This window comes from Winogradskyella sp. ABM4_392 (assembly GCF_056160445.1).
The window spans coordinates 807,398-1,268,770 of sequence record NZ_JBSWXE010000001.1 but is presented as its reverse complement, the minus strand read 5'-3'; the positions used below and the strand labels follow the sequence as shown (position 1 = coordinate 1,268,770).

Annotated in this window: 417 protein-coding genes and 5 tRNA genes (2 of these 422 only partly in view); 179 read left to right on the top strand and 243 right to left on the bottom strand. The window is 33.6% G+C overall.

From position 1 onward, the window contains the following. Positions 1–440 carry the 5' portion of a PASTA domain-containing protein gene (locus ACXAFS_RS05615; RefSeq protein ID WP_475305819.1) on the bottom strand. Its footprint begins 112 nt before the window's first position, so only the first 440 of its 552 coding nucleotides appear in the window; its start codon is at positions 438–440; the stop codon falls past the left edge of the window. A gap of 151 nt (positions 441–591) precedes the next feature. On the opposite strand from ACXAFS_RS05615, the gene ACXAFS_RS05610 reads away from it, so the two are divergent. From ACXAFS_RS05610 to coaD, 3 genes are read left to right on the top strand one after another with little or no spacing between them, the layout of a single operon-like run. Continuing rightward, the gene (locus tag ACXAFS_RS05610; RefSeq protein ID WP_475305818.1) at positions 592–1,578 is read left to right on the top strand and encodes a D-alanine--D-alanine ligase; all 987 of its coding nucleotides are present in this window, start codon (positions 592–594) and stop codon (positions 1,576–1,578) included. Positions 1,579–1,585: 7 nt separating this feature from the next. After that, positions 1,586–1,990 carry a hypothetical protein gene (locus ACXAFS_RS05605; protein WP_475305817.1) on the top strand — a complete coding sequence of 135 codons (405 nt, stop codon included), beginning with the start codon at positions 1,586–1,588 and terminating at the stop codon, positions 1,988–1,990. Next, entirely contained in the window at positions 1,987–2,445 is a 459-nt protein-coding gene (gene coaD / locus ACXAFS_RS05600; RefSeq protein WP_138433170.1) for a pantetheine-phosphate adenylyltransferase, read from the top strand. Before ACXAFS_RS05605 ends, coaD begins: the two co-directional genes overlap by 4 nt. 72 nt (positions 2,446–2,517) lie before the next feature. Here the strand turns inward: coaD and ACXAFS_RS05595 are convergent, their stop codons facing one another. The 5 genes from ACXAFS_RS05595 to ACXAFS_RS05575 form a co-directional block, all read right to left on the bottom strand. Further along, on the bottom strand, positions 2,518–3,162 hold the full coding sequence (locus ACXAFS_RS05595) for a response regulator (RefSeq protein ID WP_475305816.1): 645 nt from the start codon (positions 3,160–3,162) through the stop codon (positions 2,518–2,520). Positions 3,163–3,228: 66 nt separating this feature from the next. Beyond that, positions 3,229–5,100, bottom strand: coding sequence for a tetratricopeptide repeat-containing sensor histidine kinase (locus ACXAFS_RS05590; protein WP_475305815.1), 1,872 nt, complete (start codon positions 5,098–5,100; stop codon positions 3,229–3,231). A 46-nt stretch (positions 5,101–5,146) separates the two neighbouring features. Continuing rightward, on the bottom strand, positions 5,147–7,135 hold the full coding sequence (locus ACXAFS_RS05585) for a tetratricopeptide repeat protein (protein WP_475305814.1): 1,989 nt from the start codon (positions 7,133–7,135) through the stop codon (positions 5,147–5,149). A 122-nt stretch (positions 7,136–7,257) separates the two neighbouring features. Further along, a complete protein-coding gene (locus tag ACXAFS_RS05580) occupies positions 7,258–9,117 on the bottom strand; it encodes an outer membrane protein assembly factor BamB family protein (protein ID WP_475305813.1) in 1,860 nt (619 codons plus the stop codon). 10 nt (positions 9,118–9,127) lie between these two features. Beyond that, on the bottom strand, positions 9,128–9,664 hold the full coding sequence (locus ACXAFS_RS05575) for a DUF6252 domain-containing protein (protein ID WP_475305812.1): 537 nt from the start codon (positions 9,662–9,664) through the stop codon (positions 9,128–9,130). 239 nt (positions 9,665–9,903) lie between these two features. On the opposite strand from ACXAFS_RS05575, the gene ACXAFS_RS05570 reads away from it, so the two are divergent. Next, the gene (locus tag ACXAFS_RS05570) at positions 9,904–10,317 is read left to right on the top strand and encodes a HEAT repeat domain-containing protein (RefSeq protein WP_475305811.1); all 414 of its coding nucleotides are present in this window, start codon (positions 9,904–9,906) and stop codon (positions 10,315–10,317) included. 3 nt (positions 10,318–10,320) lie between these two features. Here the strand turns inward: ACXAFS_RS05570 and ACXAFS_RS05565 are convergent, their stop codons facing one another. The 3 genes from ACXAFS_RS05565 to alaS are packed head-to-tail and all read right to left on the bottom strand — an operon-like array spanning position 10,321 to position 14,455. Further along, a complete protein-coding gene (locus tag ACXAFS_RS05565; RefSeq protein WP_475305810.1) occupies positions 10,321–11,274 on the bottom strand; it encodes a GSCFA domain-containing protein in 954 nt (317 codons plus the stop codon). A 46-nt stretch (positions 11,275–11,320) separates the two neighbouring features. Further along, the gene (locus ACXAFS_RS05560) at positions 11,321–11,836 is read right to left on the bottom strand and encodes a hypothetical protein (protein WP_475305809.1); all 516 of its coding nucleotides are present in this window, start codon (positions 11,834–11,836) and stop codon (positions 11,321–11,323) included. A gap of 6 nt (positions 11,837–11,842) precedes the next feature. Next, positions 11,843–14,455: an alanine--tRNA ligase gene (gene alaS, locus ACXAFS_RS05555; protein WP_475305808.1), complete on the bottom strand. Its 2,613-nt coding sequence runs from the start codon at positions 14,453–14,455 to the stop codon at positions 11,843–11,845. A gap of 128 nt (positions 14,456–14,583) precedes the next feature. On the opposite strand from alaS, the gene ACXAFS_RS05550 reads away from it, so the two are divergent. From ACXAFS_RS05550 to ACXAFS_RS05520, 7 genes are read left to right on the top strand one after another with little or no spacing between them, the layout of a single operon-like run. Beyond that, entirely contained in the window at positions 14,584–15,555 is a 972-nt protein-coding gene (locus ACXAFS_RS05550; protein WP_475305807.1) for a M23 family metallopeptidase, read from the top strand. 1 nt (position 15,556) lies between these two features. Continuing rightward, positions 15,557–15,886 (top strand): MerR family transcriptional regulator, encoded by a 330-nt coding sequence (locus ACXAFS_RS05545; RefSeq protein WP_076617367.1) that lies wholly within the window; start codon positions 15,557–15,559, stop codon positions 15,884–15,886. Positions 15,887–15,898: 12 nt separating this feature from the next. Next, positions 15,899–16,483 carry a LemA family protein gene (locus ACXAFS_RS05540; protein WP_475305806.1) on the top strand — a complete coding sequence of 195 codons (585 nt, stop codon included), beginning with the start codon at positions 15,899–15,901 and terminating at the stop codon, positions 16,481–16,483. 12 nt (positions 16,484–16,495) lie between these two features. Beyond that, positions 16,496–16,933, top strand: coding sequence for a TPM domain-containing protein (locus ACXAFS_RS05535; protein WP_475305805.1), 438 nt, complete (start codon positions 16,496–16,498; stop codon positions 16,931–16,933). Then, on the top strand, positions 16,933–17,766 hold the full coding sequence (locus ACXAFS_RS05530; protein ID WP_475305804.1) for a TPM domain-containing protein: 834 nt from the start codon (positions 16,933–16,935) through the stop codon (positions 17,764–17,766). The genes ACXAFS_RS05535 and ACXAFS_RS05530 overlap by 1 nt, the downstream gene beginning before the upstream one ends. A 14-nt stretch (positions 17,767–17,780) precedes the next feature. Continuing rightward, the gene (locus tag ACXAFS_RS05525; RefSeq protein ID WP_475305803.1) at positions 17,781–19,688 is read left to right on the top strand and encodes a DUF3857 domain-containing protein; all 1,908 of its coding nucleotides are present in this window, start codon (positions 17,781–17,783) and stop codon (positions 19,686–19,688) included. Next, positions 19,685–21,640 (top strand): hypothetical protein, encoded by a 1,956-nt coding sequence (locus ACXAFS_RS05520; protein WP_475305802.1) that lies wholly within the window; start codon positions 19,685–19,687, stop codon positions 21,638–21,640. The genes ACXAFS_RS05525 and ACXAFS_RS05520 overlap by 4 nt, the downstream gene beginning before the upstream one ends. Before the next feature lie 25 nt (positions 21,641–21,665). Here the strand turns inward: ACXAFS_RS05520 and ACXAFS_RS05515 are convergent, their stop codons facing one another. From ACXAFS_RS05515 to der, 3 genes are all read right to left on the bottom strand, one after another. Beyond that, entirely contained in the window at positions 21,666–24,443 is a 2,778-nt protein-coding gene (locus ACXAFS_RS05515; RefSeq protein WP_475305801.1) for an outer membrane beta-barrel protein, read from the bottom strand. Between the two features lie 93 nt (positions 24,444–24,536). Next, positions 24,537–26,909 (bottom strand): T9SS type B sorting domain-containing protein, encoded by a 2,373-nt coding sequence (locus ACXAFS_RS05510; protein WP_475305800.1) that lies wholly within the window; start codon positions 26,907–26,909, stop codon positions 24,537–24,539. A 75-nt stretch (positions 26,910–26,984) separates the two neighbouring features. Next, entirely contained in the window at positions 26,985–28,289 is a 1,305-nt protein-coding gene (gene der / locus ACXAFS_RS05505; RefSeq protein ID WP_475305799.1) for a ribosome biogenesis GTPase Der, read from the bottom strand. 143 nt (positions 28,290–28,432) lie between these two features. On the opposite strand from der, the gene ACXAFS_RS05500 reads away from it, so the two are divergent. After that, the gene (locus ACXAFS_RS05500) at positions 28,433–28,954 is read left to right on the top strand and encodes a GTP-binding protein (RefSeq protein WP_475305798.1); all 522 of its coding nucleotides are present in this window, start codon (positions 28,433–28,435) and stop codon (positions 28,952–28,954) included. A gap of 2 nt (positions 28,955–28,956) precedes the next feature. Here ACXAFS_RS05500 and era read toward each other — a convergent pair whose 3' ends face one another. After that, positions 28,957–29,838 (bottom strand): GTPase Era, encoded by an 882-nt coding sequence (era, locus tag ACXAFS_RS05495; RefSeq protein WP_475305797.1) that lies wholly within the window; start codon positions 29,836–29,838, stop codon positions 28,957–28,959. A 142-nt stretch (positions 29,839–29,980) separates the two neighbouring features. Here era and ACXAFS_RS05490 point away from each other — a divergent pair, with 142 nt between their 5' ends. The 8 genes from ACXAFS_RS05490 (at position 29,981) to ACXAFS_RS05455 (ending at position 40,206) form a co-directional block, all read left to right on the top strand. Continuing rightward, positions 29,981–31,648, top strand: coding sequence for a formate--tetrahydrofolate ligase (locus ACXAFS_RS05490; RefSeq protein WP_475305796.1), 1,668 nt, complete (start codon positions 29,981–29,983; stop codon positions 31,646–31,648). A gap of 82 nt (positions 31,649–31,730) precedes the next feature. Further along, on the top strand, positions 31,731–32,486 hold the full coding sequence (locus ACXAFS_RS05485) for a hypothetical protein (RefSeq protein WP_475305795.1): 756 nt from the start codon (positions 31,731–31,733) through the stop codon (positions 32,484–32,486). A gap of 20 nt (positions 32,487–32,506) precedes the next feature. Next, the gene (locus ACXAFS_RS05480; protein ID WP_475305794.1) at positions 32,507–34,117 is read left to right on the top strand and encodes a hypothetical protein; all 1,611 of its coding nucleotides are present in this window, start codon (positions 32,507–32,509) and stop codon (positions 34,115–34,117) included. Positions 34,118–34,128: 11 nt separating this feature from the next. Further along, positions 34,129–34,749: a hypothetical protein gene (locus ACXAFS_RS05475; protein WP_475305793.1), complete on the top strand. Its 621-nt coding sequence runs from the start codon at positions 34,129–34,131 to the stop codon at positions 34,747–34,749. Positions 34,750–34,811: 62 nt separating this feature from the next. Further along, positions 34,812–35,525, top strand: a complete 714-nt coding sequence (locus ACXAFS_RS05470) for a fibronectin type III domain-containing protein (RefSeq protein WP_475305792.1) — start codon at positions 34,812–34,814, stop codon at positions 35,523–35,525. 134 nt (positions 35,526–35,659) lie between these two features. Next, on the top strand, positions 35,660–36,235 hold the full coding sequence (locus ACXAFS_RS05465) for an RNA polymerase sigma factor (protein WP_475305791.1): 576 nt from the start codon (positions 35,660–35,662) through the stop codon (positions 36,233–36,235). 5 nt (positions 36,236–36,240) lie between these two features. Next, positions 36,241–36,975: a tetratricopeptide repeat protein gene (locus ACXAFS_RS05460; RefSeq protein WP_475305790.1), complete on the top strand. Its 735-nt coding sequence runs from the start codon at positions 36,241–36,243 to the stop codon at positions 36,973–36,975. Positions 36,976–36,978: 3 nt separating this feature from the next. Next, positions 36,979–40,206: a CHAT domain-containing protein gene (locus ACXAFS_RS05455; RefSeq protein ID WP_475305789.1), complete on the top strand. Its 3,228-nt coding sequence runs from the start codon at positions 36,979–36,981 to the stop codon at positions 40,204–40,206. Here ACXAFS_RS05455 and ACXAFS_RS05450 read toward each other — a convergent pair. Then, positions 40,196–40,654: an RNA methyltransferase gene (locus tag ACXAFS_RS05450; RefSeq protein ID WP_475305788.1), complete on the bottom strand. Its 459-nt coding sequence runs from the start codon at positions 40,652–40,654 to the stop codon at positions 40,196–40,198. The genes ACXAFS_RS05455 and ACXAFS_RS05450 overlap by 11 nt on opposite strands. A 100-nt stretch (positions 40,655–40,754) precedes the next feature. On the opposite strand from ACXAFS_RS05450, the gene ACXAFS_RS05445 reads away from it, so the two are divergent. The 8 genes from ACXAFS_RS05445 to ACXAFS_RS05410 all read left to right on the top strand — a co-directional run bounded on the left by ACXAFS_RS05445 (position 40,755) and on the right by ACXAFS_RS05410 (position 46,722). Continuing rightward, entirely contained in the window at positions 40,755–41,294 is a 540-nt protein-coding gene (locus tag ACXAFS_RS05445; RefSeq protein WP_475305787.1) for a hypothetical protein, read from the top strand. Positions 41,295–41,330: 36 nt separating this feature from the next. Next, entirely contained in the window at positions 41,331–41,513 is a 183-nt protein-coding gene (locus tag ACXAFS_RS05440; RefSeq protein WP_331810801.1) for a hypothetical protein, read from the top strand. A gap of 176 nt (positions 41,514–41,689) precedes the next feature. Next, positions 41,690–42,523, top strand: coding sequence for a universal stress protein (locus tag ACXAFS_RS05435; RefSeq protein WP_475305786.1), 834 nt, complete (start codon positions 41,690–41,692; stop codon positions 42,521–42,523). Between the two features lie 42 nt (positions 42,524–42,565). Beyond that, positions 42,566–43,558, top strand: coding sequence for a 2-hydroxyacid dehydrogenase (locus ACXAFS_RS05430; protein ID WP_475305785.1), 993 nt, complete (start codon positions 42,566–42,568; stop codon positions 43,556–43,558). A gap of 33 nt (positions 43,559–43,591) precedes the next feature. Further along, a complete protein-coding gene (locus ACXAFS_RS05425; RefSeq protein ID WP_475305784.1) occupies positions 43,592–44,374 on the top strand; it encodes an MlaE family ABC transporter permease in 783 nt (260 codons plus the stop codon). Next, entirely contained in the window at positions 44,371–45,132 is a 762-nt protein-coding gene (locus tag ACXAFS_RS05420; RefSeq protein WP_475305783.1) for an ABC transporter ATP-binding protein, read from the top strand. Before ACXAFS_RS05425 ends, ACXAFS_RS05420 begins: the two co-directional genes overlap by 4 nt. A gap of 95 nt (positions 45,133–45,227) precedes the next feature. After that, positions 45,228–46,226 (top strand): MlaD family protein, encoded by a 999-nt coding sequence (locus ACXAFS_RS05415; protein ID WP_475305782.1) that lies wholly within the window; start codon positions 45,228–45,230, stop codon positions 46,224–46,226. Positions 46,227–46,233: 7 nt separating this feature from the next. Continuing rightward, positions 46,234–46,722 carry a hypothetical protein gene (locus tag ACXAFS_RS05410; protein ID WP_475305781.1) on the top strand — a complete coding sequence of 163 codons (489 nt, stop codon included), beginning with the start codon at positions 46,234–46,236 and terminating at the stop codon, positions 46,720–46,722. An 85-nt stretch (positions 46,723–46,807) separates the two neighbouring features. On the opposite strand, the gene ACXAFS_RS05405 is transcribed toward ACXAFS_RS05410, so the two are convergent. From ACXAFS_RS05405 to ACXAFS_RS05370, 8 genes are all read right to left on the bottom strand, one after another. Then, complete coding sequence (locus tag ACXAFS_RS05405) at positions 46,808–47,176, bottom strand: GerW family sporulation protein (protein ID WP_475305780.1); 369 nt, start codon at positions 47,174–47,176, stop codon at positions 46,808–46,810. A gap of 11 nt (positions 47,177–47,187) precedes the next feature. Then, positions 47,188–47,688 (bottom strand): hypothetical protein, encoded by a 501-nt coding sequence (locus ACXAFS_RS05400; RefSeq protein WP_475305779.1) that lies wholly within the window; start codon positions 47,686–47,688, stop codon positions 47,188–47,190. A 138-nt stretch (positions 47,689–47,826) separates the two neighbouring features. Further along, positions 47,827–48,588, bottom strand: coding sequence for a GNAT family N-acetyltransferase (locus ACXAFS_RS05395; protein WP_475305778.1), 762 nt, complete (start codon positions 48,586–48,588; stop codon positions 47,827–47,829). A 59-nt stretch (positions 48,589–48,647) separates the two neighbouring features. Next, the gene (locus ACXAFS_RS05390) at positions 48,648–49,319 is read right to left on the bottom strand and encodes an ABC transporter ATP-binding protein (protein WP_475305777.1); all 672 of its coding nucleotides are present in this window, start codon (positions 49,317–49,319) and stop codon (positions 48,648–48,650) included. 2 nt (positions 49,320–49,321) lie between these two features. Next, positions 49,322–50,584 carry an ABC transporter permease gene (locus ACXAFS_RS05385; RefSeq protein ID WP_475305919.1) on the bottom strand — a complete coding sequence of 421 codons (1,263 nt, stop codon included), beginning with the start codon at positions 50,582–50,584 and terminating at the stop codon, positions 49,322–49,324. Further along, entirely contained in the window at positions 50,578–51,702 is a 1,125-nt protein-coding gene (locus ACXAFS_RS05380; RefSeq protein ID WP_475305776.1) for an efflux RND transporter periplasmic adaptor subunit, read from the bottom strand. The genes ACXAFS_RS05385 and ACXAFS_RS05380 overlap by 7 nt, the downstream gene beginning before the upstream one ends. Beyond that, complete coding sequence (locus ACXAFS_RS05375; protein WP_475305775.1) at positions 51,686–52,309, bottom strand: WG repeat-containing protein; 624 nt, start codon at positions 52,307–52,309, stop codon at positions 51,686–51,688. The genes ACXAFS_RS05380 and ACXAFS_RS05375 overlap by 17 nt, the downstream gene beginning before the upstream one ends. Positions 52,310–52,404: 95 nt before the next feature. Next, positions 52,405–52,779, bottom strand: a complete 375-nt coding sequence (locus tag ACXAFS_RS05370) for a tellurite resistance TerB family protein (RefSeq protein WP_475305774.1) — start codon at positions 52,777–52,779, stop codon at positions 52,405–52,407. A 128-nt stretch (positions 52,780–52,907) separates the two neighbouring features. On the opposite strand from ACXAFS_RS05370, the gene ACXAFS_RS05365 reads away from it, so the two are divergent. From ACXAFS_RS05365 to ACXAFS_RS05350, 4 genes are all read left to right on the top strand, one after another. Beyond that, on the top strand, positions 52,908–54,794 hold the full coding sequence (locus tag ACXAFS_RS05365; protein WP_475305772.1) for a PAS domain-containing sensor histidine kinase: 1,887 nt from the start codon (positions 52,908–52,910) through the stop codon (positions 54,792–54,794). Further along, positions 54,787–55,836 carry a response regulator gene (locus ACXAFS_RS05360; protein WP_475305771.1) on the top strand — a complete coding sequence of 350 codons (1,050 nt, stop codon included), beginning with the start codon at positions 54,787–54,789 and terminating at the stop codon, positions 55,834–55,836. The genes ACXAFS_RS05365 and ACXAFS_RS05360 overlap by 8 nt, the downstream gene beginning before the upstream one ends. Positions 55,837–55,916: 80 nt before the next feature. Next, positions 55,917–56,765: a universal stress protein gene (locus ACXAFS_RS05355; RefSeq protein ID WP_475305769.1), complete on the top strand. Its 849-nt coding sequence runs from the start codon at positions 55,917–55,919 to the stop codon at positions 56,763–56,765. Positions 56,766–56,772: 7 nt separating this feature from the next. Next, positions 56,773–57,159: a hypothetical protein gene (locus tag ACXAFS_RS05350; RefSeq protein ID WP_304141419.1), complete on the top strand. Its 387-nt coding sequence runs from the start codon at positions 56,773–56,775 to the stop codon at positions 57,157–57,159. Positions 57,160–57,549: 390 nt separating this feature from the next. Here the strand turns inward: ACXAFS_RS05350 and ACXAFS_RS05345 are convergent, their stop codons facing one another. Next, positions 57,550–57,693, bottom strand: a complete 144-nt coding sequence (locus ACXAFS_RS05345; protein WP_475305767.1) for a hypothetical protein — start codon at positions 57,691–57,693, stop codon at positions 57,550–57,552. Here ACXAFS_RS05345 and ACXAFS_RS05340 point away from each other — a divergent pair. The 10 genes from ACXAFS_RS05340 to ACXAFS_RS05295 all read left to right on the top strand — a co-directional run bounded on the left by ACXAFS_RS05340 (position 57,692) and on the right by ACXAFS_RS05295 (position 65,673). Beyond that, positions 57,692–58,540 carry a universal stress protein gene (locus ACXAFS_RS05340; protein WP_475305766.1) on the top strand — a complete coding sequence of 283 codons (849 nt, stop codon included), beginning with the start codon at positions 57,692–57,694 and terminating at the stop codon, positions 58,538–58,540. The genes ACXAFS_RS05345 and ACXAFS_RS05340 overlap by 2 nt on opposite strands. A gap of 19 nt (positions 58,541–58,559) precedes the next feature. Further along, the gene (locus ACXAFS_RS05335; RefSeq protein WP_475305764.1) at positions 58,560–59,402 is read left to right on the top strand and encodes a universal stress protein; all 843 of its coding nucleotides are present in this window, start codon (positions 58,560–58,562) and stop codon (positions 59,400–59,402) included. A 74-nt stretch (positions 59,403–59,476) separates the two neighbouring features. Next, positions 59,477–60,307: a universal stress protein gene (locus ACXAFS_RS05330; protein WP_475305762.1), complete on the top strand. Its 831-nt coding sequence runs from the start codon at positions 59,477–59,479 to the stop codon at positions 60,305–60,307. Positions 60,308–60,349: 42 nt separating this feature from the next. Then, on the top strand, positions 60,350–61,204 hold the full coding sequence (locus tag ACXAFS_RS05325; protein WP_475305761.1) for a universal stress protein: 855 nt from the start codon (positions 60,350–60,352) through the stop codon (positions 61,202–61,204). Between the two features lie 12 nt (positions 61,205–61,216). Beyond that, a complete protein-coding gene (locus tag ACXAFS_RS05320) occupies positions 61,217–61,624 on the top strand; it encodes a hypothetical protein (protein ID WP_475305760.1) in 408 nt (135 codons plus the stop codon). A gap of 76 nt (positions 61,625–61,700) precedes the next feature. Further along, entirely contained in the window at positions 61,701–62,552 is an 852-nt protein-coding gene (locus ACXAFS_RS05315; RefSeq protein WP_475305759.1) for an ATP cone domain-containing protein, read from the top strand. A 2-nt stretch (positions 62,553–62,554) separates the two neighbouring features. Continuing rightward, the gene (locus tag ACXAFS_RS05310) at positions 62,555–63,928 is read left to right on the top strand and encodes an MBL fold metallo-hydrolase RNA specificity domain-containing protein (RefSeq protein ID WP_475305757.1); all 1,374 of its coding nucleotides are present in this window, start codon (positions 62,555–62,557) and stop codon (positions 63,926–63,928) included. 106 nt (positions 63,929–64,034) lie between these two features. Then, entirely contained in the window at positions 64,035–64,487 is a 453-nt protein-coding gene (locus ACXAFS_RS05305; RefSeq protein WP_475305756.1) for an Hsp20/alpha crystallin family protein, read from the top strand. A 69-nt stretch (positions 64,488–64,556) separates the two neighbouring features. Then, on the top strand, positions 64,557–65,006 hold the full coding sequence (locus ACXAFS_RS05300; protein WP_331810814.1) for a hypothetical protein: 450 nt from the start codon (positions 64,557–64,559) through the stop codon (positions 65,004–65,006). 7 nt (positions 65,007–65,013) lie between these two features. Next, positions 65,014–65,673, top strand: coding sequence for a hypothetical protein (locus tag ACXAFS_RS05295; protein WP_475305754.1), 660 nt, complete (start codon positions 65,014–65,016; stop codon positions 65,671–65,673). 26 nt (positions 65,674–65,699) lie between these two features. On the opposite strand, the gene ACXAFS_RS05290 is transcribed toward ACXAFS_RS05295, so the two are convergent. The 5 genes from ACXAFS_RS05290 to ACXAFS_RS05270 form a co-directional block, all read right to left on the bottom strand. Beyond that, entirely contained in the window at positions 65,700–66,533 is an 834-nt protein-coding gene (locus ACXAFS_RS05290) for a universal stress protein (protein WP_475305753.1), read from the bottom strand. 83 nt (positions 66,534–66,616) lie between these two features. Continuing rightward, positions 66,617–67,444 carry a DMT family transporter gene (locus tag ACXAFS_RS05285; RefSeq protein WP_475305752.1) on the bottom strand — a complete coding sequence of 276 codons (828 nt, stop codon included), beginning with the start codon at positions 67,442–67,444 and terminating at the stop codon, positions 66,617–66,619. 27 nt (positions 67,445–67,471) lie between these two features. After that, positions 67,472–67,972, bottom strand: a complete 501-nt coding sequence (locus ACXAFS_RS05280; RefSeq protein ID WP_475305751.1) for a LacI family DNA-binding transcriptional regulator — start codon at positions 67,970–67,972, stop codon at positions 67,472–67,474. A gap of 25 nt (positions 67,973–67,997) precedes the next feature. Continuing rightward, a complete protein-coding gene (locus tag ACXAFS_RS05275) occupies positions 67,998–68,666 on the bottom strand; it encodes a bifunctional 4-hydroxy-2-oxoglutarate aldolase/2-dehydro-3-deoxy-phosphogluconate aldolase (protein WP_475305750.1) in 669 nt (222 codons plus the stop codon). A 4-nt stretch (positions 68,667–68,670) separates the two neighbouring features. After that, positions 68,671–69,717 (bottom strand): PfkB family carbohydrate kinase, encoded by a 1,047-nt coding sequence (locus ACXAFS_RS05270; protein ID WP_475305748.1) that lies wholly within the window; start codon positions 69,715–69,717, stop codon positions 68,671–68,673. Between the two features lie 136 nt (positions 69,718–69,853). Between ACXAFS_RS05270 and ACXAFS_RS05265 the strand changes: the two genes are divergently transcribed. Further along, complete coding sequence (locus ACXAFS_RS05265) at positions 69,854–70,888, top strand: LacI family DNA-binding transcriptional regulator (RefSeq protein WP_475305747.1); 1,035 nt, start codon at positions 69,854–69,856, stop codon at positions 70,886–70,888. Here the strand turns inward: ACXAFS_RS05265 and ACXAFS_RS05260 are convergent. From ACXAFS_RS05260 to ACXAFS_RS05175, 18 genes are all read right to left on the bottom strand, one after another. Further along, the gene (locus tag ACXAFS_RS05260; RefSeq protein ID WP_475305746.1) at positions 70,878–71,882 is read right to left on the bottom strand and encodes a sugar kinase; all 1,005 of its coding nucleotides are present in this window, start codon (positions 71,880–71,882) and stop codon (positions 70,878–70,880) included. The genes ACXAFS_RS05265 and ACXAFS_RS05260 overlap by 11 nt on opposite strands. 69 nt (positions 71,883–71,951) lie before the next feature. After that, positions 71,952–72,713 (bottom strand): SDR family NAD(P)-dependent oxidoreductase, encoded by a 762-nt coding sequence (locus ACXAFS_RS05255; protein WP_475305745.1) that lies wholly within the window; start codon positions 72,711–72,713, stop codon positions 71,952–71,954. A 27-nt stretch (positions 72,714–72,740) separates the two neighbouring features. Beyond that, a complete protein-coding gene (locus ACXAFS_RS05250) occupies positions 72,741–74,057 on the bottom strand; it encodes an MFS transporter (protein ID WP_475305744.1) in 1,317 nt (438 codons plus the stop codon). 12 nt (positions 74,058–74,069) lie between these two features. Then, a complete protein-coding gene (locus ACXAFS_RS05245) occupies positions 74,070–74,771 on the bottom strand; it encodes a FadR/GntR family transcriptional regulator (RefSeq protein ID WP_475305743.1) in 702 nt (233 codons plus the stop codon). Positions 74,772–74,976: 205 nt separating this feature from the next. Next, positions 74,977–76,281 (bottom strand): RagB/SusD family nutrient uptake outer membrane protein, encoded by a 1,305-nt coding sequence (locus tag ACXAFS_RS05240; protein WP_475305742.1) that lies wholly within the window; start codon positions 76,279–76,281, stop codon positions 74,977–74,979. A gap of 10 nt (positions 76,282–76,291) precedes the next feature. Continuing rightward, a complete protein-coding gene (locus tag ACXAFS_RS05235; RefSeq protein WP_475305741.1) occupies positions 76,292–79,447 on the bottom strand; it encodes a SusC/RagA family TonB-linked outer membrane protein in 3,156 nt (1,051 codons plus the stop codon). A gap of 331 nt (positions 79,448–79,778) precedes the next feature. Further along, complete coding sequence (locus tag ACXAFS_RS05230; protein ID WP_475305740.1) at positions 79,779–80,156, bottom strand: cupin domain-containing protein; 378 nt, start codon at positions 80,154–80,156, stop codon at positions 79,779–79,781. A gap of 50 nt (positions 80,157–80,206) precedes the next feature. Further along, positions 80,207–80,974 carry an SDR family NAD(P)-dependent oxidoreductase gene (locus tag ACXAFS_RS05225; protein WP_475305739.1) on the bottom strand — a complete coding sequence of 256 codons (768 nt, stop codon included), beginning with the start codon at positions 80,972–80,974 and terminating at the stop codon, positions 80,207–80,209. Positions 80,975–81,001: 27 nt separating this feature from the next. Continuing rightward, a complete protein-coding gene (locus ACXAFS_RS05220; protein ID WP_475305738.1) occupies positions 81,002–82,276 on the bottom strand; it encodes an Nramp family divalent metal transporter in 1,275 nt (424 codons plus the stop codon). 20 nt (positions 82,277–82,296) lie between these two features. After that, on the bottom strand, positions 82,297–84,189 hold the full coding sequence (gene gndA / locus ACXAFS_RS05215; protein WP_475305736.1) for an NADP-dependent phosphogluconate dehydrogenase: 1,893 nt from the start codon (positions 84,187–84,189) through the stop codon (positions 82,297–82,299). Between the two features lie 8 nt (positions 84,190–84,197). Continuing rightward, positions 84,198–86,213 (bottom strand): polysaccharide lyase family 7 protein, encoded by a 2,016-nt coding sequence (locus tag ACXAFS_RS05210; RefSeq protein ID WP_475305735.1) that lies wholly within the window; start codon positions 86,211–86,213, stop codon positions 84,198–84,200. 388 nt (positions 86,214–86,601) lie between these two features. Then, positions 86,602–86,674, bottom strand: a tRNA-Met gene (locus tag ACXAFS_RS05205). A 116-nt stretch (positions 86,675–86,790) separates the two neighbouring features. Further along, a complete protein-coding gene (locus ACXAFS_RS05200; protein WP_475305734.1) occupies positions 86,791–87,633 on the bottom strand; it encodes a leucine-rich repeat domain-containing protein in 843 nt (280 codons plus the stop codon). Positions 87,634–87,764: 131 nt separating this feature from the next. Next, positions 87,765–87,947, bottom strand: a complete 183-nt coding sequence (locus tag ACXAFS_RS05195) for a CPXCG motif-containing cysteine-rich protein (RefSeq protein WP_475305733.1) — start codon at positions 87,945–87,947, stop codon at positions 87,765–87,767. Between the two features lie 13 nt (positions 87,948–87,960). Then, positions 87,961–89,280, bottom strand: coding sequence for a TolC family protein (locus ACXAFS_RS05190; protein WP_475305731.1), 1,320 nt, complete (start codon positions 89,278–89,280; stop codon positions 87,961–87,963). After that, complete coding sequence (locus ACXAFS_RS05185; protein WP_475305730.1) at positions 89,267–92,470, bottom strand: efflux RND transporter permease subunit; 3,204 nt, start codon at positions 92,468–92,470, stop codon at positions 89,267–89,269. The genes ACXAFS_RS05190 and ACXAFS_RS05185 overlap by 14 nt, the downstream gene beginning before the upstream one ends. Further along, positions 92,470–93,594 carry an efflux RND transporter periplasmic adaptor subunit gene (locus ACXAFS_RS05180; protein WP_475305729.1) on the bottom strand — a complete coding sequence of 375 codons (1,125 nt, stop codon included), beginning with the start codon at positions 93,592–93,594 and terminating at the stop codon, positions 92,470–92,472. Before ACXAFS_RS05180 ends, ACXAFS_RS05185 begins: the two co-directional genes overlap by 1 nt. Before the next feature lie 75 nt (positions 93,595–93,669). Then, positions 93,670–95,577, bottom strand: coding sequence for an ABC-F family ATP-binding cassette domain-containing protein (locus ACXAFS_RS05175; RefSeq protein WP_475305728.1), 1,908 nt, complete (start codon positions 95,575–95,577; stop codon positions 93,670–93,672). Between the two features lie 111 nt (positions 95,578–95,688). Between ACXAFS_RS05175 and ACXAFS_RS05170 the strand changes: the two genes are divergently transcribed. After that, complete coding sequence (locus ACXAFS_RS05170; protein ID WP_475305727.1) at positions 95,689–96,072, top strand: DUF983 domain-containing protein; 384 nt, start codon at positions 95,689–95,691, stop codon at positions 96,070–96,072. Here ACXAFS_RS05170 and ACXAFS_RS05165 read toward each other — a convergent pair. The 8 genes from ACXAFS_RS05165 to ACXAFS_RS05130 all read right to left on the bottom strand — a co-directional run bounded on the left by ACXAFS_RS05165 (position 96,062) and on the right by ACXAFS_RS05130 (position 106,304). Beyond that, entirely contained in the window at positions 96,062–97,108 is a 1,047-nt protein-coding gene (locus ACXAFS_RS05165; protein WP_475305726.1) for an NAD(P)/FAD-dependent oxidoreductase, read from the bottom strand. The two genes, ACXAFS_RS05170 and ACXAFS_RS05165, sit on opposite strands and share 11 nt — an antisense overlap. 100 nt (positions 97,109–97,208) lie before the next feature. Beyond that, the gene (gene porN, locus ACXAFS_RS05160; protein ID WP_475305725.1) at positions 97,209–98,117 is read right to left on the bottom strand and encodes a type IX secretion system ring subunit PorN/GldN; all 909 of its coding nucleotides are present in this window, start codon (positions 98,115–98,117) and stop codon (positions 97,209–97,211) included. A gap of 39 nt (positions 98,118–98,156) precedes the next feature. Beyond that, the gene (porM, locus tag ACXAFS_RS05155; RefSeq protein ID WP_475305723.1) at positions 98,157–99,740 is read right to left on the bottom strand and encodes a type IX secretion system motor protein PorM/GldM; all 1,584 of its coding nucleotides are present in this window, start codon (positions 99,738–99,740) and stop codon (positions 98,157–98,159) included. 50 nt (positions 99,741–99,790) lie between these two features. After that, on the bottom strand, positions 99,791–100,423 hold the full coding sequence (gene porL, locus ACXAFS_RS05150; protein WP_475305721.1) for a type IX secretion system motor protein PorL/GldL: 633 nt from the start codon (positions 100,421–100,423) through the stop codon (positions 99,791–99,793). A gap of 88 nt (positions 100,424–100,511) precedes the next feature. Next, positions 100,512–101,858: a T9SS ring complex lipoprotein PorK/GldK gene (gene porK, locus ACXAFS_RS05145; RefSeq protein WP_475305918.1), complete on the bottom strand. Its 1,347-nt coding sequence runs from the start codon at positions 101,856–101,858 to the stop codon at positions 100,512–100,514. A gap of 166 nt (positions 101,859–102,024) precedes the next feature. Then, positions 102,025–103,191, bottom strand: coding sequence for a formimidoylglutamase (locus ACXAFS_RS05140; RefSeq protein ID WP_475305719.1), 1,167 nt, complete (start codon positions 103,189–103,191; stop codon positions 102,025–102,027). 6 nt (positions 103,192–103,197) lie between these two features. After that, entirely contained in the window at positions 103,198–105,705 is a 2,508-nt protein-coding gene (topA, locus tag ACXAFS_RS05135; protein WP_475305717.1) for a type I DNA topoisomerase, read from the bottom strand. A gap of 155 nt (positions 105,706–105,860) precedes the next feature. Beyond that, the gene (locus ACXAFS_RS05130; protein WP_475305715.1) at positions 105,861–106,304 is read right to left on the bottom strand and encodes a hypothetical protein; all 444 of its coding nucleotides are present in this window, start codon (positions 106,302–106,304) and stop codon (positions 105,861–105,863) included. Between the two features lie 202 nt (positions 106,305–106,506). Between ACXAFS_RS05130 and miaB the strand changes: the two genes are divergently transcribed. From miaB to ACXAFS_RS05085, 9 genes are all read left to right on the top strand, one after another. Beyond that, positions 106,507–107,952, top strand: a complete 1,446-nt coding sequence (miaB, locus tag ACXAFS_RS05125) for a tRNA (N6-isopentenyl adenosine(37)-C2)-methylthiotransferase MiaB (RefSeq protein WP_475305714.1) — start codon at positions 106,507–106,509, stop codon at positions 107,950–107,952. A gap of 2 nt (positions 107,953–107,954) precedes the next feature. Further along, on the top strand, positions 107,955–109,226 hold the full coding sequence (locus tag ACXAFS_RS05120) for a sigma-54 interaction domain-containing protein (RefSeq protein WP_475305712.1): 1,272 nt from the start codon (positions 107,955–107,957) through the stop codon (positions 109,224–109,226). Between the two features lie 16 nt (positions 109,227–109,242). After that, positions 109,243–109,440 (top strand): hypothetical protein, encoded by a 198-nt coding sequence (locus tag ACXAFS_RS05115; protein ID WP_224476722.1) that lies wholly within the window; start codon positions 109,243–109,245, stop codon positions 109,438–109,440. 98 nt (positions 109,441–109,538) lie between these two features. Then, the gene (locus ACXAFS_RS05110) at positions 109,539–110,042 is read left to right on the top strand and encodes an LptE family protein (RefSeq protein WP_475305711.1); all 504 of its coding nucleotides are present in this window, start codon (positions 109,539–109,541) and stop codon (positions 110,040–110,042) included. A 3-nt stretch (positions 110,043–110,045) separates the two neighbouring features. Next, the gene (locus ACXAFS_RS05105) at positions 110,046–110,966 is read left to right on the top strand and encodes a hypothetical protein (RefSeq protein WP_475305710.1); all 921 of its coding nucleotides are present in this window, start codon (positions 110,046–110,048) and stop codon (positions 110,964–110,966) included. Position 110,967: 1 nt separating this feature from the next. Then, complete coding sequence (gene secG / locus ACXAFS_RS05100) at positions 110,968–111,315, top strand: preprotein translocase subunit SecG (protein ID WP_475305709.1); 348 nt, start codon at positions 110,968–110,970, stop codon at positions 111,313–111,315. Positions 111,316–111,485: 170 nt separating this feature from the next. Then, entirely contained in the window at positions 111,486–111,761 is a 276-nt protein-coding gene (locus ACXAFS_RS05095; RefSeq protein ID WP_155088470.1) for a co-chaperone GroES, read from the top strand. A 103-nt stretch (positions 111,762–111,864) separates the two neighbouring features. Beyond that, positions 111,865–113,496, top strand: coding sequence for a chaperonin GroEL (gene groL / locus ACXAFS_RS05090; RefSeq protein ID WP_475305708.1), 1,632 nt, complete (start codon positions 111,865–111,867; stop codon positions 113,494–113,496). 146 nt (positions 113,497–113,642) lie between these two features. Beyond that, positions 113,643–114,278: a DUF6090 family protein gene (locus ACXAFS_RS05085; protein ID WP_475305706.1), complete on the top strand. Its 636-nt coding sequence runs from the start codon at positions 113,643–113,645 to the stop codon at positions 114,276–114,278. Between the two features lie 46 nt (positions 114,279–114,324). Here the strand turns inward: ACXAFS_RS05085 and ACXAFS_RS05080 are convergent, their stop codons facing one another. The 6 genes from ACXAFS_RS05080 to xrtF form a co-directional block, all read right to left on the bottom strand. After that, positions 114,325–115,056, bottom strand: a complete 732-nt coding sequence (locus ACXAFS_RS05080) for a sulfite exporter TauE/SafE family protein (RefSeq protein ID WP_475305917.1) — start codon at positions 115,054–115,056, stop codon at positions 114,325–114,327. Positions 115,057–115,157: 101 nt separating this feature from the next. Then, positions 115,158–115,535 carry a heavy-metal-associated domain-containing protein gene (locus tag ACXAFS_RS05075; protein WP_475305705.1) on the bottom strand — a complete coding sequence of 126 codons (378 nt, stop codon included), beginning with the start codon at positions 115,533–115,535 and terminating at the stop codon, positions 115,158–115,160. A gap of 90 nt (positions 115,536–115,625) precedes the next feature. Next, positions 115,626–117,863: a TonB-dependent receptor plug domain-containing protein gene (locus tag ACXAFS_RS05070; protein ID WP_475305704.1), complete on the bottom strand. Its 2,238-nt coding sequence runs from the start codon at positions 117,861–117,863 to the stop codon at positions 115,626–115,628. 84 nt (positions 117,864–117,947) lie between these two features. After that, the gene (locus ACXAFS_RS05065) at positions 117,948–118,361 is read right to left on the bottom strand and encodes an HYC_CC_PP family protein (RefSeq protein WP_475305703.1); all 414 of its coding nucleotides are present in this window, start codon (positions 118,359–118,361) and stop codon (positions 117,948–117,950) included. A 49-nt stretch (positions 118,362–118,410) separates the two neighbouring features. Then, positions 118,411–118,839 carry an exosortase F system-associated membrane protein gene (locus ACXAFS_RS05060; protein WP_475305702.1) on the bottom strand — a complete coding sequence of 143 codons (429 nt, stop codon included), beginning with the start codon at positions 118,837–118,839 and terminating at the stop codon, positions 118,411–118,413. Continuing rightward, positions 118,832–119,383, bottom strand: a complete 552-nt coding sequence (xrtF, locus tag ACXAFS_RS05055) for an exosortase family protein XrtF (RefSeq protein ID WP_475305701.1) — start codon at positions 119,381–119,383, stop codon at positions 118,832–118,834. The genes ACXAFS_RS05060 and xrtF overlap by 8 nt, the downstream gene beginning before the upstream one ends. A 92-nt stretch (positions 119,384–119,475) precedes the next feature. Between xrtF and ACXAFS_RS05050 the strand changes: the two genes are divergently transcribed. Then, positions 119,476–119,931, top strand: coding sequence for a GAF domain-containing protein (locus tag ACXAFS_RS05050; protein WP_475305699.1), 456 nt, complete (start codon positions 119,476–119,478; stop codon positions 119,929–119,931). Positions 119,932–120,170: 239 nt separating this feature from the next. Here ACXAFS_RS05050 and ACXAFS_RS05045 read toward each other — a convergent pair whose 3' ends face one another. After that, positions 120,171–121,424, bottom strand: coding sequence for an ABC transporter permease (locus tag ACXAFS_RS05045; protein WP_475305698.1), 1,254 nt, complete (start codon positions 121,422–121,424; stop codon positions 120,171–120,173). Between the two features lie 143 nt (positions 121,425–121,567). Between ACXAFS_RS05045 and purH the strand changes: the two genes are divergently transcribed. The 6 genes from purH to rodA all read left to right on the top strand — a co-directional run bounded on the left by purH (position 121,568) and on the right by rodA (position 128,786). After that, positions 121,568–123,097 (top strand): bifunctional phosphoribosylaminoimidazolecarboxamide formyltransferase/IMP cyclohydrolase, encoded by a 1,530-nt coding sequence (purH, locus tag ACXAFS_RS05040; protein ID WP_475305696.1) that lies wholly within the window; start codon positions 121,568–121,570, stop codon positions 123,095–123,097. Positions 123,098–123,210: 113 nt separating this feature from the next. Then, positions 123,211–124,239, top strand: coding sequence for a rod shape-determining protein (locus ACXAFS_RS05035; RefSeq protein ID WP_138433260.1), 1,029 nt, complete (start codon positions 123,211–123,213; stop codon positions 124,237–124,239). 11 nt (positions 124,240–124,250) lie between these two features. Continuing rightward, complete coding sequence (gene mreC / locus ACXAFS_RS05030; RefSeq protein ID WP_475305695.1) at positions 124,251–125,072, top strand: rod shape-determining protein MreC; 822 nt, start codon at positions 124,251–124,253, stop codon at positions 125,070–125,072. Then, positions 125,065–125,571, top strand: coding sequence for a rod shape-determining protein MreD (locus ACXAFS_RS05025; protein ID WP_475305694.1), 507 nt, complete (start codon positions 125,065–125,067; stop codon positions 125,569–125,571). Before mreC ends, ACXAFS_RS05025 begins: the two co-directional genes overlap by 8 nt. Then, positions 125,568–127,502 carry a penicillin-binding protein 2 gene (gene mrdA, locus ACXAFS_RS05020; RefSeq protein WP_475305693.1) on the top strand — a complete coding sequence of 645 codons (1,935 nt, stop codon included), beginning with the start codon at positions 125,568–125,570 and terminating at the stop codon, positions 127,500–127,502. The genes ACXAFS_RS05025 and mrdA overlap by 4 nt, the downstream gene beginning before the upstream one ends. 3 nt (positions 127,503–127,505) lie before the next feature. Then, a complete protein-coding gene (gene rodA, locus ACXAFS_RS05015; protein WP_475305692.1) occupies positions 127,506–128,786 on the top strand; it encodes a rod shape-determining protein RodA in 1,281 nt (426 codons plus the stop codon). A gap of 56 nt (positions 128,787–128,842) precedes the next feature. On the opposite strand, the gene ACXAFS_RS05010 is transcribed toward rodA, so the two are convergent. Beyond that, positions 128,843–131,479 carry a valine--tRNA ligase gene (locus ACXAFS_RS05010; protein ID WP_475305691.1) on the bottom strand — a complete coding sequence of 879 codons (2,637 nt, stop codon included), beginning with the start codon at positions 131,477–131,479 and terminating at the stop codon, positions 128,843–128,845. A gap of 185 nt (positions 131,480–131,664) precedes the next feature. On the opposite strand from ACXAFS_RS05010, the gene ACXAFS_RS05005 reads away from it, so the two are divergent. Beyond that, positions 131,665–132,093, top strand: coding sequence for a DUF1573 domain-containing protein (locus tag ACXAFS_RS05005; RefSeq protein ID WP_475305689.1), 429 nt, complete (start codon positions 131,665–131,667; stop codon positions 132,091–132,093). 30 nt (positions 132,094–132,123) lie between these two features. Here ACXAFS_RS05005 and ACXAFS_RS05000 read toward each other — a convergent pair whose 3' ends face one another. Then, a complete protein-coding gene (locus ACXAFS_RS05000) occupies positions 132,124–133,479 on the bottom strand; it encodes a retropepsin-like aspartic protease (RefSeq protein ID WP_475305688.1) in 1,356 nt (451 codons plus the stop codon). A 113-nt stretch (positions 133,480–133,592) separates the two neighbouring features. On the opposite strand from ACXAFS_RS05000, the gene ACXAFS_RS04995 reads away from it, so the two are divergent. The 4 genes from ACXAFS_RS04995 to ACXAFS_RS04980 all read left to right on the top strand — a co-directional run bounded on the left by ACXAFS_RS04995 (position 133,593) and on the right by ACXAFS_RS04980 (position 137,325). Next, a complete protein-coding gene (locus ACXAFS_RS04995) occupies positions 133,593–134,783 on the top strand; it encodes a pyridoxal phosphate-dependent aminotransferase (protein ID WP_475305687.1) in 1,191 nt (396 codons plus the stop codon). Further along, positions 134,783–135,796, top strand: coding sequence for a UDP-N-acetylmuramate dehydrogenase (gene murB, locus ACXAFS_RS04990; RefSeq protein ID WP_475305686.1), 1,014 nt, complete (start codon positions 134,783–134,785; stop codon positions 135,794–135,796). Before ACXAFS_RS04995 ends, murB begins: the two co-directional genes overlap by 1 nt. A gap of 193 nt (positions 135,797–135,989) precedes the next feature. Further along, entirely contained in the window at positions 135,990–136,526 is a 537-nt protein-coding gene (locus ACXAFS_RS04985; RefSeq protein ID WP_331808303.1) for a sigma-70 family RNA polymerase sigma factor, read from the top strand. 7 nt (positions 136,527–136,533) lie between these two features. Further along, a complete protein-coding gene (locus tag ACXAFS_RS04980) occupies positions 136,534–137,325 on the top strand; it encodes an RNA polymerase subunit sigma-70 (protein WP_475305684.1) in 792 nt (263 codons plus the stop codon). 73 nt (positions 137,326–137,398) lie between these two features. Here the strand turns inward: ACXAFS_RS04980 and aqpZ are convergent, their stop codons facing one another. Beyond that, complete coding sequence (gene aqpZ, locus ACXAFS_RS04975; protein WP_475305916.1) at positions 137,399–138,088, bottom strand: aquaporin Z; 690 nt, start codon at positions 138,086–138,088, stop codon at positions 137,399–137,401. Positions 138,089–138,216: 128 nt separating this feature from the next. Here aqpZ and ACXAFS_RS04970 point away from each other — a divergent pair, with 128 nt between their 5' ends. The 5 genes from ACXAFS_RS04970 to ACXAFS_RS04950 are packed head-to-tail and all read left to right on the top strand — an operon-like array spanning position 138,217 to position 142,212. Then, a complete protein-coding gene (locus ACXAFS_RS04970; RefSeq protein ID WP_426431219.1) occupies positions 138,217–138,420 on the top strand; it encodes a membrane or secreted protein in 204 nt (67 codons plus the stop codon). 6 nt (positions 138,421–138,426) lie between these two features. Continuing rightward, positions 138,427–139,539 (top strand): glycosyltransferase, encoded by a 1,113-nt coding sequence (locus ACXAFS_RS04965; RefSeq protein ID WP_475305682.1) that lies wholly within the window; start codon positions 138,427–138,429, stop codon positions 139,537–139,539. Then, positions 139,530–140,081 (top strand): RNA polymerase sigma factor, encoded by a 552-nt coding sequence (locus ACXAFS_RS04960; RefSeq protein WP_475305681.1) that lies wholly within the window; start codon positions 139,530–139,532, stop codon positions 140,079–140,081. Before ACXAFS_RS04965 ends, ACXAFS_RS04960 begins: the two co-directional genes overlap by 10 nt. Then, a complete protein-coding gene (locus ACXAFS_RS04955; protein ID WP_475305679.1) occupies positions 140,082–140,978 on the top strand; it encodes a hypothetical protein in 897 nt (298 codons plus the stop codon). Beyond that, a complete protein-coding gene (locus ACXAFS_RS04950; protein WP_475305678.1) occupies positions 140,968–142,212 on the top strand; it encodes an Nramp family divalent metal transporter in 1,245 nt (414 codons plus the stop codon). Before ACXAFS_RS04955 ends, ACXAFS_RS04950 begins: the two co-directional genes overlap by 11 nt. Here the strand turns inward: ACXAFS_RS04950 and ACXAFS_RS04945 are convergent. From ACXAFS_RS04945 to ACXAFS_RS04935, 3 genes are read right to left on the bottom strand one after another with little or no spacing between them, the layout of a single operon-like run. Next, positions 142,198–142,650: a Na(+)-translocating NADH-quinone reductase subunit F gene (locus ACXAFS_RS04945; protein ID WP_475305677.1), complete on the bottom strand. Its 453-nt coding sequence runs from the start codon at positions 142,648–142,650 to the stop codon at positions 142,198–142,200. The genes ACXAFS_RS04950 and ACXAFS_RS04945 overlap by 15 nt on opposite strands. A gap of 40 nt (positions 142,651–142,690) precedes the next feature. Next, the gene (locus tag ACXAFS_RS04940) at positions 142,691–143,080 is read right to left on the bottom strand and encodes a cupin domain-containing protein (protein WP_475305675.1); all 390 of its coding nucleotides are present in this window, start codon (positions 143,078–143,080) and stop codon (positions 142,691–142,693) included. 11 nt (positions 143,081–143,091) lie between these two features. Then, positions 143,092–144,522 (bottom strand): SLC13 family permease, encoded by a 1,431-nt coding sequence (locus ACXAFS_RS04935; RefSeq protein ID WP_475305674.1) that lies wholly within the window; start codon positions 144,520–144,522, stop codon positions 143,092–143,094. 61 nt (positions 144,523–144,583) lie between these two features. Between ACXAFS_RS04935 and ACXAFS_RS04930 the strand changes: the two genes are divergently transcribed. From ACXAFS_RS04930 to ACXAFS_RS04920, 3 genes are read left to right on the top strand one after another with little or no spacing between them, the layout of a single operon-like run. Then, positions 144,584–145,447, top strand: a complete 864-nt coding sequence (locus tag ACXAFS_RS04930) for a DUF4846 domain-containing protein (RefSeq protein ID WP_475305673.1) — start codon at positions 144,584–144,586, stop codon at positions 145,445–145,447. Between the two features lie 21 nt (positions 145,448–145,468). After that, a complete protein-coding gene (locus ACXAFS_RS04925) occupies positions 145,469–145,846 on the top strand; it encodes a Na(+)-translocating NADH-quinone reductase subunit F (RefSeq protein WP_475305671.1) in 378 nt (125 codons plus the stop codon). 5 nt (positions 145,847–145,851) lie between these two features. Continuing rightward, a complete protein-coding gene (locus ACXAFS_RS04920; RefSeq protein WP_475305670.1) occupies positions 145,852–146,829 on the top strand; it encodes an FAD:protein FMN transferase in 978 nt (325 codons plus the stop codon). 102 nt (positions 146,830–146,931) lie between these two features. Here ACXAFS_RS04920 and ACXAFS_RS04915 read toward each other — a convergent pair whose 3' ends face one another. From ACXAFS_RS04915 to map, 3 genes are read right to left on the bottom strand one after another with little or no spacing between them, the layout of a single operon-like run. Then, positions 146,932–147,300, bottom strand: a complete 369-nt coding sequence (locus ACXAFS_RS04915; protein ID WP_475305669.1) for a DUF423 domain-containing protein — start codon at positions 147,298–147,300, stop codon at positions 146,932–146,934. Positions 147,301–147,306: 6 nt separating this feature from the next. Then, positions 147,307–148,074 carry a class I SAM-dependent methyltransferase gene (locus ACXAFS_RS04910; RefSeq protein WP_475305668.1) on the bottom strand — a complete coding sequence of 256 codons (768 nt, stop codon included), beginning with the start codon at positions 148,072–148,074 and terminating at the stop codon, positions 147,307–147,309. Then, positions 148,075–148,893: a type I methionyl aminopeptidase gene (gene map / locus ACXAFS_RS04905; protein WP_475305666.1), complete on the bottom strand. Its 819-nt coding sequence runs from the start codon at positions 148,891–148,893 to the stop codon at positions 148,075–148,077. It abuts the gene before it with no gap. 123 nt (positions 148,894–149,016) lie between these two features. On the opposite strand from map, the gene ACXAFS_RS04900 reads away from it, so the two are divergent. Then, on the top strand, positions 149,017–150,282 hold the full coding sequence (locus tag ACXAFS_RS04900) for an acetyl-CoA hydrolase/transferase family protein (protein ID WP_475305665.1): 1,266 nt from the start codon (positions 149,017–149,019) through the stop codon (positions 150,280–150,282). 4 nt (positions 150,283–150,286) lie between these two features. Here the strand turns inward: ACXAFS_RS04900 and ACXAFS_RS04895 are convergent, their stop codons facing one another. Both ACXAFS_RS04895 and gpmI read right to left on the bottom strand, forming a co-directional pair. Continuing rightward, entirely contained in the window at positions 150,287–150,697 is a 411-nt protein-coding gene (locus ACXAFS_RS04895) for a BT0820 family HAD-type phosphatase (RefSeq protein WP_475305664.1), read from the bottom strand. A gap of 42 nt (positions 150,698–150,739) precedes the next feature. Further along, a complete protein-coding gene (gene gpmI, locus ACXAFS_RS04890) occupies positions 150,740–152,254 on the bottom strand; it encodes a 2,3-bisphosphoglycerate-independent phosphoglycerate mutase (RefSeq protein WP_475305662.1) in 1,515 nt (504 codons plus the stop codon). Between the two features lie 262 nt (positions 152,255–152,516). Here gpmI and ACXAFS_RS04885 point away from each other — a divergent pair, with 262 nt between their 5' ends. Next, positions 152,517–152,915: an ankyrin repeat domain-containing protein gene (locus ACXAFS_RS04885; protein WP_475305661.1), complete on the top strand. Its 399-nt coding sequence runs from the start codon at positions 152,517–152,519 to the stop codon at positions 152,913–152,915. A gap of 43 nt (positions 152,916–152,958) precedes the next feature. Here ACXAFS_RS04885 and ACXAFS_RS04880 read toward each other — a convergent pair whose 3' ends face one another. After that, on the bottom strand, positions 152,959–153,726 hold the full coding sequence (locus tag ACXAFS_RS04880; protein ID WP_475305660.1) for a M48 family metalloprotease: 768 nt from the start codon (positions 153,724–153,726) through the stop codon (positions 152,959–152,961). Between the two features lie 114 nt (positions 153,727–153,840). Between ACXAFS_RS04880 and ACXAFS_RS04875 the strand changes: the two genes are divergently transcribed. Next, positions 153,841–154,266, top strand: a complete 426-nt coding sequence (locus tag ACXAFS_RS04875; RefSeq protein WP_475305659.1) for a GNAT family N-acetyltransferase — start codon at positions 153,841–153,843, stop codon at positions 154,264–154,266. Position 154,267: 1 nt separating this feature from the next. On the opposite strand, the gene pepE is transcribed toward ACXAFS_RS04875, so the two are convergent. Beyond that, positions 154,268–154,975 (bottom strand): dipeptidase PepE, encoded by a 708-nt coding sequence (gene pepE / locus ACXAFS_RS04870; RefSeq protein ID WP_475305658.1) that lies wholly within the window; start codon positions 154,973–154,975, stop codon positions 154,268–154,270. A 127-nt stretch (positions 154,976–155,102) separates the two neighbouring features. Here pepE and ACXAFS_RS04865 point away from each other — a divergent pair, with 127 nt between their 5' ends. The 6 genes from ACXAFS_RS04865 to ACXAFS_RS04840 all read left to right on the top strand — a co-directional run bounded on the left by ACXAFS_RS04865 (position 155,103) and on the right by ACXAFS_RS04840 (position 161,613). Further along, on the top strand, positions 155,103–155,918 hold the full coding sequence (locus ACXAFS_RS04865; protein WP_475305657.1) for a peptidase associated/transthyretin-like domain-containing protein: 816 nt from the start codon (positions 155,103–155,105) through the stop codon (positions 155,916–155,918). Beyond that, positions 155,905–156,702: a carboxypeptidase-like regulatory domain-containing protein gene (locus ACXAFS_RS04860; protein WP_475305655.1), complete on the top strand. Its 798-nt coding sequence runs from the start codon at positions 155,905–155,907 to the stop codon at positions 156,700–156,702. The genes ACXAFS_RS04865 and ACXAFS_RS04860 overlap by 14 nt, the downstream gene beginning before the upstream one ends. 48 nt (positions 156,703–156,750) lie before the next feature. Next, the gene (locus tag ACXAFS_RS04855; RefSeq protein WP_475305653.1) at positions 156,751–157,257 is read left to right on the top strand and encodes a DUF6702 family protein; all 507 of its coding nucleotides are present in this window, start codon (positions 156,751–156,753) and stop codon (positions 157,255–157,257) included. 64 nt (positions 157,258–157,321) lie between these two features. After that, positions 157,322–159,622, top strand: a complete 2,301-nt coding sequence (locus ACXAFS_RS04850; RefSeq protein WP_475305652.1) for a M1 family metallopeptidase — start codon at positions 157,322–157,324, stop codon at positions 159,620–159,622. 78 nt (positions 159,623–159,700) lie between these two features. Continuing rightward, a complete protein-coding gene (locus tag ACXAFS_RS04845) occupies positions 159,701–159,991 on the top strand; it encodes a Sec-independent protein translocase subunit TatA/TatB (RefSeq protein WP_475305650.1) in 291 nt (96 codons plus the stop codon). 116 nt (positions 159,992–160,107) lie between these two features. Next, complete coding sequence (locus ACXAFS_RS04840; RefSeq protein ID WP_475305649.1) at positions 160,108–161,613, top strand: S8 family peptidase; 1,506 nt, start codon at positions 160,108–160,110, stop codon at positions 161,611–161,613. Positions 161,614–161,665: 52 nt separating this feature from the next. Here ACXAFS_RS04840 and ACXAFS_RS04835 read toward each other — a convergent pair whose 3' ends face one another. The 11 genes from ACXAFS_RS04835 to ACXAFS_RS04785 all read right to left on the bottom strand — a co-directional run bounded on the left by ACXAFS_RS04835 (position 161,666) and on the right by ACXAFS_RS04785 (position 171,452). Beyond that, positions 161,666–162,307 (bottom strand): O-methyltransferase, encoded by a 642-nt coding sequence (locus ACXAFS_RS04835; RefSeq protein ID WP_475305648.1) that lies wholly within the window; start codon positions 162,305–162,307, stop codon positions 161,666–161,668. 23 nt (positions 162,308–162,330) lie between these two features. Further along, on the bottom strand, positions 162,331–162,558 hold the full coding sequence (locus ACXAFS_RS04830) for a hypothetical protein (RefSeq protein ID WP_475305646.1): 228 nt from the start codon (positions 162,556–162,558) through the stop codon (positions 162,331–162,333). Positions 162,559–162,614: 56 nt separating this feature from the next. Continuing rightward, complete coding sequence (locus tag ACXAFS_RS04825; RefSeq protein ID WP_475305645.1) at positions 162,615–163,700, bottom strand: amidohydrolase family protein; 1,086 nt, start codon at positions 163,698–163,700, stop codon at positions 162,615–162,617. Positions 163,701–163,765: 65 nt separating this feature from the next. Beyond that, positions 163,766–164,257: a 3-hydroxyanthranilate 3,4-dioxygenase gene (locus ACXAFS_RS04820; RefSeq protein ID WP_475305644.1), complete on the bottom strand. Its 492-nt coding sequence runs from the start codon at positions 164,255–164,257 to the stop codon at positions 163,766–163,768. A 188-nt stretch (positions 164,258–164,445) separates the two neighbouring features. Beyond that, the gene (locus ACXAFS_RS04815) at positions 164,446–165,228 is read right to left on the bottom strand and encodes an SDR family oxidoreductase (RefSeq protein WP_475305643.1); all 783 of its coding nucleotides are present in this window, start codon (positions 165,226–165,228) and stop codon (positions 164,446–164,448) included. Between the two features lie 75 nt (positions 165,229–165,303). Next, positions 165,304–166,743 carry an aldehyde dehydrogenase gene (locus ACXAFS_RS04810; protein WP_475305641.1) on the bottom strand — a complete coding sequence of 480 codons (1,440 nt, stop codon included), beginning with the start codon at positions 166,741–166,743 and terminating at the stop codon, positions 165,304–165,306. Next, positions 166,740–167,339: a hypothetical protein gene (locus ACXAFS_RS04805; protein WP_475305640.1), complete on the bottom strand. Its 600-nt coding sequence runs from the start codon at positions 167,337–167,339 to the stop codon at positions 166,740–166,742. Before ACXAFS_RS04805 ends, ACXAFS_RS04810 begins: the two co-directional genes overlap by 4 nt. Positions 167,340–167,374: 35 nt before the next feature. Beyond that, positions 167,375–167,809, bottom strand: coding sequence for a RidA family protein (locus ACXAFS_RS04800; RefSeq protein WP_475305639.1), 435 nt, complete (start codon positions 167,807–167,809; stop codon positions 167,375–167,377). 38 nt (positions 167,810–167,847) lie between these two features. After that, positions 167,848–169,266 carry an FAD-dependent oxidoreductase gene (locus ACXAFS_RS04795; RefSeq protein WP_475305637.1) on the bottom strand — a complete coding sequence of 473 codons (1,419 nt, stop codon included), beginning with the start codon at positions 169,264–169,266 and terminating at the stop codon, positions 167,848–167,850. A gap of 70 nt (positions 169,267–169,336) precedes the next feature. Further along, positions 169,337–170,605 (bottom strand): kynureninase, encoded by a 1,269-nt coding sequence (gene kynU / locus ACXAFS_RS04790; protein WP_475305636.1) that lies wholly within the window; start codon positions 170,603–170,605, stop codon positions 169,337–169,339. Between the two features lie 196 nt (positions 170,606–170,801). Next, on the bottom strand, positions 170,802–171,452 hold the full coding sequence (locus ACXAFS_RS04785; RefSeq protein WP_475305635.1) for a hypothetical protein: 651 nt from the start codon (positions 171,450–171,452) through the stop codon (positions 170,802–170,804). A 113-nt stretch (positions 171,453–171,565) separates the two neighbouring features. Between ACXAFS_RS04785 and ACXAFS_RS04780 the strand changes: the two genes are divergently transcribed. Further along, on the top strand, positions 171,566–172,369 hold the full coding sequence (locus ACXAFS_RS04780; protein WP_475305634.1) for a methyltransferase domain-containing protein: 804 nt from the start codon (positions 171,566–171,568) through the stop codon (positions 172,367–172,369). 61 nt (positions 172,370–172,430) lie between these two features. Here the strand turns inward: ACXAFS_RS04780 and ACXAFS_RS04775 are convergent, their stop codons facing one another. The 4 genes from ACXAFS_RS04775 to ACXAFS_RS04760 form a co-directional block, all read right to left on the bottom strand. After that, a complete protein-coding gene (locus ACXAFS_RS04775; RefSeq protein ID WP_475305632.1) occupies positions 172,431–172,907 on the bottom strand; it encodes a hypothetical protein in 477 nt (158 codons plus the stop codon). Positions 172,908–172,936: 29 nt separating this feature from the next. Further along, complete coding sequence (msrA, locus tag ACXAFS_RS04770; RefSeq protein WP_475305631.1) at positions 172,937–173,599, bottom strand: peptide-methionine (S)-S-oxide reductase MsrA; 663 nt, start codon at positions 173,597–173,599, stop codon at positions 172,937–172,939. Positions 173,600–173,727: 128 nt separating this feature from the next. Then, complete coding sequence (locus ACXAFS_RS04765) at positions 173,728–174,513, bottom strand: zinc ribbon domain-containing protein (protein ID WP_475305630.1); 786 nt, start codon at positions 174,511–174,513, stop codon at positions 173,728–173,730. A gap of 2 nt (positions 174,514–174,515) precedes the next feature. Then, on the bottom strand, positions 174,516–175,610 hold the full coding sequence (locus ACXAFS_RS04760; RefSeq protein WP_475305629.1) for a Nif3-like dinuclear metal center hexameric protein: 1,095 nt from the start codon (positions 175,608–175,610) through the stop codon (positions 174,516–174,518). Between the two features lie 40 nt (positions 175,611–175,650). On the opposite strand from ACXAFS_RS04760, the gene lpxK reads away from it, so the two are divergent. Continuing rightward, the gene (gene lpxK, locus ACXAFS_RS04755) at positions 175,651–176,649 is read left to right on the top strand and encodes a tetraacyldisaccharide 4'-kinase (RefSeq protein ID WP_475305628.1); all 999 of its coding nucleotides are present in this window, start codon (positions 175,651–175,653) and stop codon (positions 176,647–176,649) included. On the opposite strand, the gene ACXAFS_RS04750 is transcribed toward lpxK, so the two are convergent. The 9 genes from ACXAFS_RS04750 to ACXAFS_RS04710 form a co-directional block, all read right to left on the bottom strand. Beyond that, a complete protein-coding gene (locus ACXAFS_RS04750; protein ID WP_475305626.1) occupies positions 176,646–178,883 on the bottom strand; it encodes a tetratricopeptide repeat-containing hybrid sensor histidine kinase/response regulator in 2,238 nt (745 codons plus the stop codon). The genes lpxK and ACXAFS_RS04750 overlap by 4 nt on opposite strands. A gap of 29 nt (positions 178,884–178,912) precedes the next feature. Beyond that, positions 178,913–179,929: a type I glyceraldehyde-3-phosphate dehydrogenase gene (gap, locus tag ACXAFS_RS04745; protein ID WP_475305625.1), complete on the bottom strand. Its 1,017-nt coding sequence runs from the start codon at positions 179,927–179,929 to the stop codon at positions 178,913–178,915. Then, positions 179,929–180,801: a lipoyl synthase gene (gene lipA, locus ACXAFS_RS04740; protein ID WP_475305624.1), complete on the bottom strand. Its 873-nt coding sequence runs from the start codon at positions 180,799–180,801 to the stop codon at positions 179,929–179,931. The genes gap and lipA overlap by 1 nt, the downstream gene beginning before the upstream one ends. Before the next feature lie 155 nt (positions 180,802–180,956). Continuing rightward, the gene (nqrF, locus tag ACXAFS_RS04735) at positions 180,957–182,267 is read right to left on the bottom strand and encodes an NADH:ubiquinone reductase (Na(+)-transporting) subunit F (RefSeq protein WP_475305915.1); all 1,311 of its coding nucleotides are present in this window, start codon (positions 182,265–182,267) and stop codon (positions 180,957–180,959) included. A 12-nt stretch (positions 182,268–182,279) separates the two neighbouring features. Further along, positions 182,280–183,017 carry an NADH:ubiquinone reductase (Na(+)-transporting) subunit E gene (gene nqrE, locus ACXAFS_RS04730; protein ID WP_475305623.1) on the bottom strand — a complete coding sequence of 246 codons (738 nt, stop codon included), beginning with the start codon at positions 183,015–183,017 and terminating at the stop codon, positions 182,280–182,282. Positions 183,018–183,093: 76 nt separating this feature from the next. After that, a complete protein-coding gene (locus ACXAFS_RS04725; RefSeq protein WP_475305622.1) occupies positions 183,094–183,726 on the bottom strand; it encodes an NADH:ubiquinone reductase (Na(+)-transporting) subunit D in 633 nt (210 codons plus the stop codon). Between the two features lie 5 nt (positions 183,727–183,731). Further along, complete coding sequence (locus ACXAFS_RS04720) at positions 183,732–184,520, bottom strand: Na(+)-translocating NADH-quinone reductase subunit C (RefSeq protein WP_475305621.1); 789 nt, start codon at positions 184,518–184,520, stop codon at positions 183,732–183,734. Positions 184,521–184,522: 2 nt separating this feature from the next. Then, on the bottom strand, positions 184,523–185,749 hold the full coding sequence (locus tag ACXAFS_RS04715; RefSeq protein WP_475305620.1) for an NADH:ubiquinone reductase (Na(+)-transporting) subunit B: 1,227 nt from the start codon (positions 185,747–185,749) through the stop codon (positions 184,523–184,525). Then, positions 185,749–187,098: a Na(+)-translocating NADH-quinone reductase subunit A gene (locus ACXAFS_RS04710; protein ID WP_475305619.1), complete on the bottom strand. Its 1,350-nt coding sequence runs from the start codon at positions 187,096–187,098 to the stop codon at positions 185,749–185,751. The genes ACXAFS_RS04715 and ACXAFS_RS04710 overlap by 1 nt, the downstream gene beginning before the upstream one ends. A gap of 162 nt (positions 187,099–187,260) precedes the next feature. On the opposite strand from ACXAFS_RS04710, the gene ACXAFS_RS04705 reads away from it, so the two are divergent. Further along, entirely contained in the window at positions 187,261–188,514 is a 1,254-nt protein-coding gene (locus ACXAFS_RS04705) for a type IX secretion system plug protein (protein WP_475305618.1), read from the top strand. Here ACXAFS_RS04705 and ACXAFS_RS04700 read toward each other — a convergent pair. Further along, on the bottom strand, positions 188,507–189,046 hold the full coding sequence (locus ACXAFS_RS04700; RefSeq protein ID WP_475305617.1) for a cysteine dioxygenase: 540 nt from the start codon (positions 189,044–189,046) through the stop codon (positions 188,507–188,509). The two genes, ACXAFS_RS04705 and ACXAFS_RS04700, sit on opposite strands and share 8 nt — an antisense overlap. A gap of 75 nt (positions 189,047–189,121) precedes the next feature. Here ACXAFS_RS04700 and ACXAFS_RS04695 point away from each other — a divergent pair, with 75 nt between their 5' ends. The 3 genes from ACXAFS_RS04695 (at position 189,122) to ACXAFS_RS04685 (ending at position 191,478) form a co-directional block, all read left to right on the top strand. Next, complete coding sequence (locus ACXAFS_RS04695; protein ID WP_475305615.1) at positions 189,122–190,498, top strand: pyridoxal phosphate-dependent decarboxylase family protein; 1,377 nt, start codon at positions 189,122–189,124, stop codon at positions 190,496–190,498. A 64-nt stretch (positions 190,499–190,562) separates the two neighbouring features. Beyond that, positions 190,563–190,949: a Co2+/Mg2+ efflux protein ApaG gene (gene apaG / locus ACXAFS_RS04690; protein ID WP_076617735.1), complete on the top strand. Its 387-nt coding sequence runs from the start codon at positions 190,563–190,565 to the stop codon at positions 190,947–190,949. A gap of 16 nt (positions 190,950–190,965) precedes the next feature. Further along, positions 190,966–191,478, top strand: a complete 513-nt coding sequence (locus ACXAFS_RS04685) for a hypothetical protein (protein WP_475305614.1) — start codon at positions 190,966–190,968, stop codon at positions 191,476–191,478. A gap of 7 nt (positions 191,479–191,485) precedes the next feature. Here the strand turns inward: ACXAFS_RS04685 and ACXAFS_RS04680 are convergent, their stop codons facing one another. Next, on the bottom strand, positions 191,486–192,493 hold the full coding sequence (locus tag ACXAFS_RS04680; RefSeq protein WP_475305613.1) for a DUF6695 family protein: 1,008 nt from the start codon (positions 192,491–192,493) through the stop codon (positions 191,486–191,488). Positions 192,494–192,635: 142 nt separating this feature from the next. On the opposite strand from ACXAFS_RS04680, the gene pruA reads away from it, so the two are divergent. Together pruA and ACXAFS_RS04670 are read left to right on the top strand one after the other, a co-directional pair. After that, entirely contained in the window at positions 192,636–194,261 is a 1,626-nt protein-coding gene (gene pruA, locus ACXAFS_RS04675; RefSeq protein WP_475305611.1) for an L-glutamate gamma-semialdehyde dehydrogenase, read from the top strand. Between the two features lie 146 nt (positions 194,262–194,407). Beyond that, on the top strand, positions 194,408–196,102 hold the full coding sequence (locus ACXAFS_RS04670; RefSeq protein ID WP_475305610.1) for a T9SS type A sorting domain-containing protein: 1,695 nt from the start codon (positions 194,408–194,410) through the stop codon (positions 196,100–196,102). Positions 196,103–196,152: 50 nt separating this feature from the next. Here the strand turns inward: ACXAFS_RS04670 and rsmG are convergent, their stop codons facing one another. Then, positions 196,153–196,779: a 16S rRNA (guanine(527)-N(7))-methyltransferase RsmG gene (gene rsmG / locus ACXAFS_RS04665; RefSeq protein WP_475305609.1), complete on the bottom strand. Its 627-nt coding sequence runs from the start codon at positions 196,777–196,779 to the stop codon at positions 196,153–196,155. 140 nt (positions 196,780–196,919) lie between these two features. Between rsmG and ACXAFS_RS04660 the strand changes: the two genes are divergently transcribed. Further along, complete coding sequence (locus ACXAFS_RS04660) at positions 196,920–198,020, top strand: fatty acid desaturase family protein (RefSeq protein ID WP_475305608.1); 1,101 nt, start codon at positions 196,920–196,922, stop codon at positions 198,018–198,020. 18 nt (positions 198,021–198,038) lie between these two features. Next, entirely contained in the window at positions 198,039–199,223 is a 1,185-nt protein-coding gene (locus ACXAFS_RS04655) for a pyridoxal phosphate-dependent aminotransferase (RefSeq protein ID WP_475305606.1), read from the top strand. Between the two features lie 93 nt (positions 199,224–199,316). Here ACXAFS_RS04655 and ACXAFS_RS04650 read toward each other — a convergent pair whose 3' ends face one another. The 4 genes from ACXAFS_RS04650 to trkA all read right to left on the bottom strand — a co-directional run bounded on the left by ACXAFS_RS04650 (position 199,317) and on the right by trkA (position 202,996). Then, positions 199,317–199,601, bottom strand: a complete 285-nt coding sequence (locus ACXAFS_RS04650) for a hypothetical protein (protein ID WP_475305605.1) — start codon at positions 199,599–199,601, stop codon at positions 199,317–199,319. Between the two features lie 121 nt (positions 199,602–199,722). Then, a complete protein-coding gene (locus ACXAFS_RS04645) occupies positions 199,723–199,971 on the bottom strand; it encodes a hypothetical protein (RefSeq protein ID WP_475305604.1) in 249 nt (82 codons plus the stop codon). A 164-nt stretch (positions 199,972–200,135) separates the two neighbouring features. Continuing rightward, a complete protein-coding gene (locus tag ACXAFS_RS04640; protein ID WP_475305603.1) occupies positions 200,136–201,638 on the bottom strand; it encodes a TrkH family potassium uptake protein in 1,503 nt (500 codons plus the stop codon). Between the two features lie 8 nt (positions 201,639–201,646). Then, a complete protein-coding gene (gene trkA, locus ACXAFS_RS04635) occupies positions 201,647–202,996 on the bottom strand; it encodes a Trk system potassium transporter TrkA (RefSeq protein WP_475305601.1) in 1,350 nt (449 codons plus the stop codon). A gap of 181 nt (positions 202,997–203,177) precedes the next feature. On the opposite strand from trkA, the gene ubiE reads away from it, so the two are divergent. Both ubiE and porT read left to right on the top strand, forming a co-directional pair. Further along, complete coding sequence (gene ubiE / locus ACXAFS_RS04630) at positions 203,178–203,909, top strand: bifunctional demethylmenaquinone methyltransferase/2-methoxy-6-polyprenyl-1,4-benzoquinol methylase UbiE (protein WP_475305599.1); 732 nt, start codon at positions 203,178–203,180, stop codon at positions 203,907–203,909. Positions 203,910–203,911: 2 nt separating this feature from the next. Continuing rightward, positions 203,912–204,628 (top strand): type IX secretion/gliding motility protein PorT/SprT, encoded by a 717-nt coding sequence (gene porT / locus ACXAFS_RS04625; protein ID WP_475305598.1) that lies wholly within the window; start codon positions 203,912–203,914, stop codon positions 204,626–204,628. On the opposite strand, the gene ACXAFS_RS04620 is transcribed toward porT, so the two are convergent. Next, positions 204,615–205,349: a TrmH family RNA methyltransferase gene (locus ACXAFS_RS04620; RefSeq protein WP_475305597.1), complete on the bottom strand. Its 735-nt coding sequence runs from the start codon at positions 205,347–205,349 to the stop codon at positions 204,615–204,617. The two genes, porT and ACXAFS_RS04620, sit on opposite strands and share 14 nt — an antisense overlap. A 103-nt stretch (positions 205,350–205,452) precedes the next feature. On the opposite strand from ACXAFS_RS04620, the gene tamL reads away from it, so the two are divergent. The 3 genes from tamL to accD all read left to right on the top strand — a co-directional run bounded on the left by tamL (position 205,453) and on the right by accD (position 210,272). After that, on the top strand, positions 205,453–208,017 hold the full coding sequence (gene tamL / locus ACXAFS_RS04615; RefSeq protein WP_475305595.1) for a translocation and assembly module lipoprotein TamL: 2,565 nt from the start codon (positions 205,453–205,455) through the stop codon (positions 208,015–208,017). Between the two features lie 115 nt (positions 208,018–208,132). Beyond that, positions 208,133–209,200, top strand: coding sequence for a class II fructose-bisphosphate aldolase (gene fbaA, locus ACXAFS_RS04610; protein ID WP_475305594.1), 1,068 nt, complete (start codon positions 208,133–208,135; stop codon positions 209,198–209,200). 214 nt (positions 209,201–209,414) lie between these two features. Then, positions 209,415–210,272 carry an acetyl-CoA carboxylase, carboxyltransferase subunit beta gene (gene accD / locus ACXAFS_RS04605; RefSeq protein ID WP_138433345.1) on the top strand — a complete coding sequence of 286 codons (858 nt, stop codon included), beginning with the start codon at positions 209,415–209,417 and terminating at the stop codon, positions 210,270–210,272. Between the two features lie 51 nt (positions 210,273–210,323). On the opposite strand, the gene ACXAFS_RS04600 is transcribed toward accD, so the two are convergent. Both ACXAFS_RS04600 and ACXAFS_RS04595 read right to left on the bottom strand, forming a co-directional pair. After that, complete coding sequence (locus ACXAFS_RS04600) at positions 210,324–211,247, bottom strand: hypothetical protein (protein WP_475305593.1); 924 nt, start codon at positions 211,245–211,247, stop codon at positions 210,324–210,326. 72 nt (positions 211,248–211,319) lie between these two features. Continuing rightward, on the bottom strand, positions 211,320–212,426 hold the full coding sequence (locus ACXAFS_RS04595) for a sensor histidine kinase (protein WP_475305592.1): 1,107 nt from the start codon (positions 212,424–212,426) through the stop codon (positions 211,320–211,322). A gap of 184 nt (positions 212,427–212,610) precedes the next feature. Between ACXAFS_RS04595 and rpsO the strand changes: the two genes are divergently transcribed. Next, a complete protein-coding gene (rpsO, locus tag ACXAFS_RS04590) occupies positions 212,611–212,880 on the top strand; it encodes a 30S ribosomal protein S15 (protein WP_138433348.1) in 270 nt (89 codons plus the stop codon). A gap of 190 nt (positions 212,881–213,070) precedes the next feature. Next, a complete protein-coding gene (locus ACXAFS_RS04585) occupies positions 213,071–215,317 on the top strand; it encodes a polyribonucleotide nucleotidyltransferase (RefSeq protein WP_475305591.1) in 2,247 nt (748 codons plus the stop codon). Between the two features lie 51 nt (positions 215,318–215,368). Here ACXAFS_RS04585 and ACXAFS_RS04580 read toward each other — a convergent pair whose 3' ends face one another. Further along, positions 215,369–215,797, bottom strand: coding sequence for a hypothetical protein (locus tag ACXAFS_RS04580; RefSeq protein ID WP_475305590.1), 429 nt, complete (start codon positions 215,795–215,797; stop codon positions 215,369–215,371). A 114-nt stretch (positions 215,798–215,911) separates the two neighbouring features. Between ACXAFS_RS04580 and ACXAFS_RS04575 the strand changes: the two genes are divergently transcribed. Beyond that, the gene (locus ACXAFS_RS04575; protein ID WP_475305589.1) at positions 215,912–216,913 is read left to right on the top strand and encodes a hypothetical protein; all 1,002 of its coding nucleotides are present in this window, start codon (positions 215,912–215,914) and stop codon (positions 216,911–216,913) included. Between the two features lie 66 nt (positions 216,914–216,979). Here the strand turns inward: ACXAFS_RS04575 and ACXAFS_RS04570 are convergent, their stop codons facing one another. Both ACXAFS_RS04570 and ACXAFS_RS04565 read right to left on the bottom strand, forming a co-directional pair. Beyond that, positions 216,980–218,662, bottom strand: a complete 1,683-nt coding sequence (locus ACXAFS_RS04570; protein WP_475305588.1) for a DUF6029 family protein — start codon at positions 218,660–218,662, stop codon at positions 216,980–216,982. A gap of 39 nt (positions 218,663–218,701) precedes the next feature. Beyond that, entirely contained in the window at positions 218,702–219,184 is a 483-nt protein-coding gene (locus ACXAFS_RS04565; protein WP_475305587.1) for a TlpA family protein disulfide reductase, read from the bottom strand. Between the two features lie 122 nt (positions 219,185–219,306). Here ACXAFS_RS04565 and ACXAFS_RS04560 point away from each other — a divergent pair, with 122 nt between their 5' ends. The 4 genes from ACXAFS_RS04560 to rpe all read left to right on the top strand — a co-directional run bounded on the left by ACXAFS_RS04560 (position 219,307) and on the right by rpe (position 222,817). Further along, on the top strand, positions 219,307–220,404 hold the full coding sequence (locus ACXAFS_RS04560; protein ID WP_475305586.1) for an Omp28-related outer membrane protein: 1,098 nt from the start codon (positions 219,307–219,309) through the stop codon (positions 220,402–220,404). A gap of 108 nt (positions 220,405–220,512) precedes the next feature. Next, positions 220,513–220,914 (top strand): hypothetical protein, encoded by a 402-nt coding sequence (locus tag ACXAFS_RS04555; RefSeq protein WP_475305585.1) that lies wholly within the window; start codon positions 220,513–220,515, stop codon positions 220,912–220,914. A 92-nt stretch (positions 220,915–221,006) separates the two neighbouring features. Beyond that, a complete protein-coding gene (locus tag ACXAFS_RS04550; protein WP_040247666.1) occupies positions 221,007–221,870 on the top strand; it encodes a sigma-70 family RNA polymerase sigma factor in 864 nt (287 codons plus the stop codon). A 284-nt stretch (positions 221,871–222,154) separates the two neighbouring features. Next, positions 222,155–222,817: a ribulose-phosphate 3-epimerase gene (gene rpe / locus ACXAFS_RS04545; protein WP_475305583.1), complete on the top strand. Its 663-nt coding sequence runs from the start codon at positions 222,155–222,157 to the stop codon at positions 222,815–222,817. Positions 222,818–222,850: 33 nt separating this feature from the next. Here rpe and ACXAFS_RS04540 read toward each other — a convergent pair whose 3' ends face one another. The 15 genes from ACXAFS_RS04540 to ACXAFS_RS04470 form a co-directional block, all read right to left on the bottom strand. Next, on the bottom strand, positions 222,851–223,270 hold the full coding sequence (locus ACXAFS_RS04540) for a CBS domain-containing protein (protein WP_475305582.1): 420 nt from the start codon (positions 223,268–223,270) through the stop codon (positions 222,851–222,853). A 109-nt stretch (positions 223,271–223,379) separates the two neighbouring features. Beyond that, on the bottom strand, positions 223,380–225,713 hold the full coding sequence (locus tag ACXAFS_RS04535; RefSeq protein ID WP_475305581.1) for a GumC family protein: 2,334 nt from the start codon (positions 225,711–225,713) through the stop codon (positions 223,380–223,382). 3 nt (positions 225,714–225,716) lie between these two features. Continuing rightward, complete coding sequence (locus ACXAFS_RS04530; protein WP_475305579.1) at positions 225,717–226,478, bottom strand: polysaccharide biosynthesis/export family protein; 762 nt, start codon at positions 226,476–226,478, stop codon at positions 225,717–225,719. A gap of 94 nt (positions 226,479–226,572) precedes the next feature. Next, on the bottom strand, positions 226,573–227,661 hold the full coding sequence (locus ACXAFS_RS04525; RefSeq protein ID WP_475305578.1) for an MraY family glycosyltransferase: 1,089 nt from the start codon (positions 227,659–227,661) through the stop codon (positions 226,573–226,575). An 85-nt stretch (positions 227,662–227,746) separates the two neighbouring features. Beyond that, positions 227,747–228,844: a non-hydrolyzing UDP-N-acetylglucosamine 2-epimerase gene (wecB, locus tag ACXAFS_RS04520; protein WP_475305577.1), complete on the bottom strand. Its 1,098-nt coding sequence runs from the start codon at positions 228,842–228,844 to the stop codon at positions 227,747–227,749. A 248-nt stretch (positions 228,845–229,092) separates the two neighbouring features. Then, positions 229,093–229,791 (bottom strand): WecB/TagA/CpsF family glycosyltransferase, encoded by a 699-nt coding sequence (locus tag ACXAFS_RS04515; protein ID WP_475305575.1) that lies wholly within the window; start codon positions 229,789–229,791, stop codon positions 229,093–229,095. A gap of 2 nt (positions 229,792–229,793) precedes the next feature. Next, positions 229,794–230,981 (bottom strand): delta-aminolevulinic acid dehydratase, encoded by a 1,188-nt coding sequence (locus tag ACXAFS_RS04510; protein WP_475305574.1) that lies wholly within the window; start codon positions 230,979–230,981, stop codon positions 229,794–229,796. Further along, entirely contained in the window at positions 230,974–233,112 is a 2,139-nt protein-coding gene (locus ACXAFS_RS04505; RefSeq protein ID WP_475305573.1) for a bi-domain-containing oxidoreductase, read from the bottom strand. The genes ACXAFS_RS04510 and ACXAFS_RS04505 overlap by 8 nt, the downstream gene beginning before the upstream one ends. Before the next feature lie 7 nt (positions 233,113–233,119). Continuing rightward, positions 233,120–234,343 (bottom strand): O-antigen ligase family protein, encoded by a 1,224-nt coding sequence (locus ACXAFS_RS04500; RefSeq protein WP_475305571.1) that lies wholly within the window; start codon positions 234,341–234,343, stop codon positions 233,120–233,122. Continuing rightward, on the bottom strand, positions 234,340–234,798 hold the full coding sequence (locus ACXAFS_RS04495) for an acyltransferase (protein ID WP_475305570.1): 459 nt from the start codon (positions 234,796–234,798) through the stop codon (positions 234,340–234,342). Before ACXAFS_RS04495 ends, ACXAFS_RS04500 begins: the two co-directional genes overlap by 4 nt. Beyond that, positions 234,795–235,961: a glycosyltransferase family 4 protein gene (locus ACXAFS_RS04490; protein ID WP_475305569.1), complete on the bottom strand. Its 1,167-nt coding sequence runs from the start codon at positions 235,959–235,961 to the stop codon at positions 234,795–234,797. Before ACXAFS_RS04490 ends, ACXAFS_RS04495 begins: the two co-directional genes overlap by 4 nt. Further along, positions 235,954–237,042 (bottom strand): glycosyltransferase, encoded by a 1,089-nt coding sequence (locus ACXAFS_RS04485; protein WP_475305567.1) that lies wholly within the window; start codon positions 237,040–237,042, stop codon positions 235,954–235,956. Before ACXAFS_RS04485 ends, ACXAFS_RS04490 begins: the two co-directional genes overlap by 8 nt. Continuing rightward, positions 237,039–238,238 (bottom strand): glycosyltransferase family 4 protein, encoded by a 1,200-nt coding sequence (locus ACXAFS_RS04480; RefSeq protein WP_475305566.1) that lies wholly within the window; start codon positions 238,236–238,238, stop codon positions 237,039–237,041. The genes ACXAFS_RS04485 and ACXAFS_RS04480 overlap by 4 nt, the downstream gene beginning before the upstream one ends. 3 nt (positions 238,239–238,241) lie before the next feature. Further along, positions 238,242–238,676 carry an acyltransferase gene (locus ACXAFS_RS04475; protein ID WP_475305564.1) on the bottom strand — a complete coding sequence of 145 codons (435 nt, stop codon included), beginning with the start codon at positions 238,674–238,676 and terminating at the stop codon, positions 238,242–238,244. Between the two features lie 131 nt (positions 238,677–238,807). Next, the gene (locus ACXAFS_RS04470) at positions 238,808–240,253 is read right to left on the bottom strand and encodes a lipopolysaccharide biosynthesis protein (RefSeq protein WP_475305563.1); all 1,446 of its coding nucleotides are present in this window, start codon (positions 240,251–240,253) and stop codon (positions 238,808–238,810) included. A 220-nt stretch (positions 240,254–240,473) separates the two neighbouring features. On the opposite strand from ACXAFS_RS04470, the gene ACXAFS_RS04465 reads away from it, so the two are divergent. From ACXAFS_RS04465 to ACXAFS_RS04440, 6 genes are all read left to right on the top strand, one after another. Beyond that, positions 240,474–243,593, top strand: a complete 3,120-nt coding sequence (locus ACXAFS_RS04465) for a T9SS type A sorting domain-containing protein (RefSeq protein WP_475305562.1) — start codon at positions 240,474–240,476, stop codon at positions 243,591–243,593. A 188-nt stretch (positions 243,594–243,781) separates the two neighbouring features. Further along, the gene (locus tag ACXAFS_RS04460; RefSeq protein ID WP_475305560.1) at positions 243,782–246,034 is read left to right on the top strand and encodes a T9SS type A sorting domain-containing protein; all 2,253 of its coding nucleotides are present in this window, start codon (positions 243,782–243,784) and stop codon (positions 246,032–246,034) included. A 202-nt stretch (positions 246,035–246,236) separates the two neighbouring features. After that, entirely contained in the window at positions 246,237–246,398 is a 162-nt protein-coding gene (locus ACXAFS_RS04455) for a hypothetical protein (protein ID WP_171032473.1), read from the top strand. Positions 246,399–246,411: 13 nt separating this feature from the next. Beyond that, on the top strand, positions 246,412–247,545 hold the full coding sequence (locus ACXAFS_RS04450) for a hypothetical protein (protein ID WP_475305559.1): 1,134 nt from the start codon (positions 246,412–246,414) through the stop codon (positions 247,543–247,545). Positions 247,546–247,579: 34 nt separating this feature from the next. Further along, entirely contained in the window at positions 247,580–248,641 is a 1,062-nt protein-coding gene (locus ACXAFS_RS04445) for a nucleotidyltransferase family protein (RefSeq protein ID WP_475305558.1), read from the top strand. Positions 248,642–248,729: 88 nt separating this feature from the next. Then, a complete protein-coding gene (locus ACXAFS_RS04440) occupies positions 248,730–249,299 on the top strand; it encodes a hypothetical protein (RefSeq protein WP_475305556.1) in 570 nt (189 codons plus the stop codon). Positions 249,300–249,374: 75 nt separating this feature from the next. Here ACXAFS_RS04440 and ACXAFS_RS04435 read toward each other — a convergent pair whose 3' ends face one another. The 17 genes from ACXAFS_RS04435 to mraZ form a co-directional block, all read right to left on the bottom strand. After that, positions 249,375–250,322 carry a UDP-glucuronic acid decarboxylase family protein gene (locus ACXAFS_RS04435; RefSeq protein ID WP_475305555.1) on the bottom strand — a complete coding sequence of 316 codons (948 nt, stop codon included), beginning with the start codon at positions 250,320–250,322 and terminating at the stop codon, positions 249,375–249,377. A gap of 51 nt (positions 250,323–250,373) precedes the next feature. Next, complete coding sequence (locus ACXAFS_RS04430; RefSeq protein WP_475305553.1) at positions 250,374–251,240, bottom strand: zinc-dependent peptidase; 867 nt, start codon at positions 251,238–251,240, stop codon at positions 250,374–250,376. A gap of 211 nt (positions 251,241–251,451) precedes the next feature. Continuing rightward, positions 251,452–251,525: transfer RNA gene (locus tag ACXAFS_RS04425), tRNA-Arg, on the bottom strand. Between the two features lie 5 nt (positions 251,526–251,530). Beyond that, on the bottom strand, positions 251,531–251,983 hold the full coding sequence (locus ACXAFS_RS04420) for a GatB/YqeY domain-containing protein (protein WP_475305552.1): 453 nt from the start codon (positions 251,981–251,983) through the stop codon (positions 251,531–251,533). 147 nt (positions 251,984–252,130) lie between these two features. Next, positions 252,131–254,053, bottom strand: coding sequence for a cell division protein FtsZ (gene ftsZ / locus ACXAFS_RS04415; protein WP_475305551.1), 1,923 nt, complete (start codon positions 254,051–254,053; stop codon positions 252,131–252,133). A gap of 46 nt (positions 254,054–254,099) precedes the next feature. Beyond that, positions 254,100–255,431 (bottom strand): cell division protein FtsA, encoded by a 1,332-nt coding sequence (ftsA, locus tag ACXAFS_RS04410; RefSeq protein WP_475305549.1) that lies wholly within the window; start codon positions 255,429–255,431, stop codon positions 254,100–254,102. A gap of 3 nt (positions 255,432–255,434) precedes the next feature. Beyond that, complete coding sequence (locus tag ACXAFS_RS04405; protein ID WP_475305548.1) at positions 255,435–256,157, bottom strand: cell division protein FtsQ/DivIB; 723 nt, start codon at positions 256,155–256,157, stop codon at positions 255,435–255,437. After that, entirely contained in the window at positions 256,144–257,496 is a 1,353-nt protein-coding gene (murC, locus tag ACXAFS_RS04400) for a UDP-N-acetylmuramate--L-alanine ligase (RefSeq protein WP_475305547.1), read from the bottom strand. Before murC ends, ACXAFS_RS04405 begins: the two co-directional genes overlap by 14 nt. Next, entirely contained in the window at positions 257,497–258,591 is a 1,095-nt protein-coding gene (gene murG, locus ACXAFS_RS04395) for an undecaprenyldiphospho-muramoylpentapeptide beta-N-acetylglucosaminyltransferase (RefSeq protein ID WP_475305546.1), read from the bottom strand. After that, the gene (locus ACXAFS_RS04390; protein ID WP_475305544.1) at positions 258,591–259,787 is read right to left on the bottom strand and encodes an FtsW/RodA/SpoVE family cell cycle protein; all 1,197 of its coding nucleotides are present in this window, start codon (positions 259,785–259,787) and stop codon (positions 258,591–258,593) included. Before ACXAFS_RS04390 ends, murG begins: the two co-directional genes overlap by 1 nt. Before the next feature lie 45 nt (positions 259,788–259,832). Next, the gene (gene murD, locus ACXAFS_RS04385) at positions 259,833–261,164 is read right to left on the bottom strand and encodes a UDP-N-acetylmuramoyl-L-alanine--D-glutamate ligase (RefSeq protein ID WP_475305543.1); all 1,332 of its coding nucleotides are present in this window, start codon (positions 261,162–261,164) and stop codon (positions 259,833–259,835) included. After that, positions 261,164–262,405: a phospho-N-acetylmuramoyl-pentapeptide-transferase gene (gene mraY, locus ACXAFS_RS04380; protein ID WP_138435036.1), complete on the bottom strand. Its 1,242-nt coding sequence runs from the start codon at positions 262,403–262,405 to the stop codon at positions 261,164–261,166. Before mraY ends, murD begins: the two co-directional genes overlap by 1 nt. Further along, positions 262,406–263,869, bottom strand: coding sequence for a UDP-N-acetylmuramoyl-L-alanyl-D-glutamate--2,6-diaminopimelate ligase (locus ACXAFS_RS04375; RefSeq protein ID WP_475305542.1), 1,464 nt, complete (start codon positions 263,867–263,869; stop codon positions 262,406–262,408). Then, positions 263,866–265,827: a penicillin-binding protein gene (locus ACXAFS_RS04370; RefSeq protein WP_475305914.1), complete on the bottom strand. Its 1,962-nt coding sequence runs from the start codon at positions 265,825–265,827 to the stop codon at positions 263,866–263,868. Before ACXAFS_RS04370 ends, ACXAFS_RS04375 begins: the two co-directional genes overlap by 4 nt. 57 nt (positions 265,828–265,884) lie before the next feature. Continuing rightward, a complete protein-coding gene (locus ACXAFS_RS04365; RefSeq protein WP_475305541.1) occupies positions 265,885–266,208 on the bottom strand; it encodes an FtsL-like putative cell division protein in 324 nt (107 codons plus the stop codon). Then, positions 266,205–267,101, bottom strand: a complete 897-nt coding sequence (gene rsmH, locus ACXAFS_RS04360; RefSeq protein WP_475305540.1) for a 16S rRNA (cytosine(1402)-N(4))-methyltransferase RsmH — start codon at positions 267,099–267,101, stop codon at positions 266,205–266,207. Before rsmH ends, ACXAFS_RS04365 begins: the two co-directional genes overlap by 4 nt. Beyond that, a complete protein-coding gene (mraZ, locus tag ACXAFS_RS04355) occupies positions 267,088–267,558 on the bottom strand; it encodes a division/cell wall cluster transcriptional repressor MraZ (RefSeq protein ID WP_475305539.1) in 471 nt (156 codons plus the stop codon). The genes rsmH and mraZ overlap by 14 nt, the downstream gene beginning before the upstream one ends. Positions 267,559–267,842: 284 nt before the next feature. Between mraZ and ACXAFS_RS04350 the strand changes: the two genes are divergently transcribed. Together ACXAFS_RS04350 and yihA are read left to right on the top strand one after the other, a co-directional pair. Continuing rightward, positions 267,843–268,607 (top strand): alpha/beta fold hydrolase, encoded by a 765-nt coding sequence (locus ACXAFS_RS04350; RefSeq protein WP_475305538.1) that lies wholly within the window; start codon positions 267,843–267,845, stop codon positions 268,605–268,607. A gap of 94 nt (positions 268,608–268,701) precedes the next feature. After that, positions 268,702–269,316, top strand: a complete 615-nt coding sequence (gene yihA, locus ACXAFS_RS04345; RefSeq protein ID WP_475305536.1) for a ribosome biogenesis GTP-binding protein YihA/YsxC — start codon at positions 268,702–268,704, stop codon at positions 269,314–269,316. 3 nt (positions 269,317–269,319) lie between these two features. Here the strand turns inward: yihA and ACXAFS_RS04340 are convergent, their stop codons facing one another. Together ACXAFS_RS04340 and ACXAFS_RS04335 are read right to left on the bottom strand one after the other, a co-directional pair. Beyond that, positions 269,320–270,414: an ABC transporter permease gene (locus ACXAFS_RS04340; protein ID WP_475305535.1), complete on the bottom strand. Its 1,095-nt coding sequence runs from the start codon at positions 270,412–270,414 to the stop codon at positions 269,320–269,322. 6 nt (positions 270,415–270,420) lie between these two features. After that, a complete protein-coding gene (locus ACXAFS_RS04335) occupies positions 270,421–272,598 on the bottom strand; it encodes a carboxy terminal-processing peptidase (protein WP_475305534.1) in 2,178 nt (725 codons plus the stop codon). Positions 272,599–272,767: 169 nt separating this feature from the next. On the opposite strand from ACXAFS_RS04335, the gene surE reads away from it, so the two are divergent. Genes surE through ACXAFS_RS04310 form a run of 5 tightly spaced genes read left to right on the top strand, consistent with a single transcriptional unit; the run spans position 272,768 to position 277,580 of the window. Then, positions 272,768–273,538: a 5'/3'-nucleotidase SurE gene (gene surE / locus ACXAFS_RS04330; RefSeq protein ID WP_475305533.1), complete on the top strand. Its 771-nt coding sequence runs from the start codon at positions 272,768–272,770 to the stop codon at positions 273,536–273,538. Positions 273,539–273,580: 42 nt separating this feature from the next. Further along, the gene (locus tag ACXAFS_RS04325) at positions 273,581–273,865 is read left to right on the top strand and encodes a hypothetical protein (RefSeq protein ID WP_475305532.1); all 285 of its coding nucleotides are present in this window, start codon (positions 273,581–273,583) and stop codon (positions 273,863–273,865) included. A 2-nt stretch (positions 273,866–273,867) separates the two neighbouring features. Beyond that, the gene (lpxB, locus tag ACXAFS_RS04320; RefSeq protein WP_475305530.1) at positions 273,868–274,983 is read left to right on the top strand and encodes a lipid-A-disaccharide synthase; all 1,116 of its coding nucleotides are present in this window, start codon (positions 273,868–273,870) and stop codon (positions 274,981–274,983) included. 6 nt (positions 274,984–274,989) lie between these two features. After that, positions 274,990–275,502, top strand: a complete 513-nt coding sequence (locus ACXAFS_RS04315) for a C40 family peptidase (protein ID WP_475305529.1) — start codon at positions 274,990–274,992, stop codon at positions 275,500–275,502. A gap of 50 nt (positions 275,503–275,552) precedes the next feature. Continuing rightward, a complete protein-coding gene (locus tag ACXAFS_RS04310; protein ID WP_475305528.1) occupies positions 275,553–277,580 on the top strand; it encodes a ComEC/Rec2 family competence protein in 2,028 nt (675 codons plus the stop codon). A 5-nt stretch (positions 277,581–277,585) separates the two neighbouring features. Here the strand turns inward: ACXAFS_RS04310 and ACXAFS_RS04305 are convergent, their stop codons facing one another. The 4 genes from ACXAFS_RS04305 to ACXAFS_RS04290 form a co-directional block, all read right to left on the bottom strand. Beyond that, positions 277,586–278,155, bottom strand: coding sequence for a thioredoxin family protein (locus tag ACXAFS_RS04305; protein ID WP_475305527.1), 570 nt, complete (start codon positions 278,153–278,155; stop codon positions 277,586–277,588). A gap of 83 nt (positions 278,156–278,238) precedes the next feature. Beyond that, positions 278,239–280,014, bottom strand: a complete 1,776-nt coding sequence (locus tag ACXAFS_RS04300; protein ID WP_475305525.1) for a peptide MFS transporter — start codon at positions 280,012–280,014, stop codon at positions 278,239–278,241. Positions 280,015–280,092: 78 nt separating this feature from the next. Beyond that, positions 280,093–281,649, bottom strand: coding sequence for a peptide MFS transporter (locus ACXAFS_RS04295; protein WP_475305524.1), 1,557 nt, complete (start codon positions 281,647–281,649; stop codon positions 280,093–280,095). 28 nt (positions 281,650–281,677) lie between these two features. Next, the gene (locus ACXAFS_RS04290; RefSeq protein ID WP_475305523.1) at positions 281,678–283,909 is read right to left on the bottom strand and encodes a S9 family peptidase; all 2,232 of its coding nucleotides are present in this window, start codon (positions 283,907–283,909) and stop codon (positions 281,678–281,680) included. Between the two features lie 137 nt (positions 283,910–284,046). Between ACXAFS_RS04290 and ACXAFS_RS04285 the strand changes: the two genes are divergently transcribed. Both ACXAFS_RS04285 and ACXAFS_RS04280 read left to right on the top strand, forming a co-directional pair. Beyond that, complete coding sequence (locus tag ACXAFS_RS04285; RefSeq protein ID WP_475305913.1) at positions 284,047–285,360, top strand: hydroxymethylglutaryl-CoA reductase, degradative; 1,314 nt, start codon at positions 284,047–284,049, stop codon at positions 285,358–285,360. Further along, positions 285,360–286,274: a GYDIA family GHMP kinase gene (locus tag ACXAFS_RS04280; protein ID WP_475305521.1), complete on the top strand. Its 915-nt coding sequence runs from the start codon at positions 285,360–285,362 to the stop codon at positions 286,272–286,274. Before ACXAFS_RS04285 ends, ACXAFS_RS04280 begins: the two co-directional genes overlap by 1 nt. Before the next feature lie 114 nt (positions 286,275–286,388). Here the strand turns inward: ACXAFS_RS04280 and ACXAFS_RS04275 are convergent, their stop codons facing one another. From ACXAFS_RS04275 to ACXAFS_RS04245, 7 genes are all read right to left on the bottom strand, one after another. Beyond that, positions 286,389–288,539 (bottom strand): peptidylprolyl isomerase, encoded by a 2,151-nt coding sequence (locus ACXAFS_RS04275; protein ID WP_475305520.1) that lies wholly within the window; start codon positions 288,537–288,539, stop codon positions 286,389–286,391. A gap of 94 nt (positions 288,540–288,633) precedes the next feature. Beyond that, positions 288,634–289,923, bottom strand: a complete 1,290-nt coding sequence (locus ACXAFS_RS04270) for a hemolysin family protein (protein WP_475305519.1) — start codon at positions 289,921–289,923, stop codon at positions 288,634–288,636. Between the two features lie 3 nt (positions 289,924–289,926). Next, entirely contained in the window at positions 289,927–290,118 is a 192-nt protein-coding gene (locus tag ACXAFS_RS04265) for a hypothetical protein (protein WP_138435079.1), read from the bottom strand. Between the two features lie 38 nt (positions 290,119–290,156). Continuing rightward, positions 290,157–290,723 (bottom strand): LPS export ABC transporter periplasmic protein LptC, encoded by a 567-nt coding sequence (gene lptC / locus ACXAFS_RS04260; RefSeq protein WP_475305517.1) that lies wholly within the window; start codon positions 290,721–290,723, stop codon positions 290,157–290,159. Continuing rightward, positions 290,723–292,087 (bottom strand): hypothetical protein, encoded by a 1,365-nt coding sequence (locus ACXAFS_RS04255; RefSeq protein WP_475305516.1) that lies wholly within the window; start codon positions 292,085–292,087, stop codon positions 290,723–290,725. Before ACXAFS_RS04255 ends, lptC begins: the two co-directional genes overlap by 1 nt. Before the next feature lie 15 nt (positions 292,088–292,102). After that, a complete protein-coding gene (gene bamG / locus ACXAFS_RS04250) occupies positions 292,103–293,428 on the bottom strand; it encodes a BamG family beta-barrel-assembly machinery protein (protein WP_475305515.1) in 1,326 nt (441 codons plus the stop codon). Next, positions 293,428–294,156, bottom strand: a complete 729-nt coding sequence (locus ACXAFS_RS04245) for a type III pantothenate kinase (protein ID WP_475305513.1) — start codon at positions 294,154–294,156, stop codon at positions 293,428–293,430. Before ACXAFS_RS04245 ends, bamG begins: the two co-directional genes overlap by 1 nt. Positions 294,157–294,258: 102 nt before the next feature. Here ACXAFS_RS04245 and ACXAFS_RS04240 point away from each other — a divergent pair. The 6 genes from ACXAFS_RS04240 to ACXAFS_RS04215 all read left to right on the top strand — a co-directional run bounded on the left by ACXAFS_RS04240 (position 294,259) and on the right by ACXAFS_RS04215 (position 300,953). Next, a tRNA-Phe gene (locus tag ACXAFS_RS04240) sits at positions 294,259–294,334 on the top strand. A gap of 155 nt (positions 294,335–294,489) precedes the next feature. Continuing rightward, a complete protein-coding gene (gene thrA, locus ACXAFS_RS04235) occupies positions 294,490–296,937 on the top strand; it encodes a bifunctional aspartate kinase/homoserine dehydrogenase I (RefSeq protein WP_475305511.1) in 2,448 nt (815 codons plus the stop codon). A 6-nt stretch (positions 296,938–296,943) separates the two neighbouring features. Further along, positions 296,944–297,864 (top strand): homoserine kinase, encoded by a 921-nt coding sequence (locus ACXAFS_RS04230; protein WP_475305510.1) that lies wholly within the window; start codon positions 296,944–296,946, stop codon positions 297,862–297,864. Beyond that, positions 297,861–299,165 carry a threonine synthase gene (gene thrC, locus ACXAFS_RS04225; protein WP_475305509.1) on the top strand — a complete coding sequence of 435 codons (1,305 nt, stop codon included), beginning with the start codon at positions 297,861–297,863 and terminating at the stop codon, positions 299,163–299,165. Before ACXAFS_RS04230 ends, thrC begins: the two co-directional genes overlap by 4 nt. Before the next feature lie 149 nt (positions 299,166–299,314). Then, positions 299,315–299,653: a P-II family nitrogen regulator gene (locus ACXAFS_RS04220; RefSeq protein ID WP_475305508.1), complete on the top strand. Its 339-nt coding sequence runs from the start codon at positions 299,315–299,317 to the stop codon at positions 299,651–299,653. Between the two features lie 4 nt (positions 299,654–299,657). After that, positions 299,658–300,953 carry an ammonium transporter gene (locus tag ACXAFS_RS04215; RefSeq protein ID WP_475305507.1) on the top strand — a complete coding sequence of 432 codons (1,296 nt, stop codon included), beginning with the start codon at positions 299,658–299,660 and terminating at the stop codon, positions 300,951–300,953. Positions 300,954–301,049: 96 nt separating this feature from the next. Here ACXAFS_RS04215 and ACXAFS_RS04210 read toward each other — a convergent pair whose 3' ends face one another. Next, positions 301,050–303,629: a phosphoenolpyruvate carboxylase gene (locus tag ACXAFS_RS04210; RefSeq protein WP_475305506.1), complete on the bottom strand. Its 2,580-nt coding sequence runs from the start codon at positions 303,627–303,629 to the stop codon at positions 301,050–301,052. A gap of 176 nt (positions 303,630–303,805) precedes the next feature. Here ACXAFS_RS04210 and ACXAFS_RS04205 point away from each other — a divergent pair, with 176 nt between their 5' ends. The 10 genes from ACXAFS_RS04205 to ACXAFS_RS04160 all read left to right on the top strand — a co-directional run bounded on the left by ACXAFS_RS04205 (position 303,806) and on the right by ACXAFS_RS04160 (position 312,370). Continuing rightward, on the top strand, positions 303,806–304,279 hold the full coding sequence (locus tag ACXAFS_RS04205; protein WP_475305504.1) for a nucleoside deaminase: 474 nt from the start codon (positions 303,806–303,808) through the stop codon (positions 304,277–304,279). A gap of 117 nt (positions 304,280–304,396) precedes the next feature. Then, complete coding sequence (locus ACXAFS_RS04200; protein ID WP_475305503.1) at positions 304,397–304,732, top strand: arsenosugar biosynthesis-associated peroxidase-like protein; 336 nt, start codon at positions 304,397–304,399, stop codon at positions 304,730–304,732. A gap of 61 nt (positions 304,733–304,793) precedes the next feature. Beyond that, complete coding sequence (gene arsS / locus ACXAFS_RS04195) at positions 304,794–305,849, top strand: arsenosugar biosynthesis radical SAM (seleno)protein ArsS (protein ID WP_475305502.1); 1,056 nt, start codon at positions 304,794–304,796, stop codon at positions 305,847–305,849. Between the two features lie 32 nt (positions 305,850–305,881). After that, positions 305,882–306,376 (top strand): rhodanese-like domain-containing protein, encoded by a 495-nt coding sequence (locus ACXAFS_RS04190; protein WP_475305500.1) that lies wholly within the window; start codon positions 305,882–305,884, stop codon positions 306,374–306,376. Further along, on the top strand, positions 306,369–306,998 hold the full coding sequence (locus ACXAFS_RS04185; RefSeq protein ID WP_475305499.1) for a TIGR04282 family arsenosugar biosynthesis glycosyltransferase: 630 nt from the start codon (positions 306,369–306,371) through the stop codon (positions 306,996–306,998). Before ACXAFS_RS04190 ends, ACXAFS_RS04185 begins: the two co-directional genes overlap by 8 nt. Next, the gene (locus ACXAFS_RS04180) at positions 306,991–307,803 is read left to right on the top strand and encodes a purine-nucleoside phosphorylase (RefSeq protein ID WP_475305498.1); all 813 of its coding nucleotides are present in this window, start codon (positions 306,991–306,993) and stop codon (positions 307,801–307,803) included. Before ACXAFS_RS04185 ends, ACXAFS_RS04180 begins: the two co-directional genes overlap by 8 nt. A 74-nt stretch (positions 307,804–307,877) precedes the next feature. Beyond that, entirely contained in the window at positions 307,878–308,846 is a 969-nt protein-coding gene (arsM, locus tag ACXAFS_RS04175) for an arsenosugar biosynthesis arsenite methyltransferase ArsM (RefSeq protein ID WP_475305497.1), read from the top strand. Between the two features lie 89 nt (positions 308,847–308,935). After that, positions 308,936–309,862: a DUF547 domain-containing protein gene (locus tag ACXAFS_RS04170; RefSeq protein ID WP_475305496.1), complete on the top strand. Its 927-nt coding sequence runs from the start codon at positions 308,936–308,938 to the stop codon at positions 309,860–309,862. A 33-nt stretch (positions 309,863–309,895) separates the two neighbouring features. Beyond that, positions 309,896–310,603 carry a TIGR04283 family arsenosugar biosynthesis glycosyltransferase gene (locus tag ACXAFS_RS04165; RefSeq protein ID WP_475305495.1) on the top strand — a complete coding sequence of 236 codons (708 nt, stop codon included), beginning with the start codon at positions 309,896–309,898 and terminating at the stop codon, positions 310,601–310,603. A gap of 147 nt (positions 310,604–310,750) precedes the next feature. Further along, positions 310,751–312,370: a carboxypeptidase-like regulatory domain-containing protein gene (locus tag ACXAFS_RS04160; protein WP_475305494.1), complete on the top strand. Its 1,620-nt coding sequence runs from the start codon at positions 310,751–310,753 to the stop codon at positions 312,368–312,370. Positions 312,371–312,403: 33 nt separating this feature from the next. Here the strand turns inward: ACXAFS_RS04160 and ACXAFS_RS04155 are convergent, their stop codons facing one another. The 3 genes from ACXAFS_RS04155 to ACXAFS_RS04145 form a co-directional block, all read right to left on the bottom strand. Beyond that, positions 312,404–313,132, bottom strand: a complete 729-nt coding sequence (locus ACXAFS_RS04155; protein ID WP_475305492.1) for a metallophosphoesterase family protein — start codon at positions 313,130–313,132, stop codon at positions 312,404–312,406. A 66-nt stretch (positions 313,133–313,198) separates the two neighbouring features. Further along, a complete protein-coding gene (locus tag ACXAFS_RS04150) occupies positions 313,199–314,473 on the bottom strand; it encodes a POTRA domain-containing protein (RefSeq protein WP_475305491.1) in 1,275 nt (424 codons plus the stop codon). A 109-nt stretch (positions 314,474–314,582) separates the two neighbouring features. Next, positions 314,583–315,590: a glycoside hydrolase family 113 gene (locus ACXAFS_RS04145; RefSeq protein ID WP_475305490.1), complete on the bottom strand. Its 1,008-nt coding sequence runs from the start codon at positions 315,588–315,590 to the stop codon at positions 314,583–314,585. A 141-nt stretch (positions 315,591–315,731) separates the two neighbouring features. Between ACXAFS_RS04145 and ACXAFS_RS04140 the strand changes: the two genes are divergently transcribed. The 4 genes from ACXAFS_RS04140 to ACXAFS_RS04125 are packed head-to-tail and all read left to right on the top strand — an operon-like array spanning position 315,732 to position 320,944. Continuing rightward, positions 315,732–317,081: an FAD-dependent oxidoreductase gene (locus ACXAFS_RS04140; RefSeq protein ID WP_475305488.1), complete on the top strand. Its 1,350-nt coding sequence runs from the start codon at positions 315,732–315,734 to the stop codon at positions 317,079–317,081. A gap of 14 nt (positions 317,082–317,095) precedes the next feature. After that, a complete protein-coding gene (locus ACXAFS_RS04135) occupies positions 317,096–318,718 on the top strand; it encodes a 4Fe-4S binding protein (protein WP_475305487.1) in 1,623 nt (540 codons plus the stop codon). A gap of 31 nt (positions 318,719–318,749) precedes the next feature. Then, positions 318,750–319,454: a glycosyltransferase family 2 protein gene (locus ACXAFS_RS04130; protein WP_475305486.1), complete on the top strand. Its 705-nt coding sequence runs from the start codon at positions 318,750–318,752 to the stop codon at positions 319,452–319,454. A 56-nt stretch (positions 319,455–319,510) separates the two neighbouring features. Beyond that, on the top strand, positions 319,511–320,944 hold the full coding sequence (locus tag ACXAFS_RS04125; RefSeq protein WP_475305912.1) for a cellulose synthase family protein: 1,434 nt from the start codon (positions 319,511–319,513) through the stop codon (positions 320,942–320,944). Between the two features lie 3 nt (positions 320,945–320,947). On the opposite strand, the gene ACXAFS_RS04120 is transcribed toward ACXAFS_RS04125, so the two are convergent. Further along, positions 320,948–321,376 carry an SRPBCC family protein gene (locus ACXAFS_RS04120; protein ID WP_475305485.1) on the bottom strand — a complete coding sequence of 143 codons (429 nt, stop codon included), beginning with the start codon at positions 321,374–321,376 and terminating at the stop codon, positions 320,948–320,950. A 90-nt stretch (positions 321,377–321,466) separates the two neighbouring features. Between ACXAFS_RS04120 and ACXAFS_RS04115 the strand changes: the two genes are divergently transcribed. After that, positions 321,467–322,900 (top strand): MptA/MptB family glycosyltransferase, encoded by a 1,434-nt coding sequence (locus ACXAFS_RS04115; RefSeq protein ID WP_475305484.1) that lies wholly within the window; start codon positions 321,467–321,469, stop codon positions 322,898–322,900. A 14-nt stretch (positions 322,901–322,914) separates the two neighbouring features. Here the strand turns inward: ACXAFS_RS04115 and ACXAFS_RS04110 are convergent, their stop codons facing one another. The 7 genes from ACXAFS_RS04110 to ACXAFS_RS04080 all read right to left on the bottom strand — a co-directional run bounded on the left by ACXAFS_RS04110 (position 322,915) and on the right by ACXAFS_RS04080 (position 328,525). Next, entirely contained in the window at positions 322,915–323,283 is a 369-nt protein-coding gene (locus ACXAFS_RS04110) for a hypothetical protein (protein WP_475305483.1), read from the bottom strand. 162 nt (positions 323,284–323,445) lie between these two features. Beyond that, entirely contained in the window at positions 323,446–324,222 is a 777-nt protein-coding gene (locus ACXAFS_RS04105) for an RMD1 family protein (RefSeq protein ID WP_475305482.1), read from the bottom strand. Continuing rightward, positions 324,222–324,635: a VOC family protein gene (locus ACXAFS_RS04100; protein WP_475305481.1), complete on the bottom strand. Its 414-nt coding sequence runs from the start codon at positions 324,633–324,635 to the stop codon at positions 324,222–324,224. The genes ACXAFS_RS04105 and ACXAFS_RS04100 overlap by 1 nt, the downstream gene beginning before the upstream one ends. Positions 324,636–324,710: 75 nt before the next feature. Further along, positions 324,711–325,037: a hypothetical protein gene (locus ACXAFS_RS04095; RefSeq protein WP_475305480.1), complete on the bottom strand. Its 327-nt coding sequence runs from the start codon at positions 325,035–325,037 to the stop codon at positions 324,711–324,713. A 15-nt stretch (positions 325,038–325,052) separates the two neighbouring features. Beyond that, the gene (locus ACXAFS_RS04090) at positions 325,053–326,030 is read right to left on the bottom strand and encodes a deoxyhypusine synthase family protein (RefSeq protein WP_475305479.1); all 978 of its coding nucleotides are present in this window, start codon (positions 326,028–326,030) and stop codon (positions 325,053–325,055) included. Then, the gene (gene speB, locus ACXAFS_RS04085) at positions 326,020–326,961 is read right to left on the bottom strand and encodes an agmatinase (RefSeq protein WP_475305478.1); all 942 of its coding nucleotides are present in this window, start codon (positions 326,959–326,961) and stop codon (positions 326,020–326,022) included. Before speB ends, ACXAFS_RS04090 begins: the two co-directional genes overlap by 11 nt. 172 nt (positions 326,962–327,133) lie before the next feature. Continuing rightward, a complete protein-coding gene (locus ACXAFS_RS04080; RefSeq protein ID WP_475305477.1) occupies positions 327,134–328,525 on the bottom strand; it encodes an arginine decarboxylase in 1,392 nt (463 codons plus the stop codon). A 436-nt stretch (positions 328,526–328,961) separates the two neighbouring features. Between ACXAFS_RS04080 and ACXAFS_RS04075 the strand changes: the two genes are divergently transcribed. The 10 genes from ACXAFS_RS04075 to cysM all read left to right on the top strand — a co-directional run bounded on the left by ACXAFS_RS04075 (position 328,962) and on the right by cysM (position 337,878). After that, positions 328,962–330,239, top strand: a complete 1,278-nt coding sequence (locus ACXAFS_RS04075) for a YncE family protein (protein ID WP_475305476.1) — start codon at positions 328,962–328,964, stop codon at positions 330,237–330,239. Positions 330,240–330,508: 269 nt separating this feature from the next. Next, entirely contained in the window at positions 330,509–331,093 is a 585-nt protein-coding gene (locus ACXAFS_RS04070; RefSeq protein ID WP_475305475.1) for a hypothetical protein, read from the top strand. Positions 331,094–331,278: 185 nt separating this feature from the next. Next, positions 331,279–331,890: an FEKKY domain-containing protein gene (locus ACXAFS_RS04065; RefSeq protein ID WP_475305474.1), complete on the top strand. Its 612-nt coding sequence runs from the start codon at positions 331,279–331,281 to the stop codon at positions 331,888–331,890. A gap of 158 nt (positions 331,891–332,048) precedes the next feature. Next, positions 332,049–332,537 (top strand): hypothetical protein, encoded by a 489-nt coding sequence (locus tag ACXAFS_RS04060; RefSeq protein ID WP_475305472.1) that lies wholly within the window; start codon positions 332,049–332,051, stop codon positions 332,535–332,537. Positions 332,538–332,684: 147 nt separating this feature from the next. Next, positions 332,685–333,527, top strand: coding sequence for a hypothetical protein (locus ACXAFS_RS04055; RefSeq protein ID WP_475305471.1), 843 nt, complete (start codon positions 332,685–332,687; stop codon positions 333,525–333,527). A 159-nt stretch (positions 333,528–333,686) separates the two neighbouring features. Then, complete coding sequence (locus ACXAFS_RS04050; protein ID WP_475305469.1) at positions 333,687–334,319, top strand: DUF1963 domain-containing protein; 633 nt, start codon at positions 333,687–333,689, stop codon at positions 334,317–334,319. A gap of 316 nt (positions 334,320–334,635) precedes the next feature. Further along, a complete protein-coding gene (locus tag ACXAFS_RS04045) occupies positions 334,636–335,052 on the top strand; it encodes a carboxypeptidase-like regulatory domain-containing protein (RefSeq protein WP_475305468.1) in 417 nt (138 codons plus the stop codon). A gap of 9 nt (positions 335,053–335,061) precedes the next feature. Continuing rightward, entirely contained in the window at positions 335,062–336,084 is a 1,023-nt protein-coding gene (locus ACXAFS_RS04040; protein ID WP_475305466.1) for a transglutaminase domain-containing protein, read from the top strand. Positions 336,085–336,209: 125 nt separating this feature from the next. Continuing rightward, positions 336,210–337,022, top strand: coding sequence for a serine O-acetyltransferase EpsC (gene epsC, locus ACXAFS_RS04035; RefSeq protein WP_475305464.1), 813 nt, complete (start codon positions 336,210–336,212; stop codon positions 337,020–337,022). Then, positions 337,000–337,878: a cysteine synthase CysM gene (gene cysM / locus ACXAFS_RS04030; protein ID WP_475305463.1), complete on the top strand. Its 879-nt coding sequence runs from the start codon at positions 337,000–337,002 to the stop codon at positions 337,876–337,878. Before epsC ends, cysM begins: the two co-directional genes overlap by 23 nt. A gap of 2 nt (positions 337,879–337,880) precedes the next feature. Here cysM and ACXAFS_RS04025 read toward each other — a convergent pair whose 3' ends face one another. The 6 genes from ACXAFS_RS04025 to ACXAFS_RS04000 form a co-directional block, all read right to left on the bottom strand. Further along, entirely contained in the window at positions 337,881–338,720 is an 840-nt protein-coding gene (locus ACXAFS_RS04025; RefSeq protein WP_475305462.1) for a pseudouridine synthase, read from the bottom strand. 82 nt (positions 338,721–338,802) lie between these two features. Continuing rightward, positions 338,803–339,705, bottom strand: coding sequence for a geranylgeranylglycerol-phosphate geranylgeranyltransferase (locus tag ACXAFS_RS04020; protein ID WP_475305460.1), 903 nt, complete (start codon positions 339,703–339,705; stop codon positions 338,803–338,805). Between the two features lie 66 nt (positions 339,706–339,771). Next, on the bottom strand, positions 339,772–340,701 hold the full coding sequence (locus ACXAFS_RS04015) for a mevalonate kinase family protein (RefSeq protein ID WP_475305459.1): 930 nt from the start codon (positions 340,699–340,701) through the stop codon (positions 339,772–339,774). Between the two features lie 78 nt (positions 340,702–340,779). Then, a complete protein-coding gene (locus ACXAFS_RS04010) occupies positions 340,780–341,907 on the bottom strand; it encodes a diphosphomevalonate decarboxylase (RefSeq protein WP_475305458.1) in 1,128 nt (375 codons plus the stop codon). 3 nt (positions 341,908–341,910) lie between these two features. Then, positions 341,911–342,447 carry a DUF1697 domain-containing protein gene (locus ACXAFS_RS04005; RefSeq protein WP_475305457.1) on the bottom strand — a complete coding sequence of 179 codons (537 nt, stop codon included), beginning with the start codon at positions 342,445–342,447 and terminating at the stop codon, positions 341,911–341,913. Continuing rightward, positions 342,444–343,661, bottom strand: coding sequence for a BaiN/RdsA family NAD(P)/FAD-dependent oxidoreductase (locus ACXAFS_RS04000; RefSeq protein WP_475305455.1), 1,218 nt, complete (start codon positions 343,659–343,661; stop codon positions 342,444–342,446). The genes ACXAFS_RS04005 and ACXAFS_RS04000 overlap by 4 nt, the downstream gene beginning before the upstream one ends. A gap of 69 nt (positions 343,662–343,730) precedes the next feature. Here ACXAFS_RS04000 and ACXAFS_RS03995 point away from each other — a divergent pair, with 69 nt between their 5' ends. Then, complete coding sequence (locus ACXAFS_RS03995) at positions 343,731–344,555, top strand: hypothetical protein (protein ID WP_475305454.1); 825 nt, start codon at positions 343,731–343,733, stop codon at positions 344,553–344,555. Here the strand turns inward: ACXAFS_RS03995 and ACXAFS_RS03990 are convergent. Then, positions 344,552–348,268 carry a metallophosphoesterase gene (locus ACXAFS_RS03990; protein WP_475305452.1) on the bottom strand — a complete coding sequence of 1,239 codons (3,717 nt, stop codon included), beginning with the start codon at positions 348,266–348,268 and terminating at the stop codon, positions 344,552–344,554. The genes ACXAFS_RS03995 and ACXAFS_RS03990 overlap by 4 nt on opposite strands. A gap of 26 nt (positions 348,269–348,294) precedes the next feature. Continuing rightward, positions 348,295–349,857 (bottom strand): protein adenylyltransferase SelO, encoded by a 1,563-nt coding sequence (locus ACXAFS_RS03985; RefSeq protein ID WP_475305451.1) that lies wholly within the window; start codon positions 349,855–349,857, stop codon positions 348,295–348,297. Positions 349,858–350,022: 165 nt separating this feature from the next. Between ACXAFS_RS03985 and ACXAFS_RS03980 the strand changes: the two genes are divergently transcribed. After that, the gene (locus ACXAFS_RS03980) at positions 350,023–351,294 is read left to right on the top strand and encodes a Pycsar system effector family protein (RefSeq protein WP_475305450.1); all 1,272 of its coding nucleotides are present in this window, start codon (positions 350,023–350,025) and stop codon (positions 351,292–351,294) included. On the opposite strand, the gene ACXAFS_RS03975 is transcribed toward ACXAFS_RS03980, so the two are convergent. The 12 genes from ACXAFS_RS03975 to ACXAFS_RS03920 form a co-directional block, all read right to left on the bottom strand. Beyond that, positions 351,284–353,662 (bottom strand): GAF domain-containing protein, encoded by a 2,379-nt coding sequence (locus ACXAFS_RS03975; RefSeq protein ID WP_475305911.1) that lies wholly within the window; start codon positions 353,660–353,662, stop codon positions 351,284–351,286. The two genes, ACXAFS_RS03980 and ACXAFS_RS03975, sit on opposite strands and share 11 nt — an antisense overlap. A 94-nt stretch (positions 353,663–353,756) precedes the next feature. Beyond that, on the bottom strand, positions 353,757–355,871 hold the full coding sequence (locus tag ACXAFS_RS03970) for a glycoside hydrolase family 97 protein (protein WP_475305448.1): 2,115 nt from the start codon (positions 355,869–355,871) through the stop codon (positions 353,757–353,759). 60 nt (positions 355,872–355,931) lie between these two features. After that, the gene (locus ACXAFS_RS03965) at positions 355,932–357,611 is read right to left on the bottom strand and encodes an alpha-amylase family glycosyl hydrolase (RefSeq protein WP_475305447.1); all 1,680 of its coding nucleotides are present in this window, start codon (positions 357,609–357,611) and stop codon (positions 355,932–355,934) included. Further along, positions 357,611–359,023, bottom strand: a complete 1,413-nt coding sequence (locus ACXAFS_RS03960) for an alpha-amylase family glycosyl hydrolase (protein WP_475305446.1) — start codon at positions 359,021–359,023, stop codon at positions 357,611–357,613. The genes ACXAFS_RS03965 and ACXAFS_RS03960 overlap by 1 nt, the downstream gene beginning before the upstream one ends. Before the next feature lie 2 nt (positions 359,024–359,025). After that, positions 359,026–360,906 carry an alpha-amylase family glycosyl hydrolase gene (locus ACXAFS_RS03955; RefSeq protein WP_475305445.1) on the bottom strand — a complete coding sequence of 627 codons (1,881 nt, stop codon included), beginning with the start codon at positions 360,904–360,906 and terminating at the stop codon, positions 359,026–359,028. Between the two features lies 1 nt (position 360,907). Beyond that, positions 360,908–363,340: a TIM-barrel domain-containing protein gene (locus tag ACXAFS_RS03950; protein ID WP_475305443.1), complete on the bottom strand. Its 2,433-nt coding sequence runs from the start codon at positions 363,338–363,340 to the stop codon at positions 360,908–360,910. A gap of 46 nt (positions 363,341–363,386) precedes the next feature. Further along, positions 363,387–364,373 carry an alpha/beta hydrolase gene (locus ACXAFS_RS03945; protein WP_475305442.1) on the bottom strand — a complete coding sequence of 329 codons (987 nt, stop codon included), beginning with the start codon at positions 364,371–364,373 and terminating at the stop codon, positions 363,387–363,389. A 2-nt stretch (positions 364,374–364,375) separates the two neighbouring features. Then, the gene (locus tag ACXAFS_RS03940; RefSeq protein ID WP_475305441.1) at positions 364,376–366,337 is read right to left on the bottom strand and encodes a glycoside hydrolase family 13 protein; all 1,962 of its coding nucleotides are present in this window, start codon (positions 366,335–366,337) and stop codon (positions 364,376–364,378) included. Positions 366,338–366,374: 37 nt separating this feature from the next. Then, a complete protein-coding gene (locus ACXAFS_RS03935; protein WP_475305440.1) occupies positions 366,375–368,681 on the bottom strand; it encodes a glycoside hydrolase family 65 protein in 2,307 nt (768 codons plus the stop codon). 37 nt (positions 368,682–368,718) lie between these two features. Next, entirely contained in the window at positions 368,719–369,375 is a 657-nt protein-coding gene (gene pgmB, locus ACXAFS_RS03930) for a beta-phosphoglucomutase (RefSeq protein WP_475305439.1), read from the bottom strand. 4 nt (positions 369,376–369,379) lie between these two features. Continuing rightward, a complete protein-coding gene (locus tag ACXAFS_RS03925) occupies positions 369,380–370,750 on the bottom strand; it encodes an MFS transporter (RefSeq protein ID WP_475305438.1) in 1,371 nt (456 codons plus the stop codon). Positions 370,751–370,882: 132 nt separating this feature from the next. Continuing rightward, positions 370,883–371,929: a LacI family DNA-binding transcriptional regulator gene (locus ACXAFS_RS03920; RefSeq protein ID WP_475305436.1), complete on the bottom strand. Its 1,047-nt coding sequence runs from the start codon at positions 371,927–371,929 to the stop codon at positions 370,883–370,885. Positions 371,930–372,202: 273 nt separating this feature from the next. Here ACXAFS_RS03920 and ACXAFS_RS03915 point away from each other — a divergent pair, with 273 nt between their 5' ends. The 4 genes from ACXAFS_RS03915 to ACXAFS_RS03900 all read left to right on the top strand — a co-directional run bounded on the left by ACXAFS_RS03915 (position 372,203) and on the right by ACXAFS_RS03900 (position 381,074). Next, a complete protein-coding gene (locus ACXAFS_RS03915) occupies positions 372,203–375,118 on the top strand; it encodes a SusC/RagA family TonB-linked outer membrane protein (protein ID WP_475305435.1) in 2,916 nt (971 codons plus the stop codon). Between the two features lie 4 nt (positions 375,119–375,122). Next, positions 375,123–376,754, top strand: coding sequence for a RagB/SusD family nutrient uptake outer membrane protein (locus ACXAFS_RS03910; protein WP_475305434.1), 1,632 nt, complete (start codon positions 375,123–375,125; stop codon positions 376,752–376,754). 22 nt (positions 376,755–376,776) lie between these two features. Then, positions 376,777–378,117: a SusF/SusE family carbohydrate-binding protein gene (locus tag ACXAFS_RS03905; protein WP_475305433.1), complete on the top strand. Its 1,341-nt coding sequence runs from the start codon at positions 376,777–376,779 to the stop codon at positions 378,115–378,117. A gap of 83 nt (positions 378,118–378,200) precedes the next feature. Continuing rightward, positions 378,201–381,074, top strand: coding sequence for an alpha-amylase family glycosyl hydrolase (locus ACXAFS_RS03900; RefSeq protein ID WP_475305432.1), 2,874 nt, complete (start codon positions 378,201–378,203; stop codon positions 381,072–381,074). A 73-nt stretch (positions 381,075–381,147) separates the two neighbouring features. Here ACXAFS_RS03900 and ACXAFS_RS03895 read toward each other — a convergent pair whose 3' ends face one another. Then, the gene (locus ACXAFS_RS03895) at positions 381,148–382,794 is read right to left on the bottom strand and encodes a solute:sodium symporter family transporter (protein WP_475305431.1); all 1,647 of its coding nucleotides are present in this window, start codon (positions 382,792–382,794) and stop codon (positions 381,148–381,150) included. 27 nt (positions 382,795–382,821) lie between these two features. After that, positions 382,822–383,820 (bottom strand): GntR family transcriptional regulator, encoded by a 999-nt coding sequence (locus ACXAFS_RS03890; protein ID WP_475305430.1) that lies wholly within the window; start codon positions 383,818–383,820, stop codon positions 382,822–382,824. An 84-nt stretch (positions 383,821–383,904) separates the two neighbouring features. On the opposite strand from ACXAFS_RS03890, the gene ACXAFS_RS03885 reads away from it, so the two are divergent. Both ACXAFS_RS03885 and ACXAFS_RS03880 read left to right on the top strand, forming a co-directional pair. Then, positions 383,905–385,077: a glycoside hydrolase family 53 protein gene (locus ACXAFS_RS03885; protein ID WP_475305429.1), complete on the top strand. Its 1,173-nt coding sequence runs from the start codon at positions 383,905–383,907 to the stop codon at positions 385,075–385,077. Then, positions 385,070–387,505: a DUF4982 domain-containing protein gene (locus ACXAFS_RS03880; protein WP_475305428.1), complete on the top strand. Its 2,436-nt coding sequence runs from the start codon at positions 385,070–385,072 to the stop codon at positions 387,503–387,505. The genes ACXAFS_RS03885 and ACXAFS_RS03880 overlap by 8 nt, the downstream gene beginning before the upstream one ends. Before the next feature lie 17 nt (positions 387,506–387,522). Here the strand turns inward: ACXAFS_RS03880 and dgoD are convergent, their stop codons facing one another. From dgoD to ACXAFS_RS03855, 5 genes are all read right to left on the bottom strand, one after another. Continuing rightward, complete coding sequence (gene dgoD, locus ACXAFS_RS03875; protein ID WP_475305426.1) at positions 387,523–388,680, bottom strand: galactonate dehydratase; 1,158 nt, start codon at positions 388,678–388,680, stop codon at positions 387,523–387,525. Continuing rightward, complete coding sequence (locus ACXAFS_RS03870) at positions 388,668–389,312, bottom strand: bifunctional 4-hydroxy-2-oxoglutarate aldolase/2-dehydro-3-deoxy-phosphogluconate aldolase (protein ID WP_475305425.1); 645 nt, start codon at positions 389,310–389,312, stop codon at positions 388,668–388,670. The genes dgoD and ACXAFS_RS03870 overlap by 13 nt, the downstream gene beginning before the upstream one ends. After that, a complete protein-coding gene (locus ACXAFS_RS03865) occupies positions 389,309–390,316 on the bottom strand; it encodes a sugar kinase (protein ID WP_475305424.1) in 1,008 nt (335 codons plus the stop codon). Before ACXAFS_RS03865 ends, ACXAFS_RS03870 begins: the two co-directional genes overlap by 4 nt. Next, complete coding sequence (locus tag ACXAFS_RS03860; RefSeq protein WP_475305423.1) at positions 390,316–391,041, bottom strand: FadR/GntR family transcriptional regulator; 726 nt, start codon at positions 391,039–391,041, stop codon at positions 390,316–390,318. The genes ACXAFS_RS03865 and ACXAFS_RS03860 overlap by 1 nt, the downstream gene beginning before the upstream one ends. A gap of 209 nt (positions 391,042–391,250) precedes the next feature. Continuing rightward, positions 391,251–391,332: transfer RNA gene (locus ACXAFS_RS03855), tRNA-Leu, on the bottom strand. Between the two features lie 105 nt (positions 391,333–391,437). Between ACXAFS_RS03855 and ACXAFS_RS03850 the strand changes: the two genes are divergently transcribed. After that, positions 391,438–392,832: a dipeptidase gene (locus ACXAFS_RS03850; protein ID WP_475305422.1), complete on the top strand. Its 1,395-nt coding sequence runs from the start codon at positions 391,438–391,440 to the stop codon at positions 392,830–392,832. A 2-nt stretch (positions 392,833–392,834) separates the two neighbouring features. On the opposite strand, the gene ACXAFS_RS03845 is transcribed toward ACXAFS_RS03850, so the two are convergent. Beyond that, entirely contained in the window at positions 392,835–394,226 is a 1,392-nt protein-coding gene (locus tag ACXAFS_RS03845; protein ID WP_475305421.1) for a M28 family peptidase, read from the bottom strand. 308 nt (positions 394,227–394,534) lie between these two features. On the opposite strand from ACXAFS_RS03845, the gene ACXAFS_RS03840 reads away from it, so the two are divergent. From ACXAFS_RS03840 to ACXAFS_RS03820, 5 genes are all read left to right on the top strand, one after another. Beyond that, positions 394,535–396,037, top strand: coding sequence for a DUF1036 domain-containing protein (locus ACXAFS_RS03840; RefSeq protein WP_475305419.1), 1,503 nt, complete (start codon positions 394,535–394,537; stop codon positions 396,035–396,037). A gap of 311 nt (positions 396,038–396,348) precedes the next feature. After that, positions 396,349–396,714: a BlaI/MecI/CopY family transcriptional regulator gene (locus ACXAFS_RS03835; protein ID WP_138432919.1), complete on the top strand. Its 366-nt coding sequence runs from the start codon at positions 396,349–396,351 to the stop codon at positions 396,712–396,714. Positions 396,715–396,716: 2 nt separating this feature from the next. Beyond that, on the top strand, positions 396,717–398,186 hold the full coding sequence (locus ACXAFS_RS03830) for a M56 family metallopeptidase (RefSeq protein ID WP_475305418.1): 1,470 nt from the start codon (positions 396,717–396,719) through the stop codon (positions 398,184–398,186). A gap of 128 nt (positions 398,187–398,314) precedes the next feature. Beyond that, positions 398,315–399,415, top strand: a complete 1,101-nt coding sequence (locus tag ACXAFS_RS03825) for a DUF4407 domain-containing protein (protein ID WP_475305416.1) — start codon at positions 398,315–398,317, stop codon at positions 399,413–399,415. A gap of 65 nt (positions 399,416–399,480) precedes the next feature. Beyond that, on the top strand, positions 399,481–399,924 hold the full coding sequence (locus ACXAFS_RS03820) for a YybH family protein (protein ID WP_475305415.1): 444 nt from the start codon (positions 399,481–399,483) through the stop codon (positions 399,922–399,924). Positions 399,925–400,004: 80 nt separating this feature from the next. On the opposite strand, the gene ACXAFS_RS03815 is transcribed toward ACXAFS_RS03820, so the two are convergent. From ACXAFS_RS03815 to ACXAFS_RS03790, 6 genes are all read right to left on the bottom strand, one after another. After that, entirely contained in the window at positions 400,005–400,319 is a 315-nt protein-coding gene (locus tag ACXAFS_RS03815) for an STAS domain-containing protein (RefSeq protein WP_475305414.1), read from the bottom strand. A 215-nt stretch (positions 400,320–400,534) separates the two neighbouring features. Beyond that, positions 400,535–400,798 carry a DUF1272 domain-containing protein gene (locus ACXAFS_RS03810; RefSeq protein ID WP_475305412.1) on the bottom strand — a complete coding sequence of 88 codons (264 nt, stop codon included), beginning with the start codon at positions 400,796–400,798 and terminating at the stop codon, positions 400,535–400,537. Positions 400,799–400,983: 185 nt separating this feature from the next. Further along, positions 400,984–401,547 carry a PhnA domain-containing protein gene (locus ACXAFS_RS03805; protein WP_475305411.1) on the bottom strand — a complete coding sequence of 188 codons (564 nt, stop codon included), beginning with the start codon at positions 401,545–401,547 and terminating at the stop codon, positions 400,984–400,986. Positions 401,548–401,592: 45 nt separating this feature from the next. After that, positions 401,593–402,594 (bottom strand): type I phosphomannose isomerase catalytic subunit, encoded by a 1,002-nt coding sequence (locus ACXAFS_RS03800; protein WP_475305410.1) that lies wholly within the window; start codon positions 402,592–402,594, stop codon positions 401,593–401,595. A gap of 1 nt (position 402,595) precedes the next feature. Further along, a complete protein-coding gene (locus ACXAFS_RS03795; protein WP_475305408.1) occupies positions 402,596–403,078 on the bottom strand; it encodes a glycosyltransferase family A protein in 483 nt (160 codons plus the stop codon). Between the two features lie 10 nt (positions 403,079–403,088). Next, positions 403,089–404,273 (bottom strand): response regulator, encoded by a 1,185-nt coding sequence (locus tag ACXAFS_RS03790; RefSeq protein ID WP_475305407.1) that lies wholly within the window; start codon positions 404,271–404,273, stop codon positions 403,089–403,091. Between the two features lie 183 nt (positions 404,274–404,456). Between ACXAFS_RS03790 and ACXAFS_RS03785 the strand changes: the two genes are divergently transcribed. Genes ACXAFS_RS03785 through ACXAFS_RS03775 form a run of 3 tightly spaced genes read left to right on the top strand, consistent with a single transcriptional unit; the run spans position 404,457 to position 410,270 of the window. Continuing rightward, a complete protein-coding gene (locus ACXAFS_RS03785; RefSeq protein ID WP_475305406.1) occupies positions 404,457–407,546 on the top strand; it encodes a hypothetical protein in 3,090 nt (1,029 codons plus the stop codon). Beyond that, positions 407,546–408,760, top strand: coding sequence for a hypothetical protein (locus tag ACXAFS_RS03780; RefSeq protein WP_475305404.1), 1,215 nt, complete (start codon positions 407,546–407,548; stop codon positions 408,758–408,760). The genes ACXAFS_RS03785 and ACXAFS_RS03780 overlap by 1 nt, the downstream gene beginning before the upstream one ends. Next, complete coding sequence (locus tag ACXAFS_RS03775; RefSeq protein ID WP_475305910.1) at positions 408,753–410,270, top strand: cellulase family glycosylhydrolase; 1,518 nt, start codon at positions 408,753–408,755, stop codon at positions 410,268–410,270. Before ACXAFS_RS03780 ends, ACXAFS_RS03775 begins: the two co-directional genes overlap by 8 nt. Here the strand turns inward: ACXAFS_RS03775 and ACXAFS_RS03770 are convergent. From ACXAFS_RS03770 to ACXAFS_RS03760, 3 genes are all read right to left on the bottom strand, one after another. Continuing rightward, positions 410,260–411,543: a glycosyltransferase gene (locus tag ACXAFS_RS03770; RefSeq protein WP_475305403.1), complete on the bottom strand. Its 1,284-nt coding sequence runs from the start codon at positions 411,541–411,543 to the stop codon at positions 410,260–410,262. The genes ACXAFS_RS03775 and ACXAFS_RS03770 overlap by 11 nt on opposite strands. A gap of 113 nt (positions 411,544–411,656) precedes the next feature. Then, positions 411,657–412,916 carry an oligosaccharide flippase family protein gene (locus ACXAFS_RS03765; protein ID WP_475305402.1) on the bottom strand — a complete coding sequence of 420 codons (1,260 nt, stop codon included), beginning with the start codon at positions 412,914–412,916 and terminating at the stop codon, positions 411,657–411,659. Positions 412,917–412,939: 23 nt separating this feature from the next. After that, positions 412,940–413,221 (bottom strand): STAS domain-containing protein, encoded by a 282-nt coding sequence (locus ACXAFS_RS03760; RefSeq protein WP_331808624.1) that lies wholly within the window; start codon positions 413,219–413,221, stop codon positions 412,940–412,942. A 156-nt stretch (positions 413,222–413,377) separates the two neighbouring features. On the opposite strand from ACXAFS_RS03760, the gene ACXAFS_RS03755 reads away from it, so the two are divergent. Beyond that, positions 413,378–415,441, top strand: coding sequence for a tetratricopeptide repeat protein (locus ACXAFS_RS03755; RefSeq protein ID WP_475305400.1), 2,064 nt, complete (start codon positions 413,378–413,380; stop codon positions 415,439–415,441). Between the two features lie 30 nt (positions 415,442–415,471). On the opposite strand, the gene ACXAFS_RS03750 is transcribed toward ACXAFS_RS03755, so the two are convergent. The 19 genes from ACXAFS_RS03750 to ACXAFS_RS03660 all read right to left on the bottom strand — a co-directional run bounded on the left by ACXAFS_RS03750 (position 415,472) and on the right by ACXAFS_RS03660 (position 433,651). Next, positions 415,472–416,461, bottom strand: a complete 990-nt coding sequence (locus ACXAFS_RS03750) for an energy transducer TonB (RefSeq protein WP_475305399.1) — start codon at positions 416,459–416,461, stop codon at positions 415,472–415,474. A 173-nt stretch (positions 416,462–416,634) separates the two neighbouring features. Next, a complete protein-coding gene (locus ACXAFS_RS03745) occupies positions 416,635–417,282 on the bottom strand; it encodes a YdeI/OmpD-associated family protein (RefSeq protein WP_475305398.1) in 648 nt (215 codons plus the stop codon). Then, positions 417,279–417,557: a hypothetical protein gene (locus ACXAFS_RS03740; RefSeq protein ID WP_475305396.1), complete on the bottom strand. Its 279-nt coding sequence runs from the start codon at positions 417,555–417,557 to the stop codon at positions 417,279–417,281. The genes ACXAFS_RS03745 and ACXAFS_RS03740 overlap by 4 nt, the downstream gene beginning before the upstream one ends. A gap of 204 nt (positions 417,558–417,761) precedes the next feature. Continuing rightward, a complete protein-coding gene (locus ACXAFS_RS03735) occupies positions 417,762–420,365 on the bottom strand; it encodes a T9SS type A sorting domain-containing protein (protein ID WP_475305395.1) in 2,604 nt (867 codons plus the stop codon). 665 nt (positions 420,366–421,030) lie between these two features. Then, the gene (locus ACXAFS_RS03730; RefSeq protein ID WP_475305393.1) at positions 421,031–421,744 is read right to left on the bottom strand and encodes a LytR/AlgR family response regulator transcription factor; all 714 of its coding nucleotides are present in this window, start codon (positions 421,742–421,744) and stop codon (positions 421,031–421,033) included. Positions 421,745–421,753: 9 nt separating this feature from the next. After that, positions 421,754–422,071, bottom strand: a complete 318-nt coding sequence (locus ACXAFS_RS03725; protein WP_475305392.1) for an Hpt domain-containing protein — start codon at positions 422,069–422,071, stop codon at positions 421,754–421,756. After that, positions 422,058–423,224, bottom strand: coding sequence for a sensor histidine kinase (locus ACXAFS_RS03720; protein WP_475305390.1), 1,167 nt, complete (start codon positions 423,222–423,224; stop codon positions 422,058–422,060). Before ACXAFS_RS03720 ends, ACXAFS_RS03725 begins: the two co-directional genes overlap by 14 nt. After that, entirely contained in the window at positions 423,224–424,321 is a 1,098-nt protein-coding gene (locus ACXAFS_RS03715; protein ID WP_475305389.1) for an FIST signal transduction protein, read from the bottom strand. The genes ACXAFS_RS03720 and ACXAFS_RS03715 overlap by 1 nt, the downstream gene beginning before the upstream one ends. A gap of 1 nt (position 424,322) precedes the next feature. Next, positions 424,323–425,912, bottom strand: a complete 1,590-nt coding sequence (locus ACXAFS_RS03710) for a sensor histidine kinase (protein ID WP_475305388.1) — start codon at positions 425,910–425,912, stop codon at positions 424,323–424,325. Between the two features lie 2 nt (positions 425,913–425,914). Continuing rightward, positions 425,915–426,454 (bottom strand): heme NO-binding domain-containing protein, encoded by a 540-nt coding sequence (locus tag ACXAFS_RS03705; protein ID WP_475305386.1) that lies wholly within the window; start codon positions 426,452–426,454, stop codon positions 425,915–425,917. Between the two features lie 98 nt (positions 426,455–426,552). Next, positions 426,553–426,963, bottom strand: a complete 411-nt coding sequence (locus ACXAFS_RS03700; RefSeq protein WP_138432895.1) for a response regulator — start codon at positions 426,961–426,963, stop codon at positions 426,553–426,555. 119 nt (positions 426,964–427,082) lie between these two features. Further along, a complete protein-coding gene (locus ACXAFS_RS03695; RefSeq protein ID WP_475305385.1) occupies positions 427,083–427,481 on the bottom strand; it encodes a hypothetical protein in 399 nt (132 codons plus the stop codon). A gap of 138 nt (positions 427,482–427,619) precedes the next feature. Continuing rightward, positions 427,620–427,979 (bottom strand): MmcQ/YjbR family DNA-binding protein, encoded by a 360-nt coding sequence (locus tag ACXAFS_RS03690; protein ID WP_475305383.1) that lies wholly within the window; start codon positions 427,977–427,979, stop codon positions 427,620–427,622. An 88-nt stretch (positions 427,980–428,067) separates the two neighbouring features. Then, positions 428,068–428,676 carry a DUF4230 domain-containing protein gene (locus tag ACXAFS_RS03685; RefSeq protein ID WP_475305382.1) on the bottom strand — a complete coding sequence of 203 codons (609 nt, stop codon included), beginning with the start codon at positions 428,674–428,676 and terminating at the stop codon, positions 428,068–428,070. 102 nt (positions 428,677–428,778) lie between these two features. Next, positions 428,779–429,528, bottom strand: a complete 750-nt coding sequence (locus tag ACXAFS_RS03680) for a cyclase family protein (RefSeq protein ID WP_475305381.1) — start codon at positions 429,526–429,528, stop codon at positions 428,779–428,781. Beyond that, positions 429,525–430,688, bottom strand: coding sequence for a radical SAM family heme chaperone HemW (gene hemW / locus ACXAFS_RS03675; protein ID WP_475305379.1), 1,164 nt, complete (start codon positions 430,686–430,688; stop codon positions 429,525–429,527). The genes ACXAFS_RS03680 and hemW overlap by 4 nt, the downstream gene beginning before the upstream one ends. Continuing rightward, a complete protein-coding gene (locus ACXAFS_RS03670; RefSeq protein WP_475305378.1) occupies positions 430,688–432,412 on the bottom strand; it encodes a leucine-rich repeat domain-containing protein in 1,725 nt (574 codons plus the stop codon). The genes hemW and ACXAFS_RS03670 overlap by 1 nt, the downstream gene beginning before the upstream one ends. A gap of 38 nt (positions 432,413–432,450) precedes the next feature. Further along, complete coding sequence (gene ruvC, locus ACXAFS_RS03665; RefSeq protein WP_475305377.1) at positions 432,451–433,005, bottom strand: crossover junction endodeoxyribonuclease RuvC; 555 nt, start codon at positions 433,003–433,005, stop codon at positions 432,451–432,453. 4 nt (positions 433,006–433,009) lie between these two features. Further along, positions 433,010–433,651 carry a cell envelope biogenesis protein OmpA gene (locus ACXAFS_RS03660; RefSeq protein WP_475305376.1) on the bottom strand — a complete coding sequence of 214 codons (642 nt, stop codon included), beginning with the start codon at positions 433,649–433,651 and terminating at the stop codon, positions 433,010–433,012. A 27-nt stretch (positions 433,652–433,678) separates the two neighbouring features. On the opposite strand from ACXAFS_RS03660, the gene ACXAFS_RS03655 reads away from it, so the two are divergent. The 4 genes from ACXAFS_RS03655 to ACXAFS_RS03640 all read left to right on the top strand — a co-directional run bounded on the left by ACXAFS_RS03655 (position 433,679) and on the right by ACXAFS_RS03640 (position 437,478). Continuing rightward, positions 433,679–434,647 (top strand): lysylphosphatidylglycerol synthase domain-containing protein, encoded by a 969-nt coding sequence (locus ACXAFS_RS03655; protein WP_475305375.1) that lies wholly within the window; start codon positions 433,679–433,681, stop codon positions 434,645–434,647. Further along, positions 434,644–435,786: a glycosyltransferase gene (locus tag ACXAFS_RS03650; RefSeq protein ID WP_475305374.1), complete on the top strand. Its 1,143-nt coding sequence runs from the start codon at positions 434,644–434,646 to the stop codon at positions 435,784–435,786. Before ACXAFS_RS03655 ends, ACXAFS_RS03650 begins: the two co-directional genes overlap by 4 nt. 89 nt (positions 435,787–435,875) lie before the next feature. Further along, positions 435,876–436,739, top strand: coding sequence for a hypothetical protein (locus ACXAFS_RS03645; protein WP_475305372.1), 864 nt, complete (start codon positions 435,876–435,878; stop codon positions 436,737–436,739). Position 436,740: 1 nt separating this feature from the next. Beyond that, complete coding sequence (locus ACXAFS_RS03640) at positions 436,741–437,478, top strand: Bax inhibitor-1/YccA family protein (RefSeq protein ID WP_475305370.1); 738 nt, start codon at positions 436,741–436,743, stop codon at positions 437,476–437,478. Positions 437,479–437,565: 87 nt separating this feature from the next. On the opposite strand, the gene ACXAFS_RS03635 is transcribed toward ACXAFS_RS03640, so the two are convergent. After that, positions 437,566–438,042, bottom strand: a complete 477-nt coding sequence (locus ACXAFS_RS03635) for a hypothetical protein (protein ID WP_475305369.1) — start codon at positions 438,040–438,042, stop codon at positions 437,566–437,568. A 112-nt stretch (positions 438,043–438,154) separates the two neighbouring features. Between ACXAFS_RS03635 and ACXAFS_RS03630 the strand changes: the two genes are divergently transcribed. Next, a complete protein-coding gene (locus tag ACXAFS_RS03630; RefSeq protein WP_475305368.1) occupies positions 438,155–438,652 on the top strand; it encodes a DUF456 domain-containing protein in 498 nt (165 codons plus the stop codon). Positions 438,653–438,903: 251 nt separating this feature from the next. Here the strand turns inward: ACXAFS_RS03630 and ACXAFS_RS03625 are convergent, their stop codons facing one another. The 10 genes from ACXAFS_RS03625 to ACXAFS_RS03580 form a co-directional block, all read right to left on the bottom strand. Continuing rightward, positions 438,904–439,572 (bottom strand): response regulator, encoded by a 669-nt coding sequence (locus ACXAFS_RS03625; protein WP_475305367.1) that lies wholly within the window; start codon positions 439,570–439,572, stop codon positions 438,904–438,906. 87 nt (positions 439,573–439,659) lie between these two features. After that, the gene (locus tag ACXAFS_RS03620; protein WP_475305365.1) at positions 439,660–441,657 is read right to left on the bottom strand and encodes a tetratricopeptide repeat-containing sensor histidine kinase; all 1,998 of its coding nucleotides are present in this window, start codon (positions 441,655–441,657) and stop codon (positions 439,660–439,662) included. Between the two features lie 136 nt (positions 441,658–441,793). Continuing rightward, the gene (locus ACXAFS_RS03615) at positions 441,794–441,967 is read right to left on the bottom strand and encodes a hypothetical protein (protein ID WP_475305364.1); all 174 of its coding nucleotides are present in this window, start codon (positions 441,965–441,967) and stop codon (positions 441,794–441,796) included. Positions 441,968–442,454: 487 nt separating this feature from the next. Next, positions 442,455–442,528, bottom strand: a tRNA-Asp gene (locus tag ACXAFS_RS03610). Between the two features lie 75 nt (positions 442,529–442,603). Beyond that, positions 442,604–443,533, bottom strand: coding sequence for a DUF58 domain-containing protein (locus tag ACXAFS_RS03605; protein WP_475305363.1), 930 nt, complete (start codon positions 443,531–443,533; stop codon positions 442,604–442,606). Positions 443,534–443,601: 68 nt separating this feature from the next. Continuing rightward, positions 443,602–443,919 carry a thioredoxin gene (trxA, locus tag ACXAFS_RS03600; RefSeq protein ID WP_185787894.1) on the bottom strand — a complete coding sequence of 106 codons (318 nt, stop codon included), beginning with the start codon at positions 443,917–443,919 and terminating at the stop codon, positions 443,602–443,604. A gap of 112 nt (positions 443,920–444,031) precedes the next feature. Then, complete coding sequence (locus ACXAFS_RS03595; protein ID WP_475305361.1) at positions 444,032–445,177, bottom strand: serine hydrolase domain-containing protein; 1,146 nt, start codon at positions 445,175–445,177, stop codon at positions 444,032–444,034. Between the two features lies 1 nt (position 445,178). Then, complete coding sequence (gene dnaE / locus ACXAFS_RS03590; RefSeq protein ID WP_475305360.1) at positions 445,179–449,564, bottom strand: DNA polymerase III subunit alpha; 4,386 nt, start codon at positions 449,562–449,564, stop codon at positions 445,179–445,181. Between the two features lie 164 nt (positions 449,565–449,728). After that, positions 449,729–450,193, bottom strand: coding sequence for a ferritin-like domain-containing protein (locus ACXAFS_RS03585; protein ID WP_475305359.1), 465 nt, complete (start codon positions 450,191–450,193; stop codon positions 449,729–449,731). 181 nt (positions 450,194–450,374) lie between these two features. Continuing rightward, positions 450,375–451,637, bottom strand: coding sequence for a DUF6252 domain-containing protein (locus tag ACXAFS_RS03580; protein WP_475305357.1), 1,263 nt, complete (start codon positions 451,635–451,637; stop codon positions 450,375–450,377). Positions 451,638–451,851: 214 nt separating this feature from the next. Between ACXAFS_RS03580 and ACXAFS_RS03575 the strand changes: the two genes are divergently transcribed. The 6 genes from ACXAFS_RS03575 to ACXAFS_RS03550 all read left to right on the top strand — a co-directional run bounded on the left by ACXAFS_RS03575 (position 451,852) and on the right by ACXAFS_RS03550 (position 456,790). Beyond that, positions 451,852–452,352 (top strand): 30S ribosomal protein S16, encoded by a 501-nt coding sequence (locus tag ACXAFS_RS03575; protein WP_475305356.1) that lies wholly within the window; start codon positions 451,852–451,854, stop codon positions 452,350–452,352. 65 nt (positions 452,353–452,417) lie between these two features. Further along, positions 452,418–452,951, top strand: coding sequence for a ribosome maturation factor RimM (rimM, locus tag ACXAFS_RS03570; protein WP_475305355.1), 534 nt, complete (start codon positions 452,418–452,420; stop codon positions 452,949–452,951). 31 nt (positions 452,952–452,982) lie between these two features. Beyond that, on the top strand, positions 452,983–453,696 hold the full coding sequence (locus ACXAFS_RS03565) for a tRNA1(Val) (adenine(37)-N6)-methyltransferase (protein WP_475305353.1): 714 nt from the start codon (positions 452,983–452,985) through the stop codon (positions 453,694–453,696). A 111-nt stretch (positions 453,697–453,807) separates the two neighbouring features. Continuing rightward, positions 453,808–454,986, top strand: coding sequence for an acyl-CoA dehydrogenase family protein (locus ACXAFS_RS03560; RefSeq protein WP_475305352.1), 1,179 nt, complete (start codon positions 453,808–453,810; stop codon positions 454,984–454,986). Positions 454,987–455,164: 178 nt separating this feature from the next. Beyond that, positions 455,165–455,860, top strand: a complete 696-nt coding sequence (locus ACXAFS_RS03555; protein WP_475305351.1) for an SGNH/GDSL hydrolase family protein — start codon at positions 455,165–455,167, stop codon at positions 455,858–455,860. 33 nt (positions 455,861–455,893) lie between these two features. After that, positions 455,894–456,790 carry a metallophosphoesterase family protein gene (locus ACXAFS_RS03550; protein WP_475305350.1) on the top strand — a complete coding sequence of 299 codons (897 nt, stop codon included), beginning with the start codon at positions 455,894–455,896 and terminating at the stop codon, positions 456,788–456,790. 52 nt (positions 456,791–456,842) lie between these two features. On the opposite strand, the gene ACXAFS_RS03545 is transcribed toward ACXAFS_RS03550, so the two are convergent. From ACXAFS_RS03545 to trmB, 8 genes are all read right to left on the bottom strand, one after another. Further along, positions 456,843–457,169 (bottom strand): 2Fe-2S iron-sulfur cluster-binding protein, encoded by a 327-nt coding sequence (locus ACXAFS_RS03545; RefSeq protein ID WP_076618318.1) that lies wholly within the window; start codon positions 457,167–457,169, stop codon positions 456,843–456,845. 26 nt (positions 457,170–457,195) lie between these two features. Continuing rightward, positions 457,196–457,546 (bottom strand): four helix bundle protein, encoded by a 351-nt coding sequence (locus tag ACXAFS_RS03540; protein WP_475305348.1) that lies wholly within the window; start codon positions 457,544–457,546, stop codon positions 457,196–457,198. A 28-nt stretch (positions 457,547–457,574) separates the two neighbouring features. After that, the gene (locus ACXAFS_RS03535; protein WP_475305347.1) at positions 457,575–458,630 is read right to left on the bottom strand and encodes an NAD(P)/FAD-dependent oxidoreductase; all 1,056 of its coding nucleotides are present in this window, start codon (positions 458,628–458,630) and stop codon (positions 457,575–457,577) included. Between the two features lie 67 nt (positions 458,631–458,697). After that, on the bottom strand, positions 458,698–458,937 hold the full coding sequence (locus ACXAFS_RS03530) for a NifU family protein (protein WP_243473753.1): 240 nt from the start codon (positions 458,935–458,937) through the stop codon (positions 458,698–458,700). Positions 458,938–458,940: 3 nt separating this feature from the next. Further along, entirely contained in the window at positions 458,941–460,077 is a 1,137-nt protein-coding gene (locus ACXAFS_RS03525) for an Mrp/NBP35 family ATP-binding protein (protein WP_475305346.1), read from the bottom strand. A gap of 94 nt (positions 460,078–460,171) precedes the next feature. Beyond that, positions 460,172–460,510: an MGMT family protein gene (locus ACXAFS_RS03520; protein WP_475305344.1), complete on the bottom strand. Its 339-nt coding sequence runs from the start codon at positions 460,508–460,510 to the stop codon at positions 460,172–460,174. Next, positions 460,510–461,142: a LysE family transporter gene (locus ACXAFS_RS03515; protein ID WP_475305343.1), complete on the bottom strand. Its 633-nt coding sequence runs from the start codon at positions 461,140–461,142 to the stop codon at positions 460,510–460,512. The genes ACXAFS_RS03520 and ACXAFS_RS03515 overlap by 1 nt, the downstream gene beginning before the upstream one ends. A gap of 3 nt (positions 461,143–461,145) precedes the next feature. After that, on the bottom strand, positions 461,146–461,373 hold the final stretch of the coding sequence (trmB, locus tag ACXAFS_RS03510; protein ID WP_475305342.1) for a tRNA (guanosine(46)-N7)-methyltransferase TrmB. 447 nt of this gene lie beyond the right edge of the window; only the last 228 of its 675 coding nucleotides appear in the window; its start codon lies beyond the right edge, outside the window; it ends in the stop codon at positions 461,146–461,148.

Below are 461,373 nucleotides of genomic sequence, written 5' to 3'. Positions count from 1 at the left end.
ATGTTATCAATGTAAGTAATGTTTCCTATTTTAAACTCTAAAGCTTCTAACTGAGGTTTTGCTTGTCTAAAGGTACGTTTTAAGATGTCTGGCACCTCAACTTTTCGGTAACCAGAAGGGTTAAGAATTAAATAAATCTTTCTATTCTCCTTTACCTGAGCACCTGCTACAGGGTTTTGCTCTATCACTGAGTATTTAGGATAATTAGGATTGTAATTGGCAGAATCTTGAATCTCCATTCTTAAATCGTTGTCATTTAATTCTATTTCAACAGTTTCAAGAGATTTACCCTTTAAGTCTGGCACTGTCACAAACTCACCATGATTAGTACAACTTTTTAGAGATGTTAAGGTTAGAAAACATAAAACAACAATTGCAACAATAGCCAATGCTAATTGCTTAAAAAACACTTTACTGGTTAAAAATTTTACAATACTCATAGGCTGTTATCTTGTTGACAAATCTAAATAAATAATCTAACGTTATAAAATTAATATACGTATGCTTCGTTTGGTTTAGATTATTGAAAATAAATGATACTTTTACATTACAACTTGTTCAATTAACATTACCTAGTTTTAGGTTTTCAGCATGAAAAAAAATATCGCCATAATTATGGGAGGCTACTCTAGTGAATATCAGATTTCGTTAAAGAGTGGCAATGTTGTTTTTGAAACTTTAGATAAAGAATCGTACAACGCATATCGCATCCATATTTTTAAAAACAAATGGGTTTACGTTGATGAAAACGATAACGAATTCCCAATTGATAAAAATGATTTTTCGGTTATGGTAAATAGCAGTAAAATTAATTTTGATTGTGTTTTTAATGCCATTCATGGATCGCCTGGCGAAGATGGTTACATGCAAGCCTATTTTAAACTACTCAATATACCTCAAACTAGCTGTAGCATGTATCAAGCAGCTTTAACGTTTAACAAACGTGACTTGCTTGCAACCTTAAAACCTTTCGGAATAAGAACTGCTGAAAGTTATTACCTTAACCTTGGAGACGTTATTAACGAAGATGCTATAGTAACTAAAGTTGGTTTACCTTGTTTTGTAAAAGCCAATAAAGCTGGTAGTAGTTTTGGCGTTTCTAAAGTGTATATAAAAGAAGAGTTAACAGCAGCAATTAAAAATTCCTTTAAAGAAGATGATGAAATCATTATTGAACAATTTTTAGATGGTACTGAAGTATCGGTTGGTGTGATTTCTTATAAAGGTGAAACTACTGTTTTACCAATCACAGAAATTGTCTCTGAAAATGATTTTTTTGATTACCAAGCTAAATATGAAGGTAAATCTCAAGAAATAACACCTGCTAGAATTTCTGAAGATTATAAAACTAAAGTTGAAACTGTAGCCAAGAAAATATATGAGGTTTTAGGTATGACAGGTTTTTCTCGAAGTGAATTTATCTTTAAAGATTATGAACCTTATTTATTAGAAGTTAATACTGTACCAGGCCTCACCAAAGAAAGTATCTTACCGCAACAAGCTGCCGCAGCAGGTATAAGTATGCAAGATTTGTTTAGTAACGCTATTGAAGAAGCATTAAAAAACAAAACCCATTAGTATAAATTTGAGATTTTTAAAGAACATACATCTCTTTGGTGGTATTATCATTGTTATTATTTTTATACTAAGTGGTCAGTATATGCATCACAATTATAATCACCTAAAAGACATGGAACTCATGAAAAGAGCATTATTTAGAGCTGGTCACCTATATATTCTTTTATTTGGTCTAATAAACATATCGTTAGGTGCATATTTCAAAATAAGTTCTAAAAAATATTTTAAATGGACTCAGTTATTCGGATCCATATTGATTTTGTTAGCTTCTTTCTTGGCGATTTATTCATTCTTTACTGAATTACCTGCACAACAAATAGAAAGAATTATATCAAGGTACAGCTTATATTTAGTTTTTGCTGGTGTTTCCTTACATGGTTTTGTATCTTTATTCGATAAAATAAAAAAATGAAACGCGCACTTTTCCCAGGATCTTTTGACCCAATAACCAACGGACATTACGATATTATTAAACGAGGTGTAAAACTCTTTGATGAAGTTGTAGTAGCTATTGGTATAAATGCTGATAAAAAATATATGTTTTCGTTAGAAGAACGTAAAGCCTTTATTGAAAAAGCATTTGAAAACCAACCAAAGGTAAAAGTTACTACATATGAAGGTCTTACCGTAGATTATTGCAAGGAAATAAATGCTAAATTTATTTTAAGAGGTCTAAGAAATCCTGCTGATTTTGAGTTTGAAAAAGCAATTGCGCATACTAATAGAAAGCTTTCGAAAATTGAAACGGTTTTTCTTTTAACAGCTGCTAAGACCTCTTACATATCATCTTCAATAGTAAGAGATGTTATTAGAAATAATGGAGATTATACAGTTTTAGTTCCTGAGAGTGTTAGGGTAAAATCTTAAAAATTTAACTTGTCTTGTCATGAGATCCTGAAACAAGTTCAAGTTCAGGATGATAACAATTATTGCTTGTTGTCAAATAATATTATTGCGTTTAGCTTTCTGTACAGCTTCTAATTTGTTATGAACTTGTAGCTTACGATAAATATTCTCAATATGCTTTCTAATAGTTCCTGTTGAAAGAATTAAATTTTCTGCAACCGCATTATAACTTAAACCTTTACTTAATTGTTCTAAAACATCAACTTCTCTACTCGTTAATTTTATTTCCTCTTTTTCTTTTTCTTCAACAAAAGGATTTCTAAGAAGTTTTAGTGTTTTTAAAGCTATAGAAGGATTCATTGCTGCACCTCCATTTAAAGTTTCCAAAATACCAGAATGCAAATCTCCTGCATTAATCTCCTTTAATAAATAACCATCTGCTCCTGCTTTTATAGCATTAAAGATGTTTTCATCATTATCAAAAACGGTAAGCATAATAATCTTTATGTGAGGATATTTCTGTTTAACCTGATATGTTGCCTCGATACCATTCATTACTGGCATTTCAATATCCATTAAGATTAAATCTATATTCTGATTTTCTTCTAGCTTCCCTAAAACATCCTTACCATTCATTGCAGTAAATCTTACTTGCAAATCCTCAAAAAAAGAGAGTTTCTCTTCAACTGCTTTAATGAGAAAAGTATTATCATCTACTATAGCTATTCTTGTAATCATTTAATTTCTATTAGATTTTAAATATCCTCAAATTAATTTTTAAATACTATACGCATTTTATCGTATTTATACCACTAAAGATATTACTGTACCTTGTCCAACATCAGATTGAATTGACAATTGGGCTTTTACATCATCAGCTCGTTTCTTCATATTATTTATTCCGTTACCAAGGTTAACCTGGTCCTTATCAAAGCCCTTTCCATCATCTTTTATACTAATGAGCATCTTGTCTTCAATTTTTGAAATATTGACATTTATAGCTGATGCTTCTGCATATTTTACAGCATTATTTATAGCTTCTTGTATTATTCTGTAAATATTCATTCCCTTTACAGAAGTAAAAGCCATGTCATTATCAACAGACTCATCTACATTGAAATTAAACTTTATGTTTTGGGCTGCAAGATTCGCCTGGTCTATAAAATTTGAGATCCGAATCTGTAAATCCTCAAAAGTGATTTTATCCTTATTCATTGCCCAAATTGTATCTCTTAACTCGTGAATCGTGGTCGTTGTAAACTCACTAATTCCTTTGAGTTTGTTACCTAGTTTTTCTGGTATTTTAAAACCATATTTAAGATTATCCAAGGACGAAATGATAAAGGTTAGCTGCGCACCAATGTTATCGTGCAAATCTCTGCTAATCCTTAACCTTTGCTCTTGCAGTTTATTTTGGGTTTCTATTTTCAGTAAAGCATCTTTAAGTTCATTTTCTTTTTGTAATTGACGATTTCTAAGTTTTTGTTGATTGTAAAACAAATACCCTAAAAGTCCTAAAACTGCTGCTAGTGCACCTAAACCTAAAATGTAATTGTTCTTTTTACTAAGGTCTAGTTCTTTTTCTGCAAGGTCAGCACGTTGCGATAAAATTTCTTTTTCTTTCTTTTCTGTCTGAAACTCAATTTCTAGCTCAGCTATTTTGCTGTTGGTCTCAAGATTTAGAATACTATCTCTAACTTTTGAAAATTCTTTATAATACGACAAAGCCTTATCATTATTATCTATGGCTTCAAAATACTGAGAGTAATTTTGCAATGCCATTTCAATATCAACCGCTACTTTATACTTAGTGGCATAATAATATGCACTATCTATATATCTTTTTGCTTCTCTGGCTCTATTACTTTCAATTAAAACCTGAGCCATATTATTATAACTAGCACCTACACCAGCATAGTTACCAATTTTTTTTTCTAAAGAAGCTGACTTTTTAAAATATACTAAGGCAGAATCTATTTCTTGAAGATAGTAAAATACTGCACCAACATTGTTTACAGATTCAGCAATACCTTTTTTATCATCTAATTCTTTTTCAATAGCTAATGAATACTTAAAATAATCTAGAGCTTTTTGTAAATCACCATCATTAGCATAAATAATGGCAATATTATTATATACCTCCGAAATGCCTTTTTTATTATTTAACTCTTCAAAAACATCTTTGGCTTTTAGGTGATATTCTATAGCTTTATCATTAGCACCTAAATAGCTGTATACCATACCAATATTGTTAGTAACCGTGGCTTCCTTTGATTTTTCATTTAGTGCATCGTATATATCGAGTGCTTTTAAATATTGGGTAAGTGCATCTTCGTATTCACCAAGTTGCCTCTTACATACTCCAATATTATTAGAGGCACTTGCCACCAAAAGTGAATCTGTAGACATCTTTATAGCTTGGCTAGACAGCTCAATAGCTTTATTAAAATCTCCTAAATCCCTATACACTAAACCCAAACCATTAATAGCTCTAGCTTCTTCAAATATTTGGTTTTTTGCTCTTGCAATGGACTTAGATTTCTCTAAAATTGAAATTGCTTTTTGAGGATCATTCTTATAAATGCTTATTGCAGAATCATTAAGTTTCTGAGGACTTTCTTCGATTTGACCATAACAGAATGTTGTGCACACAAGAAAGAAAACGAGTATTCTCATACGGTTTTAGTTAGTTAATAGCCTTAACAAGATACTAATTTTAATTTTACACAGTAACAATGACTTGTGTCCCCTGATTTTCTTTAGAAATAATTTGAATTTCACCTCCAATGTTTGCAATTCGTTTTTCCATATTGGTGAGGCCGTTTCCTCTTCTAACTGTAGATACATCGAAACCTTTACCATTATCTGAAATTTTGAAAACTAGGTTTGAAACGACCTTAGATATTTCAACTTTAATCTGTGAAGCATTAGCATATTTTAAACTATTGTGTATAGCTTCTTGGATAACGCGATGGATATTCATACCCTCAACTGAAGTGAAGGTCTTACTTGTATCTACACTGCTGTCTACATTAAATGAAAACTGAATATTAGCATCATACAAATGTGCCTTGTCTATATAATTTGAAATTCTGGTTTGCAGGTCTTCAAAAGTAATTTCACTTTTGTTCATTGCCCAAATGGTATCTCTTAACTCATAAATGGTACCTGATGTAAAATCACTTATCGTCTCAAGTTTATGTGTGAGCTTTTTATCTTTAATGTCAAAGCCATATTTTAAATTGTCTATAGATGAAATAATAAAAGTGAGTTGTGCACCTATATTATCGTGCAAATCTCTACTAATTCTCAAACGTTGCTCTTGTAACTTATTCTGAGTTTCAATTTTTATTAATGCATCTTTAAGCTCATTTTCTTTCTGCAATTGCTGATTTTTTAGCTTTTGCTGGTTATAAAATAAAAAGCCTATTAAACCCAAAATTAAGGTTAAAAACGCCAATCCATAAAGCTGATAGTTTCGTTTCTGAATTACTAAATCTTGCTCTGCCAACTCTGCGCGTTGTATTAATATTTGTTTCTGTTTTTCGGCGGATTGATATTTTTCAAAAACCTCTTGTGTGGCAACTTTATTTTTGGCTTCAAAGATAGAATCTTGTAATTTGAGTGCCTTGATATAATATTTATTTGAGGTTTGATATTGTCCCAACTTATGATAATTGTCTGCAATTTGAGTAGTAACATCAAATTTTGTATCGTTCTCAGATTCTCCCAAAGCTTCATAAATCAGCTTATTAAGTTTTAAAGAGGCGTTGTAATTGCCTTGATCAAAATATACCTTAGCCAAAACTTTGGCATTTGTAAGTCTTAATCGTTTTTCATTAATGGCTGTATAAATACTATCTGCCTTTTTGAGGTAGAATGCTGCAGAGTCCAACTGATTTTCCTTAAAATAATCGCCACCAACATGGTTATAAGTAATGCCCAATCCTCTATAATCTCCAGACGCCTTCTTAGTCTTCATGGCTAATTTATTGTAATACAGTGAAGAATCTATTCGATCTAAGAAAAAAAATGCCCTTGAAATATTGGTATAATTAGACCCAATACCATAAGCATTATTTAGTTCTTTGTAGTTTTTTAAACTTTGCTTAAAGTACGAAATGGCTTCATCTTCCCTATCTAGGTCAGTTAATATTAATCCAATATTATTAAGATTACTAGCCTGACCGTTAATATTATTTTGACTTTCAAAAATCTTAAGCGATTTTATGTAGAAATTCATCGCTTTTTGAAGTTCTTCTTTATTCCAATAGATAAGTCCAATATTGTTTAATATTGAAGCTTCTCCGTTATAGTCTTTATTTTTTTCTGCAATTTTTACGCTTTTATTGTAAAGTACTAATGCACTATCGGGTTTGCCTGTTACATCGTAAAAAATACCTTTGAGATTATAGGACCTAGATTCTAACAGTTCGCTATTCATTTCTTTTCCCAGCTCAACTGCACCATCAGCAATATATCTAGCTACTTCAGGTTTTGAATAACAATACTTAAAAAAATCCTTTGCAATTTCTGTTACAAGTACAGAATCTATACCTTTTACTTTAGAAGCTTCAATGATACTATCTGCAATATGTCTTGGCGACTGTGAGTGTAGTGATATAGTAAATAAAAAAAGCATCAAGTAAACTCTGCTAAGACTAACAGAAATTTTTACTGATGCTTTTTTAAGAAAATTGATTAATAGCATTTTCAATTTAGTGTTTTTTTATCAGTAAGCTAAGTTTTATTCGATTAAGGTACAATTTAAGAAGATTAAGCGTAACTATAATTGGTTACGCTTAATCAAAAAACAAATCTCAACAACAAGATTTATTTCTTAAGATCATATGCATATATAGTCTTGTCGTTTGGTTTATAATATAAATAACCACCAAACTCGTCAACTTTATACGCTGGTTTTTTATCTTTTAATACTATTTCTTTTTCAACAGCACCAGTATCTTTATTAAGTTTCACCAAACCTACTCCATCATCTAGCTTTGTTAATATAAATTGAGCATCTTTAGTTGCCGAAGTTGCCTTGAAACGTTTAGCCATCTCATTAAATGATGCTGTACCAATTGCTGAGAACATATCTGCTGTACGTTTCATCTGAGCACCATACTGATTATACTGTCCAAGGTAATTTCTATTTGCACCTGCACGCATAGAAGCATCCATTGCTAAACCAGTTGAAGCTACTGCCATAGCACCTGCTAAAATAGCGCCAAATGCACTTTTTCCTGGTGCTCTATGATACTCATGCCATTTAGTTTTACCATCCCAATCTAAAGCCATCATGTTTTGATCAGACGTTAACAAAATACCACCATCTCTAACTTCTATTTGTGTCGGATCTTCTTTACCATCAAACTCAGCTTCAGCTAACATTTCTGAAGTACCAGAATCTGCATCGATACTAAATAGTTTTTCATCTGCTGCAATAAGATATCTATTATTCTTTTCATCAAAATCTGAACTAACAGTACTTGCTCTTTTAAATTTAAGAGGTTTAGACCAAACTTGGTCACCAGTTTCAAGGTTTACAATATTAGCATCCTCCGAAGTAATGTAAATTAAACCTTGAGGTGTTTGTGCCATAGTTAAGATGTTTTCTCCCGTCTTCAATGGCTTTTTAAATAAAGTCTGACCATCATAGGAAATCTTGTTAATTCCTCCTTCTCTAATTCCGAAGAGAATACCATCTTCCATAATGTAGAAGTGCTGAACGTATCCTTTTGTTTTTGGTGCTTTTTCCCATAAATCGTCACCTGTCGATGCACTTAGAAGTGTAATTTTAGATTCTGGTTTAGCTGCAGCCAGTTTACCCAAACCTTTTTTACCAGAGTCTGCCACATCACTAACAACTGCTAATCCTTGAGGAAGGATTTCAAAATTTGAAACATTTCCTTTTACCTTTTTTTCGTCTGGCCATATAGGTTGCCCGTTTGCACCAATTTTGTAGATTTTTGTGTTTTTTTGATTGGATGTAGAAGCAAAAGCATAAATGTCTTTTTCATCTTCACTTGCAACCATCCAGCCAATGTATTTAATTTCATTTTCCCAAAGTACATTTCCTGTGTTCATATCTACTTTCATTAGTCCCTTAGTAGTTGGAATAATAACACCATCTGATAATACTAAAGGTACTCCCATAGCTTGTCTAGAGCCTTTAAATGTGTAAAAGCTTATTTGTTCTCCAGTTCCTAAATCGTAAATAGCCACTGCCTGAGCATACTTCTCTTTAGCTCTTCTTTGCCCACTTACTATCAATTTATTTGAAGGCATTAATACTTCAGACATACCTATAGCTTTCCAACCATTTTTTTCGGTACTAAATAGTACTTCACCAGACATATAGTCTATAACAGCACTTTTGGTTTGCAAACCTCCAAAACCAGTTTGCCCAACTACCACATAAGGAGATAATGGTACAAATTTTAGCTCTTCTGGTTTAACTTTACCATAATCTGTAAAATTGAATAACATACCTTCCTGACCTGGCTTAAGGCCAACCAAACCATCATTAGTTGCAACAACTACAGTTCCTCCTTGGGTAATGGTCATATCATTTATTTTTGCTCCAAGATCATAGCTCTGGTCTGGAGTTTCTTGAGCAAATAATGATATTGCATTCATTAAGAATGCAATCATCATTACTTTATTGATTGAAGTTAATAGCGATTTCATAGTCAATCAATTATTGTACTTGCTTGTTTAAGTTAAATGAACCATCTGTGATTGTTTTTAAAGACTGATCTCCATTCACATTTTTACAAGTAAATTCAAATGTTCCTATTAATTTATCATCCGTTTCTTCAGAAACACTTAATGACCCTACCATAGAGTTATCGTAAGGTGCTTGCCAAATTTCTGTAGTTGAATTTTGCGGATTATTAAGGTCTACGTCTGTTTCTGTGTAAGAAGCAACATTTACATTATTAATATTAGAGCCATCTAAATCGTAAGTACCTACTCCATCATAACCCCAAACTGTAAAAGAAAACGCATTTCCATCACTATTAGAAGCTATAATAATTAGGTTTTGGCCGTTGTTTGCAATTGTTGCAGAAGAGGAAATTTCCCAAGATTCGTAACTTGTACCATCTACTTTTGCGACTAAAGTTCCTGATGGAGCATTACCACCACTTCCACCATCGTCATCACTGCTACACGATGTAAATGTCGCTACAGATAGGGTAAATACTAATAACATAAAGTTTTTTAAAGTTCTCATTGTTGATTTAATTTATTGGTTAATACTGAGGCAAATCTCAACAATAAGATGATGGCAAAACATACGATGAATTGCGTATATTTATACAATATGCTGATTTTTAGGAATTTAACATATCTAAATAAGACTTATTAACCCAATATTGGATGATTTTCATGTAACAAAACTCAAAAATCTACTACCAATAATTAACCAAATGGTTAGTTATGTTTTATCAATTTTCATATTGGTTATTAAAAATGAAACTTTCAGAACCTTCTGAGAATGTTATCAACTATTGGATTGACACAAACTCTGTAATCAAACTTGAATATGCATTAACCCACGGCAACTATAAAACAAGGCAGCTAGCTGCTGAAGCTTTAGAGTTTGTTGGTCAACCTTCTTCCATTCCTGTATTATTAATTGCTATTGATGATAAAATTAAAAACGTTTCTATTGCTGCCCTAAACATATTAGAACATTTACAAGACAGCGACGAACTGATTAAATCAATTGTAAGAAAACGTTTTGATTGGCTTAAAAGACTTCGAGAAAAAGAGGAAAAACAAAACAACGCAAAAACAAAAAAGCATAACATTTATCGTTGGGAACGTGCAAGCAAAAAGTCTTTTGAAATGGTAAAGGAAAGATTGAAACGACCTATTCGGTAATATTTAATCGAATTTAACGTGAGGAAGTTCTTTCTGAATCTGCCCTATCTCTAATTGAAGATTGGCAAGAAATTTTTGATGTGCTTCAGAATTTGGATTAAACGGACGATGCGCTTTCTTAGTTTGAATACTAGCTATCTTTTCTGAGATTTCTACGGCATCTTCCGCTAACCAAACGGTTTTAAACGTTTCCCAAATATAGTCTATGGCCAAATCATTTGGGTGAATCATATCTTGATTGTAGAATCTGTAGTCTCTCAATTCGTCCATCATAATCTCATACGATGGGAAGTAAAACAGCTGCTTTCTTGGTTCTACAACCTGATGAATTGCTGACAATAAATGAGCCTTGCTTCTATTGTTTTCTACAAAACCATCTTTGAGATGTCTTACTGGAGATACCGTGAAAATGAAATTTACTTTAGGATTTACACTTCGTACTAAAGCAATTATAGATTCTAATGAAACAATAATATCTTCAACAGACAACAACTCTTTTAGAAACTGTTTTTGAGGTATTTTATGGCAATTAGCAACAATTTTATCAGTTGCAATATGTCTATAAACCCAAGCTGTACCGTGTGTAATTATTATGTGCGATGCAGATTTAACCTGATGTAATGTTTCGTTTAATTGCGCGTTTAAACTCTCAAGTAATTGGGATTTAGAAAGCGCATTTAATTTAGAATGTGCATCGAAACAGCTATAAATTTCATTCTGAAGTACAAGCTCTTCTTCACTGTAGAAATCTTCGTTTATACTTCTAGTAATTAAATTTTCTATAGCTGAAGGGTGAAATAAAATACCGAATGGATTTACCTCTGATTGAAACTTATGATACGCAAGCTTACTACCAATATTCTCAGAAAAACATGAGCCTAACAACATCAATTTAGACGTATAATCTATTTGATGATGTGGTTGTTTTTGTAGTTTTATGTTGGTTTGAAGCTTCATTATTTCTCGCTAAAGCGCAAAGACGCAAAGGGTATTAGTAATAAAGTTAGTTATTCCCTTCTTCTTTTTTCTTTTGTTCTGCTTCTTCTTTTGCTTTCTTTTTTTCTTCTAACGCTATTTTATTCTTTTTAATCTTAAGTTTTAATTCTTCAATTTTTGTGTTTGAAGCATTAAGCTTATAATTACTTTTTTGCAGCTTATTTTCAATCTTTGAAATAGCTTTACTTAGTTTATTCTTAACTTTTTTATGCTTCTTTCCTGAAAGGTTTTTAGAAGTATCAAAATCCTCTAATTCTTTTTTCAATTCAGACAGCTTATTTTCCAAGTTAGTAATCTTATTTCTTAAACTTTTATTTTTATTTTCAGCATTTTCTAATTTTTGCTCATCTGTTTGAATACTTCTCATCATACGCATCATCATCTGTTGCTGTTGTTGCATCATATTATGCTGTTGCATCATCTGATTATTTATTTGACTTCTTGAAGGTGGGCTAGGAAATTGTTGACCCAATAAAATAGTAGGACACAAAAACCCTAAGAATAATATAATTTTTAATTGCATACTTTATTAAATATAATCTTTTGCAGAATCTAGAGCTTTTTGAATACCTGCTGGATTTTTACCACCTGCAGTTGCAAAGAAAGGCTGACCTCCGCCTCCTCCTTGAATGTGCTTACCTAATTCTCTAACAATCTGACCAGCGTTTAAGTCTTTTTCAGCAACCAGATTTTTAGAAATATAGCAAGACAATAACGCCTTACCATTATTATCTGCTCCGAATAAAGCAAAAAGGTTATCAACCTCACCACCTAACTCAAAACACAAATCTTTAATTCCAGAAGCATCTAAATCTACTTTTTTGGCAATGAAATTTATACCATTAAGCTCTGTGATTTCATTTTTAAGATCGCCTTTTAAGTTCTTAGCTTTATCCTTTAATAGTTGTTCTATCTGCTTTTTTAAACTCGCATTTTCGTCCAGTAAATTTTGAAGTGCTTTTACAGGTTCTTGAGCATTGTTTAATAGATCTTTCATTTCAAAATACGCTCTGTTATTTTCAAAATAAAAGTCTTTTACAGCATCATAAGTTATTGCTTCTATACGACGAATTCCGGCTGCAACTGCACCTTCAGATACAATTTTAAAATGCCAAATATCTCCCGTATTCTTTACATGTGTACCACCACAAAGCTCTATGGATTGTCCAAATCTCACAGTACGAACTGTGTCACCATATTTTTCACCAAATAAAGCCATGGCACCATCAGAAATCGCTTGATCCATTGGTACATTTCTTTGCTCCTCTAATGGTAGTTTTCCGTCGATACGTGCATTTACGAAGTTTTCTACGTCTCTTAATTCTTCAACTGTTAGTTTAGAAAAATGAGAAAAATCAAATCGTAAATATTTAGAATGTACTGCAGACCCTTTTTGCTCTACATGTGTTCCTAACACTTCACGTAATGCTTGGTGCAACAAGTGTGTTGCTGTGTGGTTACACTCGGTTCTAAAACGTTGTTTTTGGTCTACAACAGCTTTAAACGTATCGTTAAGATCGTCTGGTAAATTTTTAGCAAAGTGAATAATGACGTTATTCTCTTTCTTAGTATCTACAATATAAACTGTATCACCATGGTTATCTTTCAAATACCCTTTATCACCAACTTGTCCACCACCTTCTGCATAGAATGGAGTGAGATTAAACACCAACTGATACATGTCTCCTCCTTTTTTTGAAGTGACTTTTCTGTAGCGTGTAATTTTTACATTTGCTTCAAGAGCGTCATAACCGATAAATTCTTGCTCTGCATCATCAACTAAAATCGTCCAATCTTCAGTAGAAGTTTCACTTGCTTTACGCGAACGATTTTTTTGAATCTGAAGTTGTTCTTCAAATCCTTTTTCATCTAATTTTAAATTTTTCTCAGATAAAATTAAAGCTGTTAAATCTATAGGAAAACCGTAAGTATCGTAAAGCTCAAAAGCCTTTTCACCCGAAACAGTATCTCCTTTTGTTTCCTCAACAATACCATTTAACAAAATAAGACCTTGCTCTAATGTTCTTAAGAAAGACGCTTCTTCTTCCTTAATTACGTTTTCAATCAATTGTTTTTGAGCTTTAATTTCAGGGAAAGCAGTTCCCATTTTTTTGCTCAACACATCTACTAAACGGTAAATAAATGGTTCTTTTTTATCTAAAAATGTAAAACCATATCGCACAGCTCTACGTAAAATTCGACGTATAACATAACCTGCACCTGTGTTACTTGGTAACTGACCATCTGCTATAGAAAATGCTACAGCTCTTACGTGGTCTGAAATAACTCTAATGGCTACATCTATTTTTTCATCTTTACCATAATCCTTATTTGTAATGGTTTCAATCTCACGAATTATTGGTGTAAACACATCTGTATCGTAATTAGATTGCACACCTTGAAGCACCATACACAAACGCTCAAAGCCCATACCTGTATCAATATGCTTGTTTGGCAATACTTCTAGAGATCCATTTGCTTTACGGTTGTATTGCATAAATACCAAATTCCAGATTTCTACAACCTGAGGATGATCCATGTTTACCAAAGACTTACCATCTACTTTTGCTTTTTCTTCAGCCGAACGAATATCTACGTGAATCTCACTACATGGTCCACAAGGGCCTTGGTCTCCCATTTCCCAAAAATTGTCCTTCTTATTTCCCATAAGAATGCGATCTTCAGAAATATATTGTTTCCAAATATCGTAAGCCTCTTGATCCATTTTTAAGTTATCGCTATCATCGCTACCTTCAAAAACGGTAACGTATAAAATATCTTTATCTATACCATAAACTTCGGTCAGTAACTCCCAAGCCCAAGCAATGGCTTCTTTCTTAAAGTAGTCGCCAAAACTCCAGTTACCAAGCATTTCAAAAAGCGTGTGATGATACGTATCGTAACCCACTTCTTCTAAGTCATTATGCTTACCAGAAACTCTCAAACACTTTTGAGTATCTGCAATTCTGTTATTTTTTGGTTCACTATTACCAAGAAAAAATTCTTTAAAAGGTGCCATACCAGAATTTACAAACATTAAGGTAGGATCATTTTTTAAGACCATTGGTGCAGATGGCACTACAAGGTGTTTTTTACCTTCAAAAAAACTTAAAAACTTAGAACGAATTTCTTGAGACGTCATATACTGAAATTATAGCTTGTTTCGTTAATATTACCACAATTGCAAAACAATCTTTATATTTGAAAGTTCGCAAAGTTTGCAGAACATTTAATGTGCATTATTGCTGCAAAAATAGTATAAATTAGAACATGGCTAAGGTAAAATATTATTATGATGCTGAGACGCTTTCTTATCGTAAGATAAAGCGGAAAAAACGCACAACATTTAAGTACGCTTTGGTCTTTTTAGTAGCTTCTGCACTTTTTGCTTTTTTATTTGTCTTTATTGCAGGCCAATATATTGAATCTCCTAAGGAGCGCCAGTTGGCCCGAGAGCTTCAAAACATGCAAATTCAATATGAATTATTGAACAAACGTATGGATGATGCTATTGCAGCACTAGAAAATGTTGAAGAACGCGATAATGCCATCTACAGATTATATTTTGAAGCCAATCCTATTCCTGAAGAACAACGACGCGCTGGATTTGGTGGTGTAAACCGTTATAAAAAATTTGAAGGCTATGACAACTCTCAACTGATAGCAGAGAGTAACAAACGCCTAGATATATTAGAAAAAGCTATTGTTGTACAATCTAAATCATTAGATGAAATTGCAAAATTAGCTGAAGACAAAGAAAAATTTTTAGAAGCTATACCAGCTATACAACCTGTAAGAAATGAAAACCTTACTCGTATGGCTTCAGGTTATGGTTATAGAACCGACCCTTTTACAAAAGCCAGAAAGTTTCATTTTGGAATGGATTTTACAGCACCAAGGGGAACACCTATCTATGCAACAGGAAATGGTATCGTAAAACGAGCAGATAATTCTGCATCTGGCTATGGCAAACACATTCGTATAGACCATGGTTATGGTTACATATCCTTGTATGCACATTTGTACAAATATAATGTACGTGTTAACCAACGCGTAAAACGTGGAGACCTTATCGGTTATGTTGGAAGTACAGGTCGTTCTGAAGCACCACATTTGCATTACGAAGTATTTAAAGATGGTGAGCGTATTAATCCTATTAACTTCTACTATGGCAACTTGTCTGCTTCTGAGTTTAATGAATTGTTGAGAAAAGCCTCTCTAGAAAACCAATCCCTCGATTAATATGCATATAGATTTACCAGAAAAACGCTATTACGGTATTGGTGAAGTGGCTAAAGCTTTTAAAGTGAATGCCTCTTTAATTCGGTTTTGGGAAAAGGAATTTGACATTATTAAGCCAAAAAAAAATGCTAAAGGCAATAGAAAGTTTACTCCTGAGGATATAAAAAATCTTAAATTTATTTACCATCTTGTTAAAGAAAGAGGCTTTACGCTTGAAGGAGCTAAAATTCATCTAAAAGAAGAAAAGAAGCAATCGCTAGAAAAATTTGAAATTATTGAAAAGCTAGAAAGCATAAAAGCACAGCTTATCAAAATAAAAACACAACTTTAAAACTTATCAATTATGAAAAAATGGTTAATCCCTCTAGTACTAATCGCAGTTATTTTATTTTGGGGAATTGGTGTAAATAATAATGCTGTAGAATTAGACGAAAACGTTGGTAAAGCTTGGGCAGATGTCGAAAGTAGCTATCAAAGGCGTAATGACTTAATAGGTAATTTAGTAAAAACTGTACAAGGAGCTGCAGATTTTGAAAAAAGTACCTTAACTGATGTTATTGAAGCCAGAGCAAAAGCTACCTCAATAAATATTGACCCAAATAATATCACACCAGAACAATTAGCAGAATTTAATAAGGTTCAAGGTGGACTTTCAGGTGCTTTAAAAAGTTTATTAGTTACTGTTGAACGTTATCCTGATTTAAAAGCTAATCAAAACTTCGTAGAACTACAGAGTCAATTAGAAGGTACTGAAAACAGAATTGATGTTGCAAGAACTCGCTTTAACAAAGCTGTTAAACCTTATAATAGTTACATCAGAACTTTTCCTAAAAGCTTAATTGCTAAAATCGCAGGATTCGATAAAAAGGCCTATTTCGAATCTGAGGATGGAGCAGAAAAACCTGTAGATGTAGAATTCAACTTTTAATCACTACAGACTATGCCACACATTGAGGATTTCCTAACACAACATGAAGAACAGGAGATCATTGAAGCTATTCGTATTGCAGAACGTGAAACTTCTGGTGAAATTCGTGTACACATAGAACAAAAGTGCAACATGGATATCTACGAACATGCCTTGGAAATTTTTCATTATCTAAAGATGGACAACACAAAGGAACAGAATGGTGTGCTCATATATGTGGCAGTAGACAATGAAGCTTTTGTTATTTATGGTGATAAAGGTATTAATGATATTGTTGGTAAGGATTTTTGGGATTCTACTAGAGATAAGATTGTTTTTCAATTTAAAAATGGCAATTTTAAACAAGGACTTATAGACGGAATTATTGAAGCTGGTAAAGCACTTGCTTTACATTTTCCTTGGAAACATGGAGATCATAACGAATTAGATAATTCAATTTCTAAAGGATAATGCCAAAGCTAAAACACATATTGAAGAAATTTATCGTATTACTTCTATTAGTAAGCTCTTCTATTGCCTTGGCACAGTATGAAATACCTCCTATTCCTAAACTTCAAACAAGCGTTTATGACGAGATTGGTTTACTAAGTCCATCACAAAAAAATAGTTTAGAAGAGAAACTCATACGTTATTCGGATACCACCTCAACACAAATTGTAATTGCTACGATCAGTTCTACAAAAGGAGAATATATTAATTACCTAGGTGCTGAATGGTTGACAAAATGGGGAATTGGACAGAAAGGCAAAGATAATGGGATACTAATTTTATTAGCTAAAGACGATCGAAAAATTGGTATTAATACAGGTTATGGTGTTGAGCATTTATTAACAGATGCTTTGAGTAAACGAATAATCGATAGAGACATCATCCCTTACTTTAAACGCAATGATTATTATGGTGGTCTCAATAGAGCAGCAGATGCTATTTTTGAGGTAATGAACGGTGAATATCAGAGCACTAGAAAAAATAATTCTTCAGATTTTCCAATTGCCTTCTTTTTTGTATTACTTATCTTTTTTATAATTTTCATTATAGCTATTTCTAAAACACGTGGTGGTGGACGAGGTGGCAACAGAGGAAATAGAAACGATGATGATGCTAGAAGTATTCTTGAAGCTATTATACTAAGTAATATGGGACGTGGAAGTTATTCCAGAGGGTCATCTGGTGGAGGTATTTTCGGCGGTTCTTCATCTGGAGGAAGCTTTGGTGGTGGTGGATTTAGTGGAGGCTTCGGAGGTGGAATGGGAGGCGGAGGTGGTGCCTCCGGTGGTTGGTAACTTAAAAAATCTTGATGAAATTACTAAATCTACTTTGTTTTCTTACGTTATTCTTCCAGACTACTCACTCTCAAGAATTCCTAAATAGTGCTCTAACCATACCTAGTGAATTGAAGGAAAATGCTAATGCAATCATTAGACAAAACACTACCAGTATAACAATATTGGCCGTTGATAAGATGATTGTAAATAAGCAACAAACAATCACTGTTTTAAATCAAAATGGTGATGATGTCTTGGATACATATTTGTATTATGGTGATGACACAAAAATTAATGATATTTCATTGAAAATATTTGATGTTTATGGTAATGAAATTGAAAAAATATCAAAATCAAAGTTTATAGACATTAATGCTGCTGACGGTTTTTCTTTATACAATGACGATAGAATAACATATGTAGATTACACTCCCAATACCTATCCATATACCGCAATTTTTGAATATGAATACAAAACGGCTTCCACCGCTTTAATTCCAACATGGTATCCTATTAACTCCTACAATGTTGCTGTACAAAATAGTAGTTATAATATTTATAATCCTAATAATTTAAAAATAAGAAGTAAAGGGATAAATTTCGAAAACTTCAACATTGAAAAGAAAGAAACTGATGATATTAATTACACCTTAAAAAATCAAAAAGCCATTAAGTATGAAAGCGATAGTGACTTTTATTTTAATATTTTACCAAGTCTTTCGGTATCATTAGAAACCTTTACCTTAAGAGGTGTAAAAGGAAAAGCAAATGACTGGAAAAGTTTTGGTCAATGGATGAATAATATGCTCCTTGCTGGAAAAACAAAGCTCGATGAAGCAACAATAACCAGAGCTAAGAATCTTGTTATCGGAGCTAAAAGCAACATGGAAAAGGCAAAAATCCTGTACACTTATATGCAAAATAAAACACGCTACATAAGTGTGCAAATTGGCATTGGAGGTTGGCAACCTGTCAATGCATCTGAAGTTGATAGACTTGCCTATGGTGACTGCAAAGGACTAACTATTTACATGAAAGCACTTTTAGAGGCTGTTGGTATTCCTTCATATTATACGATTGTCTATGCAGGACAAAAACGCAATATAGATTCTAATTTTTCTTCCATCCAAGGAAATCATGCCATACTTAACATTCCAAATGAAGGTAATGATATCTGGCTAGAATGCACTAGTCAAACCCTACCGTTTGGCTTTTTAAGCAATTTTACTGATGATAGAGATGTGTTGGTAATTACACCTAACGGAGGTGAAATCAAAAGAACATCTTCTTATAAAAACGAAACGAATTTACAAGTTATTAATGCTCAAATAACACTTAACGAAGAAGGTGGTTTAAAAGCTGATTTAGAACGTATTTCTACAGGAATTCAATATGGAAACAAATACCATCTTTCAAGCCTAAATGAAGAGGACCTTTATGAGCATTACAAAACAAAAACCTGGAGTTATATTAATAATTTAGATATCATCACTTCAGAAATTATAAACAATAGAGATAATGTTCAACTAACCGAAAAACTAAGCTTACAAGCTAGAGACTATGCTACTAAAAATGGCGAAGACTATATTTTTTCGGTAAATTTTTTTAACAAGAATAATTATATACCCAAAAGACAAAGGAATAGGCAATTACCCTTTATTGTAAAAAATGGCTATAGAGACGAAGATAATTATACTATCCAAATTCCAGAAGGTTATGAAACTGGTTTATTACCTGAACCAATAGAAATTAAAACATCTTTTGGCAAGTATACTAGAATTTTCAAAAAAATTGATAAAAACCAAATTTCCTGTAAAATAACAACTAATATTAATGAAGGACACTACCCTAAAGAAAAATATAAAGAATACAGGTTATTTAGAAAACAAATTGCTAAACAAGGAAACCTAAGACTTATTCTAAAAAAATCGCATCAATGATAAAACCATATGTTTCGGTAATAATATTTCTATTATTACAATCAACAGTATTTGCACAAAAACATAAATCTACAACTATTGGCAAAATCGATAAAGAAGAATTAGAAATGAAATTCTACGACCAAGATACTCTTGCCGACGCCTTAGTTTTGTATGAACACGCAAATGTTTACATAGACGAAGATCATGACTACAAATTTAGAACGGATTATTATTACAGAATCAAAATCTTCAACAAAGAGGCTTATGATAAAGCAAACATTAGTGTTTCATTTTATAATAAAGAAACTGTTTTAGCAGTAAAGGCTGTAACTTATAATTTAAAAGGTGAAACCATAAATAAAACCTGGTTAAAAGAAGATGCCGTTTTTACAACTAAAGAGACCGAATATTGGAATGAAACAAAGTTTACTTTGCCTAACCTAAAAGAAGGATGTGTTATAGAATATGTATACAGTGTCCTAAGTCCTTACTCAGGCTTTGATGATTGGTACTTTCAGAGTGACATCCCTAAATTAAAGAGTGACTATACTGCTGCCATTTTGGGTAACTATAAATACAATATTCGTTTGGTTGGGAGCAAGCCATTAGATAAAAAAGACATTAGCAGTACTGAAGACTGCATACATGTTCCGGGTATGAGTAGTGGTAGCTGTATCAATTATACTTTTGGGATGGAGAACATACCAGCATTTAAGGAAGAAGATTACATGTTGAGCAAAAAGAACTATTTGTCTCGCCTTATTCTAGATCAATTATCATATACAGATGTCTATGGTGCTGTAAAAAAGTATACTAAGACTTGGGAAGATGCAGATAAAACATTAAAACGCCTTTTTTTAGATAACCAAACCTCAAAAGAAAATTTCTTTAAAAAGAACTTACCAGAAGAGATATTAAGTATTGAAAGTGAACTTGACAAGGCTAAAGCAATCTATAAATATGTTCAAAATAAAATGTTTTGGAATGGCAAATACTGGACTCAAGGAAAGCTTAAAGTAAAAAACACTTTTGAAGAAGGTACAGGAAGCGTAGATGCTATAAATCTTGTTTTACATAATAGTTTAAATGCTGCAGGAATAGAAAACTATCTGGTTGCATCTTCTACAAGAAACAATGGGTTACCAACCAAACTTTACCCAATTACAAAAGATTTTAATTACATCACTATAAAAGCAGTCATAGGCGATAATTCTTATTTTTTAGATGCTACAGACAAAAAATTAGCTTTTGGGCAGATACCGTTTAAATGTTTAAATGGCGATGGCAGAGTCTTAGATTTTGAGAATGGAGGGTATTGGGAGCCAATTAAAACAAAGTCATCATCTATTATAAGTGTACAATCTGAACTAGATTTTAATGAGTTAAATGAACTTGAAGGGGAATTGAGAATAACTCAAAGTGGTTACCATGCATTAGATGAAAGAAAAAAATTAAACAGCATGTCAGACGATGAGTACTTAGATGATTTTGAAACAAAAAATCCAAATATCTTAGTAGATGATTTTGAGACAAGTAATGAACAAGAATTAGAAAAGCCATTAGAGCAAAAATTCACTATTACCTTAGATCATAGTTATGATAATTCTAGAACTATAAGAATTAACCCATTTTTCTTTAATAAAATCTCAAAAAACCCATTTAAGTTAAACGAGCGCACATATGATGTAGATTATGGATATCCTAGAACATATCTCTACACAGTAAAAATCAATATTCCGCCAGACACATATACCGTGACCAATCTACCAGAAAAAAAAGGTATTGCTTTGCCAAACAGTGGCGGAAACTTTATGTTAAATATATCTGAGTCAGATAACTCAATAATGATTACATCAAGGCTCTATATAATGAAAAAAACATTCTCTGCTGCTGAATATGCTTATTTGAAGGAATTTTATAATCAAATAATAAAAGCTGAACAATCTTATATTCAATTAGAAAAAATATAAATATTCATTTCGATTGAAATAGTTATTAGAAGAAAAAGAAATCGTCATCACTAGTTTCACCTTTTGAGCCTAAGCTATTAAACTTATAACTAAAACCTAGCATAAAGTATTGTCGTAAGACTGTACTTTGCGAATCTTGTATATAATCTTGTGTTGCCACACGTCTTGCATTAGTGTTTTGATTAAGTAAATCATACACCTTTAAAGAAATCAAGCCTTTATCTTTAAGAATGCTATAGGTTAAGGATGAGTTCCAAAACCAGGCACTTTTTTGAAAGCCTTCAGCAACATCTGGATTATAATTAAATCTAATATCGTTTTCCCATTCAAACTTTTTGGGTAAAAATGTTGCTGTTCTTAATCCTGCGTTATGGCGCGTAAAGTTTCTATCTTCAAAAGCATCAATATCATAAGAATTGTTAGAGATATTTATCTCGTAATATGGCTTTATTTCCATCACCTTATTCCAAATAAAATCCACACCTAATCTAGGAGTAATTGTATTTACCTTACTTGCATATTGTACATCATTATTAAAGTTGATGTTTTTACTTCTGTCGTAACGTGTCCTAAAGTTGAACTTTACAGACTTTAAAGTATCTAATTTTATTTCTTTACTATATGTTGCAGACACTCCAAAATTAGAATTACCATCAACATTCTCGTAAGTTGTTGTTCTTACTAAAGTCTCAGGATCTATAACCGTTTTAGAAACCACCTGATTATTTGTAAAATTGGCATTTATATTGGCATAAAATCCTGTTCGTTTTTGCCAATCGAACCCATTATAACCTGCATAAAAACTATGTCTGTTTGAAGGCTCTAAGTTAGGATTACCAATTACAACACTTAGAGGATTAGATACATCTGTAAATGCCTGCAGCTGTCTTAAAGCTGGCGGATTGTTTCTAAGCCAATAACTACCATAAATAGATGCCTTAGGGCTAAATCTATAGTTTACTCTATAACTCGCTTGTATATTTTTGAATTGACGCTCTACATTAAATTGAGGACGCAATAAATCGTTATTTTCTAGGGTACGAATATTATAACCTATGTCTAATCTTGAATAGAATTTTTCACCTCTGTAGGTCGCACCAATTCTAGGTATACTTCTTGAATCTGTATATTCAAAATCGGTACTTAAGGCAGTATTAAAATCATCAAACCCTTGCGAAACCTCATTGTAATCAAAGGTGCTTTGTCGGTTATTCTCTTTATCTCTTGAATACTCGTATTCAAAATTTAGAAAAAACTTTTTTGCAATAATTGGTAACCTATAGGTTAATTCTGTCGAAAAACCATAACTATCATTTATACCATCTGTAAACTGATCCCTAATGATAGTTTCAGGATTTGTACCAAAAATTTCTGCTACCGAATTGAGAAAATCGTCACTTTCTTGCCTACTTACTTCTGTTCCTATTTCTGCCCTTATAAACGCACCTTTACTCCCAAATCGTTTTGTTGCTGATATATCTGCTGAAAATTCGCGAGCATAGCGTTCTACATCAGAATTAACCGAAGATTGATTTGTAAGTACAAAGTCTTCATCTAAGGTTTCGTCATTACTATTAAAAAAAGTTCTGGATTTAGAATATCCAAACGAAGGCTCTATATTAAGTTGAAATGTAGAATCTGTTTCTATTTCAAATTCGAGATTTGCCGAATGACTATCTGTATCATTATTTGACTTGGATCTTGTATTTGTAAAAAACCTTGAGTCTGCTAAAATTGTCTCACGCTCTGTTAAGGTTTCATTCTCAGAATTACTAGCAGAATTAAAATAATCTGCAGAAACATCTACTGTTTCACCAATAACATCTGCATAATTTAACCCTGTACTTCTAGAGGTTGTAATACCTTGCCCTCCACCAAAAGACCGACCATCAAAACTAAATGAACCATTGCTATTTATATAAATGCTGCTTGCGCCTCCAAACATTTTATTTAATTCCCCAAAACTAAATCCTGGTGAGTTTATATTGTTTCCTCCAGAAAGTACACTCAGTCGTCTATCATTATCAAAAAAATTGACCATACCTGCGTACTCGTAACGCTCATCCGTTCCTGCACCAGCAGCAACACGACCAAAAACACCTTTATTGTTTTCTTCTTTTATGGTAAGGTTAATGGTTTTATTCTCGCTATTTCCGGCTTCACCAGAGAATGCTTCAGATTTGGTCTTAGTATCTACAATTTGAATTTTTTCGACAATATCTTTAGTTAAATTTTTTGTAGTAATAGTTGGATCATCACCAAAAAACGGTTTTCCATTAACCAAAATCTTATTCACTTCTTTACCATTGACTGTTATCTTACCTTCTTCATCTACTTCTACTCCTGGTAATTTTTTTAAAAGGTCTTCTACTGTAGCATCTTTCTTTGTTTTAAAAGACTTTACATTAAATTCTAGAGTATCCTTTTTTATGGTTATCGGAGCAGTAGACTTTATCAGTACTTCTTTGAGTTGATTATCTAACTGCATAGAAATGGTTTTTAAGTCTATTTTCTCCTTATCAATATCTATTTTCTTTATATAAGTACCATAACCTACATAAGAGGCAAAGAAGTTAAGTTGATCATCAAAAGTTCTTCCTTCTACTTTAAAAAAACCATTTTTATCTGAAATGGTATAAGTAACAACGCTACTGTCCTTAATTCGTTCTAAGTAAATAGTTGCAGATTCTATTGGTAGATTAGAGTCTTCGGCGATGAGTGTACCTGTGATTTCAAAAGTTTTTTCTTGAGAGAAAATAAAACATGTAAAGATTAATGCAAAAACTAGTGTTAGTTTTTTCATAGAGAATGATTGATGGTTAATGTAATAGCTAATGCTTTAACGCAATTAAAGAATAAATCGTATGAATTTTCTTAAAAGAATAATAAAATTCGGTTAACGCTTTAATGCAAAGTGTCCCTTAAACGTTCTTCCGTCAGCTAAACTAGCCTCAAACCAATAATCATCAGATGGTAGTAGTTTGCCGTTATAACTTCCATCCCATTTTGAATTGGAAGCATTTAAAATGGTGATAAATTTGCCGTATCTATTAAAAATTTTTATGGTTGCAGTAACCGGAAACTGAGAAGAAAAACCACTAATCTGCCAAGTGTCATTAATTGTATCACCATTAGGTGTAAAAAACTTAGGAAAGCCTAATACTGATACATCTTCAGAAATTATACCACAATCTGCTTTTATGTCTTTTACATATACTGTATGTATACCTGCCACTATATCTTCAAAAGTATTAGACTCTTGATAGGGTCCATTTTCATCATCTAAAGCATATACATATTCTCCTTCACCAGATACTACAACTACAATTGTATTATTCTCAGAAACATCTGTTATTTCAATGGTTTCGATTGCAGCAGTACTAGAAGGAAGCACTCTAACTATTCTTCTATTGGTACATCCTGCAGGTCTGGTTACTAGTACTTCATAATCTCCTATTTCATTAACTTCGATATCTATGGTAGTTTCTCCTGTTGACCAATCGTAAGCATAATTATTTGGGATGTCGTCTTGTATTCCTCCCGGAATTGTAATTGTATCAGGATAAGTATTTAAACAATAATATACCTCTTCGAACTGATTGATATTTGGTACATCCTTAACTGTTAAATTCACCTCGTTTATAGCATAACAGGTATCATCTATATCTACCCTAGCATACACGGTTTGATTGTATGCTTCTTCATTAAAATAATCGCTAATGATTTCATTAACCTTTAATAGCGCATCATTATAAGTTACATAATAACCTATTGATGCATTTACCGGTGAACTTTCTAAAATCTGACTATCCGCTTCTGTTAAATCAAAAAAATTGAATCCATCTACAATAAAATCATCGCAAACTTCAATGTTAGCAGTAATACCATCTGAAGAATTAACTTGTAATGTAACTTCAGAACTATTATAACAACCTGAAAACTGATCGAGAACCATAGCATATACCACTTGGTTGTTTGAAGTGTTTGTATAATTGATATTATTAATAGGAATATTTAAATCTTCATCTAGAAAAAAAGTAATATCCCAAATAGGGACTACCTGACCTTGCTCATTTCTAACAATATCATCTGTGTAGGTACTGAGATTAAAACTTGACAAGCCATCTGTGACTTCATCATCGCATTGAATTATTGTAATATCATTTGCTATTGGTATCTGATAGACGTTCACGGTCACTGGTATTCTAACACCATCCGTACATCCTTCAAATAATGGCAAAATATAATAAGTTGTATTTGCATTTATATGTTCTTCAAAAGTAAGACCTGTATTAATTACTTCTGAAGACGAAACCGAATCATACCATAACACCTCATCTGCATTAGTAGTAATACCGATTTGAGCTAGTCCTTCGCCACATATAGTGTTTGTAGTAATTGAGGTTTTTGGCATTATTATAATTGAACTACCCGAAACATTAATATTAGGATCTCCCTCCATTCCACCAAACTCAACGATGTAACCTTGGGGATGATACGGACTGTCTGGATCTGTTGAACCCGTTACAGGTAAATCATTCCAAGAACCTAATATGCCTATGTCAGGATCTGTAATATGAGCATAATCTTCATCGCCTAAATTGTTAGGCTCGCCAGTATTCCAAAATGCAAACATACCATCTGGCGAACTTCCATTTACAGCGCCATTCCAAAAAATCTCACCAGCTTCAGGACCAGACTGCCATCTCCAAACTCCCTCTGAACTACTATCAGAACCACCTATCCAACCTGTGCCTTGAGCTTGCTCGCCTGTAATTTGCACTTCCTCTGGTGTAGTGATTGTGGCTAAATAACCTTGAAGACCAAAATAAGTTTGTGCAGAAGCTTCATTTAACGCTTCGGACCAACTTATCCCAACATCCGAAACATAAATGTAGTAATGCCCAGTTGCAGGAAGAAAATTTGCTTCACCAAGATTAATAGAAAAAAACTTGTCTTGCGTAAAATTACTTTCCGTGGTTTGAAAACGAACATCTCTAATAGCATTTTCAAACTCAATATAAGTTGCTGGTCCTGTTAACGTAAGTAAACCTGTTGCAATTGACCAAGATGAAGAAATATTAGGATGATCACCAATTAAGAATAACTGATCGGACCCTAAACTATAACCTGTAGCAATCTGAACAAAAATCTCATCTAAAGTTCCTTCTCCTCCGCTTATACTAATATCTGTAATTATAGGCATTGGTGCTTCACCACAGTATAGTTGTTCACCTTCAACATCAATCTGCGGAGGATTTTGTGCCATGCCAACAAAGCAGTTAGCAAGGCAAAACAACAAAAACCAGTATTGCACAAGCTTTATCATAGCAAAGTAAAGATACTACTTTTTACGCATGTATACACTTACTGGCACACCTGTAAAATCAAAATGATCTCTTAGTTGGTTTTCTAAAAATCGTCTGTAAGGATCTTTTACATATTGAGGTAAATTACAGAAAAATGCAAACTGAGGTTGTGGAGTTGGTAACTGCATTATGTATTTTATCTTCACATATTTACCTTTATATGCTGGAGGTGGATTGTTTTCTATAATAGGCAACAGTGTTTCATTTAGCACACTTGTTTTAATGCGCTTAGTTCGGTTTTTATAAACCTCAACAGCAGTTTCTATAGCCTTAAAAATACGTTGTTTATTCAATACAGAAATAAACACTATTGGCACATCTGTAAATGGTGCTATTTCTTTTCTTATGTGTTTTTCAAATTCCTTGGCTGTTTTATTATCTTTTTCAACCAAGTCCCATTTATTTACTAAAATTACGATTCCTTTTCTGTTACGTTCAGCTAACCAAAAAATGTTCTGAACCTGACCGTCAAATCCTCTCGTTGCATCTAAAACCAATAAACACACATCACAGTGTTCAATAGCTCTAATGCTTCGCATTACAGAGTAAAACTCTAAATCTTCCTTTACTTTAGATTTACGACGAATACCAGCTGTATCAACCAAATTAAATTCAAATCCAAAACGGTTATACTTGGTATCTATAGAATCTCTTGTTGTACCTGCAATATCTGTGACGATATAGCGATCTTCACCTATTAAAGCATTTATAAATGATGACTTACCTGCATTAGGACGACCTACAACAGCAAACCTTGGCAACTCCTCTTCTTCAACATCTTCCTTTTCTGGCAAAGCTTCTACAACAGCATCTAAAAGATCTCCTGTTCCGCTACCATTAATACTTGCAATGGTATAATACTCACCTAAACCAAGCGAATAAAATTCAACAGCATCTTCTGCACGTTTATTATTATCTACTTTATTAACAACAAGAAAAACGGGTTTTTCTACTTTTCGTAATAGCTTAGCCACATCCTCATCCATACCAGTAACACCAGTTTCTACATCGACCATAAAAATAATAGCATCAGCTTCATCTATTGCCAGCTCTACCTGCTTATCAATTTCGGCTTCAAAGATATCATCACTACCAACAACATATCCTCCAGTATCTATAAGCGAAAACTCTCTCCCGTTCCAATCGGTTTTACCATAATGACGGTCTCTGGTTACACCACTTACGGCATCAACAATGGCTTCGCGCCTTTTAATTAAGCGATTAAAAAAAGTTGATTTACCAACGTTTGGTCTTCCTACTATTGCAACAATATTTCCCATAAATTTTTATTTAATCTGCATTACATATCCTGTAAGCGGTAGCAAAGGTAGGCTTTAATTTTAGATTAACGATTTATGTTATTGGAATTTAAGTTTTGAGTTTCATTGAGAAAATATGTAAATTGAAATTCATATAAATTACAATGGAACTTTCTAACGAAATTATTTTAAGGCCACGATTTAAATTCAATGTCAATCACGACAATGAAAGCTTACTCACTTTGTTTGAAAATGAAAGCAAAAACCAATCTGAATTTATAGTAACTCGTGTAGACGACCATGTATTTATAAAAATACCTAAAGCCAAACAGCACTTTTGGTCACCACAATTACACCTTGAAATTAATGAAGATTACGACAATAAACAGCTAAGTACTATTTATGGTTTATTCGGACCCAACCCAACGGTTTGGACCATGTTTATGTTCTTTCATTTTGCTGTTGCTGGTTTCTTTATTGGCTTTGGAATTTGGGCTTACGTTAATTGGTCTTTAGGAAGTAGTTTTGCCTTACAACTTTTTGTCACTTTACTTATGGTAGTTGTATGGTTTGCACTCTATTTTAGTGGAAGACTTGGTAAAAAAGCCGGAATGGAGCAGATGCATCAATTACATCACTTTATGCGAGATACTTTAAGAAGTAAAGATATACATGCAGTTACCTAAAACTACTTTTGGTTATACCCAAAACGTTTTAATTGTTTTTGGTTAGATCGCCAGTTTTTGTTCACCTTAACGTATAATTCCAAGTGAATTTGTTTACCAAAAAACTTTTCTAAATCTTTTCTAGCTTCTACTCCAACACGCTTTAAGGCAGAACCCTTGTGACCTATAATAATCCCTTTTTGTGTATCGCGCTCTACCATAATGACAGAACGGATTCTGATGATGTTTTCCTCTTCAAAAAACTCTTCGGTATCAACTTCTACAGAATATGGGATTTCCTTTTTATAGTGCAGTAATATTTTTTCTCTAATCGCTTCATTAACAAAAAAGCGTTCTGGCTTATCAGTTAATTGATCCTTTGGGTAAAATGGTGGAGACTCAGGCAATAACTCTACAATTCTTTGAAAAACGTTCTTAACATTAAAACCATTTAATGCTGAAATTGGGTAAAACTCAGCATTTGGCACTTTGCTTTGCCATAATTCTGCTTGTTCTTCTAATTGCTCTTGGTTTGAGTTATCTATTTTATTCAGTAGTAATAATACTGGAATTTTAGAGTTGGTAATCTTCTTAAAAAAAGCCTCATCCTTAAGTTCCTTCTCTCCTATTTCAACCATATAAATCAAAACATCAGCATCTTCAAAAGCAGATTTTACAAAATCCATCATTGAGGATTGCAGCTCATAAGCAGGTTTTATGATTCCTGGTGTGTCACTTAACACCATTTGGAAGTCTTCACCATTTACAATACCAAGAATTCTATGTCTTGTGGTTTGTGCTTTTGATGTTATAATGGATAGCTTTTCTCCAACAAAGGCATTCATCAAGGTCGACTTACCCACATTTGGATTACCAATAATATTTACAAAACCAGCTTTATGCATGTATCAAAGTTTTGGCAAAGTTACAACCTTTAAGTTTATAAGTTCTCAATAGACCAATACATTTTCGCACATGACAAAAATCACCATTTATCTGATTTCAAAGGTCTAAATTTGAATTTGTATGAATTCATCTTAAAAAACCATGACTGATCTTCAGATTGCCAAAAAAGTAAAGCTAAAGCCCATAACCGAAATAGCAGAGAAGTTTGGTGTTGATCCAAATAGTATTGAAATGTATGGCAAGGATAAAGCTAAAATACCACTGTCTTGCATTAACAGGAATAAAGCTAAGAAAAGTAATCTTATACTAGTTTCTGCCATCTCACCTACTCCTGCTGGAGAAGGTAAAACAACCATTTCTATCGGCTTATCCGAAGCCCTAAACCAACTAAATAAAAAAACAACCGTTGTTTTAAGAGAACCTTCTTTAGGTCCTGTTTTTGGTATAAAAGGTGGAGCAACAGGTGGAGGCTATTCGCAAGTATTACCTCTAGAGGATATTAACTTACACTTTACTGGAGATTTCTCTGCCATTGAAAAAGCACATAATTTACTAGCTGCTGTTATAGACAACAACATACAAAGCAAAACAAATTCCGTAGGATTAGACCCAAGAACCATTACTTGGAAACGTGTTGTAGACATGAACGACAGAGCGCTAAGACGTATCATTGTTGGTCTTGGTGGAACAACCTCTGGAATCCCAAGAGAAACTGGCTTTGATATTACTGCTGCCTCAGAAATAATGGCTATTCTGTGTATATCCAAAAGTCTTAGTGATCTTAAAAAGAGACTCGGAAACATTTTTATTGGCTACACCTTTTCAAAAAAACCAATTTATGCTAAGGATTTGAAAGTTGCTGGTGCCATGGCTACACTTTTACAACATGCCATTAAACCAAATTTGGTGCAGACAATAGAAGGCAATCCTGCAATAATCCATGGTGGACCGTTTGCTAATATTGCCCAAGGCACTAACTCAGTCATAGGAACTTTAATGGGAATGACTTTTTCTGATTATACAGTAACCGAAGCTGGTTTTGGATTTGATTTAGGAGCTGAGAAGTTTTTTGATATTAAATGCCAAAGTGCCAACATCTCTCCAAAAGCAGTAGTGTTAACCACAACGATACGTGCACTTAAATACCATGGTGGCGCAAATTTAAAAGCTTTAGACAAACCAAATGTTGAAGCACTAAGACAAGGACTTCCTAATTTAGAAAAGCACCTTGAGAATATTCAGCGATTTGGAGTTACACCTATAATCGCTATCAATAAATTTAAGTCCGATACTAAAGAAGAAATTCAACTCATAAAAGACTTAGCTAAAATTAAAAATATCAGAGTTGCAGTAGCCAATGTTTGGGCTAAAGGTGGTAAAGGCGCATTAAAACTTGCAGAACATGTTATTGAAGTTGCAGAAGCAAGTAAAGCAAAATTTAAACCGCTTTATGATTGGGACATGGATGTTGAAACAAAGATTGAAACCATAGCTCAAAAAATTTATGGTGCTGAACACGTAGATTACAACACAAGTGCCAAGCGGCAACTAAAACGTATTAAAGAACTAAAACTGGATAAGCTACCAATTTGTATTGCAAAAACTCAAAAGTCATTGTCCGATAACCCTAAGCTATTGGGCAGGCCAAAAGATTTTATAATTACTGTACGTGAAATAGAAATAGCATCTGGAGCTGGCTTTTTAATTCCTATTACTGGTGAAATAATGCGTATGCCTGGCTTACCAACACACCCAGCATCTGAAGGTATTGACATTAGTGATAGTGGTGAGATAAGTGGATTGTTTTAGATTTTTAATCTTAAGAAATTTAATTTGATGACATTTTAAAATAGAGCCGATAAATAAGAAATGAACCAAAAAACCATTTCTTATGAAACGCTTTAATTTTTTTAAAATACTTTTCGTTTTTTCTCTTTTAGTCTCTTGTAGCTCAGACTCTAACGACAACAATGATGGTAATAACCTAACCAACTTTACAACAGACCTTTGCACTAATATCTCTGGTCCAACAGCCGCTTATTACGACAATGCGCACGGAAGAGCGATTCCGTTATCCCAAATTCCAACTATTACAAATCCAGGACAGCAGTTTATTCATAGCCAATACCCTGCTTTAGGATTTACAATGCCCCAAGGTTATTCTGGTTTTGAAACCCAAATTGGACTTGGTGTTGATGTTGTAAGAAATGACGGTTTAACCATTTGGCGCTACGTACCTGGTTTATCTTCTTTAAACCAAGTAAATATCTTAGATATTGTAGCTTCTGAAGTGGCTTTGCTTCGTCAGCGTTATAATTATAATGATGAAATAAATGTTACATGCACTCAAAATTTCACTCAACCGCAAGGCAACTTTATCGCAAGCCTCAGCTCAAGAGTATTAGATTTTGCTGGTATCAGAGCTGTAATCTCTATTAACTCTTACTTTGAACCTTCCTTGGGCTCTACATTTGCAGCGGTAACTGTTGCTAGTGGACCTGCTAATGAATACGATAATTTAATAATGGATGTTTTCCTTCCCATCCATTGGCAGTTACTTATTATAGATAATAGTGTGAGAGATTCTGATTTAGACGGCACACCAGACTCACAAGATAATTTCCCATTCGACCCACAAAGACAATAAAAACTTAAAACAATAAAATCATGAAAAAACTAGCCATACCACTAACAATATGCCTAATTGGCCTTGCACTAACAGCCTTTAGCTTTTTTGGATCAAAAAAAGGCAATGCCGACGATATAGATATTAGCATTGAGAAATCAGCCTTTATAATGCCTGCTGCACATAGAGTCTATTCTAACCCAGAAGCTCTGGATGGAAAATACTACCTCTTTAAAGCTAAAATCACTAATAATTCTACAGAAACTTTAGAAGATGTAACGGTTAAATACAGGATTCCGAATCACATCGAGTGGACAGAATTAACAGTTTCTGGTGAGATGTTTCCTGGGCAAACCCTAGTAGTACCTTGCTACCCTAAATTTAAAAATGAAATAACCGAGAAAACTACTGAATCTGTAGAAAAAGCAGAAATAGAAATTTCTTGGGATGGTGCTGAAGATGATGATATCATAGAGGAAGATTTCTCTTTTAAACTTACCAATCGAAATGAGTATGTGTACACAGGCATAAAGTCTGAAGAAATTAGCTCTTGGGCAGATATGTACGATAACGATGCACTTATCGCTTGCTTTGTAACACCAAATGATCCTGTTGTAAAATATTACACACAAAACCTTCAGGAAAAATTATTAAAAGGCGAAGCCGCTTCTGTAAGTCGTAAACCAGAAGATGCAGTGCGTTTTTTAGGTGGCATATATGAAGCCACAAGAAAATCGCATATGGTTTATAGTGGTACTAAAGGTATTCCAAAATCCACAGAAGATGTACAAAGTATAGTACAACAAGTTCGTTTGCCACGTGAGGTTATTACAGGAAATACAGGTCTTTGTATTGAGCTGAGTGTTTTATATGCCAGTGTTCTTTCAGCTGCAGGAATCGACCCAATAATTTATATGGTACCTGGTCATGCTTATCCTGGTTTTAGAATGAACGGACAATACTATGCCATTGAGGCCACAGGTATTGGTGGCGAAGGATTAGGAAATATTATGAGTGCCGAAGAAGCTTACCAACAAGGACAAAAACAGTTGCAAGAATTCATTCAACGCTCACAAGCTGGTGACCCAAGATATACCATTGTAGATATTCATAATGTTAATGCGCAAGGTGTCACTTCCATGGATTTAAAAGATAACGATTTTATGCGAAAAAAAGTGGATGATATTGTAGCTTCTTGGTCTGGAGGTCAACAGGTAAGTCCTAACAATGGCGGAAATGAAATTAGAGTTCCAAATAACCGTATTCGCACTGGCAATCCACTTTCTTTCACAATCCCAACAGGATGGCAGACTATGATGAATCCTGTTCCGCAAATGCCAATTGTTACTGCACAGGTCGTAGCACCAGACCAAATGACAACAGTTACGATTTACGATATTCCGGTTTCTAACACACAACAAGGCATGGCTACCGTCGACCAATATTTAACAAGTTTTGGTATGCAAATGCAATATCAAATCAATGGCAATTCCATCTCTGGAGTAACCTATTCTGCCAATGGAAATTTCAATTGGATTGGTAAAGCCGTTAGACGACAAGGAGGCATCAGAATTGTGGCCGTAGGTGCACCTGATTACCTATACAATCAAAATTCAGGAATAATTAATCAAGTATATAACAGTATCCGATAAACCTAATCATCATGAAGACTTTAATAAAAATCATAACAGTTTGCATATTGTTTTTCAGTACAAACAGTAATGCTCAATCTCAGCAAAAAATAGAAATGAGAATAGACTCCATTGGTAATGCCAAACTAACTGTTTCCATGACCATGAATGCCCAACAATGGCAGGTTTGGAATAGTAACTACGGTAACAATCCTTCAGCATTAAAACGGGATATAGAACGCTCTATGCCAGCATATTTTCTGGATGATTTTAAACTAGACAAAGACGATATGAATCGATCTTTTAACCTTAGCCTTAATGCTTATGGAGTTTGTGAAATCAACAAACGTGGAAAATGGATAGTAGATACTGATCAAAAAAATGCACAACTTACTGAATTAACAGAAAACAAGTATATGTTAGTAAGTAGTCCTGTAGAATATGGTGGAAGCCTACAACAAACCTTCATAATTGAACTTCCAAATGATGCCAAAAACATCAAAGTAGATAAGGACGCTTATGGAAAATCTGTTTTTGAATTTGACATGGATGCACCATCTACTGATTTTAACCTTATGCGATGGTCTGGTATTTTATTATTGGTTATTGGAGGTACCTGGTTTGGTAAAAACACAATCTCTAAAAAGAAATAATGATGACATTATTAGCACTTTTCGATTAAAAAGAAAGAAAATAAATCTCAAAATCAATTATTATGAAAAAACACAATTACCTATTTATTCTCGTAGCATTTCTATTAATGGCATGTTCTGATAATGGAGATGATCCAAACAACACAGATCCTGGCATTTTCTCAGCAAATACAATAGAAACCAGATTTGATGGTGCAACGATAGAATGGACCGAATCTCTAGATCCAGATGGTGACGATGTTACCTATGCTATAATTTTAGAAGGGCAAGAAATAGCATCCGGAGGAACGACTTTATCCTATAGTTTTTCAGGCCTAGAACCTGAAACACTTTACGAAGGTTATGTTGAGTCTAGAGATGGTAATGGTGGCACATCACAAGCATCATATTTTTTCACAACAGAACCTGAAGTAATAATTTATGAGGTAGATATAGAGTGTAGATGGTGGGAAGGCGCAGGTGGTTATGGCATTGTTAACTATTTTGAAATTGAAGCTGTACAGGATGCTATTAGCTATCATGTAGAAATTTTAGATTATGCGCCAGACCCTATACCATCTAATGTAGGAAGAACATATTCTTGGACACCAGAATCCAACTTGCCAACTGGAAATAATGTAGGTTCTGGCTCTAGCCATCTTACAGAATATACTCCAGGTGTTTATCATGCAAATACTAGTACTGGAAGTGGTTCGCTAAATTATTTAGATGATGCGATAGCCAACTGTGAAGCTGTTGTTGCTACAGCTAGAGTTACCATAATTGTTGGTGAATGATAATGATTTTAAAACAGATTTAATAACGTATTAAATCAGATAGAATTATTTTATCTGATTTAATTGTTGTTTGACCTAACAGCTATTTGTGTTGAAATGAAATAATCGTATCTTTCTCATGATTAGCTATTAACATGAGGGAAACATTAAAAACCAGCAATACACTACAAGTGGTTGATGCCATAAAGCGTAATGATACGATTACTCTAAAACGCATATACACCAATAACTACCCGAAAATAGAAATTCTGGTTTTAAAAAATAATGGCACTAAAGAATATGCAAAAGACATATATCAAGAAGCTTTTTTGGCAGTTTGGCAAAATGTAAAACAAGATAAATTCATTCCACAAAGCGAATCGTCTATTAACGGTTATCTATACACCATAGCTAAGAATAAATGGATGGATGTATTGCGCTCTCAAGGCTTTAAAAAAACAATTGTAGCTTCTCAAATGTCGTATTTTGAAATAAAAGATGAAGAAAATAATGGTATGGATGATGACATTTTAAAAGATAAACGATTAGAAGATGTAATGCATGCCTTTAAAAATTTAGGTGATGCTTGCAAAAGCTTACTTCGTAAGTTTTATTTCGAAAAGAAATCTATGAATGAGATTGCTGAAGAAATGCAATTAGATTCTGCTTCAACACGAAATAAAAAATACCGTTGTATGCAAAAATTGAGACAAATAGCCCTAAATAATTAATAGCAATGGACTTAAATAACATAACGCAAGAAGAGTTTGAACGTATTGAAGCCTATCTAAACAATTCGCTTTCAAAGGGAGACTTGCAAATTTTTGAAAACCGACTGGAAAACGAAGAAGGATTCGCTGCAAAAGTTGAAGATATCAAAACCGTTTTAACAGGTATTGAAACACAAGCATTAAAGGAACAGTTAAATGAATTTCACGATGACATAGCAACTCAAGAAAAAGACACTATTCAAATTAATCCAAAAGTAAAATCCTTACAATGGAGGAAAATTGCAGTTGCTGCTGCTTTAATCATTGCTGCAGGAAGTTTTTGGTTTTTAAATAGAAATTCTAACAATCAATTGTATGCTGATTTTTATTCACCAGATCCTGGCTTACCAACAACAATGAGTAGCTCCAATAACTATGAATTTTACGAAGCAATGGTTGCTTACAAGCAAGGACATTATAACGAAGCTTTAAATACATGGACCAATCAGCTTAAAACAAAAGTTGACAATGACACATTGAACTATTTTGTAGGTTCTGCTTTACTCGCAAATAAAAAAGAGCGTAAAGCAATCCCTTATTTGCATGAAGTTATAGATGCTGATAATTCAGTCTTTAAAAGTGAGGCTTTTTATTATTTAGGATTGGCTTATTTAAAAAACAACAATAAAGTAAAAGCTATAGAATACTTAAGTAAGTCTGACTCTACCAAGGCAAAAGACCTACTCAAAAAACTGAACTAAAAGATGTACAAACGTAAACATATAACGCTTCTACTTTTGGTATTAGTGAGTGTTTTTGGTGGCTTACATTCTCAAAATCTTCATAAAAACAATCTGAAAACATTAGATGAGTTTTTAAAAAATGATGAGTATAAAGCCGCAGAAATATTCACAAAAAAACAGATGGATTCGCTCATTGATGCAAATCAATTTTATGAGCTTATGGACTATGTTTACTATCTAGGTCAGATTGAATCTAAACTCAATAATACAAAATCAGCAATAAAAGTTATTGAAGATTTTGAAACTAGAATTGAAGCATTAACTACCAACAAAAAAGCACTCAGGCAATTAGCATTAGAAACAGGATCTTTTTACCAATCAATTGGCGATTCAGAAACCGCAAAAGATTATAACCTCAAAGCTTTAGAAATCACTAAGACAATGCCTGAAGCCACAGGTAAAGATTTGGCTTTGATAGAAAGCAATTTAGGTGTGTTTTATTCGCGATTAGGAGATTTAACCACTGCGACAGAATATCACAAAAAAGGACTAAATTCATTAAAAAGCGACTCTACCTCATCAGCAGACAGTTATTACATCTCTTACAATTCATTAGGTGGTATGATGTGGTATGCCTCCAAATTTGACAGTGCCATATATTATTACAAAAAAGCTGACAAAACATTAAAATCGCTAGAGCAGACACCATGGAACAAATATTACAGATCTGCTTCATTAAACAATAACATTGCAGGCATTTTTAGCATAAAAGGAGATTTAGATGCTTCTATCAATGCTATGCGCACAACAGTGAATAATCTTAACGCCTTTTTAAAGGAAGATGTCAGTGATGTAAGACGAACTCATGCCCAAGAGTTTTTATTTCAAGCCATAGAAAATTATGCTGGTTTATATAAAGATATTGGAGACTACAAAAAAGCTAAACAGTTACTTAGCTATGCCTTTCAGTTAAAGAGTAAAAACTTTCCTCCTGAAAGTCCAGAAATAGCTAAAGGAAAAGTACTATTAGGTCAAGTAGAAGCAACTTTAAAAAACTTTGACAAAGCTGAAAAATTATTAAATGAAGGCATTGAGCATTTTGAAAATAATAATGGAGATTACAACTATTGGTTGGCAGATGCATACTACAGTAAAGCAATAATTCATTCAGAACTTAAAAATGAAGATATAGCTAAAACTTATTATGAAAAAAGTGAAGACTACTACAAGGTTTCACTGGGTAACTATTATGACCAGCAATATTTAGATTTTACAGTAAACGCTTCTAATTTCTTTTCTGAAATTGGTAATAAAGAAAAAGCACTTTCTATGGCTAATGAAGCCTTAGAATATATAAAAACCAATCAAGGAGAAAAAACGCTATTGGAATATTACCAAGTATTGAATTTAGCAGATATTTATTACCAAAATAAAGATTATGACAATGCTCTACTGTACAGTAACAAAGCTTTAGAGTTAATCAATTCTGAAGATTTTATTAAAAGTAGTAAGCTAAATACCTTAAAGGTAGAAAGCAATAAAGTGAGTGCTATTTTAACCAAAGTAAAGACCAACTTAAAATTGAATTCCACTAAAAATGAAGTTTTTTTAAAAGCACAACTTTCGGAAATTGAAAATGCTATAAAACTATTAGAAAACCAAAAATCTGTTATCTCTGGTGATAATGCTGTAGCAATCTTAATACAAGATAATGCAGATGTTTTCAAAATTGCCAAGACATTAAATTTAGAACTTTATCAACTTACAAAAAATGAGAAATACCTAGAAAATTTATTAGGTTACCATGAGTCTATGATTTATCATAAAATAAGAAATAGACTTAACTCTAAATCAACAGAATTAACGGCCAATTTACCGAGTAAAATTTTAGAAAAAGAAAAGAATCTAAAAGAAAATCTTAATAGCTTTTTAGAAGAAAATTCATCTATAAATACATATATTGATAATGAGAAGAAATGGTTGAATTTTTTAGATGAATTAAGGGAAGATTATCCTAAATACTATAAGCTAAAATATGCTTCAATTTCACAATCATTAAATAATTTAAAACAGAACATTCCAGAATCTTCTACTGTTGTAAGGTATATGTTTATTGAAGATGCGCTCTTTGCGTTTGTGGTGAATTCTTCCACTATCAATATGTTTGAGTTGAAGTCAGAACATCTTAAATCGTTGATTTCACAACTCAATAATAATACGGAAGCGCTTCAACCTACCTTTCAACTTCAATTTGCATTATATAATATTCTCTGGAAACCTATTGAAAATGAAATAAAAACAGAATCTGTTATAATAATACCAGACAAGGAACTTTTTAACCTAAGCTTTGAGTTACTGACCTCAAAAACTTGTGAGAATTATAAAGATTTGAGTACTCATAGTTTATTGGCTAAGCATACTATTTCATATAATTACAGTCTATTCCTCATAGACAAAAATAGCCAACCTGTTGGCTATGACTCTAATTTTATTGGTTTTGCACCAGAGTTTAACGAGGCTATGAAAACCAACTACAAAATTGCTATAAAGGATTCGGTTGATCTAGATTACAATTATTTAAAACTTCTACCTCAACCATTTGCAAAAGATTTAGCCAAAAGTTATTCTAGGTTGTTTAACGGTAATTCCTTTTTGAACGAAAAAGCCTCAAAAAGTATTTTTACCGAGAATGCGAAGGAGCACAAGATTATTCATATTGGGACACATGCAGAATCGGATAATATTTCTCCTGAATTTTCGAGATTAATCTTTGCAAAAAACACAGATGACGAGAATAACTCATTGTACACTTATGAAATTTACAACCAGAATCTAGCTTCTAATCTTGCCATTTTAACAGCCTGCGAAACAGGTAAACCAAGTTACCAACCTGGTGAAGGCATGATCTCTTTAGCGCACGCTTTTAACTATGCTGGTAGTGAAAGTATCTTAACGAGTCTTTGGAAAATTGACGAACAGTCGAGCACTAAAATTCTAGAATATTTTTACGATAATATTTCAAAAGGCATGAAGAAAGATGAAGCGCTTAAAGCTGCAAAACTTAATTACATTTCTACTGCAGAAGGCAGAACTGTCGCACCACAATATTGGGCTGGTTTGGTTCTAATAGGAGACACTGCACCAATTAATTTAGAAGTTAGCAATAACTGGTGGGCTGGGATAATTTCGATTATTGCTATTGCGCTTATTCTTTATTTTATGTTGAGAAACAGGAGTTCTAAGACCTAGGCTTTTCAATACCTCTATCATACATTACAATACTACCAGCAACAGATACATTAAGGCTTAGTTGAGACTTAAATTTCACCAAAAAATGACTTTTTTCAATGGCTTGCTTAGACAGTCCATGGTCTTCTGCACCCAAAAGATACACACAACGTCTTGGATGATGAAACGTCTCTAAATCTACTGCGTCATCTGTTAACTCTACTCCAACTAACCTAGCACCTTTAGGCAAATTATTAAAAAACTCATCGAAAGTATCATAATGAAAATAAGGCATTGATTTTACGGCATTATGCGTGTCACACGCTTGCTTTGCATACCGATTACCAATGGTAAAAATAAAACTGGCACCTAAGTTCTGTGCTGATCGCCATAGTACGCCAAGATTCTCTGGTGTTTTACCATTTTGTATGCCAATACCAAAAAATTCGTTTACAAAATTGTCTGTCATAGTTGCAAAAATAAGATATACTGACAAAATGTAAGTTCGTATTGGAATGGCATTTTTTTTGCTTTTTGGGAGGCAGATGTCTAATTTAAAATTGTAAGAAATGAAAAAAGTAATGCTCTTTTTATTTGTAGCAATTTTAGCTACAAGTTGTAATGCACAAGACACTGAGAATTCTTATAAAAATTCTTCAGATTTAGAAATTCAAAAAGACAGCCTTCAAAAGCCAAAAGGTAATTGGAAAGTAAATAAAGAAGTAGACGAAAACGGTAATATAATCCGTTACGATTCTATTTATAGCTGGTCCTCTTCTGGGAATATAAAAAATGTAGAAAGTGATAGCATTTTTAATCAAATGCACTCTATGATGCAAAAGCGTTTTTCTATGCTACAGTCTCCTAATCTAAACGGTTTCTCAGAACACGATTCGATTATGAAACAGTTTTTTTCTGATGACTTTTTTAAAGATGATTTCTTTTCTAATCGTATACCATCTGGTTTCCAAAATATGAACGAAATAATGAAACAAATGGAAGCTATGCGACAAAACTTTTTTAACAACAAGAACAGATATATTATCCCACCAGAAAACACAGAACCAAAAGAGAAGAAAACTAAGACAATCGAAAAAAAGCAGGTGTAATAATTTTTATGGTTTAATTTTTAAAACAATTAGATTATGAAGAAACAACCTATTGAAGTTAGATTAGTTAATCAAAAAGGAAATGTTTACCATATCAAATTCCCTAATCTCGAAATTCCAGTTAAGGTAAACGAACATCTTTATCACAAAATGCTTCACAGTCCAGAATATCAATTTAGATCTTCTAATGCTGTTGTAAAGCAATCGTATTCGGCTTAGCTTTATTATAATTAAAGTAACAATCAATGATTGCTCGTTATTGAGCAATCATTTTTATTTCACAAAAAAATCAGACTTAAACTATTGTTTATTAATTTTTTAGCTGACAAATATCATGGGAAATTTTAAATCTTAGTCATAACTTTAAATACTAAGAACCATAAAACCCTTCGATTATGTTATCTATCTTATTGCCTACCGATTTTTCACAAAATTCTGAAAATGCTATTACCTATGCTTTAGAATTGTATAAAAATGAAGACTGTAAATTTCACTTTTTACACTGCTATCCTCCAGTTATATTTTCATATGAATATCAAATAGAAAAAGGACTCATAGGAAAGGATATACATAAAATTCTTCAGGAAGAATCTAAAGAACGTCTTTACGAATTTGCACTTTCGTTAATGCGAAAACATGGTAAGGACCAAGAATTTGAAGTAGAGGTTGTAAAAGGTTTTTTACCTGACCGCATTTCTAAAACAGTATCTGACAACAATATAGATCTCATTGTTATGGGAACAAAGGGTGAAACAGACTCAGACAGAGTGGTTTTTGGTAGCAATACTACACAAGTCATAAACAAACGTTGTTGTCCAGTTATTGCAGTGCCAGATGATTATAAATTCGTAGGCTTAGAGAATATATTGTTCCCTTCAGATTTAAATCTTGCATTTAAAAACAAACATTTTCAACCAATTCTAAAAATATTAAAACTACACAAGAGCAATATAAAGGTTCTGCATATTTCAATATTAGGACTTACATCTCTACAAAGAATACATAAAGAATTCATCAAAGAAACATTTACAGATTACAACACCACATACGACATTTTAGAAGAAAAAGACATTGCAGATGTTATCTATGATTATCAGCAAGAACATAAATCTGAACTGCTTGTAATGATAAATAATAAACATACATTTTTTGAAAATCTGTTCTTTAAACCAACAATTTCAAAAATTGCAATGCACTTACAGACACCATTTATGGTGATACCTGCTTAACAAAGTTGTTTGAGATATTATAACTGATGTAAAACTAAAGTCATGAAAGTTCTTGTTTACAGCACCAGAGATTTTGAGAAACCTTATTTAGAACGCGCCAACAACAAAAGGCATTATCTAACATTTACCAATGAAGCATTGTCATCTTCTACAGCTATAAGTGCTGTAGGTTATGATGCTGTCTCTATTTTTTCAGCAGACGAAGCCTGTTTCTTAACCTTAGAAAAGCTTAGAAGTTTTGGTGTTAAATACATATGCTTACGCTCTGTTGGGTATGATAATGTAAACATAAAAGCTGCCAAACGAGAAGGTATAAAAGTTGCTAATGTGCCAGCATATTCACCCAATGCTATTGCAGAACATGCTGTAACGCTTCTATTAGCATTGAACCGCAAACTTATAGAAGCTAATAGCAATATTAAACGCTTCAATTTTGATTTAAATCATCTTACAGGTTTTGATCTTAATGGTACAACAGTTGGTATTGTTGGTACTGGTCGTATTGGTTCTGTTATGGCGAAAATAATGCACGGATTTGGATGTAAATTATTAGGCAATGACATTGAGGAAGACCATCTACTAACAGAGCGATATGGTTTGCAATATGTTTCACTTAATGCTTTATGTGAACAGTCAGATATCATATCGCTTCATGTGCCATTAAATAGCGAAACACACCACATGATTAATGAAGATTTGTTTGATGTAATGAAAGAAAGTGTGTACCTCATCAATACTGCGCGTGGTGCTGTTGTTAATACAGATGATCTTGTACAAGCTTTAGACCATAAAAAAATTGCAGCCTATGGTATGGACGTTTACGAAAACGAAAAAGGTATCTTTTTTAAAGATTTATCTCATAATATACCAGATGATGATGCACTTATAAAGTTAATAGCAATGCCTAATGTATTGGTTACTGGTCACCAAGCATTTTTAACTCATGAAGCCCTAACCAACATTGCAGAAACTACAATTTACAACTTAGATTGTTGGGAAAGCGACAAGGTAAATGACAACGAATTAACAGGATAGTACATTTTGTATTACCGTTAAGCTTAGTATACTATGGAGCAAACTACTTCCATAAACAAACAATTAAAATCTTTTTTCACAGAGATTGGAGACCTCTCATTTTTTACCATTAGATATTTTAAAGAAGTTATTAAACCGCCTTATGAGTTTAAAGAACTGCTTCGTCAATGTTATAATATGGGAAATCGCTCACTGCTTTTAGTAGGAATCACAGGATTTATAATCGGCTTGGTATTAACGCTTCAAACCAGACCAACATTAATGGAATTTGGCGCAGTATCATGGATGCCATCTATGGTTGGTATATCTATCGTTAGAGAAATCGGACCAATAATAACAGCATTGGTTTGCGCTGGACGTATCGGCTCTGGTATTGGTGCAGAATTAGGTTCTATGCGAGTTACTGAGCAGATTGATGCGATGGAAGTTTCGGGTACTAATCCTTTTAAATTTTTAGTTGTTACCAGAGTTTTAGCAGTAACATTAATGCTACCACTACTTGTAATTTTTGGTGATGCCTTGGCATTATTCGGTTCGTTTTTGGTAGAAAATGTAAAAGGTAATGTGTCGTTTACGCTTTACTTCAATCAGGTTTTTAATTCTTTAGAGTTTGGTGATATTATTCCGGCGACCATAAAAACATTCTTTTTTGGTTTAGCTATAGGTATTGTTGGTTGCTATAAAGGCTATTATAGTACAAAAGGAACTGCAGGTGTTGGAAAAGCCGCAAACTCAGCAGTTGTGTTTACATCGCTATTACTATTTATAATAGACTTTATCGCTGTTTTTGTTGCTGATATTTTTTATGACTTATGAATGAAAACACAGACATATCAAAAAGAGAAATTGTTCTAAAAATCAAAGACCTACACAAAAGCTTTGGTGACAATCATGTACTGAATGGTTTTAATCTTGAGTTACACCAAGGTGAAAATCTCGTTATCATGGGAAAATCAGGCTCAGGTAAGTCGGTAATGATAAAATGTTTAGTAGGTCTTATGGAAGCTGACAGTGGTACAATCTCTGTAATGAAACATGATATTACTAAGCTAGACAGAGAAGCGCTTGATATTTTAAGAGCTGATATTGGGTTCTTGTTCCAAGGTAGTGCATTGTATGATTCCATGAGCGTTCGCGAAAATTTAGAATTCCCATTGCGACGTCATTCAAAAAAATTAAAAAAAGATACAGATACCGAAAGTATGATTATTGAAGCATTAGAAAATGTAGGTTTGGCAAGCGCTATAGACCTAATGCCTTCTGAATTATCTGGTGGTATGAAGCGACGCGTAGCATTAGCCAGAACGTTAATTCTTCAACCAAAAATTATACTATATGACGAACCAACAAGCGGATTAGATCCTATTACAGCAAAGGAAATCATTATCTTAATGCAAAGCATTCAGAAAAAATATAACACTTCTTCACTCATTATAACACACGATGTGGATTGTGCAAGAGTTATTTCTGATAGGATGATTTTACTGATCGACGGCATAGACTATGCAGAAGGAACTTATAAAGAACTTTCAGCATCAGAAGACCCAAAAGTTAAAGCATTTTTTAAACAGTAGCTATGAAAGCCTATAATAGGCGCTTGACAGGTAATCAATACTGCTAAAGACAATAATAAATTACAGAATCTTAGGTTCTAGAAAATTTGAAACAGATGAAAAAAACAGCATCACAAAAAACAAGGCTCGGCATATTTGTTATTATCAGCACCATCTTATTTGTTGTTGCTGTTTATATGATTGGCCAAGGAAAAGACATGTTCAAGAAAACCTTTACCATTAGTGCATATTTTCAGAATGTAAATGGTCTACAGAATGGCAACAATGTTAGATATTCTGGTATTGATATTGGCACAGTAAGAGCCATTAACATGATAAATGACTCTACCATAAAAATAGATATGAGTATTGATGAAAAAATTATAAAACACATTAAAAAAGATGCTATAGCTACCATAGGTTCGGATGGATTGGTAGGTAATATGATTGTAAATATTGTTCCAGGAAAAGGTACTGCAGCTATTATTGAAAATGGTGACATTATTGAATCCTTCAGTAAAATTGGTGCTGATGATATACTTAGTACTTTGAGTGTTGGCTCAGAAAACGCAGCTTTATTAACTGTTGATTTACTAAAAATCACAACCGAGATGCTAGAAGGTGAAGGTACTATTGGGTTATTATTAAACGATACCATAATGGCACAAGACCTTAAACAATCGGTCTACAATCTTAAAACTGCAAGTAGAGGTGCTACAAAAGCTATAAATGAGTTAACAGATATTATTTCCTCATTAAAAACAAACGATGATTCTGTTTTGGGCATGGTATTGAATGATTCAATTTCAGGAAAGCAGCTAAAAAGTATTGTAAATAATCTTGAAACCTCCAGCAATGAAATCAATTCAATTTTAAACAACATCAATACTGTTGTAAATGATTTAAACTCTAGCGAAGGTGCATACAACTACATTGTAAGAGATACAGCATTGGTTAATGACCTAAAATCTACTATTAAAAACATTAATGAAGGAACCGAAAAATTTAATGAAAACATGGAGGCTTTAAAGCATAATTTCTTAACACGTGGCTATTTTAGAAAGTTAGAACGACAAGAAAAGAAGGAGGCAAAAAAGAGTACAGACAATAAATAATTAAGTGATGAAAATAGAACATTTAGAAGAACGCATCAATGATTATAAGACTTCTATAAAAACAGTTGTAGATAAAAAGACTATTTGGCAAACAAAGACCAAAGATCTAATCAGCCAAACATTGAAAACCATTTGCAACACCTACGATATTGGTTGGAAAGTACAAGAATTGAATTGGATTGGCACTAACGAAGCTGTAAATATCACATTTGATTCTTTCCCAAAAGAACTCATAGATTGTACTAACCGTATACCTGCATATCAATTTATACAAGGTGGTGCATTGGTGTTTTCTCAATCTTATAGTGGAGACGTGCACACGTTTATTCTATTTCCGTACATAGAACAAATACCAGTAGAAAGCAGTAGCGTTGAGCTAGAGATCTATAATCCTAAAGACATCACAGAAAAAATCATTATTGAAAAAGTAGATGAATTTTTAAAAGAAATGATTAAATGGGAAGTACCAAACACAAAAAACAAAGTAGGTTATTAAGCAAGATGTAATGAGATATTAAAAAAAAACCTGAATATTGACTTTTTATTAATCAATATTCAGGCTTACTAAAAAGCTAAGCTAGTTATGCAGTTTCCGCTTCAAGTGTTCTGTTTTTGGCTAATTTTTCAATTAAATCTGGTACTTTTTCAAAAGCAGCAGAAAGACCATGAGCTTTACCAGCTTCAATAAAAGATATTTCATTTTCTCTTGTTACTAAAAATCCTAAAGGCTCTATTCCTACACCTGCTCCAGCTCCCATACCTTCACCTTTTTTTCCTTTAGCCTCTGTGCCTTCTCCTCCACCAGAACCAAATCCCATGCCTACCTTTATTACTGGTACACACTTAAATTCTCCTAGTTGAAACTCTTTACCAATTACAGTATCTGCATTAGCTTCCGTTTTCATAAAATCTGTCACTTGTCCTAATAATTCTTCTAAATGTAGTTCCATAATTTGATGTTTTAAATGTTAAAAAATGATTTAATAATGCGTATTGGTCTATTCTCAACAGCCAATACTAATGCGTTTTGACCTTTGTAATTAATATGAAACCCACCAAACTGGTAGTTTAAAAAAGCAAATACTGGATACAATTTTGAGTTTGTAATACAATCGCCTGTATCTATGTTCATGTAAAACTTCTTCACTTTGAAGGATCTCATTATTCTTACTATTCTTCTAAAACTTAATTTCTTTGTTTTTTTATCAACCTTTACTGCTTTTGTTATTCCTGATTTCTTTTCTTTTTTGGCTTTTAATGGATGGAAATAAAATTTTAAAAAGAAAAACCTAAGCTTTATTATAAAGATCTCTTTATCATCTTTAATCACATCAGCCCTAGCGACACCTTTCATTTGAACATAATATTGCTCATTATTTGTGTCTACAACCAAAACCATTGGCATTAACAATAGGTATATAATTAATGATAAAAGCAGTAGTATGATAATGGTTAACAACATGTTTTAAGTTTTAACCAAAGGAAAGCAAATCATTGATCTAGCACAATGATATTCATCAACTTAGAAGCGTATCTTTACACTTTAACATTTGATAATAATTGTATGTAGCAATCTCATAAAGAAATGTTTCTTATGAATTTATCCTAACTCATTTCGTAGGATATTTTTAAAACGTGTCGCACTGATATAATGGTCTTCTAAAAGCTCACCATTATGAAGTAAATTGAAAACACCAAAACCAGAAGGTGCATTTTTTGCCTCCTCTACTGTTTCAATTTTGCTAAGCTTTAAATCAATACCAAAATCCATAGCTGTATTAAGAAGATCAAACGCAGATTTTTCGTGCCATGGACATTGGTCTGCATAAACCAAATGCCAGCCTTGATATTGTTTTTGGTGTTTGGTCCAATCTATAAGCTTAGGATGATTTGCACTCTCATCCCATTTTTTAGATAATAACTCAAAACGTCCTCTGTTATCTATTTCTATAAAATCATACTTCTCAAATATGGTTCTGTTAGCAATCCAAGAGCCATTACTTGTCATTACACAAACACCATACATATTGAGCTGTTTCGCAACTTTTTCTGCTTCATCAATGAGCAATTTCCCAAAACCAAGATTTCTATCTTTTTTGGAGTACACATACATACAGTGGATAAAAAGGAAATTGTCACCATCAACAGGTCTCCAAGCTTTTGACACTGGCACAAACTCTATAAAACCAATCATTTTATCAGCTTCATTTTTTAAAATCTTAAGCCGCAAACCTTCATCATAACGCTTTTCGAACCATTTGCGTTTACTTTCAAAACCTGGTTTTTTAATATCCTTTATACAGAACAATGTTTCCTTATTTACATTTTTTGGTGTTACATCTATGATTTTAAAAGATTCCATATCCTAATAATTTTACTTTCGTTTTCTATCTAAAAGCATTAATAAACTTTCAGCCTTATTCAAGACAAAATTCTACCATCACCCATTTGTATAATTCGGTCTGTTTTATTTGCAAAATCCTCATCATGAGTTACAACAAGTAAAGACAATTCTTTTGTTTCGCTCAATTGTTTGAAAATTTCGAATACATTTTCTGCATTATGGCTATCTAGATTACCTGTTGGCTCATCTCCCATTATTATAGAAGGATTATTGATTAAAGCTCTAGCTATCGCAACACGCTGTTTTTCTCCACCAGAAATGCGAGATGCTCTTTTTTTGGCGAGGTGCTCAATGTTTAATATGCTTAACTTTTCCATAGCATCTTGTTCGATCTCCTTGAGTGATTTTTCCGCAAGTTTTTTAGCAGGAAGCATTACATTTTCTAAAACAGAAAATTCTGGTAACAGGTAATGAAATTGAAAAACAAAACCAATATGCTTATTTCTAATAAAGGATAAGTACTCCCTGTCTTGCCCTGAAATTAGCTCATTATTGAGCCATAACTCACCTTCGTAATCTGTATCCATAGTAGAAAGAATATAAAGTAGAGTAGATTTACCACATCCAGACTTTCCCATTATAGACACAAACTCTCCTTTTTCTATACTAAAATTTATATCCTTTAAAACATGAAAGAGGACTGGCTTTTTAAAATACTTATCTATATGTTTTGCTTTTAAAATACTCATGTTTATTGCCCTCTAATAATTTTAACCGGATCAATCTTTTTAGCTTTTTTGGATGGTAAATAGCCTGCCAAAAAAGTAGAAAGCATTGCAAAAGAAAAGCCTATAATAAAAAATAAAGGATTCATGTTTATAGGATAGGTTTCTATTGTGGGTAAGGCTTCGGTTTGAAATGGAATGGTTGAAATTAAATGTGCCAAACCAAAACCAATGAGCAATCCTAAAATACCTCCAACGAAACCTATAATCATGGCCTGACTCATAAAAATAGCTTGAACATCTCTTCCTGAGAATCCAGTTGCTTTTAAAATGGCAATATCATTCATCTTCTCATAAATTAGCATATTTAGTATGTTATAAATACCAAATCCTGCTACAATTAAAAGTGTAATAGATACTGCATACGTTATTAGATTTCTAATATTAGTACCTGTTTCAAACTGTGCATTGGCTGTTTTTATATCAATTGCTCTAAGATTAAATTGAGACTCGATTTGCTTTGACATTGTTTCTGCAACACTTATATCACTTAATTTAACATTAATATCTGTGATATAATTTTCGGCTTTACCCAATAACTTCTGAACGGTCTTAATACTGGCAAAGCTTTGAATATTGTCTAAATCTGTAATACCGCTTTGGTAAAATCCGACAATTTTAAGTGGAAATATTTCGCCAGTAATTGGTTTTACCTGTACACGGTCACCAACTTTTAATGCCATTTTCTTAGCGATTCCTATACCAAGTAAAATTCCGTTATCTGCGATTTGTAAATCTTTGGCTGAGCCATCAACTAAATAATCATTGAAATTGAAAAACTCAGCTTCATCCATAGGACTTATACCTGTAATGTTACCACCCAATTCTATTGAACCTGCGATATAAAAAATCTGTGTTTTTACCTGAGGCAATGCACCTCTTACATCTTCTTGCTGCTCTAGAAAATTAATTATAGGCAAAGCATTGTGAATTTTTTTCTGAGCTAACTTTGGTTTTATTGAATGAACGACGTTAAAACTATTTTCCAACTCTTGATATAAGGAAATTGGTTGTTTTTTTGAGGGCTCTATTTCATTATAAATGTGGATATGTGGTGTTTGGTTAAGAATAAGATCATCTAGCATAGCATTTAATCCTGTCATAAAACAAACTAATGTAATATAAGAACCAATACCAAAAGTGACTCCCAAAGCTGCAGTAGACGTCTGCTTAATCTTAGTAATTAAGTGTGTTTTGGCAATATTTAATATTATTGGCCAATTCATAATTCATCTGGTTTATAAACTTTAGTATCTGCATTAATACCAGAAATAATTTCTACATATTCCATGTTTTGCAAACCTATTTCAACTTTTTGTAAGCCATTTTCAGTTTCAACATAATTTTCTCTAATATAAGATATAGGCAAGGTTAGTACACTATCTTTTTTTGCTATGATAATATTTGCTTCACCAGATAATCCAGGATACAATGTGGCAGGTTGGTCGTTAAAAAAGGCTTCAACTGTAAAGGTTTGGTTGTGTTCATCCTTTTTAGGTAAAATACGAGATACTATTCCCTTAAAAATATTGGCGCCATAGGCATCCAAAGTTACTATAACAAGTTGATTGGTCTTTACTTTTACTATATCTACCTCATCTACCAGCATTTCAATAACAAAACGATCTTTACTACCTAATGCAGCTAATGGCTCCATGGTATTAACGATTTCGCCTGGTTCCTTGTATAAAGCATAGACCTTACCATTTATCTTACTACTAACAGTAAAATCTTTACTAGCTATTTGGGTTGTCTCAAAGTTATTTTTGGATTGTTTAAGAGCTGTAAGCAATTCACTTTCTGTACGATGATATCTACTTTTTATTAACTGAAGATTGTTTTTTGAAAGTTGATAATTTAACTTCTTGGCATCATATTCAGCCTTGGAGCCTATTTGCTGATTCCAAAGATTACTTTGTCTAAAATAAGTAATGGAATCATTCTTATACTTTAAAGTAGCAGAGACAATTTCATCTTCAATACTTTTGAGAACTGCTGCTCTACCATTATAATTTTCTTGAGCCAACTCTAATTGAAGCTTTGCATTTTGAGCATTCAGCTTAGGAGCATTATTAATAACCTGTATTATATTTTGCTCTTTTACAACAGTATCTCCTTCTTCAACTAGGTTCTTATCTAAAATACCAGATACAATAGCATAGACCTGATATAAACTATCTGGCTGAACTGTAACAGAGGCATAAACCGATTCTGTAAGTTCTCTATACTCAGGCTGAATTGTTTTCCTATTCTGATTACAGGAGTACGAAAAGGTGAGTATTATTGTAAGCAACGCTAAGTGACTCCCAATTACAGATTTGTATCTGCATTTATTGATTAGATTCATCGACTTTTCTTATAATCCATTTATTATCATCATGCTTTATTGCTATAAGCTTTTCTGAAATAAACTTTGCTCCAATCTTAGGAGGAACTCCAACATAATCTTTAGATAAGGTAATATGCGTTGGTTTTTCAGAAAGGTACATTATTGCTTCGCCATTTATATCTATAACATTCATGATATAGCTATATTCTACCATTCTTTTATCTAAAATGTCATTTTCACCTATAATATTCTCATGAAGTTGTAAAACAATAGACATTTGGTTATGGAAATTTGTAGCATTCAAAAATTGAGGCTCAATGATAGTCTTACCTTCCTTGTTAATAAATCCAAAGTATGAAATGCCTTTTACCTCTTTTACTATTAAACATCTGCCTGAGTTAAAAACAGGGTAGCTCTCATCACCAAAACTATTTAAAACCACATCATTTCTATAGTCTACAACTATGTTGCCTACCTCATCAATAAAAGCCCATTCTCCATTCTTTTCAATAGCTGCTAGTCCATCATAAAATGGTGAAATAAAATCAATATTTTTTACATCTTGAGATATTACCATTAATGGTAACATCATAAAAACAACCAGTACTACTATCAACTTTTTCATGATTATTTGCTTTAAAGATTAACTCTATAAAGCTAATACTGAAGACAATATTATAAAATGATTTTGGTCAATCTTACGAGTTAGAACCAAAGTATTTATTGTGATAATTTCTTAAACTCTAGGCTCAGTTTAGCCATAAAGTTTAGTTCAGATTTATTGATTTTGGCGAACGCATACGCAATCTCATTACCAGTCTTAAGGATAAGTTTTTTTAATTCTTCTGTAAACAACTTAGGATTTCTGTGTAGAAACTCAATAAAAACTGAAAAACTATCTTCGGCAGACATGTTTACTTTCTGTAATGCATTAAACTGATTTTTTATCAGCTCTCTTTCTGCTTCAGCAAGATGATGCCATCGTTTTTTTAGACTTTGAGATAACTTTACGTATTCTTCAAAAGACAAGTTATCATCTGCCTTGGCAATGGCGTAAAACACATATCCTAAATGAATTAAAAAGTCCTTATTCATCTTAATTAAAATTAGCTATAAACTAAGGTATTTAAATCTTAAGAAATAAAGAATGATATTGATCATTATCATAAAATAATCGCTTTTAATTACGTATCTTTAAAGGATACACCAATCACTTGTTTGGTATGATTAAACAAGACCAAGAAATATTCAATATTCTTCTAGACGCCATCTCTGAAGCTGTTATTATTGTTGACGAAAAGCAGCATATCATGGAAGCAAATGGTATGGTAGAAACTATTTTTGGTTACAGCAAAGACGAAATCAAAGGCAAGTCAATAGAGGTTCTTATTCCTACAAAATTCCGTAAAGCACATAGTAAAAATGTAGAACGCTTTATGGAAGAATATCAGCGCAGCAAAATGGGTAAAACCACAGATGTTTATGGCCTAAAAAAAGATGGCAATGTTATACCAATAGAAGTAGAACTCAACCCTTACAGCATATACAACAAAACCTATGTTATGGCTTTGGTTAAGGACATCTCTAAACAAAAAGAGAGCGAATTTAACTTTATGCTTAGAACCAAGGCATTAGATTCTGCAAATAATGGAATTGTTATTACCGATGCCTTAAAACCAGATAATCCTATTATCTATCATAACGCTGCTTTTGAAAAGCTGACAGGTTTCACCAAGGAAGAAATTTTAAATAAAAACTGCAGATTCCTTCAAGGTGATGATAGAGATCAAAAAGCATTAGCCAAAATAAGAAAGGCCATAAAAAATGGTGAAAGTTGTCTTGCAACACTTAGAAATTATAGAAAAGACGGTACTATTTTTTATAATGATTTATACATCACACCTATAACAAATCGAAGAGGTGTTGTTACTCATTTTATTGGTGTACAAAATGACGTAACTGAGCGTGTAAGAGCCGAAGAAGAAAAAAATCATTTAGCTACAATTTTTAATGAGTCTTTAAATGAGATTTATGTTTTTGATGCTGAAACGCTCCACTTTATAAATGCAAACAGAGGTGCATTAAAAAATATTGGATACACTATGGATGAGCTAAAATCTATGACTCCAGTGGATATAAAAGCCAATATCAATGAAGTTTCCTTTAGAAAAAAATACATTAACAAACTTCTAAAAAAACAAGAGGAGCAACTAGATTTTGAAACTATTCATGTTAGAAAAGATGGTTCTACTTATCCTGTTATGGTACACTTACAGCTTTCACTACTAAAAGACAATAAGGTTTTTGTCGCCATAGTTGTAGATATTACCGAACAAAAAAACTACACCATAAAACTTGAAAAAACAGTACAAGAAAGAACACTGCAACTACAAGAAGCATTAAGCAAAGAAAAAGAACTTAATGAGTTAAAAACAAAGTTCTTGTCGCTCGTATCGCATGAATTTAAAACACCTCTAAGTGGCATAGCTACATCTTTAATGCTTTTAGAAAAATATAAGCTAGCTGAAGAACAACCAAAGCGCGATAAACATTTAACCATCTTAAAAGACAAGGTAAATTATCTCAACACCATTTTAAACGATTTTCTATCTATTGAAAGATTAGAAACAGGAACCTTTAATTATACGTTTTTAGACTTTAAATTAAGTAAGGTTATAAATGAAGTAGTTTACAACTCTAACATGCTTTTAAAAGAAGGGCAACGTATTAATTATCCTGATGATATCGATGATATAGAAATGCATCAGGATGAAAGAATTATTGAAATTATTTTGTCCAATATTCTACAGAATGCGATAAAATATTCAGGTAAGAATTCGACAATAGACATTAGAATTCATCAAGATGAAAACGACACTATTTTTGAGATTGAAGACCATGGCATTGGTATCCCAAAAAAAGAATTAGAAAATATTTTCACGCGCTATTACAGAGCCGAAAATGTGCTCAACTTACAAGGAACAGGAATTGGTCTCAACATTGTAAAAACGCATCTCGAAAATTTAGGTGGAAATATTAAAATTGAGAGTGAAGAGAACAAAGGAACATTAGTAACACTAAAAATCCCAAACAAGGCAAAACATGACTAAGGTTTTACTTATAGAAGATGATTCGGTTTTAAGAGAAAACATAGCCGAGCTTTTAGAGCTTTCAGACTTTGAGGTCTTTACTGCTCCAAACGGAAAACTTGGCTTAAAATCTATAAACATTAATATACCAGACATTATAGTTTGTGATATAATGATGCCAGAACTCGATGGTTATGAAGTCTTAAATGAGGTAACCAAAAACAACAAGACAAAACATATTCCTTTTATCTTTCTATCTGCAAAAACAGAACACCAAGATGTTAGAAAAGGTATGAATCTTGGTGCAGATGACTATATCACTAAACCTTTTACAGAAGACGAGTTGGTAAGTGCCATTAAAAGCAGATTAGCTAAAGCCAGTATCCTTAAGGAGAAAGAACAAGATAACGTTCATAATTACTCTGAGAAGGATGAACTAATCAACCTCAATGACTTAAAGAACTTCTTTGACGATTATGGCAATGAGTTTACGTTTAACAAAGGAGATATCATTTACAGAGAAGGTGACCATTCTAATTTTATTTATCTCATTACCAAAGGTGCTGTAAAATGCCATAAGTTAGATACTAAAGGCAAAGAATTAGCAACAAGTCTTTACAAAGAAGACGATCTGTTTGGCTACACATCTTTTACCCACAACTTACCACATAAAGAAACTGCCACAGCAATAAAGAAGACCAAATTAGTTGGCTTATCAATATTACAATTGTCCGAAATTTTAAAGAATAACAATAAACTGGCCATAGCCTTAATCGATCACCTAACGGATGATTTATCGCATTTTAAAGACCAGCTTTTAGAAATGGCATATAGTTCAGTAAACAAGAAAACAGCCAATACAATTCTTCAATTTGCCGAAAAGATTAATCGAAGGCCTAATGATCCAATAAAAATCTCCAGAAATGATTTGGCAAGTGTTGCTGGTATCGCAACAGAAACCTTTATCAGAACATTAACCAATTTTAAAAATCAAGGACTGATTAAATCCGAAGGAAGAAACATTGTTGTTTTAGATATTGATGGTCTTAAGCAAATTAAGTAACCTCAATTATCTAAAATGATTCTAGTCATTTTATAAACCGTTTTTAGCACCTAATTTTAAGATATTAAAATATTAATATCATGAAAAATGTGCTTTTACCAACGGATTTTTCTGAGAACTCATGGAATGCTATTAAGTATGCCATTCATTTTTTTAATGCTATTGATTGTGGTTTTTACCTGTTACATGTTAACAGTTTAAACAACTTTATTCCACAAGATGAGACTTTAACCATAGACTCTTACTATCTAGAAAACACATATATTAAACCAGCAAAACAAAGGTTGCGCAGTTTTGTAAAGCGTATTTCTAAGTTAAAACCAAATAAAGACAAGCACAAATTCTTTGTACTAACAGAAACTGGTTTTTTTATAGACTCTATTCGAAGAATTGTAAAAGAAAAGGAAATAGATTTTATCGTTATGGGCACAAAAGGTGCCTCTGGTCTAAATGAAATTATTCTTGGTACAAATACTGCAGATGTCATTACCAAAGTTAAATGTACAACACTTGCAGTGCCAGAGAATGCAGAATTTGTTCCACCAAAAGAGATTGCTTTTCCTTCAGATTTAAACCTCACCTACAATCTAGATATTTTACATCCTTTATTAGATATTGTAGAGCATTTTAAAGCATTTCTTAGAATACTTCATATTAACAAGAACAAAGCGCATTTAGAGGAAGAGTTAAATCAGAACATAACATTATTAAAAGACTACTTTACAGGTATTAAAAGTAGTTTTCATTATCTCACAAACAAAAAAGTAGAAGATGCTGTGCAATGTTTTGTAGAAAGTAGAGACGTAGATCTTATATGTATGGTGGCAAAAAACCTTAACTATTTTCAACAAATATTCTTTCATAGTAGAGTTGAAAAGGTAAGCTATCACACAGACAAACCATTATTAGTATTACACGAAAAAAATTAATAAAACCATGGAAAATTCACTATTCTTTACAAAATTTTGGGGCTGGTATCTTATCATATTCTTTTTTATACTAAGCTTTAATCCAAAACGCATAAAACAGATTTTTAACAATCTTAAAGATGAAAAGTTTTTAATCCTGGCTGCCTTTATCTGTATTACGCTAGGACTAACTACCGTAATTTTACATAACTATTGGGAATTAAATTACAAACTGGTTATTACTTTAATAGGATGGTCTTTTCTATTTTCTGGTTTGGCACTGTTTATTTTTCCTAACAAAACCGTGTCGTGGTTAATATTAACCAACGTTAAAATGGTTCAGCTTATTTATATGCTGCTATTTTTAATTGGTCTGTTTTTATTAAATATCGTTTATCAAATAATTCCATATTAGCCAAAATTGATAATTATCATTTTATAAAACTAAGAGGTTATTTATGTTTAGCACGTGATATTAAAACATAGGGAAATTTAACATCACGTGCTATTAATCACGAAAAAAGCCAGAGCAACCTCTGGCTTTTTTTGATACATACATTCTGATAATTTAATACCAAAACTGATATTCCTCATTTTACAAAACAGGCTCAATAATTATATTTACTATGTTACAATAAAAGCGCAAAAATTCTTAGTAAAAGCATTCATATTTTATTAAGGGTTTATGAATGTAAAAAAAGTGTTTAATGCTTTGGTTGAATAAAAAAGCGATCCATTATAATTCTTTGTAGTCAGAGGAATTTAGGGTTTTCAAAATAAGAGGTGAATTATAGAATTAAACACTTTACGGAAACAGGAAGTTAATGCTTCCTGTTTCTTTTTGACCTTTTATCTCATTAAAATTTCCTAGTTGAATTGTATGATAAATATCATTGTAAAATGATGCTAAATACCTTAGCTTTAATAAGCTATAAAATGAATTTGTCATGAGAAATATTCTAATCCCAACAGACTTTTCCGCCAATGCAATGAATGCATTAAAATACGCTTCTGAGTTGTTTAAATACGACAAAAGCAGGTTTTTTATTATGCATGCTTACCAAGATGAAATTTTTGAAGATGAAGAACTCATCAAGGAGGAAACTCTTGTAAAAGTTACAAAACGCATTGCAGACAAATCGCAATCTAATCTTGATAAGGTCTTAAAAGACATAAAGGAAATTTCTCCAAACCCAAGACATAGCTATTCAATTATTTCTGCAAATAACATGTTGGTAGATGAAGCAGACAAGATTGTAGACGAAGAAAATATAGACATTATCGTTATGGGAACTCGTGGCAATACTAACGATAAAAAATTAACTTTTGGAAGTCATACGCTTCAGGTTCTTAGATACGTTCAGTGTCCTGTTTTAGCCATACCAGAACATTATGTAGGTATTCAACCAAGACATATCCTCTTCCCTACCAATTACCTTATTCCTTATAAGAGAAGAGAACTGAAATTACTATGCGAGCTTGCTGCACCATACAGATCTGTTATAGATATGCTGTATGTTTCTAGCAGTGACAAACTATCCATGAGACAACAGAATAACCAAAGCTTTGTTAAGGATGAACTTTGCAAAAACGAGATTAATTTCAAGACTGTTAAAGATTCGAGTATTACAGACGCTATTTGTAATTACATAGATGAAAATAATGTAGATATGCTAGTTATGGTTAATACAAGACACTCATTTTTTGAAAACATATTCTTTAAGTCTAAACTAGATGAAATAACGCTGAGAATTGATATTCCGTTTTTGGCTCTACAAAATATTAGACGCTATTAATTTTTTAAAATCAATTATCATGAAAAAAATACTATTACCAACGGATTTTTCAGATAATGCATGGAATGCCATTACATACGCATTACAACTATATAAAAATGAAAAATGTAATTTCATTTTACTAAACACCTATACTCCTGTTGTTTATCAGGTTGAGTTTATGCAATCTAGCGAACCTCAGTTTCAACTTATGGAGACTGTAAAAGAAACCAGCAAAAAAAGGCTTCAGGATTTAGTAGAAAAAATTGAAGCTGAGTTCCCTAATCCTAACCATCAATTTACAACCATTTCATCTTTTAATACACTTACTGGTGAAATAAGCGAATTGTACGAAGGCAATGTAATGGATCTAATAATTATGGGAACCAAAGGTGCATCTGGTGTTAAAGAAGTTTTGTTTGGTTCTAACACCATGCATGTACTTAACAGTGCTAAATGTCCTGTAATTGCAATTCCTAGCGATTTTGATTTTGAAAAACCACACGAACTCTTGTTCCCTTCAGACTATGAAATAGATTTTAAAGATCAGCACTTACAACCTCTTTTAGATATTGCTAATCTGTATAACATTCGTGTTAATATTATGCATGTGCACTATGGTGAAGCTTTAACTAAAAGACAAGAAACCAACCGACAAAAACTTGAAGCAAAGTTTAAAGGTATTGCGCATCTTTTCCACAATATTAAAAACCAAAATATACCAGAAGCAATTACAGAATTTCAGATAAAAACAAGAATCAACTTGTTGGTGATGATTAACAATAAGCATTCATTTTTTGAAAATCTATTCTTTAAATCCAATATAAAACACATAGGTTTTCATCTTAATGTTCCGTTTATGGTTATTCCGTCACAACTATAAATAAGACTGATTATTATCATTTCAAAATGCAAAAGTTAACAGTAACTTTTGCTAGTGAACTAAAGCTACTCGCCATGAAAAAAATACTATTACCAACGGATTTTTCAGATAATGCCTGGTGTGCAGCCGTTTATGCACTTAAACTCTACGAGAAGGAAGAATGTACTTTCTATTTTTTGCATTCTTATAAAATGAAAGCCTCTGCGATGTCTAACATTTCAAACAAGTTATTGAGATCTATGGCAGATAATGCAAAGCAGGAGTTGCTAGAACTCAAAGACATGGCAGAAAGAGCAAACGACAACCTCAATCATAATTTTGAGATCTTACTCAGTGTGGATGCCATGGATGATGCCATTGATATGGCTATCACTAAATACAAGATTGATATTATTGTAATGGGAACCAAAGGAGCTACTGGTGCCAAAGAAATATTTATGGGTAGCAACACTGTAAAAATCATAAAGCATGTAAAGTCTTGCCCTATTCTTTTAATTCCTCATGAGTTTGACTTTGAGGAGCCAAAACAAATTGCATTTCCAACAGATTTTAATCGATTTTATGGCGAAGAGTTGCTTCCTCTAAAAAACCTATCAAAACTGTACGATTCTAAGATTAGAATATTACATATTAACGAAGAAAAAAATCTGAGTCACCAGCAAGATTACAATCTGGCAATGCTAAAAGCTTATTTAGAAGATAATCCGCATACTTTCCATTGGATGCCAGATTACACAAAGAAAGAAAATGCAATAAACGACTTTATAGAAGAGCTTAACATAGACATTTTAGTAATGATAAACTATGAGCACAGTTTTATAGAAAGTATAATTAATGAGCCTGTAATTAAGAAGATAGGCTTCCATGCTACAATACCATTTTTTGTAATTCCGTCCTCAGCTTAGTGAACGATTGGCTGAAAGTACAACAACTTAAAACATAGAATCATGAGGCATAAGATATTATTACCAACAGACTTTTCGGACAATGCTTGGCATGCCATAGATTATGCTACCGAGCTATTTAAAAATGAACCTACAGATTTTTATATCCTAAATGTGTTTTCGGCCACCGGAAATTTAGTTGAAAGCTTAATGAAACCACAATCTGGAAGCGACATATATGAATCTAAAAAATGGGATTCTGAGAACGGACTGGCTAAAATTTTAGATAAGCTTGTACTAACAAAGAAAGACAATCCAAAACATCATTTCAAAACCGTTTCGATGTTTAATAACACTATTGATGCCATTAAAGACATCGTGGACAAAAAGGATATTGAAATGATAATTATGGGTACAAAAGGTGAAACACACTCTAGAGCTACGGCCTTTGGTAGTACTGCAATATATGTAATGGAAAAAGTTCGTAATTGCCCAGTGATTGTAGTACCTGTGGAAGCTGAAATAAAGCTTCCAAAAGAAATAGTATTTCCGACAGGTTTTGAAGTGCCATACAAACGCAGAGAGTTGGTTTACCTTACTGATATTGCTAAAAAGTCGGATGCATCAATCATTGTCTTGCATGTTAAAGAGCAAGATGAATTAGATGATTCTCAAAAAGAAAATAAGGCACTTCTAGAAGAAATACTAGAAGGTACAACATATAAGCACCATACCTTGTCTAACAATTCAGTAATTGCAGCAATCAATGTATTTGTTGAAAGTAGAGAAAGTGATATGGTAGCATTTATTAATAAAAAACATAAGTTTTTTGGCAGCATACTTTCTAGCCCATTGGTTAAGGAAATATCATTTCATCTCAATGTCCCGATTTTAGCTATGCACGACCTAAGAAATTAAAATTACACCATCATGAAGTATACAGGAGTTTGGATAGACAAAGACAAAGCACACATAGTGAAGATAGATAACGGAAAAGAGAATTTCTCAACCGTACAGTCCGAAATTGAACATTTTAAAGCCAAAGGAGGATCTGGTCAGAGATTTAAAAGTGGACCTCAAGACGTTATAAAGGACAGTAAATATTTAGAGAAAGAGAAACATCAATTTAAGCAGTATTTCAAAAATATTGTCGAGGACATAAAAGATACTGATGCATTAGTCATTTTTGGACCTGCTGGCACAAACGAAAGGTTCAAAAAAGAATTAGACAAAAACTATAATGCACTAAACACAAAAGTAAAAGATGTTGTAAAAACTGATAGCATGACCAACAATCAGATAATCGCTTGGGTTCGTGATTATTTTAAGTTGAATTAGTTTCCAGCAAATTTTATTAGTCAGTAAAGCTGCCAGAGCCAATTATGTTTTGGCAGCTTTTTTTAAATGAATAAAAATGGAAAACGAAAGCATCATTATAACCAAATCATCTGGTGATAGAGTAAAATTTTCACTTAATAAGTTACGATCTTCTTTAAAACGAACTGGTGCAGATAAAGTGACTATAGACCAGATTATAGATAAAGTTAGAGACAAGCTTTACCAAGGTATTTCTACAAAAGAAATTTATAACAGAGCTTTTGCTTTACTAAAGAAAAAGAAAAGTCATTTCGCCTCTAAATACAAACTCAAAAAGGCAATTTATGAGTTAGGCCCAACAGGTTTTCCTTTTGAGCGATTCGTAGGAGCAATATTAAAATATTCTGGTTACAAAGTAAAAATTGGTGAAGTTTTACAAGGTAAATGTGTAACGCACGAGATTGATGTTGTTGCGCACAAAGACAATGAAACTACAATCATTGAATGTAAATTTCATGGTGAACAAGGTATTAACTGTAATGTAAAAATACCATTATACATTAACTCGCGCTACCAAGATGTTAAAGCACATTGGAATACGAATCCAAAAAACGGAACTGCACTAACCAAAGGTTGGGTTGTTACCAACACCAGATTCTCAGAAGATGCCATACAATACAGTAAATGTTGTGGGCTCTACTTACTAAGTTGGGACTATCCTGAAAACAACGGATTAAAAGACCGAATTGACCGTTTAGGATTATATCCAATTACTGTATCCACATTATTATCAAACAGAGAAAAACAATTTTTATTAAGTAGAAATGTGGTTTTATGCAGAGAATTAATACACGATAAATTCTATCTAGATCATTTAGGAATTTCTGATGCCAGAAAAGAAAAAATACTTAAAGAAATCGCAGATCTATGTACAATTAAAACTGAATAGACATGGAAAAGTTTGTAAAGGTTAATTTTTTAGGTGCTTCTGGCGTAGTCACAGGGTCAAAATTTTTGTTAGAAACCTCAGAGCAAAATATTTTGATAGACTGTGGGATGTTTCAAGGTTTAAAAACGTTGAGAGAACTTAACTGGTCTAATCTTCCTATCGATGTTAAGTCCATTGATATTGTTCTTTTAACGCATGGACATTTAGACCACGTTGGCTATTTACCAAGACTTTTAAAACAAGGCTTTAGAGGTAAAATTGTTGGTACAGCACCTACACTTGCCATTGCCGAAATTATTCTAAAAGATAGTGCTAAAATTCACGAAGAAGAAGCAGAAAAAGCCAATAAAGAAAAATACACAAAACACAAGCCTGCTTTACCGTTTTATACTGTTGAAGAAGCGGAACAGACTATTAAGTTATTTCATGCAGAAGAAGATGATAAATGGATTTCATTGACTAAAAACATCTCCTATCGATTTCAATACAATGGTCATATCATTGGTGCCACATTTATAGAATTAGATATTGATGGTAAACGGTTTGTATTTTCTGGAGACATAGGACGCACTAACGATTACCTACTCAAAAACCCTAAAACACCAGAATGGGCAGACTATCTGTTTATTGAAAGTACCTATGGCAATAAGTTACATCCGGAAGAGGATGTAGAAACTATTTTAGAGAACATCATCAAAGAAACGATTAACAAAAAAGGCAATCTCATTATACCTAGTTTTGCAGTAGAGCGTTTACAAACTTTAATGTACATTCTATGGCAATTGTATAAACAACGAAGAATCCCAAACATTCCTATTTTTATAGATAGTCCTATGGGCAACAATGTCCTCGATGTTTTTAAACACTTCCCTAACTGGCATAGGTTAACAACTGAAGAATACTACGCGATGTGTAATCATGTTAACATCGTACAGTCCTACAGAGAAACATGGGAGACTATAGATGATAAACGCTCTAAAATTGTTATTGCAGGTAGTGGTATGGTTACCGGAGGACGCGTACTCACCTACTTACAACAACTTATAGATGAACCTTCAACTACTGTACTTTTGGTTGGTTATCAAGCCGAAGGCACCAGAGGACGACAACTAAAAGAAGGTGTGCACGAAATTCGGTTTTTTGGAAAATACTATCCAGTTAAAGCCACAATAAAAACTATTGAAAGCTTATCGGCACATGCAGATCAAGAGGATTTACTCAATTGGATGAAAACCATTAAAAACATTCCAGAAATGGTTTATCTCATTCATGGAGAGCCTACAGCTTTAGATGCCTTTAGGACTAAAATTAAAAACACGTATGGTTGGCATGTAAAAATTCCACAGTTGACTGATGTAGAAAAGCTAATTATTTAATTTAAAAACAACACGCTTCAAACTGATTAAAATCATTTCAGAATCACCATTAGCTCAGTAAATTAGGAATAGTAAAATCGAAGTTTAACACTAAAAATTTAGAGCTATGTCACTAATTAAATTTAACAACAGACGACGCTTGTTCCCTAGTTGGACAAATGAAGGCTTAAAAAATTTTTTAAGCAGCGACGATTTCTTTAACAACGACTTTTTTGAAGAAGATAGCTTAATGCCAGCTATGAATGTTAAAGAACACGATGATGATTTTGAAATTGAGTTTGCAGCTCCAGGTTTCAATAAAAAAGATTTTGAGGTAACTATAGATGAAAACATTCTTAACGTGTGTGGTGAGAAAAAACATGAAATAGAAGAAAAAGAAGAAGACTTTACACGCAAAGAATTTAGCTATAACTCTTTTAAAAGATCTATAACCCTACCTAAATCTGTTAACACAGACCAAGAGGTTAAGGCCACCTATAAAAATGGTATCCTTAAGCTTAATCTTCTTAAAAAAGAAGAAGCTAAAACACAACAACCTAAAAAGGTTGAAGTTATCTAAAATCTCTTAATTAAGGCAGAGTGTATGTTTTATGGATAATACACTCTGCTGTTTTAAATTTTTTGAATCATGAAAACGATACATACAAATGCCAAACATACCGAATGGTTAAGTGCAGATGAGATGCACTTTGAATCTAAAAAATGGCTTTCGGAATTAGAATTTTGTAAAGAAGAGCAATGGTTTTTTGAAGACTTAATTCGTTCGTATACACTTCAGATTTTAGACAACAATCATTTTGAAGAAAGTAAACGATTAATAGATAAACTCACTAAAATTGTTGAACAAACTCAAACCTTAATCAATGCTGTTAAATCTCATGAAAAAGAACTATCTATTATGGTAGATGGTATAGACCAGATTAAGGAAGAAACAGCCTATAAAAAAGAACATCGTAATCTTACCGAGCTTGTAGAAGAGTTTAGAAAGCGCTACAGAACTACAAAAACCAAACTTTTTAACCTTATAAAGATGGTTATGAAAGAAGGTAAGCAAAATCGACTATTAGACAAGAAATAGACCTATTATGAAAAAGCTGATTATTCTACTTTTAACAGCACTTGTAAGTAGCTGTACCTCAACACAGTTAACTGATAGCTGGAAAAATCCGGAAATAGAATCCTATGCTCCTTCTAAAGTTTTAGTTGTTGGTATTACATCTAATATTGAGGCCAAGCAAAAATTTGAGAATAAGCTAAAAGAAGAATTTTTAATGCGAGGTACAGATGCTTATACAAGTTTTGAAGTTTTTCCTAAATCCTTTAAAACCGAAAAGCTGAACCAAAATGAATTAGATAGTTTGGAACAACAGCTTTTACAAAGTGGATTTGATACCATCATTTTTTCAAAAGTAGTAGGCTCTGAAGATAAAATAGCATATACCAAAAACTTTGATGTATACGATGAAACCTTTATAAAATTTAAAGAAGATTATTTAAGATATCAGGATAGTTTTTATAATCCTGAGTATTATGAAGAGTATACGGTTTACCATGCAGAAACCTCTGTATTCTGTATCTGCCCAACCAAAGAAAGAGAATTGCTGTGGAAAGGTTCAATAAACATAGTAGATCCACAATCTATAGACAAAACAGTAAATGATTATATAGAATTAATGATTGAAGCCTTAGAAGCTGAGCAGCTATTAAACCCAATCGCATTAAGCAAACAAAAGAAAATTAGTTAATATTATTATTATTTGAGGATAATATATCATACATGAAACACCAGTAATGGTACTTTAAGTTTCTTACTAATCTCAGTAGTTGACGAGCCTGTAAAGAATCTCTCAAAAAGACTTTCTTTCTGAACCAATAAAGTAATTAAATCTATATTATGTGTTTGTGTATAGGAATTTACTACATGATCCATTAACGCATCGCTAACGACGTGATATTCGTAGTTAAAACCACTCAAATATGTTTCTAGATGGTGTTGATCTTTTAATTCCTCTGTTGAAACTTCATTGTCTGGTTTTACACGTAATAGATGTAATTTTTCAGAGTATGATTTTGTAAAAGTCAAGAGATTCTCAAAAGCATTACCACTTATAGAATCATTCAAATCTAGCGGTAATAAAACTTCTTTTGGAGATGTATATTCAAAATCCTCAGGGATTACGAGTGTTGGGCATACAACCTTTCTGATAACATTTATAGTATTACTACCAAATATGACTTCTTTAGCACCAGTAACACCATTGGTTCCCATAACAATTAAATCTATTTCTTTAGATACTACCACTTGATTAATTGAATCTACAAACACATCATGGTCTATTAGCATCTCAAAATTGAAATTTTCTTGTTTAGATGCTTCGTCTAAATCTGAAACGACTTTTTTTAATCTGTTTTTGGGTTTTTTCACTAATGAATCATAGATACTTTTATTTCCGGCTGCCATTAAATCATCAGTTAAAAACGTATTGGCTACTTCAACATGCAATACAATGAAATTACAAGTAGTGCCACTAAACAACTTTAAAGCGTAGTGTAAGGCATTAATAGAATTATCTGAAAAGTCAGTAAGTAATAATATATTTCTCATAAACTAAATTTAATAATCATTATCTAAATTTAGTATGATTTTAGTCAGATTATTAGAGATAAACCATTTGAGCTAAAATCCAATTATTTTTTCACTCTTAAATTCAGACTCAATCCGGTAATTATAATTAACATTCCTAAGATGATATAAAAGCTGTAAGACTCACCAAACCAGACCAAACCTACGACTGTAGTAAAAACAACCTCTAGGTATTTAAAGGGTGTTATTTGATTGGTTTCGCCTATTTGCATAGCTTTTGTCATGTATAACTGTGCAAAATAACCAAATACACCAAGGCTCATTAATATTAGCCATTCGTAACCAATTGGTGTAGTCCAATTATTAATAGAGAGTAAGCCACCAATTATAGTAGATATAAACATAAAATAATTAACCACAACAACAGGGTGGTCTTTATCACCTATTTTTCTAATAGTAATATAAACAAGGCCTGCAAATATGGATGAAATAATAGCAAATACCATACCTTCAATTTTTAGATTTTCACCAAATCCTTTTAACACTAAAACACCAGAAAAAGCAAAAGCTAAAAACACCCATTGAATGGGTTTTAATTTTTCATTTAAAAGAAAAACAGCAAAAATTGAAGCAAATATTGGAGCAATGTATCTAATAGATACTGCAGTTCCCATGGTGATGTATCTTATAGACAGGAAAAACATCAGCATTGAAGCTAAGCCAAAAACACTTCTAAATATCAATAATTTCTTTTCATTACCGAAAACAGAAATTTTATTTTTTAATAAAAAAGGAAGTGTAAAAAACAAAGAACCCAATGCTCTAAAAAACACAATCTGATATACACTAAATTGTTCTAAAGATTTTACAAATACGTTTAATAGTGTAAATGCTAAGGCACTAATAACCATATATAAAATTGCCTTCTTCATTAGCTTTTATGTGATGTTATAATTTAACTAGCAATCTAGCCTTAAAAAGGTATTAAAACCAGAGGAAGACAATTCTTTTATTTCTTCACTTGAATGAAATTGATTTACACCTAATTGTATAAGAGGAGTATTCTTTAGCTTATTAACTCTTAAATTATTTTCAGTGTCAGAAACTAAAAATACTCCATCAATAGAGCCATCGTTGAGACTATTAATACACTTATTTTGCTTTTTAGAACAATGAAATGTCTGAAAAAGAAGAACTCGATATCCTTTTATCTCGGCAATTTCTTGGAGATAGTAAAGTATTTTGCTGTAGTGACTTAAAGTGACTTCGGGAATTACAATAGCAATAGATTTTGTTTTAATACCACGTAAGGCCAAAGCAAATTTATTTGGTACATAGTTAAATTTCTTTGCTAGTGACTTTATATACTCTGTAGCATCCGGACTAATGTCTTGCTTACCATTAAGCGCTTTAGATACTGTTGAAACAGAATATCCAGAGAGCTCTGAAAGTTCTTTCATTGTAATTCTCGAAGTCTTCAATACTCTAAGCTTTTAATTCTTTAATAATTGTAATTGCATTTTTTGTATCTGCTTTAATTTTTGCTAAGTCGTAATTACCATCAGCCTCCTTAGCAATAAGCTTAGAACCCATACCAACGCAGGTTACACCAGCTTTAAACCAACCTTCTAGATTATCTCTAGTTGGCGCAACACCACCAGTAGGCATTATACTTGTCCATGGTTGTGGACCTTTTATTGCTTTTACAAATCCTGGTCCGTAAATACCTCCAGGAAATAATTTTACAATTTCGCAACCTAGCTCTTCAGCTCTACAAATTTCGGTTAATGAGCCACAACCAGGAGACCACATTACCTTTCTTCTATTACAAACAATTGAAATATCTTCTCTTAAAACTGGTGTTACAATAAAGTTTGCTCCTAATGCCATAAAGCGTGATGCTGAAGCAGCATCTGTAACAGAGCCAACTCCCATAATCATACCAGGTAATTCATTAAGAACATACTTATTTAACTCACCAAACACTTCGTGAGCAAAATCTCCTCTAGCAGTAAACTCAAGCAATCTTGCGCCTCCATCATAAACGGCTTTAATTACTTTTTTACTAACCTCTATATCTCCATTATAAAACAAAGGCACTAAGCCAGTTTGCTTCATAACTTCTGCTACTTCTAATCTTGAAAAATTTGCCATAATATTATCTTGCTACTCGTCCAGAGGCATCGCCTCCCATTAATTTTTCTACTTCAGCCACTGTTACCAAGTTAGCATCTCCTTTAATCGTGTGCTTTAAGCATGAAGCAGCAACAGCAAAGTCTAATGCATTTTGATCGTCTTCAGGATATTTTAATAAACCATAAATTAATCCACCCATAAATGAATCTCCACCACCTACTCTATCTACTATATCTGTAATTTGATACTGTCTGGTTTCGTACATTTTTTTTCCATCATATAATACACCAGCCCAAGTATTGTGAGAGGCAGAAATTGAACCTCTTAATGTTGTAATTACCTTTTTAGCCTTAGGGAACTTTTCCATCATTTGCTTACATACAGATAAAAACGCTTCTGCTTTTACATCATGCCCATGCTTATGTACATCTAGTCCTTCTGGATGAATACCAAAATGCTTCTCTGCATCTTCCTCGTTTCCTAAAACGATATCACAATAGGATGTTAATTCAGTCATTATTTTTTCTCTGTGCGCATCATCACAATACGTCCAAAGTTTTGCTCTATAATTTAGATCTGTAGAAATAGTAACACCCATTTCACTTGCCGTTTTAACAGCTTCTAAACAAGCATCTGCTGCACCTTGTGAAATAGCTGGTGTAATACCAGTCCAATGAAACCATGCTACATCCTCAAAAACAGATTTCCAATCTACCATACCAGGCTTAATTTCTGAAATTGCAGAGTGCGCTCTATCATAAACTACCTTACTACCTCTACTTACAGCACCAGTTTCTAAGAAATAAATACCCAAGCGATCACCACCATATATAATTTTGTCAACACCAACACCACGTTTACGCATTTCCATCATTGCGCATTGACCTATATCATTCTTTGGCAAACGCGTAACAAAGTCTACAGGAACTCCGTAATTTGCTAGAGAAACTGCTACATTAGACTCACCTCCACCATATACAACATCAAAACTAGATGCTTGAGAAAATCTTAAAAATCCTTGAGGTGCTAATCTTAGCATTATTTCCCCAAAAGTGACAACTTTTTTCATTTAATAATTGTTTAATTAGTTATTTGCTTAAACGTTTAACCAAATTTTTTAAAAATAAATCAAAACGTACATTGTTTTGATTTTAAAACATAAAAAGCTTAGTTTTGCTTAAACGTTTAAGCAAATATATAAAATCTTGGGAAATAAAAAAAGAACTACTATAAAAGACATTGCAACTGCACTTAATATATCTGCTGCTGCTGTATCTAAGGCTTTACACAATGATTCTCGTATTAGTAAACAAACCAAGGAAGATGTAAAACGTGTTGCAAAAGAATTAAACTACCAACCTAACCATTTAGCAAGTGCTCTTAGAAAAGGCAAAAGTAATTTGGTTGGAGTAATTGTTCCTAGAACTAATAGTCATTTCTTCTCCTCTGTCATAGAACAAATGGAAGAAGTTTTAGATAAAGCAGGTTATAATATTATTATTACACAATCTAACGAATCATTTGAAAAAGAATGTAAAAATATAGACACACTACTCTACACCCAAGTCGATGGTATAATTGCCAGTATGGCAAATGAAACTATAGACTTATCGTATTTTGAAAAAATAAAATCTAACGGAATACCATTAATTGTGTTTGATAGAGGTGAAAACGATTTAAATGTGGATTACATAGGAATTGATGACTACGATAGTAGCACCATGATAGTTGAACACCTAGTTAAACAAGGCTGCAAACGTATAGCTCATATTGGAGGTTATAGAAGAACAAGAATTTTTAAAAACCGTATTGTTGGCTTTATTGATGCGCTTAAAAAATTTAATCTTCCGCAGGACAGTAATCTAATTTTAGAATGTGATTTAACCTTAAATGAGGGTAGACGTTGCATGGAGAAACTTTTAAAACTTAAGGAAAGACCAGACGCTGTTTATGCGTCTAATGATTACGCTGCACTAGGAGCATTACAAGTTTTACAAGAAAATAGTATTAGAGTACCATATGATATTGCCTTGGTAGGATTTAGTAATGAGCCTTTTACTTCCTTAGTAACACCAACCATTACAACAGTAAATCAACATAGTGGTGAGATTGGCAAAAGAGCTGCAGAAACTTTTTTAAAACGAATAAATCAAGAGGATTGGAAACCGAAATTAACCAAGAATATATTAAAATCTGAATTAATCATACGAGCATCTTCAAATAGAATATCTATCGATTAAATCTTCCTGAAGTATTACCTTCTAAAATTTGCATTACTTCTTTCGTTGAAGAAAAATTTACATCACCTTCATACGTGTGCTTTAATGCACTAGCTGCTGCTGCAAACTCCATTGCCGTGTAATCATCAAAGCGTTGAAGACCATAAATTAAACCAGCAGCAAAAGCATCACCTGTACCAATACGGTCTACAATATGAGTAATATCTAAATCATTAGATTCTCTAAATTCAACACCATTCCACATTCTAGATCGTATTTTATGCCAAGAGGCATTAATTGGTGTTCTTATTTTATCGAAAACCTTTTTGATAGTTGGAAACTGCTTCATTAGCGATTTACTTGCTGCAATAAAATCTTCGTTTGAATACCTAAACTCTGTACCTAAAACTTCATTAATCTCATTGACTCCACCAATAAAAATCGTTGAAAAACTCAACAACTCTCTAAGAGTTTCCTCAGGATCAGCACCATACTTCCACAAACCTTTTCTATAGGTTGGGTCTGCAGATATCTCTATACCTTTTTTATAAGCCAACTCTAGCCCCTCTTTTAATGTAAGGTATGCACCTTTACATAATGCTGGTGTTATTCCTGTCCAATGAAACCAACTACAATTTTCTATTGAAGTTTTCCAATTTACCATACTTGGTTGTATTTCTGAAAAGGAAGAATGTGATCTATTATATGAAATAGAACTAGGTCTCATTACTGCACCAACTTCTAAAAAATATACACCTAGTGGTCTTTCGGATCTCACAATTGATGAGGTTTCTATACCAAACTTTCTTAGATATGAAATTGCTGTATCACCAACGAAATCATTAGAAATACAAGAAATGTGTTTTACTTCACCTCCGAAATTAGCAATAGAAATGGCAACGTTTACTTCAGTTCCACCAAAATAATATTCTAAGGTGTTTGATTGAATGAACTTTTTATTTCCCAGTGGTGATAAACGCATTAACACTTCACCAAAAGTTAATATTTTATTCATATGTCTAGAATTTAAAAAGCCCTTCAAAATTGAAGGGCTTTTGATTAAAAATCATAATAAAATAACAAGTTAAATACCTAATGCTTGTCCGCCTCCAATTTGTACTGTTTCAGCAGTTATAAAAGCGGCATCTTTGCTTGCCAAGAAAGATACTACACCAGCAACATCTTCTGGTTGCCCTAAGCGACCTAACATAATATTATTTGCCCATGATGCAAAAACCTCTGGCTTAGTTGCCTTTATTTGAGCATGGAAAGGTGTATCTATTGTACCCGGAGATACTGCATTTGCTCTTATACCATATTCTGCTAAATCCTTTGCCAATGCTCTTGTAATAGCGTGAACACCAGCTTTTGATGTACCATAAATACCAGCTCCTGGTCCTCCAGCAGTCCATCCTGCGTTGGAGGTATAATTTATAATTGAAGGATGTTCTCCTTTTTTTAGATAAGGTATAGCCGCTCTTGATGCAAAGAACACTGAATCTAAATTTAATGCCATTACAAATCTGTAAAAATCTGTAGTCATATCTTCAAATCTAGATCTACCACCAAGACCACCAGCATTATTCACCAGAACATCTATTCTTCCATATTTATCGCCAATAGCTTGTATATTTTTTGTAACCTCATCTTCTTTGGTTACATCAAATCCATAATACTCGGCATCAATACCTAGCCCTTTTAATTCTTTTAACTTTTCTTCCCCAGCTTCATCATCAATTCCGTTTAATATTACTGTATATCCATCTTCACCTAATCGTTTAGCAACTGCGTATCCAATTCCTCCTGTTGCGCCAGTAACTATGGCTACTTTTCCTTTATTACTCATATTAATAGTTTTTCTAAATTTTAATAATTATGATTTTTGTTTCAATAGTTCAATTTTAGGACATAATACCCAAATACTTGCAAGTACAATTATCGCTAATGCTGCACCAACTATAAAAGCTGGTGTATAATTACCTCCTGCTGTTAATGTAGAGACTAAAGCCGTAAGACCAACACCTGCAAATTTTGCCGACATACCAGCTAAACCAGATAATGTACCTACTGTTTTTTTCTTGAATAAATCACTCGGTAAGGTTTGAATATTACCTATAGAAGTTTGAAAACCAAATAAAATTATTGCCATATAAACAACAGCATTTACTGGACCTCCTGGATCTGACAGTAACCAAAAACATGGCAACATAATTAGACATCCTAATGTTATTACGGTCTTTCTAGTTTTATTAATAGACCATCCTGCTTTGATTCTGTTTTGAGCTAACAAACCTCCAAAAAGTGCACCAATCATAGCTCCTACATAAGGCACCCAACCGTAAATACCAATGGATTTTACATCCATATTATAAACTTCAACTAAATATGTTGGAATCCAGAATACAAATAACCACCATATAGGATCTATTGCCGCAGAAGCTAATATAACTCCCCAACTTTCTTTGTGTGATAAAACCTCACCTGTTGTTGGGTTGTAAACATCCTCATCCAAATCGATTTCATTTTCTTCAACAACAGAATCTTTGATATTTCTTGACTTATCTAAAATATAAAGACGTTCCTCTTCACTTAACCATGGATGTTTTTCTGGTGGTGCTTTCATTATTAAAACCCATGGAATTAACCAAAGTAATCCAACCAAACCTACTAGTATGAATATCGTTTGCCAGCTAAAATAAACGGTTAAATAGGCTATTATTGGTATTGATATAATTCCTCCAATTGCCGCACCAGAATTAAAAATACCTTGTGCAAATGCGCGCTCTTTAGAAGGAAACCACTCTGCATTTCCTTTTGCAGCACCTGGCCAATTCCCAGCTTCAGCCACACCTAAAATAGATCTAAATATTGCAAAACTTAAAAATCCTTTAGCTAATGCATGTAATGCTGTTGCTATCGACCAAAAGCCGATTGATAAAATAAAACCCAATCGTGTTCCTACTTTATCGAATATTTTTCCAAATATGGCTTGTCCAAAAGCATAAGAGAATAGAAATATTGAAGAAATCCATCCAAATATGTCCTTTCTTTCATCCATAGATTTATCAGGATAAAGTTCTTCTGAAATACTTGGCCAAAGCACATTTAAAGATTGTCTATCTATATAGTTAATGACGGTAGCTAGAGCTATTAATCCAATAACCCACCACCGTAATCCTTTTATTTTCATTTATGATTTATATTAAACGTTATAGCAATATTGATATAAAACACTAAAGTGCTCCTTCATTTTTTGCTTTGCCAATACAGGATCTTGGCTCTCTATTGCTTTGTAAATAGCATAGTGTTCATCGATACCTTTAGTTGCTAAACCTTTATCGCAAACATGATATTTCTCAAAATTAGTTATGATCTCTGGAGTTATAATTAGCATAAACGTGTTCATTGTTGCATTTTTACATGCGTTAGCAATAGCTAAATGAAATAACAAATCTTCTTGTACTGCATCTTCACCTTCTAAAACCTTTTTTTCATAAGCATCTAAAGCTTCTTTCATTTTCTTCAGGTCTTCATCAGTTCTTCTTAATGCTGCTAATCTAACAGTCTTTAATTCTAGTAGTATTCTTGTTTCTACTAAAGATTTAAAGTCAGGATCTTCTAGTCTTAGAATATCCTCAATCATGCCATTCATAGCAATTACACCAATATTTGCTACGAAAGTTCCACTTTGAGGAATCGATTTTAAAAGTCCAAAAAATTCTAGCTTCTGTATAGCTTCTCTAACACTACTTCTTGTCACCTGAAATTTTTCTGATAACATTCTTTCAGATGGCAACTTATCACCTGGTTCTAGATTCTTATAATTAATTAAATCTCTAATTTTTGAAATTATAGTCTTCTGAAGTGAAAGTCCATCTATTTTCTGTAGTGTTTCTAAATTCATATCGTAAACTCTTAAATTGGTTAACCAGATTTTTCACTATAAAATTAGGGAATAAAATAACATTAGGCAATTATCAAATCTTATAGTTACTAAAGTTTAAAAGAATTCTGCTCTTATAGGCATTAAGCAGAGCAGAATTCTTTGTAATCAACCAACTCTCAAACTTATATATTATACAAATATCAATTTGTAATGCTATTACTATTTAGTATCCTGCATTTTGGGTAATCACTCCTCCACTTGCAAGTACTTCTGAAACCGGAATTGGAAATAGGTGATAATTAGGATTAATTGTTTCACCCATTTCTGCATCTACAGTACCTGTTCTTACTAAATCAAACCACCTTTGTCCTTCAAACGCAAGTTCTAATCTTCTTTCATCAGCTATAGCTTGTCTTACCTCAGCTTGTGTAGTCGCAGAACCGCTTAAACTACCTAGTCCAGCTCTAGTTCTTATATCATCTAATAAAGCTAAAATTGACGATGATTGGGAACCTGTAGCATTAGTATTTTCATTTAATGCTTCTGCATATAGCATTATCACATCTGATAATCTTAATTCTATAAAATCTTGATCTGGATTCTCTGATACATATTTGACACCTCTAATGTTTATCTCATCCACAGTAAGGTTTTTTCTTGTAACATCTCCTGCTGCATCAAAAGCAGCAACTAAATCCATATCTAATGGTTCAAAAGCTTTTGAATCATTACCGATAAACCATCCTGTAAACTCAGTAAAACCATATTCATCTGGTATAGAGCTCGAAACTTGAGTTGCAAATAGAATTTCTGAACTTTCATCCGTTACTACATCTGAAAAATTAGATTCTAAAGTTACTCCGGCAGCAGACGCACTGCTTACTACAGCCGAAAGGTGAGTTTCTGCATTAGCAAAATCTCCTCTTTGCATGTAAACTTTACCCAATAGTCCTTGAGCAGCAATTTGTGAAGCTCTTCCAGTAGATAAACCTGTATTATCTAGTGACGCTATGGCATCTTGTAAATCTGGTATAATGATATTATCATAAACTTCTGATGATGGCTGTCTGGCAACATCTAAATCTAAATCACCAGATGTTAAATTCACAGTAACATCACCAAAAACCTTTACTAATTTAAAGTAAGATAATGCTCTTAAAAACTTTGCTTCACCAACATCAGTAGAATTTTCAGAATTAATTATTACGTTATTAGCACTTAATATTGATCTATATAGAGCAATGTAAAATGGTTCAAAAAATTGGTCTTCCATATCTAATAAATCACTATTAAATCTATCAAAAGAAGGATAAGGTTCCTCTATCATAAGAGCATTATCAGCTCTAAAATCTCCCATTACAGCTAATGGTGTTACAGAACCTAATTGGTAATAGTATGCTGCATTCAACACACCATCAAAATCAGAAAGCGAATCTGAAGTAGCGATGTTTGGTGGCACTTGATCAAGATCATTGTTACAAGCTGTAACAAATAAAGCTATTGCAAGTATTAAAAATAATTTTTTCATTTTTCTTTTTTTAAAAGTTAAGATTTAAACCTAATGTAAAACTTCTAACTATTGGACTAGCACCAACTTGTACACCATATGTTGTTGGTCCTGCATAGCCAGTATTTGTTGTTTCGATACCTTCTGGGTTATAAGATGTGTAATCACTACCCATAATATATAACAAGTTGGTTGCTGCAGCATATATTCTTGCAGAGCTCATCCCTACTTTTTCAATCCATTCTGGTTTTAGTGTATAACCTATCGTTAAATTTCTTAGTGCTATATAAGATGCATCTTGTATACCAGAATCTGTCTGTCTTCTATTTCCAATATAATGCTCGCCATTGTGGTCTGCAATACCATCATCATTTACATCAAAACTGTCTACTAATCTTCCTGACCATTGAGATTCATAATAAAGCGGATCTATATTGTAAACTTCAGCACCATGAGATCCTTGCCATTGCATAGACAAATCAAAATTCTTGTAGTTCATCGTGCTACTTAGGCCCCAATAAAAATCAGGTGTAGCCTGACCAATTTTCACGTAATCTTCACTATCGATTACTCCATCTCCATTTTGGTCAACCACGTAAGATTCACCAGATGTATTATTTGGATGTCTTGTAGGGTCCTCTAAGTATTGCATTTCAACTTCTCCGATAGTTTCTAATCCCCACATTTCTCCAATTTCACCACCTACATAATTTCTAAACACAGGACCTCTACCACTTTGACCATATTGAATTTGAGGCAATTCATCTAAACCATTTAAATCTGTAATCTCAGTTTTAACCGTTGCAAGATTAAAATTCATGTTCCAGTTAAAATTCTCAGTTTGGATTGGTGTAGCGGATAATTCGAATTCTAAACCTGAACTTGTCATATCACCACCGTTTATGATTCTGAAGTTGTTACCAGTAGTGGTATAGGATTGTGTGTTTCTGATTAACATATCTTCAATATCTGAAGTATAATAATCAACACTTAATCTAATTCTATTGTTTAAGAACCCTAAATCTATACCGAAGTTAGTTTCTGTATTCGTTTGCCAAGTTAAGTCAGGATTATCTACATTATCTGATATTAAAAAACCTGTACCATAAATTGTAGGTGAAGGATTTAATAAACTTATAGCATCGTAAGAATCTAAGAAGGATGTTGTACCTAAAGAACCTGCACTAACTCTTAATTTTAATAAACTAAACTTTTCCGACTTCCAGAAACTTTCATTATGTACATTCCATCCTAATGAGAATGCAGGAAATGTAGCATATCTATTGTTAGAACCAAACCTAGAATCACCATCACGTCTAATTGATGCAGAAGCTAAATAACGGTTGTCATATGCATATTGTACTCTACCGAAAACACTGTTTCTTGTTCTTGTCTCCTCCCTTTCAGTAACAGTAATATCAGCTGGATCTAATAAGTTGTAATTGATAATATCACTGTAAGGCACATTTGTTCCCCTTAAAGCTGTACCATCAAAATATGTATTTTGAAATTCATATCCTATAACAGCAGCAACATCATGCTTTTCATTTAGAACTTTATTAAAACTTAAAGTTGTTTCACTTAACATGGTAGTAACCTTTAAGTCTGTTTGATCTAAATCGGTTTGATCCGTTCTTGCTCTAGAATCTGCAGCCAATCCTTGGTAATAATATGCTTGGGTATCGTTTAAATCACCACCTAAGGTTGTTTTTATATTTAAACCATCTAAAATTTCATATTGTAAATAAGAAACAACATTTGCATAATAAGTTCTTTCCCATTGATCTGCATTATCTAACTTTTGAGCTGGACCTGCATCACCGGAACCACCAATACCATTATTTGATCGTCCATAATGCCAATCATCTACTCTGTCACCTGGTTGTAATTCGAAAATACTAGTTGGTCCAACTCCACCTCTATAACCATCATCAAAAGGATCTAAACCTAATGAAATGGCTTCACTATTTAAAGCTTGCACAAAGGCAATAGACTCTTCTGTATGATAAATTGGATGAACACCATAAGCCCTTAATAAATCTCTCATATCATGGGCTAGAATATCTCTATCAGATGTGAACCCATTAAAACTTAAACCTGTTTTGAATCTCTCACCTAATTTTGCATCTACGTTTAAACGAGCGTTTAGTCTTTCGAATCCTTGGGTAATAGCAACACCTTGGGTCTTTTGATAACCTACAGAAGCGAAATAATTTACATTATCTGTACCGCCACTTACACTAAGGTCATGGCTATTTGTACTACCTGTTCTAAACAACCAATCTTCTGGACTAATTGCTCCTGGTGAATTTTCGTATGCGCTGAGCCTATACTCTATAAATTGAGGATCTATTTGAGAAAGATCCCAATTACCAGCTGCAATCTCTTGCCTTGCAAATGCAGCCCACTCTGGACCAGACTTTAAAATATTATCTCTATACTTATTAGAAAAACTTGTAAAGCCATTGTAACTAAACTTAGCTTTACCTGATCTTCCTTTTTTAGTTGTCACCAATATTACACCATTTGCACCTCTAGAACCATAAATAGCAGCAGAAGCAGCATCTTTTAAGACCTCCAAGCTTTCAATGTCATTTGGATTAATTGTCGCTATACTCCCTGAAATAGGATAACCATCTACTACCACCAAAGGATTAGAATCTCCAGAAACAGAAGACGCAGCTCTGATTTGAATTTTAGGGTCTGCACCTGGTTCACCGCTTTGATTTTGAATTAAAACACCAGATAATTTACCTGCTAAAGCGTCATCTACACGTGTTGCTTGTATTGCTGCCACATCATCTCCACCAACTTTTGCAATTGCACCAGTGTTATGAGATTTTTTACGTGTACCATAACCAACCACAACAACCTCATCTAATGAATTAGCATCCTCTGCTAATGAAACATTTAAAGTTTGTTGATTGTCAATAGTAATGGTTTGAGTTGCGTAACCAACATAAGAAAATTGAAGTACATCTCCTTTTTTGACTTCAAGTTGAAAGTTGCCATCAAAATCTGTTGTGGCACCTTTGGTCGAATTAACAATGATTATGTTAACTCCAGGTATAGGCATATTGTCTGACTTTCCGGTCACAGTGCCCTTTAGCGTATAGCTCTCTTGTGCAAAGATTACTACACTAAATACTAAAGCAACAATAGTTGTTAGTCTAATTTTTAGATTCATAATAAATAATTAAAATTAGTTAGTTAATACTGATTTTTTAATAGTTTGATTGTCTATTTTTTTGACCAAATTATTGGTTATCCAAACTGGTTTACCAAATTGGTTTACCAAATATATATAAAAAAATGTTAATTCAAACGTTTTCGTAAAAAAATGATGTTAAAATTCTAAATATTTAAGGTAAAATAGCACACAAAAAGATATTTGTGTGCTATTATTTTTTTTGAACTACTATCTTTTGGCCTTAGAATAAATAGCCCATACTCGTAGTTTTATGTAGATAAAAAATAAGACAGAAAATAGTTCTGTAAATAGAGAATTAAAATGATAATTACTTCGTTTTATCTCCAAAATATGAAACGCCATCACCACTTAAAAAGTCCTCTCTAACAGGACTAAACGTATCAATTAGTTTTCCTTCTTCTAAGCACACTGCACTATGTAATAAGTTTGGTTCAATATAAACTCCATCACCAGCCTCTATGATTTGCTTTACTCCATCAATTTCAAATTCAAATTTACCAGACACACAATATGTGGCTTGGGTATGAAAATGCTGATGTGGAGAACCTAAGGCTCCTTTTTCAAACTTCACTAACACCATCATTATTTGGTTATCATAACCTAAAAATTTTCTGGATACTCCTCCACCTAATTCTTCCCATTCCATATTTTTTGTAAGAATGTATTTGTCACTAAATCGTTTCATAATATTTAATATTTCTTGTTTTTGTATAGATTAATTAGTTTTATTTTAATTTACATCGTGTAAACACCTCCATTTATATCTAGAGTAGCACCAGTTATAAAACCATCATATTCAGAAGCAAGATATGTTACTGCTCGAGCTACATCACTTGCATTTCCTGCACGTTCTATCGGAATACCAGCTATTGTGGCTTTTGCTGATTCGTCAGTAGTATGTGTGTTATGAAATGCTGTTCCTAAAATTAAACCTGGAGCTACCGCATTAACTCGTATACCTTTTGGACCATACTCTGTAGAAAGTGCTCTTGTAAATGTTAAAATAGCTCCTTTACTTGTAGCATAGGCTAAAGAACCTGGATGACCACCCTTTCTACCTGCCAAGGAAGCCAAATTTACAATACTACTTTCTTTTTGCTTTGATAAATATGGCTCAGCTGCTCTTGTAACATACATCATAGACGTTAAATTAATATCCATAACTTTACGCCAAAACTCTGTTTCCATTTCACTTAATAACTTACGAGCAACTAGACTGCCTGCATTATTAATTAGTATATCTAAACCTCCAAAAGCTTCAACTGTTTTTTGCACTAAAGTATTTGCGTCCTCTTCTTTAGTTAGATCACCACTCACTACAACCGCCTTTAAATTTTTACTTTCGGCATAAGCTTTTAATTCGTTTGCTGTATCTGAACTTGAAAAATAGTGAATTGCAACGTTAGCACCAGCATCAATAAAATGCTTGGTTATTGCTTCACCTATACCTTGAGCTCCTGCTGTAATAAGTACATTCTTTCCTGTTAACTTGTTATTAGTCATTTTGCCTGATTTTTTTGATAATATTTATTAAAAGTATTCGGTTAGCGCAACAATACCATTGTATGAAATTACCAATGAAAAGAATAAAGCAGTAAATAATCCTACATTTACACCCAAACTTGTTTTATATCCTTTCATTACTCTTCTATTATTCACGATAAGAATGATACCAAGAACTACAGCAGGTAACACAAACACATTGAATACTTGAGATAGTATTTGTACTTCAATTGGATTAGCACCAAACGCTGGGCCAATAAGTGCTACCAAACAAGCAACAAAAGTTACGATTCTAAATTGTTTGGAATTGGTATCTAGCTCACCAGATTGATAATCTGCTAATAATAATGGCGCAATTAACAAACACGGAAAAATTGAAGATAAGCCAGCACTTAAAGCTCCAAAAAAGAAAATAGTAACAGCCCATTTTCCTGCAACTGGCTCTAAAGTATTTGCCATATCGAGTACGTGTGTTACTTCTTTACCTTCGTAAAATAATGCACCTGCAGAAACAGCCATAATAGTTCCACTGATGATAAAAATTAAAATAGCTGCTGTAATAGAATCTCTTTTTTGTTGACCTAAATTTTTTATGGTCCAGCCTTTTCCTTTTACAAACAAAGGTCTAGATAAAAATGTTGCTGCTGCCATAGTTGTACCTACAAAAGCGGCTACTAACATTTTACCACCAGGAACATCTGGTATAGATGGTACAAATCCTTTGATAACATCCACAGGAAGTGGTTGAACAAAAAATAAAGACAATAGAAACGAGAAACCCATTAAGGTTACAAAAATGACCAATATTTTTTCAAAAAACGTGTACTTACCAACCAGCATTAATAAGTAGAATGTTATAATGATGACAATAGCTATAGTAAGCACAATTTGATATTCATAATTGTGTAAGCCTTCAAAATTTAGAGCTAGAATTTCAAAAATAATGTTTGATGAAATTCCTAAAATTCCCATTAGAGAATTCCACTGACCAAAGGTTATACCGACAATAATGAGTATGGCTAAGGCTTTTCCGTATTTAAGATGTTTTCTAAATCCATAAAGTGCCGTTTCACCAGTAATTAAACCATAATTTCCGTATGCAAACATCAATACACCAGAAAACAGACAACTTAAAAACAACACCCAAAGTAATTGCATATTAAATTTGCTACCAGCTACAATCATTGAGGTAACACTACCTGTACCAATGGTATAACCTATTGCAAAAATTCCTGGGCCAAAACCTAGGATAATAGCAATAATTTTTTTGAGTAATGATTTTTTTTGTGTTGTCTCATCCATAATAGATGTAATATTTTTAGTTAGTTAGACTGCTCCCAATTTGTATGATAGCTTTTATCTGAATTATCATCTAAGCGTTTATAAGTATGTGCTCCAAAAAAATCGCGTTGTGCTTGTATCACATTTGCCGAAGCATAAGCTGTAGTAATACCATTAAAAAACTGAAGCGCTTCGCTTAAAGCTGGTGTTGATAAATCATTTTGAAGTGCTTGTGATACAACCTGTTTTATTGATGGTTTGCATTGCTTTAAATGCGTTGAAATTTTTGAATCTGTCAATAGGTTTGAAGTCGTACTAAACACAGCAACTAACTCCTGCATAAGTGCTGATTTAATGATACAACCGCTTGTCCAAATACGAGCAATTGCACTTAGGTTTAAATCCCAATGGTACGCTTTTGACGCTTCATTTATTAATTTAAAACCTTGATAATGATTTATGATTCTTGCGAACTGATAGGCTTCTAAAATATCATTTTCAGACAAATTTAATTCTGAAGCTTCGGACGATTTGAATATGCTATGTAATTCTACGCGTTCGTCTTTAAAAAAAGAGATATATCTAGAAAATAAGGCTGAAGCTATCAATGTACTTGGTAAGCCTAATTCTGCTGATGCTATTGTGGTCCAGTTACCTGTGCCTTTGTTTCCGGCTTTATCCAATATTTTTTTTACCAGCCAATCGTCACCTTCTTTTGTTTTAAAAATTGTAGTTGTAATATCTAATAAGTAACTGCTTGCGGTTGATTTCCAGCCATCTAATGTCTCTGAAACTTCATCTGGATTAAGTCCTTGCGCTTCAAAAATTGTGGTGACTTCTGCCAATAACTGCATTTCTACATACTCAATGCCATTATGTACCATTTTAATAAATTGCCCACTTCCTTCTGGACCAACGTATGTACAACAAGGTAATCCATTTGCATCTTTAGCGGCAATCGTTTCTAAATAAGGCTTTACAAGATCGTAAGCCGCTTTATCTCCACTTGGCATAATAGACGGACCAATTAAAGCACCTTTTTCGCCACCAGAAACACCAGTACCGATAAAATGAATTTGCTTAGATTTTAAATATTCGTAGCGTTCTTTAGTTTTTTTATAGTTTGAATTTCCGCCATCAATTAAAACATCATTTACAGATAAATAAGGCAATAAATCTTCAATCACATAATCTATAGTTTTACCTGCATTAACCATTAACATTATGCGTCTTGGTTGTTGTAAAGAATTTACAAATGCTGAAATATCGTCGTAAGCTTCGGCGTCTTTTAATTCAGGATATTCTGTTTTAAAGTCTTTTGCCACATCAACCTCAACGCCATCAACATGCCTATTGTACATCGAAATTTTGAATCCGTTATTGGCTAAATTTCGACAAAGGCTTTTACCCATTACACCTAAACCAAATAATCCAAATTCTGAGGTTTTCATTAAATCATTTTTAATGTGTTTTACTATATCTTGAGGTGATGAACTAATATCTACTTGTATTGCATTTCTTGGTGTCTCGAGCGTATCAAACTGTGACTGCAATAATTGCGATGTCATAAAATGACCTTGTCGGTTATTTAAACGTTCTGAGATTAAATTGAAATCACCTGTTAAGTGAATCCATTTTACTTGGTTTTCAATGGTATTGCTTAATGTATTTCTATACTTTTCTTTTAATGCCGAACATACAATAATGCAACTATTGGTTTTAAGTTGGTTTTTAGCCAATCTATTCAATGCTTCTAACCAACCTTGTCGGTCTTCATCATTTAAAGGCTGACCATTAGTCATTTTAGCTACATTCTGTTCTGGATGAAAATCATCGCCATCAAAATATGGGATATTCATTTTATCAGATAGCAATTTAGCAATAGTGCTTTTGCCACATCCAGAAACACCCATTATGAAGATTACTCTTTTCAAGAAATCAACTAATCGTTTAAATCATCAGGTTTTTCCCCTGGACCTATAGTTGCTTCCCTAAACCACACTTCTGCATAACAACCATTAGCATATTGCTTTTGTATATCACCTCCGTAAGTTTCAGCACCTGCGCACCATACCATATTTGTTTCTGGTTTTTTACCATTTGTTTGGTTATAAGCACCTTGCTTAAAATAACCTAGTTCACCTTTGTATGCAGTTGCTCTTTCTGTACCATCTTGACCTATAGATACAAATAACTGCTTGGTTTGTTCTGGTATATCTTGCTTTGTAGTATACTCTGATTGAATGAGATTTTTTGTAAAAGTTTTTGTTTCATGACCTTCGCTTTTAAAAGTGAGATACATAATGCCTTTATATACATTTACTTCATAGCTAAATTCCTCGCCTAACTCTATACCATCTTTTGGCTCTTCAGGAAAGTCATTTTTATCTGTTCCAACAACTGACATATCATATCCCCAAACTGCTGTAGAAAAATCCCAACGATCAGAGTTATCATCACCAGCGGTATTTATTTCATAATTCCAGAACACAGAACCCTTTTCTTGACCTGGGAATTTTTTATAAAATATCTTTAATGGTTCATTTTCATGACCTTCTCCACTATGTATTTGACCAACAACAACAGAATATGAAGCCGCAACGCGAGCATCACCTGAAACCGATACTTGCATAACTTTACATGTACCTGTTAGCTTCCCTCCTTCTTCAGGAACCCACTCTCTTTTTTCCTGTAATTCTGTTCTTGTATTGCTTGAATTTGGTGAAGTAACACCAGAATTTGGTGTTTTATATACCACCCAACGTCTGGTTCCATCAATGGCAGTATAAAAGAAGTCTTTATCCTCAAATTCTGTTAAATCATCAACATTTGTCCCATCTCCCATCAGTATCTTAAATTTATCCATAAAAGGAATAACTTCATGTGGATAAACTACTTTTTTACTTAAGCCATCATTAGCTTCAAAATAACCAGAATTAGAGATAGCGTCATCACTTATTTCTATACTTGCTGATTTAAACCAAACTTCTGCATAATTACCATCAGCATATTGTTTTTGAAGATCTCCTCCATGAGTTTCAGCTCCTGAGCACCATACTTTGTTTACTTTTGGGTCTTTGCCATTGGTTTGGTTATAACAACCAAGCTTAAAAAAGAGCCCCTCACTTTTATAGGCATTTTCTCGCTCTACACCGTCTTGACCTATTTCAAAGAATAGTTTTTTAGTCTGCTCTGGTATGTTATCGCTATTTGTGTACTCTGATTCAATAAGATTTTTCACAAAAGTCTTTGTTTCGTGTCCTTCGCTTTCAAACTTTAGATACATCATACCATCTTTAATCTCCACCTCATAACTAAACTCTTCACCCAAGGTAATTCCATCTTTAGGTTCTGAAGGAAATGTATTCTCATCAGTGCCAACAACAGACATATCATAACCCCAAATTGGATAAGAATAATCCCATCTTTTTGAGTTGTCATTTCCAGCTGTGTTAATTTCATAATTCCAAAATACAGAGCCCTTTTCATGACCTGGATATTTTTTATAAAAGATTTTTAAAGGCTCATTTTCATGACCGTCAGCACTATGTATTTGACCAACCACAACAGAGTAAGTAGATGCAACTCGAGCATCGCCAGTACTTGATACATTCATTACTTTTAAAGTTGCATTCATTTTTGCTGGTGTCATTGGCGTCCATTTTTTTAACTGAGCCAACTCTGTTCTTGTATTATTAGAAGTACCGTGCGTATTGCCTGCATTTGGTGTTTTAAATACTACCCATTCACCAGAATCATCTTTAGAAGTATAAAAATAATCCTCATTATTATAATTGACAGCTTTACCAACATTTGAACCATCTCCTAAAATTAAATTCCAGTGTTCAAAAATTGGTAAAACATTACTTGGAAAAGTATTAGACTCTTTACAAGATTTTGTAGCAAACGCACCACAAATAAGTATGAAGCAATAGAGTTTTTTAGAATTAAATTTCATAATAGAATAATTGGTTAACCAGATTGGTTTACCAAATATAACAAATATTATCAATGACACAATATTTAATATAAAATAATACGGAAAGTATAATTTTTGTCCATTGATATTTAGAATAATTAATACCAGGCATCTCACTAGAAGACAGTGTAAAAACCATATTCTATGAGCATCAAAAATAAAATAGTTGTTAAATTCTAATCTATATAGAATTATCTTTAACGTGAAATATTATATTTTAAACTGAAGAAGCCTCGTGAAATTACAAAACCTTTTAGGATAGCATACTATTTTAATAATATGATTATAAGAGCAATAATTTCATCTTTATGGATTAATATACCCACAAAAAAAAACCATAACAATGTTGTTATGGCTTTAATCTTAGTAGCGGGAACAGGACTCGAACCTGTGACCTTCGGGTTATGAGCCCGACGAGCTACCTACTGCTCTATCCCGCGATATCGGACTGCAAATATACAACCCTTTTTAGTTTTAGCAAGTTTTTACATTAAAAAAAGTGTTCATTTTATTTGAACACTTTTTCAATCTATAATTATATGGCTAAAAATAATCCTTAATCGTCATCCTCGTCTGAATCTAATGTTGCTAGTGCACCTTTCATGTTAACTTCATCTAAATCAAAATCAACAATATTTGGTAATTTATCCTTTAGAGCTGCATAGTTTCCTTTAAAGCCATTATTACTCAACAATAATGTTTTAAGGTTTGACAATTCTGCTAATTCACCAGGTAAATCACCATAGAACGCATTGTTAGATAACACTAATTCTTCTAATTGAGTTAAATCTCCAATGTTTGAAGGTATAGTTCCTAAGAGACTATTATCAAATAAACTTAACACCTTTAAAGATTTAAGCTTAGAAATACTTGCAGGTAGCTTACCTATTAATTGGTTACTACTTAATATTAAATTTTCTAAATTGGTTAAGTCACCTATAGAAGTAGGAATCTCACCAAAGAAATTATTGTTATACAATTCTAATGTTTTGAGGCTTTCCATTCTACCTATATCTGATGGTAAAGTACCTGAAAAGTTATTAGAGAACAATTGAAGCGTCACCAAATTGGTCATGCTGGTTAATGATTTAGGCAATTCACCTTCTAGTTTATTGAATGATAAATTTAGTATTCTTAAGGAAGATAACTCAGATATTTCACTTGGTAATTTACCTGTAAGATTATTGAAGCTCAGATTTATTGCCACAACTTTATCATCCTCAATAGTTAAACCGTACCATTCGGTTATCGGTTGGTCTAAATCCCAAGATGTATTCCAAGAATCACCATTAGTTGTGTTGTAAAGTGCTACTAGTGCGTCTTTTTGACTTTGAGAAACGTTGGCAAATGTAAATGCAGAAAGCAAGCAACATAGTAGGGTTAGTTTTAAAGTTTTCATAATAGCTAGATTTTGTGGAGGGGCACATAAACTATTCGAAAATAGGTACTTATACCTTAAACTGCAAATTTTTTCGACGAACTACATAGTGCTTGTTTTTAAAATACTGATTTACAGATATTTAATATTTTTTACTGTTCAATATTTTTAGCTTGAAAATTAACTATTTGTTGTGCTTCTGTAACTACAGAAATTTGAATAGGATTACAGCAAATTTCACAATCTTCAATGTAAGTTTGTTGATTTTGGGATACATCTATTAGCATAGAAATTTGCTCCCAACAGTAAGGACACTGAAAAAAGTGTTCTTCCATTCTTTAGCTGTTTTTAGAATTGAACATTCAACAACTCGCCACTAATTTGAAGCAAGGTCAACTCTGCTAATTTTGCATCGTATTTGGCTTGACTTCGGCTTAACTCTGCATTCAATAAATTGATTTGAGCTTGTCTAAACTCAATTGAATTGACTTGACCTATCTTAAATTTCTCTTGAGTTCTATCAAAATTATTCTGAGCGGTAACAATATTTTTATCTTGAATGTTATAAATGTCGAGCTTGTTCATATAATCATCCCAAGCATTATTAAAATCGCGCTCAATACTCAATAGAATATTTTCTTTTTGAAGTTGTTGTGTTTCAAGATTAATTTTTGCATTTCTTACTCTGTTGATAGTTGCGCCTCCATCAAACAAATTCCAGCTTAAATTAATGCCTCCTGATAATCCTGTATTTGTTGATGTAGTTAAAAACGATGCTGCGTTGTTGTTATTTTTGTTCCAGCCGTAAGAACCTGTTAAACCAATAGTTGGTAAATATGCGGATTGACCAGAATTAATATCTAACTTACTAATTGCAATGTTTTTTTCCGTTTGAAGTAAAGCAACATTTCTTCGTTTTGCTTGTTGAAATAAGCTGTCCTTTTGAAATTGCAATGTGAAGTCCACTTCAGTTTCTACATCGTAATCTTCCGTAAACGTTTCACCTAACACCAATTTTAAATCACGCTTTGCATTTTTTAATTGCTGTTTTGTATTGATGATATTGATGCTGTCGTTATTGATATCCACTTCAGCATTTAAAACTTCAAGCTTTGTGTTTTGGCCATATTCAAATTGATATTCTGCTCTTACTAATCGGTCTTTGGTAACGGTTAGCGTTTCTTCAAGAGTGTTTAAATTATCAGACAATTGCGCCACATTGTAGTACACCGAAAACATTTGAATAATCGTATTTTCAATGGTTTCTCTTGCTTGTAATTCGGTTAATTGGTACTGTTCCTTCAAACGTTTGTAGTTGTAACGTCTTCCTAAACCATCAAACAAGGTATAGTTAAGATTTACACTAGCGTTATATCTAGAACTCTCAGCACCATTTAAGACAGTAACCTCTCCGTTAGAAAATTCAGCTTCAGTATTATCTAAATTATATGTTGCACCTGCACTACCTGTCACTGTCGGCAAATAACCGGAATTCAAAATACTGGTGTTATTTTCTGCAACAGCCACATCATTTTTAGCAATCTGCACACCATAATTATTTTCTAGGGCTTTAGAAACAGCCTCTTCTTTTGTTAGTACATTTTGGGCTTGTAGATTAACACAACATAAAACGCCCAAGACAATAAATATCTGTTTAGTGCTCTTCATTACCTTCATTTTGTTCTTTTATAGCGCGTTCTACTTCTTCCTTAGTCACATCGTTTCCTGTGGCCAGCCATTTTGTATTCTTCTTAATGTTATTGCTGAATGACAAGAATAACGGTAACACCAACAAGGTTAAGATTGTTGCATAAGCGATACCAAAGGAAATAGAAATTGCCATTGGTTTTAAAAACTGTGCTTGTCTACTTTTCTCTAATAGTAAAGGTGCCAAACCTGCTATTGTGGTTAGTGAGGTTAAGAAAATAGCTCTAAAACGCGATTTGCCAGCTTCGGAAAGTGCCTCGTCAAATTTCATTCCCTCTTTTAGATTACTGTTGAATTTCCCAATAAGAACCAATCCATCGTTGACCATAATCCCAATTAAAGCTATGATTCCTAAAAGGGATAAAACATTTACTTGAAAATCTAGTAACCAGTGTCCCCATGCAACAGCTGTTAAACTGAAAGGGATTAACAGAATCAACAATAGTGGTTGTGAGTAACTTCTAAATGTAAATGCAATGGTGATATAAATTAGAAGTAATATTATTGGACCTGCTACTGCTAAAGAACTGGTTAATTTTCCTGCTTCTCTATTTTGACCTTCATAAGAAGCATTTATGGTTGGATATTTTGATTGTAATTGAGGAATAAATTCAGTTTTAATGTCTTCAGTAATATCCGTTGCACTCGTACTTGGATCTTTTAAGTCTGCATAAACCTGAATTTCGCGCTTACCCTCTAAGTGATTAATAGCCACATCACCACGCTCAATGCTATAAGTTGCGATATCCTTTAGAGTTACACGTTCACCAGTAGGTGTAACAATACGCATATCGTCTAAATCATTAATTGAACTTCGGTTGTTTTTATCATAACGAACCCAAACTCTAATTTCGTCTTGCCCTCGTTGGAAACGCTGCGCCTGAGCACCAAAAAACCCTGAACGCACTTGAGACATAACCGTCCTTAAATCTAAGCCTAACAAGTAAGCACTTTCCTTAAGCTCTAAACGAATTTCCTTTATACCCGCAGGATCGTTATCTCCAATATCCTTTAGCAAAGGATTAGACTGTAAGTATTTTTTGAGTTCTTCTTTAGATGCTTTTAGTTCCTCAATATTGTTACTCAATAAGGATACAGAAATAGGATTCCCACCAAAATTTCCACCAGAACCATATATTAATCGTTCCGTGCCAATAACAGGACCAACTAATTCCTCCAATCGTTTGGTAATTAAAAACGACTGAATTTCGTCTGGTCGCTCTTCACCTGGCAATAAATTGATTCTTAAATTAGCAGAAGAACTGCTGTTAATAGACACTATTGTATTTTCAAACAATTGCTTGTCTGTTCCTTTTAAATACTTTTCAGTAAGCTCTTGGTTAACGATGAAAGATTTTTCTTCAATCATTGAAATGATGGAATCGGTAATCTTCACATTGGTACCAGCAGGCATCACCAACTCAATATTAGCTGCGTCACTTGCAATTCTTGGGAAAAGGGTAACGCCAATAATACCACCACCTAGTGAACCAAACGTTAACACCAAAAGCGCAACAAAAACACCTAGCGCCAATAGTTTAAATTCCATTACAAATCGTAATGTAGGTGCATAAACCTTATCTCTTAAATATGACATAAAGCGATCTCCAGAACGGTTGAGTCCTCGCATAAAGGAAAAGAACCCATTAGATGACTTTTTGCTATGCAGCTCTTCTTTTTTAATTCTAAGGGCTTTTGAATGTGCCAAATGCGCAGGCAAGATGATTAATGCTTCAACAAGCGACACAACCAATGTTAATATAACGATGACTGACACTTCACTAAAGAACTCTCCTATTCTACTTTCTAAAAAGAAAAACAATGAAAAGGCCAACACCGTTGTAGTAATTGCAGAAACCACAGGTGGTATTACCTCCATAGTACCATCAATAGCTGCTTGAATTGGTTTTTTACCTTTCTCGTAATGCTGATAGATATTTTCGGCAATAACAATACCATCATCAACCAAAATACCAATAACGATAATCATTCCGAAGAGTGATAATACATTAATCGTCACATCAAATTGACCAGCAAAAATAAACATTCCCAAGAATGAAATCGGTAAACCAAAAGCCACCCATAATGCCAATCTTGTATTAAGAAAAATAGATAAAAACACTAAAACTAACAACATACCAACAATGGCATTTTCTGTTAATAATTGTGTTCTTTGATTTAGTGTTATAGATAAATCTCTAACAACACTAAGGTGTACGTTTTCATATTTTTGATTATACGCTTCGATGTACTCTTTTACCTTATCTGCTGAGCTAATTAAATCCTCATTATTAGTACTGGTAACCGAAATATTTACAGCTAATTCTTGATTAAAATAGGTAGCATTTGGTGTTTCTGAAAAACGGTCTCTTATAATTGCCACATCCTTAAGGCGAACAACTTTTCCATCAGCAGAGGCTTTTACAATAATATTGGACAGCTCTTTTCCGTAGTATTCTCTATTATTAGCTCTAATTAAATATTCTTCTGCAACTGTTTTTACATTACCACCTGTAACTAAAATATTTGAGTTACTCACGGCAGTTGCCACGTCGTTAAAAGTGAGATTATATGCTAATAAATCTGTTTCATTAACTGCAATTTCGATTTCCTCATCAGGAAAACCAGAAATTTCAATCTGTGAAATTCCGTCTATAGCTCTTAAATCGGTTTCAACCTGTCTGGCTAATTGCTTTAAAGTAGCTAAAGGAATATCATTTCCGCTAATTGCAAAAGATATAGTTTCTCTAATGGCTTCTTGTTTAGAAACCACCAAAGGTTCCATTCCTGTAGGGAACGATGGCACACGATCTACCGCATTTTTAACTTCAAGAAGCATAAAATCTAAGCTTTCGCCTTTTTCGATTTCAACTGTTATACTTCCGCTATTTTCTCTAGAAGTAGAGGTTACCCTATCAATACCTTTTAACCCTTTAAGGTTATCTTCGATTTGAAGTACAATACCTTCTTCAATCTCTTGTGGCGAAGCACCAGGATAGGTAATGGCTACATTGATGATTTTAGATTCAACAAGTGGAAAAAAGGATGACTTTAGCGATAAGGCACCAATAATACCAAACACAAAAAATGCTAGTATAAATACATTTACTGCAACGTGGTATCTTATAAAGTATTCTATTAACTTTCTCATTACTCAGCAGAATCTGTTGTTGCAGCTTTAACTTGCATACCTGCATAAGCACCAGGTACTGGTTTTCTTAAAATGATGGTTCCGTTTGGCACCTCTTTTAAAACCACAGTAGCATCAGAAAAATGTGCAGGTTTTACAGGAATAACATCCAAAAGACTATCCTTGACTACGTAAATTTCTTGGCTGTCCAGTAGCAGATTTCTATCAATCTCAATGGCATCATTTACTTTTTCGGCATTAAGGTTTGCCTCTAAGTACATTCCTTCTTTTAAATCGTCGTGCTTCACTTCAACAAAAGCAGTGATAGTTTGCGTAGTAGCATCAATACTTCCGTTAACTCTTGATACTATTCCTTGGTAAGTTTTTGTTTTTTCTAAATTAGAAAGGGTTACAGCTTCGCCTTCCTTTAGTACATCTGCATAAGATTTACTTACGGCTACTTGCATTTCGTAAACCGAAGGATTTATGAATTCTCCTAATTTTTGTCCACTTCTTACAAGTGTACCTTCCGTTACTAAAGCTTCGGTTAATATCCCTGTAAAAGGTGCTGAAATTCTATATTTAGCTAAACGCTGTTCTAGATTTTTAACGTTGTAATACGCACTTACTATACCACGACCTGTGATAAAATAGTTTTCCTTTTCGCCAGATATTTCTGGTAATTGTGGTGTGCTTTTATTTAAATCGAAACCATTAAGATAGGCTTGCCATTTAGGATAAACATCTGTAAAATCTAACCTTAAATCTGGCATAATTGCAGCAATACTGTTGTAAAGATTACTCTTTGCGGATTGCACGCTAGCATAATATTCTGAAGCATCTAAACGAATGAGTGTTTCTCCTTGATTGAATTTTTGACCGGCTTTAAAAAGTTTATTTCCGGTTTTAAAAACACCTTGTACCTCAGAATACAACTCTACGCGTTCCTTTGCTGTAAGATTTCCATTGGCTGAAATGACAATAGGCACTGTTGAATTTTCAACCGTATCTACCAAAACTGTTTTAACCACTTTTGGCACTACAGGTTTAGGCTTGTTTTTATTATCAATAAGATATTTTGCAAAAAAGTATGCGCCAACAATTAAAGCGATACCCAAAACGGAAAGAATAATTTTTCTGGTCATAATGAAAGCGGTCATCAATAACTTGCAAAGTTATTGTTATCATTATTCGCAGTCGTTAAAATAATCTTAATGTTGCTATGAAATTTCTTCAATTTGAATGGTAATTTCTTCCCATTCTTCCATCAACTGTTCTAAATTCTTCTTTTTTTCTTGATAATCGTCAAAGAATTTAGGGTTAGAAGCTGTGTTATCGTAATCAGTTTCCAGTTTAAAGTCGTCTTCTTTAATAGCTTTTTCTAGCTGATTTATTTTAGCTTCAATATTACTCAGCTTGTTATTTAGCGACTTTACTTTTTTCTGGTGTTCGTAACTTTGCTTATTGCTTTCTTTAGGTTTATCCTCTACAATGGTTCGCTTTTCGGCTTCTCTTAGATTTTCAATATTACGTTGCTCTAAATAGTAATCGATGTCTCCAAGATATTCCTTGATGTTTTGGTCTTTAAACTCGTAAACCGTTTCGGTTAATCCTTGTAGAAAATCCCTGTCGTGAGATACCAAAATAAGCGTACCTTCAAACTTTTTGAGCGCATCTTTCAGAACATTTTTAGACTTAATATCTAAATGGTTGGTAGGCTCATCCATTATTAAAACATTCAATGGCTGAAGCAATAGCTTTGCCAATGCTAAACGGTTACGCTCACCACCAGATAAGACTTTAACGTACTTTTCTACTTCTTCTCCTCTAAATAAGAATGCACCTAAAATATCACGAACCTTACTACGATTGGTTTCATTGGCAGCATCAATCATTGTATCTAACACGGTTTTGTTACCATCTAAATATTCTGCTTGATTTTGAGCAAAATAGCCTATTTGAACATTATGACCTAGATTGACGTTTCCTTCGTGCTTTAAGTCACCTACAATAATTTTAGCCAATGTTGATTTTCCTTGACCATTCTGTCCAACAAATGCTGTTTTTACATCTCTTGGCACGGTTAAATTCACATTATTAAGAACTTGTAAATCTCCATAATGCTTTGAAACATTTTCAATTTCAACCACCACTTTTCCTGGTGTGATAGACACTGGAAAATTTAAGGTCATTACACTGTTATCATCTTCATCAACCTCAATGCGTTCAATTCTATCTAGCTTTTTAATTAGCGATTGTGCCATTGTTGCCTTTGAAGCTTTGGCTCTGAATTTTTCAATCAGTTTTTCGGTTTGTTGAATTTGCTTTTCCTGATTTTTTTGCGCTGCTAATTGCTGCACTTTCATTTCCTTTCTTAACTCTAGGAATTTTGTGTAGGGTTTATTGTAATCGTAGATTCTTCCTAATGAAATTTCAATAGTTCTGTTGGTTACATTATCTAGAAACATTTTATCGTGCGATACAATTACAACTGCTCCTGGATATGTTTTCAGAAAGTTCTCTAACCAGATGATAGATTCAATATCTAAGTGGTTTGTAGGCTCATCTAACAACAGCAAATCATTATTTTGAAGCAGCAGTTTTGCGAGTTCAATACGCATTCGCCATCCACCTGAAAAGGTATCTGTGAGTTTATCAAAGTCTTCGCGATTAAATCCTAAACCTTGAAGAATTTTTTCGGTATCGCCTTGATAATTATAACCACCTAAGATTTCGTATTGATGTTGAATGTCATTTAAATCAATCATTAATTGGTTATAGGCTTCACTTTCGTAATCTGTACGTTCTGCTAATTGAGTATTGATGTTTTCTAGCTTAGCTTCACATTGCTTAATCTCTTTGAAGGCTTCGTAAGATTCTTCTAAAACGGTTTTACCAAAATCGAAATCAATGTCTTGTTTAAGGAAGCCAATTTTTAAGTCTTTATCTGCTGCTATTTGTCCAGAATCTGATTCTTGCTCTTTAGCTAAAATCCTTAGCATTGTAGATTTACCTGCACCATTTTTACCAATTAAACCAATACGGTCTCCTGCACCAAGTTTAAATGTAATGTCTTCAAACAGGTATTCTCCTTGAAACGATATGGATAGATTGTGGATATTAAGCATAATTAAATTTCATAAATACAACTGCATTAAATGTTACAATTGTTACAATGGTTGCAAGGCAATAACTTATCTTTGTAAGCCTTAAAAAATGCAAAAGTAAAGGTTTTAGCTATGATAAGAAAAGGAATGAAATTATATAGTATACTTTTTGGTGTTTGCCCAAAATGTCATCAAGAATCTATGTATGTAAATAAAAATCCATATGTAATTTCTAAGGTTATAAAAATGCATGACCATTGCTCGCATTGCAAGACAAGATACCAAATGGAACCTTCATTCTTTTATGGATCTATGTATGTAAGTTATGGTGTTGGTATTGCTTTTGCAGTAGCTGCGTTTATAACAACTTACGTAATTTTTGAAACCTCAGTTACAACTGCATTTATTAGTATTGTATTAACCTTGGTACTCTTATTTCCGGTGATTATGAGACTTTCGAGAAATATTTGGATTAATATTTTTATGAAATACGATAAGTCTCTAGCTAATAAGTAAATCTTTTTATATCAATTTCAGAATCTAAAGGTTTATTATTTTCTATGAATTGATATAGCTTTTCTGCTACGTAAGGTGCGATCATAACACCTCTAGTACCTAATCCATTTAAAACATATAAATTTTGATATTCAGGATGTCTACCAACTAAAGGCCTCCTATCTTTTACCGTTGGACGTATACCAGCCAAGTGTTGAACGACTTCAAAATCACATTTTAAAAACGTCTTAAGTTTAGTTATAAGTTCTTGCTTACCTTCAACTGTTGGTAGGTTGGTTTTATCTGTCCAATTATAGGTTGCACCAACAGCATAAAAGTCATTTTCTATAGGAATAATGAAGACTGAAGACTTTACTCCGTAGTCAATATTAAGTTTTGAAGCTTTGATAATTAAAACTTCACCTTTTGTGCCATTTAATGGAATTTGATTGAAATGAGGATTTTTCTTTACACCAAAACCTTCCGCAAAGACTGTATGTTTAGCTTCTATATCATTATATAATATACCTTGAGATAAAACTTGTAGTTTTTCATAGATGAAACTAGACTCCTCAAGACTTTTAATTTGTTTTAGATAATCCTTGTAAGCGTCTATGAGTGCGGTAGTATCTAAGCGACCTGCGTGTAATACCTCACCAAACCCAAATGGTGCATCTATTGCATCGTTGTTATTTTTAACTAATTCTGTTGATAGAAATGGTTCTAGTTTAGGTTTGTCAGAAGCATTAAACCAAAGATTTTGCTCTTCAATTGAAGAAAACCTTCTGAGAATTCTAAGCTTATAGTCAATTTTTATACTTAAATTTTTTTCAATTCTCTTGTAAACAGGCAATGCAATGTCTAACTGCTCTTTAGCCTTCCAAACCTCTGAAAACCGTTTTAAAATCACAGGATTGTACAAACCTGCTGCTACAATAGATGATTGCTGTGAACCATCATCAAAAACAATAAATGATTTACTGTTAGCTCGTAACTGCTCACAAAACGCGATGCTTGCTAAACCACAACCTACTATGATATAATCAACTTGTTTCACATTTGCGAAATTATCAAAAAGATTCTTGCCTATGCAGAAATGACAGAAATAAAAAACGCCCACTTAATAAGTGAGCGCTTTCCTTAATGTTTTAGAGTTATTAGTAACTCCACATATCTTGTTCAAAATCTCTGATCTTATCTTTGATACGCTCAGATTCTAATAGTTGCATTAAAGCATTATCAGCAACGTACTCTTTTACTTCTCTGTCACCATAAACATTCTCTTCCTTGTAAATAATTCCGTGGAAACGACGACTGTTAAGTAAGTGATCAAAAGAAATTGGCGAAGCACTGTTATCGTTGTTAAAGGCCTTTGCTTCGTGTAAAATATCTCTTACTTCTGGATAAAATACCCAAAACATTGGAATAGGTTCACTGTTTTCAGAACCTTCTTCATCAATGAAGTTAACATCTGGCGCTGCAGGTGCAATTCCTAAAATACGATACTTTAACTCACCTTGACGTTTATCAAAATACCATAATCCTTTAACTAAATAAGAATTTATATCAGCAGGACCAATATCTCTTCTTATGACATACTCTTCTGGTAACTGATCCTCTCCAACACCATTCTCGTTCATGTAATCAATACCAGCATCAGTGATTCTAGTCATAGAAAGTGAAGCTTCTAAATCTTTTAACGTACGTTCTTCAGTAAAGTATGAATCTGCATACACTTTAGATATCATTCCACTTTCCATATTTTCTTTTAAAACTTGATATAATGACTTACGGTCATCTCCTAAATTTCCATCAACCGGAAAATAAAGAGGAAAGTTAACACGCTCATCTAATACAACCTTTTCCCAAATCATTTTTGAGAATAAGATGTCTCTGTCACCTACATAACCATATTCTAATGGTTTATCATTGTCTAAAAGCAATTCAGCTTCAGTCTTCATACCTATCTCTTCAGGTATTTTAGCATTTAGGATATTAGCTTGCGCAAAAGCACTATTTGCCACTAAAACCATTAATCCTGAGTATATAAAGCTTTTAAATTTCATCTTATTAATAATAATTTGGGTTAAATCTATATTTTGTTATTAGTTGGTAACCTCAACAACAACAGGAGAAACATTTTTTAACCTGTATGAATTGTTACCTTGAATCTTTGCTTTAATATCAAAGATTGTAATATTATCACCTCTACGAGCTCTGTTAATAGCTGCCTTAGCTTGAGAATTCATTTTAGTACCAGCAACATTAACTGTTGGTTGACCTGGAACCTTAATTTTGAATGAAGTCGTCTGTATTGGTAAATCAAATACAAAATCTTCTAATTTAGCACCTACTGTACCAACCTCTACATTACGCTTTGGTAATTTCACAACACCTGATTGTCCAGATATTGTACCTGTTGGTGCAGGAATATCCTTAATTCTAAACGTTTTACGGTCACTTACTCTAGAACCATCATCTAAAGTACCGGTAACATTGATAGTTACTTCTTTACCAGAACCTGGATTCATAACATATTTACCTTGACCAGAAGCTCTAGATAGACCAGCACCTGATGCTGAAACTTTGTTATCAGCTATACCAGCAAAAGAGATAGTCATTGGGTTAGAAACACCACGATATACAACATTCATCTTATCTGCAGAAATTGTAGCAGAGTTTGGTCTTGGTACAACTACATATTTTCCTTTAAAATCAATAGGCAACTCTTCACCCTTTTCTAAGAACGTAAATTGTCCATTAATATCGTGCTCACCTACGTTACCTACAGTAAACTCAATTCTTGCAGCACCTGTAGAGTCAATTGCACCTTCTCTGTTCATGTCTAAGTCTGTATCACCAACCTTTAATTTAGTTGGAGTTACATTAGCATACTTACCTAAAACTACAGAACCAGTAAACTTCTCACCAGCAAAAAATGCATTCTTATCTGGTATAACGATAGCTGTATAGTTCTTTAAAGATGTAGCTTCATCAACTGTATTTCCTAAAAACACATTGTATAGGTTTGCTTCAGTTGCTTTGATATCGTTTTGCATTGCCGTAAGCTTAGTGTAAGAAGCTACAGCTGGAAATCCTTTGAAGTTATAATCTAACCAACTTTGTTTCTTACCATCTTTATTAGTTACTTCAGAAGTACTAAAACGACGCTCTAAATTTTCTTTAGCTGGATTGTAAGCAACATCATCCCCTAACAATTCATTAATTTTAGTCTTGTATTCATTAATTCTCTCTACGAAAGCCTGACCTGCTTTTGTCATACGGTCACCTGTAAACCAGTGCTCATCTAAAGCATCTCCTTTATCCATCTCTTCAGCTGGTAAGCCACCTTGCTCAGCAAATTTAGCCGCATAATTTCCTTTGTCTAAGATCATTTTCTTTTGACCTTCTAAATACGTGAAGAATTCATTAGAAATAGAACTTACCTGTTGAGCATTATTAAAAGCAACACCAAAATCTTTAGGTTTTTCCTCAGCTTGCTTCTCAAGACCTTTTAAAAGGTTTGTGTTAGATGCAACTGCTAATTCGTTTGCATTTTCGAATTTTGTATTAAATAAGCTAAACGCAGATAGTATCTCTTTACTTGTAGTCATTGCAATCATAGCAATGAATACTAAGTACATTAAGTTAATCATTTTCTGCCTTGCAGATAATTTTCCTCCTGCCATTGTAAATTAGTTTTTAAATGTTAATTAATTAAATTGATTATAAAAACTAATTAGTTTTTGTTCATTGCAGATAACATTCCACCGTAAACACCATTTAATGATGATAAGTTTGATGCTAAAGATTGCATTTGCTCTTTTAATTTCTGTGCATTTTCTACAGCTTCTTCGTTGATTGCTGCTTGACGATTTGCACTTTCCATTTGTACTTTGTATAGACTGTTTAAAGACTCCATTTGTGCTGCTGCTAGAGATAACTCTTCACCATATTTCTTTTGCGCTGCAATAGAATCTACAGTTGGACTAATGCCTTTAGCTGCACCTTCAAAGTTTTTGATGCTATTTCCTAAGCTAGCCATTAATTCTCCATCAATTTTAGCTTCTTTTAATAAGTTATCTAATTTTTTAGATAATAATCCTTCAGCATCTTTTGGCTCTTCTTTTTTCTTTTTACCTAAAGACTGACCACCAGCTAATTCTGGGTATACTAAAGACCAATCTAAATCCGCTTGTTGTCTCTCAAAAGCTGAGTATATAAATACTAAGGCTTCAACAACCATACCTATTGTTAAGATCTCTGAACCGAAAGGCCAGTGCTGAATTTTAAATAATGCTCCAACGATTACGATTGCTGCTCCTAATCCGTAGATCATGTTAGTGATTGTAATTTTACCTTTCTGTGCCATAATTTGTTTAGTTTTTTTAGTTTAAGTTAAATGGATGATAACTTAAGCAGGTTAATTTAATTTGGGTTATTGTTTTTAGTTTGTTCATTTAGTTAGTTGCTGCATTCTTAGTTACCTCAGTTCCCATGTAATCTTGTACAGTTCTGAAACCAATATAACTTCTTGCAGAATCTGCATACTCATAATCTCTAGAACTTACTTGTAAGAAATAAGCAACATCTTTCCATGAACCACCTCTTACTACTTTACGAGAGTTTTCTGGGTCGTTAACGTTAGGATTGATTGTAGATGAAAATTCGTATGAAGCAGGATCGTAAGAACCGTTCACCCATTCTGAAACGTTACCTGCCATATTATATAAATTGAAATCATTTGGATCATAAGCATCTGCTTCTACAGTATATAATGCTTGGTCAGCTGCATAATCACCTCTTAATGGCTTAAAGTTTGCCATAAAACAACCTCTATCATTTTTAGTGTAAGGTCCACCCCAAGGATATGAAGCACCTTGCAATCCTCCACGAGCAGCATATTCCCATTCTGCCTCTGAAGGTAATCTGTAAGAATTCACAGGTTGTCTTCCTTTACTCTTTTGGTAACCATTGTGATATAATGTTCTCCACTGACAAAACGCTTGAGCTTGTTTCCATGACACACCAACAACAGGATAATCTCCGTAAGCATCGTGCCAGAAATAATCGTTATGCATTGGTTCATTATATGAATAAGCGAAATCTCTAATCCATGCTGTAGTATCTGGATACACCTCTACTTCTTCTTGTTCTATAACTTCAGAGCGCTTAAGACTTCTATCTTTTGCTGCCTTAGCTATATCCATATAAGTATATTGAAATTTGAATTGCTTTACATCCCAAGTTCTTTGACCATTATATGACTCTTCTAATGGTAAATACATGCCATCCATTACCTCTGCATATAATTCATCTGGATAATCGTCAGTATCAAAAATTAAATCTACATCGTGATTAATTTTTCTCTGTTCGTTACCATAAGTATTTTGCATGTAACTTTCGTAAGCATTTAATTCTTCTGGATTAGCATCTAAATAAGCAAACTCACCAATGTCACCATTTCCTGGAGTTTTACCTTCTAAGTCAGCCATTTCAGCTAAATTAAGTCTAAGAATAGAATCTCGTACCCAAAATACAAACTGTCTGTACTCACTATTAGTAATCTCAGTTTCATCCATGTAAAATGCACGTACAGTAGCTGTTTTTGTCGGAGCGTCTTTTACACCAGCGATATCATCGTCTGATTTACCCATAATAAAAGCTCCACCAGGTACTAAAGTCATACCGTAAGGCTTTTCTGGATGCCATTTTTTACCTTTAACACCTACTAATTGTCCACGGTCTCCAGAATTACAACTGGCAACCAAAACCAATACAGTGGTAAGTAAAATAAATCTCTTAATATTCATAGTAACTCGAGGTTAAATTAGTCGTCCTTAATTTTAAGGTCGTAAACATATTTATATATTTTCTAAAAAACAACTTTTTTTGATTTTTTTTTGCATTTCGTCCTTAAAAAATGCATTTCGTCGATGGTTTAAATGTTAAATTATCGATTAAGTGTTCTTTTTAAAAGCTGTTCTTCCTATAGGCTTTATACCAACGTTCAGGTATTTCACCTTGAGTAGCAAGCACATAATCGGCATGCATGCATGGTAATAACGTGTGCTTTTTTAATTTATTATTAACATCTGGTAAAAAAGGAATTTCTATCCACCAACGTCCTGTTTTTAAACTTTTATAAAATATGAGTTCGTCGTCTTCAACTAATACATTATACTTTTGAAACTCATTTTCATTATTAAAATTGTCATCTTTCACTCTACAATTTACCCCTTCTATAAAATACCATATCATTTGAGCAATTAACATAGAAGAAGCAGAATCATTTTTAGAGTTACTGTATTCATAAATCCCAAATGAAGACACTTTATTACTTATACCAGCATATCGTGTTATGGCACAAATTTCTTTTCCGGAAAATCCATTAGGTGAATATTTTAAACTATCACTTACCTCAGCAGCTCTTATAGATTTTAAATCAATAGAAACTATATGTGCATCTCTTAATAAAGGTTCAACCTTATTTATATCACCAGATATTTCGCCTAAACGGTAAGATTCAAAGTACAACTTCTCCATAAGATCTATTTCCTCTTGAGAATTAAAGTACGTTTGATAGCCTATTGCTGAATAGTTAAAAAGATTATAAGGCTCTTCAACAATGATCTTCCCTACGTAACTATTATTTTTAATTGGCAAGTTAGCATCTCCTAAATCGAAGTTGGTGTCCACATTGACAATATTAACCATTGGCATCAAATCATCATATGCACGATAATTAGCATAGGTTAAATCTTGACTTCCTCCTAATATTATTGGAATAATATTTTTTTCTACCAAGACATTGATTGCAGTACGAATGGCAAAGTAGGTATCTTCTACAGATTCGCCTGGCAATATATCACCAAGATCCGCAATCGTTGTACTCCAATTTCCTAGGAATAGTGTATAAAGTGTTTTCCTAACAGCATCGAAGTTAATATCAACACCTATATAGTTGACATCATTTCTATTTTCCAGAACTCCGATGATTGCCAATTGAACATCATCTAAATCTGGGATACCATTTTGTTTTGAGTGAATTTTGATTTTTTTTCCGAGCGCTTGCTGCGCTAATAGTTCTGAGTGAGCTAAAACCGCATCTGAAACAGGCGTTAGAAAATTAAAATTCATAAAGTATTACTTCTTTTTGGTGGTCGTTTTTTTCTTTGTGGTTTTTCTGGTTTTCTTTTTCGGAGCATTTTTCTCTAGAATAGCTTTAGCTTCTTCTAAGGTCATTTTAGACACATCTACTGTTTTAGCTAGTTCAACTTTCTGCTTGCCTTTTATAACGTTATGTCTTCCCCAACGTGCTTTCTCTACTCTAATACCTTCATCTTCCCAAACGTGGATAAGTTTATCTTTTTCTTTTTGAATTTTATCCTCGATCAAAGTTACGATGTCTTCTTCAGATAAATTATCCCAATCGTATTTTTTATTCACATTTATAAACATATTGTTCCATTTAATAAATGGCCCAAAGCGTCCCTTGCCTTTTGTGACTTCTAAACCTTGATACATATATATAGGAGCATCTGCTTTTTCCTTCTCCTTAATATATACTATCGCTTCATCTAATTCTACACTTAACGGATCAACTCCCTTTGGTAACGAGACAAACTTCTTACCGTATCTAACATAAGGACCAAATCGTCCGTTATTTACCTCAACTTCATCATCTTTATAATGACCTAAAGCTTTTGGAAGCTTGAACAAATCCATAGCTTCTTCATAGGTAATAGTATTAAGTTGTTGGTCTGGTGATAAGCTGGCAAACTGAGGTTTCTCTTCATCATCTACAGTACCTATCTGTACCATTGGTCCAAACTTACCTAAACGCACACTTACCTGACGACCTGTTTTTGGATCAGTACCAAGAATACGCTCTCCGGTTTCGCGCTCAGCATTTTCTTGAACGTCTTCAACCTGAGGATGAAAACCTTTGTAGAAGTCTTTCATCATTGCTTTCCAGTCTTCTTTACCTTCTGCAATGTCATCAAAACTTTCTTCTACTCTTGCTGTAAAATTATAATCTAAAATACTTTCAAAGTGATTTACCAAGAAGTCAGTAACAATAAAACCAACATCTGTCGGTACCAATTTACCTTTATTAGAACCCACTTTTTCTGTGAGATTCTTTTCTTTTATATTTTGGTTTGAAAACACTAATTGCTTATAGGCTCTTTCATCACCTTCATGAGTACCCTTTTCTATGTAATTTCTATTCTGAATTGTAGAAATTGTTGGTGCATATGTGGATGGCCTACCAATACCCAGCTCTTCTAATTGTTTAACCAGCGATGCTTCAGTATATCTTGAAGGTGGTCTTGTAAAACGTTGTGTTGCCGCAATGTAATTATTAGACAACTCTTCACCTACTTTTAAATCAGGTAAAATTCCATCTTGTTCAGCATCTTCATCATCTGTTCCCTCTAAGTACACTTTTAAAAATCCATCAAAGGTTATGATTTCACCATTAGCAGAGAATTGCTCACTTACTTTATTAGAACTATTAATTTGAATTTTTAGGTTAGTGCGCTCTAGTTTAGCCTCACTCATTTGCGATGCAATCGCACGCTTCCAAATTAAATCGTAAAGTCTTGCTTGGTCGCGCTCAACATTTACAGTATGGTTAGAAAAATCTGTTGGTCTAATTGCTTCGTGAGCCTCTTGAGCACCCTTAGATTTTCCTTTGTAATTCCTTGGTTTGCTATATTCAGATCCATAAGCTGAAACAATCTCCTTCTCAGCCCCTTGTCTTGCCTCATCAGATAGATTAACACTATCTGTTCTCATATAAGTTATAAGACCAGCTTCATATAAACGCTGAGCATTACTCATTGTTCTGCTTACAGAAAAACCTAACTTTCTTGACGCTTCTTGCTGTAATGTAGATGTTGTAAATGGTGCTGCTGGCGATTTTTTAGCTGGCTTTTTTTGTAGGTCAGCTACTTGATAAGTTGCGCCCTTATTATTATTCAAAAATTCTAAAGCCTCTTCTTCTGAACCAAAATTCTTAGGCAATTTAGCTTTAAATGATTTTCCATCCTCTGATGTAAATTCTGCATCTACTCTATAGGATGCTTCAGGATTAAAGTCTTGTATTTCGCGCTCACGCTCAACTATAAGCCTTACAGATACAGACTGTACTCTACCTGCTGACAAACCGCCTTTAACTTTTCTCCATAAAACCGGAGACAATTCATAACCCACAATACGATCTAAAACACGTCTAGCTTGCTGCGCATCTACTAAGTTATAATCTATGCCACGAGGATTCTCAATAGCTTTGTTTATTGCACTTTTTGTAATCTCATGAAAAACGATACGCTTAGTTTTTTCTTTATCTAAATCTAGAGCTTCTGCCAAGTGCCATGCAATTGCTTCTCCCTCACGATCCTCATCACTTGCCAGCCAAACCATTTCGGCTTTTTTAGCTAACTCTTTTAGTTTCTTTACTACGTCTCGTTTATCTTTAGATACTTTATATTTTGGCTCAAAATCCCCTTCTACATCTACTCCCAACTCTTTAGAAGGTAAGTCTGAAATGTGCCCAAAACTAGACTCGACTTTATAGTCTTTTCCTAAAAATTTTTCTATGGTTTTGGCCTTTGCAGGAGACTCAACAATAACTAGATTCTTCGGCATTCTTTATTTTTTTGAGGTTACAAATGTATGTGAAAATAAATTTACAATCCTAATTTGGCCTTAAATAGCCTTTACTTAATTAAAATCTTTTTGGCTTAATCACTAAAAAAAGCCTTGCAAAAACAAGACTTTGATAATTAAATTAAGATAAATTTCTAATACGTGTAAGTAACAGTATCTGGATAAGCATCTATATTAATAATAATCTGATTCTCCCCTTCAACTTGTAATGTAGAAAGATCAAAAGAAGTTGTTCTGCTTATTTCAGCAAGGCAAGATTCGTCATTGACTAAAAAGAACTTAACATAACGCTGAGGTGGATTAGACTCAGACACATCTCCAGAGTCCATTAATTGCATCGTCCATGTACTTCCATCACAAGCTGTAGCAGTAATGCTTATTATTAAACAGTCCTCATTAATAGAAACATTATTTATTGTATACGGACTTGTAGCTGCATTTTCATAAGAAAAACTATCTATCAATGCAAAACTCACACAGTTTGATTGAGGTAAAGTTGTAGTATCATCATCTTCGCACTGCATATTTAAGAAAAGAATAATACATAACGACGACATTATAATTCTATTGAATTTCATAAGTGTATTTTTTAATAAGATGAATTTAAATTAAAAAGGTTGCGCTTTAGAATAAAAACATCTGTAAAAATAATAATTTGGAGCAATAACAAATTACTTTTTACAACTGCCACTTTGTCATAATAAACAAAATAAAACTATCTTTGCATGTTTATTGACTTATAAAAAATAATTGTTCTCACTATAATGTGAGTCTTAATAGATGGAAAAAATAATCGACGAAAATAAACAAGGTAAAGCTTTGGTATTAGGCCAAAAAGATGGTAATACTAAAAAGTTATTCATAGAGAGTTACGGTTGCCAAATGAATTTTAGCGATAGCGAAATTGTAGCTTCTATCTTGTCAGAACAAGGATATAATACAACACAAAATCTTGAAGATGCTGATTTGGTCTTGGTAAACACTTGCTCTATCAGAGACAAAGCTGAGCAAACTGTTAGAAAACGCCTTAAGTATTACGATAAGGTAAAAGATAAAAATCCAAACATGAAGGTTGGTGTTTTGGGTTGTATGGCAGAGCGTCTAAAAACAAAATTCTTAGAAGAAGAAAAAATTGTTGATTTGGTCGTTGGGCCTGATGCTTACAAGGATATACCTAATCTACTTAGTGAGGTTGAAGAAGGTAGAGAAGCAATAAATGTTATCTTATCTAAGGAGGAAACTTATGGAGATATTTCACCTGTACGTCTTAACAGTAATGGAGTTAGTGCATTTGTTTCAATTACACGTGGTTGCGATAACATGTGTACATTTTGCGTAGTACCTTTTACTAGAGGAAGAGAACGTAGTAGAGACCCTCAAAGTATCATTGAAGAAGTCAACGATTTATGGAGTAAAGGTTATAAAGAAGTAACTCTTTTAGGTCAAAATGTTGACAGCTATTTGTGGTATGGTGGTGGACTTAAAAAAGATTTTGAGAAAGCTTCAGAATTACAAAAAGCTACAGCTGTAAACTTCGCCAAGCTATTAGAATTATGTGCTAAAGCGCAGCCAAAGATGCGTTTTAGATTCTCTACATCTAACCCTCAGGATATGACATTAGATGTTATTGAAACTATGGCCAAGTATGAAAATATTTGTAATTACATACACTTACCTGTACAGAGCGGAAGCAACCGAATTTTAAAAGAAATGAACCGTTTGCATACGCGTGAAGAATATTTTGAACTGATAGACAATATTCGTCGTATTATACCAGACGTAGCTATAAGTCAAGATATGATTGCTGGTTTCCCAACCGAAACAGAAGAAGATCATCAAGATACCTTAACCTTAATGGAATACGTAAAGTACGATTATGGTTTTATGTTTGCGTATTCTGAACGTCCTGGAACACTAGCTGGTCGTAGAATGGAAGATGACGTACCTGCAGATGTAAAACAAAGACGACTTAACGAAATACAAGCCTTACAACGCAGACATAGTCTATACAGAACCCAGCAACATGTTGGCAAAGTAGAAGAAATATTAATAGAAAAGTCTTCTAAAAAATCAGACCAACACTGGTCTGGTAGAAATAGCCAAAACATGGTTGCTGTTTTCCCAAAAGAGCACTACAAACCTGGCGATTTTGTAATGGTTAAAATTTTAGATTGCACTAGTGCTACACTTATTGGTGAAGCTGTGGGATATTCAAAGAACAATTAAATATGGAATCCATACAAGCCATAAAACAACGCTTCGGCATTATAGGGAATGATCCTAAACTTAATCGTGCCATAGAAAAAGCCATTCAGGTTGCTGCTACAGATATTTCTGTTTTGGTTACTGGTGAAAGTGGTGTTGGTAAAGAAAGTATTCCTAAAATTATACATCAACTTTCCCACAGAAAGCATGGCAAATACATTGCGGTAAACTGTGGTGCCATACCAGAAGGCACTATAGACAGTGAGTTGTTTGGTCACGAAAAAGGTGCTTTTACAGGTGCCACACAAACACGTTCTGGTTATTTTGAAGTCGCTGATGGCGGAACCATCTTTTTAGATGAAGTCGGTGAATTACCATTAACAACCCAAGTACGCTTACTTCGTGTTTTGGAAAATGGTGAGTTTATCAAAGTAGGTTCTAGTAAGGTTCAGAAAACCAATGTAAGAATCGTAGCTGCTACAAACGTTAATATGTTTGAAGCTATTAAGAAAGAAAAGTTTAGAGAAGATCTTTACTATCGTTTAAGCACCATAGAAATTAATCTTCCTGCCTTACGTGAGCGCAAGGAGGATATTCATTTATTGTTTAGAAAATTTGCAAGTGATTTTGCACTAAAGTATAAAATGCCAACTGTAAAGTTAACTGACGATGCCGTAGCATTATTATTAAAATACCGTTGGAATGGTAACATTCGTCAATTGAGAAATATTGCTGAACAGATTTCAGTTTTAGAGCATAATCGTACTATTAATGCCATAACACTTCAGAATTATTTACCTAATACTGGCACAAGCTTGCCAGCTGTAATTAACACTTCTAAATCTGAAAGTGATTTTAGCAGCGAAAGGGAAATACTTTATAAGGTATTGTTCGATATGAAAAGCGACTTAAATGACCTTAAAAAGTTAACCATGGAACTAATGAAATCTGGAAGTGTTTCTGATGTTAAAAAAGAAAACGAGCATCTCATTCAGAAAATTTATGGTGATGATGATAACAAAAGTTACGAAACAGCATCAGAGGTTAATAACTTAGAAGTACTATCCATTCCGCAGCATACAGAAGATAACGACGCTAATACAATAGACGTTGATGACAAGTATCATTTTGCTGAAGAGATTGAAGAAGAAGAAACCTTATCTTTACAAGACAAGGAGCTAGAACTTATTAAAAAATCTCTGGAGCGCCATAATGGTAAGCGCAAATTGGCTGCTGCCGAATTAGGTATAAGTGAACGTACACTTTACAGAAAAATAAAGCAATACGATCTTTAAATATTAAGTAAAATTTATGAAGGCTGTAGAAATATTTATGATTAGAAAGTCGTTTAGACCAAACAGTTCTGAAGCAATAAGAAAAGAAGCCGAAGATCTTATAAACGAAAAACATTATCAAGGCTACAGACTCATTAATGTAGATTTTGATGTTGCTGATAATGCTGGTTACATCTATGCCTTTATAACAATGAAACGACCTAACACATATTAAATGAAACCGGAATGCTAAAAATAATTATTAATACACTAATTAATAATTATTTAAAGTATGAGGTTCCATGTGACCATTGAAAATAATTAAATAAACACATGAAATATTTAAAATATATCGCAATACTTTTATTTACAATCACATTAACAGGTTGTGGTATCTATTCTTTTACAGGAGCAGACACTGGTGATGCCAAAACATTTCAAGTCAACTTTTTTCAGAATAATGCCGAACTTGTTGAGCCAGGTTTAGACATAGATTTTACAAATGCATTACAAGACTTAATTCAAAACCAAACTAGTCTAAATCTTGTAAATACTGGTGGAGACTTACTGTTTGAAGGAGAAATTACAGAATACAGAATTGCCCCAATGACAGCAACCGCTCAAAACACTGCAGCCCAAAACCGCTTAACAATTAGTGTTAACGTACGCTATTTTAACACACTAGATGAAGAGAAGGATTTTGAACAACGTTTTTCATTTTTCTATGATTTTGATGCAAATGCTCAATTAGTTGGTGGCACAAAAGACGAAGCTTTTGAAGTTATTTTTGAGCGATTAACACAAGATATTTTTAATGCATCATTAGCCAATTGGTAATATATGCAACTAAAAGAATTGACATATTTACTTCAGCATCCTGAAGCTGTTACAGCAACTCAGACAGATGCGTTATTGGCAAAAATTAATGAGCATCCTTACTTTCAACCTTTACGTGCTTTATACTTAAAAGGTCTTAAACAAAAAGAAAGTTACAAATACAATAATGCGCTAAAAGTAACTGCTGCACATACAGCTGATCGTAGTGTTTTGTTTGATTACATAACTTCAGAAATTTTCAATCAGAATGAAATTTCTAATCAAATTAAGCAAAATTCAGAGTACATTAAATCCTTAGAGGTTAATGAAGTTGACGATATTTCAGTTAATAAAAGTGTAACCATTGATGATGCGTTAAAAGAACACATTAAAGCTACCGAAGGTGTTTTAGACCCAAACCTGTTTGAAGCAAAAACACAGTATATTCCTAAGGAAGATACTCCAAAACTTGAAGATTCTATTATCGCAGTCGATATAGACAACATCACAACTGAAGAAAAACTTAACATTGGTAAGCCATTAGAATTTGACAAAAACGAAAGTCATTCATTTACCGAGTGGTTAAAGATTACAAGTTTTAAGCCTATTGTAAGAGAAAATGAATCTGAAAGCGATGATATACAAGAAATTACCTCTCAACCATTAGCTGATAAGCTAGATATTATTGATAAGTTTATAAGCGAAAACCCAAAGATAAAACCTGTTGCCAGCCACACACCAAAACCTAAGTTGGTAAACAATGATGATGACGTTTCTGACAGCCTAATGACAGAAACTTTAGCAAGAATTTATTTAGAACAAAAAAACTACGATAAAGCCATTCAATCTTATAAAATTTTAAGTTTGAAATATCCAGAAAAAAGTAGTTTCTTTGCAGACCAAATAAAATTGGTAGAAGAATTAAAAGATAATAACACAATATAAAATGAGTGCATTTACAATATTTTTAGTTTTAATCGTAATCGTTGCATTTTTATTAGTCGTAGTGATTATGGTACAAAATCCAAAAGGCGGAGGTTTATCATCATCTTTCGGTGGTGGTGGTACACAGCAATTAGGTGGTGTAAAGAAAACAGGAGACTTCTTAGACAAGAGTACATGGTTTTTGGGAGCAGCTTTAATTGTATTAATTCTTGCCTCTAACCTCACAATCGATTCTGGCAACAATGTAGATTCTAAAGCTTTAGATGAAAATGAAGCTACAGAAATGCCAATATCTACTCCATCTAGCACAGAAGATACTGATACAACAAACGATACTGAAGGGAATTAATACTTCTCTCTTACAATAATGAAAAGGCCAACTTTAAAGTTGGCTTTTTTTGTACTATAAATTTCCGACAATTAAAATCTGCAAGTTTGTCAGTCTATTTGTCTTGGCATAATTTTCGAATAACGCTAAAGCGTTAAAACAAATTTTAATTAATCAAAATATTATAACAAATGGCTTTAAACATTAAACCTTTAGCAGACAGAGTTCTTGTAGAACCAATGGAAGCTGAAACAAAAACAGCTTCTGGTATTATTATTCCAGATAATGCAAAAGAAAAACCGCAAAAGGGAACTGTAGTTGCTGTTGGCAATGGCAAAAAAGACGAACCTTTAACTGTTAAAGTTGGTGACACAGTTTTATACGGAAAGTATGGTGGTACTGAATTAAAGTTAGAAGGTAAAGACTATTTAATGATGCGCGAAAGCGACATATTAGCAATTATATAAAACTTTAGCTATTAGCCTTTGGCTATTAGCACCTTTAAATTAATTAATAAACTTATCAGCCAATAGCAAAATGCTAGAGGCAAAAAGCTAAAAATTTAAAAAAATGGCAAAAGATATAAAATTCGATATTGAAGCACGCGACGGACTAAAACGTGGTGTTGATGCTTTAGCAAATGCTGTAAAAGTAACTTTAGGACCTAAAGGACGTAACGTAATTATTGGTAAATCATTTGGCGCACCTCAAGTAACCAAAGATGGTGTTTCTGTAGCAAAAGAGATTGAGCTTGAAGACGAGCTAGAAAACATGGGAGCTCAAATGGTTAAAGAAGTCGCTTCTAAAACTAACGATTTAGCTGGTGACGGAACAACAACTGCAACTGTTTTGGCACAAGCTATCGTAAAAGAAGGTTTAAAAAACGTTGCTGCTGGAGCTAATCCAATGGACTTAAAACGTGGTATTGACAAGGCTGTAGAAACAATTACTGCAGACTTAGAAAAGCAAGCTAAAAAAGTAGGCAACTCTTCTGAAAAAATTCAGCAAGTAGCTTCTATTTCTGCTAACAATGATAATACTATTGGTGAGCTTATCGCAGAAGCTTTTGGAAAAGTTGGTAAAGAAGGTGTAATTACTGTAGAAGAAGCAAAAGGAACAGATACTTATGTAGATGTTGTAGAAGGTATGCAATTTGATAGAGGTTATTTATCACCATACTTTGTGACTGATGCTGATAAAATGATAGCTGATTTAGAGAATCCATACATTTTATTATTCGACAAGAAGATTTCTAACTTACAGGAAATCCTTCCAATCTTAGAACCAGTTGCACAATCTGGACGTCCGTTATTAATCATCGCAGAAGATGTAGAAGGACAAGCTTTAGCTACTTTAGTAGTCAATAAATTACGTGGCGGATTAAAAATTGCAGCTGTAAAAGCACCTGGTTTTGGTGACAGACGCAAAGCTATGCTAGAGGATATCGCAATCTTAACTGGTGGTACAGTAATCTCTGAAGAAAGAGGTTTCTCTCTAGAAAACGCTGACCTTTCTATGTTAGGTACTGCTGAGTCTGTAATGATAGACAAAGACAACACAACAATTGTAAATGGTAGCGGTAAGTCTTCAGATATTAAAGCTCGCGTTAACCAAATTAAAGCTCAGATAGAAACTACAACATCTGACTATGATAAAGAAAAACTTCAAGAGCGTTTAGCAAAATTAGCTGGTGGAGTTGCTGTATTATATGTTGGAGCAGCGTCTGAGGTTGAGATGAAAGAAAAGAAAGACCGTGTTGACGATGCTTTACATGCTACTAGAGCAGCTGTAGAAGAAGGTATTGTTGCTGGTGGTGGAGTTGCTTTAGTAAGAGCTAAAAAGACTTTAGAAAAAATCACTACAGATAACCTTGACGAAACTACAGGTGTACAAATCGTTAATAAAGCGATTGAAGCGCCTTTAAGAACTATTGTTGAGAACGCAGGTGGTGAAGGATCTGTAGTTATCAACAAAGTACTAGAAGGTAAAAAAGACTTTGGTTATGATGCTAAGTCTGAGCAATATGTAGATATGCTTAAAGCAGGTATTATAGACCCTAAGAAAGTAACTCGTATTGCTTTAGAAAATGCAGCTTCAGTTGCTGGTATGATCTTAACTACCGAGTGTGCTTTAGTAGATATTAAAGAAGATGCACCTGCAATGCCAGCAATGGGTGGAGGCGGAATGCCTGGTATGATGTAGTCCGTAGCACGGACAAGCAATAAACTCACTGGCACTGATAGCTCAGTAGAGTTTGAACAACAAAACAAAAGCCTTTGATGAAAATCAAGGGCTTTTGTTTTTTCCACTTTTATTATAACTTAGAGCAAACCAACACTTTATCTTTTATGAAAAAGAAAATCTCATATGCTTTTGGTGAAATATTAATCGTCATTGTTGGCATTTCTATAGCCTTTAGCCTAAACAAATGCGCCGAAGACAATAAAAGTAAAGCGCAGAAAAAGCAATACATTACTAGTCTAAAACAAGATATTGAACAAGACAAAGCTCAACTAGAAGGTAATATAAATCTCATTAAAAAGAAGATTGAAATTGTCTCAAGTCTTTTACCAAAATTGGCAAATCCAGACACAAACATTAATTATGATATTAGAGATATATACAAAATAGCGAAGTTAACAGATTTCACACCAAAAGATTTTACCTATCAAGCATTGGTTAACTCGGGTGACCTAAAGCTTATTGATAATTTAGAATTGAAAAAAGCTATTGAGAGGCACTACTCAAATTACAAAGCCATATTAAATGCTTATGAACGCCAAGAAATTATAAATAAGGATTATTTAGGAAATTATTTTATCTACAACACCGATTATGATCTTATGAGTGAAGGTAAATCGCCTTTTAAAGATGAAAAACTTCTTAAAAATATGATGCAAGCCATCAGAGGATCTTTTATGATAAAATTTGATGCCACTGAGATGGGTATTAAAAGTTGTGATAGCCTATTATCGCTCTTGTAAAGATAAATAGCTCGAAAAACATTATCCTTTTAATAAAAGGACAATATCAATTTAGTACAACATTAATCAAAGTGATTAATCCAATTAATAAAATTAGGCTCAATGAAATCTTCTTAAATTTATCTTGAGGAATATGATTTAGTATCTTTTTTCCAATTGCAGTACCAATAAAACCAATTACTATTAAAAAAGGGATATAAATTAAATCATGATTATGAATAAACCCATTATAGTAATATACAAACGTTCTTGAGAAATCAATTAAAAAGTCTATAAAAGCCGACGTTGCAATAAAAGCACTTTTTTCCAAGTTAAAGGCTGCCATAGTTAAGCCTCTAATTGCGCCACCTGTTCCTAAAAGTCCAGCTGAAAATCCTGATAAGCCACCACCAATTAAGGCGTTTCTTTTATTAGGACTTATTATTAAATCCTTTTTTATTAAAAAGACAATTGCCAAAACAACTAAGAATAGACCAAGAAACAGTTCGAGATAATGACTATTAAAAACCTTTGCAAGTAATCCTCCTACGACCACAAAGATTACAGAAGGTACTCCTATATTAATCAGTAGTTTTTTATCAAGTCCTTTTTTAAACAATACGATTTTGCTCAGATTACTTGATAGATGGTAAATAGCAGTAAGGCCCAAAACCGATTCAAAATCGAAATAAAAGTTTGCGATTGGAACAAAGAAAACAGACGACCCAAATCCACCTATTGTTCCTAAAACTTCAGCAATCAAGGCTAAAAACAGAAATACATAGCTTAGGTCTCTCATTTTTAATGTTTTCAATTACATGCTAACCAAGTTCGATTAAAATTTTAAAACATTCAAATTAATTCATAAAAAAACCTGAATACTAATTCAGGTTTTATATCTTAATTTTTATTCTCTTTATTCTTTTCTCCTTCATGGTCTTTAACCGTTTCCTTATCACGATACTTGCAGCAAGGATGAACAGCATCATAAGCCTCATCTGTTGCTTTTATTTCCTTTGTATCATGACCTACAGCAGCAATATTTTTAGAAATAGTTTTTAAATCTGTTTTACGCTCGTCATAAATTAACTTAAGCTCATGTGTGTCTACATTCCATACTGCAGATTTTACACCTTTAGTTCTAATCGCAGCTTTTTCTATACGATCTTTACACATACCACAAACACCATCTACTTCCATAGAAGCTTTTGCATTCTTATTTTGAGCAAATGTTAATGTGGTTACTAATAGTGCTAAAATTAAAGTTACTTGTTTCATTTTATTATTGTTTTTGCCATTCTGAACTTGTTTCAGAATCTAATTATTTATTCTTTTAATGTGGATTCCTGCCTTCGCAGGAATTACAGTTTATTTTATTCTAAATCGTAATCCTGCATAGTACATATTTCCAAATATAGGACCATATACAAAGTTAGTATCAAAATTTGAACCAAACGGATTGTCTGCACTAACTATTGGATTATTTTGTCTTACATTAGTTACATTTTCACCTCCTAAATATACTTCAAACTTATGAGAAAAGACTTTTGTTACCTGTAGGTTTAATGTTCCTACAGTTGGTGAATATTCATCTAATTGATATTCTATAGCACTTAACGTTGTGCTTGGAAAGCGTTGAGAGTCTAACCAATTATATGTGGCATCAAACTTCCATTGCGCACCATTATCCTTCTGATCTGTTTCATAAGCAGCATTAGCAAATACGCGATGTTTAGGTACTAATGGTTTTTCTAATTCACCAGAATTATAATCGGTTTTGATATCATAGAACTTATAAGCTGTGCGCAAATCAAAATTTTTAAACAGGTTATAGTTAAATTCAAATTGAAAACTATTAGCATAACTATCTCCTTCGAGATTATAAAAATTTACTTCAAAAGGATTTTCCCAATCTACCACAACCTGATTTTGAAAATTGGTTCTATAAAAATCAAAGGTTACGTCAGCTTTTCTTCCAAAGAGATTAAATCCTTGTAAGTAGCTTACTCCATAATTCCATGCAATTTCAGGATCTAAACCATAAATCTTTCCTCCTAAATTTAAAATATTGATTTGTCTTGAGCTGGCAAACATATTTTGATTTTCAGCAAAAATATTGGCACTACGTTTTCCTCTTCCCACAGAAAATCTAAATGCTGATTTTTCCCAAGGTGTGTAACGCAAATGAAGTCTTGGTGTAATAAAAAAGCCCAATCTATTGTGTTGATCTGCTCTAATACCAGCTGTCATAGTCAGCTTATCTAAGTTATCATATGAATATTCAAAAAAGCCTCCTAGCGAATTTTCTGTACGCTCGTATGACTCGACATTTACCAATTCATCATAATGGTCATACGTAAAACTTAAACCTGTTTTTATCTTATGACGCGAATCTGAAATAATGCTGTTATAGACCAAATTAGAGTAAAAGCTATTATGCGTTATGTCATAATTATTTAAACCATAATATGAATCTTGCTTATGATAACTATATGCTGTCTGTACACCCAAACTTTGATATGGAATTTCGGGATTTACATAGCCTAGTTTAGTAGTAATTTCAAAACGTTGGGTATCAATTTCGCTTCCCCAAAAATTAGTTGTACCTCTATCGCTTTCTGGATCGAAATTCGTCTGTCCTGACTGCGTATTATCATTAAGATACCTTAGGTTGATAAAGCTTACTAAACCTTTTTCTCCATTAGTATATTGCCAACGGTTCATCACATTAATTTGTTGCTTTAATGGCACATCTAGAAAAGAGTCATCATTATTATCAAATTTTTGATTTCTTAAATTACCATGAACATACAAACCTGTACTCCATTTATCTGATACTTTCCGATTGATATGCGTATTGAGTTCATATCTACCGTTAAGACCAGCAAAAGCATTTACAAACAATCCATCATCTGTAGTAGGTTTAACTAACTCTGTGTTAATTTGACCTGCAATACTTTCAAACCCGTTGACTACACTACCTGCTCCCTTAGAAATCTGGATACTTTCCACCCAAGTACCTGGAATAAAACTTAGTCCATAAGCTTGGGACGCTCCTCGAATTGCAGGAATGTTTTCGGTGGTAATCAATATGTATGGACTAGTTAGACCTAACATTTTTATTTGTTTTGTTCCTGAAACCGCGTCAGCGAAATTTACATCAATAGATGGATTGGTTTCAAAACTCTCAGATAAATTACAGCAAGCTGCCTTTAGTAGTTCATCTGAACTTACTGTAATCGTATTAGTTGCTTTGAGGAATGATTTACTTGTGGCTTGTTTTCGAGATGTTACCGTAACAGCATCTAGTTCTTGAGATGCCTGTAGTACATGCCGTATGTAACTGTTTTCGTTAACAATTAATGTATCTGTTTTAAAACCGACGTAACTTATAATTAATTTGTTATAAGAGAATTTGTACGGTAAGGAAAATTTACCATCATCGTTTGTTATGGTTCCTATTGATGAACCAAGCCAATACACATTTGCACCTGGTAATGGCATTTCTTTAGAGCCTTCAGACTCTAAAACCACACCTTCTAATTGTTCTTGGGCTGTTAATGTGTATCCCATGAACAATGATAAAATTATTATATATGTTTTCATTTAATTTGATTATAAGAGACAACTTAAATTGTAATAAACTACTAGCTAAAAAAGCAGTAGTTATCTTAAAAAGTTAGCCTTTAATCAAATAAGGTAAGTTTCGTCCAAAACGTGTATGTCTTTCACTATTTCGGGAGGTGAATAATCTCTGTTTGGTGTGGTTTTTTTAGGTAAACTTTCAAACAGGTTGATATAACTAAACTGAAAAGCAACAAGTATTTGCTTCTGTATGCTTGGTAAATCATCAAATGAATTTGTTTTTAATTCATCCTGCCCTTTGATGATTTCTGTTTCATCTTTACAACAAGGCTTTTTTGTGATTTCCGATTGATTCATACTTTTCATCTCCATACCGCATTTTTTTGCTTTGGTAAAAATAGCAACGTCAACCAATGTGCCACCACAGAAATGCTTTTCTATGGCTATAGACAATGTAGAAAATAACACTAAAAAAGATAGTGTTACAGCAATGGTTCTATTTAGAAATGAAAATTTCACATTGCAAAGTTACAAAATTGGCACAAACAGAAATGATTTTATAAAATCCTTAACGATTAAGCTTGTAATAGTAAAATGCTGGTAATAGAAGAATTAAACCTATAGGCTGAATTAAAAATCGTCTGATATTAAAAAACAAATAGTAATCTTCTTGCTTGGGATTAATAACAAAATATAGAAAAGGAATTAATAATAACACATAGGCAATCGCATACAGTAGAACCGAAAATTTTATCATCACTTTATCATTAAAAATCAGATATAAAATCCCTAATGATGCCAATGTATTAAGCAAATATCGAAGACTTGTGTAGAACACTAATTTAGCTACTTCGCGTCTTGGATTATCTATATAGAGATAGTCATTTTCAAAAAATGTGAGATAAGGATCGTAGAACAAATAATCCTCAAAACCTCTAATCGCCACCAAAACAAGTAATAATAAAACAGCTAATATGTAGCGCGTAAGTTTAGGCATTTGCTTTTACATTTTTAGAAAATCGATTTACCCAAAACATCCAAAGCATAAATACAGTCCCATAAATTAACATTGGAAAAATAACATTGTGCAAGACCTCGCGTCTCCATGGGTAATGGTAAAGTCCTGCTGATAAAATCACTATTCGGATAAGGTTAAAGGCATATATGATTATACTACCTGCAAAACAATAGAACAATGTTGTTTTTATCTTTCCTGCAAAAGCAACAATAAAAGATAGAAACAAAATGATAATGCTCACTGCATTACAACCTTCTATAACTCTGGCTACAAACTTTCCGTTAATGATTACCTTCATTGAAGGTTCTTTGGGATGTGGTATAACTTTAGCTTCATATCCCACACTATTCAGCAAAGAATTAGTCTGCCTAGCGACCAAGTTGGTCATATAATCAGGATAGTGCTTAGAACCATCAGATAATTTTAAGTAAACATTATAACCAATGGTTAATACTCCATATACCAATAAAAAGGTGATAATGAATCTTATAACGAGTTTATATTTTGTTAAGAGTTCTCTCAAATAAAACTTTATTAGTTGTAGGCTGTTAAATTTATGAAAACCCTAATTTAAAAGTTTATGCTTTTAGATATTTTTGCCAAAAATTTACAATTATGACTTTTGAAACCCTAAAACCCAAAATAAAATCAATAGTATCTAATACAAACTTAGCAACAGACGAGCGTCTTTTAAAAATTTGTGAGCTTCTTGAAGCTAATATAGACTATTACAATTGGGTTGGTTTCTATTTTAAAAATGGTGATAAAAACGAGTTGAAACTTGGACCTTATGTTGGTGAGCCAACTGACCACACCATAATTCCTTTTGGAAAAGGCATATGCGGACAAGTTGCTGTAAGTAATAAAAACTTTGTAGTGCCAGATGTATCTGCACAAGACAACTACATAGCATGCAGTATCACTGTAAAAGCTGAAATTGTAATCCCAATTTTTGTAAATGGAGAAAATATTGGACAAATAGACATAGACTCAAATACTCCAGATCCATTTACTGAAGCTGATGAACGCTTTTTAGAGTTTGTTTGTGAAGAAGTTGCTGAAATTATTTAACAAAATGATTAACTACACTAATTAAAACATTAGTTAGTAAATACGCAACCAAAATTATAGCAGCTAAATATATCAGATTAATAATCCAAAAAATAAAATTGGTAAAATCCCAAGCCCAATTTACAGTTTTATTTATCCCTATTAATCCATCAGAAAAGTAGAAACAACTAAATAATACCAGAATTAAAGTTATAAATACAAAAAAATAGTATTTCCAAAACTGCTTCTTCATAGAGATCCTACATTCCAGTTCTAATAGCCTCAACAGGATCTAGTCGAGATGCTGAAATTGCAGGTATTACTCCAGATATTAATCCTATAAATGTAGAAAGGGCAAAACCAAGGAACATATTGCCAAAAGATAAGACAAACTCAAAGTCTTCTCCCACTACTCCATTCATTATTAAAGCTGTTATATAAACAAGAAACAGACCGATTAAGCCACCTACAACAGCTAAAATTACGGCTTCGAACAAAAATTGAAATAGAATAAAACGATTCTTAGCTCCTAAAGATTTCTGAATTCCAATAAGATTGGTACGCTCTTTTACGCTTACAAACATAATATTGGCAATACCAAAACCACCAACCAAAAGTGAAAATCCACTTATTACCCAACCAACAAGGTTAAGTGTTCCAATAATAGCATCAACAAAAGATACTAAACCAGATAATTTATTAATAAAAAAGTCATCATCTTCGTCAGCTTTCAGGCCTCTGTACGCTCTAAATTTTTGTTTTAAAACACTTTCAAAAGCACCCATATCTACACCTGCTTTTGGCTTTATTACCACAGCTCCAGGTAAGCCATCTACACCACCATTTCTAAATTGTCTCACAAAATTTGCTGGCACAAAACCTTTAACATCTGGTGAGTCACCTAAGCCTGATCCATATTTCTCTAAAACACCAATTACAGTCAACTTTCTACCATATACTCTTACCACTTTACCGATTGGATTAGACTGATCAAATAAATTTTCAGCTAATTCGTAACCAATAACAATAACAGGCGCTCCTGTATCTGACTCTAATTCTGAATAAAATCTACCCTTATCAATTTTTAAATCATCAATAACATAAATACCATGAGAAATCGGTGTAATCTCAATATTAGTTAATGTTTCTGCTTGATAACGAATAGTTTCTCTACCTCCAAAAATCACATAGGCTGACTCTTCAATGTCTGGTATATTACGTCTCACAAATTCATAATCATCATACTCTGTTTGCGGAAAGTTATCGCGTTTCCATCTTGGCACTTCTGTTGGCCCAAAAGAATATTTAGTGAGGTACATAGTGTTTTTATCAAGTCCTGATAGATTTTCCTTAATGTTTTTATCTAATGAATCTACAGCTGCCAAAACTGCAATAATGGAGAATATACCAACAGTGACGCCCAATAATGATAAAAAGGTACGTAACTTATTATTTCTGAGAGCATTTAGTGCAAACGAAAAACTCTCTTTGAATACTCTTAAATAGACAAGCATATGTTGGTTGTTTTAAAACAATTTAAAGATAGGACGTTTTCAACAATTTATTGTTACAAAAAACTTAAAGAAACTCATATAACCACAAAGATAATCGTATTGTTTATTTTATTTTTGCAGCATCAAAATCACAACACAACATTATGAGCAACAAAACCATATCCTCAGCGCTAATTTCGGTATTTAGTAAAGACGGATTAGAGCCAATAGTAAAAAAATTAAACGATCTCAACGTTACCATTTATTCAACTGGTGGAACAGAGAAATTCATCAAAGATTTAGGCATTAACGTTGTACCTGTAGAAGATGTTACATCTTATCCTTCAATATTAGGTGGTCGTGTTAAAACCTTACATCCAAAAGTTTTTGGTGGTATTTTAAATCGTCAAAATCACGAAGGTGATGTTGCTGAGCTTGCAGAATTTAATATTCCACAAATAGATTTGGTCATTGTTGATTTATATCCTTTTGAAAAAACTGTTGCTTCTGGCGCAAATAATCAAGATATCATTGAAAAAATTGATATTGGAGGTATTTCACTCATTAGAGCTGCTGCTAAAAACTATGCAGATGTTACCTGTGTATCTTCTGTAGAGGATTATGCTGAATTTTTAGAATTACTTGAATCTAAAAATGGAGAAACTTCTGAAGAAGATCGTAAGCGATTTGCTGCTAAAGCGTTTAACGTTTCTTCGCATTACGATACTGCAATCTTCAACTACTTTAATAAAAATCATGAAGAAGCTGCATTAAAAATTAGCGAAACTAAGGGTAAGGTATTGCGCTACGGAGAAAATCCACACCAAAAAGGATTCTTCTTTGGTGATTTTGATGCAATGTTTACAAAACTGCATGGTAAAGAATTAAGCTACAATAACCTTTTAGATGTTGATGCAGCAGTAAATTTAATTTTAGAATTCAAAGGCGAAGACCCAACATTTGCCATTTTAAAGCATAACAATGCCTGTGGTTTTGCTCAAAGAGGCACGGTTCATCAAGCTTATGTAGATGCTTTAGCTGGTGATCCTGTTTCTGCGTTTGGCGGTATTTTAATTAGTAATTCTGAAATTGACAAAGCAACTGCTGAAGAAATTCATAAATTATTCTGTGAAGTTGTCATTGCTCCATCATTTAGTAGCGAAGCTTTACAAATTTTAAAAGGCAAGAAAAATAGAATTCTATTAATCTTAAATGATATTAAGCTTCCAAAAACTACAGTAAGAACATGTTTAAATGGTGCATTAGTACAAGAACGAGATGCAAAAACGGATAGTAAGGAAGACTTAACAACCGTTACTAAAACAACACCAACACAACAAGAAATTGAAGATTTAATATTTGCTTCAAAATTATGTAAGCATACAAAATCTAACACTATCGTACTTGCAAAAAACAAACAACTTTGTGCAAGTGGCACAGGACAAACAAGTCGTGTAGATGCCCTAAACCAAGCTATACATAAAGCAAAATCTTTCAATTTTGATTTAGAAGGAGCTGTTATGGCAAGTGATGCATTTTTCCCTTTTCCAGATTGTGTAGAGATTGCCGATAAGGCTGGTATTAAAGCTGTAATTCAACCTGGTGGCTCAATAAAAGACGAATTAAGTATCAATTACTGTAACGAAAATGATGTTGCCATGGTCTTTACAGGAACACGTCATTTTAAGCATTAAAAAATATATAGAGTTAAAACATCTATAAAGGCAGAAATAACGTATAATTTATTACATTTACGCTTAGTCAAAAAACTTTGACAAGAATAACCCGAATAATATTATAAACGCGCATGGGATTTTTTGATTTCCTAACAGAAGAAATAGCCATAGATTTAGGAACCGCAAACACACTAATTATACACAACGATAAGGTAGTTGTAGACAGTCCTTCTATAGTAGCAAGAGACCGAATTAGCAATAAAATAATAGCTGTTGGTAAAGAAGCCAACATGATGCAAGGTAAAACCCACGAGAACATTAAAACAATTAGACCTCTTAAAGATGGAGTAATTGCAGACTTTGATGCTTCTGAGCAAATGATAAGTATGTTTATAAAAAACATACCTGCGCTTAAGAAAAAGTTTTTTAATCCTGCGTTGAGAATGGTTGTTTGTATTCCTTCTGGTATTACTGAAGTTGAAATGCGAGCTGTAAAAGAATCTTGTGAGCGTGTTAATGGTAAAGAGGTTTATCTTATCCATGAGCCAATGGCTGCTGCAATTGGTATTGGTGTAGATATTATGCAACCCAAAGGAAACATGATTGTTGATATAGGTGGCGGAACTACTGAAATTGCTGTTATAGCACTTGGTGGTATTGTGTGTGACAAATCAGTTAAAGTAGCTGGTGATGTGTTTACAAACGATATTATCTATTACATGCGTACGCAACACAACCTTTATGTTGGAGACAGAACTGCTGAAAAAATTAAAATTCAGATTGGTGCTGCTACTGAAGATTTAGAATTACCACCAGAGGATATGAGTGTACAAGGACGTGACTTATTAACTGGTAAGCCTAAGCAAGTGCAGATATCATACAGAGAAATTGCTAAGGCATTAGATAAATCCATCTTAAGAATTGAAGATTCTGTAATGGAAACTTTATCACAAACTCCTCCAGAATTGGCTGCAGATATTTACAATACTGGTATTTATCTCGCTGGTGGAGGATCTATGCTTAGAGGTTTAGACAAGCGTTTATCTCAAAAAACAGATTTACCTGTTTATATAGCCGAAGACCCATTAAGAGCTGTAGTAAGAGGTACAGGAATTGTTCTTAAAAACTTGCCAAAATACAAAAGCGTATTGATAAAATAAACGAGAAATAAATGCAACAAATCATCAATTTTGTTATTAGAAACAAAACCTTTCTGTTGTTTTTATTCCTCTTTAGTATTGGTTTAGCACTTACTATACAATCACATTCTTATCATAGAAGTAAATTTATAAACTCTGCTAACGCACTTTCTGGTGGTGTCTATGGCACTGTAAATTCAATTGATAAATATTTCGATTTAGAGCAAGAGAATGAAATTTTAGCCGAAGAAAACAAACGCTTAAAAGAACAACTTTTCAATTCCGTTAACTCTAACAATAATACTGTTATTGACACTTCAATCTCAAAAAAGGATTACAGAGTAACAATTGCTGATGTTTACAAAAATAGCTATTCGTCAACCAATAATTTTCTAACTGTTAACAAAGGCAAGAATGATAGTATTAAACAAGATTTTGGTGTTATAACATCAAAAGGTATTGTTGGTATCATTGATAATACCTCTAAAAATTATGCTACTGTACTTTCTATTTTGAGCAAAAAAAGTAGAATTAATGTTAAACTAAAAAACTCAAACCATATAGGTTCTTTAACTTGGAATGGTAAATCCCCAGAATTTGTTCAGCTTATTGATGTATCTAAATTTGCTCCTGTAAAAGCAGGAGACACCATTGTTACAGGTGGTCAGTCTTCAATTTTTCCAAAAGGAATAAACATTGGGAGTATTGAAAGTTTTGAAACAGACATTAGTGGAGATACATACACAATCCAAGTAAGACTGTTTAATGATATGACAAACATCGGAACAGTTTACATTATCGAAAACAAAGACAGAGACGAGATTTTAAAATTACAAAACAGCAGTAATGAATAGTGCTCTAGGTGTAAATAGTATTCGTTTTATTTTACTGCTTCTAACTCAAGTTGTTATCTGTAGCCATATAAACTTTTTGGGTTACATTAATCCATACATCTATATCATTTTTATCTTTCTGTTTCCTATAAGAGAAGATCGTCTCGTTTTACTACTTACAAGTTTTATATTAGGTATGTTTGTTGATATTTTTATGGACTCTGGTGGTGTTCATGCTGCTGCTTCGGTTTTTTTAGCCTATGCCAGACCAGTTTTCTTAAAAACATCATTTGGTATGCTCTATGAGCACCAAAGTATAAAGTTTAGCAATACTGACTTAGGTAGTTTAATTACTTACGTTACGCTAGGTACTTTTACCCATCATCTCATTTTGTTTTCTCTAGAAGTTTTTAACATTTCTGGTATACTTTTAATTTTGAAAAAAACGTTATTCTCTAGTATTTTTACTATAATACTTTGTATCCTAATCATAGTTCTATTTAGTCGAAACAAAAAATGAGAAAACTTTTACTCTTAACTACAGTTATACTTGTTGGCATTGTTTTTATAGCACGTTTGTTCTATCTGCAAGTCTATGGTGGTTATGAGTATGATATTTTTGAAGATTCAGCAATAAAAAAAGAGTATACCTATCCTAAGCGTGGTTATGTATACGACAGAAATGGTAAATTATTAGTAGCCAACCAACCATCTTATGATGTTATGGTTATTCCAAGGGAAGTTGAACCTATGGACTCATTAGAACTTGTTGAATTTTGTAACCTATTGAAGATTACCAGAGAAGAATTTGATAAAAAATTAGAACGCGCAAAAAACTATTCTCCAAGATTGCCTTCACCATTTGTCCCACAGTTATCAAAATCTGATTACGCTGTGCTTCAGGAAAAAATGAGAAAATATGTAGGCTTTTATATTCAGAAACGTTCCTTAAGATCTTACCAAACCACTATTGGCGCCAATGTTTTAGGTGATATTGGTGAAGTTAACCGTAGTATCATTAAAAAACAACCCTATTACAAATTAGGAGATTTAATTGGCAAACAAGGTGTAGAGCAATCTTATGAAGAAATTCTGCGTGGTACAAAGGGTATAAAATTTATTCAAAAAGATAGGTTTAATAAAAATATTGGGCCTTTTCAAGAAGGAAAATTAGATACCTTACCTGTACCTGGCAAGGATATTACTATCACTATAGATTCTGAACTACAAGCTTACGGTGAACTTTTAATGCAACATAAGCGTGGAGGTATTGTTGCCATAGAACCTAATAGTGGTGAGATTTTAGCCATGGTAACCGGACCAAGTTACAATCCAAATATTTTAGTAGGTAGAAACAGATCTAAGAACTACACAAAATTGCACTATGATAGTATTGCAAAACCTTTATTTGATAGAGGTCTGTTAGCTCAGTATCCACCAGGTTCGCCATTTAAAGTCATCAATGCATTAATAGGCTTACAAGAAGGTGTAGTAGATGAACATGATACTTTTAGTTGTAGAATGGGTTATTATTACGGTAGCAGACGTTTAACCGGTTGTCATCATCATAGAAGTCCTGTTGATATGAATATGGGAATCGCGCAATCCTGCAATGCTTATTTTGTAAATGTCTACAGACGAATTATTGACAAATATGATGATGCAGGTGACGGCATGAATAAATGGGCGGCACACGCCAAGAGTTTTGGATTAGGAGATTTCCTAAACAACGACTTATCAGTTGGTCGTCCTGGTCGTATTCCAGATGGAGATTATTATGACAGAGCATACGGAGATAATCGTTGGGGCTCAACCTACATTGTTTCTAATGCTATTGGACAAGGGGAAGTTGAAGCCACACCAATTCAATTAGCAAACATGGCTGCAGCCATTGGAAATCGTGGTTATTATTACACACCACACATCATTAAAACTATTGAAGGTGATACTATACCATCAAAATTCACAACTCCAAAGTATACTACTATCGACAGACAACACTTTAAACCTGTAATAGAAGGTATGTTCGATGTTTACAATGATGGTACCGCAAAAGCCCTTAAAGTTGAAGGAATTGAAATTTGTGGAAAAACAGGAACAGCAGAAAATTTTGCGATAGTTGATGGTAAAAAAACCCAACTAACTGATCATTCAATTTTTGTTGCTTTTGCACCTAAAGATAATCCCAAAATCGCTATTGCTGTTTTTGTAGAAAACGGATACTGGGGAAGTCGATTTGCAGGAAGAATGGCAAGTCTAATGATTGAAAAATATATTAAAGGAAAGATAACCAGAACGGATCTTGAAAACTGGATTCTTACACACAGTCTAGAAAATGAATATGCAAAACCTCATTCTGGTGAACCTTTTAAAATCAATGGCGAAACAACACTTCAGGTTATAGATAATTATGCTATTAAACTTGAAAATCAAGAGACCTTAAAACAATAGTTAATGCTTAGAGAAAATCAAAGACGTTTTAAGTTCGACTGGATAACCATTATTCTTTTTCTTTTACTGATAGGTTTTGGCTATGTTAATATTCTATCTGCATCTCATGATGGTGAGGTAACGAGTTATCTCAACATGACAGAGCTTTATGGAAAACAATTGGTATTTATTGGACTCACCTTCATTATAATTATTCTGATTTTATCGCTCGAAGCCAAGTTTTACGAACGGTTCTCTAGTGTTATCTATTTGGTTGCCCTATTATCGCTTGTAGGTCTCTTTATTTTTGGTAAAGATGTTAATGGAGCACGTTCATGGTATGGTATTGGTAGCATGACAATTCAACCAAGTGAGTTTGCTAAGTTTGCTACAGCTTTAGCAGTAGCTAAGTATATAAGTGATATACAAACCAACATGAAAACCTTAAAAGACCAAATTCGTGTTGCTGCTATTATTTTTATTCCTGCCTTACTAATTTTATTACAAAACGACGCTGGAAGTACTATCGTCTACACAGCTTTTTTCTTTGTGTTTTACAGAGAAGGTTTACAACAGATTTATCTCATTGTGGCTTTATCGCTTATCTTTTTGGCTGTATTATCTTTAAAATTTGGCGTATTAATTACTGCTATAGTTGCCGCTCTGGCACTAATCATTCGCTTTTTTACACGTAAAAAAAAGCGTGCATCTAAAATTCAGTATGTACTGGTTTTACTTATCGCTATTGGTTTCGCTTATGGTGTAAAACTCTTCTATAACCATGGCTTAAAGATTCATCAACAAAACAGAATTAGCCTTTGGTTACGTTTAGAAAAAGATCCTGTGAAACTCGAAAAAATGCGTAAAGCAGAGGCTTATAATCTTATTCAATCTGAACAAGCTATAAGCTCCGGTGGATTAACAGGAAAGGGATTTCTCGAAGGCACTAGAACAACAGGTAAATTTGTGCCAGAACAAGAAACAGATTATATCTTTAGTACTGTAGGTGAAGAATGGGGATTTGTTGGTAGTAGTATAGTGGTGTTACTTTTTGTGTTTTTAATAATACGTGTTTTGTATTTAGCTGAATCGCAAAAATCTCAATTTAGTCGTGTTTACGGTTACAGTGTTGCTTCTATTCTATTTATTCACTTTACTATAAATATTGGTATGGTAATGGGATTAATACCTACGGTTGGTATTCCTCTGCCTTTTTTTAGCTATGGTGGTTCAGGACTTTGGGGTTTTACCATCTTACTCTTCATATTTATTAAGTTAGATAGTAATAAAATAAACGAGTGGTAAAAAGAAAAGACCACTTTAATAGCAGTCTTTTCTTACTATGTTATTCAAAACTTGAATTAATTCAAACTTGCTAAACTCGCTTTAATTGTCTCAATTTTAGCAAGAGCATCTGCTTCCTTTTTCTTTTCTGAAGCTACAACTTGTTCTGGTGCGTTGTTTACAAAACGCTCGTTAGACAACTTCTTTTGAACCGATTTTAAGAAACCTTCGGTATAATTTAATTCCTCTGTTAACTTTTTAACCTCAGCTTCTACATCTATACTTCCTTCCATTGGAATAAAGTATTCATTAGATTTTACTCTAAAGGTTAAAGCACCATCAACAGGTTCGTTTACATAATCAAAACTACTTAGGTTACCCATTTTTGCAATAACCTCATCAAAAGAAGGTTCTGCTTTTTCATTATTTACAACTGAAAAACCTATAGAATCCTTAAAGGCAATGTTCTTTTGTTTTCTAATGTTTCTGATTCCAGAAATCACTTCAGACGCAAAATCGAATTGAGCAATTAATGCTTCATTTGCATCCTTTTGAGCTGGCCATTTTGCTATGATTAAGGCTTCTTCAGGTGTTCGCGATTTCATAGTTTGCCAAATCTCTTCAGTAATAAATGGCATAAATGGATGCATGATTTTTAAGTTGTCTTCAAATAATGCAATTAACTTATTATATGTTATCGCATCAATTGGCTCACCATAAGCTGGCTTTACAATCTCTAATAACCATCCACAGAAATCATCAAAAATCAATTTGTAAATAGCCATTAGCGCATCACTAAGACGATATTTACTAAAATGATCTTCAATCTCTACTAATGCTTTTTGAAATTTAGCTTCGTACCAATCCAAACCAATTTTGCTCGATTGAGGTTGTTCAATTTTATCAGATACTTCCCAAAGTGTGGTTAAGTAAAAAGCACTCCAAACTTTGTTACCTAATCCTTTACCTTGTTGACATAAAGCTTCATCAAATAACAAATCATTACCTGCTGCAGAACTCAATAACAAGCCTACTCTTACACCATCTGCACCATATTCTTCAATAAGCTTTAAGGCGTCTGGTGAGTTACCCAGCGACTTAGACATTTTTCGTCTTTGCTTGTCTCTTACCAATCCGGTTAAGTACACATTTTCAAATGGTCTTTCTCCCTTGTACTCGTAACCAGCAATAATCATACGTGCTACCCAAAAGAATAGAATGTCTGGACCAGTTACCAAATCATTGGTTGGGTAGTAGTATTTTATGTCTTCGTTTTCAGGATTTCGTATTCCATCAAAAACACTCATTGGCCATAACCAAGATGAGAACCATGTATCTAGTGCGTCAGTTTCCTGACGTAAGTCTTCAATTTTAAAAGACTTCTCGACTACGCTCGAAGTGACAGCAAGTTCGTAAGCTTTCTCTCTAGTTTCTGCAACTACAAAATCTTCTTTTCCATCACCATAGTAATATGCCGGAATTTGTTGTCCCCAAAGTAACTGACGTGAAATGTTCCAGTCTCTGATATTTTCCATCCAGTGACGGTACGTATTTTCAAATTTCTTTGGAAATAATTTCACCTCACCATTTGTAAGCACAGCATCTAAAGCCGGCTTAGCCAAATCTTCCATTTTTAAGAACCATTGGTCGCTTAATCGTGGCTCTATAATTGCTTTTGTACGCTCTGATATACCTACTCTGTTGTTGTAATTTTCAATCTTTTCGATTTGACCTAAAGATTCTAATTCCTTCACAATAGCTTTACGAACCGCAAAACGATCTTGACCTTCGTAATGCATACCATAACTATTCAGCGTAGCATCTTCGTTAAAGATATCTATAACTTCTAGATTATGCTTATCTCCCAACACTTTATCATTTTCATCGTGTGCTGGTGTTACTTTTAAACAACCAGTACCAAATTCTACGTCTACATAATCGTCTTCAATAATTGGAATTACACGATTACAAATCGGTACAATTGCTTTTTTACCCTTAAGATTTTGATGTCTTGGATCTTCTGGATTAATACAAATTGCCGAGTCACCCAAAATAGTTTCAGGACGTGTTGTTGCAATCGTTAAAGTTTCATCAGAACCTTCTATTTTATAGTTTACATAGTAAAGCTTTCCTTGTTTTTCAACATATTCCACCTCTTCGTCAGAAAGTGTTGTCTTAGCTTCAGGATCCCAGTTTACCATTCTGTAACCACGATAAATCAGTCCTTTATTATAAAGATCTACAAACACCTTTATTACAGCTTCAGACATATCGTTGTCCATTGTAAACTTGGTTCTGTCCCAATCGCACGAACATCCTAATTTCTTTAATTGCTCTAGAATAACGCCACCATATTCATGCGTCCAATCCCAAGCGTGTTTTAGAAATTCGTCACGTGTTAAATCATTTTTGTCTATACCTTCGGCTTTTAACTTGGCAACTACTTTAGCTTCTGTAGCGATAGATGCGTGGTCTGTACCAGGAACCCAACATGCATTTTTACCTAACAATCGAGCACGACGAATTAACACATCTTGAATAGTATTATTCAGCATGTGTCCCATATGTAAAATTCCTGTAACGTTTGGTGGTGGAATTACAATGGTGTAAGGTTCTCTATCATCTGGTGTAGAATGAAAATAATTGTGTTGCATCCAGTAGTCGTACCACTTATTTTCTACTGAAGTTGCATTATATTTTGATGGGATTTCCATATTTGGTATCGTTTTTGCTAAGTAACTGACAAAAGTACTTATATTTCTTTTTTTGAAAAATTATTAGGCTGTTTTATGTGATAATAGAAGTCAAAAATTGTTAAATAGCATGTATTACATCTAATTAATTTTGAGGAGAGTAAAAAAGTAAGTAGTTTTGATAGTATCAATTTAAAACTTAAATGATGAAAAATTTAATAGCAATTCTATTTGTAGGTTTAATGAGTTTTGGGTCTTTTGCTCAGGAAAAGAAAGTAGCTAAGATAGAGTTTAAGACAACAGTTATTGATTACGGAACCATTGAAAAAGGTTCTGATGGTGTTAGAACGTTTGAATTTACCAATACCGGAAATGCTCCTTTGGTAATATCTAATGTAAAATCCACATGTGGATGTACTGTACCCAAAAAGCCAAAAGAGCCTATTATGCCTGGTGAAACTGGTGAAATTGAAGTTAAGTACGATACAAAAAGAGTTAATCCTATTAGAAAAACTATCACTGTGTATTCTAATGCAGAAACTCCAACAGTGGCACTTAAGATCAAAGGATTAGTTATAGATCCTGATAAGACAAGTGTTTTAGAAAAAAAAGAAAAAAGTATGATTGAGCAATAAACTCAGTTGTAATAATATTATAATGAGCTCTCAATTTGAGGGCTCATTTCTTTTTAACGCATCATCTAACTTAAATTTAAAAATCTTCACTTCACCATAACGCTCAACTTTTAGCCTTATTGGTTTTCCTGTTTTGCCAAACAAGATTTCATTTATCTGGCTCAGTTTCATATTATAGACTTCTTTACCGTTAATTGACAACAAAATATCACCTACCCTTAGACCAGAAGTGTATGCATTAGAAGATTTACGCAGTTCTGCAACACTATACATGGGTTTTAATAACATTCTGTGACTTATTGATAAATCAATTTTTACAGAATTCAAGTCATCATTTACACTATAACCATCACTTTTGGGAACATTTATCCTTTCTTTTACAAACATACTGCCATTATGCTCTAATACAATACCACTATTATTATACGTAAATGGTTTCTTGTAATAGTTGTTTTTCTTTATGTAAAGTTTTTCATTACTATAATCTACATACATATTATATCTCTTAAGAATGTCACCTCCTACGCTTCCATTTCTCCCTTTATGAATTTTATTGACGTCCACAGATAAAGAATCTGGATAAGCAACATTCACATTCATAAGATTATAGTTACTTAACTGAAAACTTTTAACCTTAGATCTCTTGCCATAAACAGAACCACTCAAACCCTTACCTAAATAATCTCTAAAAAAAAGAGAGTCGTTTGGTATTAAACCCTTTTCTTTATTTTCGAATAACCATAAGGCATCACTACTACCAGTATCCATTAGTAATTTTACATCTTCAGAACTATTTCCCAACGTAACTGTAGCATTTAGATAAGGCTTGTTATTGTGAACTTCTAAAGGTATTGATTGCCATTTTTTAGATATTTTAGGTTTAAATACATCAGGTTTGTGCAATCTTATATATTTAGAACTGTAATTAATTTCAACAACAAAATCTCTAAAAACATCATAGCCAATTATACCATGTACAACCACACCCAAACGAGGTGTAAAATTAATATCCGAATCAAACACCACATACAGATCTTGATTACTACCTACAGCATCACCTATCTTAAATCTGTTGTAACTAGACTTTAGAGCTTCAATCTTTCCATCTGCACCTAAACCATGCAGATAAAATGTTTTTGTGTTTTTTAAATCGAGTGAATCATTTTCCGTTAGATTAAACAAAATAGGCTTACTAACACCTGTATCTAATACAAAAGATAGTTCCACACCATTAACTTCTACCGGAATTACTATAAGATTAGCCGCAAATTCAAAATTAATTTTCTGACTCACCTTATCTTTCAAAAGAAATTGACCTTGAGCGATGATAGACCAACTATTCCAACATAAATAGAGTAAAATTATATATGTAAGATGTCTTTTCAATATTGATTTGATTTGATTGAATTTACAAATCTTTATTTAACTACATATTTTCAATGTTATTTTTTGTAGAAACTTTAAGAAATTTCGGAACTTAGCACTTTAAAATTTTTACCATGCCGAAAATTTCTGAGAAAGGTATTAATATGCCAGAGTCACCTATTAGAAAATTGGTGCCTTATGCTGAAGAAGCTCACAAACAAGGAAAAACTGTATACTACCTAAACATAGGACAACCAGATATAAAAACACCTGCAGTAGCATTAGATGCTGTAAAAGTTCACTCGTTAGATATACTTGCTTATTCAAGATCTGAAGGTTCTGAGGAATACCGAAAAAAAATTGCTCAATATTATTTACGTAATGATATTGAAGTAACCCATAACGATATTATTGTTACCACAGGTGGTAGTGAGGCGTTACTTTTTGCCTTTGGTAGTATTATGGATGAGGACGATGAAATTATTATTCCTGAGCCTTTTTATGCTAATTACAACGGTTTTTCAACAGCTTCTAGTGTTAAAGTGGTTCCTGTAATTTCTAAAATTGAAGACAATTTTGCACTTCCTCCTATCGAGGAATTTGAAAAACTCATCACACCAAAAACTAAGGCTATTCTTATTTGTAATCCTGGTAATCCTACTGGTTATCTATATTCAAAAGAAGAAATCAACAAACTTGCTGCTATTGTTAAGAAACATGATTTATTCTTAATTGCAGATGAAGTTTACAGAGAGTTTGTTTATGATGGCATAGAACATTACTCAATTTTACAAGAACCTGGTTTAGAAGAGCATGCAATAGTTATAGACTCCGTATCTAAGCGTTATAGTATGTGTGGCGCTCGTATTGGTTATTTAGTTTCTAAAAACAAAGAAGTTATAAAAACCGCATTAAAGTTTGCTCAAGCAAGATTGAGCCCACCAACGTTAGCACAGATTGCTAGTGAAGCTGCCTTACAAACTCCACAAAGCTACTTTGATGATGTTAAAGAAGAATATGTAAAGCGTAGAAACACTTTAATTGAAGGCTTAGAAAACATTCCTGGTGTAAAGGTTGCTAAACCTAACGGAGCTTTTTATTGTATCGCAGAATTACCCGTAAAAAACTCTGACGATTTTGCACGCTGGCTGTTAGAATCTTTTGAATATAATAACAGTACTATTATGGTAGCTCCTGCCGCAGGCTTCTACTCTACACCTGGAGTTGGTCGCAACCAAATTAGAATTGCATACGTATTAAATGAAAACAGTCTAAAAACTGCTGTTAAAATTTTAGAAGAAGCTCTTAAAGTATATAAAGATTAATGGCTATAGAGCATAATGTTTCATTACAACCCTTTAATACCTTTGGTTTAGAAGCCAAAGCAAAATCCTATTGTAATATAACTGATAAAACAGTTCTTACGGAAGTTTTAAAAACTAATAGAACTCAACCTTTATTTATTCTTGGTGGTGGAAGTAATATGCTTCTTACTAAAAATATTGATGCTTTAGTGCTTCATATAAATTTAAAAGGTATTGAGGTAGTCAATGAAACTGATGACGCTGTTTTTGTTAAAGCCATGGCTGGCGAAAACTGGCATCAGTTTGTCCTTTGGTGCATAGAGCACAATTATGGTGGTATTGAAAACCTATCTTTAATTCCTGGCAATGTTGGGACTTCTCCTATTCAAAACATAGGAGCTTATGGTGTAGAATTAAAAGATGTATTTGAAAGTTGCCAAGCCATTAATATCTACGACCAAAACACAAGAACTTTTACAAAAGAAGATTGCAAATTTGGTTACAGAGAATCTGTTTTTAAGCAAGATTTAAAAGGCGAATACATCATTACAAGCGTTACATTTAAGCTTAGCAAACAAAACCATAATCTACATACAGATTATGGTGCTATTAAGCAAGAACTCCAAACATCTAACATTGTAAAACCAACAATTAAAGATGTATCTAATGCAGTAATTGCTATTAGACAAAGTAAACTACCAGACCCAAAAGAAATAGGTAATAGTGGTAGTTTTTTTAAAAATCCTGTAGTTACTACGGAAGAGTTCAAAAACTTACAAACCAATTTTCCAGATGTACCATCATACAAAGTATCGGACACCTTGGTTAAAGTTCCTGCTGGCTGGCTAATAGAACAAGCTGGTTTTAAAGGAAAACGATTCAATGACTATGGTGTACACCAAAAGCAAGCTTTAGTTCTAGTTAATTATGGTAATGCTAAAGGAAGTGATATTTATGAACTGGCACAATTAATTCAAAAAACAATAAAACGAATTTTTAATATTTCAATAGAAACAGAAGTAAACATTATATAAAACAAAAGTCGTAACAAGGGTTACGACTTTTGAGTTTAGAATAATCTTTTAAATGCTATTAACCAATCTCTCTGAAAAAATGACTATTCTAACTTTATAATATGAAATACTTATATTACCGTATTTAACTATATTTACGTTTGTAAATCCATTTTGGATGTTTTAAAAATCTAAAAACTAAGATTTTAACATTTTGAGCGTTACACCAACCGAACAGAAAATAATCGACTTACTTGATAAAAGCGACAAAAGAGCGTTAGATTTATTGTATGAAAACTACTCTAACAGTCTCTACGGTGTTATTTTAAAAATAACTATAAACGAAGAAATTGCTCAAGACGCTTTACAAGAAACTTTTATAAAAGTCTGGAAAAACGCTCATAAATACGATCCAAAAAAAGCAAAACTATTTACTTGGCTATTTAGAATTGCAAGAAACACGGCTATAGATAAATTAAGAAGTTTTAATAATCGATATCAGAAAGAAGTCCAAATCGATACTTCAAACGTATATATCTTACCATCAAGCAATTTAAACCAAGATGTATTGGATATTAAAGAGCATGTTGGACGACTCGAAGAAAAGTACCAAATTGTGTTAGACGCCTTGTTTTTTCAAGGCATGACACAGCAAGAAGCGAGTGACGAATTAGACATTCCTCTTGGGACTATAAAATCGAGATTAAAAATAGGATTACGTGAACTTAAAAAAGTTTACGACCCAGAATAACAGAATTATGGAAACAAAATTACATACCTTTTTAAATTCTGACTTACTAAACAAATACTTAGTAGGTGAAGCTTCCTATGAGGAAACCAAGGAGGTAGAATTTTTTCTTAGTAATTATCCTGAAGCTTCAGCAGCTTACGAAAAACTTCAGAATAATTTAGAGATTATTGCTAAAGCTGGTGCTGTAGATGTTCCTAAGAATATTTTAGGAAATATTTTAGACGCTTTAGACGAAACTAACGACACTAAAGTTATTCAGTTAGTACAACACAGAAAGACGCCTTGGTATAGCATTGCTGCGACGGCTGCTGCTGTTTTATTTGCTGTATCATCATTTTTCTTGTATCAAAAAAATCAGAATTTACTAGATGAGAACAATGTAGTGATAGACGAGATTTACGACTTAAGAAGTGATATAGAAAAAAATAACGCTATGTTATCTGAGTTATCATCAGAGCTTAGTAGACTTAATGATCCTGATGCCAGAAAATACATTATTAGTGGTAATGATAGAGCTAAAGATCTTAAGACAGTAGCTTATATAAATCCGGTTGAAAAAACCTCGATGATAGATATTATTAAGTTACCTGAGCTGCCAGAAGATCAGCATTACCAAATATGGGCCGAACTACAGGACAGAATGGTTAACTTAGGTATATTGGATGAGTCTGACCGTAAGATGAAACAAATTCCTTATATGGAAGATGCTTTAGCCTTAAGTATAAAAATCGGTAAAGATGGTGATGAAACTAATGAGAATAACACCGAAGTTGCGGAAATCTCATTAAAGGAAAATTAAGATTAAAAAATAAATTCAATAAAAAAGAGGCGTGATAAATCATGCCTCTTTTTTATTGCAATACCATCTTAGATTATTCTTTTTCAAAAAATGTTTTATGAATTACCCCTCCAATAATTGCACCTACAATTGGAGCAACCCAAAACAACCATACTTGTGACAAATAAGCTCCATCTGCAAAAATTGCCTGACTTAACGACCTTGCAGGATTTACAGAGGTATTTGTAATAGGAATACTAATGAGATGAATTAAAGTTAAAGCTAAACCAATAGCAATTGGCGCAAAACCTTTAGGTGCTCTTACGTTTGTACTTCCTAAAATAACTATTAAGAAAAATGCCGTTAAGATAATCTCCGCAACTAATGCTGACATCATATTATATCCATCAGGAGATAAATCTCCGTAACCATTAGCAGCAAAACCTCCTATTGTTTCAAATCCTGATTTTCCTGAAACGATTAAATAAAGTGCTGATGCAGCAGCAATAGCGCCAACAACTTGAGCAATGATGTAACCTATTAAATTCTTAGCTTCAAATTTACCACCAGCCCAAAGACCAATAGATACAGCAGGATTAAAATGACCTCCGGAAATATGTCCTACTGCATAAGCCATAGTTAATACTGTTAGACCAAAGGCTAATGATACACCTACAAATCCAATGCCTAAGTCTGGTATTCCAGCAGCAAAAATGGCACTACCACAACCACCAAACACCAACCAAAATGTTCCGAAAAATTCGGCAAAAAGTTTTTTCATAATTGATAATGAATTAGTTAGAAAATATATGTTAATATTTTTTAGACACCTAAATTGTATTGTAAGTCACAATTATAGTTTTAGAGAAATAAAGGTAAAAGCCTTATCTTTGCACAAAATTTTTAGGTAAAATGAAATTATTACTTCTCACTTTAGGAATGTTAGCATTAGCCGTTGCCGGAATTGCTATTAAAATCTGGGCAAAAAAGGATGGTAAATTTGCTGGCACCTGCGCCAGTCAAAACCCTATGTTAAACAAAGAAGGAGAAGCTTGTGGTTTTTGTGGAAAAACTCCAGATCAATTCAAAGACTGTAACGAACCTCAACATTCATAAGTTTTAATGAACCTTACCTCTATACTATTTATAGTATTCATAGTTATAGTTGGTATTCAGCTTGTTTATTATTCTACATTTCTTTTTTCTTTTGCTATTCAGCGTGCAGAAACTAAACTTAAAAAGCACATTCCGCTTTCTGTAATTATCTGTGCAAAAAACGAAGCTGAAAATTTAAAAGAAAATCTTCCTTATATACTCAATCAAAATTACAGCAATTTTGAAGTTGTTTTGGTCAACGACAGTTCGTCTGATGAAACATTAGAGGTCATGGAACACTTCGAAGCCAATAGTAAAAACGTCAAAATTGTTGATGTAAAATCTAATGAAGCGTTTTGGGGAAATAAAAAATATGCGCTTACTTTAGGCATAAAAGCTTCAAGCAACGATTTTCTTGTTTTTACTGATGCTGATTGTAAACCAAACTCTAATAAATGGCTTGCACAAATAAGTAGTAAATTTTCAAACCAAAAAGCTATTGTTTTGGGTTATGGAGCTTATGCAAAAAAGAAATATTCAATATTAAATGCTCTTATACGGTTTGAAACTATTATTACCGCTTTGCAATACTTTTCATACGCAAAATTAGGAATCCCATACATGGGAGTTGGCAGAAACATGGCTTATAGAAAAGAATTGTTCTTTAACAATAATGGCTTTAACGGTCATATGTCTATAAAATCTGGTGATGATGATTTATTTATAAATGAAGTTGCTAATGCTAAAAATACAGACATCTGTTTTTCAAAAGAAAGCTTTACAATTTCAGAACCAAAAAAAACATTCAAAGATTGGATATTGCAAAAGCGAAGACATGTTAGTACTGCCTCATTTTATAAAACAAAACACAAAATCCTTTTAGGTTTGTTTTATTCATCGCAACTTTTGTTTTGGGTTTTTGCTATAACACTCTTAATCCTTGGGTATAAAATGCAATGGGTAATAGCCATTATTGCCCTTCGTTTCTTGATTCAACTATTATGTTTTGGGCTTACAGCAAAAAAACTAGACGATGTTAATCTTATCTTTTTTGCACCTTTTCTAGAATTATTTTTAGTTACCACACAATTAAGTATCTTTATTGCTAATCTTATATCTACACCTAAGCATTGGAAATAATAGACGCAATTAACAAAGCCAAACAAAATGACCAGATTGCGTTTAATTATCTTCTTGACACTTTTTGGAATGATGTGTATTCTTTTCAGCTAATGCGCACTCAAAATGAAAATGATGCCGAAGACATTACCATCCAAACCTTTTCTAAGGCTTTTGATAAAATAAATACTTATGATGAGAATTATAAGTTCAAAACTTGGCTAATTACTATATCTAAAAATATCCATATAGATTTAGTAAGAAAACAAAAAAAGACCATACAAAACACCTCAAAAGACAACGAAGACAATTACTTAGAGATTATTGACGACTCTCCTACTCCTGAAGACAAAATTATCACGGAACAAAATCTTGCCAAACTACTAAGAGATATAAAAAAGCTGAAGCCGCATTACCAAGAAGTTATTAATCTAAGGTATTTTCAGGAATTGAGCTACAAAGAAATCTCTAAGGAACTTAAAGAACCAATTAACAATGTTAAGGTAAAACTATTACGAGCAAAAAAACTATTAGCTGCTATTATAAATGAAAATAAATTATAAATGACCAAAGCCAATATTTCATATAAAGAATCTGGTACAGCTAATCCTATAAATATCTTTCTGTCGATAACCTCTAGCTTAATCGTACTTTTATTTGTTAGTTTTTTTTACAGTTTTATAATTACCTATTTACCATTAATTTACTTCAACTTTATTGTAGTAGCAGCTTATGGTTTTATTATAGCATACATTAGTAGAGGATTTAACACTTTATACAAAATTAGAAATAAAAAAACATCTATTTACATTACTGTTGTAGTAACACTATTTGCTATTTATTTTCAATGGGTAAATTATCTTTTCATCATATCTTATGAAGATATTGAACCTTTACTTTTTTTTAAAGAAATAAAAGTATTTTCTGAATTCCTTTTCAGACCAGATTTAGTAGTAATAGATATTATTAATATAAGTAAAATTGGACTTTGGTCTTTGGGTTTTATGAGCGACGTCCCAGTAAAAGGAATTTTTCTATGGCTTATATGGCTAGCTGAAATTGCAATTATTAGTTTTTTTGCAATTAGTGTTTTTATAAATTTTAAGACTATTCCTTTTTCTGAAAGGGATAATAAATGGTATAAGAAAGAAATTATTGACTTTGATTTTGAATATGTTGCTTTCAAAAAACAATTTATTGAAAGCTTTCTCAATAATGCTTCAGAAAGCATTCTTAGCTTAAAAAGAGGTGATGGGATAAGACATTCTAAAATTTCAATATTTAGCTCTAAAGGAGAACCAAATAGCTTAATCTCTTTAGACAATATAATAGTTACACAAAGAGGAAAGGGTAAAAAAGACATTATAAAAGTAATTGAACATTACTACATTGACAATAAAGACTTAGAACTCTTAAAGCAAAGTTTTAGAACAAAAAAATCTTCAATTTTTGATTACTAGCCTAAAGAAATTAGGTCCTGGTTTACTGTTTGCTGGTGCAGCAATTGGTGTTTCGCACTTGGTACAATCTACAAGAGCTGGTGCTGATTTTGGATTAGGTCTTTTATGGGCATTATTACTTGTTCATCTATTTAAATATCCATTTTTTCAATTTGGTCCGAGATATGCAGCAGCAACGGGAGAGAGTTTACTAGAAGGTTATCATAAATTGGGTAAGTCCATTTTAATAGCCTATTTCATTTTAAGCTTAGCCACCATGTTTACAATTCAAGCTGCTGTAACTATCGTTACGGCTGGCTTGGCCAACTCACTCTTTGGTGATATTTCTTTTTTAAATTTTCGTATTGAAAGTATAAGCAGTGTAGAAATCTGGACGATTATTTTACTCTTTATTTGTCTATTTACTCTATTAATTGGGAAGTACAAAACCTTAGACAAGCTTATAAAAGTGATTATAATTACACTTACTATAAGTACTTTGGTTGCTGTCTATTTTGCTTTTACCGAATTTGATAAAACCATAGATTTCAATCAGGTATTACCAAACAATAAAATTGAAATTGCTTTTTTAATTGCCTTTATGGGATGGATGCCAGCACCTTTAGATATTTCTGTATGGCATTCTGTTTGGGCATTAGAAAAGAAAAAAGATGAAGGATTATTTACTCCAAAAAATGCGTTGTTAGATTTTAACGTTGGCTTTTTTGGCGCTATACTTTTAGGCTTTGCTTTTGTTTGTTTAGGTTACTTCGTAATGCACGATTCAGGAAATAGCTTTAGCAATAAAGCTGGTATATTTTCTAACCAACTTATAGAATTATACACCAAAAGTTTAGGTGATTGGGCTAAAATTCTTATTGGTATTGCTGCATTTACAACTATGTTTAGTACAACCATTACTACGCTTGATGCTTCTCCTAGAGCTATGAACAAAAGCTTAGAAATACTAAATAATAAAACCTATAAAAAAGGGTACTTTAACTGGATATTAATTTTAACCTTAGGAACCATAACTATCTTTTTAATCCTAGCTTCTGAGATGGGATTGCTCATTAAAGTAGCTACAATTCTGTCTTTTGTAACAGCACCTTTCTATGCTATTATAAATTACAAACTGCTCTGTAGTAAACATACACCAAAAGCCTGGAGACCGAGTTTAGGCTTACATATTTTGTCTTGGTTGGGTATTGCTTTTTTAATAGGTTTCAGTATTTGGTACCTAAGCACTTTGTAGATTGAAATCATCTTTAAGTTCATAATCAAATAGAGAACTATAATGCATAACATTTTTGACGCCATCCAACTCGCATAAAGTCGAAACAACGGCATTTAAACCATTAAATAAAATATCTTGATTTTTATAATAATCTGGCTTATGGCAATAGGTTTTACCCAAACGATAACCACAACCTTCTAAAAAGGAAGTTTCAATTTTTAATAATTCTATTGGTGAATAGCCATTAAAACGTCTTCCTAAATTTTGGTGAACTAAGCCTACATAGTTTAATCGATTAGAGCCATGCAAATCCGTCATATGCTGCCAACTATCATTGTTATCAAGAATATTTCCGACAGCGCATTGTTTACAGTTTTCAGGATTGAGTGTTTTGTTATGAAAGGCAGTATATAGCTTTTTTAAAGCCTCATCAAATCTCTTACTTGTAGTATTCATAGCTTTTCTTTTTCGCTATAAAAGATACTAATTATTTAATTTACTTGTATTCAACAATCAAAAAAACAGCTGTAGTTTTACCAATATTTAGGACTTCATGAATAGTTTTAACATCATTAGAAAAGTGATAACCTTTTGGTACATCTACTTCGCGAGTACCTGTCGTATCTGTAATTCTGAATTTACCTCCTGATAACGTATAACCAAAATGTGGATTGTGATAATGCTTCTCGTGACCAATATTTGGCGGAAATGTACATTTTAGAATACGTACAGATTTATTCTCTTCAACAACTTCGCAAACTTTCTTTCCTTTCCATCCTGCTTGTAATGGATCTGGTAATTTTTCAACTGACTTACAACCAAAAAATAGTAGGCTTAAAATCAAAAGATTTACAACAAATATTGGTTTTACGTTATTACAATTCATAATTGAATCTTTTAAAATATGAGTGGCAGAATATACTGAAACATTAAAATTAATAAGATTACAGAGATAAGATTTAATATCACTCCTACCCTTGCCATTTGATGCACTTTTACAAAACCACTTGCAAAAACAATAGCATTTGGAGGTGTTGCCATTGGTAACATAAACGCACAACTACTTGCCATTGTAACAGGTATTAATAAATACAATATAGGCACTTCTAAACCAATAGCAATACCTGCAACAACTGGTGCTAATACAGCTGTAAGTGCTACATTACTCATCAACTCTGTCATAAATAACATTAAGAAAATAAGTAGAGAAGCTGTAAACAAAATACTTACTTCGCTTTTAGAAATCGTTTCTGCAACAATATCTACAATACCACTTGCAGACATGCCTTTAGCTAAAGCTAGTCCTCCTCCAAATAGTATCAAAATTCCCCAAGCTAATTTTTGAGTGTCTTTCCATTCTAAAATAAACTCACCTTTATTAAACTTATGTGGTACTGTAAACAACGCTAAAGCTCCTAAAATACTAATCATGGTGTCTGTTAGTCCAAGTTTTGGAAATATACCATTAATGACTGTTCTAAAAATCCAAAGCGATACTATTACAGCAAATGTTATTAGCACTTGTCTTTCCTTGGGTGAGAGTTTACCTAGCTTATTCAACTCGTCAACAATTACTGTTTTTGAAGCACCAAATTCTAATCCCTTATTCGGGAATAATTTTATCAGAACAAAATAAATTATAGTGATTAAAATGACCGAAAAAGGTAAGCCGACAATCAACCAATTCAAAAATGATATCTCCATATTGTATTCATTCTCTAGTAAACCTATTAGAATAGAGTTTGGTGGTGTACCAATAATTGTTGCTATTCCACCAGCATTGGCAGAAAACGCAATACCAAGCATTACACTTAATGCAAAATTTTGGTCTTGCTTTGTAAAACCATCAGCATCATTTATAAGCAAGTTTATTACAGACATGGCTATTGGTAACATTACTACAGCACTAGCCGTATTACTTATCCACATGCTCATAAAAGCTGTAGCTAGCATAAAACCCAATACAACCTTATTTGGTGTCGTGCCTGTAAGCCTTATTATGTTTAGAGCTATTCGCCTATGTAGATTTACTTTTTCCAAGGCTAAAGCCAAAACAAATCCACCGAAAAAGAGAAATACAATTGGACTTCCGTAATTGGCACCAACCTCATCTATTGGCATCACTTTAAACAAAGGAAATAGGAACAGAGGCAATAATGCAGTAACCGAAATAGAAACCGCTTCTGTGATCCACCATATTATCATCCATAATGCAACTGCAATAACAATATCAGCTTTGTCTGAAATTAGGTTAAATTGAAAAACTTGAAGGAAGATAAACAATAAAGGACCTAGAATTAAACCCAAACGTTTTGATAGTGGATACATAGTCGTTTTAAATAAAGTAGGAATATAATACGAAATCTTTAAAAAATAACGTTTATCAGTTATGAAGAAACTAATACTCCTCTTACTTATTATCGGTTTAATTTTTGTTGCCTTTCAATTTAAACCTGTAGAAAAAGCTTACGACACGGTAAAAGCTGTAATTGAAACTCCAAGTTTAATCAACAAAGATAGCTTATCCATAAAATCTAGAGTTAACATACCTGATGGTTATAAGCGTGTTGAATATCCTAAAGGTAGTTTTGAAGCTTACCTTAGAAATTACAAACTCAAAGCCTTTGGCAGCAAAATCATAAACTACGATAATACAGAATACTTTTGGCAACGAGGACATATTGGTATACTAGAAGTTCCTGTACCTAAAAATGGTTTGCAACAATGCGCAGATGCCCTTATTAGAATACGTAGTGAATATCTATGGGATAACAACAGAAAGGATGAGATTGGCTTCAATTTTACTTCTGGTCATTATTGCTCTTGGATAAAATATGCGGAAGGCTACAGACCTAAAATTAGTGGCAATAAAGTCTCTTTTCACAAAACAGCAAGTGCTAATCACACCAAAGAAAATTTTTATAAGTATCTAAATCTTATTTACACCTATTCTGGTACGTTATCACTTTACAATGAACTAAAATCTATAAAATCTAAAGATTTAAAAATTGGAGATATGCTAATAAAAGGAGGTAGCCCTGGACATATTGTAATGCTTTGCGACGAAGTTGTTAATGATAATGGCGAAAAACTATTTCTTTTATTTCAAGGCAATACACCTGCACAAAGTGTTCACCTCGTTAAAAACTTAACAAATTCTTCTATTTCTCCATGGTATAAATTAGAGGATGATACTATTACACCTGTTTCAAATTACACGTTTAGTAGCGCGAAATTTGTTAGATTTAAGTAAGCATCTTCGTATCTTTGCCAAATGAGCAAAGCACTTACAAAACAAGAATTACACAACTTAGCCATGAATCATGTTGGTAAAGATTTAGAATCTCGAGGTTTTGAATTTGTCGCCATAAATAGCAAGCTAAAAAGACATCCTCAATTTGTTTGTATTGATAAAAACAGTCAATACTATTTTGTAATTGTAAGAGCGGTAATGTTACCCGAGAACCCTAATAATTATGATGTAGTTTGGATGGAAACTTTCAAAAAACATGCCTTCGAAAAAAACGCTAAAGTTTTATACGCAGGTGTAGGATTAGGAAATCCTGAAGGTGAAAATTTGCCAATCTACCTCAATAAAGAATACCTTTTAGAATACAACGGCATTCAAGTCATAGAAATGAACCTCAACTAAGAACAATGAAGAATTTTTATTTATTAGCCCTTCTTTTAACAATATTTTCTTGTCAAAAAGAACCTAAAAACATTAAAGTCTCAGGTCCAATTTTTGGCACTGGTTACAATATTCAATTTTATTCTGAAAGTGGTGAGAATTATCAAAAACAATTTGATAGCCTTTTTAATGTGGTAAATAAATCGCTTTCAACCTATATTCCAGATTCTGATATTTCAAGAATTAACAAAAATGAAGACATAGAGGTTGATGAACATTTTAAACGTGTGTTTAAGAAATCTAAAGAGGTGTATCGTTTTACAGAAGGAGCATTCGACCCAACGATTGGAAATGTTGTTAACGCTTGGAATTTCGGTGCAGACACCAATAAATTTTTAACAGACAGCACGACAATAGATAGTCTCATGAAGTTTGTTGGTCTAAACAAAGTAGGATTAAAAGACTCTAAAATTATAAAACAAAAAACATCTTATCTAGAGTTTAATGCCATTGCGAAAGGTTATGGTGTAGATGTTATAGGCGAATTTTTAGAATCAAAAAATGTCACAAATTATTTGGTTGAAATTGGTGGCGAAATAAGAGTTAAAGGAAAAAACATTGAAAAAGATTCACCATGGAAGGTCGGTTTAGATGAGCCTCGTTTTGATGGAGAACAATCTGTTTTCAAGGCTTTAGAATTAAAAGATGAAGCTATGGCAACTTCTGGTACTTACCGTAAGTTTAAAACCGATGAAAACGGAAATAGATACGCTCATATCATCAACACTAAGACAGGATATCCTACCAAAACAAACATTCTCAGTGTTTCTGTTATAGCTCCAGATTGTATGACGGCAGATGCTTATGCAACTGCTTTCCAAGCTATGGGAATAGACAAAGTAACTACATTCTTAAAATCACATTCAGAACTTAAGGTTTATTTTATTTATGAAGAAAAAGACCAAACCTTAAAAACCTTAAACCTTAATAGTTTTCCTGAATAATATATGTGACTTAAAAACTATAAACGTGTCTTATAAATGCTATTAGTCACTAACTATATAAATTAGCTGCGCCTTTGTTCGTTTTTGGTGCAGCTTTTTTTATTACCAAGCTCTTAATAATATAAGCAACCAACCCACAACAAATAATAATCCGCCAATTGGTGTAATTGGACCTAAAAAACGCAGTTTCTTTCCTTTAGCATCACTCAACACTAAACCGTAAATACTGAAAGAGAATAAAACTATACCCAAGGTAAAGCACCAATACATGCTAGAGGTTGAAAATTCAGAGTTAAACCCAAGAACTAGTAAAACAATGGCATGATACATTTGATATTTTACACCAGTTTCAAAACTTTTAAGCTGGTCTTCGGATAGGTTTTTCTTTAACGCATGAGCACCAAACGCACCAAATATAATGGCCAACATTCCGAATAAGGCACCTGTTATTATGAACATTTGTTGACTCATTTCAATTTATTTTTTATAAACAACTGGAATTATCTCACCTTTGGCTAAACGGTATTTATCAATTTCAGAATCTGATAAAGTAGCTGTATAATCCACTTCTTCAACCGTAAAACCTATGCTTCTGAGTTTATCAAAATAATCACGACCGTAAACTCTAACGTGGTCGTATTGTCCAAAGATTTTAGCACGTTCGGCTTTATCGGTAATTGTATCGTCTTCAAAAGTGGTGTCTCGATTTAAATCTTGAGGAATTTGAAAGATTCCAAATCCTTCTGGTTTCATAACTCGAAATAATTCTTGCATAGCCTTAGTGTCGTCTGGAATATGCTCTAACACATGATTGCAAAAAATAACGTCGTAACTATTATCTTCAAAAGGCAGATTACAAATATCCGCCTTTACATCTGCAATAGGAGATAATAAATCTGTAGTAGTGTAATCTATATTCTTTAGTTTTCTAAACCGTTTTAAAAAACATTGTTCTGGTGCAAAATGAAGCACTTTATAATCTTTTGAAAAAAAATCGGTTTTATTTTTAAGATACAACCAAAATAAGCGATGTCGTTCTAAAGACAATGTTGAAGGTGACAATACGTTTGGCCTTTGCTTTCCATAACCATAAGGCAAAAAGGTTCTAAAACCTTTTCCATCTATTGGGTCTGTAAACTTATTTCCTTTTAAAAAAAATGCTAAAATTGGTCTTATAATATAGCTTAACCTTATTAGCAAAGGTCTTGGAAAAAGGTTTAGAAAAAACTTAAATATTGATTTCATCTAGAGCACAAAAGCTTTCTGTCTAAATCTATCTTCTTCATCTGATGTAATCCCTAAAGCTTCGTGCACATAGGCAAATGTGGATAGAATTTCAGGTTTTCCGTCTACAATAGCAACATCGTGCTCAAAATGCACGCTTGGTTTTCCGTCTTGTGTTACTATCGTCCAACCATCTTTTAGTTGTTTTACTTTATGTGTTCCCATATTAATCATAGGCTCAATAGCCACGACCATACCTTCAATGAACTTCTTACCACGCCCTCTTCGTCCATAATTTGGCATTTCAGGATCTTCGTGCATTTTGCGACCAATACCATGCCCAACTAATTCTCTCACAACTCCATAACCTTCAGCCTCACAATATTGTTGTATTGCATAACCTACATCACCAACACGATTTCCTACTTTCAGTTGTTCTATACCTACGTATAGAGATTCTTTAGTGATTTTGATTAGTTTTTTTGTGTCTTCGGTAACATTTCCGATCTCAAAAGTGTAAGCATGGTCACCATAAAAACCATTCATAAGTGCACCACAGTCTACAGAAACGATATCACCATCTTTTAATGGCACATCTGTTGGCAATCCATGTACTACTGCTTCATTTACACTACATAGTAAAGTAGAAGGACAGTCGTACAAACCTTTAAAACCTGGTAAAGCTCCATGATCTCGTATAAATTCTTCTGCTATAGCATCTAAGTGGTTTGTAGTTACACCTTCTTTTATTTCTTTAGCAAGCATACCTAAAGTCTTAGATACAATAAGTGCGCTTTGACGCATTAATTCAATCTCTTCCTTAGTTTTTACAATAATCATGGTCTCATAATTTAGGTTGCAAAGATAATTAATTATAACTATTAAATAATTTTAGAAAAACATGATAAAAGGCAGTTTTTCTTTACCTTTTGGGCTGTAAGTTTGTAATCTAAATTTTAAAAAATGTTTAAAACGGTAAGCGCAGAAGAAGCGGTAAAAGCAATTAAATCTAACGACAGAGTTTATATTCAGGCAGCAGCAGCAGTTCCACAACGATTAATTAATGCCATGTCTGCAAGACATGAAGAATTACGAAATGTTGAAGTATGCCATTTACATATTGAAGGTGAAGCACCATACGCTAACTCAGAGTTGAAGGACAGCTTTCATGTAAATTCTTTCTTTTTGGGCAAAAATGTAAGACACACGTTACATGAAGGAAATGGCTCTTACACACCAGTTTTTTTGAGTGAATTACCAACATTATTCCACAAAAATATTATTGATTTAGATGTAGTTTTAATCCATGTATCTGAACCAGATAAACATGGTTATTTGTCCTTAGGTGTTTCTGTTGAAGCCACTTTGGCTGCTATTGATAATGCTACAACCGTTATTGCACAGGTTAACAAAAATATGCCACGTACTCATGGTGCAGGTATTATACATTATACTGAAATAGATTACTTTGTAGAAGTTGATGATGAAATCCCTACCATGCATGCTTCTGAGCCATCAGAAATTGAAAGTAAAATTGGTGACTATGTTGCTGGTTTAATTGAAGATAGAAGCACGCTACAAATGGGAATTGGTAACATTCCTAATGCAGTTTTATCTAGACTAACAAATCATAAAGACTTAGGTTTACATACCGAAATGTTTTCTGATGGTGTTATTGATTTAATTTTAAGTGATGTTATTAACGGCAATTACAAAAAGATTAACAGAGGTCGAGCTTTGACCACCTTTTTAATGGGTTCTAAACGCTTATATGACTACGTAGACGATAATCCATTTGTAGAAATGAGAGCCTCCAACTACACTAACAATGCCGCCTACATAAAACAAAATCCAAAAATGGTAGCCATAAACTCGGCCATTGAAGTTGATGTTACGGGACAAGTCTGTGCAGATTCTATTGGCTCTAAAATGTATTCTGGTGTTGGAGGACAAATGGATTTTATAAGAGGTGCTTCTCTTAGTGATGGTGGTAAGGCAATTATCGCTTTACCTTCTGTAACTCGTAAGGGTGTTAGTAGAATTGTACCTACTCTAAAACCTGGTGCAGGTGTTGTAACGACGAGAGCACATGTTCATTATATAGTTACGGAATATGGTATCGCAAACTTATTTGGAAAGACAATTAAACAACGTGTAAAAGCCTTAGTAGATATTGCGCATCCAGACCACAGAGAAGAAATTGACAGAGCTTATTTTGACTTGATGTAAAACCTTATTTGAACCATCCAAAGAGACCTCCTTTACCTTTAGATTTCTTAATATTTGGTTCTTCATTGGTAATCATTTGATAGATTTCTCCCCAACCAAGGATACCTCCAATATTTCTGTCGTCTATAAATAAGTCAGCATGAATTTTTCGGCTTCTGCTGTAATCAAATTTTTCCTCAGGAAAACTTGCATTTACTGCATAAAACTCTATACCATTGTTTTTACAAAAGTCTACAGCTTCTTGAAGTTTAGAACCACTTCTATAGGTCCATAGTATCAATCTATGACCATCTTGCTGTAAGCGTTTTAGAGTTTCAAAAGCGAAGATTCTTGTTTTACCTATTTTTGGGTAAGCATCCTCAACTATGGTTCCATCAAAATCTACTGCTATTATTAATCTATCCTGAAAATTCATGCAATCAATCAATTAGGCAACAAAGTTACAACAATGTGCCATTTATACAAGACTATGTTGTGTCATAGCTTCTGGTTGTTTCACACCCATCAACTTTAGAATAGTTGGTGCAATGTCACCAAGTATACCATCTTTTATTTCCTTAAGCTCTTTATCAATTAAGATTATTGGCACAGGATTAGTGGTATGCGCTGTATGTGGAGTACCATCAGGATTTAACATGGTTTCACAATTACCATGATCTGCTATTAAAATGGTTGTGTAATTATTTTCTAAGGCTGTTGTTACCACATCTTTTACGCAAACATCTACAGCTTCGCAAGCTTTGATAGCAGCTTCCATTACACCTGTGTGACCAACCATATCTCCATTAGCAAAATTTAGGCAAACAAAATCTGTTTCGCCTTTTTTAAGTTCTGGAACTAATGCGTCTCGTAATTCGTAAGCACTCATTTCAGGCTTTAGATCGTATGTTGCCACTTTTGGTGAATTTCTTAAAATTCTTGTTTCACCATCAAAAGGCGCTTCTCTACCACCTGAGAAAAAGAACGTCACATGAGGATACTTTTCGGTTTCAGCAATTCTTATCTGCTTTTTACCATGTTTTTCTAATACTTCACCCAAGGTTTCGGTTAAATTATCTTTATTAAACACAACGTTGATACCTTCAAAATTATCATCATAATTAGTCATGGTTACATAGTGCAAATTCAATTTATGCATATTGTACTCATGAAAATCCTCTTGAGATAGAGCTTGAGTTAATTGTCGTCCACGATCTGTTCTAAAATTGAAGAAAATAACAACATCACCATCTTTTATTGTTGCTATAGGCTTATCATTTTCGTTAACTACAAGCGGTTTAATAAATTCATCAGTAATATCCTCTTCATAGCTTTGTTGAATAGACTTTAGTATGTTAGTCGTTTGAGTTCCTTGTCCATGTACTACAGCATCATAGGCAAGTTTAACACGTTCCCAACGTTTATCTCTATCCATTGCATAATAACGACCTGTTACAGTAGCCAGCTTTCCTGTTGTCTTAGCTAAATGTTCTTCTAATTCTGAAATAAAACCATAACCAGATTTAGGGTCTACGTCTCTTCCATCAGTGAAAGCGTGTACATAAACATTATCTATATTCTTCGCTTTTGCTGTATCTAAAAGCCCAAATAAATGGTTAATATGAGAGTGCACTCCACCATCACTTACCAAACCTAGTAAGTGCACGTCCTTTTCGTTAGCTTTAGCATAATCAAAAGCATCTTTTAGTACTTGCTCTTCCTGAAGCGTTTTATTTTCTACAGCAAGGTTAATCTTTACTAAATCCTGATAAACAATTCTACCAGCTCCAAGGTTCATATGTCCAACTTCACTATTTCCCATTTGCCCTTCTGGTAATCCTACATGCAAACCATCTGTACGTAAACTTGCATTAGGATATTTAGTATATAACGAATCAATAAACGGAGTCTCTGCATTATCTATAGCAGAAACTTTTGGATCTGGTGATTTTCCCCAGCCATCTAATATCATTAAGATTACCTTCTTATTCATGTTACTTTGTTTAAGAACTTCAAATATAAGGCATAGTATACGACTATAAATCTGTATTCAAAAAATTTTAAATGTTATTTAATTTTAAAGTTATATACCGCTGATTGTTACATAAATACACCTTTTTATGAAAGCCTTAACAGATTTGTTTTCAAAACGTTAAATGTATGTTATTTAAAATTTTGGAGTGTAACATATAAGAAATAAAGTCGTCTCTTTAATATAATCAAAAAACAAATCAATTAATTTTAAATCTTTCATCATGAAAAAAACAGTAGTAGTTTTAGCCTTAGCATTGGGCTTTTCAATCACAAATCTAAATGCATCAAACGATCTTTCGACTTCAATAAATAGTGAAGTAACTGTAAAAAAATTAGAAGTAAGTCCCCTTTGCAAGGCTGTAGCCACTGGAGATGTAGAACTAGCTAAAACTTTAATTGACCAAGGAGCAGATGTTAATGCTAAATCCAATGGTATGTGTCCTATTCATTATGCAGCAAAATACAATCGTGTAGAGTTAATCAAAATATTAATTACAGCAGGAGCTGATGTTCATAAAGCATGTGACTTAGGCTACACAGCTTTAAGCCATGCTGAAAAAACTAATGCCAAAGAAGCGGCACAGTTTTTGAAACGTTTTAAAAGAAAAGTGTCTAATTAAAGACAATTATTTGAGTTAGTTAATTGGAAATGCGTCTTAATAATTAAGACGCATTTTTGTATTTTCTAATGGCTTCTCTAATTTTTTCAATTCGATTCTCAGGATCAGGATGTGTGCTCTGAAACTCTGGAACGCGATTAGGGCCAGCAGCAGCTTTGAGTATTTTCATTACACCAATCATTTCTTCAGGATTGTAACCTGCATCAATCATAAATTTTACACCTAACTCATCACTCTCTAACTCATCTCCTCTACCGTTTTTTAAGAGTTGTCCTTGTCCCATTTGTTGTGCCACGCCACCCATATCTATAGCAGAGCCACCCATTGCAATAACTTTCCAGAAGTTAGCATTAGTTATGCGCTCATTAGAGTGTCTCCCTAACACATGGCCAATCTCATGACCTAAAACACCTGCCAATTGATCTTGATTTTGTAATTTTGAAAACAAAGCATAGGTGATAAAAATCTGACCTCCAGGTAACGCAAATGCGTTTATTGTATTTTCATCTGCCAACAAATGAAACTCATACTCATAAGGTGTTTCTTTAGCAACACTACTATTAACAAGTTTATTTCCTACATCGTCTACCAAAGCTTGGTATTGATTGTTTGGATGCAAACCACCATGTTGTCTTGCCATACCAGGCGCACTTTGTAAACCAATCGCAATTTCTTGATCTGGAGATAACGAAATCGCCTGTTTTTTACCTGTATATGGATTAATCTCCTCTTGGCTACATTTTCTTATAAAAGCAAAAGCTACTACAGCCAAAGCAATAAAAATTCTAACTTTAAAATTACCTCTTCTCATATAGATTGTCTTAGTGTGATAAATTTACAAAAGTTTGACACATAATTTCTTGAAAAGTCATCTCATGTAGTTTCAAACTATGAAAAACATTAATTTTGCATAAGAAAAAAATAAATGAACTACGATTTTAAAATATTACCAAAGGCTGAGATAGAATCTATAGTCCCTTTAGTTTTTGATCTAAATCAAGGCAAAATCAGTAAATCTGTTTTATCATCAAGATTTAACGAGATGAAAAATCAAAATTATGAATGTGCTATCATTTTGAATGGCAATGATATTGTTGGTATAACAGGTCTATGGTACTGTACACGTCATTATATTGGAAAATCTGTAGAAATAGATCATGTTTACATAAAACCTGAACATAGAAACAAAGGGCTGGGTAAATTGTTTATGGGTTGGATTCATGACTATTGCAAAGAAAAAGGCTATCAATCTATAGAGTTAAACACCTATGTTCAAAATTATCCCTCGCACAAGTTTTATTACAACGAAGGCTTTGAGATATTAGGCTACCATTTCCTAAAAAAGATATAGGTTATTTTAAAAATCCTAAATCAGAATTTTTGGGAATTTCATAAGGTTCCTTGCCATATTCAAAAATCCTTGCATCCAAATCACCTTTTAATGTTAGATTATTCCCTATTACTTCAATCCAACTTCCTTCTCGCAAACCAATAACAGGCTGTGTATTAAAAGCGTGAAACTCCTTTATTCGGGTTTCTCTGGTTTCACCCATATGTTTACTATTAGGATCTGGATCTAAATAATGAGGATTGATATTAAAAGGAACCAAACCTAAGGTTTTAAAACTCGGTGGATAGACTATTGGCATATCATTGGTAGTATTCATCGTGAGACCACAAATATTACTTCCCGCACTTGTCCCTAAATATGGCGTACCATTATTTACAGCATCCTTTATAGAAGTTAGCACATCATTCTTGTAGAGCTGATTTACCAAAACAAAAGTATTTCCTCCACCTGTAAAAATACCTTTAGCATCTTTTATGGCTCTCTTAGGATCTTCAAAAGTGTGAATTCCTTTCACAGTTTTTCCAATTTTCTTAAAAGGCTCTGCAACCTTGGCTGTATATTCATCATGCGATATTCCACCTGGTCTTGCATAAGGAATAAATAAAATCTCATTGACAGACTTAAAGTGAACTTTTAATGCATCTAAAAGATATTCTAAAGAACCACTTCCATGAACTGTTGACGTACTTGCTATAATAATTGATTTCATATCACAAATTTAATATTTATAGTTGTAAACTTTAAAACCAAAATCTATCACTTTAACAAAGATTTATTAAGCCTTTTTTATGAAAATTGATGAATAAGCACGAACTTTATAAAACAATAAAACCAACATGAAATACATACTTTTTTTTATAAGCTGTTTTATAACCATTTCAATATTTGGTCAGGATATTGAAAGAGTTTCTGTAAATGGTAGAATTTCAGTTTCTTCTGAAGACAAACAAGGCGTAACTGTTTATAACGCTTCTTCTAATAAAGGCACAATAACCGATGAAAATGGTGACTTTAAAATTAGCGTTGCACTTAACGATATTCTAGAGTTTGGAGCTCTTCAATTCAAAGATTTTACAATTACCATTACAGAGGATATAATTAAGTCTAAAACAATGACCGTTATTCTTGTTGAAGAAGTTAACAAACTAGATGAAGTCGTGCTGTTACCTTTTGGATTAACAGGCAATATAAATGCAGATTTAGAAAATGTTAGAACCTACAATGTAAGCTTAGATTATGTTTATTTTGGTTTAGATCATATCGAAGATTTTGAGTTTTCTGCAGATTATAAAACCAAAGCAGAAAATGTGGCTTTTAATGAAAATAATCCTCGTGTAGATAACATGCTTAACATTGTAAACCTTGCTGGTTTTTTGGTTAGTCAAGTTGCAGATATTGAAAAAGATGAAAAAACCAATGCCGAAAAAGCTATTAAAAAAACGCCATTTAAAGAAGCTTTAGATAAATACAGTGTTAACTACATTCACACTAATTTTAATATTCCATTAGACCAAGTAGATGCTTTCATAGATTATATTGAAGAAAAGGGTGTTGATGAAGAATTGCTTGCCGAAGATAAAGAAATGCAGTTTTTAGAGCGTATTACTCAACTAAGTAAATCTTTCCTTAAAGATAAAAGTGAAAAAGACTAAACACTTTTTTAGTCTTGTAGCATTACTATCTGTTTTTTTGTTGCAAGCCCAAAGAACAGAGCTCAAAGGCAAACTAGTTGCTAATGACGACGTTGAGGGTATCCACATTTTAAATAAAACTGCTTCAAAATTTACAATATCTAACGATAAAGGTGAATTTACCATTCTTGCTAAAGCTTCAGACACCTTGTTTATTTCGAGCTTAATATATGAAAACAAAGAAGTCCTTATTACGCAACAACACGAAAATTCTAATGCAATAGAAATTAAATTAGATGAAAAAGTTAGTGCATTAGACAAAGTTGTAGTTGGTAAAATACTTACAGGAAGCTTAGAGTCTGATTTAGAAAACTCAGATGCAAAAACAGAGATTAATTTCTATGATCTCGGCATACCTGGCAACACTAAGTTACCCCTTACTCAAAACGAAAAAAAACTTCACGATGCAGATGGTGGTTCTTGGGGACATCTAGGTCTTGGCTTTGGTGTTAACTTTCATAAGCTTCTCAACAAAATCAGTGGAAGAACAAAAAAACTAAAAAACATTGTTGAGTTAGATGACAGAGACAGATGTATTAATAGACTTAGAGTTGATTACGAATCAATAATTTTTGAAAATGATTCACTCGCCAAAAACCTAAGAGATGAATATTTTTTGTTTTCTCAAGAAGATGAAAACTTTCTTACTTTATGTAAAGAAGATAACGACATTAAACTATTGGAATTTTTACAACAAAAATTAATAGCTTACAGAGAGAATTTAGATAGCGCAAATAATGATTAACTTTGGAACACTTTTTGGTTTTTAGAAAAGAACTATTAGATATAACGTATGAAATCAATATACTTCATTTTTATTTTATCAGTTGGCTTAACATTAACTTCTAGCAACACCAAACATGAATATTACGTTAGCGTTACTAACATTGAGCATGCTAAAGAGCAAGAATCTGTTCAGATAATTAGTCAAGTTTTTATTGATGATTTTGAAAGGCTAATCCGTGAACGTTATGATGAAACCATTACACTTGCTGAAGATGATGAACCTGAATTGGTTGATGAATACATGAAGCGTTATCTTGAAGACAAACTTAAAATCTCAATTAACGGAAAGGCTCATGAATTTAACTTCATAGGTAAAGAGTACAAGGAAGACATTACCTATTGCTACCTCGAAATAGAGAATATAAAAGACATAAAATCAATTAAAGTTGTTAACCGTATACTTTTTGATATTCTTCCAGAACAACAGAACATTGTAAGGTTAAAGTTAAATGATAGAAACAAGAGTTTCTTACTCATTCCAGAGAATGATGAGTGCATGTTAAACTTTAACTAAAAATTCTGTTAAAACGCCTTAATTTCTCTATTTTCGGAATCATTTTTAAATAACACTAATTGCAATGAAAATTTTCAAGTACTTCTTTGGTGCTTTACTTTTTGTTTCTGCTGGTGCTTTTGCACAAGAAGACATAAAGCCAGAGCGCAAACTTGGTCACACTAACCAAAACAAATTCAAACAATTATATGATGAATTTGCAACTCCAAACATGTTTAGAACTGGTTCTGGAGCACCTGGTCCTGCTTACTACCAACAACAAGCGGACTACAAAATGGATATAGAAATAGATGATGTAAATGCCAAATTATATGGTGACGAAACTATTACATATACCAATAATTCGCCAGACGAGCTCACCTATCTTTGGGTACAATTAGACCAAAACATGAGAGCTAAAGATTCTAAAACACCTTTAATTAGCAGTTCAGGTATTGGTCCTGCAACTTCAGCTTCAAGAGCTACAGGAACATATTTAAAAGAGCGTTTTGATGGTGGTTTTAATATTGAACACGTTAAAGATGTTAATGGTAAAGATTTACCACATAGCATAAATCGCACCATGATGCGAATAGAATTACCGAAACCAATGAAAACTGGAGATAAGTTTTCTTTCAAAATAAAGTGGTGGTACAACATCAACGACCACGTAAAAGATGGTGGACGCTCTGGTTATGAGTATTTTGAAGAAAATGATAACAGATCTTATGTTATAGCACAATTTTATCCTCGTATGGCAGTGTATAACGATGTTGAAGGATGGCAAAACTCTCAGTTTTGGGGAAGAGATGAGTTTGCATTACCATTCGGTAACTTTGATGTTAACATTACAGTACCAGCAGATCATATCTTAGACGGAACAGGTTATTTAACCAACAGAGAAGAAGTGTTCACTAAAGAAATGATGAAGCGTTACAACCAAGCTAAAAAATCTTACGACAAACCTGTAATGATTGTAACTGAAGACGAAGCTCGTAAAAATGAAAAGACAAAAAGCACAAAGAAAAAGACATGGAAGCTTTCTGCCCAAATGGTTAGAGATTTTGGTTTTGCGACGTCTAGAAAGTATATATATGATATGATGGCCGTAAAAATTGGCGACAAAGATGTTATGGCTGTTTCTATGTACTCTAAAGAAGGTAATCCGCTTTGGGAGCAATGGTCTACAAAAGCTGTAGCAAGTACATTAAAGTCTTACTCTCGTATGACCTTTGATTATCCGTATCATAAAGCTATTTCTGTTCATGCCCAAAGACAAGGAATGGAATACCCTATGATTTGTTGGAATTACGGAAGACCAGACGAAAATGGCAAATATTCTGATAGAACTAAGTATGGAATGATCAGTGTTATTATACATGAAGTTGGACATAACTTCTTCCCTATGATTGTTAATAGTGATGAGCGTCAGTGGACATGGATGGATGAAGGCTTAAATACCTTTGTTCAATATGTAGCAGAACAAGATTTTGGTGAGTGGTATCCAACCGCGCTTTCTCCTGGTCACGACAAATATCCTTCTCGTAGAGGTCCTGCTAAAAATATCGTAAGATATATGGGAGGCGATCAAGATTTTATTGCACCTATTATGACCAAAGGTTTAAACACCTATCAGTTTGGAAGTAATGCCTACAGTAAACCAGCAACTGGTTTAAATATCCTTCGTGAAACAGTTATGGGACGCGATTTGTTTGATTATTCATTTAGAGAATATGCAAGACGTTGGATGTTTAAACATCCAACACCTGAAGATTTCTTCAGAACAATGGAAGATGCATCTGCTGTAGACTTAGATTGGTTCTGGAGAGGTTGGTTTTATACCACTGATTATACAGACATTGGAATAAAAGAGGTAAAGAAATTTGCGGTTACTAATAATCCTAATGAAAACGGAAGAAAATTAGCAGAACGTTACAATATGGATCCTAATGCACTTGTCTACTTTATTGGCGAAGGTGATGATGGTTATGATGAAGCTTTAAAAAGCGGAAAATCAATGGACGATCTTCCTACTGTAAAAGAATACATAATGGATAATTTTACACCTGAAGAACAAAAGAACATGAAGAAATCACCTAAATATTTCTATCAAGTTACTTTTGATAAACCAGGTGGTTTAGTAATGCCACTAATTGTTGGGTACGAATATGCTGATGGTTCTAAAGAAAAAATCACGTATCCTGCTCAAATCTGGAGATTTAATGACAAGGAAGTAAGTAGAGCAATTGCAACAGACAAAGAAATTGTTGCAATTACTGTAGATCCAGACTTAGAAACTGCAGATATCGACACTTCTAACAACTCTTGGCCGAGAGAAACTAAAGAAAGTGATTTCGATAAGTTTAAGAACAAAATAAAAGATTAAGAAAAATTTATTTAAAATTAAAGCCGACTTTAACGAGTCGGTTTTTTTTATTACATAAAGTCACTCTATATTTGCACTGTGATACAATTAGCAACATTATTATTCATCGGTGGAACCGAAATTGTCTTTATACTATTTATTGTAGTGTTAGTTTTTGGTGCAGATAAGCTACCAGAAATTGCAAGAGGATTAGGTAAAGGTATGCGAACCTTGAGGGATGCCACTAACGACATAAAACACGAAGTTACAAAAAGTGCTAAAGAGAGTAATGTTGTAGATACAGAAGCCGCTAAAGAGATTCAGCAAGAAATTAATAAAGTTAAAGATGATCTCGAAAACTTTACAGGCTCTGTAAAACGAAACATGTAGGGTAAAATATTCTTTATTTTTATATTAATTTTTTATCATATCCTTAATATTTAATGTATTTTTTATAGAATAATTTAATATATTTAGACAATTACTAACCGTCTAAATCATATTAAATGAAAAGAAACTTTTTCAAACTATTACTACTAGCTGTAATAGTGTTAGTATCATGTTCTAAAGATGATACGAATGCTGAAACCCAACCAGAAACAGTTCAATTTCCTGAAGATCCACTTACTATTGAACAAATTAATTCGAGAATTTCCGAGACTATAGAAAACACAGGTGACTTTGACTGGAATGCAGTTGATGAACATTTTTTATGGAGTGCAGTTGTTCATGGACAAAATGTACTTAGCATTGGATATGGAAATCCTGGTCAGAGTTTCAGTGAAACAGAAGATCCTATTTTAGAATCTAAGAAAAATGCACTATTAGATATTGTATTAGATAATGAAGCTGTTGAAAAGAAAGATTTAAAGTTGGTAGAACATGAAATCATTACCGTAATAGATGTAGAAGTTACAAAAATTGAGACTATAATTGAGTTAAGAAAGAGTGACTATGTTCGCTATCTAGAGCCAAATGGCTATAATCAATATGGTGCTGAACAAGCTTTTCGTTCAAGCTCAGGTTGTGATAAAAATCCCGACAGTATTAATTCTGCACACTACACAACTACAAGCCCAAATAATGCACAGGTGTCCTGGCATTTTAGCGAGCACAATATTCCTCAGGCTTGGAATCACAGTACTGGCTCTGGTGTAACTATAGGTCTTATCGATACTGGTGTTTCAGCTTCACAATATTTATTAAACTCATCAGGATTTAATGATGGTGCTTCTACAGGGAGATTTGTTCAGAAATACGGAACTTTTATTGATTCTGCATGGTGGTGGAGCAGCAACTATGATGGTCCACATGACAAATGCGGACATGGTACAGCAATGGGATCTACTATGGCTGCACCTAGAAACAATGATGGAATGCCTGTTGGTGTAGCTTACAATGCAAACCTTGTAGCTTACAGAGCAACAGAAGATGTTTTATTAAACGATTATCATGAGCGTAAAGGTGTTTCTGCTGCTTTAACTCAATTAGGGAATAGAAGTGATGTAAAAATCATCTCCATGTCCATTGGTTACGTTTGGTCAATAGGAAATATCAAAGATGCTGTGAAATATGCCTACAGTAAAGGAAAATTAATCTTTGCTGCTGGCGGAACCTCAACGAGTTTTACCAATGGTTTTGGTGTAATTTTTCCTGCAACAATGAGCGAAACCGTTGCTGTAACTGGAGTTAATGATGGCTCAAGCTATGAAAGATGTGATACATGTCATAGTGGAAGCAAAATAGATTTTACAATCATTATGGAAGGTGATAACAACACCAGTAAAGCTCCACCAGTTTTAGGATTTAACACAGGACAAAGAAGGTATACAGGTGGCTCATCAGTTGCTACTGCAACTACAGCAGGTATAGCAGCATTAATTTGGTCAAAGTATCCTAGCTGGTCTAGAACACAAGTATTAAACAGATTAAAACAATCTGCAGATCTCTACCCTAGTAAAAGTAGTAGCTTTGGATATGGAAATATAGATGCTCTGCAAGCTGTACAATAATAACCAATCATAAACTAAAAAGAGCTTTGCAAATTAATGTAAAGCTCTTTTTTTATTTCTTCCTACTGATAGTTAGTCCATCTCGTATTGGCAACATGACTGTTTCAATCCGATTGTCTTCTTTTAAAAGCGTATTATAATCCAAAACAGCTTTTGTAGATACATCTTTATCATTTAAAGGTTCAACTACTTTTCCATGCCATAAGACGTTATCAGAAAGTATAATACCTCCTGTACTTAGTTTGTCAATTATCAAATGAAAATAGTTGCTATAATTAGGTTTATCAGCATCAATAAACACCAAATCAAACGAAATATCTAGATTAGGTATAATATCTATTGCGCTTCCTGTATGCTGAATAATCTGATGGCCATAATCAGATTTATCAAAATACTTTCGTTGAAAATCATGAAGTTCTTCATTTATGTCAATAGTATGAATAACTCCATCACCTTGCAATCCTTCGGCTAAGCATAAGGTAGCATAGCCTGTAAATGTTCCTAATTCTAAAATAGATTTAGGATTTACAAGTTTAGAAATCATACTCAGCACTCTACCTTGGTAAGGACCACTGAGCATGATAGGTTGCAAAATTTTTTGATAAGTTTCCCGAGTTAATTGCTGTAATAACTCAGGCTCTTGCTCAGAATGTGAAACAACGTAATTGTCTAAAGCTTCTGGCAAAAAATACATGTCAAAAATTTAAAGTTGGATAGTTATTCTGCTTTTTGTTCTTCAGGAAGTTCTAATTCAACCTCTTCAGTCTCAGGTTTACCTAAAAAGAATAAAACAGCTCCCACTACTACTAAGCCTATTTTTATGGCCCAAGCCACACCTTCTCCCCATTCATAAATCCACATTAAAATACTTGGAACTCTATCAAAAAAGTTTAACACAATTGCAAAAAGACCAAAAAAGATCATGTAACCTCCGATTTTTCTCATAATATATAGTTGATGATTAGAATTTAAATATAGACAAAAATTTGAAAATTGTAATTCTAAGAAGTAATTCTGGCTATAAGATCTTTTTTTGCCTGTTCATCATCACCACACAACCACTGTACAACATTATCTTCCCAAATGGCATCACGTTCAGATTCATTTATAATTTTTCGTTCTATAGCTAAATCTAAAATTTTACCTGGATACGAAGATTGTTTAGCACTTTCCATTTCGCCTAGCGGATAAGGATCATCTAATCCCATTATAACCTGTTTTGAGGTCTGATTCTTTATCAGCAATTCTAAAGAACCTGTATCATGTACTAAAGTATCAAAAAAGATATTTTTATGACCTACCGCTTTGCGTGGATGCTTTTTACCTTCAAATAAATCTGGTCTTCCATCAAACCCTTGAATACGACGACCAAGATTAATCTGTGCTAACTGTCCGCCATGAGCAAAACAAATTCGCATATTAGGATACTTTTCGTAGTAACCATTTAAGGTTAAAAAATGATAAGCATCAGCACATTGTGCCAGCATCCAAATTAAGTGAAAACGCCATGACGTGTTTTCTAGCTTTATAAATTTTTCTCCATCATATGGGTGAATCTCAACAGCTAAATTATATTTATCGGCAAGCTCAAAAATAGGTTCGTTTTCTTCATCAAAAATACAACGCCATGTTCCAATAGTATCCATATAATGTGTTGGCAGACATAACAAGCGCATTCCTAAAACCTCAACACAACGTTCTATTTCCCAACAAGCACCACGAACAAATCCTGGATGCACCACAAAACCCGTTGTAAATTTACTCGGATGATCGTGTTGTATACGTGCATTAAAATCATTCTGAAATCGCAAGGCTTGCTTCATTTCCTCTAGACGCAAACCGTTACCATAGAGTTGCGACAAATTAAGAACAACAGCATGGTCAATTTTAAAATGCTCCATCCAGGCTAACTTTTCATTTAAGAAAAAACTAGAATCTGTAATAGGTCTGTTCCAATCTTTTTGAAGCATGAATTTTCGGTCTTTATCGACCCAAAAAATGCCTTTATCCTTCATAAACTCAGGAATCTCTTCTGGATAAGGAAGAAGGTGTGAGTGACCGTTTATTCTCAGTTTGCGTTTACTCATGTGTTTTGGGTATTACCAAACTTTAGTTTCGGTAATTATTGTGTGTTGGTTAGATATTCTTTGGCTTATTTCTTAAATGCTCCTTTTTTGACCATATTTTTATAACGGTCAAAAATGGCAGGCATATCTGTCTCTATATTATCTAGCATAAACTCTTCTTCATAAATCAAACTTGTATCCTCATCAGAGTACCATTGTAATTTATCCTTTACACCTTCTGGTCTTGGATATTCTATAACCAAACCAACTGTATTTGCACTTCGCTGCGGAGAATGTGGCACTTTGGGTGGCAAGACAAAAATTTCACCTTCTCTTATGTGAATATCCTTTGATTCACCATCTTCAATCACTTTTAAAACCATATCACCTTCAATTTGATAGAAAAACTCAGGTGTTTCATTATAGTGATAATCTTGTCTATCATTTGGTCCACCAACGACCATAACAATAACATCGGCATCTTTCCAAACCACTTTATTACCTACCGGTGGCTTAAGTAAATGACGGTTTTCTTCAATCCATGCTTTAAAATTAATAGGAGGAAATAATTTGCTCATTGTATACTATTTTGGGCGTTACCCTATCGGGTCAGGCTTTACGCTATATCTTTTTTACTTGTTTTCGATACATTTTGCTCATTTTTCGCAAAACACTCAAACTGACGTAAAAAAGGATGTCGCTGCAATCCTTAACGCAGATTCATCAATTCAATAAAATTAAGAATAATATTTTTGAAATATTAGGCTTATAAACTTTTTGTTCTACCACCATCAACCGGAAGGTTAATTCCGTTAATATAACTTGCCATTTCACTTGCTAAAAAGGTGATTGCTGCAGCTAATTCTTCTGGTTTTGCAAATCGTTTTGCTGGAACAGCGCTTTTCATGGCGTTAGCAGATTCTTCTTCTGTCTTGCCTGTTTTAGCACTTTTGTTTTTAATGATTTCGGTTAAACGTTCTGTTCCAGTTGCACCAGGTAATACATTGTTTACAGTAATGCCAAATTGTCCAAGCTCGTTAGCCAAGGTTTTGCTCCAGTTGGCTACAGCACCACGAATAGTATTGCTTACACCAAGTCCGTCTAAAGGTTGTTTTACAGATGTCGAAATGACATTAACAATACGTCCATATTCTTCAGCCTTCATAAACGGAACAACAGCTTGTACCAATACATGATTACATTTTAAATGCTGTGTAAAAGCGCTTTCGAATTCTTCAATTTTCGCATCAAAAACTGGTCCACCAGCTGGTCCACCTGTGTTGTTTACCAACACATGAAATCCGTGATTGTTTTTAATATAGCTTTCAACTTTTTCTTTTAATTCCATCGGATTAGAAAAATCGGCTACGATATAAGCATGATTTCTGTGTTTTGGTAGTTCAGCTAAAACAGCTTTTAGCTTGTCTTCGTTTCTTGCTACCAGTGTGATATTTGCACCTTCTTCAGCTAAAGCTAAAGCAGTTGCTTTACCAATACCTGCTGTGCTACCACAAACTAGTGCGTATTTGTTGTTTAGTTTTAAGTCCATAATAACTTCCTGCGTAGGCAGGAATCTTTTTAGTTTATATTGTTAAATGAGATTCCTGCGAAAGCAGGAATCTCATTAATACTTTATACATACATTCTTAGCCTCAGTAAAAAAGCGTAAAGCTTCAAAACCACCTTCGCGACCAACTCCGCTTGCTTTAACGCCGCCAAAAGGTGTACGTAAATCGCGCATCATCCAAGTGTTTACCCAAACAATACCTGCTTGTAATTGGTTGCTCATTCGCATTGTGCGTTTTAGATTGTTAGTCCAAAGCGTTGCTGATAATCCGTATTTTACTTTGTTAGCCATTTCTAACACGTCCTCTTCAGTTTTAAAAGGCATAATGGTGACTACTGGTCCAAAAATTTCTTCTTGATTCACGCGACAATCATCTGTTTTAACTTCGATAACTGTTGGTTGTAAATAGTAACCGTTTTCGTAGCCTTCAACAGTAACTTCGTCTCCGCCACTTAAAACAGTTGCGCCTTCTTCTTTAGCAATTTTGATGTAGCTTTTGACCTTTTCAAGATGCGGTTTTGAAACCAAAGCACCAATATTAGTATCTGTTTCAGAAGGATGACCAACCTTTAAATCTTTTACTTTTTTTACAAAGTCAGCTTTAAATTTGTCATAAATAGTTTCCTCTACAAAAATTCGGCTTCCGCATAAACAAATCTGACCTTGATTAGCAAACGACGAACGTACCGTTGTGTTTAACATATCGTCATAATCGCAATCGGCAAAGATGATGTTTGGGTTTTTTCCGCCTAATTCTAGAGACAACTTTTTAAACATTGGTGCTGCAACTTTGGCAATATGTGCGCCTGTTGCTGTTCCTCCAGTAAAGCTAATGGCTTTGATATTTGGATGTTCTACAATAGCTTGACCAGTCGTAGTACCTAAACCATGAACAATATTTAAAACGCCTTTAGGTAAACCTGCTTCATTACAAATTTCACCCAACAAATACGCTGTCATAGGTGTGACTTCGCTTGGTTTGGCAACAACGCAATTACCTGCAGCGATTGCTGGTGCGATTTTCCAAGTGAAAAGATACAACGGTAAATTCCACGGACTAATGCAGCCTACAACACCAATAGGTTGTCGTAGTGTATAATTTACAGCGTTTTGACCAACGCTTTCGTGGCTTTCACTTGCAAATTGGGTAATGGCATTCCCAAAAAACCTGAAATTACTCGCTGCTCTTGGTATATCTACCATTTTGGCAAGACTTACAGGTTTTCCGTTATCCTTACTTTCGGCTTCAGTAAAACGGTCTAAATTGGCTTCTAATAATTCTGAAATTTTAATTAGAATTCTGCTACGTTCTTCTAAAGTAGTTTGACTCCAACTAGGAAAAGCAGATTTAGCAGCTTTAAAAGCTTGTTCTACATCGTCTTTTGATGAATTAGGTATTTGTCCATAGACTTCACCATTTGAAGGATTGTAATTGTCGATCCACTGATTAGAAATGGGAAGCGAGAAATCTCCGTTTATGTAGTTTTTAATTTTCAAGGTTGAGGGTGTAAGGAATCTATTTGTTTTAGGTTATAATCAAACATTTCTGTAAGCTCTTTTTCGTACCAATAAAGATCACTCATTGTCATGCCAACTGAAGCCATGATTTTATTGAATTGGGTAAAATCTGAAAAATCTGAATTAAAGAAAATCTGCGTGGATTGACTTGTAAACTCATTATAGCTATCTTGGTAGGTGTATAAGGCATTTAAAGACTTTAGTAATTCTGGATTGAATTCCTTACCAATGCCAGACTGTATGCTAGTCTGAAAAGCTGCATTTTGCAATCTAGGGGTTTGCATTCCTCTCCAAAAACTTAAAATTGAGTCGATATCTTCTTCTTTTTGGGGAGTTTCAATTATTCTTATTGTGTCTCTTACCATAATATGGTAATCTTTAACTCTATCTATACTTGCTTTGTTAATCAATATTTCATCCTTTAACATATTGATGGATGTTGTAACTGTCTTCGACGTTTTCTTTTCTTCATTTTTATTTTGAAGATAAAGTGCCAACAAGATACCAATCACAATTAGTGCTATTTCGCCAATAGCGTAGAGTACATAACTGAGAAAACTCTTTTTCTTAAACATGTCCTTCCTTATTTTCCGGAATAAGTTAATCATTTTTAAGATTTCTTATAAGCCATCACCTTAATCTCAACCAACAAATCAGGATGTGGAAGTTGGTGTACAGCAACTGTTGTTCTGGTTGGTCCAGTTTCTTTTTCAAAAAACTCGGCGTATGCTTTGTTGTAACCTGCAAAATCGTTCATGTTTACTAAAAAGGTAGTTACATCAACCACGTCTTTCAAGCTGGCACCAACGGTTTGTAAATTCTTATCGATGTTTTTTAAAACTTCTCTGGTTTGAACTTCAATATCTAATTTTTTGGTATTCATTTCGTCAATGAGTTCTACACCAGCAATAGTATTGTCTGCGCGTCTTGAACTCGTTCCTGATACGAAAATGAAATCGCCGACCACTTTTACATGTGGATATGCGCCTCTTGGTGTTACTTTAGTTCCTGCGGAAGCAGGAACCTCATTTTTATTTTCACTCATGTTTTTTTAATTTATGAGATTCCTGCTTTCACAGGAATTTAGTGATGCATCGTTTTTGCAACGTTGTCATCATCTATAATATCGTTAGTTTTTTCTTGTACTTTATGTAAAGCCTTTTCTAATTGCTCATTAGTCATATCTGCTGATATCGATATCTCGTTATCTGCAATCATGTTTAAAATGGCTTTGTCTTGCGCACGACCTTTGGTCATAGCTTCATGATAGCCAATATTTTCATTGAATGTGACCATCGAATATTTTGAAAAATAGTGCTCTGGGAAATGTTTTTCTAATTGCATTTCTAGCTGGCGCTTTGTTTTGAACATTGGATTAGCAACATGATCTCGCATTTCGTAATAGTTCTCTTCTGCTAATTCGCCAATAGCATCTGCATCTGCTTTTCTAACCGACTGGTAGGTTTTAAAAATGGTTTCCCAATCTCCTTCATGTTTGTCAATTATGCTATCTAGAACTGCAACATCTTCAAAAGACGCATTCATCCCTTGACCATAAAACGGAACTACTGCGTGTGCCGCATCACCTAAAATTAAGGTGTTGCCTTTATGATACCAAGGTGAACATTTTATAGTGCCTAAAGCACCTGTTGGATTGTTTGCAAATTCTTCAGCAATATTTGGTATTAGTTCCAATGCATCAGGAAATTGCGCTTGGAAAAAGGCTTTTATGTTGTCTTCTGTATCTAAATCTTTGAAATTATACTTGCCTTCTTCGTGACCTAAAAACAACGTCACCGTAAAACTTCCGTCTAAATTAGGTAAAGCGATAAGCATATATTCGCCTCTTGGCCAAATGTGTAAATAGTCTTTACTGATTTGATGGCTTCCGTCTTTGGCTGCAGGAATTTCTAATTCTTTATATCCATGCGTTAGGAAGTTTTGAGAAAAACTAAACAAGAATTTACGTTGTAAAAAGTAGCTTTTTCTTAATTCTGAACCTGCGCCATCAGTACCAAAAATAACGTCTGCAGTGACGTTAAAAGCTTCATTTGTATTACGATTTTTAAAATGAACGGTATTGGTATCTAAATCTACCGTTTCACATTCGGTATTAAAATGAATGGTTAGATTGTCGTATGTATCGGCTTCGGTTAATAACATGCCGTTTAAATCACCTCTTGAAATTGAGTTGATGTATTCGTTATCACGACCAGAATAGTTGGATGCAAAGGTATTACCTTCGGTATCATGCATTAGTCTACCTTTCATTGGGATACAAATCTCACGCGCTTTATCTTCAACATTAGCTAAACGCAAGGCTTTGAATCCGCGATCTGATAAGGCAAGGTTAATAGAACGACCTGCAGAAATGTCTGTTGTACGTAAATCTGGTCTGCTTTCGTAAACATTGACATTATAGCCTCTTTGTGCTAAACGTAGTGCTAAAAGTGAACCACATAAACCTGCGCCAATGATTAATATGTTTTCTTTTTGTTTCATTATGTTAGTGGTCTGGTCGAGCGCAGTCGAGACCTTTTTTTGACCTCTCGACTGCGCTCGAGGTGACTGTTTAATTTAAAATTTCTTTCAACTTTTCTACCATTTTATACACATCTTCAAACGAGTTGTAAAGTGGAACAGGTGCACAGCGTATAACATCAGGTTCGCGCCAATCACTTATAACACCTGATTCAGTAAGTTTTTGGTGCAGCGACTTATCTGCATTTAAAACTTGAATTGAAAGCTGACAACCTCTTTCTTCAGGATTTGATGGTGTAATAATTCTTATAACATCCTCACCTAATTGCTTCAACAAAAACTCAAAATAACCTGTCAATTTCTTAGATTTTTCTGTAAGTTTATCTATACCTACTTCGTTAAACATATCTAAAGACGCTTTTATTGCTGCCATTGATAAAATTGGCGGATTACTCAATTGCCATCCTTCAGCACCAGGCAATACATCAAACTCATGACGCATATTAAAACGTGTTTTTTTATTATGGCTCCACCAGCCTGTAAAGCGGTTTAAGCTTTTATCATAAGCATGTCGTTCATGTACAAAACAACCTGATAAACTTCCTGGTCCAGAATTCAAATATTTGTAGGTACACCATACCGCAAAGTCAGCACCTGAATTATGCAAATCTAATTTTACATTTCCAGCACCATGCGCACAATCGAAACCAACCATGCAACCATAACTATGACCTAATTTGGTAATTCGTTTTAAATCGAAAAATTGCCCTGTGTAATAGTTAACACCACCAATCATTATCAGTGCTATTTCATCTCCATGAGTTTCAAGAATTTGTTCTAAATCCTCATAGTTAAGCAACTCTTCACCTGCTCTTGGCTTCCATAACAATAATCCTTCCTTATCATCGAAACCATGATGACGCAATTGTGACTCTACTGCGTATTTATCAGATGGAAATGCATCACTTTCTATTAAAATTTTATAACGCTCTTTTGTTGGCTTGTAAAAAGACGCCATCATAAAATGAAGGTTTGCAGTTAATGAGTTCATTGTAACTACTTCAATAGGTTTTGCACCTACTAATTTTGCTGAAGCTTCAGTTAAAAACTCATGATAAGGCATCCATGGATTTTTTGCATGCGTATGGCCTTCAACTCCTAGATTTGCCCAATCATTAAGTTCTTGATTTATATAATCTTTTGTAGATTTTGGTTGTAAGCCAAGTGAGTTACCACACAGATATATGAGTTCATTTCCGTCGTTGTCTTTTGGAATATGAAATTGCTTTCTGTATTGAGATAATTCGTCTGTTTCGTCTTGTTGCCTAGCGTAATCAAGACCAAGTTTGTAGTCGGACAATGTATGCTTTATTTTTCAGTTTGTAACAAAAATAAGGATTTAAAAAGCATAAAAAAAGCGCCTTGAAACAAAGCGCTCCTGAATATATATAGACGCCAGATGGCGGAAAATGTAAGCTATACGTTTTAAGTCTAAATAACCCACGTGAAACTTACATTATAGATTACAAAAGTAATGCCAAAAATTTAAATTTCATTTATTCTAGCAATATGCTAACATCTGCGAAATTTAAGTTCCAATTGCCATTATCTTTTTTATGATCTATTGCTATTTTAATACCATTAAAATCTTTATAGTTTTCAAATGTATTAGTTAATGTTGGTTCTGGTGAATTTCCTTGTCTATACGTCCATTCTCTAATTAAATAATCCTCATCATAATATATATCGTAAGCATCACCAGGCGTGTAACCGCCTTCATTAGGATAGGTGATGCAAATCATATCCAATTGTTCTTTATTAATTGGTGATTCTACTTTTTTAGGCTCAGAAATGGTTGCAGACCTATCCCAAACTAACTGAAATGGCACTAAAAGCCAATACTTATCATTTATAAAGGCTTTATCTGCATTGGCTGGCACACTATCTAAGTTACGTCTTGAGTATTTAACCTCTTGCGTTCCAGCTTTCATATAAACACTATCGTTTTTTGGAAACCAAACCCAAGAACGACCACTACCTTTTATAGTGTCTCTATCTACTTTAAAGGTAAATGTTACTTTCTCAACATTCTTCCAATTCTTATAACCGTGAGCATTAGCAATTTTTTCAGCAATACTAAATTCTATTACTTCTTCTTCAGTAGCGGTTTCTTTTTTTTCGGATTTACATGAAAAAACTAATAACAAACAAAACAGACTTAGACAAAAAGATTTCATATTAAAAAGTTATTTTAATTTTAGATACAAATTTAAAGCCCATCCCAACCTTCACAAAGGGAAGGAACAAAAAGTTATTAAAAATGGAAGACACCAATAAATACTTTGACACTAATAGAGACACATGGAATAAGAAAGTAGAGATACATGCGCAAAGCGAAATGTATAATATGGATGTATTTAAAGCTGGAAAAACCTCTTTAATGCCTTATGAACTGGAAGCCTTAGGTGATGTCAAAGACAAATCATTATTGCACTTGCAATGCCATTTTGGTCAAGACACCCTAAGCTGGCAACGTATGGGAGCGAAATGTGTTGGTGTAGATTTAAGTGATGAAGGTATAAAACTTGCCAAGCAGCTTAATAACGAATTGCAGCTTGATGCTAAGTTTGTTTGTTGTAATGTTTTGGATACTTCAAAACACATTAATAAAACGTTTGATATTGTGTACACGAGTTACGGTGTTATTGGGTGGTTGCCAGATTTAAAACCTTGGGCTAAGATGATTGCTGAACGTTTAAAAACTGACGGTACATTTTATATGGTAGAGTTTCATCCTATTCTTTGGATGTTTGATTATGTGGATGGTAAACCAAAAATGAAATACCATTACAGCCAAGATGAAGTAATTTATGAAGAATATGAAGGTACGTATGCTAACCAATCTTCTAAAATGGTGAGTAAGGAATATGGCTGGAATCACGGATTGAGTGAAGTCGTAAATGCACTTATTGAGGCTGGTTTACAGATAGAATATCTTAATGAGCATGATGAGAGCCCTTATGATGTTTTTCCTGATTTAATAAAAACGGAATCTAGAATGTATAAGATAAAAAATCAATTGTTTCCTATGATTTTTGAGATTAAGGCTACTAAAAATAATTAGTTCTACTTCTCCAATATAAAAGATTGATTTATTAGAGTTTTGAAAGTTTTATACTTGACTTTTACTCAGTATTCATAATCTTTTCAAGTTTTTCATACAGTTTTAAAACTTCCTTTTTTGAAAGCCCTTTTTGTCTATGGTTAATTCTAATAGTTTTCGAATTAATTTTTATTTCAAATTTCGGTTCTTCAATATATTCACCTGAAAGTGCTGATAATTGGGTGTTTGAAATATCACAATCATAAACAATTGGTCTTTTGAAGTATTGTTTTTCGACTATTTTAAATCTTGAATTATCAACATCTATTGAAATAGAAATAAGATGTTTTTGTATTAAAAATCTATAGGTCCAAAAAATAAGCAATCCTAAAGCTAATATTAAAAAGAACTTAAAGTCCATCCAATGAATGCCCCAAATTTTCGGAATTGAAAAGATTGCATATATCAAAACTAAAGCTAAAATATTTGAAAAAAGATTCCAGAGTAAATCACGCCAATCATTAAAATCTGCTTTATTTTCAAATATTACTTTATTCATGTATTTATTACAAATAACAAGTAACTAAATTAATGCTTTTCGTCGTCTTTTAACAGCTCTGAAAATTTAGCTTTAAAACGATTTAACCTAGGAATAGAAACTGCTTTTACGTATCTATGGTTTGGATTACGCTTTACAAAGTCTTGGTGATAATCAGACACTTTATAAAACTTTTGAAAAGGATAAACTTCGGCAGCAATTTTAGCATCGAGTTGTTTTGCCAGTGCCGCTTTTTTATCTTCTATAATTTTCTTTTGTTCATCATTTTGATAGAAGATAATTGATCGATATTGTGGTCCATGGTCATTTTCTTGCCCATTAACTTGGGTAGGATTTTGTGAACCAAAATATATATCTACCAAGGTTGAAAAACTCACCACTTCTGGATCATAAATCACCTCAACAGCTTCTGCATGTCCTGTTGTACCAGAATGGCTTTTCTCATAAGTAATGTCATCTGTATGTCCTCCGGAAAAACCACTAATAACTTCATCTACACCTTTTACACTTTCGTAAATCGCTTCTACGCACCAAAAACAACCACTTGCAAAGTAGGCCTTTGCTTTCCCATCTTCCATTGGAACCTCTACAGGTTCTGCGTTGATGATTTCTTGTTGTTTAGAATTAGATTGCGCCTGATTGTGGCAACTAAAGCATAGACTTATGCTTAAAACGATGAGTAACTTTTTCATGACTTTCTTTTTTCTTTTTCTATAGACGTATAAAAATACAATTCCTTAAAAAGAAATCTTTTAAAGTTTTATTAAATAAAAAAAGCCCTCACAATTTGTGAGGACTTTTTATTATTGTTTAATGGTAATTACTTTGCTAGTTTAGCAAATAACTTATCCATTTTTTCTTTTTCTTCTTCTGCCAAAGCAGCATCTACCAAAATACGACCACTGTGCTCATCAGTGATTACCTTTTTTCGAGAAGCAATTTCTACTTGTACTTGTGGCGGAATAGTAAAGAAAGAACCACCAGATGCACCACGCTCTATTGGCACAACAGCTAAACCATTCTTTACATTATTTCTAATTCTTAGATAGGCTTTTACTAAACGCTCATCTATTTTCTTTTGAAACTCTTCAGATTTTCCTAAAAGTGCTTCTTCTTCTTTCTCAGTTTCCTTTAAAATTTCATTTAATTCACCTTTTTTGTGCTTAAGGTGCTCTTTACGATCTTTTAAACGGTCTTTAGTTTCAGAAATAACTTCTTTTTTCTGCTCTATTTGAGCCTTAAATTCTTTGATATGCTTTTCAGCCAATTGAATTTCTAATTCTTGAAATTCAATCTCTTTTGTTAATGAATTGTATTCTCTGTTATTTCTAACATTATTTTGTTGCTCGCTATATTTTTTGATTAAAGCTTTAGCTTCTTCGATTAAATTTTTCTTTCCTTTAATCTCATCATCAATAACAGCAAGGCTATCATTTAATTTCTCTAGTCTGGTATTTAACCCTTCAACCTCATCTTCTAAATCTCTTACTTCTAAAGGAAGTTCACCTCTAACATTTCTTATTTCGTCTACTCTAGAGTCAATTAACTGTAAATCATAAAGCGCTCTTAAACGCTCTTCTACAGTAGCTTCAGCTTTTTTCGCCATAATTATAAATACTTTACCGGATTTGTATTTGTCTTTGATAAAACGACTGCAAAATTAGTAATTTTTTTCGAGAGATAGTCTACTAAAAATGATTTTGTGAACTGTTCGCTCTCATAATGACCAATATCTGCTAATAAAATACTGTTTTCTGCACTAAAAAAGTCATGATACTTAAGATCTGCTGTTACTAATAAGTCTGCACCAGATGCTTTAGCAGCTCCAATAGCAAAACTTCCAGAACCACCTAAAACAGCAATCTTTTTTATTGGCTTTTTGAGAAGTTTTGAATGTCTAACACATTCAGTGTTCATTTTTTGCTTTACGTATTTTAAGCAGTCTAACTCTTCCATCTCTTGTGCCAACTCACCTATCATTCCCATACCAATATATTGATTAGTATTATCTAAAGTTGTGATTTCGTAAGCCACTTCTTCATAAGGATGCGCATTAAAAAGGGCTTTTAAAACTTTAGATTCTAGATGCTTTGCAAACACAACTGAAATTAATGTTTCATTTTCGGTATGCAACTCACCTTGTTTTCCTAGAGTTGGATTCGACTCTTCATTTCCTCTATAAGTTCCTTTGCCTTCAAGATTAAAACTACAAGAATCATAATTACCTATGTTACCAGCACCAGCATCAAATAATGCTGTTCTTAATGCTTCAGCATTTTCGTTTGGCACATAGGTTTGTAACTTTTTGAGTGTGCCAGACTGTGGCATTAAAATCTTTTTATTTTGTAATTGCAACTGATTACAGATTATAGAATTAACACCTTGAAATGCATTATCTAAAGCTGTATGTATTGAAAAAATTGCAATATTATGCTGAATTGCTTTTATAACAACACGCTCTACATAGGTTTTTCCCGTTAACTTTTTTAAGCCTTTAAAAATGATAGGATGAAAACTTACAATAAGATTACAGTTGTTTTCTATGGCTTCATCTACAACAGCTTCAAGCGTATCTAAGGTTACCAAAACACCTGTAACTGTTTGAGTTTTATCACCTACCAAAAGGCCTACATTATCAAAATCTTCGGCATAGTTTAAAGGTGCCAACTCGTGTAAATGATTTATTACGTCTTGTACTAGCATAAGCGTATATTTGTTTCAAAAATAATATAATTTAGTGCTTGTGAAATTTCTACGCATCATATTGTTTCCTGTTGTGCCAATTTACTACTTAGTAACCTGGTTAAGAAATTGGTTATACGATAAAGGTATTAAGTCTTCAAAATCGTATGACATTCCAATTATTTGTGTTGGAAATCTTAGTACTGGTGGCACAGGAAAAACACCAATGATAGAATATTTGATTCGATTACTAAAAGATGAAAAATCTATCGCAACACTTAGCAGAGGCTACAAACGTATAACTGAAGGTTATGAGTTAGCAGACCAAAGCGCTACTGCAGATACCATTGGTGATGAACCTTTTCAATTCTTCAGAAAATTTAAGGATATAAAGGTTGCTGTTGATGGTAATCGCCAAAATGGTATTGCGCAATTGCTAGAGTTAGAGGATAAACCTGAAGTTATTTTACTAGACGACGCCTACCAACATAGAAAAGTTAAAGCTGGCTTTAATATTTTGCTCACTGCATATTACAATCTCTATAGCAATGATATTGTTTTGCCTACTGGTAACTTACGAGAACCTAGATCTGGTGCCAAAAGAGCTGATATTATTGTTGTAACAAAATGTCCTGAAGCTATTTCTGAGAGTGAAAAAAACAAAATATCTAATGGGTTAAAGATTAAACCACATCAACAATTAGTATTTAGTTCTATAAGCTATGCTGAAAAAGTTGTTTCTACACATTCTGAAATGGCATTACAATCTTTACCTAAATTTACACTTGTAACTGGTATTGCTAATGCAAAACCTTTGGTTGACTTTTTAAAATCTAAGAAGTTAAATTTTGATCATTTGGAATTTCCTGATCATTATAGCTTCCGAATAAATGATATTGAAGAGTTGGCAAAAAAGGAACTGATTATTACAACGGAAAAAGATTTTGTACGATTAGCGGATAATGAAAGTTTAGAATCTAAATTATTCTATCTTCCGATTGAAATAACTTTGGATAAAAAAGATGTTTTTGATAGTGCAATTAAATCTTTTGTAGGTTAAAAGAAACTAGATACTACTTCTTTACCTGAAAGCACATCGTATAACTTACCTTCAAAATCTTCTTGCTTGAATGGCTTAGAGATGATATCATTAAATCCGGCTTCACCAAACTCGTGCATCTTATCTTCTAACGTTACAGCTGTAAGTGCAAAAATCACCAAGTCTTTATTAAAAGTTCTAATAATCTTAGTAGCTTCTAAACCACTAATACCTGGCATATGAATATCCATTAAAACAACATTATAATCTGTTGATTTAACTTGTTCTACGGCAGCTTCACCATTATCTACCACATCACAATAAAGCCCCATTTTGTTGAGAATCTTTTTGGTAATCATCTGGTTGATTTTATTGTCCTCGACAATTAAAATCTTCACTTCGCTTAGATCCAAATCTTCCATCTTATTTGATTGTTTAGTTTCTTCTACCGTTGGTGTATTAACTGTCTCAGCCTTCTCTAGAGGAATCTCAAAGAAGAATGTTGTGCCTTTTCCAAGTTCACTCTTCAAATAAATTTTTCCTTTAAGAATTTTGATAAGTCCTTTTACAATAGATAAACCAAGACCTGTACCGCCATACTTACGGTTAATCTGCACGGAGCCTTGGGAGAAGCTCTCAAACATCTGGTCTTGTTTTTCTTTTGTAATACCAATACCATTATCTTCAATTTCAAAACGTAAGGTGTACTTATTGTCCTTTTGATCAATTTTGTACGCCCTTACCCAGATGTCTCCATCTTTTGTGAATTTAATGGCATTTCCAAGTAGGTTAATTAAGATTTGGGAAATCTTTAGCTGGTCACCATTGTAAGTTTCTGGCAAACCATCTTCATAGTTGAAATGTAATTTAGTGCCATTATCCTTAGCTGAATTATCTAAGGCAGACATTACATTTTCTATTTTATTTTTAAGGTTGAAAATCTCAGGGTCTAACTCAACTTTATTTGCTTCAATTTTATTTATTTGAAGAATATCATTAATAAACGTCAATAGGTAATCTCCTGAAAATTTTAATGATTTTAAATGTGGTATTTGATGCTCTTTCGGATTTTCATCCAACAACATATTGGTCAACCCTGTAACAGCATAAAGAGGTGTTCTCAACTCATGTGTTACGGTAGATAAAAAGTTAGCTTTTGTTTTTGAGGCTAGCTCAGCTTTTTCTTTAGCAACAATAAGTTCATCATTTTTTTTGTGAAGCATATTGTTAGTCTTCAACCTAATATTATTGTTTTTATACAAGGACAAGGTTAAAAGTGAAAGAATTGTAATTAAAGCAATACTTAAGATTGTTGTTATTCTTGTAAAATTGCTCTCTGCGCTTACTTCATCTATTTGTTGCAAAAGCTGCTCATTTTGAGCATCCTTATACTTATTGATGAATTGACTGGAAATTCCTGGAGCCAAATTTTCGCGTTTAACATCTAATATAGAATCCGAAAGACGTATATGCTGGGTAATATTTTCTAATGAACTTTTATAGTCACCTCTTTTTTTATGTATATCACTTAAAGTTAAATAAGCTTCATTTGTATTTTCTACGACATTATAAGCTTTTGCAATTGAGAGTCCTTCCTCTACCTGAGATAAAGCTAAATCAGTATTATCTAGTGCACTTGACACTTTTCCAGATTGAATTAAAGCACTACTTAAAACTCGTCTTTGTTCATATTTCTTAGAAATAATAATCGTTTTATCGAGCTGTGTTTTAGCTTCTTCGTATCTACCTAATGCTATGAAGGCTTTTGCCTCATTCAACGTTACTTCTGATATATATTCCTCTAAATCTTCTTGCTCAAATAAGTTTCGAGCTGATTTGTAATAATCTAAGGCAAGTTCATACTTCTCGTTAGTACTATGGACTACTCCTTGAATATTATAACTAACCGCAAGATTTCCATCGTCGTTATTTTCGCGTTGCAATTGTATTGCTTTTCCTAACGCTACATTAGCTTTGTCGGTTTCACCTACTAGGTAACGCACTTTAGCTATTTTGGTAAGAGTTGTTCCTTGACTTATTTTATCGTCAATGGTTTTCGCTATCTCTAAAGCTTTATCAAGATTATTTAAAGCATTGTAATAATCACCTCTATCGCTTTCTAATTTTGCTTGATTAATACGTTCTTGTAAGCGTATAGATAGCATATCTGGATCTTCCACAACAGCTTGTTGCGCGAAAATCAGACTAGAAAAACATGCTAAAAAAACAAATATGTGATATTTGATTCGGGACATTTCAGCTCTATTTAATAGAACAAATATAATTATTTATTCGACAAAAGTGCTTTTTTATCCGATAAATTGCAAATTAAATCTAAAATTCTTGAACTGTACCCTGTTTCATTATCGTACCAGCCCACTATTTTCACCATGTTTCCAATAACTGAAGTCATCTGAGAATCGAAGATGCAAGAATGTGAATTGCCTACAATATCTATAGAAACTATTGGATCTTCTGTATATTCTAAAATATTCTTCAAAGGCCCTTTTGAAGCTTTCTTAAATATAGAATTTACTTCTTCTATAGTAGTATCGCTTTCTACGTTTATAGTTATATCGGTTAATGATCCGTTGGCAACAGGAACTCTTATACCGCAACCACCAATAACATTAGACAAATCAGGAAAAATTTTAGTTAGTGCCTTTGCAGCACCTGTAGTTGTTGGCACAATAGATTGGCCTGCTGCTCTTGCACGTCTTAAGTCTCTATGTGGTTGATCATGTAGACTTTGATCGGTAGTATATGAGTGAACAGTTGTAATGTAAGCTTGTTTAATACCAAAATGCTCCCTTATTAAAGCTATCATTGGTGCAGCATTATTAGTAGTACAAGACGCATTGGATATTATTAGCTCTGAACCATCAATACTATCATCATTAACACCAAGTACGATAGTTTTGATATCGTCATCTACTGGTGGCACAGATAGTATAACCTGCTTTGCTCCATTAGTAATATGATATTGAAGTTCTGATTGAGTTTTGAATTTACCAGTAGATTCAATAACTATATCTGGCTGAACTGTTTTCCAATTGATTAATTTTGGATGCTTTTCATTGAATAAGGGAATTGAAACCCCTTCTACAATGATATTATTGGTATCAAAAGAAACATCATTATGAAGCACACCATGTATACTATCATACTTAAGAAGGTGACTCAACGTTTTGGCATCTGCTAAATCATTTATAGCAATAATTTCAATTTTAGGATTATTTAGCGCTAATCTATACACTCGTCGGCCTATTCTACCGAATCCATTTATAGCAACCCTAATCATTAATTGATATGTTTCTGAGCCTTGTAGGAAGATCTTACTAACGCACTACTTTCAACATGTCTAAACCCAAGTTCTAAACCTACTGCTTTATACTCATCAAATTCATCTGGATTTATAAAACGTTGTACAGGCAGATGCTTTTTAGTTGGCTGAAGATACTGACCAATAGTAACAACATCAACATCGTTTTCTCTGAGGTCGTGAAGTGTTTCAATAACTTCTTCTCTTGTTTCTCCTAAGCCCAGCATTATTCCAGACTTAGTTCTACGTTGTCCTTGTTGTTTTAGATATTTTAAAACACCCATACTACGATCATATTTTGCCTGTATACGTACTTCTCTTGTTAGACGACGTACTGTTTCAATATTATGAGACACAACTTCTGGAGCTACTTCGACAATTCTATCGATATGTCTCTCTATACCTTGAAAATCTGGAATTAATGTTTCTAGAGTAGTTTCAGGATTCATTCGCCTAACAGCTTTTACTGTTTCCGCCCACATAATGCTTCCCATATCTTTAAGATCGTCTCTGTCAACACTTGTTAAAACAGCATGCTTTATTTGCATCAGTTTTATAGAACGCGCTACCTTTTCTGGCTCATCCCAATCAACAGTTTCTGGTCTTCCTGTCTTAACACCACAAAAACCGCAAGAACGTGTACAGACATTACCTAATATCATGAAAGTCGCCGTACCCTCTCCCCAACATTCTCCCATGTTTGGACAACTCCCAGATGTACAAATAGTATTTAATTTGTACTTATCTACTAAACTTCTTAGTTCTGTATATTTTTTACCTGTTGGTAATTTAACTCTTAACCATTTTGGTTTGCGTTCTGGTAATATATTTGAAGCTACTTTTGTTTCCATTCATTTTCTTCTTCTAGATAGCAAAGATACGAAGTAAATTATTAAAGAAGTGTTACAATAATCTTAGTATTCTACGTATTTGAGAAACAATAGAATTAAAAAATCCTACTCAAAATAATAATGAATAGGATTTTATCTATTTAATATTTTAGTGTTTATCCACCAAAGTCATCGAATCTGATATGTTCATCTGGAATACCAAAATCTTCACCCATTTTCTGAACAGCTTGGTTCATTAATGGTGGACCACAGAAGTACAATTCTATGTCTTCTGGTGCATCATGATGGTTAAGGTAATTATCTATTACACAATTATGAATAAATCCAACAAAACCATCACCTTCTTCGTCATTGATATCTTTTTTAACTTTCCAGTTATCTTCTTCTAACGGTTCAGAAAGCGCTAAATAGAATTTAAAGTTAGGGAAGTCTTTCTCTAATGCTCTAAAATGTTCTAAATAAAACAACTCTCTCTTAGAACGACCGCCATACCAATACGTTACTTTACGACCAGTTTTTAAGGTTTTAAATAAGTGGTATAGGTGAGATCGCATTGGAGCCATACCTGCACCACCACCAACGTAAAGCATTTCGCTCTCTGATTCGTTGATAAAGAATTCACCATAAGGACCAGAAATCACTACTTTATCTCCAGGTTTCTGAGCAAAAATGTATGATGATGCTACACCAGGATTTACATTCATCCATTGGTTCTTAGCACGATCCCATGGTGGAGTTGCAATACGTACGTTGAGCATAATCTCTCTTCCTTCTGCTGGGTAAGAAGCCATAGAATATGCACGCTCTACAGTTTCTGTATTTTTCATTACTAACGGCCAAAGACCAAATTTATCCCACTCAGCCTGAAACTTATCTGGAGTTTCGTGTTCTTCTGGGTGAGCTGTAATATCTATGTCTGAATATTTAACTTCACATGGTGGTATTTCAATCTGAATATAACCACCAGCCTTGTAGTTCATATCTTCAGGAATCTCAACAACAAATTCCTTAATAAAGGATGCAACGTTATAGTTACGAACAACTGTTGCTTCCCATTTTTTAATCCCAAATACTTCTTCAGGAATAGTAATTTCCATGTCTTGCTTTACTTTAACCTGACATGCTAAACGAGCTCCATGCTGTAATTCTTTTCTAGAAAAATGTGGTGTTTCTGTTGGTAACGCTTCACCACCACCTTCTAAAACGTGGCACTCGCACTGAATACAAGTTCCACCACCACCACAAGCAGATGGTAAGAAAATTTTATTATTACCTAATGTAGACAGTAAAGTTCCTCCTGAAGCTACTTCTATTTCTTTTTCACCATTTATTTTAATCTTTACAGGACCAGATGGTGATAATTTTTGTTTTACAAATAATAACAACGCTACTAATAATAATGTAACCAATAAAAAGGCTCCAACAGTTGCTACTACAGTTCCGATTGTACTTGCGGCTAATATCATCATGCTCATCAATTACTTGTTTATATTTTCTGCCAATTCTAAGTCAGACTCAGTTTTAGCATCTTGTTGTTTAACATCTTCTTCGATTACCTCGATTACAGCAGATTTGTCCTCAGTTTTACCTTCGTCATCACCTCCTGTCAACATTCCACCAAAGCTCATAAATCCAATTGCCATTAGACCAGTAATAATAAATGTAATACCTAAACCTCTTAACGCTGGTGGCACATTACTGTATCTAATCTTTTCACGTATAGCTGCAATGGCTAAGATTGCTAAGAACCAACCAATACCAGAACCTATTCCGTAATTAAGTGCTAAGCCTAATGTTGCTATTTCACGAGACTGCATAAATAAAGATCCTCCTAAAATTGCACAGTTTACAGCAATTAATGGTAAAAATATACCTAATGAGTTATATAAGGAAGGTGAAAATTTCTCTACTATAATCTCTACCAACTGCACCATAGTTGCAATGGTAGCGATAAACATAATGAACGATAAGAAACTTAAATCATAGCTTGCATACTCATCACCTAACCAAGACAAGGCGCCTGGTTGTAAAATATACTGATCTAATAACCAGTTTAAAGGTACTGTAATCGCTAATACGAATATTACAGCAGCACCAAGACCAACAGCTGTTGATACTTTTTTAGATACTGCTAGGTATGAACACATTCCTAAGAAAGTGGCAAATACCATATTATCTATAAAAATTGATTTGAAAAATAATTCTATATGTTCCATATTCTTTTTAGTATCGAGTTTTGAGTATTAGTATTGAGACATCTAAATTCTCGTTACTAGAATCTCATTACTACATTTAATCTTCTATTAATGCTTTGTTTCTTGTACGTTGTACCCAAATAATAATTCCAACTACAATTAGTGCCATTGGTGACAATAACATAAATCCGTTATTCTCATACCCTAAAGCATATAATCCAGTTTTTTCAATTGGGTCTCCTAATACAGGGAAACCTAATAAGGTACCTGACCCTAGTAGTTCTCTAAAGAACCCAACTATTATTAAGATGATTCCGTAACCCAATGCGTTTCCTATACCATCTAAAAAAGATCTCCATGGCCCATTACCTAAAGCAAATGCCTCAAAACGTCCCATAATAATACAGTTGGTAATAATTAATCCTACAAAGACCGAGAGTGTTTTACTTAACTCATAAGCAAAGGCTTTTAAAACCAAGTCTACTATAATTACAAGTGTAGCAACAACGATTAGCTGTACAATAATTCTAATTTTTGAAGGAATTATATTTCGCATTAAAGAGATAACTACGTTACCAACACCTAATACGAATAATACTGAGATAGACATCACAATTGATGCTTCTAACTCTGCAGTAATTGCAAGTGCAGAACAAATACCTAATACCTGAATAGTAATTGGGTTATTATCTGCTAATGGGTCTAATATTAATCTACTGTCTTTTCCCATGTTTATTACTTTTTTAAAGATTTAAAGTAAGGCACGTATAATTTAAGATCACTCTTAATCATTGCTGTTACACCATCACCAGTAATTGTTGCACCTGCAATGGCATCTACCTCATTGTCTGTTTTATCTTCGTTTTTTGGATCTGCATTTCCTTTTGCTACAGTTATTCCTTTAAATACTCCAGCTTCTGAAAGCAGGTGCTCACCATAAAAATCGTCCATAAAGAAACGTTGTTTTATGTTAGCACCAAGTCCAGGTGTTTCTCCTTTGTGGTCAAAGTAAGCACCTTGCACAACCATGTTTTCATCCATTGCTACATAACCCCAAATCGCATCCCATAATCCTTTACCGTAAATAGGTGCCACATAAACTTTTTTACCATCTTTATTACCTACAAAAAGTGGTAATTGTCTTGGCTCACCTGCTTTAGCATTAGATTTTTGTTTTTTAATATCGATAAGATAAGGTTCCTTTTGAAACTCATTTACATACTCTTCTCTTGATTGTGTCTTTACTAACTTTCCGTTAGCATCAACAGTTAAGACAAGTTGTTCTGTAATGTTCTTTTTGAATTCTTCTGGCGCAACATCTGTTGAAACAAATACTGCACTAGAACCTTCATTATTATTTACACCCATGGCATAAAGAATATTCTGTTGCTTTTCTAAACGTTCATTTTCTGCAATAGCAGGTCTTAAAGTAGATGCTAAATATGCTAACAATGCACCAACTATTACTACCATTCCGATAGCAAAGAATACTGTGTATGAATTTTTTTCTGTATTAACTGCCATGATTATGCTGTTTTAACTTTAACACGTTTCATTCTTCTCTTAACATTTCCTTGTACCACGTAGTGGTCAATTGTCGGTGCAAATACATTCATTAATAAAATTGCTAAGAACACACCTTCTGGATATGCTGGGTTGAATACACGTATCATTATAGAAATGAAACCGATTAAGAACCCGTAAATCCATTTTCCTTTATTGGTTTGTGCTGCAGTTACAGGATCTGTCGCCATATATACTGCACCAAATAAAATACTACCAATAATTAGATGTTGCCAGAACGGTACGCTCATTAAACCGTAAAATTTACTAGACTCACCTATCCAACCAGCATCTACAACACCGTTGAAAATTAAGCCCATTACTAAAGCACCAATAACTGTACTCAACATAATTCTCCAACTTCCTATCTTAGTGAAGATTAAGAACAAAGCACCTATGATGATTAAAAACTTTGAAGTTTCACCAACCGAGCCTGGTATTAATCCCCAAAACATATCCCAGTAATCAATACCTGCTAAAGAACTATTTTGAGCATATGCACCTAGTAAGGTTTCACCTGAAATTGCATCTAAATTTTGACCTGCTGCAATAGCTTGGTCTCTTTCTACAGCACCATGTACCCAAACTTTATCACCAGACATCCATGTTGGATATGCAAAGAATAAAAAGGCACGTATTGTTAATGCTGGATTAAGGATATTCATACCTGTACCTCCAAACACTTCCTTACCTATTACTACACCAAAAACAACTGCTACAGCTAACATCCATAGTGGAATATCAACAGGAACAATTAATGGCACTAACATACCTGTTACTAAGTAACCTTCTTCTACTTCGTGACCTTTGATGATAGCGAAGATAAATTCAACAGCCAAACCAACACCATAAGATACTATTACTAGTGGTAACACTTTCCATAGACCAATAATAAAGTTATCCCAAGTCCAGAAAGATGCACCTAAAAATCCATCTGCTGATTCTATTAATCCTTGTGCTAGATAGTGTTGGTAACCAGCATTAAACATACCAAATATTAAACATGGCACTAAAGCCATGATTACAGTATTCATAGTACGCTTAAGATCGTCTGCCGCTTTTATATGAGTACCATTGTGCGTGGTTTCATTTGGCATATATAAGAAGGTAAAAAGGGCATTAAATCCAGGAAGCCACTTTTTATCCTTATTCTTTTCTTTAAAATTGTGTAAATTTTGTTTTAAACCCATTATCCTATCTCTTTAAGCATTAAGTCTAATCCTTCTCTTATTATCTTCTGATGTGGTTGTTTAGACACACAAATGAATTCTGTTAGTGCAAAATCCTCTGGAGCAACCTCATACATACCAAGAGCTTCCATTTCATCTAAATCCTTATACATACATGCCTTTAAAATTTGCATTGGATAGATATCTAAAGGAAATACCTCTTCGTAACTTCCTGTTACCACAAATGCGCGATGCTCACCATTTGTATTGGTGTTAAGATCATACTTTTTCTTTGGGTTTAACCAAGAAAATGTCAACGCTCTAGACGTTGAAATCTTATTGAATACTGGCTTATTCCAACCGAAGAATTCATAGTCATCACCTTCAGGTATTACCGTAAGCACATTACTATAATAATCTAAAGCACCGTCTGGAGCGACTTTTTTTCCTGATAATACATTACCTGAAATGATTCTGTCGTTACCATCTTTATCTACGCCATTATCATAAACCATAGTTGCCACTTCAGAACCAATTTTTGTTCTAAAATATCTTGGCTTTTTAACAGAAGAACCTGCAAGAGCGACAATACGCTCTGCATTAAACTTTCCTGTTAATAATAATTCACCGATAATTACTAAATCTTGTGCGTTGACTGTCCAAACAACTTCACCTTTGTTTATTGGGTCTACTTTATTAATTAAAGTACCAACATTACCTGAAGGATGTGGACCAGAAACTTTATGAGTAGTTACATTATTTAAACCTGCTAATGGAGAATTAGAACTTCCTACAGCAACATGAACGCTACCATCAGTAAGTTTAGAAAGTGCAGTAACAGCAGCTTGTAATTCTGCTTCTTTGCCTGCTAAGGTATAATCTAAATCCGCAGCTAAAGGCGCACTGGCATAACCTGAAATGAAAATTCCTTTTGGCTTGCTATTAACATTTGCAACTACATCGTATGGACGTTGCTTTATAAAAGCCCAACATCCTGAAGCTAGTAAATGTGCTTTTAGTTTATCTGCATCAGCTGACATATCAAACTCACCATGGTCTACATAGACTTGTTCTTTGTCTGCAGTAATTTTTATTGCGTCTATACGACGTCTTGGACCACGCTGTACTTCAGTTATTTCGCCAGAAACAGGTGAAACAAACTTCATATCCTCCACATCTTTGTTGTAAAACAAAGTTTCACCTGCTTTTACACGTGTACCTTCTTTAGCAACAAGTTTTGGGATAATACTGTGGAAATCTTCTGGTCTGATATAATAGAAATTGCTAATGATAGCATTTTCGGTAGTTTTCTCGGCTTCGCCAACTAGTTTTATATCTAAACCTTTTTTAATTCTGATGTCTTTTGACATATAGTTAAAGATTAGTTATCTAAAAATCCGTGCAAATTTAAGAATTAAAGGGGAATTTATTTTCAATTTAACATCAACATTTTTATTTATAATCATTATAAATAACTCTTATGCATTGAGGCACAGATTTTGATTATCTTTATGCCATTGCACATTTACCACATGAATACAAAACAACTTTTCTACATTTTATGTTTACTTAGCATCCCAACAGTTCTATTTGCGCAAGCTGAAGAAGTTAGTCCTCCGGATTTTATTAAGACAATATCTTTTAAAAGTAACACCACACAAGGTCAGTTACCGGTTTTAAAATTAGGCGAACCCTTAGTTTTAGAATTTGATGCACTTAATGCCAATGAAGAAGACTTTTATTATGTGATTGAACATTTTAACTTTGATTGGACACCTTCAGTTCTTGCTAAGGCAGAATACATGAGAGGTTTAGACAACCAACGTATTTTAGAATATTATAACTCTTTTAATACTTACCAAGTGTATTCGCACTATAAATTACAAATACCTAATATTCAAACTAGAGCATTATTAAAGAGTGGCAACTACATGATCTCTATATATGATGAATATGATGAATTAATGTTCAGCAGAAAATTCATGATATACGAAGACTTGGTTAATGTTGGCGTAAGAGTAAAACGCTCTAGAGATGTAAAAGTTATTGAAGAAAAACAATCAGTTGATTTAACGATTTCTACTAGCAGCATCAATTTTAACAATCCTCTTGAGACTATTAAAACTGTAATCATTCAAAACAACAACCTCAACACTTCTATTTCAGATTTAAAACCACAATACACACTTGGTAACGAGCTGATATATCGTTACGACACTGAGTCTGCTTTTTGGGGAGGTAATGAGTTTTTATGGTTTGAAAATAAAGACGTAAGAATTTCTAACGTTGGTGTTCAGTTTATTGACTTAAAAGATATTTACCAAAGCTACTTATACCCAAATGCACCCAGAGCAGGAAGACCATACACCTACAACCCAGATTTAAATGGTAATTTTCAGGTAACAGCATTAGACCGAACAGAGGTTGACATTGAAGCAGACTACACTATGGTACATTTTTCATTAGTCCAAGATGAATTAATCGGAAAGGACATTCATGTCTACGGTAATTTTAATGCATTTGCCATTGAGCCACTAACCAGAATGGAATATAATTCTGAAAAAGGTGCGTACGAAACAAGCTTTAGGTTAAAACAAGGATTTTATAATTATAAATATGTTGTTGTAGATAGCGAAACAGGTGAACTTGACGAAGGTGCCATTAGTGGCGATTATTGGCAAACAGAAAACAACTACAAGACTTTGGTGTATTACAGAGATTTAGGAGCGAGATATGACAGGCTTATTGGTTATGGAGAAGCTACTTCTGTTGATATCTCTAATTAATAACTTGAGAAGGTAAGACACTCTTAAACGTATCGTATCTTAACTTTTTATCAACCAACTTTCCTAAAGCATCATCAAAAGTAAGACTTTGCGCTATTGGCTTCGCGTACACATGAAGACTTAACGCTCTATTTTTAGAACTATTTCTTAATCTATGAAATCCATCATGTCCTTCAGATTTAGTGATTTCATTTGGTCGTAGAATCTGAGATGATTTATATTCTAATTGACCAGAATCATCCAACTCGTAAAAATCCTCCTCTAACTCGCCTTTTAATAAATAAACCCAACAATCCTCTCCGTCATGATTATGAATAGCCGTTTTTTGTCCTTTATCCCAACAAATTAAAATCAGCTCAAAATTTTCATCCTTATAAAAACAGTTTCTTGTATAACTACGGGTTTTCCAATTTTCTATTTCAGAAAAGTCTATATCCTGAAAATTGAAATTTAATAGAATGTCTGTGTAATCTTCTTTAGAAGAATGCGACAATACATCGATAAGTACATGAATATGTTCCTGAGTATTCAATATTTAGAGAAATAATTCTTTAATACCGAAAAATAGGAATAAATTTAGCCTAAGCAAAATTTTGAAATCAATCTAATGCAAAAAGACCTCAATATTTTTATAGAACTCGCTGAACAGTTATTGGCTGAAGAATATAAACAACCTGTAGCTAAACAAATTCCTACGTCTAATTTATATGATGCATTAGACTTATCATTAGATGATGAAGGTATAGTTGATAAGGCTTTGATTGACAACCTAAAAAGCATTATAAAAAGCACACCAAAAACAGCTTCAAAATCCTTTTTTAATCAACTCTTTGGAGGAAGAATCGGCAAAGCAACTTTAGGTGATTTATTAGCCGTAATGCTCAACAACAGCATGTATACTTACAAGGTAGCAGGACCGCAAGTTGGCATAGAAAAACAAGTTCTGAAAAACATCTCTAAACTAGCAGGATATCCAGAAAACAGCGATGGCACTTTTGCACCAGGTGGCTCCATGAGTAATATGATGGCACTCATTATGGCTAGAGATGCTAAGAATGAATCCATTAGAGCTAAAGGTCTTACCTCAAAAATGATTGTATATACCTCTGCTGAATCCCATTATTCCATAGCAAAAAATGCAGCCTTAACTGGAATTGGACGCGAGCAGGTACGTCTTGTTAATACCAACCACAAAGGCGAGATGCTCGCCAGTCATTTAGAAACTTTGATTAAGGAGGACCTAAAAAACAACCACATACCATTCTTTGTAAATGCTACTGCAGGTACAACTGTGTTGGGCGCTTTTGATGATATTTCAACATTAAGCCCTATATGCAAAAAATACAACCTTTGGCTTCATGTTGATGGCGCATATTGTGGTAGTGTTATCTTCAGCAAAAAGTACAAGCATTTAGTAAATGGTCTTGAACATTCCGATTCGTTTAGTGTTAACGCACATAAAATGCTTGGCACACCTTTAAGTTGCTCTATTATTGTTACAAAACATCCTGAACAGCTGCACCATTCATTTTCTAACGAAGCCGATTATTTATATCAAACCGATGGAGATGACTTTAACCTAGGCAAAACTTCTATGCAATGTGGCCGACGTAATGATGCCCTTAAAATATGGACACTATGGAAATCCGTTGGCACCACAGGATTAGAGAAAATTGTTGACAAGCAATTTGAAATGGCTGAAGTCGCGAGAGATTACATCAAACAAAATAATGATTATAAACTTTACAGCTTTGATGATTCTATTTCAGTTTGCTTTAACTATAAAGATATAGATCCAAAAGAATTATGTACTGCGCTATACGAAGATGCTCAACTCATGGTAGGTTTTGGTTCTTATAAAAACGAACAATTTGTACGCATGGTAACCATAAATAGTATTTTGGAAAAAGCAGACATTTTAGCCTTTTTTAGAACTTTGGAGGCCTATGTAGACGAAAAAATGTTAAAAATACCTACGACTTAACTTAAAATTTACGACTTGATTAAAATTTTATCTTATTTTAGCAAGTACAACGCTCAAAAAATCTATGGTACAACAAGTTACAAGCGGCATTAAAATTTCAGTCGAAACCAATTTTGAAGGCACTTTTTATAAAAATTATAAAGTGCATTTTGCTTTTGGTTATAAGGTAACTATTGAAAACCAAAGTAAAGATTCTGTTCAGTTACATTCTCGCCATTGGAAAATCCTTGACGCTCTAAATAACGAAGAGATTATTGAAGGTGAAGGTGTTATTGGAAAAAAACCTGTACTTAAACCAGGTGAGAAACACACTTATAATTCTGGTTGCTTGCTAACCTCTCCTTTTGGCGCTATGCAAGGCCATTATAATATGGTAAACTTTACAAAAGCCAGTAAGTTTAAAGTATATATCCCTTCTTTTAAATTGAGTGCTCCTTTTGCACTTAATTAATAGTTTGAACTAAATTATGAATTTAAAAAAAGCCCTTTTTATAACTTTAGGGCTAATTGTCATTTTATTTGGATTTACTTCTATTACTGGTTATTCCCTAATAATAGACCTAAATTCTAAAGCAAATATTCATCAAATTAAATGTTCAAACAATTCTATCAATCCTTTTGAAAAATTCGACTTTGAAAGTGATGACAAATGGGAAGTACATTTAGTTTTTGACATACATGATATTAAAAAGTTACCAAAGGATATCACAAAAGTTAATTATTTAATGACTTCAGACATCTCAGTATTAAAGAGCATGAAGAATAACTGGAACTTTAAATGTTCTAATGGAGATATGGCAACCGTTACTAGCAAAATACTCTTAAAGAAAAACGATTTAGTAGTTTTTGAGGCAGGCATTCTTATGAATGACGACATTCAAGGATTACAAAGTGAAGACTTTGGTTGGGTTCAATCTAAAGCCATTCTTTATGATGTGAAAAAATTTAATCGCAGCTATATACCAATCATCTTTATTTAAAAGAAGTTTAGCTATGATAGTCTTTGATTAATTCAAACTTATACACTTTACCTTCTTGTTTTATATTAAAAAACAAACAATTTGAATAATGAATAAACTGATAGTCCTTAGAAATATCAAAGCTATCATCATTCACTTTGTAAATACCATCACAGTCCATATTCCCATAAGGTGAAATTCTTCTAAAACGAAACTCAGAATCGTGTCCTAAATCGTGTAATTCAAACCAGGCACCTGCAGCAATACCACTCAGCCATTGCGCATGTTCTTCCTTAACTTCATTGTGTTTCGGTTTTAGCGTTCCAATCAAACTTGGGTCATAGCCTTTAAGTCTATCTAAAAACAATCGTCTATTTTCTCTGCTGACGGTAGATTTAAATTCACCGATATTGCCTTTTTCATTTACTAAATAGACCAAATCTTCTGTATCTGCAATAACGACATTACCAATGGTACTTGGTGTAAACCATTTAGATCGCAGTAGTTGTCTCTTAATTTTCACATCTAAAATACCTGCAATTAAAGCGTCGGTCACAAACCTAGCACAATTACAAGCGTCCTTTATAAATGCTGCATATCTAATAAAACCCTTAGCTTGCATGGCATCAATATGGTTACGAGCTGACTCATAATTCACAGCATTACAAACCGAGGCATACAAATGACCATCACCATGAGTTAATTTTGGGTTGACAGCTAAAAACTCAAGAATTTCATCTAAGTTTTTAATCGTATTGCCTTCTATTTTTGCTTTAACAGGAAAGTGCAATTCAAAGTCCGTCTCTCGTCCTCTTACTCGTCCATTGGGTTCTGAGGTAATATACCTTCCAAAATCATGATATTCTAAAACACCTGTTTCCTTATGAATTAAAACCATGGCTGCATGTCCAGCTCTCACATGATTTTTACTGCCGATTGAAAGGTATTTTAAATATTTAGAATACCATTCGTCTGCATGAGACACAATAGTTTCAGGATAAGCAAGGGTTAAAATAAAGGCATCATTTTTCAACATAGGTCTTTGTAGAAAATTTTGACGGCAACTTACAAAAAAATATGGATGCAGCTTTCACAGAACTATAACGTTTGAAACTAACTTTCTGCTTTAAAAATTGTACCTTTGCACTTTCAAAAATTCAAACAAAAACAATCATATTATGTCAAAAGGATTCTTTAATGTACCTGTAGCGGTTAATGAGCCTGTAAAGTCTTATGCACCAGGTTCACCAGAGCGTAAAGCTGTAGCCGAAACTTACAAAGCTATGTTTAACAGCAAAGTAGAAGTCCCTTTATATATTAATGGAAAGGATGTGAAAACTGGAAATACCAGAACAATGTCTCCTCCTCACGACCATCAACACATCGTTGGTGAGTACCATTTAGCTGAGCAATCGCACGTTGAAGAAGCCATTGCTACAGCATTAGAAGCTCGTAAGACTTGGTCTCAATTACCTTGGGAACAACGTGCTGGTATTTTTCTGAAAGCTGCAGAATTAATTGCTGGTCCATATAGAGCAAAAATTAATGCTGCAACTATGATTGCACAGTCTAAAACAATCCACCAGGCAGAGATTGATTCTGCATGTGAGCTTATAGACTTTTTGCGTTTTAATGTTCAGTTTATGACTGACATTTACATGGAGCAACCAGAAAGCACAAGCGATGCCTGGAACCGTGTTGAGTACCGTCCGCTTGAAGGTTTTACTTATGCTGTAACACCTTTTAACTTTACTGCGATTGCTGGTAACTTACCTGCTTGTATGGCATTAATGGGTAATGTGGTAGTTTGGAAACCAAGTGACAGCCAAGTATACTCTGCTAAAGTAATTATGGATGTGTTTAAAGAAGCAGGTGTACCAGATGGTGTTATCAATGTTGTATTTGGAGATCCTGTAATGATTACCAATACTGTTTTAGCTAGTCCAGATTTTTCTGGTTTACACTTTACAGGTTCTACATTTATATTTAAAGAATTGTGGAAACAAATCGGTGAAAACATTCACAACTACAAAACATACCCAAGAATTGTTGGAGAAACAGGTGGAAAAGATTTCATCGTAGCTCATAAATCCGCTAATGCTAAGCAAGTAGCAACTGCCATCTCTCGTGGTGCTTTTGAATTCCAAGGTCAAAAATGTAGTGCTGCGTCTAGAGCATACATTCCAAAAGGCATTTGGGCAGATGTTAAAAACTATGTTTTAGAAGATCTTGCTTCATTCAAAATGGGTTCACCTGAAGATATGAGCAACTTTATCACTGCCGTAATCCACGAAGGTTCATTTGATAAATTAGCTAAATATATAGATCAAGCGAAAGCTGATAGTGACGCTGAAATTATTGCTGGTGGAAATTACGATAAATCTAAAGGATATTTTATAGAACCTACAGTGATTGTAACTACAAACCCTAAATACACAACGATGTGTACAGAGTTATTTGGTCCAGTAATGACTATATATGTTTATGAAGACGAGGCTTATTCAGAGACTTTAAAACTTGTTGACGAGACAAGTGAATATGCTTTAACTGGTGCGATTTTAGCCACTGAGCGTTATGCCATAGACGAAGCAACTACAGCACTACAAAATTCGGCTGGCAACTTCTACATCAACGATAAGCCAACTGGTGCTGTTGTTGGTCAACAGCCATTTGGTGGTGCCAGAGCTTCTGGAACAAATGATAAAGCAGGTAGTGCTCAAAACTTGTTGCGTTGGGTATCTCCAAGGTTAATTAAAGAGACATTTGTAACTCCAACAGATTACAGATACCCTTTCTTAGGCTAACCAGTATAACAAACTGAATTACAAATCCTTAAGAGCCTTGTTCTTTTAAGGATTTTTTTTGCTTTTGATAGAATATAACATTGAATTTAGCAATTGCCTTTTGAAACTTTGTATCTTTTAAGTCTAAAACCAAAAACTCCCTCAATATGAAGAAATTTTACTTTTTAATTTTTTTAATTGTTCCCGCTTTAGTTATAGCTCAAACTTCCTTCACTTCGAGCATAACACCAGATTTATCAGCTTATGGTGAAGCAAATAATTATCCTGGCGAAGGTGAATATCAGATTTTTCTAGACACTGATGATGGTATTTTAGACAAACCTATCATTGTAGTTGACGGCTTTGACCCAACAGATTCAAGAAATATTCCTGGACTATACAGTTTATTGGATTTTACTGGCAGCTCTGGTTCACAAAACTTAGCAGACTTAGTAAGAGCAGAAGGTTTTGATGTTATTATCTTAAACTTTCCTGTTTATGTAAGAGCTGCTGATGGTGCAACAATAGATGGTGGGACTGATTTTATAGAGCGTAATGCCATGCTACTTGTAGAACTTTTAGACATTATAAACACCTCAAAGGCCAGTGCTAGTAACCCTGAGCAAAACGTTATCATAGGTCCAAGCATGGGTGGATTAATATCACGCTACGCCTTAAATTACATGGAGGCTAACATGCTAGATGCCGATACGAGACTTTATATGTCTTTTGATTCTCCTCATCATGGAGCTAATGTTCCTATAGGTTTACAACATCAATTAAATTTTCTTGCTAATAATGGCACACAACCAATTGCTGAAGTACAACCACTTATAGAATCTTTTTTAAAATCTCCTGCGGCAAGACAATTATTAGTAGATCATTTTGAAGCACACCTTCAATCTGGAAGTTCGGTAAACTTTGATCCTGCTCTAACCTTGCCTCAACCACACCCTTTTAGAACTCAATTTGAGAGCAACATCAATAGTTTTAATTTTTCAGGATTTCCCGAGAATACAAGAAATGTGGCAATAATAAATGGTAGTGGCATTGGGAGCTCATATTTTGCAATGGGTAATAGCGGACCTACAGTTACAAATGGATATTCTGTAATTAATACTAGCTTAAGTGTTCCTGCAGGTATTTTCACAGCAATTGTTGATATCGAAATAAACTTTACACCAGCAGCTGGCGTAACATCTACAGTAAGTGATATTTCCATCTCTCTTTTTGGAGTTGAAGTAGAAGGGTCTGAAGCAAGTAGCCAATCATTTTCTTACTCTGATGGTGTAGACTCGGCACCTGGTGGACTTTTTGATCTGGCTGCTTTAACTGGTGATATTGCCTCTGGAGGTGGCACAGCAGGTGATTTTGTGAATGCTTTACAAATTGATAAATTCAATTTCATCCCTTCCGTAAGTGGACTTGCATTAGAAATTACAGATGATGAAATAGATTGGCATCACGATATTAATCTGGCTGGTCGTGGTACAACAAACATCACACCTTTTGATAATACATTTTTACCAGATGACAATGAGCCTCATGTGCAGTTAACAGAAGACAATGTTAATTTTGCTTTGGTTGAAATCTTAACTCCTCCTTTAAGTATTTCAGATAATGACGCATATACATTTCAACTGGAAAGCAATCCTATAAAAGATGAAATTGTACTTCTTACAAACACCAATTCAAATGTATCGATACAAGTTATGGATGTTTCAGGAAAGGTAATTTATAAAACTTCAATCTTATTGAATAATAGAACTACAATTCCTATAAATCTGGCTTCAGGGTTTTACATATTGAATGTAAGTTCGGAAAACAATACTAGCTTCACAACTAAGTTTGTCGCTAACTAATCTAATTATAACACATAAAAAAAGCGCTTCGTGTAGAAGCGCTTTTTTATTTAGTTATGCTTAAGTGGTAAATGAATCACTTTTTTAGTCTCAAAGAATTCTTCCTCAAAATAATCTGATAATAGATAGGCTTTAACTGTGGTATACTGCTTTAGTTCTTCAGTTAAATCACCACCTTTTAGATACAAAATTCCATTCTTTAATTCATTTCGCTGCTTTTTCGCAGTTTTTCCTTTTACCCATTTTGTAAACTCTGGCATAGCTGTAACAGCTCTACTTACAATAAAATCATAAGTTTCGTCAATAGCCTCTACTCTACTATGTGTCGTTCTAACATTGGTTAAATCAATAGCTTCACAAACCGCATTAATAACTTTCAATTTTTTATTAATACTATCTACTAAATGAAATTGACAATTAGGAAACATAATAGCCAAAGGCACACCAGGAAAACCACCTCCAGTACCAACATCTAAGATCGAGGAACCATCCACAAACTGTATCACCTTAGCAATGCCTAAAGAATGTAGTACATGTCTAAGATAGAGCTCGTCTATATCTTTGCGAGACACCACATTTATTTTTGAATTCCAATCTTTATATAATGCTTCAAGAGCTGCAAATTGTTCAATCTGATGTTCGGTTAAATCAGGAAAATATTTTAGAATTAAATCCATCTATTACAATTTGTGCAAAAATAACTATTTTAGTGTGCATAAATTAACGCCTAAGCATAAGGCTTCATTTTATTTATTAATTATCTTTGGCAACTTATAATGAAGTTAATCTCCTTTCGTTATAGATAAAAAATAGATTTATGGCTCAACAAACCTTATCATTCTCTCGTGTTGACTCGGCAAAGTTCTTTAGAACTCTAAACAAACGTGTTAACAATTACTTTAAAGAAAATAACATTAAACGTACAGGAAACTGGAAATTATGGCTAAAAACCATTGTTATGTTTTCCCTTTTTCTAACACCATATTTTTTATTACTTACACTAGACATACCTACTTGGGCTCAAATCTTACTCACTGTGGTTATGGGTGTTGGTATGGCTGGAGTTGGCATGAACGTAATGCATGATGGCAACCATGGTTCTTTTTCTAACAAAGAATGGGTAAATCGCCTAATGGGTAGCAGTATTTACATCTTAGCAGGAAATGTTTACAATTGGCAAGTACAGCACAATGTACTTCACCACACATACACCAATATTCATGGGCATGATGAAGATTTAGAAGCTGGAAGAATTCTAAGGTTTTCTGAACACGCAGAATGGCGCAAACACCATAGATTTCAACATTATTACTCTATCTTTTTATATGGGTTACTTACTATCAATTGGGCAATTACGACAGATTTCCAACAAATGAAACGCTACATGAAGCGTAAATTATCTTATGGAAAATTACCAAACCCAATTGTAAATTGGAGTAAGTTGGTGATCTCTAAATTGGTATATCTTTCTATGTGGATTGTCTTACCTATTGTACTAACAGATTTAGCATGGTATGAAGTTTTAATTGGCTTCTTTATAATGCACTATGTAGCTGGTCTTATACTTAGCGTAGTATTTCAGTTAGCACATGTTATGGATGAAGCCGAAATGCCAATGCCTGAAAAAGATGGCACTATGAAGAATACATGGGCAATTCACCAGCTTAAAACTACTGTTAACTTTGGAGCTAAAAACTGGTTAGTAAACTGGTATACTGGTGGTTTAAATCACCAAGTAGAGCATCATATTTTTCCTAATATCAGCCATATTCATTATGGTAAGATTGCTAAAATCGTAAAGGAAACAGCAAAAGAATTTAATTTACCATACAAAGAATACGAAACCACAAGAAAAGCTATTGCTGCACATTTTAGATTTTTAAAAGAAATGGGAATGCGACCAGCAATGCAAGCATAATTCTATTACTACTAAAACATGAACCAACTTTCAGATAGAATTAATAATCTATCGACTTCAGCAACCCTAGCTATGGCTGCAAAAGCCAGAGAACTTAGAGCAGAGGGTAAAGACATTATTGGATTAAGTCTTGGTGAACCAGACTTTAATACACCAGATTTTGTAAAAGAAGCAGCTATTAAGGCTGTAAACGACAACTACAATAGTTATACACCTGTTGATGGCTATGTAGAACTTAAAGATGCAATTATTACAAAGTTTAAACGCGATAATGGGCTGGACTATTCAAGATCTCAAATAGTAGTATCTACTGGTGCCAAACAAGCTTTATTTAATATAGCTTCTGTAATGCTTAATGATGGTGATGAAGTTATTTTACCATGCCCTTATTGGGTTAGCTATGCAGATATCGTAAAATTAAATGGTGGAGTTCCTGTTGAAGTAAAAACAGCGATTAGCAACGATTTTAAAATGACAGCGGATCAATTAAGAGCTGCTATTACTCCAAAAACAAAAATGATTTGGTACAGTTCTCCTTGTAATCCTAGCGGATCGGTTTATAGCAAAGATGAGCTTAGAGCCATTGCAGATGTTTTACAGGAGTTCCCTAATATATATGTTGTTTCAGATGAAATTTATGAGCATATCAATTTTATTGGTGGCCATCATAGTATGGCACAGTTTGAAAATATGTACAATAGAACAATTACTGTAAATGGTGTCTCTAAAGCCTTTGCCATGACAGGTTGGCGAATTGGTTACATTGGTGCACCAGAGTGGATTGCCAGAGCGTGCAACAAAATGCAAGGTCAAGTCACTAGTGGTGCAAACTGTATTGCACAGCGTGCGGTTATAGCTGCTTTAGAAGCAGATCCTTCTGAAATTCAATACATGATTGAAGAATTTAAAGAACGTCGTCAATTAATTTTAGGTTTACTTGACAGTATTGAAGGTTTTAAAACCAATGAACCAGAAGGTGCTTTTTATGTATTCCCTAATGTGTCTTCCTATTTTGGAAAAACCATAAAAGGAAAAACCATAAACAACGCTACTGACATGTCTCTCTTCTTATTGGAAGAAGCTTTAGTAGCCACGGTAACTGGTGAAGCTTTTGGTAATCCTGACTGTATACGTATTTCTTATGCCGCTTCACAAGAACAAATTATCGAAGCTGTTAAAAGGATTAAAGAAGCATTAAGTTAAGCCTACCGATAACTTTAAAAAAGCTATAATTCCCTTTAAGAATTATAGCTTTTTTTATGATGCCATAGCATCCAAACCAAAGTTTTATTTTATTTAATACGTTAAAAGCTCAACTATACCACCTCTTGAAGCAAGAAAAACAGCTGCGAGAATAAAAAATAGAATTGCTGTTACCACTATTACTTTTGCCATTCTAAGCTTGTGTTCTTCTCTCATGCGTCTAGCAATAATACTTAGTTCCTTGTTAGAAGCTTTCGGTAAGTTATACTCTGTCTTTCTGGTATGCTTTTTACTACCTAAAGTATTTCTAAGTTTTTCTCTTTTAGAAAGCAAACTTAGATTATTTTTAATACTCGTTGACATATATCCTCCTGACATAGTTTCTTACTTTTAAATTAAGGTATAGAGCATTAACATTGTATCTATATACATGTTAATAGAGATAAAAGGTATTTTTTAAAAATGCCAGTTTGAGTTCAGAAAGTAAAGTGAATACATTTTAGAAAATAGCGATTAAAGCTATAACGAATACAGATAATTTTAATATAGCTGCAACGTGGTCTACTTTACCTAATTGTGAAGACTTAATACGCTGTCTAATTCCGAAAACAGATTTTGTTGTAGACTTGCTAAAGTTGTGCTTCACAATAGATTTGTAATTAGAAGTTAACAAACCGTTTGTTGTGTAATGCGATACCGCAATGGGTTCTGGTACAGATTCTAATTCTTGATTTAATACTAATTCCATGATTGATAATTTTTAATTGGTTACGCAAATATGACGCAACAGAAATAAAAATGTTACAAGCAGCATCTCAACAATAGCTTGATTTATAGCACATAAAACTCAAAAAACAATAGTAAAATTATAGACTAGCTAAATTTTAAAAAAAATCAAAAAATTTTGAAATTTTATCTGTTTCTCCAGAAAAAAGGAGTCAAAATTATAAGTACTGTGAACAATTCTAATCGACCAATCAGCATTAAAAATGAAGCCCACCATTTCCCTAAAGGTGGTAATGCAGCATAATTATTTACAGGTCCAAAATCACCGAGTGCAGGCCCTACGTTACCTAAGCTTGAGGCTGACAGACCAATAGCAGATTCAAAATCTATCTGAAACATAGAGAACCCTAAACCACCAATAATAAATGATAGCATATATAGAATAAAGAATCCTAAGACATTAAATACAATGTCTTTAGACACCGATTTTGTATTATATCGAACAGGTAAAATAGCATTAGGGTGTAATGAGCGCTTAAACTCTAAAAAACCATTCTTAATTAAAATTAAGTGACGTACAACCTTAACACCTCCAGAGGTACTACCAGCAGAACCACCTAAAAACATTAGTCCAAAGAAGAATACTGTTAAAAATGGTGTCCACATGGTATAATCTGCCGACACAAAGCCTGTTGTAGTAACTACTGCTAACACCTGAAATAAAGCATGTCTAAACGCACTTTCTCCTTCACCTAAAACCATTGGATGCGCAATGGTAGACTGAGACACATCTGCTCTAAAATAAATTAAAATCGCAGCGATGATGGTAAAAATCGCTATGAATTTAAAATATAATTTAAACTCATCATCCTTAATAATTTTGTTAACATTACCTTTAAAAAGGTAGTAACTCAGCACAAAATTTGTACCTGCTAAAAACATGAAAAATATGATGATATATTGGATTGTTGGATTATCATTCCAATATGCTATACTTGCATTTTTAGTTGAAAAACCTCCAGTGGATAATGTACTTAATGCATGATTAATAGCATCGAAAAAAGACATGCCAGCAACTTGTAAAAGAATTGTTTCGGCAACAGTATAACCAAAATATATAAGCCATAAACGTTTTGCAGTATCCGTAATTCTTGGATGCAATTTATCACCACCTGGACCTGGTGCTTCAGCTGCAAAAAGCTGCATACCTCCAACTCCCAATAATGGTAAAATGGCAATAGCGAGTACAATGATTCCCATACCACCTATCCAATGGGTCATACTTCTCCAAAACAAAACACCTTCAGGAAGTATTTCTATATCATTAAGAATGCTGGCTCCTGTTGTTGTATAGCCAGACATGGTTTCAAAAAACGCTTCTGTAAATGTAGGAATGGATTCTGTTGCCATATAAGGCAATGTACCTGTTAGCGACATTACAATCCAACCAAAGGCTACAACAATATAACCTTCACGCTTGTTCATCTCTTTACTGTGATTTTTTGTGCCATACATGGCAACACCACCTATGAGCAAAGTAGATAAACTAGCTAAGAATAAATTTAAGGTTACACCATCTTTGTAAATTAGACTAATTAGCGTAGCCAACATCATAAAACCACCATTGAAAAGCAATAGCAATCCAAAAAAATGGAAAATGATTTTATAATTAAGTCGAATTCTAGACATAATACTAATTACGAGAAAAAGGCCTCTACTTCAGAAATAGAACGCGGTAAACAACAGACTACAACTCTATCGCCAGCTTCAATTTTAAAGCTTCCTAAAGGAATCATACCTTCTCCATCTCTAATAACACCTCCGAAGATAGCCGATCGTGGAAAATTTAAATCCTTAATAAGCTTATTTGTAATTTTAGAGTTAGGCTTAACCACAAATTCTAATAATTCTGCATTCATATTAGTAAGCTTCGTCATGGCTACTACCTCACCCTTTCTAATGTACCTAAATATGTTATTTGCTGCCAGAAGTTTTTTATTGATAAGCGTATCTATACCTATAGATTGAGACAATTGGTAATAATCCATGTTTTCAACCAAGGCAATTGTTTTTCTTACACCTTTTGACTTCGCTAATAAACACGACATGATATTAGTTTCAGAATTACCAGTTACTGAGATAAAAGCATCCATGTCGTTAATATTTTCCTCATCTAAAATCTCAACGTTTCTTCCGTCACCACATATAATTAAAGCATTTGGCAATCTATCTGCTAAATCTTCAGCAAGTGGCTTTTTACTTTCTACAAGTTTTACGTTAAACTTACTTTTACAAAGATCTCTTGCAGTTTTGTAACCAATTTTACTTCCGCCGAGAATCATTACATTCTTAATTTCAGACTTAACCTTACCTGAAAGTTCAAATAATTCAGCATCACCACCAGCAGAAGTCATAAAGACTACTTTATCACCTTCTTTAAATTGTGTATCACCACGTGGAATAATAGTATATTGTGTTCCGTATCGTTGAATTGCAATTGGAATAAAATGTAATTCTGAATACAATTCTGCAGCTTCCTTTACTGTCTTACCAACAAACTTTGCAGTTCTAGAAAGTCTTAAACCCAACATTGTTAATGCACCACCTTCAAACTCATAAGTATCGTTAAAACCGTACTGATTTAATAACAGTTCAATTTCTGATGCTGCTAGAGATTCTGGTGAAATCAACTCATCTATACCAAATTGAGAAAACCCGATGGTATCTTTTTCGTCAATAAATTCTGTATTAGATATTCTGGCAATTGTACGCTGAGCGCCAAGTTGTTTTGCCAGCACACATGCTGTAATATTTGTAGTTTCAGAAGATGTAACCGCTATAAACAGCTCTACCGAATCTATACGTGCCTCTCTTAAAATAGCAATAGATGTGGCGTCTCCCTTAATTGTTTTTATATCCAGATGCTCACCTGCATAGGTTAAGTTATCCTTTTTAGTATCTATAAGTGTTATCTCTTGCGACTCGTAGGACAATAATTTTGCCAAATGAAATCCTACCTCTCCTGCACCTGCGATAATTATTTTCATCTAAACTTTTATTCAAAATAAACATACAAATATAGTAAGAAGTAATAAGTTAACGTGTTTCAAAGCTTTAAACTTAATAGCAATGACAAACTATTAACATTTCAGGAAATTTTTCATTTGTGAATTGAGAATTGTGAATTTTCAAACAAAAAATTTCACGTATTTTTGCAAAAAAATTTTAATGGCTGAAAAAGTTAAACCATACAAAAACAGTAACGCTTCTAAAAAAGAACAGGTTACCGAAATGTTTGACACCATTTCTAACGAATATGATGGACTGAATCGTGTTATTTCTTTTGGTATTGATGTAAAATGGCGAAATAAAGTCGTTAAAATTGTTAGCCAAAAACAACCAGAAAATATTTTAGATATTGCAACTGGCACAGGTGACTTAGCCATTAACCTTGCCTCAACCAATGCCAAAGAAATTATTGGTTTGGACATTAGCAATGGTATGCTAGAGGTGGGAAGAAAAAAAATAGTCACAAAAAAATTAGAGAATATCATCTCAATGGTTATTGGAGACTCAGAGAATTTACCTTTTGATGGCAATACTTTTGACGCCATAACGGTTGCTTTTGGTGTAAGAAATTTTGAAAATCTAGAAAAAGGACTTTCAGAAATATTAAGAGTGTTAAAGCCAAACGGAATTTTTGTTATTTTAGAAACTTCGGTACCAACAAATTCAATTTATAAATTTGGATACAATATCTACTCAAAATTTATATTACCAACTATTGGAAAATTATTTTCAAAAGACAAAATAGCTTATAACTACTTGAGCGAATCGGCTTCGGTTTTTCCTTATGGTGAGGAGCTAAACAATATTTTGAGAAAAATTGGGTTTATTAATGTCGAAGATAAACCACAAACCATGGGTGTGGCAACAATATATACAGCATCTAAAGCATAGTTATGAAGAAAATCCTAGTTTTCTTAACATTTATAATGGCATCTCAATTAGCAACTGCACAATTGTTTACTAAGGAAAAGGTAGCCAACAACATAGATAATTTAGACCAAAAATTCTTGTCTTGGGGTTATTTCTTAGGGTTTAATCAATATGATTTTAAGTTTGAGTATGAAGAAAATCTTGATGATATCTTAGTTGACAATACGTTTGGGTTTCATCTTGGTCTTATTGGAGACATGCGTATTAACAACTACATGAATTTAAGATTAGAGCCAGGTGTTTTCTTTACCACCAGAAATTTAATGTATAACCAAAGTTATTTTGAAGGTACCGATTTTAACGACTCTGACTTATTGCGAGAAGTAAAATCTACTTACATTCATATTCCTTTACTATTGAAGGTTTCAACAAAACGAATAAATAACTTTAAACCCTTTATAGTTGGTGGTTTTTCAACAGCATTAAACCTCTCTAGCAATCAAGACAATCCTGACGATAATAGTGCTGGCGAATTTAGAATGAAGAAAAACACTTACTTCTACGAAATTGGCTTTGGAATAGACTTATACCTTCTTTATTTTAAATTTACTCCTTCAATTCGTGGTGTTTTTGCTATAAATGATGAAATTGTAAGAGATGCCGACCCGAACAGTCCATGGACTGGTAATGTTGCTAAAATGCAAACCAGAGGCATTTTTATAAACTTTACATTTCAATAATTCTCCTTCTAAATTCACTTAAGATAATAGCTGTTGCATTAGCTACATTTAGGCTCTCTGTGTCTTTGGCTGTTCCAAACTGAGGAATTGTAACGCGTCTATCTACAACTGTAGTAATTGCGTCCGAAATACCATTGGCCTCATTACCCAAAACAATAACACCTTCTTTCGGTAAGTCTGCACAATAAATATTTTCACCATCCATATAGGTGCCAAAAATTTCACCTTTATAGTTTGTCATAAATTTTGAAAGGGCTTCATATACAATATTAACTCGCGTTAAAGAACCCATAGTAGCTTGCACTACTTTAGAATTGTAACAATCTACAGTATTGAGACTGCACACCAAATCCTTTACACCATACCAGTCACAGAGCCTAATAATAGTCCCTAAATTCCCAGGATCTCTAACATCATCTAAGGCAATAATCAATCCATCAAGATCTATACTTTCTGATTTCGGAATCTCAAAAACCGCTAATGCTGTATTTGGGTTTTTTAAAGCTGAAATTTTACGTAGTTCATTTTCAGAAACCTCAACAATCTGGTTTTGTGGCGCACTAAAAATTTGTTTGGTGGTATATAATTTATGAAGTTTAAAATCAGAATCAAGAAATTCGGTAATGCCTTTTATACCTTCAACAGTAAAGAGACCTAACTGTTGCCTGTATTTTTTTTGATTTAAACTTTTAATTAACTTTATTTCTTGCTTTGTAACCATTAAAATGTATTTACTTTTGTTGTGGTTAATTACAAAGTAAACCTTTTTTGGACTAATTTTTGTTTATAGCAACCAATATCAAAAAAACATACATCAAATAAACTTGCAAATTCAAAATTCTATACTTGCTAAATTTCCTAGAATACTTAAGGGTATTTTGATGTTGGTTTTTATTACATTATTAAATTCTTGTGATGTTGTAAAACGCGTAAAATCTAATGAACATTTAATCACAAAAAACACCATCATTGTAGATGATAAGATTAATAAAGAAGAACGCGTCAACAATATTATTACTCAGAAAACCAATTCTGGCATGAATAGTCTACTGGGTTTTCCTTTAAAACTCCATGTCTATAATTTGGCAAGACCTAACATAGATTCAATAATAAAAGCCAAAGTACTCAATGATTCGTCAAAAGTACACTGGAAAACAAAACTATTATCTAAAAAACAATTTGACCGCGAAATTGAAGCTAGAAAAAATTTTAATAGTTGGCTAAAACGCACTGGTGAAAAGCCTACCATTTACAACGAAGATAAAACATTAAAAACGGCAAATAACCTTAGAAAATATTACTACAGCAAAGGTTGGTTTGATAATAAGGTAACTTTTGAAGTTGACAAAGACAGTAACAAAAGAGCACAAGTCACGTACAAAGTTACTAAAAGACAGCCCTATTTTTTAGACTCTTTAAAACCAGTTATTAGTAGTCCTTCAATAGATTCCCTTTATCCTAAATTTATTAGAAAAACACTTCTAAAGAAAGGAGAACAATACGATGAACAAAATTTTGAAAATGAGCGTGAGCGCATCAACACCTATTTGAGAAATGCTGGTTTCTACTATTTTGGTCAAGACTACATTAGGTTTGAAACAGACACCATAGATACCAACCATAAGGTTAATACAGACATTATAATAGCAAATAGAACTGTAAGAACAGAAGATTCTTCTAGGATTGAACCTTTCAAAATTTATAAAATAAAAGAAGTCAACATATTTACAGACGATAATTTTGATAATCGCTTCAAAACAATTTCAGACACAACAATCTACAAGGACTACAATTTATACAGCAAAGAGAAACTAAGATTTAGGCCTAAGGCATTAACTGATGCTGTTTTTATAAATAAAGGTGATATCTATACAGACCTAGCACGTAGCAGATCTTTACGCTACCTTAATGATTTACAAATGTTCAGATATCCAAGTATTGAATACATTGAAAATACTGAGGATACTACATTAACTGCAAACATATATCTAGAACCAAAGAAAAAATACGCACTAAGCTTAGACTTAGATGTCTCTCAAAGCAATATACAGACCATTGGTTTTTCTGTAACTCCTGGTTTAAAAATTAGAAATATTTTTAGAGGAGCAGAAACTTTAGAAATTAGTGGTATTGCAGCCATTGGTGCTTCGAGAGATGGCAGTGAAGATGATGATGCCTTTTTTGACATCAATGAGTTTGGTGGTAATATTAGGTTAACAATCCCAAGATTATTTACACCATTTAACACAGACAGTATTATCCCAAAATACATGTCGCCTAGTACAGCAATTAATATATCCACGACAAGTCAACAGAATATTGGATTAGATAAGCAAACCTTATCCGGACTTTTAAGTTACAATTGGTCACCTTCAAGAACAGTTTCTAATACTCTAGAACTCTTTAATGTTCAGTTTGTAAAAAACTTAAATACAAGTAATTACTTTGGAGTTTACACAAACTCTTTCAGTAGACTTAATACTATTGCGCGAAACATTGGCTATATAGCTACAGAAGAAAATCTATCCATTCCTAATGAAGCTAATCAATTTATTAATGACGTACTTAACGGAAATACGAGCTTGTCATCTAATGATGATGATTTTATAACTATAAATAATATTGAAGAACGAAAACAAAGACTTACAGAAAATAACCTTATTTTCTCAACAAGTTTTGATTATAAAAAAGATAGACGCACAAGTATTTTTGACAATGATTTTTCTATTTTTAAATGGCGCGTTGAGCTAGCTGGTAATTTACTATCTAACCTATCTGAAATATTTGGTGCTCCAAAAAACAGCAATGGAGATTATGAGGTATTTGGTGTGGCATTTTCTCAGTATTTTAAAACTGAAGTTGACTATGTAAAATATTTCGACTTAGGCAAAAACAATGTTTTCGCATTTAGAAGTTATGCTGGTATAGCCATACCTTACGGCAACTCTAACAGTATTCCTTTTGCCGAAAGTTTCTTTGCTGGTGGACCTAATGACAACAGAGCTTGGACAGCTTATAACCTAGGGCCAGGAAGCTCTAGCTCTACTAATGAATTTAACGAAGCTAACTTTAAGATTCACTTAAGTGCAGAACAACGTTTTGGACTTTTTGGAGATTTAAGAGGCGCACTCTTTGTTGACGCAGGAAACATCTGGAATGTTTTGGACAATGTTGAAGATGATAGAGCGACCTTCACTGATTTTAATTCACTCGAAAATATAGCCGTTGGTTCTGGTTTTGGACTTCGTTATGATTTCGGTTTTTTTGTACTTCGCTTTGATACTGGTTTTAAAACCTATGACCCTTCGCAACAAGAAGGTAGTCGTTGGTTTAGAAACTATAACTTTAGAAATGCGGTGTACAATATTGGTATAAATTATCCTTTCTAACTGCATTAATTCATCTACATCGTTTTCGATATTTTATAGCCATTATTCTGATTATTCACATCAAAAAATGACTAAAATTATGTATTTTTGATATCTAATTTTCAATCATAAAATAATGAGTCATAATATCAAACCTGGCGTTGCAACAGGAAGAGAAGTTCAGGAAATTTTCAAACTAGCTAAAGAAAAAGGATTTGCCTTACCAGCAGTTAATGTTATAGGTTCAAATTCTATTAATGGTGTTTTAGAAACTGCTAAAGCTTTAAATGCTCCAGTAATTATTCAGTTTTCTAATGGAGGTGCGCAATTTAATGCAGGAAAAGGTCTAGGAAACGAAGATCAAAAAGGTGCTATTGCAGGTGCTATTGCAGGTGCAAAACATGTACACCATATGGCAGAAGCTTATGGGGTTCCTGTAATCTTACATACAGACCACTGTGCAAAAAAATTATTACCATGGATTGATGGCTTATTAGATGCTAGCGAAAAGCATTTTGAAGAAACCGGCAAGCCTCTTTATAGTTCTCATATGATTGATTTATCTGAAGAACCAATTGAAGAAAACATAGAAATCTGTAAACAGTACTTAGCTCGTATGAGCAAAATGGGTATGACTTTAGAGATAGAACTTGGTATTACAGGTGGTGAAGAAGATGGTGTAGACAATAGTGATGTAGATGCTTCAAAATTATACACACAACCAGAAGAAGTGGCTTATGCTTATGAAGAATTAAGCAAAGTTAGTGACCAGTTTACTGTTGCTGCTGCATTTGGTAACGTTCATGGTGTATATAAACCAGGTAATGTTAAATTGACACCAAAAATTTTAAAGAACTCGCAAGAATATATCACAGAAAAATATAATGTTGGTCACAATCATATTGATTTTGTTTTTCATGGTGGTTCTGGCTCTACAGTTGAAGAGATCAGAGAAGCTATTGGCTATGGAGTAATTAAAATGAATATTGATACTGATATGCAATGGGCTTTCTTAAGTGGTGTTAGAGATTATGTACAAGACAATCATGATTACCTACAAACTCAAATTGGTAATCCTGAAGGTGACGATGTACCAAACAAAAAATATTACGATCCAAGAGTTTGGTTAAGAAAAGGAGAACAAGCTTTTGTTGAGCGTCTTAAAAAAGCATTTGAAGACTTAAATAATGTAGATACGTTATAATAATGCATTCCATATTTTCAGACCTATCAAGACTGTCTTATAGTTTTGATAGGTTTGTTTATTTTAACAATTACATGAAACAACTACTTTTGAGTTTAATTAAATAGTAGTAATTTTGCTTCAACTAACTAATAGCAATAATTATAGAAATCTTTTTTTATCTATGATTAAAATTACCCTAAGTGAAGTCTAAGGGTTTAAAAATCAAATTTATATGGCTTGGTTTAAAAGAAAGGATAAAGGAATTCAAACCTCTACAGAAGAGAAAAAAGACACTCCCAAAGGACTTTGGTACAAATCTCCTACTGGTAAAATAATAGACACTAAAGAATTAGAACAAAATTTTTACGTAAGTCCAGAAGATGGCTATCATGTAAGAATTGGAAGCAAAGAGTATTTTGAAATTCTTTTTGACGACAATAAGTTTAAAGAATTAGATACAAATTTAACATCTAAGGACCCTCTTAAATTTGAGGACACCAAGAAATACCCAGATCGTTTAAAAGCTGCACAAGCTAAAACTAACCTTAAAGATGCTGTGCGAACTGCCGTAGGAAAATCTATGGGAGAAGATTTAGTTGTTGCCTGTATGGACTTTGGGTTTATAGGTGGATCTATGGGTAGTGTTGTTGGTGAAAAAATTGCAAGAGCTGCAGACTATGCTTTAAAGAAAAAGATTCCATTTATGATTATTAGTAAATCTGGTGGTGCTCGTATGATGGAAGCTGCCTTATCACTAATGCAGTTAGCTAAAACTTCAGCTAAATTAGCACAACTTGCAGATGCTGGTATTCCTTATATTTCTTTATGTACAGACCCAACTACAGGAGGTACTACAGCTTCATTTGCGATGCTAGGTGATATTAATATTGCAGAACCTGGTGCATTAATTGGTTTCGCAGGCCCAAGAGTTGTTAGAGATACTACAGGACAAGAACTTCCTGAAGGGTTCCAAACCTCAGAGTTCTTATTAGAACATGGTTTCTTAGACTTTATAACACACAGAAAAGATTTAAAGAAAAAAGTAAATCAATATATCGATTTAATAAAGAATCAACCTTTAAGAGCGTAAAAAAGCGAGCCTAATGGCTCGCTTTTTTACTCCAATCAACTAAAACTAAATCTAATTTAGCACTATAGGTATTTCTGTACCGTTGTTAAAAGTAAACGTCGCTTGGTTATCGCAATCGCCTTCACCAAAATCGAAGATACCACCAAAATTTGTACGTTGCACATCAAAAGAACCACTTACAAAATAGGCACAAACAACCTCTCTTCTTAGCGGAACTAAAACTTCGTAGGTATGTGTATTACCATTTACAAAAGTTGCAGTCCAATTTCCTGTAATTTCAAAAACATTATCACTAAAAACACCACTTCCAAAACCTTCAACCCATTCTCTTATCCTAGTTCCTTCTCTAGAAGCTTGCACACCATTTGGCCATATAACTGTAACATTTAAGTTGTGTGTAAACTGTGGATTTCCGTTGTCGTTAGATAATTCTTTCAAAATAGAACGACTTGCAATTACATTTTTAGCATCAAAATAGAAATCAACTAAATTATAATTAATAGCAATTTCTTGTGCTTCTGGATTTCTGGTATAATCAAAAACAATCTGTCCTTGTATTAAGTGTTCATTAACCACACATCCTTCTGTACCAAAATCTAACGTTACTTCTCTGTAATTTTGTTGTGCTACCACAGTAATTGTAACACATTCTGGAATATCTCTAGAGTACGTTTCTCTTGAAGAATTGTCTTGGGTGTATTCAATTCTATCTGCCGACTCAAACTCTTGTTGCTCATAAGCATCTATAACTATATCACCTAAAATATTATCTATTTGGTCGATTTCAGCAGAACGCTGTACTTCAGTAGTATCTTGTGTTACATCTTCTGTTTCTATAACTTCATCATTGTCGCTACAAGAGGTAAATGTTAAACCTAAAACCAAAAGGCTTAAAATTCCTTTTTTAAGGACATTAATTTTTTTACTTATGTCATTAAAAATGACATGTTTGAGTTTGTAATTTGAATAATTCATGATTACTTTTTTTATTGTTAATATGATGTTAAGACTATAACAATTGAAAAAAGTTTAATCGAAAAATAAAATTTATGCTTTTCTAAAATAAATTGAAAACTCTGTTCCTAAGTCTACCTCACTGCTTACAGTAACCTTACCTCCTAAAGATTCAATATGATTTTTGGTAATAAAAAGACCAATACCTATGGCATCATCGTTATAATGAAAAGTTTTGTACATCTGAAATAGCTTGTCACCAAACTTATCTATATCGATACCTAATCCATTATCTTTAATTTTGAAAACAATGTGCTCGTCTTCAACTAAAGAGGTCAATTCAATAATAGGTGTCCTTTTTTCAGATTTATACTTAATGGCATTGGTAAGAAAATTTAGGATTATACTATCTAGATATGCAGGCACACCTTTTATATAGTGAGATTCATCTATTTCATTATAAATTAAAGCATTTGAGTTTTGTGCCATAGCAATGATATTATACATGGCTTTTTCAACATATTCATAAAGATTAAGGTCTTGTAATTTTGAAGGTTCTATTTCTCTAATCTTTGCAACTTCTGTAAGGTGAGCAACGGTTTCTTCTAAATTATCTACTGCTTGCTTTAACATATTGTAGTTCTCGTTAGCTTTTATTCCTTCAAAGTCGTCTTCTAAGAATTTCGTTAGCGAAGTAAGATTTCCTGAATGCGATCTAAGATTATGCGTTACTATATTTGCAAAAGACGTTAATCTATCGTTCTGCTCTTTAGCCACACTCAACATAGCTTTTAACTTATCTTGATTTTTTTGACGATTGGTTATATCTGTAAACTGCCAAATCATATGTGGTCTACCCTCTTTAAAGTACACAAGAGTCACATAGATTAACACCCAAATAACATCTCCGCTTTTATGAAAATAGCGCTGCTTTACGCGATACTTATCTATTTTTCCACTTATTAACTTTTCAAACTTTTCTTCATGCACGCCCAAGTCTTCAATAAAGACAATGTTGTCTATATCCATATTAAAAAGTTCGGATTTTGTATAACCAAAAATATCAGAAACAGCTTCGTTCATTTTAAGCCAATTGCCATCCATACTTACAACAGCAATACCATTATATGTATTGTTAAACACACGATCGAGAACATCGTATGCATTAGCAACATTTTGAGAAGAGCGGATAGCTTTCATCCTACAAAAATTTTCAGGATCAATAGGAAAAAGCTCTTAATTAGCCAGGGGAGACTTTATTAAAACACTGTTATACAGATTAAAAGTTACAAAAAAAAACCACAAATCACAAAGAAAGTATTATATTTGCCGCTTGAAAGAAAATCTTTCAAAGTACATAACAATCATTTACAATAATATTAGAATGTATTTATCTAAAGAGAAAAAAGAAGAAATCTTCGCAAAACACGGTAAAGGAAAAAATGATACCGGTTCTGCTGAAGGACAAATTGCGTTATTTACGTACAGAATTAACCATTTAACTGAGCACTTAAAAAACAATCGTAAAGATTATAACTCTGAGCGTTCTCTAGTAAAGTTGGTTGGTAAGCGTAGAGCTTTATTAGACTACTTAACTAAAAAAGATATCTTAAGATATCGTGCTATCGTTAAAGAATTAGGATTAAGAAAATAATCTAAATACGAAGACCACGCTTTTAGCGTGGTTTTTTGTTTACAATATAACGTCTTCGAAAGCGTTTAATTTTCGAATTGAAGAAGCTACAACAGTTTTTCATTGGTCACAACAACTACACAACAACACAACGGCCATTGTTTAACATCGCTGGTTATGCACGGCATATCAGCTGAAGATTTAAAATTTTATGATTCCAAAAACTTACAAAGAGGTCATAGACCTAGGTGATGGTAGAGAAATCTCTATCGAAACCGGAAAACTTGCAAAACAGGCACATGGTTCTGTTGTTGTTCAATCAGGTGAAACCATGCTACTTTGTACTGTAGTTTCTAATTATGAAGCTGCAAACGTAGACTTTTTACCATTAACAGTAGATTACCGCGAAAAATTCGCTGCAGCAGGTCGTTATCCTGGCGGATTCTTTAAACGTGAGGCACGTCCTAGTACAGAAGAAATTTTAGTAATGCGAATTGTGGACCGTGTTTTACGTCCATTATTCCCTAAAGATTACCATGCTGAAACACAGGTAATGATTCAGTTAATGTCATTAGATAAAGATGTTATGCCAGATGCTCTTGCAGGTTTAGCAGCTTCTGCAGCTATTCAATTATCTGACATTCCTTTTGAAACTCCTATTTCTGAAGTTCGTGTGTCGCGCCTTAATGGTGAATTCATTATCAACCCAAGCTTATCTCAATTAGAGCAATCTGACATCGATATGGTTATTGGTGCTTCTGAGGATTCTGTGATGATGGTTGAAGGTGAAATGAGTGAGATTTCTGAAGAAGAAATGATTGAAGCAATCAAAGTTGCACATGAAGCTATTAAAGTTCAGATTGAAGCTCAAAAACGCTTAGTTGCGCAAGTTGGTAAAAAAGAAACTCGCGAGTACGAGCCAGAGGCTGAAGATGAAGCAGTATTAGAAAAAGTAAAAGCGTTTGCTTACGATAAATGTTACGAGATTGCTAAAGCAGCGTCATCTAAAAAAGATAGAGGTGTTGCTTTTTCTGAAGTGAAAGAAGCCCTTAAAGCGGAATATACTGAAGAAGAACTTGAAGAAGTAGGTGGTTTAGTATCAAAATACTTCAGTAAAATACAGAAAGAAGCTGTTAGAAATTTAGTATTAGAAGAAGGTATCCGTTTAGATGGTCGTAAAACTACAGATGTAAGACCAATTTGGTGCGAGGTTGACTACCTACCGTCTACACACGGTTCTTCAATATTTACACGTGGTGAAACTCAAGCATTAGCTACGGTTACCTTAGGCACATCTCGTGAGGCTAACATGATAGACAACCCATCTTTAGAAGGTGAAGAACGTTTCTATTTACATTATAACTTCCCTCCATTCTCTACTGGAGAAGCAAGACCTTTAAGAGGAACTTCTAGAAGAGAGATTGGTCACGGAAACTTAGCACAACGTGCTTTAAAACGTATGATTCCTGAAGATTGCCCTTATACAGTAAGAGTTGTATCTGAGGTATTAGAATCTAACGGTTCGTCTTCTATGGCAACAGTTTGTGCTGGTACTATGGCAATTATGGATGCTGGTGTACAGATGACAAAACCAGTTTCTGGTATTGCAATGGGACTAATTTCAGATGGTGAGCGTTACGCTGTATTATCTGATATTTTAGGTGATGAAGATCACTTAGGTGATATGGACTTTAAAGTTACTGGTACTGCAGACGGTATTACCGCTTGCCAAATGGATATAAAAATTAAAGGCCTTAGCTATGAGATTTTAGTAAATGCACTAAACCAAGCTAAAGATGGTCGTATGCATATTCTTGGCAAATTAACAGATACAATATCTACACCAAACGAAGGAGTAAAAGCACATGCACCTAAAATGGTAACTGCTACTTTACCAAACGACTTAATTGGTGCCTTTATTGGTCCTGGTGGAAAAGTAATTCAAGAGTTACAAAAAGAAACAGGAACTACAATTGTAATTAATGAAGATCCTGTTACTGGAGAAGGTATTGTTGAAATTTTAGGAACAGACCAAGAAGGTATTGATGCTGTTTTAGCTAAAATAGATTCGCTAACTTTTAAACCAGAAGTTGGTAGCATTTACGAGGTTAAAGTTATTAAAATGCTAGACTTTGGTGCTGTTGTAGAATACACTGAAGCACCTGGCAATGAAGTATTATTACACGTAAGCGAATTGGCTTGGGAGCGCACAGAGAATGTATCTGACGTGGTGAACATGGGAGATGTATTTGATGTAAAATACTTTGGTATAGATCCTAGAACACGTAAAGAAAAAGTCTCTCGCAAAGCTATTTTACCAAAACCAGAAGGTTGGGAAGATAGACCAAAACGCGATAACAATCGTAATAGAGACAATAATCGAGGACGTGATAATCGTAACAGAGGTAATAACCGCAGAGACGATAGAAACCGAAGAGATAATAACAAAGAAGATTAATCTTTTTTATATTCTAAAAAAAGCCCATCAAATTTGATGGGCTTTTTTATATTAATAAGGAAACTGAATTGGTGTAAATTCAGTGCTTGGCCCATCCCAAGCAGTAATGATAATTATCGACATTATCACACCAGAAATTAATAATCCCATACCAGTACCATATATGATAGACATTGTTTTATTATGCAACCGTACAGACTTAATAGAATTAGGGTCTAAAGGATTTAATTCATCTTTTCCTTTAACTCTTTTAATACCGTAATAAAAACCATTAGAATGAACAATTTTTTTAAATTTAAGTTTTGTTCCATTTTTGGTCATCATTTTTACTCTTTTACCTTCTTCAACGGCTTTATCTAGAGTAACATGTTCTTTATGATAAACACGACAACTTTGAAATAAAATTAAACTTGTAAGAATAATACTAATTAGTATTATTTGTTTTCTAGCATTTTTCATATAAATAAAGTTTAGATTCATAATCTAAATTAATTTGCACAAATTGAAACTATATTATTAATTTCAAGTAATTCACAACATATTTTTGTAATTTTTACAAATATCTAAAAACACTGTAACCTCTAGTATCATTTTATGCAAAGCGAATTTATTAATCATCTCAAAGAAAAAACCTCAACAAAAACATCCTTTGTAGAGGAAATAGCTTCAGTTTTAGACATTGGTTATGACGCTGCATATAGGCGTGTAAACAATAAAACCAATCTTAGTTTAGAAGAAGCGGTAATACTTGCCAAGCATTATAACATATCATTGAATAAACTATTTGAGGTAGGAAGTCAGAATACCATATTAACTGAATTGTCGCCACCAATTCATAATACTGAAGGTCTAAATACTTGGCTTAAACAATCATATAACAGCGTAATACCATTAACCAAAGTAAAAAATGCTTCTATTATATATTCTGCAAAGGATATACCTCTGTTTCACACATTAAAGGATTCCTTTCTCTCACGTTATAAAATCTATGTTTGGCTCAAAGATGTAGACACAAATATGACACAAAACAAAATGTCTTTTGATGATTTTATAGAAACCATCCCTCAACCATTACTAGATAGCGCCTTTAAACTTGGGGAAGTTTACAGAGATATAAACATTACCGAAATATGGAATAACACTACCATTAACGGTTCTCTTCAGCAGGTTTTATATTATTTTGAGGCTGGCATGCTTTCTCAAGAATTGGCATTACGAATTTGTGATGATATAGAAGATGTGGTAAAACATGTAGAAGAACAAGCTATAAAACAATCATTAATTGGCTCTAAAAATAAGTCAAGTTATCAGCTGTACATTAACGATATACATACCATGAGTAATACCATTATGATAATTACTCCAGGTCAAAAGGTATTCTTTACTCCTTTTACTGTTATTAGCTATTTTAAAATTGAACACTTACCTACTTGCGAGTTGATGTTTGAATTTTTTCAGAAGCAAATGAGTATATCTAAACTTCTAGTTAATGCTGGTGAAAAAGATAGAGCCCTATTTTTTAATAGAATGCATCAAAAAATTAATAAACTAAGGTCTAGAATTAAACTAGATAATGAATTCTTTGATTTCGAATAAAGTAGAAATGTAATTAAAAAGTCCATCAAAATTTGATGGACTTATATTTTTTTAAATACTATTTTTCTAGAAAGACATTAACAAACTAGCAGATAATCCTGTTGCTTCTGGCACAAAACGACAAACACCACCTACACAAACCAAACCAGCACGCTGTCTACCGTAATTTAAAGAAAATCGTGTAGAGCCTTTATTAAAGCTACCACCAAAATTATAATAGTGATTCTCTGAAGTGTCACTATCCTCACCACTATTGTAAATATCATTGACATAAAATGATAATCTCGGGCTCGCATTATACTCTAAAGTTCCACCAACCCAATCGTGATTATCAGAATTTGACCATAACTTCTGTAATTCTAAGCGTATAGACTGGCCAATTTTGCCAAACTTATAAATTGTTTCTCCAACAACGATATTGGTTTTTATTTGCTCACCAGAGAAATTATCTTCTATTGTTCTTTGGTTATAATATTGGTTAACGTAATAAAAAATAGAATTCACTTTTTTGTTCCATTTCTTTCTTATCTCTAAACTAATATCTGAGAAATATTTATCACCAAAACCAAAATAATCCACATCGTAAGACAAGTTATCAAAATCATAATCTCCTTTTAAACCAGCCCAATACGATGCATTAAAAGCCAGTTTAGTGCCATACTTTCCTCCAAGTGCTGTTCCTTTTTTAATGTTATAAAACAAATCTAATTGTCCACCTATTTCACCTGCTTCCATGAGTTGAGGATCTGCAAAAACAACCTGTGACTGTGCCTGATATACAAAAATATTGGTCAGTAAGTAATCGTGTTGTTTGGTAAGTGCTGGTGTAAAATTGATATTGTTCTCCAAAAACGCATTTCCTGTTTTTTCTCGCTCAGAATAGAAGCCCATGTTTTCTAATCTTCTAAACGTTGCATCTAACCCAAATCCCTTTTTAGAAAACCCTGAATTAAATAATAAAGCATTCCCAGGATTTACAAATGTATTTATTACTTGTCCATTGATAACAAACACATCATCAGACTTTGTTACATACTCCGCATTTGCATAAAAACTACCTTTAGAGAAATCTATACGTCCAGAAAAGGCATTTGTTAGCTCGTCAAAATTTGGTTCTTCTATGTCTGTTTTTTCTTTTCTACCAACATAGCTAAAGCCAAGGTTCAACGACGAATTTTCTAACTTAAAAATATTAGAAATATCTATTTCTGTATTAAAACCTAAAATAGCGCTATCTGCAGTCTCAAAACCTACGCGCTGTTTACCATATAAACCTGTTAATGATAAAAAATTTGTTGGCATATACTTTATCCTTCCACCTAATAAAGCATTATTTAACCCAAGTTGTCGGTCTTCCCAATTTCTAAGTATAAGACCACTACCGAATTGCTCATAATAATGTCCTGCAATAGCTTCTAACTTATCACTTCTATAATTGAGTGAATAAATCCCAAAGTCTGTGCCTTCAAAATTTGGTGAATAATTCAACAAAGCCAGTGGTTCATAAGATTCAATCTGGACAGTTGCGGTAAAGTTTTCAAGAAAGTTATAGTCTAACTTTAAGTAAGAATTGACTCTAAGATGCTTATCACTATCATTATTTTCTCCATCAAAAAAAGGTCCGGTTCGTTTATCATCATTATACCAAGCCATGTTAGATTCTAGGCCAACACGTAAATTATCAAGTAATTGAGCTGACATTTGGTTTATAGCAAAACAAAGCGTTAACAGCAAGAATAGCTTTTTCATATATAGGGTTAGTTAAGTTAGGTTGATTAGAATGAAAAATTACTTTTTTGAATGCTCTTTAACGACTTCATAAAGTTCTTCTTCACTGCCTGGAGTATAGCCTGTTCTTGTATGGATAATTTCACCATTTTTAACAACGACTACATATGGTAATACATTGATATTTAGGGCACGCTTTAAATCTTGGTTTTCATCTAACAATATCTGGTACTCCCAACCCTTTCCGTTCACTAAGGGAATTACTCTTTTACCAGTTCTAGCATCATCTGTAGAGATAGCAATAAGCTCAACATTAGTTTCGTCTTGCCACTCTTCATAAACATCTGCAATGGCATCTAATTCATTAATACATGGTACACACCAAGTTGCCCAAAAACTAAAAATTTTAATATCATCAGAATTCGCAAGCTCTTTTAGAGACACAGTATTACCATCAATATCATCTAGAGTTATATCTGGAAAGCCCTGACTATAAGTTAGTAATGAACTTAAAATGAAAAAAGTAAATATTAGGTGCTTCATGTTTTTATGTTTTAGTTTTTTTAACATTTTGCAATAATAATACCAGTTTTTTAAAAAATTAGTATAATTTGCGTTTTTTTAAACCAAACCTCTTCTAATTATTTATTAAAAATTTGCGATTTATGAAAACTAGACATCTATTTAATCTTTTGTTCATTGCCTTAACCATAAGTTTCAGCGCTTGTAGTAGCGATAGTGACGGTGATGGAAACGGCAATGGAAACGGAAACGGTAATGGAAACGGTAATGACATAACAAGCATATCTGTTGAAATATCGAGTTCTGTAGCTTGTGGCATCTATGCTGGTGATACTGTTAGCTTTGCTGTTATGGGTAACAACAATATGGATGTTACCAGTTCGGCTACAATTTCTGTTAACGGTACAGCTATTACTGGTAATACATATACTACAACTCAAGCAGGATCCTTACAAGTTTCTGCGACTTATCAAAATATTAGTACAACAAACAATTTAAACGTAAATGTTGCTGTTGACAACGCTAAATTCACAAAACATGTTGTAATAGAGGATTATACAGGAACATGGTGTCCTTTTTGTCCAAGAGTATCTTACGCTATTGAACAGGTTAAGGAGGAAACAGATCAGATTGCAGTAGTTGCAGTACACTGGGATGATGAATTTCAACCTTCTGTAGCTGCCGATATGCTATCAGCATTTGGCATCACTGGGTTTCCAACAGCCAAAGTTAATAGAGGCTCTGACTGGACATTCCCAGAACCGAGTAATATAGATCAGATTGTAAACCAAACTTTATGTGACAACTCACCAATAGGCTTAGCTATTACACCATCATTATCTGGTAACACCATGACCGTTAAAGTAGATGCTAAATTTAGCCAAGATTTTGATTTTAATAATGCTAAACTTGTAGTTATGGTACTTGAAGATGGTCTAGTTGGAGACCAAGCAAACAATCAAAGTTATTATGGTGGTCAAGATCCTATTCCAAATTTTGTCCATGATCACGTATTAAGATCAAGTCTTACAAGTGTTACTGGCGATGCCATTGCAACTAATGATGTTACAAACGATTTATACAGCAGAACATTTACAGCTAACCTTCCTTCTAATGTTGCAAACTCTTCAAATGTAAGTTTTGTAGCCTTCATTACTAATGAGAACTTTACTGGTGACGCTTTTGCCATCAACGCTAGAGTAGCACATTTTGGTGATACACAAACTTTTGAAGAAAATTAGTCGCTTACTTAAACAACATTCAAAATCATAAAAGCTCATGGTATTTGCCATGAGCTTTTTTGGTTTAGAATCCAAAGACTCTATATCAACAGCACTCAATTTGGAAATATGCCTTATTTTTCTTATCCTATAAGGATGATACCACAAGACAAAAATAACTACACAGAAGAATTAAATCATTCCATTTCTTATTTAGAGAGTTTAGGTTACACTAAAATTAAAGCAGATATGAAAGGTTATGAATCGCCAAAATCTTATTTAAAAAAAGGAAGTAAAATTGAAGTAACACCAGATATAGTTGCAGAAAAAGAAGGACGTAAACATATCTTTGATTTAAGCCTTAAATCTCAAAAACCAAGATTGCTCAAATCTAAATGGTTATTTCTTAATACATTGAGTCAAATAAAATCATATAGGTTTCGATTAATTACTACAAGAGGCCATTACAAATTCACCAGCGAAACTGTTGATGACATCAATCTCAACACAGTTAAACTTATTAAAATTTAATTTTTTTTAGTCTTTGTGTAACATTTTAATGCTTATTTACGTATAATAAAAAGCAACAACAATGTTGCATTGCACAAATCATAAAAAAGTAAATGAGACAGCTCAAAATTACCAAGCAGGTTACTAACAGAGAAACCGCTTCATTAGACAAATACCTACAAGAAATTGGTAAGGTTGATTTAATTACAGCAGACGAAGAAGTAGAATTAGCTCAGCGTATAAAAGCAGGCGATCAAGTAGCTTTAGAAAAATTAACCAAAGCTAACTTACGTTTCGTAGTTTCTGTGGCAAAACAATATCAAAACCAAGGTTTAACATTACCAGATTTAATTAACGAAGGAAATTTAGGTCTTATTAAAGCCGCTCAGCGTTTTGATGAAACACGTGGATTTAAATTTATATCTTACGCTGTATGGTGGATCCGTCAATCTATCTTACAAGCATTAGCAGAACAATCTCGTATTGTTCGTTTACCGCTAAACAAGATTGGTTCTATAAATAAAATTAACAAGACGTTTGCTTTTTTAGAGCAAAGTCACGAGCGTCCTCCTTCTGCAGAAGAGATCGCAAAGGAATTAGACATGACGATTAACGATGTTAAGGAATCTATGAAGAATTCTGGACGTCATGTCAGTATGGACGCACCTTTAGTTGAAGGAGAAGATTCCAACCTATATGATGTACTTCGTAGTGGAGAATCTCCAAACCCTGACAAAGACTTATTACATGAGTCTTTAAGAACTGAGATTGAGCGTGCTCTTGAAACATTGACACCACGTGAAGCAGATGTTATTCGCCTTTATTTTGGACTTGGAAATCAACATCCAATGACTTTAGAGGAAATTGGTGAAACTTTTGACTTAACACGTGAACGTGTAAGACAAATTAAAGAAAAAGCTATTCGTAGATTAAAGCATACGTCTAGAAGTAAAATATTAAAAACTTATTTAGGTTAACTCTTGTAATAGAATGCTTAAAACAGTATTATTCAAAATAATTATAAAAGTATTTAGAGTTAAAATGATATAAAGGTTTAATTAGGCTTGGTTTTTTGTATATTTAAGCACCAACCTAATAAAGGTAACAACAGTTACAAAACATAACTGTTCGTTTTTTGATTGATGAAAGAACCCACGGCTGATTACCGTGGGTTCACTTTTTATAATATCTTATTAACTTCAAACCTTAATAAACTTCAATTTTATATAACTTTGCTCAAACCTTTAATTAATATAATTCGATGTCTAAAAAATTAATAGCACCTTCCATGTTAGCCTCTGATTTTGGCAATTTACAACGCGATACCGAAATGGTTAACAACAGTGAAGCCGATTGGTTTCATATTGATGTTATGGATGGGCATTTTGTACCAAATATTTCTTATGGAATGCCAGTAATTGCAGCCATAAAAAAACATGCTAAAAAACCTTTGGATGTTCATTTAATGATTGAAAAACCTGAACGTTATATTGAAGAGTTTGCTAAAATAGGTGCAGATATCATTACCGTGCATTACGAATCTACTGTACATTTACACAGAACATTAAGACAAATTAAAGATGCTGGTTGTAAAGCTGGAGTTGTTCTTAACATTACTACTCCTATAAATGTTTTAGAAGATATTTTACCAGAATGTTACATGGTACTATTAATGTCTATTAATCCTGGTTTTGGTGGCCAAAAATTTGAAGACGTTACTTTTCAACGTATCAAAAAGCTTCGAAAGCTAATTGATGAGCAAGGTTTGGACACGCGCATAGAAATAGATGGTGGTGTTACCGATAAGAACATAAAAAAATTAGTAGAGGCTGGTGCAGACACCTTTGTTGCTGGAAGTCATGTTTTTAAAAGTGATGATCCTACAGCAACAATTAAAAACTTAAAATCTATTGCCAACTCATAAAAAAAGCGCCTTATTGGCGCTTCTTCGTTTCGTTTATAATTGTTTCAGGAGATAATTTATTAGATCTGTAGTGGTGACGATACCCACAAGGTTTCCGTCATCTACAACAGGTAAGGCATGAAACTCTTTTTCTGATAATATCCTAGCTACATCCTTAATAGTTGCCGTTGAAGACACGGTAACTACGTCCTTTACCATCACCTGGTCTATTGTAAACATATTATATACAAGACTATCAACCTCTTCTTCATTGTCATAAACAGCATCAGCAAAACTTATGCGCAACAAATCTGAATAACTGAGCATTCCTATAATAGCTTCACCGTTAACAACAGGTATATGTCTTATTTTATGCCTTTTAAAAAGTATCTCGGCAGTTTCTAAATCATCATCTCTATTAAGAGCAATGATATTTTTACTCATTATTTCGGAAATTGGCGGTATATATCTCATGACTATTAGTTTTACAATTCACTATTAAAAGTAACTCATAAAACCCAGAGAAATCATGATAAATATCATGTAAGAAACTGAATCTAAGTCAGTAGTTGTATCCTAAGTATTATTTAGCACTACCATAACCATAATTATAGCCATAGTTATAACCATAACCTTGAGACTTACTCGCACCTACACTGTTAATTACATAAGCCATATTCTTTAACTTTCCGCTTTCTGATAATTCTTTAGAGAATTTTAATAAATTTTTCTCTGTGTAGTTAGCTCTGGCTATGTAAATAGTTGCATCTGCCAATTGAGAAATTAGCATGGTATCAGTCACCAATATTGTTGGTGCAGTATCGACGACGATATAGTCATATACTTCTCTAGCTTCTTCAATTAATTTTTTAAAGCGTCCGTTAGTAAGCAAATGAGCTGGATTAGGTGGAATACTTCCTGAAAGAATAATATGGTGATTAGGATGCTTATCAAATCCACTTATTAAAGCATCTTTCCAATCGTAATCTACATCGTGAAGGTAATTAGATAAGCCTGGCTTTTGTTTATCCTCACTTATATGCGTATGTATTTGAGGATTTCTAAGATCGGCACCAATAAGCAACACTTTTTTATTAATACTAGATAACGCGAGAGACAAATTAAGACTAACGTAGGTTTTCCCTTCTCCTTTTATTGTCGATGTACAATAGATAACTCTTCCTTTATCCTGTTCTTTTATTGGCAGAATATAATCTACATTAGAACTTAATATTCTGAAAGATTCAGCTAATGGCGAACGGTCATTAGGATCGTTAAAAATAATATCCTTCTTTTTTCTTAAATCTGGTATTTCACCTATTACAGGAATCTTTGAAGTTACCTCAGTAATATCGTCTTTGGTATGTAACTTTGTATCTAGCATAAAAATAAGATACAATACTCCAAAAGGTATTAGCAAACCAGCTAAAAGCGCACCTGCATACACAATATTTGGTTTAGGTGATATTGGTTTAGAGCCAGATAAGGCATATTCTACAACTTTAATTGATGGCTCCGTAATCGCTAAATTTATAGCAGCCTCTTCACGTTTTTGTAATAATAACAGATATAGGCTTTCCTTTATTTTCTGCTGTCTTTGAATAGATTTAAATAAGCGTTCTTGTTTTGGTATTTGCGAAACTTTACCCGCAAATCTTTGGTTTCTACTTTCTAATTTCTTTAATGAAGTTTCTAACTGATATGTATAATTCCTTAAGGACCTATTTATGTTAGATTTTAAGCCTTCTACTTGAGATTGTGCTTGTAATACTGCTGGATTATTCTGACCTCCACTATCCTTTAATCTATCTCTGTTAATCACCGCGAGATTATACTCTCCTATTAAAGTGTTAATGCTACGATTATCAATACCAATGTTTGCTGGAAGCAAATCTGACTCAGAATTCTCATTTAAAGAATCTTCTAACAGTTTAGATAAAGTGAGTTGATTTTCAAGTTTAAACAACTCTTCTTCAGATTCTGTTCGTTTTTGCAACCCTAACTCAGCATCAGTAGCAATATCGATTATGTTATTTTTCTCTTTAAAAACCTCTTGATCTATTTCTATAGAATCTAGTTCTTTCTCTAATAAAACAAAACGGCCCCTAATAAAATCTAAGGTACGCTCAGAAACTAACCTTCTATCCTTGATACCATCATCATCAAAAACAGCTATCAATGTATCTAAAGTTTTTTCTGACAACTTAAAACTTTCTCCTTTAACTCTAAGTTCGAGCAAATCACTTTGTTCACCTATTGCTTCAACCTGAATTTGACTTTTTAAGCCAAGCGCTGCACTCTTTAATGGAATAAAAGAAACAATATATGTTTTATCCTTAAGTATGCTTACATCTTCACTGCTTAACTCAACATTAAAAGGTAAACGATGCACCTCGTTATGAGTTGAATACTTAGAAAAAGTAAAGGACTTATCTGTAATTATATTACTAATCTCGACACCGTTATCTAAAACTCTTATTTTGTATTCTAAATTTCTATCAATACTGTCAGAATCTATGATTTGCTCAAAGCTGAATGGAAGTTCATCAATTTGTGATGTTTGGATCGTACCTTCTTCATAGAAGCGTGTATTGAGATTTAATTCCCTAACAACACGATTCATAATGCGATAAGACGTTAAGATCTCTATCTCATTCTCTAAATTTATGTTTGTTCTTTTGAAAATAAAAGCCGATGTTGGTAATTCCAAGCCTTCAGACTCATCTAAGATTTTAATTTTAGAATAGGTTTCATAAATGCGAGGTGCAAATCTTAAATAGATATATGCACTAACAAAGGCAACTATTAGAGTTAAAACAAACCAAGGCCAATATCGAAAATATCGTCTAAACTCTTGTTTTAAATCAAGGCTTTCCTCTTCGTTGAATGTAAAATTATTGTTGAATTGGCTTTCCATAAATTACCTTGATAATAAAATCGTTATACTAAGTGCCAAAGACGCAATAGTTAAAACCGTCCCAATATCACCGATAAAACCAGCTGTCTTGACTTTAGGATTGTTAGGATTAATTACAATAACATCATTGGGCTTTATAAAATAGTATTCACTATTCATAAATGAGGTAGATGTCAAATCAATGCGAGTTATTTTACGTTGACCATCCTCTTCTCTTGTAATAAGAATATCATCACGTTTGCCGTTGATGGTTAAGTCACCTGCATACCCTAGGGCTTGTAATATTGTAATATTTTGCTCAGTAAAGTTGTAAGTACCAGGTTTATTTACCTCCCCCAAAACGGTTACTTTAGCATTGATGAGCCTAACATTAACTATTGGGTTTGAAAGATGACCACCTGAAGTTAACATATTCTTAATATCTTCTTCTAATGCTTTACTGGTTTTATTTGCTGTTGAAATTTCACCTAAAACTGGGAATTTTATCGTGTTTTCTAAAGACACTAAATAACCATCTAATTGAAGTACCTGAAGATTTTGTGGCTGAGCACCAGCAGAATTCAACTTGTTATAAGGCAAAGCAGCCTCTGGAACTAAGCTTTCAACAGTAATCTTTAATATATCATTGGGCTGTATTTTTGCTGATTCATATTTAACTTGACCGCTTTTCTGCTTGGTAGCATCCTGCATGTAAAGCACCTCTTTATTTGAGGCACATGAGCTCAATAACAAGAGTACTAATAACCCTAAAATATTTATTTTCATTAAAATCTTTTATAAGTACAACAAATATAATCGCATTTCAAGGACTTGCAAAAGCATTTACACTATTAAAACCTCCAAACACCCTAAAATTAAACTAGCGAACTACTTTTTTAAATAAGAATGGTAGCATGTATAGAGCACTACCATACAACAAGAGAAAAATTATTTGAGTATTTAGGTTAAGATGCAGCAAATTAAAGGCAATACAAATAATGACTACATTAATACTGCTAATTAAAATCGTTGTCTTTAAATGGCTATAACCACTTTTTATAAATCGATGATGAATATGATTTTTATCGGCTTTAAAAGGGCTGGTTTTATGAATTACAATTCTAATAAAAAATATCCTTAGTGTGTCTATTAGCGGATAGAACAACAGAGCAAACGCTAAGGCTGGTGAAGCTCTGTAATATGCAGACGTAGTATCAACCTGCGCCATATTAATAAAGCTAATGGTAAAGAATGCTAATAAAAATCCTACAATCATAGAACCTGTATCTCCCATAAAAATTTTGTTTTTTTTAGAAAAATTCAACCTTAAAAACGCTAATAAACATCCGCATAATGCAATAGCTATGGTTGCTAAACTTAATTCGTTAGAACTAACAAAAAGGTAAACAAAAATACCACTAATACTACATGCTATGGTACCAGCTAATCCATCAACACCATCGATTAAATTATAAGCATTTATTATAAGAATATACACAAAGAGTGTGAATCCTACAGATATCCAATATGGTAAAACATCAATATCCAATATCTTGGAAAAACCTATTATCCTCGTATTCGTAAAAACGATAAGTAGACCTGCGGCTAGTAATTGTCCCATAAATTTTTTCCCTGCAGAAAGCACCGTCAAATCATCCTTAAGTCCTAAGAAAAAAAGAATAGTTAAACCTCCCATAACTAGGAGTAGCACCTTAGTATTTAAAAAAGCACCAACAATAGTCATCACTACAATGAGTCCCACAAATATACCAATACCACCAAGGGTTGGTGTTTTATCAGCATGTACACTTCTGCTATCAGGTTCATCCATCAAATGCTTCTCTTTGGCTACATATAATATGGTAGGAAACGTCTGAAAGGCAATTAAGAATGCGAGCACAAAAGCTGCTATTAGCCAGACGGTTATATTATTTTCAGGAGTAAAATTCTCCAGTAATGTTTCAATCATATGGTTGATTTTAAACCATCTTAGGGGATTAGAAATATACAACTTTCTAAACGAAGTATAAGATGTTTAGACAAATATCTACAAATTATTTCTCAGCTAAATTTAGAATATGAGCTACTATTCTTTCTGCAGTTTTGCCGTCCCATAGTGGAATTGTTTTATAATCTTTCCATTCATCTTTAAACAGCTTTTCTAAGTATGGCTTGATAGCTTCGGGATTAGTTCCTACTAACTCATTGGTTCCTAAGGTTATAGTTTCTGGTCGCTCTGTGTTATCACGAAGCGTCATGCAAGGCACATTCATTACTGAGGTTTCTTCTGTAATACCACCAGAATCTGTAATTACTGCTTTAGCGTTTTCTACTAGGTAATTAAACTCTAAATAGCTTAGAGGCGCTACCATATGTAACCTTGAGTGAGACACTTTTAAACGCTCCAATATCTTAGCTGTTCTTGGATGCACAGGAAAAATTAAAGGCAAGTCTTTAGTATTGGATACAATCTCATCTATCATGGCCTTTAACTGACTTTCTTCATCAACATTTGCTGGTCTATGAAGTGTCATTACGATATACGATTTTGGTTTTAGCCCTAACAGACCATAAACCTCTGGTGCTTTAAAGTTTGGCCTCTGCTTCAAAAGTGTATCGATCATAGTGTTGCCAACGTATAATATCTGGTTGTCCTCTACACCACTTTTAAGCAAGTTTCGGTTAGCCAACTCAGATGTTGTAAAAAAATAGTTAGTAATACTATCTGTGACTAATCTGTTAATTTCTTCTGGCATGGTCCAATCATCAGAGCGAATACCTGCCTCTACATGGGCTACTTTAGTATATAGTTTTTGCGCTACTAAAGCACACGCCATTGTTGAAGTTACGTCACCAACCACCAAAACTAAATCAGCAGGATTTGCCATTAATTCCTTTTCAAAACTCACTAGAATCGCTGCTGTTTGCTCTGCTTGTGTTCCTCCACTACACTCTAAGTTAATGTGCGGTTCTGGAATGCTAAGCTGCTCAAAAAAACTACCAGACATGTTTTTATCGTAATGCTGCCCTGTGTGTACTAATCTATAGTCTAATGCTTCGCCTTTATGTTTAGCGTTTTCAATAGCGTGGATTATTGGTGCAATCTTCATGAAGTTAGGTCTTGCTCCTGCTATTATTGTAATGTTGTACATGATAGTTTTGGGTTGATTGGTTTAATTATAGTTATATTACTGAAGGCACAAATTTATAGTTTTTTAATAATTTTCTTAATATGACCTGCGTTCTTTATGGCTAAACTTTTAGGGTTTGTAGGAAAAAACTACCGTTGACCCGAATTAACCCCGAAGGAGACCCGGAGGAGACCCGAAGGAGCACCGAATGAAGCATTGATTTGATACATCATGAATTATTGATATAAACTTAGGGTATTTTATAGTTTTTAATATTTCCCTAATATTAAATTTGCTAAAAAACGTACTAAGTGTATTTGACGTTTGATCCTTGAAGGCTGATTAATTAGTCTATAGGCCCATTCCAAATTGTTTTTTACCCACCATTTGGGAGCTCGCTTTACATTCCCTGTGTAGACATCGAAGCTTCCGCCCAAGCCTTGATATACAGCTTGATGCTGCTGTTGTATGCGCTCCATTAAAAGTTCTTGTTTTGGTGAGCCCATAGCGACAAATACAACATCGGGTTGGTGTTTTACAATGTCCTCAATGAGCTGATTTTCTTCAGTTTCGGTTCTAATGTAGCCGTTTCTGTAATTGCAAATGTCAATGCTTTTATATTCTTCTTTTAGCTTTGCAACAGTTGCATCTATAACCTCTTGCTTTCCGCCTACCAAATAAAATGACTTTGTTTTATGGTACTTTTCTACAATATCCAGCCAAAGTTCGCAGCCTGGAATTTTAACGACATCTTTATAGCCCTTTTTATGCAGTGCCCAAACGGCACCTATACCATCTGGATAGCCTAAATTTCGGTTAATGATCGCACGACTTTCATCGGTGGCATGTAGAATTTTCTCAGCATTTACGGCTACTAAAATTTTATGGTGCTCAAAAGCATACTCTATGAGTTGCGCTCTAGATTTTGGCGCATAGGTTATGACATTATTTAGGGCTTGAGACTTCATGACTATTTGTTTTTTTCTAAGTAATAGTGTGCCATTGCATTGAACATAAAGGCGTTGCTCCATCGCATATATGGAATCTTTGAACTTAATCCTTGTCTGTATTGGTAATAAAAATACCCTTTTTTGGACTGCATGTTTTCTATCGTCCAATTTAGTGTACGTTCTAACAATTCAACATGATCTTTGAATTGATTGAGCTTAGAAGCTGTTACTATGACTTGTGCCGGACAATGAATATCTATTGGATAAGTTTTGTTATGGTAGTATTTTGGCTTTCCATCTTCCTCAAAAAAGTGTTCTGTATAGTATGACCAACCTTTATCTATATATTTCTGAAATGATGTATCACCTGTATTTTGCTGATAGGTTTCTATAGCATCTAAATTAAAACCCGTATGAAAACTATCTTTCCAAGACTGTATTGACAACAACCCATAAATCCAAGAACCATCGTCTTCTTGCAAATCACTAGCAGCAATAACAGCTTTTTTGGCCATATCTAAATACTCTTGCTTTTTTTTGTATTTATAGGCATAGCTCAAAATTTTTGCACCTAATAACGATGCATTTATTACTGTATTGTTGCCATCTTTAACACTATATGAAAAGATGTGTCCTTTACCATGTTTTGTTCTGGATAAATCCTGTAACACAAATTCGGCCGAAGATGTTGCTACCTCTAGTACATTTGGGTCTTTTGTTATCTTATAACTTTCTATTAGTGCCTCAACACAAAACGCTGTTGCTACTACTGTTGGTGTATTTTTTTTGAATAGGAAGAGTCGTCTTGCCTGCCAATCGAAGTTATAGCCCCAACATGCGCCTGCATAGCCTTCTACTTTCATGTCTAAAAGTAGTTGGGTGATGTACTTTATCTTATCTAATAGTTCTTCTAAAGTTCCGAATTCGGTTTTACCTTGGCAAGCTGCTTCGTATAACCTACAATAGCCCAAAAGAAATAATGCTATACCTTTGGAGTTATGTTGCTTAGGCACCAATAATATGTTTCTAAGATTAATAGGATTACGCTTAAATCCTTGAATCCAAACCCAACGCGCCACATCCCAATGTTTTAAAGGCAATGCTTGAAACACCTTTGAATTTAAACCATCATAAGGATCCCAACCTTTGAAGTTTTCGGCTTCGCAGTAAGATTTCAGCTTCTTAAATGATTCTGCAAAATTAGACATCGACTTGTTCTCCACCACGCTTTATAGATTCTAAAACTTTAAATGATGCTTTTGTTACAGCTACAATTTCTTCAAAAGGAATTGGTGCCTGACCTTCTTTAAGTAACTCATCAACAAAGGCTTCTACCATTTCTTTTTGACCTTTGTTCTGATTAAGGAGCTTTTTCTTTTTTGGCTTCCCTTTTCCGTAAATCTTTAACTCCTTAAAATCGCTCAACGTTGCAGACATGCCAGCTGAAAACACCTCAACATATTCCTTAGCCATTGCTTTAGAACCATTAGCATAATAGCCAACAACTCCTGAGGATCCATTTTCAAATTGAATTAAAATGTTTAGCGTATCATTTAACTGATTGGCGTCTGGCAATGCGGATGCCGTTATCTTTGTAGGTAAACTTCCATTAAGATATGTCAAGTAGTCTATGAAATGGCAAGCCTCACCTAGAATTCTACCACCACCAATTTCAGCATCTTGTATCCATGTATCTTTAGGAATAGCACCTGCATTGATTCTGTAGATCATTGTCATTGGGTTATTCCCAACTGCTTTCTTTAACTTTTTTGTTAATGGAGAAAATCGTCTATTAAAGCCAACCATTACCGCTTTTTTATTGGCTTCTTGTGCTTCAATAATTTGTTCTAATTCTGACTCTAACAAGCACAACGGTTTTTCTACAAATACATTTTTATTGGCTTGTAAACCTTTTAAAACGTATGGTCCATGTGAATCGTGACGCGTCGCTACAAAGACTGTATTGGTTTTATCATCCAAAACATCTGTTTCTTCTGTAGCACAAAATTGAAACTTAAACTTTTCTGCCACACGTTTAGATGTTGTCCCTGTGTTAGTTAATACACCTACTCTCCCAACTTCTGAAGTTTCTGGAATATTTGGCAATAAATTTCCTTGCGCATAACTCCCAGCACCAATAAAAGATATATTGACCTTTCCGAGCTTAGTAGCATCAGATGTTGTAATTTTAGCTTTAGAAATGTCTTTAGACGTATCATATTTTAGAGCAATTCCTGTAAACGGTTCTGTTTTAGATACTACCAAATCAAAAGCATCCTTGGCATTATCGAACTCAAATTCGTGCGTGGTTAAATAACCTATATTAATACGCCCAGTAGCTATAAGACTTTGAAACGCCTCCATGTTTCGTTTTTCTGTCCAACGCACGTAAGGCAATGGGTAATCGATACCTTTTTCTTCATAGTTAAGATCATAACGACCTGGTCCATAAGAGCATGCCATTTTTAATTCTAACTCTTTACGGTACCAATACGGATCGCGATCAAAACCTGTAGGCACAGCACCCAAAACCACCACTTTGCCTTTTTTGCGCGCTATGGCACCAGCAAAATTAATTGGGTCTAAACTTGAAGTTGCTGCAGCTATGATTACCGCATCTGCACCGTGACCTTTTGTAGCATTTAAGATTTGCTCTTCTACTCCAGCTGCATTGCGAGTTAAACCTAAATCAACAACTTTATTTTCTACCGCCTGATTAACTGCAGCCTCAGACACATCTACACCAATTACCGTAACACCAGATGCTTTAAGAATTAATGCTGCTAGCTGACCCAATAGACCTAAGCCGATGACCACACAAGATTCTCCTAATCTTAAATCTGCCTGACGCACCCCTTGCATAGAAATAGCGCCTAGTGTATTGTAAGCTGCGTCTTTAAGGTTGGCATCGTTTTCTAATTTTACGCAAAGGTTTACCGGAACCGATACAATCTCTGCATGGTTAGCGTATCCTGCACCTGCACATGCTACTTTATCACCAATTTCGAACTCGGTAACTCCCTCTCCCACTTCTAGCACTTCACCTGCACAACTGTAGCCTAATGGAGAATAGGCATCTAATTTTTTCATCACTGCTCTGTAAGTTTGTACAGGGCCTTGTTTTTTTAAGGTATCTATAACTTGTTTTACTTGTTGCGGACGCTCTTTGGCCTTACCAATAAGACTTTTGCGAGCGGCTACCACAGTTGAGCCCTCTGTACCTGCACTGATAATGGAATAATGGTTTTTTACAATGACCATGCCCTTGCCTAATTGCGGATAGGGTACGTCTTGTATAATCATATCTCCTGAGCCTAGTTTTTGTGTGAGTTGTTGCATTAAGCTATTATCTTTTTATAAAAAAATGTGGTTTGATTAATAAAAGTCCAAATATACCCCATACTAATATATTATAATAATAATATACACCTGGTACTAATCCTATACTGTCTATACTATACATTGCCATCAACATTAAACCAAAAATCAAAACATTACGTCTCATTTTTGATAAATGGTAAAATATTCGAAAGTTAAAAAATAATAAAAAAATTAGGCCCAAAATACCATTCATTAGCAATACTCTTAGCCATTCATTGTGTGCTGGTCGATTTAAACCATCACCAACCCATTGAAAAAAACTGTTTTGCTCATTGATCCAGAACCTCCAGAAATCCTGCCATATATATCCTCTACCTGCAAGCGTATAACGAGCATCTTTAACTTCACCTGATTGGTACCCTACTTCTTTACTAAAAAGTTGCCCTACATTGCTGCTGATAGCATCACCAAACACTAAAAACAATACCATAATTGCTAGTAATACAGAAAATATATACTTAAACCTAGAATTTGAAAACAATAACAAGAGTATAAACCAAACACCCAAAATAGCAACTGCTGCCTTACTAAATACTAAATAAATAGATATAAAAGCACCGATTGTTATTGCTACCATGAAAATTTTGAATTGTATTCTTTTAACTTTAAAGTTATTGAGATAAATGAATACCGCAAAAAGTGTCATTAAACCATAAAATCGTACTGGAAATGCATCGTGATAAAAACCAACATACCTAGTCAATCCAACAGTCGCACGATCATTAAAAATAACACCTGTTTGAAGCTGGTAAAGACTGACTAACATTGGAAACACACCACAAATCATTAATGCGATTAAAGTTTTTCTCAGACTTGTCTTGTTTTCTATTACTAAAGGTATAATAAAGAAGCCTAAATATATATTAATGTTTAATACCAGTATTTCTATTGCTAAAAAGGGCTCACTTATTAAACTCCAAAATAAACCAAAAGATAGGGCTAACAAATATAAATTGGCAGTTCTAACCCAGTAAAGAGGAAGTCGCTTCTTATATTTATAAACTTTATAAAATAAAATTGGAATCAATATCCCTTGTATAGACAACATTGAAAGTGGTCCAAATTTGATATCCCAAAAAGAATCCATTATTGATTTTGTACTAACCAACACCAAAAAAGCAGCAAAAACACCTTTTCTTAATCTAACACCCAATAGTGTTAGAAGAATAAATACAGGAACACCTATCATTCTAAAGAATTGTGTTTTTTTGGCAACGCCTTGTAAGGAGGCTCTAATTGCTTTATAACTTTAGCTGGATTACCTGCAGCTATAGCCCCTTCTGGAATATCTTTATTTACTACCGAACCAGCGCCAATAATGGCATGGTCACCAATTGTTACATTACGCATCACAACAGAGTTGACACCGATAAACACATGATTTCCTATTGTGACATAACCTGTGCCATTATCTTCATTGTCAATAACGTGTGCCGCACCATCGTGAGACAAAATATAGCAACCATGTGTTATTAAACAATGCTCTCCTATGGTAATTTGCCCACGTCTTACATCTATTTTCGCACCCAAACTTATCATGGTATTCTTACCGATTTTAGCACCAGATGCCCTTAGAAACGACATTTGAAAAAACCGTAAAACGTTCCCTAAGTAATGTACTAACTTTCGAATAATGGTTTTCATGATGCTATAGTTTTAAGTATAATTTCTTTAAAATCGTTAGCAATTTTTTGAATCGAGAAGTTTGAAACAACATACGACCTGTTAGTTTCTCCAATTTTTAATCTAGTTTCTTTATCACTCAAAATCTTTTTCAGCACTGAGGTTAATTGTTGTAATTCGCCAGGCATAAACGAAAAGCCGTTAACTCCATCTTTAAAAACCTCTCTATGCGCACCTACAGGTGTAAAAACAGCTGGCTTCCCCATTGCCATTGCTTCCAACAAAGACCTTGAAAAACCTTCTGAATATGAGGCTGTTAAAAAAACAGTTGTAGTTGCCAAATGCGCCATTTTATCTTTACCACTAATGATTCCTAAATTTACGTAGTTATCTTTAAACTTTGACTTAAGAATCTTTTCTTCTGCCATAAACGGATCTTCGTAGCTTATCTTCTCACCGGTGAACTGGTTATAAAAGACTCCGCGCTCACCTTTTCTAATATTACCTGCAAAGTAAAATTTTGTATTTGGGAGTGTTTCGCAAATGTCAGGAATTATTTTTAGAATATCCGTATATCCTTTAGCCTTGGTCATATGGCCCATTATTAAAATCTTTCCTTCTTCTATTTCTGATTTATGGTTGTTAGAATATTCGTTTACATCCATAGCTTGATAAAGTACAGCCACTCTATCATCCATTATATAAGGTTTAAACTGATCTTTAAGATATTTTGCCTGTACAATAGCACAATCTACTCTTTTAAGACTAAAGCCAACTATGTTTTTTACAACCTTGTTAAATGTTTGTAAGTTTAGCTTAAAGTGACTACCTCTAAGATGAATAATTACTTTTGCACCAAATACTTTACTTAATAAGATAGTCCAACTGTCTCTACCAATCCAACCGATTTGTGTTGGTGTAATTGGGTAATACACACAAGTAAATCTATTAAATACTAACAATCTCAAAAGTTTAGAAAAATAGATAAAAAAATTAGTTAGCATAGAGAAATCTAGCTTTCCTTTTTTGGTATTGTCTTTTCTAAAGTTTGTTTTTAAAAACTTTATATCAAAAGCGTCATTTAGGACTTCAGACTCTGAAAATTGTTGCATACTGAGTTCTGGGCCCGAATAAGGAGGTGGAGTTGGTCCAATAAATAATATTTTTGGCTTTTTATTACGCATTAGCAAGACTCTGTTTTATTTGTTGCACCCATTTATCGACTGACAATTGCTTTCCCTTTTTCATGGCATTATAACTAAATTGTTCTAGCTTGTTATTGTTATTTAACAAGTTTGCTATAACCTTAATGTTTTCTTTAAAATCACCCTGTAGTAAATAACCGTTTTCGTTGTGATTTAAATAACTTATTTCTGGCCCATGTTTGTCGGCAGCTAATGTAATATAAGGTCTTCCGTAAGCAAAGGCATGATTAATAGATAATCCTGATAGTCCTGGCACAAACACAATGGAAGCTCTCGCCATCACTGGTGCTATTTTTGCCTCGTCCACTAACGTGCCATGCCATTTTATATCCTTATCTGCGTCTATGGTAGTTTTAACATGTATTAGCTCGGGTCCATCACCAATTATCTCGAGTTTGAGATTAGGAAGTTTTACCTTCAATGCCTTGTAATAGGAAATAAGGTCTTTGATACGTTTAGATGCTATTAAGCGTCCTATAAACACAATAGTAGGTTGTTTATGTGGCAATTGAAACGAATAATACTTCTCTATTTCTGTATTATCTATTGTATTGTTAGCCCAAAACGCCTTATGTTGGGATATAATCTTTTGATTAACAGCTACTTTACACGCATTTTCAGTGTAAAATATAACCCTATCTAGTTTTTTGTAAAATAAATTAGATAACGTACTATCTAATAATGCTAATAATCCATTTTTAGATTTAAACTGTGCATGGTTATATGAAAAAAGGCGGACTTGTGGATTGTGCTTTCTTAATTTTTCAGCAAATAATAATAAGGAAATATTCTTCTTTTCAGCAGGTATTAATATCCAATCAAAATTCCTAAACATGGATTTTAATTTTTGCTTAACTTCTTTTGATTTTCCAAAATCATTTTTGGACACGTTAACTTTTTCATGTTTAAAATCCCAAGTTTCATCAAGTTCTTTGTCGCCCATATTTTCCCTACCTGTTCCTGAAACAATTGTAAGATCTATTTCTGAATCTTGCGCTAAATGATTTAAGAAACGTGCCTTGTAATGATTAAAATTAGGTGCCAACCAGAGAATTTTCATTTTTTTACAAATGACTTATATAATTTAACTAAAGATTTATAAAGAAATGGACTGAATGCATAAACGAAACTTAGTTTCATTTTATCTGAATCACTTTTCTTAGCTATATTTAATAGATTTTTTTCTAGTTTTTGGTGTGATGTTGAGTAAAAAATATTTAATAATTCTTTAGCGTTAATATCCCAATTAAGATTCTTGATGGCATACTCTCTGGTCATCTCTGAAAGTTTTGACAAATTCTCTTTGTTCTCTATATAATACTTAATTTTTCTGATCAAGTCATCAACATCAACATAACACATCGGCCAAAAATAATTATCCTCTCTTGTTCTAAATTCTTTAATTGAAATTGTTTTACAAGTTTGCTCATCAATAAACTCATTCATGGGTCCATTATCTGGAACTATTGTTGGTAGCCCACAAGACAATGCTTCGGCAATAGAAAGACCAATTCCTTCTAGTCTTGAAGGATATACATATACATTTCCAAGATGATATAAGCCTGGCGCCTCGACTGTTTTATCTATTAATTCTAATTTTCCCCTGCTTAGCAAATCATTAATTATATGTTTTTGTTCAGGCAATGATTGTTCTAAGTTTATTTGTGAATGCAGAATAAGTTTAAAATCATCATCTATTCTACTCGCTGCTTCCAATAAGAAATCCGTTCCTTTCCGAAATGGTGACCAACCAACAGAATGAAAAAACACAACTTGATCATAATCTTTCTCTTTTGGAGCGTAAAGATCGACATCTGTACCCCAAGGAATATAAACAGCATTACCTAGTTTATCAAAAACAGAAAAATGCCGTTTAGTATTACAAATAAGTTTATCATATATTTTAAAAAGCGGTATTGATGTCTTGGTATAATAATCTATATACGCCAGACATTTAATATTCATTTTTTTTGTGAGTATAATGGGTTGCCACCAGAACTGCTCATTAAATAAAACATGGGTTAAATTATTATCAATTAACCATTTTTTAAATTGTGAGACATTTAAGGCGGATTTAATAATCAAATTGTGATCTTTATCAACTTCAACAGGAAATAGGTTATTAAAACTATGATCATACCCTCCTCTAGCATAAATAAAAACCTCTACCCCTTCGTCCTTTAATTTTTTAGCATATTGCAAAGAGACATATGCAGCTCCTCTCTCAAACCATGTTGTGACTATACCTACCCTCAAAACTTAAATTCTTTCACCTATTTTTTTTGCTGGTGAACCAGCATATATATTATACTCTTCAGTTTTTGTTTTTTCTAATACTATACTATTAGCCGCGATAATGCAACCTTTTTTCACATTAGCTCCTTTTAAAATTTTTACTCCTGCTCCAATCCAAACATCAGAAGCTATTTCTATTGGGCTTTTAACAAGACTTTGCCTGTTGATTTTCTTATTCTTTTCATATTTATGATCGCCATCTCTAATACTAACATACTCAGCTATTAGGACATCATCACCAATTTCTACTCTATCTAAAGCACTAATTACTATATCCTGGGTAAGATTTACGTTGTTACCAATAATTAATTGACCATTATCCCTAATATCTAACGATATCCTATATCCAAAATTAACATTATTACCAACTGTAATATTTTTTTTAGGTATTGTTCTCAATACAGGAAATGTTTTACACTTTATACCCATACCAACCTTACATCCACAACTTAAAAGGTATAGTCTAAAAAGCTCTCCTTTTATCCTAAACCTAAGTTTCCTTAATCTCGTTCTCGTTTTAAATAAAAAACTCAAAATCTTTGTTTTATTTTTTTTTTGATATGTTTTATTTGGGGTAATTTTAAGATGTGCCCTAATGCATATAAAATAGACACATAAGAGATTGACGATACTATCATTTGACCTACATTATTAAAAGTCATCAGACTTAAATAATTGAATATATAAAATATAATTGCAAACACTAACAAATTAACAGTAACTACTCCTCCTATAGCCTTAACAACATCTAAAATACTTAAGTTAATAAGATTTCTAGTTATAAAGCTCAAAACAATAAATACTATAATATTTTCTAAGATTATCATTGCTGCAGTAAACAACACTCCATGTTCCCAAACGAGAAAAATTAAAAATGCACTTAATAAAATTTTAAGCAGATAAATTCTTGTTGATATTTTTGGTTTGCCTAACACATTAAATATATTTAATAAGGTATTATTAATTGGAATAAAAATTCCTGCAACCGCCAAAATTATTAAAAACTCTACGGCACCTATCCATTTTTCTGTCAAAAAGAATACAATAATTTGTTTAGCATTAACAATCAGCAGAAACATTATTGGTACAATTATAAAAGACAACCATGACAATATTTGTGTTGTATTTTCTTTTAAAGCTTTTTTATTGTCCTTATTAGCAGTTAATACAGGAAATAAAACCTTAACAATAATAGAATTTGTTGTATTTTCTGGTAGTTGCTCAAACTGGCGGGCTCTTGTATACAGCCCTAATAAAGAAGAGTTATAAACCTTACCAATGGTAGTTATATATAGATTATTATATATAACCGTTAATATATTTGCGAACAAAAAATACAAGCTATTCCCAAATACACTTTTTACAAATGGTTGAGAAAATGTAAATCTAGGAACCCATTTGGTATAAAACCAAAATAAAACTACCTGCACTGCACTTATTGTTAAAGTTTGAATAACTAATGACCAAACACCGTAACCGTTTAATGCTAAAATAATACCTGTACAGCCACCAATGAGAGTAGACAAAAGAATAATTTTAGCCTGTCCCTTAAAATCGAGATCTACAGTTAATCTAATTTTATGAACGCTGCTAAATGCATTGATAACTAATGACAATGCTATTAATCTAAGTACATTTTTCAATAATGGTATTTCATAAAAATCAGCTACAAAAGATGCAGAAAAAAAAATGAGAACAAAAATAACAGTTGCAGACAATAATTTTGACCAAAACACCGTAGCATATTCTTTTTCGGTATTTTCTCTTCTTTGAATTAAAACCATCATAAAACCACCATCTGCAATAATTTCTGAAAAAGCAATAACTATCGTTGTAAGTGCGATTATACCATAATCTGAAGGCATTAGTAACCTTGCCAGAATTATACCCAAACCAAACCGTATAACTTGGTTTCCTAACCTCTCAGTTAAGTTCCATAAGACTCCTTTTACAGTTTTAGATTGAATATTTTTCAATAAAAATAGGCTTAAGCTACAAATCTAAAACAATTCTCTTAGCATCATAAAAAAAGCATGGTATAAATTATTTTAGCGCATTTCAGTTTAATATTAACGCTTTGTTAATATCTAAAAACAAAAAGCATCTATAGTTTTGTTATATTTGCTATCCCTTTCTACTAAACCAATCCTTAATTACGACGTATTGTTATTGTTAAACAATTTATTTAAAAAAAACATGAAACATTTTTACACATTTTTAGTTGCCATTTTATTTACGAGCTTTGGGTTTGGGCAAACATTATCCGCAGGTGATTTAGCCATAATTGGAGTTGGGGTTGACGACGAAGAAATCCTAGTGGTTGCCCTGGAAGATATTCCGGCTGGAGAATCTGTTTTCTTTACTGACGATGAGTGGAACGGCACAAATTTTAATACTGGTGAAGGTTTTTATGAATGGATGACACCATCAATAACTGCTGGTACTGTTATTACTATTACAACTACCGGAACTACTGCAGGTGGAACAGTTAGCCAACAAGCTGGTAGTTTCGCATTAGGAAACAGTGGTGATGGAGTGTTTTTGTATCAGACATCTACTAATACATACAACTCAGGAACATATACTTTACTTGGCTTTGCTGGTGAAGACGCTGGTGATGCTGGAACATTAGCAGGCTCTGGATTAACGTTAGGCACTACAGCTATTTATTTCGGTGGAGATAATGGTATCTACACTGGAATTAGAGCAGGTCAAGATAAAGCTACTTATTTATCATTAATTTATAACCTTTCGAACTGGACTACATCTGGCACTGCACAGACATTTGACACAACTGCATTTACTTTTTCTGGTGGTTCACCAATCACTTCTGTAGAATTTGCTTCGGCTTCAGCATCTGTATCTGAAGGTGTAGGAACAACCGATTTAACTTTTTCGATTACAAATCCTGACGGCACCAATGCTACCTCTTTTGATGTAGAATTAACTACAGGTGACAATACAGATATTAACGGCTACACAACACAGACTGTAACCTTTGCTGCCGGGTCTTCAACCGATGAAACTTTAACTATAACAGTTACTGATGATACTATTTTTGAAGGTGATGAAACCTTAACGTTTACTATTACAGGTGTTACTGGTGGAAATACGGCTACTGTAGGTACGCAATCTACATTTGATTTAACAATACAGGAAAATGATCCAAATCCAGCAGTGGCTTTTTGGCACGAGCCTTTCAACAATAACAATCTCTACACAGTAACTGCTGGTGGTGAGGGCAATGATGGAACCGCAGATTATTTTCAGATTACTGATGGCTCAAACATCAACGAATCCTACACAAATATAGACGGAACTTTCCACGCATCTCAAGACATAGATGATGGAGGATGGACAAATAGTGCTACTCCAAGTCAGCTAACATGGACAGGGATTGATGTCAGTGAATTTACTACATTGTCCTTTAAAGGATCTTTTGCTTCTAATGGTGGTGGTATTGATGACTCAGACTTTGTCTTGATTGAGTATCAAGTTGATAGTGGTGGCTGGGTGAATTTATTAGCTTTTGAAAATACCGGAGGTTTTAATAACAATTTTTTTGAGGATACTGATTTTGATGGTACAGGAGATGGACTACAACTTTCAGGTACATTTCAAGAGTTTGAAAAATCAATTCCTGTTGGTTCTATTTTAGACTTAAGAATCACAGTTTCCGTAAATTCTGGTGGTGAAGATTTAGCTTTTGACAACTTTAAAGTTGAGGGCATCTACAATGGTTATGTATATTCTGACGGTTCATGGTATCCTGCGAATCCTGATGGAACTACTGGTGCATCAGACGCCATTGTAGCAGACGGTGTTGCTGTTTTAAACTCTGATGTTAGTCTAAATGATGTTGTTGTTTATCCTGGAGCTGGTCTAGATGTTGAATCTGGAAACACTTTAACTGTAAACAGTTTAACTTTAGAATCTACATCTACAACCTATTCTAGTTTTATCCTAGATGGTGCTATCACAGGAACTGTAACTTATAATCGTTTTGTAAATTCTAACGATGCTGTAAATGGTAACGATTTGATTAGTGCACCATTAAGCGGACAACCATTCAATACATTTATTGGAAACAATACAAACATTTTAGCCAACTCAAGTGGTACGAACGTACTTTTTGGTGGCTTTGATAATGACGATGCTGTAAATCCTTTTGAACTTTGGGATGAAACTGACACCACACCTTTAACTGCTGGTGTGGGTTATCGTAGTGGTATTGACCCTGTTGCTGGTTCAAATTTAGTATCTTTTGAAGGTACTGTAAACAACAGCTTAGTTGAGGTTGCTATAAACCAAGGTTCTGCAAGCATTCTTAACCTGGTTGGTAATCCGTTCCCTTCTTACTTGGATGCACAAGCTTTTTTAACTCAAAATGCTGCGCTGTTAGACCCAAGTGCTGTGGTCATCTATGGTTACAACGATAGCACTAATGGTACATCTGCTGATGATTATACCATTATTAGTGCTATAGAAAACAATACACTAAACATTGCACCTGGACAAGGCTTCTTTGTAGCTTCTAATTTGGCTGGTGGTAACCTTCAGTTTACAACCAACACACCAGATATGCGTATTGTATCTACCGATGATGACTTTATTGCTGGTAGAACGGCAATAACAAACGTTAACATCAATTTAAGTAACGCTACGGACAACTTTATTACTAAAGTGTATTTTACAGCAGCTAGCGGCTTAGGATTAGATCCTGGGTATGATGCCAGCTTACTTGGTGGTGTTGCGCCAGCGTTTTCTCTGTTTTCTCACTTAGTAGAAGAGAATATGGATGTACCGTTTGCAACACAAGCTATCGGCAAAACAGATTATAACGATACCACTATTGCATTAGGTGTTAATGCCAACATGGGTGAGCAACTAACTTTTAGCATTGCAGAAAACACATTGCCTACATCTATTGAAGTATATTTAGATGATACTTTAACCAGTACATCAACTTTATTAAATACTTCTGATTATGTATTGACCCCTTCTGAGGATTTAAATGGTACTGGTCGTTTTTACTTAAGGTTTTCTAATAGTGCACTATCTACGGCAAATGCTATTTTTGATGGTATTTCAATCTATACCAACCAAAACAACAAAACCATTAATATTGCCGGACAATTGACCGAAGGTACTTCAGCTAATGTTTATGATACACAAGGACGTTTAGTTACTGCTAAAGCCTTAGAATCTAATACAACGCTACAAACTATCGATGCAAGCAATCTGCATACAGGAATATATATTGTAAAGCTCGTTAATGGAGATGCTACAAAAACTGAAAAAATTATCTTGAAATAAATAAGATAAGACCTTTTAATATCAAGAAACGCACTCATTTATGAGTGCGTTTTTTGTTATAACGGGAAATGTTTATTTTTTCCAGAAGTGACATGTTAGCAACACAAGCCTCTTTATTTTAAAAAATCTACAAAAAAAGCTATATTTGATTCTATCAAATTATCATAATATCAAACCCATATAAGCTTATGAGACAGTTTTACTTATTTCTTACTCTATGTATATCATTTACTTTTATTAGTAATGGTCAAACACTAGGAGTAGATACTTTTACACTTGGAAATGACAACTCAGATAACTACAGCGGTAGTTGGGGCACAACAAATCAAGGGTCTGGTTTTAGTGATTGGACATTTGACCAAGCCACACCAAGTGGTGGATTTGCTGGTCGATTTATTGGCTCGTTTTCATCTGCATTAGATGTTAATGGAAATTCTTTTGGTATGTTTGCCAACAGTGGAAATGGTGCTGTTTCTGGCGCAACACTATCAATGCCTAAGACTATGGAAGAAGGTGATTCTTTTACAGTTTCTGTTGGGGTGAATTTTAGAGATGGTAACAAAGGATTTGATTTGAGAGATGGCTCAAACAATACTATTATAAATTTTAATGTTGGTAGTGATCAGTATAATATCACAGGAACATCTGGTTTATTTGGAAATGCTTATGACGCTAATACGGTCATAACATTCACATTTACTCAAAATGCTAACACCGTTTCTTGGACAGCAGATAGAACAGGAGGATTAACCGGTTCTGAAAGTGGCACTGTAAATAGCATTAATGCAGGTACTATCACTAATCTTAGATTTTATAACGTTAGTGCAGGAACGAATGGTGATGGTGGTAGTGGACAAAGAAACCTTTACATAAACTCACTAAACTTTGAAAGCACATATACCATTGCTGAAAATTCTACAGTAAATGTTACCACAAGTGAAACCGCACCTTACTTAACTGTAGAAAGCGGAAGTACAGTCAACGTTGAAAAAACAGGTAATTTAGAAGTTTTAGGAAACCTTAACAATAGTGGCAGTTTAATTTTAAACTCTGATTCTGACGAGTATTCTAGCCTTATAGTTAATGGTACAGCTACAGGTGATGTCGTTTACAACCGCCATGTTAACAATAACGGCCCTGTTAATGGTAATGATTTGATTAGTGCTCCTGTTTCAGGACAACCATTCAATACATTTATCGGTAACAATACAAACATTTTAGCAAATCCTAGTGGTACGAACGTACTTTTTGGTGGCTTTGATAATGATAATGCCACGGATCCTTTTGAGCTTTGGGATGAAACTGACACAACACCTTTAACTGCTGGTGTGGGTTATCGTAGTGGTATTGACCCTGTTGCTGGTTCAAATTTAGTATCTTTTGAAGGTACTGTAAACAACAGCTTAGTTGAGGTTGCTATAAACCAAGGTTCGGCAAGCATTCTTAACCTGGTTGGTAATCCGTTCCCTTCTTACTTGGATGCTCAAGCTTTTTTAACCCAAAATGCTGCGCTATTAGATCCAAGCGCTGTGGTCATCTATGGTTACAACGACAGTACAAATGGTAGTTCTGCAGTCGATTATACCATTATTAGTGCTATTGAAAACAATACACTTAATATTGCACCAGGACAAGGCTTCTTTGTAGCTTCTAATGTCGCTGGTGGTAACCTTCAGTTTACAACCGATACACCAGATATGCGTATTGTATCTACCGATGATGACTTTATTGCTGGTAGAACTGCCGCTTCTGCAATTACTAATGTAAACATCAATTTAAGTAACGCTTCGGACAACTTTATCACTAAGGTATATTTTACAGCGGCTAGCACCTTAGGATTAGATCCTGGTTATGATGCTAGCTTACTTGGTGGTGTTGCGCCAGCGTTTTCTCTGTTTTCTCACTTAGTAGAAGAGAATATGGATGTACCGTTTGCAACGCAAGCCATCGGTAAAACAGATTATAACAATACAACTATTGCTTTAGGTGTTAATGCCAACATGGGCGAACAATTAACCTTTAGTATTGCTGAAAATACATTACCTACATCTATTGAAGTGTATTTAGACGATGCTTTGACCAGCACATCTACTTTATTGAATACTTCGGATTATGTATTGACCCCTTCTGAGGATTTAAATGGCACAGGACGTTTTTACTTGAGATTCTCTAATAGTGCACTATCTACGGCAAATGCTATTTTTGATGGTATTTCAATCTATACCAACCAAAACAACAAAACCATTAATATTGCCGGACAATTGACCGAAGGTACTTCTGCTAATGTTTATGATATACAAGGACGTTTAGTTACTGTTAAAGCCTTAGAATCTAATACAACGCTACAGACTATCAATGCCAGCAGCTTACACACTGGAATATATATTGTGAAGCTCGTTAATGGAGATGCCACAAAGACTGAAAAAATTATCTTGAAATAGTAAAACCAGCCTAATACTATTTACTTAAGTATTAGACATTTGTAAGGTTTTTTAACTTTATTTTTTATATTCGTTAAATCATTGGTTAGAAAACCTTACACTTTAATATGTCATGTGAAACAAATTTTAGTATAAACGTTTTTATTTTTTCCCTTGTTAAATAAATTATTTTATTATTTTTGAACCAAATCTAGGCTTGGCCATGAAAAAAGACAACAATACAGACAAAATCACACGTAAAGACGCCATCAAAAAAATGGGAAAGTACGCAGCATTAACAGCTGTAGGTACTTTTGTGATTTTAAATCCACTTAAAGCGCAATCGTCTTCTCCACCTGATCCAGGAGGAAATCCATTTGATTAATTTACAATAAAGTTTGAAGCAGAACTTGGCACCAACATATCAACGTTTGTTTGGTTCTTATTGGTTGCTTTGGTACGAAAAATCTAACGTTTACAGTGTTGTAGATGATGATTTTAGAAATCTCCTACACGATTATTTAGAATGTTCATCAATTGATACATTTAAATCAAAACTAACAACTGTTGATTCAAGTACAGATGCTAATCTAGTTGTTAAAAACTTAATTTCTTATTTAGAGCAATGCAATACTAAAGTTGATGATATTGGCGAATTAGACACTTCATTCAATGCATCTAAACGTCAAATCTTCAAAAATTATAGCTTTAACGGTAAAGTCTTTCAAGTCAACTTTGATTCGGATTTAGTTAAGAAAACCATTCATCCCAGTATAGCTCATTTGGAGACCAATGATTTTTTAATACCAGATATCATCTATGATGTTTACATTGAAAATGATCAGCTATGTTTGTTTAAAAATGAAGCATTGGTGCGTACAGTACCAAAACGCGACTATCATCTTATACAAGGCAAATTTGCAATGGAGCTTCTTTCTTATATTCACAATAAAGAAGAATCGGATTGGTTAGGCACGTTCCATGGGTCTACAATTTCAGATGGTGAACATTCTATTTTATTTATTGGAGTGTCTGGTAAAGGTAAAAGCACATTATGCGCATTGCTAACTGCTAAGGGTTTTGAATTAGTAGCTGATGATGTCTCCCCTATGCTCGCTTCAGATTCTCATATTTACTATAATCCTTCAGCAATATCTTTAAAAGAAGGAGCTTTTGATTTATTGCGTCCTTTGGTTAGTAACTTTGATGACTTACCAAATACGCTTTTTAATAAAAGTAAAGGTATCATTAAATACTTACCTTGCAAAAATCCGGTTAAAGACCGTTATCCATGTAGCGCAATCATAATGGTAAACTATATTAAAGATAGTGAAACGTCTCTTGAATCGATATCGATTAAAGAAGCCTTAGAGACTCTGATTCCTGAATCATGGTTATCACCAAAGCCTTTACATGCAAAACAATTTTTAGATTGGCTATCTCAAACACCTACTTACAAATTAACCTATAGCAATACAGGAAGTGTTATAAATGAAATTACGAATTACTTTAAGCAAATTAACAACCATTAATATTAGTTATATTTAATACCAATTAATTCCATTAATGGGTAATCTTGCCATTACATACCAACATATAGCAGATATTCTAAGCTTTAAGTCTTCTAATGAGACGTTAGAAGAGACACTTAGCAATAAAGCATTTGATTGGGATGACATTGTAATTGAAGGTAGTAAACACCTAGTGTTACCTGCTATCTACTGTCGTTTAAAGGCGAAACAACTCACACATCTTTTGCCTGAAGAATTAGAGACTTACCTTAAAGAAATTACAGTACTTAACGAGCAGAGAAACAATCAAATAGCATTGCAAGTTAATACACTATCTGAGTTGTTGAATTCTCATAAAATAGAACACGTCTTCTTAAAAGGTGCAGCACTTATCTCTGGCGGCTATTATGATGCTATTGCAGAGCGTATGCTTGGAGATATTGATATTTTAGTAGCTAATGATCAGCTTGATTTGGCTTTTAAGGTATTGCAAAACAATAGTTACTATCCAATTGAACAGACGCTTGGTAACGATTTCTTTGAGCACAAACACTTGCCAAGACTTAAGACCGATAATTATATTTGCGCTGTAGAATTGCATAGAAAATTGTTTATATCTTACAAGAACAAGGCATTGAACAGTTCTAATATCCTGTTATCTAAGCAGTTTAATAATACTATTGCGACACCTTCTTTAAAGCACTTATTGCTTCACAACATTCTCAATTATCAAATAAATGACCAAGGTAGCTTATACAATAGCATAAGCTTTAGGTCAGCGTATGATAGTCTAGTGATGTTGCAACAAAAAGATTGTTCATTCATGGACAGCAATAGTAAGGTTATTAAAAATTACTTCAATTTATTGGGTATCTTTTTTATAGACATCCCTGAAAAATACAGATGTGAAAATTTTACAACAAAATTTTATAACTATAAATTAAAGCATCTCGACTTTTACAAATTTTGGAATAAGCTTATAAAGGTTGTTCATTTTTTATGGGTGATCATTGGTAGAGTTCCTTACTTTATAAACAATAAAGCCTATAGAACCGCATTATTAAAAGACCGAAAACGTATTTTCACACATATAAGGTCTGTTTTAAAAAACTCTTAATTATATTTACATTTAACTATAATAACTTAATATCTTATTTGTTTTATAAGCCATAAAGTTTAACTTTGATTTTTAAAATAAATTTTTCATGAGAAAATTACTTTTACTAACAGCTCTTGTGACGTTATCGTTCAATTCTTACAGCCAATCTGATTCTGCTGAATGGTTTGGTAGTGTAGGTCTTAATGCTGTTAACAGTGCTGGAACACGATCACCTGTAAATGGAATGACAGACTGGGCCATTAACCTACCTATTTCACTTGGTGTAGAAGTTGGTTGGACGTCTGGTTTATCAATTGAACAAGCCTTTACTTTAAACTCATTTGCTGAAGGAGACAAGATTGATGGTGCAATATTACAAGAAGACTACACTTATTTTTCTTTTGACACTCACGCTAAGTATTATTTCGGAAAGCATATTTTCCCATCGGCTGAGTGGATTGATTTTTACGGAAATGCTGGAGTAGGATTTTTTAATATCGACGAAACTAATATATCACTAAACTTAGGTGGTGGTGTTTTATTTTGGTTAAATAGAAGACAAACATTTGGGATACGAGCTCAAGTTATTGGGAAATTTGCATTAGACCATTCAGAAAGTGGATTAGATAATAATCATTACCAAACCCATATACAAGCTGTATTCGCACTATGGTAGTCATTGAAAACATAAAAAAAATAGAAAAGTCTCTAAATTAGAGACTTTTTTTATACACTAATAATATGTTAGAAACTAGCTTTCGTGGGTCAATAAATCATCAAAGTAATTGATTGTACTTTTTAATCCCTCTCTTAAATTAATTTTTGGTTCCCATCCTCCTAATTCTTTTTTCGCTAAACTTATATCTGGCTGACGTTGCATAGGATCATCCTCTGGTAGTGGCAGATATGAAATTTTAGATTTGGAACCTGTTAGGTCAATTATTTCATCTGCTAATTGAAGCATGGTAAATTCCTTTGGGTTACCAATATTTACAGGACCTATAAATCCATCGCGAGTATTCATCATCCTAACAGTACCATCAATTAAATCATCAACATATTGAAAACTTCTGGTTTGTGTACCATCCCCAAAAATCGTAATATCTTCACCCTTTAAGGCTTGCACTATAAAATTAGACACCACTCTTCCATCTTGTGGATGCATCCTTGGACCATAAGTATTGAAAATACGTATAATCTTAATCTTTACCTTATTCTCCTTATGATAGTCCATAAATAAGGTCTCAGCACATCGCTTACCTTCATCATAACAAGAACGTGATCCTATAGGATTAACATTTCCCCAGTAACTTTCTGGCTGAGGATGTACTGTAGGGTCTCCATACACTTCACTTGTTGACGCCTGTAATATTTTTGCTTTAACTCGTTTTGCTAATCCTAACATGTTTATAGCACCCATTACAGAGGTTTTAGTCGTTTTTATAGGGTTGTATTGATAGTGTACAGGAGATGCCGGACAAGCAAAATTGTATATTTCATCAATTTCAGCCATGAAAGGATTAGTGATATCATGCCTCACCAATTCAAAATAATGATGATCCATAAGATGCTCTATATTCTGTTTGGAACCAGTAAAATAGTTATCTAGGCATATAACTTCATTTCCTTCATTCAGGAGACGCTCACAGAGGTGTGAACCTACAAATCCTGCTCCGCCTGTTACTAATATTCTTTTCATATATAGTTTATAGTTGCTTTTACTTCAAAAATAATGCTTATTTCTTAGTCTTTAGTATCCTGCAAAATTAAAGTTTAACATTTGTTTCATGTAATCATAAAGTTCTGGAAATTTACCTTTAAACTCATTTGGTGTTTCTATAAAGTTTTCTAACAGTACAGCAAAAAACTCAAACTGATTGGTATAGGCATACGCCCTAAAGTATTTTGAGGTTATTAAATTATCTCTAACCATTTTATGGTCTTGAAGATAACTAGCCAGTTTATTGAAGCCACCTCTAAAAATCTCACTACTTATGTCAGTTTTTCCAAATGCATTTAAATGAATTGCATGCCCAAACTCATGGATTCCTAAATTTAAATTGTCATCACCTATGTGATACCCTTTTTTAAAATCTTCCCAAGAAAATACTATTGACTTTAATTGCGGATTTGTTTCACCTTTATGGTAAGTTTCATTTAAGTTAGAATAATATGCTGTTGGGTAGATTATTACTTTATCTATCAATTCGATAATGTAATTTCTGAAACCAAAGGTTAACATTACTGCTGTGGCAGAGATTAAGGTCTTCATTTCTTCATCTACTACTAAGCCTTCTCTACCTATAAATTCTTTTTTATTAATAAACGTTGCTAAACGATGTCTAAAGATGTCTTGCTCTTTTTTATTAAGTCTATTATAAAAATCAAATTCATTACTTAAAACTGATTGCTGCTGATTTGTTAGCTCTTTTTTAAATATAATAGTATTTAAAAATAAAGGCTTATTATACTTATCTACATATATAGATTCAACAACTCTATAAAGTCTTAACAACAACATTGCTGCTAATACAACGAAAAATATAACCACTAAGATTAACCTGAAGGTAGGATTAATTTCAGGATTTTGAGCTTCTTGGAGGTAGATTAAGATCATTGTCTAAATATAGAAATAAAACACTTAAACTAGCCCTAACATGTATTAAAACAAAAAAATGCTCAAGCAAGCTTGGCTATAAATTAACTTCTCTAACAAATCGTTTCGCAAAGGATTGCTGGCGCATCCCTTGCGCTCCGCTTTGAACATACTTCAAACAAAAAAATGCTCAAGCAAGCTTGGCATTTTTTCTTATTGAAGTATGTATTCGTGACCACGGTAGGATTCAAACCTACGACCGCTGGAGCCGAAATCCAGTGCTCTATTCAGCTGAGCTACGTGGCCAATTTTTAGTTAGACAACTTAGCCTTTACAATTGTAGAAATTGTCTTTCCGTCTGCTTGACCTGCCAGCTCTTTACTCACAATACCCATAACCTTACCCATATCTTTCATACCTTCAGCACCAATACTGTCTATGGTCATTACAACAACTTTCTCAATTTCTTCTTCGCTTAAAGCTTCTGGTAAAAATTGGCTTATTACTTCAGCTTGGTCTAATTCTGGTTGCGCCAAATCATCTCGTCCTTGCTCTTGAAAAATGGCTGCACTGTCTTTACGTTGCTTTACCATTTTAGAAAGAATCTTTATCTCTTGCTCTTCTGATAACTCATCACTACCATTAGATGCAGTTTTAGCCAATAATATCTCAGATTTTACAGCTCTTAATGCTGCTAATGCTGTTTGATTTTTTTCTTTCATGGCTGTCTTCATAGCAGACATAACGTTATCTTGTAAACTCATAATTACCTTAATCTTTTAGAAGTGCGAAGATACTAAAAAAGTTAGGTTTCTTCTTGATTCAGAACCTTTGAAAACAAAAAGCCCAAAAAGTTTGAGGGTACTTTTTGGGCTTGACATTGGTGTGATAACACTAAACTGAATTTGCTATTAATCTACGTTATCGTGTAAGAATGAATTATTACTTCTTAACTGAATGTCATCATTATCATCTGTACCAACAGACAGTCTAGACGCATTGGTCTCAGAAGAGTGCTGCGCATCTTCTAAATTAACACCTTGTCTTTTGTAAGCAGGCTCTTTTTCTATTTCATCAATCTTAGCCGTATTGAACTTATAGTTAAATTCTTTCATGTGCTTTCTGCGTTCGTCTGCACGTGCTTTAATTAAATCTGAAATCGGACTGTTCATTGGGTCAATTTCATCCTCTGAAATGACTTCTGTTTCTTCAACAGGAAGTACTTTCTTTTCAAAAACAATCTCCTCTTTAACCTCTTTCTCTACCTTTGTATTTATTGAAGACTCATAAGTTTCAACATCATCTAGCGCGTAACGCTTTTCTCCTTCTTCATTAACTTCTGTTACCGATATAATTTCTACAGGCTCATTAACATTGATGTCTTTTACGTCTTCATCTAAACTAAAAAACATCATCTCCTCACCAGACTCTGGCTCTTCAATTGTTTCTGGTTCATTATTAGATAAAGGCAAATCAAAAGTTAATGTAATCTGCTCTTCTTGTTCTTCAATAATAGGCTCGACTTTATTTTCAATTGGTGTAATAATGAATTCCTCTGGCTCTACATTTAATTCGGCCTTAGTATCTAATACTTCATCATATACCACATCCATATTTCTCAATAAATCTGTAGTAGCAATTAGATCCATATTATGCTCTATTGAAGTCTCTGTATCATCCTCATCTAAAAGTGTATGACGCACTATTGGATCTTCTTTCTTTTCTTCAAGAACGATATCTGGTGTAATAATGGCAGGCTCTTTTTCTTGAGTACTTACTTCTTCAATAACCTCTTCTTCTAAAGCATGAATAACTTTTTTAGTTTCGGTATTAGAAATTTCGTTTTGCTGATCGATATCAAACCCTGTTGCAATAATTGTTACTGCGATAGATTCTTCTAAAGAGTCATCTTCACCAACACCCATAATAATGTTAGCACCATGACCTGCTTCATTCTGAATATGGTCGTTAATCTCACCTATTTCATCAATAGTGATTTCCTGAGAACCTGAAACGATAAGCAACAATACGTTTTTAGCTCCAGTAATTTTATTATCATTAAGTAATGGCGAATCTAAAGCTTTCATAATAGCTTCTTGCGCTCTGGCCTGACCAGAAGCTGTAGCCGATCCCATAATGGCTGTTCCGCTATTACTCAATACTGTTTTAGCATCACGTAAATCGATGTTTTGTGTATAGTGATGTGTTATAACTTCTGCTATACCTCTTGATGCTGTTGATAAGACTTCATCTGCTTTAGAGAAACCTGCTTTAAAGCCAAGATTACCATAAACTTCGCGTAGCTTGTTGTTATTAATAACAATAAGTGAATCTACATGCTCTCTAAGGTTTTCAATACCACGTTGTGCTTGCTCATTACGCATTTTACCTTCAAATTGAAATGGCATAGTAACGATACCAACAGTAAGAATATCTAATTCCTTAGCCATTTTTGCGATGATTGGCGCTGCACCAGTACCTGTACCTCCACCCATTCCAGCAGTGATAAATACCATTTTGGTATTGGTATCTAGCATTCTTCGGATGTCTTCTAAACTTTCTACTGCTGCTTGCTCACCTACGTCTGGATTAGCACCAGCACCCAATCCTTCGGTTAAGTTAACTCCTAGTTGTATTTTATTTGGAACACCACTACTTTGAAGCGCTTGTGCATCTGTATTACAGATTACAAAATCTACACCTTTAATACCTTGTTGAAACATGTGATTAATGGCATTGCTACCACCTCCACCAACACCAATAACTTTGATAACGTTAGATTGGTGTTTTGGTAAATCAAATGAGATGTTTCCAAATTCGTTGCTATTACTCATATTTTTTGAGATTATGGGATTTTATATATCTTGATTAATTAATTATCTATTCTGCGTTGTCTAAAAACTCTTTAACACGCTCTGTTAACTTATCTAAAAATGAACGACGCTCTTTCTTAGGTTCTTCTGTTACGATGTCTTGTTGCGTTTCAGAAATTGTTCCTTCCGCTTCAGCCTCAACAACCTCCTCTACAACTTGTTCAGCTTTTTTACGATCTTGTCGCTTAAGACCATCCATTACTAAACCAACTGCTGTAGCAAATAAAGGACTAGCTATATCTTCATCACTGTCACCAGCTAAATGCTCATTAGGATATCCTATTCTGGTATCCATTCCTGTGATGTACTCTACTAATTGTTTTAAATGTTTTAATTGGCTTCCGCCTCCTGTCAAAACAATTCCTGCAATTAGTTTTTTCTTTTGCTCTTCGTGTCCGTAGTTTTTAATTTCTACATAAACCTGCTCTATGATTTCTACCACTCTGGCATGTATGATCTTCGACAAGTTTTTTAAGGTAATTTCTTTTGGTTCTCTTCCTCGTAACCCTGGAATAGAAACAATTTCGTTATCCTTATTTTCGCCTGGCCAAGCTGAGCCAAACTTTATCTTTAATAATTCAGCTTGCTTTTCAATAATTGAGCAACCTTCTTTAATGTCTTCTGTTATAACATTTCCACCAAATGGAATTACTGCTGTATGGCGAATAATACCATCTTTGAATACGGCTAAATCGGTTGTACCACCGCCTATATCAATCAATGCCACTCCTGCCTCTTTTTCTTCCTGACTCAATACTGCATTTGCGGATGCTAAGGGCTCTAACGTGATTCCTTCCAAATCTAATCCTGCACTTTTAACACAGCGACCAATATTTCTAATCGATGACACCTGACCAACTACTACATGAAAATTAGCCTCTAGCCTTCCTCCATACATACCAATTGGTTCTTTGATTTCTGCCTGACCATCAACCTTAAACTCTTGCGGTAACACGTGGATAATCTCTTCACCTGGAAGCATTACCAGTTTATGAACTTGGTTTATTAAACGATCAATATCTGTTTCATCAATAACCAATTCAGAATTTGGTCTGGTGATGTAATCACTATGCTGCAAACTACGAATGTGCTGACCTGCGATACCAACCGTTACATCTTCAATTTTTTCTGATGCTGCAGCTTCAGCTTCTTGTACTGCTTGCTGAATAGATTGTATCGTCTGTGTAATATTGTTTACAACACCACGATGCACTCCCAAACTTTTGGATTTACCTACACCAAGTATCTCAACTTTACCATACTCATTTTTGCGACCAATCATGGCCACAATTTTTGTGGTTCCTATATCTAAACCTACCGAAATTTGATGCTTGTCCATAGTCTAAATTTTGGTGCAAATCACTTGTTCGTCAAATTTGAGATTTACAAGCTTATAGTTATCTAAAATCTTATCTTTAAAAGCCTTCTGATAAAAAGCTTTGAAATTATTTATCTTTTTTTGAAGCTGATTTAAGGTTCCTAAATGAACTTTAAAATTGCTTTTTCTAATTCTAAAATCAATGGTTCCATCATCGTTTTGATGAATTTCAATGACATGTTTTTTTAAGAATTCATCCTCGTCTACAGCCTTTGCAAATTGAAACACTGTATTGAGGTTATTTTTCTTAATATTACCAGTAACTAATGGCACTCTAGCTGCAAAATTTGAAGACAAGGGCATATAAGAGCCTTCATCATCTATGTAATACGATGCATTAGTATGCACTCTAGCGATAGGTCTTTTTTGTTCAATTTCTGCTGAAAGCTTACCGTTTACTGACATAAACACCTCTGCTTTCTTTATCATTGGATTAGAATTTAGGGCAGCTTCTAAATCGTTCAAATCTATAATTTCTTTGGGTTGTCCCGTAACTGCGGCTTGATTTTGTATTAACAATTTACTAACAGTTGACTCTGTAATAAACAACTTATTTTCACCCGTAAATTCTATGTTTGGTTCAGACACTTTTCGGTTGTCATTTCTGTAGTTAGAAAACGCAAAAAGGAAGCCAACCAAAATTAGCAATACTATGACTTTTATGTAGTTAAGATTAGCTCGCAACACTAAAGGCTTCTTTTATATGTTTTACTTCTACTCCAATATCTCCAGCACCTATTGTTAAAACAACATTTGCATCAGAAACTTTAATTTCATCTATAATAGCTGACTTAGAAATCAGCTTTTTATTTGGGTTTTCAATTTTACTTAACAACCATTCTGATGTCACTCCTTCAATCGGTAATTCCCTTGCTGGATATATATCCAAGAGCAATATTTCATCGAATTTTGAAAGACTCTGTGCAAAACCATCAACAAAATCTCTGGTACGGCTGTACAAATGCGGCTGAAAAATTGCCAACACCTTTTTATCAGGATACATTTCACGAACCGCTTGGTACACTGCATTTATCTCTTCAGGATGATGGGCATAATCATCAATAAATACAAAATCTTCAGTTTTAATCTGGTATGTAAATCGTCGTTTAACACCCTTGTAAGATGCTAAACCCTTGGCGAGCTGGTTGTAAGGGCAACCGTAGTCAGCAGCCATCGCCAAGGCGATTATTGCATTCGACAAATTATGTCTACCAGGTAGGTTAAATTGAAAATCTTTATGTATTCCATTAGGTGTCTGTACATCAAACACATAACTACCATTTACTATTCTAATATTTTTTGCGCTATAATCAGCGTTGTCATCTACACCGTACGTAATGCCTTTTAATGGCAACCCATTTTTTACAAAAAGTTTACCATGAGGCTTTATACATTCAGAAAATGCTTTAAACGTTTTTGTAAGTTCATTAGCATCACCATAAATATCGAGATGATCTGCATCCATTGAGGTGATGCACGCCAAATCTGGCGATAAGGTTAAAAAAGAACGATCAAATTCATCTGCCTCAACTACCGTAACCTCTGTACCATTAAGGATTAAGTTAGAGTTATAGTTTTCGCTAATTCCACCTAAAAATGCTGTAACTGGTGCATCGCACTCCTTCAATAAATGTCCTAAAATGCTTGTCGTCGTGGTTTTACCGTGTGTTCCCGCAACAGCAAGGCAGGTTGTTTGCTTCGTAATTTCGCCAAGTATTTGAGAGCGTTTATACACCTTAAAACCATTATCCTTAAAGTAGTTTAACTCTGAATGGCTTTTTGGAATTGCTGGTGTAAACACAACCAAAGTCGTTTCTTTACCCAGAAACTCTTGTTTAACCTCTGAAATACTATCATTAAAATGAACCTCAACACCCAACACTTGCAAACTCGCTGTAATATCTGAAGGTGTTTTATCATAGCCAGCAACGTGTTTTCCATTAGCCACAAAATAACGAGCCAATGCACTCATACCGATACCTCCAATACCGATAAAATAGATGTTATTTATAGCTTTTAGATTCATTTATTTTTTTAATAATTTCTCAACCTCATGAACAATATCATTGGTTGCATTCACCAATGCTAAGGCTTCAATATTTTTACTTAGTTCTGACTTTTTTTCTTCATTTGAAATCAATTCAGAAAATTGCTTCTGAAAGTCATTATCTAAATCACTCTCCTTTATTAAAATTGCTGCATTTTTTTCTGCGACAGCAAGCGCATTCTTTGTTTGATGATCTTCTGCCACATTAGGCGATGGTATAAAAATGGTTGGCTTACCAACAATACATAGTTCCGAGACCGAAATCGCACCTGCTCTCGAAATAATAACATCTGCAGCCGCATATGCCATATCCATATTATATAGAAAGGCATGCACCTGAACATGTTTTAAGTCATTATGTTGCTTGTATCTATCATAATACAACTTACCACATTGCCAAATGAGCTGTACATTTTGGGCTTCAAAAAAATCGAGATTCACCTCTATCAACTCATTGATTCTTCTTGCACCAAGACTACCACCTAACACCAACAATGTATGCTTACTATGAATAAGCTTAAAAGTATCTTTACCTTCAATATGCTTACCTTTTACAGCTAACAAGTCTTTTCTTATTGGGTTACCAGTAAGCTTTAATTTTTCTTTTGGAAAGAACTTTTCCAAACCATCATAAGCCACACAGATCGTATCAACTTTTTTGCCTAATAATTTATTAGTAATTCCTGGATACGAATTCTGTTCTTGTATTAAACACGGTACATGTTTGGATGTTGCCATTTGTAGTAGCGGTCCGCTTGCAAATCCACCAGTACCTATTACAACATCAGGCTTAAATATTTTTATGATTTTTCTGGATCTTAACAAGCTTGTCATCAACTTAAAAGGGAACATTAAATTCTTCAGTGTCAATTTTCTTTGAATACCAGAAATCCATAGTCCTTCAATTTTATAACCAGCCTGTGGCACTTTATCCATTTCCATACGATCTGAAGCACCAACAAATAAAAATTCAGCATCTGGATAACGCGATTTTAATTCGTTAGCAATAGCTATGGCAGGATATATATGACCTCCTGTTCCACCACCTGACAATATGAATTTATAGTTACTCATTAAATTGTTTCACTTAAAATATCTAAAGGATTATCACCTTCCAAAACTTCATTTTCTTTTATTTCCTGGCGTTTTGCACTCACACTTAAAATTATTCCTATCGCCATACAAGTCATCCAAATGGACGTACCTCCACTACTTATTAATGGCAATGTTTGCCCTGTAACCGGAAATAATTCAACTGCTACAGCCATATTAATTAATGCCTGAAACACAATTGGCAGACCAACACCTAGTACCAACAACATTCCGAAAGTGGTATCAGCTTTTTGCGACACCACAACAATCCTAAACAACAGCCAAGAATACATTACCAATAAAAATATACCACCAAACAAACCGTACTCTTCAATTATGATTGCGAATATGAAATCTGATGACGATTGTGGTAAAAAGTTTTTCTGAACACTTTTCCCTGGACCTAATGGTTTTATGCCTGTTGCGATTGCAATTTTTGCTTTTTCAATTTGATAATCTTCTTCTGTGTCTTCTCCATTTGCAAAATTTTCAATTCTGCTCATCCATGTATCTACACGATTTGGCATGGCATCTGGAAATGCTTTTGCCACCAAAATAAATAGCACCAAAGCCAACAAACCTGAACCAATTATTACTGCGAGATACTTTATTGGATAACCACCTATGAAGGCCAGCATCATTACCATAGTAAAGATGATTGCTGTTGTAGAAAAATTAGCAGGAAGAATGAGAATTAGAACAAAAAATACTGGTCCCCAAAGTGGTAAAATAGTTTCTTTAAAACTTACACTTTTCTCTCTAATCTTAGAAAGGTATCGAGCCACATAAACCATTAAAACAACTGCCGCAAATGTTGATGTCTGAAACGACATATTTACAATTGGAATTTGTATCCAACGGCTTGTGTTTGTACCTTGACTATTAGTTGAGCCTTGTAGAATTGTAATTAAAAGAAGTACTAAAACTACAGGAATCAACACCATTGAAAGTCCTTTGAAATACCTATACGGAATTTTATGAACCGCATACATTATTGCAAAACCTAAGGAAAGATGCATAAAGTGTTTCACAAAAAAAGAAAAGGTATTACCTGTACCACCAACATATGCCAAATTACTGGCAGCACTATAAACTGGTAAAAATGAAAATATCGCCAATAGTGTTGCTATTGCCCATATTGCTCTATCTCCTTTTATTTGTGAAAAAATATTTTGCACGCTTAACCTTTTATCGTTGCCTCCCTAATTCAACGTTTTAAATTTTTATAAGTTTCTCACAGCATCTTTAAATTGACGTCCACGATCCTCATAGTTTTCAAATAAATCGAAGCTAGCACATGCTGGTGACAACAACACATTATCACCTGCCTCAGCTACTTTGTAAGCAATCTTTACAGCCTCGCTCATGTATTGGGTTTCTACAATAACATCTACCATGTTACCGAAAGCCTCGATTAGTTTTTTGTTATCTACACCAAGACAGATTATTGCTTTTACTTTTTCGTTCACAAACTGAAACAATTCTTTATAATCATTGCCTTTATCAACACCACCAACAATCCAAACTGTTGGTGCATCCATACTTTCTAACGCAAAATATGTCGCATTAACGTTTGTCGCTTTAGAATCGTTGATATACTGCACTTTATTAATTTTAAGCACTTGCTCTAGACGATGTTCCACACCTTGAAAGTTCTCTAAACTCTCTCGTATAGTTTGCTTTCTTATTTTAAGCAAATGTGCTACTGTAGAAGCAGCCATAGCGTTTTTAACGTTGTGCTTACCTTCTAAGGCTATATTTTCTGTTGGCATAATTATTTTGTTGTTATCTATTGTTATTATTATTTTATTGTCTTTATAGTATGCACCTTCTTCGATTTCTCTTATTAGTGAAAAAGGCAACTTTTTAGATTGAATTTGATGGTTTTGCAACCAATCTGTTATAACCTCATCATCTGCATCGTAAATGAAATAATCATCTTCAGTTTGGTTTTCTACAATTCTAAATTTTGAAGCGATATAGTTTTCAAACTTATAATCGTAGCGATCCAAATGATCTGGTGTTATATTGGTTAAGACTGCTATTTTGGGTTCAAAATCATGAATGTCATCTAACTGAAAGCTGCTTACCTCTAACACGTAATTTTCATGATTCTTCTCCAAAATTTGCTTTGCAAAACTGTCTCCGATATTTCCTGCCAACCCAACATCTAACTCTTGTTTTAACAAGTGATGTGTGAGTGTCGCTGTTGTTGTTTTGCCATTACTACCTGTTATCGCAACCAATGTGGCACCCGTATAGTTTGAAGCAAATTCAATCTCGGAAACCACCTTAACACCAGCATCTCTAATCTGTTTCACCAAAGCCACTTTATCTGGTATCCCAGGGCTTTTCATTACGATGTCTGCATTCAGAATTTTAGATTCTGTATGCTTCTCATCTTCAAATTCAATCTCATTATTTAAAAGAACGTCTCTATACTTTTCTTTAATTTTTCCTTTGTCGGACACAAACACGTCATATCCTTTTGCCTTTCCTAAAAGTGCTGTACCTACACCACTTTCTCCACCTCCAAGAATCACGAGTCTTCTCATTACCTGATCTTCAATGTCACTATAGATATTATGGCTAATAGGATTCCTACAATCCAAAATCGTGTGACTATTTTACTTTCGTGATATCCTGATTTCTGATAATGATGGTGCAATGGAGACATCTTAAAAATCCGCCTACCTTCACCATATTTTTTCTTTGTGTATTTGAAATAACTCACCTGCATCATTACCGATAAGTTCTCAGCTAGAAAGATTCCACATAGCACAGGTATTAACCATTCTTTTCTTACCGCAATGGCTATTACAGCTATGATTCCTCCAATAGTTAAACTTCCTGTATCTCCCATAAATACTTGTGCTGGATAGGCATTGTACCATAGGAATCCGACGAGTGCTCCCACAAATGCTGCAATGTATATCGTTATCTCCTCCACCTGAGGGATATACATGATGTTGAGATATTTAGAAAAAATGATATTACCAGACACCCAAGCAAAAATTCCCAAAGTCAATACAACAATTGCAGATGTTCCTGCTGCTAAACCATCAATACCATCGGTTAAATTTGCACCATTGGATACAGCGGTCACAATGATGATGCTCACCAGCACGAAAATGATCCAAGCGTAGCTTTCTAAATCTGGGCTTATCCAAGTGATTAAATCAGAATAATCAAACTCATTATTTTTCACAAAGGGAATCGTTGTTTTTGTTGACTTTTCAGCCACATCAAACAATTGCGCTTCTGGTATATTAGGATTTTCAGCCAACAATTCTTGTTGTTGTTGAAGCGGTAGTTCTTCTTTTATGGTTACATCATCATGAAAATACAAAGTCAAACCAACGATAAGCCCTAAGCCAACTTGACCTAAAACTTTAAACTTTCCTTTTAGACCTTCTTTATCATTTTTGAATTTTTTGATGTAATCATCAATAAACCCAATAGTTCCCATCCATAATGTCGTAATGATGAGTAGAATGATATAGATGTTTTCAAGTTTAGCTATTAATAATACAGGAAGTAACGTCGCTAGGATAATTATAAGTCCGCCCATAGTTGGTGTACCTGCTTTTTCTACCTGACCTTCTAAGCCTAAATCGCGTATAGTTTCACCAACTTGCTTTTTACGTAAAAATTCTATTATACGTTTACCATAAATAGTAGAAATTAACAATGACAAAATAACTGCCATTGCCGCTCTAAAGGTTAAGAACCCAAACAGTGATGCTCCAGGAAATTGGAATTGTTTTTCTAAATATTCGAATAAATAATATAGCATCTACTTCTGTAATTGTTTTAAAAATTCTTGTACTGTTTTATAGTCATCAAAATCAAAGCGCTCACCTTTTATTTCCTGATAGGTCTCGTGTCCTTTACCAGCAATTAGGATGATATCTTTAGCTTCAGCCATTTGACATGCTGTCTTAATCGCTTGTCTCCTATCTGTAATTGATAATGTCTTTTTGAAATTTTGAGGCTCAACTCCTTTTTCCATATCCTCAATAATCGTCTCAGGAACTTCACTACGTGGATTATCACTAGTAAAAATCACTTTTGTACTTAATGCCGAAGCAATATGCGCCATCTTTGGTCGCTTGGTTTTATCTCGATCTCCTCCACAACCAACAACTGTAATTAGTTCTTCATTTTTTGTGCGAATACTATTTATGGTTTCGAGTACATTTTTTAGAGCATCTGGTGTGTGCGCATAATCAACAATAGCAGTAATTTTTTCATCTGAAATGAAATACTGAAAACGACCAGACACATTATCTAATTCGCTTATCAATCTTAAGATTTCATCTTTTTCTAAACCTAATAATTCAGCAGCTCCATAGATCGCCAAAATGTTGTGTGCATTAAAACTTCCAATAAGTTTTGTCCACAGCTCGCTATCATTCACCTTAAGCAATAAGCCGCTAAATTCGTTTTCTAAAATCTGTGCTCTGTAATCTGAATAATTCTTTAAAGCGTAAGTATATTTCTTAGCTTCAGTATTTTGAAGCATTACCAATCCATTTTTATCATCCATATTGGATAAGGCAAATGCATCTTTTGGCAAGTGATCGAAAAATGCCTTTTTTACATCTCTGTATTCCGCAAAAGACTCGTGGTAATCTAAATGATCGTGAGAAAGATTGGTAAAAATGCCTCCTACAAACTTTAAACCTTCCGTTCTACTTTGATGAATACCATGAGAACTTGCTTCCATAAAACAGAACTCCACACCTTCTTCATTCATAAGTTTTAAATACTTATTGATAGTTAAAGAATCTGGTGTTGTATGCGTAGCTTTATATTCGGTATTATCTACCATAATTTTTACTGTAGACAACAACCCTACTTTATAACCTGCTTTTTTAAACAACTGATACAATAAACTCGTTACCGTTGTTTTACCATTGGTGCCTGTAACACCAACAAGTTTTAAATTCTCAGAAGGATGTTCAAAATAATTCGCAGCCATAAAAGCCAATGCTTGATTGGAATTAGCGACTTCTATATAAGTAACTCCATCTTGAAGAGTTTCTGGCAACACTTCACAAACTACAGATGTTGCGCCATCAGCAATTGCCTTTTCTATATACTTATGACCATCAGTTAGGGTACCTCTAATTGCCACAAACACGTCGTTAGCCTCTATTTTACGAGAATCGAATTCTAATTTATTGACAGCAATACCTGTACTGCCTGCAACAGCATTTATAGTAACCTTATACAATATGTCTTTTAATACCTTCATGATGCTTCAAGGACTATTGTTTGATTAGGCTTTAATTTTTGATGTCTTTCAACAGATTGTGATTTTATAGTACCACTACCATTTAATTTTACCTTAACATCAACCTGAAGATTTTCCAATAAGGCAATGGCATCCATCGCTGGCATACCTACGACACTTGGCATAAGTTCTTTGTAGTTGCGAGCGTTTTCGAAGTAATTTTCATAATCTTGATCTACAAGATTGTTTTTAAAGTCTAAAGTTTTTACTTCGTCAATTAATGGTGTATCTGTATATATTTTTTGAGCGATACGCTTAAAAACAGGACCAGAAACATCTGCACCATAATAACCTATTTTAGTACTTGGCTTATGAATTACTACAATGCATGAATACTTAGGATTTTCAGCTGGAAAATAACCCGCAAACGATGAGACGTATTTTTTATCTTTTTTCCACTCTTCAAAGTTGGCATAATCAGTCCAAGCAGTTCCTGTCTTTCCTGCCATAGAGAATGTCTTAGAATACATACTTTTACCTGTACCTCGAACAACAACGTTCTTAAGAATATCTTGAATTTCATTCAAGGTTTTATCTGAACAAAGCTTCTCAACTAAAACCTCTTTTTGAAAGATTTCAATGGCCTTATCAAAAGATTTTACGGAACGTATAAATCTTGGCTTAATTAGCTCACCATCATTGGCTATCGCATTATAAAATGCCAAGGTTTGTAAAGGAGTCATTTTCATATTGTACCCATAAGCCATGGATGGCAAGGCATTTCTACTCCAATTTGCAGCACCTGGTCTTGGAATATCTGGCTTGCCCTCACCAATTATAGACACTCCAAGCGGCTGGTCTAGCTTCCACTCACTTAAGCGATCTAGGAATTTTTCAGGCTTTTTTGAATAATGATCATCAACAATAGTCGCTAATCCAATATTTGAAGACACCTCCAAGGCTTTTGCAGCTGAAATTTTACCATAACCACCACGATGCGAATCACTAATAGTCCTTCCGTAAAAATATTTTGTCCCATTTTTAGTATCAACTATTGTAGAAGTGTCTATTACCTTATCCTCTAGGGCAGCAATCATTGCCATAGTCTTAAAAGTAGAACCTGGTTCATGGCTCTCCCCCACAGCATAATTGAGTTTTTCGTAATATGTTCCTTTAGAAGTTCTTGCCAAATTGGAAATTGCTCTAATCTCTCCTGTTTTAACCTCCATCACTACTACGCAACCATGCTCTGCTTCATACTTTTCCAATTGCCCCAAAAGTGAATGATGTGCTATATCTTGAATATTTACATCTATGGTTGTATAAACATCGTAACCGTCTTGCGGCTCAACTTGATCAAAATCAGCAATTGGCTTCCACTGCCCATTCCCTATTTTCTGTTTTAAACGTTTCCCTTTAACACCTCGTAAATATTTTTCACCAAAAGCACCATCAATCCCAACTCTGGTTGCATACTGATTCTCATCAATACGCTCATAACCTATAGATCTTGCCGCTATCTCACCCATTGGGTGCTCGCGTCTTGTAGTCTGCTCTACTATTAAGCCACCACCAATAGCACCTTTATTTAATAATGGAAAATTTCTTAGCCGTATATAATCTGAATAACTGATATTGCGAGCTAACAAAAAATATCTATTCTTATTCCTACGTGCCTTACGTATAATGTCTTTATAGTAACTTGCTGATTTACCTTTGTAAGCTGAAAGCGAATCTGCCAAAGCACCAATATGCTCATCAAAAACGGCTTGCTGAGCTTGCACTGCATCAAGCCTTATATCGTATTTAGGTATAGACGTAGCCAACAAACTTCCATCAGCAGAATACACATTACCTCTATTAGGCTCAATATCAAAATCTTTTACTGTTCGTTTTTCTGCCAATTGACGGTACTCTTCACCCTGAATAAACTGAATGCTAACCAACTTAAATACCACAGCTAGCGCAAACACAAACATGCTACCTGCCACAAAATACAATCTGTTTAATATGTTAGTTTCTGTTGTTGCCAAAGCTTAATTTTCGACAGATGATTTTACTTTAATTTTTATTGGTGGAATTTCAGAAATATGAATTCCTTTTTCAGCCACCTTTGTTATTATGGTCGATTCCATTTTTAATCGCATTAACTTTGAACGACCATCAACAAATGCAGATCTTAATTCTTTTACTTCATTATTTAACTTCGCAATCTCATGTACTTTTTTATCAGCACTATGAGAACTGGCAATCATAATGATGGCTAGGAACGAAATAAAAATGATGATGCGCCAATTTTTAAACGAATCATCACTGATTAGAAACTTACCTCTTAATATGCTGTAGATACTTTTCTTCATATTTTTTCAGCAATTCGAAGTTTTGCACTTCGTGCTCTATTGTTCATTTTTATTTCCGATTCTGTTGGCACAATTAAGCCACCTACTTTTTTTAATGGCACTTCAAAATTGCCAAATACATCACGCTCTGGCTCACCTTCAAACATTCCATTTCTTATAAAGCGTTTCACCAATCGGTCTTCTAATGAGTGATAAGAAATGAAACTTAGTCTTCCTCCTTTTTTTAAAACCTCTGGCATTTGCAAAAGCAACTCCTTTAAAACTTCAATCTCTTGATTGACCTCTATTCTTATAGCTTGGTAAATTTGGGCTAAAATCTTATTCTCCTTTCTATGATTCAGAAACTTCTTCAACACCAACTTTAATTGCTCACTCGTTTCAATTGGAGCATCCTTGCGTTCCGAAACTATCACTCTTGCCATTGCAGGTGCTTGCCTTAACTCACCATATTGCAACAAAACATCTCTTAGCTGCTCTTCCTCATATTCGTTGATGACCTCATAGGCAGACAACTTATTATCCTGATTCATTCGCATATCCAGCTTTGCCTCAAATCGTGTTGAAAACCCTCGTTCGGCAACATCAAATTGATGCGATGACACTCCAAAATCCGCCAACACACCATCAACTTCCTTCACACCATAAAACCTCAAAAATCGCTTGATATACCTAAAATTTTCATTGATAAGAACAAAACGATCATCATCAATTTCATTAGCTAAAGCATCTTTATCCTGATCGAATGCATACAGCTTTCCATCATCACCAAGTCTAGACAAGATTTCTCGACTATGTCCACCACCACCAAATGTGACATCCACATAAACACCATCTGGTTTTATATTCAAGCCATCAACCGTTTCTTTAAGTAAAACTGCATTATGATATTCCATTGTCATCATCATCTTGTCCCATTACCTCTTCTGCTAAATCCGCAAAATCAGACGCAGCATCATTAATAGCCTGTTCATACTTATCCTTATCCCATATTTCAATGATATTAACAGCAGAAGCCAATACAACTTCTTTTGTAATTCCAGAGAAACCAACTAAGTCTTTTGGAATTAATAAGCGACCTGCACTATCAACCTCCACAACCTTAACACCTGCAGTAAAACGTCTTATGAAGTCGTTATTCTTTTTCTTGAATCGATTAAGCTTATTAACCTTTGCCATCAAGGCATTCCACTCAGACATAGGATACAACTCCAAGCAAGGCTGAAATACAGCACGCTTAAGCACAAAACCATCTTGCAAAGCAGCAGACATTTGCTTTTTTAGAGCAGCAGGAACCATTAGCCTCCCTTTTGCATCTGCTTTACACTCGTATGTTCCAATAAATGAATTCAATACCCTTGATTTTCCACTTTAACGATTAAGAATCAAATATATTGAAAATTTTACCACATTTTACCACATACTCCCACTTTTGTTGATAAGTTTTAAATTTTCGGATTGAGAAAAACCAAAAAACACAATAAAATAAACCTCTAAAGCTTCAATTTTGAAGTGGTAATTATTAACAACACTCATTCGTAAAAAATCACTTCAAAAGCATTCAATAGCAATAATTGTATTTGTTTTAAAAAGGATTTAGTTATATTTGTTTTTAACACTAAGCACTGATATTATAGATGGTACACCTTTTAAAAAAAGAAAAGGATTATAGATATATTGAAGTAGGAGAAGGCACACCAATTATAGTGCTTCACGGTTTAATGGGAGGTTTAAGTAATTTTGATGCTGTAACTGGTTTTTTCAGTAAGAATGGATATAAAATTATTATTCCAGAACTTCCAATCTACACAATGTCGCTCTTAAAAACCAACGTTAAAAGCTTCGCAAACTATTTGAAGGATTTTATAGAGTTTAAAGGCCTAGATAATGTTATCCTTTTAGGAAATTCTTTAGGTGGACACATAGGACTATATCACACTAAATTATATCCCAAAAAAGTAAAAGCTCTAGTAATTACCGGAAGCTCTGGTTTGTATGAAAGTGCAATGGGAAGTGGTTATACAAAGCGTAGTGACTATGAGGTTATAAAGAAAAAAGCTCAAGATGTTTTTTACGATCCTGCTGTTGCTACAAAGGAAATTGTGGATGAAGTTTACGAAACTGTAAATGATAGAAATAAACTTGTAAAAACGTTAGCTATTGCTAAAAGCGCCATAAGACACAACATGGCAAAAGACTTGCCTAAAATGAATACGCCAACCTGTATTATTTGGGGTAAGAATGACAATGTGACCCCACCTGAGGTTGCAGAAGAATTTCACGAGCTTTTACCAGATTCTGATTTATTTTGGATTGACAAATGCGGCCATGCTGCAATGATGGAACATCCTGAAGAGTTTAATAAAATTTTGAATTCTTGGCTTGAAAAGCGTGGATTTTGAAGCTCTCGCGAAGTCGCTAAGGCGGAAAGTTTACACACATAAGATATCTAAAAGTTTAATTTAAATAAGATTCCTGCTTTCGCCGGAACTGAAGATGAAGATAAAATCAGCTGAGTTTGTAATGAGTAATTCTGAAGTGGCAAAATGCCCTAAGAATCGTATTCCTGAATATGCTTTTATAGGAAGAAGTAATGTTGGTAAGTCGTCCTTAATTAACATGCTTACTGACAGAAAAAGCTTAGCAAAAACCTCAGGACGACCAGGAAAAACACAATTAATCAATCATTTTATTATTAACGACGAGTGGTATTTGGTTGATTTACCTGGCTATGGTTATGCCAGAGTTTCAAAAACTTCAAAAAAGAAATTTCAGAAATTTATAACCAATTATTTTGAGCAAAGACAACAATTGGTTTCTGCTTTTGTTCTTGTTGATATTAGGCACAAGCCTCAAACTATAGATTTAGAATTTATGCAATACTTAGGTGAAAATGGCATTCCGTTTGGAATTATTTTCACCAAAGCAGATAAGCTAAAACCAAACGCTATAGATAATCATGTTGAAGACTATTGCAAAGAACTTTTAAAAACTTGGGAAGAGTTACCTCCATATTTTATTACATCATCTTCTAAAAAGATAGGTCAGGATGATGTATTAAACTTTATTGATGCTACCAACGAAGAGATTGAAGCTTTAAAAAACGAATAGGGTTTACGTTTTTACATCTAGAGCATCTCTTAGAGCATTACCCACTAACATAAATGCCATCACTAAAAGCATAATACAAATACCTGGTATTAATGCCAAGTAAGGCTTGCCAAGAATTATATAATTGTAATGATCTTTAATCATTGCTCCCCAACTTGCCATTGGTGGTTGTGCGCCAATTCCTAAAAAGCTCAGTCCACTTTCAATGAGTATTGCTGCTGCGAAATTTGCCGCTGAAATTACTATTAAAGGTCCAAATATATTAGGTAAAATATGCTTTGTTATAATTCTGTAATCTGTATACCCTAAGGCTCTTGCTGCTGTAACGTACTGCTTCTCTTTAGCGCTTATAATTTGCCCTCTTACAACTCTTGCTACCTCAACCCACATTGTTAAGCCAACTGCAATAAACACCTGCCAGAAGCCCTTACCTAACGCTAAGGTTATAGCAATTACCAAAAGTAGCGTTGGTATAGACCATGTGACATTTATAATCCACATTACAACTGCATCTATTTTACCACCATAATAGCCTGCCAAACTTCCCATCAGCAAACCAACTACCAAAGAAATAAAGACAGCAATAAAACCAATAAAAAATGAAATACGAGACCCAATTAAAATACGACTTAGGTAGTCTCTTCCATATTTATCTGTACCAAAAACGAAACTCCTATTTTCTATAAAAGATTTGTAATCTGAATTAGGAAAACGCTCTAAATCTATTTGCTTTTCTATGCCTAGGAGACCATCTGAAGCATATTCAACATAACTTAGTTTATTATCTTTTACAGCATAAGATTGAATAGGAATTTCAGTATCCGTATTTTCAGAACCAAAGAACAGTTTAGATAAAAGACCTTGTTCAGATTCAATACTTGAGGGAAGTGTAAGCATCTGCACTTCGAATCCAGGAGGTTTTGAGTGAATAGACAAATGCATCTGATTAGCATTCTTAGAGGCATCTGGTGCAAATATGTAAGCAAAAATCGAAACCAGTCCAATACAAACAATTATCCCTAAACTGAAAACGCCCCAAAAGTTCTTTTTAAACTTTTGGAGCGCTAAACTTGTTAGAGAATTGTTTTGGTTTCCCATTAATATTTAATTCTTTACTTCAGCTACTTTATTTTTTATAGCATAAGTCATTTTTAAATCGTGAAGTACATTTAAAGCTTCTTCAATGTAAACATCTTTAGCTAAGCTTTGATGCCAACGATTACGTTTTTCTTTTAGTACCGAATCTTTATCCATTAATTCAACTTCATATGGTAATGAACTGAATGTTAAATTGGTTTTATATTCAGACAATTTTTCAAATCGTTTAGCCTCTTCTTCATTGAGCTCCATTTCTCTTTTATAGTTCTCATAGTTTAAAGAATAACTTTCACGATCTCTTATTTTCTTTACCCACTTCGCATTAGCATCAATCAACTTTAATTGTTCGTTAGCTGCCATACGCTCCTTACTTTTTTCTATAGTAGTGTCATAATCAAAATAATTGCCCCAAACATCATAATCAACAGCGTCAATCTTATCCCAAGGTAATGGATTTTCCTGATCTTTTTCGCCTATATCAATGTAGCTATATCTGTCTGGTACTACCACATCACTTTTAACGCCTTCTAACTGAGTAGAACCTCCATTTACTCTATAAAACTTCTGAGTTGTAAACTTTAAGGCACCCAAATCTCCATTAGAATTGTTTCGAACCAATCTATTTAAGTCTAATACATTCTGAACGGTTCCTTTTCCATAAGTTTGCTTACTGCCAATAACTATGGCACGCTTATAATCTTGCATTGCTGCAGCTAAAATCTCTGAAGCCGAAGCCGATAATTCGTTAACTAAAATCACCAAAGGACCATCCCAAACAATAGATTTGTCTCTATCCTTTAAAACCTCTTTTGGCTGGCCAGTCTCTTTAACCTGCACTACAGGTCCTTCTTCTATAAACAAACCAGCTATATCTACAACGGTTTGTAATGATCCACCACCATTGTTTCTTAAATCCAATACTAAACCTTCAATACCTTCTTGCTTCAATCTTATGATCTCTTGCTTTATATCTGAAGCAGCATTACGCTTGTTATAATTTTCAAAATCCACATAAAACTTCGGAAGGTTAATCACACCAAACTTTTTATCATCTTTTATCACTGTAGATGATTTCGCATAGGTTTCTTCCAATTCTACAATATCTCTGGTAATTGAAATATCCTCGATAGTACCATCAACTTTCTTTAAGGTTAAAACCACAGTTGTGCCCTTTGGACCTTTAATCAGCTTGATAGCATCATCTAGACGCATCCCAACAATATTTACAGGCTTTTCTTCATCTGATTGACGTACTTTTAAAATCTGATCACCAACCTCTAGTTCATTAGCTCTCCAAGCAGGACCTCCACTGATAATCTCGTTTACCATTATGGCGTCCATTTTCTTTTGTAGCCTTGCACCAATACCTTCAAAATTACCAGACATGGCAACATCAAAACGGTCTTTATCTTCTGGTGCAAAATAGAAAGTATGTGGATCAAACTCCTCAACTATAGCATTGATATATACCGCAAACCAATCTTTGCGCTGTCTGTCATCAATAAAATCATAAAGCTCATCTAGAGAACGCTTTGTTGCCTCTCTTGCTTCTTTTTCAAGCTCCACTAAAGATTTCTTATTGTTTTTAGAAAGTTTTTCATTTTGAGCAGAAAAAACACTTTCAGGAAGTGTATTGGCATCTAAATCTGTATCTCGCTGTGAAATAGCATCATCGTAATTAGCAATGGTTGAAAACTTAAGTTGTTGTCTCCAACGCTCTTTCATTTCGCGCTTATTTTTTACGTATTCTAAGGTTTCATAATCAGCCGTATAGCTTTCATCTTTAGTAAAGTCGAACGGTTTTTCTAAAATTTCGGCGTAAATAGCTTTAGACTCTTCAATTCTTTTTAACAAACGCTCATGTGTTAAATTGAAAAACGCGACGTCATAGTCTTTAATCTGATCATCTAATTGCGTTTTAAAAGCTTCAAATTCTTTTATATCTGACTCGTAAAAATAACGCTTAAATGGGTCTAATTGATTGAGATAATCTTCAAAAACGTTTTCAGAGAAGCTATCATTTAAGTCCTGTGGATTAAAATGTCCATTATCTAAAACATATGTGATTAACTGAATAAGCAGTTTATCCTTATCTGGATTATCATCAAACTTCTTACTCGTAAAGCTACATGAAGCAAAAGCAATTAAGAATGCTAACAATAAAAACTTATAATTCCCTTTCATCTTTCTAATTTTTCTAATTACAATAAGTAGGTAATGATTATTTTCACTAAAATAGAAGAAAAAACCATGCCATAAAAAATCATGGCACTAATTTTTTGTTAAAGCTACAAATACTTCTACTTCTTATGGTTTTTAGTATTTTTACGCTATCCTAAAGCACAACAACGATATGGCAAAACGTCCTCTAATTTTAGTTACCAATGATGATGGTATTACAGCACCAGGAATACGTACACTAATCAGTGTAATGAACACTATTGGAGATGTTGTGGTTGTTGCACCAGACAGTCCACAAAGTGCTATGGGACATGCTATTACCGTAAACTCGACACTTTACATAGAAAAAGTAAATATTGACGGAAAACAACCAGAATACAGCTGCTCTGGCACACCTGCTGATTGTGTAAAATTAGCTGTTAGAGAAATTTTGGATCGTAAACCAGATATTTGTGTTTCTGGTATTAATCATGGTTCAAACTCCTCTATAAACGTTATTTATTCTGGTACGATGAGTGCCGCTTTAGAAGCTGGTATTGAAGGAATTCCGGCAATTGGTTTTTCGCTTTTAGACTATAATTGGAATGCCAATTTTGAGCATTGTAAATCTTTTGTTGAAACTATTACAAGACAAGTCCTAGAACACGGTTTACCAGATGGTGTAGTACTGAATGTAAACTTACCCAACCTTAACAAAAAAGATATTAAGGGTATAAAAGTTTGCAGGCAAGCGCGTGCCAATTGGGTTGAAGAATTTGACAAACGTGTTAATCCTATGGGTAGAGAATACTATTGGTTAGCTGGAAAATTTGTGAACATGGACAATGGTGAAGACACTGACGAATGGGCTTTAGAGCATGGTTATGTTTCAATTGTTCCTGTTCAGTTTGATTTAACTGCGCACCATACAATTCAATCCTTAAATACCTGGAAATTAAATTAATTTCTGCACCGAATGACGTTAACATCAACTAAAAATACAATCATGAATAAAGACATAATTATTGGATTTTTAGTTGGTATTATTGCTACATTCATAGGACTGCTGATAGCTACATTAATTTTTGGAAATGGAGATGATTGGCTGTTGGTTTTAAAACAAAGTGCGCAACGCGGTATTTTAACCAAAATGATAAGTCTTGGCGCTTTACCTAATCTGGCAATTTTCTTTTTCTTTCTAAGGAAGAAAAAAGACAATAGAGCTCAAGGTGTTCTCATAGCTACAATGCTAGTTTTTATAATAACTATGCTTATTAAATTTTTTAATTAATAATGAAGTATTACATAATTGCAGGCGAAGCCTCTGGCGATTTACACGGATCTAACCTTATGAAAGCTTTATTAAAAGAAGATGATAAAGCTAATATTCGTTTTTGGGGAGGTGATTTAATGCAAGCTGTAGGTGGCGAATTGGTAATGCACTACAAGGAGCGTCAGTTTATGGGTTTTGCAGAAGTGATTATGAACCTTAGAAAAATTTCTGGCCATATTAAATTTTGCAAAAAAGATATTGCTGAGTTTCAACCAGATGTTATCATATTTATAGATAATTCTGGTTTTAACTTAAGAATTGCAAAATGGGCAAAAGAACAAAACTTTAAAACGCACTATTATATTTCTCCTCAGGTTTGGGCCTCGAGAGCGAGTCGTGTTGAAAAAATAAAACGTGATGTAGATGCTATGTACTGCATCCTTCCGTTTGAAGAAGCGTTTTATAAAAAGTATAATTACGATGTTAATTTTGTTGGTCATCCATTAATTGATGCTATCGCAGACCGACCACAAGTTGATGAAACTGAATTTAGAAAAACACATCAACTGAGTAATCAGCCCATTATAGCATTATTGCCAGGCAGTAGAAAACAAGAAATTACCAAAATGCTAGGTGTTATGCTTAGCCTAGTTGATGATTTTAAAGATTATCAATTTGTAATTGCTGGTGCACCAAGTCAGGATTTTGAGTTTTACAAAACCTTTATTAAAAAGAACAATGTTAGTTTTATTTCTAACAAAACCTATGATCTGCTAAGTATTTCTTATGCTGCTTTAGTGACTTCTGGCACTGCGACCTTAGAAACTGCTTTGTATAAAGTTCCACAAGTTGTTTGCTATAAAGCGAATGCCATATCGTATCATATCGCAAAACGCATTATAACTTTAAAATTCATTTCGCTTGTTAACCTTATTATGGATCGCGAAGTGGTCACCGAATTAATACAAGGCGACCTCAACAAAAAGCGTTTAAAACAGGAACTTAATGCTATTTTAAATTCAGATAAAAGAGACCAATTATTTTTAGACTATTTTGAACTTGAGAAGAAACTAGGCGGTAAAGGAGCAAGTGCAAAAGCTGCAAAACTAATTTTTAATTCAATAAGCAGTATATAAAACCTTATGAAAAAAATTATATTACTTATTTGTGTTATTAGCATATTAACAAGTTGTAAAGCCAAAAAATCATATTCTACCTCAAAGAAGCGACAAACACATACAGTAAAAGTAAACCCAAATATTAAACCTACACAAGAAGGAGAAGCTATCGCTAGATATGCTAAAAAATTTAATGGTACACGTTACAAATATGGTGGTACTACAAAGCGTGGTATGGATTGCTCTGGATTGGTCTACACTACATTTAAAGACAATAACATTTCTGTACCAAGAACAACTGGCAGCTTATCCTCTTATGGAGATTGGATAGATCTTAAAGAAGTAAATGTTGGCGACTTAGTATTCTTTGCCACTAAAAAAAATAGTAGAAAAGTCAATCATGTTGGTATTGTAACCAATGTACGTACTGGCAATGTAGAATTCATTCATGCGTCAACAAGCAGAGGTGTTATGATATCGTCCTTAGCAGAAAAGTATTGGTATTTTGCATTTGTACAAGCGAGGCGAGTGCTGTAATATTTTTCTTAACAAACAACTTCATTTTATTATATTAGTAACTCATAATCATGAAGTTACTAAATTTCACCATAATAAAACTTACAGTTTGTCTTATTCTAGGCATTTGTATTGCACATTATTTTAAACCAAATTTTAGCATAGCCATTTACCTTTCCTTAGGTTTAATGGCTATTCTTTTTATTTACTATTTAATACTTAGAGATTCATACAATAAAAAAACGCTATTCGGCTTAATTTCTTATTTATGTATGATCAGTTTGGGCATTAATGCGTATAATTTTCAAAATGACAAGATTCGTCAATCGCACTACAGCAACTTAGATTTCAATAACTCTATTGAATTAACATTCAAAATTAAAGAGCGTTTAAAACCTGATCTGTATAACGATAAGTATATTGTTTCATTGATTTCTACTAATAAGCGTGAAGCTTCTGGACAATTGCTTATAAACATTAGAAAAGATTCTTCATCTAGCCCACTACCTGTTGATGCTATCATCTATATCAAATCAGATTTAAAAGACATCCAGAAACCACTGAATCCACATCAATTTGATTACAGCAAATATTTGGAACTAAGACAAGTTTATAGTCAAATCTATCTTCAACACAATCAATTCTTAGTACTTTCAGACCAACCTAATACTGTTTATGGGTATGCAGATTTATTTAGAACTACTATCAATAAAAAATTGATTGATGCTGGTTTTAAAGATGATGTTTTAAGTATTATTAACGCATTACTTTTAGGTCAAAGACAGACTATTGATAAAAGTATCTATAATAATTATGTGAATTCTGGCACTATTCATATTCTAGCTGTTTCTGGTCTGCATGTTGGTATTTTATTACTCATCTTGAATTTTATTTTTAGACCACTACTACTACTTAAATATGGACATGTTCTTAGACCTGTAATCATTATTACTATACTTTGGTTATTTGCTGTAGTTGCCGGATTATCACCTTCAGTTACCAGAGCTGTAACTATGTTTAGCGTTATAAGTTTTGCCATGCATCTTAAACGGCCAGCAAATATTTATAACACACTAGCCATTTCTGCATTTTTTATTCTACTTGTAAAGCCTACATTTTTATTTGAAGTCGGTTTTCAGATGAGTTATTTAGCGGTTTTAGGCATTGTGAGTATTCAACCTATTTTATATAAACTCTGGCAACCAAAATATTGGATTTTAGATAAACCTTGGCAGATATTTACGGTTACGCTAGCAGCACAAGCTGGTGTTTTGCCGATTAGTCTATTCTATTTTCATCAGTTTCCAGGTTTGTTCTTTATATCCAATCTTGTGGTGATTCCGTTTTTAGGATTAATACTTGGTTTAGGTCTTTTTGTAATTGTTATGGCTTTAGTTGGTTTTCTTCCTAAACCTATTGTTGAAATTTATAGTCTAATTATAGAATTGTTAAATGGATTTATAGCTTGGGTAGCTCAGTTTGAAGACTTTTTATTTAGAGACATTCCCTTTACTTTAATTCAGGTGTTGTGTGCTTATGGCATAATAATAAGTAGTGTTCAGATTTATAAATTAAGAACTTTTAAATGGTTGGCTATATGTCTTGTTAGTATTATTGCTCTGCAAGGCACTTATCTTTTTAATAAGTTTCAAAATAAAGATGAAGCTTTTATTGTCTTTAACAAAAGTCGTTTTTCGGTTATAGGATTTAAACAGAAAGACAGATTTGAGGTTCATCATAATTTGGATGCTTCAAAACTTAAATATGATAATATCATCAAGAATTATAAAGTTGGAGAATTAATTGATAGTATAACTCAATCTAATCTGCAAGATGTTTATCAATTTAAAAACAAGCGATTATTAATTATAGATAGCTTAGGAATTTATAAAAACCTGTCTTTTCAAACAGACCTCATTTTACTTCGTGATTCCCCTAAAATTAATTTAGAAAGAGTTATTGATAGTATTAAACCTGAACAAATTATTGCAGACGCAAGTAATTACAAGTCTTACATAAAACGTTGGAAAACTACATGTAGAAACAAAAAAATCCCTTTCCATTATACAAATGAAAAGGGAGCATTTATCTTGAAATAAAACCACTACTCTTTAAAAGTAGGCTCAAAGTTTTTATAATACTCATTAAACTTCTCTTGAGTATCCATTTCTTTATACTTATCTGTCTTAAATAGTTTTAAGTACAATTCTATTTGACGCGGTTTTAAATACCCAGAAATTGGTGCGATATACTCACCTTCTTCATCAAAAAACACCATTGTTGGATATGCTCTTACATTAAGAGAACGTGCAAACTCGTGGGCACTATTTCGTCTATTAGCTTTTGCTGGATCGTAATTAGGATTTGTGTATGTTTTATCTTTATAGGTTACTGTATCATTACCTTCTCCGTTAAATTTTACAGCGTAATAATGCTCATTTATATAATCTACAACATCTTCGTTGTGGAATGTGTTTTTGTCTAGCATTTTACATGGACCACACCAATTGGTATATACATCCATGATGATTTTTTTTGGCTCTTTTTCCTGAAGCTTAATAGCTTCTTCCAAAGTCATCCAATTAATCTCTTTTTCTGAGGTTTCACTTGCATTTTGAAACGAAACCAACGTTCCAAAAGCGATAAAGGCTATAAGTAGTTTTATTTTTTTCATAATTAATTTGTTGCAAATCTTATACCGAACTTACAAAAAATGCTCCTAAAGCGGAGCATTTTCTTGTATTTTAACGGTAAATGTTAACGTACTCCGTGCATTAAACGCTTTAATAATGGATGTAATGCAAATGAGACCAATCCTAATGCAATTGGTACAACCGTAAATATTAAAAAGAAATATGAAAGACCATCTTCTTTTGTAATTTTCTCAATATCACCACCTACATAATGCGCCATTTTATTACCTATCGCTATTGCTAAGTAATATACACCAAACATAAAGGCTACCATTCTCGCTGGTACTAATTTACTTAGATATGATAATCCCATTGGAGATAAACACAACTCACCAAGCGTGTGGAATAAATAAGCCAACACTAGCCAAATCATACTCAACTTTGCTGTTTCTGCACCTAAAGGCACATTTCTGGTAGCAAATGCTAACAACCCAAAACCAATAGCCATGATTATAAGGCCCAAACCATACTTTACAGATGCTGGCGGATTGTACTTGCTATCCCACCATTTTGTAAATAATGGCGCAAAAACAATAATAAATAATGAATTAAGAATTGCGAACCATGTTATTTCAACCTCTTTAGCCTCAGCACTAAAATTGATGTAAAGTTTATAAATAACCAATGCCCAAATAATAATAAAACTTATGGCTAGAACAATATTTGAAAAACCTATTCTACTAAATGTTTTTCTGAACAAACTGATTAAAACATAGGTTATAATTCCGATAGGCACAATAGTTACTATGGCATCTATTATTTTGAATATTGACGCTGCATTTCCTTCCAGGACTCTATCTGTAAAATCTCTTGTGTAAATCGGCAATGAACCCGCTGCTTGCTCAAATGCAGCCCAAAAGAAGATGGTAAAAATACAGAAGATTGTAAAAGCAATCATTCGGTCTCTAACTACTCTTTCGTAACGAGGAATTCTTACAGCTAGAATAATTATAAAAACAATAGCCGCCAGTAATGCAAAAAACAATGAGTCAGTCATTCCTGCAACGGTAAAATTCAGTGTATTAATATTACCTATCTTACTTAAAGGATCATTGACTATGAAAATGAGAGCAGAAATAATAAAAACTCCAATTAAAACATAATCAACAGTAACAAAATGATTTAGCTTACCACTTATCTTTTCTTTTGAAGTTTCTAAATCTTCAGACAAGGTATCTATAATGCCCTTCTTCTCATTTTTAGGTTTGGCACCTACATCTCCAAACAATGGCTGAGCATAATAAAACTGAACCATACCTAAAAACATAAAAATTCCAGCTAATCCAAATCCATAACTCCATCCTACGTTTTCACCTAGCCAACCGCAAAGCATAATCCCTAAAAATGCACCAGCATTAACTCCCATGTAAAAGATGTTATAAGCTCCATCCTTTTTTTCATCGTGGCCTTCGTACATTTTAGAAATAATTGATGTCATATTTGGTTTAAAAAAACCATTTCCTAAAATTAAAAGCGAAATACCTATATAAAGAAATGTTGGTGTCTCTATTGCCATGGAAGCATGACCAAGCGTCATTAACAAAGCTCCTATAACAACTGCCATACGGTAGCCAATTTTGTTGTCTGCTAACCAACCACCAACAATTGGTGTTAAATAAACAAACATAGCGTAAGTTCCTAAAAGCGATAAGGCTGCAGGTTTCTCCCAACCCCAACCTGGATTATCACCTACTAGAGCACCTGTTAAAAATATAACTAGTATAGCACGCATTCCGTAATACGAAAAACGTTCCCACATTTCTGTAAAGAATAGCACAAACAGACCTGCTGGATGTCCCATTACTTTTGTTTCGAAAAAATTTTCGGATGAATTATTCATAAATCTAAAAGTATTTAGTTAGTAGAGAAAAACCTTAGAAGTAAATAAAATCCTAAGGCTTGTTTTATATATTTTTTTTTAATTATCAGCTAGTTCAAAACCTTCTGCTTCTTCATGTTTTAAATCTCTTTCTTGATCTTCAACACCATGAGTTAAACGTTTTAGAGGTTTTAAAATTGAAATGAATAAACCACCTATAATAACCGTGAATATCAAAATACCCATAAAAATAGTCTTTTCACCATAATCTGTTGCTGACTCACCTACTATTCCAGCAACTTTATTTCCTAAACCTGTAGCGGCAAAGTAAACACCCATCATTAACGAAGCATACTTAACAGGTGCTAATTTTGTTATGAAAGAAAGTGCTACTGGCGAAATACATAATTCACCTATTGTATGAAACAAATATGCTAAAACTAACCATAACATACTTGAAGATCCAGACTTCTCAAACTCCATCGCTGCAAAAACCATGAATAAAAAACCGAATCCCATGATTATTATACCTAATGCCATCTTAAATAAAGAAGAAGCTTCTTTACCCTTTAATTTTCTTTTAGCCCAATATCCAGCTACTATGGTAGCGAATATTATTATAAAGCCTGCATTTAAACTTTGAAACATTACAGTTGGAACCTCCCAACCAAACAACATTCTGTCTGTATTAGTTTCTGTATATAAATTCATTAATCCACCCGCTTGCTCAAATGCTCCCCAAAATATAATTACCATTATAAAAGAAAGTAAAAGCACTAAAAAACGATCTTTATAAGCCTTGGAATCAAGTTCTTTGTAAATCATCATTAATAAAGCTGTGATTGCAGTTAAGAATAAAAACAACAAACCATATCCCCAACCTAAAAAATACCATCCCACAGCTGATAAACCAACCAAAATTAGTGTAATTACTAATTGAGTAGATGATTTAAAAAGTTTTGAGTATAGCTTTCCGTAAGATATTTCTTCAGGATCATCCTTTGAAGGTGGAATATAATCACCAACTTCTTTCAAATATTTCTGTCCATATAAGTAATTAATCAACCCTAAAACCATAACTATTCCTGCAAGACCGAAGCCAGCATGCCAACCCCATTCTGCAACTACAAGACCAACTATTAAAGTCGCTAATAATGAACCAAGATTTATCCCAATATAAAATATACTAAAACCTTTATCTCTTCTAATATCACCTTCTTTATAAAGTCCACCAACCATTGTTGATATGTTTGGCTTAAGTAATCCTACACCTAAAATCACCAAACCAAGACCAGTATAGAATGCCCATATATCAGTAAGTACAAGAACACCATGTCCTAAACAGAGAATAATTGCGCCAACTAATACAGCCTTTTTCTGACCTATTAATTTATCAGCAATCATACCTCCAGGAATAGACATGACATACACAAGCATTGTATACCATCCGTAAAGTGCAAGAGCCTCTTTACTTGTCCATCCTAAACCAGCACCTCGATCGTCACCAATTGTAGCTGTTGTCATATACAAGACTAATAATGCTCTCATCCCATAATAGGAAAATCTTTCCCACATTTCAGTTAAGAATAAAATATATAGTCCTACTGGATGACCAAATAGTTCTTTTTGATGCGGTTGTTTAATTGCTGTTGACATAAAATTTGTATTAGTTAGTTTTTGTTAGTTAGCCTTTAATTTTAGATGGCTCTTTTTCTTCTTTAAGAGTGTTCTCTCTTTTATCACCTAAAGTTTTGTGGATAAAATTCGTCATCTTTTTATAAAGGTGTAATCTTGTGTTACCACCATAGATGCCATGGTTTTTGTCTGGATAAATCATCCATTCAAATTGCTTATCTGCTTGGATTAAAGCTTCAACCATGCGCATGGTATTCTGTACATGTACATTATCATCTCCTGTTCCATGTATTACTAAGAAATCACCTTTTAATTTATCGACATGATTAATAGGTGAGTTATCATCGTAACCATTAGGATTTTCATCTGGTGTGGTCATGTAACGTTCTGTATAAATGGTATCGTAAAACCTCCAACTCGTCACAGGTGCTACAGCAATTGCCATTTTAAACACATCATTACCTTTAAATAAAGCATTGCTACTCATAAAACCACCATAGCTCCAACCCCAAATTCCGATGCGAGAAGCATCTATATAAGGCAGAGATCCTAACTTTTTAGCCGCTTCTATTTGATCTTCAACCTCATATTTCCCTAATTCTTTTTGTGTAACTTTTTTGAAGTCTGCTCCTTTAAAACCTGTTCCTCTTCCATCTATACAAACTACAATATAGCCTTGTTGCGCCAGCATCTGATACCAATAATCATTAGCACCATTCCAACGGTTTGCCACTTGCTGAGAACCTGGACCTGAGTATTGATACATAAATAATGGATACTGCTTGCTCTCATCAAAATTAGCAGGTTTAATCATCCACATATTTAAATCGTTACCATTAACATTTATTGTGCTAAACTCCTTTTTTGAAGTTACATAATCTCCTACTTTTTGAGCTAAGCGATCGTTGTCCTTAATCCCTTTTACAAGATTTCCACTCTTAGAATCGTGCAAGGTATATTCGTATGGTGTAGTTGCACTAGAATGTGTATTAATAAAATAAGTGAAATCAGCACTAAAAGAAGCACTGTTTGTCCCTTCAGTTTTTGTTAATTGCGTTTTATTTTTTCCATTTAACTTTACTGAATATACATCTCTGTTTATAGAACCGTTTTCAGTAGATTGGAAGTATATGGTATTTGCTTTTTCATTAAAGCCATAATAATCGGTAACTTCCCAATTGCCATCTGTTACCTGATTGATCAACTTTCCTGATTTGTCATAGTGGTAAATATGATTAAAACCATCTTTCTCGCTCGTCCAGATAAAGCTATTATCTTTCAAAAATGTTAGGTTGAAAGTTACATCGATATACGCATCATCCTTTTCAGCTAGTACTAAATCAGAAGCATTAGTTTTAGTGTTTATAAACCACAGGTCTAATTCGTTTTGATGACGGTTCATGTATTGCGCACTTAGCACATTTGTATCGTTTGTCCACTTTATTCTAGGAATGTAAAAGTCTTCGTAAAACTTATCTACTTTTAATTCTTGAAGTTTTTCAGCTTGTAAATCGTATAAATGAAGCGATACTTTTGAGTTCTTCTCACCTGCTTTAGGATACTTAAACACTTGTTGTGTTTGATAAAGTCCTGAACCATAAACATCCATAGAAAACTCTGGTACTTCAGATTCATCAAAACGTATAAAAGCTATTAAGTTGCTATCTGCATTCCAATCAAACGCTCTTACAAAACTGAACTCTTCTTCATATACCCAATCGGTAATACCATTGATGATTTTATTCTTCTCACCATCATTAGTGATTTGCGTTACTTTACCTGAACTTAAATCTTTTATATAGAGGTTATTTTCAAACCCATAAGCAATTTTAGTTCCATCTGGCGATAAGGTTGGCTCTTGTACCATTTGGTCAGAAACCTTAGTTATTTGTTTTGTGTTGATATCATACACATAATATTCACCCAAAGCAGATCTTCTGTAGACAGGAATTTCGTTGGTTGTTAAAACCACTTTAGACTCATCTTCGCTAAACGTATAATCAAAAAAACCTCGTATCTCTGAAATATCTTCAGAAGACACTAAGGTCTTTACTTTTTCTAAAGTTTTGTAATCGTAAACATCTATGGTAGCTGTACCGTTTTGCCTGTTGTAGTTTAATACGGAATATTGTGTTCCGTTATTCATAGAATGTAAGGCTTGCATACCTTCTGTTCTAAAGGCACCGCTCCAAATATCTTCGAGGGCAATTTGTTTATCCTGACTGTAAATCAAGGTGGTAGTTAGGAATCCAATAATGACTACGAAGTATCTCAATTTCATATTAATCTTTTTTCGATAAAGCAATGCCAAGTTTACTAAAAAATATGCAAAAATCAGGCATTATTAACAGTAAATCGGCAATAATAGTGGAATAGGCACACATTTTATACCAAACCTAAGTATCTTTGCAATTCAAAATCGATTTAACTATGCCAACCGCTATTTCTGGCTTCTCTAAACTATCTAAATCTGAAAAGATTGAGTGGCTTTTAGATACTTATTTTTCTAATAAAGAAAATGCTCGAAACCTAGTACAACAGTATTGGAATTCTGACGAAAAGCTTCAAAAGCTTCACGATGAGTTTATAGAAAACACCATTACTAATTATTATTTACCTCTAGGTGTAGCACCCAACTTTTCCATTAACAATAAGATTTACACTGTACCAATGGCGATAGAAGAAAGTTCTGTGGTTGCAGCAGCTAGTAAGGCGGCAAAATTTTGGCTAGATAGAGGTGGTTTTAAGGCTGAAGTGATTTCGACTGAAAAAATTGGTCAGGTTCATTTTACGTATTCTGGTAATTTTGAAGCATTACAATCATTTTTTGAACGTGTAAAACCAAAACTGATTGAAGATACAAAGTCCATCACTAAAAACATGGAACGTCGTGGTGGAGGTATTTTAGATATTGAACTTAGAAATAAAACCGAAGATTTAAAGCACTACTACCAATTGCACGCCACGTTTGAAACGCTAGATGCCATGGGTGCTAATTTTATAAATTCTTGTTTAGAACAGTTTGCTAAAACCTTTAAAGCCGAAGCACAAACACAATTAGAAGACGATGTAAACATTGTAATGAGCATACTCTCTAACTATGTGCCAAATTGCCTGGTTAAAGCTGAAGTATCTTGTTCTATAACTGATTTAAAAAGCAAGGACATTTCTAACCCAACATTATTTGCCGAAAAATTTAAACAAGCGGTTAACATCGCTGAAGCTGAACCTTACAGAGCTGTAACACATAACAAAGGTATAATGAACGGCATTGACGCTGTGGTTTTAGCGACAGGTAACGACTTTAGAGCTGTTGAAGCTGGTGTGCATGCATACGCTTCAAAAGATGGAAAATATAAAAGTTTAACGCACTGCTCTATTGAAAACGATATTTTTAAATTTTGGATTGAAATTCCACTTGCATTGGGAACAGTTGGAGGCCTTACAAGTTTACATCCATTGGTTAAGTTTGCTTTAGAAATGCTTGAAAAACCATCTGCAAAAGACCTAATGCAAATTGTTGCTGTAGCAGGCTTAGCTCAGAATTTTGCAGCTGTAAAATCTTTAACTACAACTGGTATTCAAGAAGGTCATATGAAGATGCATTTAATGAACATATTAAATCAGTTTGAAGCTACCTCAGAAGAAAAAGAAAAAATAGTAGAGCATTTTAAAACTAACGTGGTAACACATAGTGCAGTTGTTGAAGCTATTGAAAACATAAGACGCTAATGACAACCTTCAAAAGCAATGGAAAATTATTAATCACTGGTGAATACGTTGTGCTAGATGGTGCAAAATCATTAGCCATACCAACAAAATATGGTCAAAGTCTTAAAGTTGAAGAAGACAACAACAATTCCTTAACCTGGAAAAGCTATGATGAAAAGGGAAATGTTTGGTTTGAAAATAGTTTCACTTTAGAAAATGGTGAGATTTTTAAAACCATTGAGAATGATAATGATATTTCTTCTCGATTAGTACAGATTCTTGAATCCGTTCAGCAACTAAATCCTAACTTTTTAAAAACTCAAAAAGGGTATAAGATTTCAACGCATTTAGAGTTTAACAGAAAATGGGGACTGGGAACTTCCTCTACATTGATAAACAATATTGCACAATGGGCAGATGTTAATGCTTATCAGCTTTTAGAAAAAACTTTTGGTGGAAGCGGTTATGATATTGCTTGCGCTCAACATAATACTCCCATAACTTTTCAGCTAGATAAAAACAAACAACCATTAGTAGCTCCTATTGATTTTAATCCTAGTTTCAAAGACCAATTATATTTCGTTTACCTTAATCAAAAACAAAATAGCAGAGATGGTATTAAAGCCTACAAAACATTAAACAAATTAAATAGCAGCGTAATTTGTGAAGTCAATTCGCTTACGGAAAGCATTATCAATTGCTCTGAACTTACCGTTTTTGAAAATCTGATAACTAAACATGAAGAACTAATAGGTCAATTAATTGATCAAACACCTATTAAATCAAGATTTTTTAGCGATTATAATGGATGCATTAAGAGTTTAGGAGCTTGGGGAGGTGACTTTATCTTAACAACTTCAGAAAGTGATCCTAACGACTACTTTAAATCAAAAGGACTAGATGTTATCATTCCATTTACTGAAATGGTTAAATGATAGGTTTAGACTTTTAGATCTTTAGATAATTAAATTTTCAGACAAACAGCGCGTTATTAGAAATAAAAAAGGCTTCACATTTCTGTGAAGCCTTTTTTTATAATGTACTTTATTTTAGTAAACTGTTTTCGCTCTGTTATCTTCGATATCTGCAGCTTTTTCTAATGCTTGGTATACTTTTCCTTGTACAGCACCACGTCTTGTTACATTTAGCCTGTTCATTATAGATGTGTAGTTGTCTAACTCTGTAGCTTCAGTTACTTTAGTAACTTCAATTACATATACACCTTTTTCTCCATCTATAGGTTTAGACGTTTTACCTTGCTCTAAACCAAATGCAGCACCAATTACTTTTGGCTCCACACCAGCACCTGCAAGCGTTGTGTTCTTTAAAGTAAGAGCTGCAGCTGTCTTAGGACTCTGACCTTGATTCTTAGCAATTTCATCTACAGAAGATGCCTTAATCTTCTCACGAATCATTTGAGCCTTCTTCTCTTTTCTAATTTCAGGTAAAGCAGAAACTGAAGCATCTTCAACACTCATTAAACCTTCTTCGTTCTTCTCAACTAATTTTGCAACGATAAATCCAAAACCAGAAATTGGGAAATTTTTGTATTCGCCAACATCAGTAGTTTCTTCAAATGCCCAACGTACGACTTGTCTCTGACTTCCTAAACCTGGAATATTTTCATCTAATTCTTTAAACGTTATTGGTTTTACAGCCAACTCACGTTCTTTAGCTAATTCTGTAAAATCACCATCCTTTGCAGCGATTTCAAACTTAGACATACTGTTAAATACCTCATCCAATGTTTTTTGAGATGGTTCTATTTTTCTTGCTAAAGTTCCAATTTTATAAGTATCAGATTCTCCTTTTTGACCTTCAATCTCTATAATATGAAATCCATAAGTTGTTTCTACAACACCCATATCACCTGTTTTTCCATTAAAAGAAAAATCTCTGAATGGAGCTACCATTCTATTATAAGCAAACCAATCGTAACGACCTCCATTATCAACACTACCTTGATCTGTAGAATATTCTGTAACAAATTCATCAAACTTAGATTTATTAGTTTTTAAAATATTATATAGACTATCTGCTCGATTATTTGCCTGCTCTTTTGTTAATGTAACATCTGGACCTGCTGATGCCGAACCTAAAAATGGAATTAATATATGTCTAGTTTTAACTGAGTCTGGCATTTGCTTTTTAGCTAGCATTTTTGAAAGTTTGAAATACTCACCATCCTTATATGGTCCATAATACCCTCCTACTTCTAACTTTATTATACTGTCTTTTGCTGTCGCTGATATTTGCTCTGCTCTTAAAAATGTATCATTAAACTTAATGTCTGAATTAGAGTTGATGAACTCAGCAACATCAGATACACTATCAAAACCAGGAATGGTATCTGTGTTTCCGCTACTTTCGTTATATTCTGCGGTATCACTTTTTAATTTTAAAAGTGCGGTTTTAATAGCTTCCTCGTCTTCTTTAGATGCTTCCTCTTTAAATTCTACATAAACTACTTCTCTATTTGCATCTGCTTTAAATTGCTCTTCATGATCTTTCATGTAAGCCTTAATATCAGACTTAGATACTTGCACTAAACTATCTACAATAGTTGTATATGGGATTTGCACAAAGCGAATATCTACATTTTTAGCATCGGCTAAGTACTCATCTTTTGCCTCGGCTATGGTAGTACTTACTCCAGCCTTAATCATGTTATAATAGGTTTGCTGAAGTGAACTATTAGCTATATTTTGTTCGGTATTTGTCCAATCTTGAAAATTAATCGAAAAATTACCTAAAGGTGCTCTTTCTCCTTTAAGATCTTTTAGGTTTGCTATGAAGGCATTTAGACGGTTCACATCAAAATTACCATTTTCGTCTTGAAACTCAGGGTAAGACTGAAAGCTGTTTTTAAGTAAATCTCGCATTTCATCTTTTTCTACAGACAAACCAAGCGCCTCATACTCTTCATTTAAAATGATATTGCGTAACTCTTGATTGTAAATAGCATTCATTGCCTGAGTTGAAGAAATTCTTCCACCAGCACCATCTTGGTAATTCTTTACTTTTTGCTGAAATTCAGTTATATCAATATCCTTTCCATTAACGGTTGCAACAACACCTTGAGAACCTGAGAATGCATTTGGATTATCAATTACTCCTTGTATAACAAACGCAAATAGTGCTAATGCTATTACTAATATTAAGATTAGTGAACGCTGTCTAATTTTATTTAAAATTGCCATTTCTTAAATTTTTCGTATAAATAAGTCTGCGAAAATAGTATTTTCTAAGAAATAATAAAAGGAGAAGTATAGTTTTTGTAAGCTATTGTTATTATTAGTCTACATCGAGAATTTTAAGTCTTACAATATCTATTTTGGTTGAAGACACTTCTTCAATAGTAAACTTAAAATTATTAATCAGAATATCTTCGTTTTTTTCAGGGATTCCTTCGGTTTCATCAACGATTAAGCCACCTAAAGTTTCATAGGTCTCGCTTTCAGGAAGGTCTAATTTATAAGTTTCATTTATATAATCTACTTCTAACCTTGCAGAAAATCTATAGGTGTTTTCGTCTATTTGTTCTTCGGTCATTTCTAGAGTATCATGTTCATCTTCAATCTCACCGAATAATTCTTCAACGATGTCTTCTACAGACATAAGGCCAGACGTGCCACCATATTCATCAATAACTACAGCAATACTTTGACGTTTTTTAGTTAAGATATTAAGCACATCTTTTATCAAAATAGTTTCAGGCACAAAACTAACAGGAATAATAATAGACTTAATATCCTTTGGTTTTTTAAACAACTCAAAAGCATGTACATATCCTAAAATATCGTCTATATTATCCTTGTAAACAATAATTTTTGTTCGTCCTGTTTCGATGAAAAGTTGCGTTAAATTTTCAATAGATTCTGAAATATCTACAGCAGAGATTTCTGTACGTGGCACCATAACTTCTCTAGCTTTTACTTCAGAAAATTCCAATGCATTTTGAAAAATCTGTATTTCACTATCAACTTCTTCATGATCTTCGACAGATTCCATTTGCTCACTAATATAATTTCCTAATTCTACCTTAGTCATTGCCAGTACGACATCTTCACCTTTAGCTTTAAAAACATATTTTAAAACCGCATCAGATATCCAGAGTACAAAATCAGAAATCCAACTAAAAATTATATAAAAAACGTATGTTGGTAGTGCCAAAACTTTCATTAAGGTATTAGCATAAATTTGAAAAAATACCTTTGGTAAAAATTCGGCAGTGATTAAAATAATAAACGTTGAAATTACAGTTTGGGTTAACAACTGTAGATCATAAAAAAGATAGGTTAAAACCGTGCTATCTGACGGCAACATAGACTGAAACCATTTTACTAAGACATCACCCATTTTTAGACCATAAATAACCAATGCTATATTGTTACCAATTAGCATTGTAGCAATGTATTTAGATGGTTTTGCTGTTAACTTGGTAAGTATTTTACCTAAAAAGTCTTCCTGTTTTTTCTCAAGCTCAATATGTATTTTATTTGAAGACACATAAGCTATTTCCATCCCAGAAAAGAATGCTGAAAGTATAAGTGTAACTATAATTACGACTATATCTAAAGTCATACGTTAATCTTTGTTTCTATCTTGAAATTTGCTCGCAAAACGCTTTCTAAAAAAGAACATAAATACTGCCAGCGCTACAAAAAACAAAGACATATAAGATCTGTTTCTGTCTACAGACCAATTAGTGATTGCATCCCAAAGAAATAGAATTGCAAATATGATGTAAGCGAATTGAAATATTTTAAGAAGTTTCATGTGTAATTTATCTAAGTAAAACTAAGTTACAAAGATAGTTAATTATCGAGTTCAAAATCGCCACCCATTTCTAACATCTGAAAATTCTTAAAGTCCTTATCTGAATCAAACCCTATTCCATGTAATGGACCTTGAGCCCTATTAAACACCCAAGGTTCGTTTGTAAATACCCATTCTAACTTTTCGTTGTAATACAACTGATCTGTTACCAGTTTTTCGTTTTGATGCGTTGTTATAGTGACATTACCTCTTAAATCTATAATATCTGTATCTGTATAAAAAATAGCGTAACGCGACGTAATGGTTGTCATTTTACCATCATCGTCATAGAGTTTTAATAATATACCATCCGGAAATTCAGAAAACGCAAAATCTCGATTAGAAAAATCGAGCATTTTAGGACTAATAAGATTTGCCTTTAGCCTTACAGAATCTTTGATAAATTCAGTATACTTTAAATCGATGCTTGCGGCTTCGCCTATAGGTTGATTTTGAAGAATCCCTACTTTTTGAACATCGCTAAAGTTATTTTCACACGAAAAAAACAAAGTCACAGCAAACACTGTGACTAAGTTTTTTATGATATGTGAATATTTTATTTTCATTAAATATTTGGCACTGTTACAGAACGTCCTATCCAACATCCAATTCTAATAGTTTGCCCTGCATTACCTTCTGTAAATATATCTGATTTAGAAGGTGCACTTGCTCTATAACTAGCTGCAGATTTTGCTGCTGCAGATTTTAAACGACCATCTACTCTACCAGCTTTTTCTGCTTCTAAAGCTGCTAACCAGAATACTGCTCTTTTGTTAAAGTTAGAGTCTCCACAGCTATTAGCACTCTTTGCGTACATTGCAGAGATTGCTAAATAAGGTGAACCGTCAGATGGATTCAATTTCATAGACTCCATGTAGTACTGTCTAGCTCTGCTATAGCTTCCCTTAGCTTTTAACTCATTAGCTAACTTTTTGTAAAGCTTTGCTTTCTTTAAAGGATCTGGCTCTAAATCTAAAGTCTGATCAAAATACTTCTGCTCTCCAGTTAAAAGATATAAGTAGTAAGATGTATCTGCACTTGGCTCAATACTATTCTTTTGTTGAACTAACTTTAAGAATAAAGGATCTTCTTTACAGCCTTTGGCATACATACGATTCATTGCTCTTTGTAACCAAATACCATCATTTTTGTTATCCTCATAATTCTTTTCATATAAAGGTATTAGTACTTCACAGTTAGCTCTATCACCAAGCTTCTTGTCCATACTTGGTACAACTTGCTCTTCTAAAGCCTTAATATTAGCTTCGTAATAATTCTTTAATTTCCCTTCTCTTTTAGTTAAAGTTCCACCTGACTCTTCCTTCTCCACCAATTTATTTAGTTTTAAGGTATTATCGCCTACAATGTTTTCTATAACTTCTATAACATCATCATACTTATCAAACATTTGTTGAGCTGGTTTTGCACCTGCATCAAACAAATCTACCATTAAAGAAAAGTAAGTATATAGTCCTTTTGCGTTTGTAAAGTTTTTAACATCCTTTACATAAGCATTATCAAACATGTTAAACAACTGATCATCCGTTTTGGCTAACTCTTTTTGATATTTGTATGCCAAGTTTGCTTTATCAACTAAAATTTCGCCTTCATCATATTTAGATGGGAAATTCTCTCTACTTTGATCGAAAAGCAACATTAAATCATTGATATGTGCTACTTGTTCTGCACCTGTTGAATTTTCAATTTTATGTGTTAAAATTTTCTCACCATGAACATAAATAGCTCTGTTGAATTTTGGACACTTATTACGCACAATTTTCCATGGCTCGTAAGCATCATCATATTTTTTTGTCTTCACATAACTATCAAAAATCGATAAGTTATTCATGCACTCTTCATCTTGCTGAGCAAAACTAATATTGAAGCTTACAAAAAGAGCCGCTAGTAGTATAGTAATTCTCGTCTTCATCTTTTATTATTATTGTTAGTTGTACTTCTTTTGTCTAAACCATCTAGAGTTTAAAGATAAACTTACATTAAAGTTTATAAAATTCTCTTGGATTAAATTATTGTTAGTTGTTCCTCGTTTTCCAATTTCAAGACCTAGGTTCAAATTTGAGAATGGATCTCGAGATCTTTGACCAACTGGTAATCCTAAACCAAAAGATATGCCAAACTCTTTTATCGATTCATTTTTTACTACTAAACCAGTATTTGCAAAGTTGATTCCTGCTCTGTAAACAACTCGTTTAAAATACCCTCTAAAAGCATCATAATCTGGGATAAAAAAACCACCTATTGCAAATTCAGAGGCATTTTCAAAACTAGATACATTGTTACTGTAAAAAGGATTAGAAAAACTACTTGTATTCTGAAAAGTATACTCTGCACCAATAAACCAAGATTGTGGTTTACCAAGACCTGTTCCAATAGACCATCTTGAAGGCAATGTTAACTCTGTCTTCTTTAAATTCTGACCTTCTAGGTTAGCATCAATGGTATTTAGAACTGTTTCAGAATCTGTTGTAGTATTTACTATAACTGTTGAAAATGTGCGCGTATTGTCTGAAGCTAATTGACTCTGTGGTGCATATGTTGCAGTTGCAGACAATTCTAATTTGTCGGTAATTTTAGTCTTGTAAGCCAATCCAAAGTTCAGATTTAAACCACTTAAATCTGACCTACTATCCTCTCTGGTTTGAAGCTCTATCAACTCTCCGTCTTGTGTGTAAGCAAACTCAATAGCTGAATTTTGAATATTACCAAAATTGTAATTAAAATCAACACCAATACCGAGTTTATCAGTAATTTGATATCCAATCCCTGCAAAAACTCTGTTAACTCCACCTTCCCCTCTAAAGCGATTTACCAAGTCGTTATCGTCATTAAGATCATCTAATTTGTAACCAACAGAAGTATAAGGCAATAATCCAAATCCAAATCCAAACTTACCTACCGGAACAGACAGAGCAATATAATCAAAAGTAGAGCTATTACCTTCTGCTTCACTAGACTCACTCTTTAAAGTTATATTAGAAGAAGAACCTGCTACAGCAAACTTCACTGGTCTACTCTCCCCATCATATGGAAAAGCATCTACATTTTTCCCTACATAAGAAGCTGGATTTCTTAAATTAAGATGTATACTATCTAAATAAACACCAATACCGCCCATACTACGGTTTTCTACAGTGCCCTTAAACTTAAGGCTACCTATACCGTAAAATGAATATGGTGATGCTGTACCTTGTTGTGCAAAAACACTAGAACTTATAATTGCAATACAAATTACAATGAGTTTCTTTATCATTATTTTGAATTAAAATCTAGAATATAATTCAAACCCTCCAATAGAAAATTTGAATTCGCAAATATGCTATTTTTTAATTGGTTTGACAAAAAATTGGCGTCACCACCTGTTAAAATAACTGTTAAATCTTGATGTTTAGCTTTATATTGGTCTACAACACCATCAATTTCTTTAACAACTCCTATAATTACACCAGAGTGTATAGAAGATTCAGTTGAACTACCAATTATGTTTTCTGGTTGGTACTTTTCTAATAACGGAAGGTTTGCTGTTAAATTATGAAGTGCATGATATCTTAGTCTAATTCCAGGAGAAATAGCACCACCTAAATACTCATTTTTATCGGTTACAAAATCATACGTTACACAAGTACCAGCATCTATAATTAACACGTTATTATCTGGAAACTGATTTATCGATGCACTGACCAGTGCTATACGGTCTACACCAAGAGTTTCTGGTGTATCGTAAAGATTTTTAAAAGGTAATTTTATCTTATGACTTAATTCAAGAACTTTTAAATCTTGCTCAACTAAATCTATTTGCTTTTCAGATAATTTACCAACAGAAGAAATTATAGCCTGTTTTAATTTCGGGAAATCTTTTTTTAGCTTTTTATATTCCTTTTTAAATTCAGAAAGTTTAAAGCTAACCTTATGAATTAGCTCATCATTCTCAAAAACAGCCAATTTCACAAAAGTATTACCTACATCTACAATAAGATTCATACACTTTTTATATGGAACAAATTTATAAAATCAAATTTTACAATTTTCTTTTTGGTAATACTAAAAATGAATTTATATTTGCATCCGCTTAATTAAGCAACTGGTGCCTTAGCTCAGTTGGTAGAGCAAAGGACTGAAAATCCTTGTGTCCCTGGTTCGATTCCTGGAGGCACCACCATCAAAGACCCGATTCGATTGAATCGGGTTTTTTGGTTTTTAAAGATTATATTTATTCAAAAAACACCACTACCTTAGTTTTTACCTAATATATTTACTTAGACACCTACCTTTTTACACATTTTTTAATATAATTGTTAAAAGAATAATTTACAGGTGAAAGTACTTAAGTTTGGTGGCACTTCAGTAGCCAATGCAGAAAATATCTCGAAGGTTATTAAGATTCTGAAAAATGAATCTAACAGAAATAAGATTGCAGTTGTTGTTTCGGCTTTAGGTGGTACAACAGACATGCTTATTGATGCCGGAAATCTCGCCACAAACAAAGACGAGAAGTACATTAAAGTTTTTCAAGACATAAGCAATCGTCATATTAACACTGTTGAAGAATTAATTAACAATAAAAACAAACAAGCAGTATTAAATGAAGTCAATACCAAACTTGAAGAATTGAAACAAATTCTTCAAGGACTTTATCTTATCAACGAATTTTCTAATAAAACCATTGATAAAATTGTAAGTTTTGGAGAACTCTTATCCTCTTACATCATTTCTGAAGCATTACAGCAAACTGTAAAAAACGCTTCTTTAAAAGACAGTAGAGAACTGATTTTAACCGACTCTACATTCACTTATGCAGCCGTAAAAACAAAAGAAACTACAGTTAATATTTCTTCATTCTTCAAAAAGAATAAAGATAAAATTATTGTCCTACCAGGTTTTGTTTCCAAAAATAAAAACAACGAAACCACAACATTAGGAAGAGGAGGCTCTGACTACACAGCAGCTTTAGTTGCCTCAGCTGTTAAAGCAGATGTATTAGAAATTTGGACTGATGTTAGCGGCATGTACACTGCAAATCCGAAACTGGTAAAACAAGCATTTCCGATAGAAGAAATCTCGTATCAGGAAGCCATGGAATTGTCACATTTTGGCGCGAAAGTACTGTACCCACCAACTGTTCAACCAGCCTTACAAAAAAAGATTCCGATTCTCATAAAGAATACTTTTTCACCAGATGAAAAGGGAACTTTAATCACCAAAAAAGGTAAAGACAAAAAGCAACCTGTTAAAGGCATAAGTCATATTGAAAATATAGCTTTATTAACCTTAGAAGGCAATGGTATGGTTGGTGTTCCTGGATTTTCTAAGCGTTTATTTTCCGCGCTATCAAGAAACAACATCAATGTGGTTTTGATTACTCAAGCGTCATCAGAACATTCTATTTGTGTTGGTGTTTTTAGCTCTGAATCTAAAAAGGCAAAACACGTTGTGGATGAAGAATTTGTTTACGAAATTTCTAAAAAGAAAATAAAGCCTTTACTCATTGAAGATAGCCTAGCCATTGTTGCTGTTGTTGGAGATAACATGAAAAATCACCAAGGCATTAGTGGCAGAATGTTTAGAGCTCTAGGCAACAACAATGTCAATGTTAGAGCTATTGCTCAAGGCGCTTCTGAGCGAAACATTTCTGCCGTTATTTCTCACAAAGACATAAAAAAAGCACTCACAGCATTACACAATCGCTTTTTTGAAAAACAAATTAAAACACTCAATCTGTTTATTGTTGGCGTTGGAAATGTTGGTGGTATTTTGTTGAATCAGATCAAAAAACAGCAAGATTTTCTTAACGAAAATCTTCTACTTAATGTTAGAGTTGTTGGCATAAGCAACTCAAAAAAAATGATTTTTGAAGAAGAAGGCATTAACCTAAACACTTGGAACGAGCAATTACAAAAAGGCAAAAAACAATCTCATAAATTATTTTTTGACACTATAAAAGAACTTAACCTCAGCAATAGCATTTTTATTGACGTTACAGCAAACGAAGACGTTGCAAAAACTTACAAAAATTATTTAAGAGAAAGTATTTCGGTTATCGCTTGCAACAAAATTGCCTGTTCTTCAAAATATTCAGATTATAAAGAACTGAAGGATTTATCAAGAAAATATAATGCTTCATTTTTATTCGAAACCAATGTTGGTGCAGGTTTACCTGTAATCAACACATTAAACAACCTTGTTAACTCAGGTGATAAGGTGACTTCTATTCAGGCCGTTTTATCTGGAAGCCTAAACTTTATATTCAATAATTTTGATGATACGAGTAGTTTTCATGACATCGTAAAACAAGCTCAAGAAGAAGGCTACACAGAGCCTGACCCAAGAATAGATCTTAGTGGTGTAGATGTTGCCAGAAAGATATTAATTCTAGCCAGAGAAGCTGGTTACAAACTCGATTTAAAAGACATTAAAAACCAATCGTTTTTGCCTAAAGAAAGCTTAGAAGCTAAGACTGTTGATGATTTTTACAACACTTTAAAAACTGAAGCTTCACACTTTAGCGAGCTATACAAATCAGCACAAAAAAGAGACTCTCAACTAAAATACGTTGCTGAATTTAACAACGGAAAGACAAGTGTTGGATTAAAAGAAATTAACAAAGAACATCCTTTTTACAACCTAAAAGGAAAAGACAATATTGTATTATTCTTCACAGAACGATACACAGAACAACCATTAATTATAAAAGGTGCTGGTGCTGGCGCAGAAGTTACAGCCTCTGGTTTATTTGGAGATATCATAACTTTAGGAAGAAATTAAAAAATCATGAATCAAATTAAAGTGTTTTCACCTGCAACTGTTGCCAATGTATCGTGTGGTTACGACGCTATGGGTTTTGCATTAGAAACCTTGGGAGACGACATGATTTTCACTAAAACAGACAGCAAAGACGTTGTCATTTCAAAAATCGAAGGAGCAAATCTCCCTTATGAAGCCAATAAAAATGTTGCTGGAGTTGTTGCTCTACTCATGCTTAAAGACAGTAAAGCCAACTTCGGATTAGACATTCAAATTTTTAAAAATTTTAAACCTGGCAGCGGATTGGGAAGTAGCGCAGCGAGTGCCTCAGGTACTGCGTTTGCTGTAAATCAGTTATTAGGCAACAAATATTCAAATTTAGAATTAACCCTTTTTGCCATGCAAGGCGAAGTAGCTGCTTGTGGTTCTGCCATTGCAGACAACGTTGCAGCAGCACTTTACGGAGGCTTTATTCTGGTTAAAAACTACGAACCTTTAGACATTGTTAGCATACCAACTCCTACAAATTTGGTTGCCACTATCATTCACCCTCAAATTGAAATTAAAACTGAAGATGCACGCAAAGTTGTTCCAACACATATCGATTTAAAAACAGCCATTACACAATGGTCTAATGTTGGTGGATTAATCAGCGGTTTGCATAGTAATGACTTTGATTTAATTGGCCGCTCATTAGTTGATTTGGTAGCAGAACCAAACCGAAAAAAATTAATTCCACTTTTTGACGATGTTAAACAATCTGCAATTTCAGCAGGTGCTTTAGGAGCAGGTATTTCAGGATCTGGACCTTCTATATTCGCACTTAGTAAAAATCTAGAAATTGCTCAAAAAGTTGAAGCAGCTATGGATGCCGTTTATAAAAATTCAGGCATTGATTATAGCACCTATGTATCTCACATTAGCAAAACAGGAACACGAATTCAATGACATATTTTAGCCTTAATCATAACGCACCAGAAGTTACATTTGAAGAAGCTGTTGTTAGAGGATTAGCACCAGATAAGGGCCTGTATTTTCCAAAGACAATTCAACAATTACCGGATTCTTTTTTTCAAAATATTGAAAAACTAAGTCATGTTGATATTGCTTTTGAAGCCATAAAACAATTTGTTGGAGATGAAATTCCTGAAGAAGATTTAAAATCTATTCTAAAAGATGTTTTAAGCTTTCATTTTCCCTTAGTTGAAATTGATAAAAACATAGCTTCATTAGAATTATACCATGGACCAACTATGGCATTTAAAGATGTTGGAGCGCGTTTTATGGCACGTTGTCTTGGTTATTTCAACAGTAATAACCAAAACACAAATAAGGTTACGGTTTTAGTAGCTACTTCGGGCGACACTGGTGGAGCTGTTGCTAGCGGATTTTTAGGAGTAGATTGCGTTGACGTTGTTATCTTATACCCAAGCGGAAAGGTTAGCAAAATACAAGAAAAACAACTTACAACGCTTGGTCAGAATATTACAGCACTTGAAGTTGATGGAGTTTTTGATGATTGCCAAAACATGGTTAAGACGGCATTTTTAGACCAAGACTTAAAAGGCAAACGTAACTTAACATCAGCAAACTCTATAAATATTGCACGTTGGTTACCTCAAATGTTTTATTTCTTTTTTGCCTATAAAGCTTTAAAAGACAAAAGTAAAAAACTGGTGTTTTCTGTACCTAGTGGCAATTACGGAAATATTTGCGCAGGTATGATGGCACAAAAACTAGGCTTACCTATAGATCATTTTGTCACTGGCACAAATGCAAATAATATTGTTCCAGAATATTTAAAAACAGGAAATTACCAAACCAAAGCCTCAGTTGCTACAATTAGCAATGCGATGGATGTTGGTGCTCCAAGTAATTTTATTCGTATAGAACAACTGTATAACAATAATTTCGAAGCCTTAAAACACAACTTATCTGGCTATAGCTATTCGGATGAAGAAACCATTGAAGCTATTGAATATCTAAATAAAAAATATTATTATGTAGCAGATCCTCATGGCGCTATTGGTTATCTCGCATTAAAGAGTTATTTAAAAGATAAGTCAGATCTACAAGGCATCTTTTTAGAAACAGCACATCCTATTAAGTTTTTACCAGTAATGCCAAAACAAATAGCAGACCAAATAGAAATGCCCTCTCAGATTAAATCTATTCTACATAAAGAAAAGAAGAGTGTCAAAATTTCTAGCTACAACCAACTAAAACATTTTCTTTTAAACAACGCTTAATTTATTTCAATCTATTTTTCAAATTATAAACCCTTTAATTTTTAGGGTTAAAAATTGATTTTATCGTAATTATATATAATGACCCCTAAAAATTTAGGGGTTATATTTTTATTTGTTATAAATTTGAACGTAAATCAAAATTTATTTTAATGAAAAAAGTTGAAGCCATTATTAGAAAATCCAAATTTTCGGCTGTTAAAAGCGCACTGCATGATGTTGGTGTAAATTTCTTCTCTTATTGGGACGTTACAGGTCTTGGCAACGAAAAAGAAGGCCATGTTTACAGAGGTGTTTCCTATAGTACAAGTGATATACAAAGACGATACCTATCTATTGTAGTAAATGACGATTTTGAAGAAGTAACCATTAAAGCCATTTTAGAATCTGCTTCAACTGGCGAAGTTGGTGACGGTAAAATCTTCGTATCAGACATAAAAGAATGCTACAGAATACGAACGGGAGAAAAAGGTGGTCAAACTTTAAACTAAAACAATGGAATTATTTACTACAAACAATGTTTGGATGATGATTTGCACTGCCCTAGTTTTCTTTATGCATCTTGGGTTTGCTTTCTTAGAAATAGGATTAACACGTCAAAAAAACACCTTAAACATATTATTCAAAAACATTTTTATCATTACTTCTGGCCTACTGCTTTACTACATTGCAGGTTTCAACCTTATGTATCCTGGCGAGTTTAATGGTTTCATAGGATTCTCTGGTTTCGGACTAGATGCACCATTGACAGATTCTGGTACTTTAGACTTAACTTACAATGAAGGTTACACCTATTGGACAGATTTTTTATTTCAAGGCATGTTTGCCGCAACTGCAGCTACTATAGTTTCTGGAGCGGTTGCAGAACGCATTAAGATTGGTCCTTTTATGGTTTTTACAGTTTTATATGTAGGGTTGATTTACCCTATCGCTGGCTCTTGGAAATGGGGAGGCGGATTTTTAGACAAACTAGGATTTCATGATTTTGCAGGCTCAACTCTTGTACACTCTGTTGGTGGCTGGGCTGCCCTAGTTGCTGTCTGTTTATTAGGTGCAAGAATCGGAAAATTTAAAGACGGAAAACTACAAGCTATACCTGGCCACAACATACCTATTGCAACTGCAGGAGTATTAATCCTATGGTTAGGCTGGTTTGGATTTAATGGTGGCTCTGTACTTTCTGCAGATCCAGAAGCGACATCATTAACTTTAGTAACCACTTGTCTTGCCGCAGCAGCTGGTGGAGTTTTTTCAGCCATAACCTCTACAATTATGTATAAAAACCTAGACCTCACTATGTTTTTGAATGGTATACTTGGTGGACTAGTTGGTATCACAGCAGGAGCCGATGTTATGAGTCCAACTGATGCTATTATCATTGGTGCTGTATCCGGAATTATTATTGTACTAGCAGTTAGTTTTATTGACAAACTTAAACTGGACGACCCAGTTGGAGCTATAGCTGTACATCTTGTATGTGGTATTTGGGGAACTTTAGCGGTTGGAATTTTTGGTTTTAAACCATTAACTAATGAAGCTGGTGATTTTTTAAATGCAAACGGTAATATAGTAGCTTCTACACTAGAAGCTGCAAATGAACTATCATTCTTACCGCAACTTTATGGCGTATTAGCTTATGCTGCCATCTGCCTTACGTCTTCATTTTTAATCATTTTCACTTTAAAGAAAACGGTAGGTATAAGAGTTTCTGAACTTGAAGAATTAGAAGGCCTTGATGCACACGAACACGGCATGGATGCTTATCCAGATTTTAGATTGAACGAACATTAATCGTTATATAACCTGTTTTAATTTAAATTGTAAAAAATACCCTCTAAAAATTAGTTAGAGGGTATTTTGTTTTATAAATTTTTCTGTCTGCTTTTTTTATGCAGAATTTCTACTTGCATTAATATTTCCGAATAAGGATCTTGTTACCATCTTTTCGAATACTGCAATCTTAGCTTCATCCTTCTGATCTGCATTTTTTAATTCCTGCACCTTCTTTAATGCATATTGCTGAATTGTTAACAACGGCAACACTATAGATTCTCTAACTGCAATTGAAGCTTTTGCAACAGGCTCATTTTCCATTAATTCACTAAAACCTGTAAGTTTCAAAATAAGACGTTTTGTAGTTTCGTATTCTTTGTAAATCAATTTCCAGAACTCCCCATATTCAGGATCATCTGCCATATAACGTGTTAAGTCAAAAAACGACTTAGACAACGACATCATACTATTAGCAATTAAGGTTCTAAAAAATCGTGATTCTTTATACAAATGCTGAACCTTTTCAAATTCACCTTTATCCTCATAATGCTTTAAAGCTGTACCCACACCAAAGAATCCAGGTACATTTTGCTTTAATTGACTCCAAGAACCTACAAAAGGAATCGCTCTAAGATCATTAAAATCTAAACCTTCAGACTTACCTCGCTTTGAAGGTCTACTACCAATGTTTGTCTTAGCATAATACTTTAACGTACTCATATGCTCTAAGTAAGGCAAGAATTTAGGATGCCCTTTAAAATCTACATAAGTCTGATAACTCAACTCAGCGAGGTGATTCATAACTGCTTTATCTTCTGGAGCCATTTCAGTATTCTTATCATTAAGACGATTCATAATACCTGAACTAATAAGCTGCTCCATATTGTATTGTGATGACTCAAGAGTACCAAAGTTTGAGCTAATCGTCTGCCCTTGGATTGTCAACTGAATTTCCTTATCCTCAATAGTTGGACCTAAAGACGCATAAAACTGATGTGTTTTTCCACCTCCACGAGCAGGTGGTCCGCCTCTACCATCAAAGAAAATAACATCGATATCATATTGTCTAGACAACGTTGTTAAAGCTTCCTTAGCCTTAAAAATCGCCCAGTTAGCCATAAGATAACCACCATCCTTGGTACCATCACTAAATCCTAGCATTATGGATTGTCTGTTATTTCTGTTTTCTAAATGTGCACGATAATGCGGATTTGTGTACAACTCCTCCATGACTTTTGGTGCAGCAATTAAATCAGTTACAGTCTCAAACAGCGGCACCACATCTGCAGTTAATTCCTCATGAAATGCCACAATTTTTAGCATAGCAAAGAGTTGCAACACATTCAATGTGGTTTGATTATTACTGATAATATAACGACTACAAGCTATTTCTCCATTAGTCTCTTGTATGGATTTCATGGCTCTTATTGTTTCTACTATATCCTGAGAAAGCTCTTCATTAAATTCTATTTCACCAATAGCACCTTTTATAGATGCCAAATGTAATTTTTGGTCATCCTCTGATAATTCAAAGAAATTCTTTGGAAACAATTCACTTCCATTATCAATTAATTCACCCACAAGCGACCTAAACATTTTATCATGAACACGACTATCTTGTCGTATATCTAAACTTGCAAAATGATAACCAAACAAAGCGGTCTTATTAATCATTGAAGTTACTTTGTCTAAATACAAAGATTGATGATCTTCAATGAGTCGTGTTCTCATCTCATTCAAAGCTGTCTTTAATTCTTCAAGGGTAATTTGATTTTCCCTATTTAATAATGTGTTATGAAGCTTATGGTTCACATCAATAATATGTTCCCTAATGCCTCTAAAAGTCAATCGCCTCCTTAAGAATTTTATATCCTTAATGTAATTCTTTATAATCGACTCCTTTAATTTCTTAGCAACATTAAGCGTAATTTGAGGCGTTACAAACGGATTTCCATCTCTATCTCCACCAGGCCAAAAACCAATATTTACAATAGAATTATTGATGTCTTGATAATCAAAAATGTTCTGCTGAACATAATCATAAATACTGCCAAATGAATGGTAGAAAACATTTTTTAAGTACCAAATTAGGTTAACGGCCTCATCATATGGAGTTGGCTTGTGATCTTTAAAGAATGGGGTTTTACCAAGCTGCCCTAATAGCTCACTAATTTCGGTCAAATTATCAGTCTTTATTGCTTCGGCTAAATCTGTTATAATACCTAAAACAGCACCTGGATAAAACTGCGTAGGGTGCGCTGTTAAAACAATTCGAACATTAAAAGATTCTAAATACTGCTTTAGCAACTCCTTTTTATGCTGAGCGGTTGCATTTTCTTTTAAGCTTCTTAAAGAACCAACACCTTCCATATTATTTACAATCGAAAATGCTGCATCCTCTACAGCATCAAATAACACAACCTGACGCTCTATATATTGAATGAAACGAAACAATAAATCTATCTGTCCTTTTTCATTCAGCTGACTTTGGTATTTTTCAAAAAAGCTGTTTACTATAGTCGTTGGGTCATTTTTTTCTTCAAAACCTAACTTACAAGTTTCATAAAATAATGGCAGTAACGCTACGGTTTTTGATAATGTATCAAAAGGAAGCGTCATAAATATACTATTATAAATCTGATATTTAGATAACACATTTTGGTTGAAACGTGCTAATTTTGGCTCAGTGTGCATATGATTTTGGTTAAATTTTAAACAACAATTTCTTTGGTGAATTATTGAAGATTAAAGATATTATTTTTAGATGTAATGCTAAAGCGAATACCAACTTTTAGTCATTAAATAATTGTTATTCAACATATGCATTACTTATTTTTACATCGTAAACAATATTATCGATAGACTGACTTATGACAGAGAAAGAAAAATTTATGCTAGAAGCTGTAAATGCTGCTTTAAAAGGAATGCACAGTAATGAAGGTGGTCCCTTTGGCTGTGTAATTGTAAAGGATGGAAAAATAATAGGCAGAGGCAACAACAAGGTTACCTCAACCAATGACCCAACTGCTCACGCAGAGGTTACGGCAATTAGAGACGCCTGCAAAAACTTAAATTCTTTTCAGTTGGAAGGCTGTGAAATTTACACATCATGTGAACCCTGTCCAATGTGTTTGGGAGCGATTTATTGGGCAAGACCAGATAAGGTGTATTACGGAAGCAACCAAGCAGATGCAGCACACATAGGATTTGATGATGAATTTATATACAAGGAAATCCCATTACCATATAACAAAAGAAGTATTCCGTTTGAACAACTAGCGCCAGAGATTGCTATTAAACCCTTTAAAGAATGGGAGGAAAAGGAAGACAAAACAGAATATTGATTAACTACAAGTTTAAACCTTTGTCGTTTTTTTTTACTCGTTTTCTGTAATCTTTAATAATTAACCTCGACAAAAAGTGCTATATTGATTTTTCGTACAATTTTAAAACCATTTTAAATGTCTAAAACTTATTACGATCCAGCCGATTTAAGAAAATTTGGGAAAATTTCTGATTGGAACGAAGAACTCGGAAGTAAATTTTTTGAGTATTACAATTCTGTTTTTAAGGAAGGGTCACTTTCAGAGAGAGAAAAATCATTAATCGCACTTGCAGTAGCACACACTATTCAATGTCCATATTGTATTGATGCTTACACTGGCGATGGTTTACAAAGAGGTATCACCAAAGAAGAAATGATGGAAGCATTACATGTAGCTGGTGCTATTAGAGGTGGCGCATCTTTAGTTCATGGTGTACAAATGATGAATAAAGTTAATAAGTTAGACGGATAAAATCTAAAAACAAAACTCCTAAACTCTTATTCTCGTAGATATATAAAAGATAAAATAATTAATGGCTACCAAATCTTTACATAAACGCGAAAACGCATTAGCCCAAAGCAAAAAACAGTTAGAGATTCTTTCTAATGGTATTTTTAAAAATGGTGAATTACCTACTTTTAAAGATAAAATTGCTGAAACCAATCAGTTTCCACTAAAAGCAAAAACCTTAGAAATTCTTCAGATTAACGTTGGCTATATGTGCAATCAAGTTTGTGAACATTGCCATGTAGACGCAGGACCAGATCGCAAAGAAATAATGACTAAAGCGACCATGGAACAGTGTTTAGAAGTCATTAAAAATACTGGAGCACACACGCTAGACTTAACAGGAGGAGCACCAGAAATGAATCCTAATTTTAGATGGTTTGTTGAGGAAGCAGCAAAAGCAGGCATAAAAGATTTTATAGTACGTTCTAATCTTACCATTATTAGAGCTAATAAAAAGTATTACGACTTGCCGGAGTTTTTCAAAAAGCACAATGTACACGTTGTAAGTTCTATGCCACATTGGACACGTGGAAAAACAGACAAACAAAGAGGTGATGGTGTTTTTGATAAATCAATTAAAGCATTACAAGAGCTTAACGCTGTTGGTTATGGCATGCCAGACAGCAACTTACGGTTAGATTTGGTTTATAATCCTTCAGGCGCTTTTTTGCCTGGTAACCAAGCTTCAATGGAAAAGGATTTTAAAAAGGCATTGATGGAAGATTTTGGCATTCAATTTCATAATTTGTTTGCCATTACTAATCTTCCCATAAGTAGATTTTTAGATTATCTCATTGCTTCAGAAAATTATGAAGATTATATGTATCAATTGGTTGAAGCTTACAATCCTGCTGCTGTTGCCAACGTAATGTGCACCAACACGCTCTCTGTAAGTTGGGATGGCTATTTATACGATTGTGATTTTAATCAAATGCTAGAATTACCTGTAAATAGTAAAGTGAAGCATATTTCTGAATATAATGAAGAACTATTAGAGGGAAGAAACATCGTCATTTCGCAGCATTGCTATGGCTGTACTGCTGGTGCTGGCAGTAGTTGTCAAGGTACTGTGGCGTAACATATTCCTACGTGAGTAGGAATTTTATAACTATGAAAAAGAAAATTATATACATCTTATTCATTTTCTCAGGGATTTTATCTGCTCAAGAATCCCTTTCAGAATTATTAAAAAAATACAATAACGAAAGTGTACCATACATTTCTGTTCAAGAGTTGGCAATGCCAAAAACCGATGCCTTTCTTTTAGATGCAAGAGAACTTAGAGAATATGAGGTTAGCCATCTAAAAGACGCCATACATGTTGGTTATGAAGAATTCAATCTAAAAAACACCACTGAACAACTCAACAACAAAGACCAAATGATTGTTGTGTACTGTTCTTTGGGAATTAGATCTGAAGATATCGCGGAACAACTCAAAAATGAAGGCTACACGAATGTTTACAATCTATTTGGCGGTATTTTTGAATGGAAAAATAACGACTTTAAAGTTTACAATCTCAACAATGAGACCACTGAAAATGTTCATGTATTTTCTAAAGAATGGAGTCAATGGCTCTTAAAAGGCATTAAAATTTATGACTAAAACGCTCGTCATAGTGTTTGTAAAAAACACAACATTAGGTTCTGTAAAAACCAGATTAGCAAAAACTATAGGAGATTTTGGTGCTCTTGAGGTATATAAAGAACTTTTGAAAATCACCAAACAAGCTATTTCAGAAATAAAATCTGATGCGCGCATATACTTCTCTAAAGAAATAGATGCTAACGAATGGATAAACTTTCCGAAGTACAAACAACAAGGCTCTGATTTGGGAGAAAGGATGTACAATGCTTTTAAAGACGGTTTTAATGATGGGTACAAAAATATTGTTCTCATCGGATCTGACCTACCAAATATCAGCGTTAAACATATTGAAAATGGTTTAAATGCATTAAAAGAAAGCAAAGCAACTTTTGGTCCTGCAGAGGATGGTGGTTATTACCTTATAGGATTACAGCATTCGATTCCAGAAATATTCAAAAACAAACCATGGAGTCAACCTCATCTGCTTCAAACTACGTTACAAGAGTTACATAATCTCAATATTTCTGTCAGTATTTTAGAGACCTTAAATGATATTGATACTTATGAAGATTTGATAACTTCAAACTTTTATAAAAACAATCAAAAATTACAAGAAAAAATACAACAGCTTAATGATTAAACAAATAACAGAAAGCACAGAATACCTTCAATCAAAAGGTTTTGATAATCCAGAAGTGGGTATCATCCTAGGCACAGGACTAGGACAATTAATCAATGAAATAGATATTATAGCTCAGGCTAGCTACAATCATATTCCAAATTTCCCAACGGCAACCGTTGAATTTCATAAAGGAAAACTCATTTACGGCACACTAGAAGGTAAAAAAGTTGTGGTAATGCAAGGCCGTTTTCATGTTTATGAAGGCTACACACTTCAGGATGTGACATTTCCAGTAAGAATAATGGAAAAACTAGGCATTAAAACACTCTTAGTTTCCAATGCTGCTGGTGCAGTTAATTTAGATTTCAAAAAAGGTGAATTAATGGTAATTGACGACCATATCAATTTACAAGGAAGTTCTCCTTTGGCGTTTAAAGGAGTTTCAGAATTAGGAGAGCGTTTTGCCGATATGAGCGCGCCTTATGATGCAGAAATTATTTCAAAATTTGAAAGTATAGCTGCAAAACACAACATTACACTTCACAAGGGTGTGTACGCTTCTGTTGTTGGTCCTCAACTTGAAACTCGTGCTGAATACCGAATGCTAAAAATTATTGGAGCAGATGCAGTTGGCATGAGTACTGTTCCAGAGATTATTGTAGCTAATCATCTTAACTTAAAAGCTGCTGCTGTATCTGTATTGACAGATGAATGTGATCCAGATAATTTAAAGCCAGTGGATATTGCAGAGATTATCTCCATGGCCAACAAAGCAGAACCTGATATGATTACATTATTTAAAGAATTAATTAAAAGTATATAGTGTAAAGTATTAAGTGTGGAGTCTCACACGCACTTACTTTACACCAATTACTTTACACTTTTACACTTAAAAAAATGAGTTATCTAGAAACCACAAAAGACGTTTATAAAGAAGCTGCACTAACACCAGATGTTGGGTTATGCTGTACCACAAATCCTATTTGGGAACTACCAGGATTAAAAATTCCAAGAATTATGCAAGAAATGAACTACGGTTGTGGTTCAACAGTGCATGCACGCGATTTAACCAACAATCCTAAAACACTTTATGTTGGTGTTGGTGGTGGTATGGAACTGCTTCAATTTGCATATTTCAGCAGACAAAAAAGAGGTGTTATTGGAGTTGATGTTGTTGATGAAATGTTAGAGGCTTCTCGTAAAAACTTCAAAATTGCAGAAGAACAAAACGATTGGTTTAAATCTGAATTTGTTGATCTTAAAAAAGGTGATGCTATGAATCTTCCTGTTGAGGATAATAGCATTGATGTCGCTGCTCAAAATTGTTTGTTCAATATTTTTAAGGCTGAAGATCTAAAGAAAGCCATTGCAGAAATGTATCGTGTATTGAAACCTCATGGACGTTTAGTAATGAGCGATCCCACTTGCGAGCAACCTATGAATGATGACTTACGAAATGATGAACGTTTAAGAGCACTTTGCTTAAGTGGTAGCCTGCCAATTGCCGACTATGTAAAAGCACTTACAGACGCTGGCTTTGGCACTATTGAAATTAGAGCACGTAAACCCTACCGAATTTTAGACCCTAAACATTATCCGACTGATGAATTAATCTACATAGAGTCTATTGAAGTGGCTGCTATAAAAGATCCTATGCCAGCAGATGGACCATGTATTTTTACTGGGAAAGCTGCCATCTATTATGGAGAAGATGATTATTTTGATGATAAAGCAGGACACGTATTATTAAAAAACCAACCTTTAGCTGTTTGCGACAAAACTGCTGGAGCTCTTGCTGCCTTGGGAAGAGATGATATTTTTATTAGCGAATCTACTTACCACTATGATGGTGGTGGATGTTGCTAAAGCATAGGAATTTTTTCTAAAATTCCAAAAAGATCAAGTAAGGATTGCTGTTGATTTCAGACAACATTACTATTAAATTAACATAAAGCATGAAATATCTTTTTCTATTATTATTCAGCTTTTCAGTAATCTCTTGTTGTGGCACAAAAAAAGTTATCGAAGTGCAACCAAAACAGACAAAAGAGATTGCTGTTGTTTCGAAAACACCAAATGTTGGTGAAATTTCGGAATCAAAAAATGATAATGGAGAAATTCTTGAAATAATTGAGATTCTTGATAATACAAAAAATACTACTACTGAAGTAAATAATCAAGAAGAAGCCAACACAATCACATCTGAAGAACCAATAATTGAACACGATACAACTTTTGAATCTTTTAGTCATATCATCTGGCAAGAACTTTTAGAAAGACATGTAAATAAAAATAGTAATGTCAACTATTCGGGTTTTAAAAGTAATTCAAGACAATTTAGGTCTTACATTGATTCTCTGACAATAAAAACACCTACAGGTAATTGGCCCAAGGAAGATAAATTAGCTTACTGGATTAACGCTTATAATGCCTTAACTATAGATTTAATTATTAGAAATTACCCATTAAAAAGTATTAAAGACATCAAAGACCCTTGGAACCAAAGACTTTGGAAATTTGGTGATAAGTGGCTGAACCTTAATGATATTGAACATAACATTCTTCGTAAAATGAATGAACCACGTATTCACTTTGCAATTGTTTGTGCTTCAGAATCTTGTCCTAAGCTTCAGAATGAAGCATTTACCGCAAGCAATTTAGACGAGCAATTAACTAGAGCGACTAAAGAATTTCTTTCTGATACAACAAAAAACGAAATCTCTGAAAACGAACTTAAGCTATCTAAAATATTTAAATGGTTTAAGAAAGATTTTGAACAAGACGGTAGTCTTATTGATTTTTTAAATCGCTATAGCGATATTACCATTTCTGAAAAGGCGAAAAAGAGTTATAAAAATTACAGTTGGGATTTGAATGATTAAAACCTTAATCTTAAATATTCCGTTAGTAGAAGTATGATTAGCATTATAATACCTGTATTGAACGAAGTCAATAACATTGGTAAACTATTACTACATCTTACCGAGAATTCATTATCTGAAAACATTTCAGAAATCATCGTGGTTGATGGAGGAAGTACTGATGGAACAATCGAAACTGTAAAGGATTTTACGCGAACTAACGTAAAACTTATTTCTTCACCAAAAGGTCGTGCAAAACAAATGAATATTGGCGCAAAAGCTTCAACCGGAAAAATTCTTTACTTCTTACATGCTGATACTTTTCCTCCTAAAAACTTCGATAAGTTCATTATCGACAAAGTAAAAAATGGTCATGAAGCTGGTTGTTTTAGAATGGAATTTGATAGTAGTCATTGGTGGCTAAGACTTGCTGGATGGCTGACGCAGTTTAACTTAAAAGCCTGTCGTGGTGGTGATCAGAGTTTGTTTATCACCAAGTCATTATTTGATACAATTGGTGGTTACAATGAAAACTATATTATTTACGAAGACAACATCTTAATTGGTGAATTGTACAAACGTCGTCAATTTACTGTCATCAATAAGAAAATTAAAACTTCAGCACGGCTTTACAAAAAAGTCGGTATCTGGAAACTTCAATATCACTTCTGGACCATACATATTAAAAACTGGCTTGGTGCTTCTGCTGATGAGATGTTGGCTTACTACAAGAAGAATATATCCAAAACACAAGCTGGCTAATACTTACTTCAAATTAAATTCTTCTAAATTAAATAGGTAACTTTAAATGTTTGATTTAAGTTTAGTGGAGAGTTATTGCAATTTATAAAGTCTATAGGTATCTTTAAAATGGCAAAGAAAATATTATTGCTGTTAATCAAAAAAATTATGAAATTTCTAGTTGTCTTTATCTCATTCTGGCTCTTATCCTTCCAATTTGTATCCGCTCAAAACTCTGGAGAAATTCTAGCTAGAATAATAGATACTGAAACCTCTGAGCCAATATCCTTTGCTACAGTTAGATTAAAGAATTCTAATCAAGGTGTAATTGCAGATTATAACGGCGAATTTAGAATTCCTTTACAATTCAAAAATAGTGTTATAGTAATTACTTCGATTGGTTATGAGGCCAAAGAAATTCCTCTCATTGAATTGAACCAAGAAAATCTTAACATTATAAAGTTGAAAACTCAGATTGAAGCGTTAGATCCTGTTTTTATTAGTGTGAAAAACAAGGTAAAAAACATTGAGGTAAACCCAGAAGAAATAATTAAAAAAAACAAAAAATTATCTGCTAAAGAAATAGTTCTAAAAGCCATTAGAGAAATCCCAAAAAATCTGAGTGACAAACCCCATTCTTACATTGGTTATTATAGAGACTATCAACTAATTAATAATAAATTTATTAACTTAAACGAAGGTATTTTAGAAACTTTTGACAAGGGTATTAACTCAAGCTTTCTAGATATTGATGATGTTTCTTCTGCAGTTTACAGTTTTAGTCAAAACCAAAATTTCACAATAGACCCCTCACTAACAAAGGCTTATGATGGAGTAACTAAATACATCAAACATTCCCAAATTCTGCCGCGCGGTGGTAATGAATATACCATATTAAACATTCACAATCCTATACGAAACTACAATATAAATTCATTTTCTTATGTATATCGTATGGATACAGATTTTACCCAACTACATAAATTTAGCAAGGGTAAAATTATATTCTTAAATAATGAACCATTGATATTAATAGAATTCAAAAAAGCTAAACCTCATGACAACAGCCTTTATGGACTAAAAACTGGACGCAATAAGAATAATGACTACGTTAAAGGTTCTATATTTATCTCACTTGTTGATTTTTCGATCCATAGATTTAATTATTTAGTTCACCCTCCAGAATCAAAAAAACCACTTTACAATGTAAACTTAGAGTATTTGAGGCAAAATGATAAGATGTATCTTAATTATATAACGTTTAATAATTCGTTTGAAATAGGTGGCAAGTACGTTCTCCGCGAGGAGAAAGTGGAATTTGACAAAGCAGAACAGACTTTTTACATCACTTTTAACAACACTAAGGCTTATTTGGACATGCGCACCATAATCCCGAAAAATTTTCGATTTAAATTTAAAGGAAAAAGTCTAAAAACTATTGACATTGATAAGGAATCTGGCAGAGTCTTTAAAATTAAGGTTGAAAGTTATGACGGATCACTGATAGACATAAACTCCGAAAATATTGATCAATTGAGTTATAAACTTAAACGTATAAAAGATGTTATAGGAAGAGAGATTTACCAGCATGAAACAGTGAAAGGTGATCAATTTAGAGAATTCTTTGTGCAGCAAATTAATGTAGATAAATCCACATCTGACGGGATAGTTGTTATGGACAAAAACCTACCAATTAAGAACTCTTTCTTAAATGAGTTTACAGATAAAGATCAATACTGGCTAAACACACCTTTAATGGATAAAAAGTATAGAAATTTAAAGGATTAACCTATATTACTCGAATCTGAGGATGACTTTTTACTATTTATTCCTTCCCATTTCATTAGGATACAAATGCATTAGTGTATCACTCTGAAACACTTCCTTTGTATCTATATCCATCGCAGATAGTATACCTGTAAAAGCAGCACCTGTATCTACATTCCATACGTTTGCAGCTTGCATAGGATGGTATTTATGAAATCTAGTTGTTGGTGTATGCCCAATATAAATTTCTTTATAATGTTTAAGTCGATTAGGGAATAATTCTGAATCTTGTTGGATACGCTTATCCAAGCTTAGCGCCATTTCCCAAAGTGTTCTGTCGTAATAAAATGCTTCTCTGTGAATTTCTTTTCGCACACCATGCATGGATGTAAAACCAGCATGCAAAAACAAACGATTTTCATCATCTATATGGTATAGTGGCATAGCTTCAAAGAAAGCGAGATGTGCTTGTTTTTGTGTTTTTGAAAAGCCCTCATAACTTTTCATAGTTTCTTTTCCACCGTGCACATACCAAACATCATTAACACTACCTTCTGCTAACCATTGTTCGCACCAAACATCGTGGTTTCCTTTTATAAAGATGCAATTCTTATATAAAGAAAGCTCTATGAGATAATCAATAACCTGAGCAGATTCACTCCAACCATCTACATAATCTCCCAAAAAAATCAGTCGATCATTTGGTGTTACTTCTGATCTCTCTAAAACTTGTGTTAAGGCTTTAAGTCCTCCATGAATATCACCAATAGCAAGTGTTCGCATTTAATTCTTTTTATACAAAACTAATAGATTGAAAGAATGTATGATTTTTCTTCGATTAAATTATAGTTAAAAATACTGCCCTATCCCAAAAACCACACCATTATTAGCTTTGTCCCCAAGACTTATGCCATAATCAATCCTAAAAACAGCATTAAAAATACGCTTGTGTATAAACCGCAAACCTAAACCCGTAAATAAACTTGTGTTATTACCTTGTACTAGATCTTCTAATTCGCCACCTGGATCTTGCCAAGTACCAGCGTCTATAAAAGCATTGGTTTGTAAGGCAAACCAGCCTTTTTCAAAAACTGTATGTCTATATTCTGTGTTTAACACTATTGATGCTGTACCTCTATCAATAACATTACCAACACCTCTAATGTTTAGCTGATTATCTAATGCAAAGGGTGCAAACGGTGTAGTATCATTGGTAGCATAACCTAGTCTCAAACGGTTTGCCCAATTACCTTTATCTCCAATGCGTTTAAAGTATTCAAAATCATTTCTACCAATAAAAAAGTTTTTAAGCAACTCTGTATTCCCTTCTGCTGAAGCTGTTAAATTAAATGTGAATACACTTCTAAAACCTTCAACATACTGATACTCGTTCGTTATGTTATTATATTCATACTCACCTACAATTGAAAAACGATTTAGGCTAAGATGTTCTGGTATATCAGAAGGCAAGTTACCTTCTAGATAATCATAGTCCTCATTAGCTATATTGAAACCAAGCTCAATCCTGTTGTTAAAATTATGCTCATAAAAAACCCTAAACTCAAAAGCTCTTGCGTTGAACTTGTAATTAACATCGCGCTCATCTTCAAAAAATATAGGCTGTTGCAAAACGTTGTTCTGATAATTGAGTCCAATTCCCCATTTTCGTGTAAATAGGTTTGGTGCTTCCCAAAACACACCATAAGAATCAAATACATTTTTACTGTAAAAACCACCAATAATTTGATTTTGCCCAAACAGATTAAAATCGAAGAGTGATAGTCTGTATGCCAAATCTTCATTTACATCTTGAGAAACATTGAGACTTGGAATTATTGCAAAATTCTCTACTACCTTATACGTAAGCTTATAAGTATTGTTGTCTAATTTTTCAGTGGTAAACGACGCACTGGCAACAGAAGGCAGGAGTCTAAATCGTCTTACATCTGATGCTATATCTATGGAATCTAGATCACTTCCAACTTTCACATAAGCCAACCGTTTTAAAAAACTGGTTTTAGTTCTTTTATTACCTTCTATTTGAATCTCTGAAATGGTATTTTGAGCTATACTTAATTGACCAATTAACAGAACTATAGCTAACCTAAAACATTTAATGTTCATTGTTGATTACATAAATACCTAATGGTAAATTAGGTTGGTTCATCATTGCTTTTTTATAAGATTTAGACGAACCCTAACAATTTACATTACAAGTTTAATTAATGCTTTTCTATTTAAATTGAGCATATGTATCGGAAAGCACAGCCTCTACTGGCTTATTTTGCGGTGTAAACATAGGGTTATCATGTCCACCAACTTCATTGTGCATAATAAACCATTTCCAAACAAAACCTCCTGCAAACCAGTCTTCGTACCAAAAGGTGTCTAGTAATGCTTTAGTAGTATTTACTTGCGCTTCAAGATTTACATCTCTCATGGTATAATCTGACACCCAAGGTTGTCTACCAGAATAATCGACACTTCTGTAACCATATTCAGTAAACAAAATTGGTCGATCTTGTTGCTTAGAAAGTTTTTCTATAATTGGTTTATGAGATTTCCAACCTTTTAAACAATCCTCATAAGTAGGTGTTTTCTTGTCGCTAAGTGGAAAATAAGCGTCAATACCAATATAATCTAATTGGTCCCAGAAAGGTGTTTTGGCAAACTCATTCCAATTGGCTGCATAGGTTAATTTTCCTTTATAGATTGTTTTTATCTTTTCTATCAATTGAGACCAATATGTTGGTCTAAATTTTACAAATAACTCTAACTCTGTACCTATACAAAATATCTCTGCATTGACCTTTTCTGCCAAATCTGCATATTCTAAAATAAAACTTGTGTAAGAATCTTCTAAAGCTTTCCAGTCCGTTTCAGTTGTCATCATTATTTCACCTGTAAACTCACCTTTCCAAACCCATAGCTGTGGTTTAATCATCACATTGATGTTCGCTTTTCGTAATTCAGAAATGTATTGCTCTGCTCCTGCTCTGGTTTCACCAAACCATTGTCTGTCTGTGTTGTGAATAATTTCGGGATGCTCAAGGTTTTTTATAAATCCAAAGGGCATGATTGCTGCATAATTTGCATTGACCTTAACTACTGGTGCTACATGCGTACTATCCACAATATCTCTCGCAGCAACAAAGCTTACTCCATTAATTTTACTTGGTTTATAAGGTGCTGCAGAACACCCAAAAATCAAAACTACCAAAAAAACAACTACTATTCTCATATCATAAAAATAAAGAAAAGCCACGTCTTAATAAAACACAACACCTTACAAGAAATTGTTAATTTAAATACTTTCTAAATTGAATTCATTTTTTAAGGTCTTATCTTTAAATGCGACTTAAGCATCAACTAAACCAAAACAATGGAACATATTGCCATAATAGGTAACGGTATTTCTGGCGTTACTCTTGCCAGACATATTAGAAAGTTATCAGATAAAAAAATAACACTCATTTCTGCCGAAAGTGATTATTTCTTTTCTCGCACTGCACTCATGTACGTGTACATGGGACACATGAAGTTTGAACACACACAACCTTACGAAAATTGGTTTTGGAAGAAAAACAATATCGAACTAAAAAAAGGGTATGTAAAGACTATTGATACTGATAATAAAACACTTCATTTTGCTGAAGGCGACCAAATGAGTTATGACAAATTAGTCATTGCAACTGGCAGCAAACCTAACAAATTTGGATGGCCAGGTGAAAATCTAAAAGGCGTGCAAGGTTTGTACAGCAAACAAGATTTAGAACATCTTGAAATCTATGCACCAAACAATAAAGTTTGCAAACGCGCAGTCATTGTTGGCGGAGGACTCATTGGTATTGAATTAGCAGAAATGCTAAATTCCAGAAATATTCCTGTGACTTTCTTGGTGCGTGAAAGTAGTTTTTGGAATAGCGTTTTGCCAGAAGGTGAAAGCCAAATGCTAAATAGACACATAAAGAGTCATCATATCGACTTAAGACTTTCAACTAATTTAAAAGAAATCATTTCTGATGATAACGGAAAAGTAAAATCCATCATTATTCAAGAAACAGGCGAAGAAATTCCTTGTGATTTTGTAGGCTTAACAGCAGGTGTAACACCTAACATTTCATTTTTAAAAGAGAGCAACATCGAAACCAACAAAGGTGTTTTGGTTAATCGTTTTTTAGAAACCAACATTAAAGATGTGTATGCTATAGGTGATTGCGCCGAGCAACGTGAAGCTATAGGTAATCGCAGACCAATTGAAGCGGTTTGGTACACAGGTCGCATGATGGGAGAAACTTTAGCCCAAACCATTTGCGGCAATAGACTAGAATACAAACCAGGACATTGGTTTAACAGTGCTAAATTTATAGATATTGAATACCAAACCTATGGCTGGGTACATGGTAAAAAAGGAAAACCTGAGTATGAAAATCATTTTCATTGGAAACATGACGACGACACCAAATGCATTACCATAGCTTACCATAAAGACACTAAGGAATTCTTAGGCATCAATACCTTTGGCATAAGAATGCGTCACGAAGTTTTTGACAAATGGCTCACCGAAAAATGGACTATTGATAAGGTTTTAAAACATCTACAAGCTGCTAATTTTGATCCTGAGTTTTATAAACTTCACGAAAAAGATATTATCAAAAAATACAACCAAGATACCAATAGCAACATTGAACTGAGCAAAAAACATTGGCGCAAATTATTTGCATCATCCTAAGCTAAATAAAACACATGAAACTAATTAAATATATAGGTTTAGCTATTTTCCTTTTGGGTTTAGCGATATTTTCAGGAAGTATTTTTCTAGGAAATTTCAGCATGACCGACACACAACTTGATGAGTATATCTCAGAACAAGGTATTAAAAGTGACATCTTTTCCAAGGAACTTAAAAAGGCTTTAGTCACCGAAGAACAAATGAATATTTTTGAGTTTTCTTCAGCTGTTAGAAAAGCACTTGAAACCTCTAACAACTATTACGACAAACAAATTGCTAAATACAATGTTGAAAAAAACTGGGCAAAAAAAGGAGAACAGTACAAATATAAAATTCATGGAAAACCACACACCATTAGTTATAATCTGGCTAAAAAAGTAGGGAGTGGTTTTGTAAGAGAAAATACAGCACTCATGTGGTGGCTCACATTTGGACTAGGCATCATTGGAGCTCTACTTTATATTTTACCAAATATTTTGTTGTTAGGACCTCCCGGAATAAAAAATAATGGTATATACCATAAATCTGCTACTAATCGTGGTTGGATTGCTTGGTTAGTCCTTGTGTATCTTGTGGTCTTTTATTTGCTACTCTATTTTATGCCAGACTATGTTGTAAACTGGACATATATTTTAGACCCAATTAGCAATACCCTTAATGGTGGTGATGCCAGCCAATGGTTTGTTTACGGATTTTTATACTGCGTTATTATGGTGGTTATGGCTGTAAGAATGTATATAAAATATCGCCATAACAAGTACCAAATAATGCGAACCACATCTGTATTATTTTTTCAGATTGTCTTTGCATTTTTAATTCCAGAGATCATGGCTAGTCTCAACATGCCTGGTTATGATTTTAAAAATGCATTTCCTTTAGATTATGATTTTTTCTTTGAATGGAACATTAAAAACCTTACTGAAAGTGGTGCTATAGGACTTTTCATATTAGTTTGGGGAACAATCTTAACGATAATTATTGTGCCATTAATGGTTTACTTTTTTGGAAAGCGCTGGTATTGTAGTTGGGTTTGTGGCTGCGGTGGACTTGCAGAAACTCTGGGCGATCCTTACCGTCAACACTCTGACAAAAGTTTGAAAGCATGGAAACTAGAACGATGGGTTGTACATTCTGTATTATTGATCTCTATAGTAATGACCATAGTAACCTTGTATTGCTATTTTACAGGGGCAAAATCCTTTATTGGTATCAATTCTCAATGGATTAAAGACTCATACAGCTTTTTAATTGGCGCTTGGTTTGCAGGTGTTATTGGCACTGGCTTCTACCCTATTTTTGGCAATAGAGTTTGGTGCCGATTTGGCTGTCCTCTTGCGGCTTATTTAGGGTTAGTTCAGCGTTTTAAATCTAGATTTAGAATCACCACCAATGGTGGACAGTGTATTTCTTGCGGAAACTGTTCTACCTATTGTGAAATGGGAATAGATGTACGTGCCTATGCTCAAAAAGGTGAAAACATAGTGCGTGCCAGCTGTGTTGGCTGTGGTGTTTGCAGCGCTGTTTGCCCAAGAGGTGTTTTAAAACTAGAAAACGACAGCATGAAAGGTCGCATAAATCCTAATGAAATTCTACTTGGTAACGATGTTAATCTAATGGATTTGGTAAATCAGAAATAAGGCTTTTATTTTGCACTTTCAAACGAACTAGATGCCCAAAATAGTTGTCATTATTCCGGCTTATAATGAAGAAGCCTCTGTTCCTTATGTCATAAAAGAAATTCCTTCTATTGTTGATGAAATTATTGTTGTAAGCAACAATTCTACCGACAATACTGAAGAAAATGCAAGACAAGCTGGTGCTACAGTTTTAGTAGAACATCAAAAAGGGTATGGTTATGCATGTTTAAAAGGCATGGAATACATCGCTTCGACTTCGCTCAGCGACCAATCAAAAACACCAGATATTGTGGTTTTTTTAGATGGAGATTACAGTGATTACCCTGAGGAACTCACAAAAATTGTTCAACCTATTATAGAAGAAAACGTTGATTTTGTTGTTGGCGCACGTGTTAAAGAATTCCGAGAAGAAGGCTCTATGACTGGCCCTCAAATTTTTGGTAATTGGTTAGCCACCAGCTTAATGCGTCTATTTTTTAAATCTACCTTTACAGACCTTGGTCCTTTTAGAGCTATAAAATATGAAAAACTTCTAGCCCTAAAAATGGAAGATAAAACCTATGGTTGGACGGTTGAAATGCAACTAAAAGCATTAAAGCAAAAATTAAGCTACAAGGAGATTCCTGTAAAATATAAAAACAGAATAGGTGTCTCAAAAGTTTCAGGAACGGTAAAAGGTGCTATATTTGCAGGCGTAAAAATCTTAACATGGATTTTTAAATATAGTTTTAAGTGATTTACCTACACTACTTTATTATTGTTGTTTATACTATTGCTATCGTACTTATTTTTATGTACGCATTAGCACAATTAAACCTTCTTTATAATTATTTATCGTCTAAAAAGAAACGTAGTACTTGCGAAAAATTTGACCTAAATAATCCTGAAGAAGTACCTTACATTACCATACAGCTTCCTGTTTTTAACGAGATGTATGTGATGGAACGTTTACTCGATAACATTGCTTTACTAGACTACCCTAAGGACAAATTAGAGATTCAAGTATTAGACGATTCTACAGACGAAACCGTACATTCTACAAAAGCACATGTAGAAAAACTAGCTGCTAAAGGTCTAGATATAAAACATATTACAAGAACCAATCGTGTTGGTTTTAAAGCTGGTGCCCTTAAAGAAGGTTTAGAAATCGCAAAAGGTGAATTTATTGCCATTTTTGATGCGGACTTCCTTCCAAAACCTAACTGGCTAAAACGCACAGTACCTTATTTTAAAGATAAAGAAATAGGTGTTGTACAAACACGTTGGGGACACATTAACAGAGATTATTCTTTATTAACCAGAATACAAGCATTTGCTTTAGATGCTCACTTTACTTTAGAGCAAGTAGGACGTAACAGTAAAGGTCATTTTATAAACTTTAATGGTACAGCTGGTATATGGAGAAAGGACTGTATTATTGATGCTGGAAACTGGGAAGGAGATACATTAACAGAAGATTTAGATTTAAGTTACAGAGCACAACTAAAAAACTGGAAATTTAAATATCTCGAAGATGTTGAAACGCCTGCAGAACTACCGATAGTTATTAGTGCTGCCAGATCTCAACAATTCCGTTGGAATAAAGGTGGTGCTGAAAACTTTAGAAAAATGCTTTGGCGTGTTATTAAGTCTAAAAACATTTCGGCTAAAACTAAAGTTCATGGGTTATTGCATTTATTAAATAGCTCAATGTTTTTAAGCATCTTCGTTGTCGCTATTTTAAGTATTCCTATGTTGTACATTAAGAATGAATATGCGCATTTGAGAGACTACTTCTATGTTATGAGTTTCTTTATTATGAGCACTATCATTTTCTTTGTATGCTACTGGTTTATGTACAAAAACATCTACGGAAGTGGCTTCAAAAAATTCTTTGGATATATTGGTATGTTCTTCACGTTTTTCTCAATTGCAATGGGCTTTTCACTCCATAACTCAATTGCAGTAATAGAAGGCCATATTGGTAAAAAGAGTGAATTTGTAAGAACACCAAAATTCAATATTAAGAAATTCAAAGACAACTGGAAAAACAATAAATACCTTAAGAAATCTTTATCTAAAAATGTAGTTTTAGAAGGCTTATTAATGCTGTATTTTGCATTTGGACTTTATAGCGCATTTATAGTTGGAGATCAAGGTGGAGACTTTGGATTGTTTCCTTTTCACTTAATGCTTTGTATTGGTTTTGGGTATGTGTTTTTTAAATCTTTAGGCTCTAAAGTTTAAGTACTACTCTCTATCTTCAAAAGGCACGATTGTCCCTTTTTCCAAATAATCTTTCAACCCTTTTAAGAGCATTGCCCAACAAAAGGATGAATGTTTAAAGTGTGCATTGCACTCTGGCCAATCTTTATGAAAAAAGCGAAGATAAATTCCGTTATTCTTCTCTTCTAGGTCAAAACCAAAGGTTGTAGGATTCCAATCATCATCAGATTTAGTCATTTTATAATGAATATGATGCCATTGCTTAGCACTTTTAACTTCTGCATACCAATCGTATTTATCTGTAAAATTAAAATTGTATTCCTCGCCTTCATTAGGAATTCCAGAACATTTTAATGGCCACCAATTTACCAAATGCTCTGGCTCTGTTATAGCTCTGTAAACACTGAATTTATCAGCTTTAATCATAAAGTTGAAATAAATAGAATGACTCATAACTCTTCATTTTAATTCCTTCTAAAGTTATTATTCTTTTTTTATCTATAAGACATAGCAGATTTAAATAATTCTATCTTTGGGTATATTATGCTTGAATTAGCCAATATTTACAAATACAAAAAGACAACATTAGCTTACATCTTAATAAGCTGTATGCTTTACGTATGGTTTGCTTACTACACACAGCGAACTGATGCATTACAACTCATTTTACTCTATTGCATCTTATTTGTTTTAGGTTACCAAATTTTGAAAACATCCGGATTCTATTTTAGAATTTTAGTAATAGCCTCTATCTTATTCAGACTATTATTTCTATTTGCATTACCCAATTTATCGCAAGATTTCAATCGGTTTATTTGGGATGGACAAATGCTTATAGAAGGGCTCAATCCGTATTTATACACACCAGATGTTATAATGAGTCAAGGTGACACTAACATGCCTCTAGCGCAAGAACTGTATAATGGTATGGGTAAACTAAACGCCTCAAATTTTACCAATTACCCACCTTTAAATCAGGTCTGTTTTGTGCTTGGAAATCTTTTTCCTGGCAGTAGCATTTTAAGCTCTGTCGTAGGTATGAGACTTCTTATTATTGCTGCAGACATAGGAACACTCTATTTTGGAAAAAAGCTTTTAGAAGCCTTAAAACGACCTTCTAAACGAATCTTTTGGTACATCTTAAACCCATTTATCATCATAGAGCTTACAGGCAACCTCCATTTTGAAGGTGTTATGATTTTCTTTTTAGTGTGGAGTTTATACTTGCTACACAAAGGCTATTGGAAATGGGCAGCTGTTGTTTTTGCCTGCTCTGTTTCAGTAAAATTGATTCCGTTGATGTTTTTGCCATTATTTTTTTGGTGGTTCACTTCGACTTCGCTCAGTGACCAAAAGAACAGTCAACAAAAAAAGATTAGCTATGCTGAACCTAATGGTTTATCTATATTCGCAGGAATAAAAAAACTAATTGTATTCTATACCATTGTTGGCATAACCTTAATTGCATTTTTCATCCCATTCTTTTCAATGGAATTTGTAAACAATTACTCTAAAACGGTTGGACTGTGGTTTAATAATTTTGAATTTAATGCTAGCATTTACTACATTCTTAGAGCTATTGGTTATGCTATTACTGGTTATAATGAAATTGGCATAATTGGTAAGATTCTACCTTTAATTTCAATTTTGGTCATTTTAGGATTTTCGGTTTTTAAAAAGAATAACTCCATACCTAAACTTAGTACATCCATATTACTAGTTTTTACAATTTATCTTTTTTTAAGCACTACTGTTCATCCTTGGTATATAGCTACACTAATCGCTATGAGTGTATTTACCAATTATAAATATCCTCTAATTTGGAGCTTAGTAATAATACTTAGTTATCTATCTTACCTTGGCATCGGCACAGCAGATAAATCTGAAAATTTATGGATTGTAGCTCTAGAATACTTCGTAGTATTTTCTGCATTTTTTTTGGAAGTGGTATTAAAAAAAGACTGCCAATTTAATTAGCAGTCTCTTTAATATTACATCTTTTTAATCTTTATGATGGTGTACTTTTCGTACATTTCTTTATACCCATATTCATCTTCTTCCTCATAAGTTTCAGTTTTATAAGTTATCTGAAAACGTTCTCCTATTAAGCTATCAGATTTTAGATTTACAGCTTTTAATACTTCTGGTGTAACATTATGAAAATACATAATGTCTTCATCTTCCTCATCATCTTCGCCAGTTACCAAGAAGGCATAACCATCTTCTTCATCATAACCATCAAAAGTTGCTGTTATAGTCTTTGTATCTTGTTCTTGTGATACGTTTTTGTTTTTAATTATCGCGTTAACACTAAATACCATAATTGAAAACACGAATACTAAAAAGTGTTTATTTTTCATTTTAATTTATATTTTTTTGATAGTCGTAACCTCTTATATGCGAGACTATCTATTATTTGTTTTTGTTTGTCAATTGGGAGTTTACCACCTCAAGCCCAAAACTTTTAGAACACTATCTAAGACAATGATAACTGTGGTTTATTGTGAAGAATACTGTCTTGGCTAAAACAATTTTAGAATAAACATATCTATGACTTCTACCAAAATTAGAATAATGATAATCCACTCTAATCGGCTACTTTCTCTATGATCCATAATATCTTTAAAGAGTTCTAAATTTTCTTTTATAATCTCTATTCTATCATGGATAACATGGTATCGATCCTTAAGATCGAAAGTCTGTTTTAAATCTGAATTTAATTTATTTAACTGCTCGTCTTCCCACGTAATTTCTGGTGAATCAAAGATGTATAGGTTCTCTGAAATCTTGTTTTTTATATTTAGAGTTTTACCAATAAATCGTTTCAATTTATTCCCTGAAATATCGAGTTTTCCTTTAGCTTCTAAATATTTAGTATGCTCGTTAGTTTCTATTAACAGTGCTTCGGTTATTTCAGAATAACGGTTTAATGCTACAGATTGCGATGCATTAAGCATTACCAATCGTATCATTTCGCTATTAAAATCTGGCAATACTATGCTTTCAAAATTAACTTGAAGCGTATTTTCTTGTATCTCTACATTAACTTCTTCAGAAATTTTGTCTGCAAAGTATGTATCGCACAACGGTTTAATAGTATTTAAAGCTTCATCTATTTCAGTTTTTGAAAGGTTAAAAAAGCTTACCATTCCGTATTGAAACAGATAGATATACTTGTCTTTTGAGTGTAAATAAAACAACTCATCACTATCTTGAAACAGCAACTGCCACTGCAATTGCTGTCTGCTAGCTTTTATATTGATAGTGTTTGCTACTTGATAAGCAACAACTGGTAACATTATGCTAAAAACATGTCTTTAGGTTCTTTAAAACTTTTGAACTCTAACATATAATCATTAGGATCTTTAATGAAAAATGAAAGATGTTCTCCTGTTTTATCTTTTAAGAAAGTGGTTTTGGTTACAACTTCTAACGCTTGCTTTGTAAGCTTGGTATAGATCTTTTTCCAATTATCAACATCTACAATAACACCAAAATGGAAGGATGGTAAAATCTTACCTTCAAACACATAATTAGGATTATTGAAGTTAAATTTTTCGGCTTTTATAAATGTAATTTGGTGACCAAACAGATTTATATCTACCCAATTTTCTGAGGTTCTGCCTGCAGAAGCGCCAATGTTATTGATGTAAAAGTCTTGGGTTTCCTTTACACTCAAACACGGTAATGACATGTGAAATGACGTTTCCATAATTTAAGCATTTAGAGTTTTATAACTTTTTTATATTAAGTAAGTTACAAAATAAAATAACACCTATTACGATTACTAATCAAAATCATCTGAGTCCTCATCTGCAGCCATTTCTGGATCCTGTACTGCTTCTGGATCATCATCTTCGTAATCTTCATAATCATCCTCGTCGTAATTTTCCATAGTTACAGCAAGCTTGGTACTTACCTTAACCAAATACTTGGTATCTTCGGTAGTTACCTCAACAGCATCTACAACTTCATTTTTAGCATTTCTAAAAGTAATAATGTGATCGTCGTCATAACCATCAGGATATTTCTCTACTAAAAGCGCAAGAATCTCTGGAGTTAGTTTTTTAAAGTCTACAATGACGCGTTTTAAGTGTTGGTCTTTTCTGTTCATCTTGTTAGGTTGGATTTACATACCCAAAAGGTAAGCAAAAATTAATGGCGCAACAATAGTTGCATCACTTTCTATGATAAATTTTGGTGTGTTAATATCTAACTTTCCCCAAGTTATCTTTTCGTTTGGTACTGCACCAGAATACGATCCGTAACTTGTTGTACTGTCACTAATTTGACAAAAGTAACTCCAGAATGGTGTGTCTGTACGCTCCATATCCTGGTAAAGCATTGGCACTACACAGATTGGAAAATCTCCTGCAATACCTCCACCAATTTGGAAGAAACCTATGCCTTTTTCTGAATTCTCTGTGTACCAATCTGCTAAGAACGTCATGTACTCAATACCAGATTTCATAGTACTTGCCTTAAGCTCTCCTTTTAGCACATAGCTTGCAAAAATATTACCCATAGTACTGTCTTCCCATCCTGGGCAAACAATTGGCAAGTTCTTTTCGGCTGCTGCATACATCCAAGAATCCTTTAAATCTATTTCGTAGTATTCTTCTAAAACACCAGACAATAACAGTTTGTACATATACTCGTGTGGTAAGTAGCGTTCTCCTTTAGCTTCAGCCTCTTTCCAAATCTTTACAATATGTTCTTGTATACGTCTAAATGCTTCCTCTTCTGGAATACAAGTATCCGTAACTCGGTTTAGTCCTTTTTCTAACAAATCCCATTCATCTTGAGGAGTTAAATCGCGATAGTTAGGCACACGCTTGTAATGGCTATGCGCTACTAAATTCATGATGTCTTCTTCAAGATTGGCACCTGTACAAGATATGATGTGTACTTTATCTTGACGAATCATCTCAGCAAAAATCTTACCCAACTCTGCAGTACTCATAGCTCCAGCTAAAGACACTAACATCTTAGCACCATTGATAAGCTCATCCTCGTAACCCTTAGCTGCATCAACCAAAGCTGCTGCGTTAAAGTGTAGGTAATACTTCTCTATAAATTGTGTAATATGTCCTTTATTAGTACTCATCTTCATCATTAAATTTAGAAAATTTATTGTTTCCGTTTGAAGTTGTATTGAAATTACTTTCAAAATCGTCTTCTACATCCTCACCTTGAAATTTATAGCTCAACATTTTGTAATACAATTTTGCGGCTAAAAAGTCTGAAGACTTTTCGTTTTCATTTGGGCAAAGCTCTACAATATCAAAACCTACAACATTTTTTTCTTCAAACACTTGTTTTAAAAACTCCAGCGTTTCGTAATACAACAGACCTCCTGGCTCTGGTGTACCAGTACTTGGCATAATAGAAGGATCGAAAGCATCTAAATCGAATGTAATAAATACGTTATCCGTCATTTGATCTATTGCAGAATCCATCCAACTATCGTCTACAGCCATCTCATGCGCAAAGTACGTTTTATCTTCATCCATTACTGTTTTTTCAATAGCATCCATAGAACGAATACCAACCTGAATAAGATTTGTGGTTTGGCTCGCTTCATACACAGCACAAGCATGATTACACTTAGAATCTTCGTAACTTTCGCGAAGATCTGCATGCGCATCGATGTGCAACACTGTTAAATCTTCAAACATTTCGTTGAAAGCTCTAATAGTACCAATAGATATTGAATGTTCACCACCAAAAACGGTTACAAACTTGTTCTTTTTAATGTACTTTTTGGTTGCTTCGTGCACAGCTTCCACCATAGCTTCTGGCGACGCATTTTCCGTAACCGCATCTGCTAAGTGAATACCTTGAAGATACACCTCAGAGTCAGTCTCAATATCGTACAATTCCATGTTTTCTGAAGCGTGTAAAAACGCTTCTGGACCTTTATCAGCACCTTTTTGCCATGTACTTGTACCATCGTAAGGTACTGGGATTAAAACAATCTTTGATTGATCTAATTTTGAATGCTCTGCTGGAATGCCAGCGTAAGTTTTTGTTTTCATATTATTTCCTGCGAAGGCAGGAATCTTTTTAATTACACATTTTTAAAACACCCCTAAAGTCCCCTCAAGGGGACAATTAAAAAAGGGAAATTTATTCTTATTGCTTAATTTTTATTTTTTGGGCTTCGATTACACTTCGACAAGCTCAGTGTGACACCTCAGCCTTTATATTTTAGTACCCTAAAATATTCAGTAAATCTTCACTTTTTTGTTGTTCTGCAAAAACTTCGGTTGTTAAGTTTCCGTTATCATCGCGTTGTATTAAAATATGCTTTGGACTTGGTATTAAACAGTGTTGCAATCCGCCAAAACCACCAATGGTTTCTTGATATGCTCCTGTATTAAAGAATCCTATATACAATGGTTTGTCTTTGTGATACTTTGGCAAATAAATGGCGTTGACGTGTTGTTCACTATTGTAATAATCATCACTATCACAAGTTAATCCGCCTAATAACACACGCTCGTAACCTTCTTGCCAACGGTTAATTGGCAACATTATAAAGCGTTTGTTTATTGCCCAAGTATCTGGTAATGTTGTAATGAAAGATGAGTTAATCATGTTCCATTTTTCACGATCGTTTTGTTGCTTTTGGTATAACACCTTGTAAATAGCACCTCCACTTTCACCAACCGTAAAACTTCCAAATTCTGTAAAAATATGTGGTACGTCTACTTCTTCTTCCTCACAAACTGTTTTTATCTGGTTTACAATTTCATCTACCATATAGGCATAATCAAAATCGAAAGCCAAAGAGTTTTTAATTGGGAAGCCTCCACCAATATTCAAACTATCTAAAGACGGACAAATCTTCTTTAAAGAGGTGTATACCTTAAGACATTTTGTGAGCTCATTCCAATAATAAGCGTTATCTCTAATACCTGTATTGATAAAGAAATGCAACATCTTGAGCTCTACTTGCTCATTATTCTGAATCTGATTTTTGTAAAATGGCACAATATTTTTGTAACCAATGCCTAGACGTGAGGTGTAAAACTCAAACTTTGGCTCTTCTTCAGACGCAATTCTTATACCTACTTTAAACTTACCATTGATTTCTTCAGTAAGTAAATCTAACTCTTCATAGTTATCTATGATTGGTATACAGTTTTGATGACCTCCGTTGATTAACTCGGCAATATTATTAATGTATTTTTCGCGCTTAAAACCGTTACTAATTACATAGGTTTTATCTGTAATTTTCCCTTCTTTCTTCAGGCTATTTACAATATCTATATCAAAAGCAGAAGAGGTTTCAATATGAATGTCATTTTTTAAACCTTCGTCTAACACATGTTTAAAGTGTGAACTTTTGGTACAATAACAGTAGTTGTATGTTCCACTATAATTGTGTTTTGCAAAAGCATCTGCAAACCATGTTTTGGCACGCTGAATGTTATTAGAAATTTGCGGCAAATAGGTAAACTTTAAAGGTGCACCATATTGCTCAATTAATTTCATTAGGTCTATACCATGAAATTGTAGTGTGTTTTCCTCTAGATAAAATTCTTCTTGAGGAAAGTAAAAGGATTGATCGATAAGATCAATGTATTTTGTATTCATTTTAGTTTTATTCTCGGTTGTTTTTTCAGAAAAAATAAAGGTATAAAGTTATAGGCTTAATTTGTGTTAACTCTATATCAAATCTGAAACTGGCTTTGTGTAGTTGGTACAAAAGCATATATATGCTGGCTAGCAGCTATCGGAGAAACGGAAGTTAGCTTTAAATTTCGGACGCTTATCTTATAAGCTACTTTTGAATATGACTTCCTAATTTTCAAAAGCCCGAACGTAAAAACAGTTTTCAATGTGTTCAGCTAAATTTAGAATCTGTTGTGTTATTGATTCTAAATTTCGCAGCAAATGTATGTTATTTTTTAATACGCAAAACAATTTATAATTAATTTTCAAAAATTTATATTTAATCCCTAATATACAGGCTGTTATAAATACAGTTGTGAACTATTTGAAAAACTAAATAGAATATTGATTTTTTAAAATGAGAATAAATAAAAAGCTAACCTTATTTTCACTATTAGTAATTTCTATTATTACTTTCTTGTTTTTTTATGAAAGTATATTTCCGCCTGGCTTTAGATGCTATATTCAACCATTTGAGAATGTAGAAATTTTAACTAATACTAATAATTTACAATACAAGGTTGTATCTAGTGATAAAACACTAGGTCTTATAGAAATACAATTAGATGAAGACGATTTAAAAACAAAGCCAACTCTTACCTTAATTAATAAAGGTTATGATTCAATTATTTATAATACCGAGAATTATCATAAGGAAAATCTACCTGTTTTTATTTTTGACAAAAAAGATCAGACACATCATTTTTCAAACTATATTAAAACTGGTAAACAGCCTAAAAGCGTCACTTTTATAGACTCTTTACATGTAAGTGTTCCACTACTTCATGATAATGGTATTAATATTATTAATGTAGCTACAGACGAAGTTAAAAGAGTACAACCACCTTATAAATGGGCTAGAAAAAAAGGATTTGTAGAAACTTTAGTAATAGAAGAAAGAAGAGAGTTTTGGGTTAGCCAGATGTTTGCAAATGCCATTCATGTTTTTGATTTAGACACTTATGATTTCAAGCAAACCATAACAATTAATGGGAAGTGGCCCAAAACTTTAGAATTCGACCCTTTTAGAAACTGCGTTTACACAGGCAATTGGAGATCCAAGGATATTTCAGTAATTGACCTAAAAAGCAAAAAGGATATTTACAGTTTTAAGCTAGATCAAATTCCACGCGGACTGTCGTTAACACCAGACGGTAACTTTCTTTATGTGTGTCAATTTTCAGACTCGGATATGCTTAAAATAGATTTAAACAAAAATGAGCCTGTAAATAGATTTGGTGAAGTAGGCTCTAAAAGGCATGTAGTAATTACAAAAGATGGAAAACGTTTATATGTGAGCGATTTAGGCACAATGAAAATTGAAGTATACAATACAAAAAATGACAGTCTTGTAAAGAAAATTAAAGTGTTTGATAAACCAAATACAATTGTTTTATCACACGATGAAAATTATCTATATGTTTCATGTAGAGGTCCTAACAATCCTACACTCGGTTATACCAAAAAAGGTTTAGAAATGGGTAGAATCTATTTAATTAACACTAAAACATTGACGGTTGAAGACTTTTGGGAAGGTGGCAACCAACCAACAGGACTAGATATTTCGTCAGATGGAAAACATATCGTGTTTTCAGATTTTTTAGATGACGCACTAAGAGTCTACAAGACGAATTAGAAAAGCTACATTGATACCTCAGCATTAAAACGCTTCATTACAATTGCCACTTTACTCAACAGAACACATTTATAACTCGTCATTATTTTACTTTGAACGTTCAGTTTATAGATAACTAAAAATACAACAACATCTATAGTTTATTATGGTTGAATTCCTTACTGGAATTCATTGCAATTTGCTACCTTTCGGTTACGAAGGAAAATCATAGCTGATTTTCCCTAACGAGGCATACACAAAAACGTTGTGGTGCATTTAAGAAAAACATTGTGAATTTGAACAAAATCCTTTTTTTAGCTATTTTATTTCTGCTGATTAGTTGCAATCAAAAGCAGAAACAGATTGATACTTGGAATGAAAGAGTTGCGAAATTTGAGGAAACCAAAACCTCTAAAGCGGAATTTAAATCACAGGATGTAAAAAAAGTCGTAGCGGAATTTTCTAAACAATACGCACCAAATCGTTCAGAAAGTTTAGACTCAATTCCATTTGACGTTATTAAAGCCTTTAAAGAGCTAAGAACTATTGACAAAAACGCTCACGAAAAATATGTGACTCTGATTTTCACCAAACTTTATGCGGAACATTTACGATGTTGTCATCAAGGTTATATAATTGCAAGTCAGTTTAAAAATGATTTTGACAAAGACAAGATTTCAATGGTAAATGAATTTGCCTATATGTCAAACTATATCGATTACAAAAAATTACCTGAAGCTTGGAGTTCTGGAATTGTTGAAAAATGGCTGACTGAAAATCCAAAGTTGTTGGAATTTGAACCAATTGGAAAACACAAGAAAATTATTGACAGTATTTCGAATAAAATTGCTAATAGAGATTATTGGAATGATTAAAAAACAACTATGCACAACAATGTATAACCGCAATTACGGCGGATTCGACTACCCTTCGACTACGCTCAGGACAGGCTTAAACGAATCCACTCGGAATTGCTAACGTCTGTGCTAAACCGAAAATTATTAACTTTAAAACCGTAACTGACGGTTATACGAGACCGTTGTACGCAATTTGAGAGACGATGAGTAAAAAATCAATCTTGATTTCAGTCCTGATAATCGGAATCGGACTTTCACTCTGGAATTTCGGATTTTTCAGTCGATATAATTATTTGACTGCTAAAACTGACATTGCAAAAAACAATCCAAAAATAGTCTATGTTGGTGAATCAATGCTAACGCCATCGGATTTAAATAATGTGAGTAAAAAGTATGGTTTTGAAATCGTTGGCTTTGGTTGCACGTTAAGCGCAGTTGAACAAAACGGAATTGAAATATACAATTCGCAAATGGACAATTATTTGGACAAACTAAACGGAATTGGATGGAAATCTGAATACAAAAGAGAGGTTGATTCTTTAATGAAACTGACGAACATTCCAAAGACAGCATTTTGGATTGAAAAAAGTGGAACTGGCTATTGGTATAATATAGACTATATGCATAATCATAAAAACAATGCGAGAATTTCAATTTTTGACAAATTTGGTGAACTAATTAATAAAGGACATTTTATAATTGTTTGTCCAGCTGATGAACTGGAGTTTATGGATGATTTGGAAAAGCAAATTGACTTCTACGACGGTGAGAACATTCTGTTAAAGAGTAATTGTTACCTATTAAAAAGAAAATAAAAACTGTGTACAACAATGGCTATTAGTAATTGCTACAACTCGCCTACTTCTGAAAATCCTCGCGGATTTTCAGTTTGGTGTGTACTTGTAAAGTTAAGTGCTAAACCACGCAACTACTCATAGCCGAGACCGTTGTGTGTAATGTAAAAAAACCGTGAATGAAAAAAATCTACCAACGAATTGAATATTTAGGATACTATGAAATCATCGGAGGAATATTAGGATTATTACTCGTTTTTTTAAGTGTTTATGATAAATTAAATTCAAACGGATTTTTCATATTTTCACTTTCATTATTTGTTGCGTTATGCGGAATTTCAATTTATAGCGGAATTTTACTCATCCAAAAAAAATATCTGAAAGGTTTAAATCTTTCTCTTTTAGCACAAGCGACACAAGTAATTAGTTTTGTTCTATTTGGCTACATTTTTGACTTTGCAATCGGAATTTATCTTCGTATAACGACTGAATTAACTAATGATACTATAGTTGGACTTGACTTTGGATTTGCTAACTGGAAATTATCTCGAAATGCAAATCCTGACATAATCGAATTGAATATAAATATTGTAGCAATAATTCTGTTATTGTTCATAGCAAAATCAGCTGACAGAATAAAAGCCGAATTGAAAAAAGAAAATGACTGAATAAAACACTACACGCAACAACGTGTATAGCTCATTGCGGCTGAATTCCTAATCGGAATTCATTGCAATTTGCTTCCTTTCGGTTACGACGGAAAATCTTAGCTGATTTTCCCTAACGAGGCATACGCAAAAACGTTACCACAAATATTGAAAAACAGTAATCAAATAATAAAGTTTAGTTCTAATTCGAAATTCGCAGACTCGAATGTTTACAGATTATCTGAATTAAAACCTGCAGGAACCAAATTAATTTTAGAACCTAAAACAGAATTAATTGAACTCTTAAAACTGACTTTATTCGACTTGACTTTAAAGCAAGTTTTAATAATAAAGAAAAGTTTAAAAAGATCTCATCCAAGAGATCCACATTTGAGAGAATATGTTATAGTAGAAACTGGTAAAAATTACTCAAAGTACAAACCAAGCAAATTCGAGGAATATTTTACAGAAAGAATAGATGAAGACAGTTATTTCCAACTGAAAGCTTATTTGAGAGCTATATTTAAAGAAATCCCGTCTGAATATAAACATAAAAAGGAAATTGTTCGTGATTTAAAAATAAACGACCTTTTTAATAATGATTTAATTTCAAGTATTTTCTCTTTACTAAAGACTAACTCAAAAGGAAATGAACTGAAAAAAGATATTGCAGATTATTTAAATCAGGTTGATGAAAATATCGGCAACACTATAGAAAATGAGCCTGATAAAGCTTTAGAATTAATACTCTTCCTTCAAGGAAATATTTTCTTGCTCAAAAACTTAAAATTTGAGCTTTTAGAAAAGTTAAAATTAATTTCAACTGTTCGATTGAATAACGATGATGAATATTATGACGACTGGTTTTGGATTGATTTTATGTATGATTCTGATTTATCAATTTCTGACTTGATGTCTGATATATCTGAAATGTTCGATTCTATTGATGATTATTTTGACTTTGATAGCGGAGGAGACTGGTATGGCGACTATGATTTTGATTTCGACTAAAAATACTTGTGGTAACAACGTGTATAGTTAATTGCGGCTGAATTCCCTCTCGGAAATTCAATCTTATTAATTATCTTTCGGTTACGACGGAAAATCATAGATGATTTTCCACAACAAACCACACACAAACACGTGTAGCATTTAAGCCAAGTAAGGAAAATGAATAAATTTTACGAAATTGAGTTTTTACATTCAAAACCAAAACGTGGAAAAACAAAATTTGGAGGTCAACCAGATTGGATAACTGAACCAGAATGGCCAATAAGCAAAGAGACTGGAAATCCAATGCGTTTTATTTGTCAAATTGATTTGACCGAAATCGGATACGGAAAAAATAATGCAAAATTTGCATACATATTTATGACCGAGGAAGATGAATATGTCGATGGAACTTGGGAAGCAGATGGCGGAGAAAATGCAATTATTCTTCAGCCAGGAAATAATGAAGTAAAAACAGAAAATTTAGAAAAAGGACCGACACTTTACAAAATGGTAAAAAAGCTATTTAAAAAAAGATTAGTGCCTAAAAGTTTTGAATGTGAAGTTGAACTAACCGAAAAGGAAGAAAATATTGACTATGACAATGACGAATTAGACGTAAGAAATAAGTTCAACGGAGAACCAGTGTTTATACAAGGAGAAGAATATCCTTCAAGCGATAAATGGAATTTACTAATCCAATTAGATGCTACCAATGTCCCTTTTTATGTGAACTTTGGAGATGCTGGAGTTGGATATGGTTTTATAAACGAAACAGAAAACAAAGCTAAATTTATTTGGCAATGTATGTAAACAAAAACGCTACACAACAATGGCTATAAGTAATTGCTTGTTCTTGCATACTTCTGAAAATCCTCGCGGATTTTCAGTTTGGTGTGTACTTGCTAAGTTAAGTGCTAACCCACGCAACTACTCATAGCCGAGACCGTTGTACGTAATTCAAAATTCAAACAAGATTTTTAGACCATTAAGGAGCTTTTGCTGTTTAAGACAAAAAAATCCCTCACTACAATCACCACTTTACTCAACCAAACCCATTAATAACTCAAGCGTATTTTATATCTTTAACCAAACACTTTAGTTTAGTGGTAAACAAAACCTAAATATTATGAAAACACAAACAGTTACACAGTACAAGACATTAAAAACTTTTGGTTTTGCATTGGTTTTAATGATGACATTATTTACGTTTAATACCGCTTTTAGCCAAACTACAGAAGTTACACAAGAGCGCATCATAAAAGGTCTTGTATCTAACGAAGATGGTCCTTTACCAGGTGCTAACATTACATTAGATGGCACCAGAGTTGGTGCTGTAACAGATGATGAAGGTAAATTTACTTTTCCGAAGAAATTAAAAACTGGTGATGTATTGGTCTTTAGCTATCTTGGTTACGAAACCCAAAAAGTAACTATCACTGACAAAACTAGCTTTATTACTTTAGAGCTTACACCAGACATGGTAGAAATGATTGGTGCTATAGATACTAACAAACCTTACAAGTCTAAACGCAAAAAGAATTAAATGTAAGCTTTGCAAAAAACGTTTCTATTATTATCACTGCTTTTTTTAGGTTTATGTGGCATTAATGCTCAAATAAGTGACTTTAACCATGTAAATTTTAAAAAAGCAGATAGTATTGCCTTAAGTTTAAAAGGTGAAAACCTTAAAAATCTACCTGAACTTTCTTTTAAGCTCACTAATGCGCTAGATACAGATGCGGAAAAGTTTAGAGCGATTTACAGATGGGTTTGCAGCAATATTGCTAATGATTATTCGCTCTATCTAAAAAACGACAGACAACGACAACGTTTTAAAGACGATAGCCTAAAGCTTGATGCTTGGAACACAAAATTTAGAACTAAGCTTTTTGGTAGGCTGCTTAAGAAAAAACGAACTATTTGCACAGGTTATGCCTATTTGGTAAAAACCTTAGCTGATTTTGCTAATCTTGAGTGTGAGATTGTGCAAGGTTTTGGGCGTGTAAGTACCACAAATATTGAAACTTTAGATTTACCCAATCACTCATGGAATGCTATAAACCTCAACGGTAAATGGTATCTGTGCGATCCTACTTGGGCTAGTGGTATTCCTAATCCTAAGACCAACAAATTTAGTTTTCATTATAACGATGGCTTCTTTTTGGCAAACCCAAAGCTATTTGCTGTAAATCACTTTCCTGTTGATAAACGTTGGTGGCTTTTAGATGATAATGAGATTCCTTCATTTGATACTTTTTTAAAATCGCCAGTATTGTATGGTAATGCCTATAAAAATCTAGAGCTACATAATGCTCCTCAGCAAATGCATCATACTATAAAGCCATATGAAAAAGTAATTTTTAAATATCAGTTAAAAGACCATACAAATGCCAAGGATGTAAAACTTGGTTTTGATAACGGTTTTAATACATGGCAAGATCAACCTACTTCAATTTCTATAAAGGATAAATCTCTAGAGTTAGAACATCAGTTTAACCAAACAGGTTTTTATGATGTGCATCTATATATTGATGATGATTTAATATCAACTTACACTGTAGACGTTAAAAAATAGACTCATTCTTCTTTACATTATCAATAATAAATTAGTGTTAAGCTTTTTCCTTTAAATTTCTCTTTCACTAAATTCGTTATTTGGATGCACTATTAAAGTGCTGTTTACACATAGGAAAGACAGAAATGGATAAAAAGTTATTAATGGTAATCAATGAGCAGAAAGCTGCTATTAAAGTACCTATGGTTTTAAAAGAAGAGTCTCAGCGTTTTACCAAATTACTCTTTAAGGCTTTTTTTGATAGTGATACTAATACAGAAAGGGCATTTACAGTTTTAGAGCCTCTGTTTATCTCCATAAGAGATATTGCATGTCCTGAAACTAAAGGAAAACCTTGCAAACGTTGGACTGACTTTCTTACTAATATTCCAGATTTGTATTGCAGTTTAAAAAAAGATGCTGAAGCTATTCTTAATAACGATCCTGCTGCAAAATCCCTAGAAGAGATTTATATAGCTTATCCTGGCTTTTTTGCTATCTCTATCTATAGGATGGCAAGAATTTTTCACAACTTAAAACTCCCTCTAATTCCTAGGTTGATGACTGAATATGCACATCAATTAACAGGCATAGACATTCATCCAGGAGCAACTATAGGCAATTCTTTCTTTATTGATCATGGTACAGGTGTTGTCATTGGTGAAACTTCAGAAATACATGATAATGTAAAAATATATCAAGGTGTTACGCTTGGTGCTTTAACTGTAAGAAAACAAGATCAGTTTACGAAACGTCACCCAACAATAAAAAATAATGTAACGATTTACGCTAATGCAACAATTCTTGGAGGTGATACTATTATTGGCGAAAATAGCATTATAGGTGGAAATACTTGGCTAACGACTTCTGTGCCAAAAAACTCTACAGTAATCCACAAACATAAAGTTGAAATTTACTCCAAAAAGAACAAGTTAAATGAACAAGACCTTAATAGATAGAATAGGAAATACTCCTCTAGTAAAATCCATAGCGTTAAACACTAATCCTAATGTGAGTCTTTATTTTAAGCTAGAAGGCAATAATCCTGGTGGCAGTGTTAAAGATAGAGCTGCCCACAACATGATTAAAAGTGCGTTGGAAGCCAAACAAATCAACAAAACCTCAAAATTAATTGAAGCTACAAGTGGAAATACAGGCATTGCCCTCGCAATGATTGCTACTATCTACGGATTAGATATAGAACTTGTTATGCCAGAAACAGCAACAAAGGAACGTGTGCAAACCATGAAGGCTTATGGAGCTAAGGTAACCTTACATCCTGATGGTATAGAGGGAGCTCGCGATTATGCCATAGACAAGGTTAAAAACGAAGGTTACTTTTCATTTAATCAGTTTGAAAATAATAACAACTGGAAAGCGCATTATAAGTCTACTGGTCCAGAAATTTGGCGAGATACCGAAGGTGCGGTGACACATTTTGTATCTGCGATGGGAACTACTGGAACAATTATGGGAACCTCAACATATTTAAAGGAACAAAATAAAGGTGTTGAGATTGTTGGTGTGCAACCTACAGACGATTCTAAAATACCTGGTATTAGAAAATGGCCAGAAGCTTATTTACCTAAAATTTTTGATGCTTCTAAAGTAGACCGTGTTATAGAAGTTAGCCAAGAAGAAGCTGTTGCAATGACACGCAGATTAGCAAAAGAAGAAGGTATTTTAGCTGGCATGAGTAGTGGCGGAGCTACAACTGCCGCTTTAAAACTTGCTAACGAGTTAGAAAGCGGTGTTATAGTTAGTATTATCTGTGATCGTGGAGATCGGTATTTGTCTTCAGATTTATTTAGCTAAGATTATAACATCTTTAAAGTATTAATCTCTTGTTCGGTAAGATGCTTCCAATGACCACGTGGAATGTCTTTTTTGGTTAAGTGCCCAATTGCCACACAATCTATCTTTACCAAATCATATTTAAGCGTTTCAAAAATGGTTCTTAGTATTGAGTTTCCGGTGTTTTTAATCTTAATACCAATATTGTTTTTTGATTCTCCTTCAATATAACTTATCTCTTCAACCGTAATTAAATTGCCATCTACATTAAAACCTTCTTGTATCTTTTTTAAGTCTTCAAACTTTAGGTTTCTATCTAATTCTACCTGAAACAATCGTGCTACACCATTTTTAGAATTGGTGAATTTTTGTACTACTTTTTCGTCGTTAGTAAACAGTAAAAGACCAAGCGAATTTCTTCCCAAACGTCCTATTGGTCTAATATTAGCACTGGTTGCATTGGCTACTAGATCCATTACCGTTCTACCCTTACCTTCTGCTGTAGTTGTGGCAAATCCTTTAGGTTTGTTAAGCAATACATAGACTTTAGGCTCTGGCGCAATACGCTGTCCATCAAAACGTACATCGTCCGTACGCTTTACTTTGTAACCCATTTCGGTTACAACCTTTCCGTTTACAGTTACCAAACCAATGGCTATATTTTCATCGGCTTCTCTACGCGAACAAATACCAGAATTGGCTATGTATTTGTTTAAGCGAATCTCATCTGGATTTGATGCTGTCTTTGGTTTTGATTTCTTTTTGAAAGGAGCATTACCTCTTGCAAAACTTTTAGATTTGCTGTTAGCCTGTCCTCTTCCTGAAGTTTTCCCTCTTCCTTTGCTATCTTGATGTCTGCTCATATTAAAATTTTTGGCAAAGGTATGATATTAGTTAATACTAACTACTTTATTTCTTTAGTTGTTTGAAGTTACAATAAAAACACTACAAGCGATTTAAAACTACTGAAATATCTATGAGCAAAATGGAAAATACACCAGCCACAATGATGAATTTTAAAATATTGTGAAGTATGAGATAGTGCGCTTTGTTGTTAGACCTCCAAAGAATTAACAAAAAGAGGAAGAGTAAAATTACACTTAAATAAAAGAAATAGTACATATGACCTATTTTAAAAAACACAATAAGTGCAATACCTGAAACTATTGTTAACAAAGCTAAGACAGTAAGCATTACCTTAGAAGTACGTTCACCATGTACCACAGGAACGGTTTTGTAATTTAAAGCCAAATCTCCCTTAATATTTTCTAAATCTTTGGTTAACTCTCTCATTGAAATTAGTAAGAACAAGAAAATAGCATGCGCAAAAATGACCAGCTCAAAATTTTTGTAATAAATAAAAATGGCAAAAAATGGAGTTACAGTTAATATGGCTGATACTAAGTTACCAGTCATTGGTTGCTTTTTGAATTTATGAGAATACAACCAAATCGCAAAAATGTAAAGTGCAAAAAATAGCACAGCTTTAAATGAAACATAACTTGCAAAAACTACTGCTAGAAAATTCAACACAAAGTAAAATGACAACTTTGTATTTTGACTTACCAAGCGATCTAGCATGGTTTTTCTAGGTCTATTGATTAAATCTTTTTCAGAGTCATAAAAGTTATTAATGATGTAACCTGCAGCAATGGTAGCTGATGAGGCTAAAACTAACATTAACAAGTTAACATCAAATAGTACTTCTTTTAAAGGCTTATCATGAGCAAAAATGTAAATTGATGCTAAGTATTGTGCGACAACTACAACCAAAATATTGTAACCACGCACTACCGAAAACAGACTGAAAAATTTTAAAAGAATATGTTTCTGCTGTCTTGTTAGCATAGAGATAAATTAAAAAAACCTCACAAATTACAAGAATCTGTGAGGTTTAAATGTAATATTTTAGTTTTAAAAGTTGTAAACAACTTCTAATTTCTGACCTTGTAAAGCTGCTTTAGCTCTCTCTATATCTTCTGTAAAACCTAAGATATAACCACCACCACCAGAACCACAAAGTTTTAAATAATAATCATTGGTTTCGATACCTTTTTTCCATAACTCATGAAATTGACTTGGTATCATTGGCTTAAAGTTATTTAATACAATTTTAGAAAGCTGCTTTGTGTTTCTAAACAGAGATTTGATATCTCCTTTTAAGAAATCGTCAACACATGCATCTGTATGTTTTATGAATTGCTCTTTTAACATACTACGGAATCCTTCATTCTTCATGTTTTCCATAAAAATGCTAACCATCGGTGCAGTTTCACCAACAATACCACTATCTAATAAAAACACAGCGCCTTTACCTTTTGTACTTTGCGATGGTATGCCTGTAGCTTCAATATTGTCTTTAGATTTGATTAATATTGGAAGGCTTAAATAACTATTTAAAGGATCTAATCCTGAAGATTTTCCATGGAAGAACGATTCCATTTCAGAAAAAATAGCTTTTAACTTTAATAGTTTTTCTCGCGTCAGGTTTTCTAAAACGGTAATTTTTTCGGTAGCGTATTTATCATAAATTGCTGCTACTAAAGCTCCACTACTTCCTACGCCATAGCCTTGCGGTATAGACGAATCAAAGTACATACCAGCCTCAACATCTTCCTTCAGTTTATCTATATCAAATGACACTAAATCTTTATCTAAACTTTCTAAATAAGACGCAAAACGTTTTAAACTTTCGTTAGACTTGATAGCCTCTTCAGATGGATTTTCATCAACCTTTAAAGCTCCATTGTAAAAATTATAAGGTATAGATAAACCCTTAGAATCTTTAATGATTCCATACTCACCAAAGAGTAGAATTTTCGAGTAGAAAAGAGGTCCTTTCATATTGGTATTAAACAATTTCTTTTAACAAATATACGGATTAATATGCTATTTGGTTTGCAATCAATACCTAAGCCTAAGTTAATTTTTAATTAATTGTGCACCTTTACCTACAAAATCTGTAATAAAATGACCATTCTGACAATATACAGTCAACTCATTTTTTATAAAGTCTAACACACTTTCCTTTTCATTTTCTGGATATAACACATGTACATTTGCACCTGCATCTAAAGTAAAACATACATTAGAATTATTCTCGGCTCTATACTTCCAGATTTTATTGATTATTTCTAAAGTATTGGGCTTCATTAAAATGAAATAAGGCATACTCGTCATCATCATAGCATGAAGCGTTAATGCTTCACTTTCAACTATTTTCACAAAACTTTGTAAATCACCAGATGCTAAAATTGTTTTGAGTTTTGCTAAATTTTCATGAGCCTGAGCAAAACGTTGCTCTGCAAAAGGATGACCATACATTAGTTTATGACCAACTGTACTGCTCACCTGCTTTTCACCTTTATCTACTAAAAGGATGGTATCTTGATAATTTTTGAAATTAGAATGTACTTCGCCATCAAATTTAATTCCGTACAAATCTGAACTTTCTGTGCTTTCATTTTGTCCCCAAACTACCAACTCACCTTCGATACTTCTACATGCACTACCAGAGCCTAATCTGGCTAAGAAGGATGCTTTTCTTTTAAAGTAATTTTTTTCAGAAGACCTTTCGACTGCGCTCAAGGTGACATCTTCCTTTAATTTTTGTTCAATACTCATTAAACACAACGCCAAAGCACTCATACCTGATGCAGAAGACGCAATACCAGAACTGTGAGGAAAAGTATTAGAGGTTTCTATCTTAAAATGATAATCTCTTAAAAAAGGTACGTACGCTTCTATACGCTCAAAAAAAGTTTGAATTTTTGGTTTAAAGGCTTCGTTTTGCTCTCCTTCAAAATACACATCAAAACTAAAATCTGATGTCACCTTGAGCGCAGTCGAAAGGTCTTTTTTAGTGTAAGTAAGCTTTGTAATGGTCTTACAATTAGATAGTGTAAAACTTATTGAAGGGTTTTCTGGAATTTGATTTTCCTTTTTTCCCCAATATTTTATTAATGCAATATTACTCGGAGATTCCCATTTTACTGAGCCACTTTCTACACTTGAATTATAATTTTTAAGGATAAAATCTTCAGCCTTCATTCTTTAATTTTCTGCCGACAAAGATAGTAACTTTAGCATAGTTTTATAGTTTCTTGCTGTGGCATTGACATTTAGTTTTTTCTCAAAGTAATTGAGACTGAATTTTGCATTGCCATAACCCTTGTCTGAATAGAAATAAAGACAGTCATTTACAATTTTATATTCCTCGTGTTCATAGACTTTTTCGTAAGCTACCTCAACTAAATCTTCTTGCGGAACATGTGATAATATAGCAAAATAACTGTTGCTTTTTTTATCTTCGGAAAACGGACAGTCGTCAAATATTTTTTGCAATTGTTGCCTGGTTCTTAACATTACTGAAACTTCAAAACCAAAATGAGTTTCAATAGATTTTCTTATTCCATTTTCTAACTGCCTAAATGGTATTTCTTTTGTTTGAAAGATTACATTACCGCTTTGTATGTATGTTTTAACATCAGAAAATCCAATCTTAGTTAGCAAATCTCTTAACTCTGCCATTGGCACTTTTCTGTGTCCGCCAACGTTGATACCTCTTAATAATGCGATGTATGTTTTCATGATTTCGCTATTGATTGAGACACAATATAAGCTCCTGTCCAAGCATTCTGAAAATTAAAACCACCTGTTACTGCATCTACATTAATAACCTCACCTGCAAAATATAAGTTTGGAACTAACTTACTTTCAAAGGTTTTAAAGTTTACTTCTTTTAAGTCTACTCCACCTGCTGTAACAAATTCTTCTTTAAAGGTACTTTTGCCTGTTACTTGAAAAACCGCTTGTGTTAACTGCGCTGCTAGAGCAGTCAGTTGCTCTTTATTGAGATCTGCCCAGCGTTCATTATCAGAAATATGTGAAGCTACAACTAATTTCCTCCACAATCGCTTTGGTAAACCGAACTGTGCAGTGCCAAAAATCTGTTTCTTGGCTAAATCTTGTTTTAAATCTTTTAATTGATCTAGACAATCTTCAAAATCTTGTTTTATAAAATTAATTTCAATCTTAAAATTGTAATTAAGCTTTGCTAACTCCACAGCACCATAAGCCGATAATTTTAAAATCGCTGGCGCACTCATACCAACATGTGTTATAAGTAAAGGACCTTCAGAAAAAAGATCTGTTCCTAAAACTTTCACTTCTACATTTTGTGCTACAACTCCTGGTATATCTTTTATGCGTTTGTCTTTTATATCAAAAGTGAATAACGAAGGTACTGGCGGAATTATGGAATGTCCTAAATCCTCTAAAAGTTTCCAGACTTTCGGGTTGCTTCCTGTTGCTAAAACTATTTTTTTGGCTTCAACATCTCCTTGAGTTGTACCAACTTTAAATCCATTTTCAATAAGTTTTATAGTTTTTACAGAGTGATTATATAAAACCTCAACCTTATGTTTTTTGGCTTCAAACAAAAAGCAATCTATGATAGTCTGAGATGAATTTGAGACCGGAAACATCCTGCCATCTTCTTCTATCTTTAATTCTACTCCACGTTCTTCAAACCATGCAATAGTATCACCTGTCATAAAGGTGTGAAAAGGTCCAAGCAATTCCTTTTCGCCTCTTGGATAATTTTGCACCAACTCTGACGGTATAAACTCTGCATGTGTAACGTTGCAACGTCCACCTCCAGAAATTTTCACCTTTTGTAAACCTTCTTTACCACGTTCTAAAATTGCGACTGATAATTCGGGATGTTTTTGTGCTATGTTTATTGCAGCAAAAAATCCAGCTGCTCCTCCACCAATAACAATTATGTCTTTTTGTTTGTTCAAAATGATGATTTAAGAAGATTTTATGAGTAAATCTTTGTTAAAACTAACTTCTATAGTTATTCTTAACCTATGAAAATATTTACAATGATACACTTTAAAAGATTAATATTAATAACGCTTATCACGGTTTCTTGCCAATCTGCAGGACAACTTAAAATAGAAGGAAGTATTAACAATGCTATAAAAGAGGCTTCTGCTGCAGAAACCATACCTCAGTCGGATTTAATTTGGACTATTGAAGATGCTGGTAATGATAGTAACCTATACGGATTAGATTCTAGCGGAAAAATTGTAAAAAAAGTGGCAATCACTAACGCCAGCAATATTGATTGGGAAGATTTAACCTCTGATAAAGAAGGGAACATTTACATTGGAGATTTTGGGAATAACAATGAAAAAAGAAAACATTTTAGGATTTTAAAAATAAATCATAACGACTTAGACAACGATACTGCTGAAGCAGAAATCATTGACTTTACTGTGCCAAAAAAGAAGTATTCTAAAGACTTTGAAGCCTTCTTTTTATACAATAATTCGTTTTATATTTTTAGTAAAGAAACAAAGAAATTTATCACCTTAAAGGTTCCTAACACACCAGGGAAACATGAAGCTGTTTTACGATCTGACTTTAATTTAGATGGTAAAAACAATAAAATTACTGCTGCCGATATTAGTGATGATGGTAAAAGCATCGTACTACTAAATCATGATAAAGTATGGAAAATCACTAACTTTAAAAATGATGATTTCTTCTCTGGTAATATCGAAGAGCTACCTTTTGACCATAACTCTCAAAAAGAGGGTATTTGCTTTAAAAATGACGCTATGGTTTACATAACAGATGAGCGTAGTGGTGACGAAGGAGGCAATATTTACAGTTACAAACTCAATTAAAAATTGAGTCCGAAACCAAAAGAAAATCTTAATCCATCTTCGCCTGTAAAGAAATTAAATGTGCCTGCCACAGAATCTGCTGCCGCAACCCAAAATCCGCCACCATAAGAATTGTGCCATTTTCTAGAATTATCATTTTTCACCCAAACTCTACCAACGTCTACACCTGAAAAAACACCAATCTGCATAGGGAACCAACCTGTTTTAAAGCTATTAAAACTATATCGTAAATCTGCATTTGTCACCAATGAGTTTTTACCTGTAAAACGCTCTGTTCTATAACCTCTTAGTCCAGCTCCTCCATCTCCAATGTTGGCTCCTTGAAAAAACAAAAAGTCATCACCAAAACGCAATTGTGTTCTTATGTCTGTTTTTAAAACCAGTTTTCTATTAACGCTTAATGCGTTGAAGAATCCTAAATGCGCATTTACATAACCAAAAATATTATTAAACTCTTCTATCTCTGTCTTTGCACCAGCAACAATGTTAAAATCCATGCCGCGAGAAGTCGCTATTTCGTCATCTGCACTGTGGTAATTATACTCTACTTCTAGTGCTGTAAAAAACCTTCTTTTATAAAAATCTTCATTCGTAGCAGGAATGAAATCTGTAATAAATCTATTTTCTGTAGCATCTAGTTCTATGCCTTCAAAAACAGCTTTAAAACCATACTCACTACCATAACCTGAGTTTTTAACAGCTCCTACATTAACACCAAAAATACTTGTCTTAACACGATTATAATCTAAGTCTAAATCATCGTCATTATTTACAGTTTCGTTACCAATACCAAAGAAGTTATTTGTAAAATTGGCACTCGTAAAAATACCTCCAAGCTTTAAATTCCAATCACCAAATATATTTGCAAATTGACCATCATACCTTAAATCGAAGCCTTTGGTCGCAAAATAATAACCTGACCTGAACTTATGCTGTTCTGAAAACGGGTTGCGTTCAAATCCTTTTTTTGTTTTCGTGAAGCTTACTCCAATTTTAAAACCATCATCTGGATTAAAACCTAAACTTGGAGTGATTACACTAGTTTTAGTTATAAATTTTTGAAAATCATATAGATTAGACTGATAATTATCTGTTAACTTAATTTGACCCCCTTTATTCTTTTCAATAGTATTTTCTTTAGACTTATGGTCATATACTTTTATGCGTCTGCCATTATTAATTCTATAAATGTCGTTGCCTTGTCCGCCAATAATCCTTGTATAGATAAGATTGTTAGCTTTACCATTAACCTCTATAATATCATCATCGTCTAAGGCATACACCCAAATCTCTTTAGTAGTATTTCTATGGTAGGTTCTGTCTACAATAACATCTGCTTTTTCACCACCCTTGTTTCTCCAAATTTGAACTCTAGTTTCTTTATCTGCTGTTCTTGTAATCTCAATAAAATCATCTTTATCTGTTGCAGTAAGAATTACCAATTCATCTAAATAGTCTGAATAACGCGTCGCAATATCTATAAGATTATCTCGCCTTCCTTTTAATTTGGCTTTGATATCTTCTATAGTTTCTCCTTGTATCTCTTTCGGTAAGTTTAAAAAAGCATCTTCTATAACGTCATCTGTTACTTTCTTTTGAAGAAATTGAGCCTGCTCTACCCAAACCGATTTATCCGCTTGTTTGATTAATGCTTTATCTAATTTATGTCCAGCACTATTCATCCATTTAATATCTTTTAGTTCAGAATCGTAAACCTGAAGTTGTTTTGTAGAGCTAGAAATTGTTCTTCCTATGTCTAGCAACGTCCCGTCAAAATTAGAAAACACCTGATCTCTATCTCTTGGTATTGCTCTGTATAGTTTATCTCCGTTTGGCTGATCAAACTGCGCCCAACGCCATTGATCTTGATGCCTATCCCAATCACCTAAAAGCATATCAAAAAGTCGTGCTCTTACAAAGGCAACTTCATCAATTTTATACTCTTCATCTTTTCTTATTTTTTCAATGATATCATGGGTACTTTCTATATCATCTGCATAGCCAAAGTTTTTGTCATTAGAATAATTATCTTCAGGCCGTTCTTCTATCATATATAATTCCCCACCATATTCATTATTGAACTTGCCTAAATGTTTATGCTTTGGTATATAATAAAGCTTCGGGTTAGTGTGAAGCACCTGAGCAGCATCTGACAATTTAGGGACAGCTAAAAAAGCATAAGGGTGTGCTGCTGTGTAGAAATCTAAAATGAGCTCTTCTACTATAGTTTCATCAAACTCATTTTTTACAAAATTATCTTTAAAAACTACTGTTTGTATATACTGAGTGGCACTCTTTCTAAGTGCACGCATGTTTAACTCTCTTCCATCTTTTAACTTAAGCCTTAAGGATCGTGTTTGGTGTCCACCTCCTTTTCTTACAATCTCTAAACCACCATATAAGGTATCTAACGTAGCAACTTTTGCTGTGATTTTTTTGCTGTAAACATCTCTATAATTTTCACCCCAAATGGCTTCAAAAAAGCCTGTTTTATCTGTTTCTTCTTTTGAATAAATAGAAACCTCAACTGTATTTGGAAAGCTATCTGGTAAAGTGGAAATATCAAAATCTGGCTTATTTGGCTCAATAATTTCTTTTTGATATAGTGCCTTTGGTTCACCATTTTCGGCGCCAAAAAATTGTACCCAAGAACTTCCATCTTTATAAACCACAAGCTTTGCAAAACCTTGTTTACCATATGAAAATAAACCATTATCACTAAGCGTAGCATAAGACTCCTTCGCTCCAGAGCCAGAGACTACCTGTTTTATTCTACCCTCTTCAATATATTGCAATGTATGCTCATGACCAGACACAAACACTAACTTAGGACTATCTACAGCCAAGGTTTCTAAACGCTTCATTAACTCATTATAACGCTCGTTATAACGATCTTGAATTGACACACCTCCTTGAGTTCTAATTTGTGCAACTATAGTTGCTAAACCTGGTACAGGTATTTTCTTTTGTCCAGGAAATAAATGTTTTGAAGCTGCAAATTGTCCACCATGAACACCATTGGTATACATAGGATGGTGCATCGCAAATACAATAGTTTTGTTTTGCGCTTTTTTTAGTTCTCCTTCCACCTCTAAGAAAAAACGTTCTCTGGTTTTAATTTCACATTCATCATTTATACCAGGATTATCATTCCAGTTTTCTAAATACCATTGTGTATCTATGATGATAAGTTGTACTGTTTCACTAACATCAATACTTTCTAAAGGGCAACCGTTTTCTGGTTGAAACGTGTTTTTACCTAAGGCATCTTCTACATATTTTTCCTGACGTTTTACTCCTTTTATCCCATCTGCATACCAATCGTGATTTCCTGGTATAAAAATAGTTTCTCCTTTAAATCCTTCTACAGTTCCTATTTGTGCATTTAGTGCATTTTCAGCAGCCGCTCTGTCCTTGTGCTCTTTTTTAGGTAAGCCTGCAGGATAAATATTGTCACCTAAATAAAGTGTGTAATTTTCTTTTGAATTATCTTGAGTTGCGAGATGTTTTTTAAATGCTCTCAGTGCATCAGAGTAGCCATTCATCGGTGATTTTCCTGCATCACCAACTAAATAAAACACATTATCTATTGGCTTATTAGGTAAACTTTGAATTGTAAAATCCTCCTCGGCATACTGTGCTTTGAATGTAGCACAAGCATGACTTAAAAGGATTAATACTAGGATTACAATTCTTTTGTATATGTGTTTCATAATAGCTAAAAATAAATTTTATATAATCAAGAACTACAAGACAACATAGAGCATCCGACTTTATGCCTTGCCCATTCTGGTCTCTTGGCGAACCATTTCTCGTATTCAGGTTGGTTGTTATATGGGTTTTTCAACATTTTAAACAATTCGTCAATTAAATCATAATCCCCTTCATTGGCCTTATCTATAGCCAACTGTGCCATATAATTTCTAAGTACGTATTTAGGATTTACAGCATTCATTTTTAATTGACGCTCTGAATCTGTTAATGATTCTGAATTTAATCTTTCGTCATACTCAGCAAACCATTTTTCCCACTTTTCTTTCTTCTCTCCTTTTATTTCCTCAGAATCGTAAAAAGCATCTTTAACAGTTTTTAATCCTTCATCAACACTACCTTTCTCATAATTAGATAATAAACGATAGAAAATCGTCATGTCCGTTTCTGAAAGTAAAAGGCAATCTTCTAAATCTTCAACTAACTGTTTATCTCCTTCGGCTTTGATATCTAATCCCAATTTTGATCGCATCATTTCTAAAAATTTAACTTCAAAATCTTTTTGATATTGATTTAGAATTGTTTCAAAAGGTTCAGCCTCTTCAACTAAAGGATACAAAGCATTGGCAAGTTGTAGCAAATTCCAAAGTGCAATATTAGGCTGATTACCATAACGATAACGCTTATGCTCTCGGTCTGTGGTGTTTGGAGTCCAACCAAAATCAAAACCCTCTAACCAACCATAAGGTCCGTAATCTATGGTTTGTCCTAAAATTGACATGTTATCGGTATTTATTACACCATGTACAAAACCGACACGTTGCCAATGAATAATCATGTCTAAGGTTCTATTAGTAACTTCTTTAAAAAATTTAATATATGTTTCCTTAGAGGGCTTACCAAGTTCTGGATAAAAGTATTTTATTGTATAATCTGTAAGTTTTTTAAGGTTTTCTGTATCGTTTCTAGAAGCAAATAATTCAAAGTTACCAAAACGAATAAATGTTGGTGCTACCCTACAAACAATGGCTCCTTTTTCGTAAGCTGCATTACCATTATACAACATATCTCTTAAAACTTCATCCCCAGAAAGCATAAGGCTTAAAGCTCTTGTTGTTGGCACTCCCAGATGATGCATTGCCTCGCTACACAAATACTCTCTCACCGAAGATCTCAATACAGCCAAGCCATCTCCTTGGCGGGAATATGGTGTTTCTCCTGCACCTTTAAGCTGTAATGCCCAACGTTTCTTGTTGTGCTCTACCTCAAACAAATTAATAGCTCTACCATCTCCCAATTGTCCTGCCCAATTACCAAACTGGTGACCTGCATAAGCCATAGCATATGGTTGTGTATCGTGATAGATTTTAGTTCCGGAAAAAATGTTTAAAAATTCATCAGAAGTAACTTCTTCAGCATTAACTCCTAAATTTTTGCACATTTCTGGTGACGCATGAATTAGTTTTGGTGATGAAGGCACTCTGGGTTTTACATAAGAATACATGGCACCAAAGACTTTTCTTCTGGTATTACTTAAATTGGTATCAAAAGGTAATTCTTTATTAAAAGTATCTGCAATTTTTAATTTCATATAGACGATAAGAAGACACTTAAGCCTGAAATGTAATGTTGGTTGTTACGACTTATTATAATATCTCAGTATAAAAATACAACTTAGCAAGCACTAACAGCACTAATTAAATGTTAAGTCTTGTAATTTTCGTAATTTAGACCTAATTAATAATGTACGTTACTTATGGCAAAGTCTCTTATTGAAGACACACAAGAATATGTTTTTAACCTATTAACCGATAAGCTTCCAAACACGTTTATATACCATAATTACACACATACGCAACGTGTATTAAAAAGTACAAAAGAGCTCATAGACAATTCTGAAATCACCAAAAAAGAAGCTGAAATATTAGAACTTACAGCTTTACTACATGACATTGGTTACACTGTGAGTTCTGAAAACCACGAGGAAGAAAGTGTAAAGCTTGCAGAAGCTTTCTTAAAAGAAAAAGATGTTGATGACAACATCATAAAAGCTGTTTCGGATTGCATAATGGCTACTAAATTTGATGAAGAGCCAACCAATAAACTTGAAGAAATTATAAGAGATGCTGATGCTTCTCACTTTGGTAAAAAGTATTTTGATGAGGCTAGTGAATTTCTTAGAAAAGAACTTGAGTTACGTGGTATTAAAAATTACTCACCAGCTGAATGGCGTGCAGAAAATATTAAGGTTCTAACAGAACATAATTTTTACACAGAATATGCGCTAAAAAACTGGCAACCTCGAAAAGAAAAGAACCTAGCCAAATTAATGGGCAAAAAGAAAAAGCGTAAAAAGAAACTTGATGTTGAAAAACTTAAGGCTAAATACAAAGCACAATATAAAAACGAAAGCCCAGAACGTGGTGTACAAACCTTTTACAGAACAGCTCTAAGAAATCATATTAAACTTAGTGATATTGCAGATACAAAGGCCAATATACTACTATCGGTTAATGCGATTATTATTTCGGTTGTACTTGCTAATCTTATTTCTAAGTTAGATACCAATCCATACTTAACGTGGCCGACAGTTATATTTTTATCATTTTGTGTTATCTCAATGGTATTATCAATCATTGCTACACGACCAAATGTGACAAGTGGTGAGTTTACCAAAGAGGATGTAGAAAACCAAGAGGTAAATCTCAGTTTTTTTGGCAATTTCCATAAAATGGAACTAAAAGAGTTTGAATGGGCTATTGGAGAAATGGTAAAAGACAAAGACTACATCTATAAGGCGCTTACAAAAGATCTTTATTTTTTAGGTAAAGTTTTAGAACGGAAATATAGACTATTACGCATTACCTATACTGTATTTATGATAGGAATCATAATCTCTTTAATATCCTTTGCCATTGCGGTAAAAGATAATCCTAACGTAAATATTGAGGATGTTTTACCAGAAACTAATACCGAGACTGGTTTTATAAATTCAAAAAAAGACAGTAGTATCAACTTTATGATTTAATGGCATCCATTAAATCATTGTAGGTGTAGAAATTTTTATCATCATTTTCATTATGATATAAAATACTTACCCTTAATGCTTTTAAACCTGTTACACCTTGTAAATCTTCTAGCTCTAAAATTTCTAAGTCTTTATCTAGGATATTTTTCGATTGAAGAAAACTAACATATCTTTTGTATTCTTCTTCATCTTCTTTTTGAGAATATACAATAGTTAATTTCCCTTTTTCGGTAATACGCTCTTCGGTTCCTTTAATGAACGCCTTATCTACTCGCTTCTTTACAACCTCGTAACGCGCATTGTAAGTACCATCTACATCAAAACGCTTTTCGTCCATTCTAAAACGAATAGAAAGCGGCTGATTAAAGACCAATACCATTGATGCGACATCTAAGCTTATAGGATATTCATGCTGGTTTTGATAATAAGAATTTTCCATTTCGCACATAACCTGTAATTGCCATAATCTTAAGTTATAGAGATAAATCATATTAAAGCTATCTTGCTTTGTAATAGACTCACCTATATACATGTTATGCTCAACACCATCGGTTTTAAAACGTTCAAAGAAATGAGGATACATTTTTTGAGCTTCGGCTTGTTTTTCATCAAGTAAAGAAGACATGTTGGTGTTTATTAACTTTACAGTATCGTCATAATGCTTTCGGTAAAAATAGATAACATTTAAGTCTTCATCTATTTTACTGAAATAATCTTCTATATCTTCTTTAAGTTCTGGTTCGGTTTGTGCAATCAACTCAAAAACAGGTTTAACCTCATCTCTTAAAAACACAGTAATTGCATGCTCGCTATCTACTTTAAAATTTGTTTTTAAATCATTACAATATTCGTTAACCTGAAACTTAATTTGCTCTAATATTAGCAAACTTTTCTTTTGAAGTGTTTTATTCAATATTTTCTCTGCTAAATTTAATTGAAGCGATAAGTCCTTTTGTGTCGCTTCATTTCTAGCATTAGATGAACCTTTGACATCTATTTGCCCAAAGAGTGGATAAACATTATCAAAAGTAATCTTTTTGAATGTTGGTGATTCACCTGTATTATATTCAATCTTTATGTAATTTCTGGCCTCTTGGACAAACTTCCAATGCACACTTGGATGAATAGATGTACATTCTTTTTGAATAATTGCCTCTATTAAATTCTCTTCTTCATTTTTAGAGCGTTCAACAGCAGAAACGATATAAGGCATTACATCAATAAGCTTATTCGCATTAATACTATTTAGCACCTTAGGTTCTTTAGACACAATTTCTAAAATTCCCATTAAACCCTCATCATTTGCAATTGGAGCAAAAATGGCACTTTTATAACCTTGCTCGTGTAGTACTTTAACATGAGGTGCTTTTCCTTTAGAGCGCTTATATATTTTTTCTACATCAGAAATTGAAAAGTATGTATTCTCCTTTAACAATCTGTTATATGACCATTTACAAAGTGCATCTTCACAAGGCACTCGTTCTTCTTTATTCAACAAGAAGCTATTCATACCTGCACCATAAACACGCTCAAAAGCACCCTCTTCTTCATTGTAAATAGAAAAACCTACTTCAATATTTTTAAAACCAAATAAGGATCTGAAAATTTCATAAAACCCTTGCATAAAGCTTTCGTCTTTACGCTTATCTTCTGCTATTAAAGAGGATTTTATGTTAGAAATAGACTGGTCATCAGTTACATCAAAAATATTTGAAATAACGAAACCTTTAAACTCATAACTGTTAGGAGGAAACTTCTCTTTCCAAAGTTCTAAATTTTCAAAATTATCTAGTAATTCTTCGTAATCTTCGTAAGTGATTTTTGGAGCATTATCTTTTGGTATAATTTCTACAAAATCTGCATTATATAAGATTTTATAAAATCTTGTTATACCATTAGCGTCAGGAATTTCGTAAAAGAAAGGACGCTTAAAATTTAAGTTATATCCGTAACAAAAGTTAAGGATTATGGTACAAGCAATAATATACCTTTGGTCATCAGGCATATTTTTTATTTGTAGTTCAAACCCTTCTCCTGCAGTTTTTAAAATAGACTGAAAACGTTCTGAAGAATTGAAAATTATATCCTGAAAAGGGACAGATGCTGTCTTTATTTCATTATGAGTTAAAACTGGACTAAACGCATCTTGAAGAATACCCTCAATCTCCTTCTCATAAGTCTTAAGCAAGTTTAAATCGCTAAACCCTTCTCTCAACACAGGATTATTATCAGCAATTTCTAGAACACGACGTGCATTAGCAACAATAAAGTCATTATCAGTTTCAACTAATTTCTGATACTGATTAAGCAACTTATTAAAGCTTACCTTAATGATAAAAGGCGAATCAATGTTGTCGTTAATGTCCAAACCGTAATTTTTTTCTATACGCAAAGTTACAAATATTTAAGGTAGTCGTTTCTGTTTAGACTACCTTACATACAGTTTGTTACATATAAGTAGACTAATTAAGCTTTTTTATACTTATCGCAAAACCACCACCTTCAGCTAATTTCACACTTAGCTTAGAATTCTTAGAAACACCTATCTTTTCAATAGTAATATCATAAGGATTATTATCCCAGTGAGCGTCTTCACCATCTTTGTAAATAATAGCCTCATACTTTTGGTTCTCATCTAAAAAGTCGAAAGTTAAATCTAGTGTTCTTGAATTTTCATCTGTAATACCACCAACAAACCAATTACCTGTTTCACGCTCTTGCCTAGCTATGGTTACAAAATCACCAACTTCGCCATTTAAGACTTTGGTTTGTTGCCAATCTACTCCAACATCTTTTATAAATTGAAGTGGCTCTGGGTTAGCTTCGTAATGCTCTACCAAATCTGCTGCCATTTGTATTGGGCTATAAATCACAACATACAATGCCAATTGCTGAGCAATAGTTGTGTTTACTTGATTGTTTGGTTTGTATTCGTCAAATTTAATATTGAAAATGCCAGGTGTGTAATCTATTGGACCTGCCAACATTCTTGTAAAAGCAACTATTGGCAAATGCTCTGGCGGATTACCACCATCACTTGACCATGCATTAAATTCTTGACCTCTCAAACCTTCTCGAGAAATGATATTAGGATAGGTTCTTCGTAGACCTGTTGCTTTTATTGGCTCGTGTGCATTGACTGCGACTTGATATTTAGCTGCTTTTATCGCTGCATTGTTATAGTGATTTACCATATACTGTCCGTGGTGAAATTCTCCTTTGGGAAGTATCTTACCAACATAACCAGATTTTACCGAATGCATACCATACTTCTGCATTAAAGCATAAGCTGTGTCCTGTTGCTTGGTATATGTTTCAGTGGCTGCAGAAGTTTCATGGTGCATTATGATTTCTACACCTTTTTCTTTAGCATATCTTGTAACCTCATCCAAATCGTAATCTGGATAAGGAGTAACAAAATCGAATACACCTTCTCGATCTTCAAAACCAATCCAATGTTCCCAACCAGTATTCCAACCTTCAACTAGGACACCTCCTATATTATTTCTTGCTGAAAAATCTATAAAGCGCTTTACATTTTCAGTCGTTGCTCCATGTTTTCCGTGTGCTCCTCCTGTGTCTGTCCATGTGCTCATATTTTGAGTCATTCCGTAATCCCAAGACGATTTCCCTAAATGCATTTCCCACCAAACTCCTGTGTACTTCATTGGTGTAAACCAAGACATATCATGTATTTTAGTTGGTTCATTAAGATTTACAATTAAGTTAGAGGCAATTAAATCTGGAGCATTATCTGTTATCTGAATAGTTCTCCAAGGTGTCTTAAAGGGTATTTGACGTTTAACTTTATATTCTTTATTATCAGAACCAACCAAGATGCTTTCAAAACTTAAATTATCGGTATCTACGCCAAGTGTCATTCCTGAATAATCTACTAAACCTGCTTCATGAAAACTTAGATGCAGTCCATCATCACCAACCAAAGTTACAGGTGTATTTACCGCATTATTTGGAATACTTGTTTGAGCTAAATCCTTATGATTTGCAAATTGCAAGGCGTCTATTTCAGAGAGCTTTGTTGTGTTATACAAGTGTTCATAAATATCCCAATCTCCTGGTATCCAAAATGTTTTGTAATCTTGAGTAAGATTGAATTGTGTTTTTTCTTCTTTTATTAAAGCTTCTGTCCAACCATCTTGTTGTTGAAATTCGTATCTAAAACCAATACCATCATCATGCACTCTAAACACAACATTAACAGACCTTTCAGTATCCTTTTCAACTAAAAAAACAATCAGTTCATTATACTCATTTTCTACTTTCAGTTGTTCTCCCCAAGGCATTTCCCAAGGGTCATTTTTTGAAACTGTTCCAAAAGCTTTAATCTCAAAATTGTCTTTCAGTGGTTCTGCATCTAAAAACTCAAATCCTAAAAAAGAGGTATCTACTACAACTTTATTTTTAAATAGTACTTGATATGTTGGTTCACCCTTTTCAGTTAGGTTAAAATTAACCGTTATAGCTTCATTTGGAGAACTGATACTTGCTTTCTTGAGTGACGAACTACAAGCAACGATTAGAATTGCTATTGCTATTAATAAAAGTCTTTGTTTCATGATGGAATGTTTTGATTTTACACTGTAAAGTTTCAAAATTAGACTTTATGTGTTTTTGTTTTAATGCCTTTCAATAAGTACAATATCGAATTCAGAATCTACAGTTATTTTTCCGTTTTTTACTATTGCCTCTATACCTGAATATGCATCATGAAGTTTATCACCTTCTTCAAAAATTTCGGAAACGTCAATCATTTTTTTACCTTTTGGCAGATCTAAACCTACCACTACTAAATCTTTAAAGTCTCCTTGTTGATAGTTTCTATAAAACAAATAAGGTTCTTGAGTTATCATTTGGTGTATACCTGCTCCGATTGCAGGATGATGCTCTCTAAATTTACCTAATTTTTGCCAGTGCTCTAAAACTGCTTTTATTTTTTCATCTGAATTTACAGCTTCCCAATTCATAAATGAACGTAATGTTGCATCACCTTCTGTGTCTTCTACAACTAAAGATCTAGCAGATTCATCACCATAATACACTTGCGATGTTCCTGGCGACAAAAGAAGCTTGTTTGCTGTTTCAAACGGTTTTATTCTCGAAGGATCAAAAGGACTACCGTCATCATGAGAACTTAAATAGTTTAAAATACCGAAGCCATTTAATTCATTATTCAATATATCAGAATATCTTTTAAACAGGGTTTCGTAGTCGCTTTCTTTTGCATTCCATTTGAATTCAAAATTGATTTGCTCAGTAAACATGTCATCATAATAGTTCACTTTTTTATCACCATAATCAAACATTTTTCCACCGCTAATACCATAATTGTACACCTCGCCTACTAAATAAAAATCATTATCGTCTAGAACTTTTTCTGGGTTATTTTTTTTGTATTGTGCAAAAGCATAATCACATTCTTTTTTAAATTCCTCCCAAACATACGCTTCGGTATGCTTTACAGTGTCTGCTCTGTAGCCATCTATACCAAACTCAGTAATGTAATCTGTCAGCCATTTCATGATATAAAAACGTGGCGCTCTTGGATGGCCAGTACGTTCAAAAAATTCATCTAATTCTTTTACTTCTTGTTCGTAACGTCCTTCTGCTTTCCACTTTTCTGCTAACTGAGGAGGTAATTCTACATTTTCGTTGCTATCAGTTTTAATGTCTGGTAAATTTTTTACCAATGTACAAGTCACTGTGTTTTCGTAATTATCATACTTACATTGCGGACTTGTTCTTACCCAATCCTCTGGCCAAACAGGATCTTTTTCAGTAACAGGACCTGTGTGGTTAATCACTGCATCTAAAACAACGCGAATACCTTTATTGTGAGCAGCTTTTACTAACTCGTGTAAATCTTCTTTTGTGCCATAATTTGGGTCTATGTTTGTCCAGTCCTTAGTCCAATAACCGTGAAAACCATAAGTAACTCCAGTGCCTTCGTCTGTACCTCCGTGGATTTGCTCTACAATTGGTGTCATCCAAATGGCATTGATACCTAAATCGGTGAAATAGCCTTCGTTGATTTTTTGGGTGATGCCTTTGATATCACCACCTTCAAAACCTCGAAGTTTTCCGGTTTCTTTAGTTCTGTCGAAGTTGACATCATTAGATGTGTCTCCATTATTAAAACGATCTGTCAACAGAAAATAAAGATTAGCTCCTTCCCAATCAAAAGGTGTTTGCTTGATAGTTTTTTCTTGAGTATTAGCCTCCACTATATCTGAATTTTGATTGTTTTTACAGCCAAATATTGAAAAGATTAAAACTAATATTACTAAATTTTTATACATTACTTCTTAATTAAAATTTTGTATTCCCAAGGCTCAAGTGAAAACAATTGACCTGTAAGTAATATTTCCTCATTAATAAAAAAGTCTAAATACTTTCCTCTACTAACTGAAATCACATTACTTTCATCAGAAAAATTAGCAACAAACAATAGGGTCTGTCCATCTTTAGAACGCTCAAACATTAAAACATCTTTTTGAGTATCCAATCGTTTATAAGATGCCGCGTTTTTCCCACCATTTAATGCTGGATTGGTATTTTTTAATTCACCTAACTTCTTTAAATAATCAAAATATGCGCCTTTTCTTTTAGGAATTGAATCTTTTTCGAAAAACTTTAAGCGATGATCCATGTCGTACTCTTGACCACTGTAAATCAATGGCATACCTGGTTTAGCATAAGTTAAGGCTGTAAAGAGTTCTTTTTTGTCACCCATTCGTTCTTTTATTGTTCCATTCCACGAGTTTTCATCGTGGTTTGTAATAAAGTTCATTAATATATCGTCTTCATCATAGTCTTTGTTGATTTTAGCTATGTAAGCATCAAAATCTGCAACTGACTTTTCGCCTTTTGCCATACCATTCATTGTATGATGACCATCCCAAGCGTAAGCCATATCAAATAAATCGCCATCCAATAATTCTGGTTCCCAAGCTTCTGCTAACATAAACACATCTTTCTCACTTCTTAATTTAGAAATGGCTGTTTCCCAAAAATCTAACGGAACAGAACCTGCTACATCACATCTAAAACCATCGACACCTTCTTCTTTTACCCAGTACATCATATCCTCAATCATTTCTTTACGCATTTCTTGATTGTCATAGTTTAAATCTGCAACATCTGTCCAATCCGTTCCTTCTGGATGAATGACTTCACCTTTTTCATTTTGCGTGTAATACTCTGGATGGTTTTTTAACCACTCATGATCCCAACCTGTGTGATTTGGAACCCAGTCTAAAATGACATAAATGCCATTATCGTGAGCGGATTTAACCAATTCCCTGAAATCTTCTTTGTTACCAAATTCAGGATTTATTTTGGTAAAATCCGTTACAGCATAATAACTTCCAAGGTATTTAGCTTGTTCTTCTTCTGGAAATTCTGAAGCAAACTTCCCTCCTTCAGCCTTTCTTTTGGTTTCCGAAATTGGGAATACTGGCATTAACCAAATTACTTTTACACCCAACTCTTTCAATATTGGAATATCCTTGGTGAATTCATCAAAAGTACCTTCTGGTGAATATTGACGAATATTAGCTTCATATATTACAGCCGTTTCTAAAATCTCATTTGAAATCGGTTCAATTTCAACACTCGTTTTTGGCTCGTCTTCAATTTTCGTTTCTTTTTTTTCTTCCTTGCAACTTGCAAACAGAGCAATTGCAAAAAATGTAAATATTAGTTTTTTCATGATTACTTTAATTTAAGTATGAATGATTCTAAAGGTTTTATATCTATTCTCACTTGGGCTTTGCCGTTTTCAACTTTTAGGTTTGAAGTATAACTCTTATACAACTGGTCTTCAACTTGATAGTTACCATCTTTCAACTTCAATTTTGAAATCAAATCTTCTGGTAATTGCAATTCAAAACCATAGGTGTTTTCTGCATTAAAGTTTGAAATTACAATTAGTTTTTCGTCTTCGCTCCAACGTGAAAAACTTAAGACTTTATCATTATACCACTCAGTATGTTGCTGATTGTAATGTTGCAAATCTTGATAGTCTCCCATTAAAGCATCACTGCTAATCGTGAAGTTTAATAAGCGCTTGTAAAAGTCTCTCAATGATTTTTCATCTTCGGTAGATTGACCACCATCAAACTGTTTGTTGTTTACCCAACGTACAACGCTTGGCACACTTCCATAATCGAAAATCGAGGTTCGTGTTGGGTCGCCAAAACCTAAATCTTCTTCGGCTTTTTCTCCAAACTCCTGACCAAAATATACCATTGTAGGCGATGTGCTTATGGCTGCAGACACCACCATTGCTGGCTTTCCTTTTTCAGCGTTACCTGCAAAATCTGGACTCGCAATACGCTGTTCATCGTGATTTTCTAAAAAATGAAGCATATGGTGCTCAATATCTTTTAAATCCTCTTGAATTGGCGGAATGTTGTATGTACTGCCGTGACCTTGCATAACGTGTTTTAAGGTGTCATACAATTGCACCTTGTCGTACAGGTAATCCATTTTTCCTTTTTTGATGTAATCTCTGTACAAATGTGGTTGGTAAACCTCAGCTAATAGAAACGCATCAGGATTCTGCATCTTGATGTGCGAATTCATATAACTCCAAAATTCCACAGGCACCATTTCTGCCATATCAAATCGGAAACCATCAACACCTTTGTCTGTCCAATACAAGGCGATATCTTTAAACTTTACCCAAGAACTTGGTACGGTTTTGTCTTTCCAAAAGTTATAATGTGCTTTATAATCTTCGTTATCGAAACCTTCAGGCAATTCATCAAAATCCTTTTTACCTTCTGGATTTATTCCGTAGTTAACTTTTACAGTTTCGTACCAATCGTTCATATTTGGCTGCGACGCTCTTGAACCATTACCTGTCCATTTTGCAGGAATTTCCTCAAACTTACTATCAGATTTTGGGTGATTTTCGCCTCCCAAAGGTTGGTAACCGTTTTCCCAATTTGGTACTTTAAATGGTTCACCTGGATTGTAATAAAAGTTATTATTGACTGTGTAAGTCACGGCTTTGTCATCTTCCGCTCCAAAATCTGTTACACCTTCAGGATTTGTTAAGCTTTGATAGTTTCTCGCCACGTGATTTGGCACAATGTCTATTAAAACTTTTAAACCTGCGTTGTGCGAACGCTCAATTAAGGCTTCAAACTCTTGCAATCTATTCTCAACATTTTCGGCTAAATCTGGATTCACATTGTAATAATCCTTAACCGCATATGGCGAACCTGCACGACCTTTTACAATATCTGGATCGTCGTTAGAAATCCCAAATTGAGTATAATCCGTAATAACATCGTGATGTGGCACACCTGTGTACCAAATATGTGTCACTCCTAAATCCTTAATTTCAGCAAGTGCTTTATCCGTGAAATCGTTGAATTTACCAACTCCATTTTCTTCTAAAGTTCCCCAAGGTTTATTGTTTGTATTGGTATTTCCGAATAAACGTGTAAAAACCTGATATACGACTTCCTTCTTTTTCATTACTGATTTAGTTTCTTCGGTTTTTATAGTTTGTTTTGGCTCATTTTTACAACTAAAAAAAAGCGTTACAAGTAAAATTAGAGCAATTATATATTTTGAACGCATTTTATTTGCTTAGTTTTATTTTAATTTCTTTTTCTGTCGAAGTATCCCAAGTCACATTGAGCGTTAGGGTTTTATATTTTGAATTATAAGTTCCATTAACCTTTTCTTTACCTATTTTGATTTTCTTCGGCTTGTTCTGAATGTTATGAATAGTTAAAGCAATCTCTCTTGTTGTGGCTAAATAATTTTTTCCTGTTTTAGCTTCAAACTCAATTTTTAACCAATTGCCTTCAACTTCAGCTTCAAATTCTAAAACCTGATAGTTGTTATTTGCTATTGGATTGGCTGTTTTTCCATCATCAAAGTAAAGCTCTCGCTCAGACTCTTTCACAGAATCATCGTGATAATACTGTAATTGAAATGTGCTATCATCATAATCTTCTGTAGTTTGAACCATATCTGTTAATGGAATAAAAGCACCTGCTCTTACGTAAACCGGAATGAAATCTTCTCTCAATTGTACGGTTTTTGTTGTTCCGCCTTCGGTAATATTATCCGTTTCAATATCGAACCATTTTGAGCCTTTTGGGAAGTATACCTCCTGTTCTTTTTTACCTGCTTCTAAAATTGGCGAGACCAAAATATCATTTCCCCACAAATAGGCTTTTGTATAATTGAATAATTCAGGATTGTTTGGTTCTTCAAATAAAAGCGGACGCATTAAAGGCTTGCCATATTTATGGTTTTTGTACACCAAATTATAGTTATATGGTAATAGTCTGTAACGCATTGCGATAGCAAAACTCGCTAATCGCTTGGCTTTTTCACTTCTATAAATTGGCTCGCTTGGCACATCTTCTTGCGCGTGAGGTCTAAAAATTGGGTTGAAAGCTCCATACTGCAACCAGCGCACATACAATTCGTCATCTAAATTAGCACCTGCAAAACCACCTAAATCACTATGCATATATGCCAAGCCTTGCATTCCCATTTGAAGCGCAATTTCTGGTTGACTTTGCAATCCTCCCCAAGTTCGGTTAACATCGCCAGACCAAGGCACCATTCCATAACGTTGACTACCAGAATAACCTGCTCGCATTAAAATAAATGGTCTTGTTTCTGGGAAATCGCGTTGATAGCCTTCATGAATTAATCGTGCCCAATCGTGGCCGTAAATGTTATGCACTTCGGAAGCATTACCTGTATGATGTTGTACCCAATCTGGATGCACTTCTGGCTCTCCTAAATCTCCCCAAACACCAGCCACACCTTTGTTGGCTAAATCATTGTAAATATTCCAAAACCATTGTTCACCTTCTGGTTTGTAAATATCAATTATGCCAGTGTTCCCGAAGTAAAAATCATATCTAGCATCATTTCCTAAAGAATCTTTAGCTAATATATTTTTAGCCACTGCCTCATCCCATTTTTTTGATGTGGTTAATACAAATGGCTCTGTAATAGGAATCGTTTTAACACCAATGTCATTGAGGCGTTTTACCATACCTTCAAAATCTGGGAACGAGTCTCGGAAGACTTCCAAATTTCCCATAGTGCCTTTAAGCTCTTTTCCGAACCAATACAAGTCTAAAATAATAGCATCTACAGGGATTTTTTCTTCTTTGAATTTAGCTATGGTTTGTTCAACTTCTTCTTGCGAATGGTATCCAAATCGGCTTGAAAAATTACCCAAAGCCCAACGAGGTAGCATAGGTTGCTTTCCTGTGAGATTGGTGTAATTATTCAGCATATCGTACCACGATTCTCCTACGATGATTTGATAAGTTTTACGACCAGAAACGGTTTCGTAAGTTAAGGTGTTATCGCCTTTGCTATCTAAATCCAAATACCCAATTGGCGCATTGTCAAAGTGAATCATATATTGATTGGAAGACAATACGATTGGCATTGTATAGTTCATCAATTCACTATGTGTTTCGTAACCATAATGCGCTCTATTGAACAATGGCAAACGATGTCCTCTACGATTCATTCCCAAAGCTCTTGCACCACCACCATACAGTACTTCTTCTTTTGATAGGTTGAATTCGATTTTTTCTGTGGAATCGGCAACGATATTGCCTTTTACCATATCCATTGGTTCGTGCTTACTTTTGTAGTAGCCACGTTTTTCGGAAGTGATGAGTTTGTCTTTGTAGTAATATGAAATTTGGAAAGGGTCTGTAGTTACTTTTACTGAAAAGTCCTCTGTTCCAAATTTGATGTCATTACCAACGTAACTGTAATTTGTTTTAACTACTTCAGGTTGAAGTATTACAGCGTGAGAATCTCTGTTATATTTTTCGTTTGCTGGAATAAAACTTGTTTCAATAATTTCTGACGTATAAAACTGAAACTTATAGGTGCCATCGTTAGTGACTACCGAAAAAATTCCTTTTTCTTCATTATGCGATTGGTATTTTCGGTTTGAGTTTTGTGCAACTACTGAAACCGTTATGAAGAAAATTGAGATGTATAGGATGATGTGTTTCATATAATTTAAAATAGATTCCGCATCAAGTGCGGAATGACAAAACCGATTAATTATTACCCAACAAAAACAATAAAGGTTGGTCTAACCTTGCATTCCAAGAATTTTCAGAATGGTCCGTACCTTCAAAAAACAAGTTCTTGGCATCGTCTTCTGTATATCCTTTTTGTTTTAAAATAGCGTCAACTCTTGGTGCGTATTGTGGATAATGTTCGTCTAAAGTTTTGTTGCCGTAATCAAAGTACAATTTGTGTTGTCCTGCTTGCGGCAACTTGGTTTGCATATACTTAAAAATCGCATTTGGATAAGGGTTATTATCCATTGGCATTGCACCAACCCAATGCGTGGATATACAGGCTGCACCACCAAATACTTGTGGATATTCACTAATGGCATACATAGACATTAAACCTCCCATACTAGAGCCCATTACAAACGTGTGTTCTTTATCTTTATGAACTGAATACATGCTATCAATGGTTGGTTTTAATTCTTCAACCAAAAACTTTAAATAATCATTCCCGCTAAAATTAATTTTAGCATCTCCATTTTTAGCTTTCAAGTTATCCTTGTCTTTTTGAGATAAAAACTCGTGAGCGTTTTCAGGAAAAAGGTCAAACCATCGAATGTTTGCAATGTTATAAATTGCTACAACAATAAAGTCTTTAGTTTTTCCTTCTGAGATTAATTTTGAAGCCCACTCATCTACTTTCCATTCTTGCTTGTTCCAAGTTGTGGTACTATCAAACAACATTTGACCATCGTGCATATATAATACATTGTACTTTTTGTCTTCGGAATAGTCTTCTGGTAGCCAAACATCAACTGGTCTTGACTTAATGTATTCTGACGGAAAATCTTCTACTCGCAACAATTGTCCTGAAGCTAGTTTGGCATCTTCAACAGTTTTGAATTCAACTATAGATTGCTCTTCTGTTTCTTGGACTGGTGTTAGTGTGTCTTGATTTTTAGTGTTCTCTTTACATGAAAAGATTAACAACAGAACTAATATTGATAGAGAATTAAAGCTTTTCATAACTATAATTTTGTTGTTAAAAGTGTAACACCCTTCTCTTTTAACTCAATGACTTCGCCCCATTTTACCGTTTTGCCAGTAATTACATTTTTAAGCGTTTTACCTTTTAATCCCATTTCCTCTTGATAATTAAGATCTATCGTAATGAGTTCTTCGTTCTTGTTTAGAATTAAAACAACGGTTTCATCTCCTAATGTTCGGTATAAAAAGTAAGTACCCACAAATGGTGCAAAATGCACAGTTTTTCCGTCGTGTATAGCTTTACTATTTTTTCTGTAATTAAATAGCTTTTTAATGAACGTCTGCATGTTTTTCTGTTCATCTGTTAAGCCTTCACCAGTAAATGCATTCACTGTATCACCTTCCCAACCACCAGGAAAATCAGTTCTAATTAAACCATGGTCACCAGGTTTTTCAAAATCGTCCATTAAGATTTCAGTACCGTAATACATCTGCATAATTCTTGGCATTACGGCATATGTTGCCATTGCCATTTTGGTATTGGTAATATCGCCATCTAGTTGCGTAAAAATGCGACTCATATCGTGGTTGTCTGGAAACACCATAATATCTTTTGGACTCGCATAATGAAAATCATTAGCCAGACCTTCGTAGATTTTTACCAATCCTTTGTTCCAGGATTCTTCTTCCTTTATTCCATCTACGACATTTTGCTGCATTGCAAAATCCATGGAAGATCTTAGGTTAGAATCATATCCATCTCTATTATTGGCCCCTTTTTGCCAATACCCAATTAATAACGGATTGTAGCTCCACTCCTCACCGACAATACTAAAATTTGGATACTCAGTCATAATGGCTCCTGCCCAATCACTCATAAAATCCTTGTCTGGATAAGGATAAGTGTCTTGACGAATACCACCAAGTTGAGCAGTTTCAATCCACCAAATACTGTTTTGAATAATGTACTTGGCCATAAATGGATTTTTTTGATTTAAATCTGGCATTGTAGCCACAAACCAACCTTGAGACATACCGTCATGGTCGGCTTTTGAAGCATAAATATCTTGATTTGTTGTACGTCTATGATTAGAGTTAATTGTGAAATCATTGCCCCAATTTTCTATGTTTTCCTCGTAATTGTCTTGAAGATTAATCCAATCCTTAAATGGTAAATCTTTCATCCACCAATGGTATAAGCCACAATGGTTAGCAACTTGGTCCATTACAAGTTTCATTCCTTTTTCTCTAAGCTTAGCTGATAGTTCCTTATATTCTTCTAACGTTCCAAAACGAGGATCAATTTGATACAAATCCGTAACAGCGTAGCCGTGATACGAACCACGTTTCATATCGTTAGTTAATAAAGGTTGTGGCCAAACTGCTGTAAACCCTAAATCGCTGATGTAGTCTATGCGAGACGTAATCCCTGCTATATCGCCTCCGTGTCTTGCATAATCATCACTTCTATTAATGGTTTGCTCCTGCAATTGTGGCTGCCCTTCGATACCAGCAGGTGTGTCATTAGCAGTGATACCATTAACAAAACGGTCTGGTGTAATAAGGTAAATAGCATCAGAACTATCGAAACCTACATAATCTTCTGCTGATTGTTCTCTGGCTTTTAACTCGTAGGTTTGCGTTAATTCGTTACCATCATCTTGTTTAAAAACAATATTGAATTTACCTGGATTTGTACTTTCAGAAATTTCTAAATCTAAAAACAGATAGTTTGGACTATCACCTTTGTGGACTTCTTTAAGTGTGATTCCTGATTTAGAAATCTCTACTTTAGCATTGCCAATATTAGGATGTTTAACCAAAAGTTGAAGCGATTTGTTTTTGAAACCTGTCCACCAAAAAGGCGGTTCAACTCTCTCAATGTCATTCGCTTCAACTACTGGTTTATCTTCAGTTTCAGTCGTAGTAGAATCTGCCTTTTCTTTACAAGACCACATTAAAACGATTGAAAATAGAGTTATAACTAATGATAGTTTCTTCATAATTAATAAGTTTAATGTTCTTGTAAAACTTAGCAGCTTAAACTGTAACTAAGTTGTTTGGCGAAATGGTTACGTTTTCACCATTTACTACTATTTGTAAATCTTGGTCTCCATCAACTTCAAAGTGTGTTTTACCTTGATTAACGATAACCTTTAAGATTTGATTTCTAAAATTTACTTTGAATGAATAGCCCTCCCATTGCTCAGGAATACGAGGTTCAAACGTTAGCATATTATCCTTAACACGCATACCACCAAAACCTTCTACAATACTCATCCAAGTACCAGCCATTGATGTGATGTGAAGCCCTTCGTGTACTTCGTGGTTGTAGTCATCTAAGTCTAAACGTGATGTTCTTAAATAGAACGTGTACGCTTGCTCCATTCGGTCTAACTTCGCTGCCTGGATACTGTGAACACAAGGTGACAACGAACTTTCGTGAACCGTAAATGGTTCATAAAAATCGAAATGACGTTCTAATTCTTCAGTTGTAAAATGGTCTTCAAAGAAATAGAATCCTTGCAACGTATCGGCTTGCTTAATGTATGGCGAACGTAAAATTCTGTCCCAAGACCACTTTTGGTTGATTGGTCGTTGCGATTTGTCTAAATCTGCCACAGTGATTAATTCCTTATCTAAGAAACCGTCTTGTTGCAAGAATACATTGTGCTCTTCAGAATGTGGGAAGTACATATTATTTGCCACTTCTAACCATTCTTTAACTTCAGCTTTAGAAAGTTTAGCTTTATTCATAACACGTGTGTAATCTGTATTATAATCAGCTTCAACCTTATCTATGCATTCTGCAGCATATTTTATACACCACTGCGCAATGTAGTTGGTGTACCAGTTATTGTTAATATTATTTTCGTATTCATTTGGACCAGTTACACCAAGAATAACATACTTGTTTCTGTATGTTGAAAAGGTTGCACGTTGGTGCCAGAATCTTGCAATTCCGATTAATACTTCTAGTCCCATTTCTGGTACATAACTAAAGTCACCTGTATAACGGAAATAGTTGTAAATAGCGAATGCTATCGCACCATTTCTGTGGATTTCTTCAAAGGTAATTTCCCACTCGTTATGGCATTCTTCACCATTCATTGTTACCATTGGGTATAAAGCTGCACCATTTTTGAAGCCTAATTTTTCGGCGTTTTCAATGGCTTTTTCCAAATGCTTATATCTGTAGGTTAACAACATTCTGGCAACGCTTTGGTCTTTGGTTGCCATATAAAATGGAATACAATATGCTTCGGTATCCCAATAGGTACTTCCACCATATTTTTCGCCTGTAAATCCTTTTGGGCCTATGTTTAATTGTGGGTCAGTACCTAAATAGGTTTGATTTAAATGAAAGATATTAAATCGAATTCCTTGTTGTGCTTTTAAGTCGCCATCTATGGTAATATCTGCCATATCCCAAATCTTAGCCCAAGCTTCTTTTTGAGATTCTAACAAGTTTGAAAAACCAGCATTTACGGCTGTATCTAAAACAGAACTTGCTGCGTTGATTAATTGATCTTTATCGTGATTTCTATCTACTGTGTAACCACCAAATTTATGAATAGAAACAGTTTCACCTTGCTTCGCATCTTGAGTATACGTAAATGCTATTTTGTTTGACGTTTTATCAACCTCTGCATTTGCTTCAACTAAAGTTCCATTAAGAAAAATTCGAGATTCCATAAATGTACACGTATGAAATTCGGTCTTCATCGTTTTGGCTTTGATGAATGCTTTTTCACCATCTTGAACCACATCTTGCGTATCCCAAAACTGGTCGTCCCAGTTGGTGTCCTCATTCGTAATTCCACTATCTAAATACGGTTGAAACGTTACCTTAACATTAGAATTTAGTGGTTTTACTTCATAATTAATCGCTCCCACTTCATCTTCAGTAAGACTTAGGAAACGTTTTACATTAACTTCAACCTCTACATCATTCTGAAGTGTTGCTGTAAAACTTCTAGATAGCCAACCCTCTTTCATATTAAGCTCGCGCTTAAAGTTTTCAACCTTTTTACACGTATGCAGGTCTAAGGTTTCGTCATTGATCATAACGTTGATACCAATCCAGCTTGGTGCATTTAACACCTTAGCAAAATACTCTGGATAACCGTTTTTCCACCAACCTACTCTAGTTTTATCTGGATAGTAAACACCTGCAATGTAACTCCCTTGAAACGTAGGTCCGGAATACCTCTCTTCAAAATTGGCACGTTGTCCCATTGCACCATTTCCTAAGCTAAAGATACTTTCTGAAGCTTTAACTTTGTTTGGGTCAAATCCTTCTTCGATGATTGACCAAGCGTTAGGTATGATATAATCTAAGTTCATTTATTTCCTTTTTTAGCCAAGAACAAAGGCTTATTTTTTATTCGTTTATAAGTTTCTCTATAAATTCTTCTGAAATTTCTGTGAAATCGTTGAAGACATATTTGGCGTGACCCAACACATCCTTGCTACCAATACCAATAGATATCATATTAGCCACATTTGCAGCCTCTACACCAGCAACTGAATCTTCAAAAACGATGCAGTTTTCTGGCGCTACATTTAACAGTTTTGCTGCTATTAAAAACACTTCTGGGTCTGGCTTTGCTTTGGTAACATCATTACCATCTACAATAGCATTGAATTGTTCTTTTAGATTAACGCGCTCTAAAATGGTTCTGGCGTTTTTACTTGCCGAACCCAGAGATATAGGTTGATTATTTTCACTTAAAAAATTGAGTACTTTTGGTACATCTGGAAGAATTTCGGATTCGTCCATTTTAGCAATATGACTTAAGTAATCTTCATTTTTCTTAGCCATTTGCGCGTTAAAATCTTTTTCTGAAAGGGTTTTATTTCCCCAAGCTAAAATCTTTTCAAGCGATTTTACTCGGCTAACCCCTTTTAGTTGTTCGTTTTCTTCTTCGGTAAAGTCTATACCTAAATCGTTGGCTAGTTTTTTCCACGCCAAGAAGTGGTATTTTGCGGTATCTACTATAACACCATCTAAATCGAATATGAATCCTTTAGTGTTCATTTATTTAGTTTTCTGATTGATAAGAAATAGCACTTCTATTAGTTATTAGAAGATTACAAAGTCCTGCAATAACTAAACTAAGTCCAGCTACAGTCATTGCGTTAATAGCTTGCTCACCTAATAATCCTGACACAAAGTTGATTCCGCCAAGTGCAGCTATAATTTGTGGGATTACAATGAACATATTAAATATTCCCATAAACATACCCATTCGTTTTGGGTCCACTGAACTCGATAGCATTGCATAAGGCATTGAAAGAATACTTCCCCAAGCTAAACCTATGAGCAAAAAGCAGTATTTTAAACCCTCTGGCGAAGCATAGTTCATTAAAAGGAATCCTGCTCCTCCCAAAAAGAGTGAGAACATATGTACATACTTTCTGTTAATGCGTCGTTTAGAAGTATACAACACCAACAACAACGCAAAAGCCATAGATGACAATCCATAAACTCCCATTGCTGAACCCACAAGATTAGATGATTTTTGAAATGCAGTATTTGCTATATCGTAAGCTTCCTTATCTGCAGGCACACTCATATCGAAATTCGCTTCTACAGGTGCAGGCGTTTCAAATACGTGTTCTGTTAGTGCAGGATTTGCCAAACTCCACATTGTAAAAAAGGCAAACCAGCTAAAAAACTGGATAACACCTAATTTCTTCATCGTAATTGGCATATTACCTACATTATTGATAATATCTGAAACAAAACTGTTCTTCTCTTTTTTCTCTCTTTCAAAAGCCTCCATATCCTCTGGTGGATATTCTGTTGTAGTAAATACCGTGTAAAGAATACTTAGTAAGAAAACAAAAGCACCAATAGCAAATGCTACTTTAACTGAATCTGGAACAACTCCCAAATCTGCTGAATCACTTACACCCATCTTAGATACCAGCCAAGGTAAATTACTCGCTACCCAAGTACCAATACCAATAATTAAGGTTTGCACAACAAATCCATAGGTTCTTTGCGACTCGTGCAACTTGTCTGCAACTAAGGCTCTAAATGGCTCCATAGACACATTGATTGATGCATCAAGAATCCACAAAAAACCTGCAGCAACCCACAAAGCAGGCGAATAAGGCACAAAGAATAAGGCTATAGAACTTAAAATGGCCCCAACAAGAAAGTAAGGTCTACGACGACCAAAACGAGAGTGCCAAGTTCTATCACTCATATAACCAATAATTGGCTGAACAAGTAAGCCTGTTAAAGGTGCTGCAATCCACAAAAGTGGAATTTCATCTTTACCTGCGCCTAGCGTTTGAAAGATACGCGACATAAAGCCACCTTGTAAAGCAAAACCAAATTGAATTCCAAGGAATCCGAAACTCATATTCCAGATTTCCCAAAAACCGAGAATGCGCTTTTTCATTAAATAGTATGTTTAATATTAATACTATTCTGATAAGCAGTGCTCATCAAAACTTATGTAAGAAGTGAAAATATAAGTCTTGATTTCGGGTGTAAAGATATATAAAGATTTTAGAACGCCAATGTTAAATTATTATTTAGTGGATTCACGCTCAATTAATTCTGTAGCAATAATGACTGTTTGAAAATGGTCTTCCTCAGTTTCTACATAATTCTCTAATTTATTAATCAGTAAATCAGCAGCCTTCTCACCCATCTGTTGCGCATGCTGGCTGACCGTAGTTAAACTTGGAGTTGAATGTTTTGAAAGCACACCATCCGTAAACCCTATAACCTGAACATCTTCTGGAATATTTAAACCTAATTTTCTTGCCACTTTCATTGCAGATAATGCATACAACTCATTTACAGCAAATACACCATCAATATCATTATTAGCTCTAAATAACTGTTCTATTTCATTTTCTAAGGCATCTAAATGCGTTTCGTAATCTAACGTATCATCAATTTTTAAAATGAGATCTGCTTTAGGCTGTATTTGATGGTTCTCTAAAGCTTCCAAGTATCCTTGAGTTCTCAATTTACCAACACTCACATAATCCTTAGTAGTTATTAATGCAATAGATTTACATCCATTGCTTATTAGTTTTTCAACAGCATTTTTAGCTCCATTTAAATCATCTACAATAACTTTATCACAGTTCATATCAGACACCACACGATCAAACATTACAATAGGCATTCCTTGACTCATAGTTTCGTTAAAGTGATGATAGTCTTGCAACTGTTGGGTTTCTTTTGAAATAGAGAGAATAAACCCATCAATACTACCATTAGCAAGCATTTCCATGTTAATTACCTCTTTAGAAAAAGATTCATTAGAAAGACCAACTATTACGTTATAACCTCTTTTGTTAGCTACCAGTTCCACTCCCCTGATTACTTTAGAAAAGAAATGATGTACAATTTCAGGAATAATAATACCTATCGTGTTAGTTTTACGATTCTTTAAACTTAAGGCAATATTGTTGGGTCTGTAATTATATAGCTTAGCAAAAGCCTGTACTTTCTGTTTAGTATCTTCACTTATTTCTGCACTATTTCTTAATGCTTTTGAAACTGTAGAAACCGATACCTCTAACTCTCTAGCAATTTGCTTTAATGTTATTTTTCGTTTCATATTTTAGGCTATAAATCAGTAAGCGAAGATAACCTTATTTAAACAAATTGAATTCTTAACTTCTTAATTTTAACTATATGTAATTGCGAATTCCTTAATTTTTTGGTATTTTTCTTCAAATGTTAATGATTGTTAAAAAGTTTTTAACACGAAAACGTTTTCGTGACATATGTCATGTTTTTTAACACTCAAATCACACTAATTTTACATAGATTTAACCCAAGAAGTGAAAATATAAATCAATTAACTAAGCAATTAACTTAAAAACATTGTATGAAAACATTCTTAAATGCTTTACTGTTCTGTTTAATAATGGTACCTACCACATTAATGGCTCAAACAACCGTTTCAGGTACAGTAACAGATAAGGCAAACGCTATGCCTTTACCAGGAGTAAATGTGCTGGTAAAAGGAACTTCTAGAGGTGCTTCTACCGATTTTGATGGTAAGTTCTCTTTAGAAGTTAACCAAGGTGAAACTATTGTAGTTTCTTATGTTGGTTACAAAACTCAAGAAATAACATTTAGTGGTCAATCTAGCCTTGACTTTGCACTTGAAGAAGATGCAGCGCAATTAGACGAAGTAGTACTTATTGGTTATGGTTCTACTACTAAGCAAGATGCTACTGGTGCCGTTGAAAAAGTAGGTGACGAAGAGTTTAACCGTGGTGCTATTGTTGCACCTCAACAACTGATTGCTGGTAAAGCTGCTGGTGTACGAATTACTTCTGGTGGTGGTGCTGCTGGTGAAGGGGGAGAAATTAGAATTCGTGGTGGAGCTTCGTTAGGATCAAACTTTGGTGCTACAAACGACCCTTTAATTGTTATCGATGGGTTACCAATTGATCAGCGTGGTGGTGCGCAAGGTAGTAGAAATGCTCTTAACGCAATTAACCCTGCAGATATTGAAGACTTTGTAGTGCTTAAAGATGCATCTGCTACTGCTATTTATGGTTCCCGTGCCTCTAATGGTGTTATCTTAATTACTACTAAGAAGGGTAAAACAAATCAGCCATTCAAAGTTGAATATGGTTTACAAGCTTCTACTAGACGTGTAACAAATACTGTTGATGTATTAAATGGTGATCAGTACAGACAAGTAGTTGCTGATAATGGTGGAGATACTTCACTATTAGGAAATGCCAACACAGATTGGCAAAATGAAATTTTTTCAACAGGTATTGGTGCTATTCATAACATTACCGTATCTAAAGGATATGAACGTTTTAATTTCAGAGTAAATTTAAACCACGTATCACAAGAAGGTCCTTTACAGGATTTGTATGAGAGAAACGCTGTTAATACATCTCTTGTTCATCGTTTTTTAAATAATGATCTTAAATTATCTTTAGTAACTAAGGCAATTCAAGATGAGTATGATTATGCTAATGAAGGCGCAATTGGTGCAGCAGTAGCATTTGACCCAACTCAATCAGTATTTGATGAAAACGGTAATTATACTCAATATGGAACTGGTGCTAATTTAGCGCCTTCAAATCCACTATTCTTACTAGACAACAATAACTATAACAGCAGACAAACTATAAAACGTGTAATCTCAAACTTTAACATTGACTACAAGTTTTGGTTTTTAAAAGATTTGCGTTTTAACTTAAATGCTGGTATTGATTATGCAGAAAATAATGGTTATCAATTCTCAGCAGCCAATCCTAATGACACAGGTGCTGTCCCAACAAACGAAGTGTCTTCTGGATTAAACCGTAATACATCATTAGACTTTTATTTAAACTACAAGAAAAATTTAGAATCTATAAATACTCTAGTTGATATAACTGCTGGTCATGCATTTCAAGAATTTTATATCAAAAGTTTTGTAGATAGAGTTTCTGCTACTACTTTAACCGATACTGATATTAACAGAAATGCTCTAGAATCTTATTTTGCAAGAGCAAGTTTTGATATTGCTGATAAGTATCTAATTTCGGCGAGTTTTAGACGCGATGGATCTTCAAGATTTAGTGAAGACAATCGTTGGGGTTCTTTCCCTGGAGTTTCAGTTGGTTGGAAATTAATGAACGAAAGTTTTATGGAGAACTCATTCTTTTCTAACTTAAAACTTAGAGCAGGATGGGGTGTCACAGGTCAGCAAGAAATCGGACAAAATTATGGTTACTTAGGGATTTATACACCTTCAAGAAACAATGCTGCTAACGTTCAATTTGGAACACTGCCTAACGGTGATCCTATTTTCTTCCAAACATTACGTCCTGAAGGATTTGATGAAGAACTTAAGTGGGAAGAAACAACACAATATAACGTTGCCTTAGATTTTGGTTTCTTTAACAATAGACTTACAGGTACTGTAGATGCTTACTACAGAGAAACAGAAGATTTATTATCAAGAGTTCCTGTACCTGCGGGTGCCAACCTAACTGACCTTTTAATTACTAACGTTGGTGAGGCTACAAGTAGAGGTATAGAATTTAGTCTTAATGGAGTTATTGCTCAGAAAGAAAACTTTGGTTGGGATACTAATTTTAACCTAACATTCCAAGATGTTGAGATTACTAAATTAAGTTTAAGTGATGATCCTAACTTTACCTTACCTACTGGTGGAATCTCAGGTGGTGTTGGTAATACTATCCAAATACTTAGACCAGGTTACGACCCAACAACATTCTTTGTTTTCAGACAAGTTTATGACGACAATGGAAATCCTATTGCTGGTGCTTATGTTGATGTTAATGGTGATAACCAAATAACTGAAGCAGATAGACAACCTTACAAAAAAGCTACACCAGATGCTTTTGTTGGATTTACAAATAATTTCAGATACAGAAATTTTGATTTAAACTTTACTTTTAGAGGAAGTTTTGGAAACTATGTATACAATAACGTAGCGTCTGACAGAGGAAATGCAAATGCAGTGGTTAATCAACCAGGCTATCAAGCAAATGCACATTCAAGTTTCTTAAATACTAATTTTACGAATCAAGAGCTATTCTCAGATCACTATATTCAAAGAGCTGATTTCGTTAGATTAGATAATATTTCTCTTGGTTACACCATACCTTTTTCTAAAATGACTTTAAGAACATCATTAACAGCTACTAATGTGTTTGTAATTACAGAGTATGATGGTTTAGATCCTGAAATAAGCAGTGGTATAGAAAACAATTTCTATCCAAGAACAAGAGATATTGTGTTAGGCTTAAACTTTACATTCTAAAAAAATGAAAAATAAATATATAAACAACAAAGCTATGATGTTAAGAACAATTAAATGTATCTTCTTGGTCTTTGCTATTGCGTTTTTTGTGCAATCTTGTGCTGATCGATTAGACTTACAACCAGAGGACGAACGTCTTACTGGAGATGCAGCGTTTGAAGACCCTGAAGCTTACAAAGAATTTTTAGCAAAGATTTATGCTGGAATTTCTTTGAGTGGCCAAGAGGGTCCTGCAGGTACGCCAGACCTACAAGGTTTGGACGAAGGGTTTTCTAATTATTTGAGACTTTATTGGAAAATGCAAGAACTTACTACTGATGAGGCTATAATTGCATGGAATGATGGTACTATACACGATTTACATAACCAAGTATGGACTTCTGGTAACGAGTTTATCAGAACTATGTACAGCCGTATCATGTATCAAGTAGCGTTATGTAATGAATTTTTACGTCAAACTACAGATGGTAAATTAGATGGAAGAGGTGTATCTTCTGAATTAAGAGCAGAAATTCAGACTTTTAGAGCCGAAGCTCGTTTTATGAGAGCTTTAACCTATTGGCATGCTATGGATTTATATGCAAACCCACCTTTTGTTACAGAAGATGACCCAATTGGTGCATTTTTACCTCCTCAAATACAAAGAGAAGATTTATTCAACTATATTGAATCTGAACTACTAGAAATTTTAGATGACATGGCTGCTCCTAGAGCAAATGAATACGGAAGGGCAGACAGAGGTGCAGCTTGGATGTTATTAGCAAAAATCTATTTAAACTCTGAAGTATATACTGGAACTTCTAGATATGATGATGTATTAACTTACACTAATAACATAATTGGTGCAGGCTACTCAATACCAAGTATACCTTACTTCCATTCTTTCTTAGCAGACAATGACTCTAATGGTGCTCAAGAAGAAGTTATTTTTACTATTCCATTTGATGGTTTAAGAACACAAGCATTTGGTGGTATGACATTTTTAACTCATGCTCCTGTAGGTGGTTCAATGGATCCTGCAGATTTTGGAATTAATGGTGGCTGGTTTGGTGTTAGAACTACACCTACATTTGTTGAGCAATTCCCTGGTGAAGAGAATTCAGCCGATGGTAGAGAATTATTATATACTGATGGTCAAAATAAAGATATAATGACTGTAGCTACATTTACAGACGGTTATGCCGTTGCAAAATACAGAAACGTTGATGTAGATGGCAATCAAGGTTCTGATACTACAGGAAACCACACAGATATCGATTTTCCAATGTTTAGATTAGCTGATGCTTATCTTATGTACGCCGAAGCTGTTCTAAGAGGCGGTGGTGGTTCTACGAGCACAGCTGTTGGCTATATCAACGAATTAAGAGGTCGTGCTTATGGTGATACTAGCGGTAATATTTCTGAATCGGACTTAACATTAGATTTTATTATCGATGAGCGTTCTAGAGAATTATATTGGGAAGCACACAGAAGAACTGATTTGATTAGATTCGATCAGTTTTCTGATAATGGTGTTTGGCAATGGAAAGGTGGAGTTCAACAAGGCACTACTACAGAATCTTTTAGAGACTTAATGCCTTTACCATCAACAGACCTTGGTATAAATACTAATCTAGAACAAAACCCAGGATACTAATTAAATAACACTTAAAATAATCATGAAAAAAATATCAATTTTAGGCCTTTTCATCTTTGCCTTATTAAGTTTTAACAGTTGTGAAACTGAAGATGATGTAGTTTTCACAACACAAGACCCAGAAGGTTTTGTATTTACAAATTCAATTCAAGATAACTATATCTTATCTACTGAAACGTCAGGTAATTTAGGTGAACGATTCACTTGGGGCAATGCAGATTTTGGTTCACCTACCAACATAACTTACGAATTACAGCGTTCTATAACAGGAGATTTTAGTGACGCAGTTGTAGTTAGTTCTTCAATTGGTAACGAGATAGCTATGAGTATTGGTCAAATGATGACGGTAGCAACAGAAGCTGGATTGGATAACGATCCTGATTCTCCTGAACCTAATACAGGTTCTTTCTCTGTGAGATTAAGAGCTTTCCCAGGTGATACCGGAAGTGGTACTGAAGCATTCTCTGATGTATTAATGATAAATGTAGAGTTATTAGAAAGTACAGGTTCTGGTCCTGCTGGTGCAATGATTGCAGAAGTAGGTGTAGTTGGCTCTGGTTATAACAACTGGGGAGCATATGCAGATGGTTATTTCTATACAACAGACACTCCTGATGTTTATGTATCATATGTAACATTAGTAGATGGTGAAATTAAGTTTAGGTTAAATAACGATTGGGGAACTAACTGGGGAGGTTCTGGTGGAACCTTAGTACAAGATGGTGATAATATTGCTGTAACTGCTGGTGACTACAAAATCACAGTTGATTTAGCTAACTTAACTTATGACCTTGAGGCATATTCTTGGGGTGTTGTTGGTTCTGCTTGGAATGATTGGGGTGGGACTGGTCCTGATGGAAAATTCTATTATGACTACACTACTGATACTTTCAAGAAAGGTATAAGACTTATGGATGGTGAAATGAAAATTCGTTTCAACAATGATTGGGGATTAAACTATGGTGATACTGGAGCTGATGGAACGATAGACCAAGATGGTGACAACATCGCTGTAAGTGCCGGACATTATTTAATTACTTTAGACTTAAATGCTGGAACAGTGACTGTAGATGATACTGCTAGTGTATTTGGTGTTGTTGGATCTGGATTTAATGACTGGGGAGGTGCTGGCGATGATTTTGCACTAACTGAAATCCAAGAAGGCGTTTTTTACGGCGATTTGGCAGAACTTTTAGATGGTGAAATTAAGTTTAGAGCAAATAATGATTGGGGATTAAACTATGGCGATACTGGTGCTGACGGAATTATAGACCAAGATGGTGACAATATTCCTTCTGCTGCTGGTCCTGCTAGAGTTTGGTTAAACACTAATACTGGAGAATATTCGATCTTACAGTTCTAAAATTTTCTCATAACTTAATGAGATAAACACATAAAAGGCATGTTAAATTAATAATTGACATGCCTTTTTAAAAAAAAAGAATTATGAAAAAGTATTACTTATCTATTTTATTGTTTGGCATTTTTATAATGTCATATGCCCAAGTTACTATTACACCAAACCCCTTTGAGGTGAATGAAAGCATAACAATTACCCTTAATGCAAATAGTACAAGTACAGATTGTAATGGATTAAGCAATCCTGCAAAAATATATTTACACTCAGGTGTGGGTAGTAGTGATAATGCATGGACCTATGTTGTAGGTAATTGGGGGCAAGACGATGGTGTTGGTGAAATGACCAACCAAGGTGGTGGCATATGGTCCATCACGTTTGTTCCAGAAGACTATTATGGCTTAACTGCTGCTCAAGCAGCCAATATAGTACAAATGGGCATGGTGTTTAGAAATGAAGATGGAACACAAGAACTTAAAGGAAACGGCTGTACAGATTTCTTTTTTGATGTTGGTACATTTCAAATTAGTCTTACATCTCCAACAGCGGATACTACGATTATAGATTCTGGTGATAATTTTAGCATTTCAGCTACCAATATTGGTGGTAATGCTAATTACACTTTAACAGCAAATGGTTCTGTTATAGATAATCAAGCGAGTACAGATAACTATTCATATACTGATATGAATGTTACAGTTAATACATCGTATGAATTAACAGCAGTTTTGGACGGAACTTCAATAACTAAAACATTTAGTGTAATTGTCGATCCAGGCTCTATTTTAGGTTTCATGACTCAAGATTATGAAGAAGGAATTAATTACATTGATGATAATACTGCAATATTAGTGCTTTATGCAACAGGTAAGGATTTTGTTTATGTGGCAGGTAGTTTTAACAACTATCAACCAGACACTTCCTATGCTATGAAGCGTGATTTTTCAAGAAATCTATTTTGGCTTGAATTAACAGGGTTAACACCAGGGCAAATTGAAACTTATGAATATTGGGTGGGTGATAAAACTCCTCCTGCTAATTCACCTTCAATTGTTTATGCAGCAGATCCATACTCAACACTAATTTTATCAGAATTTGATGATCCATGGATTCCAGACTCTACGTATCCAAATCTTCCTGCTTTTCCTCAGAATGCAAAAGGTTTTGAAGTTACCGTTTTACAAACTGGGCAGACACCCTACAATTGGCAGGTTACCAATTTCAACAAACCTAAGAAAGAAGATTTAATCGTGTACGAAGTCTTGGTAAGAGATTTTGATGCAGATAGAAATTATCAAGATTTAATTGATAAAATTGATTATTTCAAAAATCTAAATATTAATGCGATTCACTTAATGCCAATTATGGAATTTGAAGGCAATGAAAGTTGGGGTTATAATACCTCATATCATATGGCGTTAGATAAATTCTATGGTACCGAAGACAAGTTAAAAGAATTTGTTGACTTATGTCACCAAAATGGAATAGCCGTTATTTTAGATTTAGTTTTAAATCATGCTTTCGGACGTTCTCCAATGGTTAGAATGTGGATGGATGATCCAGATGGTAATGGCTTTGGGAATCCAACTTCTCAAAACCCATACTTCAATCTACAAGCTACACACAGTTATAGTGTAGGATATGACTATAATCATCAGGCACCAAGAACTAAGAATTATGTAAAACGAGTTATTAAACAATGGATAGAAGAGTACAATATCGACGGATTTCGCTGGGATTTAACCAAAGGATTTACCCAAAACTGTAGTTCGGGTAACGAAGGTTGTACTAATAGCTATCAACAAGATCGAGTTGATGTTTTAAAAGAGTATGCTGACTATTCTTGGTCTTTAGACGAAGATCACTATGTGATTTTTGAGCATTTAGGAAGTGAAAATGAAGAAAAAGAATGGGCTAATTACAGATACTCTGAAGGTAAGGGTGTGATGATGTGGGGAAAAATGACAGATCCTTACAATGAGTTAACAATGGGACAGAATGGAAATAAAAATATTAACGGTATTGGTCACAAATCAAGATCTTCTTTTGATGGCCCAAGAGTTTTAGGTTATCCAGAGAGTCATGACGAAGAGCGCTTAATGTATAAAAACCTTCAGTTTGGAAATACTAGTAATAGCAGTCACAATGTTCAAGATTTAAATACTGCTTTATCTCGTATGTCTGCTTTGGCTGCAGTATCAGTTATGGTTCCTGGACCAAAAATGATTTGGCATTTTGGTGATTTAGGAATGGAGAACTCAATCTTTACCTGTAACAATGGTATGGTTAATCTTCCTGGTGGTGGTGATGGAGATTGTAAGCTAGATACAAAACCACAACCTCAATGGACAAATAATTGGTTAACTGATGCTGTAAGAGGTCAGATTTATGAAGATTGGTCTAAGTTACATAAACTGAAAATAGAGGAACCTGTATTTGAAGGTGATTATACGATGTCTTCTGGTGATTTTACACCTAGAATAGATGTTTTTAACACCTCTATTCCTACTACAGAACTTAGAAATGTTATAATTCTAGCAAATTTTGATGTTAACACGCAAACTGTTGACACAAATTTCCCAGCTGGCGTGACAACTACTTGGTATGACTTAATGGATCCAACAGGTAACACTACCGTTTCAAATTCAACAACGACATTAACAATACCAGCTGGTCAGTTTAGAATATTAGGAAACCAACCATCAAACGCTCTAAGTATTGATGATGAAGTGTTATCGTTATTTACGATATATCCAAACCCAACTCAATCATCATTTAGTATAAATTCTAATGTTTCTGATATTGAAATTTATGATCTAACAGGAAAAATGGTAAAATCATTTAAAGGTGATTTTACTAAAAATGATACTTTCGACATTTCTGGTTTAAATACAGGAATGTATATCGTAAGGGTTGAGGACAGCAATAACAAAACAAAGACAACTAAGTTAGTCAAGCTCTAATTATTAAGTGTTTATTTGAGCAAAAAAGGCTTCTCAAAGAGAAGCCTTTTTTAGTATTTAATAGTTAAATAATTTATGCGAAATAAATATAGATTGCAACCACAATTGCCACAATACCAATACTTGCAAGATTAACATATTTCCAAGGAGTAATATCTACTTGTTTTGTATACTTCATTTCATAGGGTACTGACAATGGTCGAAGTTTACCTATAATGAGCATTACTATGATGTTCAAAACAAAAAGAATGGCCATAATATCCAAGAAATGGGGATACGCTTTAGCTTCTACCAAAGCCAAAGCCGTTTCAGAAGTTACACCATTAAATTTTGCTTCGCTTAATGCTTTTTCAATAAAATAAGGCTGAAGGAAAAACTGGCTCAAAATGTAAAAAACACATCCTGTTATTAATCCAATTTTAGCAGCAATTGGTGGAACACGTTTAGTAAAATACCCAACAACAATAATGGTTAAAATTGGAATACTATAAATTCCATTTACTTCTTGAAGGTATGCAAACAAACTTCCAGCTTTTTCTATTAAAGGTGCAATAAACATGGCTAATAAGGCCAATACAATCCCAAAAAGCTTCCCATACTTAACCACTTCTCTATCTTTTGCTTCTTTATTAAGGTGTTGTTTATATATATCCATACCAAACAGTGTTACAGAACTATTTAAAACACTATTAAATGAACTTAAAATGGCACCAAACAAAACAGCAGCAAAAAATCCAACCCAAGCGTCTGGTAATACTTTTTTCACCAGCATTGGGTAAGCGTCATCTGCACTAGTGAGATCACCTTTAAAAACATGTAATGCAATCAAGCCAGGTAAAACCACAATAATTGGCCCTAAGATTTTAATAAAGGACGCTAATAAAATCCCTTTCTGACCTTCCTTTAAATTCTTTGCACCCAGTGCTCTTTGAATAATTTGTTGGTTAGTTCCCCAATAAAATAACTGTACCAACATCATTCCTGTAAATATAGTATAAAATGGCACAGGATCAGTACGCTTACCTAAGGACTTAAACTTTTCTGGATGCTCAGTAGTTAGTGTCGAAATTCCACTTAAAATATCCCCATCACCAACAAGCATTAAACCAAAAACAGGAATTAAAAGTCCTCCAATTAAAAGCCCAATAGCATTTATAGAATCTGAAACAGCTACAGCTTTTAACCCACCAAAAATAGCATAAACAGAACCGACCATACCTATTCCCCAAATACAAACTTTTAAAGCTGTAGATTTTGAAACACCTAATAGCTCTGGCACATCAAACATGCCGCTTAAGGCTATAGATCCAGAATATAAAATGATTGGCAATAGCACTACAACATAGCCTGTAAGAAACAGAGCAGACGTAATAGTCTTAGTGGATGTATCAAACCTATCTTGAAGAAATTGTGGTACGGTTGTAATACCTCCTTTTAGATATCTTGGCAACAAATATATAGCTGTTACAACCATAGCTATTGCTGCAAGTGTTTCCCAAACCATTACAGACAAACCACTTTGATAAGCAGATCCGTTGAGGCCTACAATTTGTTCTGTGGAAAGATTGGTTAACAACAGTGAACCTGCAATAACACCTGCTGTTAAACTTCGACCTCCTAAAAAATAACCATCTAAAGTTGACTCTTTCGTTGATCTCGTTTTTATATATGAAATAATCGCTACAATTAAGGTAAATGCTATAAACGCTAGTATTTGCATGATCTTTAATGTGATTTTATTACTTACTTAAAGTGAATTTCTTATTAGAATATTATTAGGATTTTCTACGAGAACAAACTCTTCATTTAATATCATGGTTGATATTCGTTCTCCCATTTGTTTAAAATTTGTTGATATTGTTGTTATTCCTCCTTCAACTATTTCCTTTAAAAGTGAATCGTTATAAGCAATTATACCAACGTCATTTCCTATAACGAGAGTAGTCTCTTTTATTTTTTTTATCAATTCGATTAAACTTCTGTCGTCAAGTACAAAGTAAACATCCCCTTTTTTGGGTAAGATAGAATCTGTTCCTTCTACCTTACTACCTCTTATAATGTTGTCTGAAATAAATTTTTGAAATCCTGAGTAAATACTTTTAGGCTGATTGGATTTTGGATTCACAAAAACCAAAGTATCGTATTTATGTAATTGAGTCTTCAAGCTCAAAAGTCCTTCAAATACATTTTTTTCAAAATTTTGAAATACACCAGCATAATGTTTCAACTTTTCATTGATCTGGTCCAGTAAAAAAACTTTATCCTCTGGAAGGTTTTTTAACGATTGAAACGCTTTCTCTAAACTTGCTGGCATTATAATGTAATAGTTGTAATTACCAACATTATCATTAATGTGCTTATCAAAAACATCTTGATTAAAGTGATGAAAAAATATATCTACTTGCACACCTTCACCCAATGCATTTACTATGGCATTATATAGGTCTTCTTTAAAAATATTCAACTCATCAAAAAGTAAAAACACTTTTTTGGCAACCGTTATATCTTCGCTCTTTATATAATACCCTTTACCAGAAACAGCCTCAATGATACCTCGTTTTTTAAGTTCGCCAAAGGCCATAAAAACCGTATCTCTTGATAATGAAAACCTATTGCGAATACTATTTACAGAGGGCAACTTATCCCCTTTTTTGAGTTGTCCTTCTTGTAAACCTACCTCTACCGACTGAATAATTTGTCGGTATTTTGGTATTCCTGCCTTGCTATCTACATTAATAATACTCACCAAACAAATATATGCAAAAACCGGTAGGTACTGGTAGGTGCTTGAAAAATAATTTATTAAATTAGCAGAAAATTGCTTTAAATTATGACAAATTCAGATTCTAAGATGTATTACATTACGACTATTTCAATATTCTTATCTCTTCTATTAAGCGTCAATTCGTGTTCCGACGACAGTTCTGGTGGTAATGATGGCGATGATGGTATGATAGAAACACCTATTTCGTTTTACTATGGCGCAGACCTTTCTTACGCTAACGAAATGGAAGATTGTGGCGCTACATACAAAGATTTAGATGGTACTACCACTGATGTTTATCAGATTTTTAAAGATGAAGGTGCTAATTTGGTGAGAGTTCGTTTGTGGCACAATCCCGATTGGACCAACTATTCTAACTATAACGACGTTAAGGAAACCATACAGCGAGCTAAATCCAAAGGTTTAAAAGTGCTTTTAGATTTTCATTATAGTGATACTTGGGCAGACCCTTCAAAGCAAGAAATTCCAGCTGCTTGGATTAGTGAAATAAACAACACACCTGCATTAAGTCAGTTACTTTACGAATACACATACAACACTTTAGACCAACTATCTAATGAAAATTTATTGCCAGATATTGTACAAGTTGGCAATGAAATTAACGGAATGATTTTACAACAAGGCGAACTGGTTTGGCCTATTGATTGGGTAAGAAATTCGGCATTAATCAATAAAGGTATAGAAGCTGTTAGAGATATTTCAGCCGCTAAAAATAAGACCATAGAAGTTATGCTACATATCGCACAACCAGAAAATGGACTTTGGTGGTTTGAGCAAGCTACTGCAAATGGTGTTACCGATTTTGATTGGATAGGTTTGTCGTATTACCCTATTTGGTCCGACTACGATTTAAACGAAGTACAAACACCACTTTCAACATTAATTAACACCTACAACAAGAAATTAATGATAGTAGAAACTGCCTATCCTTTTACATTAGATAATGCAGATAGTGCTAATAATATTTTAGGTTCTGATGCTCTAACAGGTGGTTATCCTGCAACCCAACAAGGGCAATTAGATTACCTTAATCAACTAAAACAAATCATTGAAAACGCAGGTGGACAAGGCCTAGTCTATTGGGAGCCAGCTTGGGTTTCTACAGGCTGTTCTACTCTTTGGGCACAAGGGTCGCATTGGGATAATGCCACACTTTTTGACCACGACAACAAAGCAACTCTTGGTATTAAATTTTACAATGCTTCACTAGATGAATAAAACTATATTTTCACTTCTTGGTTTATTTCTATTAACCTGTGGAGCATTTTTTTTAGAAGCGCAAACCAGAGAAGTCATTACGTTAAAAAAAGGTTGGAAATTCAACAAAGGACATCATCCTAATGCCACTAAAATAGACTTTAATGATGCCAAATGGGAAACTGTAACCGTTCCTCACGATTGGGCAATTTATGGTCCTTTTGACAAAGAAGTTGATAAGCAAACGGTTGCCATCACCCAAAATGGCGAAAACATTGCCACAGAAAAAACAGGCAGAACTGGCGCTTTACCATACATAGGAGAAGCTTGGTACAGAAACACATTTTCACTTGAAAATTTTGACGATTCTAAAAAGGTGTTATTACTTTTTGAAGGCGCAATGAGCGAGCCAGAAATCTTTTTAAATGGCAAAAAAGTTGGCGAATGGAAATATGGTTACAGCTATTTTTATTTTGATGTTTCAAAATACATAAATGACACATCTGAAAATACTTTAGCCGTAAAACTTACAAATGTTGGCAAATCGTCTAGATGGTATCCTGGCGCTGGTTTGTATAGAAATGTAAGGCTTATTGTAAAAAATAAAGAAAGTTTTGAGCAATGGTCAACCTTTATCACTACACCTTCAATTACTGAAGATGAAGCTAAAGTGAATATCAAGACCAAAGCTTCTGGAACAGACTTAAAGTTAGTAACCGAAATTTTTGATGCTAATGGAAACAAAATTACTTCAAAAGAAACCTCAACCATCATTAATGATGAATTTGAACAAAATATAAAAGTAAGCCAACCACAACTTTGGAGTCCGGAAACACCATACTTATATACGGCAGTTTTAAAACTATACAAAGGAGAGGTACTGAAAGACGAAATAACGCAACGCTTTGGTATTAGAACCATAGATTACAGACCAAAAACTGGTTTTAGTCTTAATGGCAAAACCCGAAAATTTAAAGGTGTTTGCTTGCATCACGATTTGGGTCCGATTGGTACTGCAGTAAATATGTCTGCCTTGAGACGTCAACTCAAAATCTTAAAAGATATGGGTTGTAATGCGATTAGAAGCGCACACAATATGCCATCTTTTGAGCAATTAGAACTTTGCGACGAAATGGGCTTTATGTTTTTAGCTGAAAGTTTTGACGAATGGAAAAAACCAAAAGTTGAAAATGGTTACAATCGTTTTTTTGATGAGTATGCTGAAAAGGATGTTGTAAATCTGGTAAGAGCGACAAGAAATCATCCAAGTATTGTGATGTGGAGTTCTGGTAATGAAGTGCCAGACCAATGGGGAAGCGAGGGTGTAAAACGTGCCAAATGGCTACAGGATATTTTTCACAGGGAAGACCCTACACGACCAGTGACCGTTGGTATGGACCAAGTGAAAGCAGTGATGGAATCTGGTTTTGGGGCCATTATGGATGTTCCGGGACTTAATTATCGCGTACATTTATACGAAGAAGCTTATGAGCGTTTTCCACAAGGGTTTCTGTTAGGGTCTGAAACAGCTTCAACGGTAAGTTCTCGTGGTGTTTATAAATTTCCTGTTGAAATTGCCAGTATGAAAACCTATTCAGACTTTCAATCTTCGTCTTACGATTTAGAATATTGTAGCTGGTCTAATCTTCCTGATGATGATTTTGTTTTGCAAGATGATAAGCCTTGGGTTATTGGGGAATTTGTTTGGACGGGTTTTGATTATTTGGGCGAACCAACACCTTATGACGAAGCTTGGCCTTCTCGCAGTTCGTATTTTGGAATTAACGATTTGGCAGGTTTGCCAAAAGACCGTTATTATTTATATCGAAGTCGTTGGAATACAACAGATGAGACCCTTCATATTTTACCGCATTGGAATTGGAAAGGTCGAGAAGGTGAAACCACACCAGTTTTCGTTTATACAAGTTATGATAGTGCTGAATTATTTTTAAATGGAAAAAGTCTCGGTATTCAAAAGAAAAACAAAGACACCAAGCAGAACCGTTATCGCTTAATGTGGATAGATGTAAAATACGAACCAGGCACATTAAAAGTCGTTGCATTTGATGAATATGGAAATCCAGCAGCAGAAAAAGAAATTAAAACCGCTGGAAAACCATATAAACTCGTCTTAGATTCCGAAGTAAAAACCATTAAAGCCAATGGTGAAGATTTGGCTTTTGTTACAGTTTCAGTTGTTGATAAAAATGGTATTCCTTGCCCAACAGCAACCAATCAACTCAACTTTAAGGTGAAAGGTAATGGTACTTACAGAGCTGCTTGTAATGGCGACGCCACATCACTTGAATTATTCCACCTACCAACTATGAAATTATTCAGTGGTAAATTGGTGGTATTGGTTCAATCTACTGACAAAGCAGGAGACATTAAATTAACTGTTACTGGTAAGGGTCTTAAAAAAGGAGAAATAACCATTAATTCAATGTAATTTAGAACCTTAAATTCTTACCATTCAGCAAAATTACCATCTTCATTTCTCCATATTGGATTTTTCCAATCATGACCTATTTTCAGCCCTTCTTTAAGTTTCTTTTCGTTCATATCAATCCCTAAACCAGGTTTTTCAAATAAATCTAAGTATCCATTTTTAACATCAAATACTTCCGGATTTTCAACATAATCCAATAAATCAAAACCTTGATTGTAATGTATTCCTAAGCTACTCTCTTGTATGGTAGCATTTGGAGAAGAAAAGTCTAAATGTAGTGCAGATGCTAATGCAATTGGACCCAGAGGACAATGTGGAGCAATAGCAATATCATAAGCTTCTGCCATAGTTGCGATTCTCTTGACTTCTGAAATTCCACCAGCATGACTTAAATCTGGCTGAATAATATCTACAACACCTTGATGCAGTATATCTTTAAAGTCCCAACGTGATAACATCCTCTCTCCAGTAGCAATAGGTATACTTGTATATGAATAAATATGCTTAAGTGCATCGTTGTTTTCACTTAGCACAGGTTCTTCAATAAACATTGGTTCATAAGGTTCTAATTCGTCGATTAGCCTTTTAACCATAGGCTTATGAACCCTTCCATGAAAATCTAGTCCTATATCAATATCATAGCCAAACTCTTCGCGCAAGAGTTTTATATTTCTAGCTACACTTTTAATATCCTTCACATTGGCAACCCAACGCATTTGTCCCGTCGCATTCATTTTAACTGCTGTATAACCTTGATTTATTTTCTCATGAGCTTGCTCTAAAACAACATCTGGATTATCGCCACCAATCCAACAATACATTTTCATTTTTTGTCTTACTGCACCACCTAACAGTTCATATACTGGAACATTTAAATATTTTCCTTTTATATCCCACAGCGCTTGATCAATACCAGAAATTGCACTCATAAGTATAGTACCACCTCTATAAAAGCCACCTCTGTAAAGTACTTGCCATATATCTTCTATATGATTTGCTGTTCGACCAATTAAGTAAGGCTCTAACTCCCTAACACAAGCAGCTACAGAATCTGCTTTGCCCTCTACTACTGGCTCTCCCCAACCAATGATTCCGCATTTAGTAGTTACTTTAACAAATAACCATCTTGGTGGAACTTTAAATAGTTCTAATTTGACAATTTCTAATTGATCCATTGAGATTCATTTTTAATTTTAACAAATCGTTCTGCATTTTTTTTCACTCCATCTTCTTCACCATCTTTTGCTTTGGTTAATGCACCACCTAAACCAAAACCAGATATACCAGCCGCAATCCATTCTTCTATATTAGAAAAATCTATCCCACCAACAGCAAAAAAGCATACATCATCTAATGGAGATTTTACTGATTTAAAGTATTCAATACCTAAGTTACCAGCTGGGAATAACTTTACAATATCTGCTCCGTGTGCAATTGCAGTACATATTTCTGTTGGAGTTATTGCTCCCATAGCTACTGGAATATCGTATTTTTTCGCAATAGATAATACCTCTGTATTTGTATTTGGTGTTACAAGAAATTGAGCGCCAGATTCAATAGCATTTTTAGCAACATCTGCATTTACTACTGTGCCAGCTCCTATAATTATACCTAAATCTGAATACTGTTTTTTAGCCTTTGAGATTTCATTTAAAAACCCTGGAGTATTAGATGTAATTTCAATAACCTTTATACCACCTAACACTAAGTTTTTTATTATTTGAGGTACCTTTTCTTGTTCTTTTGTTCTAACGATGGCTATTAACCTTTCGTTTTTTATAAAAGTTGTAATATCTTCTCTTTTCATCTTAAAACGTGTCCGCTGGTGTTACCTTCCATTATTGAAAAAATTTCTTCTTCACTACTCGTATGTTGATCTCCCAAAACAGTATGCTTTAGGGCAAATGCCGCTGTGGCAAAATCAATGACTTTTTGGTCATTCCAATTTTTACGAACTCCATGTAAAACCGCTGCTGCAAATGCATCTCCTGTTCCAAATCTGTCAGCTATGGAAACTTCAATAGTTTTTGAAGTATTAAATTCGTCATTGGAAAGAAAAATAGCAGATAGCTTATTATTACTTGCTGAAGTATGATCTCTAATCGTAAAAGCTATTTTATTTATACCAAATTGTTGAGTCGCAATTTTCATAGCATTAAGCGTTTGTTCTTGCTTATTATTTCCTTCTGAAATAATATTATAAACGTCTTCAAGTACGTTAGCATTACCAAATAACAAATCGGTATTATCAAGTATTTTATCAAAGATTTTGCGTGCATCCGAAGCTTGTTTCCACAATGATCTTCTATAGTTCATATCAAAAGCTACTTTAACACCCATTTTTTGTGCTATTTCAGCAGCTTTAATAGTTTCTTTAGCACATTGAGTTGACAATACAGGAGTGATTCCTGATAAAAAGATCCATTTTCTTCCTTTAAGAATCTCTTCCCAATTAAACTCATTCTGTTGAATCTCGCTCAGGGCGGAATTTTTGCGATCGTATATTACTTTTGATGGCCTTATTGAGGTTCCTTGCTCAATAAAATAAGTTCCTATTCTATCACCTCCTCTTACTATATAATCTGTATTCACTTGATAAGAGCCCAAGGAGCCAACAGCAGCATCACCCAATTGATTATTTGGAAGTTTTGTAACATAAGCCACTTCATCTCCAAGTATACCTAAAGAACTCGCAACATTAGACTCTGAGCCAGCATAGTTAACATTAAAGGTTTTACAAGAATTTATTTTATTTCTATGTTTTTCAGGAGTTAATCTTAGCATGATTTCTCCAAAAGTTATAAAGCTCATTATTTCTTTAGCGATTTAGTATAGTTGTTCTGAGTTTCTAGAATATGGTTGTACATAGCCTTATTTGCCATTTGCTCATCTTGCTTTATTATAGCATCTAGGATATTTTCATGATGCGTGAGCATAATCTGCTTCTTTTTAACCAACTCTCCTTCTTGAGGTTTTGCATAAACACCTGTTTTAAATTTTGGCATTAGATGAAAAATTGGATTTAAAAGCAAATCCAAAACCTGATTATTAGCGATAGATAAAATGGTTTTATGAAAATCGTTATCTAATTCTGCCTCCTTATCGTTATCATTTATGTCACAACTTTTAGTCATTTTAATATTATCAACCAACGATTGTATTTGCTCATCAGTTCTATTAATAGCTGCCTGACTTGCTAAAGCAGGTTCTAAAATGAGCCTAGTATTTATGGTTTGTTGAATGACATTTTTGTCTGAAGAGAGTTCAAAAAAAAGATTCAAAGTTTCTGAAGCATTTTTAATACTCATTTCAGAAACATAAACACCACTACCTCTTTTTACTTGCACAATACCACGCGCACTCATTTTTTTTATGGCTTCTCTCACGGCAGTTCTACTAACTACAAAAAGCTCACAAAGCTCATTCTCAGTGGGCAACTTACTTCCAGGAATATACTTACCTGCCCTAATCGCTTCAGTTAACTCATACTCTATCATTTGAGTAAGCGACTTTTTTATACCTAAAGGTTCGAACATAAATATAATTTATATGATATAATACATCATACAAATTTACTAATTTTTACATAACAAAGGAAGAAATTTATAGAAAGTGACTAAATTTATTAATAGCGAAGCTTATTTCACTTGTAATCAAACAGAAGAGCTAGAGCAAAAGTATATACTCATATAATGAAGGTAGGCATAAAAAAAAGCCTCAGTATTTAACTGAAGCTTAAATTTTGTACAGGCGGCGAGACTCGAACTCGCACACCTCGCGGCACTAGATCCTAAGTCTAGCGTGTCTACCAATTCCACCACGCCTGCAAAAGGACTGCAAATATAAACAATAGTTTCAATATTCAAATAGGTTTTATTTAAGAAAATAATCCTTTCATTATTGTTACTTTTGTTAGAAATCAAATAACTATTATGCAAAACATAAAATCTTACATCGAAGAACACAAACAACGTTTCATCGACGAGCTTATTGATTTACTTAAAATTCCTTCTATAAGTGCAGATTCCGCTTACAAAAAAGACGTTCTAAACACAGCTGATGCTATAAAAATTGGTTTAGAAAAAGCAGGTTGCGATCAAGTTAAAATTTGCCCAACCGATGGTTACCCTATCGTTTATGGCGAAAAAATAATTGATAAAAACTTACCAACGGTTTTGGTTTATGGTCATTATGACGTACAACCACCAGATCCGTTAGATTTATGGAATTCCCCTCCGTTTGAACCTATAATTCAAAACACAGACAAACATCCTGAAGGTGCTATTTTTGCTAGAGGTGCTTGTGATGACAAAGGCCAAATGTACATGCACGTGAAGGCTTTAGAATACATGACAAACAATAATGAGCTGCCATGTAATGTTAAGTTTATGATTGAAGGTGAAGAGGAAGTTGGTAGTGCTAACCTTGGAAAATTCGTTGCTGCTAATCGTGAGAAGTTAGAAAACGACGTTATCCTAATTTCTGATACTGGCATGATTGCCAAAGATGTGCCTTCTATTACAACTGGTTTACGTGGTTTAAGCTACGTCGAAGTTGAAGTTACAGGACCAAATAGAGATTTACACTCTGGCTTGTATGGAGGTGCTGTAGCAAATCCTATAAATGTATTAACTAAAATGATTGCATCGCTTCATGATGAAAACAATCATATTACCATTCCTGGATTTTATGATAAGGTTGAAAATCTTTCGAACGAAGAACGTGCAGAAATGGCCAAAGCTCCGTTTTCGTTAGACAACTACAAAAAAGCTCTAGATATTGATGCTGTTTATGGTGAAGAAGGCTACACAACTAATGAACGTAATTCCATTAGACCAACACTAGATGTCAATGGTATTTGGGGAGGTTATACTGGTGAAGGAGCTAAAACAGTTATTGCGAGTAAAGCTTACGCCAAAATTTCTATGCGCTTAGTACCTAACCAAGATTGGGAAGAGATTACACAATTATTCAAAACCCATTTTGAGAGTATCGCACCAGAAGCCGTAAAGGTGAAGGTAACACCTCATCATGGTGGTCAAGGTTACGTAACTCCAATTGACAGTATAGGATATCAGGCTGCCTCTAAAGCTTATGAGCAGACTTTTGGAAAAACTCCAATTCCGCAACGTAGCGGTGGAAGTATTCCTATCGTAGCTCTTTTTGAAAAAGAACTAAAAAGTAAAACAATCCTCATGGGCTTTGGTTTAGATAGTGATGCTATACATTCGCCAAACGAACATTTTGGTGTTTGGAATTATTTAAAAGGTATTGAGACTATTCCTTGGTTTTACAAGTATTTTACAGAGTTAAAATTGGCTGAATAAATCTATTCTTTAATAATTTTAAAAGTCGAAGCTTTAGTTTTAGACTTAACATTTACAAAATAAACTCCTGAAGCAGTGCTATCAAATTCAATTTCAATATGTGCTTTTCTGGAGTTTGTTTTTTTAATCAATTTCCCTGAAATATTATTGATTGTGATGTCAATTTCAGATGCTGTAAAATTATCAACCTTAATTACCGAGTCAACAGGATTTGGGTACACTTTTATTTCATTGGGTTGAAATTCATCCGTTGATAAAACAGAAAAATTAATGCACGTACTCATTTCTGTACAATTTCCGTTAGTTACTTCAACGGCATAATTCCCGTTAGTTAATGGTGTAAAGTATTGATTGGTTTCACCAGAAATAGGTGTGTTGGTATCACAGTTAAACCATTGGTATGTTCCTGTAACATGGTTAGATGTTAATGATGTTGCTGTTTGCGTAACGGTATTATCAACATCAATTAAACTAGCTTTAGTTGCTGTATATGCCATCACTAACTTGGTCAACTCTGTCATATACTGAAAATCGATATCATCAACCCTATCGTTAGATGTATGGTAATCTGGAGTTTGGTCATTGGTTTCCCAAGATTCACCTACTAAAACTGCTGAAAAACCTTGATTCCAAAAACGAGAATGGTCGCTAGCTGTTGTTCCAGGATTTACAACTATTTCGTTTAAATCGAATGTATAAGTACTTAAAAGACTAAGCAAATCATCTTTTATAGCAACCGAATTTGCAATATTTCTAACATCAATATCAAACTGATTATCTCCTGGAGTACCAGGTGTATCACCATCATAACCAATCATATCCATATTAATTACACCCAGAATATTATCTCGTGTATTGCCATTAGTTTCATCTGCTGCTTGTTGTGCATAATAATTAGCACCACGTAAGCCAATCTCTTCCTCGTCCCAAAGCGCATAGACAAAAGTATTATCTGTACATTGACCAGAAAGTATTCTTGCTATTTCTAAAACTGCTGCAACTCCTGTAGCATTATCGTCTGCACAGTAGGTGGTTACAGAATCGTAATGCGCACAAATGATGTAAATATCATCAGGATTAGTCTGCCCAATCTGAGTGGCAATAACGTTCTTCCCAACCGTATTAAAATTTTGAAATTCAACATTAAGATTAGGCAATGCTTCTAAGCGTTCTTTTATATAATCGGCTGCTAAATCATTATTACTTTGTACTCTAGTCGTTATGGTTTGTGCACTTCCGTTTATGGTCGCTGTTTGTTCACCAGATAATTCTGCAACTGTAGTTTGTAAGTTAGAATTACTTACTTCATTCATTAAATCTTCTATTGTTTGTCCCTGTAAAAAACCAAAAGATATGATAAAGAAGAGAAGGCTATTTAAAATTTTATTTGACATTTTATCGAATATTATTTACCGACTGGATTCAAGTTACAAATGCAACTTTTCTATTAAACAATAAATTTAGTTCAAAGATAGGGTTTTCAATAATGCATATGTTATCTTTTTATTTACTAAGCATTCATTAAAGTTTATCTTGAGTAAGGACACCAACTAACGGAATTAATCCCTTCATGTGAAATAAAGTTTTAATGGTTATCAAAGTGCTGTAATTAATAGATAAACCTAAGAAACATAGACTATAAAAAATCATCATTTTAGTAAAAATTTTTACATTTATAAAAACTACAAAAACTTAACTAACCATGAAGTCAATACTATTCATCATCACAACTATAGTTTGTATCAATATCAGTCATGCCCAAGTAGAAAAAGAATATTATAGCTCTGGCGAGCTCATGTCTGAAGGTAAAATGGTAGATAGCAAAATGGAAGGTAAATGGCAGTACTATTACAAAAATGGCCAAATTGAAAAAATTGAGCATTACAAAAATGATGAATTAGATGGTGCTTTTGTAAGCTATTATGAAAACGGCATGCTCGAATCTAAAGGCAATTTCAAAGACGGCAAAGAAGATGGTGAATTCATTGCCTACTTTGAAGATGGTAGTTTAATGGCTAAAGCTACACTTAATGTGGGTACACCTGTAGGTGAATTTATTCAATATCATGAGAGTAAAAAATTGTTAAAAAAAGGGACTTACAAAAATGGCGAAAAGGTTGGTGTATGGCTAGAAAATGAATTTTATGACAATGGCAACCTCAAAAAAGAGCTGAAACTCTTAGATGGTAAAATGAATGGTTTGTGCAAAGATTATTATGAAAATGGACAGCTAAGATCCATCGGTATTATGGCTAATGATGAACCAAATGGTGAGTACAAAGCCTATTATTCTGATGGGCAATTGAGAGAAGTTGGTTCTTTTAAAATGGGTGAAAAGCATGGAACTTTTAAAGAATACGATGAAGATGGTGAGTTGGAGAGCATTAAAACCTATGCTAATGATGAAAAAAACGGCTATTGGAAAGACAAAAATTACAGTGGCGATGTGGAAGAAGGGCAATATACCAAAGGAAAACGATCTGGAAATTGGAAATTTTATGAGGACGGAAACTTAGAAGAAGAAGGGACTTATGTAAACGATAAAAGACATGGTATATGGACATTTTACAGCACCAATATCTATTCTAAAAAAACTCGTACAACAGAAAAAGGCAACTACAATAATGGCGAAAAAGATGGCAAGTGGATATATTACAACAGAGATGGTAACCAAAATGAATATATAATTTATGATAATGGTAAGGAAATCAGTAATGTGAAGGATGGTGTTCATTACACATACAACACTGAAGATTCTGGGGTGTTTATAGACGGAGAAAAGCATTACAAAAACAACAAATTAGTCAAAACCATTAAATATATCATTAAAGACAATACAATAATTGATAAGGAAACTTGGGTTAATGGCGTTTTGGTATCAAAAGCTAGTGAACCAAAGGAAACTTTTTACAAATTGTACTTTAAAAATAATTGCAATGAGGAAATCCAGGTAGCTTTAAGGGTAATGAATATAAAAACTAATCAATGGGAGTCTCGAGGTTGGTTTACACTTTCACCAGGTGAAAATGCTTATTTATATGATACCAAAAACGGTATTTATTATTACTACGCAGAAAGTAAAAGCTATACATGGAAAGGGGATTACAACAAGGCAATAAGAGGTGAAACTTTTGGTTTTCGAAAACAGGATATTTCAAAGGATAAGTATGGGAAAAACGTACTTTCTATTACATGCAACAATTAATTTGTTAAGGTCACTTTAAACTCTTAAGCCAACACATTTCATTTATGGTCATCTTTTAATATCCAGAAAGTACTGCAACCATAGTTCCCAAACTAGATTTAATAAAATCGCTCATTAAATCTTCTTTTTATTGTGTTTTGATATTGAAAGTTATCAAGATAAAATCTATGATCAATAAAGATGTTTTCATTAAAAAACATCTTTAAAAAGTATAGTCAAGGATTGTTAATTGTAAAAAATTGATAATCAAATATTTTGAAATTAAAATTTTTATTCTACATTTGTAGAGTTAATTCTAATTTTGTAGAACAATGGAACTCTCTAAAACCGAAGAACAGTTAATGCAATACCTCTGGAAACTGGAAAAAGCATTTATGAAAGATATCTTAGAAGTCTATCCTGAGCCAAAACCAGCAACAACAACTGTTGCCACGTTATTAAAACGCATGATTGGAAAGGGTTTTGTAGATTATAAAACCTACGGAAAGTCGAGAGAATATTACCCACTCGTAAAAAAAGAAGACTACTTCTCTAAGCATGTAAATGGCTTAATAAAAACCTTTTTTAACGATAGTGCGTCTCAGTTTGCATCATTCTTCACCCGAAAAACGGATTTAACCAAAACGGAATTAGAAGAATTAAAAGCTATAATAGACAAGGAAATTAAAAGTAAGTAATCATGGAATTGTATTTATTAAAATTTTCGGTTTGTCTTTTGGTGTTTTGGCTAAGCTATGTGTTACTCTTAGAAAAGCAAAAAATGCATCACTTTAAAAGATTTTATCTATTAGGTTCATTTGCTATTGCTTTAATAATTCCTCAGCTTACCATTGTTCAAAATTTTGAAATTACTAATGCTTTTATTCCAATAGAGGCAGAAGTTATATCTCAGTCCATTGAAACCGCACCGATACTTATATTAGAAACTATTCTTTGGTCTATTTATGTACTTGGTGTAGCTCTATTTATAATTCGTTTTGCAGTTAACCTTTTTAGACTTTACAGACAAATTACAACAAACAACAAACAACGCTACCATGGTTTTATCTATGTTTTACTAAAAAGGTATCACATACCACATTCCTTCTTTAAATACATTTTTGTTAACCAGCAACAATTTGAAAACAACCAAATACCCGAAGAAGTTAGACTACACGAAGAAACACATGCCAAGCAATGGCACAGTTTAGATATTTTGTTGTTAGAACTGTTACAAATTGTCTTTTGGTTTCATCCTTTAGTTTACATTTTAAAACATCATGTAAAACTCAATCACGAGTTTTTAGCAGATGACGCTGTGTTGCAACAAGGTGTTACCACTAAAAGCTATCAAAATATATTATTACAATTTTCATCAAACACTCACAATCATCAATTAGTAAGTGCCATCAATTATTCATCATTCAAAAAACGATTTACAGTTATGAAAACACAAACCTCAAAAACTCGAATTTGGATTAGTACATTACTACTCCTACCAATTACTGCTATTCTTTTTTACAGCTTTGCAGAGAGAGAGTATGTAGAGCAAAAAATTGAAACTAAAGCTTTAGATATTATTGAAAATGAATTAGACCAACAAAAAGCCACTAAAAAGCAAATTTCTGAATATAATGCTTGGGCAAAAAAAATGAATATAGCTATAAAAGAAGCTGAAGCAAATGGTAAGAAATCATATCCAATAATTAAAAAAGAGAGCTATAAAAAATACTATCATATATATACTAATCTAATGTCTGAAGCACAACGTAAAAATGCTGAAGCTTGGCCAAACATTCCTCCGCCACCACCACCAACACCTGAAACTCCAAAAGTTAAAAAAGGTGATGAAAAAATCCCACCTCCTCCACCTCCGCCTCCAGCACCTGAGCCACCAAAAGCAAAAAAGAACACAGAAGACACTCCTCCACCTCCGCCAGAACCAAAAAAGCCTGAGTCCACCTTAGACTTTATAATAAAGATGGCTAAAGCAAACGCTAGTTTCTACTATGAAGGAAAAGCCATCACATCAGATGAAGCCATAGCTCTTCTTAAAAAGAACAACCAACTGAACGTTAATGCCTATCCAAAATCAAAAGAAGGCAAACCAATAGTCTACATTTCAAAAGAACCAATTGAGATTGATAAAAAGAAAAAATCAAAAAACTAGATATGAAAAGCCTCGAAATTCGAGGCTTTTTTATCTTAAAAATGTAACAAAATCAAAGTTTTAGCGTTCTAATAGACACTGAAAGTAGTTCAGTGTTACAAATCATCAATCAATCAAAACAAACAGTTATGTTAAAACAATTCTTTATCCTATGTTCGGGAGCAGATACAGAGATTTTAGAAAACTGCTCTAATGGCGAACAAAATAAATATGCTGGTATAGGTGCAACTGTATTCTTTACGGCTTTAATGGCAACTATTGCAGCGAGCTACGCACTCTACACCGTTTTTGACAATTTATATACATCTATTTTTTTCGGAATAATATGGGGTTTACTCATATTTAATTTAGACCGTTATATAGTTTCTACCATAAAAAAACGCAATAATGTTTTGGATGAAATCTTACAGGCTACACCAAGGATTTTTCTGGCTGTGATTATTGCTGTAGTGATTTCAAAACCTTTAGAACTAAAGATTTTTGAAAAGGAAATCAATCAGGTTTTATTAGAACAAAAAAATGATTTAACACTTGCAAATCAAAACCAAATTGCGCAACAGTTTAATCCTAAGATTGCCGATTTAGAAGGTCAGATTCTAAGCTTACAGAACCAAATAGATACTAAAGAAATTGAAGTCAACGCACTTTACGACACCTATATCACAGAAGCAGAAGGTACATCTGGCACTATGAAACTCGGTAAAGGACCTGTTTATAAAGAAAAACGCGAGAAACACGATGCTGCTTTAGCAGAGTTACAACAACTAAAAACCGACAACAAAGCAAAAATCACATCTTTAGAAAATGAAATTATTGCTTTGCAAGGAGATTATAAAGCCAACGTTACAGAGTCGCAACCTATAATTGATAATTTTGATGGTTTAATGGCAAGAGTTAATGCTTTAGGTAAATTACCATGGTTACCTTCTTTCTTTATTTTCTTGTTGTTCCTCGCTATTGAAACTTCTCCTATTATTGCAAAGCTTTTATCTCCAAAAGGAGAATACGACTATAAAATAGAAGATCAGGAAACTGTTATTAAATCGTGGGTTAGCCAACAAGTTGCAGAACGTCAACTACTTGTTAAAACAGATAATGACATTAATAACAAAGTGTACACAGAAATTGCAGATGAAGAAGAGGTGATGAACTACAAACGTAAAAAAGCAAGAGAGTTGATGCAACATCAAGCTGATGCATTTTTAAAGAAGCAAAAGGGTGTGTTTTAAAAACACTCTAATGTAGATTTATCTGTAAATCATTACTTTTAGGAAAACCTAAATACCTATTTATAATGAAATCCATCTATTTTGTTTTTGCTCTTTTATTGTTGAATTGCAGTAATAACCAAGAACAACAAAAAGTCGACTTAGAAAGAGATAAAGCAGAAATTTTAGATGTACTGAACACTCAAGAAATCGCCTGGAACAATCATGATTTAGAAGGCTTTATGGATGGCTATTGGAAAAGTGATTCTCTCAAATTTTATGGTAGCAGTGGTCTTACCAACGGATGGGAAAACACATTGAACAATTACAAAAAAGGTTATCCAACAAAAGATGAAAGCGGTACTCTAAATTTTGTAATCAATGATATTTCAAAAATCGAAGGCAACAACTACTGGGTAATGGGAGAGTACCACCTTAAAAGAGAAATTGGCAATGCAGATGGTGTTTTTATAATTATCTTTAAAAAGATAAATGGTGAGTGGAAAATTATTGCAGACATGTCTTGCTAAATAAAAAGTGCTCACAAGTTGTTTATCTGTCACCATAAACGCACTAGAGAGCACTTCTGTATATGTATCTTAATCTACTGTTATGCAGCTGCAATTGAACCAGTAGGCACTTGGATAGTTTCAGGTTCTTCAGACTTAAAATGATCATAAAGTTCTTTGCAACCTAAACCTACAATAGATAATTTTTTTGATTTTGTAATGGATTCATTATGTAATCTTGCTAAAGCCATTACACCAGCTCTATCAATACTTTCTACACTTTCAATATCTAATAATATATTATCTAGTCTATCGAAAATATTAGCAAAATGAGCATTGAATGTTTTAAGACTCAGCTTGTTCAGTGTCCCTTTAATCTGAAAACGATTGTTGTAGTTGGTGATTTGTAAATCCATAATAAATAATGTTAAATCATTAATAATAATTTAGGGCTATTAATCTGTAAATCTGGTGCTATTAATTCTCGAGGGATGACTCTAATATCTGACTAAATATTCTCTACTTCCCAGAAATTCGATAAATGGTATTTTTGTCTAGATAATTTGAAATTGGCGGTTTATTTTTTCGATAAACAACACATTTACAAACATATAGATTGTAAGAAAAATAACTACTTAATCTTGAATTTTATATAGTGAGCCTTAAGGTCTACTGGCTTGTGAATTACTTTAGTAGAAACAGGATATTTATGGAGTAATGTTTCAGGACGAATTGGTCGTTTTTCAAAACCACCACCACAGTTTGGGCAGATCTGATGTAAAAGCTCAACACAATCTTTGCAAAAGGTACATTCAAAGGTGCAAATCATAGCCTCTTTAGAATCGTAGGGAAGCGCTTTATTGCAATGCTCGCATGTTGGTCTTATTTGCAACATCTTGGTTTTTGTTTTGAATAAAATAAATAAGGAATTTACCTTTACACTATGAAATATAAATATAAGGTAATTTTAATGGTTATTCTTGCTGGAATAACACTCTTTGGATTAATAACTGGTCGCTACTTGTTTTTGGTATTTATGATACCGTTGAGTTTTGACTTCTTCAACAAAAAAGGCTCGGATTAAATCTTTTTAACGTATTGGGTGATAATTACAATTTGCTGACCATCTACTTTGCCTTCTATATATTCGGCATTTTCATGATCTAACCTAATATTTCTAACAGCAGTTCCTTGTTTGGCTACCATGCTAGAGCCTTTAACTTTAAGATCTTTGATAAGCACAACTGAATCGCCATGCTCTAAAACCACACCATTAACATCGCGATGTATAATTTTATTTTCATCATCTTCACCATCACCTGATGCTTTTGCCACTTCTAACAATTCATCTTCAATGTAAAACATATTGAGTAAATCTTGTGTCCAATCTGCATCAATTCTGTGAAGCATTCTCCAAGCCATTACTTTTACAGCATCATGCTCACTCCACATACTATCGTTAAGACATCTCCAATGGTTAGCATCAATTTTGTCTGCATCGTTCATCTGTTCTATACATGTTTCCGATGCATACAACGCTAAATCTTTAGCATCTGGAACAATATAAACTGCTAGTTTTTCTGTAGCTCCACTAAGTTCACACTGATTTCCACTTCGCTTTTGAAGTTCTCTTTCTAAACTCATCAAAATTTAATTTTAAAGATGAGCAAATATAAAATTATAAGGCTACTAAATAGCTAATTTTTTACTTTGAGATTGCTGAGATTTTATATACACTTCTAACAACTTTGCATTTTTACCATTAAATAACGCTGTTTTCATTGTTGCTGGTAACAAAACGGTTTCTCCCATTTTTAAAGTTTCTGTATGTCCATCTACCGCTATCTTTGTTTCGCCTTCTACACACATGTAAATAACAAAAGAGTCTAAATTCTCATAGTTTATTTGTCTTAATCCTTTTATCTCAAAAATATTGGTGGTAAAGAAATCGCAAGACACCAAGTTGCTGTTTTCATTAGCTTTTAAATCATAATTACACTTACCTGTAGATTCAAAAGATTTTGTTGCTTCTATAGCTTGTTTAGTATGCAAATCACGTTTATTACCTGAATCGTCAATTCTATCCCAATCGTAAACCCTATAAGTAATATCGCTGGTTTGCTGTATCTCAGCAGCCAAAACACCTGCACCAATGGCATGGATCTTTCCTGCTGGAATAAAATAACTATCGCCTTGCTTTACTTTTTCTCTATTAAAGACATCTTCAACATTACTTGCGTTAATTTGTCCTAATATATTTTTATCTACACTTTCATCTTTTAATCCAAGAACAATATCTGCATTGTCATCACTATCCATGATATACCACATTTCTGTTTTACCGAAAGAATTGTGTTGTGCTTGGGCCATTTCATCGTCTGGATGTACTTGTACTGAAAGATCTGTTTTTGCGTCTAAAAACTTAATTAACAATGGAAACTCATTACCAAAGCGCTCATAATTCGCCAAACCTAAAAAATCTGATTTATATGTGCTTAAGAGGTCATTTAAAGTTTGCTCTTTATAATCACCATTTGCAACTTCAGAGATATTACCTTCAACACCAGAAATTTCCCAACTCTCACCTACATTTTCTAGATTTGTTTCTTTATTTAAAATTTCTGAGAGTTTATTTCCTCCCCAAATTTTTTCTTTTAAGATTGGTCTAAATTTTATTGGATATGCTTTCATTTTAAATACTTGGTTTTAAAGACTTATATTTTTTATTGATTTCCTTAATTGAATCTACAATGGAAAAAACTCCTTTTATAAAGTTTTGCTTTGTATTGTTTTTGTCTATTAGTGTTTTTAAATCAGTTATGTAATTATCATTTTGGGCAATTTGCTCTAAAATACTTTCAAGATCCTCACCTCTATTTTGAACCGAATCTAAATTTATAAAACCTACATATTTTAGATTGTAATTGCTTGACAAATAACGTGCACCTGCTCTTTTAGCCATAGATTCTGAAACCATTTTTTTTATCTCGACTATTTCTACCTTATCTACACATTCTTCTTTAATCTCATGCAGTAATTGCAAGGTATTGTCGCTACTATAATTATCGACTAAACAAAACTTTTCGATTTCAGTAGACTGCATATGCTTTGCCATATTTTCTACCTTAATTAAAGATTCGTTATTTCTGAATATAATTATGATTCCTGTCTTCATTTACGTTTTATTATACTACTTCCAAAGCATTAGAAGTACTAATTATTTTATTTGATTTTTTAGCTCTGTAAACCCAAGCAATCTGTGCCAATTGCATTACAATCTTTACTGAGTCTTTCATAGATAATTTAGAACCATCTGCGTGTATCCAACGCTTTAATGGCTGTTCACAAAGCATTGCCTTTGCTTTCTTAAGACCAAAATGGATAGACATTCTTTTGAAGATTTCTACATCAAAAATCCACTGTGTTACAAATTTTTTACCAAAAGCGATATTAATAACATCTTTATGAAAGATTTTAGCACCACATTGTGTGTCTTTAAAATCCATTTTTAAAATCTTTCTTATGATAAAATTTATCGTTAAACTAATGATTTTACGTGCAGATTCTTTTGTGATATTTGCTCCCATTCTAGAAATACGAGAACCACTTACTATTTTAAAATCTGAATTTTCTATAGTCTTTACCAAATCATCAAAATCTCTTAAATCGGTAGATAAATCTGCATCTAAGAACCCTATATAATCAAGATCTTCTTTTTGCGCCATGTGCAACATTCCTAATCTTACAGCTTCTGCTTTTCCACCATTTTTTTCACAATCATAAACTGTAATAAAGTCTTCTCTACCTTTTTGAAGATTATGTAAAACCTCTAAGGTTCTGTCTTTACTACCATCGTTAACAAAGCATAAATGATAGCCTGTATGTTGATCTATATACTTTAAAAACTCTTCACTTAGTAATCGCTCTTCTTCATTATAACATGGAATTACAACACCAACACAACGTTGCTGAATCATTACATTCTCAGAAGAATTAGCTACTGCTGTTTGTGGCACTCCGATTAATCGCTTTACACGTGCACAAATCTCGTTTAAGCTTAAAGGTTTTTTCATATAATCTGTTACGCCTAACTCAAATGCCTCAGTTATAATTGCATCTTGAGTATTACCTGATAAAATCATAATTGGTGTTTCAGGTTTTTTTGACGTTCTAATATGTTTTACCACATCAAATCCAGAGATTTTTGGCATGTTAAAATCTACAATTACCAAATCTGGTTGAAATTCATCATAAATAACTAATGCTTTGTCTGCACTGGTTTCTATTTTAACATCATATCCTAACTCCTTCAATCTTTTTTCTAAAGGAAGTAATACTAATTGTTGATCGTCGATGGCTAAAACTTTCATAATTTGTGTTTTTATGTATTAATTACGGTTCAAAAGTACTGGATAAGACATCCTGAAAATTTTAATTTAGATTAATCAGACCTTTAGTGTAGACGAATGGTAGATTGCTTAAGATGAATAAAATTAGAACCACCTATGAAATTATATATCTTTACCAAAATGATTTAAGCATCAGTATTATAGATGAAAGAAAGCTCAAATAAATATTTGATTGCTGCCCTTTTAATGGGCTTAGTGTTTCACGGTACGTCTATCTTTTTTACTTTAGAAACGACCTATGATGCACTAATACATCTATTTTTTGCAGATCATTATGCCACGAGCTGGTTTGAACCATGGAACTATAAATGGTACACTGGATTTACGGTAATGAGCTATCCACCTTTGGTTCATCAATCTATTGCTGCATTATCTTTTATTGGTGGCTTAAAGTTTGGAATGTTTACTGTTGCTTTCATAGGCATTATTCTTTTTATCACAGGTGTCTATAGGTTTTCATATTTAATAACAGCAAGCAAGAAAGCTGCTGGTTATGCAGCTGTTTTAGCTGTTTTTTCATCATCTTTTGTCGAAACACTCCATATTTTTGGTCAATTACCTAGTATTATTGGTATTTCGGTCTTAATGCATGCTTTGCCAGAAATCTACCTATGGCTTAAAACAGGAAAAATTCGCTATCTAGCAACCTCACTATCTTTAATATCTGTTACAGTTACATCGCATCATGTAACTCCTATATTTGGAATGGTATTTTTTATTTTCCCATTAATAGGAATGGTAATAATGGATCATGCCAGAGAAGGTATAGAGTCTTACAAACAGGTTACTATCAAGCTTTTTATCAATAGCTTTTTTAAACTCTTTAAACGCATTGTAAGCTTTGGAATGTTATCCTTGGTAATCATTGTAGGTTGTATTTTACCGTATTGGATTAATTCTAAAAACAACCCAATAACTCAGGTTCCGATTCCGCATGGCTCTAGAGATAATTTTCTGGAAATAACATCTTCCGGACTCGTTTTTTTCCTTATTCCTTGGGGAGTTTTACTCATCTTATTGCCTTATATTTTTTATCGATATTACAGTAAACGTTATCTGTTTTTTGGTTTATCTATAACTATACTCACCATTTTGGGTACTGGTGGCACAACACCTATTCCTAGAATTGCTCTTGGCGAAACAGCTTTTAACATCTTAACACTAGACCGTTTTACGCTATGGGCTTCCATTATGTCTTTGCCGCTTTTTGGCGAATTTGTATACAGATTAGTTGAAGGCGATTTAAAAACACTTATACAAGAACGACTTGGAGATGTGTACCACAGAGTTGCTGGCGGACTCTTTGCTGGTTTATTCTTGTTTATGACCATTTTTACACTAAGCTTAGGCTACTTTAAACCTTCTCAACCTCAAAAAATTAAAATGTTACCAATTGTAAATTTTTTGAGTCAGGATCATCACGACCAATGGCGTTATATGACCCTTGGTTTTGGCGACCAAATGGCTTGGTTATCTGCACAAACAAAAGCCTTATCTGTAGATGGCAATTACCACTCAGCAAGACGTTTGCCAGAACTTACAACAAGACCTATTGAGCGTTTAGAAAATTCAAAATTCAAAGGTGTAGAAGGTATTGGTTCATTACAGCAGTTTTTAACCACACCAGAGAAATATAACCTCAAATACATTTTCTCTAACGATAAATTTTACGACCCAATCCTATATTTCTGTGGCTGGCAACGTTTAAGGCAACTTGAAAATGGTATTATGGTTTGGGAAAAACTCAACGTGGCTCCGTTATCATCTATTCTACCTAAAGACGATGTAGCCACCTGGTTAAAAATTCTTTGGGGCACCATGCCTTTTCTTACTGTTTTAGTCGCTTTTGTGCTAAACGTTCAGTTTTTATTGGTACATGCTTTAAAAACAAAATATTCACCACCACCTGTGTATCTTAATTTTCAGAATAATTACACCAAATTCTCAAGATTAATTTTAAAACTGACGCATGTATGGTCTGTGATACTAGCCATTATTGTATTTTATGGCATATACTTGTTTTACATTAAAAACGTATCGCATCACTCGGCTAAAAATGCAGTTATTGCCTATTACGATGCTATCGATTTTAAACGCTTTAAGGAAGCGCACAGCCTTATAAACCCAAAGAGCAATATGGCATTAGACCAGTACATGTTAGAGGTTTCTGTTACTGACGGTTTATTGAGCTCTTACGCTAAGCTCGATGCTATTACTACAGAAACCATAAGCGAAAATGATAGTTTAGCAAGCATAAAAGTGAACACCGAATGGATTACACCTCTTGAAAAAATTAAAAAAACCGATTATAAGTATCTCGAAAAAGTAAAAGGTAAATGGTATTTACAGCCAGAAGACATTGATCTAGATTTACCACCAGACCAATTGTATTCCATGAATACGACTGACTATTTTAACCAAGGTAGACGACGTATTACCACAGAAGAAACCCATCACGAAGACATTTTAAAACAGCCTGTTTTAGAAATTTTAGATGCTAAATTGGTAAAGTTTGAAAATCATTATGCTTTAATTGGCGAAGTACAAAACATAGACAATGTACCAGCAGACGTGGTACTTAAAGGCACCTTATACAACGATGATAATAAGTTTTTGGCAACCTACAATGCCAAATACCACGTAAAGCATAAGTTAATGCCTAAAGAAGTAAGTTCGTTTAGAATAAATTTTGAAGGTATTGCCTGGTCTAAAACACAAGATTCTATCCCAAAAACCTTTAATCCTGATGAATTTACACCAATAGAGTTTGAAGAACAACCAACCAAATTTAATCTTCAGGCAGCAGGTAATGTATCGAGTTCAGATTTATATAAGCGCACGTCAATTGCAATTCAAACTATTTCGGACTCAGAAATCTCAGGAACTTTATTTAATGGAGGTACAGAAGAAGTTACCATTCCGCAGTTATTGATATCTTATTACGACGAAAACAAAACATTGGTTTGGGTAGATCATATCTTTATAAAGGACGGCATACGACAGCAACGTCAGCGTCCATTTGAATATGCTCTTTTGAAAAATGAAACGTCAAAATTGATTAATGACGATATGGAAAACTGTTATGTTAACGGTTTACCAAACGAAGATATTTCAGATAAAATTGTGCCTAACCGAATCCTTAAGCACGATGATAATGAGTTACAACATATTAATCATCCGCTTTATAAATTTGTAAAACTAGAAGTTAACACCTATATAGGAAACCCAAATTAATGCAGTTTAAGTATTTCTATATCGCCCTTTTTGTTTTGTTTTTTATCACCAACAACAAACAAAACTCAAGTGACTCTAAACAAGATATCGAGTTACTTTCAACACAAACTTATTATGTTGCTGGCGAGGAAATTTCATTGCAATTTAAGGGAAATCCTAATGCTTCCGCTTATTTGTTATGTTCTAATAGTTACGGAACCATTGTAGTTTCACCTAGCATAGAAAATTCAATAACTAGTTTTCAATTACCGCAAAGTTTTGCCAATAAATCAGGCACTATAAACTGGCAACTGATTAGTGATTCTGTTCTTAAAACAGGTACACTATATGTTAATCCACAACCAAAAGTAAAAGCTATTGAAACCTATATTGGTCCTCCAAGTATTGAAGCTGGTGCTACAGACTATACAATGCTTGTTACCATACCAACAGACCACTTAGACAATCCTTTGGCAGACAGCACTGAGGTTACTGTAAAACACCAATTTTTAGACCGTAATTTTAAAGACGAAATCACCATGAAAAATGGTATTGCTTACAAAAACATTTATTCCGAAAAAGAGTATGGTCGCATCCTTATAAGTACAGAATGTTTAGACCTTAATTCAAAAGAATACGATGTCAATGTAGTGCCTGCTATTCCAACAAATTTTGAAATTGATTTCAGCAGAATTCACGATTATGCAGATGGCAACCAGATTACTACATTTTCAACTACAGAATTAAAAGACCGTTACGGCAATACCGTTAGCGATGGTACGTTTGTAAATTTCTATTTAACCAACTCTAAAGGGTATAAATCATCAACATCTGGACTGACGATTAACGGAATTGCCAAGGCAAAATTTCTGCATCCAGACCACGAAGAACGTTATGATGTAAAAGCCTATGTTGAAGGCATGGCAGAAAGCAATACTATTGCCATTTTTTATAAAAAAGCTATTGGTGATTTTGAAATTCATTTTTCTGAAGATAAGCGCACCATAACTGTAGGACCAATTGAAAGTTTTATGAATCAACGTGTACCAGATGGTCTCAACGTGAGTTTAAAAATCTTTAAAAATGATGTTTTAGACCATAAAATGATTAAAGAAACACGTGAAGGTTTTGCAACATTTAAACTAAACAAAGACCGTTTCCCAAAAGGACAATACAATTTTGAATTTTATGCTGCTGGAACAACAAAATCCTTTAGTACCATTACCTATGAGTAATATCAATAAAAATATAATACGCACAGCGTTAATGATATCTTATATCATTCTCATTGGTTTGGTGGTTTATGGTATTTCGTCTATTTACAGTTACCTTAATACTGGTGCAGACCGAAGCAAAATGCTTCATACCGAAGTAAAAAAAGTAGAGCAATATCTGCCCCAAATGCAATGGCAATCTTTAACTAATGAAGGCAGACCAATGGACCAGCAAACCTTAAAAGCCATTGAAACAGATTATTTAGATGCTTGGTATGTAAAACAAGTTGCATACAAAACTAACACCACTGAAGGCATAACTGATTATTATACCGAAAGCTCCAGAGAGAATCTTTATAATATCATTCAGCTTAATACTGAAAGTAATACTACAATAGATGCCACCACCTTATCTCACAATCCTAAACTCGATTTTTTTAGTGAAGATGGTCAACTCGCTGTGTTAACAGATTATGATGTAGTGGAATACAAACGCATTTTTAAAGACAACAATCTTATTTCTGAAGTTACTGAAACCTCCGATTACCGTGTTACTTTTTTACTAGAAGATGGGTTTTGGCGAATACGACATATGGTGAAATTAGAAAGTCGTCCGTTTGGAAATGAAACCGTTCAGGATACTTTAACACTAGACATAAAAGGCATTAACTACTATCCACAAGCAACTGCTTGGGATATGTATGGCGACAATTTTGATGCTAACACTATTGCTAAAGATTTTACAATTATAAAGGATGCCAACCTCAATAGTATACGTGTTTTTATTCCTTACGAAAGTTTTGGCAAAGCCAACGTAGATGCGACAAAACTAGACCAAGTAAAACAACTTTTAGACTTAGCAAAGACAAAAGATCTTAAAGTACTCATAACCTTGTTCGATTTTTATGGAGACTATTCGGTTTTAGATTGGACCTTAACCCAACAGCATGCAAAAAAAGTAGTTACTGCCTTAAAAGATCATGATGCTTTATTAGGTTGGGACATTAAAAACGAACCCAATTTAGATTTTGAATCGAGAGGTGAATCTTTAGTTACTGCCTGGCTCGATAAAATGATAGATTTAGTAAAATCTGTAGATGGCAATCATCCTGTTACCATAGGTTGGTCTAATGTAGAAAGTGGAGAAATCCTTAAAAATAAGCTAGATTTCATCTCTTTTCACTACTATGAAAACCTTGAGGATTTATCAGAAGCCTACACCAATTTAAAATCTAAAATTAAAGATAAGCCTATTGTTATTACAGAGTATGGCATATCTTCTTACAGTGGATTTTGGAAACCTTTTGGTTCATCTGAAGAGGACCAAGCAGACTATCACAAAACCATTCAAACCACTTTTGCAGAACAAGACATTCCGTTTATGTCTTGGACCTTATACGACTTTTCTAAAATACCAAAGGAAGTCGTAGGTAGACTTCCATGGCGCAAAAATGTTCAAAAACATTTTGGTTTTATCGATAAAAATGGGGCAAAAAAGGCATCGTATAAATATATCTCTTCTAAACAATAGATGTAGGTGATTTTGTATTAGAAGATTTAGCTTGTTCTTGTCTTTTATCAACATGGCTAGATGTTAATTTTGTACTTACTTTTTCTGTTTTATTGTATTTTTTATCAATGATAGTTTTAAAAGTCTCTACGTACATATCTGCAATTCTGGACATTGGATACGCTGTTGCAGCTTCATAATTAGCTTTAGCTAACTCAATTCTGTAAGCTTCATTTGTAACAATTGCTTTAATGCCTTGCGCTAAACTTTCAACACTTCCTGGCTCAAAAAACTCACCTCTATAACCTTCGTCTTGTACTAATAATGCTAAGTCACCAAGGTTAGGCATTACAACTGCTTTACCGTAGCTACCTGCTTGGTGCAATACGCCAGAGCTGCCTGTTGTAGAAGTATAAGGAAACACAACCACTGCACTTTCTTGAAATAACGTTGGTACTTCAGACTCTTCAACATAACCTGTAAATCTTAATTGTGGCACATGCTTATATTGCTCTTGCACTTTGGCGAGATATCCAGGCACATTTGGGTTGTCTGTTCCTGCAATTACAATTTCTAGATCTAAATCGGTTTCCTTTCTAACCATTTCTACCGCTTCAATCATATCTTCCACTTTCTTGTAGGTTCCAAATTTTCCGAAAGTCATTATCTGAAATGGTTCTTTTGTGCAACCGAAGTTTGGTTCTTCTGGAATTTCGAAGGTACCATGCGGAATTAACTTTACATTATCAGCAAAATACTTTAGCTGAAGAATATCAACATACTTTTGCATTGTAACAGCAACCGTATCTGCTTTTAAAATCAATCTGGTTAATGAAGTACCTATAAATCCATAGACTTTTTTCATTATGATATTTGACGTAAAACCTGCTGATCCTAAATCCACTTCTTCCATGATATTATGAAGTAACACTACATTTGGGATTTTCTTTAATCTGCAAACCAATGGCAACATTAAACCTAAAGCCGCTGCCACTTTCTTATCGCCAAACTTCATAAATTGTAAATTGAATAATACTGAGTCTGGCTTTGTTTGGTTAATTGCTTTTGTTACTGAAAAAATTGTCTTGTAACTGTTAAACGACCAACATTCTTTTACCGTAATCTTGCATCCTGCTTCTTCAAACTGTAAATCTTTACTACCTTTTGTTTTATCAGTTAATAGGATTAATTCTGTAACATCTTGATGCTTTCTAAATTGCTTTACCAAATGATATGCGTACTCATTTAAAGTGACTTTACTTGGTGGATATGCTGTTACGATTGCTAATTTCATTTCTATGGATTTTTAATTATTCTCTTTTTGATTACAGTACAAATTTGAGAGTTTATGAGGACTAATTCGGTTGATTTTAGATAGTTAACGATTTACTGTAGACGAATGGTAAATTAGTTTAGATTAAGCCTTTTTTGTCTTACGACTTCGAGTCTAAAGAACACTAACTGAATGATTAACAGCAATGCCATTGCAACAATTTGCATATGCACAACCTGATCTAAACTATCATGGTAAAACACAACCAGCACAACTTGTAACATTCCAAATACTCCCGAAATAATAACAGGCACATATTTATCTAAAGACAAGTAGTAGTAAGCAAAGATGTTAGATAAGGCAAACATGGATGTGGCTATAGCATATTGCCATAGTAATGGTGCCATATCAATATAAGCTTCACCAAAAAGTATGTTTATAATTAACTCTGGGAAAAGTATACAGCCAAATACAATGATTACTGAAATGAGAGCAATATAGCCTACATACTTAAACAATACTGATGCCGTTTCTTTGCCTTCTTTTTTTAGTTCTACGACAGCTGGTAATAATAACATTACAAACATCCAAGCAATAAAATATACGATGCGACCAATTAAAGCTAAGGAAGCATACAAACCAGCTTCGTAAGATTCAAAATAGTGTTTCACTAATAGGATGTCACTATTATTAATGATGATTTGTGTTAACTCGTAAAAGGCAGTTAGCAAAAAGAAGCGTTTTATTTGCTTACCATGTTCTGCATCTAATTTTAAAGTCTTACTAAAACTAATCTGACTTGTTTTAAATGGAAACAATCCAAATGCAAAGGATATTAAAATACCTAACGCAATAACCCAAGATGCTTTAATATCGAAGATTAAAATTATAGCTAATGTAATGAGCAATCGGCTTAACATTTCACCTTGATAAGTAATAGATAAAGCTTTAAACGCTTTTTTGCCTTGGTAGGTTCCTCTGTTAACACTCATTAAAAAGTAAAGCGGCACACCACAACCAAAAATGACAAACATATTTGATGATGATGTATTAAAAACCGTTTGTAGTTGTGGTGCAAAAACCACAATTAAAAGGCCAAAAACCACACCTACAATAAAGGATTGCTTGTAGACTTTAGCAACAAAACTTTTAAAAGTATCTCCTTCAAACAACACCGAAAATTTAGCTGTGACCAATTGAAACGTCATTGCTACAAAGGATAATACTAATAAAAATGTGATGAGTACTGCAGCATCTGCAAACTGAGCAGGTCCTAATACACGACCTAAAATAAGATTGTACAAATAGTTACCTCCATTAACCGCCAAAACACTAATCATAAAGAGTTGTTCTGGTGTAATTTTTTTAGACTTTAGGATAGCTAAGGCTTGCATAGTTTTATTTTTTAAGGTTGAAATTAAGCTGCTGTTTTAATTGCTCTCAGTTCTTCAAAAAGGTCTCTATTGATATTTCCAATAACCATAAAACCTCTATTCTGACTTAAGGCCTGCTTGTACAATGCCTTAATAGCTCTAATGCCATTAGCATCAATTTCTATTACATTTTCTATATGAATAGTTAATTCTCCATTTGCATTTAAAATAGCTTCACAATGGTTTTGAAAATGCTTTGCTGTTGATGCATTAATAGATCCACCTATTATAAAAACTCCGTGCTTTTCTGTGATTGTAAGTGCCATAATTTTGTTATTTTTTAATTGTTTTTCATTCAAATCTGACACAAATATCCTCCGTATTTCCATGTACGAGCGTTCTATTTCGACGGATGGCAATTTACTGTAGATGAATGAAGCACTACCTTACCGTAACTTGCAAATAGTTAAAATGTAACAGACATGAAGACTTTAAAATCATTATTTACTATTAGTTTTTTAGCATTTACTTTGAGCTTCTCTGCTCAGAATATGCAAGTAGGTTTTAAGTATTTAGAAACCGGACAATATGCTAAGGCCGAACAATTCTTTAATGACATATTAAAGGATTACCCAAATAATAAAACAGCACGTTTGTGTTATGGTCGTGCTATTGGACTAAACGGAAAAGCCGAAGCTGCTAATGCTTTATTTTCAGATTTACTAGAAGATTATCCTAATGATTTTGAAGTAAAACTGAATTACGGAGAATCTCTACTCTGGAACAGCAGTTTTAAAGACGCGAAGGCTTACTACAAAGGTTTGGTTACAGAAGACCCTAAGAGCTTTGCCGCACTATTAGGTTTTGCCAATACGCTTTCTAACTTAAAAGAATACGAAGATGCTCTAACCTATGTCAATAAAGCTTTAGAAGTATCTCCTGGAAATCCAAACGCTCTAACTTCTAAAAAATATATCTACTTAGGTTATGCTTACCAAAATCAGCAAGCACAGAACTATGAAAAAGCTGAAGAACTCCTAATTAAAAATCTAGAGCTGTTTAATGACGATAAAGACACATTGCTCAACCTTGGTAATTTATACTTAATATGGGAAAAGTACGATGAAGCGCAAAACATATACAATCGCTTAGCAAAACAACCAGAACATAAGAGTATTGCCTTAAATGGCTTGGCATTAGTCTCTCATCTAAAAGGTAAAGAAAAACAAGCCTTAGCTTTAAGTACTGAAGCCTACAATAGCATTACCGACTCTACAAATGCAACAATAAAACAGCAAACAACAGAGCGCTATGCACAAGCTTTAATCTGGAACAAAAAATTTAAAGCAGCTTCAGAATTAATAGATCAACTTATTGTTGAATATCCTAACGAAAATTGGGTTTTAGCTTTGCGTGCCACTTTGAATATTTATAAAAGTAACTTTAAAAAGAGTCTTGAAGATTACAACAAAATCCTTGTAAACGACAGTACATCTTTTGATGGTAACTTAGGAAAAGCTAACGTCTTAAAAGCATTGGGAAGAAGCGATGACGCTTACACCTCAGCAGAAAACACTTTAAAGTATTACGACAAACAGAAAGATGCTACTAATTTTATTAATCAATTAGATCTTAGTTTTAGTCCAACAGTAGAAACCAAAGCATCACACACGTTTGATAATGGAGACAACAAAGCTTATACCTTTTCTGCAGATGTTACCTACCCTTTATCAACCAAACTTCAATTATTAGGAAATTACAGTTACCGTACAACCAACAATAGTGTTACAGATGTTTCAGCAAGTGCAAATAACTTATCCTTTGGATTATCATATCAGTTAATCCCAAATTTAACTTTGAAAGGTATTGCTGGACTTAATTCTGCCGAAGCCGAAAACAATGATTACAACCAGCTATTAGCGGACGTATCATTAAACATTAAAACGTTAAAACTACAAACTTTAGAACTAGGTTATAAGCGTCAGGTAGAAAGTTTTAATGCAGACCTTTTAGACCGAGAGTTGGTGCAAAACAACTACTATGCTAACTACAATCTTAGTACAAATTTTAACTTAGGTTGGTACACGCAGTTAATCCATACCTCACAAAATGATGGTAACACCAGAAACCTATTGTTTACTTCATTATACTATAACATTTTACCAAAGCCTAGATTAAAAGCAGGTGTAAACTATCAGCATATTACCTTTAAAGACCAAGTACCAACAATTTACTTTAGCCCAGAACAATTTAATGCCTATGAGGTTTTTGTCAACCTTATTAAAGATGAAGCTGTTGCCAAACCAAAAGAATGGTTTTATAATCTTACTGGTGCTTTTGGTTACCAGTTTATAGAGGACGACCCAAAGCAAACAGCATATAGAATACAAGGTGCTTTTGGCTACAAATTTTCTGAGCGCAGCTTACTTAATGTTTATGGCACGCACAGTAACATTGCTTCTGCCACTGCTGCTGGTTTTACCTTTACTGAGGTTGGGTTACGTTTTAAGTGGGTGTTTTTGAAGAATAAGAGAATCGAAAAGTAATCTTACAGAACATTTTAGAGAATATTTATTTCATTCAAATAACTTTTCTTCAAGATTACCTTTTTTATAAGCTTTATAATACTTTTTTGTTTTTGAAGTCATTAGTACATTATTCTTCTCATTACCAATAAACTCTAATAAGATTTTTGCAGCTTCTAATTGTACTTCTTTTACATCTTCTCTTTCATTATACTTTTCGCCTTTTTGAGGGATACATTCTAAAATGCGGTTGTGGTTAATCTTTTGATCTAAACCGTAATTTATCATGGCTACAACATAAAGAAACTGTTGTTTATCTTTATTGGTTAAGGCATCATAAAATTTACCAAATATTGGGATTCCCATTCCTGTATCTTTATTCATCCAAAATGACACAATTTGCGCAGCCGAACTAAATTCCTTTCCTTTTGGGTATACTGGATTTGAAAAAATATATTGAGTTGCATCAAAAAGCAAATTTTCATAATCTTCGTACTTAGGATTTTTATCTGCTTTCATTTTTTCTAATGACACTGAAAAAAGTTCATTTGATGACGAAGGAAATGTAAGTGATGTCCAAAGTCTAGATTTGACAACATTATCTTCAAACTTTCCAGGTTTAAAGTCTATAGTATTAAGCGCTTCTTTTACAAGTTTATTAATCTCTTCTGAATTGGGTGATGAACTCACAGTGACATCTGTGACCTCTGAGGCCTCAGTAACCGTTAAATAAACATAAACGTTACCTTTAAAATTAATTTCTGAAGAGATTTTAGGATAAATAAAGTTTCTAAAAGTTTCTTCAGAACAAGCTATTTGCTCTTTTTCTGAAAGATTGGAATCACAATTATTTTCAAATGGTAATTCTGATAAAACAGCGTAGTGATAAATTCCTTCCTTTTCTTGCTTAAACGGTTTTACTTTATAACCTCTTTCTACAGAATCATCGGCATCTATAAAATGACCTTTGGGTATTTGACCCAAAGCAAAAATCGGAACTAAAAGTATTAATATTAATATGTTTAATTTATGTTTTTTCATATTGTTAAATTAGTTAAATACTGTTATAAACCAAGTGTAAAGACTAAAGATACTGTTTTTAGATTAAGCTCAGTTGCTAGGTAAATTGAAGATTTTAGTGAAGTAAATCAAACGGAATTTTCAGATAACAGAATACTTAGCTATTACAGCCACAAATTACAGTATTTAGTTTTTTATTTACTTTTTTCTAATTGTTTATGTGAACCATCACAATTCGGCTTTCGTTTTGAAAGTCCACAAACACAATCATTAAATCCAAAACCGTTCATTATTCTTTCAATATTATTTTCAATTCGTGATGTCCTTGTCTTAGATTGTTTTGGTTTAGTAAAATATAAAAGATAACGTCTTTGACGTCCAGGAGTCAATTTCATAAAAGCCTTATGAAAGTCATTATTCACTAAAAATATTTGTTCCAACTCTTCTGGAAATTTAAGTTCAGATGGTTTCTTCTTTTCAACCTTCTTACCTGATTTTTCAATTCTGATTGCTTCTTGGATGTATGCCTTAATAATCGATTCTAGTTCGTAAATCTCTGGTAAGTCGGTAAATCGCATTTGTCTTGCTGATTGTACATTTTTAGTTTGTTGTACTAAAAGATTGTTAGAGTCATTGAGGAAAACTCCTTTATGGAACAAAATCGCACAATACTCCTTGAATTCGTGTATTAAAACAATGTTTTTTCCATTATCTGTATAACAAGGATGCATCCATTTAAACTCCTCCTTTAATCCGCATTCCAATATAATTTCACGAAGCTTGGACAATTCCACCTTCCATTTTTTAAGTCCATTCAAATATTTATTTACTTCTTCACTCATTGGGTATTACGATTTAAGACATCAAGTTGATTTTTATACTTTTCAACAAATTCTTTAGCTTCTCTCATATTTTGAGGATATTGCGCATAACCTTGTAAACAAATAACTCCATCTACTGAATAGATTTTATCATAAACATGATGATAATTCATTCCATTTTCCACTAGGTATTTCGCCACTTTCCACTTTTCAGTTTCTCTTTGCTTAGGTGGTCGGAATCGATGTGAAACGTGTTGCATTAATTCACCACAATCCGGACACTTTTGGTCAGGCATTTGAGTAAAATTAGCTCCTTGATTAAAAGATTTTCGGCAATTAAAACACACTTTTTTATAGCCCATGGAATAGATTAAAGATTAAACACCCAATATCAATTATTAAATTCTAATTAAATATAATCATTAAACTAAAAACAAAAAGGCAAAAACTTTCGCTTTTGCCTTTTACCATGTAGGTTAAGTTATGTAATCAAAAAAGGGCTAATTAATAATCAGTTTTAAGGGATTAATATTGTACTGATTACTAATAATTTTACAGAAGTATAAGCCTGTGCTTAAATCGTTTCTGTTAAAGGTAATGCTGTTGCGTCCTGCTATTGCATTGTATGTTGTGTTATAAACTTGCTTACCTAATTGGTCGTACACTACAAACTGTACGGTTTCGGTTTGCGTTAAACTAAAGGTTAGGGTTGTTTTTGTTGTCATTGGGTTTGGATATGCACTTAGCACATTCTCATCTGCATTAAACTCTTCTACAGATAAGCTTGTCTCTTGTGACAACCTTAGATTGCTTAAGTTCATCATTTTAGAACTTGTTGTACCATCTTCAGATACCATTGTAAACACTATAGTTACTACATCGTCTAATACTGGTGTGTCTGCAGTATTATTCATGAAATCTGCAATTGGCAACACATATTCTTGCTCTGCATTGGTTAAAGCAATTGTAGTTTTGTATTGCTCTTCCCAGTTGTTAATACTTTGTTTAACAAAAGTAATTTCTAAATTTCCTGTGCCAGATGCGCTTAACTTTAAACTGCTGTAATCTGATAAATCAACTGCCTTAAAACGTGGTGTTAATGCTCTGTAAGTAGCTACATATGTATTTGTTGTTGCTCTTAATTGTACATTGCGTTCTATTGGGAATTCATCTGCAGTAAAATTGTAATCGTTTTCTGTTACATTATATAACCCAACAGTTGTTCCTTCTTGTGAATCATCGATTCCCCAAGGACCATCTGACATAAACAAGTCATCTGGTGTAGCAATACCATCACCAATCCTAAACCCAATATCAAATAAACGTCCAGTCTCAACCGTTAGATTAGTGATGTATTGCTCACCCAAGGTTAGGGTATTACTCATATTTTGAAATTCGCTGGTTTCTGTAGTTCTATAACCTGCATCTAAGTTTACAGTTTCTGTAGCATTGACATTAATAATCTGTAGGTCTAAAGCTCCGTTTCTATATTGTCCTTTTCTAACAAATACTGTTGGTGGAGTTGAAATGTTGTACTCCGAAATTTCCTTTTCAATATTTAATAAGTTTAAAACCTCTTCTCCTAAAAGATATAAATCATCTACTGTATTTGCCCAAATCTGGAAATTGTAAAAAGTGACATCGCTTTCGTACTGATCTAAATTCCAGTGGCTTTCTACAGCAAAATTTAAATCGTCATTTACAACCTTTGCCGAAAGGCTTAAAACAAACTCATACGTTCCATCTATATTCTTAATAATAGATTTAATAAAAGGTTGCTCATTGATAGTTATTGTGTTTACCGAAATTAACTCTGCACCTAATAGACGATCACAAATGTATTTTGTGTGTTCGTAAACTCCGTTTTCGGTTTTTAGAGCTAAAACTGTAGCAATTGGTGTATCGTTATTCATATAATCTACAGCATAAATTTCGCTTGCGTTTGTAATATTTACCAGGTCTGAAGGTGTAGATTCTATAGCTTCTGTTTCGCCAATAACTTCTAAAGGCACAAAATCTTGTAACGTGAAGCTATTGTCTGACGTGCGCTGTGCATACATAAAATCTCTCGATACTCTTGGCGCAAGACTTCTATCAAACGTGTAACCTGTTTTTGCTCTGTTGAAGTTACGTGCATTAATTTGCTCAGAAAGTCTGTTGTTACTTTCTAATCCTCCATCATTTCCACCAGAAGTTGGTGGCTCAATAATATCGCACATTCCAAATCCTGAACATGAAGGGTCTTGGCAATCTATTAATCCATCACCATCATCATCAATACCGTTATCACAAATTTCTTGTAAAACTGGAGCTGTTGGACAACGTGCTCCATCATTACTAGAACTTGATGGACCAAAAGCAAACAGGTTAGAATCTATATCTAAAGTAGAATTTACATCCTGTACATTTTGAATCACATAAATAGTTCCCGTTTGGTTTGCTGACACATAAAAACGACCATCAGCATCAAAATAAACCGCTCCGTAAGTATAATTATTTCCTGTTAGGATTGGCACAACACCTAGCGAAGTTACAACGCCATTTTCAGGGTTAATTCGGTATAAAATATTTGTGCTTTTTTCTACTGAATATAATTGACCATCTACAGCATTAAAGGCCCAATCATGAATATTAATACTCTGAGACAGTGTTTCTGTAGCATTATGTTGTGTGTAATTTGGAGATTCTGGATCTAAATCTATTTTATAATAAGTTGTACCACCACCTTTAAGGTAATACATACCTGTTGCGCTAATACCACCAATATAACGGTTGCTATTTGGCAGCTCGTCTATATAGTAGGTTGTAGTTGTAAAGTTTTTACCAATCCTAACAATTGATTTTGCTGGCGATCCTAATGAGCCCCAAATAAAACCATCTGCCGGATTGTAAGCTGCACCGTTTATATTACCTGGAGTAACATCTGCAGCAACTTGATAAGAACTACCAGATGCTAAATCTATTGCATACACATCATTATGTTGAAATAAATAAGCATTATAATCGCAATTAAAAGGAATATCTTCTTGCGCAAAACTGATACAGCTTAATGCAAATAAAGCAAAAGATAAAAGTTGATTTCTAAATGTGTAAAATTGTGTCATAAGTCTGGATATTCTTGTTTCCTGAAGCAAATTTACCTCAGTTATCCACCAGACTTTTGTGATTTTCGATTACTACTACAACTATTGCGTTAGTTTACAGTTTACTTTCGACGAATGGTTTTTTCTGATTTTTTTCAGGATTCATCTAAAAAACAAAAGGCAAAAACTTTCGTCTTTGCCTTTCTACCTAGTTAGTAATTAGGGTTAAATAATAATCAGTTCTTAAGGGGTTAAATACCACTGACTATTATGCTTTATTGCTATTAATCATTTTCTTAATTTGAAAAAGACAAAGGCTTTCGCCTTTGCCTTATCCTTACCATCAATCCAAAAACCATGAAATTATGATTTTCTGATTCAAAAATACAGACAATACCAACCTTGCTTTTTATTATTCGTTGAATGCAAATAGAATGGCTTTAGAATGCAGTTAAGTGTCGACGAATGGTTTTTTGCGCTTTTTATCTAAAGTCCATAAAACAGAAAAGGCAAAAGATTGCTCTCTTGCCTTAACTTTGCTATTAACCACTAACCATTATTAAAAATGATTACTGGTACAAATTTATAATCAACTGATTATCAATTTATTTATTTTCGATGAATATATTCTGATTTACTTTAGAAAGCCAACATCTATAGACGAATGGTTGTTTTGTAAAGTCCTATTAGAGTAAGTTAAGTCGTTTCATTAACTCTGGTCGGTTAGAACGACTCACAGGAATGACATCTTTCTTTATTAAAACACTATTGTCTTCAATATCTATAATCTTATCTACGTTGATAATATAAGAACGATGAATTTTTAAGAATAAACTATCTGGAAGCTTTTCTTCAATCTTCTTTAGTGTTGAATGTACAGTATAGTTTTTAGTTTCAGTTTTAATCTGAATATAATCTCCTTTGGCTTCTACCAAATAGATGCTTGGAATATCAATTTTTATGAGTCTTCTATCAATATTTACATATAAATCATTACCTGATGATGTCTCTACATCATCTGCAGGTTTTTTGGTCTTTTTGGGAGTGCTCGTTACTGCTTCTGCTTTTTGTATGGCTTTTTTAAAGCGCTCTGGTGTGATGGGTTTTACCAAATAATCTACAATACAATCGTACTCAAAAGCTTGTATTGCAAAGTTGGCATCTGAGGTAGTTAATACAATTTTGGGAGGATTTTTTATTGTTTCTATAAAGTCAAAACCTGTAAAATCTGGCATATGTATATCTAGGAAAATAAGATCTACATCATTTTGATTTAAATACTTTATGGCCTGAATTGCATTAGGGAATTCTTCTAAAACATTTAAGCTATCTACATTACTACATAATTGATTAATTATAGCTCTTGCAGTTGCTTCATCATCAATAATAATACAATTCATAAAACAGGATTAAAGGGTCTCTAAAAAACTGGTCATGTTTTGCAAAATAGCTTCAAATTCTATTTTGCCTTCTTTGCTATTTTCTAGGAGATTATGCTCATAGTCTACAGCAACTTCATAACTCTTTGTGAGGCCTAAAATACTAATTTTATGCTTAAGTTTATGAACGTTCTCTGCTGCGGCTTTAAAATTACCTGTACCTATATTATCGAAGTACACTTGCTTTTCTTCAGGAAATTCTTTTTGAATGATATCTATGAGTTTTTGCTCAAATGCTTTATCTCCTCCAGACATACTTTCTATATAGGATAAATTAGGCTGTTCCATCTTTGTGCTTTTTTAAAGTGAAATAAAATGTTGTTCCTGCACCTAGCTCTGATTTTAACCAGATTTTTCCACCGTATAAATCTACTATTTTCTTTACTATAGAAAGACCAACTCCTGTTGAATCTTGAGTGTTTTCTAGCTTCTCAAAAACCTTGAATATCTTTTTAAAGTAAGCTTCATTTATTCCTTTTCCATTGTCTTTTATGTAGAATTCCCAAAATTGCTTTTTGTCTTCTACACCAATCTCAATTAAACCTTTTGGCTTATCGTTATATTTTACAGCGTTGCTAATTAAATTCTGAAACAATTGCTGTAACCTGTATTTATCACCTAATATAGTTGGCAGTTCTGGAATGTCGATAGAAATATGGCTAGGTATCTCCATCAAATTAAGTACGTCTTTAAGCAATAAATTAAGATCTACTTTGTAAGTTTCTATTTGGTTTTTACCAATAGTAGAATAGTCCAAGATACCACTAATTAAGGCATCCATCTTCTCAACATTAGAGCGAATTAAACCAAGTTGAGTATTACAATGATCGTCTAACCTATCTTTATTATCCTCCATCAACCAGGCTGCTAGTGTATCTACACTTCGAAGCGGCGATTTTAAATCGTGAGATACCATATGTGCATAATCACTAAGTTCTTGGTTTCGTATCTCTAGATTATGAAGCAACTGTTCTTGTTCTTTGAATGCCTTACATGCTTTTAAATTAATAGTAAACTTCTTGATTACTGGTTCTAACTGTGATAAATCCTTGTTACTAATATTGTCTTTTTTAGAATATAAGAACAAATAACCTTGTGCATCTAAGTTGAAAATTGCAGTCTTTCCTTCTTCTACAGGTATTGGTGCTATATTAGAAACAATGTTACTAGCTGTTATTATTTTACTAAAACCAATAGTATCTAAAAACTCTGAGGTTGCATCATCTTTTTTTACCTTAATCTCTTCACCAAAAGGAATGGCATAGGTAGATTGTAACATGTTATCTTTAGATTCTAAAATCCAAGCAGCATTAAGGTTTTTCCGTTTGAGCAAAAGTTTTAAAAACAAATCACAACTTTCCTTGTAATCTAAAAACTTGCCTATTGCCATAGCATACTCGTATAGCTGAAGAATATCTAATATGTGGTTTTCAATTTTCATTATTCAAACAAGCCTACAACGATAGTCTTATTATAAAACTCCAAGAAGCCTTCACCATATGATGAAATTTCACCTAAAGTTAATGCACCACCAATTGATATGTTATCAAAATTATTTTCTAAGGTACTCGTTATGGCTTTTAATTCTTTATCAAAATTATCTTCTAAAAATAAAATCCTAGAGATACAGTCTATAAGAATTGCTTTTCTTGGCATTGATGCTTTCTTTATACTGTCCTCTGCTGCCGATTTTGCTGCTTCAACCAAAGAATCTTCATCACCATTTAAAATATCAACAACTGTATTATCTTCTAACTCTCCAACGCAAACTAATTCGCCTTTGTCATTAACCATTAGTGGGTCTCTAACAATACATTCTGCATCATCCTTTAAAATGCCAAAAGGATATCCTTTTGCAATATCAAAGAAATTATCTTCAGTGAAGGTTTTACCAGAATGTGCTTCTACAACTTTTTTGTAGACTTCAAAAGGGTTTCGCCAATTAATTTCCTTTATAACGTTACCTTCAGCACTTGTTACAATAAATGGTCCGTCTACTTTACTCCATCCATGTCTCACACCAATTCTTGAAGACATTTTCATAATTGCAAACACAGCTGCATCCTGAAAAATACCATCGTTATTAAAAACACATGGTTGCTGCTCTAATGATAAACTACCTGCTCCACCACCAAAATAGTTAGTTTGCATCCCATAATTTTCATAGAGTTCACTTAAATAATGAGAAATATTAGATGTTAAACCATCTACATAAGTAAATAGACTGTAATCTTGATTCTTATTAAAAACGACATTAGGGATTGTATAATCTTTAGCACTTATATTTTTAACCAAAAACATAGACTCTAAATTGTTGAGCGTATTGATAACGATACCCTTATCTAAAATAGAATTGCCATGGATAACTTTTGGAAAAAGTCCTCCCATAAATTTAATATCAGAATTATTAAGCTGATTAATAAAATCATTTATATCTATTTCTGTATGCTCACCAATTGTTATTAGTGCAGCGTTTTTACCAACATGATTTGAAATTGCTTCTGCAATTTCTACTGTATTTGTAGTTGTTATTAACATATTATTTTTTTAGGGTAAAGTAAAATGTGGTGCCTTTGCCTGGTTTACTTTCTAACCATATTTTACCGTCATGGAGATTAACAATTTTCTTAACTAAGGAAAGGCCTATACCTGTTGAGTCTTTACTTTTGTTTAGTGAATGGAAAATTTTAAATACTTTTTCATGAAATTGAGGCTCTATACCAATACCGTTGTCTTTGATAGAAAATCTATAATATTTACCATCTTCTTTTGCATCTATTTCTATATATCCTTTTTCTTTATCATTAAACTTAACTGCGTTACTAATTAAATTTTGAAACACCTGTTGAAGTTTAGTTTTATCACCATTTACAACTGGTAAAGGGTTTATCAATTTTACATCGATTTGCTCTGGTATGTATAATATTTTGAGCAAATCTTCTACTAACAAATGCGTGTTTACTGGTTCTGACTCTGTATTATCTGACGCAACACTAGAATAATTTAAGATGTCTGAAATCAACTGCTCCATTTTTTCCAATGTTGTTTCAATAAGGCCAATATTTTGAAGACTTACATCATCAAGTGTATCTTTATTGTCTTCTTTTAACCAGCTTATTAATGCATCTATACTTCTTAGAGGAGATTTTAAATCGTGAGATACTATATGCGCATACTCTTGTAATTCTTCATTACTTTTTTCTAGTTTTTGAAGTAATTTTTCTTTCTGAAATTCTAAATTTTTAAGTTCTGTTATATCTAAGTGTATACCTATTGAACCTGTTATGTTACCTTTTAAATCATAATTTGGAGCACCACTGATTAACCAATATCTAATATCTCCTGACTTATTTTTAACCTTTAACTCATAAGAATTAGACTCACCATTATGTCGTTTTTGGTTTTCTCTTTTTATAACATCATTATCCTTATCTGCTTGAAAAACGTCTCCTCCAACTTTACCTAATAATTCTTCTTCAGTATAACCTGATATCTCTTCAAAACTTTGATTTACCATCAAAATTTCATCATTATTGTTTACCTCAACGAGTCCAAGATTCATGTTAGCAATAATATTACCGTATTTTTGCTTCTCCGCAACAAGCGCTTGCTGGTATTTATTCTCCAAAGTAATGTCTCTAACAATGCCCTGAGCCGCTACTGGCTTACCGTCTTCGTAAATTGTACTAGCATTAATATGAACTAGTTTTTGCTCATTACTTTTTGTCGTAATATTAACTTTAAAATCAGTTATAGACCCTTTTTCCAATAACCTCTTAAATGAAGGAGCGACACGACTTACTTCATCTTCACGCACAAGATTCATTAAATTAATATCATCTTCATTTGGATTAAAGCCAAGCAAGTCTATGGCTGCTTGGTTCATTTTTAGGACATTTCCCCAAAGGTCTATAACTACATAGGCATCTACTATGTTTTCAAAAACACCTTGTAACTGAGAATTGGTTTTAGAATATAAAGTGGTAAGTTCTTTGTGAGATGCTTCTAGTTTTTGGTTAAGCTCATATAATTCTGCAGATTTTGCCTCCAAAATCTCTTCTGCAGCTTTTCTAGAAGCTCTTTCTCTTGCAAGTGTTCTTTTGAGAATATCTACTTCTTCTTGGCTCATATTTAAGCTTTATTGATAAAAAACCTAACCTCAGTTCCTTGGTCATTAAGCTTTTCAATTTCAATATTTGCAGGTACATTAAACAGCTTAAAAGTCTCTAACATTAGACCTTTACCTAACATATATAATGCTTTGTCCGATTTATATACCATTACCATTTTATCATCAGTTTTCTCTTCTAACTCAAAAGTTGGTAACTGAGCATCTGGATATATCTTCTTTACCTCAACATGAATATGATTTTCTATTGACGCCAATAAATTCATTGGATCTTTGTAATGTGCTACTAAATTAGGATGCGACTTTATTAGCGCTTTAAAGAGATGCTCGGCGTACACCATTAGCAAATCATCTATTGAGATATCTGTATTTTCACTTAAATGCGAAATGAGTTGCAGCATTTCTGAAAATTCATAAGTCCCAACAGATGTGTAGACTCCTTCAGATTCTAAATTAGACTGATTGATAATTTTATCTACCATAGCCAAGCCAAATTTTTCCTCAACTAGTTCTAAAAATTCGGTAAAGATTATACCTTTCATAGGTTTGTTTTTTATGTTTAAAAAAAGGGCATTTTTAACCACAGAAAATCAAATCACTTTTTACAAATGTTTAAAGAAGATTGCGAAAAATGTATTAACTAGACTGTGATTAATTCATTAATACTCCAATATCCTAATAATTTTTCAATTTTAGAAACATAATCTTCATATTTTAAAGGTTTTAGCACATAACCTGCTACTCCTATCTTGTAACATTCTAAAAGATCACGTTGGTTATTGGATGTTGTGAGAATTATGGTTGGTATATATTTTAGTCTATCATCTGCCTTTAGAATCTTAAGAAATTCTATTCCATTAATTTTTGGCATGTTTAGATCTAAGAGAATAATATCTGGAAGTTTGTCTTTTTCCTCTAAAAGTTTGAGTGCTTCTTCACCATTATTAGCTTCTATAATCTTATGATTGAGATTTAGAGACGATGTTGCTCTGCCGAGCTTCATTACCTCTATCATATCATCTTCTATAAGTAAAACCTTAAGATTTTTCATGTTTAGCTAAATTATAGTAGCGCAAGTTACCTTGAAATGAAAAATATGATTGCCTTTATTCGGTTGATAGAAGTTTACTGTCGTTGGATGGTAGATAAGTGTCGACGAATGGTTTTTATCTAAGCAGCTATTAAACTTTGACAGTTGAGCTTATTAGTTGTTTTTAGTGTTGTTAACTGCGCTTCGCGCTTTATTTTTTCAAACTCTTGCAGAAACTCTATTGAGAAGTTCTTATAATGCTTTTCTTCTAAATACATTTCAAATTGAGATATAAACTCGAGATGTTTTAAGCTTTTATTTAAAATAACGTGATTGTTATCCTCAACTTCATTAGTAATCGTTTTAGGTTTAATAACCTTTTCAACCTCTACCTTCTGCATCTTAACATCAGTTGATTTTTTAGCTAGTGAATAGTTTTGTGTATAGTGCTCTATAAAGTTTTTTAAACTATTCTTTAAATACAAATAGATACCTACTTGTGTTAGTGTTAATGAAAAAAATGTCAATAAATTATTCATAGTTTTGAGGGACTTTGATTGTTTGATATGACAAATTTAAAATCCCATTGACTCTTAAAACGCCGTTTTTAGACGAGTAAACATTTGGTATAGACGAATGGAAGCTAATTTTCTTTAACTTGAATTACAGCAGTTTGGCTACAAACTGTCTCTCAACTTTTTAGGCAGACCTTTTACAACCTCATCATAAGAATGGTCTATGAGTTGTAGAATAAGTTGTGTAGATAGATCTGTATTATGAATTTTAATGCTGTTCCAGAGTTTTTTGTGCATGTGGTAACCAGGTGTAACTCCATCATACTCTGCACGTAGTTCTTCTGCATAATCTGGATTGCACTTAAGGTTTATGAAACCTTCTCCTTTCTCCCACTTAGACAAAGACGCTAATGCAAACATTTTGTTGCAAACTTTAAAAACCAAGACATCGTCATCAAAAGGAAAGTGTTCAGTAACTTCCTTCTTCTGCATGCAGTAATTTCTGTAGTCTTCTATGTTCATAAAACTTCCTGCAAAGGCAGGAATCTTATTAAATTAATACGTTTTAGTTATAGATTGCCACGTCCTATCGTCCTCGCAATGACATATACTATTTTAATAACTTTTTTTCTTCTCCTTCAACTTTTAAGCCTGAATAGTCTAAAGTCCAACCAATGGTTTGTACAAGATTTTCTATGAGCTGTATAGCCTCTAAGGCTTCTAATTTCGCAACATTATACAATCCACTTTCTGGGATTTTGTCCATGATATGCTCTTTGGCTTTGGTATGAAGCTCGGTTAAATCTGATGCATCAAATTTATTAAACATACCATCCTGCTTGTCGTAGTAATTGATATCACTTTCTATAGACAAAACTTCGGGTTGTGGAAAATGCGAAAGTACTACTGTTTTAGATTTTAAATCTGAACGCATCTGCACTTTGCTTAAATCGAAACCAACATGTGCTTTTGCATTAATAACTACAAGTGCTTTCTTTTTGCTAGATATAAGTTTTAAGAATTTTTCTTTTACATCTTCGTAGTGATATATCTCGGCAAAGTCGCCTTCTACGGTTATAAATTTACATACACGCTTTATTTTATCTAATAAAACGATGGACTGCTCACTAGTTTTCTTTTTGGTTTTCCATTGCCTAAATAAGGTAACCAAACCTAGTGTAACCAATATGCTAATGATAATTATAAAAAATGTTTCCATATGTATTATTGAGACACTTATATTGTGCCCTTGTCACTTTGCAATATTTTACATAAAGCATTAGATGCTGAAACAAGTTCAGCATATCAAGATTTTACTTGTTTATTCTAATATTTTATACAGCACTGGCTTACTTGGTGTGGCATCGTTTTCAAAAGGTGCAATTAGCAGGTTTAACATGTATGCTCCATCTTCAATCTTGTTAGATACATAAATAAACTCTGTAATAGTTGCATCTTTTCTTATAATGCCTTTTGTGTTCCAAAATGCGTTGTGTCCTTTTAGCTCACCACCATCTTCCTCTCTATCTACACTTGGCAAATCAATTAATAAATGTTTAATTCCCTTTTTCACCAAAAGCTTAATTGCATCTTCTTCAAAGTAGGTCCAATTGGTATTAGAGTATTGTCTTGTTTTTTTATCCCTTGTGTTTGGCATAGTCCTTACCACCAATGCTTCTCGTCTCTTGTTGCCTATAGCAAATTGTAGTTGCTTAGCAGATATTACATAATCTTCACCTTGTTTTTCTGGCGCTACGGTAATTACTTCTGCTAAAAAGAAAAATCGCTTTAAATGTTTGTTTATAGAGTATTTTTCTTTTGTTATATGACCCACGGTTTCTGTATGTGTGCCATGAGAATGTGGATTGAAGGTAATTGTATTAAAATTAACCGACGCACCATTTTCAACACTTATCACATCTTCATCAAAAACTTCTGGAGCAATTTTTGGCGGACCAATATACCAGGCATTAACATTTGAAGCACCATCCTTTATTGGTATTGATATGTCTAAAGGCTTTGTTAGATCTATTTTTAGTTTTCTAGAATTGTATTGAATTTGTGCAATCACGCTAAATTAAGTTTAAAGAGTTCGCTGGCAATACCATCACTTAAAAATTGTCCTTTTTTAGTAACACGTATATGCTTATCATCAATATACAATAAATGTTGGTTTATAAAAGTTTCGGCTTGCTCTTTTAAGTATTCTTTATAAGTTTTTCCAAAATCTTTTTCAACCTTATCTAAAGACACTCCCCAAATGGTTCTTAGACCTGTCATTATATACTCATTGTAACGGTCTGTTGTGGTTAAAATTTCTATTTCAATTGGTAGCTTGTTTTGTTGAATTGCTTTGATGTACTTTGTGTTGTTTCTAACATTCCAACCACGTTGCTTACCATTAAAAGAATGTGCAGATGGCCCAATTCCTATATAAGGTTTACCTTGCCAATAGGCAGAATTGTTTTTACTAAAGTAACCTTCTTTACCAAAGTTTGAAAGTTCATAATGTATAAAGTCAGAGGCTTCGAGTTTAGCCTTAAGTAAATGAAATTGTTCATGTGCTTGCTCATCGTTTACATCATCTATAATTCCTTTTTTTATAAATGATGCCAAAGCTGTTTTAGGCTCAACGGTTAATGCATAACTTGAAATATGAGGTATATTATAACTCAATGCTATATCAATATTTTGAAGCCATTGCGTATTTGAAGCTCCTTGAATTCCGTAAATTAAATCGATTGAAATATTATCGAAGTATTGCGTTGCAACAGACAAACATTCTTTTGCTTCTTCAGCATTATGAGCACGATTCATCAACTTTAAATCACTCTCAAAAAATGATTGAATACCTATACTTAGTCTGTTAATACCAATACTTCTATAATTTTTGTATAGACCTCTCGACTGCGCTCGAGGTGACAGCTGAGTTCCTATCAAATCATCTGGATTGGCTTCGAGCGTGATTTCTGGATTATTAGTTACCTTGTAATTTTTGTAAACTTCTTCAATCAATAATCTTAATTCGTCATTCGTCAATAGGCTAGGTGTTCCTCCACCAAAATAGATGGTCTGCACCTCTACATTTTTAAATTCGTCTTTACGTAATTGTATTTCTTTTACTAAAGCGTTTACCAGTTCATCTTTCTTTTTTAATGATGTTGAAAAATGAAAATCGCAGTAATGACAAGCCTGTTTACAAAAAGGAATATGAATGTAGATACCTGCCATTAGTTTTTTCGTTTTGGGCCTTTAACATATCTACGTGTATCTTGTCTAATCACTCTTAACTCAGGATTGACAGCTTTTATAGCTTCTATGTTATCATCAGTGATAACTTGGTGGTCTATTAAAAAGTGTGTTAAATTAGGCAAATTACCCACTTCTGTTGGAATACTTTTAAATGAATTATTATGCAACCACAAGTTTTGAAGTTTTTCTAAATTAAGCACTTCTTCTGGAAACTCATTTAATCGGTTATATCCTAAACCACAAAAATTCAATTCCTTAAGTTTTGAAAATGATTTTGGCAACTCTCTAATATCATTACTACCAAGTGATAAATCTTCGAGACTAACCAATTCTCCGAAGGATTCTGGCAATTCTGTAATTTTATTAGCAGCTAAATTAAGGTGTCTTAAATTCACCATTTTCTCTATTCTCTCTGGTAATCTTTTAATGGTTCCTGCATTACCAACAATACTTACTAACTCACTACAATTAGCTAATTCGTCTCGCAATCCATTTAGTCCATTTGGTGAAATATTTAACATCTGTAAACATCTTAAATCCCCTATTGATGCAGGTAATTCTCTTAATTTCCCATTTGCTCCAATGTCTAAGTACTTAAGCTTTGTTAGGTGCCCAATATTTTCATTTATTTCTCTAAAATCGTTAAAGGTCATACTTAGCATTACTAAGTTGTTTAACTTATTAATGTTATCTGGCAATTTTCTTAGATAGCACCTGTTCAGCTCCAGAAAAATAAGGTTAGGTAATTTTGCTAGGTCATTAAACAACTTCTCATTATCCTTAAATCTATTTCCTGACAGATTTAAATATTGAAGATTCTTAAACTGAAATATTTCTTCTGGTAATTCTTTAATATCTGTATAGCTTAAATTCAGCGAATAGACCTCATCCGGTTTATCTAAAAGATTTTTTATGTTGTGTGGTCTTGCTAAGTTGTAGTATTCATCTAACAGTTTAGACCTATGCAAGCGACCGCCTTTAAAAATATCAATGTCATAACAATAATTATTTATGGCGTCTTCTATTTGATTAAAGGAGGATTTAGGAACACTAAAATTGATAAGCTCTTCGAAGACTAATTTATCTTCTTCAATTAATTTCATAAGCTCAAAATCTTCTTCAAATCCTCTTTTTTCTAAAAAGGCACAATCCCAAAGTGCTCCTTCCTTATTTCCTGAAAAATATTTAGAGAAAATTGTGTAATAATATGTGCTTTTTAAATCTTCATAAGCGCCATTTAAACGCAACCTTTGATTATAACTATCTAATGCGAGATCGAATTTCTTAGCCGAAAAAGCGATATTTCCTTTCCATGATAATAAATATGGATTTCTTCCTTTTTCTAGGATTATTTCGTCTATCTCTTTTAATGCTTCATCAAATTGAGAATCTGAAAAATTAGATTGAAAACGGAGGGTTTTCACAACATAATTATCTGGAAAACTATCGAGATATATTGTAAGATCTGATGTTATATCTTTATAATTCTTATCATGTAAATTAGAACTAATTACTGCTCTAGAAAGGTAATTTTCAAGATTATTTGGATAGCGTTCTATAGCTTCGTCTAACAGAGGTTTAGCCATCTCCCAGTTCTTCTTCTCATAGGCTTTATCTAATCTTTGTTTCAGTTCTTCATCACTTAAAAATTTAGAACATGAGAAGAAGAGTAACGTCAATATTAAACAATATATGTACCTCATAATATCATAGATTCCTGCCTCCGCAGTAATGACAAAAATTACTTTTTTACTCTATCTTCATTCTGTTTTACAAAAGCTGCCCAGCCTGTATAACTTTTACCAACCTCAACGCGACCTTGATTATAAAAATGACAAACCGCTGCCGCTAATCCATCAGTAGAATCGAGATTTTTTGGCAATTCTTTTAGATTCAATGTGCTTTGTAACATCTTTGCCACCTGTTCTTTACTGGCATTACCATTGCCTGTAATTGCCATTTTAATTTTCTTAGGCGAATACTCTGTAATAGGCACTTCGCGAGATAATCCTGCTGCCATGGCAACTCCTTGAGCGCGACCAAGTTTTAGCATACTCTGTACATTCTTACCAAAAAAAGGTGCTTCAATCGCTATTTCATCTGGATGATAGGTGTCGATGAGTTCTACGGTACGCTCAAAAATGAGCTTAAGTTTCAGATAATGATCGTCGTACTTTTTAAGATGTAATTCGTTGAGCTGCATAAACTGCATCTGCTTACCAACCACTTTAATGAGTCCAAATCCCATTATAGTTGTTCCTGGATCTATACCTAATATTATCTTTTCTTTACTCATTCTATTAATCACAATATTGACAACCACTTAGCGATACAGCAATACCAAAAGTAACATTGAATACATTACCGTTAAATGCACCTAGCCCACTTATGGCAGGATCATACTCATCTAAAGATGTTAAACCATAAATGTATGCTACATCTGTATAGATAGACACTTTTTCGTTAATAGCGTAATGCAATTCTAATCCGCCTAAAAGGTTTAAATAAGACTGTTTATTATCTTCTAATCCGCCCAAAGGTTTTGCAAAACTAAATCCTGGCCCTGCGTGCAAGATGGTTCTTAAACGCGTTGGTAAAAAACCTAAGTATTCTGTAGGATCAAACACAAATTGCGCATTTACTCTCGAGTAATTAACCTTAAATTCTGGTGAACCGTCATCGTTTTTAAAACGGTTAAAACCATAATCTAACTTTACACCATATGTACGATTAAACATATGCTGAACACCTATATTTACAGTTGGAAAATTAACCGATTGAGCGTAAGTTCCATCTACAAAACCATCTGTTGTTGGGTAATTAAAACCAACAGCAAAAAGTGCTTTCCATTTACTGGTAGCTTTACTAAACTGAGCATTACTATGCATCCCAACACATAGTAGACTAAATAAAAAGAGGTATTGTTTTAAATTAAGCTTCATGTGTAAGTTTTTGGTTTAATTTGTATCATGCTTTACAACATACCTTACAAAACTAAGCAATTCTTCTTTGTGCTGATTAAGTTGAGCATTGTTGTTGGCGCATTTTATTTTATTTACTCTAAACTTACCAAAAACGGGCAACTTCAGCTGAGTGATTTTATAGCTTTTTTGAAAGAAAACAGGACTTTTTCAACAAAAAACATCATTTTTTTAGTCATTTTAAGTGGTTTTAATTGGTTTTTTGAAATTTTGAAATGGAAAACTTTAGTTAAAACCATTAAACCAATTTCTTTTAAAGAAGCCTTAGAGCAAAGTCTTGGTGGTTTAACAGCATCGCTAATTACACCAAACCGAATTGGCGATTATGGTGCAAAAGTTGCCTACTTTACCAAAACCTATAGAAAACGTGTTTTACTACTCAATCTCTTGGGTAATATTTCGCAAATGACCATAACAACCATTTTTGGTGTTGTAGGATTAATGATTTTCATTAATCGCTATCAACTAGAAGTTGATTACTATAGAGTCGTAAGATTTGGTGCTTTAATTTTATTAATGTCTGTTTTTGCTATTTTCGGAGTGAAACACAAACGCTTTAATATCAGAGGATATTCTGTTAATCAAATTATAGATTATGTTAAAAACATAACATTAAAAGTGCATGTAAGTAATATTATCTTATCCTTATTACGATACCTTATTTTTTCATTTCAATTTTATTATCTGTTAACAATTTTTGAAGTTAATCTTAGCTATTATGACGATATGGTTGTTATCACAAGCATGTATCTATTAGCTTCTATAATACCAACAATTTCTATATTCGATGTTGTAATAAAAGGAAGTGTAGCGGTCTTTTTATTTACTCATATTGGTGTAGATGAGCTAACCATTTTATGCATTGTTTTAATTATGTGGATACTAAATTTTGCAATCCCAAGTGTGCTTGGCAGCTATTTTGTTTTAAATTTTAAACTCCCTAAAACCAAAGCATGATTTCTACAATACTAATAACAATTATAATTGTCTATTTAATTTTTATAGTTGGCTTTATCTATGGTTTTGACAAGGTTGAAGATTTTGAGCTTCGGGATTTAGAACCAAAAACTAAGTTTTCCGTTGTAATTCCTTTTAAAGATGAGGCTGAAAATTTACGTGAACTATTGAACTCAATATATAGATTGAATTATCCTAAGTCAATGTTTGAAATTATTTTGGTTGATGATGATTCTGAAGATGGTTCTGTGGAAGTTATTAATAATTTTCTTCAAAAAAGACCTTTCGACTGCGCTCAAGGTGACATTAGAATTATTCAGAATATACGTGTTACTAATTCACCAAAAAAAGATGCGATTAGTTCTGCCATCGCTTTAGCAAAACACGATTGGATTATTACTACAGATGCAGATTGCGTCTTACCAAAATATTGGCTAGACACTTATGATGAATGTATTCAAACTCTCCAACCAAATTGTATTGTTGCTCCAGTGACGTACAATGATTGCAGTTCCTTTTTAAAACGTTTTCAAATACTTGATGTTTTAAGTTTGCAAGGTGCTACTATTGGTGGTTTTGGTCTTAAACTTCCTTTTCTATGTAATGGTGCTAATTTTGGGTATAAAAAATCTATATTTCAATCCGTAGATGGTTTTAGTGGCAACGATAATTTGGCTAGTGGTGACGATATTTTTCTACTTGAAAAAATCAAAAAACTTCATCCTAAAAAAGTTTTGTACTTAAAATCTGATAAGGCTATTGTTAGCACAAAACCTGTTTCTAACCTCAGCACTTTAATTCAACAACGATTACGCTGGGCTTCTAAAACAACTCATAATCCTAATAGGTTTTCAAAGTTAGTTGGACTCTTTGTTTTTTTAGCAAATCTTGCGTGCATGGCTATACTTCCGCTTTTATTTTTTGGATTTATACCACCTAGAATTGTAATTGCTTTATTGGTGATAAAATTCAGTATTGATTTTCTCTTATTATTTAAAACCTCTCGTTTTTTTAAACAAGAAAGCGTCTTGTTTTCATACGTTTGGTCTTGTCTACTTTATCCTTTCTTTAGCGTATACATTGTAGTACTATCTCTTTTTAAGCCATACAAATGGAAAGGTAGAACTTTTAAAAAGTAACCACTACTTAAGATATTTTTAATAGCTTTACTGAAACCAATAACTATAATAACTAATTGGTATACCGCAAATCACTTAAAAACGAACAAATGAAGAAAATTCTTTTTGCAATACTGTTCTGTCTGGCTTTTCAGTTAAATTATAGTCAAGAAACCTACACTGTTAATGGTGAATCCTTAGAACTTAAAACCGAAATTAACGGCAAACTCGATTTACTTTGGAATATTATTGATGGTAAATACCGTTATTTTGTTAAAACTGAAGATGGAAGTATTACTGAACTGAAGAATACCAAAGACGATAATAATGATTATCAAGAAGAATATAAATCTACACTTAGCAGCCTTACCAATGGCATGTCTACAGACAAGCTAAAATTAACGCTTTACAGCCTTAGGAATTATATTGACAGTTATAATGCTTCTGTAGATTCTAACTACACTTCTACGAGTACTGAAAGTAGTGTTCAGTTTAGACTTGGGTTTTCTGGTGGAATTACAAATAATCCATTTGTTGGTAATCCTGACAACACTAAAACACCAATGCTTGGTGCTGAATTAGAAATTTATGAGGCTAATGTTTTGCCAAGACATTCAGGCTTTTTGCAAGCTAGACACGCTTTTGAAAGTGATGATTTTAAATACAGTACTACAGAATTTTCGTTAGGATATCGTTACAGATTTATAAACAAGGAAGCATTTTCAATTTATGGACAAGTAAAATTGGCAACACTCAACTTTTCTAATGTTACATTCCTAAACGAAAGCGATATGGAAATTGAATCAAGCGAAACCTCGTTTGACATTCCTTTTATTTTTGGTGTTGGCTCTGATATTAAAGTAGGAAGTAACAGTTACATCACTATAATTTATGGTGAGTTATTTGCACTTCTTTTAGACAACCAAGGAAACTTCTCCACAGATATTGCGGTTGGTTATAAATTCAACTTGTAAAATGAGCCTAAGAAATTTTAAAACCTCTAACCCTGTTTTTAACGGTTATTTTTGGGATGATGGCAAATCGTCTTCAAAAACCATGTCTGTTGCTGGTATTTTCTTTAAGTCTATGATTGGTATTTTAGTTATTGCAGCTATTACAGGATACTTGTGGAAACTTAACGAAGCCGGAACTCCAATGCGCTGGTTTACCTTAGGTGGTATGTTAGGCGCAGTAGTTGTGAGTGTTTTAATTTCTGTAAGACAAAATTGGGCACATATTTTAGTACCGCTTTACGTTATTGCCAAAGGCTTTTTTTTAGGTGGCTTTTCGTCTTATGCACACCGAAATTTTCCTGAATTACCATACCAAGCTATTGGTGTAACTATCATTACATTTTTTGTAATGCTTTTGCTATACCAATTTAGAATTATTGTTGTAACCAAAAAGCTACGAAGTGTTATAATTACTGCCACAATAAGTATAATGGTTACTTATCTTATTTCTTGGATATTAAGCTTTTTTGGTATAAAAACCTATATCAGAGGCACCTCTTGGTTTGCCATTGTCTTTAATATTTTAGCAGCTATTGTTGCATCCTTTGCACTGCTTTTAGATTTTGATTACATAGAACGTTACAAAAACAGAGCACCAAAATACAAAGAGTGGTTAGCTACTTGGGGACTTTTAGCAACGCTTATTTGGTTGTATGTAGAAGTGTTGAGATTGATGCAGAAATTGGCGATACGGTTTTAGTTTTTCTCGCTAAGGCGCTAAGACGCGAAGAAGTGTAGAGTATCCAGTAATTAGTGTTTTTTACTTTACACTGAATTCTTATTACTTTTAGTCTATCCTAACTATAACTGGCAACTCAAAAGCTGTTGTAACCTGTTGCCCTCTCTTTATAGCAGGAAATATTTTTGGTACACCTTTTAAACTTTGACGCAATAAACTATCTATATGAGGAATTTGATATTCGGTTTCTGGTTTTAAGGTGATATCTTCAATTTGTAAAAGTCCTTTGTTGTCTATGATTAATTTTAATCGAATAGTATCGTAAACATCTTCTGAAACTATGATGTTCTGACTTCCTAAATACTCATTAACATGCTGTAACAAGGTATTCTGAAAACAAACTCTACTATCCTCTTTAGTTGTCATAGCCTCACAACTGTTGAAAGTTGGATACGTATCTACATCGTTCCAATTGAAGGTTTGTAATTCTTCTTCAAGCAAATCTTCTGAATTTACTTTTTGCTTCTCAAAATAGTCGCAAGCGGTTAGCAGAAAAATTAATAAAAAACAAGCTAGTCGATTCATTAGCACATTTCTAATAGCGAAATGTACAATAATTTTAGGATTTAATTTGAACATAAGAAATTGTAACTATACTATATTTTCTACGTCATATAACTGAACATAACAATTTTACATGGAAGTTTTTTTAGTTTCAGTTGGAGTAATCCTAATGATTTTAGGTGTTTTAGGAAGCTTTTTGCCTGTATTGCCTGGTCCACTTACGAGTTGGTTTGGACTCTTAGTTTTACATTTTACTGAAGGCGTACAACTCAGTAATACATTTTTAATTGTTACGCTATTATTTGCCATATTTATTTATGTGTTAGACTATATTATACCTGCAATTGGAACAAAACGCTTTGGCGGAAGCAAAGAAGGTATGATTGGCACTACACTAGGTTTGGTTATTGGACTTATAACTCCTATTCCATTTGGAATTATTATTGGACCTTTTATTGGTGCCTTAGTTGGAGAAATGGTTCACCGAAATGATATTAATAAGGCGTTGAAGGCAGCTTTTGGCTCGTTTTTAGGATTTATAGCTTCTACATTCTTAAAATTTATTGTCGCTATAATTTATCTAGGTCTTTTTATAGCCAAACTAACGGAGCATAACGCGAGTTGGTTTTAACAAAAAAGCAAGAAAAAAACCTAGTCGTTAGAAGTACAACTAGGTTTAATTTTTCTTGCTATTAACTCAACAATTACTTAAATGAGGGATTAATTAATTCTTGTTGACCTGTTGTAAATGTATAATATCATTTTAGGTTTTTGCTGTGGTAAAACCATAGACTTGTTGCGGAAAAACCGTAATTTCCAACTATATCAAGAGATTCAGATATTTTTTTAACCTCACAAATACACACTTTTTCTTTAATATTTTTATAAATATCCTTTTTCTCTTGCTTCTTGAAGTAATGTTTCGTCCTTTCCATCTGCAACAGAAAACAATAATTTTAGCTGTTTTTTACGCTTTTCTATAGCACTGGTTGACAGAGGAATATACTCACTTAAGCTTTTGGTTTTTATTCCTTGTGACAGGAGGTGTAGAATTTTTCTGTTAATGTCATCGACATAAATTTCACTGGTAATTGTCTTTTTCACGTAGTTACTTACTGTGCTACTGTAATACGGAGGGTATTTGAGAATTTGCTGAAAAGCATCGGCTAATTCCATGGAGGTTAAATCACTCTTTATAAGAAAACCATCAGGATTTATCTCTTTGATAATGTTATGAATTCTAAAGGATTCATTGAACATTGTAAGAATTATAATTTTAGCCTCTGGAAGTACTCTTTTTGCTAGAAGTGCCAAATCTTCTCCTGAAGCATATCTTCCATCTTCTGATGGTGGCAGGCTAATATCAAAAAAACACACATCGTAAGGAGTGCCTTTAGCTGCTCTATTAATCATTAATTGTGCAGTATCGCAATTATTAGCTGTATCTATGAGTAAAGTTTGGTCGTCGTCCTTGGTGGCCATTAACACGTTTTGGTAACCCTCAATAATTATAGGGTGGTCATCTACCATTAAGATGTTAATATGTTTCATCTTCTTGTCTCTCGTTTTTTAATAAGACAGATGCAATTCATCAGTAAAAGGTTTATTTAATTTTAAAACTTCTATACTGATTCATGTTCATGTCGATTGGTTATTATAGGGAATCTTAACATTAACAGTTGTACCATTTCCTGATTGAGAAGTGAAGGTGATTTTTCCATTAATATCTTCAACACGAGATGCCATGTTCTTTAAACCAATCCCTTTTTTGCTTTTCGATGTATCGAAGCCCTCTCCATCATCAATGATGTCTAGGCAAATTACATCATTTTCTAAAGAAATACTAATTTTTATAGCTTTAGCATTGGCATGCTTGTAAATATTTTGCATAGATTCCTGAATGATTCTGTAGATATTAATCTTTGTTTTATTTGACACAGAATCCCAGCTGATATCGTCAGTATAATTAAAGTCATAGGTTAGACCATAAGCCTTTGTTTGGTTTTCAATTAGCTCTGAAACAATATCCATAAAACCAGAACCTGAAACAAAATCGGTATTTAACTCATGAGAAATCTTACGTATGTCTTCTTCAATGGTTTTTAGTTGACCAATGTAATTGGCTCTGGTCATCATTGCTTCTTTACCATCCTTAAAGTTTATGCTATCCAAACTAAGACGCGTACCAAACAATCGTCCCAAAACACCATCGTGTAATTCTTCAGAAATTCTTTTCTTTTCTAATGTTCTGGCTTCATCAACTTTATCTTGTTGACTAAGCATTAAGTTATAAATATCCTCGTTGGCTTTTTGTTGCACTTGGATAAGTTTTAGTTTTCTGTTTTTAGCGCGTTGGGAGATAACTAAATACACTAAAACTGCTGTAAGCAATAATCCAGCTGATAGAATGAGGAGATAGAAGTTTTCTTTGGAGATTTGTTCGTTTTCAGCTTCTAGTTGGTCAGTATCAAACTTAACCCTTGCATATTTGTTTCTAATACTTATTTGAGCGTCAGAGAGACTATCTTTTAACTTTATATGCTCCATAAGGTATTGTTTAGCTTCCTGACCATTAGTACTCTCAGCGAGTTGCATTAGTGCCTCTAACCTAATATCATTTATAGAAAATTCATTAGCAATCTGGTATGCTTTGGAAGCATATTTATGTACCGAGTCATTTTCTTTCTTTGACAAATAAAATTTCGCCAAATCAACACTAATATTCATTACAGTAACATTATCTTCTAAATCAACACCCAAATTATATGCTTGATAAAACATATTTTGAACTTTATTACTATCATAATCACCAGACTCAAAATAAGTATCTGCAATATTTCCGATAACAATTGAATAAAATGAAGGATCAAAATCCTCATAAATATATTTTAATGGTAACAGACTTTTGTATAATTCTAATGCAGTTTTATAATCCCCAATTGTTCTGTAAACATAAGCTTTGTTATTAATTGAATAAATTTCATTAATGGATCCATCTTCCATTTTCTTTGCATATTCTATAGATTTATCATAATATTCAATAGACTTTTTATAATTTTTAAGCTCTCTCGATACAATACCTAGTAAATTATAGGAGCTCCAAAGCATGTCTAATATTTCCTCCGTTTGTGGTAATTTCAACAAAATTAAAATTGCCTTAACCGCATCTTGTTCAGCTCCCGAATAAACTTTTTCAATTTTCTGAACCTCTGCAATATCTAATAATGCAGATGCCTTCTCTTCAGAAATTTCATTTGGGCGATAAAACTTTAAAGCTTGAGAATAATAATAATAAGAGCTATCATTAGCTTGAAAATATTTGTAATATGAGCCTAAGTTTGAAGCGGCAACAGTAATCGCCACACTATCTTCTAACTTAGAAGCTAATCCTAAATTTCTTTTATTCAATTGAACATAAGAGTCATAGTCTTCTTTATAGAAATACATCAGCGAAAGATTTCTATTACTACTTAATATTACTGAGTCATTTTCAGTTTTTTCTGCAAGTCGAGAAGATTTTAGTGCAGCCTCAAACCTCGAATTTAAAGTATTATTTCTATCTTTTGAATATTCAATAAGATAATTTATAGAATCTATGGATTTAGATTCTTGACACCAAATAAGGTGTACAAACAAAAAATTTATAAGTATTAGAAAATAAATTCTCAAAAGGATAAATTCTAGAACACTAAAAGTAATCTAAAAAAAAACTTTAGCAAACAACAAAAGCCCTTATTAGTTAATAAGGGCTTAAAAATATAATTATAAAATTTTATCCTTGGGTTTTTAATTTACCTTTGGTTCTATCAATAGCTACAAGCTTACTATTATTGTAGTCTTTATATGTTGGGTCTTCATTATTAGAAACAACCTTATCAGATTGTACTCCAGACACAGTTAATAAAGCAACAGCTACTAAAGTTAAAGTAATTTTTAGGGTTTTCATAAGTATCAATTTAGGGTTAAATAGTTAACATTATATTTTGTAGCGATAATCGCTACGTTGAGGGAAGGGAATGGATAATTAACTATTATTAAGGTTTTCACCTTAAATTGTACTAAAATAAAACGAGGGACGTTTTAGTTATGTGTTTAATGAATTAAAGATTCTTGGAAGTAAAAATTGAGGGCTTTCAAGAGCCTACAAATATATAAGTATTTGCCAAATACGCAAATAAATCATCGATAAAACGTTATAAAATATCGTTTAAATGTGTTCTTACTGTTGAAATCTTGTTGAAAAGTAGATATTTCTCTATAACCAGAAGTGCTTAAAACAAAAAAGCATCCCGATTTTCTATAAAGAAAAAAGGAAAGCCTTTCATTGGTAAATATCCAATAAACTTGGATTTCTACTACGTCTCAGATATTACTCTGAGCACAACACAACGTCTTTTATGCTAAAAAAGCTTCCTATTACCAGAAGCTTTTTGCGGTCTGGACGGGACTCGAACCCGCGACCCCCTGCGTGACAGGCAGATATTCTAACCAACTGAACTACCAGACCGTTGCATAATTGCGAGGGCAAATATACACTGTCTTTTTAATTCCACAAACAAAAAATAAAAAAATATTCGCCACTCTAAATAAATTTTTGACGCTCAATCATATAAGTGGTAAGTATTTGATTAAAACCTAGTTTTATATCAGCCTCTACATACTTTATTCTATACTGTCCACATTTTAACCTTAAGGCTTTGAAGTACTCACTTACAGCCTTTTCATAATTCTCTTTAATATTATCTGGGTATAAGTTAATAAACTCACCTGTCTCTATATCAATAAATCGTTTTGGTCGATTATCAAAATCAAAGGTCAACTCCTTATCCCTATCAAATACATGAAACAGAACTACTTCGTGCTTATTATGTTTTAAGTGACGTAATGCTTCAAATAATTTTTCATCATCTTCTGAGGTTTGAAACATATCTGTAAACACAAAAATTAAAGAGCGTCTGTGAATCTTTTCTGCAATTTGATGTAAATAAGCGTATGTCTCTGTACTCTTTGATTCTGGTTTTGATACTACTGCTTCACTTAGCTTACTAAGCAACATTTGATGATGACGTTCGCTTCCTTTCTCTGGTGCATAAAAATCATAAGCATCACTGTAAATACTTAAGCCAACGGCATCACGCTGTTTTTTTAAAATATGCATTAAAGATGCGCAAGCTAAAGCAGAAAAAGCAGATTTATTAAGGTTGTCTATTGTTGTACCAGCAGTTTCTGGATAATGCATAGAAGTACTGTTATCCAAGATGAGATGACATCTTAAATTAGTTTCTTCATCATATCGCTTTGTGTATAATCTATCTGTTTTAGCGAAAAGCTTCCAATCAATATGCTTGGTACTTTCTCCTTGATTGTAAATCTTATGTTCTGCAAACTCTGCCGAAAAACCATGAAAAGGACTTTTATGCATACCAGCAATAAAACCTTCAACAACTTGCTTTGCCAAAAGTTCAAGGTTTTTAAAACCACCTGCTTTATTAAGTTCTAACTGTAAATCCATCAATTACCGAAACTAAAAAAGGTTTGCCTTAAAGACAAACCTTTTATCATTTCTTTTTGAAAGTATATTTATAAAAGTGCATCGATTGCTTCTGCATATGCATTCTTTGGTGCTACACCTACTTGGCGTCCTACAACTTCTCCATTTTGGAATACTAAAACCGTAGGGATGTTTCTTACACCATACTTAGCTGCAAACTCTTGGTTAGCATCTACATCTACTTTACCTACAACAGCCTTACCTTCGTATTCTGATGAGATTTCGTCAATGATTGGTCCTACCATACGACATGGTCCGCACCAAGCTGCCCAAAAATCTACCATTACTGGTTTGTCACTTTTTAATACTGTTTCTTCAAACGTTGCATCTGTTATTTCTAATGCCATAATATCTATTATTAATTAAATTCTACTTTGTTTACGCAAAATTAGTCAAAAATTCTGCCAAACCTTACAATTGAAGTATATGATTTGACTATAGGGTCATTGGTTGGTTTTATTAAAGTTTCTTCAGCGCTTTTATGTATGCCTCATTTAAATTTTGTCGAAGAACCCTTTTATCTCTTTCTAAAACCACAACAGCAATACTTGTATCTAAATCAGGAAAATAGTTTACTGCTGTTCCCCAGAAACCTCCGTGACCAAAACCTTTAAGACCATCAACCTCAATTGATGATAATCCTAAATAGTAATCACCGTCCATAGGCTGAACTGGATTTGCTTTAGTATAAATTAAATCTAAAGTACTACGCTTATCAAAAATTTTATGGCTAAATAAACTCTGGCAGAACACTGCCAAATCCTTACTTGTAGCTGCTATTCCTCCACCACCATATAAATCTGCAGAATGATCCAAAAGATAATTATCCAAACTTTCTGAAGTTGAGTACTGATATGCTAACGGTAAAGTATTTTCAGGATAATCCTCCAATGTAGAAAACCATGTATTGTCTAAGTCAAGCTTCTCATAGTTTATTAAATCTCTTATTGAAGTGAAGAATGGATTTTGAGTAACACCTTCTATAATTTCTGTAAGAAGTAAGTAATTAACATCAGCATATGAGAACATTTCACCTGGTTCACCTAGAGGCTCTCCCAATGTCATTGCAAGTTTTATTTGTTCGTCTCTGGTAAATCTGTGTTTAGGGTTTTCACTAAGCATCACCATATACTCATCGGTAACAGCATAGTCATGAATACCACTTGTGTGATTCAGTAATTGAATCACCTTAATTTTAGAAGTGTCATAACCATCATCAATCAATAAAGCATTAGTTTTCTCAAGAATCAAAGTGTCAATAGCTTGACTTAAGTCTAATTTAGATTGTTCTACTAATCTTAAAACAGCAGTACTTACATAAGTTTTAGTATTACTAGCTATTAAAAAAGGATGATTAGGAAGAAGTTTAGATTTATTTTTATCTGAAAACCCAACTGACCCACTCCATGAAATTCCTTTTTTGGGGGACTCTACATGAACCAAAAGCCCAACTGCATCTTTGTTAGCATTATAAATAGAATCTAAAATAGATTGAAAGATTTGGGTTTTATCCTCTTTGTTAGATAAAACTTCGGATTGTTTCTTAGTTTCTTTACAACCCAAAAAGAAAACTAAAACAAAACAAAATATTAGACAGTTTTTCATTTTAATTCAACTTATAATTGACATCCAAAGCTTTTAGTTCGTTAAGCAGTTCCTGGGAAATTTTCACCTTTTGTTTTCTGCTAGGCATAGTTAGTTTCAACTTTTCTGAATTGTCGTAGACTAGAAAATTTAAACTTTTATTTCCTTCATGCATTCGCATCAGATCTTGCAATTGAGTTATTGTGCCTTCTTCTAAATCGTGAATATTTAGCTGAATAGATAACTTCTTAGCATAGGTCTCCATAACATCATGTAATAATTGAAAATTATTAAACTGAATTCTTGGATCTCCCTTTTGACCTGTTTCTCTATTGGTCCAACCTTCACGCACAAACGCTCGCACATATACAAATGAGTTTACCACAAAGAAATGCCTAAACTTTAAATAATCTTCTCCAAAAATTCTAAACTCATAACTATCTGTGTAATCTTCAATGGTAAATAATGCCCAGCCTTTACCTTGCTTACTTATACGATGTTGCACATCTGTAACCACGCCACCGAATGTAATTTCTCGGTTAACCACTGATTGCAAATCGTTAAAAACAGAAATGGTTCCGTTGCAAAAATTTTGCATCTCTATCTTGAAATCATCAAGTGGATGACCAGAAATATAAATACCAACCACTTCCTTTTCTCTTGAAAGTTTCTCCATCGTTCCCCAATCCTCACAAGGCGGCACTTGTGGCTCTGCTATTTCTACACCACTAGCCTCACCAAACAAACTTACTTGAGCAGAATTTTCGTTTTCTTGATGCTTAGCACCATATTTCATGGCCTTTTCTAAAAAGGTTATACCATCACCATCATGGGCAAAATATTGAGCGCGATGTGTATCTTCAAAACAATCAAATCCACCAGCATAGGCTAAACCTTCAAATGATTTTTTGTTGGCTGCTCTTAAATCTACACGCTTTGCCAAATCAAAAATTGACTTGTAATTACCACCTTCTTTTCTGTTTTCTACAATGGTTTTAACGGCTCCATGTCCCACGCCTTTAATTGCTCCCATTCCAAAACGAACTGCATTATCCTGATTTACCGAGAATTTATAGTAACTCTCGTTAACACTTGGCCCAAGCACCGGCAAACGCATCCGTTTACACTCTTCCATAAAGAAGGTTACCGACTTAATATCGTTCATATTATTAGAAAGAACAGCTGCCATATATTCTGCTGGATAATGTGCTTTTAAATAAGCTGTTTGGTATGCAATCCAAGCATAACAAGTAGAATGGGATTTGTTAAATGCATAACTCGCAAAAGCCTCCCAATCCTTCCAGATTTTCTCAAGTTTGGTTTTATCCATGCCTTTAGCAGCAGCTTGTTCAATGAATTTTGGTTTCATCTTATCTAGTACTGCTTTTTGCTTTTTACCCATGGCTTTACGTAAAACATCGGCTTCACCTTTGGTAAAATCCGCCAGTTTTTGAGACAGCAACATTACCTGCTCTTGGTAAACCGTAATGCCGTAGGTTTCTGCTAAGTATTCTTCTGTTTCAGGTAAATCGTAAACAATTTCTTCATCTCCATGCTTACGACGAATAAAACTCGGAATATATTCCATAGGACCTGGACGATACAGAGCATTCATAGCAATAAGGTCATCAAAAACCGTAGGCTTTAAATGCTTCATGTGCTTCTGCATTCCTGGTGATTCATATTGAAAAATCCCAACTGTTTCACCCCTTTGGAATAACGCATAGGTTTCTTCGTCATCTAGCGGAAAATTCTCTGGATCGAGCTCTATACCATGCTTTGCTTTTACAATCTTAACCGTATCTTTAATTAAGGTTAGCGTCTTTAATCCCAAGAAATCCATCTTCAGCAATCCAGCACTTTCTACAACGGAGTTATCGAACTGTGTAACGTATAAATCTGAATCTTTTGCTACCGAAACAGGCACATAATTAGTGATATCTCCAGGTGTAATGATAACACCACAAGCATGAATTCCTGTATTTCTAACAGAACCTTCTAATACTCTTGCTTGGTTTACCGTTTCTGCTTGTAAATCTGACCCATCAGAAATATTAAGTAGTTGATTTACCTTCTCTAATTCTTCAGCTCTAAACTTGCTTGCTAACTCTTTTTCACTCTTACCAAATATTTTTCCGAGTTTGGACATATTCGGAATTAGCTTGGCAATATGATCTGCTTCATTTAACGGCAAATCCAACACACGTGCTGTATCTCTAATTGAAGATTTAGCAGCCATCGTACCATAGGTAATAATCTGCGCTACTTGATTGGCACCATATTTATCGATAACGTATTGCATAACGCGGCCACGACCTTCATCATCAAAATCGATATCGATATCTGGCATACTCACACGGTCTGGATTTAAGAAACGCTCGAAAAGCAAATCGTATTTTATTGGGTCTATATTGGTAATCCACAAACAGTACGCTACTACCGAACCTGCTGCCGAACCACGACCAGGACCAACGGACACATCCATTTTTCGGGCTTCACGAATGAAATCCTCTACAATAAGGAAGTATCCAGGGTAACCTGTATTTTCAATAACGCTCAACTCAAAATCGAGACGCTCTGCTATTTCTGGAGTAATCTCTCCGTAACGCTTTTTGGCACCTTCGTATGTTAAGTGCCTTAAATAGGCATTTTCACCTCGTTTACCATTATCTACTTCATCCTCTTCATGTTTAAATTCATCTGGAATATCAAAAGCAGGTAATAATACATCACGAGCCAATTCAAAAGGTTCAATCTTATCAACTACTTCTTGAATATTCACAATGGCTTCAGGAATATCTCTAAAGAGCGCTTTCATCTCTTCAGTTGATTTGAAGTAGTATTCCTGATTTGGCAATCCGTAACGATAACCACGACCACGACCTATTGGTGTGGCTTGTTTTTCACCATCTTTCACACACAACAAAATATCGTGCGCATTGGCGTTTTCTTGTTCTACGTAGTAAGTATTATTGGTAGCAATTAGCTTTACGTCGTGCTTCTGAGCAAATTGAATTAAGACCTGATTGACACGATTTTCATCTTCTTGATTGTGACGCATCAATTCGATATACAAGTCGTCACCAAAGGTATCTTTCCACCAGATTAAGGCTTCTTCTGCTTGATTTTCACCAATATTAAGCACCTTACTAGGTACTTCACCATAAAGGTTTCCTGTTAAGCAAATGAGATCTTCTTTGTATTGCTCTATTAGTTTTTTGTCAATTCTTGGCACATAGTAAAAGCCATCTGTAAAAGCTGCAGAAGACAGCTTAGCCAAATTGTGATACCCTTTTTTATTCTTTGCCAAAAGAACGATTTGGTAACCGTTATCTTTTCGTGTTTTATCTGTATGATCTTCGCAAACAAAAAACTCACAACCAATAATAGGTTTTATTAGTTTTCCTTTCTTCTCTTCACCATTCTCTTCGGCTTCTGCATGCTGGGCTTTTACACTTTTATTATGAGCCGAAACTGCACTTACAAAGTGAAACGCTCCCATCATATTTCCATGATCTGTTAGTGCAACGGCTGGCATATCTTCTTTAGCTGCAGCATTAACTAAATCTTTAATACTAATAGTGGATTGTAAGATTGAGAATTGCGAGTGGTTATGTAAATGCACAAACTCAGCATCTGCCAACTTTGCAACAGCCTCTTTGTTTGTGTGTGTCGGAGTTTCCTGAGATTGCTCTTTTTGAAGCCTCGCATTAATCTTAGCACTTTCGCGTTTAAGATTAAGATGTTTTAGTCCAATTAACTGAATTGGTTGTGGATTGGCTTCAGAAAATTTCTCAAAATAATCTGGTTGAACATCTAACTGTTCTTTAGTATATTCTTTTCGTCTAACTAATTCTAAAAAACAACGTGTTGTAGCTTCAACATCGGCAGTTGCGTTATGTGCTTCAGCAAATGGTTGATTAAAAAGAAATTGATGCAACTCTGTTAAGGTTGGAAGTTTAAACTTTCCTCCTCTACCTCCTGGAATTTTACACAACTCGGCCGTATGCTCTGTACAGGTATCTAATACTGGTAATTCTTGCAATTGGTTTGCCACATCCTCTCTTACGAATTCTGCACCCATAATGTTGAGATCGAATCCAACATTCTGACCAACCACAAATTTAGTTTTCTCTAAAACAGCATTAAATTTTTCTAAAACTTCGGCAAGAGAAATACCTTGTTCTGCCGCTAATTCTGTAGAAATACCATGAATTTTCTCAGCATCGTAAGGTATATTAAAACCATCTGGCTTAACCAAATAATCTTGATGATCTATACAATTACCCATCGCATCATGCAACTGCCATGCTATCTGAATACACCTTGGCCAGTTATCTGTATCTGTGATTGGTGCATCCCAACGCTTTGGTAAACCTGTGGTTTCAGTATCGAAGATTAAGTACATAAATTACCTGTTTTAGACCTTGAAAAAGAGTATGAATTTGTCGTAAAAATAGCCCTTAAAATTACATAGAATTTCGACTTATTTGAAGGTAAGTTGTTAAGAGTTTTAAACATAAAAAAAGCCACGCAAAAGCGTGGCTTCATCTTAACCTAACCTAGAAGTAATTATGACAGTACTTCTTCATATAATTTCACAGAATTGATTGCTGCTTCAATTGAATTTCTCTGCTCACGCAACAATTCAATTAACCTTGATGGAAAATTATTATTACTCATCAATTCATTATACTCATCTAAACTGGCTTTTTCTCCTCTTAAAGCTTCTTCTAAAATTGTTTCTTCATTATTTGAAGAAAAGGTTGCTCTTAAACTCATCCAATTTCTATGCATTGTTCCTTTAAAACTTCCTGAATCTTCTGGAATTTCGCCATAAGTGATGATTTCTGTTCTCAATTGGCGCGCAAATTTAGAACGTTGCTCTGCCATGTTTTTAAAGAAGTTTTTTACACTTACATTATCCACTTCTGAAATTGCGTTGATGTAACCCTTCTCAGCATCGTAATTTTTTACTAACAGTTCATTTAACTTGTCTGAAATTTTTTTCTCGTACTTCATAATATCTTTATTCATTTTTTGAATTTCAATAAGTTCTTTATAGATGCGTATTGTTTCACATCTGCATTTACAGTATAACATTCATACACCACGAAGTCAAGTAATTTAACACCATTTAATAGTCTTTAACAGCCTTTAACAAAAAAGCGCTATTTGAAAATTTCAAATAGCGCTTCTGTTTAATTTTATGCTTTTCTTATGCCTGAAGATAATCTGGCACTCCGTCTCCATCTGTATCATCATTAGTTGGATCTCCATCCATATTAGCATCTTCATTTATAGTTAAGATACCATCACCATCATCGTCAGTATCTAAATAGTCTGCATCACCATCACCATCAGTATCTGCAGGATTTCCGTCATCATCTAATTGCAACTCTACAGAAGTTGGCACACTATCTCCATCATCGTCGTTATCTAAATAATTTGCAACACCATCACCATCAGTATCGTCGTTTGTTAAATCACCATCACCATTAAAATCTTCAAAAACATTTGGCACACCATCACCATCATCATCACCACAATCTAAACTATCAATTTCAGCCTGAATTGTACCATCTTCATCTCCACAAAAATCAATCTGTTCTTGTAGGTAAACTTGATACTGCGCACATTTATCAAAAAATTCACCCATGGTTGCAGTATTATATTGCACTTCGGCTTCATTACGATTATTAGTTGCTATTTCACAGCTTATTTGACAATCTCCTAAATCCTCAATCATTTGCTGAATAGAACCGTCTAAGTCACCGCAATAGTCACGCTGAGTCATTAAAGCCTGTCCATAAGCATTACATGCCGTTTCAAATTCAGAGCTACTTACAAATCCATCTTCATTAACTTGTTGAGCCATTTCATATGCAGTCAGAGCTGTTTCAGCCGCCATTTCGGTATCCGTACAAGTTATGGGATCTGCCGGAATTGTTCCAGAAATTAAAGGCACTCTATAAAAAACACCACCATAAATTGGTCCATTTTGTCCTGTTACAGGATCCACACCTGTTTCACCCGTTAACCCTGTAAAATTGATCGACTGTGTCGCTGTCTCGTTAAAAGCCGTAAACCTAAATGTGCCAGTAAATGTATTATTATCAATCTCATTTAATCTTATTTCACCATACTCTGGATAAGAAGGCGGATCATCACTAGGTCTAGGGTTATTATTTGTTGAGTAAATAGTACCATCTGCTGCTGTAAAACGAGCCTCTATAGTATTAACATCTCCAAAGACGTAAACACCAACTGCAACTGTAGGTATTATTAACTCTAATGTTTCAATATTATTAGTACCGTAAAGTGTTAAGAATCCATTTTCATCAATACTCGCTGAGAAGGCTTTTGCTCTCCAAGATGTTCCATCTAAAGAACCCTGAAATGCTGGTGAGTTAAATTCTACTTCATCACCACAGCTAAATACTGATAATAAGATTAGAGATAAGACAATTAATTTTTTCATTATTGAGCGGTAATTAATCTATGTTTCAAATATAACGAAACAAGAGTCCCAAAAGTATAATATTTTTTTATACTAGACTTACTCTCCGACAGCACTTTTGTTTAAAGTGATAATCTTTTAGTTAAAATGGCTAAAAAGCTTAAAATTTAAAAAATTGTATTATCTTTGCGCCCTCATTAATAACAGAGGTCGAGAACCTCACTAATTAATTATTATGCCTGTAAAAATTAGATTACAAAGACACGGTAAGAAAGGAAAACCTTATTACTGGATCGTAGCAGCGGATTCTCGCGCTAAAAGAGATGGTAAATACTTAGAAAAATTAGGTGCTTACAATCCAAACACAAATCCTGCAACTATTGACCTTGATGTAGATGGTGCTGTAAAGTGGTTAGAAAATGGTGCACAACCAACTGACACTGCTAAAGCAATTTTATCTTACAAAGGTGCTTTATTAAAGAAGCATTTAGCAGGTGGTGTTAAAAAAGGTGCTTTAACTGAAGAACAAGCAGAAGCTAAATTCAACGCTTGGTTAGAAGAAAAAGCAGCTAAAATTCAAGCTAAGGCTGATGGCTTATCTAAAGCAGACGCTGAAGCTAAAGCTAAAGCTTTAGAGGCTGAAAAAGCTGTAAACGAAGCTCGTATTGCTGCAAATGCACCAGTAGTTGAAGAAGAAGTTGCTGAAGAGACAACTGCTTCTAACGAAGAAGAGTAAAAAATTTATTTTTATACTTTTAAACCCTGACATTTATCGTCAGGGTTTTTTGTTTGATTTAGCTCATGAAAAAAGAAGATTGTTTTTACTTAGGAAAAATTGTAAAAAAGTATAGCTACAAAGGAGAACTTTTAGCTAAACTAGACACAGATGAACCTGATCTTTATGAAAATATTGATGCGGTTTTTATGGATCTTAGAGGCAACCTTGTTCCATTTTTTATCGAATCTTCTCAACTGCACAAATCTGATTTACTTAGACTAAAATTTGAAGACGTCGATACCGAAGCAGATGCGGATGCCTTAATAAAGTCTGAACTTTATTTACCCTTAGACCTACTTCCAAAATTAGAAGGAGACAAATTCTATTATCATGAAGTTATAGGTTTTACAATAACAGACCGTAACTTTGGTAAAGTCGGAACGATTAAAGCCATAAACGACTCTACAGCACAGGCACTATTTGAAATTGACAGAAATGGGATTGAAATCTTAATACCTATGAATGATGAATTTATAATTAAAGTTGATAAACCCAACAAAATCATTGAGGTTGATACTCCCGAAGGATTAATAGAACTTTACACAAGCCCATCTTAAATCCTTCCCAAAGGGAAGGACTTTCTCTCTCATGGAAAAGCCTTTCAAATTCAAACGATTCTCGATTAACCAAGATCGATGTGCCATGAAAATTGGTACAGATGGTGTTTTACTTGGTGCTTGGACCTCAGTAAAACATAATCCTTTTAGCGTTTTAGACATTGGCTCTGGCACAGGAATTCTGAGCCTTATGATGGCTCAAAGAAGTTATGCTGAACAAATTGAAGCGATAGAAATTGATGACGATGCTTATGAACAATGCTCCGAAAACTTTGAAAACTCACCTTGGAACGACCGCTTGTTTTGCTATCATGCTTCCCTTTTAGAGTTTGTTGAAGAGGTTGAAGATGCTTTCGATTTAATTATATGTAATCCACCTTTTTATTCCGAAGATTATAAAACCGAAAATAAATCAAGGGACTTGGCGCGTTTTAACGATGCTATGCCTTTTAAGCATATTATCTATGCTGTAGCACATTTGTTGGCAGAAGATGGTTTATTTTCAATTGTTATTCCCAGAAAAGAGGAAGATGATTTTGTTGCTTTAGCTAATACTATTGGACTTTCCCCTAGTCGAATTCTTCATGTTAAAGGCAATCCTGATGCTGAAGTTAAACGCAGCTTAATTGAATTTAGCTATACTAAAAAAGGTGTTGAAGTTTCAGAATTAATTATTGAAACTGACCGTCATAACTACACCGAAGATTACATTAATCTCACCAAAGATTTTTATTTGAAAATGTAACACTTCTGTTGGGCAATGATATCGATTTCGTTACTTTTGTGAAACTTATAAAATAACAGCTCCTATTTTGATAAATCTTCAAAATTAGAAGTTATAAATATCATAATCAGAATGAAACCAGATTTATTTGAAGCTCCTGACTATTATAACTTAGACGAACTACTTACTGAAGAACACAAATTGGTTCGTGATGCAGCCAGAGAATGGGTAAAACGTGATGTTTCACCAATAATTGAAGAGGCTGCTCAAAAAGCAGAATTTCCAAAATCTATTATTGGTGGATTAGCAGAAATTGGTGCTTTCGGACCTTATATTCCTGAAGAATATGGTGGTGCAGGATTAGACCAGATTTCTTATGGTTTAATCATGCAAGAAATAGAACGTGGAGATTCTGGAGTACGAAGTACAGCATCAGTACAGTCGTCTTTAGTAATGTATCCTATTTGGAAATATGGTACAGAAGAACAGCGCCAAAAATATTTACCAAAATTAGCTTCTGGTGAGTGGATGGGTTCTTTTGGTTTAACCGAACCAGACCATGGAAGTAATCCAGGTGGCATGACTACCAATTATAAAGATATGGGAGACCACTACCTTTTAAATGGTGCTAAAATGTGGATTTCAAATGCTCCTTTCTGCCAAGTAGCTGTAGTATGGGCTAAAAATGAAGAAGGACGTATACACGGTTTAATTGTTGAGCGTGGTATGGAAGGATTCTCTACACCTGAAACACATAACAAATGGTCGCTTAGAGCTTCTGCTACAGGTGAGCTTATTTTTGATAACGTTAAAGTTCCTAAAGAAAATTTATTACCTAACAAATCTGGTTTAGGTGCACCACTTGGTTGTTTAGATTCTGCACGTTATGGTATTGCCTGGGGAGCGATTGGAGCAGCTATGGATTGTTACGATACTGCTTTGAGGTATAGTAAAGAGCGTATTCAGTTTGGTAAGCCAATAGGGCAGTTTCAGTTACAACAAAAGAAACTTGCTGAAATGATTACAGAAATTACTAAAGCACAATTACTAACCTGGAGATTAGGTGTGCTGCGTAATGAAGATAAAGCGACCTCAGCACAAATTTCTATGGCAAAACGAAACAATGTTGATATGGCTATAAACATTGCTCGCGAAGCAAGACAAATGCTTGGAGGAATGGGAATTACTGGTGAGTACAGTATAATGCGTCATTCTATGAACTTAGAAAGTGTAATTACTTACGAAGGCACACACGATATACATTTACTAATTACAGGTTTAGATATTACTGGCTTAAACGCTTTTAAATAAAAGAATACTATATTCTAGATATTGAAATGCTTCTCTTTTTTTGGGAAGCATTTTTAATTTTTAAGAATGTCATATCTTTACTCGATAATCGAGATTTGAATAATCCAACTAGGGTTGAAACATCTAAATTTGTTTCTTTTTAATATCTCGCAGGCTTGCCTAAAGGTCATTGATTTATATGAAGGAGTTGGTAATTTACATATGTTTAATTTTTAGTGTATTTGGATGCAACTCTAATGACGATGTTTCGCCAAGAGCACCTCAAACCTATTCTATTTTATCATTAGGTGACAGTTATACTATTGGGCAAAGCGTATGCGAAACCTGTCGTTTTCCTGAGCAATTAAAGGATAGCTTAATCTCTAATTTTCCGATAGAGGACACGTTTAATCTTCAAGTTATTGCACAGACTGGATGGACAACTACAAGTCTAATAAATGCAATTGAAAATGAAAATCCACCAAACACTTTTAATTTAGTCACCTTGCTCATTGGTGTGAATAACCAATATCAAAATAGACCATTCTCACTTTACGAGGAAGAATTTCCAATTTTAGCCAATAGAGCAATAACATTAGCGCAAGGAGATGCAAGTAAAGTTATTGTAGTTTCAATACCAGATTATGCGTTTACTCCTTTTGGACAAGGTTTTGGGTTTTCGACAACAACATCAGAAGAGATTGACCAGTATAATAGCTTTGCAGAAAACTATTGTATAGCTAACGATATTAGCTTTATAAACATTACAGATATTACAAGAGAAGGGCTAAATAATCCAGATTTGGTGGCACAAGACCAGCTTCATCCTTCTGAACTTGCATATTCTTTATTTGTACAACGATTGTTACCTATTGCTACGGAAAAACTTCAATAAGTTTTACTACTTTAGACAAAGAATTTCAATTATATGTCTTCAAAATCTAGATTAGATCGTGCTTACAAAAATGCTCATCGCATTAGTTTTGGTGACGCTTCAAAATTCATTTTATTTAGTGATTGCCATCGTGGTGATAATAGCTTTGCAGACGATTTCGCCAATAACAGAAACATATATTTTCATGCACTGAAACATTATTATACCGAAGGTTTTAGTTATTGCGAACTAGGTGATGGTGACGAATTATGGGAAAATTTGTCGTTTGAATCTATTCTGAATGCACATAAAAATGTCTACATGCTCATGAAACAGTTTCATGAAGAGGATAGATTGCACATGATTTGGGGAAATCACGATATGGTTTATCGCGACCCTAAATATGTAGAGAAGTATTTATCCACCTATTTTGACCCTAAAGTAGGAGAAGATGTCGAGTTGTTTTGCAATATAAAATATCATGAAGGTATTGTTTTAAAGCATTCTGAAACAGGACAGGAATTGTTTCTCTGTCATGGTCATCAAGCGGATTGGTGGAATTACTTATTCTGGAAATGGAGCCGGTTTATGGTTCGCATTCTTTGGAAACCCTTAAATGTTATGGGAATAGCAGATCCTACAAGTCCTGCTAAAAACTACAAAGAGCTCATAAAAGTAGAACGCAGAACTAAAAAGTGGATTGTAGAAAACAACAACTTAGTAACCATTGCTGGTCATACACACAGGCCACGTTTCCCAGAACCTGGTGATATTGCTTTTTTTAACGATGGTAGTTGTGTACATCCAAGAAGTATTACTGGTCTTGAAATTGAAAACGGAAAAATTTCTCTCATTAAATGGCAAATTGCAACTACAGATGATGGTACATTAAAAATTGTAAGAGTTTTACTTGAAGGACCTACTCCATTAATTGAATATAAGACATCTTGATATAAAGTAAAGATTGCCACGTCCTGCGTCCTCGCAATGACAAGTTTTATAGTTAGCTCTCTGGTGCCAGCTCTACCTCCAAACCTTCTAGTTCTGGCGTAATTGGTATCTGACAACCTAATCGAGAATTGTCTTTTACATAAAACGCTTCAGAAAGCATTGCTTCTTCATCGTCTTGCATTTCGGGCAATTCGGTATCACTTAGTACATAACATTGGCAAGATGCACACATAGCCATGCCACCACAAACACCAATGGTACCTTCAGGAGCGAGTTCGTAAGAACGTACTACTTCCATAAGATTCATTGCCATATCTGTTGGTGCTTCGATTTGATGTGTTACACCATCGCGATCAATGATTGTTATATTTATATCCATAGTATATAGTAATTAGGGATCAGTAGTCAGTTCTTTATTGATTTTATTAGACCATGCAACATTTTCGATACTTCGTTGGTTTTCTCAATTAATTCATTGGCTTGTTGTTTACTAAGAAAATTTAATCTAACTGAAATATATAGCATTGATCTTACTTCACTATTTGAAGATAAAGCGATATATAAGAATCTTGCAAAATCTGCATTTGAATTTCTATCAAATCCCTCTGCTATATTATTTGAAATAGATATTGATGCTCTTCTTATTTGATCTCTAAAGGAAAAGTCATTATTACCTTTGAACATAGTATAAATAGAAACAGCTAAATCCTGAGACTTTTGCCAAACTAACAAATCTTCAAATTTTTGTACAGCCATTTACTAATTACTTTCTACTATTTACTATCTACTCAATCGCTTTAACAACGGCTTTTGGTGCTTCTTTACGTGTACCATCAAAACCATCAACACCAGAAACTGTAGTATATTTTAACACATAACGTTTTCCTGGGTTTATAATCTGATAAGCTGCCTGACACATCAAGGTTGCCTCATGGAAACCACAAAGAATTAGTTTTAATTTTCCAGGATAAGTATTAACATCACCAATAGCAAAGATTCCTGGAATATTAGTCTGATAATCCAAAGCGTTATTAACTTTTATGGCATTTTTTTCAATCTCTAATCCCCAATTTGCAATTGGCCCTAATTTTGGAGATAAGCCAAATAATGGTATAAAATGATCAGTTTCTAACAAGAATGGTTCCTCATCCTTTTTAGTTACTTCAACACTTTCAACTTTGTTATCACCATTGATTGCAGTAATTTCGGCAGGAGTAATAAGGTTAATTTTACCGGCAGATTTTAATTCTTGCACTTTTTCTACAGAATCCAAATGCCCTCTAAACTCATTTCTTCTATGAACCAAAGTTACGCTCGATGCTACATCAGCCAGGAAAATACTCCAATCTAATGCAGAATCTCCACCACCAGCTATGACCACACGCTTGTTACGGTACATTTCTGGCTCTTTGATCATATACTCTACACCTTTATCTTCGTAGTCGGCTATGTTATCTATTAGTGGTTTTCTAGGCTCAAAGCTACCCAAACCACCTGCAATAGCTACTACTGGTGCTTTATGTTTTGTTCCTTTGTTTGTAGTTACAATAAACGAGCCATCTTCCTGTTTTTCTATAGTATCAGCACGTTCACCCAATGTAAAACCAGGTTCAAACTGCTTGCATTGTTCCATTAACTTATCGGTTAAATCACCAGCTAAAATCTCGGGATACGCAGGAATATCGTAAATAGGTTTTTTTGGATAAATTTCTGAGCATTGCCCTCCTGGTTGCGGTAAGGCATCAATTAAATGACATTTTAGTTTTAAAAGACCGGCTTCGAAAACCGTAAAAAGTCCTGTTGGACCAGCACCAATAATAAGAATATCTGTAGTAATCATGTTGTTATGAATTGGGAACAAATGTAATAATGCGATATAAGATAGAATGTGACAAATGTCACATTATTTATTCTACATTGATTACACGTTCTATCTGCGGAGCATACTTCTTTATAGTCATCTCAACACCAGATTTTAAGGTCATCTGGTTAACACTACAAGAAGTACAAGCACCTGTTAGCTGCACCTTAACTAACTTATCATCATCTATAGACAATAAATTAATGTCGCCACCATCACTTTGTAAAAACGGACGGATTTCATCTAATGCCTTTTCTACATTTAATTTAAGTTCTTCTGAGCTCATCTACTATTTCTTTACAGCAGAACATCCTGCCATTGTTGTTATTTTTATTGCTTCGGTTGCAGGTAGGTTTTCATTTCTTTTTACAACTTCTTGCACTACCTCTCTTGTAATATCTTCAAACGCTTTTTCTACTGAAGTTGCAGTTTGTAAAGCTGCAGGTCTACCTAAATCTCCTGCTTCTCTAATACTCTGTACTATTGGTACTTCACCTAAAAACGGAACGTCTAAATCTTCAGCTAAATTCTTAGCACCTTCTTGTCCAAAAATATAATATTTATTTTCTGGTAATTCAGCTGGAGTAAAATACGCCATATTTTCAATGATACCTAACACAGGTACATTGATACTATCTTGCTGAAACATTGCTACACCTTTTTTAGCATCTGCTAAAGCTACATTTTGAGGTGTACTTACAACTACGGCACCTGTTATGGGTAATGCCTGCATGATACTTAGGTGAATATCTCCAGTACCTGGAGGTAAGTCCAGTAAAAGAAAATCTAATTCTCCCCAAGCAGCATCAAATATCATTTGGTTTAATGCTTTTGAAGCCATTGGACCTCTCCAAATTACTGCCTGATCTGGTTTTGTAAAAAAGCCTATAGACAATACTTTAACTCCATAATTTTCTATAGGTTTCATTTTAGACTTACCATCTACATTGACAGATAGCGGTCTTTCGTTTGCCACATCGAACATTATTGGAATTGAAGGTCCATAGATATCTGCATCTAACACACCAACCTTAAAGCCCATTTTTGCCAATGTTACTGCCAAGTTAGCTGTTACCGTAGATTTACCAACTCCACCTTTACCAGAGGCTACTGCCACAATATTTTGAATTCCGGGAATTGGTTTACCTTTTATTTCATTTGCTGTTGGTTTAGCAGGTGCATCAACCTTAATATTTACTTTTATTTTTGCCTTTTCATAAACCTCTTTATGAATGGTTTGCAAAATTTCAACCTCAGTTTTTTTCTTTGCCTGAAGGCTCGGATTTTTAATGGTTACATCTACGATAACCTCATCTGCAAATGTTACAACGTTTGTCACCGCGCCACTATCTACCATATTTTCTCCTTCACCAGGAACAGTTATGGTTTTTAGGGCTTGTAATATATCTTTCTTGTTAAGTTTCACTTGTTTATCTAGATTTATTCTGAGTGCAAAGATACTGCTAAAAGTTTAGATTTTGAAGTCCTTAAATTGAATTGAAGAATGAGTGGATTGGGTTTTATAATTGTCCCAACTCTTTTGAAGGATCCCAAAACAATGCATCAAAATTTTGTATTTGGTTATCTACAACTTCAACCCCTTCATTCTCTAAAAGTTGTTGCATAAGATTTGTTCCTTCGAAATGGTGCTTACCTGTTAGCAGTCCTTTTCTGTTAACTACTCGGTGCGCTGGCACATCTTTTCCACCAGAATTATTCATAGCATAACCAACGATGCGAGCACTTCTTGTTGCACCTAAATATTTTGCAATTGCTCCATAGCTAGTAACTCTTCCAAAAGGAATAAGCCTTGCTACATCATACACTTTTTCAAAAAAACCAAGTGTTTCGGGTTTCATTACAACTCTTTAAGAATATTTATAAAGGTGACTAAAGCTACAATTCCTGTTATGATTCCAATGCTGTAGTTCATACTTTTTTGAGACGTGAATTTTTTATCTTTTATCTTGTCGAAAAAGAAAATATAGAAATACAACATTACAAATGTACCCATTGCAGCTCCGGTAACGTAAGTAACAATGCTTGTTTTTTCAAAATTCATCCAACCAAAAGACGACAAAGTGATTGTCATATAAGCTTGATACGGAATTGGGAAGACATTTAGTGCAGATAGAAGCATACCATGAAAAAAACGACTTCTTTTGCTCATAACATCTGCTTCTTGCACATTAGCTTCTTTTTGGTTTCTTGCTATAATTAAGAAATAAATAGTTATGAGCACAAAAATCACAAAAGCCACACGTTGCAGTATTTCTACAATGTCAGGTCTGTTTGATAAATAGCGTGCAAAAATAGCCGCAACATACGTTTGAATAAAAACAACTAAGCAAACACCTGAAGAAAAAGTAATACCACGACCTGGACCCTCCTTAAGACTAATCTTAGCGGCTGTCATATTTAGCAAACCTGGTGGAATAACACCAATTAGTGCCACAAAAAGACCAAGGAAGAAAACAACTGTAATACTCAAGTTTTAGTTGATTTTGAATCTAATATACGTAATTGCTTTGTCTTTTTCTAAATACTGATTTTCGTAAAAGGTCTGTATTTCGGTAACTTCTTCTGGACTACCTTCTAATTTGTAAACATTGTGATTGGCATACAGCACCTCATAACCTAAACCATGCAACAATCCGAGAGTGTACCCATGCATAAACTCACTATCGGTTTTAAGATGCATCAAACCATCTGGTTTTAGAAT

Bases quoted from the DNA above. Each gene is read 5' to 3' on its own strand.
- ACXAFS_RS05610 (WP_475305818.1), top strand. From the start codon at position 592: ATGAAAAAAAATATCGCCATAATTATGGGAGGCTACTCTAGTGAATAT.
- coaD (WP_138433170.1), top strand. From the start codon at position 1,987: ATGAAACGCGCACTTTTCCCAGGATCTTTTGACCCAATAACCAACGGA.
- ACXAFS_RS05595 (WP_475305816.1), bottom strand. From the start codon at position 3,162: ATGATTACAAGAATAGCTATAGTAGATGATAATACTTTTCTCATTAAA.
- ACXAFS_RS05590 (WP_475305815.1), bottom strand. From the start codon at position 5,100: ATGAGAATACTCGTTTTCTTTCTTGTGTGCACAACATTCTGTTATGGT.
- ACXAFS_RS05585 (WP_475305814.1), bottom strand. From the start codon at position 7,135: ATGCTATTAATCAATTTTCTTAAAAAAGCATCAGTAAAAATTTCTGTT.
- ACXAFS_RS05580 (WP_475305813.1), bottom strand. From the start codon at position 9,117: ATGAAATCGCTATTAACTTCAATCAATAAAGTAATGATGATTGCATTC.
- ACXAFS_RS05575 (WP_475305812.1), bottom strand. From the start codon at position 9,664: ATGAGAACTTTAAAAAACTTTATGTTATTAGTATTTACCCTATCTGTA.
- ACXAFS_RS05570 (WP_475305811.1), top strand. From the start codon at position 9,904: ATGAAACTTTCAGAACCTTCTGAGAATGTTATCAACTATTGGATTGAC.
- ACXAFS_RS05565 (WP_475305810.1), bottom strand. From the start codon at position 11,274: ATGAAGCTTCAAACCAACATAAAACTACAAAAACAACCACATCATCAA.
- ACXAFS_RS05560 (WP_475305809.1), bottom strand. From the start codon at position 11,836: ATGCAATTAAAAATTATATTATTCTTAGGGTTTTTGTGTCCTACTATT.
- alaS (WP_475305808.1), bottom strand. From the start codon at position 14,455: ATGACGTCTCAAGAAATTCGTTCTAAGTTTTTAAGTTTTTTTGAAGGT.
- ACXAFS_RS05550 (WP_475305807.1), top strand. From the start codon at position 14,584: ATGGCTAAGGTAAAATATTATTATGATGCTGAGACGCTTTCTTATCGT.
- ACXAFS_RS05545 (WP_076617367.1), top strand. From the start codon at position 15,557: ATGCATATAGATTTACCAGAAAAACGCTATTACGGTATTGGTGAAGTG.
- ACXAFS_RS05540 (WP_475305806.1), top strand. From the start codon at position 15,899: ATGAAAAAATGGTTAATCCCTCTAGTACTAATCGCAGTTATTTTATTT.
- ACXAFS_RS05535 (WP_475305805.1), top strand. From the start codon at position 16,496: ATGCCACACATTGAGGATTTCCTAACACAACATGAAGAACAGGAGATC.
- ACXAFS_RS05530 (WP_475305804.1), top strand. From the start codon at position 16,933: ATGCCAAAGCTAAAACACATATTGAAGAAATTTATCGTATTACTTCTA.
- ACXAFS_RS05525 (WP_475305803.1), top strand. From the start codon at position 17,781: ATGAAATTACTAAATCTACTTTGTTTTCTTACGTTATTCTTCCAGACT.
- ACXAFS_RS05520 (WP_475305802.1), top strand. From the start codon at position 19,685: ATGATAAAACCATATGTTTCGGTAATAATATTTCTATTATTACAATCA.
- ACXAFS_RS05515 (WP_475305801.1), bottom strand. From the start codon at position 24,443: ATGAAAAAACTAACACTAGTTTTTGCATTAATCTTTACATGTTTTATT.
- ACXAFS_RS05510 (WP_475305800.1), bottom strand. From the start codon at position 26,909: ATGGCACAAAATCCTCCGCAGATTGATGTTGAAGGTGAACAACTATAC.
- der (WP_475305799.1), bottom strand. From the start codon at position 28,289: ATGGGAAATATTGTTGCAATAGTAGGAAGACCAAACGTTGGTAAATCA.
- ACXAFS_RS05500 (WP_475305798.1), top strand. From the start codon at position 28,433: ATGGAACTTTCTAACGAAATTATTTTAAGGCCACGATTTAAATTCAAT.
- era (WP_475305797.1), bottom strand. From the start codon at position 29,838: ATGCATAAAGCTGGTTTTGTAAATATTATTGGTAATCCAAATGTGGGT.
- ACXAFS_RS05490 (WP_475305796.1), top strand. From the start codon at position 29,981: ATGACTGATCTTCAGATTGCCAAAAAAGTAAAGCTAAAGCCCATAACC.
- ACXAFS_RS05485 (WP_475305795.1), top strand. From the start codon at position 31,731: ATGAAACGCTTTAATTTTTTTAAAATACTTTTCGTTTTTTCTCTTTTA.
- ACXAFS_RS05480 (WP_475305794.1), top strand. From the start codon at position 32,507: ATGAAAAAACTAGCCATACCACTAACAATATGCCTAATTGGCCTTGCA.
- ACXAFS_RS05475 (WP_475305793.1), top strand. From the start codon at position 34,129: ATGAAGACTTTAATAAAAATCATAACAGTTTGCATATTGTTTTTCAGT.
- ACXAFS_RS05470 (WP_475305792.1), top strand. From the start codon at position 34,812: ATGAAAAAACACAATTACCTATTTATTCTCGTAGCATTTCTATTAATG.
- ACXAFS_RS05465 (WP_475305791.1), top strand. From the start codon at position 35,660: ATGAGGGAAACATTAAAAACCAGCAATACACTACAAGTGGTTGATGCC.
- ACXAFS_RS05460 (WP_475305790.1), top strand. From the start codon at position 36,241: ATGGACTTAAATAACATAACGCAAGAAGAGTTTGAACGTATTGAAGCC.
- ACXAFS_RS05455 (WP_475305789.1), top strand. From the start codon at position 36,979: ATGTACAAACGTAAACATATAACGCTTCTACTTTTGGTATTAGTGAGT.
- ACXAFS_RS05450 (WP_475305788.1), bottom strand. From the start codon at position 40,654: ATGACAGACAATTTTGTAAACGAATTTTTTGGTATTGGCATACAAAAT.
- ACXAFS_RS05445 (WP_475305787.1), top strand. From the start codon at position 40,755: ATGAAAAAAGTAATGCTCTTTTTATTTGTAGCAATTTTAGCTACAAGT.
- ACXAFS_RS05440 (WP_331810801.1), top strand. From the start codon at position 41,331: ATGAAGAAACAACCTATTGAAGTTAGATTAGTTAATCAAAAAGGAAAT.
- ACXAFS_RS05435 (WP_475305786.1), top strand. From the start codon at position 41,690: ATGTTATCTATCTTATTGCCTACCGATTTTTCACAAAATTCTGAAAAT.
- ACXAFS_RS05430 (WP_475305785.1), top strand. From the start codon at position 42,566: ATGAAAGTTCTTGTTTACAGCACCAGAGATTTTGAGAAACCTTATTTA.
- ACXAFS_RS05425 (WP_475305784.1), top strand. From the start codon at position 43,592: ATGGAGCAAACTACTTCCATAAACAAACAATTAAAATCTTTTTTCACA.
- ACXAFS_RS05420 (WP_475305783.1), top strand. From the start codon at position 44,371: ATGAATGAAAACACAGACATATCAAAAAGAGAAATTGTTCTAAAAATC.
- ACXAFS_RS05415 (WP_475305782.1), top strand. From the start codon at position 45,228: ATGAAAAAAACAGCATCACAAAAAACAAGGCTCGGCATATTTGTTATT.
- ACXAFS_RS05410 (WP_475305781.1), top strand. From the start codon at position 46,234: ATGAAAATAGAACATTTAGAAGAACGCATCAATGATTATAAGACTTCT.
- ACXAFS_RS05405 (WP_475305780.1), bottom strand. From the start codon at position 47,176: ATGGAACTACATTTAGAAGAATTATTAGGACAAGTGACAGATTTTATG.
- ACXAFS_RS05400 (WP_475305779.1), bottom strand. From the start codon at position 47,688: ATGTTGTTAACCATTATCATACTACTGCTTTTATCATTAATTATATAC.
- ACXAFS_RS05395 (WP_475305778.1), bottom strand. From the start codon at position 48,588: ATGGAATCTTTTAAAATCATAGATGTAACACCAAAAAATGTAAATAAG.
- ACXAFS_RS05390 (WP_475305777.1), bottom strand. From the start codon at position 49,319: ATGAGTATTTTAAAAGCAAAACATATAGATAAGTATTTTAAAAAGCCA.
- ACXAFS_RS05380 (WP_475305776.1), bottom strand. From the start codon at position 51,702: ATGAATCTAATCAATAAATGCAGATACAAATCTGTAATTGGGAGTCAC.
- ACXAFS_RS05375 (WP_475305775.1), bottom strand. From the start codon at position 52,309: ATGAAAAAGTTGATAGTAGTACTGGTTGTTTTTATGATGTTACCATTA.
- ACXAFS_RS05370 (WP_475305774.1), bottom strand. From the start codon at position 52,779: ATGAATAAGGACTTTTTAATTCATTTAGGATATGTGTTTTACGCCATT.
- ACXAFS_RS05365 (WP_475305772.1), top strand. From the start codon at position 52,908: ATGATTAAACAAGACCAAGAAATATTCAATATTCTTCTAGACGCCATC.
- ACXAFS_RS05360 (WP_475305771.1), top strand. From the start codon at position 54,787: ATGACTAAGGTTTTACTTATAGAAGATGATTCGGTTTTAAGAGAAAAC.
- ACXAFS_RS05355 (WP_475305769.1), top strand. From the start codon at position 55,917: ATGAAAAATGTGCTTTTACCAACGGATTTTTCTGAGAACTCATGGAAT.
- ACXAFS_RS05350 (WP_304141419.1), top strand. From the start codon at position 56,773: ATGGAAAATTCACTATTCTTTACAAAATTTTGGGGCTGGTATCTTATC.
- ACXAFS_RS05340 (WP_475305766.1), top strand. From the start codon at position 57,692: ATGAGAAATATTCTAATCCCAACAGACTTTTCCGCCAATGCAATGAAT.
- ACXAFS_RS05345 (WP_475305767.1), bottom strand. From the start codon at position 57,693: ATGACAAATTCATTTTATAGCTTATTAAAGCTAAGGTATTTAGCATCA.
- ACXAFS_RS05335 (WP_475305764.1), top strand. From the start codon at position 58,560: ATGAAAAAAATACTATTACCAACGGATTTTTCAGATAATGCATGGAAT.
- ACXAFS_RS05330 (WP_475305762.1), top strand. From the start codon at position 59,477: ATGAAAAAAATACTATTACCAACGGATTTTTCAGATAATGCCTGGTGT.
- ACXAFS_RS05325 (WP_475305761.1), top strand. From the start codon at position 60,350: ATGAGGCATAAGATATTATTACCAACAGACTTTTCGGACAATGCTTGG.
- ACXAFS_RS05320 (WP_475305760.1), top strand. From the start codon at position 61,217: ATGAAGTATACAGGAGTTTGGATAGACAAAGACAAAGCACACATAGTG.
- ACXAFS_RS05315 (WP_475305759.1), top strand. From the start codon at position 61,701: ATGGAAAACGAAAGCATCATTATAACCAAATCATCTGGTGATAGAGTA.
- ACXAFS_RS05310 (WP_475305757.1), top strand. From the start codon at position 62,555: ATGGAAAAGTTTGTAAAGGTTAATTTTTTAGGTGCTTCTGGCGTAGTC.
- ACXAFS_RS05305 (WP_475305756.1), top strand. From the start codon at position 64,035: ATGTCACTAATTAAATTTAACAACAGACGACGCTTGTTCCCTAGTTGG.
- ACXAFS_RS05300 (WP_331810814.1), top strand. From the start codon at position 64,557: ATGAAAACGATACATACAAATGCCAAACATACCGAATGGTTAAGTGCA.
- ACXAFS_RS05295 (WP_475305754.1), top strand. From the start codon at position 65,014: ATGAAAAAGCTGATTATTCTACTTTTAACAGCACTTGTAAGTAGCTGT.
- ACXAFS_RS05290 (WP_475305753.1), bottom strand. From the start codon at position 66,533: ATGAGAAATATATTATTACTTACTGACTTTTCAGATAATTCTATTAAT.
- ACXAFS_RS05285 (WP_475305752.1), bottom strand. From the start codon at position 67,444: ATGAAGAAGGCAATTTTATATATGGTTATTAGTGCCTTAGCATTTACA.
- ACXAFS_RS05280 (WP_475305751.1), bottom strand. From the start codon at position 67,972: ATGAAAGAACTTTCAGAGCTCTCTGGATATTCTGTTTCAACAGTATCT.
- ACXAFS_RS05275 (WP_475305750.1), bottom strand. From the start codon at position 68,666: ATGGCAAATTTTTCAAGATTAGAAGTAGCAGAAGTTATGAAGCAAACT.
- ACXAFS_RS05270 (WP_475305748.1), bottom strand. From the start codon at position 69,717: ATGAAAAAAGTTGTCACTTTTGGGGAAATAATGCTAAGATTAGCACCT.
- ACXAFS_RS05260 (WP_475305746.1), bottom strand. From the start codon at position 71,882: ATGAATAAAATATTAACTTTTGGTGAAGTGTTAATGCGTTTATCACCA.
- ACXAFS_RS05255 (WP_475305745.1), bottom strand. From the start codon at position 72,713: ATGAGTAATAAAGGAAAAGTAGCCATAGTTACTGGCGCAACAGGAGGA.
- ACXAFS_RS05250 (WP_475305744.1), bottom strand. From the start codon at position 74,057: ATGAAAATAAAAGGATTACGGTGGTGGGTTATTGGATTAATAGCTCTA.
- ACXAFS_RS05245 (WP_475305743.1), bottom strand. From the start codon at position 74,771: ATGAATTTAGAAACACTACAGAAAATAGATGGACTTTCACTTCAGAAG.
- ACXAFS_RS05240 (WP_475305742.1), bottom strand. From the start codon at position 76,281: ATGAAAAAATTATTTTTAATACTTGCAATAGCTTTATTTGTTACAGCT.
- ACXAFS_RS05235 (WP_475305741.1), bottom strand. From the start codon at position 79,447: ATGAATCTAAAAATTAGACTAACAACTATTGTTGCTTTAGTATTTAGT.
- ACXAFS_RS05230 (WP_475305740.1), bottom strand. From the start codon at position 80,156: ATGAAACGATTTAGTGACAAATACATTCTTACAAAAAATATGGAATGG.
- ACXAFS_RS05225 (WP_475305739.1), bottom strand. From the start codon at position 80,974: ATGACTAATAACAAGTTAACAGGAAAGAATGTACTTATTACAGCAGGA.
- ACXAFS_RS05220 (WP_475305738.1), bottom strand. From the start codon at position 82,276: ATGGATGAGACAACACAAAAAAAATCATTACTCAAAAAAATTATTGCT.
- ACXAFS_RS05210 (WP_475305735.1), bottom strand. From the start codon at position 86,213: ATGAAATTTAATTCTAAAAAACTCTATTGCTTCATACTTATTTGTGGT.
- ACXAFS_RS05200 (WP_475305734.1), bottom strand. From the start codon at position 87,633: ATGAAAACTTTAAAACTAACCCTACTATGTTGCTTGCTTTCTGCATTT.
- ACXAFS_RS05195 (WP_475305733.1), bottom strand. From the start codon at position 87,947: ATGGAAGAACACTTTTTTCAGTGTCCTTACTGTTGGGAGCAAATTTCT.
- ACXAFS_RS05190 (WP_475305731.1), bottom strand. From the start codon at position 89,280: ATGAAGAGCACTAAACAGATATTTATTGTCTTGGGCGTTTTATGTTGT.
- ACXAFS_RS05185 (WP_475305730.1), bottom strand. From the start codon at position 92,470: ATGAGAAAGTTAATAGAATACTTTATAAGATACCACGTTGCAGTAAAT.
- ACXAFS_RS05180 (WP_475305729.1), bottom strand. From the start codon at position 93,594: ATGACCAGAAAAATTATTCTTTCCGTTTTGGGTATCGCTTTAATTGTT.
- ACXAFS_RS05175 (WP_475305728.1), bottom strand. From the start codon at position 95,577: ATGCTTAATATCCACAATCTATCCATATCGTTTCAAGGAGAATACCTG.
- ACXAFS_RS05170 (WP_475305727.1), top strand. From the start codon at position 95,689: ATGATAAGAAAAGGAATGAAATTATATAGTATACTTTTTGGTGTTTGC.
- porN (WP_475305725.1), bottom strand. From the start codon at position 98,117: ATGAAATTTAAAAGCTTTATATACTCAGGATTAATGGTTTTAGTGGCA.
- porM (WP_475305723.1), bottom strand. From the start codon at position 99,740: ATGGCAGGAGGAAAATTATCTGCAAGGCAGAAAATGATTAACTTAATG.
- porL (WP_475305721.1), bottom strand. From the start codon at position 100,423: ATGGCACAGAAAGGTAAAATTACAATCACTAACATGATCTACGGATTA.
- ACXAFS_RS05140 (WP_475305719.1), bottom strand. From the start codon at position 103,191: ATGAATTTTAATTTTCTAACGCCTGTTTCAGATGCGGTTTTAGCTCAC.
- topA (WP_475305717.1), bottom strand. From the start codon at position 105,705: ATGCCGAAGAATCTAGTTATTGTTGAGTCTCCTGCAAAGGCCAAAACC.
- ACXAFS_RS05130 (WP_475305715.1), bottom strand. From the start codon at position 106,304: ATGAAATTCAATAGAATTATAATGTCGTCGTTATGTATTATTCTTTTC.
- miaB (WP_475305714.1), top strand. From the start codon at position 106,507: ATGGAAAAAATAATCGACGAAAATAAACAAGGTAAAGCTTTGGTATTA.
- ACXAFS_RS05120 (WP_475305712.1), top strand. From the start codon at position 107,955: ATGGAATCCATACAAGCCATAAAACAACGCTTCGGCATTATAGGGAAT.
- ACXAFS_RS05115 (WP_224476722.1), top strand. From the start codon at position 109,243: ATGAAGGCTGTAGAAATATTTATGATTAGAAAGTCGTTTAGACCAAAC.
- ACXAFS_RS05110 (WP_475305711.1), top strand. From the start codon at position 109,539: ATGAAATATTTAAAATATATCGCAATACTTTTATTTACAATCACATTA.
- ACXAFS_RS05105 (WP_475305710.1), top strand. From the start codon at position 110,046: ATGCAACTAAAAGAATTGACATATTTACTTCAGCATCCTGAAGCTGTT.
- secG (WP_475305709.1), top strand. From the start codon at position 110,968: ATGAGTGCATTTACAATATTTTTAGTTTTAATCGTAATCGTTGCATTT.
- ACXAFS_RS05095 (WP_155088470.1), top strand. From the start codon at position 111,486: ATGGCTTTAAACATTAAACCTTTAGCAGACAGAGTTCTTGTAGAACCA.
- groL (WP_475305708.1), top strand. From the start codon at position 111,865: ATGGCAAAAGATATAAAATTCGATATTGAAGCACGCGACGGACTAAAA.
- ACXAFS_RS05085 (WP_475305706.1), top strand. From the start codon at position 113,643: ATGAAAAAGAAAATCTCATATGCTTTTGGTGAAATATTAATCGTCATT.
- ACXAFS_RS05080 (WP_475305917.1), bottom strand. From the start codon at position 115,056: ATGAGAGACCTAAGCTATGTATTTCTGTTTTTAGCCTTGATTGCTGAA.
- ACXAFS_RS05075 (WP_475305705.1), bottom strand. From the start codon at position 115,535: ATGAAACAAGTAACTTTAATTTTAGCACTATTAGTAACCACATTAACA.
- ACXAFS_RS05070 (WP_475305704.1), bottom strand. From the start codon at position 117,863: ATGAAAACATATATAATAATTTTATCATTGTTCATGGGATACACATTA.
- ACXAFS_RS05060 (WP_475305702.1), bottom strand. From the start codon at position 118,839: ATGCCTAAACTTACGCGCTACATATTAGCTGTTTTATTATTACTTGTT.
- ACXAFS_RS05050 (WP_475305699.1), top strand. From the start codon at position 119,476: ATGACTTTTGAAACCCTAAAACCCAAAATAAAATCAATAGTATCTAAT.
- ACXAFS_RS05045 (WP_475305698.1), bottom strand. From the start codon at position 121,424: ATGCTTGTCTATTTAAGAGTATTCAAAGAGAGTTTTTCGTTTGCACTA.
- purH (WP_475305696.1), top strand. From the start codon at position 121,568: ATGAGCAACAAAACCATATCCTCAGCGCTAATTTCGGTATTTAGTAAA.
- ACXAFS_RS05035 (WP_138433260.1), top strand. From the start codon at position 123,211: ATGGGATTTTTTGATTTCCTAACAGAAGAAATAGCCATAGATTTAGGA.
- mreC (WP_475305695.1), top strand. From the start codon at position 124,251: ATGCAACAAATCATCAATTTTGTTATTAGAAACAAAACCTTTCTGTTG.
- ACXAFS_RS05025 (WP_475305694.1), top strand. From the start codon at position 125,065: ATGAATAGTGCTCTAGGTGTAAATAGTATTCGTTTTATTTTACTGCTT.
- mrdA (WP_475305693.1), top strand. From the start codon at position 125,568: ATGAGAAAACTTTTACTCTTAACTACAGTTATACTTGTTGGCATTGTT.
- rodA (WP_475305692.1), top strand. From the start codon at position 127,506: ATGCTTAGAGAAAATCAAAGACGTTTTAAGTTCGACTGGATAACCATT.
- ACXAFS_RS05010 (WP_475305691.1), bottom strand. From the start codon at position 131,479: ATGGAAATCCCATCAAAATATAATGCAACTTCAGTAGAAAATAAGTGG.
- ACXAFS_RS05005 (WP_475305689.1), top strand. From the start codon at position 131,665: ATGAAAAATTTAATAGCAATTCTATTTGTAGGTTTAATGAGTTTTGGG.
- ACXAFS_RS04995 (WP_475305687.1), top strand. From the start codon at position 133,593: ATGCCGAAAATTTCTGAGAAAGGTATTAATATGCCAGAGTCACCTATT.
- murB (WP_475305686.1), top strand. From the start codon at position 134,783: ATGGCTATAGAGCATAATGTTTCATTACAACCCTTTAATACCTTTGGT.
- ACXAFS_RS04980 (WP_475305684.1), top strand. From the start codon at position 136,534: ATGGAAACAAAATTACATACCTTTTTAAATTCTGACTTACTAAACAAA.
- ACXAFS_RS04970 (WP_426431219.1), top strand. From the start codon at position 138,217: ATGAAATTATTACTTCTCACTTTAGGAATGTTAGCATTAGCCGTTGCC.
- ACXAFS_RS04965 (WP_475305682.1), top strand. From the start codon at position 138,427: ATGAACCTTACCTCTATACTATTTATAGTATTCATAGTTATAGTTGGT.
- ACXAFS_RS04955 (WP_475305679.1), top strand. From the start codon at position 140,082: ATGACCAAAGCCAATATTTCATATAAAGAATCTGGTACAGCTAATCCT.
- ACXAFS_RS04945 (WP_475305677.1), bottom strand. From the start codon at position 142,650: ATGAATACTACAAGTAAGAGATTTGATGAGGCTTTAAAAAAGCTATAT.
- ACXAFS_RS04940 (WP_475305675.1), bottom strand. From the start codon at position 143,080: ATGAATTGTAATAACGTAAAACCAATATTTGTTGTAAATCTTTTGATT.
- ACXAFS_RS04935 (WP_475305674.1), bottom strand. From the start codon at position 144,522: ATGTATCCACTATCAAAACGTTTGGGTTTAATTCTAGGTCCTTTATTG.
- ACXAFS_RS04930 (WP_475305673.1), top strand. From the start codon at position 144,584: ATGAAGAAACTAATACTCCTCTTACTTATTATCGGTTTAATTTTTGTT.
- ACXAFS_RS04925 (WP_475305671.1), top strand. From the start codon at position 145,469: ATGAGCAAAGCACTTACAAAACAAGAATTACACAACTTAGCCATGAAT.
- ACXAFS_RS04920 (WP_475305670.1), top strand. From the start codon at position 145,852: ATGAAGAATTTTTATTTATTAGCCCTTCTTTTAACAATATTTTCTTGT.
- ACXAFS_RS04915 (WP_475305669.1), bottom strand. From the start codon at position 147,300: ATGAGTCAACAAATGTTCATAATAACAGGTGCCTTATTCGGAATGTTG.
- ACXAFS_RS04910 (WP_475305668.1), bottom strand. From the start codon at position 148,074: ATGAAATCAATATTTAAGTTTTTTCTAAACCTTTTTCCAAGACCTTTG.
- map (WP_475305666.1), bottom strand. From the start codon at position 148,893: ATGATTATTGTAAAAACTAAGGAAGAGATTGAATTAATGCGTCAAAGC.
- ACXAFS_RS04900 (WP_475305665.1), top strand. From the start codon at position 149,017: ATGTTTAAAACGGTAAGCGCAGAAGAAGCGGTAAAAGCAATTAAATCT.
- ACXAFS_RS04895 (WP_475305664.1), bottom strand. From the start codon at position 150,697: ATGAATTTTCAGGATAGATTAATAATAGCAGTAGATTTTGATGGAACC.
- gpmI (WP_475305662.1), bottom strand. From the start codon at position 152,254: ATGAATAAGAAGGTAATCTTAATGATATTAGATGGCTGGGGAAAATCA.
- ACXAFS_RS04885 (WP_475305661.1), top strand. From the start codon at position 152,517: ATGAAAAAAACAGTAGTAGTTTTAGCCTTAGCATTGGGCTTTTCAATC.
- ACXAFS_RS04880 (WP_475305660.1), bottom strand. From the start codon at position 153,726: ATGAGAAGAGGTAATTTTAAAGTTAGAATTTTTATTGCTTTGGCTGTA.
- ACXAFS_RS04875 (WP_475305659.1), top strand. From the start codon at position 153,841: ATGAACTACGATTTTAAAATATTACCAAAGGCTGAGATAGAATCTATA.
- pepE (WP_475305658.1), bottom strand. From the start codon at position 154,975: ATGAAATCAATTATTATAGCAAGTACGTCAACAGTTCATGGAAGTGGT.
- ACXAFS_RS04865 (WP_475305657.1), top strand. From the start codon at position 155,103: ATGAAATACATACTTTTTTTTATAAGCTGTTTTATAACCATTTCAATA.
- ACXAFS_RS04855 (WP_475305653.1), top strand. From the start codon at position 156,751: ATGAAATCAATATACTTCATTTTTATTTTATCAGTTGGCTTAACATTA.
- ACXAFS_RS04850 (WP_475305652.1), top strand. From the start codon at position 157,322: ATGAAAATTTTCAAGTACTTCTTTGGTGCTTTACTTTTTGTTTCTGCT.
- ACXAFS_RS04840 (WP_475305649.1), top strand. From the start codon at position 160,108: ATGAAAAGAAACTTTTTCAAACTATTACTACTAGCTGTAATAGTGTTA.
- ACXAFS_RS04835 (WP_475305648.1), bottom strand. From the start codon at position 162,307: ATGTATTTTTTGCCAGAAGCTTTAGACAATTACGTTGTTTCACATTCT.
- ACXAFS_RS04830 (WP_475305646.1), bottom strand. From the start codon at position 162,558: ATGAGAAAAATCGGAGGTTACATGATCTTTTTTGGTCTTTTTGCAATT.
- ACXAFS_RS04825 (WP_475305645.1), bottom strand. From the start codon at position 163,700: ATGAGTAAACGCAAACTGAGAATAAACGGTCACTCACACCTTCTTCCT.
- ACXAFS_RS04820 (WP_475305644.1), bottom strand. From the start codon at position 164,257: ATGAGCAAATTATTTCCTCCTATTAATTTTAAAGCATGGATTGAAGAA.
- ACXAFS_RS04815 (WP_475305643.1), bottom strand. From the start codon at position 165,228: ATGGACTTAAAACTAAACAACAAATACGCACTAGTTTGTGGTAGCACA.
- ACXAFS_RS04805 (WP_475305640.1), bottom strand. From the start codon at position 167,339: ATGTTTAAGAAAAAGAGTTTTCTCAGTTATGTACTCTACGCTATTGGC.
- ACXAFS_RS04800 (WP_475305639.1), bottom strand. From the start codon at position 167,809: ATGAGTGAAAATAAAAATGAGGTTCCTGCTTCCGCAGGAACTAAAGTA.
- ACXAFS_RS04795 (WP_475305637.1), bottom strand. From the start codon at position 169,266: ATGAAACAAAAAGAAAACATATTAATCATTGGCGCAGGTTTATGTGGT.
- ACXAFS_RS04780 (WP_475305634.1), top strand. From the start codon at position 171,566: ATGGAAGACACCAATAAATACTTTGACACTAATAGAGACACATGGAAT.
- ACXAFS_RS04775 (WP_475305632.1), bottom strand. From the start codon at position 172,907: ATGAATAAAGTAATATTTGAAAATAAAGCAGATTTTAATGATTGGCGT.
- msrA (WP_475305631.1), bottom strand. From the start codon at position 173,599: ATGAAAAAGTTACTCATCGTTTTAAGCATAAGTCTATGCTTTAGTTGC.
- ACXAFS_RS04765 (WP_475305630.1), bottom strand. From the start codon at position 174,513: ATGGCGAAAAAAGCTGAAGCTACTGTAGAAGAGCGTTTAAGAGCGCTT.
- ACXAFS_RS04760 (WP_475305629.1), bottom strand. From the start codon at position 175,610: ATGCTAGTACAAGACGTAATAAATCATTTACACGAGTTGGCACCTTTA.
- ACXAFS_RS04750 (WP_475305626.1), bottom strand. From the start codon at position 178,883: ATGTCCCGAATCAAATATCACATATTTGTTTTTTTAGCATGTTTTTCT.
- gap (WP_475305625.1), bottom strand. From the start codon at position 179,929: ATGATTAGGGTTGCTATAAATGGATTCGGTAGAATAGGCCGACGAGTG.
- lipA (WP_475305624.1), bottom strand. From the start codon at position 180,801: ATGGAAACAAAAGTAGCTTCAAATATATTACCAGAACGCAAACCAAAA.
- nqrF (WP_475305915.1), bottom strand. From the start codon at position 182,267: ATGATATTAGCCGCAAGTACAATCGGAACTGTAGTAGCAACTGTTGGA.
- nqrE (WP_475305623.1), bottom strand. From the start codon at position 183,017: ATGGAACATATAGAATTATTTTTCAAATCAATTTTTATAGATAATATG.
- ACXAFS_RS04725 (WP_475305622.1), bottom strand. From the start codon at position 183,726: ATGGGAAAAGACAGTAGATTAATATTAGACCCATTAGCAGATAATAAC.
- ACXAFS_RS04720 (WP_475305621.1), bottom strand. From the start codon at position 184,520: ATGGCAGTTAATACAGAAAAAAATTCATACACAGTATTCTTTGCTATC.
- ACXAFS_RS04715 (WP_475305620.1), bottom strand. From the start codon at position 185,749: ATGGGTTTAAAACAAAATTTACACAATTTTAAAGAAAAGAATAAGGAT.
- ACXAFS_RS04710 (WP_475305619.1), bottom strand. From the start codon at position 187,098: ATGTCAAAAGACATCAGAATTAAAAAAGGTTTAGATATAAAACTAGTT.
- ACXAFS_RS04705 (WP_475305618.1), top strand. From the start codon at position 187,261: ATGAATACAAAACAACTTTTCTACATTTTATGTTTACTTAGCATCCCA.
- ACXAFS_RS04695 (WP_475305615.1), top strand. From the start codon at position 189,122: ATGCAAAAAGACCTCAATATTTTTATAGAACTCGCTGAACAGTTATTG.
- apaG (WP_076617735.1), top strand. From the start codon at position 190,563: ATGGTACAACAAGTTACAAGCGGCATTAAAATTTCAGTCGAAACCAAT.
- ACXAFS_RS04685 (WP_475305614.1), top strand. From the start codon at position 190,966: ATGAATTTAAAAAAAGCCCTTTTTATAACTTTAGGGCTAATTGTCATT.
- ACXAFS_RS04680 (WP_475305613.1), bottom strand. From the start codon at position 192,493: ATGTTGAAAAATGATGCCTTTATTTTAACCCTTGCTTATCCTGAAACT.
- pruA (WP_475305611.1), top strand. From the start codon at position 192,636: ATGTCAAAAGGATTCTTTAATGTACCTGTAGCGGTTAATGAGCCTGTA.
- ACXAFS_RS04670 (WP_475305610.1), top strand. From the start codon at position 194,408: ATGAAGAAATTTTACTTTTTAATTTTTTTAATTGTTCCCGCTTTAGTT.
- rsmG (WP_475305609.1), bottom strand. From the start codon at position 196,779: ATGGATTTAATTCTAAAATATTTTCCTGATTTAACCGAACATCAGATT.
- ACXAFS_RS04660 (WP_475305608.1), top strand. From the start codon at position 196,920: ATGGCTCAACAAACCTTATCATTCTCTCGTGTTGACTCGGCAAAGTTC.
- ACXAFS_RS04655 (WP_475305606.1), top strand. From the start codon at position 198,039: ATGAACCAACTTTCAGATAGAATTAATAATCTATCGACTTCAGCAACC.
- ACXAFS_RS04650 (WP_475305605.1), bottom strand. From the start codon at position 199,601: ATGTCAGGAGGATATATGTCAACGAGTATTAAAAATAATCTAAGTTTG.
- ACXAFS_RS04645 (WP_475305604.1), bottom strand. From the start codon at position 199,971: ATGGAATTAGTATTAAATCAAGAATTAGAATCTGTACCAGAACCCATT.
- ACXAFS_RS04640 (WP_475305603.1), bottom strand. From the start codon at position 201,638: ATGTCTAGAATTCGACTTAATTATAAAATCATTTTCCATTTTTTTGGA.
- trkA (WP_475305601.1), bottom strand. From the start codon at position 202,996: ATGAAAATAATTATCGCAGGTGCAGGAGAGGTAGGATTTCATTTGGCA.
- ubiE (WP_475305599.1), top strand. From the start codon at position 203,178: ATGGCTGAAAAAGTTAAACCATACAAAAACAGTAACGCTTCTAAAAAA.
- porT (WP_475305598.1), top strand. From the start codon at position 203,912: ATGAAGAAAATCCTAGTTTTCTTAACATTTATAATGGCATCTCAATTA.
- ACXAFS_RS04620 (WP_475305597.1), bottom strand. From the start codon at position 205,349: ATGGTTACAAAGCAAGAAATAAAGTTAATTAAAAGTTTAAATCAAAAA.
- fbaA (WP_475305594.1), top strand. From the start codon at position 208,133: ATGAGTCATAATATCAAACCTGGCGTTGCAACAGGAAGAGAAGTTCAG.
- accD (WP_138433345.1), top strand. From the start codon at position 209,415: ATGGCTTGGTTTAAAAGAAAGGATAAAGGAATTCAAACCTCTACAGAA.
- ACXAFS_RS04600 (WP_475305593.1), bottom strand. From the start codon at position 211,247: ATGAATTATTCAAATTACAAACTCAAACATGTCATTTTTAATGACATA.
- ACXAFS_RS04595 (WP_475305592.1), bottom strand. From the start codon at position 212,426: ATGAAAGCTATCCGCTCTTCTCAAAATGTTGCTAATGCATACGATGTT.
- rpsO (WP_138433348.1), top strand. From the start codon at position 212,611: ATGTATTTATCTAAAGAGAAAAAAGAAGAAATCTTCGCAAAACACGGT.
- ACXAFS_RS04585 (WP_475305591.1), top strand. From the start codon at position 213,071: ATGATTCCAAAAACTTACAAAGAGGTCATAGACCTAGGTGATGGTAGA.
- ACXAFS_RS04580 (WP_475305590.1), bottom strand. From the start codon at position 215,797: ATGAATCTAAACTTTATTTATATGAAAAATGCTAGAAAACAAATAATA.
- ACXAFS_RS04575 (WP_475305589.1), top strand. From the start codon at position 215,912: ATGCAAAGCGAATTTATTAATCATCTCAAAGAAAAAACCTCAACAAAA.
- ACXAFS_RS04570 (WP_475305588.1), bottom strand. From the start codon at position 218,662: ATGAAAAAGCTATTCTTGCTGTTAACGCTTTGTTTTGCTATAAACCAA.
- ACXAFS_RS04565 (WP_475305587.1), bottom strand. From the start codon at position 219,184: ATGAAGCACCTAATATTTACTTTTTTCATTTTAAGTTCATTACTAACT.
- ACXAFS_RS04560 (WP_475305586.1), top strand. From the start codon at position 219,307: ATGAAAACTAGACATCTATTTAATCTTTTGTTCATTGCCTTAACCATA.
- ACXAFS_RS04555 (WP_475305585.1), top strand. From the start codon at position 220,513: ATGCCTTATTTTTCTTATCCTATAAGGATGATACCACAAGACAAAAAT.
- ACXAFS_RS04550 (WP_040247666.1), top strand. From the start codon at position 221,007: ATGAGACAGCTCAAAATTACCAAGCAGGTTACTAACAGAGAAACCGCT.
- rpe (WP_475305583.1), top strand. From the start codon at position 222,155: ATGTCTAAAAAATTAATAGCACCTTCCATGTTAGCCTCTGATTTTGGC.
- ACXAFS_RS04540 (WP_475305582.1), bottom strand. From the start codon at position 223,270: ATGAGATATATACCGCCAATTTCCGAAATAATGAGTAAAAATATCATT.
- ACXAFS_RS04535 (WP_475305581.1), bottom strand. From the start codon at position 225,713: ATGGAAAGCCAATTCAACAATAATTTTACATTCAACGAAGAGGAAAGC.
- ACXAFS_RS04530 (WP_475305579.1), bottom strand. From the start codon at position 226,478: ATGAAAATAAATATTTTAGGGTTATTAGTACTCTTGTTATTGAGCTCA.
- ACXAFS_RS04525 (WP_475305578.1), bottom strand. From the start codon at position 227,661: ATGATTGAAACATTACTGGAGAATTTTACTCCTGAAAATAATATAACC.
- wecB (WP_475305577.1), bottom strand. From the start codon at position 228,844: ATGTACAACATTACAATAATAGCAGGAGCAAGACCTAACTTCATGAAG.
- ACXAFS_RS04515 (WP_475305575.1), bottom strand. From the start codon at position 229,791: ATGAAGTCTCAAGCCCTAAATAATGTCATAACCTATGCGCCAAAATCT.
- ACXAFS_RS04510 (WP_475305574.1), bottom strand. From the start codon at position 230,981: ATGTCTAATTTTGCAGAATCATTTAAGAAGCTGAAATCTTACTGCGAA.
- ACXAFS_RS04505 (WP_475305573.1), bottom strand. From the start codon at position 233,112: ATGCAACAACTCACACAAAAACTAGGCTCAGGAGATATGATTATACAA.
- ACXAFS_RS04500 (WP_475305571.1), bottom strand. From the start codon at position 234,343: ATGATAGGTGTTCCTGTATTTATTCTTCTAACACTATTGGGTGTTAGA.
- ACXAFS_RS04495 (WP_475305570.1), bottom strand. From the start codon at position 234,798: ATGAAAACCATTATTCGAAAGTTAGTACATTACTTAGGGAACGTTTTA.
- ACXAFS_RS04490 (WP_475305569.1), bottom strand. From the start codon at position 235,961: ATGCGTAATAAAAAGCCAAAAATATTATTTATTGGACCAACTCCACCT.
- ACXAFS_RS04485 (WP_475305567.1), bottom strand. From the start codon at position 237,042: ATGAAAATTCTCTGGTTGGCACCTAATTTTAATCATTACAAGGCACGT.
- ACXAFS_RS04465 (WP_475305562.1), top strand. From the start codon at position 240,474: ATGAAACATTTTTACACATTTTTAGTTGCCATTTTATTTACGAGCTTT.
- ACXAFS_RS04460 (WP_475305560.1), top strand. From the start codon at position 243,782: ATGAGACAGTTTTACTTATTTCTTACTCTATGTATATCATTTACTTTT.
- ACXAFS_RS04455 (WP_171032473.1), top strand. From the start codon at position 246,237: ATGAAAAAAGACAACAATACAGACAAAATCACACGTAAAGACGCCATC.
- ACXAFS_RS04445 (WP_475305558.1), top strand. From the start codon at position 247,580: ATGGGTAATCTTGCCATTACATACCAACATATAGCAGATATTCTAAGC.
- ACXAFS_RS04440 (WP_475305556.1), top strand. From the start codon at position 248,730: ATGAGAAAATTACTTTTACTAACAGCTCTTGTGACGTTATCGTTCAAT.
- ACXAFS_RS04435 (WP_475305555.1), bottom strand. From the start codon at position 250,322: ATGAAAAGAATATTAGTAACAGGCGGAGCAGGATTTGTAGGTTCACAC.
- ACXAFS_RS04430 (WP_475305553.1), bottom strand. From the start codon at position 251,240: ATGATCTTAATCTACCTCCAAGAAGCTCAAAATCCTGAAATTAATCCT.
- ACXAFS_RS04420 (WP_475305552.1), bottom strand. From the start codon at position 251,983: ATGAGTTTACAAGATAACGTTATGTCTGCTATGAAGACAGCCATGAAA.
- ftsZ (WP_475305551.1), bottom strand. From the start codon at position 254,053: ATGAGTAATAGCAACGAATTTGGAAACATCTCATTTGATTTACCAAAA.
- ftsA (WP_475305549.1), bottom strand. From the start codon at position 255,431: ATGGACAAGCATCAAATTTCGGTAGGTTTAGATATAGGAACCACAAAA.
- murC (WP_475305547.1), bottom strand. From the start codon at position 257,496: ATGAATCTAAAAGCTATAAATAACATCTATTTTATCGGTATTGGAGGT.
- murG (WP_475305546.1), bottom strand. From the start codon at position 258,591: ATGAGTAACTATAAATTCATATTGTCAGGTGGTGGAACAGGAGGTCAT.
- murD (WP_475305543.1), bottom strand. From the start codon at position 261,164: ATGAGAAGACTCGTGATTCTTGGAGGTGGAGAAAGTGGTGTAGGTACA.
- mraY (WP_138435036.1), bottom strand. From the start codon at position 262,405: ATGCTATATTATTTATTCGAATATTTAGAAAAACAATTCCAATTTCCT.
- ACXAFS_RS04375 (WP_475305542.1), bottom strand. From the start codon at position 263,869: ATGAAGGTATTAAAAGACATATTGTATAAGGTTACTATAAATGCTGTT.
- ACXAFS_RS04370 (WP_475305914.1), bottom strand. From the start codon at position 265,827: ATGTTTGTGTTTGCGCTAGCTGTGGTATTTAAGTTGGTTAGCATTCAG.
- ACXAFS_RS04365 (WP_475305541.1), bottom strand. From the start codon at position 266,208: ATGAAGAAAAGTATCTACAGCATATTAAGAGGTAAGTTTCTAATCAGT.
- rsmH (WP_475305540.1), bottom strand. From the start codon at position 267,101: ATGGAATATCATAATGCAGTTTTACTTAAAGAAACGGTTGATGGCTTG.
- ACXAFS_RS04350 (WP_475305538.1), top strand. From the start codon at position 267,843: ATGGTACACCTTTTAAAAAAAGAAAAGGATTATAGATATATTGAAGTA.
- yihA (WP_475305536.1), top strand. From the start codon at position 268,702: ATGAAGATAAAATCAGCTGAGTTTGTAATGAGTAATTCTGAAGTGGCA.
- ACXAFS_RS04340 (WP_475305535.1), bottom strand. From the start codon at position 270,414: ATGGGAAACCAAAACAATTCTCTAACAAGTTTAGCGCTCCAAAAGTTT.
- ACXAFS_RS04335 (WP_475305534.1), bottom strand. From the start codon at position 272,598: ATGAAAGGGAATTATAAGTTTTTATTGTTAGCATTCTTAATTGCTTTT.
- surE (WP_475305533.1), top strand. From the start codon at position 272,768: ATGGCAAAACGTCCTCTAATTTTAGTTACCAATGATGATGGTATTACA.
- ACXAFS_RS04325 (WP_475305532.1), top strand. From the start codon at position 273,581: ATGAATAAAGACATAATTATTGGATTTTTAGTTGGTATTATTGCTACA.
- lpxB (WP_475305530.1), top strand. From the start codon at position 273,868: ATGAAGTATTACATAATTGCAGGCGAAGCCTCTGGCGATTTACACGGA.
- ACXAFS_RS04315 (WP_475305529.1), top strand. From the start codon at position 274,990: ATGAAAAAAATTATATTACTTATTTGTGTTATTAGCATATTAACAAGT.
- ACXAFS_RS04310 (WP_475305528.1), top strand. From the start codon at position 275,553: ATGAAGTTACTAAATTTCACCATAATAAAACTTACAGTTTGTCTTATT.
- ACXAFS_RS04305 (WP_475305527.1), bottom strand. From the start codon at position 278,155: ATGAAAAAAATAAAACTACTTATAGCCTTTATCGCTTTTGGAACGTTG.
- ACXAFS_RS04300 (WP_475305525.1), bottom strand. From the start codon at position 280,014: ATGAATAATTCATCCGAAAATTTTTTCGAAACAAAAGTAATGGGACAT.
- ACXAFS_RS04295 (WP_475305524.1), bottom strand. From the start codon at position 281,649: ATGTCAACAGCAATTAAACAACCGCATCAAAAAGAACTATTTGGTCAT.
- ACXAFS_RS04290 (WP_475305523.1), bottom strand. From the start codon at position 283,909: ATGAAATTGAGATACTTCGTAGTCATTATTGGATTCCTAACTACCACC.
- ACXAFS_RS04280 (WP_475305521.1), top strand. From the start codon at position 285,360: ATGACAACCTTCAAAAGCAATGGAAAATTATTAATCACTGGTGAATAC.
- ACXAFS_RS04275 (WP_475305520.1), bottom strand. From the start codon at position 288,539: ATGGCAATTTTAAATAAAATTAGACAGCGTTCACTAATCTTAATATTA.
- ACXAFS_RS04270 (WP_475305519.1), bottom strand. From the start codon at position 289,923: ATGACTTTAGATATAGTCGTAATTATAGTTACACTTATACTTTCAGCA.
- ACXAFS_RS04265 (WP_138435079.1), bottom strand. From the start codon at position 290,118: ATGAAACTTCTTAAAATATTTCAATTCGCTTACATCATATTTGCAATT.
- lptC (WP_475305517.1), bottom strand. From the start codon at position 290,723: ATGAAAATAAAATATTCACATATCATAAAAAACTTAGTCACAGTGTTT.
- ACXAFS_RS04255 (WP_475305516.1), bottom strand. From the start codon at position 292,087: ATGAAGACGAGAATTACTATACTACTAGCGGCTCTTTTTGTAAGCTTC.
- bamG (WP_475305515.1), bottom strand. From the start codon at position 293,428: ATGATAAAGAAACTCATTGTAATTTGTATTGCAATTATAAGTTCTAGT.
- ACXAFS_RS04245 (WP_475305513.1), bottom strand. From the start codon at position 294,156: ATGAATCTTATTGTAGATGTAGGTAATACTTTTGTGAAATTGGCTGTT.
- ACXAFS_RS04230 (WP_475305510.1), top strand. From the start codon at position 296,944: ATGAATCAAATTAAAGTGTTTTCACCTGCAACTGTTGCCAATGTATCG.
- thrC (WP_475305509.1), top strand. From the start codon at position 297,861: ATGACATATTTTAGCCTTAATCATAACGCACCAGAAGTTACATTTGAA.
- ACXAFS_RS04220 (WP_475305508.1), top strand. From the start codon at position 299,315: ATGAAAAAAGTTGAAGCCATTATTAGAAAATCCAAATTTTCGGCTGTT.
- ACXAFS_RS04215 (WP_475305507.1), top strand. From the start codon at position 299,658: ATGGAATTATTTACTACAAACAATGTTTGGATGATGATTTGCACTGCC.
- ACXAFS_RS04210 (WP_475305506.1), bottom strand. From the start codon at position 303,629: ATGCACACTGAGCCAAAATTAGCACGTTTCAACCAAAATGTGTTATCT.
- ACXAFS_RS04205 (WP_475305504.1), top strand. From the start codon at position 303,806: ATGACAGAGAAAGAAAAATTTATGCTAGAAGCTGTAAATGCTGCTTTA.
- ACXAFS_RS04200 (WP_475305503.1), top strand. From the start codon at position 304,397: ATGTCTAAAACTTATTACGATCCAGCCGATTTAAGAAAATTTGGGAAA.
- arsS (WP_475305502.1), top strand. From the start codon at position 304,794: ATGGCTACCAAATCTTTACATAAACGCGAAAACGCATTAGCCCAAAGC.
- ACXAFS_RS04190 (WP_475305500.1), top strand. From the start codon at position 305,882: ATGAAAAAGAAAATTATATACATCTTATTCATTTTCTCAGGGATTTTA.
- ACXAFS_RS04185 (WP_475305499.1), top strand. From the start codon at position 306,369: ATGACTAAAACGCTCGTCATAGTGTTTGTAAAAAACACAACATTAGGT.
- ACXAFS_RS04180 (WP_475305498.1), top strand. From the start codon at position 306,991: ATGATTAAACAAATAACAGAAAGCACAGAATACCTTCAATCAAAAGGT.
- arsM (WP_475305497.1), top strand. From the start codon at position 307,878: ATGAGTTATCTAGAAACCACAAAAGACGTTTATAAAGAAGCTGCACTA.
- ACXAFS_RS04170 (WP_475305496.1), top strand. From the start codon at position 308,936: ATGAAATATCTTTTTCTATTATTATTCAGCTTTTCAGTAATCTCTTGT.
- ACXAFS_RS04165 (WP_475305495.1), top strand. From the start codon at position 309,896: ATGATTAGCATTATAATACCTGTATTGAACGAAGTCAATAACATTGGT.
- ACXAFS_RS04160 (WP_475305494.1), top strand. From the start codon at position 310,751: ATGAAATTTCTAGTTGTCTTTATCTCATTCTGGCTCTTATCCTTCCAA.
- ACXAFS_RS04155 (WP_475305492.1), bottom strand. From the start codon at position 313,132: ATGCGAACACTTGCTATTGGTGATATTCATGGAGGACTTAAAGCCTTA.
- ACXAFS_RS04150 (WP_475305491.1), bottom strand. From the start codon at position 314,473: ATGAACATTAAATGTTTTAGGTTAGCTATAGTTCTGTTAATTGGTCAA.
- ACXAFS_RS04145 (WP_475305490.1), bottom strand. From the start codon at position 315,590: ATGAGAATAGTAGTTGTTTTTTTGGTAGTTTTGATTTTTGGGTGTTCT.
- ACXAFS_RS04140 (WP_475305488.1), top strand. From the start codon at position 315,732: ATGGAACATATTGCCATAATAGGTAACGGTATTTCTGGCGTTACTCTT.
- ACXAFS_RS04135 (WP_475305487.1), top strand. From the start codon at position 317,096: ATGAAACTAATTAAATATATAGGTTTAGCTATTTTCCTTTTGGGTTTA.
- ACXAFS_RS04130 (WP_475305486.1), top strand. From the start codon at position 318,750: ATGCCCAAAATAGTTGTCATTATTCCGGCTTATAATGAAGAAGCCTCT.
- ACXAFS_RS04125 (WP_475305912.1), top strand. From the start codon at position 319,511: ATGTACGCATTAGCACAATTAAACCTTCTTTATAATTATTTATCGTCT.
- ACXAFS_RS04120 (WP_475305485.1), bottom strand. From the start codon at position 321,376: ATGAGTCATTCTATTTATTTCAACTTTATGATTAAAGCTGATAAATTC.
- ACXAFS_RS04115 (WP_475305484.1), top strand. From the start codon at position 321,467: ATGCTTGAATTAGCCAATATTTACAAATACAAAAAGACAACATTAGCT.
- ACXAFS_RS04110 (WP_475305483.1), bottom strand. From the start codon at position 323,283: ATGAAAAATAAACACTTTTTAGTATTCGTGTTTTCAATTATGGTATTT.
- ACXAFS_RS04105 (WP_475305482.1), bottom strand. From the start codon at position 324,222: ATGTTACCAGTTGTTGCTTATCAAGTAGCAAACACTATCAATATAAAA.
- ACXAFS_RS04100 (WP_475305481.1), bottom strand. From the start codon at position 324,635: ATGGAAACGTCATTTCACATGTCATTACCGTGTTTGAGTGTAAAGGAA.
- ACXAFS_RS04095 (WP_475305480.1), bottom strand. From the start codon at position 325,037: ATGAACAGAAAAGACCAACACTTAAAACGCGTCATTGTAGACTTTAAA.
- ACXAFS_RS04090 (WP_475305479.1), bottom strand. From the start codon at position 326,030: ATGAGTACTAATAAAGGACATATTACACAATTTATAGAGAAGTATTAC.
- speB (WP_475305478.1), bottom strand. From the start codon at position 326,961: ATGAAAACAAAAACTTACGCTGGCATTCCAGCAGAGCATTCAAAATTA.
- ACXAFS_RS04080 (WP_475305477.1), bottom strand. From the start codon at position 328,525: ATGAATACAAAATACATTGATCTTATCGATCAATCCTTTTACTTTCCT.
- ACXAFS_RS04075 (WP_475305476.1), top strand. From the start codon at position 328,962: ATGAGAATAAATAAAAAGCTAACCTTATTTTCACTATTAGTAATTTCT.
- ACXAFS_RS04065 (WP_475305474.1), top strand. From the start codon at position 331,279: ATGAGTAAAAAATCAATCTTGATTTCAGTCCTGATAATCGGAATCGGA.
- ACXAFS_RS04060 (WP_475305472.1), top strand. From the start codon at position 332,049: ATGAAAAAAATCTACCAACGAATTGAATATTTAGGATACTATGAAATC.
- ACXAFS_RS04050 (WP_475305469.1), top strand. From the start codon at position 333,687: ATGAATAAATTTTACGAAATTGAGTTTTTACATTCAAAACCAAAACGT.
- ACXAFS_RS04045 (WP_475305468.1), top strand. From the start codon at position 334,636: ATGAAAACACAAACAGTTACACAGTACAAGACATTAAAAACTTTTGGT.
- epsC (WP_475305464.1), top strand. From the start codon at position 336,210: ATGGATAAAAAGTTATTAATGGTAATCAATGAGCAGAAAGCTGCTATT.
- cysM (WP_475305463.1), top strand. From the start codon at position 337,000: ATGAACAAGACCTTAATAGATAGAATAGGAAATACTCCTCTAGTAAAA.
- ACXAFS_RS04025 (WP_475305462.1), bottom strand. From the start codon at position 338,720: ATGAGCAGACATCAAGATAGCAAAGGAAGAGGGAAAACTTCAGGAAGA.
- ACXAFS_RS04020 (WP_475305460.1), bottom strand. From the start codon at position 339,705: ATGCTAACAAGACAGCAGAAACATATTCTTTTAAAATTTTTCAGTCTG.
- ACXAFS_RS04015 (WP_475305459.1), bottom strand. From the start codon at position 340,701: ATGAAAGGACCTCTTTTCTACTCGAAAATTCTACTCTTTGGTGAGTAT.
- ACXAFS_RS04010 (WP_475305458.1), bottom strand. From the start codon at position 341,907: ATGAAGGCTGAAGATTTTATCCTTAAAAATTATAATTCAAGTGTAGAA.
- ACXAFS_RS04005 (WP_475305457.1), bottom strand. From the start codon at position 342,447: ATGAAAACATACATCGCATTATTAAGAGGTATCAACGTTGGCGGACAC.
- ACXAFS_RS03995 (WP_475305454.1), top strand. From the start codon at position 343,731: ATGAAAATATTTACAATGATACACTTTAAAAGATTAATATTAATAACG.
- ACXAFS_RS03990 (WP_475305452.1), bottom strand. From the start codon at position 348,268: ATGAAACACATATACAAAAGAATTGTAATCCTAGTATTAATCCTTTTA.
- ACXAFS_RS03985 (WP_475305451.1), bottom strand. From the start codon at position 349,857: ATGAAATTAAAAATTGCAGATACTTTTAATAAAGAATTACCTTTTGAT.
- ACXAFS_RS03980 (WP_475305450.1), top strand. From the start codon at position 350,023: ATGGCAAAGTCTCTTATTGAAGACACACAAGAATATGTTTTTAACCTA.
- ACXAFS_RS03970 (WP_475305448.1), bottom strand. From the start codon at position 355,871: ATGAAACAAAGACTTTTATTAATAGCAATAGCAATTCTAATCGTTGCT.
- ACXAFS_RS03965 (WP_475305447.1), bottom strand. From the start codon at position 357,611: ATGTATAAAAATTTAGTAATATTAGTTTTAATCTTTTCAATATTTGGC.
- ACXAFS_RS03960 (WP_475305446.1), bottom strand. From the start codon at position 359,023: ATGAAAAAACTAATATTTACATTTTTTGCAATTGCTCTGTTTGCAAGT.
- ACXAFS_RS03955 (WP_475305445.1), bottom strand. From the start codon at position 360,906: ATGCGTTCAAAATATATAATTGCTCTAATTTTACTTGTAACGCTTTTT.
- ACXAFS_RS03950 (WP_475305443.1), bottom strand. From the start codon at position 363,340: ATGAAACACATCATCCTATACATCTCAATTTTCTTCATAACGGTTTCA.
- ACXAFS_RS03945 (WP_475305442.1), bottom strand. From the start codon at position 364,373: ATGAAAAGCTTTAATTCTCTATCAATATTAGTTCTGTTGTTAATCTTT.
- ACXAFS_RS03940 (WP_475305441.1), bottom strand. From the start codon at position 366,337: ATGAAGAAACTATCATTAGTTATAACTCTATTTTCAATCGTTTTAATG.
- ACXAFS_RS03935 (WP_475305440.1), bottom strand. From the start codon at position 368,681: ATGAACTTAGATTATATCATACCTAACGCTTGGTCAATCATCGAAGAA.
- pgmB (WP_475305439.1), bottom strand. From the start codon at position 369,375: ATGAACACTAAAGGATTCATATTCGATTTAGATGGTGTTATAGTAGAT.
- ACXAFS_RS03925 (WP_475305438.1), bottom strand. From the start codon at position 370,750: ATGAAAAAGCGCATTCTCGGTTTTTGGGAAATCTGGAATATGAGTTTC.
- ACXAFS_RS03920 (WP_475305436.1), bottom strand. From the start codon at position 371,929: ATGAAACGAAAAATAACATTAAAGCAAATTGCTAGAGAGTTAGAGGTA.
- ACXAFS_RS03915 (WP_475305435.1), top strand. From the start codon at position 372,203: ATGAAAACATTCTTAAATGCTTTACTGTTCTGTTTAATAATGGTACCT.
- ACXAFS_RS03910 (WP_475305434.1), top strand. From the start codon at position 375,123: ATGAAAAATAAATATATAAACAACAAAGCTATGATGTTAAGAACAATT.
- ACXAFS_RS03905 (WP_475305433.1), top strand. From the start codon at position 376,777: ATGAAAAAAATATCAATTTTAGGCCTTTTCATCTTTGCCTTATTAAGT.
- ACXAFS_RS03900 (WP_475305432.1), top strand. From the start codon at position 378,201: ATGAAAAAGTATTACTTATCTATTTTATTGTTTGGCATTTTTATAATG.
- ACXAFS_RS03895 (WP_475305431.1), bottom strand. From the start codon at position 382,794: ATGCAAATACTAGCGTTTATAGCATTTACCTTAATTGTAGCGATTATT.
- ACXAFS_RS03885 (WP_475305429.1), top strand. From the start codon at position 383,905: ATGACAAATTCAGATTCTAAGATGTATTACATTACGACTATTTCAATA.
- ACXAFS_RS03880 (WP_475305428.1), top strand. From the start codon at position 385,070: ATGAATAAAACTATATTTTCACTTCTTGGTTTATTTCTATTAACCTGT.
- dgoD (WP_475305426.1), bottom strand. From the start codon at position 388,680: ATGGATCAATTAGAAATTGTCAAATTAGAACTATTTAAAGTTCCACCA.
- ACXAFS_RS03870 (WP_475305425.1), bottom strand. From the start codon at position 389,312: ATGAAAAGAGAAGATATTACAACTTTTATAAAAAACGAAAGGTTAATA.
- ACXAFS_RS03865 (WP_475305424.1), bottom strand. From the start codon at position 390,316: ATGAGCTTTATAACTTTTGGAGAAATCATGCTAAGATTAACTCCTGAA.
- ACXAFS_RS03860 (WP_475305423.1), bottom strand. From the start codon at position 391,041: ATGTTCGAACCTTTAGGTATAAAAAAGTCGCTTACTCAAATGATAGAG.
- ACXAFS_RS03850 (WP_475305422.1), top strand. From the start codon at position 391,438: ATGCAAAACATAAAATCTTACATCGAAGAACACAAACAACGTTTCATC.
- ACXAFS_RS03845 (WP_475305421.1), bottom strand. From the start codon at position 394,226: ATGTCAAATAAAATTTTAAATAGCCTTCTCTTCTTTATCATATCTTTT.
- ACXAFS_RS03840 (WP_475305419.1), top strand. From the start codon at position 394,535: ATGAAGTCAATACTATTCATCATCACAACTATAGTTTGTATCAATATC.
- ACXAFS_RS03835 (WP_138432919.1), top strand. From the start codon at position 396,349: ATGGAACTCTCTAAAACCGAAGAACAGTTAATGCAATACCTCTGGAAA.
- ACXAFS_RS03830 (WP_475305418.1), top strand. From the start codon at position 396,717: ATGGAATTGTATTTATTAAAATTTTCGGTTTGTCTTTTGGTGTTTTGG.
- ACXAFS_RS03825 (WP_475305416.1), top strand. From the start codon at position 398,315: ATGTTAAAACAATTCTTTATCCTATGTTCGGGAGCAGATACAGAGATT.
- ACXAFS_RS03820 (WP_475305415.1), top strand. From the start codon at position 399,481: ATGAAATCCATCTATTTTGTTTTTGCTCTTTTATTGTTGAATTGCAGT.
- ACXAFS_RS03815 (WP_475305414.1), bottom strand. From the start codon at position 400,319: ATGGATTTACAAATCACCAACTACAACAATCGTTTTCAGATTAAAGGG.
- ACXAFS_RS03810 (WP_475305412.1), bottom strand. From the start codon at position 400,798: ATGTTGCAAATAAGACCAACATGCGAGCATTGCAATAAAGCGCTTCCC.
- ACXAFS_RS03805 (WP_475305411.1), bottom strand. From the start codon at position 401,547: ATGAGTTTAGAAAGAGAACTTCAAAAGCGAAGTGGAAATCAGTGTGAA.
- ACXAFS_RS03800 (WP_475305410.1), bottom strand. From the start codon at position 402,594: ATGAAAGCATATCCAATAAAATTTAGACCAATCTTAAAAGAAAAAATT.
- ACXAFS_RS03795 (WP_475305408.1), bottom strand. From the start codon at position 403,078: ATGAAGACAGGAATCATAATTATATTCAGAAATAACGAATCTTTAATT.
- ACXAFS_RS03790 (WP_475305407.1), bottom strand. From the start codon at position 404,273: ATGAAAGTTTTAGCCATCGACGATCAACAATTAGTATTACTTCCTTTA.
- ACXAFS_RS03785 (WP_475305406.1), top strand. From the start codon at position 404,457: ATGAAAGAAAGCTCAAATAAATATTTGATTGCTGCCCTTTTAATGGGC.
- ACXAFS_RS03780 (WP_475305404.1), top strand. From the start codon at position 407,546: ATGCAGTTTAAGTATTTCTATATCGCCCTTTTTGTTTTGTTTTTTATC.
- ACXAFS_RS03775 (WP_475305910.1), top strand. From the start codon at position 408,753: ATGAGTAATATCAATAAAAATATAATACGCACAGCGTTAATGATATCT.
- ACXAFS_RS03770 (WP_475305403.1), bottom strand. From the start codon at position 411,543: ATGAAATTAGCAATCGTAACAGCATATCCACCAAGTAAAGTCACTTTA.
- ACXAFS_RS03765 (WP_475305402.1), bottom strand. From the start codon at position 412,916: ATGCAAGCCTTAGCTATCCTAAAGTCTAAAAAAATTACACCAGAACAA.
- ACXAFS_RS03760 (WP_331808624.1), bottom strand. From the start codon at position 413,221: ATGGCACTTACAATCACAGAAAAGCACGGAGTTTTTATAATAGGTGGA.
- ACXAFS_RS03755 (WP_475305400.1), top strand. From the start codon at position 413,378: ATGAAGACTTTAAAATCATTATTTACTATTAGTTTTTTAGCATTTACT.
- ACXAFS_RS03750 (WP_475305399.1), bottom strand. From the start codon at position 416,461: ATGAAAAAACATAAATTAAACATATTAATATTAATACTTTTAGTTCCG.
- ACXAFS_RS03745 (WP_475305398.1), bottom strand. From the start codon at position 417,282: ATGAGTGAAGAAGTAAATAAATATTTGAATGGACTTAAAAAATGGAAG.
- ACXAFS_RS03740 (WP_475305396.1), bottom strand. From the start codon at position 417,557: ATGCCTGACCAAAAGTGTCCGGATTGTGGTGAATTAATGCAACACGTT.
- ACXAFS_RS03735 (WP_475305395.1), bottom strand. From the start codon at position 420,365: ATGACACAATTTTACACATTTAGAAATCAACTTTTATCTTTTGCTTTA.
- ACXAFS_RS03730 (WP_475305393.1), bottom strand. From the start codon at position 421,744: ATGAATTGTATTATTATTGATGATGAAGCAACTGCAAGAGCTATAATT.
- ACXAFS_RS03725 (WP_475305392.1), bottom strand. From the start codon at position 422,071: ATGGAACAGCCTAATTTATCCTATATAGAAAGTATGTCTGGAGGAGAT.
- ACXAFS_RS03720 (WP_475305390.1), bottom strand. From the start codon at position 423,224: ATGAAAATTGAAAACCACATATTAGATATTCTTCAGCTATACGAGTAT.
- ACXAFS_RS03715 (WP_475305389.1), bottom strand. From the start codon at position 424,321: ATGTTAATAACAACTACAAATACAGTAGAAATTGCAGAAGCAATTTCA.
- ACXAFS_RS03710 (WP_475305388.1), bottom strand. From the start codon at position 425,912: ATGAGCCAAGAAGAAGTAGATATTCTCAAAAGAACACTTGCAAGAGAA.
- ACXAFS_RS03705 (WP_475305386.1), bottom strand. From the start codon at position 426,454: ATGAAAGGTATAATCTTTACCGAATTTTTAGAACTAGTTGAGGAAAAA.
- ACXAFS_RS03700 (WP_138432895.1), bottom strand. From the start codon at position 426,963: ATGAAAAATCTTAAGGTTTTACTTATAGAAGATGATATGATAGAGGTA.
- ACXAFS_RS03695 (WP_475305385.1), bottom strand. From the start codon at position 427,481: ATGAATAATTTATTGACATTTTTTTCATTAACACTAACACAAGTAGGT.
- ACXAFS_RS03690 (WP_475305383.1), bottom strand. From the start codon at position 427,979: ATGAACATAGAAGACTACAGAAATTACTGCATGCAGAAGAAGGAAGTT.
- ACXAFS_RS03685 (WP_475305382.1), bottom strand. From the start codon at position 428,676: ATGGAAACATTTTTTATAATTATCATTAGCATATTGGTTACACTAGGT.
- hemW (WP_475305379.1), bottom strand. From the start codon at position 430,688: ATGGCAGGTATCTACATTCATATTCCTTTTTGTAAACAGGCTTGTCAT.
- ACXAFS_RS03670 (WP_475305378.1), bottom strand. From the start codon at position 432,412: ATGAGGTACATATATTGTTTAATATTGACGTTACTCTTCTTCTCATGT.
- ruvC (WP_475305377.1), bottom strand. From the start codon at position 433,005: ATGAGTAAAGAAAAGATAATATTAGGTATAGATCCAGGAACAACTATA.
- ACXAFS_RS03660 (WP_475305376.1), bottom strand. From the start codon at position 433,651: ATGAAGCTTAATTTAAAACAATACCTCTTTTTATTTAGTCTACTATGT.
- ACXAFS_RS03655 (WP_475305375.1), top strand. From the start codon at position 433,679: ATGCTTTACAACATACCTTACAAAACTAAGCAATTCTTCTTTGTGCTG.
- ACXAFS_RS03650 (WP_475305374.1), top strand. From the start codon at position 434,644: ATGATTTCTACAATACTAATAACAATTATAATTGTCTATTTAATTTTT.
- ACXAFS_RS03645 (WP_475305372.1), top strand. From the start codon at position 435,876: ATGAAGAAAATTCTTTTTGCAATACTGTTCTGTCTGGCTTTTCAGTTA.
- ACXAFS_RS03640 (WP_475305370.1), top strand. From the start codon at position 436,741: ATGAGCCTAAGAAATTTTAAAACCTCTAACCCTGTTTTTAACGGTTAT.
- ACXAFS_RS03635 (WP_475305369.1), bottom strand. From the start codon at position 438,042: ATGAATCGACTAGCTTGTTTTTTATTAATTTTTCTGCTAACCGCTTGC.
- ACXAFS_RS03630 (WP_475305368.1), top strand. From the start codon at position 438,155: ATGGAAGTTTTTTTAGTTTCAGTTGGAGTAATCCTAATGATTTTAGGT.
- ACXAFS_RS03625 (WP_475305367.1), bottom strand. From the start codon at position 439,572: ATGAAACATATTAACATCTTAATGGTAGATGACCACCCTATAATTATT.
- ACXAFS_RS03615 (WP_475305364.1), bottom strand. From the start codon at position 441,967: ATGAAAACCCTAAAAATTACTTTAACTTTAGTAGCTGTTGCTTTATTA.
- ACXAFS_RS03605 (WP_475305363.1), bottom strand. From the start codon at position 443,533: ATGGATTTACAGTTAGAACTTAATAAAGCAGGTGGTTTTAAAAACCTT.
- trxA (WP_185787894.1), bottom strand. From the start codon at position 443,919: ATGGCATTAGAAATAACAGATGCAACGTTTGAAGAAACAGTATTAAAA.
- ACXAFS_RS03595 (WP_475305361.1), bottom strand. From the start codon at position 445,177: ATGAAAAACTGTCTAATATTTTGTTTTGTTTTAGTTTTCTTTTTGGGT.
- dnaE (WP_475305360.1), bottom strand. From the start codon at position 449,564: ATGTACTTAATCTTCGATACTGAAACCACAGGTTTACCAAAGCGTTGG.
- ACXAFS_RS03585 (WP_475305359.1), bottom strand. From the start codon at position 450,193: ATGAATAAAGATATTATGAAGTACGAGAAAAAAATTTCAGACAAGTTA.
- ACXAFS_RS03580 (WP_475305357.1), bottom strand. From the start codon at position 451,637: ATGAAAAAATTAATTGTCTTATCTCTAATCTTATTATCAGTATTTAGC.
- ACXAFS_RS03575 (WP_475305356.1), top strand. From the start codon at position 451,852: ATGCCTGTAAAAATTAGATTACAAAGACACGGTAAGAAAGGAAAACCT.
- rimM (WP_475305355.1), top strand. From the start codon at position 452,418: ATGAAAAAAGAAGATTGTTTTTACTTAGGAAAAATTGTAAAAAAGTAT.
- ACXAFS_RS03565 (WP_475305353.1), top strand. From the start codon at position 452,983: ATGGAAAAGCCTTTCAAATTCAAACGATTCTCGATTAACCAAGATCGA.
- ACXAFS_RS03560 (WP_475305352.1), top strand. From the start codon at position 453,808: ATGAAACCAGATTTATTTGAAGCTCCTGACTATTATAACTTAGACGAA.
- ACXAFS_RS03555 (WP_475305351.1), top strand. From the start codon at position 455,165: ATGAAGGAGTTGGTAATTTACATATGTTTAATTTTTAGTGTATTTGGA.
- ACXAFS_RS03550 (WP_475305350.1), top strand. From the start codon at position 455,894: ATGTCTTCAAAATCTAGATTAGATCGTGCTTACAAAAATGCTCATCGC.
- ACXAFS_RS03545 (WP_076618318.1), bottom strand. From the start codon at position 457,169: ATGGATATAAATATAACAATCATTGATCGCGATGGTGTAACACATCAA.
- ACXAFS_RS03540 (WP_475305348.1), bottom strand. From the start codon at position 457,546: ATGGCTGTACAAAAATTTGAAGATTTGTTAGTTTGGCAAAAGTCTCAG.
- ACXAFS_RS03535 (WP_475305347.1), bottom strand. From the start codon at position 458,630: ATGATTACTACAGATATTCTTATTATTGGTGCTGGTCCAACAGGACTT.
- ACXAFS_RS03530 (WP_243473753.1), bottom strand. From the start codon at position 458,937: ATGAGCTCAGAAGAACTTAAATTAAATGTAGAAAAGGCATTAGATGAA.
- ACXAFS_RS03520 (WP_475305344.1), bottom strand. From the start codon at position 460,510: ATGAAACCCGAAACACTTGGTTTTTTTGAAAAAGTGTATGATGTAGCA.